General features: G+C 69.8%; 465 protein-coding genes, 9 tRNA genes, 1 other RNA gene, 1 pseudogene and 1 riboswitch (2 of these 477 only partly in view). Of the genes and pseudogenes, 285 read left to right on the top strand and 191 right to left on the bottom strand.

Annotation, left to right across the window (positions count from 1 at the left end):
- Positions 1–57, bottom strand: partial view of an aldo/keto reductase gene (locus JKG67_RS06420; RefSeq protein ID WP_203336430.1) — the 5' end (the start) only. It extends 789 nt beyond the left edge of the window; only the first 57 of its 846 coding nucleotides appear in the window; its start codon is at positions 55–57; its stop codon lies off the left edge, out of view.
- 1 nt (position 58) lies between these two features.
- Positions 59–1621, bottom strand: coding sequence for an MFS transporter (locus tag JKG67_RS06415; RefSeq protein WP_307816456.1), 1563 nt, complete (start codon positions 1619–1621; stop codon positions 59–61).
- 106 nt (positions 1622–1727) lie between these two features.
- On the opposite strand from JKG67_RS06415, the gene JKG67_RS06410 reads away from it, so the two are divergent.
- The 7 genes from JKG67_RS06410 (at position 1728) to JKG67_RS06380 (ending at position 7685) form a co-directional block, all read left to right on the top strand.
- Positions 1728–2279 (top strand): TetR/AcrR family transcriptional regulator, encoded by a 552-nt coding sequence (locus tag JKG67_RS06410; RefSeq protein ID WP_203336429.1) that lies wholly within the window; start codon positions 1728–1730, stop codon positions 2277–2279.
- Positions 2280–2449: 170 nt separating this feature from the next.
- A complete protein-coding gene (gene dnaK, locus JKG67_RS06405) occupies positions 2450–4300 on the top strand; it encodes a molecular chaperone DnaK (protein ID WP_203336428.1) in 1851 nt (616 codons plus the stop codon).
- The gene (gene grpE / locus JKG67_RS06400) at positions 4297–4896 is read left to right on the top strand and encodes a nucleotide exchange factor GrpE (protein ID WP_307816455.1); all 600 of its coding nucleotides are present in this window, start codon (positions 4297–4299) and stop codon (positions 4894–4896) included. Before dnaK ends, grpE begins: the two co-directional genes overlap by 4 nt.
- Positions 4897–4918: 22 nt before the next feature.
- Entirely contained in the window at positions 4919–6040 is a 1122-nt protein-coding gene (gene dnaJ / locus JKG67_RS06395) for a molecular chaperone DnaJ (protein ID WP_203336427.1), read from the top strand.
- Positions 6040–6459, top strand: a complete 420-nt coding sequence (locus JKG67_RS06390; RefSeq protein WP_203336426.1) for a heat shock protein transcriptional repressor HspR — start codon at positions 6040–6042, stop codon at positions 6457–6459. Before dnaJ ends, JKG67_RS06390 begins: the two co-directional genes overlap by 1 nt.
- The gene (locus tag JKG67_RS06385; protein WP_203336425.1) at positions 6449–7051 is read left to right on the top strand and encodes a TetR/AcrR family transcriptional regulator; all 603 of its coding nucleotides are present in this window, start codon (positions 6449–6451) and stop codon (positions 7049–7051) included. Before JKG67_RS06390 ends, JKG67_RS06385 begins: the two co-directional genes overlap by 11 nt.
- 25 nt (positions 7052–7076) lie before the next feature.
- Positions 7077–7685: a hypothetical protein gene (locus JKG67_RS06380; RefSeq protein WP_203336424.1), complete on the top strand. Its 609-nt coding sequence runs from the start codon at positions 7077–7079 to the stop codon at positions 7683–7685.
- A gap of 115 nt (positions 7686–7800) precedes the next feature.
- Here the strand turns inward: JKG67_RS06380 and lepB are convergent, their stop codons facing one another.
- Positions 7801–8433 (bottom strand): signal peptidase I, encoded by a 633-nt coding sequence (gene lepB / locus JKG67_RS06375; protein WP_203336423.1) that lies wholly within the window; start codon positions 8431–8433, stop codon positions 7801–7803.
- Between the two features lie 206 nt (positions 8434–8639).
- Between lepB and JKG67_RS06370 the strand changes: the two genes are divergently transcribed.
- The 13 genes from JKG67_RS06370 (at position 8640) to JKG67_RS06310 (ending at position 20709) form a co-directional block, all read left to right on the top strand.
- Positions 8640–9257 (top strand): DUF6230 family protein, encoded by a 618-nt coding sequence (locus JKG67_RS06370; RefSeq protein ID WP_203336422.1) that lies wholly within the window; start codon positions 8640–8642, stop codon positions 9255–9257.
- 64 nt (positions 9258–9321) lie between these two features.
- Positions 9322–9801, top strand: coding sequence for a DUF6114 domain-containing protein (locus JKG67_RS06365; RefSeq protein WP_203336421.1), 480 nt, complete (start codon positions 9322–9324; stop codon positions 9799–9801).
- A complete protein-coding gene (locus JKG67_RS06360) occupies positions 9798–10544 on the top strand; it encodes a DUF6230 family protein (RefSeq protein ID WP_203336420.1) in 747 nt (248 codons plus the stop codon). Before JKG67_RS06365 ends, JKG67_RS06360 begins: the two co-directional genes overlap by 4 nt.
- A complete protein-coding gene (locus JKG67_RS06355; RefSeq protein ID WP_238998104.1) occupies positions 10544–10999 on the top strand; it encodes a DUF6114 domain-containing protein in 456 nt (151 codons plus the stop codon). Before JKG67_RS06360 ends, JKG67_RS06355 begins: the two co-directional genes overlap by 1 nt.
- On the top strand, positions 10996–11379 hold the full coding sequence (locus tag JKG67_RS06350; RefSeq protein ID WP_203336418.1) for a DUF6114 domain-containing protein: 384 nt from the start codon (positions 10996–10998) through the stop codon (positions 11377–11379). Before JKG67_RS06355 ends, JKG67_RS06350 begins: the two co-directional genes overlap by 4 nt.
- Positions 11372–12040, top strand: a complete 669-nt coding sequence (locus JKG67_RS06345) for a hypothetical protein (RefSeq protein WP_203336417.1) — start codon at positions 11372–11374, stop codon at positions 12038–12040. The genes JKG67_RS06350 and JKG67_RS06345 overlap by 8 nt, the downstream gene beginning before the upstream one ends.
- On the top strand, positions 12037–13155 hold the full coding sequence (locus JKG67_RS06340) for a DUF6230 family protein (RefSeq protein ID WP_203336416.1): 1119 nt from the start codon (positions 12037–12039) through the stop codon (positions 13153–13155). Before JKG67_RS06345 ends, JKG67_RS06340 begins: the two co-directional genes overlap by 4 nt.
- A complete protein-coding gene (locus tag JKG67_RS06335) occupies positions 13152–13745 on the top strand; it encodes a hypothetical protein (RefSeq protein ID WP_203336415.1) in 594 nt (197 codons plus the stop codon). The genes JKG67_RS06340 and JKG67_RS06335 overlap by 4 nt, the downstream gene beginning before the upstream one ends.
- 103 nt (positions 13746–13848) lie before the next feature.
- A complete protein-coding gene (locus tag JKG67_RS06330; protein ID WP_307816454.1) occupies positions 13849–15171 on the top strand; it encodes a DUF445 domain-containing protein in 1323 nt (440 codons plus the stop codon).
- Positions 15168–16088 carry an Abi-alpha family protein gene (locus JKG67_RS06325; RefSeq protein ID WP_203336414.1) on the top strand — a complete coding sequence of 307 codons (921 nt, stop codon included), beginning with the start codon at positions 15168–15170 and terminating at the stop codon, positions 16086–16088. The genes JKG67_RS06330 and JKG67_RS06325 overlap by 4 nt, the downstream gene beginning before the upstream one ends.
- Before the next feature lie 107 nt (positions 16089–16195).
- Complete coding sequence (gene clpB, locus JKG67_RS06320; protein WP_203336413.1) at positions 16196–18790, top strand: ATP-dependent chaperone ClpB; 2595 nt, start codon at positions 16196–16198, stop codon at positions 18788–18790.
- Positions 18791–18833: 43 nt separating this feature from the next.
- Positions 18834–19997, top strand: coding sequence for a hypothetical protein (locus tag JKG67_RS06315; protein WP_203336412.1), 1164 nt, complete (start codon positions 18834–18836; stop codon positions 19995–19997).
- Positions 19998–20034: 37 nt separating this feature from the next.
- Positions 20035–20709: a hypothetical protein gene (locus JKG67_RS06310; RefSeq protein WP_203336411.1), complete on the top strand. Its 675-nt coding sequence runs from the start codon at positions 20035–20037 to the stop codon at positions 20707–20709.
- 1 nt (position 20710) lies between these two features.
- Here JKG67_RS06310 and JKG67_RS06305 read toward each other — a convergent pair whose 3' ends face one another.
- Positions 20711–21895 (bottom strand): pyridoxal phosphate-dependent aminotransferase, encoded by a 1185-nt coding sequence (locus JKG67_RS06305; RefSeq protein WP_203336410.1) that lies wholly within the window; start codon positions 21893–21895, stop codon positions 20711–20713.
- A gap of 59 nt (positions 21896–21954) precedes the next feature.
- On the opposite strand from JKG67_RS06305, the gene JKG67_RS06300 reads away from it, so the two are divergent.
- Both JKG67_RS06300 and JKG67_RS06295 read left to right on the top strand, forming a co-directional pair.
- Positions 21955–22629, top strand: coding sequence for a class E sortase (locus JKG67_RS06300; RefSeq protein ID WP_203336409.1), 675 nt, complete (start codon positions 21955–21957; stop codon positions 22627–22629).
- Positions 22629–23600 carry a DUF368 domain-containing protein gene (locus JKG67_RS06295; RefSeq protein WP_203336408.1) on the top strand — a complete coding sequence of 324 codons (972 nt, stop codon included), beginning with the start codon at positions 22629–22631 and terminating at the stop codon, positions 23598–23600. Before JKG67_RS06300 ends, JKG67_RS06295 begins: the two co-directional genes overlap by 1 nt.
- Before the next feature lie 108 nt (positions 23601–23708).
- Here the strand turns inward: JKG67_RS06295 and JKG67_RS06290 are convergent, their stop codons facing one another.
- On the bottom strand, positions 23709–24383 hold the full coding sequence (locus JKG67_RS06290; protein WP_307816453.1) for a DedA family protein: 675 nt from the start codon (positions 24381–24383) through the stop codon (positions 23709–23711).
- A gap of 106 nt (positions 24384–24489) precedes the next feature.
- Here JKG67_RS06290 and JKG67_RS06285 point away from each other — a divergent pair, with 106 nt between their 5' ends.
- The 7 genes from JKG67_RS06285 (at position 24490) to purD (ending at position 32887) form a co-directional block, all read left to right on the top strand.
- Positions 24490–25137, top strand: a complete 648-nt coding sequence (locus tag JKG67_RS06285) for a TrmH family RNA methyltransferase (protein ID WP_203336615.1) — start codon at positions 24490–24492, stop codon at positions 25135–25137.
- Between the two features lie 106 nt (positions 25138–25243).
- A complete protein-coding gene (gene fbaA / locus JKG67_RS06280) occupies positions 25244–26266 on the top strand; it encodes a class II fructose-bisphosphate aldolase (protein WP_203336407.1) in 1023 nt (340 codons plus the stop codon).
- Positions 26267–26366: 100 nt separating this feature from the next.
- A complete protein-coding gene (locus JKG67_RS06275; RefSeq protein ID WP_203336406.1) occupies positions 26367–28010 on the top strand; it encodes a cation:proton antiporter in 1644 nt (547 codons plus the stop codon).
- 36 nt (positions 28011–28046) lie between these two features.
- On the top strand, positions 28047–28460 hold the full coding sequence (locus JKG67_RS06270; protein WP_203336405.1) for a DUF3151 domain-containing protein: 414 nt from the start codon (positions 28047–28049) through the stop codon (positions 28458–28460).
- Between the two features lie 169 nt (positions 28461–28629).
- A complete protein-coding gene (gene lysS / locus JKG67_RS06265; protein ID WP_238998099.1) occupies positions 28630–30054 on the top strand; it encodes a lysine--tRNA ligase in 1425 nt (474 codons plus the stop codon).
- Positions 30055–30093: 39 nt separating this feature from the next.
- Positions 30094–31377, top strand: coding sequence for an adenylosuccinate synthase (locus JKG67_RS06260; RefSeq protein WP_203336403.1), 1284 nt, complete (start codon positions 30094–30096; stop codon positions 31375–31377).
- Positions 31378–31612: 235 nt separating this feature from the next.
- Positions 31613–32887, top strand: coding sequence for a phosphoribosylamine--glycine ligase (gene purD / locus JKG67_RS06255; RefSeq protein WP_203336402.1), 1275 nt, complete (start codon positions 31613–31615; stop codon positions 32885–32887).
- A 1-nt stretch (position 32888) separates the two neighbouring features.
- Here purD and JKG67_RS06250 read toward each other — a convergent pair whose 3' ends face one another.
- A complete protein-coding gene (locus JKG67_RS06250) occupies positions 32889–33443 on the bottom strand; it encodes a hypothetical protein (RefSeq protein WP_203336401.1) in 555 nt (184 codons plus the stop codon).
- Between the two features lie 108 nt (positions 33444–33551).
- Between JKG67_RS06250 and purB the strand changes: the two genes are divergently transcribed.
- Positions 33552–34970 (top strand): adenylosuccinate lyase, encoded by a 1419-nt coding sequence (gene purB / locus JKG67_RS06245; protein ID WP_372442041.1) that lies wholly within the window; start codon positions 33552–33554, stop codon positions 34968–34970.
- A gap of 27 nt (positions 34971–34997) precedes the next feature.
- Here purB and JKG67_RS06240 read toward each other — a convergent pair whose 3' ends face one another.
- The 3 genes from JKG67_RS06240 to JKG67_RS06230 are packed head-to-tail and all read right to left on the bottom strand — an operon-like array spanning position 34998 to position 36891.
- On the bottom strand, positions 34998–35453 hold the full coding sequence (locus JKG67_RS06240; protein ID WP_203336399.1) for a hypothetical protein: 456 nt from the start codon (positions 35451–35453) through the stop codon (positions 34998–35000).
- Positions 35450–36586: an acyltransferase family protein gene (locus tag JKG67_RS06235; RefSeq protein ID WP_203336398.1), complete on the bottom strand. Its 1137-nt coding sequence runs from the start codon at positions 36584–36586 to the stop codon at positions 35450–35452. Before JKG67_RS06235 ends, JKG67_RS06240 begins: the two co-directional genes overlap by 4 nt.
- Positions 36583–36891 (bottom strand): antibiotic biosynthesis monooxygenase family protein, encoded by a 309-nt coding sequence (locus tag JKG67_RS06230; RefSeq protein ID WP_203336397.1) that lies wholly within the window; start codon positions 36889–36891, stop codon positions 36583–36585. The genes JKG67_RS06235 and JKG67_RS06230 overlap by 4 nt, the downstream gene beginning before the upstream one ends.
- Positions 36892–36954: 63 nt before the next feature.
- On the opposite strand from JKG67_RS06230, the gene JKG67_RS06225 reads away from it, so the two are divergent.
- The 6 genes from JKG67_RS06225 to JKG67_RS06200 all read left to right on the top strand — a co-directional run bounded on the left by JKG67_RS06225 (position 36955) and on the right by JKG67_RS06200 (position 41167).
- Complete coding sequence (locus JKG67_RS06225) at positions 36955–37842, top strand: phosphoribosylaminoimidazolesuccinocarboxamide synthase (protein ID WP_203336396.1); 888 nt, start codon at positions 36955–36957, stop codon at positions 37840–37842.
- Positions 37843–37964: 122 nt separating this feature from the next.
- Entirely contained in the window at positions 37965–39527 is a 1563-nt protein-coding gene (locus JKG67_RS06220) for a long-chain-fatty-acid--CoA ligase (RefSeq protein WP_203336395.1), read from the top strand.
- Entirely contained in the window at positions 39524–39715 is a 192-nt protein-coding gene (locus tag JKG67_RS06215; RefSeq protein WP_203336394.1) for a hypothetical protein, read from the top strand. The genes JKG67_RS06220 and JKG67_RS06215 overlap by 4 nt, the downstream gene beginning before the upstream one ends.
- 95 nt (positions 39716–39810) lie before the next feature.
- Entirely contained in the window at positions 39811–40062 is a 252-nt protein-coding gene (gene purS / locus JKG67_RS06210) for a phosphoribosylformylglycinamidine synthase subunit PurS (protein WP_203336393.1), read from the top strand.
- The gene (gene purQ, locus JKG67_RS06205) at positions 40059–40724 is read left to right on the top strand and encodes a phosphoribosylformylglycinamidine synthase subunit PurQ (RefSeq protein ID WP_203336392.1); all 666 of its coding nucleotides are present in this window, start codon (positions 40059–40061) and stop codon (positions 40722–40724) included. The genes purS and purQ overlap by 4 nt, the downstream gene beginning before the upstream one ends.
- Positions 40721–41167: a DUF3817 domain-containing protein gene (locus JKG67_RS06200; RefSeq protein ID WP_203336391.1), complete on the top strand. Its 447-nt coding sequence runs from the start codon at positions 40721–40723 to the stop codon at positions 41165–41167. The genes purQ and JKG67_RS06200 overlap by 4 nt, the downstream gene beginning before the upstream one ends.
- Positions 41168–41201: 34 nt before the next feature.
- On the opposite strand, the gene JKG67_RS06195 is transcribed toward JKG67_RS06200, so the two are convergent.
- Entirely contained in the window at positions 41202–42518 is a 1317-nt protein-coding gene (locus JKG67_RS06195; protein WP_203336390.1) for a glycoside hydrolase domain-containing protein, read from the bottom strand.
- 178 nt (positions 42519–42696) lie between these two features.
- Here JKG67_RS06195 and purL point away from each other — a divergent pair, with 178 nt between their 5' ends.
- Positions 42697–44979: a phosphoribosylformylglycinamidine synthase subunit PurL gene (gene purL / locus JKG67_RS06190; RefSeq protein ID WP_307816452.1), complete on the top strand. Its 2283-nt coding sequence runs from the start codon at positions 42697–42699 to the stop codon at positions 44977–44979.
- Between the two features lie 120 nt (positions 44980–45099).
- Here the strand turns inward: purL and JKG67_RS06185 are convergent, their stop codons facing one another.
- Entirely contained in the window at positions 45100–45591 is a 492-nt protein-coding gene (locus tag JKG67_RS06185; RefSeq protein ID WP_203336389.1) for a helix-turn-helix domain-containing protein, read from the bottom strand.
- An 82-nt stretch (positions 45592–45673) separates the two neighbouring features.
- On the opposite strand from JKG67_RS06185, the gene JKG67_RS06180 reads away from it, so the two are divergent.
- Both JKG67_RS06180 and JKG67_RS06175 read left to right on the top strand, forming a co-directional pair.
- A complete protein-coding gene (locus tag JKG67_RS06180; protein ID WP_203336388.1) occupies positions 45674–46936 on the top strand; it encodes an MFS transporter in 1263 nt (420 codons plus the stop codon).
- Positions 46937–46940: 4 nt separating this feature from the next.
- A complete protein-coding gene (locus JKG67_RS06175; protein WP_307816451.1) occupies positions 46941–47300 on the top strand; it encodes a sterol carrier family protein in 360 nt (119 codons plus the stop codon).
- Between the two features lie 5 nt (positions 47301–47305).
- On the opposite strand, the gene JKG67_RS06170 is transcribed toward JKG67_RS06175, so the two are convergent.
- A complete protein-coding gene (locus JKG67_RS06170) occupies positions 47306–47731 on the bottom strand; it encodes a DUF402 domain-containing protein (protein ID WP_203336386.1) in 426 nt (141 codons plus the stop codon).
- A 147-nt stretch (positions 47732–47878) separates the two neighbouring features.
- Here JKG67_RS06170 and JKG67_RS06165 point away from each other — a divergent pair, with 147 nt between their 5' ends.
- The 4 genes from JKG67_RS06165 (at position 47879) to JKG67_RS06150 (ending at position 52441) form a co-directional block, all read left to right on the top strand.
- Entirely contained in the window at positions 47879–49342 is a 1464-nt protein-coding gene (locus JKG67_RS06165; protein ID WP_203336385.1) for a dipeptidase, read from the top strand.
- Between the two features lie 84 nt (positions 49343–49426).
- Positions 49427–50986 (top strand): amidophosphoribosyltransferase, encoded by a 1560-nt coding sequence (gene purF / locus JKG67_RS06160; protein ID WP_203336384.1) that lies wholly within the window; start codon positions 49427–49429, stop codon positions 50984–50986.
- 39 nt (positions 50987–51025) lie between these two features.
- The gene (gene purM / locus JKG67_RS06155) at positions 51026–52105 is read left to right on the top strand and encodes a phosphoribosylformylglycinamidine cyclo-ligase (RefSeq protein ID WP_203336383.1); all 1080 of its coding nucleotides are present in this window, start codon (positions 51026–51028) and stop codon (positions 52103–52105) included.
- A 156-nt stretch (positions 52106–52261) separates the two neighbouring features.
- A complete protein-coding gene (locus JKG67_RS06150; protein WP_203336382.1) occupies positions 52262–52441 on the top strand; it encodes a DUF3073 domain-containing protein in 180 nt (59 codons plus the stop codon).
- A gap of 80 nt (positions 52442–52521) precedes the next feature.
- Here JKG67_RS06150 and JKG67_RS06145 read toward each other — a convergent pair whose 3' ends face one another.
- The 3 genes from JKG67_RS06145 to JKG67_RS06135 form a co-directional block, all read right to left on the bottom strand.
- A complete protein-coding gene (locus tag JKG67_RS06145; RefSeq protein WP_203336381.1) occupies positions 52522–53592 on the bottom strand; it encodes a Leu/Phe/Val dehydrogenase in 1071 nt (356 codons plus the stop codon).
- Positions 53593–53688: 96 nt separating this feature from the next.
- Positions 53689–55059, bottom strand: a complete 1371-nt coding sequence (locus JKG67_RS06140; protein ID WP_203336380.1) for a hypothetical protein — start codon at positions 55057–55059, stop codon at positions 53689–53691.
- A 25-nt stretch (positions 55060–55084) separates the two neighbouring features.
- Complete coding sequence (locus JKG67_RS06135) at positions 55085–58078, bottom strand: SCO7613 C-terminal domain-containing membrane protein (protein WP_203336379.1); 2994 nt, start codon at positions 58076–58078, stop codon at positions 55085–55087.
- Positions 58079–58526: 448 nt separating this feature from the next.
- Here JKG67_RS06135 and JKG67_RS06130 point away from each other — a divergent pair, with 448 nt between their 5' ends.
- The 4 genes from JKG67_RS06130 to JKG67_RS06115 all read left to right on the top strand — a co-directional run bounded on the left by JKG67_RS06130 (position 58527) and on the right by JKG67_RS06115 (position 62330).
- Positions 58527–58901, top strand: a complete 375-nt coding sequence (locus JKG67_RS06130; protein ID WP_203336378.1) for a nuclear transport factor 2 family protein — start codon at positions 58527–58529, stop codon at positions 58899–58901.
- Between the two features lie 39 nt (positions 58902–58940).
- Positions 58941–59357: a VOC family protein gene (locus JKG67_RS06125; RefSeq protein ID WP_203336377.1), complete on the top strand. Its 417-nt coding sequence runs from the start codon at positions 58941–58943 to the stop codon at positions 59355–59357.
- 109 nt (positions 59358–59466) lie between these two features.
- Positions 59467–60567 carry a flavin-containing monooxygenase gene (locus tag JKG67_RS06120; protein WP_203336376.1) on the top strand — a complete coding sequence of 367 codons (1101 nt, stop codon included), beginning with the start codon at positions 59467–59469 and terminating at the stop codon, positions 60565–60567.
- Between the two features lie 134 nt (positions 60568–60701).
- Positions 60702–62330 (top strand): helix-turn-helix transcriptional regulator, encoded by a 1629-nt coding sequence (locus JKG67_RS06115; protein ID WP_203336375.1) that lies wholly within the window; start codon positions 60702–60704, stop codon positions 62328–62330.
- A 15-nt stretch (positions 62331–62345) separates the two neighbouring features.
- Here JKG67_RS06115 and JKG67_RS06110 read toward each other — a convergent pair whose 3' ends face one another.
- The 5 genes from JKG67_RS06110 to JKG67_RS06090 all read right to left on the bottom strand — a co-directional run bounded on the left by JKG67_RS06110 (position 62346) and on the right by JKG67_RS06090 (position 65854).
- Complete coding sequence (locus tag JKG67_RS06110) at positions 62346–62924, bottom strand: maltokinase N-terminal cap-like domain-containing protein (protein ID WP_203336374.1); 579 nt, start codon at positions 62922–62924, stop codon at positions 62346–62348.
- A gap of 51 nt (positions 62925–62975) precedes the next feature.
- Positions 62976–63932 (bottom strand): carbohydrate kinase family protein, encoded by a 957-nt coding sequence (locus tag JKG67_RS06105; RefSeq protein ID WP_203336373.1) that lies wholly within the window; start codon positions 63930–63932, stop codon positions 62976–62978.
- Positions 63933–63978: 46 nt separating this feature from the next.
- Entirely contained in the window at positions 63979–65196 is a 1218-nt protein-coding gene (locus JKG67_RS06100) for an SGNH/GDSL hydrolase family protein (protein ID WP_203336372.1), read from the bottom strand.
- 66 nt (positions 65197–65262) lie between these two features.
- Complete coding sequence (locus JKG67_RS06095) at positions 65263–65655, bottom strand: PaaI family thioesterase (protein WP_203336371.1); 393 nt, start codon at positions 65653–65655, stop codon at positions 65263–65265.
- Positions 65656–65777: 122 nt separating this feature from the next.
- A tRNA-Phe gene (locus tag JKG67_RS06090) sits at positions 65778–65854 on the bottom strand.
- 129 nt (positions 65855–65983) lie between these two features.
- On the opposite strand from JKG67_RS06090, the gene JKG67_RS06085 reads away from it, so the two are divergent.
- The 3 genes from JKG67_RS06085 (at position 65984) to JKG67_RS06075 (ending at position 66689) form a co-directional block, all read left to right on the top strand.
- Positions 65984–66056, top strand: a tRNA-Glu gene (locus JKG67_RS06085).
- Positions 66057–66160: 104 nt separating this feature from the next.
- Positions 66161–66237, top strand: a tRNA-Asp gene (locus tag JKG67_RS06080).
- A gap of 101 nt (positions 66238–66338) precedes the next feature.
- On the top strand, positions 66339–66689 hold the full coding sequence (locus JKG67_RS06075; RefSeq protein WP_203336370.1) for a metallopeptidase family protein: 351 nt from the start codon (positions 66339–66341) through the stop codon (positions 66687–66689).
- A gap of 3 nt (positions 66690–66692) precedes the next feature.
- Here the strand turns inward: JKG67_RS06075 and JKG67_RS06070 are convergent, their stop codons facing one another.
- From JKG67_RS06070 to JKG67_RS06060, 3 genes are read right to left on the bottom strand one after another with little or no spacing between them, the layout of a single operon-like run.
- The gene (locus JKG67_RS06070; RefSeq protein ID WP_203336369.1) at positions 66693–67019 is read right to left on the bottom strand and encodes a fluoride efflux transporter FluC; all 327 of its coding nucleotides are present in this window, start codon (positions 67017–67019) and stop codon (positions 66693–66695) included.
- Positions 67016–67435, bottom strand: a complete 420-nt coding sequence (locus JKG67_RS06065; protein ID WP_203336368.1) for a fluoride efflux transporter FluC — start codon at positions 67433–67435, stop codon at positions 67016–67018. The genes JKG67_RS06070 and JKG67_RS06065 overlap by 4 nt, the downstream gene beginning before the upstream one ends.
- On the bottom strand, positions 67432–68355 hold the full coding sequence (locus JKG67_RS06060) for an ATP-binding protein (protein WP_203336367.1): 924 nt from the start codon (positions 68353–68355) through the stop codon (positions 67432–67434). Before JKG67_RS06060 ends, JKG67_RS06065 begins: the two co-directional genes overlap by 4 nt.
- Positions 68356–68503: 148 nt before the next feature.
- Here JKG67_RS06060 and JKG67_RS06055 point away from each other — a divergent pair, with 148 nt between their 5' ends.
- Positions 68504–69961, top strand: a complete 1458-nt coding sequence (locus JKG67_RS06055) for an NAD(P)/FAD-dependent oxidoreductase (protein WP_203336366.1) — start codon at positions 68504–68506, stop codon at positions 69959–69961.
- Positions 69962–69964: 3 nt separating this feature from the next.
- Here JKG67_RS06055 and JKG67_RS06050 read toward each other — a convergent pair whose 3' ends face one another.
- Positions 69965–70621 (bottom strand): PaaI family thioesterase, encoded by a 657-nt coding sequence (locus JKG67_RS06050; protein WP_203336365.1) that lies wholly within the window; start codon positions 70619–70621, stop codon positions 69965–69967.
- A gap of 91 nt (positions 70622–70712) precedes the next feature.
- Here JKG67_RS06050 and JKG67_RS06045 point away from each other — a divergent pair, with 91 nt between their 5' ends.
- Entirely contained in the window at positions 70713–71930 is a 1218-nt protein-coding gene (locus JKG67_RS06045; RefSeq protein ID WP_203336364.1) for a YibE/F family protein, read from the top strand.
- Here JKG67_RS06045 and JKG67_RS06040 read toward each other — a convergent pair.
- The 3 genes from JKG67_RS06040 to JKG67_RS06030 all read right to left on the bottom strand — a co-directional run bounded on the left by JKG67_RS06040 (position 71908) and on the right by JKG67_RS06030 (position 75144).
- On the bottom strand, positions 71908–74094 hold the full coding sequence (locus tag JKG67_RS06040; protein WP_203336363.1) for a hypothetical protein: 2187 nt from the start codon (positions 74092–74094) through the stop codon (positions 71908–71910). The two genes, JKG67_RS06045 and JKG67_RS06040, sit on opposite strands and share 23 nt — an antisense overlap.
- 284 nt (positions 74095–74378) lie before the next feature.
- Positions 74379–74451 (bottom strand) — tRNA-Lys (locus JKG67_RS06035).
- A gap of 117 nt (positions 74452–74568) precedes the next feature.
- Positions 74569–75144, bottom strand: coding sequence for a YceI family protein (locus tag JKG67_RS06030; RefSeq protein WP_203336362.1), 576 nt, complete (start codon positions 75142–75144; stop codon positions 74569–74571).
- A 398-nt stretch (positions 75145–75542) separates the two neighbouring features.
- On the opposite strand from JKG67_RS06030, the gene JKG67_RS06025 reads away from it, so the two are divergent.
- From JKG67_RS06025 to JKG67_RS06000, 6 genes are all read left to right on the top strand, one after another.
- Positions 75543–75746 carry a cold-shock protein gene (locus JKG67_RS06025; protein WP_203336361.1) on the top strand — a complete coding sequence of 68 codons (204 nt, stop codon included), beginning with the start codon at positions 75543–75545 and terminating at the stop codon, positions 75744–75746.
- Positions 75747–75882: 136 nt separating this feature from the next.
- On the top strand, positions 75883–76041 hold the full coding sequence (locus tag JKG67_RS06020; RefSeq protein WP_203336360.1) for a hypothetical protein: 159 nt from the start codon (positions 75883–75885) through the stop codon (positions 76039–76041).
- A gap of 20 nt (positions 76042–76061) precedes the next feature.
- On the top strand, positions 76062–76364 hold the full coding sequence (locus JKG67_RS06015) for a metal-sensitive transcriptional regulator (RefSeq protein ID WP_203336359.1): 303 nt from the start codon (positions 76062–76064) through the stop codon (positions 76362–76364).
- 46 nt (positions 76365–76410) lie between these two features.
- On the top strand, positions 76411–76620 hold the full coding sequence (locus tag JKG67_RS06010; RefSeq protein ID WP_203336358.1) for a heavy-metal-associated domain-containing protein: 210 nt from the start codon (positions 76411–76413) through the stop codon (positions 76618–76620).
- On the top strand, positions 76617–77513 hold the full coding sequence (locus JKG67_RS06005) for a DUF8832 domain-containing protein (protein ID WP_203336357.1): 897 nt from the start codon (positions 76617–76619) through the stop codon (positions 77511–77513). The genes JKG67_RS06010 and JKG67_RS06005 overlap by 4 nt, the downstream gene beginning before the upstream one ends.
- Positions 77503–79716, top strand: a complete 2214-nt coding sequence (locus JKG67_RS06000; protein WP_203336356.1) for a heavy metal translocating P-type ATPase — start codon at positions 77503–77505, stop codon at positions 79714–79716. The genes JKG67_RS06005 and JKG67_RS06000 overlap by 11 nt, the downstream gene beginning before the upstream one ends.
- Positions 79717–79883: 167 nt before the next feature.
- Here the strand turns inward: JKG67_RS06000 and JKG67_RS05995 are convergent, their stop codons facing one another.
- A complete protein-coding gene (locus tag JKG67_RS05995) occupies positions 79884–80906 on the bottom strand; it encodes a hypothetical protein (protein WP_203336355.1) in 1023 nt (340 codons plus the stop codon).
- 43 nt (positions 80907–80949) lie between these two features.
- Between JKG67_RS05995 and JKG67_RS05990 the strand changes: the two genes are divergently transcribed.
- The 7 genes from JKG67_RS05990 to JKG67_RS05960 all read left to right on the top strand — a co-directional run bounded on the left by JKG67_RS05990 (position 80950) and on the right by JKG67_RS05960 (position 86905).
- Positions 80950–81738: an NUDIX hydrolase gene (locus JKG67_RS05990; RefSeq protein ID WP_203336354.1), complete on the top strand. Its 789-nt coding sequence runs from the start codon at positions 80950–80952 to the stop codon at positions 81736–81738.
- A 169-nt stretch (positions 81739–81907) separates the two neighbouring features.
- Positions 81908–82873: a PstS family phosphate ABC transporter substrate-binding protein gene (locus JKG67_RS05985; protein WP_203336353.1), complete on the top strand. Its 966-nt coding sequence runs from the start codon at positions 81908–81910 to the stop codon at positions 82871–82873.
- 29 nt (positions 82874–82902) lie between these two features.
- A complete protein-coding gene (pstC, locus tag JKG67_RS05980) occupies positions 82903–83865 on the top strand; it encodes a phosphate ABC transporter permease subunit PstC (RefSeq protein ID WP_203336352.1) in 963 nt (320 codons plus the stop codon).
- Positions 83862–84797 (top strand): phosphate ABC transporter permease PstA, encoded by a 936-nt coding sequence (pstA, locus tag JKG67_RS05975; protein ID WP_203336351.1) that lies wholly within the window; start codon positions 83862–83864, stop codon positions 84795–84797. Before pstC ends, pstA begins: the two co-directional genes overlap by 4 nt.
- A gap of 46 nt (positions 84798–84843) precedes the next feature.
- Positions 84844–85692, top strand: coding sequence for a phosphate ABC transporter ATP-binding protein PstB (gene pstB, locus JKG67_RS05970; RefSeq protein WP_372442040.1), 849 nt, complete (start codon positions 84844–84846; stop codon positions 85690–85692).
- Positions 85693–85760: 68 nt separating this feature from the next.
- Entirely contained in the window at positions 85761–86513 is a 753-nt protein-coding gene (locus JKG67_RS05965; protein WP_203336349.1) for an aquaporin, read from the top strand.
- Complete coding sequence (locus JKG67_RS05960) at positions 86510–86905, top strand: arsenate reductase ArsC (protein WP_203336348.1); 396 nt, start codon at positions 86510–86512, stop codon at positions 86903–86905. The genes JKG67_RS05965 and JKG67_RS05960 overlap by 4 nt, the downstream gene beginning before the upstream one ends.
- Before the next feature lie 18 nt (positions 86906–86923).
- Here the strand turns inward: JKG67_RS05960 and JKG67_RS05955 are convergent, their stop codons facing one another.
- The 3 genes from JKG67_RS05955 to JKG67_RS05945 all read right to left on the bottom strand — a co-directional run bounded on the left by JKG67_RS05955 (position 86924) and on the right by JKG67_RS05945 (position 90847).
- Entirely contained in the window at positions 86924–87928 is a 1005-nt protein-coding gene (locus tag JKG67_RS05955; protein WP_203336347.1) for an inorganic phosphate transporter, read from the bottom strand.
- 4 nt (positions 87929–87932) lie between these two features.
- Positions 87933–88529, bottom strand: a complete 597-nt coding sequence (locus JKG67_RS05950; protein WP_307816450.1) for a DUF47 domain-containing protein — start codon at positions 88527–88529, stop codon at positions 87933–87935.
- 137 nt (positions 88530–88666) lie between these two features.
- Complete coding sequence (locus JKG67_RS05945; RefSeq protein ID WP_203336345.1) at positions 88667–90847, bottom strand: RNA degradosome polyphosphate kinase; 2181 nt, start codon at positions 90845–90847, stop codon at positions 88667–88669.
- A gap of 75 nt (positions 90848–90922) precedes the next feature.
- Between JKG67_RS05945 and JKG67_RS05940 the strand changes: the two genes are divergently transcribed.
- Positions 90923–91984: an alpha/beta hydrolase gene (locus JKG67_RS05940; protein WP_203336344.1), complete on the top strand. Its 1062-nt coding sequence runs from the start codon at positions 90923–90925 to the stop codon at positions 91982–91984.
- On the opposite strand, the gene mshD is transcribed toward JKG67_RS05940, so the two are convergent.
- Together mshD and JKG67_RS05930 are read right to left on the bottom strand one after the other, a co-directional pair.
- On the bottom strand, positions 91981–92799 hold the full coding sequence (gene mshD, locus JKG67_RS05935; RefSeq protein ID WP_307816449.1) for a mycothiol synthase: 819 nt from the start codon (positions 92797–92799) through the stop codon (positions 91981–91983). The two genes, JKG67_RS05940 and mshD, sit on opposite strands and share 4 nt — an antisense overlap.
- 11 nt (positions 92800–92810) lie before the next feature.
- On the bottom strand, positions 92811–93542 hold the full coding sequence (locus tag JKG67_RS05930) for a winged helix-turn-helix domain-containing protein (protein ID WP_203336343.1): 732 nt from the start codon (positions 93540–93542) through the stop codon (positions 92811–92813).
- 42 nt (positions 93543–93584) lie between these two features.
- On the opposite strand from JKG67_RS05930, the gene JKG67_RS05925 reads away from it, so the two are divergent.
- Positions 93585–93899: a MoaD/ThiS family protein gene (locus JKG67_RS05925; protein WP_203336342.1), complete on the top strand. Its 315-nt coding sequence runs from the start codon at positions 93585–93587 to the stop codon at positions 93897–93899.
- A gap of 36 nt (positions 93900–93935) precedes the next feature.
- Positions 93936–94382, top strand: coding sequence for a thioredoxin family protein (locus JKG67_RS05920; protein WP_203336341.1), 447 nt, complete (start codon positions 93936–93938; stop codon positions 94380–94382).
- Between the two features lie 12 nt (positions 94383–94394).
- On the opposite strand, the gene JKG67_RS05915 is transcribed toward JKG67_RS05920, so the two are convergent.
- Genes JKG67_RS05915 through JKG67_RS05900 form a run of 4 tightly spaced genes read right to left on the bottom strand, consistent with a single transcriptional unit; the run spans position 94395 to position 96698 of the window.
- Positions 94395–95153, bottom strand: coding sequence for an ABC transporter permease (locus JKG67_RS05915; protein ID WP_203336340.1), 759 nt, complete (start codon positions 95151–95153; stop codon positions 94395–94397).
- A gap of 18 nt (positions 95154–95171) precedes the next feature.
- Positions 95172–95981, bottom strand: a complete 810-nt coding sequence (locus tag JKG67_RS05910; RefSeq protein ID WP_203336339.1) for an ABC transporter ATP-binding protein — start codon at positions 95979–95981, stop codon at positions 95172–95174.
- A gap of 31 nt (positions 95982–96012) precedes the next feature.
- Positions 96013–96357 carry a DUF1048 domain-containing protein gene (locus JKG67_RS05905; protein WP_203336338.1) on the bottom strand — a complete coding sequence of 115 codons (345 nt, stop codon included), beginning with the start codon at positions 96355–96357 and terminating at the stop codon, positions 96013–96015.
- Entirely contained in the window at positions 96354–96698 is a 345-nt protein-coding gene (locus JKG67_RS05900; RefSeq protein ID WP_203336337.1) for a PadR family transcriptional regulator, read from the bottom strand. Before JKG67_RS05900 ends, JKG67_RS05905 begins: the two co-directional genes overlap by 4 nt.
- A 164-nt stretch (positions 96699–96862) precedes the next feature.
- On the opposite strand from JKG67_RS05900, the gene JKG67_RS18835 reads away from it, so the two are divergent.
- Both JKG67_RS18835 and JKG67_RS05890 read left to right on the top strand, forming a co-directional pair.
- Positions 96863–97426, top strand: a complete 564-nt coding sequence (locus JKG67_RS18835; RefSeq protein WP_203336336.1) for a serine O-acetyltransferase — start codon at positions 96863–96865, stop codon at positions 97424–97426.
- Entirely contained in the window at positions 97423–98529 is a 1107-nt protein-coding gene (locus tag JKG67_RS05890) for a glycosyltransferase family protein (protein ID WP_203336335.1), read from the top strand. The genes JKG67_RS18835 and JKG67_RS05890 overlap by 4 nt, the downstream gene beginning before the upstream one ends.
- A gap of 10 nt (positions 98530–98539) precedes the next feature.
- Here the strand turns inward: JKG67_RS05890 and JKG67_RS05885 are convergent, their stop codons facing one another.
- Positions 98540–99193, bottom strand: coding sequence for a class I SAM-dependent methyltransferase (locus JKG67_RS05885; protein WP_203336334.1), 654 nt, complete (start codon positions 99191–99193; stop codon positions 98540–98542).
- A 141-nt stretch (positions 99194–99334) separates the two neighbouring features.
- Between JKG67_RS05885 and JKG67_RS05880 the strand changes: the two genes are divergently transcribed.
- Genes JKG67_RS05880 through JKG67_RS05850 form a run of 7 tightly spaced genes read left to right on the top strand, consistent with a single transcriptional unit; the run spans position 99335 to position 104927 of the window.
- Positions 99335–100396, top strand: a complete 1062-nt coding sequence (locus tag JKG67_RS05880) for a glycosyltransferase family 4 protein (protein WP_203336333.1) — start codon at positions 99335–99337, stop codon at positions 100394–100396.
- On the top strand, positions 100396–101124 hold the full coding sequence (locus JKG67_RS05875; protein ID WP_203336332.1) for an FkbM family methyltransferase: 729 nt from the start codon (positions 100396–100398) through the stop codon (positions 101122–101124). The genes JKG67_RS05880 and JKG67_RS05875 overlap by 1 nt, the downstream gene beginning before the upstream one ends.
- Before the next feature lie 10 nt (positions 101125–101134).
- Positions 101135–101722 (top strand): serine O-acetyltransferase, encoded by a 588-nt coding sequence (locus JKG67_RS18830; RefSeq protein WP_275403277.1) that lies wholly within the window; start codon positions 101135–101137, stop codon positions 101720–101722.
- Entirely contained in the window at positions 101719–102555 is an 837-nt protein-coding gene (locus tag JKG67_RS05865; RefSeq protein WP_203336331.1) for a class I SAM-dependent methyltransferase, read from the top strand. The genes JKG67_RS18830 and JKG67_RS05865 overlap by 4 nt, the downstream gene beginning before the upstream one ends.
- 38 nt (positions 102556–102593) lie before the next feature.
- On the top strand, positions 102594–102836 hold the full coding sequence (locus JKG67_RS05860; RefSeq protein ID WP_203336330.1) for a hypothetical protein: 243 nt from the start codon (positions 102594–102596) through the stop codon (positions 102834–102836).
- Positions 102833–104185 (top strand): ANL family adenylate-forming protein, encoded by a 1353-nt coding sequence (locus JKG67_RS05855; protein ID WP_203336329.1) that lies wholly within the window; start codon positions 102833–102835, stop codon positions 104183–104185. Before JKG67_RS05860 ends, JKG67_RS05855 begins: the two co-directional genes overlap by 4 nt.
- Complete coding sequence (locus JKG67_RS05850) at positions 104178–104927, top strand: SDR family NAD(P)-dependent oxidoreductase (protein ID WP_203336328.1); 750 nt, start codon at positions 104178–104180, stop codon at positions 104925–104927. The genes JKG67_RS05855 and JKG67_RS05850 overlap by 8 nt, the downstream gene beginning before the upstream one ends.
- Here the strand turns inward: JKG67_RS05850 and JKG67_RS05845 are convergent.
- The gene (locus tag JKG67_RS05845) at positions 104891–106204 is read right to left on the bottom strand and encodes a lipopolysaccharide biosynthesis protein (RefSeq protein ID WP_203336327.1); all 1314 of its coding nucleotides are present in this window, start codon (positions 106202–106204) and stop codon (positions 104891–104893) included. The genes JKG67_RS05850 and JKG67_RS05845 overlap by 37 nt on opposite strands.
- 72 nt (positions 106205–106276) lie before the next feature.
- On the opposite strand from JKG67_RS05845, the gene JKG67_RS05840 reads away from it, so the two are divergent.
- Positions 106277–107122, top strand: coding sequence for an SGNH/GDSL hydrolase family protein (locus JKG67_RS05840; RefSeq protein ID WP_203336326.1), 846 nt, complete (start codon positions 106277–106279; stop codon positions 107120–107122).
- An 11-nt stretch (positions 107123–107133) separates the two neighbouring features.
- Positions 107134–108114: a class I SAM-dependent methyltransferase gene (locus JKG67_RS05835; protein WP_203336325.1), complete on the top strand. Its 981-nt coding sequence runs from the start codon at positions 107134–107136 to the stop codon at positions 108112–108114.
- 7 nt (positions 108115–108121) lie between these two features.
- Here the strand turns inward: JKG67_RS05835 and JKG67_RS05830 are convergent, their stop codons facing one another.
- Positions 108122–108862: an FkbM family methyltransferase gene (locus tag JKG67_RS05830; RefSeq protein WP_203336324.1), complete on the bottom strand. Its 741-nt coding sequence runs from the start codon at positions 108860–108862 to the stop codon at positions 108122–108124.
- A 129-nt stretch (positions 108863–108991) separates the two neighbouring features.
- On the opposite strand from JKG67_RS05830, the gene JKG67_RS05825 reads away from it, so the two are divergent.
- The 5 genes from JKG67_RS05825 (at position 108992) to JKG67_RS05805 (ending at position 113038) form a co-directional block, all read left to right on the top strand.
- Positions 108992–109972, top strand: a complete 981-nt coding sequence (locus tag JKG67_RS05825; RefSeq protein WP_307816448.1) for an NAD-dependent epimerase/dehydratase family protein — start codon at positions 108992–108994, stop codon at positions 109970–109972.
- Complete coding sequence (locus tag JKG67_RS05820; RefSeq protein WP_203336323.1) at positions 109973–111163, top strand: glycosyltransferase family 4 protein; 1191 nt, start codon at positions 109973–109975, stop codon at positions 111161–111163.
- Positions 111164–111412: 249 nt separating this feature from the next.
- Positions 111413–111877, top strand: coding sequence for a DUF4395 domain-containing protein (locus JKG67_RS05815; protein WP_203336322.1), 465 nt, complete (start codon positions 111413–111415; stop codon positions 111875–111877).
- A gap of 13 nt (positions 111878–111890) precedes the next feature.
- Positions 111891–112739 carry a sulfurtransferase gene (locus tag JKG67_RS05810; protein WP_203336321.1) on the top strand — a complete coding sequence of 283 codons (849 nt, stop codon included), beginning with the start codon at positions 111891–111893 and terminating at the stop codon, positions 112737–112739.
- A gap of 2 nt (positions 112740–112741) precedes the next feature.
- Positions 112742–113038, top strand: coding sequence for a DUF1416 domain-containing protein (locus JKG67_RS05805; RefSeq protein ID WP_203336320.1), 297 nt, complete (start codon positions 112742–112744; stop codon positions 113036–113038).
- Between the two features lie 128 nt (positions 113039–113166).
- Here the strand turns inward: JKG67_RS05805 and dtd are convergent, their stop codons facing one another.
- The 7 genes from dtd to JKG67_RS05770 form a co-directional block, all read right to left on the bottom strand.
- Entirely contained in the window at positions 113167–113607 is a 441-nt protein-coding gene (gene dtd / locus JKG67_RS05800; RefSeq protein WP_203336319.1) for a D-aminoacyl-tRNA deacylase, read from the bottom strand.
- A gap of 1 nt (position 113608) precedes the next feature.
- A complete protein-coding gene (locus tag JKG67_RS19040; RefSeq protein WP_203336318.1) occupies positions 113609–114826 on the bottom strand; it encodes a glycosyltransferase family 61 protein in 1218 nt (405 codons plus the stop codon).
- 4 nt (positions 114827–114830) lie between these two features.
- Positions 114831–115628, bottom strand: coding sequence for an FkbM family methyltransferase (locus JKG67_RS05790; protein WP_203336317.1), 798 nt, complete (start codon positions 115626–115628; stop codon positions 114831–114833).
- A gap of 10 nt (positions 115629–115638) precedes the next feature.
- Entirely contained in the window at positions 115639–116439 is an 801-nt protein-coding gene (locus JKG67_RS05785) for an FkbM family methyltransferase (protein ID WP_203336316.1), read from the bottom strand.
- The gene (locus JKG67_RS05780; protein ID WP_203336315.1) at positions 116436–117737 is read right to left on the bottom strand and encodes an O-antigen ligase family protein; all 1302 of its coding nucleotides are present in this window, start codon (positions 117735–117737) and stop codon (positions 116436–116438) included. The genes JKG67_RS05785 and JKG67_RS05780 overlap by 4 nt, the downstream gene beginning before the upstream one ends.
- 9 nt (positions 117738–117746) lie before the next feature.
- Positions 117747–119258: a tyrosine-protein kinase domain-containing protein gene (locus JKG67_RS19035; protein WP_203336314.1), complete on the bottom strand. Its 1512-nt coding sequence runs from the start codon at positions 119256–119258 to the stop codon at positions 117747–117749.
- A 79-nt stretch (positions 119259–119337) separates the two neighbouring features.
- Positions 119338–119697 (bottom strand): DsrE family protein, encoded by a 360-nt coding sequence (locus JKG67_RS05770; RefSeq protein WP_203336313.1) that lies wholly within the window; start codon positions 119695–119697, stop codon positions 119338–119340.
- Positions 119698–119846: 149 nt separating this feature from the next.
- On the opposite strand from JKG67_RS05770, the gene JKG67_RS05765 reads away from it, so the two are divergent.
- Genes JKG67_RS05765 through ygfZ form a run of 3 tightly spaced genes read left to right on the top strand, consistent with a single transcriptional unit; the run spans position 119847 to position 121737 of the window.
- Positions 119847–120341, top strand: coding sequence for a heme-binding beta-barrel domain-containing protein (locus tag JKG67_RS05765; protein WP_203336312.1), 495 nt, complete (start codon positions 119847–119849; stop codon positions 120339–120341).
- Positions 120338–120775, top strand: coding sequence for a Fur family transcriptional regulator (locus JKG67_RS05760; RefSeq protein WP_203336311.1), 438 nt, complete (start codon positions 120338–120340; stop codon positions 120773–120775). Before JKG67_RS05765 ends, JKG67_RS05760 begins: the two co-directional genes overlap by 4 nt.
- Entirely contained in the window at positions 120772–121737 is a 966-nt protein-coding gene (gene ygfZ, locus JKG67_RS05755) for a CAF17-like 4Fe-4S cluster assembly/insertion protein YgfZ (RefSeq protein ID WP_203336310.1), read from the top strand. Before JKG67_RS05760 ends, ygfZ begins: the two co-directional genes overlap by 4 nt.
- A gap of 7 nt (positions 121738–121744) precedes the next feature.
- On the opposite strand, the gene cysN is transcribed toward ygfZ, so the two are convergent.
- The 5 genes from cysN to cysC all read right to left on the bottom strand — a co-directional run bounded on the left by cysN (position 121745) and on the right by cysC (position 127091).
- Positions 121745–123007: a sulfate adenylyltransferase subunit CysN gene (gene cysN, locus JKG67_RS05750; protein WP_203336309.1), complete on the bottom strand. Its 1263-nt coding sequence runs from the start codon at positions 123005–123007 to the stop codon at positions 121745–121747.
- Positions 123007–123921: a sulfate adenylyltransferase subunit CysD gene (gene cysD / locus JKG67_RS05745; protein ID WP_203336308.1), complete on the bottom strand. Its 915-nt coding sequence runs from the start codon at positions 123919–123921 to the stop codon at positions 123007–123009. The genes cysN and cysD overlap by 1 nt, the downstream gene beginning before the upstream one ends.
- Positions 123922–124063: 142 nt before the next feature.
- Positions 124064–125230 (bottom strand): nucleotide sugar dehydrogenase, encoded by a 1167-nt coding sequence (locus JKG67_RS05740; protein WP_203336307.1) that lies wholly within the window; start codon positions 125228–125230, stop codon positions 124064–124066.
- Positions 125231–125322: 92 nt separating this feature from the next.
- On the bottom strand, positions 125323–125853 hold the full coding sequence (locus JKG67_RS18420) for an arsenate reductase/protein-tyrosine-phosphatase family protein (protein WP_307816447.1): 531 nt from the start codon (positions 125851–125853) through the stop codon (positions 125323–125325).
- Positions 125850–127091: an adenylyl-sulfate kinase gene (cysC, locus tag JKG67_RS18415; RefSeq protein WP_307816446.1), complete on the bottom strand. Its 1242-nt coding sequence runs from the start codon at positions 127089–127091 to the stop codon at positions 125850–125852. Before cysC ends, JKG67_RS18420 begins: the two co-directional genes overlap by 4 nt.
- Before the next feature lie 177 nt (positions 127092–127268).
- Here cysC and JKG67_RS05730 point away from each other — a divergent pair, with 177 nt between their 5' ends.
- Together JKG67_RS05730 and JKG67_RS05725 are read left to right on the top strand one after the other, a co-directional pair.
- Positions 127269–127652: a helix-turn-helix domain-containing protein gene (locus tag JKG67_RS05730; RefSeq protein WP_203336306.1), complete on the top strand. Its 384-nt coding sequence runs from the start codon at positions 127269–127271 to the stop codon at positions 127650–127652.
- 59 nt (positions 127653–127711) lie between these two features.
- Positions 127712–128347: a hypothetical protein gene (locus JKG67_RS05725; RefSeq protein WP_203336305.1), complete on the top strand. Its 636-nt coding sequence runs from the start codon at positions 127712–127714 to the stop codon at positions 128345–128347.
- A gap of 103 nt (positions 128348–128450) precedes the next feature.
- Here the strand turns inward: JKG67_RS05725 and JKG67_RS05720 are convergent, their stop codons facing one another.
- A complete protein-coding gene (locus JKG67_RS05720) occupies positions 128451–129980 on the bottom strand; it encodes a sugar transferase (protein WP_203336304.1) in 1530 nt (509 codons plus the stop codon).
- A 108-nt stretch (positions 129981–130088) separates the two neighbouring features.
- On the opposite strand from JKG67_RS05720, the gene JKG67_RS05715 reads away from it, so the two are divergent.
- Positions 130089–130388: a DUF2516 family protein gene (locus tag JKG67_RS05715; RefSeq protein ID WP_203336303.1), complete on the top strand. Its 300-nt coding sequence runs from the start codon at positions 130089–130091 to the stop codon at positions 130386–130388.
- Positions 130389–130477: 89 nt separating this feature from the next.
- Positions 130478–130846 carry a phosphomannose isomerase type II C-terminal cupin domain gene (locus JKG67_RS05710; RefSeq protein WP_238997975.1) on the top strand — a complete coding sequence of 123 codons (369 nt, stop codon included), beginning with the start codon at positions 130478–130480 and terminating at the stop codon, positions 130844–130846.
- On the opposite strand, the gene JKG67_RS05705 is transcribed toward JKG67_RS05710, so the two are convergent.
- From JKG67_RS05705 to JKG67_RS05680, 6 genes are all read right to left on the bottom strand, one after another.
- Complete coding sequence (locus JKG67_RS05705) at positions 130801–132093, bottom strand: hypothetical protein (protein ID WP_203336302.1); 1293 nt, start codon at positions 132091–132093, stop codon at positions 130801–130803. The genes JKG67_RS05710 and JKG67_RS05705 overlap by 46 nt on opposite strands.
- 94 nt (positions 132094–132187) lie before the next feature.
- Entirely contained in the window at positions 132188–133138 is a 951-nt protein-coding gene (locus JKG67_RS05700) for a GDP-mannose 4,6-dehydratase (protein WP_203336301.1), read from the bottom strand.
- Positions 133135–134121 (bottom strand): GDP-mannose 4,6-dehydratase, encoded by a 987-nt coding sequence (gene gmd, locus JKG67_RS05695; RefSeq protein ID WP_203336300.1) that lies wholly within the window; start codon positions 134119–134121, stop codon positions 133135–133137. Before gmd ends, JKG67_RS05700 begins: the two co-directional genes overlap by 4 nt.
- 66 nt (positions 134122–134187) lie before the next feature.
- On the bottom strand, positions 134188–135330 hold the full coding sequence (locus tag JKG67_RS19030) for a glycoside hydrolase family 16 protein (protein WP_203336299.1): 1143 nt from the start codon (positions 135328–135330) through the stop codon (positions 134188–134190).
- 148 nt (positions 135331–135478) lie between these two features.
- Positions 135479–137242, bottom strand: a complete 1764-nt coding sequence (locus JKG67_RS05685) for an SLC13 family permease (protein WP_203336298.1) — start codon at positions 137240–137242, stop codon at positions 135479–135481.
- A gap of 60 nt (positions 137243–137302) precedes the next feature.
- Positions 137303–138220, bottom strand: coding sequence for a glycoside hydrolase family 16 protein (locus tag JKG67_RS05680; RefSeq protein ID WP_203336297.1), 918 nt, complete (start codon positions 138218–138220; stop codon positions 137303–137305).
- Positions 138221–138399: 179 nt separating this feature from the next.
- Between JKG67_RS05680 and npdG the strand changes: the two genes are divergently transcribed.
- Entirely contained in the window at positions 138400–139071 is a 672-nt protein-coding gene (gene npdG, locus JKG67_RS05675) for an NADPH-dependent F420 reductase (RefSeq protein WP_307816445.1), read from the top strand.
- Here npdG and JKG67_RS05670 read toward each other — a convergent pair.
- The 4 genes from JKG67_RS05670 to JKG67_RS05655 are packed head-to-tail and all read right to left on the bottom strand — an operon-like array spanning position 139058 to position 141168.
- On the bottom strand, positions 139058–139378 hold the full coding sequence (locus JKG67_RS05670; RefSeq protein ID WP_203336296.1) for a DUF202 domain-containing protein: 321 nt from the start codon (positions 139376–139378) through the stop codon (positions 139058–139060). The genes npdG and JKG67_RS05670 overlap by 14 nt on opposite strands.
- Complete coding sequence (locus tag JKG67_RS05665) at positions 139378–139728, bottom strand: DUF202 domain-containing protein (protein ID WP_203336295.1); 351 nt, start codon at positions 139726–139728, stop codon at positions 139378–139380. The genes JKG67_RS05670 and JKG67_RS05665 overlap by 1 nt, the downstream gene beginning before the upstream one ends.
- Complete coding sequence (locus JKG67_RS05660; RefSeq protein WP_203336294.1) at positions 139725–140477, bottom strand: helical backbone metal receptor; 753 nt, start codon at positions 140475–140477, stop codon at positions 139725–139727. The genes JKG67_RS05665 and JKG67_RS05660 overlap by 4 nt, the downstream gene beginning before the upstream one ends.
- Before the next feature lie 10 nt (positions 140478–140487).
- On the bottom strand, positions 140488–141168 hold the full coding sequence (locus tag JKG67_RS05655) for a TetR family transcriptional regulator (RefSeq protein ID WP_203336293.1): 681 nt from the start codon (positions 141166–141168) through the stop codon (positions 140488–140490).
- A gap of 84 nt (positions 141169–141252) precedes the next feature.
- On the opposite strand from JKG67_RS05655, the gene JKG67_RS05650 reads away from it, so the two are divergent.
- Positions 141253–142095: a 3-hydroxybutyryl-CoA dehydrogenase gene (locus JKG67_RS05650; protein ID WP_238997974.1), complete on the top strand. Its 843-nt coding sequence runs from the start codon at positions 141253–141255 to the stop codon at positions 142093–142095.
- Between the two features lie 18 nt (positions 142096–142113).
- On the opposite strand, the gene icmF is transcribed toward JKG67_RS05650, so the two are convergent.
- A complete protein-coding gene (gene icmF / locus JKG67_RS05645) occupies positions 142114–145305 on the bottom strand; it encodes a fused isobutyryl-CoA mutase/GTPase IcmF (protein ID WP_203336291.1) in 3192 nt (1063 codons plus the stop codon).
- Positions 145306–145397: 92 nt separating this feature from the next.
- Between icmF and JKG67_RS05640 the strand changes: the two genes are divergently transcribed.
- Positions 145398–146003 carry a rhomboid family intramembrane serine protease gene (locus tag JKG67_RS05640; RefSeq protein WP_203336290.1) on the top strand — a complete coding sequence of 202 codons (606 nt, stop codon included), beginning with the start codon at positions 145398–145400 and terminating at the stop codon, positions 146001–146003.
- A gap of 85 nt (positions 146004–146088) precedes the next feature.
- Entirely contained in the window at positions 146089–146859 is a 771-nt protein-coding gene (locus tag JKG67_RS05635) for a hypothetical protein (RefSeq protein WP_203336289.1), read from the top strand.
- Positions 146860–146869: 10 nt separating this feature from the next.
- Here JKG67_RS05635 and JKG67_RS05630 read toward each other — a convergent pair whose 3' ends face one another.
- Positions 146870–147763: a dihydropteroate synthase gene (locus JKG67_RS05630; RefSeq protein ID WP_203336288.1), complete on the bottom strand. Its 894-nt coding sequence runs from the start codon at positions 147761–147763 to the stop codon at positions 146870–146872.
- 58 nt (positions 147764–147821) lie between these two features.
- Between JKG67_RS05630 and JKG67_RS05625 the strand changes: the two genes are divergently transcribed.
- On the top strand, positions 147822–148493 hold the full coding sequence (locus JKG67_RS05625) for a dihydrofolate reductase family protein (protein ID WP_203336287.1): 672 nt from the start codon (positions 147822–147824) through the stop codon (positions 148491–148493).
- A 10-nt stretch (positions 148494–148503) separates the two neighbouring features.
- On the opposite strand, the gene JKG67_RS05620 is transcribed toward JKG67_RS05625, so the two are convergent.
- A complete protein-coding gene (locus tag JKG67_RS05620; RefSeq protein ID WP_203336286.1) occupies positions 148504–149691 on the bottom strand; it encodes an acyl-CoA dehydrogenase family protein in 1188 nt (395 codons plus the stop codon).
- Between the two features lie 78 nt (positions 149692–149769).
- Between JKG67_RS05620 and JKG67_RS05615 the strand changes: the two genes are divergently transcribed.
- The 3 genes from JKG67_RS05615 to JKG67_RS05605 are packed head-to-tail and all read left to right on the top strand — an operon-like array spanning position 149770 to position 151716.
- Entirely contained in the window at positions 149770–150345 is a 576-nt protein-coding gene (locus JKG67_RS05615; protein WP_203336285.1) for a TetR/AcrR family transcriptional regulator, read from the top strand.
- A gap of 49 nt (positions 150346–150394) precedes the next feature.
- Complete coding sequence (locus JKG67_RS05610; protein WP_203336284.1) at positions 150395–151003, top strand: SatD family protein; 609 nt, start codon at positions 150395–150397, stop codon at positions 151001–151003.
- Positions 151003–151716: a hypothetical protein gene (locus tag JKG67_RS05605; protein WP_203336283.1), complete on the top strand. Its 714-nt coding sequence runs from the start codon at positions 151003–151005 to the stop codon at positions 151714–151716. The genes JKG67_RS05610 and JKG67_RS05605 overlap by 1 nt, the downstream gene beginning before the upstream one ends.
- A gap of 137 nt (positions 151717–151853) precedes the next feature.
- Here JKG67_RS05605 and JKG67_RS05600 read toward each other — a convergent pair whose 3' ends face one another.
- Complete coding sequence (locus tag JKG67_RS05600) at positions 151854–152852, bottom strand: TIGR03617 family F420-dependent LLM class oxidoreductase (protein ID WP_203336282.1); 999 nt, start codon at positions 152850–152852, stop codon at positions 151854–151856.
- Between the two features lie 37 nt (positions 152853–152889).
- On the opposite strand from JKG67_RS05600, the gene JKG67_RS05595 reads away from it, so the two are divergent.
- Entirely contained in the window at positions 152890–153552 is a 663-nt protein-coding gene (locus tag JKG67_RS05595) for a hypothetical protein (protein WP_203336281.1), read from the top strand.
- On the opposite strand, the gene JKG67_RS05590 is transcribed toward JKG67_RS05595, so the two are convergent.
- From JKG67_RS05590 to typA, 3 genes are all read right to left on the bottom strand, one after another.
- On the bottom strand, positions 153549–154910 hold the full coding sequence (locus JKG67_RS05590) for an MFS transporter (protein WP_203336280.1): 1362 nt from the start codon (positions 154908–154910) through the stop codon (positions 153549–153551). The genes JKG67_RS05595 and JKG67_RS05590 overlap by 4 nt on opposite strands.
- Positions 154911–155048: 138 nt before the next feature.
- Entirely contained in the window at positions 155049–156014 is a 966-nt protein-coding gene (locus tag JKG67_RS05585) for a hypothetical protein (protein ID WP_203336279.1), read from the bottom strand.
- A 119-nt stretch (positions 156015–156133) separates the two neighbouring features.
- A complete protein-coding gene (gene typA / locus JKG67_RS05580) occupies positions 156134–158005 on the bottom strand; it encodes a translational GTPase TypA (RefSeq protein ID WP_203336278.1) in 1872 nt (623 codons plus the stop codon).
- Between the two features lie 202 nt (positions 158006–158207).
- Between typA and JKG67_RS05575 the strand changes: the two genes are divergently transcribed.
- The 4 genes from JKG67_RS05575 to JKG67_RS05560 all read left to right on the top strand — a co-directional run bounded on the left by JKG67_RS05575 (position 158208) and on the right by JKG67_RS05560 (position 162509).
- A complete protein-coding gene (locus JKG67_RS05575; RefSeq protein WP_203336277.1) occupies positions 158208–159263 on the top strand; it encodes an extracellular solute-binding protein in 1056 nt (351 codons plus the stop codon).
- A gap of 229 nt (positions 159264–159492) precedes the next feature.
- Positions 159493–160659 carry a resuscitation-promoting factor gene (locus tag JKG67_RS18815; protein ID WP_203336276.1) on the top strand — a complete coding sequence of 389 codons (1167 nt, stop codon included), beginning with the start codon at positions 159493–159495 and terminating at the stop codon, positions 160657–160659.
- Between the two features lie 81 nt (positions 160660–160740).
- Entirely contained in the window at positions 160741–161601 is an 861-nt protein-coding gene (rsmA, locus tag JKG67_RS05565) for a 16S rRNA (adenine(1518)-N(6)/adenine(1519)-N(6))-dimethyltransferase RsmA (protein WP_203336275.1), read from the top strand.
- Complete coding sequence (locus tag JKG67_RS05560) at positions 161598–162509, top strand: 4-(cytidine 5'-diphospho)-2-C-methyl-D-erythritol kinase (protein ID WP_203336274.1); 912 nt, start codon at positions 161598–161600, stop codon at positions 162507–162509. The genes rsmA and JKG67_RS05560 overlap by 4 nt, the downstream gene beginning before the upstream one ends.
- A 2-nt stretch (positions 162510–162511) precedes the next feature.
- Here the strand turns inward: JKG67_RS05560 and JKG67_RS05555 are convergent, their stop codons facing one another.
- A complete protein-coding gene (locus tag JKG67_RS05555) occupies positions 162512–163324 on the bottom strand; it encodes an FUSC family protein (protein ID WP_203336273.1) in 813 nt (270 codons plus the stop codon).
- Between the two features lie 42 nt (positions 163325–163366).
- On the opposite strand from JKG67_RS05555, the gene cls reads away from it, so the two are divergent.
- On the top strand, positions 163367–164815 hold the full coding sequence (gene cls / locus JKG67_RS05550) for a cardiolipin synthase (RefSeq protein WP_203336272.1): 1449 nt from the start codon (positions 163367–163369) through the stop codon (positions 164813–164815).
- A gap of 362 nt (positions 164816–165177) precedes the next feature.
- Here cls and JKG67_RS05545 read toward each other — a convergent pair whose 3' ends face one another.
- The 11 genes from JKG67_RS05545 to JKG67_RS05495 form a co-directional block, all read right to left on the bottom strand.
- On the bottom strand, positions 165178–166974 hold the full coding sequence (locus tag JKG67_RS05545) for an ABC-F family ATP-binding cassette domain-containing protein (RefSeq protein ID WP_203336271.1): 1797 nt from the start codon (positions 166972–166974) through the stop codon (positions 165178–165180).
- An 83-nt stretch (positions 166975–167057) separates the two neighbouring features.
- Positions 167058–168203 (bottom strand): hypothetical protein, encoded by a 1146-nt coding sequence (locus tag JKG67_RS05540; RefSeq protein WP_203336270.1) that lies wholly within the window; start codon positions 168201–168203, stop codon positions 167058–167060.
- On the bottom strand, positions 168181–168768 hold the full coding sequence (locus JKG67_RS05535; protein ID WP_203336269.1) for an RNA polymerase sigma factor: 588 nt from the start codon (positions 168766–168768) through the stop codon (positions 168181–168183). Before JKG67_RS05535 ends, JKG67_RS05540 begins: the two co-directional genes overlap by 23 nt.
- Before the next feature lie 104 nt (positions 168769–168872).
- The gene (locus tag JKG67_RS19165) at positions 168873–169046 is read right to left on the bottom strand and encodes a peptidase inhibitor family I36 protein (RefSeq protein ID WP_372442048.1); all 174 of its coding nucleotides are present in this window, start codon (positions 169044–169046) and stop codon (positions 168873–168875) included.
- Between the two features lie 333 nt (positions 169047–169379).
- On the bottom strand, positions 169380–170447 hold the full coding sequence (locus JKG67_RS05525; RefSeq protein ID WP_203336267.1) for an FtsX-like permease family protein: 1068 nt from the start codon (positions 170445–170447) through the stop codon (positions 169380–169382).
- A gap of 70 nt (positions 170448–170517) precedes the next feature.
- Positions 170518–171228: an ABC transporter ATP-binding protein gene (locus tag JKG67_RS05520; RefSeq protein ID WP_203336266.1), complete on the bottom strand. Its 711-nt coding sequence runs from the start codon at positions 171226–171228 to the stop codon at positions 170518–170520.
- Entirely contained in the window at positions 171225–172211 is a 987-nt protein-coding gene (locus tag JKG67_RS05515) for a hypothetical protein (RefSeq protein WP_203336265.1), read from the bottom strand. Before JKG67_RS05515 ends, JKG67_RS05520 begins: the two co-directional genes overlap by 4 nt.
- Positions 172208–172762 carry a hypothetical protein gene (locus tag JKG67_RS05510; RefSeq protein WP_203336264.1) on the bottom strand — a complete coding sequence of 185 codons (555 nt, stop codon included), beginning with the start codon at positions 172760–172762 and terminating at the stop codon, positions 172208–172210. Before JKG67_RS05510 ends, JKG67_RS05515 begins: the two co-directional genes overlap by 4 nt.
- Positions 172759–172944 carry a hypothetical protein gene (locus JKG67_RS05505; RefSeq protein ID WP_203336263.1) on the bottom strand — a complete coding sequence of 62 codons (186 nt, stop codon included), beginning with the start codon at positions 172942–172944 and terminating at the stop codon, positions 172759–172761. Before JKG67_RS05505 ends, JKG67_RS05510 begins: the two co-directional genes overlap by 4 nt.
- Positions 172945–173113: 169 nt before the next feature.
- Complete coding sequence (locus JKG67_RS05500; RefSeq protein ID WP_203336262.1) at positions 173114–173611, bottom strand: MarR family winged helix-turn-helix transcriptional regulator; 498 nt, start codon at positions 173609–173611, stop codon at positions 173114–173116.
- A 79-nt stretch (positions 173612–173690) separates the two neighbouring features.
- Positions 173691–174293 carry a TetR/AcrR family transcriptional regulator gene (locus JKG67_RS05495; protein WP_203336261.1) on the bottom strand — a complete coding sequence of 201 codons (603 nt, stop codon included), beginning with the start codon at positions 174291–174293 and terminating at the stop codon, positions 173691–173693.
- 80 nt (positions 174294–174373) lie between these two features.
- Here JKG67_RS05495 and JKG67_RS05490 point away from each other — a divergent pair, with 80 nt between their 5' ends.
- Entirely contained in the window at positions 174374–174841 is a 468-nt protein-coding gene (locus tag JKG67_RS05490; protein WP_203336260.1) for a hotdog fold domain-containing protein, read from the top strand.
- Between the two features lie 162 nt (positions 174842–175003).
- The gene (locus JKG67_RS05485; protein WP_203336259.1) at positions 175004–175270 is read left to right on the top strand and encodes a hypothetical protein; all 267 of its coding nucleotides are present in this window, start codon (positions 175004–175006) and stop codon (positions 175268–175270) included.
- Between the two features lie 73 nt (positions 175271–175343).
- Here the strand turns inward: JKG67_RS05485 and JKG67_RS05480 are convergent, their stop codons facing one another.
- Both JKG67_RS05480 and JKG67_RS05475 read right to left on the bottom strand, forming a co-directional pair.
- Positions 175344–177641: a TRAP transporter permease gene (locus JKG67_RS05480; RefSeq protein WP_203336258.1), complete on the bottom strand. Its 2298-nt coding sequence runs from the start codon at positions 177639–177641 to the stop codon at positions 175344–175346.
- Positions 177642–177725: 84 nt separating this feature from the next.
- The gene (locus JKG67_RS05475) at positions 177726–178700 is read right to left on the bottom strand and encodes a TAXI family TRAP transporter solute-binding subunit (RefSeq protein WP_203336257.1); all 975 of its coding nucleotides are present in this window, start codon (positions 178698–178700) and stop codon (positions 177726–177728) included.
- A gap of 161 nt (positions 178701–178861) precedes the next feature.
- Between JKG67_RS05475 and JKG67_RS05470 the strand changes: the two genes are divergently transcribed.
- Positions 178862–179815 (top strand): bile acid:sodium symporter, encoded by a 954-nt coding sequence (locus JKG67_RS05470; protein ID WP_203336256.1) that lies wholly within the window; start codon positions 178862–178864, stop codon positions 179813–179815.
- A gap of 194 nt (positions 179816–180009) precedes the next feature.
- On the opposite strand, the gene JKG67_RS05465 is transcribed toward JKG67_RS05470, so the two are convergent.
- A complete protein-coding gene (locus JKG67_RS05465) occupies positions 180010–182553 on the bottom strand; it encodes an ABC transporter permease (protein ID WP_203336255.1) in 2544 nt (847 codons plus the stop codon).
- Positions 182550–183332, bottom strand: coding sequence for an ABC transporter ATP-binding protein (locus tag JKG67_RS05460; protein WP_372442039.1), 783 nt, complete (start codon positions 183330–183332; stop codon positions 182550–182552). Before JKG67_RS05460 ends, JKG67_RS05465 begins: the two co-directional genes overlap by 4 nt.
- 83 nt (positions 183333–183415) lie before the next feature.
- On the opposite strand from JKG67_RS05460, the gene miaB reads away from it, so the two are divergent.
- Together miaB and JKG67_RS05450 are read left to right on the top strand one after the other, a co-directional pair.
- Positions 183416–184912: a tRNA (N6-isopentenyl adenosine(37)-C2)-methylthiotransferase MiaB gene (miaB, locus tag JKG67_RS05455; RefSeq protein ID WP_203336254.1), complete on the top strand. Its 1497-nt coding sequence runs from the start codon at positions 183416–183418 to the stop codon at positions 184910–184912.
- A gap of 62 nt (positions 184913–184974) precedes the next feature.
- A complete protein-coding gene (locus tag JKG67_RS05450; RefSeq protein WP_203336253.1) occupies positions 184975–185937 on the top strand; it encodes a type IV toxin-antitoxin system AbiEi family antitoxin domain-containing protein in 963 nt (320 codons plus the stop codon).
- A 39-nt stretch (positions 185938–185976) separates the two neighbouring features.
- Here the strand turns inward: JKG67_RS05450 and orn (JKG67_RS05445) are convergent, their stop codons facing one another.
- From orn (JKG67_RS05445) to JKG67_RS05435, 3 genes are read right to left on the bottom strand one after another with little or no spacing between them, the layout of a single operon-like run.
- Entirely contained in the window at positions 185977–186504 is a 528-nt protein-coding gene (gene orn, locus JKG67_RS05445; protein WP_203336252.1) for an oligoribonuclease, read from the bottom strand.
- Between the two features lie 9 nt (positions 186505–186513).
- Positions 186514–187479 carry a DUF2332 domain-containing protein gene (locus JKG67_RS05440; protein ID WP_203336251.1) on the bottom strand — a complete coding sequence of 322 codons (966 nt, stop codon included), beginning with the start codon at positions 187477–187479 and terminating at the stop codon, positions 186514–186516.
- A gap of 4 nt (positions 187480–187483) precedes the next feature.
- Positions 187484–187954 (bottom strand): NUDIX domain-containing protein, encoded by a 471-nt coding sequence (locus tag JKG67_RS05435; protein WP_203336250.1) that lies wholly within the window; start codon positions 187952–187954, stop codon positions 187484–187486.
- A 51-nt stretch (positions 187955–188005) separates the two neighbouring features.
- On the opposite strand from JKG67_RS05435, the gene miaA reads away from it, so the two are divergent.
- The 10 genes from miaA to JKG67_RS05385 all read left to right on the top strand — a co-directional run bounded on the left by miaA (position 188006) and on the right by JKG67_RS05385 (position 200466).
- Entirely contained in the window at positions 188006–188947 is a 942-nt protein-coding gene (miaA, locus tag JKG67_RS05430) for a tRNA (adenosine(37)-N6)-dimethylallyltransferase MiaA (protein WP_372442047.1), read from the top strand.
- 152 nt (positions 188948–189099) lie between these two features.
- A complete protein-coding gene (locus JKG67_RS05425; protein ID WP_203336248.1) occupies positions 189100–189921 on the top strand; it encodes an SDR family NAD(P)-dependent oxidoreductase in 822 nt (273 codons plus the stop codon).
- Positions 189922–189937: 16 nt separating this feature from the next.
- Positions 189938–190765 carry a diaminopimelate epimerase gene (gene dapF, locus JKG67_RS05420; RefSeq protein WP_203336247.1) on the top strand — a complete coding sequence of 276 codons (828 nt, stop codon included), beginning with the start codon at positions 189938–189940 and terminating at the stop codon, positions 190763–190765.
- Positions 190766–190843: 78 nt separating this feature from the next.
- Positions 190844–191620: an SDR family NAD(P)-dependent oxidoreductase gene (locus tag JKG67_RS05415; protein WP_203336246.1), complete on the top strand. Its 777-nt coding sequence runs from the start codon at positions 190844–190846 to the stop codon at positions 191618–191620.
- Between the two features lie 157 nt (positions 191621–191777).
- Positions 191778–193286 (top strand): GTPase HflX, encoded by a 1509-nt coding sequence (hflX, locus tag JKG67_RS05410; protein WP_203336245.1) that lies wholly within the window; start codon positions 191778–191780, stop codon positions 193284–193286.
- Between the two features lie 111 nt (positions 193287–193397).
- Complete coding sequence (locus JKG67_RS05405; RefSeq protein ID WP_203336244.1) at positions 193398–193745, top strand: hypothetical protein; 348 nt, start codon at positions 193398–193400, stop codon at positions 193743–193745.
- A gap of 107 nt (positions 193746–193852) precedes the next feature.
- Positions 193853–196129: a protein translocase subunit SecD gene (secD, locus tag JKG67_RS05400; protein ID WP_203336243.1), complete on the top strand. Its 2277-nt coding sequence runs from the start codon at positions 193853–193855 to the stop codon at positions 196127–196129.
- Positions 196130–196265: 136 nt separating this feature from the next.
- A complete protein-coding gene (locus tag JKG67_RS05395) occupies positions 196266–198182 on the top strand; it encodes an ATP-dependent DNA helicase (RefSeq protein ID WP_203336607.1) in 1917 nt (638 codons plus the stop codon).
- 143 nt (positions 198183–198325) lie between these two features.
- Positions 198326–199243, top strand: a complete 918-nt coding sequence (locus JKG67_RS05390; protein WP_203336242.1) for an ABC transporter ATP-binding protein — start codon at positions 198326–198328, stop codon at positions 199241–199243.
- Complete coding sequence (locus JKG67_RS05385) at positions 199240–200466, top strand: ABC transporter permease (RefSeq protein WP_203336241.1); 1227 nt, start codon at positions 199240–199242, stop codon at positions 200464–200466. The genes JKG67_RS05390 and JKG67_RS05385 overlap by 4 nt, the downstream gene beginning before the upstream one ends.
- Position 200467: 1 nt before the next feature.
- Here JKG67_RS05385 and JKG67_RS05380 read toward each other — a convergent pair whose 3' ends face one another.
- Positions 200468–200614: a hypothetical protein gene (locus JKG67_RS05380; protein WP_203336240.1), complete on the bottom strand. Its 147-nt coding sequence runs from the start codon at positions 200612–200614 to the stop codon at positions 200468–200470.
- A 125-nt stretch (positions 200615–200739) separates the two neighbouring features.
- On the opposite strand from JKG67_RS05380, the gene JKG67_RS05375 reads away from it, so the two are divergent.
- Positions 200740–202602: a DUF2207 family protein gene (locus JKG67_RS05375; RefSeq protein ID WP_203336239.1), complete on the top strand. Its 1863-nt coding sequence runs from the start codon at positions 200740–200742 to the stop codon at positions 202600–202602.
- 2 nt (positions 202603–202604) lie between these two features.
- Here JKG67_RS05375 and JKG67_RS05370 read toward each other — a convergent pair whose 3' ends face one another.
- On the bottom strand, positions 202605–203000 hold the full coding sequence (locus JKG67_RS05370; protein WP_203336238.1) for a pyridoxamine 5'-phosphate oxidase family protein: 396 nt from the start codon (positions 202998–203000) through the stop codon (positions 202605–202607).
- Positions 203001–203156: 156 nt separating this feature from the next.
- Here JKG67_RS05370 and JKG67_RS05365 point away from each other — a divergent pair, with 156 nt between their 5' ends.
- The gene (locus JKG67_RS05365) at positions 203157–203723 is read left to right on the top strand and encodes a LemA family protein (protein ID WP_203336237.1); all 567 of its coding nucleotides are present in this window, start codon (positions 203157–203159) and stop codon (positions 203721–203723) included.
- A gap of 104 nt (positions 203724–203827) precedes the next feature.
- Positions 203828–204784 (top strand): hypothetical protein, encoded by a 957-nt coding sequence (locus tag JKG67_RS05360; protein ID WP_203336236.1) that lies wholly within the window; start codon positions 203828–203830, stop codon positions 204782–204784.
- 10 nt (positions 204785–204794) lie between these two features.
- On the opposite strand, the gene lexA is transcribed toward JKG67_RS05360, so the two are convergent.
- A complete protein-coding gene (lexA, locus tag JKG67_RS05355) occupies positions 204795–205508 on the bottom strand; it encodes a transcriptional repressor LexA (protein ID WP_203336235.1) in 714 nt (237 codons plus the stop codon).
- Positions 205509–205813: 305 nt separating this feature from the next.
- On the opposite strand from lexA, the gene JKG67_RS05350 reads away from it, so the two are divergent.
- Positions 205814–206296, top strand: a complete 483-nt coding sequence (locus tag JKG67_RS05350) for a LysM peptidoglycan-binding domain-containing protein (protein ID WP_203336234.1) — start codon at positions 205814–205816, stop codon at positions 206294–206296.
- Between the two features lie 168 nt (positions 206297–206464).
- On the opposite strand, the gene JKG67_RS05345 is transcribed toward JKG67_RS05350, so the two are convergent.
- From JKG67_RS05345 to JKG67_RS05335, 3 genes are all read right to left on the bottom strand, one after another.
- Positions 206465–207052: a DUF6318 family protein gene (locus tag JKG67_RS05345; protein ID WP_203336233.1), complete on the bottom strand. Its 588-nt coding sequence runs from the start codon at positions 207050–207052 to the stop codon at positions 206465–206467.
- Between the two features lie 82 nt (positions 207053–207134).
- Positions 207135–207470, bottom strand: a complete 336-nt coding sequence (locus tag JKG67_RS05340; RefSeq protein WP_203336232.1) for a hypothetical protein — start codon at positions 207468–207470, stop codon at positions 207135–207137.
- Between the two features lie 60 nt (positions 207471–207530).
- On the bottom strand, positions 207531–208073 hold the full coding sequence (locus JKG67_RS05335) for a hypothetical protein (RefSeq protein ID WP_203336231.1): 543 nt from the start codon (positions 208071–208073) through the stop codon (positions 207531–207533).
- 449 nt (positions 208074–208522) lie between these two features.
- Between JKG67_RS05335 and nrdR the strand changes: the two genes are divergently transcribed.
- Positions 208523–209005: a transcriptional regulator NrdR gene (gene nrdR / locus JKG67_RS05330; RefSeq protein ID WP_203336230.1), complete on the top strand. Its 483-nt coding sequence runs from the start codon at positions 208523–208525 to the stop codon at positions 209003–209005.
- A gap of 117 nt (positions 209006–209122) precedes the next feature.
- Positions 209123–211960 carry a vitamin B12-dependent ribonucleotide reductase gene (locus JKG67_RS05325; RefSeq protein WP_203336229.1) on the top strand — a complete coding sequence of 946 codons (2838 nt, stop codon included), beginning with the start codon at positions 209123–209125 and terminating at the stop codon, positions 211958–211960.
- 111 nt (positions 211961–212071) lie between these two features.
- Here the strand turns inward: JKG67_RS05325 and JKG67_RS05320 are convergent, their stop codons facing one another.
- From JKG67_RS05320 to JKG67_RS05265, 12 genes are all read right to left on the bottom strand, one after another.
- Entirely contained in the window at positions 212072–212575 is a 504-nt protein-coding gene (locus JKG67_RS05320; RefSeq protein ID WP_203336228.1) for a Na+/H+ antiporter subunit E, read from the bottom strand.
- On the bottom strand, positions 212572–214347 hold the full coding sequence (locus JKG67_RS05315) for a proton-conducting transporter transmembrane domain-containing protein (RefSeq protein WP_203336227.1): 1776 nt from the start codon (positions 214345–214347) through the stop codon (positions 212572–212574). The genes JKG67_RS05320 and JKG67_RS05315 overlap by 4 nt, the downstream gene beginning before the upstream one ends.
- The gene (locus JKG67_RS05310; RefSeq protein WP_203336226.1) at positions 214344–215873 is read right to left on the bottom strand and encodes a complex I subunit 5 family protein; all 1530 of its coding nucleotides are present in this window, start codon (positions 215871–215873) and stop codon (positions 214344–214346) included. Before JKG67_RS05310 ends, JKG67_RS05315 begins: the two co-directional genes overlap by 4 nt.
- Positions 215870–217357: a complex I subunit 5 family protein gene (locus JKG67_RS05305; RefSeq protein WP_203336225.1), complete on the bottom strand. Its 1488-nt coding sequence runs from the start codon at positions 217355–217357 to the stop codon at positions 215870–215872. Before JKG67_RS05305 ends, JKG67_RS05310 begins: the two co-directional genes overlap by 4 nt.
- Entirely contained in the window at positions 217354–217650 is a 297-nt protein-coding gene (locus JKG67_RS05300; protein ID WP_203336224.1) for an NADH-quinone oxidoreductase subunit K, read from the bottom strand. Before JKG67_RS05300 ends, JKG67_RS05305 begins: the two co-directional genes overlap by 4 nt.
- Positions 217647–218624: a hydrogenase subunit MbhD domain-containing protein gene (locus JKG67_RS05295; RefSeq protein ID WP_203336223.1), complete on the bottom strand. Its 978-nt coding sequence runs from the start codon at positions 218622–218624 to the stop codon at positions 217647–217649. The genes JKG67_RS05300 and JKG67_RS05295 overlap by 4 nt, the downstream gene beginning before the upstream one ends.
- Entirely contained in the window at positions 218621–218908 is a 288-nt protein-coding gene (locus JKG67_RS05290; RefSeq protein WP_203336222.1) for a cation:proton antiporter, read from the bottom strand. The genes JKG67_RS05295 and JKG67_RS05290 overlap by 4 nt, the downstream gene beginning before the upstream one ends.
- Complete coding sequence (locus JKG67_RS05285; RefSeq protein WP_203336221.1) at positions 218905–219174, bottom strand: hypothetical protein; 270 nt, start codon at positions 219172–219174, stop codon at positions 218905–218907. Before JKG67_RS05285 ends, JKG67_RS05290 begins: the two co-directional genes overlap by 4 nt.
- 86 nt (positions 219175–219260) lie before the next feature.
- The gene (locus JKG67_RS05280) at positions 219261–219425 is read right to left on the bottom strand and encodes a DUF8730 family Cys-rich protein (protein WP_203336220.1); all 165 of its coding nucleotides are present in this window, start codon (positions 219423–219425) and stop codon (positions 219261–219263) included.
- Between the two features lie 24 nt (positions 219426–219449).
- The gene (locus tag JKG67_RS05275; RefSeq protein ID WP_203336219.1) at positions 219450–220265 is read right to left on the bottom strand and encodes a sulfite exporter TauE/SafE family protein; all 816 of its coding nucleotides are present in this window, start codon (positions 220263–220265) and stop codon (positions 219450–219452) included.
- 1 nt (position 220266) lies between these two features.
- Positions 220267–221631: an MBL fold metallo-hydrolase gene (locus JKG67_RS05270; protein WP_203336218.1), complete on the bottom strand. Its 1365-nt coding sequence runs from the start codon at positions 221629–221631 to the stop codon at positions 220267–220269.
- Complete coding sequence (locus tag JKG67_RS05265; RefSeq protein WP_203336217.1) at positions 221628–221942, bottom strand: rhodanese-like domain-containing protein; 315 nt, start codon at positions 221940–221942, stop codon at positions 221628–221630. The genes JKG67_RS05270 and JKG67_RS05265 overlap by 4 nt, the downstream gene beginning before the upstream one ends.
- A gap of 243 nt (positions 221943–222185) precedes the next feature.
- On the opposite strand from JKG67_RS05265, the gene JKG67_RS05260 reads away from it, so the two are divergent.
- From JKG67_RS05260 to JKG67_RS05240, 5 genes are all read left to right on the top strand, one after another.
- Positions 222186–222770: a winged helix-turn-helix domain-containing protein gene (locus JKG67_RS05260; protein ID WP_203336216.1), complete on the top strand. Its 585-nt coding sequence runs from the start codon at positions 222186–222188 to the stop codon at positions 222768–222770.
- The gene (locus JKG67_RS05255) at positions 222767–224008 is read left to right on the top strand and encodes an MFS transporter (protein ID WP_203336215.1); all 1242 of its coding nucleotides are present in this window, start codon (positions 222767–222769) and stop codon (positions 224006–224008) included. Before JKG67_RS05260 ends, JKG67_RS05255 begins: the two co-directional genes overlap by 4 nt.
- Positions 224009–224310: 302 nt before the next feature.
- Positions 224311–224856: a hypothetical protein gene (locus JKG67_RS05250; RefSeq protein WP_203336214.1), complete on the top strand. Its 546-nt coding sequence runs from the start codon at positions 224311–224313 to the stop codon at positions 224854–224856.
- A 26-nt stretch (positions 224857–224882) separates the two neighbouring features.
- Positions 224883–225704 (top strand): hypothetical protein, encoded by an 822-nt coding sequence (locus JKG67_RS05245; RefSeq protein WP_203336213.1) that lies wholly within the window; start codon positions 224883–224885, stop codon positions 225702–225704.
- Positions 225705–225748: 44 nt separating this feature from the next.
- A complete protein-coding gene (locus tag JKG67_RS05240) occupies positions 225749–226513 on the top strand; it encodes a Pr6Pr family membrane protein (RefSeq protein WP_203336212.1) in 765 nt (254 codons plus the stop codon).
- Here JKG67_RS05240 and JKG67_RS05235 read toward each other — a convergent pair.
- Together JKG67_RS05235 and JKG67_RS05230 are read right to left on the bottom strand one after the other, a co-directional pair.
- Positions 226404–227027 carry a TetR/AcrR family transcriptional regulator gene (locus tag JKG67_RS05235; RefSeq protein WP_203336211.1) on the bottom strand — a complete coding sequence of 208 codons (624 nt, stop codon included), beginning with the start codon at positions 227025–227027 and terminating at the stop codon, positions 226404–226406. The two genes, JKG67_RS05240 and JKG67_RS05235, sit on opposite strands and share 110 nt — an antisense overlap.
- 79 nt (positions 227028–227106) lie before the next feature.
- Entirely contained in the window at positions 227107–227496 is a 390-nt protein-coding gene (locus JKG67_RS05230) for a DUF2237 family protein (protein ID WP_203336210.1), read from the bottom strand.
- A gap of 213 nt (positions 227497–227709) precedes the next feature.
- Here JKG67_RS05230 and JKG67_RS05225 point away from each other — a divergent pair, with 213 nt between their 5' ends.
- A complete protein-coding gene (locus JKG67_RS05225) occupies positions 227710–228324 on the top strand; it encodes a DUF6198 family protein (RefSeq protein ID WP_307816444.1) in 615 nt (204 codons plus the stop codon).
- Between the two features lie 13 nt (positions 228325–228337).
- Here JKG67_RS05225 and JKG67_RS05220 read toward each other — a convergent pair whose 3' ends face one another.
- Positions 228338–228742 carry a hypothetical protein gene (locus JKG67_RS05220; protein ID WP_203336209.1) on the bottom strand — a complete coding sequence of 135 codons (405 nt, stop codon included), beginning with the start codon at positions 228740–228742 and terminating at the stop codon, positions 228338–228340.
- Positions 228743–228847: 105 nt separating this feature from the next.
- On the opposite strand from JKG67_RS05220, the gene JKG67_RS05215 reads away from it, so the two are divergent.
- The gene (locus JKG67_RS05215; RefSeq protein WP_203336208.1) at positions 228848–229369 is read left to right on the top strand and encodes a hypothetical protein; all 522 of its coding nucleotides are present in this window, start codon (positions 228848–228850) and stop codon (positions 229367–229369) included.
- A 177-nt stretch (positions 229370–229546) separates the two neighbouring features.
- Complete coding sequence (locus JKG67_RS05210; RefSeq protein WP_203336207.1) at positions 229547–229723, top strand: DUF1918 domain-containing protein; 177 nt, start codon at positions 229547–229549, stop codon at positions 229721–229723.
- A gap of 15 nt (positions 229724–229738) precedes the next feature.
- Here JKG67_RS05210 and JKG67_RS05205 read toward each other — a convergent pair whose 3' ends face one another.
- Entirely contained in the window at positions 229739–230395 is a 657-nt protein-coding gene (locus JKG67_RS05205; RefSeq protein ID WP_203336206.1) for a CHAD domain-containing protein, read from the bottom strand.
- Between the two features lie 36 nt (positions 230396–230431).
- On the opposite strand from JKG67_RS05205, the gene JKG67_RS05200 reads away from it, so the two are divergent.
- Together JKG67_RS05200 and JKG67_RS19025 are read left to right on the top strand one after the other, a co-directional pair.
- Positions 230432–231274 (top strand): enoyl-CoA hydratase-related protein, encoded by an 843-nt coding sequence (locus JKG67_RS05200; RefSeq protein ID WP_307816443.1) that lies wholly within the window; start codon positions 230432–230434, stop codon positions 231272–231274.
- 39 nt (positions 231275–231313) lie between these two features.
- On the top strand, positions 231314–233119 hold the full coding sequence (locus JKG67_RS19025) for a DUF4012 domain-containing protein (protein ID WP_203336205.1): 1806 nt from the start codon (positions 231314–231316) through the stop codon (positions 233117–233119).
- A gap of 52 nt (positions 233120–233171) precedes the next feature.
- Here the strand turns inward: JKG67_RS19025 and JKG67_RS05190 are convergent, their stop codons facing one another.
- The gene (locus JKG67_RS05190; protein WP_203336204.1) at positions 233172–233747 is read right to left on the bottom strand and encodes an Ig-like domain repeat protein; all 576 of its coding nucleotides are present in this window, start codon (positions 233745–233747) and stop codon (positions 233172–233174) included.
- Between the two features lie 148 nt (positions 233748–233895).
- Positions 233896–234525 carry an Ig-like domain-containing protein gene (locus JKG67_RS05185; RefSeq protein WP_203336203.1) on the bottom strand — a complete coding sequence of 210 codons (630 nt, stop codon included), beginning with the start codon at positions 234523–234525 and terminating at the stop codon, positions 233896–233898.
- Positions 234526–234671: 146 nt separating this feature from the next.
- Between JKG67_RS05185 and JKG67_RS05180 the strand changes: the two genes are divergently transcribed.
- The 3 genes from JKG67_RS05180 to JKG67_RS05170 all read left to right on the top strand — a co-directional run bounded on the left by JKG67_RS05180 (position 234672) and on the right by JKG67_RS05170 (position 238237).
- A complete protein-coding gene (locus tag JKG67_RS05180) occupies positions 234672–235865 on the top strand; it encodes a site-specific DNA-methyltransferase (RefSeq protein ID WP_307816442.1) in 1194 nt (397 codons plus the stop codon).
- A 93-nt stretch (positions 235866–235958) separates the two neighbouring features.
- A complete protein-coding gene (locus JKG67_RS05175) occupies positions 235959–237098 on the top strand; it encodes a phosphotransferase family protein (protein WP_203336202.1) in 1140 nt (379 codons plus the stop codon).
- Positions 237098–238237, top strand: coding sequence for an Rv3169 family protein (locus JKG67_RS05170; RefSeq protein WP_203336201.1), 1140 nt, complete (start codon positions 237098–237100; stop codon positions 238235–238237). Before JKG67_RS05175 ends, JKG67_RS05170 begins: the two co-directional genes overlap by 1 nt.
- 75 nt (positions 238238–238312) lie before the next feature.
- Here the strand turns inward: JKG67_RS05170 and JKG67_RS05165 are convergent, their stop codons facing one another.
- Both JKG67_RS05165 and JKG67_RS05160 read right to left on the bottom strand, forming a co-directional pair.
- Positions 238313–239752 (bottom strand): WS/DGAT/MGAT family O-acyltransferase, encoded by a 1440-nt coding sequence (locus tag JKG67_RS05165; protein ID WP_238997973.1) that lies wholly within the window; start codon positions 239750–239752, stop codon positions 238313–238315.
- A 42-nt stretch (positions 239753–239794) separates the two neighbouring features.
- The gene (locus JKG67_RS05160; protein ID WP_238997972.1) at positions 239795–240940 is read right to left on the bottom strand and encodes a glutamate--cysteine ligase; all 1146 of its coding nucleotides are present in this window, start codon (positions 240938–240940) and stop codon (positions 239795–239797) included.
- A 17-nt stretch (positions 240941–240957) separates the two neighbouring features.
- Here JKG67_RS05160 and JKG67_RS05155 point away from each other — a divergent pair, with 17 nt between their 5' ends.
- Positions 240958–242310: a threonine/serine exporter family protein gene (locus tag JKG67_RS05155; RefSeq protein ID WP_203336200.1), complete on the top strand. Its 1353-nt coding sequence runs from the start codon at positions 240958–240960 to the stop codon at positions 242308–242310.
- On the opposite strand, the gene JKG67_RS05150 is transcribed toward JKG67_RS05155, so the two are convergent.
- The 3 genes from JKG67_RS05150 to JKG67_RS05140 are packed head-to-tail and all read right to left on the bottom strand — an operon-like array spanning position 242225 to position 245259.
- Positions 242225–242884, bottom strand: a complete 660-nt coding sequence (locus JKG67_RS05150; protein WP_203336199.1) for a ribonuclease FAU-1 family protein — start codon at positions 242882–242884, stop codon at positions 242225–242227. The genes JKG67_RS05155 and JKG67_RS05150 overlap by 86 nt on opposite strands.
- Positions 242885–242929: 45 nt before the next feature.
- Positions 242930–243772, bottom strand: a complete 843-nt coding sequence (locus tag JKG67_RS05145) for an SDR family NAD(P)-dependent oxidoreductase (protein ID WP_203336198.1) — start codon at positions 243770–243772, stop codon at positions 242930–242932.
- Positions 243769–245259: a flavin-containing monooxygenase gene (locus JKG67_RS05140; RefSeq protein ID WP_203336197.1), complete on the bottom strand. Its 1491-nt coding sequence runs from the start codon at positions 245257–245259 to the stop codon at positions 243769–243771. Before JKG67_RS05140 ends, JKG67_RS05145 begins: the two co-directional genes overlap by 4 nt.
- 72 nt (positions 245260–245331) lie before the next feature.
- Between JKG67_RS05140 and JKG67_RS05135 the strand changes: the two genes are divergently transcribed.
- The 4 genes and pseudogenes from JKG67_RS05135 (at position 245332) to JKG67_RS05120 (ending at position 252049) form a co-directional block, all read left to right on the top strand.
- Positions 245332–245928 (top strand): TetR/AcrR family transcriptional regulator, encoded by a 597-nt coding sequence (locus tag JKG67_RS05135; protein WP_203336196.1) that lies wholly within the window; start codon positions 245332–245334, stop codon positions 245926–245928.
- 27 nt (positions 245929–245955) lie between these two features.
- Positions 245956–249777 (top strand): annotated as a pseudogene (hrpA, locus tag JKG67_RS05130) (ATP-dependent RNA helicase HrpA); the annotation flags it as partial.
- 20 nt (positions 249778–249797) lie between these two features.
- Positions 249798–250382 (top strand): hypothetical protein, encoded by a 585-nt coding sequence (locus tag JKG67_RS05125; RefSeq protein WP_203336194.1) that lies wholly within the window; start codon positions 249798–249800, stop codon positions 250380–250382.
- A 281-nt stretch (positions 250383–250663) separates the two neighbouring features.
- Positions 250664–252049, top strand: coding sequence for an ABC transporter substrate-binding protein (locus tag JKG67_RS05120; protein ID WP_203336193.1), 1386 nt, complete (start codon positions 250664–250666; stop codon positions 252047–252049).
- A gap of 56 nt (positions 252050–252105) precedes the next feature.
- Here JKG67_RS05120 and JKG67_RS05115 read toward each other — a convergent pair whose 3' ends face one another.
- On the bottom strand, positions 252106–253347 hold the full coding sequence (locus JKG67_RS05115) for an HRDC domain-containing protein (protein ID WP_203336192.1): 1242 nt from the start codon (positions 253345–253347) through the stop codon (positions 252106–252108).
- Positions 253344–253961, bottom strand: coding sequence for a DUF3000 domain-containing protein (locus tag JKG67_RS05110; protein ID WP_203336191.1), 618 nt, complete (start codon positions 253959–253961; stop codon positions 253344–253346). The genes JKG67_RS05115 and JKG67_RS05110 overlap by 4 nt, the downstream gene beginning before the upstream one ends.
- A gap of 62 nt (positions 253962–254023) precedes the next feature.
- Here JKG67_RS05110 and hemE point away from each other — a divergent pair, with 62 nt between their 5' ends.
- The gene (gene hemE, locus JKG67_RS05105) at positions 254024–255073 is read left to right on the top strand and encodes a uroporphyrinogen decarboxylase (RefSeq protein WP_372442046.1); all 1050 of its coding nucleotides are present in this window, start codon (positions 254024–254026) and stop codon (positions 255071–255073) included.
- Here the strand turns inward: hemE and JKG67_RS05100 are convergent.
- Positions 255061–255945 carry a DUF4349 domain-containing protein gene (locus JKG67_RS05100; protein WP_203336190.1) on the bottom strand — a complete coding sequence of 295 codons (885 nt, stop codon included), beginning with the start codon at positions 255943–255945 and terminating at the stop codon, positions 255061–255063. The genes hemE and JKG67_RS05100 overlap by 13 nt on opposite strands.
- Positions 255946–256014: 69 nt before the next feature.
- Between JKG67_RS05100 and hemG the strand changes: the two genes are divergently transcribed.
- The 5 genes from hemG (at position 256015) to JKG67_RS05075 (ending at position 260730) form a co-directional block, all read left to right on the top strand.
- Complete coding sequence (hemG, locus tag JKG67_RS05095) at positions 256015–257379, top strand: protoporphyrinogen oxidase (RefSeq protein ID WP_203336189.1); 1365 nt, start codon at positions 256015–256017, stop codon at positions 257377–257379.
- Between the two features lie 144 nt (positions 257380–257523).
- Positions 257524–258222, top strand: a complete 699-nt coding sequence (gene hemQ, locus JKG67_RS05090; protein WP_203336188.1) for a hydrogen peroxide-dependent heme synthase — start codon at positions 257524–257526, stop codon at positions 258220–258222.
- On the top strand, positions 258219–258755 hold the full coding sequence (locus JKG67_RS05085) for a hypothetical protein (protein ID WP_203336187.1): 537 nt from the start codon (positions 258219–258221) through the stop codon (positions 258753–258755). Before hemQ ends, JKG67_RS05085 begins: the two co-directional genes overlap by 4 nt.
- A gap of 81 nt (positions 258756–258836) precedes the next feature.
- On the top strand, positions 258837–260267 hold the full coding sequence (locus JKG67_RS05080) for an NAD(P)/FAD-dependent oxidoreductase (protein WP_203336186.1): 1431 nt from the start codon (positions 258837–258839) through the stop codon (positions 260265–260267).
- A gap of 16 nt (positions 260268–260283) precedes the next feature.
- Positions 260284–260730: a CAP domain-containing protein gene (locus JKG67_RS05075; protein ID WP_203336185.1), complete on the top strand. Its 447-nt coding sequence runs from the start codon at positions 260284–260286 to the stop codon at positions 260728–260730.
- 22 nt (positions 260731–260752) lie between these two features.
- Here JKG67_RS05075 and msrB read toward each other — a convergent pair whose 3' ends face one another.
- On the bottom strand, positions 260753–261151 hold the full coding sequence (gene msrB, locus JKG67_RS05070; protein WP_203336184.1) for a peptide-methionine (R)-S-oxide reductase MsrB: 399 nt from the start codon (positions 261149–261151) through the stop codon (positions 260753–260755).
- A 72-nt stretch (positions 261152–261223) separates the two neighbouring features.
- Positions 261224–263683 carry a cadherin-like domain-containing protein gene (locus tag JKG67_RS05065; RefSeq protein ID WP_203336183.1) on the bottom strand — a complete coding sequence of 820 codons (2460 nt, stop codon included), beginning with the start codon at positions 263681–263683 and terminating at the stop codon, positions 261224–261226.
- 209 nt (positions 263684–263892) lie between these two features.
- Here JKG67_RS05065 and JKG67_RS05060 point away from each other — a divergent pair, with 209 nt between their 5' ends.
- Positions 263893–266469: a LuxR family transcriptional regulator gene (locus JKG67_RS05060; protein ID WP_203336182.1), complete on the top strand. Its 2577-nt coding sequence runs from the start codon at positions 263893–263895 to the stop codon at positions 266467–266469.
- Here the strand turns inward: JKG67_RS05060 and JKG67_RS05055 are convergent.
- The gene (locus tag JKG67_RS05055; protein ID WP_203336181.1) at positions 266438–266812 is read right to left on the bottom strand and encodes a group I truncated hemoglobin; all 375 of its coding nucleotides are present in this window, start codon (positions 266810–266812) and stop codon (positions 266438–266440) included. The genes JKG67_RS05060 and JKG67_RS05055 overlap by 32 nt on opposite strands.
- Positions 266813–266895: 83 nt before the next feature.
- Here JKG67_RS05055 and JKG67_RS05050 point away from each other — a divergent pair, with 83 nt between their 5' ends.
- Positions 266896–267972, top strand: coding sequence for a DNA polymerase domain-containing protein (locus JKG67_RS05050; RefSeq protein WP_203336180.1), 1077 nt, complete (start codon positions 266896–266898; stop codon positions 267970–267972).
- A gap of 2 nt (positions 267973–267974) precedes the next feature.
- On the opposite strand, the gene JKG67_RS05045 is transcribed toward JKG67_RS05050, so the two are convergent.
- Both JKG67_RS05045 and JKG67_RS05040 read right to left on the bottom strand, forming a co-directional pair.
- Positions 267975–268499, bottom strand: a complete 525-nt coding sequence (locus JKG67_RS05045) for a hypothetical protein (RefSeq protein ID WP_307816440.1) — start codon at positions 268497–268499, stop codon at positions 267975–267977.
- Positions 268500–268519: 20 nt separating this feature from the next.
- Entirely contained in the window at positions 268520–269608 is a 1089-nt protein-coding gene (locus JKG67_RS05040; RefSeq protein WP_203336178.1) for an ATP-dependent DNA ligase, read from the bottom strand.
- A 74-nt stretch (positions 269609–269682) separates the two neighbouring features.
- Between JKG67_RS05040 and JKG67_RS05035 the strand changes: the two genes are divergently transcribed.
- From JKG67_RS05035 to JKG67_RS19020, 10 genes are all read left to right on the top strand, one after another.
- Positions 269683–269764: transfer RNA gene (locus JKG67_RS05035), tRNA-Gln, on the top strand.
- A gap of 71 nt (positions 269765–269835) precedes the next feature.
- A complete protein-coding gene (gene glmU / locus JKG67_RS05030; protein ID WP_307816439.1) occupies positions 269836–271362 on the top strand; it encodes a bifunctional UDP-N-acetylglucosamine diphosphorylase/glucosamine-1-phosphate N-acetyltransferase GlmU in 1527 nt (508 codons plus the stop codon).
- 28 nt (positions 271363–271390) lie between these two features.
- Complete coding sequence (locus tag JKG67_RS05025) at positions 271391–272371, top strand: ribose-phosphate diphosphokinase (protein ID WP_203336176.1); 981 nt, start codon at positions 271391–271393, stop codon at positions 272369–272371.
- A gap of 178 nt (positions 272372–272549) precedes the next feature.
- Positions 272550–273185 carry a 50S ribosomal protein L25/general stress protein Ctc gene (locus tag JKG67_RS05020; protein WP_203336175.1) on the top strand — a complete coding sequence of 212 codons (636 nt, stop codon included), beginning with the start codon at positions 272550–272552 and terminating at the stop codon, positions 273183–273185.
- Positions 273182–273766, top strand: coding sequence for an aminoacyl-tRNA hydrolase (gene pth / locus JKG67_RS05015; protein WP_203336174.1), 585 nt, complete (start codon positions 273182–273184; stop codon positions 273764–273766). Before JKG67_RS05020 ends, pth begins: the two co-directional genes overlap by 4 nt.
- Before the next feature lie 60 nt (positions 273767–273826).
- Entirely contained in the window at positions 273827–274624 is a 798-nt protein-coding gene (locus JKG67_RS05010; RefSeq protein WP_307816438.1) for a 3'(2'),5'-bisphosphate nucleotidase CysQ, read from the top strand.
- A 77-nt stretch (positions 274625–274701) separates the two neighbouring features.
- Positions 274702–275139, top strand: a complete 438-nt coding sequence (locus tag JKG67_RS05005) for a Zn-ribbon domain-containing OB-fold protein (protein ID WP_203336173.1) — start codon at positions 274702–274704, stop codon at positions 275137–275139.
- Complete coding sequence (locus tag JKG67_RS05000; protein WP_203336172.1) at positions 275136–276323, top strand: lipid-transfer protein; 1188 nt, start codon at positions 275136–275138, stop codon at positions 276321–276323. Before JKG67_RS05005 ends, JKG67_RS05000 begins: the two co-directional genes overlap by 4 nt.
- 36 nt (positions 276324–276359) lie before the next feature.
- Complete coding sequence (locus tag JKG67_RS04995; RefSeq protein ID WP_203336171.1) at positions 276360–278132, top strand: CocE/NonD family hydrolase; 1773 nt, start codon at positions 276360–276362, stop codon at positions 278130–278132.
- 28 nt (positions 278133–278160) lie between these two features.
- A complete protein-coding gene (locus JKG67_RS19020) occupies positions 278161–279585 on the top strand; it encodes a glycoside hydrolase family 32 protein (RefSeq protein WP_203336170.1) in 1425 nt (474 codons plus the stop codon).
- A gap of 43 nt (positions 279586–279628) precedes the next feature.
- Here the strand turns inward: JKG67_RS19020 and JKG67_RS04985 are convergent, their stop codons facing one another.
- Positions 279629–280060 (bottom strand): PLDc N-terminal domain-containing protein, encoded by a 432-nt coding sequence (locus JKG67_RS04985; protein WP_203336169.1) that lies wholly within the window; start codon positions 280058–280060, stop codon positions 279629–279631.
- 37 nt (positions 280061–280097) lie between these two features.
- Positions 280098–280206, top strand: a riboswitch (TPP riboswitch).
- On the opposite strand from JKG67_RS04985, the gene JKG67_RS04980 reads away from it, so the two are divergent.
- From JKG67_RS04980 to thiC, 7 genes are all read left to right on the top strand, one after another.
- Complete coding sequence (locus JKG67_RS04980; protein WP_203336168.1) at positions 280199–280813, top strand: thiamine phosphate synthase; 615 nt, start codon at positions 280199–280201, stop codon at positions 280811–280813. (Overlaps the previous riboswitch by 8 nt.)
- A complete protein-coding gene (locus tag JKG67_RS04975; protein ID WP_203336167.1) occupies positions 280810–281826 on the top strand; it encodes an FAD-dependent oxidoreductase in 1017 nt (338 codons plus the stop codon). The genes JKG67_RS04980 and JKG67_RS04975 overlap by 4 nt, the downstream gene beginning before the upstream one ends.
- Positions 281823–282011, top strand: a complete 189-nt coding sequence (gene thiS, locus JKG67_RS04970) for a sulfur carrier protein ThiS (protein ID WP_203336166.1) — start codon at positions 281823–281825, stop codon at positions 282009–282011. The genes JKG67_RS04975 and thiS overlap by 4 nt, the downstream gene beginning before the upstream one ends.
- Positions 282008–282775 (top strand): thiazole synthase, encoded by a 768-nt coding sequence (locus tag JKG67_RS04965; RefSeq protein WP_203336165.1) that lies wholly within the window; start codon positions 282008–282010, stop codon positions 282773–282775. The genes thiS and JKG67_RS04965 overlap by 4 nt, the downstream gene beginning before the upstream one ends.
- Positions 282772–283344 carry a thiamine phosphate synthase gene (locus JKG67_RS04960; RefSeq protein WP_203336164.1) on the top strand — a complete coding sequence of 191 codons (573 nt, stop codon included), beginning with the start codon at positions 282772–282774 and terminating at the stop codon, positions 283342–283344. The genes JKG67_RS04965 and JKG67_RS04960 overlap by 4 nt, the downstream gene beginning before the upstream one ends.
- Positions 283341–284303 carry a bifunctional hydroxymethylpyrimidine kinase/phosphomethylpyrimidine kinase gene (gene thiD, locus JKG67_RS18390; protein ID WP_238997971.1) on the top strand — a complete coding sequence of 321 codons (963 nt, stop codon included), beginning with the start codon at positions 283341–283343 and terminating at the stop codon, positions 284301–284303. The genes JKG67_RS04960 and thiD overlap by 4 nt, the downstream gene beginning before the upstream one ends.
- Positions 284300–285994, top strand: coding sequence for a phosphomethylpyrimidine synthase ThiC (thiC, locus tag JKG67_RS04950; RefSeq protein WP_203336163.1), 1695 nt, complete (start codon positions 284300–284302; stop codon positions 285992–285994). The genes thiD and thiC overlap by 4 nt, the downstream gene beginning before the upstream one ends.
- A gap of 15 nt (positions 285995–286009) precedes the next feature.
- On the opposite strand, the gene JKG67_RS04945 is transcribed toward thiC, so the two are convergent.
- Together JKG67_RS04945 and JKG67_RS04940 are read right to left on the bottom strand one after the other, a co-directional pair.
- The gene (locus JKG67_RS04945; protein ID WP_203336598.1) at positions 286010–287686 is read right to left on the bottom strand and encodes a glycoside hydrolase family 13 protein; all 1677 of its coding nucleotides are present in this window, start codon (positions 287684–287686) and stop codon (positions 286010–286012) included.
- Positions 287687–287770: 84 nt separating this feature from the next.
- The gene (locus JKG67_RS04940) at positions 287771–288796 is read right to left on the bottom strand and encodes a LacI family DNA-binding transcriptional regulator (protein ID WP_203336162.1); all 1026 of its coding nucleotides are present in this window, start codon (positions 288794–288796) and stop codon (positions 287771–287773) included.
- A gap of 225 nt (positions 288797–289021) precedes the next feature.
- Between JKG67_RS04940 and JKG67_RS04935 the strand changes: the two genes are divergently transcribed.
- The 6 genes from JKG67_RS04935 (at position 289022) to JKG67_RS04910 (ending at position 296424) form a co-directional block, all read left to right on the top strand.
- Positions 289022–290296 (top strand): sugar ABC transporter substrate-binding protein, encoded by a 1275-nt coding sequence (locus JKG67_RS04935; protein ID WP_203336161.1) that lies wholly within the window; start codon positions 289022–289024, stop codon positions 290294–290296.
- A 62-nt stretch (positions 290297–290358) separates the two neighbouring features.
- Positions 290359–291951, top strand: coding sequence for an ABC transporter permease subunit (locus tag JKG67_RS04930; RefSeq protein ID WP_203336160.1), 1593 nt, complete (start codon positions 290359–290361; stop codon positions 291949–291951).
- 1 nt (position 291952) lies between these two features.
- Positions 291953–292870 (top strand): sugar ABC transporter permease, encoded by a 918-nt coding sequence (locus JKG67_RS04925; RefSeq protein WP_203336159.1) that lies wholly within the window; start codon positions 291953–291955, stop codon positions 292868–292870.
- Positions 292867–294765, top strand: a complete 1899-nt coding sequence (locus JKG67_RS04920; RefSeq protein ID WP_203336158.1) for a glycoside hydrolase family 13 protein — start codon at positions 292867–292869, stop codon at positions 294763–294765. Before JKG67_RS04925 ends, JKG67_RS04920 begins: the two co-directional genes overlap by 4 nt.
- A gap of 26 nt (positions 294766–294791) precedes the next feature.
- Positions 294792–295445 carry a DUF1707 SHOCT-like domain-containing protein gene (locus JKG67_RS04915; protein ID WP_203336157.1) on the top strand — a complete coding sequence of 218 codons (654 nt, stop codon included), beginning with the start codon at positions 294792–294794 and terminating at the stop codon, positions 295443–295445.
- A gap of 70 nt (positions 295446–295515) precedes the next feature.
- Positions 295516–296424, top strand: coding sequence for an alpha/beta hydrolase fold domain-containing protein (locus tag JKG67_RS04910; protein ID WP_203336156.1), 909 nt, complete (start codon positions 295516–295518; stop codon positions 296422–296424).
- A 6-nt stretch (positions 296425–296430) separates the two neighbouring features.
- Here the strand turns inward: JKG67_RS04910 and JKG67_RS04905 are convergent, their stop codons facing one another.
- The 5 genes from JKG67_RS04905 to xseA are packed head-to-tail and all read right to left on the bottom strand — an operon-like array spanning position 296431 to position 300423.
- On the bottom strand, positions 296431–297330 hold the full coding sequence (locus JKG67_RS04905) for an alpha/beta fold hydrolase (protein ID WP_203336155.1): 900 nt from the start codon (positions 297328–297330) through the stop codon (positions 296431–296433).
- A 2-nt stretch (positions 297331–297332) separates the two neighbouring features.
- Entirely contained in the window at positions 297333–298358 is a 1026-nt protein-coding gene (glpX, locus tag JKG67_RS04900; protein ID WP_203336154.1) for a class II fructose-bisphosphatase, read from the bottom strand.
- Positions 298359–298408: 50 nt separating this feature from the next.
- Positions 298409–298957, bottom strand: a complete 549-nt coding sequence (locus JKG67_RS04895; protein ID WP_203336153.1) for a DUF4245 family protein — start codon at positions 298955–298957, stop codon at positions 298409–298411.
- A 21-nt stretch (positions 298958–298978) separates the two neighbouring features.
- On the bottom strand, positions 298979–299185 hold the full coding sequence (locus JKG67_RS04890) for an exodeoxyribonuclease VII small subunit (protein WP_203336152.1): 207 nt from the start codon (positions 299183–299185) through the stop codon (positions 298979–298981).
- Positions 299185–300423: an exodeoxyribonuclease VII large subunit gene (gene xseA, locus JKG67_RS04885; RefSeq protein ID WP_203336151.1), complete on the bottom strand. Its 1239-nt coding sequence runs from the start codon at positions 300421–300423 to the stop codon at positions 299185–299187. Before xseA ends, JKG67_RS04890 begins: the two co-directional genes overlap by 1 nt.
- Positions 300424–300525: 102 nt before the next feature.
- On the opposite strand from xseA, the gene JKG67_RS04880 reads away from it, so the two are divergent.
- Together JKG67_RS04880 and JKG67_RS04875 are read left to right on the top strand one after the other, a co-directional pair.
- Positions 300526–302358 (top strand): coiled-coil domain-containing protein, encoded by a 1833-nt coding sequence (locus JKG67_RS04880; RefSeq protein WP_203336150.1) that lies wholly within the window; start codon positions 300526–300528, stop codon positions 302356–302358.
- An 11-nt stretch (positions 302359–302369) separates the two neighbouring features.
- Positions 302370–303371, top strand: coding sequence for a 4-hydroxy-3-methylbut-2-enyl diphosphate reductase (locus tag JKG67_RS04875; RefSeq protein WP_203336149.1), 1002 nt, complete (start codon positions 302370–302372; stop codon positions 303369–303371).
- A gap of 60 nt (positions 303372–303431) precedes the next feature.
- Here the strand turns inward: JKG67_RS04875 and JKG67_RS04870 are convergent, their stop codons facing one another.
- Positions 303432–303896: a hypothetical protein gene (locus tag JKG67_RS04870; RefSeq protein WP_203336148.1), complete on the bottom strand. Its 465-nt coding sequence runs from the start codon at positions 303894–303896 to the stop codon at positions 303432–303434.
- Between the two features lie 169 nt (positions 303897–304065).
- On the opposite strand from JKG67_RS04870, the gene JKG67_RS04865 reads away from it, so the two are divergent.
- Positions 304066–304689 (top strand): L-threonylcarbamoyladenylate synthase, encoded by a 624-nt coding sequence (locus tag JKG67_RS04865; protein ID WP_203336147.1) that lies wholly within the window; start codon positions 304066–304068, stop codon positions 304687–304689.
- On the opposite strand, the gene JKG67_RS04860 is transcribed toward JKG67_RS04865, so the two are convergent.
- The 3 genes from JKG67_RS04860 to JKG67_RS04850 are packed head-to-tail and all read right to left on the bottom strand — an operon-like array spanning position 304690 to position 308365.
- The gene (locus tag JKG67_RS04860) at positions 304690–305121 is read right to left on the bottom strand and encodes a DUF6542 domain-containing protein (protein WP_203336146.1); all 432 of its coding nucleotides are present in this window, start codon (positions 305119–305121) and stop codon (positions 304690–304692) included.
- Between the two features lie 21 nt (positions 305122–305142).
- Positions 305143–306228, bottom strand: coding sequence for a DNA recombination protein RmuC (locus JKG67_RS04855; RefSeq protein WP_203336145.1), 1086 nt, complete (start codon positions 306226–306228; stop codon positions 305143–305145).
- 49 nt (positions 306229–306277) lie between these two features.
- On the bottom strand, positions 306278–308365 hold the full coding sequence (locus JKG67_RS04850; protein ID WP_203336144.1) for an EAL domain-containing protein: 2088 nt from the start codon (positions 308363–308365) through the stop codon (positions 306278–306280).
- Between the two features lie 188 nt (positions 308366–308553).
- On the opposite strand from JKG67_RS04850, the gene JKG67_RS04845 reads away from it, so the two are divergent.
- Positions 308554–308838 carry a hypothetical protein gene (locus tag JKG67_RS04845; RefSeq protein ID WP_203336143.1) on the top strand — a complete coding sequence of 95 codons (285 nt, stop codon included), beginning with the start codon at positions 308554–308556 and terminating at the stop codon, positions 308836–308838.
- A 241-nt stretch (positions 308839–309079) separates the two neighbouring features.
- Here the strand turns inward: JKG67_RS04845 and JKG67_RS04840 are convergent, their stop codons facing one another.
- Genes JKG67_RS04840 through JKG67_RS04825 form a run of 4 tightly spaced genes read right to left on the bottom strand, consistent with a single transcriptional unit; the run spans position 309080 to position 312142 of the window.
- Entirely contained in the window at positions 309080–309298 is a 219-nt protein-coding gene (locus JKG67_RS04840; protein ID WP_203336142.1) for a hypothetical protein, read from the bottom strand.
- A 19-nt stretch (positions 309299–309317) separates the two neighbouring features.
- A complete protein-coding gene (locus tag JKG67_RS04835) occupies positions 309318–310097 on the bottom strand; it encodes an exodeoxyribonuclease III (RefSeq protein ID WP_203336141.1) in 780 nt (259 codons plus the stop codon).
- Positions 310098–310121: 24 nt separating this feature from the next.
- Positions 310122–311651, bottom strand: coding sequence for a PH domain-containing protein (locus JKG67_RS04830; RefSeq protein ID WP_203336140.1), 1530 nt, complete (start codon positions 311649–311651; stop codon positions 310122–310124).
- Positions 311648–312142: a PH domain-containing protein gene (locus JKG67_RS04825; protein WP_203336139.1), complete on the bottom strand. Its 495-nt coding sequence runs from the start codon at positions 312140–312142 to the stop codon at positions 311648–311650. Before JKG67_RS04825 ends, JKG67_RS04830 begins: the two co-directional genes overlap by 4 nt.
- A gap of 32 nt (positions 312143–312174) precedes the next feature.
- Here JKG67_RS04825 and JKG67_RS04820 point away from each other — a divergent pair, with 32 nt between their 5' ends.
- Positions 312175–312972 carry an oxygenase MpaB family protein gene (locus JKG67_RS04820; protein WP_203336138.1) on the top strand — a complete coding sequence of 266 codons (798 nt, stop codon included), beginning with the start codon at positions 312175–312177 and terminating at the stop codon, positions 312970–312972.
- Positions 312973–313005: 33 nt separating this feature from the next.
- Here the strand turns inward: JKG67_RS04820 and pruA (JKG67_RS04815) are convergent, their stop codons facing one another.
- Together pruA (JKG67_RS04815) and JKG67_RS04810 are read right to left on the bottom strand one after the other, a co-directional pair.
- Entirely contained in the window at positions 313006–314634 is a 1629-nt protein-coding gene (gene pruA / locus JKG67_RS04815) for an L-glutamate gamma-semialdehyde dehydrogenase (RefSeq protein WP_203336137.1), read from the bottom strand.
- 14 nt (positions 314635–314648) lie between these two features.
- Positions 314649–315575, bottom strand: a complete 927-nt coding sequence (locus tag JKG67_RS04810) for a proline dehydrogenase family protein (protein ID WP_203336136.1) — start codon at positions 315573–315575, stop codon at positions 314649–314651.
- Positions 315576–315699: 124 nt separating this feature from the next.
- Between JKG67_RS04810 and JKG67_RS04805 the strand changes: the two genes are divergently transcribed.
- The 11 genes from JKG67_RS04805 (at position 315700) to JKG67_RS04755 (ending at position 324704) form a co-directional block, all read left to right on the top strand.
- Positions 315700–316878, top strand: a complete 1179-nt coding sequence (locus JKG67_RS04805) for a PucR family transcriptional regulator (protein WP_203336135.1) — start codon at positions 315700–315702, stop codon at positions 316876–316878.
- Between the two features lie 84 nt (positions 316879–316962).
- On the top strand, positions 316963–318462 hold the full coding sequence (gene putP, locus JKG67_RS04800; RefSeq protein WP_203336134.1) for a sodium/proline symporter PutP: 1500 nt from the start codon (positions 316963–316965) through the stop codon (positions 318460–318462).
- Between the two features lie 73 nt (positions 318463–318535).
- Complete coding sequence (locus tag JKG67_RS04795; protein ID WP_203336133.1) at positions 318536–318832, top strand: glutaredoxin domain-containing protein; 297 nt, start codon at positions 318536–318538, stop codon at positions 318830–318832.
- 11 nt (positions 318833–318843) lie between these two features.
- Positions 318844–319920, top strand: a complete 1077-nt coding sequence (gene ychF / locus JKG67_RS04790; RefSeq protein WP_203336132.1) for a redox-regulated ATPase YchF — start codon at positions 318844–318846, stop codon at positions 319918–319920.
- Positions 319921–320173: 253 nt separating this feature from the next.
- A complete protein-coding gene (locus tag JKG67_RS04785; RefSeq protein ID WP_203336131.1) occupies positions 320174–320644 on the top strand; it encodes a helix-turn-helix domain-containing protein in 471 nt (156 codons plus the stop codon).
- 19 nt (positions 320645–320663) lie between these two features.
- Positions 320664–321359: a nucleotidyl transferase AbiEii/AbiGii toxin family protein gene (locus JKG67_RS04780; RefSeq protein ID WP_203336130.1), complete on the top strand. Its 696-nt coding sequence runs from the start codon at positions 320664–320666 to the stop codon at positions 321357–321359.
- Positions 321360–321668: 309 nt separating this feature from the next.
- Positions 321669–322403 carry a DinB family protein gene (locus tag JKG67_RS04775; protein WP_203336129.1) on the top strand — a complete coding sequence of 245 codons (735 nt, stop codon included), beginning with the start codon at positions 321669–321671 and terminating at the stop codon, positions 322401–322403.
- A gap of 6 nt (positions 322404–322409) precedes the next feature.
- On the top strand, positions 322410–322949 hold the full coding sequence (locus tag JKG67_RS04770) for a putative immunity protein (protein ID WP_203336128.1): 540 nt from the start codon (positions 322410–322412) through the stop codon (positions 322947–322949).
- A gap of 171 nt (positions 322950–323120) precedes the next feature.
- Positions 323121–323528, top strand: a complete 408-nt coding sequence (locus tag JKG67_RS04765) for a DUF1801 domain-containing protein (RefSeq protein ID WP_203336127.1) — start codon at positions 323121–323123, stop codon at positions 323526–323528.
- Between the two features lie 130 nt (positions 323529–323658).
- Complete coding sequence (locus JKG67_RS04760; RefSeq protein ID WP_203336126.1) at positions 323659–324513, top strand: alpha/beta fold hydrolase; 855 nt, start codon at positions 323659–323661, stop codon at positions 324511–324513.
- Complete coding sequence (locus tag JKG67_RS04755) at positions 324510–324704, top strand: GNAT family N-acetyltransferase (protein ID WP_203336125.1); 195 nt, start codon at positions 324510–324512, stop codon at positions 324702–324704. Before JKG67_RS04760 ends, JKG67_RS04755 begins: the two co-directional genes overlap by 4 nt.
- Positions 324705–324719: 15 nt before the next feature.
- Here the strand turns inward: JKG67_RS04755 and JKG67_RS04750 are convergent, their stop codons facing one another.
- Together JKG67_RS04750 and JKG67_RS04745 are read right to left on the bottom strand one after the other, a co-directional pair.
- Positions 324720–325145, bottom strand: a complete 426-nt coding sequence (locus tag JKG67_RS04750) for a winged helix-turn-helix transcriptional regulator (protein WP_307816436.1) — start codon at positions 325143–325145, stop codon at positions 324720–324722.
- A 9-nt stretch (positions 325146–325154) separates the two neighbouring features.
- Positions 325155–325916 carry an alpha/beta fold hydrolase gene (locus tag JKG67_RS04745; protein ID WP_203336123.1) on the bottom strand — a complete coding sequence of 254 codons (762 nt, stop codon included), beginning with the start codon at positions 325914–325916 and terminating at the stop codon, positions 325155–325157.
- A gap of 161 nt (positions 325917–326077) precedes the next feature.
- Between JKG67_RS04745 and JKG67_RS04740 the strand changes: the two genes are divergently transcribed.
- Together JKG67_RS04740 and JKG67_RS04735 are read left to right on the top strand one after the other, a co-directional pair.
- Complete coding sequence (locus tag JKG67_RS04740) at positions 326078–326443, top strand: MmcQ/YjbR family DNA-binding protein (protein ID WP_203336122.1); 366 nt, start codon at positions 326078–326080, stop codon at positions 326441–326443.
- A 57-nt stretch (positions 326444–326500) separates the two neighbouring features.
- Positions 326501–327565 carry a serine hydrolase domain-containing protein gene (locus tag JKG67_RS04735; protein ID WP_203336121.1) on the top strand — a complete coding sequence of 355 codons (1065 nt, stop codon included), beginning with the start codon at positions 326501–326503 and terminating at the stop codon, positions 327563–327565.
- Positions 327566–327568: 3 nt separating this feature from the next.
- On the opposite strand, the gene JKG67_RS04730 is transcribed toward JKG67_RS04735, so the two are convergent.
- Entirely contained in the window at positions 327569–329149 is a 1581-nt protein-coding gene (locus tag JKG67_RS04730) for a cation:proton antiporter domain-containing protein (protein WP_307816435.1), read from the bottom strand.
- Positions 329150–329176: 27 nt separating this feature from the next.
- Positions 329177–329767: a hypothetical protein gene (locus JKG67_RS04725; RefSeq protein ID WP_203336120.1), complete on the bottom strand. Its 591-nt coding sequence runs from the start codon at positions 329765–329767 to the stop codon at positions 329177–329179.
- Between the two features lie 137 nt (positions 329768–329904).
- Here JKG67_RS04725 and JKG67_RS04720 point away from each other — a divergent pair, with 137 nt between their 5' ends.
- A complete protein-coding gene (locus tag JKG67_RS04720) occupies positions 329905–332319 on the top strand; it encodes a penicillin acylase family protein (protein WP_203336119.1) in 2415 nt (804 codons plus the stop codon).
- Positions 332320–332331: 12 nt separating this feature from the next.
- On the opposite strand, the gene JKG67_RS04715 is transcribed toward JKG67_RS04720, so the two are convergent.
- Complete coding sequence (locus JKG67_RS04715; RefSeq protein ID WP_203336118.1) at positions 332332–332811, bottom strand: tetratricopeptide repeat protein; 480 nt, start codon at positions 332809–332811, stop codon at positions 332332–332334.
- A 58-nt stretch (positions 332812–332869) separates the two neighbouring features.
- Here JKG67_RS04715 and JKG67_RS04710 point away from each other — a divergent pair, with 58 nt between their 5' ends.
- The 6 genes from JKG67_RS04710 to JKG67_RS04685 are packed head-to-tail and all read left to right on the top strand — an operon-like array spanning position 332870 to position 337812.
- A complete protein-coding gene (locus JKG67_RS04710; protein ID WP_307816434.1) occupies positions 332870–333697 on the top strand; it encodes a thioesterase family protein in 828 nt (275 codons plus the stop codon).
- Positions 333694–334362 carry a (deoxy)nucleoside triphosphate pyrophosphohydrolase gene (locus JKG67_RS04705; RefSeq protein ID WP_307816433.1) on the top strand — a complete coding sequence of 223 codons (669 nt, stop codon included), beginning with the start codon at positions 333694–333696 and terminating at the stop codon, positions 334360–334362. The genes JKG67_RS04710 and JKG67_RS04705 overlap by 4 nt, the downstream gene beginning before the upstream one ends.
- Positions 334359–334742, top strand: a complete 384-nt coding sequence (locus JKG67_RS04700) for a DUF4345 family protein (RefSeq protein WP_203336116.1) — start codon at positions 334359–334361, stop codon at positions 334740–334742. The genes JKG67_RS04705 and JKG67_RS04700 overlap by 4 nt, the downstream gene beginning before the upstream one ends.
- A gap of 35 nt (positions 334743–334777) precedes the next feature.
- Complete coding sequence (mshB, locus tag JKG67_RS04695; protein WP_203336115.1) at positions 334778–335689, top strand: N-acetyl-1-D-myo-inositol-2-amino-2-deoxy-alpha-D-glucopyranoside deacetylase; 912 nt, start codon at positions 334778–334780, stop codon at positions 335687–335689.
- Between the two features lie 7 nt (positions 335690–335696).
- Complete coding sequence (locus tag JKG67_RS04690) at positions 335697–336041, top strand: hypothetical protein (RefSeq protein WP_203336114.1); 345 nt, start codon at positions 335697–335699, stop codon at positions 336039–336041.
- A gap of 10 nt (positions 336042–336051) precedes the next feature.
- Entirely contained in the window at positions 336052–337812 is a 1761-nt protein-coding gene (locus tag JKG67_RS04685; RefSeq protein WP_203336113.1) for a VanW family protein, read from the top strand.
- An 8-nt stretch (positions 337813–337820) separates the two neighbouring features.
- Here the strand turns inward: JKG67_RS04685 and JKG67_RS04680 are convergent, their stop codons facing one another.
- Positions 337821–338669, bottom strand: a complete 849-nt coding sequence (locus JKG67_RS04680; RefSeq protein WP_443678532.1) for a GNAT family N-acetyltransferase — start codon at positions 338667–338669, stop codon at positions 337821–337823.
- A 122-nt stretch (positions 338670–338791) separates the two neighbouring features.
- Here JKG67_RS04680 and fdxA point away from each other — a divergent pair, with 122 nt between their 5' ends.
- Positions 338792–339115 (top strand): ferredoxin, encoded by a 324-nt coding sequence (gene fdxA / locus JKG67_RS04675; RefSeq protein ID WP_203336111.1) that lies wholly within the window; start codon positions 338792–338794, stop codon positions 339113–339115.
- A gap of 26 nt (positions 339116–339141) precedes the next feature.
- Complete coding sequence (gene dapC, locus JKG67_RS04670; protein WP_203336595.1) at positions 339142–340239, top strand: succinyldiaminopimelate transaminase; 1098 nt, start codon at positions 339142–339144, stop codon at positions 340237–340239.
- 33 nt (positions 340240–340272) lie between these two features.
- Here the strand turns inward: dapC and JKG67_RS19015 are convergent, their stop codons facing one another.
- Both JKG67_RS19015 and dapD read right to left on the bottom strand, forming a co-directional pair.
- Entirely contained in the window at positions 340273–341235 is a 963-nt protein-coding gene (locus JKG67_RS19015; RefSeq protein ID WP_203336110.1) for a VldE C-terminal domain-containing protein, read from the bottom strand.
- 2 nt (positions 341236–341237) lie between these two features.
- Positions 341238–342179, bottom strand: coding sequence for a 2,3,4,5-tetrahydropyridine-2,6-dicarboxylate N-succinyltransferase (dapD, locus tag JKG67_RS04660; protein ID WP_203336594.1), 942 nt, complete (start codon positions 342177–342179; stop codon positions 341238–341240).
- 60 nt (positions 342180–342239) lie between these two features.
- Between dapD and JKG67_RS04655 the strand changes: the two genes are divergently transcribed.
- The 6 genes from JKG67_RS04655 to JKG67_RS04635 all read left to right on the top strand — a co-directional run bounded on the left by JKG67_RS04655 (position 342240) and on the right by JKG67_RS04635 (position 349493).
- Complete coding sequence (locus tag JKG67_RS04655) at positions 342240–343445, top strand: lipase family protein (protein WP_203336109.1); 1206 nt, start codon at positions 342240–342242, stop codon at positions 343443–343445.
- Positions 343446–343714: 269 nt separating this feature from the next.
- Positions 343715–347008, top strand: a complete 3294-nt coding sequence (gene ileS / locus JKG67_RS04650; protein WP_203336108.1) for an isoleucine--tRNA ligase — start codon at positions 343715–343717, stop codon at positions 347006–347008.
- Positions 347009–347113: 105 nt separating this feature from the next.
- Positions 347114–348184, top strand: a complete 1071-nt coding sequence (dapE, locus tag JKG67_RS04645; RefSeq protein ID WP_203336593.1) for a succinyl-diaminopimelate desuccinylase — start codon at positions 347114–347116, stop codon at positions 348182–348184.
- Positions 348181–348927, top strand: a complete 747-nt coding sequence (locus JKG67_RS04640) for an LOG family protein (protein ID WP_203336107.1) — start codon at positions 348181–348183, stop codon at positions 348925–348927. The genes dapE and JKG67_RS04640 overlap by 4 nt, the downstream gene beginning before the upstream one ends.
- Positions 348924–349058: a hypothetical protein gene (locus JKG67_RS18800; protein WP_275403274.1), complete on the top strand. Its 135-nt coding sequence runs from the start codon at positions 348924–348926 to the stop codon at positions 349056–349058. Before JKG67_RS04640 ends, JKG67_RS18800 begins: the two co-directional genes overlap by 4 nt.
- Positions 349059–349073: 15 nt before the next feature.
- Positions 349074–349493, top strand: coding sequence for a hypothetical protein (locus tag JKG67_RS04635; RefSeq protein WP_203336106.1), 420 nt, complete (start codon positions 349074–349076; stop codon positions 349491–349493).
- A gap of 50 nt (positions 349494–349543) precedes the next feature.
- On the opposite strand, the gene JKG67_RS04630 is transcribed toward JKG67_RS04635, so the two are convergent.
- Entirely contained in the window at positions 349544–350362 is an 819-nt protein-coding gene (locus JKG67_RS04630; protein WP_203336105.1) for an enoyl-CoA hydratase-related protein, read from the bottom strand.
- Between the two features lie 120 nt (positions 350363–350482).
- On the opposite strand from JKG67_RS04630, the gene JKG67_RS04625 reads away from it, so the two are divergent.
- From JKG67_RS04625 to JKG67_RS04615, 3 genes are all read left to right on the top strand, one after another.
- On the top strand, positions 350483–350650 hold the full coding sequence (locus tag JKG67_RS04625; protein WP_203336104.1) for a DUF3117 domain-containing protein: 168 nt from the start codon (positions 350483–350485) through the stop codon (positions 350648–350650).
- 104 nt (positions 350651–350754) lie between these two features.
- A complete protein-coding gene (locus tag JKG67_RS04620) occupies positions 350755–352164 on the top strand; it encodes a leucyl aminopeptidase family protein (RefSeq protein WP_307816432.1) in 1410 nt (469 codons plus the stop codon).
- 2 nt (positions 352165–352166) lie between these two features.
- The gene (locus tag JKG67_RS04615; protein WP_203336103.1) at positions 352167–352505 is read left to right on the top strand and encodes a hypothetical protein; all 339 of its coding nucleotides are present in this window, start codon (positions 352167–352169) and stop codon (positions 352503–352505) included.
- Between the two features lie 51 nt (positions 352506–352556).
- Here the strand turns inward: JKG67_RS04615 and JKG67_RS04610 are convergent, their stop codons facing one another.
- The gene (locus tag JKG67_RS04610; RefSeq protein WP_307816431.1) at positions 352557–353231 is read right to left on the bottom strand and encodes an O-methyltransferase; all 675 of its coding nucleotides are present in this window, start codon (positions 353229–353231) and stop codon (positions 352557–352559) included.
- A gap of 176 nt (positions 353232–353407) precedes the next feature.
- Here JKG67_RS04610 and sigE point away from each other — a divergent pair, with 176 nt between their 5' ends.
- Genes sigE through JKG67_RS04595 form a run of 3 tightly spaced genes read left to right on the top strand, consistent with a single transcriptional unit; the run spans position 353408 to position 355766 of the window.
- Positions 353408–353992 carry an RNA polymerase sigma factor SigE gene (gene sigE, locus JKG67_RS04605; protein WP_203336101.1) on the top strand — a complete coding sequence of 195 codons (585 nt, stop codon included), beginning with the start codon at positions 353408–353410 and terminating at the stop codon, positions 353990–353992.
- Positions 353989–354480, top strand: coding sequence for a zf-HC2 domain-containing protein (locus tag JKG67_RS04600; RefSeq protein ID WP_203336100.1), 492 nt, complete (start codon positions 353989–353991; stop codon positions 354478–354480). Before sigE ends, JKG67_RS04600 begins: the two co-directional genes overlap by 4 nt.
- Complete coding sequence (locus tag JKG67_RS04595) at positions 354477–355766, top strand: S1C family serine protease (RefSeq protein WP_203336099.1); 1290 nt, start codon at positions 354477–354479, stop codon at positions 355764–355766. Before JKG67_RS04600 ends, JKG67_RS04595 begins: the two co-directional genes overlap by 4 nt.
- Positions 355767–355776: 10 nt before the next feature.
- Here JKG67_RS04595 and JKG67_RS04590 read toward each other — a convergent pair whose 3' ends face one another.
- A complete protein-coding gene (locus tag JKG67_RS04590) occupies positions 355777–356007 on the bottom strand; it encodes a helix-turn-helix domain-containing protein (protein ID WP_203336098.1) in 231 nt (76 codons plus the stop codon).
- A gap of 90 nt (positions 356008–356097) precedes the next feature.
- Between JKG67_RS04590 and JKG67_RS04585 the strand changes: the two genes are divergently transcribed.
- Both JKG67_RS04585 and JKG67_RS04580 read left to right on the top strand, forming a co-directional pair.
- Positions 356098–356766, top strand: a complete 669-nt coding sequence (locus tag JKG67_RS04585; RefSeq protein ID WP_203336097.1) for a CpaB family protein — start codon at positions 356098–356100, stop codon at positions 356764–356766.
- Positions 356767–356769: 3 nt separating this feature from the next.
- On the top strand, positions 356770–358044 hold the full coding sequence (locus tag JKG67_RS04580) for a CpaE/TadZ family protein (RefSeq protein WP_203336096.1): 1275 nt from the start codon (positions 356770–356772) through the stop codon (positions 358042–358044).
- On the opposite strand, the gene JKG67_RS04575 is transcribed toward JKG67_RS04580, so the two are convergent.
- Together JKG67_RS04575 and JKG67_RS04570 are read right to left on the bottom strand one after the other, a co-directional pair.
- Entirely contained in the window at positions 358007–359323 is a 1317-nt protein-coding gene (locus tag JKG67_RS04575; protein WP_238997969.1) for a hypothetical protein, read from the bottom strand. The genes JKG67_RS04580 and JKG67_RS04575 overlap by 38 nt on opposite strands.
- 1 nt (position 359324) lies before the next feature.
- Positions 359325–359699: a YajG family lipoprotein gene (locus JKG67_RS04570; protein ID WP_203336095.1), complete on the bottom strand. Its 375-nt coding sequence runs from the start codon at positions 359697–359699 to the stop codon at positions 359325–359327.
- 113 nt (positions 359700–359812) lie between these two features.
- Between JKG67_RS04570 and JKG67_RS04565 the strand changes: the two genes are divergently transcribed.
- The 3 genes from JKG67_RS04565 (at position 359813) to pruA (JKG67_RS04555) (ending at position 363365) form a co-directional block, all read left to right on the top strand.
- Positions 359813–361261 carry a WS/DGAT/MGAT family O-acyltransferase gene (locus JKG67_RS04565; protein ID WP_203336094.1) on the top strand — a complete coding sequence of 483 codons (1449 nt, stop codon included), beginning with the start codon at positions 359813–359815 and terminating at the stop codon, positions 361259–361261.
- Positions 361258–361644, top strand: coding sequence for a DUF6912 family protein (locus JKG67_RS04560; RefSeq protein WP_203336093.1), 387 nt, complete (start codon positions 361258–361260; stop codon positions 361642–361644). The genes JKG67_RS04565 and JKG67_RS04560 overlap by 4 nt, the downstream gene beginning before the upstream one ends.
- Positions 361645–361727: 83 nt before the next feature.
- Positions 361728–363365, top strand: a complete 1638-nt coding sequence (gene pruA / locus JKG67_RS04555; protein ID WP_203336092.1) for an L-glutamate gamma-semialdehyde dehydrogenase — start codon at positions 361728–361730, stop codon at positions 363363–363365.
- Between the two features lie 140 nt (positions 363366–363505).
- Here pruA (JKG67_RS04555) and JKG67_RS04550 read toward each other — a convergent pair whose 3' ends face one another.
- The 3 genes from JKG67_RS04550 to JKG67_RS04540 are packed head-to-tail and all read right to left on the bottom strand — an operon-like array spanning position 363506 to position 364922.
- The gene (locus JKG67_RS04550) at positions 363506–363997 is read right to left on the bottom strand and encodes a DUF2505 domain-containing protein (RefSeq protein WP_203336091.1); all 492 of its coding nucleotides are present in this window, start codon (positions 363995–363997) and stop codon (positions 363506–363508) included.
- On the bottom strand, positions 363979–364452 hold the full coding sequence (locus tag JKG67_RS04545) for a DUF2505 domain-containing protein (protein WP_203336090.1): 474 nt from the start codon (positions 364450–364452) through the stop codon (positions 363979–363981). The genes JKG67_RS04550 and JKG67_RS04545 overlap by 19 nt, the downstream gene beginning before the upstream one ends.
- Positions 364452–364922, bottom strand: a complete 471-nt coding sequence (locus JKG67_RS04540; RefSeq protein WP_203336089.1) for a DUF2505 domain-containing protein — start codon at positions 364920–364922, stop codon at positions 364452–364454. Before JKG67_RS04540 ends, JKG67_RS04545 begins: the two co-directional genes overlap by 1 nt.
- A 73-nt stretch (positions 364923–364995) precedes the next feature.
- Between JKG67_RS04540 and JKG67_RS04535 the strand changes: the two genes are divergently transcribed.
- On the top strand, positions 364996–369789 hold the full coding sequence (locus JKG67_RS04535) for an NAD-glutamate dehydrogenase (RefSeq protein ID WP_307816430.1): 4794 nt from the start codon (positions 364996–364998) through the stop codon (positions 369787–369789).
- Positions 369786–370649 (top strand): SDR family NAD(P)-dependent oxidoreductase, encoded by an 864-nt coding sequence (locus tag JKG67_RS04530; protein WP_203336087.1) that lies wholly within the window; start codon positions 369786–369788, stop codon positions 370647–370649. The genes JKG67_RS04535 and JKG67_RS04530 overlap by 4 nt, the downstream gene beginning before the upstream one ends.
- 2 nt (positions 370650–370651) lie before the next feature.
- Here JKG67_RS04530 and ku read toward each other — a convergent pair whose 3' ends face one another.
- The gene (gene ku, locus JKG67_RS04525; RefSeq protein WP_203336086.1) at positions 370652–371434 is read right to left on the bottom strand and encodes a non-homologous end joining protein Ku; all 783 of its coding nucleotides are present in this window, start codon (positions 371432–371434) and stop codon (positions 370652–370654) included.
- Positions 371435–371464: 30 nt separating this feature from the next.
- Here ku and ligD (JKG67_RS04520) point away from each other — a divergent pair, with 30 nt between their 5' ends.
- Together ligD (JKG67_RS04520) and ligD (JKG67_RS04515) are read left to right on the top strand one after the other, a co-directional pair.
- Positions 371465–372379: a non-homologous end-joining DNA ligase gene (gene ligD, locus JKG67_RS04520; protein WP_238997968.1), complete on the top strand. Its 915-nt coding sequence runs from the start codon at positions 371465–371467 to the stop codon at positions 372377–372379.
- On the top strand, positions 372376–373299 hold the full coding sequence (gene ligD / locus JKG67_RS04515; RefSeq protein WP_203336084.1) for a non-homologous end-joining DNA ligase: 924 nt from the start codon (positions 372376–372378) through the stop codon (positions 373297–373299). Before ligD (JKG67_RS04520) ends, ligD (JKG67_RS04515) begins: the two co-directional genes overlap by 4 nt.
- Positions 373300–373317: 18 nt before the next feature.
- Here the strand turns inward: ligD (JKG67_RS04515) and JKG67_RS04510 are convergent, their stop codons facing one another.
- From JKG67_RS04510 to JKG67_RS04490, 5 genes are read right to left on the bottom strand one after another with little or no spacing between them, the layout of a single operon-like run.
- The gene (locus tag JKG67_RS04510) at positions 373318–373875 is read right to left on the bottom strand and encodes a DUF1707 SHOCT-like domain-containing protein (protein ID WP_307816429.1); all 558 of its coding nucleotides are present in this window, start codon (positions 373873–373875) and stop codon (positions 373318–373320) included.
- A gap of 24 nt (positions 373876–373899) precedes the next feature.
- Positions 373900–374022, bottom strand: coding sequence for a type B 50S ribosomal protein L36 (ykgO, locus tag JKG67_RS04505; protein ID WP_203336083.1), 123 nt, complete (start codon positions 374020–374022; stop codon positions 373900–373902).
- Complete coding sequence (gene rpmF, locus JKG67_RS04500; protein WP_203336082.1) at positions 374019–374213, bottom strand: 50S ribosomal protein L32; 195 nt, start codon at positions 374211–374213, stop codon at positions 374019–374021. Before rpmF ends, ykgO begins: the two co-directional genes overlap by 4 nt.
- A 13-nt stretch (positions 374214–374226) precedes the next feature.
- Positions 374227–375303, bottom strand: a complete 1077-nt coding sequence (locus tag JKG67_RS04495) for a CobW family GTP-binding protein (RefSeq protein ID WP_203336081.1) — start codon at positions 375301–375303, stop codon at positions 374227–374229.
- A complete protein-coding gene (locus JKG67_RS04490; protein ID WP_203336080.1) occupies positions 375300–375545 on the bottom strand; it encodes a type B 50S ribosomal protein L31 in 246 nt (81 codons plus the stop codon). Before JKG67_RS04490 ends, JKG67_RS04495 begins: the two co-directional genes overlap by 4 nt.
- A gap of 58 nt (positions 375546–375603) precedes the next feature.
- On the opposite strand from JKG67_RS04490, the gene rpmB reads away from it, so the two are divergent.
- The 3 genes from rpmB to rpsN are packed head-to-tail and all read left to right on the top strand — an operon-like array spanning position 375604 to position 376312.
- Positions 375604–375840, top strand: coding sequence for a 50S ribosomal protein L28 (gene rpmB, locus JKG67_RS04485; RefSeq protein WP_203336079.1), 237 nt, complete (start codon positions 375604–375606; stop codon positions 375838–375840).
- On the top strand, positions 375840–376007 hold the full coding sequence (gene rpmG, locus JKG67_RS04480) for a 50S ribosomal protein L33 (protein ID WP_238997967.1): 168 nt from the start codon (positions 375840–375842) through the stop codon (positions 376005–376007). Before rpmB ends, rpmG begins: the two co-directional genes overlap by 1 nt.
- Positions 376007–376312 carry a 30S ribosomal protein S14 gene (gene rpsN, locus JKG67_RS04475; RefSeq protein WP_203336078.1) on the top strand — a complete coding sequence of 102 codons (306 nt, stop codon included), beginning with the start codon at positions 376007–376009 and terminating at the stop codon, positions 376310–376312. The genes rpmG and rpsN overlap by 1 nt, the downstream gene beginning before the upstream one ends.
- 54 nt (positions 376313–376366) lie before the next feature.
- On the opposite strand, the gene JKG67_RS04470 is transcribed toward rpsN, so the two are convergent.
- The 4 genes from JKG67_RS04470 to JKG67_RS04455 all read right to left on the bottom strand — a co-directional run bounded on the left by JKG67_RS04470 (position 376367) and on the right by JKG67_RS04455 (position 380543).
- The gene (locus tag JKG67_RS04470) at positions 376367–377179 is read right to left on the bottom strand and encodes an ABC transporter permease subunit (RefSeq protein ID WP_203336077.1); all 813 of its coding nucleotides are present in this window, start codon (positions 377177–377179) and stop codon (positions 376367–376369) included.
- Complete coding sequence (locus tag JKG67_RS04465; RefSeq protein ID WP_203336076.1) at positions 377176–378093, bottom strand: ABC transporter ATP-binding protein; 918 nt, start codon at positions 378091–378093, stop codon at positions 377176–377178. The genes JKG67_RS04470 and JKG67_RS04465 overlap by 4 nt, the downstream gene beginning before the upstream one ends.
- A gap of 100 nt (positions 378094–378193) precedes the next feature.
- The gene (locus JKG67_RS04460; RefSeq protein ID WP_203336075.1) at positions 378194–379486 is read right to left on the bottom strand and encodes an HNH endonuclease signature motif containing protein; all 1293 of its coding nucleotides are present in this window, start codon (positions 379484–379486) and stop codon (positions 378194–378196) included.
- A 100-nt stretch (positions 379487–379586) separates the two neighbouring features.
- Positions 379587–380543 (bottom strand): prenyltransferase/squalene oxidase repeat-containing protein, encoded by a 957-nt coding sequence (locus tag JKG67_RS04455; RefSeq protein WP_203336074.1) that lies wholly within the window; start codon positions 380541–380543, stop codon positions 379587–379589.
- A 228-nt stretch (positions 380544–380771) separates the two neighbouring features.
- Here JKG67_RS04455 and JKG67_RS04450 point away from each other — a divergent pair, with 228 nt between their 5' ends.
- The 3 genes from JKG67_RS04450 to JKG67_RS19320 all read left to right on the top strand — a co-directional run bounded on the left by JKG67_RS04450 (position 380772) and on the right by JKG67_RS19320 (position 382901).
- Complete coding sequence (locus tag JKG67_RS04450; protein WP_203336073.1) at positions 380772–381872, top strand: ice-binding family protein; 1101 nt, start codon at positions 380772–380774, stop codon at positions 381870–381872.
- 190 nt (positions 381873–382062) lie between these two features.
- Complete coding sequence (locus JKG67_RS04445; protein ID WP_203336072.1) at positions 382063–382569, top strand: class F sortase; 507 nt, start codon at positions 382063–382065, stop codon at positions 382567–382569.
- Positions 382485–382901, top strand: a complete 417-nt coding sequence (locus tag JKG67_RS19320) for a DUF5956 family protein (RefSeq protein ID WP_504739126.1) — start codon at positions 382485–382487, stop codon at positions 382899–382901. The genes JKG67_RS04445 and JKG67_RS19320 overlap by 85 nt, the downstream gene beginning before the upstream one ends.
- An 81-nt stretch (positions 382902–382982) precedes the next feature.
- On the opposite strand, the gene JKG67_RS04440 is transcribed toward JKG67_RS19320, so the two are convergent.
- Positions 382983–383660, bottom strand: coding sequence for an Ltp family lipoprotein (locus JKG67_RS04440; RefSeq protein WP_203336071.1), 678 nt, complete (start codon positions 383658–383660; stop codon positions 382983–382985).
- Positions 383661–383809: 149 nt separating this feature from the next.
- On the opposite strand from JKG67_RS04440, the gene JKG67_RS04435 reads away from it, so the two are divergent.
- The 7 genes from JKG67_RS04435 to JKG67_RS04405 are packed head-to-tail and all read left to right on the top strand — an operon-like array spanning position 383810 to position 388308.
- Entirely contained in the window at positions 383810–385078 is a 1269-nt protein-coding gene (locus tag JKG67_RS04435; protein WP_203336070.1) for a TadA family conjugal transfer-associated ATPase, read from the top strand.
- The gene (locus JKG67_RS04430) at positions 385078–385932 is read left to right on the top strand and encodes a type II secretion system F family protein (RefSeq protein WP_203336069.1); all 855 of its coding nucleotides are present in this window, start codon (positions 385078–385080) and stop codon (positions 385930–385932) included. Before JKG67_RS04435 ends, JKG67_RS04430 begins: the two co-directional genes overlap by 1 nt.
- On the top strand, positions 385929–386867 hold the full coding sequence (locus tag JKG67_RS04425) for a type II secretion system F family protein (protein WP_238997965.1): 939 nt from the start codon (positions 385929–385931) through the stop codon (positions 386865–386867). The genes JKG67_RS04430 and JKG67_RS04425 overlap by 4 nt, the downstream gene beginning before the upstream one ends.
- A gap of 17 nt (positions 386868–386884) precedes the next feature.
- Positions 386885–387061, top strand: coding sequence for a hypothetical protein (locus JKG67_RS04420; protein WP_203336068.1), 177 nt, complete (start codon positions 386885–386887; stop codon positions 387059–387061).
- Position 387062: 1 nt separating this feature from the next.
- Complete coding sequence (locus tag JKG67_RS04415; RefSeq protein ID WP_203336067.1) at positions 387063–387449, top strand: TadE/TadG family type IV pilus assembly protein; 387 nt, start codon at positions 387063–387065, stop codon at positions 387447–387449.
- Positions 387446–387880, top strand: a complete 435-nt coding sequence (locus JKG67_RS04410; protein WP_203336066.1) for a hypothetical protein — start codon at positions 387446–387448, stop codon at positions 387878–387880. The genes JKG67_RS04415 and JKG67_RS04410 overlap by 4 nt, the downstream gene beginning before the upstream one ends.
- A complete protein-coding gene (locus JKG67_RS04405; protein WP_203336065.1) occupies positions 387877–388308 on the top strand; it encodes a pilus assembly protein TadG-related protein in 432 nt (143 codons plus the stop codon). The genes JKG67_RS04410 and JKG67_RS04405 overlap by 4 nt, the downstream gene beginning before the upstream one ends.
- Before the next feature lie 22 nt (positions 388309–388330).
- Here the strand turns inward: JKG67_RS04405 and JKG67_RS04400 are convergent, their stop codons facing one another.
- Complete coding sequence (locus JKG67_RS04400; RefSeq protein WP_203336064.1) at positions 388331–388705, bottom strand: hypothetical protein; 375 nt, start codon at positions 388703–388705, stop codon at positions 388331–388333.
- A 298-nt stretch (positions 388706–389003) separates the two neighbouring features.
- Here JKG67_RS04400 and JKG67_RS04395 point away from each other — a divergent pair, with 298 nt between their 5' ends.
- Together JKG67_RS04395 and JKG67_RS04390 are read left to right on the top strand one after the other, a co-directional pair.
- Positions 389004–389222, top strand: coding sequence for a hypothetical protein (locus tag JKG67_RS04395; RefSeq protein WP_203336063.1), 219 nt, complete (start codon positions 389004–389006; stop codon positions 389220–389222).
- Between the two features lie 110 nt (positions 389223–389332).
- Positions 389333–389500: a hypothetical protein gene (locus JKG67_RS04390; protein WP_203336062.1), complete on the top strand. Its 168-nt coding sequence runs from the start codon at positions 389333–389335 to the stop codon at positions 389498–389500.
- A 16-nt stretch (positions 389501–389516) separates the two neighbouring features.
- Here the strand turns inward: JKG67_RS04390 and JKG67_RS04385 are convergent, their stop codons facing one another.
- Positions 389517–390296 (bottom strand): mechanosensitive ion channel family protein, encoded by a 780-nt coding sequence (locus JKG67_RS04385; protein WP_203336061.1) that lies wholly within the window; start codon positions 390294–390296, stop codon positions 389517–389519.
- Between the two features lie 125 nt (positions 390297–390421).
- On the opposite strand from JKG67_RS04385, the gene prfB reads away from it, so the two are divergent.
- The 11 genes from prfB to JKG67_RS04330 all read left to right on the top strand — a co-directional run bounded on the left by prfB (position 390422) and on the right by JKG67_RS04330 (position 401668).
- Complete coding sequence (gene prfB, locus JKG67_RS04380; RefSeq protein WP_203336060.1) at positions 390422–391531, top strand: peptide chain release factor 2; 1110 nt, start codon at positions 390422–390424, stop codon at positions 391529–391531.
- 24 nt (positions 391532–391555) lie between these two features.
- Positions 391556–392248, top strand: coding sequence for a cell division ATP-binding protein FtsE (gene ftsE, locus JKG67_RS04375; RefSeq protein WP_203336059.1), 693 nt, complete (start codon positions 391556–391558; stop codon positions 392246–392248).
- Between the two features lie 8 nt (positions 392249–392256).
- Complete coding sequence (ftsX, locus tag JKG67_RS04370) at positions 392257–393168, top strand: permease-like cell division protein FtsX (RefSeq protein WP_203336058.1); 912 nt, start codon at positions 392257–392259, stop codon at positions 393166–393168.
- Positions 393169–393224: 56 nt separating this feature from the next.
- Complete coding sequence (locus JKG67_RS19010) at positions 393225–394517, top strand: peptidoglycan DD-metalloendopeptidase family protein (protein WP_203336057.1); 1293 nt, start codon at positions 393225–393227, stop codon at positions 394515–394517.
- A gap of 69 nt (positions 394518–394586) precedes the next feature.
- Entirely contained in the window at positions 394587–395063 is a 477-nt protein-coding gene (gene smpB, locus JKG67_RS04360) for an SsrA-binding protein SmpB (protein ID WP_203336056.1), read from the top strand.
- A 3-nt stretch (positions 395064–395066) separates the two neighbouring features.
- Positions 395067–395993 (top strand): amidohydrolase family protein, encoded by a 927-nt coding sequence (locus tag JKG67_RS04355; RefSeq protein WP_307816428.1) that lies wholly within the window; start codon positions 395067–395069, stop codon positions 395991–395993.
- Between the two features lie 22 nt (positions 395994–396015).
- Positions 396016–396388: a transfer-messenger RNA gene (gene ssrA / locus JKG67_RS04350) on the top strand.
- Positions 396389–396555: 167 nt separating this feature from the next.
- On the top strand, positions 396556–398070 hold the full coding sequence (locus JKG67_RS04345; RefSeq protein ID WP_203336055.1) for a serine/threonine-protein kinase: 1515 nt from the start codon (positions 396556–396558) through the stop codon (positions 398068–398070).
- Positions 398071–398116: 46 nt separating this feature from the next.
- The gene (locus tag JKG67_RS04340) at positions 398117–399640 is read left to right on the top strand and encodes an Ig-like domain-containing protein (protein ID WP_203336054.1); all 1524 of its coding nucleotides are present in this window, start codon (positions 398117–398119) and stop codon (positions 399638–399640) included.
- Between the two features lie 196 nt (positions 399641–399836).
- Positions 399837–400604, top strand: coding sequence for an SDR family NAD(P)-dependent oxidoreductase (locus JKG67_RS04335; protein WP_203336053.1), 768 nt, complete (start codon positions 399837–399839; stop codon positions 400602–400604).
- Positions 400605–400639: 35 nt separating this feature from the next.
- The gene (locus JKG67_RS04330; RefSeq protein WP_203336052.1) at positions 400640–401668 is read left to right on the top strand and encodes a DUF3048 domain-containing protein; all 1029 of its coding nucleotides are present in this window, start codon (positions 400640–400642) and stop codon (positions 401666–401668) included.
- Positions 401669–401672: 4 nt separating this feature from the next.
- On the opposite strand, the gene JKG67_RS04325 is transcribed toward JKG67_RS04330, so the two are convergent.
- The gene (locus JKG67_RS04325; protein WP_203336051.1) at positions 401673–402362 is read right to left on the bottom strand and encodes a TetR/AcrR family transcriptional regulator; all 690 of its coding nucleotides are present in this window, start codon (positions 402360–402362) and stop codon (positions 401673–401675) included.
- Positions 402363–402526: 164 nt separating this feature from the next.
- Here JKG67_RS04325 and JKG67_RS04320 point away from each other — a divergent pair, with 164 nt between their 5' ends.
- The 4 genes from JKG67_RS04320 (at position 402527) to JKG67_RS04305 (ending at position 405755) form a co-directional block, all read left to right on the top strand.
- Positions 402527–403057 (top strand): hypothetical protein, encoded by a 531-nt coding sequence (locus tag JKG67_RS04320; RefSeq protein WP_203336050.1) that lies wholly within the window; start codon positions 402527–402529, stop codon positions 403055–403057.
- Between the two features lie 118 nt (positions 403058–403175).
- Entirely contained in the window at positions 403176–403730 is a 555-nt protein-coding gene (locus JKG67_RS04315) for a YqgE/AlgH family protein (RefSeq protein WP_203336049.1), read from the top strand.
- Positions 403731–403740: 10 nt separating this feature from the next.
- Positions 403741–403998: a DUF3039 domain-containing protein gene (locus tag JKG67_RS04310; RefSeq protein WP_372442038.1), complete on the top strand. Its 258-nt coding sequence runs from the start codon at positions 403741–403743 to the stop codon at positions 403996–403998.
- Positions 403995–405755: a DEAD/DEAH box helicase gene (locus tag JKG67_RS04305; protein WP_203336047.1), complete on the top strand. Its 1761-nt coding sequence runs from the start codon at positions 403995–403997 to the stop codon at positions 405753–405755. The genes JKG67_RS04310 and JKG67_RS04305 overlap by 4 nt, the downstream gene beginning before the upstream one ends.
- 37 nt (positions 405756–405792) lie before the next feature.
- Here JKG67_RS04305 and JKG67_RS04300 read toward each other — a convergent pair whose 3' ends face one another.
- On the bottom strand, positions 405793–406287 hold the full coding sequence (locus JKG67_RS04300; protein ID WP_203336046.1) for a winged helix-turn-helix transcriptional regulator: 495 nt from the start codon (positions 406285–406287) through the stop codon (positions 405793–405795).
- 54 nt (positions 406288–406341) lie between these two features.
- On the opposite strand from JKG67_RS04300, the gene JKG67_RS04295 reads away from it, so the two are divergent.
- Positions 406342–406848 (top strand): PaaI family thioesterase, encoded by a 507-nt coding sequence (locus JKG67_RS04295; RefSeq protein WP_203336045.1) that lies wholly within the window; start codon positions 406342–406344, stop codon positions 406846–406848.
- 8 nt (positions 406849–406856) lie between these two features.
- Here the strand turns inward: JKG67_RS04295 and nemA are convergent, their stop codons facing one another.
- The 3 genes from nemA to JKG67_RS04280 all read right to left on the bottom strand — a co-directional run bounded on the left by nemA (position 406857) and on the right by JKG67_RS04280 (position 409887).
- Positions 406857–407948, bottom strand: coding sequence for an N-ethylmaleimide reductase (gene nemA / locus JKG67_RS04290; RefSeq protein WP_203336044.1), 1092 nt, complete (start codon positions 407946–407948; stop codon positions 406857–406859).
- Between the two features lie 63 nt (positions 407949–408011).
- Positions 408012–408587: a nicotinamidase gene (locus JKG67_RS04285; protein ID WP_203336043.1), complete on the bottom strand. Its 576-nt coding sequence runs from the start codon at positions 408585–408587 to the stop codon at positions 408012–408014.
- A 28-nt stretch (positions 408588–408615) separates the two neighbouring features.
- Positions 408616–409887: a nicotinate phosphoribosyltransferase gene (locus JKG67_RS04280; protein WP_275403280.1), complete on the bottom strand. Its 1272-nt coding sequence runs from the start codon at positions 409885–409887 to the stop codon at positions 408616–408618.
- 23 nt (positions 409888–409910) lie between these two features.
- On the opposite strand from JKG67_RS04280, the gene clpS reads away from it, so the two are divergent.
- From clpS to JKG67_RS04250, 6 genes are read left to right on the top strand one after another with little or no spacing between them, the layout of a single operon-like run.
- Positions 409911–410207, top strand: a complete 297-nt coding sequence (gene clpS / locus JKG67_RS04275) for an ATP-dependent Clp protease adapter ClpS (protein WP_203336041.1) — start codon at positions 409911–409913, stop codon at positions 410205–410207.
- Positions 410204–410785: a DUF2017 domain-containing protein gene (locus JKG67_RS04270; protein WP_203336040.1), complete on the top strand. Its 582-nt coding sequence runs from the start codon at positions 410204–410206 to the stop codon at positions 410783–410785. The genes clpS and JKG67_RS04270 overlap by 4 nt, the downstream gene beginning before the upstream one ends.
- Before the next feature lie 10 nt (positions 410786–410795).
- Positions 410796–411251: a M67 family metallopeptidase gene (locus JKG67_RS04265; protein WP_203336039.1), complete on the top strand. Its 456-nt coding sequence runs from the start codon at positions 410796–410798 to the stop codon at positions 411249–411251.
- A gap of 1 nt (position 411252) precedes the next feature.
- Complete coding sequence (locus JKG67_RS04260; RefSeq protein ID WP_203336038.1) at positions 411253–411552, top strand: MoaD/ThiS family protein; 300 nt, start codon at positions 411253–411255, stop codon at positions 411550–411552.
- Positions 411549–412508, top strand: a complete 960-nt coding sequence (locus tag JKG67_RS04255; RefSeq protein ID WP_203336037.1) for a PLP-dependent cysteine synthase family protein — start codon at positions 411549–411551, stop codon at positions 412506–412508. Before JKG67_RS04260 ends, JKG67_RS04255 begins: the two co-directional genes overlap by 4 nt.
- On the top strand, positions 412505–413419 hold the full coding sequence (locus JKG67_RS04250) for a DUF3152 domain-containing protein (protein WP_203336036.1): 915 nt from the start codon (positions 412505–412507) through the stop codon (positions 413417–413419). Before JKG67_RS04255 ends, JKG67_RS04250 begins: the two co-directional genes overlap by 4 nt.
- Before the next feature lie 166 nt (positions 413420–413585).
- Here JKG67_RS04250 and JKG67_RS04245 read toward each other — a convergent pair whose 3' ends face one another.
- Positions 413586–414629, bottom strand: a complete 1044-nt coding sequence (locus JKG67_RS04245; RefSeq protein ID WP_203336035.1) for an alkaline phosphatase family protein — start codon at positions 414627–414629, stop codon at positions 413586–413588.
- Positions 414630–414711: 82 nt separating this feature from the next.
- Between JKG67_RS04245 and murI the strand changes: the two genes are divergently transcribed.
- The 7 genes from murI to JKG67_RS04210 all read left to right on the top strand — a co-directional run bounded on the left by murI (position 414712) and on the right by JKG67_RS04210 (position 420340).
- A complete protein-coding gene (murI, locus tag JKG67_RS04240; protein WP_203336034.1) occupies positions 414712–415524 on the top strand; it encodes a glutamate racemase in 813 nt (270 codons plus the stop codon).
- Positions 415521–416285, top strand: coding sequence for an MBL fold metallo-hydrolase (locus JKG67_RS04235; protein WP_203336033.1), 765 nt, complete (start codon positions 415521–415523; stop codon positions 416283–416285). The genes murI and JKG67_RS04235 overlap by 4 nt, the downstream gene beginning before the upstream one ends.
- Before the next feature lie 84 nt (positions 416286–416369).
- Positions 416370–417278, top strand: a complete 909-nt coding sequence (locus JKG67_RS04230) for an ABC transporter ATP-binding protein (RefSeq protein ID WP_203336032.1) — start codon at positions 416370–416372, stop codon at positions 417276–417278.
- Positions 417275–418108: an ABC transporter permease gene (locus JKG67_RS04225; RefSeq protein WP_203336031.1), complete on the top strand. Its 834-nt coding sequence runs from the start codon at positions 417275–417277 to the stop codon at positions 418106–418108. The genes JKG67_RS04230 and JKG67_RS04225 overlap by 4 nt, the downstream gene beginning before the upstream one ends.
- A gap of 87 nt (positions 418109–418195) precedes the next feature.
- Positions 418196–418972: an SGNH/GDSL hydrolase family protein gene (locus tag JKG67_RS04220; RefSeq protein WP_203336030.1), complete on the top strand. Its 777-nt coding sequence runs from the start codon at positions 418196–418198 to the stop codon at positions 418970–418972.
- A gap of 28 nt (positions 418973–419000) precedes the next feature.
- On the top strand, positions 419001–419741 hold the full coding sequence (gene rph, locus JKG67_RS04215) for a ribonuclease PH (protein WP_203336029.1): 741 nt from the start codon (positions 419001–419003) through the stop codon (positions 419739–419741).
- A complete protein-coding gene (locus JKG67_RS04210; RefSeq protein WP_203336028.1) occupies positions 419738–420340 on the top strand; it encodes a non-canonical purine NTP pyrophosphatase in 603 nt (200 codons plus the stop codon). The genes rph and JKG67_RS04210 overlap by 4 nt, the downstream gene beginning before the upstream one ends.
- A gap of 117 nt (positions 420341–420457) precedes the next feature.
- Here JKG67_RS04210 and JKG67_RS04205 read toward each other — a convergent pair.
- A tRNA-Leu gene (locus JKG67_RS04205) sits at positions 420458–420534 on the bottom strand.
- A gap of 31 nt (positions 420535–420565) precedes the next feature.
- Positions 420566–421045: a thioredoxin-dependent thiol peroxidase gene (gene bcp, locus JKG67_RS04200; protein WP_203336027.1), complete on the bottom strand. Its 480-nt coding sequence runs from the start codon at positions 421043–421045 to the stop codon at positions 420566–420568.
- 88 nt (positions 421046–421133) lie between these two features.
- On the opposite strand from bcp, the gene JKG67_RS04195 reads away from it, so the two are divergent.
- The 6 genes from JKG67_RS04195 to JKG67_RS04170 are packed head-to-tail and all read left to right on the top strand — an operon-like array spanning position 421134 to position 424102.
- Positions 421134–421814 (top strand): energy-coupling factor ABC transporter permease, encoded by a 681-nt coding sequence (locus JKG67_RS04195; protein WP_203336026.1) that lies wholly within the window; start codon positions 421134–421136, stop codon positions 421812–421814.
- A complete protein-coding gene (locus tag JKG67_RS04190; protein ID WP_203336025.1) occupies positions 421811–422116 on the top strand; it encodes a PDGLE domain-containing protein in 306 nt (101 codons plus the stop codon). The genes JKG67_RS04195 and JKG67_RS04190 overlap by 4 nt, the downstream gene beginning before the upstream one ends.
- Position 422117: 1 nt before the next feature.
- On the top strand, positions 422118–422780 hold the full coding sequence (gene cbiQ / locus JKG67_RS04185; RefSeq protein ID WP_203336024.1) for a cobalt ECF transporter T component CbiQ: 663 nt from the start codon (positions 422118–422120) through the stop codon (positions 422778–422780).
- A complete protein-coding gene (locus JKG67_RS04180; RefSeq protein ID WP_203336023.1) occupies positions 422781–423524 on the top strand; it encodes an energy-coupling factor ABC transporter ATP-binding protein in 744 nt (247 codons plus the stop codon).
- 10 nt (positions 423525–423534) lie between these two features.
- Positions 423535–423786: a DUF3618 domain-containing protein gene (locus JKG67_RS04175; protein ID WP_307816427.1), complete on the top strand. Its 252-nt coding sequence runs from the start codon at positions 423535–423537 to the stop codon at positions 423784–423786.
- Between the two features lie 16 nt (positions 423787–423802).
- Entirely contained in the window at positions 423803–424102 is a 300-nt protein-coding gene (locus JKG67_RS04170; protein ID WP_203336585.1) for a GroES family chaperonin, read from the top strand.
- Positions 424103–424197: 95 nt separating this feature from the next.
- On the opposite strand, the gene JKG67_RS04165 is transcribed toward JKG67_RS04170, so the two are convergent.
- On the bottom strand, positions 424198–424476 hold the full coding sequence (locus JKG67_RS04165; protein WP_203336022.1) for an HU family DNA-binding protein: 279 nt from the start codon (positions 424474–424476) through the stop codon (positions 424198–424200).
- Positions 424477–424669: 193 nt separating this feature from the next.
- Here JKG67_RS04165 and mgtE point away from each other — a divergent pair, with 193 nt between their 5' ends.
- From mgtE to JKG67_RS04150, 3 genes are all read left to right on the top strand, one after another.
- Positions 424670–425995, top strand: a complete 1326-nt coding sequence (gene mgtE, locus JKG67_RS04160) for a magnesium transporter (RefSeq protein WP_203336021.1) — start codon at positions 424670–424672, stop codon at positions 425993–425995.
- An 88-nt stretch (positions 425996–426083) separates the two neighbouring features.
- Positions 426084–427628, top strand: coding sequence for a cellulase family glycosylhydrolase (locus JKG67_RS04155; RefSeq protein ID WP_203336020.1), 1545 nt, complete (start codon positions 426084–426086; stop codon positions 427626–427628).
- A 121-nt stretch (positions 427629–427749) separates the two neighbouring features.
- Complete coding sequence (locus JKG67_RS04150) at positions 427750–429669, top strand: PhoX family protein (protein ID WP_203336019.1); 1920 nt, start codon at positions 427750–427752, stop codon at positions 429667–429669.
- A 6-nt stretch (positions 429670–429675) separates the two neighbouring features.
- Here the strand turns inward: JKG67_RS04150 and JKG67_RS04145 are convergent, their stop codons facing one another.
- The 3 genes from JKG67_RS04145 to JKG67_RS04135 form a co-directional block, all read right to left on the bottom strand.
- Complete coding sequence (locus tag JKG67_RS04145) at positions 429676–430074, bottom strand: hypothetical protein (RefSeq protein WP_203336018.1); 399 nt, start codon at positions 430072–430074, stop codon at positions 429676–429678.
- Between the two features lie 71 nt (positions 430075–430145).
- Positions 430146–430218, bottom strand: a tRNA-Lys gene (locus tag JKG67_RS04140).
- 73 nt (positions 430219–430291) lie between these two features.
- A complete protein-coding gene (locus JKG67_RS04135; RefSeq protein ID WP_307816426.1) occupies positions 430292–431833 on the bottom strand; it encodes a phytoene desaturase family protein in 1542 nt (513 codons plus the stop codon).
- A gap of 100 nt (positions 431834–431933) precedes the next feature.
- On the opposite strand from JKG67_RS04135, the gene JKG67_RS04130 reads away from it, so the two are divergent.
- Positions 431934–432884, top strand: coding sequence for a pirin family protein (locus JKG67_RS04130; protein ID WP_203336017.1), 951 nt, complete (start codon positions 431934–431936; stop codon positions 432882–432884).
- 136 nt (positions 432885–433020) lie between these two features.
- Here JKG67_RS04130 and JKG67_RS04125 read toward each other — a convergent pair.
- Positions 433021–433093 (bottom strand) — tRNA-His (locus JKG67_RS04125).
- 78 nt (positions 433094–433171) lie between these two features.
- Positions 433172–433783 (bottom strand): oligoribonuclease, encoded by a 612-nt coding sequence (gene orn / locus JKG67_RS04120; protein ID WP_203336016.1) that lies wholly within the window; start codon positions 433781–433783, stop codon positions 433172–433174.
- A gap of 83 nt (positions 433784–433866) precedes the next feature.
- On the opposite strand from orn (JKG67_RS04120), the gene JKG67_RS04115 reads away from it, so the two are divergent.
- On the top strand, positions 433867–434430 hold the full coding sequence (locus tag JKG67_RS04115; protein ID WP_203336015.1) for a hypothetical protein: 564 nt from the start codon (positions 433867–433869) through the stop codon (positions 434428–434430).
- 9 nt (positions 434431–434439) lie between these two features.
- Here the strand turns inward: JKG67_RS04115 and JKG67_RS04110 are convergent, their stop codons facing one another.
- A complete protein-coding gene (locus JKG67_RS04110; protein ID WP_203336583.1) occupies positions 434440–435774 on the bottom strand; it encodes an NAD-dependent malic enzyme in 1335 nt (444 codons plus the stop codon).
- A gap of 133 nt (positions 435775–435907) precedes the next feature.
- On the opposite strand from JKG67_RS04110, the gene JKG67_RS04105 reads away from it, so the two are divergent.
- On the top strand, positions 435908–436171 hold the full coding sequence (locus tag JKG67_RS04105) for a hypothetical protein (protein WP_203336014.1): 264 nt from the start codon (positions 435908–435910) through the stop codon (positions 436169–436171).
- 27 nt (positions 436172–436198) lie between these two features.
- Here the strand turns inward: JKG67_RS04105 and JKG67_RS04100 are convergent.
- Positions 436199–436272: transfer RNA gene (locus JKG67_RS04100), tRNA-Arg, on the bottom strand.
- A 44-nt stretch (positions 436273–436316) separates the two neighbouring features.
- Between JKG67_RS04100 and JKG67_RS04095 the strand changes: the two genes are divergently transcribed.
- On the top strand, positions 436317–437195 hold the full coding sequence (locus tag JKG67_RS04095) for a hypothetical protein (RefSeq protein ID WP_203336013.1): 879 nt from the start codon (positions 436317–436319) through the stop codon (positions 437193–437195).
- Here JKG67_RS04095 and JKG67_RS04090 read toward each other — a convergent pair.
- Entirely contained in the window at positions 437162–438238 is a 1077-nt protein-coding gene (locus JKG67_RS04090) for a methyltransferase domain-containing protein (RefSeq protein ID WP_307816425.1), read from the bottom strand. The genes JKG67_RS04095 and JKG67_RS04090 overlap by 34 nt on opposite strands.
- Before the next feature lie 70 nt (positions 438239–438308).
- Entirely contained in the window at positions 438309–439742 is a 1434-nt protein-coding gene (locus JKG67_RS04085; protein ID WP_307816424.1) for an aminopeptidase P family protein, read from the bottom strand.
- A gap of 52 nt (positions 439743–439794) precedes the next feature.
- Between JKG67_RS04085 and JKG67_RS04080 the strand changes: the two genes are divergently transcribed.
- The 5 genes from JKG67_RS04080 to ettA all read left to right on the top strand — a co-directional run.
- On the top strand, positions 439795–440913 hold the full coding sequence (locus tag JKG67_RS04080) for a PrsW family intramembrane metalloprotease (protein WP_203336010.1): 1119 nt from the start codon (positions 439795–439797) through the stop codon (positions 440911–440913).
- Positions 440910–442640, top strand: coding sequence for a P-loop NTPase family protein (locus JKG67_RS04075; protein ID WP_238997964.1), 1731 nt, complete (start codon positions 440910–440912; stop codon positions 442638–442640). The genes JKG67_RS04080 and JKG67_RS04075 overlap by 4 nt, the downstream gene beginning before the upstream one ends.
- A gap of 46 nt (positions 442641–442686) precedes the next feature.
- Positions 442687–444342, top strand: coding sequence for a GTPase (locus JKG67_RS04070; RefSeq protein ID WP_203336009.1), 1656 nt, complete (start codon positions 442687–442689; stop codon positions 444340–444342).
- Positions 444343–444489: 147 nt separating this feature from the next.
- Positions 444490–444930, top strand: coding sequence for a single-stranded DNA-binding protein (locus JKG67_RS04065; RefSeq protein ID WP_203336008.1), 441 nt, complete (start codon positions 444490–444492; stop codon positions 444928–444930).
- Positions 444931–444991: 61 nt separating this feature from the next.
- Positions 444992–445879 carry the 5' portion of an energy-dependent translational throttle protein EttA gene (ettA, locus tag JKG67_RS04060; protein ID WP_203336007.1) on the top strand. The gene runs 795 nt beyond the window's last position, so the window shows 888 of its 1683 coding nt (coding positions 1–888); its start codon is at positions 444992–444994; its stop codon lies off the right edge, out of view.

Genomic DNA, 445879 nt, shown 5'->3' with positions numbered 1-445879 from the left:
GAAGCCGAGTTGTGGGATGGCTGTGTCGTCGTTCAGTGCGATGGTGGGAACGGTCATATCAGGTGCCAAGCCGATCCGCGGCGGCTTCATTCCCGCGCGGGTCGCGCAGGGTCGCCAGGGCCACCGCAGCGGCGGTCAGGGTCAGTACGACGCCGATGCCGGCGGTCATCCCCACCCCGCTGGTGAACGCCTGCTGGGCGGAGGCCAGCAGCGCCTCGGCCGTCCCGTCGGGCAGGCCGGCGGCCACCGTGCTGGCGCCGCCGAGCGTCTCCGCCGCGGTGTGCGCCTCGGACGGTGTCAGGCCCGCGGGAAGCTCCACGGAACGGCGGTAGGAGGCGCTGAGGATGCCGCCGAGCACGGCCGTGCCGAGCACCGCGCCGACCTCGTACGCCGTCTCCGAGATCGCCGAGGCCGCTCCGGCCCGGGAGGGGGGCGCGCTGGAGAGGATCAGATCGTTGCTGATCGTCTCGGCGGCGCCGATGCCGACCGTCAACAGCACGAACGCGGCCGCGATCACAGCCAGCGTCGCGGAGCCGCCCAGCAGTGAGATCAACAGGTAGCCGAGGGCGGAGATGGTCAGCCCGCCGGCGACCACCGGCCCCGGCGGCAGCACCCGGGCCACCCGCACCACCAGCAGGCCGGCCACCACCATCGCCACCGTTCCCGGCAGCAGGGTCAGGCCGGCCTGCAGGGGCGAGAGCCCGTGCACCAACTGCAGGTCCTGGGAGACGAAGAAGAGGAAGCCGACCAGGGAGAAGACCGACAACAGGTTCACCAGGACGCCGCCGGTGAAGGTCGACACCCGGAAGAGGCGTACGTCGAGCATCGGCACCGGGCGGCGCAGCTGCCGGCGGACGAAGACGGCTCCGGCCGCGAGGCCGACGCCGGCGAGCGTGATCGCGGTGACGGTCGGGCCGTGCTTGGTGGTCTCCTTGATCGCCCACACCAGTGGGGTCATCGTGCCCATCGCCAGCAGCACCGAGGTCACGTCGAGCGGACCGGGAGCCGGGTCGCGTGACTCGGGCAGGAAGGCGGGGGCGGCCAGCAGGAAGACCACCAGCACCGGCACTGCGAGCAGGAAGACCGAGCCCCACCAGAAGTGCTCCAGGAGCAGCCCACCCACGATCGGGCCCAGGGCGGCGCCGGCGGCGAAGCCGGCCGCCCAGATCGCGATCGCCAGTCGGCGTTCCTCGCGGTCGGTGAAGATGTTGCGCAGCAGCGACAGTGTCGATGGCATCAGCATCGCGCCGAAGAGGCCCAGGCCGGCGCGCGCGGCGATCAGCAGTGCCGCGGTCGGCGCGAAGGCTGCCAGTGCCGAGACGGCAGCGAAGCCGGTCGCACCGATCAGCAGCAGTCGACGTCGCCCGACCCGGTCGGCCAGTGACCCCATCGGCACCAGCAGGCCGGCCAGGACCAGTGGGTAGACGTCCACGATCCACAGCAACTGGGTTCCGGTCGGCTGCAGGGCCTCGGAGAGTTGGGGCAGGGCGAAGGCGAGCACGGTGTTGTCGACCGACACCAGCAGCACCGGCAGCATCAGTACGGCGAGCGCCACCCAGCGGCGCGCTGTGGATGAGCCCGCCCCTGGCTGACGATGCGTCGTCACCTCGAGGGTGGTCACGACTTGGTTCCTCTCGATACGGCGGACGGCCAGGGCGTGGTGTCACCACGGACTTCTATACCGTCCAGACGGTATAGTAACCTCGATCGACGTTAGGGTTCAACTCATGCCGCCACCCCCTGCCGCCCGCGCCAAGGTGCTGCGTGCGTTCGCCGAACTGCTGGTCGAGTCCGGAGAGCGGTCCGCGACCCTGGAGGCGGTCGCCCACCGGGCCGGGGTCTCCAAGGGCGGACTGCTCTACCACTTCGGCTCCAAGGACGCGCTGGTCGACGGGTTGTTGGAGTGGGGCGCCGAGCTGGCCGCCGCCGATGTCGCCGCGATGCGCGCGGCGCCCGAGGGTCCGGTCGCCTACCTGCTACGCACCTCGGTGGACTTCGACGGGGAACTCGAGCTGGTCTACCTGGCCATCACCGGGCTCGCCCAGGGGAGCCATCCCCGCGCCCGAGGCGCCCTGGATGCCACCCATGCCGGATGGATCGCCGCAGTGCAGGAGCAGGTGGGGGATCCGGTCGTCGCCGAGGCGGTGGTGCTGCTCAGTGACGGGCTGTACGCCCGCGCTTCGGTCGGGGCCGAGCGGCCCGACCTGGAGGCACTGCTGGCCTTGGTCGAGCGGCTCACCGCGGGCGCCGCAGCGGAGGGCTCACCCGCCGCGGGCTAGGGTCGCCCGGGAATAGGATCGCGCCGACCGTTGTCACAATAGTTGAGTTGATTCGACTCAACTATTTTGCAAGACTCGCCCCGGTGCCGGAGAGTGGTCCGACACCCCACAACGTGACACCGACAATCCCCCGGGGACGACACCGTCCCCACACTCAATGGAGGTAACCCATGGCACGCGCGGTCGGCATCGACCTCGGTACGACGAACTCCGTCGTCTCAATCCTCGAAGGTGGCGAGCCCACCGTCATCGCCAACGCCGAAGGTGCTCGCACCACCCCGTCGGTGGTGGCCTTCGCCAAGTCCGGTGAGGTCCTGGTGGGCGAGGTCGCCAAGCGGCAGGCCGTCACCAACGTCGACCGCACCATCCGTTCGGTCAAGCGGCACATGGGCACCGACTGGAAGACCCAGATCGACGACAAGTCGTTCACCCCGCAGCAGATCAGCGCCTTCGTGCTGCAGAAGCTCAAGCGCGACGCCGAGGCCTACCTGGGCGAGCCGGTCACCGACGCGGTGATCACGGTGCCGGCGTACTTCTCCGACTCCCAGCGCCAGGCCACCAAGGAGGCCGGTGAGATCGCCGGTCTGAACGTGCAGCGGATCGTGAACGAGCCCACCGCCGCGGCGCTCGCCTACGGTCTGGACAAGGGTGACGACCAGACCATCCTGGTCTTCGACCTCGGGGGCGGCACCTTCGACGTGTCGCTGCTGGAGATCGGCGAGGGTGTCGTCGAGGTGAAGGCCACCTCCGGTGACAACCACCTCGGTGGCGACGACTGGGACAACCGGGTCGTGGAGTGGATGGTGGACAAGTTCAAGGCCGCCAACAACGTCGACCTCGGCGCCGACAAGATCGCCAAGCAGCGTCTGCAGGAGGCCGCGGAGAAGGCGAAGATCGAGCTCTCCTCCTCCAGCGAGACCACGATCCACCTGCCCTACATCACCCACGGTGAGACCGGCCCGCTGCACTTCGAGGAGAAGCTGACCCGCGCCGAGTTCCAGAAGATCACCGCCGACCTGCTCGAGCGCACCAAGAAGCCCTTCCAGCAGGTGCTCAAGGATGGCGGCGTCGCGATCGCCAACATCGACCACGTGGTGCTGGTCGGCGGCTCCACCCGGATGCCCGCGGTCACCCAGGTCGTCACCGACCTGCTCGGCGGCAAGCAGCCCAACAAGGGCGTCAACCCCGACGAGGTCGTCGCGGTCGGCGCCGCGCTGCAGGCCGGCGTACTCAAGGGCGAGGTCAAGGACGTGCTGCTCCTCGACGTCACCCCGCTCAGCCTCGGCATCGAGACCAAGGGCGGCGTGATGACCACCCTGATCGAGCGCAACACCACCATCCCCACCAAGCGGTCGGAGATCTTCACCACCGCCGACGACAACCAGCCGTCGGTGGAGATCAAGGTCGCTCAGGGCGAGCGGCAGATGTGGGCCCAGAACCAGCCCCTCGGCAACTTCGAGCTGACCGGTCTGCCGCCGGCGCCGCGCGGTGTGCCCAAGATCGAGGTCACCTTCGACATCGACGCCAACGGCATCGTGCACGTGACCGCGAAGGACCAGGCCTCGGGCAAGGAGCAGTCGATGACCATCTCCGGCGGCTCGGCGCTGTCCAAGGACGAGATCGACCGGATGGTCAAGGAGGCCGAGCAGTACGCCGAGGAGGACGCCAACCGTCGCGCGGCCGTGGAGTCGCGCAACCAGGCCGACTCGCTGGTCTACACCACCGAGAAGTTCCTCGAGGAGAACGGCGACAAGGTCCCCGACGACGTCAAGTCCGAGGTCAACGCCGACGTGGAGGCGCTCAAGGCCACCCTGGCCAACGAGGAGGCCAGCGCCGACGAGCTCAACGCCGGTATCGCCAAGCTCGGTGAGTCCAGTCAGAAGATGGGCGCCGCGATGTACGCCGCGGCCGAGGCCGACACCGCGGCCGCCGGTGAGCAGGACTCCTCCACCGGCTCGGCCGACGACGACGTCGTGGACGCCGAGATCGTGGACGAGCCTGCCGAGGGTGACGACAAGTGACCGCTCACCCCGGTGACCGTGACGACCCCGAGGTGCAGGCTGCGGAACAGGAGATGGTCGAGGAGGGCGCCCCGCTGGCCGAGGGCGAGGACCTTCCCGGCGAGGATTCCGCGGCCGACGAGCTCGACCAACTCCGCGCGGAGTTGGTCGAGCGCACCTCGGACCTGCAGCGGCTCCAGGCCGAGTACCTCAACTACAAGCGCCGGGTCGACCGGGACCGGGAACTGATCCGGGAGAACGCCAGCTATCAGGCGTTGGCGCCGATCGTGGAGGTGCTGGACACCATCGACCGGGCCCGGGAGCACGGTGAGCTCGACGGCGGCTTCAAGGCCGTCGCCGAGCAGTTGGAGCGGGTGGTGAGCCAACTCGGGCTGACCCGCTTCGGCACCCCCGGTGACGCGTTCGACCCGCAACTGCACGAGGCCCTCTCCCACCTGGGGGAGGATCCCGAGGTCGCGGTCACCACCTGCAAGGTAGTGCCCAAGGCCGGCTACCGGATCGGTGATCGGGTGGTCCGCGCCGCGCAGGTGCTGGTGGTCGACCCGCCGGCGGAGACACCGCCGCAGCCGGACCCGGCCGACGACAATCTGGAGTGACTGACCGCAGAGGAGGTGCGAGATGAGCGACGCGGACTGGATCGGCAAGGACTTCTACAAGGTCCTCGGGGTGTCCAAGGATGCCACCGCGGACCAGATCAAGAAGGCCTACCGCAAGCTCGCCCGTGCCAACCACCCCGACTCCAATCCCGACGACAGTGCGAAGCACGAACGCTTCAAGGAGGTCGCCGCGGCCTACGACGTGGTCGGTGATGCGGAGAAGCGGAAGCGGTACGACGAGATCAGGTCGATGCCACACGGCTACGGCGCCGGTGGTGCCGGCTTCGATCTGTCGGACCTCTTCGGGCAGCGCAGTTCCGGCGGCCTCGGCGATGTCTTCGGTGACATCTTCCGGGGCGGTCGGCAGCAGCAGCGCAGTGTCCGGCCGCAGCGGGGGCAGGACGTCGAGACCACGGCCACCATCGGATTCGACGAGGCGCTGGACGGGGTCACCGTCTCGCTGGCGTTGAGCAGTGATGCCCCGTGCAGCACCTGCGCGGGCACCGGTGGGAAGCCGGGCACCAGGCCGAGGGTCTGTGCCGAGTGTGACGGTGCCGGCTTCGTGGTCGCCTCGATGGGCGGCGCGTTCAACCTGAACGAGACCTGCCCCTCCTGTGGCGGCCGTCAACTCGTCTACGACGAGCCGTGCCCCACCTGCTTGGGCAGCGGCCGGGGTCGTTCGGACCGCAAGGTCCAGGCCAGGATCCCGGCCGGTGTCAAGGACGGGCAGCGGATCCGGCTGCGCGGCAAGGGTGGCTCCGGCGAGCATGGAGGCCCTCCGGGGGATCTGTACGTGACCGTCAAGGTCGCTGCCCATCGTCTCTACGGCCGCTCCGGGGACAACCTCACCCTGCAGGTGCCGATCTCGTTCGACGAGGCGGTGCTCGGGGGTGAGGTGCGGATCCCTGTCCGGGGCGGTGCCGCGGTGACGTTGAAGATCCCGCCGGGGACACCGACCGGCCGCACCTTCCGGGTGCGCGGCAAGGGGGCGACCCGGCGTGACGGCAGCCGCGGCGACCTGCTGGTCACGGTCGAGGTGCACGTGCCGGCCACGGTCGACAAGGAGGCGCGGCAGGCGGTGGAGGCCTACCGGGCCGCCACCGTGGACGCGCCGCTGCGCAGCGCGATGTTCGAGGAGGCGTGATGAACGCCGTCCCGGGCGCCGACGCTGCTGTCTACGTGATCAGCGTCGCGGCCGAGCTCACCGGGCTGCATCCGCAGACACTGCGGTCGTACGAGCGGATGGGTCTGGTCGCCCCGGGTCGCACCGGGGGCGGTGGTCGGCGCTACTCGTTGCGTGACATCGAACGACTCCGCACCATCGCCGAGCTCACCGCCAGCGGTATCGGCCTGGAGGGGGTGCGCCGGATCCTCGACCTGGAGCGTGAGGTGGAGCGGCTCCGGGCCCAGAACTCGGCCCTGGCCGAGGAGGTGATGGCCACCCGCGAGGCGCTGCGGCAGAGCCTCGCCCGCAGACCGCCGGTCACCCAGCCCAGCAGACTCCCCGCGCTGCCGGGCGACGTGCCCGGCCAATCCCTGGTGGTGTGGCGCCGTGGCCGCTGAGCAGGGCTCCCGGTTCAGCGGACGGATGCAGGAGCTGCGCCGGGAGGCGATCCTGGACGCGGCCTGGCGGCGTGCCGCCGAGGTGGACTGGTCCGAGGTCCGGGTGGCCGACCTTGCCGAGGAGGTGGGGGTGGCCCGGCAGACGATCTACAACGAGTTCGGTGCCAAGCCCCAGTTGGCGGCGGCGTTGATGGCGCGGGAGATGCAGCATGTCAGTCGCGGCCTGGTCGCCTGCACCGCCGAGGCGGCGGACCTGCCCGGGGCGGTCCGGGACTCGCTGCGCTGGCTGCTCGAGCAGGCGCGCGCCAACCCGGTGGTGAGTCGCTCGCTCGCGGCCGCCAGGCGGGGCAGTGACGAGACGCTGCTGCCCCTGCTCACCGTGCACAGCACCGAGATCCTCGCTTCGGTACGCCGAGTCCTGGTCCAGGAGTACTTGAACCGGTGGCCCGAACTCGACCCGGCACGACTCGAGGCGGTCAGCGAGATCGTGATCCGGTGGACGTTGAGTCAACTGCTCTCGCCCAGTGACCTGGACGAGGATCCGCTGATCGATCAGGTGGCGGCCGGCGCCGTGTTGGTGGTTCAGGGCTGACGGGACGGCACGTAGGCTCCGCGGCATGCAACGCAGGTGGCAGGTGCCGGTGGCCTTCGTGGTCGGAGCTCTCGTCGGGATCGTGGGCACCATCGGGTTCGGCCAGCTGAGTGGTTCGCTGCGGGTCGTCGGCGACCCGCTGGACTATGTGACGGTGGTGGATCGCTCCCGACCGGTGACCGCGCGACCGGAGCGGATGATCGAGCGGCTGGAGACGGACAGCGGCGTGGACTGGTCGCTCCGGCTCTTCCAGGACCTGGACGCGTTCTATGGCGGCGAGTCGCTGCGCGAGCACCGGGAGGAGTTGTCGGCCCGGGCGGTGCTCGCCGACCCCGAGACCTGGCGGACCCTGGGGGTGCTCAGCAACGTGCTCGACCCTGAGGCCGCCGGCGAGCACGGCTCGCTGCACGTGATCTGGTTCAGCCTGGCCACCAGTGCCCGCACCTGGCTGGTCAACGACCCGGTCGTCTTCATCGATGCGACGGTGGAGGAGGGGCGGCGTACCTGGTGGACCGGCAGTTTCGTGGCCTACTACAGCCCCGGGGAGCAGGACCACACAGACGCCGTTGACGACTGGGTCCGCAAGGTCACCTACTGCGCCACCCATGCCGACCCCTGCGTCCTCCCCGACTGACGAAGTCTCACATCTGGCCGCGCGAAGTGTCACAAATGGTCGCTCCAGGTGTCACTTCTGGGCAGTCGAGAGTCCCGATCTGGGCAGTCGAAGGTCCCCGATCTCGTCGGTCGAATCAGCGCAGTGACACCGAGTTGTCGATCCGGCCGAAGCCGCTCCACGGGAGCAGTCGCACGTTCAGCGTCGCCGCGATCTCGGCCTCGGTGATGAATCCGTAGTCCCTGGAGTCGTCGGACCCACCCCAGTTGTCGCCCACCACCCAGTAGTGGCCGTCCGGGATCGTCACCCTCATCGGTTCGCCGCTGATCAGGCCGTCCGGGCCGCAGCAGGGACGAGGGTTGTCGCCGGGCTGGTCGGTCCACGCCGGGTTGTCCACCACCCTCGCCCGATCGGCGCCGGCCGGGGTGACCCGGACCACCGGAACGCCTGCATTGATGCGGACGATCACTGAGTCGCCGGGCATCCCGATGACCCGCTTGACCATCGATCGACCGTTGCCGAACTGCACGTGCACCAGGTCGAACCGCTGCACCCGGTCCCGGGCCAGCACGTTCATCAGCAACCGGTCATCGGGGGCCAGGGTCGGCGACATGCTGAGTCCGGTGACCCGCACCGAGAAGGTCAGCGCGGCCACTGGGATCAGGATCCCGATGAGGCAGGCGGCCACCAGGATCCACCCCAGCAGGCGCAGTCGGACACCCCCCGACTCGTTTGACACTTCGCTGACTATGTCCACGACTTTGACCATCTCCCAAGGGTGTCGACATTCCGATCATGCTCGGTTAGTGTGCCTCACGCCACATCCGCGGGGCCGGTTCTGGGAGGGGCCGCCCGCAGGGCAGGGAGCGCTCGAAGGGTGTGGCGCCTGCCTCGCATCGGGAGCCTTCGGGTGCCGTCTGCGGGAGTGGGGTCCGCGACCCCGCATCGTGTGGGGCGCAACCATTGGGAGGGAACATGAAGGAAAAGGGAATGGGCCGTACTCGGCTCGGACGGTTCGCGGCAGTGACCGTGCCCGCCACCGCCGCATCGCTGGGCCTCGGCCTGGCGATCGTGCAGGGGTCGGTCTCGGCATCGTTGTCGTCGGCCGAGCCGTTCCAGGTGGCCAGCCCGGCAGCAGCCGGAACTGGCCTGGAGTTGTCGATGCGGGCGGCCACTACGGCCACCAGCAACGCCGACGTCAGTCCGACCAGCAAGAAGTCGGCGATGGTGACCCTGAAGGGCGGCTCGCTCAACGGGCTCTGCCTGGCCGCCAACCAGGACACCATCATCGGCAACATCGGATTGACGATCGCCTCGCCGTCGAACGTGTCGGTGGGCGACCTGGACATCAGTGCCGATTCGGTCACCGCCGACACGGCCACGCTGCCCTACACCGAGATCGGCATCGCGGAGAACGAGCTCGATCACCAGAGCTCGACCTCGGCGAACCCCGGCGGTTTCGGTATGCAGTCCGACGGCGCAGTGTCGCTAGCTGGCCTTGAGGCCACCGCCTACGGCCTGACGCTCGCCAACGGTCTGACCCTTGCGGATCTGCAGATCGCACCGGTGCTCGGCACCGCGTCCTGCTCCTGATCCGTCCGGTGGGGGCGGGGCTGGTGCCCCGCTCCCACCGTCCGACATGTGAGGTGAAGAGACCATGATCGACGTTCCCGTCGCCACCAGGGCAGCGGCCGCTCCGGCCCGGACGCTGCTGTACCCGCTCTACCGGTTCTACCGGACCCGCCCCTTCTGGGGCTGCCTGCTGCTCGCCCTCGGCGGCTGGTTCGTGCTCAAACCGGTGCTGGGGGGCTCGTTCGAGTTCCTGGTGCATCTCGGCGCCCGCGGCGGCGCCGTCTACATCCTCGGCGGCGGCATGATCGTCGCCGCCTGTGTGGCACTCGTGATGCCGGCCCAGCGCCACTTCCCGGCCCTGATGGCCGCCGGATTCTCGGTGCTCTCACTGCCGATGGCCAACTTGGGCGGCTGGCTGATCGGGATGCTGCTGGGCATCATCGGCAGCGGGCTCATCTTCGCGTGGACGCCGTACACCGATGAACAACTGGCCGCCTTCGCCGAGCGCCGCCGGCTCCGCGCCGAGCGACGTGCCGAGCGGCGTACCGCGCGGAGGGCTCCATGACCGGGTCACGTCGGCGCTCCTGGACGGATCCAGCCGCCGGCTGGCGACGCCAGGTGGCCGAGCGCCTCGAATCGGTCACCGCGCGGAGCAGGGAATCCAGATACGGCACCCGGCGGCGCAGCTGGGGCATGGTCGGCGGCGGCTTCGTCGCCCTCGGCGCGATGTTCGGTCTGGTATCGGGCAACGTGATGGCCGTCGACTTCACCTCGGCGAACCAGTCCTACAAGATCTACACCGACCGTGTCGTCGGCGAGTACGCCGCGGGCTACCTGAGCGCGCAGAGCACCCAGGACGGCAGTCGTGCGATGGCTCAGGTCGGGTTCAAGACCGCCGATCTCTACGGCCTCTGCGCCATCGCGCACCAGGACCTCCCGGCCCCGCTGGGCACCGTGTCCCTGGTGATCACCGGTGGTGAGGTCGTGGACGGCAACCCGACCAGCGGTGCCGGCGAACTGATCAGTGCCAACGAGCTCTACATCGCCAGCGACTCTCTCGCCGGCCAGGGGCAGAACATCGCCCAGATGACGCTGGGACAGGACGCCGGCACCCTGACCATGGACGACATCGACACCCATCGGGGTACGCCGGGTGCGTTCGGCCTGCAGGCGCGGCTGATGGACATCGCCGACCTGGACGCCCAGTCCTACGGGATCGACCTGCGTGGCAGCATCAATCTGCCGGGGCTGCGGATCCGGGTTGTCAACGGGGCGGCGTCGAAGGCGGCCGGACACTGCGAGCCGTGATGTCGACAACCGTGCTGAGTCACAGTGACCGCTGCCGCGCCCGCCTCACGGCTGCGTGGCGGCTCTTCGCCGCGTTCCGTCGTACCCGACCGTTCTGGGGCGGGCTGTGGCTGATGCTCGCCGGATACGTGGTCATCCACTTCGCCGGCGCACCCCTGGCGACCGCTCTGGGCCTCGGCTGGGGCGGTACCTCCGGCTACATCCTCGGGGGCAGCATGCTGCTCTTCGGCCTGATGGCGTGGACCAGCCCGCACAACTCCACGATGCTCGGACTGCTGGGCGTGCTGGCCGCACTCGCGGCGTTCGTCGCCGCCAACCTCGGCGGGTTCCTGGTCGGCTCGGTGCTCGGTGTGCTGGGCGGCTCGATGGTGTGGGGCTGGGGCGAGAAGCGCGAGAAGCGCGAGAAGGGTGTGGCACGCGGCCGACGGGCCAAGGTCGGGGAGTCGATCCGATGACCGCTGTTCTCGCCCGGTCGCCGCGGGGGCTGTGGAGTTTCGCCCGCTGGCGTCAACGCCGACCGTTCTGGGGCGGAACGTGGCTGATCCTGGCCGGGGTCCTGGTGGCCAGGACGTCCGTGCTGCCGGTGGCGGTGGTGGTGACGGGGACCCCTGGGCGGAGCCTCGGAGTCGGCTTCGGCGGACTGCTGATCCTGCTGGGCCTGCTGGCCTGGGTGGTGCCCTACTACCGGCACGCGTGGGGAGGGCTCGGCATGTTCGTCGCGGTGTGTGCGCTGTTGGGCTCCAACCTGGGAGCACTCGGTCTGGGCACTGCCTTCGGCATCCTGGGCGGCGCGATGGTGCTGGCCTGGGCTCCGGCGGGGGTGGCCGATGACTGAGCCGTCCCGCCCGGGCGTCTGGGTCCGGTTGACCGTGGTGGCGGTGCTGGCTGCCGCCGTCACCGCGTTCCTGGTGGCACCGGGCGCCGAGCAGGGCCGCGCCGACGCCAATCCGCTCTGTGTCAAGGACACCACCAGCGGCAACAGTTCCCAGGGCCGGGCCCCGCTGAACGTGTGCGTCTCCCCGGCGCCGGTGACCATCCGGATCGAGCGCGGCTACTTCGACGGGCTGCGCTACGAGGGCACGGCCACGCTCACCGTCGCCGACGGCAGCACCCGCAACGTCGGCGTCTACACGTTCCGGGATCTCGGCATCCGCAGTCACGGCAGCTATCCGACCAACAACTTCCGGCTCTCCGACACCCACGCCAGCCGGGACTACCGGCTCACCATCACCTCGGGTGACCCGAACACGAAGGTGGGCTCGCAGGGCGTCTACTCGACGATGTACGGCAGCGTGGACCGGCTGCACCTCTTCTTCGGCTACTGCTCGCTGCTCAACTACTCGTTCGCCTCCACGTGGAACTGGGTCAGCGCGTCGGAGATCTGCAACACCACCATCACCGCGTACGTCGTGCACAGTTACCGCGCCGAGTCCACGTCGGGCAGCAACCGGGCGCCGGTGGACCTGCGCCAGATGCACATGTCGGTGACCCCGTGACAGCGGCGCCGATTCGTCGCGCGCGCACCCGGTGGCGGCGGGCGCTGCTGGTCAGCCTGCCGGCGGTGGTGGCGTCGCTGGCGCTCGGGCTGACCCTGGCGCACGGCAACTCGCTCACCCAACTGGTGGTGCAGGGCACGAAGGTCGACCTCGCCGTGGCCGGGTTGTTCGCCCGTGAGGCCGGCTTGGGCGTGGTCACCGTGCAGCGCAACGACTGCGACGTCGACGGGAACAACTGCACGCTCCGGTCGGAGAAGGTGTTCCGGCTGGGACTGGCCGACGGCAGGATCAATCAGCTCTGCCTGGCCGCGCCGCAGACGCTGCGGCTGGGTGGGGTGGCCCAGAGCTACACCGTGCTGCTCACCGCGGGGGATTCGGGCGCAGATCGCCTGGCCACCTGGGACATCACCGCGAAGAACATGGTGATCGACCTGACCCAGGCGCAGGTCGGCGGCTTCGAACTCGACGGCAACGTGCACATCAACACCACCGCTGAGGGGGTCACCACGATCGTGGACGAGCAGGGCAATCCGGTGGTGAACCCGCTCGCGGCCGACGCGGGGGCGCACCGGTTCGGCATCCAGGCGTCGTACGCGAAACTCAAGGACGTCCGCCAGGCGTCGGGCTACGTGATCGTCGTGGAGGACCTGCTCCGCCTCGACGACCTGCACATCGAGGTCCGTTCCGGGACCGTCTCCTGCCCGTCGCAGGGGACCGCCACCTCGTGGCCGTTGGCGCCGATCAAGGGAGCGGGTCGGTGTATGGACGTGTCCGGCGGCAACCTCGCCGACGGCACCGCCGTGGTCGTCTGGAACTGCAACAACCAGGTCAACCAGGACTTCTATGTCGAGACCAGCACCAAGCTCTCGATGCTGGGCACCAAGTGCCTCACCGCCGACGGCACCACCGCCGGGTCCCCGGTGCGCAGCCGCACCTGTGACTCCGGCCTGGATGCCCGGCAGAAGTGGACCTACGACGCCGACCTCACCCAGACCCAGATCCGCAACACCGCTTCAGGACTCTGCATCGAGGGGAGTACGACGAACGGGACCGGGTTGACGCTGCGAGCCTGCGATGCGGGCAAGACGGTGCAACGCTGGGACCTGCCTCGATGAGTCGCCGCCGAGGGATGGCGGTGCGACGCTTCGTGGTCTGGACCGGCAGTTGTCTGACCGGCTGCCTGGCGATGGCCGGGGCTGTGGTGCTCGGCCTCGTCCCGGTCTCGTTCGCCGCCGCCGAACCGTTCCCGGTCTCCAGTAGCGCCGCGGTCGCGGACCGGATCCAGGTCGCCTCCGGGAGCGCCGGCTCGGTGACCGGGCTGTCCCCGGCGGCCACCGAGGCGGTGGCGGCGATCCGGATGGAGCACGGCCGCCTCGATGACCTGTGTCTGACCCCGGGCCTGACAGTGCCCGGGTTGGGTCGGGCCGGGCTACGGATCCGCAGCGCGGCGCCGGTCCGGTTGGGCGTCGTCACCCTGGCTGCCGGAGCCACCGAGATCGACGAGGTGACGCTGGCCGGTGTGACCGTGGGCGCGTCGCTCTCGGATCCGAGCCCGGGCGCGATGGCGGTGCGTTCGGCGCCGGGACCGGCGTCGGTGCGGATCGCCGGCCTGGACGGTGCGGCCTACGGGTTGGTGCTCGACCAGGGTCTGCGACTGCGCCACCTGTCGCTGATGCCGACCCTCGACCGACGGCCATGTCGGTGAGCATCTCGTCTCGTGGGACGGTGTGCGTAAACGCGAGTTACAGGTACCCTCAGCGGGGGAGCGATGAGACAACCGTCACCTGCGACGGTGAGACGATGAGGCGGTGAGTCCAACGCTCGAATGGTTCGTCGAGTGGATGTCAGACGTGAACTGGCTCCACTTCGGGACGATTCCCATCTTCACGGGCGTCATCGGCTGGCTGATCAACTGGACCGGCCTGTGGATGCTCTTCTCGCCGATCAAGTTCTACGGTTTCAACGTCCCCGGTCTGCGCGAGGTCGCCTCCATCCTGCCCCGAAAACTGCAGGAGGTCCCCGGCTGGACCGAGGGTGGCCTCGGCTGGCAGGGCATCATCCCCGCCCGGGCCGCCAAGATGGGCTCGATCGCCGTCGACAAGGCGATCGCCAAGCTCGGTACGCCGGCTGAGTTCTACCAGCAGTTGGAGCCGGACAAGATCGCCGAGCACATCGTGGCCACCTTCCGGCCCGAGATCCCGAACCTCGTCGACGAGGTGATGCGGCGGGAGCACCCGCAGCTCTGGGCCGACCTGCCGCTGCCGGTGCGGGAGGCGATCATCGACCGGGTGCAGCGCCAGTTGCCCCGCCTGGTCGGCAAGGTGACCAAGGAGATCGGGATCCACATCGATCAACTCCTGGACCCCAAGATCATGGTCATCGACCACTTCCGGAAGAACCCGGAACTGGTGGTGCGGGTGTTCCGCGACGTCGGCCAGCGCGAACTGAACCTGATGGTCCTCTTCGGCTTCATCTTCGGATTCCTGCTGGGCGTCCCGGTGGCCTTCATCGACCACGCCTTCCACAGCCAGTGGTGGGTGCTGCCGACCTTCGGCATCGCCGTCGGCTGGATCACCAACCTGCTCGGCATGTGGCTGATCTTCGAGCCGGTGCAGCCACGCAAGATCGGCCCCTACACCCTGCAGGGCCTCTTCCTCAAGCGGCAGGAGCAGGCCGCCGACGTCTACGCCAGCATCATCGCCGACGACGTCATCACCCTGGAGCGGATCGGCGACTTCCTGCTGGACGGGCCTCGTGGCGACCGGACCCGCCGGATGCTCGCCGAGGCACTGAAGCCTGCGATCGAGGACGCCGCCGGCCCGGCCCGGACCGCAGTGCGGATCGCGGTGGGATCCCGGCGCTTCGACGGGATCCGGGACTCCTTCTCCGAGGCGGGTGTCGGTCTCACGCTCACGCCGTTCAAGGACGCCGAGTTCAGCCGGGCCCAGGGCGACAAGATCCGCACCCTGGTGGCCGCCCGCACCAAGGAACTCCCTCCCGAGGACTTCGTCGAGATGATGAGATCCGCCATCAAGGAGGATGAGTGGATGCTCTACGCTCACGGCGCGATCATGGGCGCCGCGGGAGGGTTCCTCCACTACGCCATCTTCATCCTGGGAGGTTTCGGATGACCGACGAGTCGAGCGACGGTGGCCTGGAGGTGCGCGGCTCCGGCCGGGTCGAGGACCTCCGCGAGAACCTTCCGGGCCTGGTCCGGATCGCTGCCGGCAGTTGGTTGCACACGGCCGAGTGGGGCCTGGTGTCGTCTCTCCGGCTGGGGCGGCGCGTGGTCGACGTGGCCACCCATCCGAGCAAGGCAGGAGATCTCGTCGGTGACGCCGCCAAGGCGGCAGGCGTGGTCGGTGAACTGGCCCGATCGGTGACCCGCGGAGTGCCGCTGCCCAAGGCGCTGATGGACACGGCGGTGTCGCTGGGCGCGGTCGTCGGCAACGGCACCGGTGACGCCAAGACCCCGCGCTACCAGCAGGTCGCTCCCACGGCGTCACTGAGGCAGCGCGGCGAGGACCTGCTCAACCGCTCCCGTGACGTGTGGAACACCGACGTCGCGCACCCGGCGTACGAACGGATCCTGGGGGAGTTGGCCCCGGACGAGGCGCGGATCCTGGTGCTGTTGATCCGCAGTGGCCCGCAACCCAGTGTCGACGTGCGCACCGGTGGCCCGGTCGGCATGGTCTCCTCCGAGTTGATCGCACCCGGACTGAACATGATCGGCCCGCGGGCCGGGGTGCGCTACCTGGACCGGGTGCCCGCCTACCTCAACAACCTGTTCCGGCTCGGCCTGATCTGGTTCTCCAGTGAGGCGCTGCGTGACGGGTTGGAGTACCAGGTCGTCGAGGCCCAGCCGGACGTGCTGGAGGCGATGCACTCGGTACGCTTCGCGCGGGTGGTGCGGCGCAGCATCCACCTCACCTCCTTCGGCGAGGACTTCTGCCGGATCTGCCTCATCGACGAGCAGACGGTCCCCGAGGCGCTGCCGGCCCACGCGCCACGTCCCGACAATGACGGGGACGAAGCTCCGACCCCGTGACTCAAAGTTGAGTGGAATGGACTCAACTTCTGGCGTGTTGTGTCAGTGCGGGCCACCATGGTGCCCCGGGATCTGATCAAGGCAAGTTCCGCCGGAGGAGGGCGACGTTGAGCACGTTCGGAGCAGAGAAGTTCACCACCCGGGCCCGTGAGGCCATCGAGACCGCACAGATCGCCGCCACCACCGGCGGCCACACCGCCACCGAGCCGGCACACCTGCTGGCCGCTCTGCTCCGCGACGCCGACGGGGTGGCCCGGACCCTGCTCACCCGTAGCGGCGCCGACGCGGACGCGATCGCCGCCCGCGCCCAGCAGGCTGTTGCTGCGCTGCCCAGCGCCACCGGCTCCACGGTCCAGCAGCCCGGCGCGTCCCCGGCCCTGACCCGGGTCCTCGCCGCGGCGCTGCAGTTGGCCGAATCGATGAAGGACGACTACGTCGCCAGCGAGCACCTGCTGGTCGCGATCGCCGGGGTGGAGAGCCCGGCCGCCAAGGCGCTCACCGACGCCGGTCTCACCGAGGCCGGGCTGCGCGAGTCGCTGAGCGCGGTCCGGGGCAACCGCAGGGTGACCAGCCAGGACGCGGAGTCGACGTACGAGTCGTTGGAGAAGTACTCGGTGGACCTGACCGGCCTCGCCGAAGAGGGCAGACTCGATCCGGTGATCGGCCGCGACTCCGAGATTCGGCGGGTGATCCAGGTGCTCTCGCGGCGCACCAAGAACAACCCGGTGCTCATCGGTGAGCCGGGCGTCGGCAAGACCGCCGTCGTCGAGGGGCTGGCCCAGCGGGTCGTGGCCGGAGACGTGCCCGACTCACTCAAGGGGCGGCGAGTACTCAGCCTCGACCTGGCCGCGATGGTCGCCGGGGCCAAGTACCGCGGCGAGTTCGAGGAGCGACTCAAGGCGGTGCTGGAGGAGATCAAGGATGCCGGCGGTCAGGTGATCACCTTCATCGACGAACTGCACACCGTGGTCGGCGCCGGGGCCGGCGGCGACTCCGCGATGGATGCCGGCAACATGCTCAAGCCGATGCTCGCCCGCGGGGAACTGCACATGATCGGCGCCACCACCCTGGACGAGTACCGGGAGCGGGTCGAGAAGGACCCCGCCCTGGAGCGCAGGTTCCAGCAGGTGTTCGTGGGGGAGCCCAGCGTCGAGGACACCGTGCAGATCCTGCGGGGCATCCAGGAGAAGTACGAGGCCCACCACGGGGTGCGGATCACCGACGCCGCCCTGGTGGCTGCAGCCACCCTCTCCGACCGTTACATCACCGGCCGGCAACTGCCGGACAAGGCGATCGACCTGATCGACGAGGCCGCCAGCCGGCTGCGGATGGAGATCGAGTCGTCGCCGGAGGAGATCGACCAGCTCCGTCGCGCAGTGGACCGGCTCAAGATGGAGCAGTTCGCGTTGGAGAAGGAGTCCGACGAGGCCTCCGCCGAGCGCCTGGACGCGCTGCTCGCCGACCTCGCCGACCGGGAGGAGGAGCTCCGGGCCCTGGAGGCTCGCTGGGAGGCGGAGAAGGAGTCCCTCGAAGGTGAGGGCGAACTCCGCCGACAGCTCGACCAACTGCGGATCGAGGCCGAGCGGCTCCTGCGCGAGGGCAATCTCGAGGCGGCCAGCAAGATCAACTACGAGTCCATCCCGACGCTGGAGCGCAAGATCAGCGCTGCCGTCGACGTCGAACGCTCCGAGACCGAGCCGCTGGTCGGCGAGGAGGTCGGGCCCGAGCAGATCGCCGACGTCGTCGAGGCCTGGACCGGCATCCCGACCGGGAAGCTGCTGCAGGGCGACACCGCGAAATTGCTCGAGATGGAGTCGGTGATCGGCGGCCGGCTGATCGGTCAGCGCGCCGCGGTGACCGCGGTGAGCGACGCCGTACGCCGCTCCCGTGCCGGTATCAGCGACCCGAACCGACCCACCGGCTCCTTCCTCTTCCTGGGCCCCACCGGCGTCGGCAAGACCGAGCTGGCCAAGGCGCTGGCCGACTTCCTCTTCGACGACGACCGGGCGATCATCCGGATCGACATGAGTGAGTACTCCGAGAAGCACTCGGTGGCCCGGCTGGTCGGTGCCCCTCCGGGCTATGTCGGTTACGACGAGGGCGGCCAACTCACCGAAGCGGTCCGCCGTCGCCCCTACTCGGTGGTGCTGCTGGACGAGGTGGAGAAGGCGCACCCCGAGGTCTTCGACATCCTGTTGCAGGTCCTCGACGACGGCCGTCTCACCGACGGCCAGGGCCGCACGGTGGACTTCCGGAACACGCTGCTCATCCTGACCAGCAACCTGGGCTCGCAGTTCCTCGTCGACCCGACCCTGGACCCGGAGGCGAAGCGCAGTTCGGTGATGAGCGTGGTGCGGACGTCGTTCAAGCCGGAGTTCCTCAACCGGCTCGACGAGATCGTGGTCTTCGACGCGCTGACCCGCGAGGAGCTCGCGCACATCGTCGGCCTGCAACTCGCGCTGCTGGAGAAGCGGCTGGCCGGCCGGCGGATCGACATCGACGTGACCGAGGCCGCGCGCACCTGGCTGGCCGAGAGTGGCTTCGACCCGGCCTACGGCGCGCGACCGCTGCGGCGGCTGATCCAGACCGCCATCGGTGACCCGCTGGCGCGGATGCTGATCGGCGCCGAGATCGCCGACGGGGACACCGTGCTGGTCGATCACGTCGACGGCTCCGGGGAACTGGTGCTGAGCACGCGCTGACCCGCGGCCCGGGGCCTCACCGGCTGCGTGATGGAATGGGCGGGTGACCCAGAAAGCGCCCGCCCGTCCACCGCAGGTGACCATGGTCGGCTGGCTGATCATGGTCGGCTCGGCGTTCGTGGTCCTGTCCGCCTTCGACGTGATCGGTGGCCTGCGAACCCTGGAGACCAGGGAGGCCGTGCAGACGTTCCTGGCCGAGCCGCCGGGCTCCGGGCTGGGTCTCACCGTGCCTCAGGCGCTGGAATGGCTGCGGATCTCGGCGATGGTGGCGGCCGCGTGTGCGACCGCCAGCGGGGTCCTGGGGTTCATGGTGCTGCGCGGCGACCGTGGCGCCCGGATCGGACTCAGCGTGCTCGCGACGCCGCTCTTCGTCAGCGGCCTGGCCACCGGGGGCTTCATGTCCTCGGTGGTGGCTGCAGCGGCGGTGCTGCTCTGGATCCAACCGGCACGGGCCTGGTTCAACGGTGAGCCGATCCCGCAGCGGAAGCGGCCCCGCGCCGCTGAGCCGGGTGACTCCGCCGAGCCGCCCCCCGGCTCTCACGCCGACCCGGAACTGCCCTCGGTCCGGCCGGGCACCCCGGAGACGGGCCGGCCGTGGCAAGGTTTCGGCGACAGTGGATCCCGGGCGACCGGCTCCACGGACGACCCGGCAGCTCCGGCAGCTCCGGAGACCGCGCCCGGCCTGCCGAACACCCCGCCGCCGTGGACGGACACCGCGTGGCCCCCCGGTGCTGTGGCCGCGCCGCCCGCCCCGACGGCCTCGGGTGTGCCCCGCCCCTCGGCCCGGCCCGGCCCAGTGCTGGCCGCCTGCCTGATCACCTGGATCACCTGCGGGATCGTCCTGATCGGCACCTTGATCAGCCTTGTCGGAGTGCTGGTCGCGGCCGATGAACTCCTCGAGGAGGCGCTGCGGCAGAACCCTCAGTTCGCCGACGTCGGGCTGGACGCGACGGCGTTGACCATCGGTGTCGTGGCGATGGTGATTATCGTCGGCTCCTGGTCTCTGGTGGCGGCACTGGCGGCGGTGGCGGCGTTCCGCCGGCTCCGGTGGGGTCAGATCCTGCTGATCGTCTCGGCCGTCTGTGCCGGGCTCCTCTCGCTGGTGCTGGTGGTCAGCAGCCCGGTGTCGCTGCTTCCCGCCCTGGCCTGCGTGGCCACGGTGGTGCTGCTGCTCCGCTCCGACGTGCGTGCCTGGTACGCCGGATGATCGTCCGCCCTGCCCGCGTCAGTGCTTCAATGGCGCCATGAGCGACCAGCAGCCGCCGCCGTACGGGGCATCCCCGCCGCCACCGCACCAGAGCGGCCAGCAGCCGCCGCCGTACGGCGCCTACCCTCCGCCGCCGCACCAGAGCGAACCCCTGCCGCCCACCGCGCCCTACGCAGTCGGGGGCCAGGTGCCCGCCGACCCCGACCGTCGCCCCGGCACGGTCACCGCGGCCGCCTGGGTCGCCATCGGCTCCTGCCTGATCTCGGTGGTCTTCTTCGTGGCCCTCGGATTGTTGGCGATGGCCACCGGCGGCCCGCTCTACGCCGAGATCGAGCGTGAGATCAGCACCGACCCCGACATGGCGCAGCTGATGCGGGAGATGCGCGAGGCGGGGATCGACCTGCGCGTCGATCAGGTGCTGGTGGTGATCGGGGTGGCCCTGCTCGGAGCCGCCGTGTGGTCGCTGATCGGTCTGGTCCTGGGAGTGCTGGTGCTGCGGCGCAGCAACATCGCCCGGATGCTCCTCGCGGTCTCGGCCGGTGTGGCGGCCGTGCTGTCGGGGATCGCCGGCCTCTTCGTCGTGGTCCCGTTCCTCTTCGCGGCATTGGCCGCGCTGGTGGTGGTGCTGCTCTTCGTGGGCGGTGCCGGGGACTGGTTCGCGCGGCGAACGCCGGCCGCAGCGACCGCGGCCTACCCCGGTCCGCCCCAGTAGGTCAGGCCGCGCCCGGGTGTCGCAGCTCGGCGGCCGCCAGCCGGGCGAGCCCCTCCTCGATCACCGCCGGCTCCTTGCAGAACGCCCACCGGACGAGGTGTCGGCCCCGGGCGGGGTCGGTGTAGAAGCCCTGCAACGGGATCGCCACCACCGAGGCCAACTCCGGCAGCGCGCGGCAGAAGGTGTCCCCGTCCGGCCAGCCCAGCCCGGCGATGTCGGTGACGGCGAAGTAGGTGCCCTCGGGACGGCGTACGCGCTCCGTCACTCCGGCCGCGACCAGCCCGTCGCAGAGCCGATCCCGGGCCGTCTGCAGGCCGGCGACCAGCCCCGCCGGCCAGGAGTCCTCGGCGTTGAGGGCATGGGCCACCGCTGACTGCAACGGCCCCGCAGAGGTGAACGACAACCACTGCTTGGCGGCCAACACCGCCGAGACCAGCGGTGCCGGGCCGGTCGCCCAGCCCACCTTCCAGCCGGTGAACGAGAAGGACTTGCCGACGCTGGAGAGCGTCAGGGTGCGCTGCCACATGCCGGGCAACGCCGCCAGCGGCAGATGTGTCCGTCCGTCGAAGGTGAGGTGCTCGTACACCTCGTCGGTGACCACCAGCAGGTCATGGTCACCGGCCACCGCCGCGATCGCCTCGCTCTCCTCGCGGCTGAGCACGGTGCCGGTCGGGTTGTGCGGGGTGTTGATCAGCAGCAGCTTGGTCCGGGGGGTGATCGCGGCCCGCAACTCGTCCGGATCGAGTCGGAAGTCCGGACCGCGCAACGTCACCGGCCGCACCAGGCCGCCGGCCATCGTGGTCATCGCCGCGTAGGAGTCATAGAACGGCTCCAACGCCACCACCTCGTCGCCCGGGTCGACGAGTCCGAGGATCGCCGCCGCGATGGCCTCGGTGCAGCCGGTGGTGACGCACACCTCGGTGTCGGGATCCACGACCAGGCCGTAGTGCCGGGACTGGTGGTCGGCGATCGCCCGGCGCAGTTCGGGGCGGCCGATGCCCGGGGCGTACTGGTTCTCGCCGCGGCGCAGCGCCGCCACCGCCTCCTCGATCACCGAGGTGGGGCCGTCGGCATCGGGGAACCCCTGGCCGAGGTTCACCGACCCGGTCCGCACGGCCAGGGCGGACATCTCGGTGAAGATGGTGGGCGGGATCCCGGCCAGTCTGCGGGCGAGGGGAGCAGGCATGGGGCCACGGTACGCAACTTCGCTACCGAGCCCGCGGCGATGATGCGACACTGGGGGGCATGTCCCAGACCATGCGGGTGACGCGCACCGAGTCGACGCGTCCCGCCCGGCCGTCGTTCCTGCGGCGGTGGACCCGTCGTCTGGGGTACGGACTGATCCTGACCGGTCTGGCGATCCTGGCGTGGATCGCCTGGCAGTTGTGGGGCACCAACTGGCAGTCCGAGCGGTTGCATCGCGAGATCGTCGCCCAGCTCGAGGAGGACTGGTCCGGTCCCGGGGTGGCGATCGTGCGGATCCCGAAGTTCGGTGAGGACTACGCCGTGCCGGTGCTCGAGGGCACCACCCCCGAGGTGCTGGCAGCCGGGTTCGGCCACTTCGAGGAGACTGCCGGGCCCGGCGAGGTCGGCAACTATGCGATCGCCGGTCACCGGATCACCCACGGTGAGCCGCTGCGACGGATGCCCGAGCTGGTCGCTGGCGACCACGTGATCATCGAGACCCGACATCAGATCCACACCTACGTGTTGGACACCGGCGGCGCCGACCTCCGGGTCGACTTCACCCAGGTGTGGGTGCTCGACGAGGTGCCCACCAACCCACGCGCCGGCGGCGTGCAACCGCCCTCACAGGAGCCCGGACAGCGGTTGATCACCCTCACCACCTGTGCGGAGCTGTTCCACACCAAGGACCGGCTGATCGCGTTCGGTCACCTCGTGGAGACCGTGGACAAGTAGTGAGTAGCCGACCCCTGCCCGCCCGGGCACTGCGCCGACCTGCCCGGTTGCTGCCGCTGGACCTGATCCGCGGGTTCCTGATCGGATGCGCGGAACTGGTGCCGGGCGTCTCCGGCGGCACCGTCGCGCTGGTGACCGGTGTCTACGAGCAGCTGATCGCCTCCGCCTCCCATCTGATCGATGCCGCCCGGCGGCTGCTGTTCGGCCACCCCGACGGGCGACTGCGGGGCGGGGTGGCCGAGTTGCGTCGTACCGACTGGATGCTGGTGCTGCCGGTGATGGCCGGGATGGGTACGGCGCTCCTGGTCGCTGCCGGTGTGGTCTCCGGATTCGTCACCGAGCACCCCGAGCACGCCCGCGGGCTCTTCCTCGGGCTGGTCGCGGCCAGCGTGCTGGTGCCGATCGGGATGCTGACCGGCCCCCGGGTGCGGGGATCCCGGCTCGTCGAGGTGCTGATCGTGATCGGTGCCGCGGCACTGGCCTGGACGCTGATCGGGATGGCTGGCGGCGGGGAGATCGAGGAGCCCTCCCGGGTGCTGCTGGTGGCCGCCGCCGCGGTGGCGATCTGTGCGCTGGTGATCCCCGGCGTCTCCGGCTCCTTCTTCCTGCTCGCGATCGGCCTGTACGCCCCGACCCTGACCGCGATCGCTGAGCGCGACCTCGGCTACCTGACCGTCTTCGCCGCCGGCGCCGCGCTGGGCCTGGTCTCGTTCGTCCAGGTGCTCCGGTGGCTGCTGGTGCGGCATCGCCGGGTCACCCTGGTGGTGATGACCGGGCTGATGATCGGGTCGTTGCGGGCCCTGTGGCCCTGGCAGCAGAGGATCGATCACGGCGCCGGCGCGCTGGTGGCGCCGTACTCGCCGGTGGCCGGACCGCTGCTTCTCGCCCTCCTCGGGGTGGCCTGCGTGCTCACCCTGATCGCTGTCGAGCGCGGCCTCCACCGTCGCCACCCCCAGCACCCTCACCCCTGACCCCCGAGTTGGGCCCCATCCGCATCGAGTTGGGCCCTATCCGCATCGAGTTGGGCCCTATCCGAATCGAGTTGGGCCCCATCCGCATCGAGTTGGGTCTGGGCCGGACTATCCCCGGGCCTTGGCGCGCCGGTGCCGGACGCCCTCCCAGACCAGCGGGATGGCGAAGAAGACCAGGATCGCCAGCATCGCCAACTCCAGGTTCTCACCCAGCGAGGGCACCGAGCGGCCGAGGAAGTAGCCCAGCGTCGTGATCGACACCACCCAGATCACGGCGCCGATGAAGCTGAACAGCCAGAACCTGCGGCGATCCATGTTGGTCGCGCCGGCCACGACGGTCACGAAGGTCCTGACGAACGCGAAGAAGCGTCCGATGATCAGCGCCGCGCTGCCGTGCCGTTCGAAGAAGAGGTGTGTGGAGTCGAAGTACTTCCGTTTCAGGATCCGCCCGTCGCGTTGATAGAGCGGCGGACCGACCTTGCTCCCGATCTCGTAGCCGACCACGTTGCCGGCGAACGCCGCTGCAGCCATCAGCACCAGCGCGATGGCCAGGTCGATGAGTGGACTGTCGGAGATGAGGTCGATCCGTCCGGTGGCGACGAAGAGGCCCACCGCGAAGAGCAGGGTGTCGCCGGGCAGGAACGGGAACAGCAGTCCGCACTCGATGAAGATGATCGCCAGGCAGACCCAGAAGAAGGCGGCCCCGAACTGATCCAGCAGCCAGGTGGGGTCCATCCAGTCCATGCCGAGGACCATCGGGATCAACTCGACGAACTCCGGCACCCGCCCACCCTAGCCGCCGACCCCAGGGCTCCGGGCGGAGAACGCTAATCTCACCCGCATGCCCGACACCGACGCCGAGCAGCCCGAGCGGGCGCCGTACGACCCGATGCCGCACGGCCCGGCCGAGGTTGGCGTCGGACCGTGGCCGGGCGGCCGGGCGGCCTGGCCATCCGGTGAGGAGTACGACGAGCAGTTGCTCGCCGAGGGCGACCGGCGCAACGTCGTGGACCGGTACCGGTACTGGACGATGGAGGCGATCGTCGCCGACCTGGACACCCGTCGGCACGACTTCCACGTCGCCATCGAGAACTGGCAGCACGACTTCAACATCGGCACCGTGGTGCGGAGCGCGAACGCGTTCCTGGCTGCCGAAGTGCACATCGTCGGCAACCGGCGGTGGAACCGGCGCGGCGCCATGGTCACCGACCGCTACCAGCACGTGCGGCATCATCCGACCCCCGCGGATCTGGCCGACTATCTCGGCGAGCGCGGGATACCGCTGCTGGGCATCGACAACCTGCCGGGTTCGGCGCACCTGGAGACGATGACGATTCCCCGCAAGGTCTGCTTCCTCTTCGGGCAGGAGGGGCCGGGGCTGTCGGAGGCAGCGCGATCAGCCTGCGACGGCACCTTCTCGATCGCCCAGTTCGGCTCCACCCGGTCGATCAACGCCTCGGCCGCCGCCGCGATCGCGATGCATGCGTGGATCGTGCAGCATGCCGATCTGTCCGCCGACCATGCATGGCGGGGCTGACCGGCCGCAGGATCCGCGGTTGTGCTTTCCGGCGGGGACACTAGGCTGACGGTCGACCCGTCCGTCCAGTCGACTCGTCGCACACCCTCGAGGAGCAGTACGCGCCATGCCGATCGCCACCCCTGAGAAGTACTCCGAGATGCTGGCCGCCGCGAAGGCCAACGCGTTCGCCTACCCGGCCATCAACGTCTCCTCGTCGCAGACGCTGCATGCGGCGTTGCAGGGGTTCGCCGAGGCTGGCTCGGACGGCATCATCCAGATCTCCACCGGGGGCGCCGAGTACCTCTCCGGCCCCACCGTCAAGCACATGGTCACCGGCTCGGTGGCGTTCGCGGCGTTCGCTGCCGAGGTCGCGAAGAACTACCCGGTCAACATTGCGCTGCACACCGACCACTGCCCCAAGGACAAGCTGGACGGGTTCGTGCGGCCCCTGCTCGAGATCTCCAAGGAGCGGGTCGCCCGCGGTGAGGCGCCGCTCTTCCAGTCGCACATGTGGGACGGCTCCGCGGTCCCGTTGGACGAGAACCTGCAGATCGCCCAGCAGTTGCTCGCTGACTGCGTCGCCGCCAAGATCATCCTCGAGATCGAGGTCGGTGTCGTCGGCGGCGAGGAGGACGGTGTCGAGAACGAGATCAACGAGAAGCTCTACACCACCCCCGAGGACGCCCTGGCCACCGTCGAGGCGCTCGGCTCCGGCGAGAACGGCCACTATCTGACCGCGCTGACCTTCGGCAACGTGCACGGCGTCTACAAGCCCGGCAACGTCAAGCTGCGCCCGGAGGTCCTCAAGGCCGCCCAGGAGGCGGTGGCGCACGCCACCGGCAAGGACCGTGCCTTCGACTTCGTCTTCCACGGGGGTTCCGGGTCACTGCCCGAGGAGATCGCCGCCGCCGTCGACTACGGCGTGGTGAAGATGAACGTCGACACCGACACCCAGTACGCCTTCACCCGTCCGGCCGCCGACTTCATGCTCAAGAACTACGACGGCGTGCTCAAGGTCGACGGGGAGGTCGGCAACAAGAAGGCGTACGACCCGCGCGCCTGGGGCAAGCTCGCCGAGGCCGGGATGGCTGCACGGGTGGTGACCGCGTGTGAGAACCTGCGGTCCGCGGGCACCACGATCGGCTGACCCGACGACGCCCACTGTCACGCACAGTGATGGCTCCTGAGGCCCTGGCTGGCCCGGATCTCAGCAGCACCGACGAGCACCCAGGCGGAAGGTGGGGGGCGTGAACGGATCCTCGTTCGAGGAGTTGACGATCCTGCTGCTGCTCGGGGCGGCCGTCGGGCTCGTCGGCCTGATGCTCAGGCAGCCGCTGATCGTCAGCTTCATCGCAGCCGGTCTGATCGCCGGACCGTCCGGGCTCGACCTGGTCGGCGACTCCGCGCAGATCCACGCGCTCGCCAAGCTCGGGATCGCCCTGCTGCTCTTCCTGGTCGGCCTGAACCTGGATCTCGGCCTGATCCGCCGGTTCGGTCGGGTGGCGGCGCTGACCGGGCTGGGTCAGGTGCTGTTCACCTCCGTGATCGGCTTCTCGATCTGCCTGGCCCTCGGGATGAGCGTGGTCACCAGCGCCTATGTCGCGGTGGCCCTGACCTTCTCCAGCACGATCATCATCGTCAAGCTGTTGTCGGACAAGCGTGAGCTCGACTCGCTGCACGGCCGGATCGCGCTGGGGTTCCTGATCGTCCAGGACCTGGTCGTGGTGGTGGCGATGGCGGTGCTGGCCACCGTCGGCGCCGCTGGTGGGAACGAGGGTGCCGAGGCGCTGATCCGGGTCGGGGCAGGCGCGGTCGCCCTGCTCGCGGTGGCGGCGCTGTTCATGCGCTACCTCGCCGAACCCATCCTGGCCAGGATCTCCCGCTCCCAGGAGCTGCTGGTGCTCTTCGCGCTGGCCTGGGCGGCGAGTTTCGCGATGGCCGCTGACTACCTCGGGCTGAGCATGGAACTGGGCGGCCTGGTCGCCGGAGTCTCGCTTGGCTCGACCAGCTTCCGGGACGCGATCGCCTCCCGGCTCTCCAGCCTGCGGGACTTCCTGCTGCTCTTCTTCTTCCTCGAACTGGGCTCGATGCTCGACCTGGGGCTGATCGGTGACCAGCTGCCGGCCGCGATCCTGCTGTCGCTGTTCGTGCTCGTCGGCAACCCCTTCATCGTGATGGTGATCATGGGGGTGATGGGCTACCGGCGGCGCACCGGCTTCCTCGCCGGGCTCACTGTCGCCCAGATCAGCGAGTTCTCGCTCGTCTTCGTGGCCATGGGGCTGACCCTGGGCCACATCGGCGTCGAAGCGGTCGGGTTGACCACGGTGGTGGGTCTGATCACGATCGGCACCTCCACCTACATGATCCTCTACTCCGCATCGCTGTACGCGCGCCTGGAGCGGTGGCTGGGGCCCTTCGAGCGGCGCAATCCGGTCCGTGAGGACCGGCACGAGGAGCCGGACGACCTGCCCGTGGTGGACACGGTGCTCTTCGGGCTCGGCAGGTACGGCACGGCGCTGGTCGAGGAACTGCACGCCCGTGGCCGGACGCTGCTCTGTGTCGACTTCGACCCGACCGCCGTCCGGCACGCGGCGGCAGCTGGCATCCCGGCCGTCTACGGAGACGTCACCGACCCGGACTTCCCGGCGTCGCTGCCACTGCACACGGCACGGTGGGTGGTCAGCACCATCGCCCATCCGCACGGCCCGCTGGCGGGACCCGATCCGCAGTCCGCGCTGGTGGAAGCGTTGCGCACGCACGGATTCTCCGGACGTATCGCGCTGACCGCCACCTCCCCGGCCCAGGCGCGGGTGCTCGGCGAGCTGCGGCCCGACGTGCTGCTCACCCCGTTCATCGACGGCGCGGCGACCGGCGCCGACAAGTTGGGCTGAGTCCGGCCCGCTTCGCCGGGGCGGCACAATGGCCCCATGAGCCCCCAGGACCTGATGGCCGGACCCCCGCCCACCCACCTCCCCGACGACCCGGCGCAGTCCTCGTTGTCGGCGGGCAGCGCGCCCCGCGACGTGGTGGCCGAGCACCCCGAATCCCCGGCCGCGTGGGCGGCGTTGGCCAGGCAGGCGCGGGAGGCCGCGGCGGACCCGGTGACCGTCTATGCGTACGCCCGAGTCGGCTACCACCGGTCGTTGGACACGCTGCGCCGCAACGGCTGGAAGGGCAACGGGCCGGTGCCCTGGGAGCACGCGCCCAACCGCGGCTTCTTGAAGGCACTCGCCGAACTGGCACTGGCTGCCAAGGCGATCGGTGAGGACGCCGAGTGGCAGCGGTGCGCGGACTTCCTGCGCGACTCCAGCCCCACGGCGTACGACGAACTGCTGGGCTGAGCAGCGCACGCCCCCTGCCCGCGGTTCGGGACGGCGTCGGCGCCGCCGGTACCCTTGCCCGGTGAGTGACACCCCAGCAACCGCCCCGGACGCCGTCCAGCAGGCCCTCGACGCCGCAGCCGCAGAGGCCGGCGAGCAGCGACAGGTCCGGCTCGGCAAGCGGGAGAAGATGCTGGCCGAGGGGCGGGCGCCGTACCCGGTCCGGGTGCCGCGCACGCACACGTTGGCGCAGGTCCGCGACGGGTGGGGGCATCTGGAGGCCGGTCAGGAGACCGACGACGTGGTCGGTGTCGCCGGCCGGGTGGTCTTCCTGCGCAACACCGGCAAGCTCTGTTTCGCCACCCTGCAGGAGGGCGTCGGCACCCGGCTTCAGGTGATGCTCAGCCTGGCCGAGGTCGGTGAGGAGGCGCTGGATGCGTTCAAGCACACCGTGGATCTGGGTGACCACCTCTTCGTCACCGGGCGAGTGATCGCCTCCCGGCGCGGCGAACTGTCGGTGATGGCGGCCGAATGGGCGATGGCGTCCAAGGCGTTGCGGCCGCTGCCGGTGCTGCACCACGACCTGTCCGAGGAGCACCGGGTCCGGCAACGCTACGCCGACCTGATCGTCCGCCAGGAGGCCCGGGACATGGTCCGCGCCCGGGCGGCGATCATGCGGGCGATCCGCGGCGTACTGGAGGACCAGGAGTACCTCGAGATCGAGACCCCGGTGCTGCAGTTGATCCACGGCGGCGCCAAGGCGCGCCCGTTCCGCACCCATATCAACGCCTTCGACCAGGAGATGACGCTCCGGATCGCGTTGGAGCTGAACCTGAAGAAGGCAGTCGTCGGTGGCATCGACCGGGTCTACGAGATCGGCCGGATCTTCCGCAACGAAGGCGTCGACTCCACGCACAGCCCCGAGTTCACGATGCTCGAGGCCTATCAGGCCTACGGCGACCAGCACACCATGGCGGCGCTGATGAAGGACCTCTTCCTGGCGGCCGCGGATGCGGTCGGCTCCCGGCAGATCGAGACCCCGGCCGGGGTGATCGACCTCGACACCGAGTGGCGCTGGCTGCCCGTCTACCAGGCCGTCTCCGAGGCGGTGGCGGACACGATCACCCCGGACACCGAGGTGGCCACTCTCCGCGCTCACCTGGACCGTCACGAGATCGAGTACGACGACAAGGCCGACGCCGCGTCGCTGGTGATGGAACTGCTCGGCGAGCTCGTCGAGCCCACCCTGGTGCAGCCGACGTTCCTGTGCGACTACCCGGCCTCGGCGCAGCCGCTGGCCCGGCAGCACCCCGACGACCCGCGACTGATCGAGGCGTGGGACCTGATCATCGGCGGCATCGAGCGGGGCACCGCGTTCAGTGAGTTGATCGACCCGGTCGTCCAGCGGGAGGTGCTGACCACGCAGTCGCTGCTGGCCGCCGCCGGTGATCCCGAAGCCATGCAGTTGGACGAGGACTTCCTGCGGGCGTTGGAGTACGGCGCCCCGCCGATGGGTGGACTGGGCCTGGGTGTCGACCGGCTGGTGATGCTCTTCACCGGAGCCGGGATCCGCGAGACGATCCTCTTCCCGCACCTCAAGCCCGAGCAGCACTGACTGAGCACCGACACCGAGCACACCGACAAGGAGCGCTAGATGCCTGCGATCGTGATCCTGGGCGCCCAATGGGGCGACGAGGGCAAGGGCAAGGCGACCGACCAGCTCGCCACCACCGACACCATCGACTACGTGGTGCGGACCTCCGGCGGTCACAACGCCGGCCACACCATCGTGGTCAACGGCGAGAAGTACGCCACCCACCTGCTGCCCAGCGGCATCCTCACCCCCGGCGCCACCAGCGTGATCGCCAACGGCGTGGTGGTCTCACCCGAGGCGCTCTTCCGGGAGCTCGACGGCCTGATCGAACGCGGCGTCGACGTCGCCGACCTGGTGGTCAGCGCGAACGCCCACGTGATCGCCTCCTACCACTCCACGATCGACAAGGTGTCGGAGCGGTTCCTCGGCAAGAACCAGATCGGCACCACCGGTCGCGGGATCGGCCCGGCGTACGCGGACAAGGTGAACCGGGTCGGGATCCGGGTGGCCGACCTCTTCGATGAGGGCATCCTGCGGCAGAAGGTCGAGGCGGCGCTGGACCTGCGCAACCACCTGCTGACCAAGGTCTACAACCGACGTGCGGTCGAGGTGGAGGCGATCGTCGCCGAGCTCACGTCGTACGCCGAGAGGTTGCGGCCGATGGTCGCGGACACCTCGCTGCTGCTCAACCAGGCGCTGGACCGGGGCGAGACGGTGCTCTTCGAGGGCGCCCAGGCGACGATGCTGGACGTGGATCACGGCACCTACCCGTTCGTCACCTCGTCCAACCCGGTCGCCGGCGGTGTCTGTGTCGGCGCCGGGGTGGGGCCGACCCGGATCGACCGGGTGATCGGCGTGATCAAGGCCTACACCACCCGGGTGGGGTCGGGTCCGTTCCCGACGGAGTTGTTCGACGCCGACGGTGAGGCGTTGCAGCGGATCGGCGGCGAGATCGGTGTCTCCACCGGCCGCACCCGCCGGTGTGGCTGGTACGACGCGGTGATCGCGCGCTACTCGGCGCGGGTGAACGGGCTGACCGAGTTCTTCCTCACCAAGTTGGATGTGCTCGACTCGTTCGAACGGATCCCGGTGTGTGTCGGCTACGAGGTGGACGGCCAGCGGGTCGATGAGATGCCGATGACGCAGACCGAGTTCCACCACGCCACGCCGGTGTATGAGTACTTCGACGGTTGGAAGAGCGACATCTCCGGCTGCCGCAGCTTCGGTGAGTTGCCGGCGAACGCGCAGACCTATGTGAAGGCGCTGGAGGAGATGTCGGGGGCGAAGTTCTGGGGCATCGGCGTCGGTCCGGGCCGCGAGCAGACCATCGTGGTGCACGGCTGATCGGTCGGTGTGCGGGCCGCTGGTGCGGCCCAAGTCCGGCCTTGGATGTGGGATTCCAGTCACTGGGTGACTGGAAAGCCACACCTAGTGGGAACCAGCCCGGCCAGGCGGGCCCTGATCAACGGCGGCACCTTGTGGACGCGCGACGTCACACACTTCCCGATGTTCGGCGACCTGCGTCCGCCCTAGTGAACCCGGACGGAGGCCGCAGGAAGGGCCCGTAGACTCACCGCCCGTGAAGACCCTCGTGATCGGCTCTGGTGGACGTGAGCACGCACTGGCCCTGGCCCTGTCCAGGGACCCGGGCGTGACCGAGGTGCACGCCGCCCCGGGCAACCCCGGCATCGGCCAGTTCGCCACCCTCCACGACGTGGACCCGATGAACGGTCCCGAGGTGGCGGCGCTGGCCCAGCGCATCGGCGCGGACCTGGTCGTGGTCGGCCCGGAGGCGCCGCTGGTCGCCGGAGTCGCCGACGCGTTGACTGCGGTCGGCGTGGCCTGCTTCGGCCCGTCGCAAGCTGCCGCGCAACTCGAGGGCTCCAAGGCATTCTCCAAGGAGGTGATGGCCGCCGCCGGCGTGCCCACCGCCCGCGCCCACACGTGCAGCAGCTCCGAGGAGGCCGCCGCGGCCCTGGATGAGTTCGGTGCGCCGTACGTGGTGAAGGACGACGCGTTGGCCGCCGGCAAGGGCGTGGTGGTCACCAACGACCGGGACGAGGCGCTCGCCCACGCGGCGGCCTGTGGCCGGGTGGTGATCGAGGAGTTCCTGGACGGCCCCGAGGTGTCGCTGTTCGCGGTCTGCGACGGCGAACGAGCCTATGCGCTTCAGCCGGCGCAGGACTTCAAGCGCATCTTCGACGGCGGCCGCGGCCCCAACACCGGCGGGATGGGCTCCTATACGCCGCTGCCATGGGCGCAGGACGACCTGGCCGAGCAGGTGCTGGCCGCGGTCGTGCAGCCGACGCTGGACGAGATGGCGCGTCGGGAGATGCCGTACGTCGGTTGCCTGTACGTCGGTCTGGCGCTCACCGAGGCCGGCCCGCGGGTGATCGAGTTCAACGCGCGTTTCGGTGACCCCGACATCCAGCCGGTGCTGGCGATGCTGGAGTCGCCGCTGGGTGAGTTGCTGCTGGCAGCCGCCCAGGGACGGCTCGACGAGGTGGCTGCGCCGCGGTTCGCCCAGGGCGCTGCGGTGACCGTTGTGCTCGCCTCCGCTGGCTACCCCGAGTCATCCTCCAAGGGGGACGTGATCGTAGGGGTCCCGGATGCGGACCTGCTGCCGGGCATCGACGTGATCCACGCCGGCACCGCGGTCACCGACGCCGGTGACCTGGTGACTGCTGGCGGCCGGGTGCTGGCGGTCCGGGCGGTCGGCGCGGATGTTGTCGACGCCCGCGCCCAGGCGTACGCGGCGGCCGACCTGATCTCCTTCGACGGGATGCAGCTCCGCTCCGACATCGCCGCCGAACCCCTCGGGGTGATCGAGGGGGCGTCGGTCCTCGACGGCTGAGTCAGCCCGCGGCCGGCGAGGCAACGAGCCGGGAGGTGCTGAACAGCAGGACCACGAACCAGATCACCAACACGAAGCCCGCGATCGCTGCGGTGAGGACGATCGCGGTGAGCAACGGTGTCTCGGCGGGCTCGTAGCTGGTGACGGTCACGGCGGCCACGGTGATGACACCGGTCACCGCCAGATCGGCCCAGCGGATGACGTTGGCGGTGGCCCGCTTCTGGGGCGCGAGCGCCATGATCGCCGTGCATACCGCGAAGGTGAAGACCACCATCAGCACCGGCTCGATGATCTCGATCGGGGGGTAGCTGTGGCCGAGCCAGTCCGGCAAGGCCACCACCGCGGCCACGCCCGCGACCAGCGCCGCGAGGCGAAGTGCTCCGGACCGGTGACTGACCTTCCCGGCGAGTGAGGTGCACGCCAGGGACGCCATCAGCCAGCCCACCGGGTCCGGGATCAGGTCGATGCCGGGGTTGCCGAACCGGAGATCGGCGATCACCAGGATCAGGCCCCAGGCCACCACCGCGAAAGGCCGCAACGTTGCGTGCTCGTCCATCCCGTTCCCCGTCGTCGAACTGCCGAGTACAGTCGCTCGGCCCGATGCTAGCCGTAGCACGCGAACGCTGGTGCAGCTCGCGTCGATCCGCGTGGGAGAATGCGGGCCGTGACAGTCCCCAACGTTCTCGCCACCCGCTACGCCGCCGCCGACCTCGCCCAGATCTGGTCGCCCGAGCACAAGATCGTCCTCGAGCGACAGTTGTGGATCGCGGTGATGAAGGCCCAGAAGGACCTCGGCATCGAGATCCCCGACGGCGTCATCGAGGCCTACGAGAAGGTCGCCGAGGTGGTTGACCTGTCCTCCATCGCGGACCGGGAGCGGGTCACCCGCCACGACGTGAAGGCGCGGATCGAGGAGTTCTGTGCGCTGGCCGGCCACGAGCACATCCACAAGGGGATGACCAGCCGCGACCTCACCGAGAACGTCGAGCAGCTGCAGGTCCGCCAATCCCTCGAGCTGATGCGCAACCGCGGTGTCGCCACCGCAGCCCGGCTGGCCCGGCTGGCCGCCGAGCACGAGTCGACGGTGATGGCCGGGCGCTCCCACAACGTCGCCGCCCAGGCCACCACGCTGGGCAAGCGGTTCGCCTCCATCGCCGACGAGATGCTGGTCGCGCTCACCCGGATCGAGGAGATCCTGGCCCGCTACCCGCTGCGCGGCATCAAGGGCCCGATGGGCACCGCCCAGGACATGCTCGACCTGCTCGGCGGCGACGGCTCCAAGCTCGCCGCCCTGGAGTCACGCGTCGCCGCCCACCTCGGCTTCGACGAGGTGCTCACCTCGGTCGGCCAGGTCTACCCCCGCTCGCTGGACTTCGAGGTCGTCTCCGCGCTGGTGCAGCTGATCGCCGGCCCCTCCAACCTGGCCACCACGATCCGGCTGATGGCCGGCAACGAACTGGTCACCGAGGGCTTCAAGGAGGGCCAGGTCGGCTCCTCGGCGATGCCGCACAAGATGAACACCCGCTCCGCGGAGCGCGTCAACGGCCTCGCGGTGATCGTCCGCGGCCACTTGTCCATGGTGGGTGAGTTGGCGGGCGACCAGTGGAACGAGGGCGACGTCTCCTGCTCGGTGGTACGCCGGGTCGCACTGCCCGACGCCTTCTTCGCCACCGACGGGCTCTTCCAGACCTTCCTCACCGTTCTCGACGAGTTCGGTGCCTTCCCGGCGGTGATCCAGCGCGAGCTCGACCGTTACCTGCCGTTCCTGGCCACCACCAAGGTGCTGATGAGTGCGGTCAAGGCCGGTGTCGGCCGGGAGGCCGCCCACGAGGCGATCAAGGAGAACGCGGTCGCTGTCGCGCTGGGGATGCGTCAGGGCCAGGCCGAGAACGACCTGGTCGCCCGGCTCGCCGCCGACGAGCGCCTCGGCCTGGATGCGGCCGAACTGGAGGCGCTGCTGGCCAACCCCATCGAGTTCACCGGCGCCGCCGTCGACCAGACCCGCGCGGTGGTGGCCCGGGTGCAGCAGTGGGTGGACCGGCATCCCCAGGCTGCGGCGTACACACCGGGCGCGATCCTCTGACAGGTCGCGTGATGCGCACTGGCGGCCTCAGCGTTTGAGCGGCCAACCCCGCGCGGCGAGCGCCCGCGACACGACCTCGACGTCGAACTCCACGGGCGTGGACAGCAGGATCTCCCCATCCGGGGCGACGAAGGTCAGGTGCAGCGGCTCGAAGAGCTGCGGGTCGCCGTCCCAGCGCACCTCGGCCACCTCGCTGCGGATGATCCGCCAGCCGGTACGGCGCCACCCGGACTCGTCGCGCACCTCGTCGGTGTCCACCACCAGCGACTCCGGGGAGAGGAAGTAGGCCAGCAGCGCCACGGCCGCGACCACCCCGATCACCAGGGTGATCTCGGGGTTGGTCCATCGGCGCAGCAGGAACAGCGCCACCACCCCCGCGCCGACGGCGATGAAGAATGCGGTCACCGACAATCGGACGAAGACCGAGTCCTCGAACCGGATGGGTCCATCCGCATCGAAGCTGCGACGCTTGAAGAGCCTCATACGATCCGTCCGATCCTTGTCCGGGTCACCAGCAGCCAACCTAGCCAGAAGCAGCCGGCCAAGCCGGCCACCATCACCAATGGTGCCTTGATTTCGGCGGGAAGGGGCAGTGGTCTGATCGCCACCGCGATCAGGATCAGCACCGGCCCCTGCAGGATGAAGGCTGCGAACGAACTGCGCGACATGTGCGCCCAGAAGGGGCTGGACCAGCCCAACTTGAGTTGGGCGAACCGCAGCAGCCAGCAGGATCCGAAGACCACCAGGATCGCCTCGTAGGTGGCCAACACTGCCGACTCGACCCGCCACCCGGACAGGAACGGGGTCAGGTCCCCGCTGGTGTCGTCGATCCCGAAGATCACCGCCACCAGCGGCACCGTCAGCACCGTGCCCAGCGCGATGAAGCCACACTGTCGCCCGATCGGCTCCTTGACCCGCTCCAGCAACCCGCGGCGGGCGCCGATGATGCCCAGGATGAACAGGGAAAGCAGTTGCGGCCACTGCCACACGTGCAGGTCGAAGTACTCCGGTGCCCGGGCGTGGAACCAGCGCCGGATGAAGAAGGTGACCGCGAAGACGATGATCGCCAACAGGATCAGGTGCCTCATCGTGATCGGCCCGGGGTCGGGGCGTGCGGCCGGGCCGAGCCACCGCCAGACGGCGTAGAACAGGGAGAAGATCAGCAGCACCTCGGCGAACCAGAGTCCACCGGAGTCGATCAACCGGTCCCGACCGGTGAGCAGGAAGCCGTAGCTGACCGACCGGCCACTGGACCGATACGCCACCCACATCGTCATCGGCCAGATCACGAACGCCGAGGCGACGAACGGCAGTCCGAGTCGCAGGGCCCGCTCCCGACAGAACGCGAGGACACCCTTGCGGTTCACCGACGCCGGCGTGAACAGCCCGGCGACCAGGAAGAAGGTGCCCATCAAGAAGATCGCGCTGGGCCCCAGCACCGCGGCGAGCACGAACTCCACCTTCGGCAGGAAGGTGACCTCCTGGACCTCGTCGTACCCCCAACCACCGATGGCTGAGTAGCCGAGCAGGGCGTGACCGCCGATGATCCAGGCGATGAGCAGGGTGCGCAGCGTGTCCAGGGAGGGGTCCCGGCGCGCGCCGGTCGTCTCGGTCATGCTTCGGGGGAGACGTCCAGCACCACGTCGAACTCGAGCAGCTGGGCGCCGGAGGCGACCGGCTTGGCGTGCTGACCGGCGTGCGCAGCCCGGGCGTCCCCGTCCCGCCAAGCGGCGAACGACTCTTCATCGACCCACTGGGTGACCACGAAGTAGCGGTCCTCCCCGGCGGTGGGGCGCAACAGTTGGAAGCCGAGGAACCCGGGGGCGTTCTCCACGGCTCCGGCGCGCGCGGCGAACCGGCGCTCCAACTCCTCCCCGGCCCCCGCAGGCACGGAGATGGCATTGATCTTCACGACTGGCATGAGTCCACCCTAAGCCGTTCCTCCGGTGCGGCCCCGCGGCCCGCCCCCGCTAGGCTGCCGCCCATGCTGAACCTGCCGCCCGCCCCGGCCATCGACGGCACCACCCACCTGCACTCGGGGAAGGTGCGCGACCTCTACCGCATCGATGCCGGAGAGCACGCCGGGCGGCTGCTGATGGTCGCCAGCGACCGGATCTCCGCCTACGACCACGTGCTGAGTACGACGATCCCGGACAAGGGCGAGATCCTCACCCGGATGTCGCTGTGGTGGTTCGAGCAACTGGCCGACATCGTGCCGAACCACGTCGTCTCCACCGACGTGCCCGCCCAGGTGGCCGGTCGGGCGGTGATCTGCGAGCAGTTGGAGATGTTCCCGGTCGAGTGCGTGGCCCGCGGCTACCTGACCGGCTCCGGCCTGCTGGACTATCAGGCCACCGGCGAGGTCTGCGGGATCGCGCTGCCGCCCGGGCTGGTGGACGCCTCCCGGCTCCCCGAGCCGATCTTCACCCCCGCCACCAAGGCCGACCTCGGCGATCACGACGAGAACGTCTCCTTCGACGCGGTGGTCGCCACCATCGGCGAGGCCGAGGCCGAGGTGCTCCGCGAACTCACGCTGGCCGTCTATGTGCGTGCCGAGGAGTTGTCCCGCGAGCGCGGCATCATCCTGGCCGACACGAAGTTCGAGTTCGGGGTCCGCGACGACGTGGTGGTGCTCGCCGACGAGGTGCTGACTCCCGACTCGTCGCGCTTCTGGCCGGCCGACGAGTGGCAGCCCGGCCGCACCCAGCCGTCGTACGACAAGCAGATCGTGCGCAACTGGCTCACCTCGCCCGAGTCGGGCTGGGACCGGAGCGGCGACGCCCCACCGCCGCCGCTGCCCGAGGGCGTGGTCGCGCACACCCGGGCTCGCTACATCGAGGCCTACGAACGCCTCTCCGGCCTCCGCTTCTGACGGGAGCGCTCCGGATTGTCGTCGACGACAACCGGACCCGGGCGCGTTGTGCGTTCAGAACTGGACGCACCGCGCAGTCGCGGCGGTAGGTTGGTGAGCGCCGCCACAGAAGAGGGAGAACCATGGCCACCTACAACCTTGCCTCGCTGCTCGAGGACTCTGCCGCCACCTACCCCGACCGCACCGCGCTGGTGATCGGAGACCTGCGGCTCAGCTACGCCCAGGTCAACGGTGCGGCCAACCAGGTCGCCCACGCGCTGGTGGCCCGCGGCATCGAGCCCGGTGACAAGGTGGCGCTCAGTTGCGCGAACCTGCCGCACTTCACCATCGCCTACTACGGGATCCTCAAGGCCGGCGCCGTGGTGGTGCCGCTGAACGTGCTCCTCAAGGGCCGTGAGGTCGCCTACCACCTGGCCGACTCCTCGGCCAAGGCCTACCTCTGCTTCGAGGGCACCGCCGAGCTGCCGATCGGCGCCGAGGGGTACGCCGGGTTCTCCGACACCCCGGGCTGCGAGACGTTCCTGATGATCACCGTCGACCCGGCCGCTGCCTCGCCCATCGACGGCACCGAGACGCTCGGTCAGGCGATGGCCGGGCAGCCGCCGACCTTCGACACCGTGGTCCGCGACGAGGACGACACCGCGGTGATCCTCTACACCTCCGGCACCACCGGCCAGCCCAAGGGCGCGGAGTTGATGCACCGCAACATGCGCGACAACGCCCTCTCCGGCGCCGCCCTCTTCAGGGCCGACGCCGACCGGCCCGACACCTACCTGTGCGTGCTGCCGCTCTTCCACTCCTTCGGCCAGACGGTCATCCAGAACGGTGGCCTCGCCTACGGCGGCACCATCGTGATGCTGCCCCGCTTCGAAGCCGCTGCGGCGCTGGCCACGATGGCCAAGGAGCAGGTGACCTTCTTCGCCGGCGTACCCACCATGTACTGGGGCCTGCTCGGTGCCCTGGACGACTCCGTCGACGTGGCCGCGCTGGCTCGCCACCTGCGCGTCGCTGTGGCCGGTGGCGCGGCGCTGCCGGTCGAGGTGCACAAGGAGTTCGAGAGCCGCTTCGGGGTCACCATCCTGGAGGGCTACGGACTGTCCGAGACCTCGCCGGTGGCCAGCTTCTCCCGGCTCGGTGAGCCGGTCAGGGTCGGCTCGATCGGCACCCCGATCCCCGGGGTGGAGATGAAGCTGCTCGTCCCCGAGACCTGGGACGAGGTGCCCGAGGACCCCGACGCGGTCGGTGAGATCGCGATCAAGGGCCACAACATCATGAAGGGCTACCACGATCGGCCGGAAGCCACCGCGGAGGCGATCCAGGACGGCTGGTTCCGCTCCGGCGATCTGGGCCGGCGTGACGCCGACGGTTGGTACTACATCGTGGACCGCTCCAAGGACATGATCATCCGGGGCGGTTTCAACGTCTACCCGCGCGAGATCGAGGAGGTGCTGATGACCCATCCGGCCGTTTCGCTGGCCGCGGTGATCGGCGTACCCCACGACAGTCACGGCGAGGAGATCAAGGCGGTGGTGATCCGCAACGCCGACGTCGAGATCACCGAGGACGAGTTGGTGGCCTGGGCCAAGGACCAGATGGCGGCCTACAAGTACCCCCGGATCGTCGAGTTCGTCGACGCCATGCCGATGACCGCCACCGGCAAGATCTTGAAGCGGGAGCTGTCATGACCCGCGGCCAGACCATCGGCGTGGTGGCCGGGGTGCTGATGCTGCTGCTCGGTGGCCTGTGGACGCTGCAGGGGCTGGGCTATGTCGAGGGCAGCCCGATGACCGGCGAGCAGACCTGGGCGATCATCGGACCGATCGTGGCCGGCGTCGGAGTCGCCGCGATCATCGTGGCCCTGCAGCGGCGCTGACACCGGTCGCGCCTGCCGAGACCCCTGACCCGGGGGCCGTTCCGGGCGACTAGACTGCCCTCGCAGCATTCGCGCCAGTTATCAGGAGTCGCCCCGTGGCCCGTGTCGTGGTTGATGTCATGCCCAAGCCCGAGATCCTCGACCCGCAGGGCAAGGCCGTCCTCGGCGCGCTGCCGCGGCTTGGCTTCTCCGGGGTCGCCGACGTTCGGCAGGGCAAGCGGTTCGAGTTGACCGTCGACGGCGAGATCACCGACGAGGTGCTCGCCGAGGTCGACAAGATGGCCGAGACGCTGCTCTCCAACCCGGTGATCGAGGACTATTCGGTGCGCGTCGAGGTTGACGCATGAGGGTCGGGGTCGTCACCTTCCCTGGTTCCCTCGATGACGTTGACGCCGTCCGCGCGGTTCGCCTCGCCGGCCATGAGGCGCAGCCGCTGTGGCACGGGGATGCGGACCTGCGCGGTGTCGACGCCGTGGTGCTGCCCGGCGGCTTCTCGTACGGCGACTACCTGCGCGCCGGCGCCATCTCCCGGTTCGCGCCGGTGATGACCGAGGTCGTCGCGGCCGCCGGCCGGGGGATGCCGGTGCTCGGTATCTGCAACGGCTTCCAGATCCTCACCGAGTCCCACCTGCTGCCCGGTGCGCTGATCCGCAACCACCACCGGAAGTTCATCTGCCGCGACCAGGCCCTGGTGATCGAGAACACCGCGACCGCGTGGACCAGCGGCTACCGGACCGGCGAAGAGGTCACCGTGGTGCTCAAGAACGGCGAAGGTGCCTTCGCTGCCGACGAGCAGACCTTGGACCGACTCGAAGGCGAGGGCCGAGTGGTGGCCCGGTACGTCGGCAACCCGAACGGCTCGATGCGCGACATCGCCGGTGTCACCAACGAACGCGGCAACGTGGTCGGGCTGATGCCGCACCCCGAGCACGCGGTGGAGGAGGGCTACGGCCCCGGGGTTGCCGGCCTCGGCTTCTTCACCAGCCTGCTGGAGACCGTCGCCTCGTGACCCCGGCGCGGGTGTTCCGCACCGTCGCCATCGCCGAGGCGATCACCTGGGCGCTGCTGCTGGTGGGGATGTTCCTCAAGTACGTCACCGGCACCACCGAGCTCGGCGTCACCGTCTTCGGGATGCTGCACGGGGTGGTCTTCATCGGCTACTGCCTGGTGACGGTGCTGGTCTGGGTGGACCAACGGTGGCCGTTCCGGGTCGGCGTACTCGGCCTGGTGGCAGCGGTGCCACCGCTGGCGACGGTCCCCTTCGACTTGTGGGTGGAGCGTCGTGGCCTGACCCGCGACCACTGGCTCACCCACCCCGACACCAACCGCAACGCGGCCGAGCGGGTGGTCTGCTGGCTCTTGCGGCACCACCGCCTCGGGATCGCCGCATTCGTGGTGCTGGTGGCGGCGATGACCGCGGCGGCGTTGGCGGTCGGACCCCCTGTCGGCTGAGCCGGCCCGCCTCGCCTGAAACACCTCGGCCGAGTCAGCGCCGTCCCTCGGTCAGCACCTGCCACCGGTCCAGGGAGATGACCCCACTGGCGGTCACGCCGACCTTGCGTTGGTACTCCTTCACGGCGGTCTCGGTGGCCCGGTCGAAGGCGCCGGTGATCGCCAGCTTCGGTCCGCCGGCGGCGTTCATCGCGCGCTGCACACGTCGTACAGCAGGGCCGGTGGAGCCGACCTTGAGTACCGGCTGGCCGCCGCGGGCGTGGAGTTGCACCCAGTTGCGCCGGTTGAAGGTGGCGGCGACCTTGCCCGGGTGCGCGGCCCGGAACGCGCGGATCGCCCGGCGCAGATTGTCGGTGTAGCGGTCGTTGACCTTGCCCTGGTAGAAGCCCTGCCGCTTCAGCAGGCACTTCAAGGCCTTCGTCTGGGCGGGGCGGGCGTTCGCGGGGCCGACCTTGCGATAGACCGCGAAGTCGACCTTGGTGCCGCACAGCCGTGACTTGGGGCGCGGACTGGAGCCGCGGCCGAGGTCGAGCCAGTTGGAGTCGATGTTGATCGTCACCCCGCCCCAGGTCTCCAGGTGTCCGCCCAGGTACTGCTTGACCCGGCCGCCGGGGCGCCAACCGTCCTCGCGGATGAAGCTGCTGGAGGTGTTGGCGATCCCGTCCCAGCGGGCCAGCCAGATCCGGTCGGGCAGCGTGAAGGTGCCGGGGCGGTTCACCCGGGCGTCATCGAGTGCCTTGATCCCGGAGCCGGCGCTGGAGTAGACGCCGGAGACGTAGCCCCTCTGGTGCAGCCGCTCGGTCCAGGCGGACAGGAACCACAGCACCGACTCGCGGCAGCGGACCTTGGTGATGTCGAAGGCCTCGATGTCGTACCAGAGGGTGCTGCCCGCGACGATGCCGAGCCGGAGAGCCTCGGTCACCGCCTTGTCGGCCTCGGCGACGGCCTGGGCGCGTGCCCTCGGGTAGGTGCCGTCACCGACCCTGCGGCTGATCACCGGGTCGTTGCCGTACCTGGGGAAGTGCGGGCTGCAGCCGGCCTGGGGGCCCAACGTGATCGGCAGCAACCGCCAGCCGTTGGCCAGTTGGGTGCTGATCCAGGTGGGGGTGAGGTTCGGCTGGTTGCGGCAGCCGCGCGAGTCTCCGGTGATGTAGATGCCGACCGCCCAGAAGGGGGAGTGGTGCAGCCAGGTGTCCATCGCCTTCTGGGTGGGCGCCAGGCACTGGTCGAAGCCGTAGCCGGTGAAGTCGCCGGGGGTGGCGCGGTTGCTGGCCTGCGCTGGCGCGGCGATGGTCAGGGCCGCCAGGAGGGCGGCGGCGGCCGCGGTCGCGACGGTACGACGGATGCTCATGGGGGCTCTCAGCGCGCAGGTTGCCGGTCGGGGGATGGTGCACTTTAGTCCCATTGGCCTCAGAAGCAACAGAGTCCTTCGGCCTGATCCGGGCTGCGTCGCCCGGCAGGCCGGGCCAGCGTCCCACCCCCTCGCCCTGCGCTCCGGCGTACCGCCCGGGGCCGGTAGATTGCCCCCTGTGACAAGCGCCCTGGACACCGTCGCCGTTGCTGCCTCCGACCCCGACCGCACCCAGCCGTGGGCCGAGCTCGGACTCAAGGAGGACGAGTACGCCCGGATCCGCGAGATCCTCGGCCGCCGGCCGACCAGCAGCGAGTTGGCCATGTACTCGGTGATGTGGAGCGAGCACTGCTCCTACAAGTCCTCCAAGGTGCACCTCAAGCAGTTCGGCGAGCTGAGCCAGGAGACCCCGGTCGGCAAGATGCTCGCCGGCATCGGCGAGAACGCCGGCGTGATCGACATCGGCCACGGGTACGCCGTCACCTTCAAGGTCGAGTCCCACAACCACCCCTCCTACGTGGAGCCCTATCAGGGCGCGGCCACCGGGATCGGCGGCATCGTCCGCGACATCCTGGCGATGGGCGCACGCCCGGTCGCGGTGATGGACCCGCTGCGGTTCGGCCCGCTCGACGCCCCCGACACGCACCGGGTGCTCCCCGGCATCGTGGCCGGGGTCGGCGGCTACGGCAACTGCCTCGGCCTGCCCAACATCGGCGGCGAGGCGGTCTTCGACGCCAGCTACGCCGGCAATCCGCTGGTCAACGCGCTCTGCGTGGGTGTGCTCAGGCACGAGGACCTGCATCTGGCCAAGGCGTCCGGTGTCGGCAACCAGGTGATCCTGTACGGCGCCCGCACCGGCGGCGACGGCATCGGCGGGGTCTCGGTGCTCGCCTCCGAGACGTTCAGCGAGGACGGCCCCGCCAAGCGGCCCAGCGTGCAGGTCGGTGACCCGTTCATGGAGAAGCTCCTGATCGAGTGCACCCTCGAACTCTTCGCGGCCGGCGTGGTGGCCGGCATCCAGGACCTCGGCGGCGCCGGACTCTCCTGCGCCACCTCCGAGCTCGCCTCCGCGGGCGAGGGCGGCATGCACGTGGAGTTGGAGCGGGTGCCGTTGCGCGACTCGACGCTGTCACCCGAAGAGATCCTGATGAGCGAGTCCCAGGAGCGGATGATGGCGGTCGTCGAGCCCGCCGACGTGGACAAGTTCCTGGCCATCTGCGCCAAGTGGGATGTCGAGGCCACGGTGGTCGGTGAGGTGACCGACAGCGGCCGGCTGCATGTGGACTGGCACGGCGAACGCGTCGTCGACGTCCCGCCGCGGACCGTGGCGCACGAGGGTCCGACGTACCAGCGCCCGTTCGCGCGGCCGGACTCCCAGGACGCGCTGCAGGCGGACCGGGCCGAGGCGTTGCCCCGGCCGGCGACCGGCGACGAGCTGCGGGCCACCCTGCTGCAGTTGCTCGGCTCGCCGAACCTGTGCGACAAGTCCTGGATCACCGACCAGTACGACCGCTACGTGCGCGGCAACACCGCGCTCGCCCAGCCCGAGGACGCCGGGATGATCCGGGTCGATGAGGAGACCGGGCTCGGGGTCGCCGTCTCCACCGACTGCAACGGGCGCTTCGCGCTGCTCGACCCGTACGCCGGCGCGCAGCTGGCGCTGGCGGAGTCCTACCGCAACGTCTCGGTCGCCGGTGCCACCCCGCTGGCGATCTCGGACTGCCTCAACTTCGGCTCCCCCGAGGAGCCGGGGGTGATGTGGCAGTTCGCGGAGGCCTGTCGGGGCCTCAAGGACGCCTGCGCCGAGCTGGGCATCCCGGTCACCGGCGGCAACGTCAGCCTGTACAACTCCACCGGCGACACTGCGATCCTGCCCACCCCGGTGGTGGCGGTGCTCGGGGTCATCGACGACGTCGAGAGTCGGACGCGCGCCGGCTTCGCGGCCGCCGACGAGGTGGTGGTGCTGCTCGGCGAGACCCGCGAGGAGCTCTCCGGTGGTGAATGGGCGCACGTGGCGCATGGGCACGTCGGCGGTCTGCCCCCGCGGGTCGACCTGGCGGCGGAACGGTCGCTGGGCGAGCTGCTGGCTCAGGCGCGCGGCGTGGTCACCTCTGCCCACGACCTCTCCGATGGCGGCCTCGCGCAGGCGCTGGCGGAGTCGGTGCTGCGCCATGGCGTCGGCGCCACGGTGGCGGTGCCGGGTGATGCGTTCGTGTCGCTCTTCTCCGAGTCGGTGGCACGCGCGCTGGTCACGGTCACCGTCGATGATCTGCCCCGCCTGCAGGAGCTCGCGGAGCGTCACGGCGTACCGCTCACCCAGCTCGGTGCCACCGGCGGCGACTCCCTCGTCATTGCGGGCCTCTCCCAGACCGCAGCCCCGGAATCGGTGACCTTCTCGATTCCAGTCAGTGAACTCCGCGAGACCTGGACCTCTACTCTCCCCGCGATCCTCGACGCCTGACCAAGTACGACGCCCAGCCGCGCGAGGTGGGGTTTGTGGCCGCGCGAGGTGGGCGTTGTGGCCGCGCCATGGGCCACAAACCCCACTTCGGCGGGCCACAAACCCCACCTCGGCGGTCGGTCAGTCGGCTTGCGGGTCGGGGTGCACGGCGATGAAGAGTGAGATCGCCTTCCCGGCCGGGTCGGGGGGCAGGTCCTTGAACTCGTTCAGCAGCGCCCGCAACCGGTCGTTGAATTCGTCGAGGCGGGGCTGATCGAGCTTCAGGCCGAGCCTGATCGTGTCGAGTTCGGTGGGGGCGATCTCGGCGACCTCGGCCAGGAACGTGTCCAGGAGCAGATGGTGCTGTCCGTCGGCCAGCGGCGTGTCCCAGGAGGCCCCGGTCGCGGAGTAGGGGATCTCCTTGGCGCCGCGGTTGCCACGGCGCGACTCCTGGGCTTCGAGGAACCCAGCCCTGGTCAGGGTGCGCACATGGTGCAGGGCTGCGGCCGGCGTGATGCCGAGTACGTCGGCGATCTCCTTGTTGGTCCGCGGCTCGTGCAGGCAGATCCGCAGGATGCGGAGCCGCAGCGGGGAACTGAGAGCCCGCCCGCGAGCCAGCGCATCGTCAGTCACCTGTTCATCGTAGTCCCATAAGTGATTGGCAATGCCTAATCACTGTGGCATGATGCGAGGCATGGCGACGGCAGACGAACGCATGACCCCACCTTCACTGAGCCGCGACCGCAACTTCCGGCACCTGTGGGCCGGCGAAACCATCGCCCAGTTCGGGGTGCAGATCGGCCAGATCGCCATCCCGGTGATCGCGGTACACCTGCTGATGGCGAGCGAGTTCCAGATCGGCCTGCTCAACACCTTCGCCACCGCCGCCTTCCTGCTCATCGGCCTCCCTGCGGGCGCTTGGGTCGACCGCTGGCTCAAGCGCCGGGTGATGATCGCCGCCGACCTGGTCCGCGCCGGAGCGCTCACCGCGATCCCGTTGCTCTGGTACACCGATGCCTTGCAGATCTGGCACCTGTACGCCGTCGCCGCCGTGCTGGGTGTGGCCACCACCTTCTTCGACGTCTCCTACCAGTCCTATGTGCCGATCCTGGTCCGACCCGACCAGATCTCCTCGGCCAACTCCCGACTGGAGGCGAGCTTCCAGGTCGCCCGGATCGCCGGCCCGGGCGTGGGCGGGCTGGCCCTCAAGGTGATCAGCGCCCCCCTGCTGGTGATCGCCGACGCGGTCGGCTACCTCGTCTCGGCGCTCTTCCTGGCCCGGATCCGGGACACCGAGGTACGCCGTACCCCTGCCGAGCGAGACTCGCTGCTGCGCGAGATCGGTGAGGGGCTCGGTTTCGTCTGGCGTCACGACCTGATCCGCCGGATCACCCTGTGCACGGCGATCGGGAACTTCGGCATGACGATGGTCTTCACCCTTGCTCCGCTGTTGATCCTCCGAACGCTCGGCTTCGAGCCGTGGATGATGGGGCTGGCCATCAGCGTCGGTGCCGTCGGCGGCATCGTCGGCGCGGCTCTCACCCCGGCACTGAGCCGCCGGATCGGTGAGGGCACGGTCATCCCGGTGGCTGCCGTCGGGATGGGGGTGGCCGGCTTCCTGCTGCCGCTGACTGTGCTGGCGCCGACGCAGCCGGCCAGGTTCGCGATGCTGGTGGTGGCCGAGTTCGCCATCAGTTTCGGCGTCCTTGCCTACAACGTCACCCAGGTCAGCATGCGCCAGCGGGTCTGCCCCCGGGCACTGCTGGGCAGGATGAACGCGTCGATCCGATGCCTGGTCTGGGGAGTGATGCCGATCAGCGCGTTCGTTGCCGGAGTGGTCGCCTCCCAGGTCGGCGTGGTGCCCACTGTGTGGCTCGGCTGTGGCATCTCCTTCGTGGCCGCAGCCCCGGTGCTGTTCTCGCCGCTGCGTGGAATGCGCAGCCTCCCCGATGCTGAGACCGCCCAGCAACTACGCTGACTCGGTGCCGCCACGCCTCCGTCCAGCCGACCCGTTCGAGGTGAACGACGCGCTGGCCAGGTTCGGCGGCGACGAGGCGACCTCGGCTGACCTGAGGCTTCTCTGCAAGCACTACCTGGCGCTACTCAGCGTGATCGCTCCCGGTCGGTCGGTCGAGGTGCGGATACCTCCGTACGCCGCCGCGCAGGTCGTCGCCGGCGTACGGCACACCCGTGGCACGCCGCCCGCGGTCGTGGAGATGACGCCGACGCTGTGGATCCGGCTCGCCATCGGCCAGATCACCTGGGCTCAAGCCACTCAGTCGCCGGAGTTCACCGCGAGCGGGGAGCGAGCCGACCTGTCGGCGTACCTGCCGATCCGCTGATCGAACTACCCCCGGGCGAGCCACCGGTGCGCGGCGCGGTCGAATGGCTCCCGCCGCTCGGTCAGGGCCTCGCCGACCTCGCGCCAGGCCTCGAGGGCGAGTTCGACCCATGCCCGCGGATAGGTGGGGGAGCGGAGTTCGAAGTCGTCACGGTCCAGCATGGACACCGACCCGTCGGCGGCGCGCTCACAATCCAGGTCCAGGTCGATGAACCAGCGCAGCCCGGGTTCGGTGGTGAGGTCGGTCGCCACGTCCACGCGCACGCTTCCGTCGGGCTGGAACCATGCCACCCAGGATTGCGTGGACGGGAACAGCAGTGCGCCTGCCTCAGATGGGACCCACAGCCACTCACCCCAGGTGTCGACGCCCAGCGATCGCGCGGTCCAGGTCGCGCGGACGACGCCGCCGACCTTGCGTTTCTGCACCCGCATCGGTGTGGCCTCCGGTCCGATGAGTGGGGGACCCTGCCACGGTACCGAGAGTCTGTACAGCGTCGATATGTGACACCTCGGCCGCCGAGATGGGCTACTTCGGCCGCCGAGGTGGGCTACTTCGGCGGGGGGCTAGGGTCGGGAGCCATGGACGTCACCAGCCCCCACGACTCCGGCCACGATTCCGGCCACGATTCCGGCCACGATTCCGGCCACGATTCCGGCCACGACTCCGGCCACGACTCCGGCCGCGACGATGCCGGCACCCTCAGTGTCGCTGAGGTTCGGAGCCGCCTGGCCGCCGAGATGCCACGGCTTCGCGCCGACCTGGAGGCGCTGGTCGCCATCGAGTCGGTGAGCGCGGACCCGGCCCGGGCCGGCGAGGTGGAGCGCAGTGCCGAGGCGACCGCCGCGCTGTTGGCCGCGGAAGGGGTCCGGACCGAGATCGTCCGGGCCCACGAGGGCGCACCGCCGGCCGTCCTCGGTCTCAAGCAGGGGCCGGTCGGGGCGCCGACCGTGCTGCTCTACGCCCACCACGACGTGCAGCCGGAGAACGACCACGCCGAGTGGGACTCGCCGCCGTACGTCGCCACCGAGCGCGGGGAGCGGCTCTACGGCCGAGGGGCCGCCGACGACAAGGCCGGCATCATCGCTCACCTGGCCGCGCTGCGGATCTGGGGCGACGACCTGCCGGTCACCGTCAAGTTCTTCATCGAGGGTGAGGAGGAGGTCGGCTCGCACACACTCCCGGCGCTGCTCGCCGCCCATCAGGACCGGCTCGCCGCCGACGTCATCGTGATCGCCGACTCGGCCAACTTCGACGTCGGGGTGCCCGCGCTGACCACCAGCCTGCGCGGCATGGTGCGCGCCGACGTCGAGGTGCGCACCCTCACCCACGCCGTGCACTCGGGGATGTGGGGAGGCCTCGTCCCCGATGCGCTGATGACGCTGAGCCGCCTGATCGCCACCCTCCACGATGACGCCGGCAACCTCGCCATCGCCGGCCTGTACGCCGGTCCGGCCGCCGACGTCGACTACCCCGAGGCCCGACTGCGGGCCGAGTCCGGCGCGGTCGAGGGACTGCAGCTGATCGGTGACGGCACCGCCGTCGAGCGGCTGTGGACCCGGCCCGCACTGAGCATCACCGGACTCGACGCCCCCCAGGTCGAGGGCGCCTCCAACACCCTGGTGCCCGCCGCCCGGGCCCGACTCTCGTTGCGGATCGCGCCCGGCGACACCACCGACAACGCCGCCGACGCCTTGCGCCGGCACGTCGAGTCGCACACGCCCTGGGGTGCGAGCGTCACGTTCACCCTCGTCGACACCGGCGAAGCCACCCGGATCGACGCCCAGGGTCCGGCGTACGACGCGGCCCGGGCCGCCTTCACCGCCGCCTGGGACGGCACCGCGCCGATCGACATGGGGGTGGGCGGATCGATCCCGTTCATCGCCGAGTTCCTCGACGCCTTCCCGTCCGCCGCGGTGCTGGTCACCGGCGTGGAGGACCCCGACACCCGGGCCCACGGAGCCAACGAGGGGCTGCACCTGGCTGAGTTCGAGCGGGTCTGCGTGGCCGAGGCGCTGCTGCTCGGGAACCTGGCCGCCGAGTGACCTCGGGCACACTCCAGCCCGGATGCGCGTCCGGCCCCCGTCGCCGACTCGGACCAGCCACCCGACTCGCCTAGACTGACCGACGTGCGCCCAAGCAAAGGTGGCGACGGCCGCCTCACCGCAGCACTGGACCCCCAGGACCAAGGACCGCAGGACGCCTGCGGAGTCTTCGGTGTCTGGGCGCCCGGTGAAGACGTCGCCAAACTCACCTACTACGGCATCTACGCGCTGCAGCACCGCGGCCAGGAGTCGGCCGGGATAGCGGTCAGCAACGGGAGACAGATCCTCGTCTACAAGGACATGGGGCTGGTCTCGCAGGTCTTCGACGAGTCCACGCTCGAGTCGCTGCGCGGACACGTGGCGATCGGCCACTGCCGCTACTCCACCACCGGGGCGCCGACCTGGCACAACGCCCAGCCGACGTTCCACCCCACCGCCGAGGGCTCGATCGCACTGGCCCACAACGGCAACCTGATCAACACCGCCGAGCTCGCCGACATCCTCGCCGCCAGGAACCTGGACGCCGAGCTCGATCTGCACCTGCGGATGCCCGGTGAGACCACCAACGACACCGCGATCGTCACCCAACTGCTCGCCGACCATCCGGGCAGCACCGTCGAGGAGCGCGCCGTCGAACTGCTGCCCCAGGTGCGGGGTGCGTTCAGCTTCGTCTGGATGACCGAGCAGACCCTGTACGCCGCCCGGGACCCGCAGGGGATCCGGCCGCTGGTGCTGGGCCGCCTGGAACGCGGCTGGGTGGTCGCCTCCGAGACCGCCGCACTGGACATCGTCGGCGCCTCCTACATCCGTGAGATCGAGCCGGGCGAGATGGTGATGGTGGACGAGGCCGGGCTGCGGTCCCGGCGGTTCGCCGACGCCGCCCCGAAGCACTGCCTGTTCGAGTTCGTCTACCTGGCCCGGCCGGACACGCTGATGAACGACCAGCGGATGCACAGCGTCCGGGTCGAGATCGGCCGCAAGCTGGCCAAGACCTACCCGGTGGAGGCGGACCTGGTGATCCCGGTCCCCGAATCGGGCGTCCCGTCGGCGATCGGCTTCGCCGAGGCCTCCGGCATCCCTTACGGCACCGGGCTGGTCAAGAACTCCTACGTCGGCCGCACCTTCATCCAGCCCAGCCAGACGATCCGGCAACTCGGCATCCGGCTGAAGCTGAACCCCTTGCGTGACGTCATCGAGGGCAAACGACTCGTCGTCGTCGACGACTCCATCGTCCGCGGCAACACCCAGCGCGCCCTGATCAGGATGCTCCGGGAGGCCGGCGCCAAGGAGATCCACGTCCGGATCGCCTCCCCGCCGGTGAAGTGGCCGTGCTTCTACGGCATCGACTTCGCCACCCGGGCCGAACTGGTCGCCAACGGGCTCAGCCCCGAGGAGATCGGCCGCTCCATCGACGCCGACAGTTTGGGCTACATCTCCCTCGAGGACCTGGTCGAGGCCACCAACGTGCCGATGGACAACCTGTGTCGGGCCTGCTTCGACGGGGAGTACCCGATCCCGCTGCCCGACACCGAGAAGCTCGGCAAGGACCTGCTCGAGCAGCGCGCCTCCCTGCGCACCGACGCCGATGGCCTGGCCGTCTCGACGACCGGCGGCGGGGCCGTGGACGCCCTGAGTCGTCCCTGACGCCGAGCCGACCGTGACCACCCACCTGACAGGAGCCAGATGAGCGAGAACGCCTACGCCGCCGCCGGAGTCTCGATCGAGGCCGGTGACCGGGCCGTGGAGCTGATGAAGACCTGGGTGGAGAAGGCGCGCCGCCCGGAGATGCTCGGCGGCATCGGAGGCTTCGCCGGACTGTTCGACGCGTCCGCGCTGAAGTCCTACGACCGCCCGCTGCTGGCCAGCTCGGCCGACGGCGTGGGCACCAAGGTGGCCATCGCGCAGGCGATGGACAAGCACGACACGATCGGCTTCGACCTGGTCGGGATGCTCGTCGACGACCTGGTGGTCTGTGGCGCCGAGCCGCTCTTCCTCACCGACTACATCGCCTGCGGCAAGGTGGTCCCGGAGCGGATCGCCTCGATCGTCCGCGGCATCGCCGAGGCCTGCGTGGAGGCCGGCTGTGCGCTGATCGGTGGCGAGACCGCCGAGCACCCGGGGCTGCTGGAGCCGGACGAGTACGACGTGGCCGGCTCCACCACCGGCGTGGTCGAGGCCGCCGACCTGCTCGGCGCCGAGCGGGTCCGTGCGGGTGACCTGGTGATCGCGATGGAGGCCTCCGGCCTGCACTCGAACGGCTACTCGTTGGTGCGGCACGTGCTCCTCGGTGACCCCGCCCACGGCGGCGCGGGCTGGTCGCTGGACGCGCACATCGACGACTTCGGCCGCACCCTGGGTGAGGAGTTGCTGGAGCCGACCCGGATCTATGCCAAGGCCTGCCTGGCGCTGGCCCGCCGTACTCAGACGCACGCGATGTCGCACATCACCGGTGGTGGCCTGGCCGCCAACCTGGAGCGGGTGCTGCCGGAGTCGGTGACCGCCACGGTGGACCGCACCACGTGGACCCCGCAGCCTGTCTTCGACGTGGTCCGTCGCGTCGGCAAGGTGGACCAGCCGGACCTGGAGATGACCCTGAACTGCGGCGTCGGGATGGTCGCCATGGTCGACCGGCAGGACGCCGATGCGGCGGTTGAGGTGCTGGCCGAGTTCGGCATCCGTGGCTGGGTGGCCGGGGTCGTCGGCGACGCGACCGGATCCGACGGCGGCTCGGTCCGGATGGTCGGGCAGCACCCCGGCTGGTGACACGTGCCACACCAGAGGCATTTTCGCTGACGGCGTAGTCCAAATCCGCCGCCCTGGTGTGCAGGAATGACCGTGGAGCAGGTAGCGTTGGCTCTACGAGACAGACTGAGATCCCGGGCACAGCCCCGGCCGATGCGTGCGAGGGGGTCGGACCCTATGGGGCGCGGCCGAGCGAAGGCCAAGCAGACCAAGGTTGCCCGCGAGTTGAAGTACCGCACTCATGAGACGGACTTCGGCGCGCTGGCACGAGAGTTGCATGGCGATGACAAGAACGAGACCGACACGTCGGAGGACCTTGACTGGCCCGACAAACCCGACATCTCGCGCGATGACTGATCACTCCTCGCCCGAGGCCTGCGCCTCCTGAACTGGACGGAGCCCGGGCCCCTCGGTCGAGGAGGCCCGAGTTCACGCGATCAGGCTGCCTCTCGGCGGCCGGCGCGCAACCGTTCCTCGGCCAGTCGGTCCGCTGCGACCGCGGCCGGGACGTGGGTGCGTCGGGCGAGCTCGAAGACGGCCGTGGTGGTGTCGAAGATCCGTTCGGCGCGGTTCCGGGCCTCGGTGGCCGAGTAGCCGTACACCTCCGAGGCGACCTGGATCAGTCCGCCGGCGTTCACGCAGTAGTCGGGCGCGTAGAGGATCCCCGCTGCCGCCAGGGCCTGCTCGATGCCGGGGTGGGCCAACTGGTTGTTGGCGGCACCGCAGACGACCGCCGCCTGCAGGGCGTCGACCACGTCGTCGTCCAGGGCGCCACCCAGCGCGCATGGTGCGTAGACGTCGAGGGTGCCGGTGACGAGGTCGCGGGTGTCAGCCACGACGCGGACCTCGGGATGGTCGGCGACGAGCTGGTCCACCGCCGGCTGGTACACGTCGGTGACCACGACCTCGGCGCCGTCGGTGAGCAGGTGCTCGACCAGGTGTCGGCCCACCTTGCCGACACCGGCCACGCCCACCCGGCGTCCGGCCAGGGTCGGCTCCCCCCAGACCTGCGCGGCCGCGGCCTGCATCCCCCGGAAGACGCCGAAGGCGGTCAACACCGAGGAGTCTCCGGAGCCACCGGCGGCGCTGCTGCGGCCGGTCACGTGCTGACACTGGCGTGCCACCACATCCATGTCGGCCGGGTAGGTGCCCACGTCGCAGGCGGTGATGTAGCGGCCATCGAGCGACTCGACGAGCCGCCCGTACGCCTCGAGCAGGGCGTCGGTCTTGGCGGCCGCAGGATCACCGAGGATGACCGCCTTGCCGCCGCCGAGCGCCAGCCCGGCCAGGGCGGCCTTGTAGGTCATCCCCCTGGACAGGTTCAGTACGTCGGCCAGCGCGGCCTCGGTGCTGGGATAGGGGTGGAAGCGGGTGCCGCCGAGGGCGGGTCCCAGAGTGGTGGAGTGGATCGCGACGATGGCCTTGAGGCCGGTCTCGGGGTCGTGACGGAAGACGACTTCCTCGTGATCGTCGGCGAAGACGTCGTACGCGCCGGATTCAGCGGACATGCAATCTCCTCGGTCGGGTGCCACGCGGGTGGGTGGCACTCTTGATCCCGGCCACGGAGGTGGTGTGACCGGTAACACAATCCTAGACCCTGCGGCTCATTCCGATGACCCGAGCAACAGGTCGCCGTGGCTGCCGTAGCCCAACAGCGCGCCACCGTGCTCGGTGCCGTCGAAGGTCACCCAGCACCACCCATCGCGGTGACGGGCGAGGGTGGGCCAGGGGATGTTGCTCGGGTACGGCGCGGTCAGGGTGCCGACCTCGGTCAGGGTCAGGTCGAAGACGGGGTACCGGCCGCCGGTGCCGCGTGGGCTCCGTGGCCCGTCGCTGGCGACCAGCCGCCAGCTGCCGTCGACCTGGAGCAGGGTGACGCCCTCGGTGGCGGTCCGGGACTCGTCGGCGGCCAGCAGCTCCAGCGCATCCAGGGTGGGGCCGGCGGCCAGTGCGGGGTGGAAGGAGAAGAACCGGGTGGCGGAGACGAACGCCACCAGCCAACCAGCATCGGTGCGGACCAGGTGCGGATCCCACACGCCCACCGACCGGGCCAGTGCCTCGGTGGGCAGTCGCAGCGGTACGCCGTCGAGCAGGTGGGTGCCGGTGAGCAGGTCGGCGTCAGTGCGGGAGAGGGTCACCTCGACCCGAGCGCCCGGTCGGTCGGGGTCGAAGTCGCCCCAGGTGCTGGCCGCGACCAGCCACTGGTCGTCGTCCCTGACCAGGTGGGTGGCGTGGTCGCCGAAGATGCCGCCGTCGCGGCGGAAGAACAGATCCGCCCGGTGCTGGAGCCGCCCGGTGTCGGGGTCGAGCGACCAGACGCCGGTGTGCGCGGTCGGGAAGAACCCCGGTCCGGCGTGGGTCAGGGTCAGCCAGAGTCCGTCGTCGGTGCGGTACGGCGTCCCGTCGGCGTGGCTGACGAAGCGAGGGTCCCGGAACCCGAGCTGGCCGAACGGGCCGCACTCCAATCCCGTCACCGGGGGCGGGCCAGCGCCGCGCCAGTGATGCCAGGGGGTGAGGTCGGCGAGCAGCCGCGGGTCGTGGCAGTCGATCAGGCCGGTCAGGTCGGCGCGCGCCCGGGCGGTCCAGGCGCCGTCGGGTGCCTGGGTGAAGAGGGTGAGCTGGGGTCCGGTGAGCGTGAGCGCCAGGGCCGTCGCCGGTGCGGACACGGTGCCGTGGCGGCGGCTGCGGTGACTGGTGGCGCCGGTGCCGGCATCGACGGTGAGCCTGGTGCGGCCGGTGGTCGCGTCGTACCAGCCGGCGAGTGAGATCCGGTCGGTGCGCCAGCCGATCCCGAGCTGGCCGGGGGCAGGATCCCCGGACAGGTGAGCGAGCACCGTCGTGCTGGGAGCCACCGGCCGGGAGGGGTAGGTCTCCTCGACCGGGGCGGTGCCGGCGGCCCACCGACGCACGTGTGCGGGGGTGGAGATCAGCGCGACCGGGCGGACCCGGCGGTCGAGCTGGAGAGGCGGCAGCACGTCAGCCAGTCTGTCAGCCGGTGTGTCAGCGGAGCCGGGCCAGGTAGGCACCCGCGCGCCGGACCTCGGCCAGCCGAGCCTCCCAGGTGGCTCCGACGGTGACGAGCAGCGTGCCGGCCAGGCCGATCAGGATCCACGGATGGATCGCGCCCAGCCAGGGGGAGGCCTCGCTGAGGACCAGGGCGATGCCGACCAGGCCGCCGACGGTGATCGGTGCGCTCCACCGGAGCCTGACCCCGACCAGGATCACGACCAGCGCGGCCAGTCCGACCGCAGCTGCCCGCGGCGAGATCGGGTCGACCACGGCCCAGAGCAGGCTGGGCACCAGAGCCAGCGCCAGTCCTGGGGTGAGCGCCACTCGGGTGGAGGCGTCGGGGTTGCGGTACAGGTGCAGGACTCCGACGATGAGCAGGACGATGGCTGCAGGCAGCGTGTACGGCTCTGGCTCGCTGACCCCGATCTCGTGCAGCCGAACCCAGGTGGCCAGCACCAGCAGCGCGCCACCGACCCACCCGAACTGACGGCGTTCCACGTTGACCAGGGCGGTGGTGCAGATGATCGAGCCGAGCACCGTCAGGTGGATCGCAGCCCACGTCTGGCTGGCGACCGCTGCCTCGGTGGCGGCCACCGCAGCCACCGTGCCCGCGAACAACGCGGACACGTCCCCCGCCGGCCGCGGCCGGGCCACCACGATGGACCCCATCAGCAGCAGCGCCGGCACCGCGCGCCAGTGTGGATCGACCTCGGTCAGCTCACCGATGGCCCAGAAGAACCCGGCCAGCGCGGGGAAGAGCGCCAACTCCCCGCCGATCCGGCCAGCCTGGTCGCTACGGGTGAGCATCAGCGCCACCGAGACCAGCGCGATCAGTGCCAGCACCACGGCGGCCGTCCAGGCCGTGCCGATGGCAGGGACCAGGGCGGCGAGCAGCAGGGCGGCACCGGCCACCAGTCGGGGGTCTCGCGTGGAGGCCCAGCCGAGACTGCGACCGGGCACGTCGATGAGGCTGCTGCCCAGCGCCACCAGTGCGGCGACGGCCAGGTGCACGGTGACCCAGTTGTCGGCGGTCAGGTCGTGGGCCGGCTGCGCGTGGCTCAGGGCCGTGGCCAGGGCGACCAGTCCGGTGACGCCGGCCGTGGCGTCGGCGAGTGGTCGCGGCGCCAGGGTCACCGCCAGGCCGAGCGCCAGTACGACGGGCATCGCCCGGTGCTGGTCGGGAAGCGCGGCCAGTTCGGCCAACGCCCACAGCATTACGGCGATGGCGGGGTAGCCGACGAGCTGACCGAGCTGGGCCACCCGGTCGGAGCCACGCCACCGGCAGGCGACGGCGTACCCGGCCAGGGCGAGCATCACTGCGGCGGTGGTCTCGGCCGTTGCCAGGGCGGGGAGCGCGGCCAGGCCGAAGAGACCGAAGGTGACCGCCAGCCACCGGGAACGGTCCGGCCACGCCCACAGCAGCAGTACGACGATCACGGCGGCGAAGGCGGCCAGGACGGCGAGCAGTGGGGCGTCGTACAGCAGGAGTGAGGCGACCGCGACCCCGCCGACGATCAGCGCCGCCATCCCGGGCAGCCCGGTGCGGTCTCGCAGCGCCTCGCGGCCGGGCCTCAGCGCGGCGAGTCCGGCGACGAGGAGTCCGGCGACCAGCGGAGCCAGCAGCCACGGCGGGGTGAGTGGGACCAGATCGGTGCCGGTGGTCTGGGTGACCGGGCCCTGCCAGAGGGTGTCGGGCAACAAGGCGACGGCGCTGGTGATGGCCAGCTCGGCCAACGCGAGGCCCGGCACCACGGCTGCGAGCAGCATCGGCGGCAGCGCCGCCCTGGCCCACGGCAGTGGGGCAGCCCAGGAGACGACCGCCACCGCGACGAGCAGTGCGAGCCAGGTGGAGACGTGCACCGCGGCAGCCTCGTCGAGGGAGGGCAGTGCGATGATCCCGACGCTGAGTGTGCCGGCGACCGCCGCGGCAGTGAGTCGGAGGCCCCGGGGGAGTGCCACCAGCAGCGCCCCGGCCAGTGCGATGCCGGCCGCGACCAGGAGGGGCCAGACCTCGAAGTCGACCCACAGATAGTCGTGGGACAGCGCCCAGTCGGGGTCGTAGGAGCCGACACGGAAGATGCGTCCGAGCCCGTTGATCAGCAGCACCAGCCACCACACGAGTCCCGCGCCGGCCAGCATCGCTGCCGCCCAGCGCCGCTCGAGCCGCCAGGCGAGCCCGGCCACCAGCAGTGTGGCCGGGGCGCCCACGGCGGTGACTGCCGCGACGGACCAGTTCCCGGTGGCCAGGGCGCCGAGCACCACCAGCCACCCTCCGATGGCCGCGATCACCTCTCCGGCCAGGATCCGAGGCAGCCGGGTCGGGACCGCGGTGCTCGCGGCCCCGGCCAGGAGCAGGGCGAGGCCGGTCACCGACGTCGCCTCGGCTGCGGTGAGGTCTCCCAGCCATCCCGCGTGCCAGGCACCGACCACGTCGAAGGCCAGGAATCCCAGCGCCACGGTCAGCAGCGACTCCGCCCCCGCTCGCAGGCCACGCCTGGCCATCAGCAGGCTGCTGATGGCAGCGACCCCGGTGAACCCGATGAGGACGCCGGTGCGGCCGCCCACGCCGAGCAGTTGCCAGGTGACTGCCAGGAAGACCAGTGCTGCGACCAGCAGGCACAGGGCGCCGAGCCCGAGCAGGATCTTCGGGACCGACGCCGCGGCGAGCCCGGTGCGGCGCGCCGCCGCGGGGACGGGCGGCGCGGGTGCTGCGGGTGCGGGTGCCGCTGGTGCGGGCGCCGCGGGGAGAGGTGGTGCGGGGAGAGGCGGCGCGGTGGCCGGCGTACTCGGGGATGGCGAGGGCTGCCGCGGGACGGCCTCGGTGCGGAGCCTGCCCAGGAGTCGATCGGCATGGGTCAGGGTGGTGAAGAGCTCCTGGGCGGTGGTGCCGCGCAGGGGGAGGGAGCAGGCCGGGCAGGACTCGTCTGCTGGCGTGATCGGGCCATCGCAGTCGGGGCACCGAGACGGGTCGGCGTAGGTACGCATGGGCCCATTCACCCATGGATCGCCGACTCCTCGCAGCAGGCGCGACACCCACCCGGGCTGGGTACCCGTACTCAACCCGACTCTGGCCCGCCTCCGCGGTTCGGTGGTGGCCTCGATACGTCGGCTCGTTCCTCGCCGACACTCGACCACCGGAGCCCGCCCCTCCTCGCCGACACTCGACCACCGGAGCCCGCCTCTCCTCGCCGACACTCGACCACCGGAGCCCGCCTCTCCTCGCCGACACTCGACCACCGGAGCCCGCCCCTCCTCGCCGACACTCGACCACCGGGGCCGGTCGTTCCTCGCCGACACTCGACCACCGGGGCCTGTCCTTCGGTGGTCGAGTGCCGCCGAGCTTGCGAGGCGGTGTATCGAGGCCACCATCAGCGCGTCAAACGGGGTAGATTGCACCCACCAAACAAGAACCTGTTTCAGAAATGGAGACGAGATGGCCGCCAGCAGGGAGCAGATCCTGGAAGTGATCGAGCGCTACATCGATCGCGTCGCCCACGGGACCGCCGACGAGATCGTCGCGCTGTACGCCGAGGGCGCCACGGTCGAGGACCCGGTCGGCACGGAGCCGCTGACCACCCGGGCGCAGATCACCACCTTCTACAGCCAGTTGGACGGCCTCGAACAGGAGGGGCGGCTGCTCACGGCCAAGATCGCCGGATCCGAGGCGGCCTTCAGCTTCGAGCTCGTCACGATCGCCGGTGACCAGAAGTACACGCTGGCACCCATCGACGTGATGACCTTCGACGACGAGGCCAGGATCACCAGCATGCGTGCCTTCTGGGCCGGTGAGGACATGCAGGTCAGTTGAGGTTGACCGGCACCCGCCCCATCTGGGCATGATGGGGGCATGAGCAGCCAGGAGCCGACGGCCGTGTGGCCGTGCCTCAGCTATCGGGACGCGCCTGCCGCGATCGACTTCCTGACGGACGCTTTCGGCTTCGTCGCGACCACGGTCCTGACCCACGACGACGACCCGAGCGTGATCCTGCACGCGGAACTTCGGTGGCCGCCCGGCGGAGGGATCATGCTGGGCAGCACCGGCAAGGACGACTCGCCGTTCGGGCAACGCACCCCCGGCCACGAGCTCGTCTACCTCGTCTGCACCGATCCGGACGGCCTGCACGCGCGGGCGATCGGCGCGGGCGCCGACCTGGTCCGCGGTCTGGCCGACGAGGAGTACGGCTCGCGGGGTTTCACGGTGCGCGACCCCGAGGGCAACATGTGGAGCTTCGGGACCTACGCCGGCGAGCCGCTCGGCAGCTGAGCCGGCGCCGCCAGTTCAGTCGATGGGCCAATGCACCCATCGACGCCGATGAGCAGTTGGGTGTTCTGCCCGATGTGGGGCGCGGTACGCCGTACCTAGCGTCGGCGGCATGACCACACAACACATCGAAACCCTGATCATCGGCGCCGGCCAGGCCGGCCTGGCGACCGGCTACCAACTCAAGCAGCTCGGCCGTGAGTTCGTGATCGTCGACGGGATGGCCCGCATCGGCGACAACTGGCGGTGCCACTACGACAGCTTGACGCTGTTCACCCCCGCCAGGGCCAACGGCCTGGACGGCCTGCCGTTCCCGGGCGATCCCTGGCACTTCCCGACCAAGGATGAGTTCGCGGAGTACCTCGAGCTCTACGCCGTCAGCAACGACCTGCCGGTGCGCATGCAGACCCGCGTGGAGCGGCTCTCCCGCAGCAGCGACGGCCGGTTCACCGCCAACCTCGGCTCCGACGAGATCACCTGTGACAACGTCGTGGTGGCCACCGGCACCTTCGGGCGTACGGCGAAGGTCCCGGAGCTCGCGAGCACGATCGACCCCGGCATCCGACAACTGCACTCGAGCGAGTACCAGCGCCCCGACGACCTTCCCGACGGGCCGGTGCTGGTCGTTGGGGCGTCGCACAGTGGCTTGGACATCGCCTACGACGTGGCGGCGAAGCACCCCACCACGCTGATCGGGCCGGAGCGAGGCAACGTCCCCCTCGAGTGGGGCTCCGGGCGGTTCCGGCGGGCCTTCCCGGTCATCGAGTTCATGTTCAACCACGTTCTCACCCGGCGGACCCCGATGGGCCGCAAGGTGATGGCGAAGATCCGGCATCACGGGGCTCCGCAATTGCGCGTCAAGCGCCAACACCTCGGTGAGCGAGGCGTCGAGTGGATCGCCGATCACGTGACCGGCGTGGTGGACGGGCGGCCCTGCCTCGACGACGGCCGAAGCTTCGACGTGGCGAGCATCATCTGGGCCACCGGCTTCCGGCAGACCTATGACTGGATCGACCTGCCGGTGCAGGTCGAGGACGGCTGGCCCGTGGAGTACCGCGGCGTCGTCGAATCGATTCCCGGCTTCTACTTCTGCGGCCTGGCGTTCCAGTACTGCTTCGCCTCAGGCGAGGTCAACGGCGTCAGCCGCGACGCGGAGTACCTCGCGCGCCGCATCGCCGACCGCACTCCCGCCGCAGCGCCAGCGGTGGCATGACATCGACGGACGAAGCAGGAAGTCATGGAGCTCTCCGCCCGGGTGAGCCGACGCACGAGCGCCGCCTGAGCTGTGAAGGGTGGCCGCCCGCTCGCTCGGGCGGTTACGCTCGTGACGCGAAGGGATGATGCGCCATGAGCGTGCTCGACGACTTGCGTGAGGCCCGCGAGGCCTACGAACGTCGCGAATGGGTCGCGGCGTACGACGCACTCTCCGGGCTCGAAGCCGTGGACCTGACCCCCGACGACTTCGTCGCGTTGGCGAACGCGGCGTACCTGCTGGGTCGGCGCAACGACGTCATCCAGTCCCTGCAGCGCGCCTATCAGGAGTACCTCGACCGCGACGACGTGCCCGGCGCCGCGCGGGCCGCCTACTGGCTGGTCGCGACGCTCTGGGGCGGTGGTGAGGTCGCGGTCGGCAACGGCTGGCTCGCCCGCGCCCAGCGGCTGCTCGACGAGTACGACGGGGACATCGTGGAGCGCGGCTACCTGCAGGAACGGGTCACCTTCGGCCACGTCATGAAGGGAGAGTTCGGTGACGCGGTTGCCGCTGCCCCCCTGGTCACCGAGTACGGCCGCCGCTTCGGCGATCCTGATCTGCTGGCCATGGGGCTGCATGTCGAGGGGCGGATGACCATCTTCAGCGGCCGCGTCTCCGAGGGCCTGCGACTGTTGGACGAGGCCATGATCTCGGTGATCGCCGGCGAGGTCTCGCCGATCTACTCGGGAGTCATCTACTGCTCGGCGATCGAGGCCGTCCAGCAGATCTCCGATCTCGATCGCGCCGGACAGTGGACCCACGCCCTCACCGCCTGGTGCGACGGGCAACCGGGCCTGGTCGCCTACACGGGGCAATGCGCCGTGCATCGGGGGCAGCTGATGCGGCTGCACGGTGCGTTCGATGACGCGTTGCAGGAGTTGCAGCGAGCGATACGGCGCTACGCCGACGCGGGCGGCAGTGCCGCGGTCGGTGAGGCGTACTACGAGCAGGGCGAGGTGCTCCGCCTGCGCGGTTCGCACGACGACGCCGAGGCCGCGTACGACCGGGCGGCCGAGCATGGCCATGCCACGCAGCCCGGGCGCGCGCTGCTGTGGCTTGCGCGAGGTCGTCGCGATGCTGCCCTGTCCGCCGTCGAGCGGTTGCTGGCGGAGCGGCAGGACCCCGTGCATCGGTCGCAGGTGCTTGCCGCGGCGGTCGAGGTGATGGTCGACGCCGGCAGGGCAGAGGACGCCGCGCCGCTCGCTGCGCAGCTCAGCGAGCTCGGCACGGAGTTCGACTGTACGGCGCTGCAGGCGGCCGGAGCCCACGCGATGGCGCTGGTGGCGCTGGCTCGCGCGGAACCCGAAGCGGCCCTTCTCGCGGGACGACGGTGCACCGACGCCTGGAGCAGCCTGGATGCACCGTACGAGGTCGCCCGAGGGCGGGTGCTGATCGGCAGGGCGCTGCGACTGCTCGGTGATGAGCGGAGTGCGGTGGCGGAGCTGTGCGCCGCGCGGGACGGGTTCGCAGCGCTCGGGGCTTCGCCCGCGGCGCGTGCTGCCGATGACCTGGTGGGCGACACTGCGGTGCCCGCAGGGCTGAGCCCCCGCGAGGTGGAGGTGCTGCGCCTCGTCGCCGCGGGCCGGAGCAATCCGCAGATCGCGGTCGAGCTGGTGCTCTCCGAGAAGACGGTGGCCCGCCACCTGTCCAACATCTTCGCGAAGCTCGACGTGGGCTCGCGCACCGCGGCCGCTGCCTTCGCCTACGAGCACGACCTCGCCTGAGCCGGCACCGGCAGCTCAGTCGACGTCGGGGTCCGTGCTCAGATAGGCCAGCAGCACGGGCTCGTCCTGGCCCTCCCAGGTGCCGGTCAGCCTCGGGCACGATTCGTCGGGCTCCGGATGGTGGTCCAGCCTGCGCACCAGAACCGGGAGGACGCCCGCTGTGCCGCCACTGCCACGCACGTGTGCCGTCGTGGGACGGGGCTCGAGACCGCCGGGGGTGGCCACGAACTGCTCGGCTTGGGTCCCTCCGGTGCGGATCACCCGGGTGAGTTCGGCGGTGAAGACCGGGTCGCCTGCGGCGTCGTAGACCCAGCGGGTGCCCAGTACGGAGTGCTCGGTGGTGCCGACCAGGAAGTCCTCGGCCTGAGCCAACGGGGCGCCTCGGTAGGTGAAGGCGCCGTGGATCCGCTCGCCGGCCACGTCGAGGATCATCCCCTCCATCCCGACCTCGCCGGCGGGATCATCGAAGCGGTACGACGCCACCAGTCGTGGCTCGCCGACGACGTCGGCCGAGAGCCAGGGTTGGTCGGGCAGCCAGTCGGCGAGCAGAGCCAATTTGGGGGGCTTCATCGTCGCCCGGTGCAGGATCGCCATGGCGGCACCCTACTCACCCCGCGTTGCTCACCCCGGACTCGTCGAGGAAGGCTACGAAGCCTGGTCGACCTCGCGGTGCGTGGGCGGGTCGGCCCCCTGTCGGCCGCAGGTGATGGCGGCGATCCGGGCAGCGCGTTCGAGCACCGTGGTGAGCACGTCGTCGCTCGCTGCGGCCAGGTGAGCGGTTCGGTCGCCGCCCAGCAGATCGTGTCGCCGCAGGGAGTCGACCAGTCCGGCGGTGAATGAGTCCCCGGCGCCCACGGTGTCCACCACCGTGGTCGGGACCGCCGGGACGCTGATCCTGGCACCGGCGGCGGTGATCGCGACGGCGCCGGCCCCGCCCCGGGTCACCACCGCGACCGCTGGCCCGGCCGAGACCCAGTCGGCCAGTACATCCTCGGGATCCGCGCCCGGGTGCAGCCAGGCGATGTCCTCGTCGCTGGCCTTCACCACGTCGGCCAGTGCGATCAGTTCCCGCCACCGGGCTGCCACCGTCTGCTGCTCGCCGATCAGACTGGCCCGGATGTTCGGGTCCATGACGATGGTGCTGCGGCCGGTCTCCCGTTCTCTCACCAACAACCGGTGCAGCGCCGCGGCGCCGGGCTCACGGAAGACCGCGATCGAGCCGGTGCACAGCGCCTGTACGCCGTCCGGGAGGCGTGCGGGCAGGTCGGCGTCGGTCCAGCCGAAGTCGGCGGTCCCGGTGGCATAGAAGTCGTACGACGCGGCGCCGGCCGCGTCGAGGGACACCACCGCCAGGGTTGCCGGGTCGGAGGTGGACACGGCCAGATCGAGCCCCACCCCGTTGCCCGCCACATGCTCGCGGATCTGAGGGCCGAACCCGGACGCCGCGATCCGGCCCAGCAACTGGGTCCGGCAGCCGAGTCGAGCCAGGCCGACGGCCACGTTCGCGGGGGATCCGCCGGGCACCGCCCGGAAACTGCCGGTCGTCGTGTCCGGCACGAGATCGATCAGGGCCTCGCCGGCCACGGCCACATAGGACTCCATCGCCCACTTCTACCACTTGCCCGGTCACGCCTGGGCCGGTGACCGGTCAGTGGTGCCGGATGTGCTCCAGGACGATGTCGGCCTGCGCGCGGGCGCCGGCCGAGTTGGGGTGCGCCGGCACCGCGACCGCGACGTCGTTGAGGGAGACGATGCCCAGCCCCTCGACGTACCTGACGTGCGGCATCTGGCAGATGTCGTGGCCGACGGTCGGCGTGTAGGTGTCCACGAACTCGGCCCCGCCCTCCTGGGCTGCTGCCTTGACCATCGCGTTGAGCTTGCCGAAGCTCTCGTACAGGTAGCGCAGGTCCTCCTCGCTCACCGGGGCGAAGAGCGGGCACCAGCCCTGCTCCGGAATCGCGGCGATGTAATCGAGGACGAGGATCCGGGCGTTCGGCGCCAGGGCCCGGGTCCGGGTGATGGCGGCGACCACCTTGGGCTTGGCTGCCGCGATCTGCTCCGCGAGGAGGTCTCGGCCGCCGGCGGTGAAGTGGTCCTTGCAGCCGCCGACTGGGAGGTCGGAGCCGAGCATCGGGATGCTGAACGGCAGCGGCGGGAGCGGCAGCACGTCGGCGGGGTAGACGCCGAGCGTGGCGTCGATGCACTTCATCGCGCCGGAGGCGATGCCGGCGTCGTTGCCTCCGATACCGATGGTGACCAGGTCGGTGGTCGGGCTCAGCCGGTCGAACTGGGGGGCATTGGTGCCGCCGAGCGGCAGTGCCTGGGGGCCGGTGAAGTCGTCGGTGGTCGCGCTCCCGCAGGTGGCGTCCCGGTGCACCGGAATGCCCAGCTCGGCGGCGACCAGCTTCGGGTAGTTCACGTGGGACTGGGCGCAGTCGATGGGGGCGTGCTCGGTGGCCGGCGGTCCGTTCAGGTCGAAGAGGACCACGTCGGCCGACCACGAGTCGCCCAGGGAGACGTACTCGAGGAACCCATCACGCTGCACCGGAGCCGCTGCCTTCTTCGCGGCCGCCAGCCGCTCCTTCACGCGTGCGCACCGGCGGGCCGCCGTGCGGGCGCGTTGCCGTTGCTGACGGGTGACGGTGCGGCCCCGGTCGAGGCGCCGCTCGATGGTGCGGGCGCGCTTCCGGGCGGTGCCACAGACCCGCTTGCGGCGCTCGCGCAACTCGTCGATGTCGGCGCCGGATCGGGACGCGATGCTGGGCGACTCCGTCGCCACCCCGGATGCGGACAGTGGGGTGGTGGAGCCGATCAGCAGCGCGAGGACGCTGCCGAGCAGTGCGGTGAGGAGCAGTCGAGTACGCAACGGGGGCCGCCTTCCGGTTCTCCGGTCCCCTTGGTCAACGCCACAGGGCGGTCGGCGTTACTCGGGTCAGTCGACGCGGGGAGCGCGCAGCCGCCGGTTCGCGCGGCCACTGGCCCGGGCGACCAACTCATCGCCGTGGGTGACCCGCACCTCGAAGAGGTCCTCCTTGGGCAGCCGCTCGGCGACCCGCGCGGTGGCCACCAACGTGTCCCCGGGCCGGGCAGGCCGGACGTAGTCGATGTGCACGGCGCTGACCACCCCGGAGTGCTCGGCGTCGTTCGCGGCCGCGGCGAGCGCGATCCCGGCCAGCGAGAAGAGGAAGGAGCCGTGCGCGGTGCCGTGCGGATTCAGGTGGTGCTCGGCGACGGTGACGCTGGCTTCGGCGTGGCCGCCGCCATGTCCTCGTACGTCGATCTGGAGCAGGGCGGCGTAGGCGTCGGGGGCTGGTGTGGTGCTCATCGACGCGGATTCTGCCCCATCGGTGCGGCCGCGGGGTGTCCCGCTCACCTTGTGGCACACGCGAACGCCCCCGCCGGTGACCCGGCGGGGGCGTTGTCCGAAGTTCTTCCGAACCGCGGCGCTGGTGGGCAGGGGCGGGGTCGAACCGCCGACCTTCCACTTTTCAGGCGGACGCTCGTACCAACTGAGCTACCTGCCCCAGCGGAGAGAACCTTACCGCAGCCGTCGACGCATCCAGAATTCGGCCCCGGCCGCGTCGGTGGGGGCTGAATTGGTGACCCCGTGCCGGGGGACCTATGCTTGGCGGACGCGTCGCGCAGCGGCGCAGGCCCCCATCGTCTAGTGGCCTAGGACGTCGCCCTTTCACGGCGGTAGCACGGGTTCGAATCCCGTTGGGGGTGCGGCACCAGTGGTCCGGTTCGGGCGGCTGGCCCCGATTGGGAATCCCTCCCGGTTGTGGGCTAGGCTTCGCACGGTTCCGCCGGTGCACACCGGTGAAACACCTGGCCCCGTAGCGCAGTTGGTTAGCGCGCCGCCCTGTCACGGCGGAGGCCGCGGGTTCGAGTCCCGTCGGGGTCGCCATCCGGGCGCCACGCACTACGCGTGGCGCCCGCAGTCATTTCCCCGCGGTCATCCCCCGCAGTCACCACCGGGGCCGTGCGGTCGTTTGCAAGGATGGCGACATGCCCGTGCAGATGGACCGCCCCGAGTTCGAGGCTCTCGTCGAACGGGCACTCGACGAGATCCCCGACGAACTCGCTGCCCTGGTCAGCAACGTGGTGGTGCTGGTCGAGGACGAACCGCCCGAGGAGGACCCGGACCTGCTCGGGCTCTACGTCGGGATCTCGCTCACCGAGCGATCCGCCAACCACACCGGCCTGCCCGACCAGGTCTTCGTCTTCCGCAACCCGCTGCTCGAGATGTGCGAAGACGTCGACCAGTTGGTCGAGGAGGTGCGGATCACGGTCGTCCACGAGATCGCGCACCACTTCGGCATCGACGACGCACGGCTGCACCGACTCGGGTACGCCTGACGCTCAGGTCACCAGCGCGAACCCGGCGAAACAGCCCAGCAGGGCCCCTCCGAGCGTCGCCACGACGTACACCGTCCCGCGGCCGCGGCCGAGCGCATGCGCCTTCACCGCGAACGAGGAGTACGTCGTCAACGCGCCACAGAAGCCGGTGCCCAGCAACGCGGCCGCGTTCCCCTCCAACGCCAGCCCGGAGAAGACGCCGAGCAGGGTGGCCCCCACGACGTTGACCAGCAGCGTGCCGCGTGGGAAGTCGCCGTCCCAGAAGTGGCCGGTCAGGTAGCGCATCACCGAACCCGCGGCGCCGCCCAGCGCCACCAGGAGGAGGATCATTCGTTGCCCTCCTCGGCGTCGAAGACCGCCCGCTCGCTCCGGGTGGACCAATGGTCGGCCACCATCACCGCCGCCAGGCAGGCGCCCAGGGTGAGGGCCAGGTAGCCGGCTGCCACCGCAGCCTGCCCGCTGGCCACCAGCGCCCGGGCCTCATCGGTATGGATCGACAGGGTGGTGAACCCGCCCAGCAGACCGGGGCCGAGCCCCTGCGCCAACCAGGGGGTACGCCGCACCACGGCCACCGCTGGCAGCAGCGCCAACGCGAAGCAGCCCACCACGTTCACCGTCAACGTCGTCCACGGGAACGACGGCCCGGCGTCGCCGAGGCCGCCGGCCAGCCAGCGCAGCAGCGCCCCCACCGCACCGCCGACGGCCACCGCCGCCACCCCGAGGCGGGTCAGGGGTGGGCGCGTCACGGGACCTCCTGCTCGTCCTGATGGTCCTGCCACGGCCGCGGCTCGTGGCCGTGGCACTGTCGGGTGATCTCCCCGAAGTACCAGTCACGCAGTCGGGCCTGGGTGGGGTCGAGCGCCACGGCCAGCAGCCGCTCGGCCTTGCTGAAGTCATCGGCCAGCTCCAACAGCCCCCGCATCGTGGCCGCGGTGGTGGCGGCGTCCGGCGACACCCGCAGAGTCAGATCGACCGTCGGTTCACCGGCGGCGAGGGCGGCCCGGAGCCCGGCCGATGCCATCGGCGAGGGCACCTGGGTCTCGAACCGGCTGAACAGCGAGGAGAGTCGTCCGGCCAGCGGATACTCGGACCCCTGGGCGAGGGAGAGCAGTCGCAGTTCCCGCACCAGTTCGCGGTACTGCCGGGCGCTGGACACGAACAGGGCGACAGGCAGGCCGAGCAACTCGACCTCGATCGCCTCGGCATCGTCGGGCTCAGTCGCTTCGACAGGCTCGGCTTCGCTGAACACGGCACCGGTCGGCGGCGGCCCGGGATGCTCGCCGGCGGCGGGGACGAACCAGACGGACTTGCCTCCCGGCTTCGTCGTCGCCCCCCACGCGACCGACGTCATCGCCACCATCTGCAGGCCGCGGCCGAAGGTCGACAACTCATCGGCGTCGTGCAGCGGCGGCGGCAGTTGCGGCGGTCGCGGGGAGCCGTCGTGCACCTCGAAGCGAGGCAGTTGCGGGGTGCCGCCGACCTCCAGCACGATCGGAGGCTCGCCATGCAGCAAGGCGTTGGTGACCAGTTCGGTGATCGCGATCCGGGTGGAGTCGACCAACTCCGGCCGGCCGAGTCGTTCGCACACCTGAGCCGCCCACTGTCGGGCGACCGCCGCGCTCTGGGGGTCGTCATCGAGGGTCAGCGACATCTCGGACTCGGGCACGATGCCACTTTGCCCCCTCGCCGCCTGCACCTGTCCACTTCCTCACGTCGACCCCGATGTGCCTATGACCCCGGTCACTGCCCACAATAGGAGGCCTGGAGGCGCTGGTGGTGGAACCGGGCGCCCGGATCGTGTGGAAGGCAAGTGGATGACAGCCACGAACGACCGGCACAAGGTGGTCGTGATCGGGTCGGGTTTCGGTGGACTCTTCGGCACCAAGGCCCTGCGCCGCGCCGACGTGGACGTGACGATGGTGGCCAGAACCACCCACCATCTCTTCCAGCCGCTCCTCTACCAGGTGGCGACCGGCATCCTCTCCGCCGGCGACATCGCGCCGCCCACCCGCGAGGTGCTGGCCTCGCAGAAGAACGCCCGGGTGCTGCTCGGCGAGGTGACCCGGATCGATCTGGCCAACCGTACGGTCGTCTCGGAGATGCTGGGCCGGGAGACCGAGCTCGCCTACGACTCGCTGATCGTCGCCGCCGGGGCCGGCCAGTCCTACTTCGGCAACGACCACTTCTCCGAGTTCGCGCCGGGCATGAAGAGCATCGATGACGCGCTCGAACTGCGCGGCCGGATCTTCGGCGCCTTCGAGCTGGCCGAGATCGGCGCCACCCGCGGCGACAACGTCGACCACCTGCTCACCTTCGTGGTGGTCGGGGCCGGCCCCACCGGGGTGGAGATGGCCGGTCAGATCGCCGAGCTCGCACACCGCACGTTGAAGAAGGACTTCCGCGCCATCAACACGCGCACCGCGCGGGTGATCCTGCTCGACGCCGCCCCCCAGGTGCTGCCCCCGTTCGGCGCCAAGCTCGGCGAACGGACCAAACGCGAGCTCGAGAAGATCGGCGTCGAGGTGCGACTCGGGGCGATGGTGACCGACCTCGATGAGCGTGGCCTGGAGGTCCGCCACAAGGACGGCCGCACCGAACGCATCGAGGCGCTCACCAAGATCTGGGCCGCCGGTGTGCAGGCGAATCCGCTGACCCGCACCCTGTCGGAACAGACCGGCGCCCCGCTGGACCGGGCCGGGCGGATCGCGGTCAACCCCGACCTGACGCTCCCCGGCCACCCCGAGGTCTTCGTCGTCGGCGACATGATCAGCCTCGACAACCTTCCCGGTGTCGCCCAGGTCGCCATCCAGGGCGCCAAGCACGCCGCCAAGGAGATTCAACGCCGCCTCGACGGCAAGCCCGGACAGGGCCCCTTCCACTACTTCGACAAAGGGTCGATGGCGATCATCAGTCGCTTCCGGGCGGTCGCGATGGTCGGCAGGCTGCGGCTCACCGGTGTGGTCGCCTGGCTGATGTGGCTGGGCGTCCATCTCGTGTACATCACCGGCTTCAAGAACCGGGTCTCGGCACTGCTGAAGTGGGCGATCTCCTTCTTCGGGCGCGGCCGGTCGGCGCGCACGATGACGCTGCAGCAGATCTTCGCCCGGAACGCTCTGGCCCGCCTCGAACGCGGCGCCACCGACCTGGTCAGCAGGCCGGGGGAGTACGACGAGGCGCGCCGAGCCGAGCTCGAGGCGCAGGCGGCCGAGGAGGCCCGGCTCACCGATCAGGGTGCCCGCGGAGTGCCCGTGGAGCAGCGCTCGGCCGGCTGAGTCTCACTCGAAGGCCGTCGGCTTGGCGGCCGCCATCTGCTCCCGCGCCCAGCGCGGGAGCACGAACAGTCCCTCTGCTTCGACGGTGACGCCGTCCGCGTCACTCAACTGGCCGGCCACCTTGGTCTTGACGCCGTCACTGGAGACGACCCGTGCCTCGGCATGCAGCGCACCCAACGGCGTACCCCGGCGGTAGCGCAGCGTCAGGGTGGCGGTCATCCCCGGTGTCCCGCCGTCGGCGGCCGCCTCGCCGAGCACCTGGTCCAGCAGCAGGGCGCTGACCCCGCCGTGCACCAGGCCGGGCGGCCCCTCGTACGCGGCCCCCAGGTGGAAGTCGGCGTACACCCGGCCCTCCCCGGTCTGGTGGATCTCCAGCGGGGGTGCCACGGCGTTGCGGAGCCCGACCACCGCGTTGCCGCTGGCCCGGACGCTGCCGCGGCCGGTGGTGCGCACCCCGAACGACCCGGGGCTCTGTCGAGTGCGCAGCCGGGCGGTGATCGCCTCGATCTCCGCGGTCGCCCGCCGGATCTCCTCCGCGTCCACCTCGGTGCGGATGGTCGCGTCGACGAGCCCGCGCACCGCATCGGCGAACGGGCGGTGCAGAGCCTTCTCGGCGGCGATCTCGTCGTCGGTGAGCTCTTCGAGGGTGTAGTTCAGCATGCCGCCAGCCTACGACAGGTTGCAGAGCCCAACTGAACAGTCGGCCGGCCGGTCGCCGCGTTCACCGGCGGTCGGCTAGGTTCTGCTACCCATGGGGCACTCACACGTCCAACACGGACCCGATCCCGAGGTCGGCCAGCTGGCGCGGACGCTGCTGATCGGTGGTCTGCTGCTGGCCGGCGTCGCCACGGTGATCTCGGTCTGGATGCTGTGGCCGGCCGCGGAGGATCGTGTGGACACGGTGCCGTACGCCGTCGAGGGATCCCACACGCTCTCCGCCGAGGTGCTCACGGTGGGGTCGGTGTGTCCGGTGATCGTGGTCGATCCGGCAGTTCCGGGTGGATCGTTCGACTTCCCCGACGGCTGCAACGAGGTGACCTTCTCGGTGCCCGAGGAGGCGGCCCCGGTCACCTTGCAGGTGCCGCCGTACCTGGCCAGGGCCGGACTGCGTGCCGGGGACAAGGTGCAACTCTTCGTCATCCCCGATGCCACCCCCGAAGGTGCCCTGTACGGCGTGGTGGGGATCGAGCGCAGCACCCCGATCGCGCTGCTGGCGGTCATCTTCGTGATCGTCACCGGGCTGGTTGCCCGACTGCGCGGCCTGCTCGCGCTGGTCGGACTGGTCTTCGCCGGGTTCGTCCTGGCCGAGTTCATGCTGCCGGCATTGCTCGCCGGTCAGACCGGCTTCGGGGTGGCGCTGGCCGGCTCGAGCCTGATCATGATCGTGGTGCTCTATCTCGCCCACGGCGTCTCGATCCGCACCAGCGCCGCGCTGGCCGGCACCCTCATCTCGGTGTTGATCACGGCGATGATCGGGTTGTGGGGGATCAGGTCGGCGCGCCTCTCCGGGATCAGCGACGACACCGGCGAACTGCTGATGCTGCACGCCAGCGACATCTCCTACTCCGGCCTGCTCGCCTCGGCGGTGATCATCGCCGGCCTCGGGGTGCTCAACGACGTCACCATCACCCAGACCTCGGCGGTGTGGGAGTTGCGCGCCGCGGCTCCGCAGATGAGTCGGGCGCGACTCTTCTCCAGCGGGATGCGGATCGGGCGCGACCACATCGCCTCGTCGATCTACACGATCGTCTTCGCCTACGCCGGAACGGCCCTGGCCCTGCTGATGCTGATCTCGATCTATGACCGGCCCCTGCTCGGGCTCTTCGTCGATGAGCCGATCGGTGAGGAAGTGGTCCGCACCCTGGCCTCTGCGATCGGGCTGGTGCTCGCGGTGCCGGTCACCACCGCGATCGCCGCGCTGACGGTGGCCGGGCCGCGAGCCGTGATCAGTCCAGCTCTGGACGGATGATCCGGACCACCTTCATGAAAGCGACCGGGTCGACCATGGCCGGCGTGATGACGTAGGGCGACATGTTCCGACGGTTGATCAGCAGCCGCCAGCCACGCTTGCCCGGCGTGCCACGCTCGGTCAACTCCACGTGCGGGTTGCTGAGGTCGAACCGGTGGTGGGAGTTGTTCGCCAGCACGTCCAGGGTGCCGTTCTCCAACCTGACCTGGGCCGGCACGGTGGTGGACCTGACGCCGTGCACGACCAGGAGCAGCGCACCCAGGACCGCCGCGATCGCGATGGTGGTCGGCGACTGGTCCTGATAGGCGGCGTACCCAGCGACGGCGGTGCCGCCGAGGGCGACCAACTCCAGGATCCCGGTGATCCGGCGGGCGTTGGTGCGGGGCTTGAACTTGACCACGCTCGGGATCGCCATCGGCGCGTCCACGCGGCTGCTCACCTGCGGGTGCCCGCGGCGTCGGGGCGTCTCGACCGGCTCCTCGGCAGGGGTCGCCGGGGTGGTCGCCTTGGCGGTGGCGGACTGGGCGGCCTTCGGTCCCTTGGCGGGAGTGGGCGACTTGCGGGCGACGGTACGGCGCTGCAGTGCCTCGGTCTCGTGGCGGGCGCGCTCGTCGGCTGCCAGGCGGGTGGCTTCCAGCACCAGCCGCTCCGCCTCGGCGCGGGCCGCCTCCTCCTGACGGATCCGCCCTTCGGCGGCGGCGGCGGCGCGCTCGGCCTCTTCGCGGGCGATCCGCTCCATCTCGGCTTGCTCCCGAGCCAGTCGGGCGGCCTCCAGGGCGGCCTCGAGTTCGGCGTCCCGGACCCGGGTGTCGGGGCGGGTCTCGACCGGGGTCGGGGTGAGTGCTGCTGCTTCCGCGTCGGCTGTGGCCTCGGCCTGCGCTGCGGCTTCGGCCTCGCGCTCGGCTTCGATCACGGCGGCGGCCGATGCCTCGGCGGCGCGGCGGGCCGCTTCTGCCTCGGCGGCGATCCGGAGGGCCTCGGCTCGCGCGGCTTCGGCCTGTGCTGCCTCGACTCGTGCGGCTTCGGCCTGGGCCGCTTCCTCAGCCCGGACGGCTTCGGCCTGTGCGGCGAGGCGCTCTGCCTCCTCGGCGTTGGCCGTCGCGGCCGCGCGCTCGGCGGCCAGCTTCTCGGCCTCGGCGCGAGCCTCGGCCGCGACGCGCTCGGCCTCGAGACGAGCGGCCTCCTCCTGGCGGATGCGTTCGGTGGCCTCGGCGGCGGCGCGCTCGGCAGCCTCGCGTGCCTGCTGCTCGATCAGGATCTGTTCGCTGGCCTGGCGAGCCGCGGCGCGCGCCGCTTCAAGCTCTGCCTCCATCTGGGCGCGGCGGTCGTCCACCTCGGTGACGGCGGCGGCTGCCTCCCGCTCGGCGACGGCACTGGCCATCTCGGCGGCGGCTTCACGCTCGGCGGCCTCGTGCGCCTCCCGAAGTTCGGCTTCCCAGGTGTCGTCGGCCAGTGCCGCCAAGCGCGCGGCGGCCTCGGAGATGGCCAGGTCGTGTGCTTCGTCGGGGTCGCTGATGCGGTCACCGTCCGGCGACGACGGTGTCGTGTCCGTGACGTCCTCGACCGGCGTGTCGTCTCCCCAGATCCTGCGGAGACGCTCCAGGGGGTCGCTGTCGGGCATCGGCGGCGCCGGCGCGGTCCACGAACGCAGGTTGTCGGAGTAGCTGGACCGTGAGTCGGCGTCCTCGACCGCGCGCAGGGTCGGGGAGCCCTCGGTGGCCCGGTCGACGGTGGCCGTGTCGGCGCTGCTAGCCACCGGGGTGGCGGTGAGGGGGGTGTCGGTGCCGCGGGTGTCGGGGACGCGGGGGTGGCCGTTCGCGGTGCCGAGTTTGGCGCTCTCAGGTGTCACCTGGAGCAACAGGTCGCTCATCATGGCCTGGGCATCGAGGCCCATGGTGGGACGCCCCAGCGGGGGTGGCGCCACGCGGCGTGGAGGCAGCAGGCCTTCCTGCTCGGCGACTGCTCGGCGGGCGGCCTGGGCCTCAGCCTCCTCCTGCTCCGCGCGAGCGCGGGCAGCCCGGAGGCGGTCACCCATCGACCCGCCCCGGCCAGCCTGTTCACCGTCGGACTCCTGGTCCGGCTTGTCGTCGTTGGCCCCCAGGTGCGTGAACCACTGCCCGAGGAGGTCTGCCTCACCCGGTTGCGGATTGCTGTGTGTCGTCATGTGATCACGTGCCATGTGTGCCGGGCCGCCGGATCATCACCAGGGGGGTGCTGATCGTTCTGCGGCGAGTGCGGTCAGGGTATCGCCGTGCCTGTCATGTCGGCGGCGATTGTCCGTAAACCTTGATCAAGGTGAGATCGCTGGTCCGGGGCCAATGCCGTCATAGCAGGGACGGATGGCCCGGGTGTCCATGACGTGGATCACGTCGACCTTCGGGCGCGAGGTCCTGACGCCTGTGCGCGCCCGGGCGGGGGTGAACCCGTCCGCTCGCCACATCTTCCACGTAGGCCCCGTGGGACTCGAACCCACAACCCGCGGATTAAAAGTCCGCTGCTCTGCCAATTGAGCTAGAGGCCCGCACTCCCGAGCGGGACGACCCAGTATCCCGCATCGCTGGTCGGTGGCCGACCTCGGTGTCCGGCGTACACAGCAGTGGCGCCGAGCCCAGGGGGACTCGGCGCCACTGCAGGGAGGTCAGGCGTTGCGGATCGCGGAGATGTCGAAGTCGAGCTTGATCTTGTCGCTGACCAGGACGCCGCCGGTCTCGAGGGCGGCGTTCCAGGTGAGGCCCCACTCCTTGCGGCTGAGGGCGGTCGAGCCCTCGAAGCCGACCCGGGTGTTGCCGAACGGGTCCTTGGCCGAGCCGGTCTGCTCGAACTCGATGGTGACCGGCTTGCTGACGCCCTTGATGGTCAGGTCGCCGGTGATCTGCCAGGTCACGTCGTCGCTGCGCTCCACGCGCGTGGAGGTGAAGGTCATCACCGGGTGGGTCTCGACGTCGAAGAAGTCGGCGGAGGTGAGGTGGCCATCGCGGTCGGCGACGCCGGTGTCGACGCTGCTCATCTGGATGGTCAGGTCGACCTTGGAGGCGGCCGGGTTCTCGGTGTCGATGGTGGCGGTGCCGTCGAACTCCTTGAAGGCGCCGCGGACGGTGGTGACCATCGCGTGGCGGGCCGAGAAGCCGAGGCGGCTGTGGCTGGCGTCGAGGGTGTAGTCGCCGGCGATGTCGGTGACGGCGGTGGTGGCGGCGTCGAAGTCGGTGGTGGTCATGGTGGCCTCCAGGCAATGAAGTAGTTGAACGTTTAATCAGTACCTTACGACGAAGTGGTTGAGATGTCAACAGTGCGGGGATTGGAGGGGGCCTGTGGGCCGTGGGGGAGCTCGCGGGTGTGACGGGCGACATGACTCGCCGTCACCGCGTCGTTGCGAACCCTTCATGTCGTTGTCACGCAAATGAGGGTCCCAAAGCTCGCAAAGTGGGGTTTCGTTGGTAAGGTCGTTCCCGCACCTGGTGCATAGTTTCCAGCAAGGCTGACGCCCGCGGAGTCTGTGATCCAACGGCGTTTCTTCTCGCGTGGGGGACCACGCAAGTCGGAGCGACGTGTCACCGCAGCAGGTGTGGGTCGACGAAGTGTCGGCTCTCGCCCCGACTAAGGAGTAGATGAGCAATGGCTCAGGGCACCGTGAAGTGGTTCAACGCCGAGAAGGGTTTCGGTTTCATCGCACAGGATGGTGGCGGCGACGACGTCTTCGTCCACTACTCGGCCATTCAGACCCAGGGCTACAAGTCCCTGGACGAGAACCAGAAGGTCGAGTTCGACGTCACCCAGGGCCCCAAGGGCCCGCAGGCGGAGAACGTCCGCGCGGTCTGACGAACTGACCGAGCCGGCTCAGCCGGCTCACTCGGTCGGACGAGGCTCCACCCCCCGGGGTGGGGCCTCGTCCCATTTGTCTGTCCGGGCGAGGTCTGTGGGGCTACGCTCGGATCATCAGTGGAGGAGGTGTGCGGTGACCGACCCACTCGACGTGACGCTTGAGGATGCCGACCTCCTCGACGAGGTCGAACTGACCGCCACCTTGATGGTCGCGGCCAGCGAGTCCCCGGGGCGCCTCAGTGTCGAGGAGATCGACCAGCTCCTCGGTGTGGTCAGGACCACGGACGCTTGATCGCTATACCCCTAGGGGGTATGCTTCCCGGTATGGCCCACCAGCACGGCTATGCCGACCACAAGCAGGACGTCCTCAAGCGCCTCCGGCGCATCGAGGGTCAGGCTCGCGGGTTGCAGCGGATGGTCGACGAGGACTCCTACTGCATCGACATCCTCACCCAGGTCTCCGCGATGACCCGGGCACTGCAGTCGGTCTCGCTGACGCTGCTGGAGGAGCACATGAACCACTGCGTCGTCGACGCAGCCCGGGCCGGCGACGAGCAGGCGGAGCAGAAGATCGCCGAGGCCGTCGCCGCCATCACCAGGCTCGTCAAGTCCTGACCCGACACGACCCGCCCCAGACTCAATCGATCGAGAGAGAGACGACATGAGCACCACCAGCACCTGGACCGTCACCGGCATGACCTGCGGGCACTGCGCCGCGTCGGTGAAAGAGGAGATCTCCGAGATCCCCGGCGTCGAGAGTGTCGACGTGGTCGTGGAGACCGGGCAGGTCACCGTGGCCAGCGCCGCCGAGCTCGACGCGTCGGCAGTCCGGGCGGCCGTCGAAGAGGCCGGCTACGTCCTCGTCCGATGACCAACTCCCTGACCCGAGTCCTGCTCATCGTCGTGGCCGCCCTGGTCGTCTTCTGGGGCGCCTACGCGCTGGGCCAGACCGTCGCCGGCGACTCGGAGGCACCCGACGCGTCGGCGTCGCCGAGCCCCGAGCACGGCGTCCACGAGGACGACCCGCACGCCCCCGAGTCGGCCGACGTCGCCGGGCTGAACGCCAGCGACGGTGGCTACACGATGGCGTTGCTGGAGGAGGACCACCCGGCCGGCCAGGAGGTGTCGGTCGCGTTCCGCATCGTCGGCCCGGACGGCTCGCCGGTGACCGAGTACGACGTGGTCCACGAGCGGCCGCTGCACCTGATCGTCGTACGCCGTGACCTGACCGGCTTCCAGCACGTGCACCCGACCCTGGTCGATGACACCTGGACCACCGAACTCGACCTGACCCCCGGCGCCTGGCGGGTCTTCGCCGACTTCCGGCCCTCCGGTGATCAGCCGAGGGTGCTCGGCGTGGACCTGACGGTCCCCGGGTCCGCCGATGACCCCGCGACCCCGGCCGACGCGTCCGTCGCCGAGGTGGACGGCTACACCGTCGCGCTCGCCGGCGACCTGGCCGCCGGCGCCGATGCCGAACTGACCGTGACGGTCACCCGTGACGATGCGCCGGTGGCGCTGCAGCCCTACCTGGGCGCCCACGGGCATCTGGTGGTGCTGCGTGCCGAGGACCTCGGCTACCTGCACGTGCACGCCGACGATGCGGCCGCGGACCGGGGCGAGTTGACCTTCCACGTCGGGGTGCCCAGCACCGGCGACTACCAGTTGTTCCTCGACTTCCAGGTCGACGGCCGGGTGCACACCGCGGCGATGGCGGTGGGCGTCACCGAGGTGGCGGACGAGGAGGACGACCATGGCCACTGACGTCGAGTTGGCGATCACCGGGATGACCTGCGCCTCCTGCGCGAACCGCATCGAGCGCAAGCTCAACAAGCTGGACGGAGTCACCGCCTCGGTCAACTACGCCACCGAGAAGGCACGGGTGACGTTCCCGGACGAGCTCGGCACCGAGCGCCTGCTGGAGACCGTCGCCCAGGCCGGGTACGCCGCCTCGCTGCCCGCAGCGCCGGTGGCTGGTGAGGATGACGCTGCCCACGACCCCGAGGTCGATGCGCTCCGGCAGCGGTTCGTGGTCTCGGCCCTGCTCGCCGTACCGGTGATCGCGATGTCGATGGTGCCGGCGCTGCAGTTCACCTACTGGCAGTGGGCCTCGCTCGCGTTGGCGGCCCCCGTGGTGGTCTGGGGGGCGCTGCCGTTCCACCGCGCCGCCTGGATCAACCTGCGCCATGGTGCCGCCACCATGGACACCCTGGTCTCGATGGGCGTCTCCGCGGCCTTCGCCTGGTCGCTCTACGCCCTCTTCCTCGGACACGCCGGCGAACCGGGGATGACGCATGCGTTCAGCCTCACCGTCTCCCGCAGCGACGGGGCGGGCAACATCTACCTCGAGGTGGCCGCCGGGGTCACCGCGTTCATCCTGGCGGGCCGATGGTTCGAGACCCGCTCCAAGCGTCAGGCCGGGGCAGCACTGCGCGCCCTGATGGACCTTGGCGCCAAGACGGTCACGCTGCTCCGCGACGGCCACGAGGTGCAGGTCCCGGCCGACGAACTCGGTGTCGACGACCTCTTCGTGGTTCGCCCCGGCGAGAAGATCGCCACCGACGGTGTTGTCGAGGCCGGCACCTCGGCCGTCGACACCTCCCTGGTCACCGGCGAGTCGGTGCCGGTCGAGGTCAGCCCCGGCGACGCCGTGGTCGGCGCCTGCGTGAACGCGGGCGGACGACTCGTCGTGCGCGCCACCCGCGTCGGCTCGGACACCCAACTGGCCCAGATGGCCAGACTCGTGGAGGAGGCTCAGTCCGGCAAGGCGGCGGTGCAGCGCCTCGCGGACCGGATCTCCGGGGTCTTCGTGCCCCTGGTCCTGTTGCTGGCAGCGAGCACGCTCGGCTACTGGCTGGGGTCCGGCAGCGGAGCCGGGATGGCCTTCACCGCGGCCGTGGCGGTGCTGATCATCGCCTGTCCCTGCGCCCTCGGCCTGGCCACTCCGCTGGCGCTGATGGTCGGCACCGGCCGGGGTGCCCAACTCGGAATCCTGATCAAGGGGCCCGAGGTGCTGGAGTCGACGCGTCTGGTCGACACCGTCGTGCTGGACAAGACCGGCACCGTCACCACCGGACGGATGGAGTTCATCGGCCTCCTGGCCGCCGATGGCGAGCGTGACGACGACGTGCTGGCTGTGGCCGGCGCGGTCGAGAGTGCCTCCGAACACCCGATCGCTCGGGCCATCACCGAGGCCGCTCGGGCGCGCGGGACCGCCCTCGAAGCCGTGCTGGACTTCGCCAACCAGCCCGGCATGGGAGTGCAGGGCCAGGTAGGTGGACGCGCCGTGGTCGCCGGCCGACCGTCACTCCTGGCCGACTGGGCCCAACCACTGCCGCCGGGCCTGGCCGAGTTCGCCGCCGCCGCGGAGGCCCAGGGACAGACCGCGATCGCAGTCGGCTGGGACGGCGCCGCGCGCGGCGTGCTGGTGGTCGCAGACACGGTCAAGGACTCCTCGGCCGAGGCGGTACGCCGACTCCGTGGGCTGGGGCTGCACCCGGTGCTGCTCACCGGCGACAACCAACGGGCAGCCGAGGCGGTGGCCGCCGAGGTCGGCATCGAGGAAGTCATCGCCGAGGTGCTGCCCGCCGACAAGGTGGCGCAGGTGCGGCGACTCCAGGACGCCGGGCGCGTGGTCGCCATGGTGGGCGACGGTGTGAACGATGCCGCCGCTCTCGCCCAGGCCGATCTGGGACTGGCCATGGGCACCGGCACCGACGTGGCCATCGAAGCCTCCGACCTCACCCTGGTCCGGGGAGACCTGACCGTGGCTGCCGATGCGATCCGGTTGTCACGTCGTACGCTCCGGACGATCAAGGGCAACCTGTTCTGGGCATTTGCCTACAACGTCTCTGCGCTGCCACTGGCCGCTGCCGGACTCCTCGACCCGATGATCGCCGGTGCGGCCATGGCGTTCTCATCGGTCTTCGTGGTCACCAACTCGCTTCGTCTGCGTTCCTTCTCCTAACCGCCGAGTTGGGCCTTATCCGCATCGAGTTGGGCCCCGTACGCATCGAGTTGGGTCCTTCTCGCGGATAAGGCCCAAGTCGGCGCGGATAAGGCCCAAGTCGGCGCGGATAAGGCCCAAGTCGGCGCGGATAAGGCCCAAGTCGGCGCGGATAAGGCCCAAGTCGGTCAGCAGGTGGCGAAGAGGACGGGGCCGTTGCTGATCGCCGAGAAGGCGTACCGCTCGGTCGGCGTCAGGTCGAGGCGTGCGGTGACCCCCGACGAGCTGGCCCCCTCGACGGTGAACGGCCAAGCGCCGCCCTTGCCCGGGGCAGGCCCCTGTGCCAATCGGGACCGGGAGTCGGCGTTGGCGCGCGCCTGTTCGGCACTCTCGAACTCGAACGCGACCCGGAGACCCCCGCCCGGCTGCGCCGCCACCACCAGCCCCTGGAGCGGGTTGACCCGACCGGCCTCGGCGATCAGGGAGCGGGCCGCCTCCTGGTCATCCGCGCTCGCATGATGCATGGAAAGGCTCGTGCAGGCCAGGTCGCCGACCAGGTGCACCGCCGCCACCGGGTCGCCCGCCGCGGCCAGTGACTCGCCGACGGTCATCGTGTGACCGTCGAGGAACTTCGTACGCATCTCCTCCACGTACTGCGCGCGGTCGCCGAACATCACCAGCCGCCGATCGCGGAACAGTACGGCGTACTGCAACATCGGGCTCAGTCCGGCGTCGAGTTGGGCGATCACGGTCGGCCCACCCCGCCAGAGACCCACGGCATCGGCCGGGCGGGTGAAGCCGATCTCGGAGAGTGCAGTCCCGACCCGATCCACGGCGTCGGGGTCGTCCAGGCCCAACAACAGGACAGCGCCGTGGGTGGACTGGGCCATCAACTCCCAATCCAGCGTCCGGGGGGAGAAGCCGAACTCCGCGTCGATCACCTCGGCGCGACCGGTCAGTACCGACGGGGATGAGAGGTCCGCCTCGAACGCGGCCCGGACCAGTGACGTCACGGGCTGGTCCGCGGCATCGAGTTCGTGGCGGACGGCCGCCCAGTCGACCCAGGTGATCCGGGCGGTCTCCTCGGGCGCCAGCGACGCCGCCGCAGTGAATCGGGAGTCGTCGTCGCGCAGCAGCCACACCCCGACGACCGCCACCCCGAGGACCAGCACCAGGGCCAGCGATGCGAACAGGGCGCGACGTGATCCCACGGGTCTCTCCTCAACTGGGGGCAGGTGGTGTGACACTAGCGCCATGGGTGACATCGAGGCCGCCGGTGCCGTGGTGCTGGGACCGTCGAAGCAGGTGCTGGTGGTGCACCGCCCCAAGTACGACGACTGGTCGTTCCCCAAGGGCAAGATCGACAAGGGCGAGCACCGGTTGACGGCCGCCGTTCGGGAGGTGGCCGAGGAGACCGGCCTCCAGGTCCGCCTCGGCCCGCCGCTGTCCACACAGCACTACTCGGTCGGTGGCCGCGGCAAGAACGTGCACTACTGGACCGCCCGGGTGGTCGGCGACGACGACGTGAGCCGCTACCGCCCCAACCTCGAGATCGACAAGGTGCGCTGGGTGCACCAGGAGCAGGCGTTGGGCATGCTCAGCTACGACCACGACCGGGCCACCCTCAAGGAGGCGATGGCTCGCCGGGCGCGCACCCAGGCGCTGGTGGTGCTCCGACACGGACGGACCCGAGCCCTTGCCCTGGTGCCGCTGCTGGCGGCGTACGACGTGGCCGTGGTGGCCAGCTCGCCGGCGGTCCGCTGCACCGGAACCGTGCGTCCGTACGCGGAGGCTGCGGGCTGGCCGATCGCGATGTACGACGGGTTGAGTGAGCAGTTGGCCTCCCCGGGTTCGGTGGCCAGCGTGCTCGACGACCTGATCGCTCGGGGTGATGGCGCGGTGCTGTGCACCCACCGTCCGGTGCTGCCTCAGGTGTTCGCGGCGTTGGGGATCCCGCCGACGCACTTGGAGCCGGGCGGATTCGCGGTCGTGCACCTGCGTGGCGGCCGGGTGGCCGCGGTGGAGGTCCACGCCGCCTCCTGAGCGGCGCCGGTGTGCCAGCGCGGTTCAGGTGATGTACGTCTCACCCTCGCCTGTAGGTGACCGAATGGGCGGGCAGCGTTCACGCGTCGTTCACTGAGTGCCGTCGAACCGGTCACTTCGGCTCCCTAACTTCGGCCCGTCAGTACCTCCACCCAATCAGGAGACCGAAGTGAACCGCACTGCATTCCGCCGGGCCGCTGTTCCCGGCATCGCCGCCCTGGCCCTCGCCCTCACTGCGTGTGGCGGCAGCGGCGGAACCGACGCCGACGTTCCCGAGGGACTCTCCGGCGAGATCAAGATCGACGGCTCGTCGACGGTCACCCCGCACACCATCCCCGCCGCTGAGCTCTTCTTCGAGGCCACCGGCGGCAGCGTGAAGGTTCCGGTGGCCACCTCCGGCACCGGCGGTGGCTTCGCCAAGTTCTGCGCCGGCGAGACCGACATCTCGATGGCCTCGCGTCCGATCAAGCAGGACGAGGCCGACATCTGCGCAGCCAACGGCATCGAGTACGTCCAGTTGGGCATCTCCAACGACGGCCTCGCGGTGGCGATCAACAACGACAACGACTGGGCCACCTGCTTCACCGTCGATGAACTCAACGCGTTCTGGGCCGACGGCAGCACCGTGAGCACCTGGCAGGACGTGAACCCGGAATGGCCGGCCGAGGAGGTTCGGCTGTTCGGTCCCGGCCACGATTCCGGCACCTTCGACTTCTTCACCGAGGTCGTGAACGGCGAGTCCGGCAACATCAACACCGGCTACACCGACATCGGTGAGGACGACAACGCCGCGATCGAGGGCGTGGCCGGCTCGGTCGGCGCGATGTCCTTCGTGCCGCTCTCCTACGTGCTCGAGTCCGGCGGCAAGGTCCAGGCCGCGGCGATCGAGAACAGCAGCGGCGAGTGCGTCGAGCCGAGCCTGGAGACCGTCCGCGACGGCTCCTACGAGCCGCTGGGTCGGCAGTTGTTCATCTACCCGTCCGGCTCTGCTCTGGAGCGTGACGAGGTCAAGGCGTTCATCGAGTTCTACGTCGCGAACCAGGAGGAGATCGCTCTGGAGGCCAAGCTCATCCCGCTGACCGACGAGCAGGTAGCCGAGGTCGAGTCGCGGGTCGCCGAGCTGACCGCTTCCTGATCGATCGCTCCACCACCGAGAGGGCGCGCATGAGCACCACCTTGTCCGATGTCCAGGACGGAGAGACTCCACCGATCAACCTGGGTCCGAGCAGTTCCCGCTTGGGCGAGAAGGCGATCGTGGGCTGGCTGCTCCTCTGCGCGTCCCTCTCGGTGCTGATCACTGTCGGGATCGTGGCTGCCCTGCTGGGCGACACGATCCGCTTCTTCCAGCGGGTGCCGCTGAGCGAGTTCTTCCGGGTCGGCCAGTGGGCGCCCTGGCAGGGCGACTTCCCCGTCTTCAACCTGGTGATGGGGACGCTGAACATCACGATGTATGCGCTGATCATCGCGATCCCCGGCGGGCTCGGGGCGGCGATCTGGCTCAGCGAGTACGCCAGCAACCGGACCCGGAAGATCGTCAAGCCGGTGATCGAGGTGCTCGAGGGTGTCCCGACGGTCGCCTACGGCCTCTTCGCCCTGCTCTTCATCGCACCGATGCTCAAATCGGTCTGGCCGACCTGGCTCCCGGGCAAGCTCGGCCAGGAGCCGGAACTCCAGTTCGCCGGCGCTGCCGCTCTGGTGATGGGGGTGATGCTGATCCCGACGATCGCCTCCATCTCCGAGGACGCGATGCGAGCGGTGCCCTCGGGCCTGCGCCAAGCGGCGTACGGTCTGGGAAGCACCAAGATGCAGGTGGCGCTCAAGGTGGTGGTGCCGGCCGCGCTGTCGGGCATCGTGGCCGCCTTCGTGCTCGGCATCTCGCGCGGGATCGGCGAGACGATGCTGGTGCTGATGGCCGCCGGAGCGACACCGAACGCGTCGCTGTGGCCCAACGATTCGGTGCTCACCATGACGGCCTTCATCGCCAGGACGGCCGGCGGCGACATCAGCCATGGGTCGACCGAGTACTACACGATCTTCGCCGTCGGTTCGGTGCTCTTCGTGATGACCCTGGGCATGAACATGATCGCCGACTTCTTCGTCCGCCGCTTCCGGGAGACCTACGAATGAGGACCGCTGCGCACAACCGGAACGCGGTCAACGCGGCCCGGGAGATCACCTTGGCCCAACTGGACGGCAGCCAACGTCAGGGGCGGTGGAAGGGGCCTGCCTTCGAAGCGGTCCTGCTCACCGCCATCTTCGTGGCGATCCTGACGCTGCTCGCGGTCATCCTGTGGGCGTTGACTGCGGGCTGGGAGAGGCTCGACCTCAACCTGCTCCGGAACATGCCGTCCGGGATGGCCAGTCGGCTCGGTGAGTCCGGGATGCAGTCCGCGATCATCGGCACCTTCTACGTGATGGTCGGCCTGATCGTCACCGTGGTGCCGCTGGGGGTGAGTGCCGCGATCTATCTGGAGGAGTTCGCCGACCACGACACGTGGTACGTGCGGATCATCGAGATCAACCTGCGCAACCTGGCTGCGGTGCCGTCCATCGTCTTCGGCATCCTCGGTCTGGCGTTCTTCTACCGCGGCGGCCTGAGTCTGGGCTCGGTCGTCTACACGGGCTCGCTGACGCTGACCATGCTGGTCCTGCCGACGGTGATCGTCACCGCCCGTGAGGCGATCCGGGCGGTACCTCCGTCGATCCGCCATGCGTCGATGGGGATGGGAGCCACCAAGTGGCGCACCATCTGGCATCAGGTGCTGCCCTCATCGATCCCGGGGATCGTCACCGGCACCATCCTGGCGCTGTCGCGAGCCATCGGTGAAGCTGCGCCGCTGATCATGATCGGCGCGGCCACCTTCGTCGGCTGGAATCCGGACGGGCCCTTCGAGGGCTCCTTCACGGTGCTGCCGGTGCAGATCTTCTTCTGGTCAGCGCAGGCCAACACGGACTTCCACATCCTCGCCGCCGCGGGAGTGATCGTGCTGCTGGGCATGCTGCTGATGATGAACTCGTTCGCGATCTGGCTGCGCAACCGATTCACCCGAGAGTGGTGACCCCGACTCCATGACGATGACCACAGCACAGACCCCAGGAGACACCGTGTCAGACGCCCACGCCCCGCTCGTCGAGGCCTCCGCCACCCGCACCGTGCCGGACGCGCCGCTGAACCCGGTGATCGAGGCGGTCGATCTGAACATCTACTACGGCTCCTTCCATGCCGTGTACGACGTGAACCTCGCCTATGGCAAGAACGAGATCACCGCGATGATCGGCCCCTCCGGCTGCGGCAAGTCGACGGTGCTCCGCTGCCTCAACCGGATGAACGATCTGGTCGCCTCGGCCCGGGTCGAGGGCACGGTGACCTACCACGGCATCAACATCTACGACCCCAAGGTCGACCCCATCGAGGTGCGTCGACACATCGGGATGGTCTTCCAGAAGCCGAACCCCTTCCCCAAGTCGATCTACGACAACGTCGCCTACGGCCCCAAGGTCACCGGCATGAAGCTGGAGTCATCCCTCGATGAGCACGTCGAGTGGTGCCTGCGCAAGGCGGCGCTGTGGGACGAGGTCAAGGACAAGCTCAAGGAGTCTGCCTTCAGTCTGTCCGGCGGCCAGCAGCAGCGGCTCTGCATTGCCCGGGCGATCGCGACCAAACCCGACGTGATCCTGATGGACGAGCCCTGCTCGGCACTGGACCCGATCGCCACCGCTGCGGTGGAGGACCTGATGGTGGAGTTGCGCAACGACTACACGATCATCATCGTCACCCACAACATGCAGCAGGCGGCTCGCGTCTCCGACCGGACCGCGTTCTTCACTGCGCGTCCGGACGAGACCACCGGCAACCGGACCGGTCTGCTGGTGGAGTTCGACAAGACCACGACGATCTTCTCGAACCCCTCCGACCAGCGCACCGAGGACTACATCTCCGGCCGCTTCGGGTGAGGTGTGCCATGACGGGAGAGCAGGCTCGGCTGTCCCCGGGCGCATCGGCGCATGACAGCATGTGCGCCATGTCCAGGCCCGTACCCCCACTCAGTCGGAGACTCGTAGCCGAGTTCGTCGGCACTGCCTTCTTGCTGATGGCGGTGCTCGGCTCAGGGATCATGGCGGCCGCTCTCTCGCCCGACGACGTCGGGTTGCAGTTGCTCCAGAACACGATCGCGACCGGCGCGATGCTGACGGTGCTGATCCTGATGCTGCAGCGAATCTCGGCGAGCTTCAATCCCGTGGTCACCCTGGCTGATGCGGCACTCGGCAACGTGCCGTGGCGGGAGGTGCCGGTGCTGATCGCGACTCAGGTGGCGGGCGGCATCGGTGGCGCGATCTTGGCCAACCTGATGTTCGATCTGCCCGCGGTGCACTGGTCAGCCAAGGATCGCAGCGCCGGCCACCTGTGGCTGGCTGAGGTCGTGGCCACCGTCGGCCTGCTGCTGGCCATCTTCGTCACCGCCAGGGTCGGCCGCGCTGACCGGGTCGCCTTCACTGTGGGTGGCTTCATCACCGCCGCCTACTGGTTCACCTCCTCCACCAGCTTCGCCAACCCGGCGGTCACCATCTCGAGGATGTTCTCCGACACCTTCGCCGGGATCGCGCCGGCCAGCGCTCCGATGTTCGTGCTCATGCAAGGGGTGGGTCTGCTGGTGGCGCTGGCCCTGATCCGGGTGCTGGTTCCGGTCGCGGCACCCGTGCCTGAGGGGGGAGTGCTGACTACTACCGCGAGTCAGCTCCCGGGCACCCCGACCGCCGAGAAGGAGCCCCGATGACCAAGCCGTCCGTCCTGTTCGTCTGCGTGCACAACGCCGGCCGTTCCCAGATGGCTGCGGCGTACCTCACCGCACTCGCCGGCGACGCCGTCGAGGTCCGGTCCGCCGGTTCGGCACCCGGCGACCGGGTGAACCCGATGGCGGTCGCGGCGATGGCCGAAGAGGGTATCGACATCGCCGCCGAGGCACCCAAGGTGCTGACTGCCGAGGCGGTGCAGGCCTCCGATGTGGTGATCACCATGGGCTGTGGCGACGAGTGCCCGTTCTTCCCTGGCAAGCGCTACGAGGACTGGGTGCTGGACGACCCGGCCGGGCAGGACCTGGAGTCGGTGCGGCCGATCCGCGACGAGATCAAGCGCCGGGTCCTCGACCTGATCGACTCCCTGGGGTGAATCCCGCCCCCGCGTGGATCAGAGGAGTACCTCGAGGACCAGGTGGCACACCCAGTAGCTGACGGCGGCCACCAGCCCCGCCATCGGGAACGTCAGCACCCAGGCCGTGACGATCGAGCGGGCTACGCCCCATCGGACCGCCGAGAACCGCTTGGTGGCGCCGACGCCCATCACCGCCGAGGTGATGGTGTGGGTGGTGGAGATCGGGGCGCTGAAGGCGAACGCGGTGGTGTACAGCACGCCGGCTGCCACCGACTCGGCGGCGAACCCGCGGGGCGGATCCAGGTGGATGATCCGCCGGCCCAGGGTCCGCATGATCCGCCAGCCGCCGGCGTAGGTGCCCAGCGAGATCGCCGCCGCGGCGGAGAAGATCACCCAGAACGGCAGAGAGTCACCCTGCTGGGCGTAGCCGCCGGCCAACAGCGCCAGGAAGATGACCCCCATGGTCTTCTGGGCGTCCTGCAGGCCGTGCCCGAGCGCCATCGCAGCCGCCGAGACCGTCTGGGCGATCCGGAAACCCTTGTTGGTCGGGGCGGGCAGGGAGTCCTTGAACGCCCACATGATCACGACCATGACGCAGAACGCGGCAGCGAACCCGAACAGCGGTGAGGCGATCATCGGGATGACCACCTTGTTCACGATCACGTCCCATTTCACGCTCACCCCGGCTGCCATCGCGGCGCCGACCAGCCCGCCGATGAGGGCATGGGAGGACGACGAGGGGAGGCCGTAGTACCAGGTGATCAGATTCCAGATGATCGCGCCGAGCAGTCCGCCCATCACGATCACCAGCGCATGGGACCCTTCGCCGGGGTCGATCACGGAGCCGACGGTGTTGGCGACCTCCTGCCCGAGGAAGGCGCCGATGAAGTTCATCACCGCAGCCATGGCCAGCGCCACCCGTGGCGTCAGTGCCCGGGTGGACACCGAGGTGGCGATGGCGTTGGCGGCGTCGTGGAAACCGTTGGTGTAGTCGAACACCAAGGCGACGACGACCACGGTGATGACGATCGCGAGCTCCACGGGCTCAGGACTCCTTGACTGCGATCTGCTCCACGATGTTCGCCACCGCTTCGAAGGCGTCGATCGCGTCCTCGAGTGCCTCCACGATGTCCTTCAGCTTGATCACCGTGAGCGTCTCGAACTCGCCGCTGAACAGGTTCGCCAAGGTACGCCGGTACGCCTTGTCGCCGATGTTCTCCAGCCGGTTCACCTCGATCCAGAACTCCTCGAGGTCGCGCATCGCAGCCAGCTTCGGCATCGCCTCGGCGGTCAGGTCGGCGCAGCGCTGGATCACCTCGATCAGCGGTGAGAGCGTCTCGGGGAGTTCGTGCACCTCGTAGAGGAGGACCAGGTCGACCGCGTGGTCCATCTCGTCCATGATGTCGTCCAGACCGGACGCCAGCGCGTAGATGTCCTCGCGGTCGAACGGGGTGACGAATGTCTGGTTGACCCGGCGGATGATCGCGTGGGTGGTCTCGTCGGCGGCGTGCTCGGCGTCGCGCATCCGGGCGGCGATGGCTTCCCGGTCGCCGCCGTTGGCGAGCATCTCGGTCAGCAGTGAGGCCCCGGTGACCAGGTGGTTGGCAGACTCGGTGAACAGGTCGTAGAAGGACCCTTCCACCGGGCGAAAGCGAAAGCGCAAGGTGAACTCCAGACCATCGGCGCGGAAACTGAGGCAATGCTAGGGGCAACCGCCCCGATCGCGTAGCCCCAGGTGCTGAACCCCCGTCCGCGCGACGACGCGGACGGTGCTGCCGGTCAGCGGCGCCGGTTGCGTTGGTCGATCAGGATCTGCTGCAGGTGGGTGCTGCCTACGTGCCGACTCCAGTCGCCGTCCGGAGCCAGATGCCAGGCATCGGTGTCCTCGGCGAAGGCGAGGTCGAGCAGGTCGGCGATCTCGAGCGGCAGGTCGCCGGGCAACCGCACCAGCGCCTCGACGCGGCGGTCCAGGTTCCGGTGCATGAGGTCGGCCGAGCCGATCCAGGCCTGCGGTTCGCCGCCTCCTTCGAACCAGAAGATCCGGCTGTGCTCCAGGAACCGACCGAGCACCGAGTGCACCCGGATGGTCTCCGACAGCCCCGGTACGCCGGGTCGTAGGGCGCAGATGCCGCGCACCCACAGGTCCACCGGGACCCCCGCCTGCGAGGCGAGGTACAGGGTGTCGATGAGCGCCTCGTCGACGATCGAGTTCACCTTGATCCGGATCCGGGCAGGCCGCCCGGCGAGGTGGTGGGCGATCTCGCCGTGGATCGCGGTCACCAGCCCGTCGCGGACCGAGTCCGGGGCGACCAGCAGTTCGTCGTAGGTGGCCTTCCGGCTGAAGCCGGAGAGGTTGTTGAAGAGGTGCGCCACGTCCAGGCCGATGGCCTCGTCGGCGGTCAGCAGCCCCAGGTCCTCGTACAAGCGGGCGGTCTTGGGGTTGTAGTTCCCGGTGCCGATGTGGGTATAGCGGCGGATGCCCTCCGGCTCGTCGCGGACCACCATCGACAGCTTGCAGTGCGTCTTCAGGCCCAACAGTCCGTAGACCACGTGGCAGCCGGCATGTTCGAGTTTGCGGGCCCAACGGATGTTGTTGGACTCGTCGAACCTGGCCTTGATCTCCACGATCACCAGCACCTGTTTGCCGGACTGGGCGGCGTCGACGAGGGCGTCGATGATCGGTGAGTCGCCCGAGGTCCGGTAGAGCGTCTGCTTGATGGCCAGGACGTGGGGGTCTGCGGCCGCCTGCTCGAGGAAGCGCTGCACCGAGGTCGCGAACGAGTCGTAGGGGTGGTGCAGCAGCACGTCCTGGCGTCGTACGGCCTTGAACACGTCGACCGGGGAGGCGGACTCCACCGGAGCCAGCAGGTGGTGCGTCTTCGGGACGAACGTGGGGTACTTGAGGTCGCCTCGGTCGAGGTCGGCGATGTCGTTCAGCCCGGTGAGGTCCAGCGGACCCTGCAGCCGGAACACCTCGTCGGCGTCCACCTCCAGCTCCGAGATCAACAGCTTCAACACTCGTGGATCGATCGACTCCTCGACCTCCAGCCGGACCGGCGGGCCGAAGCGGCGCCGGAGCAGTTCCTTCTCCAGGGCGGCGAGCAGGTTCTCAGCATCGTCCTCCTCGACCTCGAGGTCCTCGTTGCGGGTGACCCGGAACGTGTGCACCTGGAGGACCTCCATGCCGGGGAACAACCGGTGCAGGTGCACCCCGATCACGTCCTCCAGGGGCACGAACCGCTGGTTGCCGACGGAGACGAACCGTTCGAAGATCGGCGGAACCTTGACCCGGGCGAAGTGCTCCTTGCCCGACTGGGGGTTCCGGACCAGCACGGCCAGGTTCAGGGACAGGCCGGAGATGTAAGGGAACGGGTGCGCCGGGTCGACCGCCAACGGGGTGAGCACCGGGAACACCCGGTCCTTGAAGAGCCGTTTGCAGTGCTTCTGCTCCTCCCGGGCGAGGTCGTCCCAGCGGACCAGTTCGATCTCCTCGGCCCGCAACGCGGGGACGATCTCCTCCCGGAAGACGCGCGCGTGCCGTTCCATCAACTCCTTGGTGCGGGTGAGGATCGCGGCGAGCACCTCCCGGGGAAGGTGACCGGAGGCTGCCCGGACCGCCACGCCGGCGGCGATCCTCCGGCGCAGGCCGGCCACCCGGACCATGAAGAACTCGTCGAGGTTGCTGGCGAAGATGGCTAGGAAGCGGACACGCTCCAGCAACGGGAGGTCGGGATCCTCGGCCAGGATGAGCACCCGCTCGTTGAACTTCAACCAGGAGATCTCCCGATCCGCGAAGCGGTCCTCGAACGCTTGGACGGCGGCGAGTTCGTCGGCGTCGGGGACGTACGGCGGGTCCACATCGAAGGTGTCGCCGCCGATGGCGGTCAGCCCGGTGTCCAGCGGGCCGTCGTCCAGGGTCCGGGACGTGCCGGTGGACGCGGTGGCGGGCTCGCTGGTCATGGATCCGATCATGGCAGGTTCGGGTGAACGGCAGGTGAAGTCAGCCCGAGTGGGATGGACTCGTAGGATTCGCGCATGCTCCCGGCCCCGCTGCTGAACCTGGTCGATCGTGCTCAGGGCCCCCTGTTGCGCACGGCACTGGCCCTACCGCCTGCGCTGCTGCGCCGAGCCGCAGGTCGGCCGGTGGTGATCGACGGCCAGACCCTCGACCCCGAGCAGCAGTTGGCGTTGCGGATGATGCGGCTCTCCGGGCTGCCGGGAGCAGAGACGGTGCCGATCCCTCAGGGACGGGCGATTCTTCGGGAACAGTCCATGATCGTCGGCAGCGGGCAGCCGATCGGTTCGGTCCGGGACCTGCGCGTCGACGGGGCGGACGGTGAACTGCCGGCGCGGCTCTACGTCCCCCGGTCGCTGGTGACCGGCGCCGGCCCCGACCCCCTGCTGGTCTTCTTCCATGGCGGTGGCTGGGTCTTCGGTGACCTCGACAGCCACGATGCCCTGTGTCGAGTGCTGGCCGAGCAGGCCGGAGTGCGCGTGCTCTCGGTCGCGTATCGCCTGGCGCCGGAGGCGGCCTTCCCTGCTGCTCACGACGACTGCATCGCGGCGTACCGGTGGGTGCTGGACAACCTGGACCGGCTCGACGCCGACCCCGACCGGCTGGCCGTCGGGGGAGACTCTGCCGGCGGTTGCCTGGCGGCCACCACCGCAATCGCCGCCGCCGAGCAGGGCTGGCCGCTGGCCTTCCAGTTGCTCATCTATCCGGGCACGGACATGACCGGCGGGTCGGCCAGTCGTGCTCTCTTCGGTGAGGGGTTCTACCTCACCCAGCAGTTCATGGACCTGCCCCGAGCGTTGTACGTGGCCGATGCCGACGAGACCGACCCGCGGGTATCCCCCTTGCACGCCGACCTGCCCCCGGGCCTGGCGCCGGCGTACCTGTGCACCGCCGGCTTCGACCCGCTCCGCGACGAGGGTGAGGCGTACGCCGCGAAGTTGACCGACGCCGGTGTGCAGGTGGAGGTCCAGCGCTTCGAGGGGCTGATCCACGGGTTCGCGAACTGGGTGTCGGTGGGGCGCAGCTGTCCTGCAGCCGTCGCGGTGCTCGCCGACCGGCTCCGCGCCGGGCTGTCGGGCTAGCGCCGGTACTGCACGTGGGTGCGCACGGGGGTGAAGCCGAGCCGCTGATACAGGGCCAGGGCCGCGGTGTTGTCCCCTTCGACGTAGAGGTGCACGCGCTCCACCCCTGACGCGGCCAGATGGTCCAGCCCGGCCTCGAGCAGCACCCGCCCGAGCCCGGACCCCTGAGCAGTCGGGTCGACTCCGATCACGTACACCTCGCCGGCTCCGGAGGCGTGCCGTTTGGTCCAGTGGAAGCCGACCAGACCGCTCGGACCGACCGCGACCAGGAGGTCCGCCGGATCGAACCAGGGCTCAGCCATCCGTCGGGCCAGGTCGGTGGCGTCCATGCCACCCTGCTCGGGGTGGTCGGCGAACGCCGCCGCATTGACCCGCAGGAGTTCGTCGGCGTCCTGCGGTTGCCAGTTGCGGATCCGCACTCCCGGCGGTGGTGTCGGGGCTCCCCGGCGGGGCTCGGTGGCCAGCACCAGGAGTTCCCGGGCCCGACGCATCCCGGCCCGCGGCGCCAGCACGGCCGCCGCCGGATGATCGCTGTGGGACCAGGCCCGCAGCGGCGACTCCGGGGCCACCACGGCGAGCGCCTGCTGCATCAGCGCACCCCCGGCGCCCCGACCCCGATGCGCGGGGGAGACCACCAGAGTCAACTCGTCGTCGATGAGCAACGCGAACCCCGCCTCGCTTGTCCAGAGGTGGAGACTGTCGGGGTCCTGGTGCCGCAGCGCCAGCCGGGTGGCCTCGTCGACGGGGTCGACCTGGTCGAGGCTCTCCGCGTCGGCGGCGACCGCCTCGACATGCCTCAGCAGCGCCGGGTCCACGCCTGCGGCGGTCAGGAGACCGAATCCTCGGTCTCGACCGCCTGCTCCTTGGGGGTCTGCTCCTTGGCCGGGAGGACGAACCGGTACCCGACGTTGCGCACGGTGCCGATCAGGGTCTCGTGCTCGGGCCCCAACTTGGCCCGCAGCCGGCGGACGTGTACGTCCACGGTCCGGGTGCCGCCGAAGTAGTCGTAGCCCCACACCTCCTGCAGCAGCTGCTGCCGGGAGAAGACCCGGCCCGGGTGTTGGGCCAGGAACTTGAGGAGCTCGAACTCCTTGAAGGTCAGGTCGAGCGGGCGGCCACCGAGCTTCGCCGTGTACGTCGCGTCGTCGACGACCACTTCGCCGGAGCGGATCACGTGCGACTCGGGGTCGTCGGCCTCGCGTTGAGCGGCGAGTCGTCCGATCGCCAGCTTGATGCGGGCGTCCAGTTCGGCCGGACCGCAGGTGTGCAGCACCACGTCGTCCATGCCCCAGTCGGCCTGCACCACGGCCAGGCCGCCCTCGGTGGCCACCAGGATCACCGGCACGTCCGAGCCGGTGGCCCGGATCAGCCGGCACAGGTCGCGGGCGTGGGCCAACTCGGTGCGGCCGTCGACCAGCAGCAGGTCGGCGTCGGGCGCCTCCAGCAGGGCGCTGCCCTCGGCCGGCAGGATCTTGACGTGGTGTGCCAGCAGCGAGAGGCCGGGCAGTACGTCGGCCGACGGCTGGAGTGCGCTGGTCAGTAGCAGCACGGTACTCACGTGGTGCCACCTCCAATCAGCCGATGAGGCAGGATACTTGACATGACCGATGACGAGCACGTGTCCCCGCCGGCGCGGGACGCGGGCGAGGCTCCGACTGCGTCGGTGACGGTGCACTACTGGGCGGCTGCCCGCGCCGCCACGGGCATCGCCGAGGAGCAGTTCCGGGTCGCCGATCCGGTGACGCTGGCCGACCTGCGCGGGCTGGCTGCAGACCGCCACCCCGACGCCACGGCGGTGCTGAGGGTCTGCTCCGTGCTGATCGGTGACCGCCCGGTCTCCTCCGAGGATCCGGACCTGGTGCAGGTGCGCCCGGGCGACACCGTCGAGTTCCTGCCGCCCTTCGCCGGTGGCTGAAGGAATGTCCCGGGTCATCGCGGAGTTCGGATGTCCATGACCACCGAGACCATCGTGCTGATCGGCGCAGTCGCCGGCGCGCTCGCGTTCGGGGGCTACCGCGCCTTCACCGACGGTCGGTTCACCGGCACCCACCGGGTCCGCGGCGGAGCCGAGGAACCCGAGCAGCACGAGGGCGAGCGGGTGCTGGCCGGCACCGAGTGGGCCGACCAACTCGGCGAGCGCGCCACCCTGCTCCAGTTCTCATCGGCGTTCTGCGCGCCGTGCCGCGCCACCCGCCGGATCCTCACCGAGATCACCGAGGTCGTCCCCGGTGTGCGTCATCTCGAGATCGATGCCGAGCATCATCTCGAACTGGTCCGGGAGTTGGGCATCATGCGCACCCCGACCACGCTGGTCCTCGATCGATTCGGTCGCGAGGTACGCCGGGCCCAGGGGGCGCCGGCCAAGCAACAGGTGCTGGCGGCACTCGCCGAGGTCTGAGTTCGGACCTGCTCAGCGGAAGCGGCGACGGTAGGTGGCTCCAGCGGCGAGGACGGCGAGGGCGAGGACGCCCACGCACCAAGCCAGGGCAACCACGAGACCGGAGCCGACCGGTTCTGCGTTGAGCAGGTCCCGGATGGTGTTGACGATCGAGGTGACGGGCTGGTGCTCGGCGAAGGCCCGGACCGGCCCGGGCATGGTCTCGGTGGGCACGAAGGCCGAGCTGACGAAGGGCAGCAGGATCAGCGGGTACGAGAACGCGCTGGCGCCCTCCACCGAGGTAGCGGTGAGTCCGGGGATCACGGCGATCCAGGTCAGCGCCAAGGTGAACAGGATCAGGATCGCGCCGACCATCAGCCAGGCCAACGGCCCGGCGGGGGAGCGGAAGCCCATCGTCACGGCGACGAGCAGCACCACTGCGACCGCGACCAGGTTCGCCACCAGGGAGGTCAACACGTGTGCCCACAGCACGGACGAGCGGGCTATCGGCATCGACTGGAACCGTTCGAAGATGCCGCTCTTGACGTCATTGAACAGCCGGAACGCGGTGTAGGAGACCCCGGAGGCGATGGTGATGATGAGAATTCCGGGCAGCAGGTAGGCGACGTAGGAGTCGGTGCCGGAATCGATCGCTCCGCCGAAGACGTAGACGAACAGCAGCATGAACGCGATCGGCATCACGGCGGTGGTGATGATCGTGTCCGGGCTGCGAGCGACGTGTCGCAGTGATCTCCCGAGGAGGGCAGCCGAGTCGGCGAGGTAGGTGGACATGAGGGTGCTCCGTATCGGTCAGTCGGCGCCGGTGCTGTCGGCGCCACGGGGGTCGTGGGTGGGGTGGGCATCGCCGACGAGCGCCAGGAAGATCTCCTCGAGCGTCGGCCGCTTCTCGACGTACTCGATCCTCGTGGGCGGCATCAGTCGGGTGAGTTCGGCCAGAGTCCCGGTCACGATGATGCGACCCTGATGCAGGATTGCGATCCGGTCCGCGAGCTGCTCGGCCTCGTCGAGGTACTGGGTGGTCAGCAGGACCGTGGTGCCGGCGCCGGCCAGCTCCCTGATGCAGTCCCACACCTCGGTGCGGGACTGGGGATCCAGTCCGGTGGTGGGCTCGTCGAGGAAGGCCACGGGGGGATTCCCGATCATGCTCATCGCGATGTCGAGCCGGCGCCGCATGCCTCCGGAGTACGTCGCGACTCGGCGGCCGGCTGCCTCGAGGAGCGAGAATCGCGTCAGGAGTTCGTCGGCGACCCCGGCCGGGTCGGCGACATGTCGCAGCCTGGCCACCAGCGTCAGATTCTCTCGGCCGGTGAGGATCTCGTCGACCGCAGCGAACTGTCCGGTGAGGCTGATCGACGCCCGCACCTGGGCGGACTCGGAGGCGGTGTTGAATCCGTTCACCTCTGCGACCCCGGAGTCGGCAACCAGCAGCGTGGCCAGGATCTTCACCAGCGTCGTCTTGCCGGCTCCGTTCGACCCCAGCAGGGCGACGATGCTTCCTGGAACCACGTCAAGGTCGATACCGCGCAGGACCTCGAGATCCCGGTAGGACTTGGTCAGTCCCCGCACCCGGATTCCCGACTGTTGTGTGGCGAGTGTCATCGGTCTTGTCTCCTGCTCCTGGTCACGGTGGTCACGACTCCTGGGCAGCGAGAAGATCGATGGCCTTGGTGAGACGCGTCCGCTCCTTGCTGATCCATTGCGCCTCGGAGTAGTTCTGGACGAACTCCTCGGCGAACTCCACGGGGTCGGGGCCTACGAGTGCGCGGATCGAGGTGCCGTCCGCCGCACCCTGCTCGAAGAGGTCCGCGAGGTCTTCGAGCATCGACATCAGCACGTCCCCCTTCGTGATGGCCGCGTAGTACATCAGATACCTCTCCAGCGCCTCGACCGCCGGTCCGTAGGGGGCGGCAAGGCGCGCGGTGCGTGCCTTGTACCGCTTCCAGCGGCGCTTCTCGCCGACAAATTTCCTGATCATCGGTGTTCTCCTCTTTCGCTTCTATCGTTGAGTTGCTCGATGCGTTCCACGAGGAAGTTCCAGGTGCTCCAGAACTCGTCGAGCTGGTCGTGTCCGGCGTCGGTCAGTGAATAGACCTTGCGGGGTGGGCCCTTCTCCGAAGGCACCTTCTCCGCAGCCACGGAGCCGCGCTTCTCGAGCCTGACCAGGAGCGCGTAGATCGTTCCCTCGGCGATGTCGCTGAGGCCGCGCTCACGCAGTTGTGCGGTGATCTCGTATCCGTACGCCGGCCGGATGGCCAGGATCGCGAGGACGATGCCCTCAAGGGTGCCCTTGAGCATCTCGGTGATCTGCTTGCCCATTCGACCCTCCGCAGTATCTAGTGTTACTGAGTACTGGTAGATAGTAGCACTGAATACCGGGTTGGCAAGTCGCTCCGGACCTCCCCCGCCCCACTCCCCCGATGGGCCACCGCGTCTCCCTGCGCGAAGGTCTAGAGTGACCCTCGACCCGAGGAGGACGACACGTGTGGCGCACGGTTTCGGCTGACATTCAGGCCAACGTCTACCGGCCGCCCAGCGACGGCCCGGTGCGGTGGCAGGTCGGCTACTGGGTGAAGGTGGCAGGCAAGTTGCTGATCACCCCAGCCGTCCAGGTGGTGGTGCTGCACCGCGTCGCCGCTGCTCTGGCCCGCACCCCGCTGCGTCCGCTGGCCTTCGTGCTGCGCTCACTGTCGGTGACCCTCGGCGGCGCCGAGATCCACCCCGACGCCCGGCTCGGTCCCGGGTTCGCCCTGGTGCACTCCACCGGCGTGGTGATCGGCGGTGGCGTGCTCGCCGGGCGTCGCTGCCGGCTCAGCCAGGGGGTCACCCTCGGCGAGAAGGGCCGAGCCACCCCCCACGCCCGCAACGGCTCACCGACGCTCGGCGACGAGGTCGAGATCGGTGCCGGGGCGGTGATCCTCGGGCCGGTGCGGATCGGCGACCGGGCCATCGTGGGGGCCAACGCCGTGGTCACCGCGGACGTGCCGGCAGACACCATCGTCGGCGGCAACCCCGCCAAAGTGTTGAGGAGCAGAGACACCGCATGACCAACGACGTCACCGTCATCGTTGAGCCCGACCCGGGCGGGCACCGTTTCCAGGCCGTCGCCAACGTCGCCCGGGTCGCGGCCCGCACCGACGACGTACTGCTGCTCACCTCACAGGTCGGCCGCTCCGACAACGCCTACCAGGTGCTGCTCGAGGGCGCCGGACTCGAGCTCGACGTCGAGGTGCCCTTCGCCGAGATCTACCCGCCGACCGCGCAGATCGCGGCCGCGATCGCCGAGGTGTGTCGGCGCCGCCCCGTCGCCCGAGTGGTGGTGATGGACGCCGACCAGTCACTGAAGCGGTGGTGGTGGGTGGCCCGGCGTGAACTCCGGCGGCTGCCGCGCCGGCCGAAGGTGATCTTCATGCTGACCCGCTACCCGGCCCGCCTGCAGCCGTGGGACACCTTCGGCTGGAAGCTCCGCGTGGCCAAGGCATCGCTGGCGTTACTGGCGATGATCACCGGCACCCTGCACCGTGTCGCAGGATTCGCCGGCCGCGAGGACATGGCCGCCGGGTGGCTGGTCAAGCGCGTGCGTGACCCTGCCGTGTGTGAGGCTCACTCCCGGGACCGGGCCAGGCTGCGGGCCGAGCATGGACTGCCGCCGGACCGCAGACTGGCCGGCATCTTCGGCGCGGTCACCGAGCGCAAGAACGCGCCGCTGGTGCTGGCGGCGCTGGATGCGGCCGGTGGAGAGATCGACCTGCTGCTCGCCGGAGGGCTCAGCGACGAGGTCGCGGCATGGCTCGACGGTCTACCGGCCGAGCGACGTGACCGGGTGCTCACCCGGGACGGGTTCCTGCCCGACAAGGTCCTCGACGAGCTGGTGGCCTGCGTCGACGTGGTGCCGATAGCGCTGACCAACAATGGCCCCAGCGGCATCATGGGCAAGGCGCTGGCTGCCGGGGTGCCGGTGGTGACAGCCGGATCCCAGGTGCGCGCCCGTGAGGTGCGGGCCACCGGAGGCGGTGTTGCCGCCGAGGTTGACGCTGACTCGATGGGCGCCGCAGTGCTTCGAGTACTGGACCCCGCCTGGAGCCCTCAAGGACGTGTCTCGCTACCTACAGCGGACGAGTTCGCAGAAGTGCTGCTCGGGGTCCGCTGAACCGATCGGGTCAGCGGACCGCTTCGACCGCGATCTGGGCGCCACCCTCGCGGGTGGAGTTGTCGAGCCCGTGCAAGGCCGGATGGGGGCTCTCGCCCAACTCACAGCGCACCACGTTGGAGAACCCGGCCCTGGTCAACTCCGCGGCCAAGGTCTCGTAGTCGTAGACATAGCCGACATGGTGGCCGAAGGAGCCGATCGGGATGCGGACGAGGTCGATCGGATGCTCCACGGTGAGGCCGATACTGCGGTAGTGCCTGCCCGCCGCACTGTTTGCCGGGTCGTCGCCGTTGAGGTACATGTCGACATGAGCCCGGATGTCGGGCGTGACCAGTCGAATCACCCCGCCGGGCTGGAGGCACCGGGCGGCCTCGGCCAACAGCGCCCGCCCGGCCTCGAGATCGATGTGCTCGATGACGTTGTCGGCGTACACGACCTCGACCGAATCGTCATCGAGCGGCCACCGGCGCGTCGCATCCAGGTAGTTGCGTGCGACGGCATTGACGTTGGTCACCACCCAGCCTTCCCGGGCGACCAGTCCTCCGATCTCGAGTCGAAGCGGGCGAGGGGCTTGTGCCAGTGCTCGACCGAGCCGGAGCTTGGCGACGGGGGTGTTCACGGTGCGGACGCTCGCTCGGGCCACTGCTCGAAGTCGGGGATTCACGAGCGGAAGGCTACCGCGCGGGCTTCCGCGTCGGCCAGTCGTGTGCGAATGATCCTGAGAACGCGCAAGGGCACTCTCGTGAGGCGATAGGGTCGCGGGGTCCGCCAGAGTCTGGCGTCGCTGACGAGGAGGAGTGCGACGGTGAGAATCGCAGTGCTGATGACCGGCCTGACGGCGTACCAGGATCGGTGCTTCCAAGCGCTGAGCGATCGGGGCGATGAGTTGTTGCTCGTGCATCCGGACTCCATGGCGTACGCCCCCTTCGACAAGGATCGGTTCAGTGCCAGCGTGATCCGACACGTGTGGTCGGAGATGCCTGGCCCGGACGTGATGGTCCCGCTGGTCGAGGAGTTCGCGCCGGACGTGGTGATCATGTGGTCCTGGGACGGCAAGGGCTATCGCGCGGTGATGAAGAGGATGAAGGGTCGCGCGCTCCGAGTGGTCTTCACCAGCAACTTCTGGCATGGGTCGGTGAAGCAGTGGGCGGGGCTGCTGGCACATCGCTTCTATGTCGACCCGCTGTTCGACTGCGCCTGGGTGCCGGGAGAGAGGTCCGAACTGTTCGCGCGCCGGATCGGCTTCACCGACTTCATCCGGGGTGCCAACTCGGCGGACACGGAGCTCTTCGACCGAGGCGCACGGGAGGCCGGCGAGCTCGCGAGTCGTCGGCGGTTCCTGTTCGCCGGCAGACTCATCTGGCACAAGGCTCCGGCGGAACTCGCCGCGGCCTATCGCAGCTACCGCACGAGAGTGTCCGACCCGTGGGAACTGCACATCGCAGGCGACGGGCCGCTGAGGACCGAGTTCGAGGGGATCGACGGTGTCGTGCTGCATGGATTCACCCAGCCGGAAGGCCTGGCTGACCTCATGCACACCAGTTCGGCGCTGCTGCACCCGGCGCATATCGAGTGGTACGGGGTCGTCCTGCACGAGGCAGCGGTGGCGGGCCTGCCGATCATTGCCTCTGATGGGGTCGGTGCGGTACCCCATCTGCTCCAGGACGGCTTCAACGGCTGGACCGTCCCGGCCGGTGACGTGGACGTGCTCGTGGACGTGATGGAGAGGATGACCCGGACGGATGACGCGCGTCTCGCTGCCATGTCCGAGGGCAGCCGGGCGCTCGGATCCAGGCTGACTCCAGAGATCTGGGCTCAGAACCTTCACGAACAACTCGCCTATCGCGTCGATCGGAGCCATGACTGATGGGCGGCGGAGTTCGTCATCGGACGGCGCGGTTGCTGGCTGCCCGGCTGGCCCGCGGCGGCTTCGAGGTGCGTCGACATCCGGCCAGTCGCCGCCAGAAGCTTCTGCAGGCGCGCGGCGTGGACGTCGTCCTCGACGTCGGCGCCGCCACCGGAGCGTACGCCGGGGAGTTGCGCGAGTTCGGCTACCGCGGCCGGATCGTCTCCTTCGAGCCGATGAGCGCTCCGTTCGCCGAGCTCGTGGCCCGTGCGGCTGTTGACGAGAGTTGGGATGCCCGGCAGATCGGACTCGGGGACACCGCCGGTGAGGCCACCATCAACATCGCCTCCAACAGCACCAGCAGCTCGCTGCTGCCGATGCTCGACGCGCATCGGGAGGCCGCGCCCTGGGTGGACTACGTCGGCACCGAGACCATCACCGTCGCCCGGCTCGACGACGTCATCGACCAGGTGGCGCCGGGGGCGGAGCGGCCGTTCCTCAAGATCGACACCCAGGGGTTCGAGCGGGCGGTCCTGTCCGGTGCGCCGGAGACGGTGGCTCGATGCGTCGGTCTGCAGCTGGAACTCTCCTTCGTGCCCCTCTACGAGGGCGGGCCACTGGTCGACGAGATGATCTCCTGGGCCTACCAGTCGGGATTCACCCTGGCCGTGGTCGAGCAGGGCTATGCCGCCCCCACCGGGGAGATTCTGCAGATGGACGGCATCTTCCTGCGGCCCGAGACCCACTAGGCTGCGACCCATGTCCGAGCCCTCCCTCGACGTCGCGACCGGATCGTCTGCCGACACCATGAGCTTCTCCGAGCTGGTCTTCTCCGACTACGCCCGGTACCGGCCCGACCGGGCCAGCTGGCTGAAGGTGCTCCTTCGGCTGCCGACCCTGCCCGGTCTGCTCGCCTCGATCATCCTGCGCGCCCAGCAGTGTCTCTACCGCTCCGGGCACGAACGCCTCGCCCACATGCTGCGCACCCCGGGCAACACTCTGGTAGGTGCCGACTTCGGGGCCGGGATGCGGATCGGGAAGGGCTTCATGCTCGCCCACCCGGTCGGGGTGACCATCGGTTTCGGACTGACGATCGGCGACGACGTGAGCTTCGCCGGCGGGGTGACCTGTGCCGCGCGCTACTACGAGGAGGGCAAGGAGCAGGAGTTCGCCGTCATCGGCGACGGTGCCGCAATCGGTGCCAACGCCGTGCTCGTCGGTGGGGTCACCATCGGCCGCAACGCGATGGTGGGCGCCAACTCCGTGGTCCTGAAGGACGTCCCCGACAACGCAGTGGTGATGGGCTCGCCGGCCCGCCAGGTAGGGACCAGGGAGGCGGCACAGTGACCGACGTCGGCTACGACCCTGCCGAGCACTACGACCATGTCACCAGGGCATGGCACCTGCTGCTCGGCGACGAACTCCACTACGGGGTCTTCGCCACCGGCGCCGAGCCCCTCGACGTCGCCACCGGTGCGCTCACCCGACGGATGATCGAGGCGGCACAACTCGCGCCCGGCCTGCGGGTCCTCGACGTCGGTTGCGGGTCCGGTGCTCCCGCCTGCGACCTGGCCGAGGAGTTCGCGGTCGAGATCCTCGGGATCACCACCAGCGAGGTCGGCATCGCCGAGGCCACCGCCCGGGCCGCAGCGCGCGGCCTGTCCGGGGTCGACTTCGAGCTTCGGGACGGCACCGCCAATGGCCTTCCCGACGCCAGCTTCGACCGGGTCTGGGTGCTGGAGTCCTCGCACCTGATGCGCGACCGGGCCGCACTGATGAACGAGTGCGCCCGGGTGCTCCGTCCCGGCGGCCGGGTGGTGCTGTGCGACCTGATCGCGCACCGGACCATCCCGTTCCTCGAGGTCCGGGAGCGCCGAGCGGAGTTCGCGGTGCTCCGAGCCGCCTTCGGCGAGGCACACCTCGCGTCGCTGTCGACCTACGCCGACGGGTTCAGCGCCGCCGGCCTCGACGTGGACGTCGTCGATGACCTCACCCAGGCGACGCTGCCCACCTTCGACCGTTGGCGGGCCAACGCCGAGGCACACGCCGTCGCGGTCACTGAGATGATCGGTGGCCAGGGTCTGGCCGACTTCGTGTCCTCGTGCGACATCCTCGAGGGATTGTGGCGCGACGGCACCTTCGGCTACGGACTCATCGCCGCCACCAAGCCCACCGCCTGACCTGCACCTGCACCACCGACTCCGAAGGAGAGCCCCGCATGACTGCTGCGGCCATCGAGAAGACCGTCGTGGACTTCCTCACTCGCACCAAGAAGCTGCCCACCGACTTCCACGTCGAGATGAACCTCTACGCCGACGGCGTCGGCCTCGACTCCCTGGAGACCGCGGAACTGTCGGCGCTGCTCGAGGACGAGCACGGCGAGGACCCCTACAGCAGCGGCACGATGCCCCAGACCCTGGCCGAGATCCTCGCGTTCTACGCGGCCGGGGCGCAGGCTTGATCGAGCTCATCCGCCGGGTCGCCGAGAGTGCCGGCGACCGGGAGGCGATCGTCACCGGTCAGGTGACGACGTACGCCGCCCTGCTGGCCCGCTCCGAGGCGGCTGCCGCCGCGTTGGCCGGGCGTGGGGTGACCCGGTTCGCCATCGCCGACCACGAGGCCGAGGTGGTGCTGCCCCTGCTGGCCGCTGCCTCGGCGATCGGCGCGGAGGCGTGCGTGCTGCCGCCCGACCCACCCGCGGTGCTGGCCGAACTGCTGGGTCGCTTCGAGCAGCCGGTGCTGGTCACCGACCGTGCCGACCTGGCGGACCTCGAGGTGACGGCGTACTCCTCGACCGAGCTCTTCGGGGCCCCGGCCGCCATCGGCACCGAAACGGCACCCGCCCGCCCGCATCTGGTGCTCACCACCGGCACCACCGGGGCACCTCGCGGCGTCCGGCACGACTGGGCGAGGCTGCTGCGCGGCGTGCGCCGGGTCCAGCCCGCTCCCGACGAGCGTTGGCTGCTCGCCTACGGCCTGCACCAGTTCGCCGGCCTGCAGATCCTGCTGCACGTGCTCGCCGCCGGCGCCACGCTGGTCGCTCCCGCGCCGCGACGCCCACGCGAAGGCCTGGCCGCGATGCGCGAGCACCATGTCAGCCACGCCAGCGCCACGCCGACCTACTGGCGATTCCTGCTGGCCGAACTGACCTCGGACGGGGGGGCCGTGCCCCAGTTGCAGCAGATCACGCTCGGCGGCGAAGCCATCCCCGGGCCGCTGCTGGCCCAGTTGCGCGGCACCTTCACCCAGGCCCGCGTCTCCCAGGTCTACGCCGGCAGTGAGTTCGGTTCCACCGGCTCCACCCGGGATGGTCGCGCCGGCCTACCGGCGTCGGTGCTGAACCGTCCCGAGGACGCGGACGTGGCCTTCCGGATCGATGACGGGGAGCTGTGGATCCGGTCCCGCACCGGCATGCTCGGCTACTACGGGGAGCCACCGGTCGACCCGGACGGCTGGCGCGCCACCGGTGACCTGGTCGACCTGGACGGCGATCGGATCGTCTTTCGAGGCCGGGCCAGCGACATCATCAATGTCGGCGGCGTGAAGGTGCATCCGCTCCCCATCGAGGAGCGCGTCGCCGCCGTGTCCGGGGTGGCCCTGGCTCGGGTCTACGGCCGTCCCAACGCCATGACCGGCACCATCGTGGCAGTCGAGGCGGTGGCCACTCCGGGGGCCGACCCCGACCTGGTGAAGAACGCCATCCGCGACGCCTGTGCCGACCTGCCTGACGCTGCCCGACCCCGCAGCGTCAGGATCGTCGACGAGATCACCACCGCCGGGGGCAAGATCGTGAGGAGAACCGATGTCTGAGCAGCACACCGAGACCGGACCGCGGGTGGTCATCGTCACCGGCGGCAGCCGCGGCCTGGGAGCCGGGATCGTCCGGTCCTACCTGGACTCGGGGGACCTGGTCGCCACCTGCGCGCGCAGTCGCACCGCCGAGGTCGACGGCTGGGAGTCCGAGGCGCCGGACCGGTTCCTGTTCGTCCCGGCCGACCTGTCCAAGGTCGAGGACTGCGAGGTCTTCGTCAAGGCAGTGGTGGAGCGTTGGGGTCGCGTCGACGTGCTGATCAACAATGCCGGCGTTGCCCGGGACGGGATCCTGGGCCTCTTCAGCGACGAGGACATCGATACCGTCGTCGACCTCAACCTCAAGGGCACCATCTACATGACCCGTCTCGTCGGCCGACGTATGCTCGCCCGGCGATCGGGCAGCATCGTGAACATCTCCTCGATCGTCGGCCGCTCCGGCTACCGCGGCCTCGCGGTCTACAGCGCCACCAAGGCGGCGATGGACGGGATGACCCGCGCGATGGCCAGGGAGCTGGGCACCCGCGGGATCACCGTGAACGCGATCGCGCCCGGCTACCTGCGCACCGAGATGAGCCACGGGCTGGACGAGGACCAGTTGCAGCAGATCGTCCGGCGCACACCGGCCGGTCGTCTCGGCGAGCCCGACGACATCGCCCGGGTCTGCCAGTTCCTCACCGACCCGGCGGGCAGCTACCTGACCGGTCAGGTGCTGGTGGTCGACGGCGGCCTGACCGGCTGACGGCGCGCGACCACCGCGCCCAGCGCGATGCAGGCGATCACCCCGACGACCAGCATCGCGACCCCGACACCCTCCAGGCTCTCGTAGTGGGCCGAGATGAGCACGCCGACCACGAGTACCGGGGTCAGCGCGAGTTCGATCCACGAGGCGGTGCCGCCGCGGCCCTGTCCCTGAAGGACGCTGATCAGCACGGTCCGGAACCCCAGGAAGCCGACCGCCAGCACCAGCCATCGGGCCACCGTGATGGCGCCGGTGAACTCCTCACCGAAGGCGATCCTGATGGCCGGCGCCACGATCGCCTGCACCGCCAGCACGATGACCACGATCAGGGCTGCCGAGAGCAGCAGCCAGCGACGGATCACCGCCCGTTGGGCCTCCGGGTCGTCGTGGTACATCGCCACCCGCGGCAGGGTGATCACCGAGACCGCCTGGCCGACGATGCTGCACAGGAACGCCACCGCCACCGCTGCGGCGTACAGACCCAGCGCGAAGGTGCCGAGCAGAGCGCCGACCAGGATCCGGTCCAGGCCGATCCCGTCGATCGGCCTGACCGAGCTGACGTAGGCGTGCCGGGCGTCCGCGAAGAGCCGACCCTGGTCGAGCTCGTCCTCGACCCGCCGGGTCGGTCGGGCCAGCGCCCTCCAGCCCAGCAGGACACCGATGAGCGAGGCCACGAAGAACGACGCGAGCACGTCCAGGGCGCTCCACTGCCAGCCGGCCAGCCAGGCCGTGGTCAGCGCGATCGTGAACAGTGCCTGCGGGGTCATCGCGACCAGGGCCATCCGGCCCAGATGGCCGATCTCGCCCTGAAGCGAGCCGACCAGCATCCGGAAGACCAGTGTCTGCAGCGTCATCACCGCCACCGCCACCGCCAGCCCGTAGCGTTCGCCGCCGCTGGCATCCCGCTCCAGCAGCAGCAGCATCACCGCGGCCAGCACACACGGCAGCAGCAGCATCCAGCCGCGCCGCCGGGCCAGACGCCGCAATCCATCGCGGGCGGCCAGTCGGCGTTCGGCCAGGTTCTTCGCGATCGCGACCGGCAGGCTGCCGCCGAAGGTCACCTGCGACAGCATCAGGCCGAGTGCGAAGACCAGCGCTACCTGTCCGCGGCCTTCGACGCCCAGCAGACGGGCGCTGATGATCCCGGTGACCAGGGTGAGGCCCTGCAGTCCGAAGGTGCCCATGACGACGACCAGGAAGGTGAAGCGGTCTCGCATGTGGCCGACAACCGGAGCATCCGGGGCGCTCTCTTCGGACTTCTCCGGCGGTGTGGTCACGCGTGGCAGCATACTGTCGGCTAGCCTGCGCCCGAGTATGGCCAACCCCGTCGTCGAGTCCCGGAGACGCTGATGTCAGAGCCCCTTCCCGTGGGTGCCGTCCAGATGCCGTTGCGCATCGTGGTCAAAGGCCCCAGCACAGTGAACTGGACGTCGTGGATGGGAGGGCCACGCACCGACTTCCCGTTCCCCAGGGCGATGGAGGAGTACTTCCTCGCCCAGGGTCGCCCGGCCGAGCTCCGGGTCTTCACCCAGCCCGGCGAGAAGGCGGTCACCAACCTGAGCACCTGGCAGGAAGAACTGCTGGGCTTCTCGCCCGACGTGGTGGTGCTGCTGAGCGGCCAGTACGAGGCGTTGCACCTGTTCCTGCCGAAGTGGCTGGAGCGGCATGCCAACAGCCTCAGAGGACGGCCGCGCCGGTACGTCGACTTCTACCGGCAGCACCTGCTGCGCCCGGTGTGGCGGGTGTTGAGCAAGATCCAGGCCCGGGTGGACCGGATCGTGAACCCGAACATCCGGCGTCGCCGGCCACACCGAGTGGTGGCCGACCTGGAGCGCTACGTGACGCACGTGCAGAAGCTGGGCAGCCCGATGATGGTGTTCTTCGAGTTCCTCGGTCCCAGCGCGCGGAACAAGGACTGGTATCCGGGCTACGCAGCTCGCCTCGAGGTGATGAACGACGCGATCCGGCAGATGGTGGAGCGGTTGGACCAGCCGCACATCATCTGGTTCCCGGTGGCCGAGATCGTCGAGGAGATGTACGGCGGCGACCTGGACCTGGCGCTCCCCGACGGCTTCCACTACACCCCTGAACTACACCGCGAGATCGGACATCGGTTGGGGGCCGTGGTGGCCGAATGGGCCGACACCCAACCCCACCTGATGGTCCGCGACCGCGACCAGCGTCCACTGGCGTAGGGTCAGCGCTCATGGCCAGCCTTCGCCACCGCGTCGCCGCGTTCCTGCCCGCATTCCTGGTGCACTTCGGTGACCGGCTCGTTTTCCGCCTCCGCAAAGGATGGATCCGCTCCGTGCACCGCTTCTTCGCGGTGCTCGGGCTCAACGTGGTCAAGCGGGCGGACTACTACTCGACACTGCCGGTGCTCACCGAACTCGAGAAGAGCCGGGCCCGCTGGGACCGGCCCAGTGACCTGCCCGGCGTGGACATCGACGTCCCCACCCTGCAGAAGCGACTCGAGGCACTGGGTGACGCCTGGCAGGCCGAGTACGACGAGGTCGCCGGCGACCACGTCGCCAACACCCAGCGGGGATTCGGCCCCGGCTACCCGGAGTTCGACGCCCGGACCCTGTACTTCATGCTCCGCGAGCACAAACCGCGCCGCTACCTCGAGGTCGGCTCCGGCCTGTCCACGTTCTACGCGTCGTTGGCCGCGGCCCGCAACGCCGCGGACGGGTCACCGCTGAGTCTGACCTGCGTCGAGCCGTACCCCTTCGACGCGCTCAAGTCGTTGGACGCGGACTTCACCCTGGTCGAGAGCATCGTCCAGGATGTCGACCTGGAGGTGTTCGCCGAGTTGGAGGCCGGCGATGTTCTGTTCATCGACTCCTCGCACGCGTTCAAGATCGACAGTGACGTGGCATATTTGTTCACCGAGGTGTTGCCGCGGGTCAAGCCCGGGGTCTACGTGCACATCCACGACGTGCACTTCCCCTTCAACGGCCCGTATCCGGCCGATTTCTGGCTGTTCGGTGAGCGGTGGCCGGTCTACTGGAACGAGGCGATGCTGGTGCAGGTCTTCCTGGCCCACAACTCCGCCTACCGGGTGCTGCTGTCGACGCCGATGCTGAGGCATGCCGACGAGCAGTTCCTGATCGACCGCTTCCCCGGGTACACGCCCCTGGCGAAGGACTCGAACCCGCCCTCATCGCTGTGGTTGCAGCGGGTCTGATCCCGAGTCAGCGGGTGCGGAGGAAGACTCCGTCGACCTGCAGCAGCCGCCCGTCAGGGCCGGAGATGCCGGTCTCGAGCTGCCAGAGCTCAAGCCCTGCCTTGCGCATCCGGTCCACCAGCTCGTCGAAGAGCGGTTGGCCGGCGTACAGCTCGACGAACGAGAGCTCCAGTTGGACGCCGGCGAACCGGTCCAGCAGGTCGCCGGCGCTGTCCAGGACCTCGCCTTCGAAGCCTTGGGTGTCCACCTTCAGCAGCGTCGTCTCCGGGGACAGCCCGTACTGATCCATCAGCTCGATCACGGAGACCAGCGGCACCTCTTCGGTGGCGATGACCTCGGAGCCGGGCGCGGCCCTCAGGTGGGCGTCGGTGAGTGGCAGGATCGACGAGGAGAACGAGTTCGCGGAGACGTTGATCGTGGCCGTCCCACCGCCGCTGCCGATGGCGGAGTTCAGGCAGGTCCAGCGGGAGTCCTTGGCGGCGCGGGTGTGCAACTGCGCATAGGCGCCCGACAGCGGCTCCACCGAGACGATGTCTCCGGAGAAGCCCGCCCGGCGCAGCATGGTCGCGTACTGGCCGACATTGGCGCCGACGTCGAGCACCGCGGTGATGTCGGCGTGGACGAGGCTGCGGGCGAGTCGTTTGGTGAACGGGTCCTTGCCCAGGTCGAGGTCCATCCGGTGCAGGACTCGACGGATGGCCAGCTTGCCGCGTTCTCTGGTGCGATTTGTCCACGTCTGGTCAGTCACGGGAGCAGACTACGCGGCTTCGCGGTAGCGTGATCCGCACGTCCGCAGCGGTGCCGCAGTGACCGAGGGCCGCTGCTCTCGTTGACCAAGCAAACGTCGTTGTCGAATCCAAGTAGGAAGGCTCGAACCGTGTCCAAGAGTGTGGATGCACTGGTCGCAGGGGGCGGGGGTTTCATCGGGGGCCACCTCGTCGCAGACCTGCTCCGTCAGGGTCTGACCGTCCGGTCGGTGGACGTCAAGCCGACCGAGGAGTGGTACCAGGTCCATCCGGATGCGGAGAACTCCGTCGCTGACCTGTCGTTGCTGGAGAACGCGATGAGCGCCACCGACGGAGCGGCCCAGGTCTTCATGCTGGCCGCCGACATGGGTGGCATGGGCTTCATCGAGAACAACAAGGCCGCCTGCATGCTCTCGGTGCTGACCAGCACGCACATGCTGCAGGCCGCCAAGGAGGCTGAGGTGGAGCGGTACTTCTACTCCTCATCCGCCTGTGTGTACGCCGCCGACAAGCAGACCGACACTGCAGTGACGGCGCTGAAGGAGGCCGACGCCTACCCGGCGATGCCCGAGGACGGCTACGGCTGGGAGAAGCTCTTCACCGAGCGGATGTGCCGGCATTTCGCCGAGGACTACGGGATGGTCACCCGGATCGCCCGCTACCACAACGTCTATGGCCCGCACGGCACCTGGACCGGCGGCCGGGAGAAGGCGCCCGCGGCCGTCTGCCGCAAGGTGGCCACCGCGGCGATCACCGGCAACAAGGAGATCGAGATCTGGGGCGACGGTCACCAGACCCGCAGCTTCATGTACATCGACGACTGCGTGCACGGAAGCAAGATGATCCTCGCCGGTGACTCCGGCGAGCCGGTGAACCTCGGCTCGTCCGAGTTGGTCTCGATCAACCAGTTGGTCGACATCGTCGAAGGCATCGCCGGCGTGACCTGCGAGCGCCAGTACAAGCTCGACGCACCGCAGGGTGTCCGGGGCCGCAACTCCGACAACACCCAGATCATGGCCACCTACGGCTGGGAGCCGTCCATCTCGCTGCTCGATGGCCTCACCCAGACCTACGCGTGGGTGTACGACCAGGTCAAGGCCGAACTCGCCTAGATGCGGATCCTGGTCCACGACTACAGCGGGCACCCGTTCCAGGCCGAGCTCAGCCGGGAGTTGAGCGGTCGTGGCCACGAGGTCACCCACTCGTGGTGTGCCGCCCACGTCTCCGGACGTGGGCGGCTCGCCGCGGAACCGGGGGAGTCGATCCGGTTCGACCCGATCGGGGTCGGCGAGAAGATCGACAAGCTCTCCTTCGGACGCCGACTGGTCCAGGAACTGCGCTTCGGTGGGCAGCTCATCCGGCAGGTGCGGCGGCTGCGGCCCGACGTCGTACTCGCCGGCAACGTGCCGATCCCGATGCTGGTGGTGGTGACCGCCTGGCTGTGGGTCACCCGGGTGCGCTGGGTGCTCTGGCACCAGGACGTGCAGGGCATCGCGGTGCGGTCCTTCGCCGGAGAGAAGTTGCACCCGGTCTTCCGGCTGGTGGCGGTCCTCATCGCGGCCGGAGAGCGGTGGGCCTGCCGCCGAGCCGCGGGCATCGTGGTGATCTCGGACGCCTTCCTCGACGTGCATCGAGGGTGGGGGACTGCGGACAAGACCGTGGTGATCCCGAACTGGGCGCCCATCGACGAGATCGTGCCCACCGAACGGCTGAACCCGTTCTCCCGCGAGCACGGGCTCGACTCGGTGAAGACGCTGGTCTACTCCGGCACCCTCGGACTCAAGCACAACCCGGAACTCCTCGTCGGCCTGGCCCGCGAGGTGCTGGACGCCGGCATTGACCTGCACCTGTGTGTGGTCAGTGAGGGCCCGGCCATGGACGTGATCGCCCAGGAGGCGGCCCGGTTGGCGGTGCCGGTGACGTTGTTGCCGTTCCAGCCGTATGAGCGACTGCCGGAAGTGCTCGGCTCCGGAGACGTGCTGGTGGTGTTGCTGGAGAAGTCCGCCGGCGCCTTCTCGGTGCCCTCCAAGACCCTCTCCTACCTGTGCGCGGGCCGACCGGTGCTCGGCCTGATGCCGGCGGAGAACCTGGCCGCGACGCTCATCGATTCGGTCGGCGGCTGCGTGCTGCCCCCGGAGGAATCCTCGCTGGCCAAGGCCGGCGACTGGGTACGCCGGGTCCTGGAGGATCGCGAGCTCGCCGACCGGGTCGGCGCTGCGTCCCGGGAGTTGGCCGAGCGCGAGTTCGCGCTGGCCGGATGCGCCGATCGCTTCGAGGCTCTGCTGGCCACCGCCAGCTCCTGATCTCAGAATATGGATGAGCGGTCCATTATTCGAGACGCCTCTTTGGCGATGTTCGCGCCCCCGGCCTAGAGTGCTCCCCATGTTCTCGACCATGCTGACCAAGCGCCGCGCAGTGGATCACTGCCGCGTGCGCTCGGCGCTGTGTCGAATGTCCTGACCGGACACCCCTCTCCGCTGACGCCGTCGTTGCGTCCTGCCTGCAGGTGTCCGAGCACACGTCCACTCTGACCTCAGGACCTCAGGAGAACCATGTCCACCACCGGGATCGACCCGCGCGGGCCCCGCTTCTCGGCCGCCGTCACCGTCGTACTGCTTGCTGCAGTGCTGCTGCTGGCGCCGCACCGGGCTGCCGTGGCCCTGCTCGCCCTGCAGGCGCTCTTCTTCGCACACGCAGCCCTGCTGGGTGTGCAGCGGACGCCGCACGCCTGGATATTCCGTCGACTGATCCGACCGCGTCTCAGTGCGCCGACCGAGCTCGAGGACCCGGCCCCGCCGCAGTTCGCGCAAGCGGTCGGCCTCGTCTTCGCGGTCGTCGGCCTGATCGGGTACCTCGTCGGCGCGCCCCTGCTCGGCGCCATCGCAGTGGGAGCGGCCCTGGCCGCCGCACTCCTCAACGCAGCCTTCGGCTTCTGCCTCGGTTGCGAGATCTACCTGTTGTTCAAGCGCAGCACTGCACCCCTCACCGTCAGCACACCCACCACCACAACCAAGTAGGAGCATCACACTTATGAGTCGCGAGAACTCACTCGTCTCCGCCGCCTGGGTCGAGGCCAACCTCGACACCCCCGGCATCGTCCTGATCGAGGTCGACGAGGACACCACGTCGTACGACAAGGGCCACATTCGTGGTGCCATCAAGCTGGACTGGAGCACCGACCTGCAGGATCAGGTGCGTCGTGACTTCGTGAGCCGGGAGCAGTTCTCTGCGCTCCTCTCCGAGCGCGGCGTGAGCAACGACGACACCGTCGTGCTCTATGGCGGCAACAACAACTGGTTCGCCGCCTACGCCTACTGGTACTTCAAGCTCTACGGGCACGGGGACGTCAAGCTCCTCGACGGTGGCCGCAAGAAGTGGGAGCTGGACTCCCGCGAGCTCGTCAACGAGGTGCCCAGCCGCCCCGCCACCGAGTACGTCGCCAAGGACCAGGACCTGTCCATCCGAGCGTTCCGCGACGAGGTCGTGGCCGCGATCGGCACCCAGAACCTGGTCGACGTGCGCAGCCCCGACGAGTTCGCCGGTCGGCTCCTGGCTCCCGCCCACCTGCCGCAGGAGCAGGCGCAGCGCGCCGGGCACATCACCACTGCGGTCAGCGTCCCGTGGAGCAAGGCAGCCAACGACGACGGCACCTTCCGGTCCGACGACGAGTTGCGCGAGATCTACACCGAGGCCGGCGTCGACTGGAACAAGGACACCATCGCCTACTGCCGGATCGGTGAGCGCTCCTCGCACACCTGGTTCGTGCTGCAGGAGATCCTCGGTGAGGAGAACGTGAAGAACTACGACGGTTCCTGGACCGAGTACGGCTCCCTCGTCGGTGTGCCGATCACCCTCGGCGACGAGCCCGGGGAGGCCTGAGCATGTGCGGAGCCACTGAGGGTGGGCTGTCCCTGGACGGCGTCAACACCAAGATCGAGGCCATCATCCAGGGCCAGGTGCTGCGTGGCGGCGAGCCGGTGAGCACCGGCTACGTGCGGCTCCTGGACCGCACCGGCGAGTTCACCGCCGAGGTGCCGTTGTCGGCGTCGGGTCACTTCCGGTTCTTCGCCGGCGACGGCGACTGGACGCTGCGCACCCTGGTGCCGCAGGCGGACCCGGTCGACCGTGCCGTGGTCGCGAAGACCGGTGTGGTGGCCGAAGTCGCCATCGACGTCTGACGCCACGACGGGCCCCGACCGCTTCGGCGGTCGGGGCCCGTTCTGCATGCTGCGGCCCAAGTCGATGCGGATGGGGCCCAAGTCGATGCGGATGGGGCCCAACTCGGCGCGGATGGGGCCCAACTCGGTCAGGGGGAGTCGAGAATCAGGGTCACCGGGCCGTCGTTGACCGAGGCGACCGCCATGTCGGCGCCGAAGACGCCGCGGGCCACCCGCACACCCAGACCGGCGAGGTCATCACAGACCGCGTCGTAGAGGGGTTCGCTGACCGGTCCCGGGGCGGCGGCCTGCCAGGTCGGCCGGCGACCCTTGCGGGCATCGCCGTACAGCGTGAACTGGCTGACCACCAGGGCCTCGGAGGGCTCGCTGGCGGCCACCAGGTCAGACAGCGAGCGTTCCTCACGCAGCAACCGGAGGCCGGCCAGCTTGCGGGCCATCCAGGCCACCTGCTCCGGACCGTCAGCGTGGCTGACACCCAGGTAGACCAGCAACCCCGGTCCGATCTCGCCGACCAGCACACCCTCCACCTCGACGGAGGCGGCGGTGACGCGTTGGATCACCGCACGCACGTCAGCCGGCCAGCAACTCGGTGACCATGTCTGCGAAGACGTCGGGGTCCACGGTGATGTCGTCGTACACGTTCTGCATCGGCGCGCCCGGCGGCCTCGGGTCATCGGGCAACCCCACCAGGTAGCGGTACTTCGACTCAGCGATGTTGGCGGTGATCGTCCAGTAGCCCGGGTTCAGATAGCGTGGCGCGAAGAGTTCCAGCACCCGCACACCGACCGGAGCGAAGACCAGATTGGTCAGACCGGCTCCGTGCGGTCCGACCACCACCTCGGCTGCGGCGAACTGGTCGATCTGATCGGCGACCGAGTGCTGGCCAGGGTCGAAGACCTCGAACCCCAGCGGGGTCAACAGGCGCAACAGGGCCTGCTCGTTGACCACCCGGCGACTGTTGCGTCGGTCGCCACGGGTCACGTAGATCCGTTTCGGAAGCCCTTGGGTACGCCGGGGCCTGAGGTTCTCCCGGATCCACGCGGTGGTCTGCGGGGGAGCGAGGTTCTCCGCGTTCGGCAGGCTCGGCGCCCAGAGTCGATCCGCCTGCAAGGCGACGTGCTTGGTGGCCTCGATGCACGGCACCTCGTCAAGCCCCAGCAGTGTCAGGTACTCCCGTGCGAACCGGGTGTTGCGGTTCACCAGCACCGCATCCGGGTGTGCCCCGGGCATCGACTCGGTGAAGATCGCGTACCTCTCCACCAGGTCCATCAGCACGTGGTAGTAGTTCACGCCGGTGCCTCGGGTCGCCAACGACAGCAGGTCCCCGGAGACGTGCTCCATCCGGGGCAGTCGCGGCCGCAGGTACAGCGGATGCTCGTGCCAACCGTGCACCCCGAAGTAGTGGCTGGTCTCGAAGTCGAGGAGTCCGCCCGGTGTCAGGTGCGCGGCGTAGTTGCCGACGACCCGCCCGTGGTCGATCTCCAGGGTGAACCGAGCCCCCAGGTCGACGTCACGCAGCGACTCGAAGTACCAGTGCCCCGGCGGGGTGCCGATCGGTGCCGGCCGGCTCAGTGAGGTGGCCGGGCCACTGGTATGGATCCGGACCGCGTCCGGTTCGGCCGCGACCGTGTCCACCGACCGGGAGGTGCCCCGGACCGGCAGCGCGCGTGGGCCGGAGTAGCGGTGCGCGAGCCGCCGGGTGAGCGCCCCGGTCCGTCGGGTGGCCATCCGGTGAGCCCGTTTGACCAGCGGGAACGCCGGTTCCAGTGCTGCAGGGAGCCGTGGCACCTGGTCAGGCTCCTCGGGAGAACCAGGCCAGCCCGAGCCCCGGGCGACCTTCGGGCCGGTGCTGGACCAGATCGAGGCCGACCCGGGCGAAGAAGTCGACCAGCTCCTCGACGCTGTGCCCGGGGACCGGGTGGTATTCCATCACCACCCGCTGCACCGGAGCCCAGATCGCCTCCGGTGAGCTCAGCACGGCGTCGTACTCGGCCCCCTCGGCATCCATCTTGACCACCTCGACCCGGCCGCCGGCCAGTGCGACCGCCGTCGCCATCGTCGCGCAGGGGACGGTGACCATGGTCGCCGTGTCGCCGGGGGCGGTGATGCCGTTGTGGACGCTCGCAGCGCCGAGGTCGGCGAACTCGAGCGTCCCGTCATGGTCGGAGATGGCCACCGCGTGCGGATGGATCCGATCCCCGAGGTCATTGCCGGCGACGTTGCGCTGCAGCCACTCAGCTGTCTCCGGGGACGCCTCGTAGGCATGCACGTGCGCCTGGGGGGAGTGCCGGGCGATGGCCACCGCGAAGGCACCGACCTGACTGCCGACGTCGAGGACGTGGAAGTCCGGCCGCAGGCCGGCGGTCAGGTCCCCGAGCCGGTAGGTGTCCTCGACGAAGTGCTCGTAGACGGCCAGTCGCGCGCCCGCGACGTTGGGGGTGGCGACCGCCGCTCCGCTGCGGGTGCGGAAGGTGAGTTCCGCACGTGGCCAGGGGGAGCGGGACGAGGCCATCGCAAGCAGCACGGACGGACCATTGGCGAAGCGCAGGGTCTGACGGACCCGGCGCAGGGCGTACGACGGTGGGCGCATGGCGGTCAGGCTATCGCCGGTCGAGCCAGAGGATGCCCGCGGTGCCGCCGCTCTCCCGGCGTGTCACCTCGAAGCCGGCGCCGACCAGGAACCTCTCCAGCTCCGCAGCGTCCTGGCCAGGGACGGCGTGGTGCTCCAGGACGATCCTGGAGACGGTCTCCCAGTCCTCGGCGGAGCTGTTGAGGACGATGTCGTACTCGGCACCCTCGGTGTCCATCTTGACCAGGTCCACGGTGCCGCCCGCGGCCCGCACGGCATCGCCGAAGGTGACTGCCGGGACGGTCGCTATCGCGGTCGGGTGCCCGCTTCGCTGGGCGGCGGTCACGCCGTTGAGTCCGCTGCCTCGGCCGTTGTCGGCGAACTCGAGAGTGCCGGTGACTCCAGCCACAGCGCTGTGGTGCGGGTGCACGCGGTCGCTCAACTCGTTCTGCTCGACGTTGCGGAACAACCACTGGGCAGTGACCGGTGATGCCTCGTAGGTGTGCACGCGGGCTTCCCGGCTGTGCTTGGCCAGGGCGACCGAGAAGCAGCCGACGTGGCCACCGATGTCCAAGGCCACCAGGTCCGGGCGTAGGCCTTCGGTCAACGCGTCGTAGTCGTAGGCGTCCTCGACGAACACCTCGTAGATGGGCACCCGGGCGCCCGGCTGGTTGGGCGTGTCGATCACCGTGCCGTCCTTCATCACGAAGCGCAGCGCGTCACGACGCAGGGGGGTGCGGCTGGTGGCGATGGACCACAGCACCTGGGGCGCGTTGCGGAAGCGCCCGGTCTGGCGCAGTCGGTGCATCGCGAAGCTGGGGTTGCGAATCACGTGGTCTCCTTGGCGGGACTGAACTCGGTCCGATCATGGTCGCTTTGCTGTGGATCGGTGTCGGGCACCGAGGCAAGGATGCCCAATGCCAGACCGACCCAGACAATCCGGTCCCAGACGCTGGGCGTCACCGGCGCCACCACGGCGTACGAGACCGCCACGTAGCAGAGCGCTCGACGGTCGCCGCGGGCGAAGAGTGGCCGCATCAGCGACCAGCCGATCATCAGGAAGCCAGCGAGGCCGACGACGCCCAGTGCCACTGCGATCTGCAGGTAGGCGTTGTGTGCCTCGAACTGTTCGTTGGTGAACCCGTTGCCGAGCAGCGGACTGGCCAAGAACTGGTCCCAGTAGATCTCCAGGGTTATGTTGCGGTGTTGGTCGGACAGGCTCGCCCCGTAGTCGCCGGGCAGGATCCGGGCCACGGCCGAGCCAGGCCCCAGATAGTCGACCAGCCACTGCAGGGTCAGCGCCAACGTCAGCCCTCCGGAGAGGACCCACCAGGCCGACAGCACCGAGCGCTCGATCATCACCACCATCAGCACCAGGGCGATCAGCCCGAGTGTCGAGGCGCGGCTACCGCTGACAAGGCCGCCGTAGAGGCAGATGCCGCCGGCGACCCAGACCACCCACCGGTACTCCCGGGGCGTGCGGTGGTGCAGGTAGATGCACAGGGCTACGGCGACCATCGCGGCCAGGCCGTAGTAGTTGGGGTGCCGGGTCAGCCCGACATGGCGACCGTGCACGGTGCCACCGAGGGTGAGGCCGTAGACGGTGCTGACCACCTGGCCGCCGACGTACCCCCAGCAGAGCGCGTTGACCCACCGCGTCGGCGGTGACCACCAGGCGAACGCCAAGGGGAGCATGACCGCGGCAATGAGCAGTCGGATCGCCAGCATGAAACTCTCGGTGGGGTTGCTGGCCATGGCCGAGGAGAGCAGCACCGCGGTGAGCAGCACGGCCACCCCGAGCAGGTAGAGACCGGGCACATGGGCCCGCCGCCGCATCATGGTGGGCACCAGCAGGGCGAAGCCCACCGCCACCGCCATGTCGGAGGCGTTGAGCAGCGACGTCTCGCCGGGCCGGATGTCGTCGAGCGGCGCCAGTGCCATCGCGGCGATCAGGCAGAGGGCTCCGGTCAAGCGGGGCCCGAGCACGCAGACGACGGTGAGTCCCAGCGCAGCCCCGACGGCCAGGATGGCGAAGATGGTGCCGCGGGTGGCCAGCCCGGCCAGGGCGACCACGAGCAGGCCGAAGGTTGCCACCAGGGCGACCCGGCCAGTGACACCGTCACCGGTCACGTCAGGGGCTCACTTGCTCACGTCGGCGCCGTCATCGGCTCGTTTGCGGGCACTGCGAGAGGACTTGGCTCTGTCGCCGGCACGGCTCTTGTCGCTGCGCTTGGCCTTGGCCCGGTCCCCCTTGCGCCCGAACCTTCCGGGCGTCTTGCGGCTGGTGTCGGCACCAGGGCGGGTGGCCTCGTAGTAGTAGTAGTAATAGTGGTAGCCCTCGGCGGCGCGCTTGGGCACCATGTTCACCACCACGCCGTGCAGTCGGCCGCCGACGCCGCGGACCCGGGCCGAGGCGACCTCCAACTGCTCCCGCTTGGTCTTCCCATAGCGGGTCACCATCAGCACGCCGTCGGTGATGGTGCCCAGGATCGAGGCGTCGGAGACGGGCAGCAGCGGCGGCGCGTCGATGACCACGGTGTCGTAGGAGTCGCGTAGCGCGTGCAGCAGGTCCCGGGCCGCGTGCGTCTGCAGGATCTCGGTCGGGTTCGGGGGTGTCGGGCCACTGGCCAGCACGTGTACGCCGGACTCCTGGTGCACCTGGATGGCCTCGGCCGGGGTGTTCCGGCCGACCAGCACGGTGGTGAAACCGATCGAGCGGTCCAGGCCCAGCAGTTGGGCGACCCGGGGCCGACGGAGGTCGGCGTCCACGATCAGGACCCGTTGACCGGCCTGGGCCAAGGTGATGGCCAGGTTCACGGCGGTGTGGGTCTTGCCCTCGCCGGCGACGGCGCTGGTGATCACCAGCGACCGCAGGTCGTGGTCGATGTCGAGGTACTGCAGGTTGGTGCGCAGCAGCCGGAACGCCTCGCCGCGGGGCGAGAAGCCGCTCACGTCGGTGAGCAGCGGCTCCTTGGGGATCCGCCGTTCGGTGCCCACGCTGGCCATCACCGGCGCCGCCGCGAGCTCCTTGATGTCGTCGGCGAGCTTGACGGTGTTGTCGAGCAGCTCCCGGACGGTGGCCAGGCCCACGCCGAGCAGCAGGCCGATCAGCGCCGCGACCGAGAGGTTGAGGGCGATCTGTGGTGAGACCGGGTTGGGTTGGAAGTCCGCGGCGTCGGTGATGTGCGCGTTCACCTGGGGCTGCAACTGGCCGGGCGGGGTCTCCAGTTCCTCGACATAGGTGACGAGCAGTTGTGAGCCGGTGCGGGCGATCACTTGCGCCCGGGCAGGGTCACGGTCGGTCACGGTGAAGGTGAGGATGACCGTGTCGACCGCGGACTCCGCGCGGATCTTGCGACCCAGTTGGGTGGTGGACTCGGGCAGCGACAGTTCGGAGATCATCCGGCTGGCCAACTCGGCGTGGCTGGCCAGTTCGGCGTACGACTTCATCCGGGAGGCCACATAGGCGGCGCCGGTGTAGAGCTCGGAGACGATCTGGGCGTCGACGGAGACGTAGATTCTGGCGGTCGACTCGTACTGCTTGGGCATCACGTACGAGATGGCGCCGCTGACCACGAGTCCCAGGAGCAGCATCGAAGTGATCGAACGCCAACGTCGTCGGGCGATCTTCAGCAGGTTTTTGAGTTCCACTCCGTGCCTTCACCGATCAGGGAAACGGTCCGAGCCGTCAGGACCTCCGCAGTCTAGCGGCGTGGCCGAGCCTTCGTGGTCAATAGACCAGCGCTTGGGTGCCTTCGGTGAGGATCTCCTCCACGAAGCCCGCCGCCCCGGCGATCCGGACGCCGTCGAGGACGTCCTCGGCGCCGATGCCACGCCGGTCCGCGCACTGGGTGCACAGGGTGACCTGGCCGCCGGCGAGGACCGCCGCGAGCAGGTCGGCCAGCGGGGCGGCGAGTGGGAGGGCGAACTCCTCGGCCCGTCCGGGCACGGCGAACCAGGCCGCCTCGCCGGTGAGCCAGAGCCCGACATCGGCGCCGGACGCGACCGCGGCGGCGGCCACCGTGAAGGCCTGGTTGCACCGTTCGGGGTCCTCGCCGCCGCAGGTCACCTTGATTCGTAGCCGTGTCATACCCCGACCTTAGCCACTGCGTAGACTCACTGCTGTGGACGCCGTCTTCATCGCTGCAATCATCGGATGCGTTCTCGTGGGCGCCGGTGTCCTGGTGGTCACCGCGGCCCAACTGGCCCGCGGCCGTCGGGTGAAGGGTGAGTGACGCGATGCCGTTCGAGCTTCCGGAGAATCTGCACCCGGACTGCGCACCGATCGCCTGGCTGCTCGGCACCTGGCAGGGCAACGGGCACGGCGACTACCCGAGCATCGATCCGTTCTCGTTCGGCCAGGAGATCATCTTCACCCACGACGGTCGGCCGTTCTTCCACTACCTGGCCCGCTCCTGGATCGTTGACGAGGACGGCAACAAGGTGCGCGACGCCGCCATCGAGACCGGCTTCTGGCGCGCGCGTCCGGGCGGGAAGGTCGAGGTGCTGCTCGTGCATCCGACCGGCATCAGTGAGGTCTGGTACGGCGCGGCGGCGGACGGGCGGGTGGAACTGCACACCGCCGGAGTCTCCTTCACCGAGTCGGCCAAGGAGGTCGCCGGTGGCAAGCGGATGTACGGCAACGTGGACGGGGACCTCCTCTACGCCTACGACATGGCCGCGACCGGACACGAACTGCAGCCGCACCTGTGGGCCAAGCTGACGAGGCGATGAACTCGGACTGGCGGGCGCGGCTGCGGGAGCGGGGCTACCGGCTCACCCCGCAACGCGAACTGGTGCTCGGTGCCGTCGAGGAGTTGGGCCACGCCACCCCCGACCAGGTGCACGCTGAGATACGCCGGCACTCGGCCGCAGTGAATCTCTCCACGGTCTACCGGACCCTGGAGGTGCTCGAGGAGATCGGGCTGATCCGACACACGCATCTCTCCGATCGGGCGCCGACCTATCACTCGATCGGGGGCCGGGAACACTTCCACCTCGTCTGCCGGAATTGTTCGACCGTGACCTCGGTTGACTCAGGTGAGGTGGCCGACCTGACCGGACTGCTGGGGGAGCGCTACGGCTTCACCCCCGACATCGGTCACCTGACCATCTTCGGGACCTGTCACCACTGTGACGGTGCCACCTCTGAGGGGAGCGTTGAGTGACCAGCCCACTGGTGGATCTGCCGGGCGCGGTGACCGCCGCGGGTGTCGACGCCCCGGTCGCCGCGCACTACGGCTCGTTCAACACCGAGCAGCGCACGCTCGCTCGAGGCGAGGGTTTCGTGGACCTCAGTCACCGTGAGGTGATCCGGATCGCCGGCCCGGACCGACTGCGGTGGTTGCACGACCTGACCACGCAGCACCTGCTGGAGCTGCCCCCGGGCGAGTGGACGACGACGCTGATCCTGAGCCCACAGGGCCATGTCGAGCATGCTTTCACCGGCGTGGATGATGGCGAGGTGTTCCTGGCTCACACCGAGCCCGGTCGCGTCGGCCCCTTGATCGAGTTCCTGGACCGGATGCGGTTCCTCAACCAGGTCGAGGTCACCGACGCGAGCGCCGACTGGGCGGTGACCTGGCGGCCCGATTCTTCCGGAGCGGAAGCGGCGCCGGGTCGGTTCGACCTGGTCCCGCGGGACCGACTGGTCGAGTACGCCGGAGCGCTCGGCCCCGCGTGTGGCCTGTGGGCGTTCGAGGCGTTGCGGATCGCCCGGGGCGAGCCGCGGCTGGGGATCGACACCGACCACCGGACCATCCCCAACGAGGTCGGCTGGATCGGCTCGGCCGTGCACCTGGACAAGGGTTGTTATCGCGGTCAGGAGACGGTCGCCCGGGTGCACACGCTGGGACGGCCGCCGCGGCGGCTGGTGCTGTTGCACCTGGACGGTTCGGAGAACCGGCTGCCGACCCCGGGCGCCGAGGTGCGCACGGACGGCGAGGGCTCTCGTGCGGTCGGGTTCGTGGGCAGTGCGGCCCGGCACCACGAGTGGGGCCCGATCGCGCTGGCGCTGATCAAGCGGAACGTACCCGTCGACGAGCAGTTGCTCGCCGACGGGCTCCCCGCAGCTCAGCAGGTCATCGTCGATCCCGAGGTCGGGATGCACGTGCGACCGAAGCTGCGCTGAGTTCGAGTCAGCCGTTGATCATCCCGGCACCGACGGTGATCCCGGTGGCCTCGTCGATCAGGATGAACGAGCCGGTGGTGCGGTTCTTGGAGTAGGGGTCGCACAGCAGTGGCACGGTGGTCCGCAACTGCACCCGGCCGATCTCGTTCAGGTTGAGTTCCTGGCTCTCCTGATCGCGGTGCAGCGTGTTCACGTCCAGCCGGTACTGGATGTCCTTGACCAGGGCTCGGCCGGTGCGGGTGGTGTGCTTGATGGCCAGTTTCTGCCGGGGGCGCAGCGGCTGGTTGGTCATCCAGCAGACCATCGCGTCGATGTCCTGGCTGGGGGTGGGCGCGTTCTTCACCCGGGCGATCATGTCGCCTCGGGAGACGTCCACGTCGTCCTCCAGGTGCACAGTCACCGACATCGGCGGGAACGCTTCGGGGATCTCGCGGTCGAACAGATCGATGCCGGAGATCCTGGTGGTCATCCCCGAGGGGAGGACCACGACCTCGTCGCCGGGCTTGAGGATCCCGCCGGCCACCTGGCCGCCGTACCCGCGGTAGTCGTGGAAGTCGTCCGACTTGGGCCGGATCACGTACTGCACCGGGAAGCGGACATCGACCATGTCCCGGTCCGAGGCCACGTGCACGTGCTCGAGGTGGTACATGAGTGTCGGCCCGGAGTACCAGGGCATCTTCTCCGAGCGGTTCACCACGTTGTCGCCCTGCAGGGCGGAGATCGGGATCACCTGGAGGTCGGGCACGTTCAACTTGGTGGCGAACTGGGTGAACTCGGCGTAGATCCGCTCGAAGACCTCCTCGCTGAAGTCGACGAGGTCCATCTTGTTCACCGCCAGCACCAGGTGCGGCACCCGCAGCAGCGACAGGATCACCGCATGCCGGCGGGACTGCTCGGTCAGGCCCTGACGGGCGTCGACGAGCACCAGGCCGAGGTCGGCGGTGGAGGCGCCGGTGACCATGTTCCGGGTGTACTGCACGTGCCCGGGGGTGTCGGCGATGATGAACTTGCGGTTCGGGGTGGCGAAGTAGCGGTAGGCGACATCGATGGTGATGCCCTGCTCCCGCTCGGACCGCAGTCCGTCGGTGAGCAGCGCCAGGTCGGTGTAGTCGTACCCCTTGGACTGCGAGGTCGCCTCGACCGCCTCGAGCTGGTCCTCGAAGATGGACTTGGAGTCCATCAGGAGTCGACCGATCAGCGTCGACTTGCCGTCGTCGACCGATCCTGCGGTGGCGAAGCGGAGCAGGTCCATCCCGGTCTGGGTGGTCATCAGAAGTAGCCTTCCTTCTTCCGGTCCTCCATCGCGGCCTCGGAGAACCGGTCGTCCCCGCGGGTGGCGCCACGCTCGGTGACCCGGGCGACGGCGACCTCCTCGATGATCTCGTCGATGGTGCTGGCGGTGCTCTCGACGCAACCGGTCAGGGTCAGGTCGCCGACGGTGCGGAAGCGGACGGTCCGTTCGGCGGCCGTCTCGCCCTCACGGAGCGGGTTGTACTCGCTCTGGCTGAGCAGCATCCCGTCGCGCTCGAACACGCTGCGCTGGTGGCTGAAGTAGATCGACGGGATCTCGATGCCCTCGCGGCCGATGTAGTCCCAGATGTCCAGTTCGGTCCAGTTGGAGATCGGGAAGATGCGCATGTGCTCGCCCTCATGCAGCCGCCCGTTGTAGAGGCTCCACAGCTCGGGGCGTTGCATCTTCGGGTCCCACTGACCGAACTCGTCGCGGTGGGAGTAGACCCGCTCCTTGGCGCGCGCCTTCTCCTCGTCGCGGCGACCGCCACCGAAGGCGGCGGTGAAGCCGTTCTCCTCGATCGCGTGCAGCAGGGTGCCGATCTGGAGCCGGTTGCGGCTGGTCTTCCCGTCGTCGACGACGATGCCGTCCGCGATCGCCTGCTCGACACTGGCGACGATCAGGCGTACGCCGAGGCGGTCCACCCAGGAGTCGCGGCAGGAGAGCACCTCGGGGAAGTCGTAGCCGGTGTCCACCTGGAGGACCGGGAACGGGATCTTCGCCGGGTAGAACGCCTTCTCGGCGAGTCGGAGCATCACGATCGAGTCCTTGCCGCCGGAGAACATCAGCACCGGCTTCTCGAACTCGGACGCCACTTCACGGAAGATGTGGATCGACTCCGCTTCCAGCTGGTCCAGCTGGCTCAAACGGTAGTCAGCATACGTCTGCGACATGGATGCGTTGGCCTCTTCTCATTGCGACGAGCGGCCCTCATGGTATCGGCAGGAGGAGTACGCGGCGAACCGGTGCCCGCAGGGTGGCTGTCACGGCGCCCGCACCTTCGGCGCGGGTCGGCCGAACGCGGGGCCGGGCCGGTCAGTCGCGACCGTAGATGTCGCGGGTGTAGACCTTGTCGGCTACATCCTCGAGCAGGGCGGTGCGCCGGTTGGCGATGATCACGTCGGCAGCCTTCTTGAACTCGTCGAGGTCGCGGATCACCTCGGAGTTGAAGAACAGGTCGTCCTCGAGCTCCGGTTCGTAGATGACCACCGGGATCCCCTTCGCCTTGATCCGCTTCATCACTCCCTGGATCGAGGACATCCGGAAGTTGTCCGAGTCCGACTTCATGATCAGCCGGTAGATGCCCACTACCCGCGGGTTGCGCCGCAGCACGTCGGTGGCGATGAAGTCCTTGCGAGTGGTGTTGGCATCCACGATCGCACTGATCAGATTCTGTGGGACATCGCGGTAGTTCGCCTGCAACTGCTTGGTGTCCTTGGGCAGGCAGTAGCCGCCGTACCCGAAGCTGGGGTTGTTGTAGTGCGATCCGATCCTCGGGTCCAGTCCGACGCCTTCGATGATCTGTGCGGTGTCCAGCCCATGGGTCACGGCGTAGGTGTCGAGCTCGTTGAAGTAGGCGACCCGCAGTGCGAGGTAGGTGTTGGCGAAGAGCTTGATCGCCTCGGCCTCGGAGGATCCGGTGACCACGACCGGCACGTCGGCGGTGATCGCCCCCTCGACGAGCAGTTCGGCGAAGCGGCGGGCCGGCTCGGTCTCGCTGCCGACCACGATCCGCGACGGGTGCAGGTTGTCGTGGAGGGCGCGCCCCTCGCGGAGGAACTCGGGGGAGAAGAAGATCGTCGCACCCGGGTACTCCTCACGGACCGCGGCCGTGAACCCGACCGGCACCGTGGACTTGATCACGATCGCCGCGTCGGGTCGAGCCGTTAAGGCGTCCTTGATCACGGCCTCCACCGAGCCGGTGTCGAAGTAGTTCGTCTGCGGGTCGTAGTCCGTTGGGGTCGCGATCAGTACGTACGCCGTGTCCGCGTACGCCTCGTCCTTGTCGGTGGTTGCGGTCAGGTTCAGTGGCCGGGTGGCCAGATACTCCTCGAGTTCGCGGTCAACGATCGGGGACTCCCGTCGGTTGATCCGGGCCACTCTGTCCGCGTCCACGTCCAACGCGACCACTTCGTGGTGTTGGGCGAGGACGACCGCGTTCGACAGGCCGACGTAACCAGTGCCGACGATGGTGATCTTCATGCAGGACAAGGTACGCCGCGAGCGGGCAGTCGGGTCGGGACTCCCACGATGTTCACCTGTGTGACGTCGGATCGTTGTCTTCGCTCAGGGGATCAGGAGTGGTGGGGTGGGATCAGCCGGGGCAGGATCTGGTCGATGCGTGCGGTCATCAGGGCAGCGGCCTCCTGAGCTGCGGCGCGCCCGCGGCGGTAGGGGTCGGGGATGTCGTCGGCCGGGTCCGCGTGGCCGCGCCGGTCACCGAGGTGCTCGATGAGAGCGTGACCGGTCAGGTCGGCGTCGGTCCTGCCGACCTGAGTCGCGAACTGACCGAGGGTGAACACCTTGCGAAACTCCGCGGGATGCTCATCGAGAATGAACGTCCGGTGGCCCGTAGTCGCTGTCAGTACGACGTCGGCCCGGGCGACTATCTCGGCGGTGAGTCGCCGGCTTCGGAAGCCTGAGGCGTCGATGTCGAGGTCGGCCAGAGTGTCGACCACGGTGCGGTACACCGGCTGATCATGGAATCCGTGGGTGCCGGCGCTGGCCACCTCGAGTCCGGCCTGCGCTGAGCAGTACAACTCCATGAACGGCGATCGGCAGATGTTGGCGGTGCAGACGAACAGCACTCGGACCGGTGGGCTCACGTGACCTCGTCCTCGAGGTTGGTGGTGAGGTCCAGGTGCCCGGTGGCGCGCAACGCGGTGAGCACCTCCGACAACGCCTCCTCGATGCTGCGCCCGGTGGTGTCGACGCGTACCGCGGCATCGGTGGGCTCCTCGTACGGCGAGGAGATACCGGTGAAGTCGGGGATCTCGCCTCGGCGGGCCTTGGCGTAGAGGCCCTTGCGGTCGCGGCGTTCGCACTCGGCCAGGGGCGTGGCCACGTGCACCAGGAAGAAGGAGCCGCCGGCTTCCTCCACCATCGTGCGCACCCGCTCGCGGGTGGCTGAGAAGGGGGCGATCGGGGAGCAGACGGCCACCCCGCCGTGGCGGGAGATCTCGGCTGCGACCCAGCCGATCCGGGCGATGTTGGTCTCTCTGTCCTCGCGGGAGAAAGACAATCCGGCGGAGAGGTGGCGTCGCACCACATCGCCGTCGAGGGTGGTCACGGTGCGTTCACCCTGCTCCAGGAGGCGGTCGACGAGTGCCCTGGCCAGGGTGGACTTGCCGCTGCCGGACAGGCCGGTGAAGAAGACGACCAGCCCCTGATCGGCCGGTTCCGGCCGCTCCGCATCCAGGATCCGCAGCACGTCCGGAGGGAAGGTGGCGTCCGGACCAGGGTCGGCGAGGCCGAGCACCACGTCGTCCTGGGCATAGTTGGCGGTGACCCTGGTGCCGAGTTCGTGGTCGACCTCGGCATCGCCGTGGCTGGCCAGCGGGACGGCCACCACCTGGGAGTCATCGACGTACTCCGCCGCGGTGAGGGTGGCCCGGATCAGGCCCACCGGGCTGAGTCCCTCCGGGGTGCCGGTGCCGGCGAACGTCAGCAGCACCACCGGGCCGCCGAGGGCCGCCAACTGGTCCAACTGGGCAAGGCACAGCGGACCGGTGACCGGGACGAAGGTGGCACCGGCGTGGCTGGAGCGGACCTGGGCCGGGGTCAGGTACAGGTGGCGGAACGGACCGAACTGGGCATGGGTCAACGGCTGCACGGTCCCGTCGGCAGCGAGGGTGGCCAGTGGGAGGCCCTCGGGGTCGATCAACTCCACGGGACGGCCGACCAGTTCGTCGGGGAGAGTCAGGGTCACCGGGGATCCCGGCTCATTGAAACGCGCGAGCGGCGCCAACGCCCCGGAGAGTAGCAACTCAAGGTCGTCCAACTCGCTGGGGGTGGGGCAGTGCTGGGGCAGCGGCTCGAGGCTTCCCGGGGTTGTCGTGGACACCCCGCCATCTTGCCAGCCGTACGGCGAGAGCGGATGCACCGGAGCCCTCCAGCCCCGGTGCTAACTCTGGCTAGCGCCGTCTCCTGCAGAGATTCACCGCAAGAAATAATGGTTATGTGAGCAGCCTCACGAGCCATGGATTTGCACTCTGCTTGCAATAGTTAGCACTATGGGGGCATGGCACGAGGAATGGTCTCCAAGACAGTCGAGTCCCTCGGCGACTACCTCAGGGAGCAGCGGACCGAATCCAAGCTCTCTCTGCGGCAGCTCGCGGAGCAGACCGGCGTCTCCAACCCCTACCTCAGCCAGATCGAACGCGGCCTGCGCAAGCCTTCGGCAGAGGTGCTCCAGCAGATCGCGAAGGCTCTGCGGATCTCGGCGGACCAGCTCTATGTCCGCGCCGGCATCCTCAGCGCCGAGGACGTCACCTCCGACTCGGTCGAACGGGCTGTGCTGGCCGACCCAGCACTCACCGAACGACAGAAGCAGTCGTTGCTGGACGTCTACTCGTCGTTCCTCGCCCTGAACGAGGCAAGGCACGCCGGGACCGACTCCGCATGACCGACGGCCCCGGACCCGGGGCGTCGCACCAGAAGATGAACAGATCGAGGAGAATACCGATGGCCAAGTTCGACATCCTGTCCGAGGCGACCAAGGGCCTCTACGCCGGCGCCGGCGTGGCCGAGATCGCCGTGGAGAACGTCCGCGAGACCGTCGCCGACGTGCAGTCCCGCTTGCTCGCTGCCCAGAAGGACGCCAAGGCTCGCGTCGAGGACGTCAGCAAGCAGTTCGCCGACTTCGACTTCGCCCCCAAGACGCTGAGCAGCCAGGCTGGCGCGCTGGTGACGGCTCGCATCGAGGCGCTGAGCAGCACCGCGCAGACACGTCGTACCGAGATCGAGGCACGGGTTGCCGAGTTGCGCGGCCAGGCCAAGGACCTTCCGGCCAAGGTGCAGACCCTGGTCGACGAGAAGGTGACCTCCTTCGGTGGCACCTACGCCGAGCTCGCCAAGCGTGGCGAGGGCTTCGTCGCCAAGCTGCGCAGCAGCGAGGAGTCCGCCAAGAAGGCCGCCGCCACCGCGACCGAGACGGCCAAGAAGACCACCGAGGCCGCGAAGAAGACCGCCACCAAGTCGGCCGCGACCGCCAAGAAGACGGCCAAGAAGACCGCTACCTCCGCGAAGAAGACGGCCAGCAAGACCGCCGCCACCGCGAAGAAGGCCACCGCGAAGAAGGCCACCGCGAAGAAGGCCTGACCTTCTCGCTCGTCGGAACAGCCTGATGTCAGGTGGTTCTGACTGTTGTCAGGGGTTGCAACCCCTGACAACAGTCAGCAACCCCTGACATCAGGCTGTTCTGTCAGTAGGCGCCGCGGGCGCTGAGCACCGCGCGCAGGGTGCGGAACAGGATCGACAGATCCTGCAGCATCGACCAGTTGTCGACGTAGTAGAGGTCTAGTCGGACCGACTCGTCGAAGGTCAGGTCGGACCGGCCGGAGACCTGCCAGAGGCCGGTCATCCCCGGACGAACCCGGAGCCGGTGCCGCATCTGGGGCGGGTACTGGGCCACCTCGGTCGGCAAAGGCGGGCGCGGGCCGACCAGGCTCATCTCGCCGCGCAGCACGTTGAAGAGTTGGGGCAACTCATCGAAGGAGTACCGGCGCAGCCAACGCCCCGGCACCGTGATCCGCGGGTCTTCCTTCAACTTGAAGAGCCCGACGTGACCGTCCACCTTCAGTTCGGAGAGTCTGAGCTCCGCGTCCGGGACCATGGTGCGGAACTTCAAGCACGGGAACGCCTCCTCGTCCTTGCCGATCCTGGTCTGCCGGAAGAAGATCGGCCCCCCGTCGTGGGCCTTGATCCGCAGCGCGATCAGGAGCAGCAGGGGCGAGAAGGCGGTCAACAGTGCCAGCGATCCGACGATGTCGAACAGGCGCTTGGCGCCCCGGGTGGCGGCCCGCCACCGAGGCGCCTCCAGGTGCATCAGCGGCAGCCCCGCCATCGGGCGCACCGTGATCCGACCGGCGGCGATGTCGGTGACGCCGGGCGCCACCACCACCTGTACGCCGTGGGGTTCCAGATCCCAGACCACCTGGCGGGTCGCTTCGGCACTGGCATAGGCGCCGGCGGTGATGAAGACGACGTCGGCATCGTGCTCGGCGGTCACGGCGGCCACGTCGAGGGGATCGCCGAGCACTGGCCAACCGGCGAAGGTGGACTCGGGCCCTCCTCCCGGCGTGAGCGTGCCGACCACTCGGTAGCCCATCCACCGCTCGCGCCCGAGCACGGCAGCGAGCTCGTCGACGTGTGAGGGGCTGCCGACGATCACGGCCTTCAGGCCGACACTGCCACGCTGCCGGGCCGTGTGCAGCGCTGCGCGCAGCGTGAACCGGCCCAGCAACAGCAACGGGACACCGACCAGCACGGCGGTCAGGAAGAAGCCGCGGGAGAGCGGGTAACGGGTCAGGTAGCAGAGGGTTCCGATCAGCCCGGCCGCCAACAGCGAGGCCTGGGCGACCCGACGATACTCATCAGCGCCGGCACCGAAGATCCGGCGCGAGTACCCCCCGATGAGACCGATCGCCAGCAGCCAGCCGACGAGGATCACGGGCAGAGCGACGACGGCGGCATCCTGGGCATCGATCGACGCGGGGGTGGCGAGCAGACCCAGCTGACGCAGCACCAGGGCTACTCCGCAGGCGAGCAGCAACACCAACGCATCGGCGAGCAGCGCGGTGGCCGGGAGCAGGGTCAGAGCCCTGAGGCTGGCACGCGAAGAGAGCGATTCGGTGTCGTGAGTGACCGAGCTGCTCGGCGCTTGGGCGATCGTCGGCGGCACGGGTCGAGGTGCCGGTACGGCGGGCTCAAGCGAGGAGATGGTCTGACTCACGGATCGACCTCCCTTGTCTGGGGGACTTGGTGTCCGACGAAACGCTCTCGGGAGGGTCAACGCGTGACCCGAGCAGAAGTTAGGTGCCGACTCCGCTAAAGTTGAAAAGTGACCGACGCACTCAGCATCCAGGGCTACCTGAGCCTGGCGATCGTGCTTGCCGTCCTGCTGGTCAAGTTGTTCGCGTTCGTCAACGCGGTGATGTACCCCTCGGCCGCCTACGTCGCTGCGGGCAAGCTCACCAAGCCGGCCTGGGCCACCATCTTGGGCCTGGGTCTGGCCGCCCAGGTGCTCTTCCTCGGTCGGGGGCCGCTCGGACTGCTCAACATCGTCTTCACGATTGCGGCGATCGTCTACATCGTCGACGTGCGGCCGGCGCTGGCCTCGGTGACCCGTCCGCGCCGCTGAGAACGATTTTCGTCACCTAGGGGTGCCGGGCTCGTTGCACCGGTACTGTCTGCCGTGTGTTGTCCAAGGAAGAGGAGATCATGTCGCCCATGTCGGAGTCTCGACCCTGGGGGTCGTGGCATGTCATCGACGTCGGTCAGGGCTACAAGGTCAAGAGGATCCACGTGCATCCGGGCCAGCGCCTGTCGTACCAGACCCACGCGCACCGTTCCGAGCACTGGGTGGTGATCTACGGGATGGCCACCTGTGTGGTGGATGGGGTCACCATCGTGGCTGGTCCGGGTGAGTCGATCGATGTCGGTCAGGGTGCGGCCCACCGGATCACCAACCAGCACGCCGAGGAACTGGTGATCATCGAGGTGCAGCGCGGCGCCTACACGGGTGAGGACGACATCTGCCGCCTCGAGGACGACTACGGTCGGGTGGACGAGGTTCGCAGCGAGCCCACCAGCATGTAGGCGAGGACCGCGACGCCGGTGAGCAGACCGGCGCCGGAGGAGTCGAACATCCACGCCACGGCGAAGCCCAGCCCTGTCGAGAGTGCCGCCACCAGCAGGATCATGAACACCAGCGACGCCGGACGAGGCTTGTTCCGGCGATCGACACCGGACGAGGTGGTGACGCGCTGCGCAGGCGGCCTCGGGGCCACGCGGGCGGCCGCAGGTTTGCTGACCGGAGTTGCCCTGGGCCTGGGAGAGGCGCCGGACGAGGACGTGCTCGCACGCCGGCGACCCGCTTCCTCTGCGCGCTTCAGTACGGCCTCGTCGCTGGCCTGACCCGGTGCACGAGGGGCGCCGGGGACGGCGTGGGACGCTGCTGAGGGGGTGCCCTCCGGCGCCCGAGCCGCATGGCGTGGCCCGGCCGCTCCGCCTCCCAGCTGGTCGGCGGCAGCCTGCTCGGCGGCCACCCTCCGGCGTACCGCTTCCTCAGCGAGCGCGATCTGCTGGGCGGCGCGTTCTTCGGCCTCCGCGCGGAGGCGAGCCGCTTCCGCGGCGCGGGCGATCTGCTCGGCAGCCTCTCGCTCCGCCTCGCGACGGGCCTGGACCAGACCCTCCTCGGTGGCCTTGGCGCGGGCTCTGGCAGCGCTGTCCTCCAGCGCCGACACGCGCGCTTCAGCGGCCCTCTCCAACTCCTCGGCACGGCGTCGAGCCTCGGCCTCCAGGGCAGCGGCACGCGCGGTGGCATCGGCTTCGATCTGGGCGGCCCTTTGGGCGGCTGCCTCCTCGGCCGCTGCACGCTGCTCGGCCGCGACCCGTGCCCGCTCCGCGGACTCGGCGGCTTCACGTTCGGCCTGCAGACGTCGGGCGGACGCCTCCTCGGCCTCACGGGCCCGTTCGGTCGCCGCCTGCTCGGCGCGGGTGCGCTCGGCGGCAGCCTCGGCGGCCGCGGCCTGCTCGGCCCTGGCCAGCTCCGCGGCCTCGGCGAGTTCGGCGGCGGCCCGCTCCGCAGCGCGCTGGGTGGCGTCGTCGCGCACCGGATGCCTGGGCGCGGGGACCCGGTCGGCGGAGCCTCGGTCACGCGAGGTGGGGGCCTCCTGCTCGGCCTGAGTCGTCTCGGGGGAGTCGAGGGATTCGTCCTCCGTGGCGCGGCGGCGCCACCAGCGCCGGCCGCCTTCGTCGAAGTCCTCGGGCGCGTCGTCGAGCCCCTCGGTGGCGATCCTGATGACCAGGTCGTCCGAGGGGAATGGTGGCTTCTGCTCGCTCATGGCGTGGGTCTCCAGTGTTCGTGCTCAGTGGTACAACGCAGCACGCGGGGCAAGGTTAGGCGTCACGCTCCCGGAGGCGAGGATACGCAGGTTCTCAGCGCTGCAACTCGGCTTCCATCATTCTGGTCACCAGGGTCTCGAAGTCGACGGTGGGGCGCCACCCCAGCAGTTCTCGTGCCCGGGTGGCGTCACCCGCCATCACCCGGGTCTCCGGGGGGCGGGTCAGTGTGGGGTCGGAGGCGACCAGCGGCTCCCACTCGGTGATCCCGGCGCAGGCGAAGGCCGTGGCCACGAACTCACGGACCGGGCGACTCGTCCCGGAGGCCAGCACGTAGTCGGTGGCGTGTGGAGCCCGTGCCGCCAGGACCATCGCCTGCACGTAGTCGGCGGCCCATCCCCAGTCCCGCCGGGCGCTCAGGTCGCCGAGCAGCAGCCGGTCGGCGCGGCCGTGGGCGATGTCGCTGACTCCAGCGGTGATCCGGCGGGTGACGAAGTCGCGTGGCCGCCGGGGGGATTCGTGGTTGTACAGGATCGCCGCACAGGCATGCAGTCCCCGGCGCCGGTACACGTCAACCATCAGGTGTGCGTACGCCTTGGCTGCGCCGTAGGGGTTGGTGGGCCGGATCGGGGTGGATTCGGTCTGCGGAGCGCTCGGTGGCTCGCCGAAGATCTCCGCACTCGAAGCCTGGACGAAGCGGACCCGATGTCCCCGCGCCTCCTGCACCTGCCAGGCGCTCTCCATCAACGAGACGGCCGCGGCGCCGTTGACCTGGGCGACCAGGTCGGGCTGCTCCCAGGAGCGGGCCACCGAACTCACCGCGGCCAGGTTGTACACCTCATCGGGCTGTACGTCGTGCAGCAGCGCGCGGACCGTCGCGACGTCGCTGAGGTCGTGCTGGTGCAGCACCACCGAGGCGGGCAGGGTGGTCGTGGAACGGGTCCCCGGTTGTGCCAGGCCGTGCACCTCGGCGCCTTCGGCGGCCAGTTGCTCGGCCAGCAGGCTGCCGTCCTGGCCGTGGACCCCGGTGATGAACGCCGTCGTCATGACCTGGCGATGCGGGACTGTTCCGCGAGGTCGTGCTCGACCATCGACTCGATGAGTTCGTGGAAGCCGACCCTCGGCTTCCAGCCGAGAACCTCGCGGGCCTTGGTCGCGTCACCGACCAGCTGATCGACCTCGGCGGGGCGCAGGTAGGCCTCGTGGCTGCGCACAAACGGTGCCCAGTCGTCGATGCCGACCGCGGCGAACGCGATGTCGAGGAGGTCCCGGACCGAGTGCATCTCGCCGGTAGCCACCACGTAGTCGTCGGCGACGGGTTGTTGGAGCATCAGCCACATCGCCTCGACGTAGTCGCCCGCGAACCCCCAGTCCCGCTGGGCGTCCAGGTTGCCCATCACGAGTTCGTCAGCGAGGCCGAGCTTGATCCTGGCCACGCCTCGGCTCACCTTGCGGGTGACGAACTCGGGGCCTCGGCGAGGGGATTCGTGGTTGAACAGGATGCCCGAGGAGGCGTGCATGCCGTAGGACTCGCGGTAGTTGATGGTGAGGTAGTGGCCGTACACCTTGGCCACCGCGTAGGGGGAGCGTGGCCACAGCAGGGTCTTCTCGCGCTGGGGGACCTCCTGCACCTTCCCGAACATCTCCGAACTGGATGCCTGGTAGAAGCGGATGCTGCCGGGGTCCTCGCCGGCCTGGAGGCGGACCGCCTCGAGCATGTTGAGCACCCCCTTGCCGGTGACATCGGAGGTGACGTGCGCGTTCTCCCACGAGTACGCCACGAAGGAGACCGCGCCGAGGTTGTACACCTCGTCCGGCTCGGAGTCGCGCATCGCCCGCATCAGGCTGGACAGATCGGTGAGGTCGCCGTTGTGCAGCACCACGTCCGGCACGGTACGACGTACCAGTTCCCGCTTCGGGTTGTTCTGGCCACGGATCACGCCGTGGACGTCGTACCCCTTCTCGAGGAGCAGCTCGGCCAGGTACAGGCCGTCCTGTCCGGTGATTCCGGTGATCAGCGCGGTAGGCATGCCGCGGCCCTGGTGACAGTCATGGGGAGGAGGCTGCCACATTCGCCCCTGGCCGGGCACAGAAGGTCAGTTCCACACCCGCATGTAGTCCACGCTCATCGTTGCCGGCAGCTGGGTGCCGATCAGCAGGTTCTCGTTGCCGTAGGTGCCCAGGGCCTGGGTGAAGGCCAGGATGTAGGGCTTGCGGAAGGCCTTGTCGCCCGAGGTGTTGACCAGGCAGCTGCGCCCGTTGATCAGGATCTCCATCCGGGTGGCACTCCACACCAGCGTGTAGGTGTTGTACACGCCCCTCTTGGCGGCGCAGTCCCAGGCGGTGTTCAGCCCGGGGATCGGGCCGCCGTTGTCGTTCTTGGTGTAGTGCAGGAAGGGGATAGCAATGTCGGGATAGCGCGAGTAGTTCTCGCCGATGTCGATCTCGCCCGCCTCCGGCCACACGGTCCCATCGGAGTAGCGATCGTCCGGCCACAGCCAGAACGCCTCCTGCAGACCCCGCTGGCGGAAGTCCTTCACCTTGTAGCGAGCCTCGAACTTCCCGTACTGCTGACTGAAGCGCCGGTACGTCGACACCATGCCGCTGCTGAAGAGGGCGGTGAGCCGCTTCTTGTGGTCGCAGGGCTTCGGCAGCAGTTCGCTGCGCAGCGTCAGGTGCAGGTTGCCGTTGGAGACCGAGATATTGCGAGGGCTGTCGTAGTAGCAGGCGTACAGCAGGTCCGTGCCGGTGGAGAAGTGCGTCTGTGGCATCCACTTGGTGCGGTCGAGTTCGGTGCCGTTGAAGTCATCGACGAAGGTGCACCGCCAGTAGGTGCGCTTGAAGTAGCCGCCGCCCTTGCTCTGCCGTGGGCCGCAGCCGTCGCGCCGGGACAGCACCCGGACCGACTTGGTCACCGAGGTGCCGCGGGCGGAGACGGTGCGGAAGGTGCGCACCCGTGGTCGCCCGGTCTTCTTCCACCGGGCCCGGTACTGGCCCTTGTTGTTGACCCGGGGCCGTCGGACGGTGACCCAGCTTCCCTGGCGCCGCTCCTGGACGCGGACCCGTTTGACTCCCCGGGCCTTGCCGCGGACCACCAGGCGGGTGCCGCGGACCACTTCCTTGGGGACCCGGATGGTCACCGGCCGGGTCGCGGCGCGCTGGGCCACATCCGACTGGGCCACGGCGGTCTCGCGGACCTCGGTGCCGGCGGCGACGGAGGTGACACTTCCGGCAGCCACCAGCAGTGAGCCGAGAAGGGCGAGACAAAGGAATACGGTCAGACGGGGATGCATGCGGCTACGTGATCTCCACTCTCCCCGTGGTGATGTGCCTTCTTTTACTTAACGGAGAAAGGCGGACATCATGACGCGGGGAGTCGGTGAAGGCTCACCACAGCATCGGGACCAGGGCCACGGTGATCACCACCACCATCAGCGAGAACGACCAGCCGAGGCGGGCGTAGTCGGTGAAGCGGTAGCCGCCGGGGCCGTAGACCATCATGTTGGTCTGATAGCCGATCGGGCTCAGGAACGACGCGGAGGCAGCGACCGCGACCGCGATCGCCGCGCCCCGGGGATCCAGACCGGTGGCGGCGGCTGCAGTGACCGCGATCGGCAGCATCAGCAGTGCGGCAGCGTTGTTGGTGACCAGTTCGGTCAACACGATGGTGGCCAGGACCAGGCCGAGCAGCACGCCGCGGTCGCCGAATCCGCCCAGGGCGCCGACCAGGCCGTCGGCGATGGTGCTGGCCAGCCCGGAGCTCTGCATCGCAGCGGCCAGTCCGAAGGCCGAGGCGATCACCACGATCACCTCGATGTCGATGGCTCGCCGTGCCTCCAGGGGGCTGAGCACCTTGGAGGCCACCAGCAGGATGGCTGCGATCAGGGACCCTTGCAGGATCGGGAACAGGCCGGTGGCGGCCAGCACGACGACGGCCAGCAGCAGGGTGACCGGGATCCAGGCACGGGAGGTGGCCACTGGCGGCGTCCCGTCGAGGTCGGCCACCAGCAGGAAGTCGGCACGGTCGCGCCACCGGTCGCGGAAGTCGGGGTCGCTGACCAGGATGAGCGTGTCACCCAGCCGGATCCGTTCGGTGCCCAGCCGGTTGCCGACCAGATGTCCGGACCGGTGGATGCCGAGGACGGCGGCCTGGTAGGTGGAGCGGAAGCCGACATCCTTGAGGGTCTTGCCGACCAGCGGGGATCGGGAGCCGACCACTGCCTCGAAGTAGCGCACCGACGGTTCGTCGAGGTCGATCACATGCTCCAACTCGGCCGACCGCAGGCCGCGCATGTCCTGGAGGTCGACGACCCGGGTGATCGGACCGACGAAGTGCAGCCGGTTGCCTCCGCGCAGCACCGTGCCGGGTCGGACCGGTGCGATCACCGTGTCACCGCGGTCGACCGAGGCCAGGAAGAGGCCGGACAGGTTCCGGAGTTGGGCCTGCTCGACGGTCTTGCCGTCGATCGGACCGCCCGGCTCGACGATCATCTCGAACGAGAAGTGCCGGCCGGCGTCCTCCATCTCGGCGCGGGCCGAACGTCGGTCCGGCAACAGCACGGGGGCGAGCACCAGCAGCATCACCAGGCCGAGGAGGGCGATCGGCAGGCCGACCTTGCCGATCTCGAAGAAGCCCATCTCGGACAGTCCCAGCGTGGACATCTGCCCGGAGACCACGAGGTTGGTGGAGGTGCCGATCATGGTCAGCAGACCGCCCATCACGGCAGCGAAGGAGACCGGCATCAGCAGCTTCGAGACGCTGACCCCGCGGCGGGCCGCCCAGGACGTCACCTGGGGGATGAGCATCGCCACGATGGGGGTGTTGTTCAGGAAGGCCGAGGCGCCCATCGTCGGGGTCAGCGTGCGCAGCAGCGGCCGGCGATAGGAGCCACGATTGCCCAGCGTCGACTGCATCAGCGGGGTGAGGGCACCGGTCTTCTCGATGCCTGCCGCCAGCACGTACAACGCGGCCACGGTGATCGGCGCGGGGTTGGAGAAGCCCGAGAATGCCTGCTCAGGGGTGATCACTCCGAGCACCAGCACACCGACGGCTCCGCCGAAGACGACCACCGAGGGCGAGACCCGGCCGCGTACCAGGGTCGCCAGGACGACCACCACCACGGCCAGGGTGAGCCATGCGTCGATACTCATCGTTTCCTCCTCGTCGGCCGCCGGTGCGGCCGACGAGGAGAAACGTTAGTGGGTGTGCGGTCAGTTCCAGACCTTGATGTAGTCGATGCTCATCGTGGCCGGAAGTGTTGCCCGCCCGTCGTAGCCGTTGAACGACGTCCCCAGGGCCTGGGTGAAGGCCACGATGTAGGGCGTGTTGAACGCCTTGTCGCCGGAGGTGTTGAGCAGGCAGCTCGTGCCGTTGACGAAGACCTCCAGGTGCTCGGCGCTCCACTCCAGAGCGTAGGTGTTCGGGACGCCGCGGTGTGCGACACAGTCCCAAGCGGTGTTCAGTCCGGGGATCGGGCCGCCGTTGTCGTTGGCGGTGTAGTGCAGGAACGGGATGGCCAGGTGGGGGTAGAGCGAGTACGTCTCGGCGATGTCGATCTCGCCTGCCTCAGGCCAGTGGGTGCCATCGGAGTAGCGGTCGTCGGGCCACAGCCAGAAGGCCTCCTGGAGGCCGGGCTGGGTTTCGGCCTGCACGGTCATCCGCGCCTCGAAGCGACCGTACTGCTGGCTGAACTTCCGCCAGGTCGAGACCATGCCGCTGGTGTAGATCGACTCCTTGTAGCTGGGGTGCGCGCACGGTTGGGCCTTGTTCTCCTTGCGCACTGTCAGGTGCAGGCTGCCGCCGGAGACGGAGATGTTGTCCGGGTGGTCGCGGTAGCAGGCGTACGCGGTCTCGGTCCCGGTGACGAAGCTCGTCTGCGGCACCCAGAGATCGCGGTCCAGCGCGGTGCCCTCGAACTCGTCGACCAGAGTGCAGGACCACAGGGACCCGTCGGCCTTCATCGGGCGAACGCCGCAGGCATCCGTCAGGGGCTCGGGCTCCTGGCTGTCCTTCGGCTTGCCGCCCTTGCCGTGGCCGTTGCCGTTCGACGCTTCGGCGACGTCCACGTTGACCGCCAACACATGTCCCAGCACAGCCACGCTGAACAGAATGACCAGAAGACGCTTCATGCTCCCACTCCCTCAGGTTGATCCCCCGGTGATTCGGTTGGACTGCCCACCCGTGAAAGCAAAGACGAACGTAAAGTAAAGAACGGGTCGGTGTCCACCGTGGAGACGGGCGGCGGATCGTCCTGTGACGCAGGTCGCTACGGTTGCCATCCCCAGACACTCGCCCCTGAGGAGAACCCGTGGCCGAATCACCGCTGTCCCAGATGACCATCGCCGTGCTGGGTGGCACCGGTCCACAGGGCCGGGGACTGGCGCGCCGCTTCGCCGCCGCCGGGCTGAATGTCGTGCTCGGCAGTCGCAGTGCGGAACGCGCCGAGGCTGCCGCTGCCGACCTGGCCGAAGCCACCGGCGGGACCGTCACCGGCGCCGACAACGCCGGAGCGGCCGCCCGCGGGGACCTGGTGCTGCTGGTGGTCCCCTTCGACGGGCACGCTGAGCTCGTCGCCGAGTTGGCGCCGGTGCTGACCGACAAGATCGTGGTGGATTGTGTGAACCCGCTCGGCTTCGACAAGCAGGGCCCCTTCGTTCTCGACGTGCCCGAGGGGTCGGCGGCCCAACAGGCCGCAGCGCTGCTGCCCGCCTCCCGGGTGGTGGGTGCGTTCCACAACGTCAGCGCCGTGCTGTTGGAGGACCCGGCGGTCGCCTCGATCGACACCGACGTGCTGGTGGTGGGAGAGGACCGCGAGGCCTGCGACCTGGTCTGCGACCTGGCCTCGGCCATCCCCGGCGTCCGTGGTGTCTTCGGTGGCCGACTGCGCAACGCCGGTCAGGTGGAGGCGCTCACCGCGAACCTGATCGCCATCAACCGGCGCCACAAGATCCACGCCGGGATCAGGATCACCGACCTGTAGCGCCGAGCGCGATTGCGGTCAGTTCGGTGGCGCCGATCATCACCGTGGCCAGGGCCAGCACAGCGGGCGCCCGACCCCCACGGCGGGCCGGCCGCTGCCTCGTGCCTGCCTGGTCTGCGTAGCGGAGCCAGGACTCGGTGAAGATCCAGAGTCCCAGCACCAGCGCGACTGCCAGGGCGACCAGCGCCCAGGTGCCCAGCCTGTCGACGGTGAGCCGGGCAACGATGGCCGCACCCGCGGTGACAGCCAGTGCGGTGCGCTGCCAGGAGAGGGCGGTGCGTTCGTTGGCCAGGCCCACGTCGCTCATCAGGCGACCATCAGCACGATCACCCCGGCCAGCACCAGGCAGAGGGTGAGGACGCCGGCGAAGCCGAAGGAAGGCAGTGGCTGGCGGCGACGCATCGCTCGCTCCGCAGCGGCCCAGCGCAGCCAGGCGGCCACCGCAGCCAGCAGGCCCAGACCGACCAGCAGCGCGGCCAGCCCCCGACGTACCGGCTCGTCCAGATCCAGGGGTACGACGTCCACGGCGACCCCGGCCGCCAACAGGGCCAGCGCGGTGCGCAGCCAGGCGAGGAACGTGCGCTCGTTGGCGAAACTGAACCGGTAGTCCGGTTCGGTGCCCTCGGCATAGACCCATCCCGGCCAACGCTTGCTCACTCGCTGCTCCTCCCGATCCGCCCGAGCACGTCAGCCGCCTCGACCAGCGACGGTCCGTACCAGGTCACCAGTCTGCCGGAGACCAGCTGTGTGGGGGTGTGGGTGAACTCGGCGGCATCGTCGGGGCCGAACCGATAGGGCTCGTCGGGGAGGAGTACGAGATCCGCCCCGCTGGCCTGCACCTCCTCGATCCCGGTGAGCGTGGGGTAGCGGTCGGCGGCGTCGGCAAGGACGTTCGGCAGCCCTGCCCGGGCGAGCAGGTCGGAGGCGAAGGTGTCCCGTCCCACGACCATCCACGGGTCCCGCCAGATCGGCACCACCGTGGTGGCGCGGGCGGGAGGTGGCGTCCCGCACCAGAGGCGCTCCGCCTCGCCGAGCCACTGCGGTTCGGCCCGGTCCAGAGCGGTGAGCAGTCGGCGGATGCTGGCCACGGCCTGGGGCACCGACTCGATCACCGTGACCCAGACCGGGACGCCGGCGGCGCGGAGCCGGCGGACATCCAACTCCCGGTTCTCCTCCCGGTTCGCCACCACCAGATCCGGCTGCAGCGCCCTGATCACGGCCAGGTCGGGGTTCTTGGTGCCGCGCACCCGGGTCACGGGCTCGGCGAGATCGGGGCACCAGTCGGTGACCCCGACCAACGCGCCGGGGTCGACGCTGGCCAACGCCTCGGTCAGGGAGGGGACCAGCGAGACCACGCGGCGTACCGGCTCGACGAGGTCGATCGCGTCACCGAGGTCGTCCCGCACGCAGGGCACGCTACTCCTCCGGTGGGCCGAGGTCGTGCAGGGCGGGCAACAGCGCCTCCAGGTCGGCGGCGACTCGGCGGGCGCGATCGGCCAGGGTGGGCGAGGGCGCGATCGCTCGCCCGAAGGGGGCCGGCATCACCGTGCGAACCATCGCCATCGCGGCGTCGAAGTCCTCCGTGGGAGTGTCGGTGAGGCCGCGCAGCCAGCGTCGGAGGACGAAGTTGTGGCCGGTGACGATCGCGTTGGCCACCAGCTCGGCACGCAACTCGTTCTCCGCGTCTGGACCCAACCAGGTGCCGAGGAAGGTGCGGAACACGCGCTGGAAGGCGATCTGTCCGGCCACTTCGCGGGTCCGCAGCGAGGGGACACTGGAGACCAGGTGGTAGCGGGTCCGGGCGCGTTCGCCCTCGTCGAGATAGTGCTGGAGCACCAGCCGGGCGGCCTCGGTCACCGCCAGCACGGCCGCGTTCGGATCACTCTCGGGGCGGGCCGCGGCCAGTCGGGCCTCGACGGCGCCCAGCAGGGCGTCCAGCTCGGGAAGGATCACCTCCTCCTTGGACGCGAAACTGCGGAAGAACGTGGAACGCCCGACCCCGGCGCGGCGGGCGACGTCATCGACGGTGGTGGCGTCGAAACCCCGTTCGGCGCAGAGGGCGAAGGCAGCCTCCACGATCCGTTCGCGCGTGGACATGGTGCTCCTCGAGTTCTGGTTACTCGACGGTACTGAGTACCGTGAATCTGGAATCGAATCCCAACGGAAGTGAGCGTAGCGCCCATGCAGAAGATCGGTGTCGTCGGCTGTGGACTGATGGGTGCGGGAATCGCCGAAGTCTGTGCTCGCGCCGGCCTGGACGTGGTCGTGGTGGAGTCGAGTGAGGGGGCGGCCAAGGCGGGCCTGGCGCGACTGGAGAAGTCGCTGGCCCGGGCTGCGGCGAAGGGTCGGATCGCCTCGGCCGACGAGGTGCTCGCCCGCCTCACCGTGGTCACCGACCTCGAGGCGCTGGCTGATCGGCAGCTGGTCATCGAGGCGATCATCGAGGAGGAGTCGGCCAAGATCGACCTCTTCAAGCAGCTCGACGAGATCGTCGTCGACCCGGACGCCATCCTGGCCTCCAACACCTCGTCCATCCCGATCATGAAACTCGGCGTGGTCACCTCCCGGCCCCATCACGTGCTGGGCATCCACTTCTTCAACCCGGTGCCGGTGCTGGCCCTGGTCGAACTGGTGCCCTCGTTGCTCACCGCGCCCGAGGTCACCGAGCGGGCCCGCGACTTCGTCGAGGCCGTGCTGGGCAAGTCCGCGATCGAGGCCGGTGACCGGGCCGGCTTCATCGTCAACGCGCTGCTCATCCCGTTCGTGCTCTCCGCGATCCGGATGCTGGAGTCCGGCTTCGCCACCGCCGAGGACATCGACCGTGGCCTGGTCCTCGGAGCCGCCCACCCGCAGGGGCCGCTGGCGCTGGCGGACCTGATCGGCCTGGACACCACCAAGGCGGTGGCCGAGTCGCTGTACGAGGAGTTCAAGGAGCCGTTGTACGCCGCGCCGCCGCTGCTGGCCCGGATGGTCGATGCCGGGCTCCTCGGCCGCAAGACCGGCCGGGGTTTCTACACGTACTAGCCTGATGGCGCGAGGGCCTCAGACGTTGCGGCGGTACTGACCGCCGACCTCGAAGAACGCCTCGGTGATCTGACCGAGTGAGCAGACCCGCGCGGCATCCATCAGGGCCGCGAAGATGTTCTCCCCGCCGGTGGCAGCCTCCTTGAGTCGCGCCAGCGCCTGCTCGGAGTCGGTGGCGTGTGCGGTGTGGAACGCGCGCAGCCGCCGCAGTTGGGACTGCTTCTCGTCCTCGGTGGCACGCGCCAACTCGACGTGCTGCGGGGTGCCGTCGTCGCCGGGGCGGCGGAAGGTGTTGACACCGATGATCGGCAGCGACCCGTCGTGCTTGCGTTGCTCGTAGGTCATCGACTCGTCCTGGATCCGGCCCCGCTGATAGCCGGTCTCCATCGCGCCGAGCACGCCGCCGCGCTCGGAGATCCGGTCGAACTCGGTCAGCACCGCAGCCTCGACCAGGTCGGTCAACTGGTCGATGATGAACGATCCTTGCAGCGGGTTCTCGTTCATCGCCAGCCCCCACTCGCGGTTGATGATGAGCTGGATCGCCATCGCCCGGCGGACCGACTCCTGGCTGGGCGTGGTGACCGCCTCGTCGTAGGCGTTGGTGTGCAGCGAGTTGGCGTTGTCGTAGATGGCGATCAGTGCCTGCAGGGTGGTGCGGATGTCGTTGAAGTCCATCTCCTGGGCGTGCAGGGAACGACCTGAGGTCTGCACGTGGTACTTCAGCTTCTGCGAGCGTTCGCTGGCGCCGTACCGCTCCTTCATCGCCACCGCCCAGATCCGCCTGGCGACCCGGCCGATCACCGAGTACTCCGGGTCCATGCCGTTGGAGAAGAAGAACGACAGGTTCGGGGCGAAGTCGTCGATGTCCATGCCGCGGGCCAGGTAGGACTCCACGTAGGTGAATCCGTTGGCCAGGGTGAAGGCGAGCTGACTGATCGGGTTCGCCCCGGCCTCGGCGATGTGATAACCGGAGATCGACACCGAGTAGAAGTTCCGCACCCGATGCTCGATGAACCACTCGGCGATGTCGGCCATGCACCGCAGCGAGAACTCGGTGGAGAACAGGCAGGTGTTCTGCCCCTGGTCCTCCTTGAGGATGTCGGCCTGCACGGTGCCTCGCACAGTCTGCAGTGCGGTCGCCGCGTCGATGCCCCGCTCGGCCGCCTGATCCAGCACCGTGTTGAGGAAGAAGGCCAGCACGGTGGGTGCCGGTCCGTTGATCGTCATCGACACGCTCGTGGTCGGGTCGAGCAGGTCGAAGCCGTCGTAGAGCACCTTCATGTCGTCCAGGGTGGCCACGCTGACGCCCGAGGTGCCCACCTTGCCGTAGATGTCGGGGCGCTCGTCCGGGTCGCGTCCGTACAGCGTCACCGAGTCGAACGCGGTCGAGAGACGGGTCGCCGGCGTGTCCTCCGAGAGCAGCTTGAACCGCCGGTTGGTGCGGAACGGGTCCCCCTCGCCGGCGAACATCCGGGCCGGGTCCTCGGCATCGCGTTTGAACTCGAACACCCCGGCGGTGAACGGGAACCGGCCGGGCAGGTTCTCCCGACGCCAGAAGCGCACCAGTTCGCCATGGTCGGTGTACGCCGGCAGGGCGACGCGGGGGATCGGCGTACCGCTGAGCGACTCTCGGGTGAGGCGGGTGCGCAGTTCGGTGTCGCGGACCTTCACCACCCGCTCGTCGCCGCGGAAGGACTCGACCACGGTCGGCCATGCGGCGAGTTCGTCGGCGACCTCGTCCGGCAGCCCCCGGCGGGCCTGGCTCCAGAGCTCCTCCACCTCGTCGACCTCGACCCCGAGAGCGGCCCGGACGGCCTCGATCGACTGCACTCGTCGGGCGGCGGCAGCCAGTTCGTCGGTGGTCGCGTGGTAGTCGCGCACCGTCTGCGCGATCTCGGCCAGGTAGCGGGTGCGCTCCGGGGGCAGCACCTGCTGGATCCGGGTGGACTGCTTCCCGGTGACCGCCGGGAGGGTGCCTTCGTCCAGGGCCAGACCGCGCTCGCTGAGCAGTCCGCGCAGGTGTTGGTAGAGGGCGGTCACCCCGTCGTCGTCGAAGGTAGCCGCCGAGGTGCCGAAGACCGGCATGTCCTCCCAGGACTGTCCGAAGGCCTCCTGGTTGCGGACCAGTTGGCGGCCGACGTCTCGCAGCGCGTCCGCCGCGCCGCGGCGCTCGAACTTGTTGATCGCCACCACGTCGGCGAAGTCCAGCATGTCGATCTTCTCCAGCTGTGACGCGGCGCCGAACTCCGGCGTCATCACGTACAGGCTGGTGTCGACGAACGGCACGATCGCCGCGTCTCCCTGGCCGATGCCCGGGGTCTCCACGATCACCAGGTCGAAGCCGGCCGACTTGACCACGGTGAGGACGTCGTCGAGATGGGCGGGGAGTTCGTGGGCGCCGCGGGTGGCCAGGCTTCGGAAGAAGACCCGATCCCGGTCGAGCCCCTCCAGGTCGAGGCTGTTCATCCTGATCCGATCGCCGAGCAGCGCGCCGCCCCCGCGTCGTCGGGTCGGGTCGACCGCGATCACGGCGACCCGGAGCTTGTCCTGCTGATCGACGCGGAGTCGGCGTACCAGTTCGTCGGTGAGGCTGGACTTGCCGGAGCCGCCGGTGCCGGTGATGCCGAGGACGGGCACCTGGTGGCTGACCGAGGCCGCCCGCAGCCGCTCCACGAGGTCGGTGCTCAGTTCCCCTGTCTCGGCCCCGGTGATCGCCCTGGCCACGGCGGCACGGTCGCCGCTGAGCACCTGCTCGGCGGTGACCGCCCCGGCCTGCCACAGGTCCACGTCGCAGTCGGCGACGACCGAGTTGACCATCGCGGCCAGCCCCATCCGCTGGCCGTCCTCGGGGGAGAAGATGGTCACCCCGCAGTCGCGCAGCCGGGCGATCTCGTCGTGCACGATGACCCCGCCGCCACCCCCGACCACCTGGATGTGCCCGGCGCCGCGTTGCCGCAGCAGTTCCACGAGGTACTCGAAGTACTCCACGTGGCCGCCCTGGTAGGAGGAGACGGCGATGCCGTGCACGTCCTCCTCGATCGCGGTCTCGACGATCTCGGCGACCGACCGGTTGTGGCCGAGGTGGATCACTTCACAACCCTGGGACTGGAAGATTCGCCGCATGATGTTGATCGAGGCGTCGTGGCCGTCGAAGAGGCTGGAGGCGGTGACCAGACGCACCTGGTGAGCGGGGGTGTGCAGCGTGGACACGGGATCCTCCGGGAAAGATAGTAGGTGACCCTAGTAATTAGTAGGATATCCTACTAATTCACCGCCACCAACCCCTGTCTACGGTGGGGTGCATGACCTACGGGTACGACGATCCGGTCCGGCGACCGACGCCCGCGTGGCAGCGGGCGTTGGTGTGGATCGTCGGGTTCGTGGCGCTGCTCTGGCTGGTCGAGGCGGCCGACGTGGTGATCTTCGGCAACGCCCTGGATGCCCAGGGCGTTCGACCGCGCTCCCAGGACGGGTTGGTCGGTGTGCTCTTCGCGCCGTTGCTGCACTTCGGGTGGGGCCACCTGATCGCCAACACCGGCCCGCTGCTGGTGCTCGGCTTCCTGATCCTGCTCTCGGGTGTGGGCCGCTGGCTGATGGTCACCCTGGTGGTCTGGGTGGTCGGCGGTGTCGGCATCTGGGTGGTCGGGGCACCCCAGTCCATCCATGCCGGGGCCTCGATCCTGGTCTTCGGCTGGCTGATCTACCTGATGCTCTACGGACTCTTCAGTCGCCGACTCGGTCATCTGGCGATCGGAGTCGCGGTGATCATCTACTACGGCGGCGCTCTCTGGGGAGTGCTCCCCGGTCAGTCCGGGGTGAGCTGGGAGGGTCACCTCTTCGGAGCCGTCGGTGGCGGGCTGGCCGCGTGGTGGCTGGCCCCCGAACCGCGCCGTCGCGAACTCCGCTGACTGCCGCCACGGAGAACGCTGTTCCCCGGGGCGCCGGGCGGGCAGAGGTCCCCGCACGCGTCGATTCGGGCTACAGTCTCGCCTCGTGACCACCGAGCCGAGCCCGGACGGGCAGATGGGCGTGACCGAGGCCGACGTGCCCGCCGCACTGCTGGAGGGGTTGGAGGAACTGGTCGGGGCCGACCAGGTTCCGGGCCTCGACGAGCCGCCCGCAGCCGGTGACGAGGTGGCGGCGGAGTCCACCACGGAGCCCGGGGCGGAGCCGATGACCTACGGGGAGTTCGGGGAGAGCTTCATCCGTCAGATCCTGCACACCGATCGGGTGATGAAGTCGATCGACCGGGTGCTCGGCGACAGCCTGAGCCTGGGCCCGATCAAGGCAGGCCCGGGGCGGCGCTTCGCCACCATCAACGCGTTGGCCCAGTTCCGACCGACGTACGGGCACGAGATCCCCGGCGAGCGGCTCAGCTATCAGGTGTACCTGCCGCTCACCGCGGACTTCGAGGTCGACATCAACGTGGACCTGCATCGGTTCCGGGCCGAGGTGCTGGTGCCGCTGATCCTGACCGTGCGGGTCGAGCCGCCGTTGATGATCGTCTGGGAGATCACCCCGCCGGTCGAGCAGCACGTCAAGCTCGACATGGTCACCGACAAGCGCCGCAGCGCCTGGCTGCAGAAGGTGGCCGGGCTGGACGCCGAACTGCGCCGGTTCCTGGTCAAGGTGGTCACCAAGGAGCTGAACAAGCCCCACGTGGACAAGGCCACACACATCGACATGTTCGCCGTCATCGATGGCGCCTGGCCGCAGATCGCCGACCAGTTCCTGCCGACCGACGAGGCCGACCGGCTCGGGTGAGGCGCGCCGGCTAACGCTGGTTGAGCACGGCGAGGGCGTGCAGCACGGCCCGGATGTGGGCGACCTCGTGCACCCGCAGCAACTGCACGCCAGCCAAGGAGGCGAGCACCGCGAAGAAGCCCTCCGCCTTGCGGAACTCGGCCTCGAAGACGTCCAGGGAGTGCGGCAGCACGGTGCACACCGGCACTGCTAGGGGACGCAGCCGGAACGAGTTCAGCAGCACGTTGGCCTGATGGCGGACCCGGACGTGGGGGTCGGTCAGGTTGCGGTACTGGAACCCCATCCCGGGGTCGATCACCACCCGCTCGACGCCGAGCTCGCGGGCGCGCTCGAGCCGCGGTCCGAAATGCTCCAGCAGCGCCTGCACCGGGTCGTCGGTGAGCGGGATCTCCGAGGTCTCCCGGACGTTGGCGGCCTCGCCGTAGCAGAGCACCACGGCCGCGTCGTACTCGGCGGCCAGGGTGAGCATCTCCTCCTCGTGGTCGCGGCCGGTCATGTTGAGCACCCTGGCGCCGGCCGCCAGGCAGGCCTCGACCACGGACGGGTGGTAGGTCTCCACGGAGACCACTGCCTCGGCTGCCAGCGCCTCCACCACCGGGATCAGGGCGTCCTGCTGGGCCTGGGGGGAGACCCGTGCGGCGTGGGTGGCCGAGGACTCCGCGCCGAGGTCGACGATCGCAGCACCCTGGGCGATCTGGACCCGACCGAGTCGGATCGCCGACGCGGTGGTCGGAGCGATGCTCTCCCGATAGGTGGAGTCCTTCGACAGGTTCACGGTGCCCATCACCGTCACCTGCTCGTCCCCGATGCGTACGCCGTGGGGCAGGTCGACCGTGGCCACCGGGTGGGTCAGCTCCGAGCGATGCTCGTCGTGCAGGCGGGCCAATTCGCTCAGGCTGATCATCGGGTCAGTCTGGCACCCGACAGATGCCGAGGAACCGGCTCCCCGGCATGATGGACCGATGACCGTGCTGCGTCAGTGGGCCGATCTCGGCGAGGAGGAGCTGGCGGACGCCTACGCCCCCGGCGGTGACCCGTGGCTGCGGCTGAACTTCGTGGCCACCGTGGACGGTGCGGTGCAGGGACCGGACGGGCTCAGCCGGAGCATCAACAACGAGGTCGATCATCGGGTCTTCGGGCTGCTCCGGGAGCTCGCCGACGTGGTGGTCGTCGGTGCCGGCACCATCCGCGACGAGGAGTACCGCCCGAATCCGAAGCCTTTGGTGGTGGTCTCCCGCTCCGGCCGGGTGCCGGATTCGCTACGCGCCGGCGACCTCGGCCAGGTGGTGGTGGCGACCGGTGCCGACGCGCCGTTCCTGGCCGAGACGAGGGAGTTGTTGGGTGCCGATCGGACCTGGCTGCTCGGTGACGCCGCGCCGGATCTGACGGCGCTGCGCCGCGCGTTGGTCGATCGGGGGCTCACCCAGATCCTCTGCGAGGGCGGGCCCAGTCTGGCCCGCGACCTGCTCGCCGCCGGTCTGGTCGATGAGTTGTGCCTGACCACCGTCGCGCGGTTGCTGGCCGGGGACCATCTGCGCCTGGCGGACGGGGCGCCGGTGGACGTGCCGCTCACCCTGCGTCAGCTCGTGGTCGCCGACGACGGCACCCTGCTGGCCCGCTGGTTCACGCGCTGAGGACGCCGGGTCACCGGTCGGCGACGTGCAGCGGGCCCGGGGACCCGGCGGCCAGCGACCGGCCGATCACCATCCGCTGGATCTGGTTGGTGCCCTCGAAGATCTGCATCACCTTGGCCTCACGCATGTACCGCTCCACCGGGAAGTCGCGGGTGTAGCCGTAGCCACCGAAGACCTGCACCGCGTCCGTGGTCACCTTCATCGCGTTGTCGGTGGCGACGAGCTTGGCGATCGACGCCTCCCGCCCGTAGCGCAGTCCCCGGTCCTTGAGCCGGGCGGCATGCAGCGTCATCGCTCGCGCGGACTGGACGGCGGCCTCCATATCGGCCAGCAGGAAGGCCAGCCCCTGGTGGTCGATGATCGCCCGTCCGAACGTCTCCCGCTCCTTCGCGTAGGCGACGGCCTGGTCGAGGGCTCCCTGGGCCAGTCCGGTGGCCACCGCCGCGATGCCCAGCCGGCCGGCGTCCAGGCCGGCCAGCGCGATCCGCAGCCCCTCGCCCTCCTCGCCGAGTCGGCGGTCGGCGCTGACGCGCACCTGGTCGAAGAGCATGGTCGCGGTGGTGGACCCGGTCAGCCCCATCTTCTTCTCCGGCACGTCCGCTGTCAGGCCCGGTGTGTCCGCGGGGACCAGGAAGCAGGAGATGCCGCCGCCTCGGGACGTGTCGGTGTCATCGCTGGTGCGGGCCATCACCTTGTAGAAGTCGGCCTCGCCACCATGCGTGGTCCACGCCTTCACGCCGTTGATCACATAGTCGTCGCCGTCGCGACGAGCGGTGGTGCGCATCGCAGCGGGGTCCGAGCCCGCGTGCGGTTCGGAGAGGCAGTAGGCGCCCAGCAGGTCGCCGCCGAGCATCTGGGGAAGCCAACGCTGTCGCTGCTCGGGCGTGCCCTGGGTGGCCAGGCCGAAGCAGCTCAGCGCGTGCACGCTCACCCCCACGCCGACGCTGGACCAGACGGCCCCGATCTCTTCGAGCACCTGGAGGTAGAGCTCGTACGGCGCCCCGCCGCCGCCGTACTCCTCGGGGTAGGGCAGTCCGAGGACGCCGGCCTGGCCGAGGGTCCGGAAGACGTCGCGCGGGAACGCCTCGGTCGCCTCGGCCGACGCGGCCCGGGGGAGCAGTTCCCTGGTGGCGATCTCGCGGACCAGGTGGATCAGGTCGGCGGCCTCCTGGGTGGGCAGGACACGGCTGGCGGGCACAGGGACTCCTCAAGAATGATACGAAAGATCGTGCTAGCGTACGCCTCAACGTACTGTCCGTCCACTCGGGAGCGCCGCATGACCCAGCGACTCACGCGACGTCAGGTCGACCTGCTGGAGCGGCTCGTCGCATTGCTGGCCGCGGAGGGCTTCGCCGACTTCACGGTCGACGACCTCGCAGCTCGGCTGCGTTGCTCCAAGACCACCCTCTATGCGCTGGCGCCGACCAAACAGGAACTCGTCGTCGAGGTCGTCAAGCAGTACTTCCGGGCTGCAGTGCCGGTGGTCGAGGCGCGCGTGCAGGAGGCGGACGATGCCACCGGGCGAGTGCAGGGCTACCTGGCCGGGGTCGCCGACTACCTGACCCCGCTGTCGCGCCGCTTCATGGAGGATCTGTCCGCATTCGGGCCCGCGGCCGAGGTCTATCGGCAGCACACGGTCGCGGCGGCCACCCGGATCCGCGAGCTCATCGAGGCGGGGGTCGAGGGCGGGGAGTTCCGCACGGTGAACGCGTCCTTCGTCGGGGAGATGGTGGCGGTGACGATGTTCGAGATCCAGCGGGGCGAGGCCTTCTCCCGCTTGGACATGTCCGATGCGGACGCCTACGCGGAGCTGGCGTCGCTGATGACCCACATGCTGACCCGAAGCCGCTGACTCAAGGAATAGACTTAACTTCACGGAAGTGAAGCGATACTCTGGAGTCATGTACACGCTGATCGGCGATCTCGTCGGCAGTCGGCGCCTGGCCGACCGGCCCGGAGTTCAGCGACGGCTCAGCAGTGTGCTCGACGAGGTCAACGCGGTGGTCCCGGCCGTGCAGTCGCTGGAGCCCACGGTCGGGGACGAGTACCAGGGCGGCTTCGACTCCCTCGCGAAGGCCTGCCTGGCCGGGCTTCTGGTGAGGCTGGCGATGATCGAGCACGTGGACGTCCGCTGTGGGCTGGGTGTGGGTGAGGTGACCGTGCACGACCCGAGCCGACGGCCGTTGCTCCAGGACGGGCCGGGGTGGTGGGCGGCCCGCGAGGCGCTGGAGAAGTTGGCGACGCCGGCCCGCTCCGGCGCGCGCACCTGGTACGTCGGACCCGACGCGTGGGTGCAGCCGTTCCTACTCACCCGGGACGCGCTGGTGGACCGGTTCAGCGACCGTGGCCGACGGATGCTGAGGCTCGCGCTGCTTGGCCAGACCCAGCAGCAGATCGCGGCGCTCGAGGGGATCTCGGCCTCGGCGGTCTCCCAGCAGTTCGCGCGCGGCATCGCCGCCGTCCGGGACGCGCATGCGATGCTCGCCGAGAACGACCCTGAGGAGACCTGATGCTTGCCGTGGCCGCCTTCGTGCTGGTCGTCGCCGGGTGCGACCTGATGCGGGCCGGGAGTGACCACACCACCGGATCGCGGCGACTCGCCATCGACCTGCTCGGCGTGCTCGGCTTCGCCTTCCTCGCCCTCCTCCTCGACCTGCGTGGTGCCGCGCTGCTGGGGCTGGTGCTGGTGTGGGTGGTGGCCTTCGGGATCTGGGTGCACGCCTCGGCGGCGGCGCTGACCCGATCGAGCGCCGTGGCCCGGGCCCTCGCCTTCGTGGCGCTCGGTACCGGCATCGCCCTCAGTGTGGTGTGTGACTCGCTGCGCGGCGATGACATGGCCGCGACGGCGGCGCAGACCGAGGGGTTGGCGACCGGCCTGGTCCTCGCGGCAGCGGTGCTGCTGCAACTGTCGACCGCCAACATCGTGGTCAGGCTGATCCTCGACGCCGTCGGCGTGCCGGCCACCACGGGCGAGAAACAACTCAAGGGTGGGCGGGTGCTCGGCCCGATGGAACGGCTCTTCCTGGTCACCCTCGGTGGCCTGGGGCACCTCACCGCGGCGGTCGTGGTGGTGGCGGCCAAGGGGTTGCTCCGATTCCCCGAACTCCAGCGTGGAGCCGCCGAACCGGGACCGTCCGATGTCACCGAGTACTTTCTGATCGGCAGCTTCGCCTCCTGGCTCGTCGGCCTGGCCGGCGTGGTGATGATCGCCTTCGGCGCCTGACCCACTCCCGGTGATCGAGTGCCGCCGAGGAACGAGGCGGTGTATCGAGATCCCGCCTCCCGGTGATCGAGTGCCGCCGAGGAACGAGGCGGTGTATCGAGATCCCAGACACAGTCCTCGCCCTGGAGCCCCGGAACTCAGGCCAGCGCGGCGGCGAGGTCGCCGATCTGGTCCAGCGGCGCGTCGTACCCGGGGAAGTAGCAGCAGACCCGCTCGGCGACATCGCCGAACCGACGACGGATCTCGGCGGCGCACTCCTCAGGAGTGCCACGGACCGCGATGGTGTCCACCATCTCGTCCGACACCAGGTCGAACATGCTCATGATGTCGCCGGTCTTCGAGGCGGCGTTGAGAGCTGGCTGCAGATCCCCCCACCCCTCCACCTCCAGGACGGAGCGGTACGCCGGCGTCGATCCGTAGAAGGCGAGCAGCCCACGGACTCCGATCGAGGCGGCCCGCAACTCCTCGTCGCTGCGTCCCATCGCCACGATCGCCTGTGGGTACAGGGCGAACTCATCCCGGCCAGCTCGTTCCATGCCCTCGCGCACCGCCGGCATGGTCCGCTCGCGGAAGTGTCGGTGGGAGTGGAACGGCATCACCAGCAGCCCGTCGGCCACCTCGGCCGCGGTCCGGGTCATCAGCGGCCCCAGCGCGCCGAGCAGCACCGCGGGTGGTCCGTACGGGTTGGGGCCGGGCACGAAGGTCGGGGGCATCAGGGTGTGCCGGGTGTGTTCGCCGATGAAGTCGAGCGTTGTGCCGTCCTGCCAGGCGGTCAGGATCGCCTTGACGGCGAGCACGATCTCCCGCATCCGAGCCGCCGGCGGTGACCAGGTGGCGCCGTACCGCTTCTCGATATGCGGCCGGATCTGTGAGCCGAGGCCCAGCCGGAACCGGCCGCCCGACATCAACTGCAGGTCCCAGGCGGCGTGGGCCAGGTGCATGGGGCTGCGCGGCATCGCGATCGCGACGTTGGTCATCAGGTCCACCGGCACCCGGCCGGCGACGGCCGCGAGTGGCAGGAACACGTCGTGCGGCCCCTCGAAGGTGAACAGGCCGGCGGCACCGGTATCGGCCAACGCCCTGGCCCGGTCGGGGCACTGGTCGGGTCGGGCGTCGAGTTGCAGATCGAGCAGCATGCCCCCATCCAAGCGGATCCCGGCCTATCTTTGCAGTATGAAACTGATCTTCGCGCTGCATGTCGCCGAGCTCGATCTCCTTCAGCCGGACTTCCATCGCCGGTTGGCCGAGGCCGGGGTGACCCGGCTGCAGGTCAACCTCGACGACGAGCCGGTGGCCGACGCGATGCGCTTCGGGCCCGGCCGGCCCATCACCGCGGTGATCTCGGCCTGGACCGGGTCAGCCCCCGATGACGTGGCGGAGGCGATCCGCGCCGTCGACGGGACCGCTGACGGCTGGGTGGTGGCCGAGCGGATCCCCTTGCCCCCGCCATCGGTCCCCGACGGTGTCCGGGCGCCGGCACTGGCCAACTGGGCCTTCCTGCGACGACCGGCCTCGATGACGGCCGCCGAGTGGACTGCGGACTGGCTGGACCGGCACACCCAGATCGCGATCGACACCCAGGGCACCTTCGGCTACCTGCAGCACCCGGTCCTCGCACCGGTGACACCCGGGGCGCCCGACGTCGCCGGGATCGTGGAGGAGCTGTTCCCGATGGCCGCGATCAGCGACCACCACGCCTTCTATGGCAGCGGCGGTGACGAGGAGGAGTTCCAGCGCCGGTTCGCCGTGCTGATGGCCAGTTGCGCCCGGTTCGGCGCAGATCAGGGACTCGACCTGGTGCCGACGAGTCGGTACTGCTTCTCCTCGCTCGGCTAACCGACACGGCTGCCGCGCACGGTCACGGCGAGGGTCGCCGAGACCACGCAGACGGCGGCGAGGGTGAGCGCCGCGGCGGCGAAGGCTCCGGCGCCGCCACCGAAGAGCGAGATGAGCGCCACGCTCACCGCCGAGCCGGCCGAGAAGCCCAGGTAGCGCAGCAACTGGTTGAAGGCCATCGCGCTGCCGGTCTCGGCGGCCGGCACGTGCGGGACGATCAGGGTGGCCATCGACGAGAACGTGAAGCCGCTGCCCAGGCCACCGATCGCCATCGCGGTCAGCACCTGCCACAGGTGGTCGTGGACCAGCGCCATCATCACCAGCGATGACCCGAACACGAGTGCCCCGGTGGGCAGCAGCACTTTGGGGCCGACCGCCCTGGAGACCGCCAACGCGACCCGGCTGCCGGCCACGCTCAACACGGCGTACGGCACCAGCACCAGGCCGGCGGCGGCCACCGACAGGCCGAGGCCGAAGCCGGCGCTGCCGTCGGCGCGGACCACGATCACGGCGAAGGTGAGCAGCGCGTACATGCCCATCCCGACGCCGAAGGCGACCAGGTTCGGCCCCACCACGCCACGGCGTCCCGCCAGCGACAGGTCCACCAGCCGGGTGGTCCGCGGTGTCGGGTGCCGGCTCCAGATCACCCAGGTGGCGCTGGCTACGAATCCCGCGACCGCCAGCGCCAGGATCGGAGTCGAGCTCCAGCCCCACTTCTCGCCCTGGCTGACCGCCAGCAGGAACGACACCGAGCCGACTGAGAGGAGTGCGAAGCCGATCAGGTCCACCCGCGGCGCGGGGCCGTCGCCGACCTGCGGCAGGTACCGCCAGGCCAGCAGCAGGGTCGCCAGCATCAGTCCGGCCCCGAACCAGTAGGCGCCGGTCAGCCCCAGCCACTGGGCCAGGCCCGCGGTGAGCGGATAGCCGAGACCGGCGCCGGCGACCGTGGTCACCGACAGGTAGGAGAGCCGCGACGCCAACACCGAGCCGGTCCACAGGTCGCGGGCCACCGCGAGCACCAGCGGGATCAGGGCGAGGCCGATGCCCTGCAACGCCCGGCCGGCGATCAGCGCTCCCAGCCCCAGTGGCAGGGCGGTGAGCAGGGAGCCGAGCAGCACCGCCCCCAGCGCCGCCAGGATCACCGGCCGGCGCATCCGGCCGCTGCCGCACCTGCCGAGGACCGGAGTCATCACCGCGCCGGCAATCAGCGTCGAGGTCAGCACCCACTGCGCCGTCGTCAGGGGTACGTCGTACTCGGCTGCGATGCTGGGCACCAGCGGCGCGCCGAGGCTGCTGACCACGGCGGCCACGGTGCCGATGGTGGCCAGCGTGGTGAACTGCCACCGGTCCTGACTCATCGTCTGGTGGCCGTGATCGCGTGGTGCACGGTTGCATTGTGCACGTGGGAGCGGTCAAGGATGCGCCCAGGTCGCACCAGGTGCGAGCCCAGCACATCTCAAGCGCACTCAGCGCCCGTCACGCACACTCGGCACACGTCACGCACACTCGGCACAGGGTGACACTCGGCCCGTCCAGCCGCGCCGCCCGAGCAGTGAACCGATCCAGGTGGCCGTCCGGCACTGCTCGGCGAAGACCAGCCCGTAGGTGATCCGGGCGGTGAGCGCGCCGTCGACCGCGAGCTCGGCCAGGTCACGCAGCGCGTCGCGGTCCCGTGCCCGGGCTGAGTCGTGGTGGGCGCGCCCGTCGAGTTCCACGATCACGCCGTACCGCTCGTAGCGCACATCCTGCACAGTACGACGCCCAGTGGCTGTGCGACGCCCAGTGGCTGTGCTCGCGCGCTGTCTCACGCCGCGGGGGAGGGCGTGGGCGCGCTCGACGCGGTGGAGATACCCCCGCTCCAGGACCGAGCAGACGCCCTCCTCGAGATCTGCGAGCATCTCCTCCAGCACGGATCGCCCTGGTATCCGTCGCCTGATGGCCAGCGCGTCACGCACGTGAGCCGTGCTGGTCTGCCGCGAGTGCATGATCTCGGTGAGCCGGGCGTAGGCGTCGGCGACCCGGTCCCGCGCGATGAGTTCGCTGACCACGTCGACGGTCGCGTGCTCGAGGTGCACCCGTGGTGGGGAGCGGCGCCAGTCGACCCGTTCGTCGAGCCGCGCCATCCGTCGTACCACTGATCTCTCGGGCATCTGCAGTCGGCGGCCCGATGCGACCGCTACCTGGATGACGGGTGATGACGGTGCGGGCAGGGCGGAGTCGAAGGCGAGTGCTGCGGGCCAGGCTGACTGGACCGCGATCCACTCACGTTGTGCGCGCGACGGAACACCGGTGTGGTTGAGGTAGACGCCAGGATGGGCGACCACCAACTCTCGCCGGCGCAGCAGTCGCTCGATGTCACTGGCGGTGGCGCCCAGATCAAGCAACTGCCGGCGCGCGACGACACCGTCCTGCACCCACCGGAGCAGGTGTGCGACATCGGGATGCCCGAGCTCGAAGCGCATGGGCGTGACCGTGCCACGATTGGCCGGCCGCTACCAGCCCTGCCGAGGTGAGCTGTGGATAACGCTTAACGATGTGCTGAGGTCGCACCAGGTGCGACCTCAGCACACGTCAAGCCATCTCAGCGGTTCTCGCGGCGGGCGCGGGCGGAGATCTTGGCGCGCTCGTTGCTGTCCAGGATCAGCTTGCGGATCCGCACGGACTCCGGAGTGACCTCGACGCACTCGTCGCCGCGGCAGAACTCCAGGCACTGCTCCAGCGACAGCTTGCGCGGCGGGATCAGCTTCTCGAAGTTGTCGGAGGTGGCCGACCGGATGTTGGTCTGCTGCTTCTCCTTGGTGATGTTCACGTCCATGTCCTCGGCGCGGGAGTTCTCGCCGACGATCATGCCCTCGTACACCTCGGTGCCGGGCTCGAGGAACATCACGCCGCGCTCCTGCAGCGAGGTCATCGCGTACGCCGTGGCGGCGCCGGCGCGGTCGGCCACCAGCGAGCCGGAGTTGCGGGCCCGGATCTCGCCGGCCCACGGCTCGTAGGCCTCGAAGATGTGGTGGGCGATGCCGGTGCCCCGGGTCTCGGTGAGGAACTGCGTACGGAAGCCGATCAGGCCACGAGCCGGGACGACGAACTCCATCCGCACCCAACCGGTGCCGTGGTTGGTCATCTGCTCCATCCGGCCGCGGCGGTGTGCCAGCAGTTCGGTGATGGTGCCGAGGTACTCCTCGGGGGCGTCGATGGTGAGCCGCTCCATCGGTTCGTGCAGCTTGCCGTCGACCTCCTTGGTGACCACCTGCGGCTTGCCGACGGTGAGCTCGAAGCCCTCCCGGCGCATCTGCTCCACCAGGATCGCCAGCGCCAGCTCGCCGCGGCCCTGCACCTCCCACGCGTCCGGCCGGTCGGTGGGCAGCACTCGCAGCGACACATTGCCGACCAGTTCGGAGTCCAGCCGGTCCTTGACCAGTCGGGCGGTGACCTTGGCGCCCTTGACCCGACCCACCAGCGGGGAGGTATTGGTGCCGATCGTCATCGAGATCGCCGGCTCGTCGACATGGATCAGTGGCAGCGCCTTGGGGTTCTCCGGGTCGGCGAGCGTCTCGCCGATCATGATGTCCTCGATGCCGGCCACCGCGACGATGTCACCGGGCCCGGCGAGCTCGCCGGGCTTGCGCTCCAGGCCCTCGGTGATCAGTAGTTCGGTGATCTTGACGTTCTTGATATCGCCGTCGCGACGCATCCAGGCGACCGTCTGGCCCTTGCGCAGGGTGCCCTGGTGGATCCGCAGCAGCGCCAGTCGACCCAGGAAGGGGGATGCGTCGAGGTTGGTCACGTGGGCCTGCAGCGGGGCGCCCTCGACGTACTGGGGCGCCGGGACGGTCTCCAGGATGGTCCGGAACAGCGGCTCCAGGTCCTCGGCGTCGGGCAGCCCGCCGTTGTCGGGGACGTTGGTGGAGGCCCGGCCGGCCTTGGCGGAGGCGTAGACGATCGGGAAGTCCAGCGCCGCGTCGCTGTGGTGCTCGTCGAGCAGGTCCATGAAGAGCTCGTAGGTCTCGTCCACCACTTCGGCGATCCGGGCGTCGGGGCGGTCGACCTTGTTGACCACCAGCACCACGGGCAGGTCGGCGTTGAGTGCCTTGCGGAGCACGAACCGGGTCTGGGGGAGCGGACCCTCGGAGGCGTCGACGAGCAGCACGATGCCGTCCACCATCGACAGGCCTCGCTCGACCTCGCCGCCGAAGTCGGCGTGGCCGGGGGTGTCGATGATGTTGATGGTGAGGTCGCGGTACCGGATCGCGGTGTTCTTGGCGAGGATGGTGATGCCCTTCTCCCGCTCCAGGTCACCAGAGTCCATCACCCGGTCTGCGACACCCTCGGCCTCGTGGGCGGTGAACGCGCCGGCCTGGTGCAGCATCGCGTCGACGAGGGTGGTCTTGCCGTGGTCGACGTGAGCGACGATCGCGACATTGCGCAGGTTCGCGCTCTTGGTGGTGGTCATGGTGCTGCGCCGGCCTTCCGGTCGAAAAGAGTGGGGAGGCCCGACGGGCCCGGGCAAGCCTACCTGCCGGCAGTGCCTGCACGCACAGTCGCGGCGTCGCGCACCGCGGCCTCGGTGACCCAGATCACGGGGCCGGATAAGGACAGCCTTACCTGATCAATGTAAGGTGAGCCTCACCTCAATCCACCTTAGGAGCTACACCATGCGCACTCGTCGCATCCTGGGCGTCGCCGCGGCGGCGGCCCTGATCGCCGGTCTGGCCGCCTGCGGCACCGACGCGGAGTCGGAGGCCAACGGCACCGGGACCCCGACCACCTCCGAGGAGCAGCAGCCGCTGGTCATCTACTCGGGCCGCAACGAGAGCCTCGTCGGCCCGCTGCTGGAGGACCTGGAGGCCGCCGTCGGCGTGCCCGTCGAGATCCGGTACGCCGACACCGCCGAGCTGGCCGCCCAACTGCTCGAGGAGGGCGACCGCACCCCTGCCGACCTGTTCTTCAGCCAGGACGCGGGAGCGCTGGGCGCGCTCGCCAAGGCCGGGCTGCTGACCGAACTGCCCCAGGACGTGCTCGAACTGACCGGCAAGGAGTTCCGTGACGCCGGCGGTCGCTGGGTCTCCACCTCGGCGCGTGCCCGGGTGCTCGTGTACAACGACGACGCCCCCGAGGTCGCCGGCGTCGACTCGATCGACGACCTGCTCGACGAGCGGTACCGCGGCCGGATCGGCTACGCGCCGACCAACGCCAGTTGGATGTCCTTCGTCACCGCCCTGCGGGTGATGCGCGGTGAGGACGGCGCCGAGCAGTGGCTCACCGAGTTCGCCGACCTCGACCCGGTCGGTTACGAGAAGAACGGGGTAGTGCTCGAAGCCGTCAACAACGGTGAGGTGGCCGTCGGTCTGATCAACCACTACTACTGGTTCCCGATGGCTGCCGAGCTGGGCGCCGAGAACATGAACGCCAAGGTGCACTACCTCAACTCCGACGACCCCGGCGCGCTGATCAACATCGCCGGCGCCGGCGTGCTCGCTGCCAGCGACAACGTCGAGTTGGCCAACAAGGCGGTCGCGTTCCTGCTGTCCGAGCAGGCGCAGCAGTACTTCGTCGACTCCACCGCCGAGTTCCCGGTGATCGACGGGGTCTCCAGCACCGTCCACGACACCGGCTCCCTGGCCGACATCGCCGGGGCCCGCCTGGACCTCAACGACCTCGACACCCTCGAGGAGACCCAGGCGCTGCTGGAGAAGGTCGGTCTGCTGTAACCACGGCAACCACGGGCGCGAACTGCGGTAGGACGCCCCGTCCCGGCGACCCCGGGGCGGGGCGTTCCGCGTCTCTGAGGGCGGCCCAGAACCACCCCGAGAGCCCGCGGTTCCGGCTGCGACCCGGCTCACACCGGGTGTGACATGGGCCAACTTCAGTTTCGCATCACGGGAGGAAGTCCGTATCGTCTTGTGACTGTTGGCCGGGAATGGCAGAGTCTCGGAAGACTTGAACCCTCTCCCATGGCCCGGGGAGTACGACGAACGGAAATGTGTGCGCACCGATATCGCACGAGTCATCAGCAGCAAGCGGGCGCTGGGCGCCGTCATCACCGCAGTGACCCTGGCAGTGGTCGGCACCACCCTCGGCTACTCGATGTTGGGCACCAAGGTGACCCTGAACGTCGACGGCGAGGCCCGTACGGTCACCACCTTCGGCACCACCGTCGGTGACCTGCTGCAGTCCCAGGGCCTCGAGCTCACCGCCCGCGACGTCGTCGCCCCCGGCCTCGACGAGGCCATCGAGCCAGGATCCCGAGTCACTGTCCGGTTCGCCCGCGAACTTGAACTGGTCGTCGACGGGGAGGCGCAGACCCACTGGGTGACCGCGCTGGACGTCGACACCGCCCTGAACGAGATCGGCCGCCGCTACGGTCGCGCCGCCCTGTCGGCGAGCCGGAGTGCCGCGATCGGCCGGGATGGTCTCTCCCTCGAGGTCAAGACCCCCAAGACGTTCGTCGTCACCGTCGGCGCCGGCGAGGCCGAGGAGCACGTCCTCCCGGCACTCACCGTGGCCGATGTCCTCGACGAGCTCGACATCGAGCTGGGCAGGCGCGACGAGGTCGTGCCGGCTCTGGACGAGGCACTGCCCGAGGGCGGCGAGGTCGCCGTCAACCGGATCCGCGTCGTCACCCGGGACATCAGCGACGAGGTCGTGAAGTTCGGCACCGTGACCGAGCGTGACGACTCCCGCTTCACCGACGAGAAGACCGTGCTGAAGTCCGGCGAGACCGGCCTGCGCAACGTCACCTACCGGCTCCGGATCGTGAACGGCGAGATCGTCCGTCGCGTCGAGCTGGCCTCCGAGATCACCAAGGAGGCCGTCGACCAGGTGGTCAGCGTCGGCACCAAGTCGCGCCCCGCCCCGTCGTACTCGGGCAACACCGTGTGGGACCGCCTCGCCCAGTGTGAGTCCGGTGGCCGCTGGAACATCAACACCGGCAACGGCTACTACGGTGGCCTGCAGTTCAGCCTCTCCACCTGGCGTGCGGTGGGTGGCACCGGCTACCCGCACCAGCACAGCCGCGCGGAGCAGATCAAGCGTGGCCAGATCCTGCAGGCCCGGGCCGGCTGGGGCCAGTGGCCCGCCTGCTCGCGCAAGCTGGGCCTGCGCTGACGCGTTCACGTCCGACCGGCCGACACCTGCGGGTGTCGGCCGGTCGCATTTCTGCGGTCGGTCTTGCATAGGGTGACCCGCATGTCCCTGGTCCGCCTGCTCGGTCCCGCCGAGGTCCGTGCGCTGGCAGCCGAGCTCGAGCTGCGCCCCACCAAACAGCGGGGGCAGAACTTCGTGATCGATGCCAACACCGTGCGGCGGATCGTCCGAGACTCCGCCGTCACCGCCGACGATGTGGTGCTGGAGGTCGGTCCCGGCCTCGGCTCGCTCACCCTCGCCCTGCTCGAGGTCACGCCGCGGGTGACGGCGATCGAGTTGGACGGACTCCTTGCGGACCGGTTGCCGGCCACCGTCGCCGAGTACGCCGGCGATCGCGCGGCCGGGTTCCGGGTCGTCCACGCCGACGCCCTCAGGGTGACCGAGATCCCCGGGCCGCCGCCGACCGCGCTGGTCGCCAACCTGCCCTACAACGTCTCGGTGCCGGTGCTGCTGCACCTGATGGGACTGCTGCCGTCACTGCGGCACGGTCTGGTGATGGTGCAGGCCGAGGTGGCCGACCGGCTCGCCGCCGCGCCCGGTTCACGCACCTACGGCATCCCGTCGGTCAAGGCCGCCTGGTACGCGGAGGTCCGCAGGGCCGGGGCCATCGGCCGCAACGTCTTCTGGCCGGCCCCCAACGTCGACTCGGGCCTGGTCGCCTGGACGCACCGGCCGCCGCCGGACACCACTGCCACCAAGGAGCAGGTGTTCGCCGTCGTCGACGCCGCCTTCGCGCACCGCCGCAAGGCGCTCAGGGGTGCGCTCAGGGATCTCTTCGGCTCCGCGGAGGCCACGGCTGCCGCCCTGACCGCGGCCGGCGTCGACCCGCTGACCCGCGGTGAGCAGCTGACGATCACCGACTTCGCCAGGATCGCCGAGGGACTCCCCGGAGGGCAGCGATGACAAGCATCACCGTGCGCGCCGCCGCGAAGGTGAACCTGCACCTGGGGGTCGGGGCCCCGCGGCCGGATGGGTATCACCCCCTGCACACCGTCTACACCACCATCGGCCTGCACGACGACGTGACCGCCACCGCGGCCGCCGAGCTCGGCGTCACCCTCACCGGGCTGGGCGGGGTCGACGTCTCCGACGTCCCGGTCGCCCCTGGCAGCAACCTCGTGCACGCGGCCGCGGCTGCGCTGGCGGACCTGCACGGGGTCGCGGTGACGGGGGCGTTGCACATCGCCAAGTCGATCCCGGTAGCCGGAGGCCTTGCGGGCGGCTCGGCTGATGCCGCCGCGGCCCTGGTCGCCCTGGACCGCCTGCTCGACCTGCAGACCAGCGACGACGACCTACTGCGGTTGGCCGCCGCGCTGGGCAGTGATGTCCCGTTCGCGCTGCTCGGAGGCATCGCCGTCGGCACCGGCCGCGGCGAGATCGTGCAACCGGTCCCGACCGACGTTCACCTCGCCTGGGTGGTCTGCACCGACCCGCAGGGTCTGTCCACTCCCGAGGTGTACCGGCACTTCGACCGGCTCTTCCCCGACGCCGACCCGACACCCCCCGCCCCCGACGCGCTGCTCGCGGCGTTGGCCGCCGCAGACGTGACCGGGATCGCGGAGGCCCTGCACAACGACCTGCAGGACGCCGCCGTCGACCTGCGCCCCGAGTTGGGTGCCAGGGTCGACCACGGGGTTGCCGCCGGCGCACTGGCCGGCCTGGTCAGCGGCTCCGGTCCGACCGTGGTGCTGCTGTGCGCCGACCCCGAGGCTGCCCGGGCGGTGGCCGCCGAGATGGCCGGCCGCAGCCCCGGCGTCCAGGTCGCGCACGGACCGGTGGCCGGCGCGCACGTGGTCGAGTACGCCGACTGACCTCACTGGTCGACGGTGGTGGTCCGCGCCTCCGAGCGGGCCAGGAGCACGGCCAGCGCGGACGCGAGCAGTACGCCGATCCCGGTGAGCAGCAGCCGTTCGACCGCCAGCTCCACGGCCACGCCGCTGACTCCTGAGGACCCGACGAGGATCACTGTCGGGGTCAGCAGGGCCACCATCCGCATCGTGTCTCCGGCCAGCGCCCACGCCACCGTGCCGAGCAGGCCGGCGATCGCTGCCACCAGCACCAGGGGGGCCGGAGCCAGCAGCACCACCGCGATGGCGATGCCGACCCGCACCACCGTCCCGACCGCCCGGTCCCGGGCGTTGCGGGTGGTCTCGGCCCGGGCCGGCCGGAGCACCGCCAGGATGGCGATGGTCATCCAGTAGCCGTGCGGGATGTCCCGCGCGGTCACCAGCCAGGTCGCGGCACCGGCCGCGGTGGCAGCCACCGCGGCGTGTCGCCACGCCCGGGCTGCCGGGATCGGCTCGGCCGGCGCGGACACCCGCAGGAGTTGCGCGACGGCGAAGACCAGTCCGCCGCCGACCAGGGTGGCCGCGGCCAGCAGTGCAGGTGCCTCGGTGAAGCCCACGGAGGCTGCCACCGCGGGCGCGGCCGGCAGCATCGCCGCGATGCCGACCGATCGCCGATGCAATGGACCCTGGCTCAGGGCGATGGTCGCCACGCCGACCATGGCGGCCGCGGCGGCAGCCCGACCGCCCACCAGTCCGACGGCCCCGATCCCCGCCAGCAGCGGGGTCACCACCAGCACGCTGCGCTGCAGCATCGCGCCCGGCGGGACCAGCCACGTCATGGCGCACCATGCTAGAGCCGCATGACTGGCTAGGGTGCGGCCATGTCGGATCCGTCCTGGCCGGTGCTGCTCGGCGCCGCGATCGTGTTCGCCGAGATCAGTCTGCGCCTGATCGCCCTGGGGGTGATCCCGGGGAACCGGAAGCCCTCGACGGGGATGGCCTGGCTGCTGCTCATCCTCGTGCAGCCGATCCTCGGCTTCCTCTTCTTCAGCATGTTCGGTCGCACCGCGCTCGGCCGCCGTCGCCACGAAAGGCAACGCCGCGCCCATCGGGCGATCGCGGAGGCTCGCGCCGAGCACAGCGGCGTACTGCCCGCGATCCCGGACCAGGTGGCCACGGTCATCCACCTCAACCGCACCCTTGGCGCGATGCCCGCGGTGGCCGGCAACACCGTCGACCTGCTCGCCGACTACCGGCAGACCCTGGCCGCGATGACCCGGGCGGTCGAGGCCGCCGAACGCTACGTGCACGTGGAGTTCTACATCGCCGCCTGGGATGAGGAGACCGATCCCTTCTTCCGCGCCCTGGTCGCTGCCACCGAGCGGGGGGTCACCGTCCGGTTGCTCTTCGACCACCTCGGCTCACGTCGGCTGGGTGGCTATCGTCAGATGCTGCGGAGGTTGCGAGGTACCGAGATCCAGTGGCGCCGGATGCTGCCCATCCAGCCCCTGCGAGGCCGCTGGCGCCGCCCCGACCTGCGCAACCACCGCAAGCTCGTGGTTGTGGACGGGGCGGTCGGCTTCACCGGCTCCCTCAACCTGACCGAGCCGGGCTACCACAACCCCAGGAACCATCGCCTCGGCCGGGAGTGGGTGGAGTTGATGGTGCGGCTCCAGGGCCCGCTTGTGGCCGACCTGGACGCGGTCTTCGCGGCCGACTGGTACACCGAGACCGCCCAGGTCACCGAGCTCACCGAGCCGCCACCCGCGACCACTGCCGGGACCGTCGGTCAGATCGTCCCCAGCGGCCCGGGCTTCGCCAGTGAGAACAACCTGCGGATGTTCACCTCGCTGATCTACTCCGCCACCCGGCGGGTGTCACTGACCAGCCCCTATTTCGTCCCCGACGAGTCGCTCCTGTACGCCGTCACCACGGCCGCTCAGCGCGGGGTTGACGTGGAGCTCTTCGTCAGCGAGGTGTCCGACCAGTTCATGGTCGGCCATGCCCAGGCGTCGTACTACCAGGCGCTGCTGGAGGCCGGGGTGCGGATCCACCGCTACCCGGCGCCGTACATCCTGCACTCCAAGCACTTCACCATCGATGACGACGTCGCCGTGGTGGGCACCAGCAACATGGACCTGCGCTCGTTCGCGCTCAACTACGAGATCTCGGTGATGCTGCTCGGTGTCGACGTGGTGGCCCGGATGCGGGAGGTCGAGGATCGCTACCGCGAGCTCAGCACCGAGCTGTTCCTCCCGGACTGGCGCCGTCGGCCCGCGCGCACCAAGTACGTCGACAACGTGATGCGGCTGACCGCAGCACTGCAATGAGCCGGTCGCTCCCGCCTGGGTTGGGTCCTTCGGCCCTAGGGCGGCGACGCTCGGCCGGGCTACCGTCCCGAGAGTGGATCGGGGGCCGGGTCCACGTCATCAGGGGTCAAGGGACCGGGAGCAGAAGCATGGAGCAGCGGAGTGGGCAGAGCGGGATCATCGAGGCGGCGCCTGTGTGGAGGTTTGCCAGCGCGATCGAGGCAGCACGGATGGTGAGTGTGCCCGGGCAGGATCAACGGCCAGGGAGCAGCAGAGTGGTCGAGCGGCGCCGAGTCGAGGAGCGCGACCGGGCCGAGGACTGAGCTGCCCGTCCGGATCCACCCCAGTCGCCGGACGAGGAAGCGCAACTGCCCTGCAGTGAGTCAGCTGTCCTGGTCGGACGCTTCGAGCCACTGGTCCTCGGCTGCCGCCAGCTGAGCCTGCAGGCTGCCGAGCTCGTCGACGAGCGGCCCCAGGCCGGCGTAGTCGTCGGTGTCGTGGGCCGCGATCCGCTCCACCTGGGTGCTGACCTGGCGGGTGAGTCGGTCGATGGTCCGCTCCAGCGAGGCCAGCTTCTTCCGGGCGGCGTGCCGGGCCGCCCCGGAGAGCTCGCTGCGCTCGGCAGGGACCGTCGGCGGGGGACTGGACGCCCCGGTGGCAGGGCGTGCGCTGGCCGGTGCCTGCCGGCGCAGTCGCAGGTACTCGTCCACCCCGCCGGGCACGTGACGTAGCGAGCCGTCCAGGACGGCGTACTGCTGATCGGTGACCCGCTCCAGCAGGTACCGGTCGTGGGAGACCACCACCAAAGTGCCTGGCCAGGAGTCGAGCAGGTCCTCGATCGCGGCCAGCATGTCGGTGTCCACGTCGTTGGTCGGTTCGTCCAGCACCAGCACATTGGGCTCGCTCAGCAGCACCAGCAGCAGTTGCAGGCGGCGCAGTTGGCCGCCGGAGAGGTCCCGCACCGGTGTCGACAGGTGTTCGCTGCGGAACCCGAGGCGCTCCAACAGTTGCGAGGGGCTCAGCTCCCGGCCCTCCACGGCGACGCTGGTCTTCTCCCGGGCCAACACCTCACGGACCCGGTCGTTGGCGATCTTGTCCAGGCCGGCGAACTGCTGGTCCAGGGTGGCCAGCCGCACCGTCTTGCCCCGTTTGACCCGGCCCGCGGTCGGTGTCACGGTGCCGGCGATCAGTCCAAGCAGCGTCGACTTGCCGGCTCCGTTGGCGCCCAGGATGCCGGTGCGCTCGCCGGGGCCGATCCGCCAGGTGACCTCACGCAGCACCTCCAGGTCGCCGTAGCTGACCGAGACGTCGAGCAGGTCCACCACGTCCTTGCCCAGACGGGCGGTGGCCAGTCGCTTGAGCTCGACGGTGTCCCGGGGCGGCGGCACGTCCGCGATCAGCTGGTTGGCGGCCTCGATCCGGAACTTGGGTTTGGAGGTGCGGGCCGGGGCTCCCCGGCGTAGCCAGGCCAACTCCTTGCGCATCAGGTTCTGCCGTCGTGCCTCGGATGAGGCTGCCTGCCGGTCCCGTTCGACGCGCTGCAGCACGTAGGCGGCGTACCCGCCCTCGAAGGGGTCGACGATGCCGTCGTGCACCTCCCAGGTGGCGGTGCAGATCTCGTCGAGGAACCAGCGGTCGTGGGTGACCACCAGCAGCCCGCCGGCGTTGCGCGGCCACCGGGCCTTCAGGTGCGCCGCGAGCCAGGTGATGCCCTCCACGTCGAGGTGGTTGGTCGGTTCGTCGAGGGCGATCACGTCCCAGTCCTCGACCAGCAGCGTGGCCAGCGCGACCCGGCGCCGCTGACCGCCGCTGAGGGTGCTGATCGGTGCCTGCCAGGGCACGTCGGCGACCAGGCCGGCCAGTACGTCGCGGACCCGCGCGTCACCGGCCCACTCGTGCTCGGGGCGGTCCCCGACGATGGCGTGTGCGACAGTCTGCGAACCGTCCAGGTCGTCGCTCTGGCTCAGCACCCCGAAGCGCACGCCGCTGCGTCGGGTGACCCGGCCGGCGTGGGGTTCGACGAGCCCTGACAGCATCCCCAGCAGGCTCGACTTGCCGTCGCCGTTGCGGCCGACGATGCCGATCCGGTCGCCCTCGTCCACGCCGACGGTCAGGGAATCGAAGACCACGCGGTGGGGGTACTCCAGGTGGAGACCCTCGGCTCCCAACAGATGTGCCACCGCGCAAGCCTAGTGAGCGTCCCGGCGACCGTTGCGGCGGCCTCTGCCGGGCTGCTGGAAGAACGCGGCCTGACCGTCGGTAGTCACCGGGTAGCCGACTCCCGGCGGGGAAGCTCCTTGGTTGAGATCCACTCCCGCGTCAGGACAGTGTTGAACTCGATCACTGCGGGGGCGTTGACGTCGAGTGCGGTGCTGTCCTGAATCAGCACGGTTTCGTCGCCGGAGTACTTGCCCGTTCGGGTATCGAACAAGAAGAACCGTTGCTGGAAGCCATCGGGATCGGTGATTGCGAAGACCTCACTGGTCTGGTCACGGCGGTCCTGTGCGGTTCCGACGTAGACCATGTCGTTGGCGCCGATGAGGGCACGCAGGAGGGCTGCCCTCAAGTCAGCAGACGGCACCGAGTTGAGACCGAATGTTTGGATCGCATTGACGATGCACGTGCCCTCGATGCCCGCGCACTCGCCCGTGGTTCCGAGGATCAATGCGCGAAGCTCTGCAGGGTTGCGTGGCAGCAGGTCGGGGCTCGCGAGTGCATCGTCAGGTCCTGGCGGGAAGGTCTCGTCGGTGCGGACACCGCTATCGGGCTCCTGCGCCGAGGCCACGGCTCCGTCAGGATCGAGAGGGGTGCCCTTGGCGGTGACGATCCGGGTGCCGCCCCCCGGCAGCCTGTAGGTGTCCATGATGACGGGAGTCACGCGGCTCTTCGGGGTGCCGGACTCGTTGTCCGTGTCGAGCCACCAGCCTGCTGCCCTGATCCACTGGACCTCGCCCGAGCCGGATGCTTCGGGATGGGCCCCGGCACGTTCAGCGAGCTGTTCCAGGTGTGCGTCGGCGGGCACCCCTGCCAACGGGAAGTCGGCATCGTCGATGGACGAGATGCGCAGGAGCGGAGGCGTGGCGGCGTAGACGGCCTTGTCGCCGCCCAGCGGCCAGATCGCTAGTCCTATTCCGATGAGGAGGACGACTGCGGCGGCCGAGGCAAGTGCCGCGAAGGAGCGGCGCCAGGTGACGACCGGTAGGTGGGTCGCGCCGTGCACGGCAGGTTCGGTCGGTGAGCCGAGGATGGATGCGAGCGTCTCGGCAGCTCGACCGTCCACACCTGCTTGCTCACCGGGCGGAAGGTCGAGGACTCTCGGCTCGATCCCGTACCCGACCCTGAGTACATCGATGAGCTGTTGCTCGGTCTCGGCGAAGTCCTCGTGCTCACCGTCGTGCTGTGATGTCATCCTCAACCTCCTCTCCGAGACTGAGTCGCCCGTTGAGGCGTTCGCGTGCTCGTGCCAGACGCATGGAGGCAGCTTTGGGGGTGATTCCGAGTATCTCGGCAATCTCGCGTGTCCGGAACCCTCCGATCACGAGGTTCACGACCTGCCTGTCGTTGAACTCCAACTGAGCAAGGGCGTCGACGACGACACTCGGCACGACCGCTTCAAAGGTGGGATCGTCACCGGGGATCATCCTCAGCATGCCCTGCTGGTTTGCGGCGCCTTCCCTGCTGAACTTCTTCTCGGCGTTGGACACATGGCCAGTGGCGATCTTGTAGGTGAGCTTCCGCAACTGTCGCAGTTCAACGTCATTCTTCGGGGCAGGGATGTTCTTCCGCCACAGGGTCAGCATCGTCTCGCTGGCCAAGTCCTCGGCCAGCGATGAGGAGAATCGCGCCCGGATGAACTTGTGCACCTTGGGCAACATGTCGGCGAAGTAGTCGGCGTAGAACGTCCCCCCCCACCCAACAACTCCTTCACATCGCGACCTTCCCGACGCGATGAAGGAGTCTGCGAGGGTCAGCATCCCCCCGATGCAAGGTACACCTTCGATGCCGTCTGATAGGCCGAGCTCAATGACCCGTTCTGTCCTCCGGCAGCGTAGCAAGTGGAGGATGCGCCTGTGTTCGTTTAGAGGCGAGCCGATGCTGAACGGTTGTTCCAGATCGATCTGATCGTGTCGGTCAGGCGGTGTGTCACGGCTGATCCAGACTTGTAGCGGAACGACCCCTGAAAGTTGATGAGCGACCACAGGCAGAAGCGGCCAGCCGAACACCGGCTCAGTGAGGAGATCCCTGCGTCCACGGCGACGAAGACTGTTCCGTCGGGGCGGAAGACCCTGTTGCCGATCACTGTGCCAACCAGATCGCGATCCAACTCCGACGCGAGGGCCTGGGCAGCCGTTTGCTCTCGGGAGTCGCGAGTTTCCGTCGCAAGGGCCGGCGAAGTGGTGAGCCATACCAGGCGCCGACGAGTGCGGCGACAGTCACGGAGGACTGCAGTGTTAGGGATCTCATACAGGGTGCTGTCGGCTCAACGCCGATAGCCGCAGCGAGGACGGGCCGAGCTGCGATCCCGAGGGGAGGTGCCGCGCGCGCCGTTCGTCACTGGCCACATGCGAGATTGACGCGCCGAAGGTTAGCCAACCTTGGGTTCAAGTACGTCCAACGGGTCCTGTGAGCTGGCGCGATAGGCAGGCCATGCGGACGCGATCATCAAGGTGGCCATGCATCCGAGGCCAAGCCCGGGCAGTGCACCGGTGCTGAGAAGGCCCGCGTTCGTGCCAAAGGCTGATTGCGCGATGGCGTTGGCTAGTGGCTGAGTCAGGTAAGCGATGCCGACTGCTCCCAGCAGTCCTAGGGCGACCGTCAGTGCCACTTCTGCCCATACGAGGAAGGCGATGTGCGTGCGCCTGGCGCCGAGCGCCATCGCAAGCCCGAACAGCCACATCCGATCGCGGACGACGATGAGTTGAGAGACCAGCAGACCCAGCGCCCCCAAACCGAGCACACCCCAACCGATTACGGCGAAGATGGTCTTGACGCCCTGGCTGGCGGCGCGGATCTGGTCACTCGTGTCGAGGCGGGTGATGAGGAAGTCGTTGGACACGTTCGGGGCACCGAACCGGACCCCATCCTCGGCGAACGCGGTACTCAGGGCTGTACGGAGCTCGGGAGTGCTGTTGCGCTCACCGGTGGTCACGATGAACCGATAGGTGCGAGGCTCTGCCGACATCAGCGCGGCGAGCGACTGATACTCCGGGGCGATCGCCAGTCCGTCGCCCCACCGGTTCCTCGCAGTTTCCCGAGGGCCGTAGACCGCTCGGCCGGGGACTGCCGAGCCAGCCAGGCACACCTTGGTCTTGACCGGCAGCGCCTCCCCGAAGGGCAGCGGATAAGCCGTGCCGTCCGAGTTGAAGACGAATCGCACCGTGGTAGTGCCGAGTTGGTCGTAGGGCGGGCATTCAGGGCGTATCCCTTCATACCCGATCACGTAGGGGATGGGCTTCTGACTGAGCCCTGACAGACTTGCCAACGCGCGCTGGAGGAAGACCTCCTGAGGCAGACCGAAGGTCGTCCTCGTGTCGATCGAGTAGCTCCCCATCACGCCGGAGTCCGCGTCGATTGCGTCATCCAAACCCGATGCGGCGATCCGAGACAGCTGGCTGACGACGAGGTACACCGTCAGTGCCAGGGCGACGAGCACCGTTGACAGGAAGACCCTGAGTCGGGCCGACCAAGCCAGCCGCATGCCCAGACTTCCAACCGCACCAAGGTCACTCCATCGCATGGTACGAACTGTCTCGGCGGGCGATCTGACCATGCGAGAGTTCCATGCGAGTCTGAGCGAGTCCGGCAATCGCTCGGTCGTGCGTGACGATGACCAGAGCAGTGCCAAGCTCGGCGGGCAGCGATAGCAGAAGCTCACCGACCGCCGAAGCGTTGCTCTCGTCGAGGTTGCCGGTCGGCTCGTCCGCGACCAGCAGCGAAGGCCGGGAGAACAAGGCTCTGGCGATGGCCACTCGTTGGCGCTGGCCGCCGGAGAGAGTGTGGGGACGCCGGCCAGCAAGGTCCGCGATGCCGACGCGCTCCAGGTCTCCGAGGACGCGCTCACGAGCGGCGCGCCGGCCCATCCCCGCCGGCCGGAAGTGCCAGGCCAGGAGGACGTTCTCGGTCACCGTCAGCCCGGGCTCGAGATGAAACGCCTGAAAGACGATCCCGATCTGGCTGGCCCGTAGGTCCGCGATCTTCTTGGCCGGGAGCAGCGAGACGTCGTGGCCGTCGATGAAGACGGTTCCGGTCGTCGGCCTACGCAATAGGGAGAGGACAGACACGAGCGTCGACTTTCCGCTGCCAGAGCGTCCCATGAACGAAGTGCTGCTCCCAGGGGAGAGTCTTAGATCGACGTCCCGGAGAGCATGGATGGCCGCGCCGGCCGACTGATAGGTCACTGTGACGCCCATGAGCCGGGCCACCTCGTTGGTCATTCCCCTGGATCATCCTCGTCGGTCTCGGAACCGGCCAGGGACGCCGTGTCGGCATCGGGGAGTGCCAACCGATCGTCTGCTGCAACGTCGCCCGAGATGACTCGGACCACGCCATCGGTTGGGCCGACGCCCACGGGCACCGACACGAACTCACCCGCCCGCTCGACTCTCAAGAAGTAGTGATCGGCCTCAGAGTCGTACCCGATGAACATGTTCGGGGCGAGCAGCACGTCCGTGACCGCTTCGGCAGCGACGGTGAGGGTCGACCGCAGTCCGGGCGCAGTCTCCACATGGCTGGGAAGGCGGCAACGGAGCGTGGACGCCGACTCGGACATGTCACCGGTGGATGGGCTGATCCACAGGGCATCGCATCGAACGCGGCGCGGGCCCAGCACCGTCTCCACCTGGGCTTGACCCTCGAACTCCATCGAGAGGAACCGCAAGTATTGGATAGGCGACAATTCGGCCACCACGTCAATCCCTGATGACTCAATCACGGCTGTTGACCCAACCGCCCGGAGGATCCCGGAGGCGGGTGCCGTGACCGGCCCCTCGCGGGCCGCCAGGTTGGCGAGGGTGGTGGCATTGATCTGGCCTGGGTCGTCGCCGGAGCGCAACGCGCGCGCGACATCGTCTCGGACTGTGGCGGTGCCGATTCGTTGGCCCGCCGCCACGGCGCCTCCGAGCAGCGAGTTGTCGGCGCGGAGCACGAACTTGTCACTGGGCGTGACGACGATCTCGGTGCTGCCGACCGTGACTGCGTCCAGCGTGTAGCGCAGGGTCAAGTCGCCGCGACGGACTGAGGATTGTTCGTGCCCCGGAGTGCTCGGCGAAGGGCCCCCTTCGCGTTCCCCTGCAGCGGGCTGAGTCTGGCGAGGTGAGTCTTGCTGAGGACCTCCTTGCGGCTCAGTGCACCCAACCAAGAGGGGCAGGGTCAGGAGCGCCACGATTGCTGGCCGAAGCAGAGAGCGAGTGCTGATCACCCAAAGTCCTCGATCTCGTCCTCAATGGTGGGACCGGATACGTCGCCCGGTACTGCCGGAATCCACTCACCGCAGGAGCCTGCGCCGGTCAGGAACCTGTCGCGGACCTGCGCCGGGTCGCCAGACATGAACAGACCATCGAGTCTGTCCTGCAGGTCAAGCCAGTCTGAGTACGACGGTTCCTGCGGCTCCGCCACGGTCGGGACTCGTGGCGTGGCGGGGCGGACTCCGCTGCTCAACCACGACTTGTACGCCTCGGCCGTTGCGCGGCACATCACGAAATTGATCGCGATACCCTGCGCGAGACTGTCGCGGCGCTCCTCTCCGCTGCTTCCGCTGTCATCGTCGGCTGTGCCTTCCTCATCCAGCATGGCCTGGGCCTGCGGGTGGGCAAGCACTTCTGTGACGATGGAGGGTTCGACGCCCACGAAGATGGCGGAGTCCTCGTCCAAGGTGGGCAACGCCGTCGCTTGCGTGCCGCACCCGGCGGCAGCGATCAAGGCCAGTAGCCCCAGCACCGCAAGCGGGCGAGCCGTGGCCGCAATCCTCATCCTCGGAAGGTGACCGTGTAGTTCACGTCGTAGTTGCCGACACTGAACGGATTCAGCGGAGCGCAGTCAGTTGCCGCGTAGGCTCTCGCCCGGATCGTGTAGGTACTGGGCAGCACATTGCTCCAACTGACCTCGCCGCCGACGCTGGTGTGCTTCCAGCCGGGGCGGTACTTGATGGTCATGATGTTCCCCTCGTTGAGTTGAGACCTCGTCCGGAGTGGCAGTGTCTGGTGGTACTGCCCTCGCTACTGTCACGAAGCGGCAGGAACCCACAGCCCGAGAGGAATTGTCTGAGGAGGAGTTCTCCGGGAAGGCCCACCCAGGGGCCCGATCAGGACCGCTGCGGCGGCCTCAGCCCCGGTTGGTGGGCAGGCTCCCCATCAGCGACCGCAGCAGGGTGGCGAGCCGGGCGCGGTCCCGCTCGTCGAGCACGGTGAGCAGGGCCCGCTCCGAGGCGAGCAGAGCCTCGAAGGCGCTGTCCACCGCCTCCTTGCCGGCCGGGGTCAGCCGGACCAGAACGCCGCGCCGGTCGTGCGGGTCGGGAAGGCGCTCCACGAGTCCCCGGTCCGTCAGCCGGTCGACCCGGTTGGTCATCGTGCCGCTGGTGACCAGGGTCTCCCGGATGAGTCGGCCGGGGGAGAGTTGATAGGGGTCGCCTGCCCGTCGCAGGGCGGCGAGTACGTCGAACTCCCAGGATTCGATCCGGTGCTCGGTGAAGGCCTCGCGGCGGACCCGGTCGAGCTGGCGCGCCAGCCGGCCGATCCGGCTGAACACCTCGACCGGCGCCAGGTCGAGGTCGGCCCGCTCCCTGGCCCACGCCTCGACGAGTTCGTCCACCTCGTCCCTCATGCACCCATTGAACCAGAGTGGTCGAGATTCTTGACCACGAGAGTCTTGGTCGCCGACAGGTGTGGCGACGGACCGGCGGTCAGTGGCCGGTGTGCAGGGTGGGTGAGGCGTGCAGTCCGCTCAGGCCGTACCAGGCCAGGTTGACCAGGTGGGCGGCCACCTCCTCGCGTCCCGGCTGCTGACTCTCCAGCCACCACTGGCCCGCGGATGAGACCATCCCGACCAGCATCTGGGCGTACAGCGGCGCCGTGTCTGGCTCCAGTCCACGTCGCTCGAACTGATCCACCAGGATCCCCTCGACCCGGGAGGCGACGTCGCCGAGGATCGACAGGTAGGACCCCTCGCCGCCGGGGCTGCGGTCGCGGACCAGGATCCGGAACCCGTCCGGAGAGCTCTCGATGTAGCCCAACAGTGCGACCGCGGCCTGCTCCAGCAAGGTTCGTGAACTGCCGCCGACCAGAGCGATGCGGACGGCGGCCAGCAGTTCGTTGACCTCCCGGTCCACGACGACCGCGTAGAGCCCCTCCTTCCCGCCGAAGTGTTCGTAGACGACCGGCTTGGAGACGTCGGCGACGGCAGCGATCTCCTCCACCGACGTGCCGTCGTAGCCGAGTTCGGCGAAGCGGCCGCGGGCCACCCCGATCAACTGTTCGCGTCGCTCGGCGGCGGTCATCCTGGCCATGGAGTCATCCTCACACCTGTGGCCCAGACCACAGTCCGGCACCCCTTCCGCGAAAAGTTACCGCAGAGTAATGTGAGGCCATGAGCCAAGTCCTCTCCATGTGGCAGAAGTTGACCAGTGTCCCGATGGGCAACAAGGTCTTCTCGGCCGCCTTCGCCCAGAAGGCGCCCTACTTCGCCACCATCCGCCCCACCTTCCTCGAGATCCGGCCCAACTACGCCTCGCTGCGGATCCCCAAGCGCCGGGCGGTGCACAACCACATCGGCACCGTGCACGCGATCGCCCTGTGCAACGGCCTGGAGGCGGCGATGGGCGCGCTGGCCGAGGCCAGCATCCCCGCCGACAAGCGCTGGATCCCCAAGGGGATGGAGGTCACCTACACCGCCAAGGCGGACACCTCGATCACCTGCGTGGCCGAGACCGACCCTGAGCAGTGGACCGGCGACGACCCCGACGTCGGCGTCCGCGTCCACGGAGTGCGCGACGACGGCACCGTGGTGATCGAGGGCGTGATCCGGCTCTGGGTCACCCCCAAGCCGGCACGCTGACACGTCCTGCTGCGCCGAATCTGGCCTGAATACAGGGGAAACGCCGCGACCCGGCCGAATGTGCGGGCGGCCACAGTTGCGGTCCAGGTGTTCCCAATCGGCGGACAAGAGTGTGAGAATCAGCCCGTCACTCCGGTTATTGACCAAGGCAGAAGGAGCACCATGACTGAAGAGAAGAAGAGCCCGCTGGACCAGGTGAAGGCCAAGGCCGACGAGGTCAAGGGCATCGCCGAGGCAGTGGCCGGGGACGTCAAGTCCAAGGCCGCCGCCGCCGCTGGCGAGGTCAAGGCCAAGGCGAGCGCTGCTGCTGCCGACCCGGTCGCTGCCGCGAAGAAGGCCGCCGAGCAGGCCAAGGCCACCGCCGAGGGTGCCGCAGGCAAGGCCACCGAGGCGGCCACCGACCTGCTGGGCAAGGTCAAGAAGAAGTGACCTCAGGCACACACGCCTGAACACGACGCCGGGGCGCGGTCCACATGGACCGCGCCCCGGTGCCTTTGCTCCCTCAGGCGGTCGCAGCCGCCGGCGTGGCCGGCGTACCGCGACGGAAGAACTGCAACCCCAGGATCACGCCGCCCACCGCGAGCCCGATCAGATCGCTGGCCAGGGTGCCGTGCAACATCATCAGTGCGGCCAGGGTCAGGCCCAGCCGCTCGAGCCAACCCAACTTCACAGTGGCGAACCCGGCCACGGCGATGCCGAGCATGATGATCCCGGCCAGCGCGGTCAGGATCACCGGCACGATCTTGGTGGGTTGGTTGCCGAGCAGCAGCAGCCCCGGGCTGACCACGAAGGCATACGGCACGATGAAGCCGGAGATGGCGATCCGGATCGACTGCACGCCGGTCTTCAGCGGATTGCCGCCGGAGATGCCCGCGGCCGCGAATGAGGCGAGACAGACCGGGGGCGTGATGTCGGCCAGCACGCCGAAGTAGAAGACGAACATGTGCGCGATCAGCACGTACTCCCACGCCGCGCCGGTGCCGGCGACCTTCTCGGGCAGTCCGAGGTCGGTGTAGGTGCCGTTGATGATCCCGACGATGGCCGGGGCCGCCACCACCGCCATCACCACGTAGTTGGCCGTGGTCGGCAGGCCCATCCCCAGGATCAGGCACGCCAGCATGGTGAAGAACATGACGAAGTAGAGCTGGGTGTCCGCGAACGGGATCAGGTTCGACAGGGTGCCGCCGAGGCGGATCAGCCCGTCGCCGACCTTCAGGCCCAGGCCGGTGTTGTTGATGGTGCCGGAGATCATCCCGGCCGCCGCAGTGGCCGCGACGATCGGCAGCGACATCCGGGCCGCTTCGACCAGCGCATCGGCCAACACCTTGGGGGTCAGCTTGTCGGGCATCCGCCGCCAGCCCTCGACGCCCCAGAGCAGCAGGTAGACGATCTGGACCACGATGTTGAGCAGCACCGTGGTGATCACAGCCCACATCGCGGCCCGCATCGGCGTCATCCCGATGGACAGGATCACGAAGATCAGGATCAGCGGCAGCACCAGGTAGCCCCGGTTGACCAGCAACGGCAGCACCTTGGGCAGGTGCTCCTTCGGCAGGCCGGTGATCCCCTCCCGCTTCGAGACGTAGTGGACGATGATGAACTGCGCGGTGAAGAAGAGCAGTGCCGGGATCAACGCCGCCCGGATGATGTCGGCGAAGACCATCTCCCCGCCGATCGTCTGCAACATGATGAAGGCCGCGGCACCCATCACCGGCGGACAGATCTGGCCACCCGTGGACGAGGCAGCCTCGACTGCCCCGGCGAACTCCTTCTTGTAGCCCGACCTCTTCATCATCGGGATGGTGAAGGCGCCGTTGGAGACGGTGTTGGCCACCGAGGAGCCGGTGATCGTTCCGGAGAAGACCGAGGTGATCACGCCGACCTTGGCGGTGCCGCCGATCCGGCCGCCGGCGATGCCCAACGCCAGGTTGGTGAGGAACCGCTCCATCCCGGTGCGCTGCAGCAGGGCGGCGAAGATCATGAACACGAAGATGAAGGTCGCCGAGACCGAGATCGGGATGCCGAAGATGCCGGTGGTGCCCAGGAACGCGTCCTGGACCACCCGGTTGGGGTTCATTCCGCCGTGGAAGAGGAAGCCGGGCATGTCCCGGCCGAAGAGTGCGTAGGCGATCATCGCGGCACAGACGACGGTCAACGCCAACCCGACCGCGCGGGTCGCGGCAGCCAGCACCAGCAGGGTGCCCGTGGTGGCCACCGCCAACGCGGTCGGAGTGAAACCGCGGATCAGCATGTCGTTGAACTCCGAGGCGTTGCTGGCAACCCACCAGCAGGAGAAGACGCCCAGGACGGCCAGGACCAGGTCCGGCAGCGGCAGGCCGCCCACCTCGAAGCGGACGTAGCGGGTCATCTGCAGCAGCACCAGGATGCCCATCGCGGGCGCGACCATCTCCAGCCCCATGTTGGTGCTGCTCCACAGGTAGAGGAGCACCACCAGGCCGCCTGCGGTCCAGTAGAGGCCTCGGACCTTCTCCTTCTCCTCGTTGCGTTTGGAGTTGTAGATCAAGAAGATCATCGCCAGCCCGAAGGCCAGGTGGGTGCCTCGTTGTTCGATGCTCGGCAGCGTCCCGAACCAGGCCGTGTACAGGTGGAAGAGGCTCATCGACAGGCCGAGAACCCACACCACCACCCGCCAGAAGACGTGCAGTTCGGTGCGGACCGGACCGACGACCGCCGTGATCGGGTCGGCCTCGGTCATGTTCCTGATGTCGCGGGCCGCCTGATCCGGGTCGTACGCCGGGTGGTCAGGGTGGTCCGCTGGGTCCTGCCGAGTCTCGCTCATCCGTGCTTCCCCTCGTGATGGATGCCTGGGACGTCGACCGTCCCGGCGGCGGGCCTCAGCCCGACCGCCGGGACGATCAACGGCTTACTCCAGGGCGCCGACCTCGCGGTAGTACCGCTCGGCACCGGGGTGGATGTCGATGTCGAAGAGCCCGTCGAGCGCGGTCTCGATGCGGATCGACGCCGCCACCGCGTGGTTGACCTCGTCGGCCTGCTCGTACATCGACTTGACCAGGTCGTAGACCTGGTCCTCATCGAGGTTGCGCGGACCGTAGAGGGTGGCCCAGTTGGTCACCGTCACCGCGTCACCGGCAACCCCGGGGTAGGTGCCGCCCGGGATGTCCAAGGTGGACAGGGTCGGGTCGTTCTCCTCCAACGCTGCGCGGATGTCGTCGGGGATGGTCACCATCACCACGTTGACGCTCTGCGCCACCTCGGTCAGGGTGCCGTCCGGCAGTGCCAGGATGCCGAACGCGGCGTCGATCTGGCCGTCCCGCAACTTGGCGCCGGCATCACCGAAACCGTCGGCGAAGGTGGAGGCGGGCTCGGCTCCGGCGGCTTCGAGGATGGCGAGTGCCAGCCCCTGGGTGCCGGATCCGTCCGGTCCGATGGCCACTCGCTTGCCGGCCAGGTCGGAGACGGTCTCGATGCCCGAGTCAGCGCGGGCGACGATCTGCATCACCTCCGGGTAGATGTTGCCCAGGAACGTGAAGTCCATGTCCTGGCCCTCGAAGGCACCCTGGCTGTTGATGGCCTGGGTGGCGGTGCCGTTGACGGCCATCCCCAACTGGATGTCGCCGTTGTTGACGTTCACCAGGTTCTCCACCGAGGCGCCACTGGCGACGGTGGAGACGGTGAGTCCGTCGATGCTGCCGTTCCACATCTGGGCGATCGCGCCGCCGAGCGGGTAGTAGGTGCCGCCGACGGAGCCGGTGCCCAGCACCATCACGCTGAGTGGCCCCCCGTCGCCCTCGGCATCGTCGGTGCCTGCCGAACAGGCTGCCGTGGTCGCCAGCAATCCGGCGGCCACCGCGGCTGCGAGCCGTGTGAGCTTCCTCATCCTTTACTCCTTCGGTCATGGATCGTCGTTTCACTCTGGTTCACCGAGGGGGTGATCTGCATCACCCGGCGCGACAAAGTGTCCGAACCGTTACCTGCCCGGTCCCGGCCGGGCTCCGGTGGTCGATGATGGGACCTCGCGTGGGGAGTGGGAGGTGGACGATGGCACCGCTGACGCTGGAGCGGCAGCAGGTCTGGCTCTACCTGGTGGCCCTCGGTGCGGGCCTGCTGGTCTGCACCGTCGCCCCCGTCGTCGGTCCGGTCGCCGAGACGCTGGTCTGGCCGGTGTTGGGGCTGCTGCTCTTCACCACCTTCGTCCAGGTGCCGCTGCTGCACCTGCGCGAGGCGGTGACCGACACGCGGTTCACCGGCGTGGCCCTGGTCGGCAACTTCGTGCTGGTGCCGCTGCTGGTCTGGGGGCTGGTCCAGTTCCTCCCCGACGACCCGGCGATCCGGCTCGGGGTGCTGCTGGTGCTGCTGGTCCCCTGCACGGACTGGTTCATCACCTTCACCCACCTGGCCGGCGGTGACTCGGCCCGGGCGGTCACGTTGACCCCGGTGAACCTGGTGCTGCAACTGCTGCTGCTGCCCGGCTACCTGTGGCTGATCGCGCGCTCGGACGTGGCCGGCGTACTCACCCCGGCACAGGTGGCGCCGGCAGTGCTGGTCGTGGCGGTGCCGTTGCTGGTGGCGGTGGCCACCGAGTGGGGGATCGACAGGGGACCGGTCCCCGCCTCGGCGCGCGACCGGCTCCGCTGGGGCCCGGTGCCACTCCTGGCGCTGGTGATCTTCCTGATCGCAGCCGCCCAGGTGGACGCCGTGGTCGACGCGATCGAGGTGCTGCCGTCGATCGTGCCGGTCTTCGTGGCCTTCCTGGTGGCGGTGGCCGCCCTCGCCTCGGTGCTGGCCCGGGCGGTCTCACTGCCACCTGCCCAAGGCCGGACCCTCGCCTTCACCCTGGCCACCCGCAACTCGTTCGTGGTGCTGCCGCTGGCACTGGCCCTGCCGGCCGGCTTCGAGGTGGCCGTGGTGGCCATCGTCGTCCAGTCGCTCGTCGAGTTGTGGGGGATGATCGCCTACCTGTGGTGGGTGCCTCGTGCGTTCCCCACTCGATGATCGAGTGCCGCCGTTCGGTGGTCGAGTGCCGCGGTTCGGTGGTCGAGTGCCGCGGTTCGGTGGTCGAGTGCCGCGGTTCGGTGGTCGAGTGCCGCCGAGGAACGAGGCGGTGTATCGAGGCCACCAGGGCTCGGTGTATCGAGGCCTGGGTCGGTGATCGAGTGCCGCCGAGGAACGAGGCGGTGTATCGAGATTCACTCGGTGGCGATCGCCTCCAGCACATCCAGCCGCGCCGCCCGTGCGGCCGGCAACGCGGCCGCCAGCACGCCGACCACCACGGCCACGGCCAGGAACAGCGCCAACTGTCCGACCGGCACCCCGAGGCTGGTCAGGTCATCTGACAGCGCCTGCTGAAGCAGGGTGCCGGAGAGCACCCCCAGTCCCAGTCCGAGCACGGCCCCGAGCACCGCCACCGCCACCGACTCACCGGTGATCATCCGGCGCAGTTGTGACCGCGTCATCCCGATCGCCCGAAGCAACCCGATCTCCCGGGTCCGCTCGATGACGCTGAGCCCCAGCGTGTTCACGATCCCGATCACCGCGATCACGATCGCCAGCGCCAGCAGTCCGTAGATCAGGAACAGCAACTGGTTGACCTGTCCCCGGATCTGCTCGCCGAGGTCACCCATGTCGAAGACACCGATCATCGGCCACCCCAGCGCCGCCTCCTTGAGCGCGTCGTACACCGCCTCAGGGTCGGCGCCGTCGGCGAGCAGGATGCTGACCGCGTTGTCCTGCCGCGCGAGGCCGGCCTCGGCGAACAGGTCGAGGGGGACCGCGACGTCGGCCAGAGTGTTGTTGGCCTCCATCACGCCGGCGACCGTGACGTCGATCTGCGTCCCGCCCGGGAAGGTGAGCGCGACCTGGTCGCCGAGCTGGAAGTCGCGGTCCTCGGCGGTCTTGTCCGAGATCAGCGCCTGATGGCCGGAGATCGCCGGCTCACCAGAGACCATCTCCACCCGGTAGATCTCGGTGAACAGCGCGTCGTAGCCGGCGATGAACGTCGACTCCCCGTCCACCGACGCCTGCACCCACTGCTCCCGGCTGACCGGGCCGACGCCGTCGACCTCCTCCAGGCGGTCCCCGATGGCGGCCGGGAAGGGCATGTACGTCGCGCTCTGCACGATGAAGTCGCTGGTCACGTCGGCGTCGATCAGGTCGTCGATCGACCGGTTCAATGACGAGGCGAGCACGCCGATCAACGAGACCAGGGTCAGGCCGATCATCAGCGCCGACGCGGTCGCGCCGGTGCGGCGCGGGTCGCGCATCGCGTTCTCACCGGCGAGGCGGCCGGGGGCGCCGAAGGTCCGGCTGAACAGCGCCCGGCAGGCGGCGAGCACCGGCCGACCCAGCACTGAACTGATCACCGCCACCGTCAGCAGCCACAGCAACGCGGCCGCACCGACCCACAGGGCGCTCGGGCCCGGCGCGCCGAGCAGACCGGCCGCGGCCAAGCCGGCGCCGATCAGGAGCACTCCGGCTCCGATCCAGGCGCGGCGGCGCAGGCTGCCCGGGGCCGCCACCGAGTCGGCCCGCATCGCCGCGACCGGAGCGACTCGGCCGGCCCGGCGAGCCGGGATCCAGGCCGCCAGCACAGTCACGCCGACGCCGACGGCGTAGCTGACGGCCACCACGCCGGCGTCGAGGGTGAGCCGACTGCCGGCCACCTCCAAGCCGAATGCGCCGAGCAGCGCGGCCAGACCACGCGCCAACGCCCAGCCAGCGAGGATGCCGACGCTGGAGGCGACCACGCCCATCACCAGCGCCTCGAACAGCACCGACCGGGACACCTGGCGACGTGAGGCCCCCAGGGCCCGCAGCAGTGCCAGCTCCCGGGAGCGTTGGGCGACCAGGATCGCGAAGGTGTTGACGATGATGAAGCCGCCGACCACGACCGCGATCACCGCGAAGACCAGCAGGAACGTGGAGATCACGCCCAGGAAGGCGCCGATGGCGTCCTCGGACTCCTCGATCACCACGTCGGCGGTGACCGCCTCGAACCCGTCCGGCAGCACCGCTGCGGCGGCCTCGGCCAACTCGGTCTGGCTGACGCCGTCCGCGCCGGTGAGGCTGATGCTGGTGTAGGCGTCGGCGCCATCGAGGAAGATCTCCTGCGCGCCGGCGGTGTCGAACATGATCAGCACCGCACCGGCCATCCCGCCGGCCGCGAAGTCCGCGGTGCCGACCAGGGTGACGTCGCGCTCCAACTCCCCGTAGGGAGCGATCAGCCGGACCTGGTCGCCGACCTGATAGTCGCCGTTGTCCGCGGCCCGGCCGTCCAGGGCGATCTCGCCGGGCTCGGTCGGCCAACGGCCCTCGCTGAGCTCGAGGATCTGCTCCCCGGCCAGGTTGGGGGTGTCGACGTAGTTGAACGCCAGCGTCGGGGGACCGCCGCCGCCCACCAGCGAGCCGTCCTTGGCGAGCAGGTGCATCCCGAAGCCGTCCACGTTCCCGTCGGCGCGGGCCACCTCGGGCAGCGCCTCGAGATCGGCGGCCACCTGAGGCGACAAGGTGGCGGTGCTGACCCCGCCCTCACCGGCACTGAACGACGCGCTGCCCTCGGCGCGGACCAGCCCGCTGGGGGTGGTGCCCTTGATGATCTGGTCGAACGTGGCCTGCAGCCCGTTGCTGAAGACCAGCACCCCGGAGAGGAACGCCACCCCCAGCACCACGGCCAGCGCGCTCATCAGCAACCGGACCTTGCGGGCCACCAGGTTGCGCAGCGTCAGCCGGATCATGACAGCGCTCCGGCCTGACCGGCGCGCCGCAGCGCCGCCTCCTGCAGGTCGGTCATGTGCGCCAGGATCTGGTCGCGGTCGGGGCTGTCGAGCTCGTCGACCACCCGACCGTCGGCGAGGAAGATCACCCGGTCGCAGTACGACGCCGCATGCGCGTCGTGGGTCACCATCACGATGGTCTGGTCGAACTCGTCGACGCTGCGCCGCAGGAACCCCAGCACCTCGCCACCGGAGATGGTGTCCAGGTTGCCGGTGGGCTCGTCGGCGAAGACGATTGTCGGCTTGCTGATCAGCGCCCGGGCACACGCCACCCGCTGCTGCTGCCCACCGGACATCTCACTGGGCCGGTGACCGAGCCGGTCGCCGAGCCCGACCGTGGTCACCACCAACTCGAACCAGTCCGGGTCCGGTTTGCGGCCGGCCAGGGTGAGCGGCAGCAGGATGTTCTCCTCCGCGGTCAGGGTGGGCACCAGGTTGAACGCCTGGAAGACGAAGCCGATCCGCTCCCGTCGCAGCTTCGTGAGCGCCTTGTCCTTGAGGGTGGCCAGCGCCACCCCGTCGACCACCACCTCACCGGCCGTCGGAGTGTCCAGGGCGGCCAGGCAGTGCATCAGCGTCGACTTGCCGGAGCCCGACGGCCCCATGATCGCGGTGAACTGCCCGGCGTACAGGTCAAGACTGACGCCGTCGAGGGCCTTCACCTGAGCGGCACCCGAGCCGTAGGTCTTGCGCAGGTCGGTGGTGTGCGCGGCCGATGCCGCCATGGTCTGCGTGGTCATGGCCCATAGCCTGCCGTGCCTGGGCGCATCAGTCATCCGGAATGTCCCTGAGCGACCCCCGGCGTCGTACCCTAGGGGTCATCATGACCACCCCCCGCACCTATCAGGTCCGCACCTACGGGTGCCAGATGAACGTCCACGACTCCGAGCGCCTCTCCGGGCTGCTCGAGGATGCCGGCTACGTCGCCGCCGACGACGGCGAGACCGCCGACGTCGTGGTGTTCAACACCTGCGCGGTGCGGGAGAACGCGGACAACAAGCTCTACGGCAACCTGGGTCACCTGGCGCCGGTGAAGGCGAAGCGTCCCGGCATGCAGATCGCCGTCGGTGGCTGCCTGGCGCAGAAGGACCGATCCACGATCACCGCGAAGGCCCCCTGGGTGGACGTGGTCTTCGGCACCCACAACATCGGGTCGCTGCCGGTGCTGCTGGAGCGTGCCCGGGTCGCCGAGGAGGCCCAGGTCGAGATCCTGGAGTCGCTGGAGACCTTCCCCTCCACGCTGCCGACCAAACGGGACTCCGCCTACGCGGCCTGGGTGTCGGTCTCGGTGGGCTGCAACAACACCTGCACCTTCTGCATCGTTCCGGCGTTGCGCGGCAAGGAGAAGGACCGACGCCCCGGCGAGATCCTCGCCGAGATCGAGGCGCTGGTCGCCGACGGCGTCTCCGAGATCACGCTGCTGGGCCAGAACGTCAACGCCTACGGGGTGGAGTTCGGGGACCGGCAGGCGTTCTCCAAACTGCTGCGTGCCTGCGGCGAGGTCGACGGCCTGGAGCGGGTCCGGTTCACCTCCCCGCACCCGGCCGAGTTCACCGACGACGTGATCGAGGCGATGGCCGAGACCCCGAACGTGATGCCCAGCCTGCACATGCCCTTGCAGTCCGGGTCGGATGCGGTGCTGAAGGCGATGCGTCGCTCGTACCGGCAGTCGAAGTACCTCGGCATCATCGAGCGGGTCCGGGCAGCGATCCCCGACGCCGCGATCACCACCGACATCATCGTCGGCTTCCCCGGTGAGACCGAGGAGGACTTCGCGCAGACCCTGCACGTGGTCCGCGAGGCCCGGTTCTCCTCGGCGTTCACCTTCCAGTACTCCAAGCGGCCCGGCACCCCGGCCGCGACGATGGCCGACCAGATCGACCCGGCGGTGGTCAAGGACCGGTACGGCCGGCTGACCGACCTGGTCACCGAGGTCGCCTGGGACGAGAACAAGCGACTCGTCGGCCGGACGGTGGAACTGTTGGTCTCCGCCGGCGAGGGGCGCAAGGACGATGCGTCGGGGCGGATGACGGGCCGAGCGCCCGACAACCGGCTGGTGCACTTCGCGCCTGGCTCCTCGGTGGGCGGCCCCGGCTCCTCGGCGGGCGAGAGTCCACGTCCGGGCGACATGGTCACCGTCGAGATCACCCGCGCCGCCCCGCACTACCTGGAGGCAGACGGTGCGGTGCTGTCGGTGCGGCGTACTCGCTCCGGCGACGCCTGGGAAGGTCGGGCCACCGGCAGCTCCGGCCAGGTCGGGCTCGGCATCCCCAGCGTCGGCGTGCCCGCTCCGCTGCCACCGGCGCCCGCCTGCGGCTGAGTTCTCCACAGGCCGGGTCGCTTCGCGCTGCACGCACGCGCGGAGTCGGTCAGGATGGACCGATGACTCGGGACATCTCGGAACTGTTGGTCGACCAGTCGGGTGTGGTCAGTCGGCGGCAGGCACAGGCCGTCGGCCTTGCGGATCACGAGATCCGGCGGCTGGTCCGCAGGCACGCCTGGACGCCCGTGCACCCGGGGGTGTACGCCGACCACACCGGCCCGCTGACCTGGGTGCAGCGCGCCTGGGCTGCGGTGCTGGTGGCCGGACCCGGTGCCGCACTGGCCGGCCGGAGCGCGCTGCGTGCGATCGAGGGGCCGGGCAGTGCGCTCGCCAGACGTGACCCCGATCCGATCGTGGTGGCGGTCCCGTCCGCCCGGACGCCGGTGGCCCCGGCCGGGGTCGAGCTGCGCCGGGTGACCAAGCTCGGCGCGCAGGTGCAGTGGCACCGAGCCCCACCACGGCAGCGACTCGAGCACGCGGCCATCTGGGTGGCGGCGGAGGCGGCCACCGACCTGGAGGCGCTCGCGGTGATCGCTGGCCTGGTGCAGACCCGGCGTACCACCGCACAGCGCCTGCACGCCTGTCTGGGTGAACGGCAACGGACGCGGCGCGGAGTCTGGCTCGCCGCGGTGCTCGACGACATCGCCGAGGGTGCCTGCTCGATGCTCGAGCACGGCTATCTGACCCGGGTCGAGCGGGCCCACGGGCTGCCGTCGGCGGTGCGTCAGGTCCGGGCCCAGGCCACGTTGGGGATGACGTATCGGGACGCGAGCTATGGGGATCTGGTGGTGGAACTGGACGGTCGGCTCTTCCATGACACCGCCCGGCAGCGGGACCGGGACCTGGACCGGGACCTGGACGCGGCCGTCGAGGGCCTGCGCACGGTGCGGATCGGCTACGGACAGGTCTTCGACCGGGCCTGTGTCACCGCCGCCCGGATCGCGGTGCTGCTGCACCGGCGTGGCTGGGCCGGGCGGCCGACTCCGTGTGGGCCGACCTGCGCGGTCTCCCTCGCGGCTTAACTGTGGGATCCCAGTCAGCATGTGGCTGGGATCCCACAGTTAAGCCAGTTTGGAGAGGTAGAACCGCAGTTCGGCGATCGACTCCTCGATGTCGGACAGCGCCCGATGAGCCTCGGTCTTGGTGAACTTCTCCCCGAAGCGGCCCTCGAAGACCACCTTCCAGGCCGACACGTCCAGCATCCGGTAGTGCAACCGGGCGTCCAGTCGGGGCCACTCGTGCGCGATGAAGCGGCGGTCGGTGTGGATCGAGTTGCCGGCCAGCAGCACCGGAGTGTCGGCGTCGAAGTGGGCCTCGACGAAGTCCAGCAACTCGTTCTCCACGGTGCGGCCGTTCTGGCCGTCGAGGTTGGCGGCCTGGAGCGCATCGCGGACCTGGGGGTGAGCGTCCCAGAAGTCACCCACCATCCGACGCTTCATCAGCGCCGGGCCCACCTTCTTGGTGGCCTGATAGCGGCCGACCTCGGTGAACTCCCAGTCGGTGGCGATCGCGGCCACCTCGCAGATCCGGTCCTCGACCGGGTCCAGGCCGGTCATCTCCAGGTCCAGCCAGAGCAGCGTCGCGGTCATGGCGCGAGGCTAGCCGAGCCAGTCCAAGGTGCGCCCGTGTGCATGTGCCCAGGCGACCTGCCGGCCGTCGAGCGCGAGCGCGAAGTGGTGCGGGTGTGGCGGGGTGGCGTCCAGGCCGCTGATCACGCCGCTTCCCTCGTAGCTGATCCACCGGCAACGACCCGACTGCACCCGGGCGCGCATCGCCGCGGAGAACTCCGCCCGCTCCTCGGGCGTGCAGTAGACCACCACCGCGCAGTGGTAGACCACTACCGGCCCGTGTGCGGCGGCCTCGTCGATCGCCGCGTCCAGGTCGGTGAGCAGGTTGCCGGTGCGCAGTCGCGGCGGGTCGGCTCGGGCGATCTCGATCGCGGCCCGCAGCCGGAGGCGTCGGTGCTCCTGCTCGGGCCAGACCAGGTTCTCCAGCCAGGCCATCGCGTCGGCGTCGGTCACGTCGAGCGGGTTCAGGTCCAGACCGCCTCGCCAGGCGAGCCGCGGCAGGTGGGCCGGTCGCGGTGTGGGACCACTCGTCGTACATCGCAGCGTGGGTGCACCCGGGGGAGCCGCCAGTCGATGCCCGCCCCAGTCGTAGCCGTACCGGTCCGGGTAGAGACACAACCCGGCGCTGGCGCCGACCTCCAGCAGCGCCGCCGGTTCCGCACCCAACTGGGCGAGCGCGGGGGTCAGCACGGCCAGCCGGCCGACCTCGTTGGTCTGGGTCGACCGGGACTCGATCGTGGCGCGGATCGGGCCGGAGTCCTCGAGCAGGGCGGTGCGCAGGGCGTCGTACGGCCCGGGTGCGGGGACGCCGTGCCAGCGGGCGGCGGCGAAGACCAGGTTGGGCTGCTGCTTGATCGCCGGCAGGGTGGCGATCCACGCGCAGAGCTCCGGATCGGCGGCGACCTGATCGGCCCAGGAGGAGAAGCAGGCGGAGTCGTGCCGCGCCTGGCGCGCGAACGCCGCGTACTGGTCGGCCACCGGGGTGAACAGATCCATCGCGTCACATCCCGAAGGTCAGGTAGCGGTCCTCGCCACCGAGGTGCTTGATCGCATGCGCTTCATGCGGGACGAGCGGGGTGGGCAGCGCGTCGAGCGGCCACCAGCGCAGGTCGGCGCACTTGGCCGGCTCCACGATCTGCGGCTCCCCGGACCAGACCCGGGCGGTGAAGAAGAAGTCGATCCGCTCCTCGACCGGATCCCGGGCGTGGGCGGGGGTGCCGGGTGCGTTGCCGGAGCGCTGCATGCAGAACTCGAAGACCGGCTCCGCCTCGATCGCGAGCTCCTCCCGGGCCTCGCGGCGGGCCGCGTCGTACGCCGTCTCGCCGGCCTCCACGTGGCCGGCCGCGCCGGCCGCCCAGTGGCCGTCCATGTAGCCGGTGTGCTGCCGAAGCTGCAGCAACACCTCAGGCCCGTCCGCGCCGTCGCGCAGGCAGTAGACGTAGGAGGCGGGCACCACCTGGAATCGCGTCACGGCAGCCAGCCTAGGGACTCACCCCAGCCCGGGGCGCGCGGGTTTGCCAGACTGGGCGGCGTGCAGGAGCCCTGGGTGCCGGTCGTCGCTGTCGTCGGGCCGACGGCCGCAGGCAAGACCGACCTGTCCCTGGACCTCGCCGAGGCGCTCGGGGGTGAGGTCGTCAACACCGACGCGATGCAGGTCTACCGCGGCATGGACATCGGCACCGCGAAACTCCCGGTCGCCGAACGGCGCGGGATCGCCCACCACCTGCTGGACCTGATGGAGGTCACCGAGCCGGCCTCGGTGGCGGAGTTCCAGCAGTTGGCCCGGACGGTCATCGGCGATCTGCGTGGCCGGGCGGTGGCCCCGGTGCTGGTCGGCGGGTCGGCGCTCTACACCCGGGCGGTGCTGGACCGGTTCGAGTTCCCGGGCACCTCGGCGACACTGCGGGCGCGACTGGAGGGCGAGCTGGCCGAGGCGGGGGTGGCGGCGATGTACGCCCGACTGGCCGAGTCCGACCCGGTAGCGGCCGCCTCGATCGAGCCGGGCAACGGCCGGAGGATCGTCCGGGCGCTGGAGGTCATCGAGCTGACCGGGCGCCCGTTCTCGGCGACCCTGCCCCAGCTGGAGTACGCCGTGCCCGGGGCGGTGCAGATCGGGGTGCGGATCGACCGGGCCCGGCTGGATGAGCGGATCGAACTGCGGGTCCAGCGGATGTTCGACGCCGGGTTCGTCGCCGAGGTGGAGGGGCTGCTGGCTCGCGGGTTGGCCGAGTCCCGGACCGCCTCCCGGGCGATCGGCTACCCGGAGGTGATGGCGCACCTGGCCGGTGACACCACCCTGGCCGAGGCCATCGAACGCACCGTGATCGCCACCCGACGGTTCGCCCGCCGGCAGGAGGCCTGGTTCAAGCGCGACCCCCGGATCCACTGGGTGGAGTACGACGACCCGGCCCGCCTCGAGCACGCCCTCGCCCAGGTGCGGGCGGCCGTTGACGGAACACCCTGATGTCAGGGACTCCGGAACGTTGTCAGGTGTTGCAACCCCTGACAACGTTCAGCAACCCCTGACATCAGGGTGTTCCGGCCGGGGAGTCGCAGTGCGGGCGGCCAGCAGTCGAGGAGGTACGCCGGGGCGCGCGACGCCGTAGGGTGGCCGGCATGAGCCTGCCCGCACCCGGCCCCGATCGGGCCGCCCTGGTCACCGGCGCCTCCTCGGGGATCGGCGCCGAGATCGCCCGAGAGTTGGCCCGGCGCGGCCACCAACTGATCCTGGTCGCCCGCAGCGAGGACAAACTGCAGGCCCTCGCCGAGGAACTGCGCGGCACCGGCGCCGTGGCTCACGTGCTTCCGGCCGACCTCAGCGATGCCACCGCCCGGGCCGCACTGCCGGAGCGGGTCGGGTCGCTCGGGGTCGGCGTCGAGGTGCTGGTCAACAACGCCGGCCTCTCCACCGTCGGGCCCGTCGCCTCGGCGGATCCGGCCGCGGAGCTCGGCATGGTCGAGGTGGATGTGGCCAGTGTGGTCGACCTGACCACCCGGTTCCTGCCCGGGATGGTCGATCGTGGTCGCGGCGCCCTGCTCAACGTCGCCTCGACCGCGGCGTTCCAGCCGCTGCCCGGCCAGGCGGCGTACGCCGCCTCCAAGGCGTTCGTGCTCTCCTACACCCAGGCGGTGGCCGCGGAGGTGGCCGGCTCGGGCGTCACGGTGACCGCGCTGTGCCCGGGGCCGGTGGCCACCGACTTCGTCGCCACCGCCGGCTTCACCGACGAGGAGGCGCACCAGGCCATGCCGAAGGTGATGTGGCTGCCGGTCGAGGAGGTTGCCAAGGCGGCCGTGGCCGGGATGGCCAAGGGCCGCAAGGTGGTGATCCCCGGTGCCGCCAACCGGGTCAGCGCGATGGCTGCCCAGGTGACGCCACGCAGCCTCCTGTTGCCGGTGCTGGCCAAGGGGCACCCGGGATTGAAGCGCGACCGAGGCTGACGCCTAGGCTTGACCCATGACCGAGTGGACCTTCTCCAAGGGGCACGGCACCGAGAACGACTTCGTGCTGCTGCCCGACCCGATGGGCGATCTGGAGTTGTCGCCCGAGCAGGTTGCGGCGTTGTGCCACCGACGCACCGGGATCGGTGCCGACGGGGTGATCCGGGTGGTGCGCACCGACGCCAGTGACGATCCGGCCGCGGTCGCCGCCCGGGGCGAGGCTCGCTGGTTCATGGACTACCGCAACGCCGACGGGTCCTTGTCGGAGATGTGCGGCAATGGGATCCGGGTGCTCGGCCTGTATCTGGCCACGCACGCGGACGTGGACGCCCGGAATCCGTTGCGGATCGCCACCCGGGATGGGATCAAGACGCTGACCTTCGCCGCCGACGGCATCACCGTCGACATGGGTACGCCGAAGCTGCTCGGTGAGACCAAGGTGACCGTCCCCGGCCACACCTGGCCGGCGGTGCACGTGGACATGGGCAACCCGCACGCTGTCGCCTTCGTGGACGACCTGGCCGACGCGGGGGCGTTGACCGAGGCCCCGACCTACGACCAGTCGGTCTACCCCGAGGGCGTCAACGTCGAGTTCGTGGTCCGCCGCGGTGAGCACCACGTGGCGATGAGGGTGCACGAGCGCGGCTCCGGGGAGACCCGGTCGTGCGGCACTGGCGCGTGTGCGGTGATGGTCGCGGCCGCTGCCGCCGACGAGGCGCCGCGGGGTACGTCGTACACGGTGGACGTGCCGGGCGGCACGCTGCGCATCGAGTGGACCGAGGATGACCGGGTGCTGATGACCGGCCCCGCCGTCCTGGTCGCCGAGGGCGTCGTCGAGCTCTGAGCAGCACCCCACAGGGGGCGGCCCGAGTGCCGGTCCCCGGTCCGACGGGTGGAACCAGTTCCTCTAGGCTCCGCTGTCATGGACATCACAGGTAGCAGTGCCATCGTCACCGGCGGAGCTTCGGGTATCGGAGCCGCCGTCGTCCGTCAGCTCGCCGCCAAGGGCGCCAAGGTCATCGTCGCCGACCTCCAGGAGGACAAGGGGGCCGCGCTGGCCGCCGAGGTGGGCGGGGAGTTCGCCCGTGTCGACGTGACCGACACCGCCCAGATCCAGGCCGCCGTCGAGCGGGCCGTCGCCCTCGCCCCGCTCAAGGTGCTCGTGAACTCGGCCGGGATCGGCTGGGCGCAGCGCACCATCGGCCGCGACGGCGACTTCGACTCCGCCCACGACCTCGGCGCCTTCAGCAAGGTGATCGCGATCAACCTGATCGGCACCTTCGACGCCCTCCGGTTGGCCGCGACCGCGATGTCGCGCAATGAACCCGACGCCGACGGCCAGCGCGGTGTGGTGGTCAACATGGCCTCGGTGGCGGCCTTCGACGGCCAGATCGGCCAAGCGTCGTACTCGGCTTCCAAGGGCGGCGTGGTCGGCATGACGCTGCCGGTGGCCCGCGACCTGTCCGCGGCCGGCATCCGGGTGAACACCATCGCACCCGGCCTGATCGACACTCCGATCTACGGCGAGGGTGAGGCCTCCGAGGCGTTCAAGGCCAAGCTCGGCGAGTCGGTGCTCTTCCCCAAGCGTCTCGGTCGCTCCGAGGAACTCGCCTCGATGGTCGTCGAGGTGGCCACCAACTCCTACATGAACGGCGAGGTCATCCGCGTCGACGGTGGCATCCGGATGCCTCCGAAGTAGCAGGAGGTGGGTCTGGTGGCCGCGCGAGGTGTGACGCGCGGCCACAAACCCCATCTCGGAGGGCCACAAACCCCACCTCGAGGGGGCCACAAACCCCACTTCGCGGGGCCAAAAGGATTCGCGGCATGGGGGGCAGCGCCGTACTCTGGAATTACCTATGACACACGCATCTGATTTCTCCCTCTCCGCCGAACTCGAGGCGACCCGCGACTGGGACGACGACCAGGACGCCACCGCCGGGCGCGACGACGACCTGGCCGACGCTGGATCGAGCCGGTACGACGACGCCGACCCCGAGGAGCTGACCGTCGGCGCCCAGGACCTCGCCGAGCGCCATGCGCTGCGCCGGGTGGTCGGCCTGTCCACCGAGCTCACCGACATCACCGAGGTCGAGTACCGCAAGCTCCTCCTCGAACGGGTCGTGTTGGTCGGTGTCTGGACCGAGGGCACCGTCACCGACGCCGAGAACTCCATGGCCGAGCTGGCCCTGCTCGCCGAGACCGCCGGCTCCCAGGTCCTCGAGGCGATCTACCAGCGCCGCCAGAAGCCCGACCCGGCCACCTACATCGGCCGCGGCAAGGTCGATGCGGTCAAGGAGATCGTCCAGGCCACCGGCGCCGACACGGTGATCTGCGACGGCGAACTCGCGCCCAGCCAACTGCGCAACCTCGAGGACCGGATCGGCGTCAAGGTCGTCGACAGGACCGCGCTGATCCTCGACATCTTCGCCCAGCATGCGAAGTCCCGGGAGGGCCAGGCACAGGTCGAACTGGCGCAGCTGACCTACATGAAGCAGCGGCTGCGCGGCTGGGGTGGCAACCTCTCCCGGCAGGCCGGTGGCCGGGTCGCCGCCGGCGCCGGCATCGGCGGCCGTGGCCCCGGTGAGACCAAGATCGAGACCGACCGGCGCCGGATCAACACCAAGATCGCCAAGCTCCGCCGCGACTTGGAGGCGATGAAGGGCACCCGGGACACCAAGCGTGCCGAGCGTCGCCGCAACGCCATCCCCAGCGTCGCGATTGCCGGCTACACCAACGCCGGCAAGTCCAGCCTGCTCAACCGGCTCACCAAGGCGGGCGTGCTGGTCGAGGACTCCCTCTTCGCCACCCTGGACCCGACCACTCGTCGTACCACCAGCGCCGACGGTCGCGTCTACACGATGAGCGACACGGTCGGGTTCGTCAGGCACCTGCCGCACCAGCTCGTCGAGGCGTTCCGATCCACCCTGGAGGAGGTCGCCGACGCCGACCTGATCCTGCACGTGGTCGACGGCTCACATGCCGACCCGGAGGGGCAGATCGCCGCGGTCCGCGAGGTCTTCGCCGAGATCGGCGCCGACCGGGTGCCGGAGCTGATCGTGATCAACAAGGCCGACATCGCCGACCCGATGGTGCTGGCCCGGCTGCAGCAACGCGAACCGCACTCGGTGGTCGTCAGCGCACACACCGGCGAGGGCATCGAGGCCGCGTTGGCCGCGGTCGAGGCGGAGCTGCCCCGTCCCGAGGTCACCTTCACCGCGCTGCTGCCCTACGGGCGCGGCGACCTGATCAACCGGTTGCATCAGCACGGCGAGATCACCAGCACCGAGCACACCGCCGAGGGCACCCTGGTCACCGGCAGGGCGCACCCGGACCTGGCCGGCGAGTTGGCGGCGTACGCCGTCTGAACCGCTCTCGGGTCACAACGTCGGCTTGGGTCTGCGATCGTCAGCAGCCGGAGCCGGGGATAGATTCGTGGGGTTCTGTGTCCCACACGGGGGGCCAGGGAGTTGAGCACCATGCGGAAGATCGCAGTTCTGGTGGGGACCGGCGTCGTAGCGTTCGCGATGACGATCGCACCGGCGTCAGCCCACTTCTGTTTCGTCAAGAACATGAACGAAGCCGCCGTCCAGGGCATGGGCGGATCGAACGGTTTCATTCCCTTCCATGACCTCGCCCGGCAGATCACCGGCCTGTGCGATGACGGGATCATGATCCTCGCGGACGCCGGAGGCGTCGGCTGGAGCACCCCCATCCACGCGCGGACGGTGATGGCTGGTGGCTCCGGGTCCAACCGCGGTATCGGTCATCTCGACTTCGCCGGGATCGATGCGGCCTTCCCGGCCGCTGAGGCCGCCTGCCAGTGATCCACGACCGAGGCAGGTGGAGGCTGCCTCTGGGGTGAACTCTCCGACACACCGGGGAGTTCACCCCATGTGCGGCTGAGTTGGCACAGTGGGGGAGACTGTCGCTCATGTCACGAGGTGTCGTCACACGACTGCTGCTGGTCATCGCGCTGCTGGCCGGCTGTGCCGCCATCGCCATGAACGTCTCACCCCGGCTCGGGCTGGACCTCAGGGGAGGCACCCAGATCGTTCTGGAGACCTCGGACAGCGATGTGGCCGAGGCCAACGCGGAGAACACCGACAAGGCCGTCGAGGTGCTCCGCGGCCGGGTCGACTCCCTCGGTGTCGCCGAGCCCACCCTGGTCCGCCAAGGGGAGAACCGGATCCTCGTAGAGTTGCCGGATCTTCAAGATCCCGAGGAGGCCATCGAGGTACTCGGCCGCACCGCCCAGCTGACCGGCCACCGGGTGTTGGCCAGTGTGGCGCCCGAGGCGCTGCCGAGCGCGGAGGGCAACCTGATCCTGCGCTCGGACCAGGGCGACTGGATCGAAGTAGCACCGACGTTCCTGCGCGGTGACGACATCACCGGCGCTCGTGCCCAGCAGCCGGAGACCTCCACCGCCTGGGTGGTGGCCATCGACTTCACCGCCAACGGCGGCCGGCTCTGGCAGCAGGAGACCGCCGACGCGGCCTGTGTCCCGCAGGGTGACCCGAACCGGCGGATCGCCTTCGTGCTCGACGACGACGTAGTCTCCTCGCCCGCACCGGAGTCGTCGGTGGGCTGTGGTGTCGGCATCGGGGGCCGCAGCACCCAGATCACTGGCAACTTCACCTTCGAGGAGGCCGAGCACCTCGCCGTCCTCATCGAAGGAGGTGCGCTGCCCCTCCCGGTCGAGGTGATCCAGGTCAGCACGGTGGGCCCGACCCTCGGCGAGCGGGCCATCAAGGCCTCGGTCGAGGCCGCCATCATCGGTCTGATCCTCACCGGCCTCTTCATCATCATGGTCTACCGACTGGTGGGCTTCCTGGCCACGCTGGCCCTGTGCACCTACGCCCTGATCGCGTACGCCGTCCTGCTGGCGATGGGCGCCACCCTCACCCTGCCCGGCCTGGCCGGCTTCGTGCTCGCCATCGGCATGGCCATCGACGCCAATGTGCTGATCTTCGAGAGAGCCAGGGAGGAGTACGACGCGTACCCCTCCGGCGGCCTCAAGCGGTCGCTGAGCGTCGGCTTCAACAAGGCGTTCAGCGCGATCATCGACTCCAACATCACCACCCTGCTGGCCGCCGGGCTGCTGTTCCTGCTCGCTGCCGGCCCGGTCAAGGGCTTCGGTGTCACCCTCTCCATCGGTGTCATCGCCTCGATGATCTCCGCCCTGGTGGTCTCCCGGGTGCTCACCGAGGTCGCGATGAGCAGCAAGACCATCACCCGCCGCCCGGCGATCACCGGCCTCGGCTCGATCGGCCCGGTGCGCTCCTGGCTGAACCGCAAGAGCCCCGACCTGATGCGGCACAGCAAGAAGTTCCTGGCCGCCTCCGCGGTGATGGTGATCCTGGCGCTGGCCGGCATCGGGATCAAGGGCTTGAACCTGGGCGTGGAGTTCACCGGCGGCCGGGTGATGGAGTACCAGCCCGCCGTCGCGATGGACGTCGACGACGCCCGCGAGGCCGTGGCGGCCGCCGGCTTCCCCGACGCGGTGGTGCAGACCGCCTCCGACGACAAGATCGCCGTACGCACCTCCCGGATCAGCGCGGAGGAGGAGCGTCGCATCCACGACGCCCTGATCGAGGTCTCCGGGGTCGACGTGATCAAGGAGGTCGACGAGCAACTCAGCGCCTCACTCGGCACCGAACTGCGCAACAAGGCCCTGCTCGCGTTCATCATCGCGCTGCTCGCGCAGATGCTCTACATGGCGATCCGATTCATCTGGACCTTCGGTCTCTCCGCGATGCTGGCGATGTTCCACGACGTGATCATCGTCGTCGGCATTTTCGCGTGGCTGGGCAAACCGATCGACGGCGTCTTCCTGGCCGCTGCGTTGACCATCATCGGTCTGTCGGTCAACGACTCGGTGGTGGTCTTCGACCGGATCCGGGAGAAGTGGCGTGGCACCACCACCGAACACTTCCCCGACATCACCAACAAGGCGATCGTGGACACGCTGCCCCGAACCATCAACACCGGTATGGGCGCCATGTTCATCCTGGCTGCGCTGGCGATCCTCGGTGGCGACTCGCTGCAGGACTTCGCGATCGCCCTGCTGCTCGGCCTGACCTTCGGTTCCTACTCGTCGCTGTTCACCGCCGCACCCCTGGCGATCCTGCTGCAGCGGCGTTGGCCGCTGTCGCGGGAGGAGAAGGTCAAGAAGGTCCGTGACCCCCAGGACTCCGGCGCCGTCGTCTGACGCGGCCTGCGCGCGGCGCGTCGCCGCCATGGCCTAGGGTGCTCGGGTGCCTGATCCTGACCCGAGTCGTCTGCATGAGGTGCTCGCCACCGCGGTGGAGGCACTGGGCGGCCAGGAGCGGGCCGGCCAGGTGCGGATGGCCGAGGCGGTCGGCGACGCCTTCGCCCGCCGCGAGCACCTGCTCGTCCAGGCCGGCACCGGCACCGGCAAGTCACTCGCCTATCTGGTGCCCGCCCTGTTGCACCCGGACCGGGTCGTGGTCGCCACCGCCACCCTCGCCCTGCAGCACCAGTTGGTGGAGCGCGACCTGCCCCGGCTGATGGACGCCGTCGACGGCCACGTCGAGGAGACGTCGTACGCGGTGCTCAAGGGGCGCTCCAACTACGCCTGCCTGCACCGGATCCGCGACGGCGTCCCCGACGAGCAGGGCACCCTGGTCGATGTGCCTCTCGGCAACACCGGTGCCGAGGTGCTGAAGCTGCGCGAATGGGCCGAGAACGAGACCGTCGAGGGTGGCAGCGGCGAGCGTGACAACGCACCGCGGCACACCGATCGGGGCTGGCGGCAGGTGTCGGTGAGTGCCCGGGAGTGCCTCGGCGCCTCGCGGTGCGCCTACGGGGTGGAGTGCTTCGCCGAACGAGCCAAGGAGCGGGCCGCGAAGTCGCACCTGGTGATCACCAACCACTCGCTGCTGGCCATCGACGCCATCGAAGGGATCCCGATGATCCCCGACTACGACGTGGTGATCGTCGACGAGGCGCACGAGCTCAGCCAGCGGGTCACCCAGGCCGCCACCGACGAGCTCACCGTGGTGGCCGTGGAACGGGCCGCCAAACGGGCCCAACGCCACGTCGACGGTTCGGAGGCCGACGAGCTGGCCGATGCCGCCGACGCGTTGCGGGACGCCGTCGCCGGGACCATCCCGGGGCGGATCGACACGGTGTCCGACGAGCTGGCCGACGCCTTGGTGCTGGTCCGGGATGCCGCCCGCGGGTGTGTGTCCGCACTGCCGAAGGATCCCGGGGAGGACGCCGGGCTGGCCACCGCCAAGGCCGCCCTGAGCGACATCTTCGACGTGTGTGCGCGGATGACCGCCGGCTCCCAGGCCGACGTGCTGTGGCTCGCCGAGGGCGGCGACCGGATGCCCGACCGGCTCTGTGTGGCCCCGCTCGCGGTCTGGGCGCAACTGCGGGACCGGCTGCTGCCCCGGGCCACGGTCGTGATGACCAGCGCCACGTTGATGCTGGGCGGAGACTTCAACTCGGTGGCGACCTCGGTCGGGCTGAAGCCGAGCGAGCGAGTGGTCGAACCGGCAGCCCTCGAGCCGGCAGCGGTCGAGCGTGGCGAGCCCCGCGCCACCCCGGTGGGCGAGCCCGGCGAGACCCACCCCTGGCGCGGTATCGACGTCGGGTCGCCGTTCGACTACACCAAGCAGGGCATCCTGTACGTCGCCGGGCATCTGCCGCCGCCGGGGCGTGACGGGCTCGGTGCCGCGCAACTGGATGAGATCGAGGCGCTGGTGGACGCCGCCGGTGGCCGTACCCTCGGGTTGTTCTCGTCCCGGCGCGCCGCCGAGGCCGCGGCGGAGGCGATGCGGGCGCGGCTGCCGCACCTGACGGTGCTGGCGCAGGGCGAGGCGCAGTTGCCCGAGTTGGCCGCCCAGTTCGTCGGCGACCCGCACACCTGCCTCTTCGGCACCTTGAGCCTGTGGCAGGGCCTGGACGTGCCGGGGGACACCTGCCAGTTGGTGATCATCGACCGGATCCCATTCCCCCGCCCCGACGACCCGCTGATGTCGGCGCGGGCCCGGGCGGCCGACAAGGCGGGCGCCAACGGGTTCATGTCGGTCTCAGCGACGCACGCGGCGCTGTTGCTGGCCCAGGGGGCGGGCCGGCTGATCCGAACCACCGAGGACCGCGGCGTGGTCGCGGTCCTCGACCCGCGGCTGGCCACCGCGCGCTACGGCAGCTTCCTGCGCGCCAGCCTGCCGCCGATGTGGCCCACCAGCGACCCTGCGGTGGTCCGGGCTGCGCTGGCCAGACTCACCGGCTGACCCCCCCCGAGTTGGGCCCTATCCGCGTCGAGTTGGGCCCTATCCGCGTCGAGTTGGGCCCTATCCGCGTCGAGTTGGGCCTCGGGGTCGGTTCAGGGGAAAACCGGATGAGCCCGTTCCCACCTACCTGCTTGTATAGGCGCATGAATCAGGAGCGAACTCTCGGGGTCTCCGGGCTCACCAAGTCGTACGCCGGCAAGCCGGCCCTGCTGGACACCTCCTTCGAGGTGGCTGCCGGGGAGATCTTCGGTTTCGTGGGCGCCAACGGGGCCGGCAAGACCACCACGATGCGGATCATCCTCGGCGTGCTCACTGCCGATGCGGGCGACGTCACCCTCGGCGGGAGACCCATCGACCACGAGGCACGACGTCGGATCGGCTACATGCCCGAGGAACGAGGCCTCTATCCGAAGATGCGGGTGGGCGACCAGTTGGTGCACCTGGCCCGCCTGTACGGGATGGGCCGGTCGCGGGCGGTGGCAGCGATGGAGCGGTGGACGGAGCGTCTCGGGGTGGCTGATCGCCGCGCCGACGAGGTGCAGAAGTTGTCTCTGGGCAACCAGCAGCGGGTGCAGTTGGCCGCCGCGCTCACCCACGACCCGGAGGTGCTGGTCCTCGATGAACCGTTCTCCGGGCTCGACCCGGTTGCGGTCGACGTGATGAGTGCGGTGTTGCGGGAGCAAGCTGCTGCGGGTGCGCCGGTGATCTTCTCCTCGCATCAGCTCGACCTCGTCGAGCGACTCTGTGACCGGGTCGGGATCATCAAGGAAGGGCGGATGGTCGCGGTCGGCGCGACCGAGGAGTTGCGCCGCTACCCCCATCCCCGCTGGGTGATCGACGGCCCCGGAGCTGACTGGGCGGCGGAACTGGACGGCGTACGCGTGGTCTCGGCGAACGGGTCCCGCACGGTCGTCGACGTGCCCGATGCCGGCCCCGATGCCGGCCAGCGACTGTTGGCCGCGGCCAGCGCCGCCGGGACCGTGCGGGAGTTCGCGCCGTTGCGCCCGTCGCTGACCGAGCTCTACCGCGATGTGGTCGCCGACGACGAGGAGGCGGCATGAGCGCGAACTCGGGGAGCGGGCGTTCGGCGCGCGGGGCTGGCGTGAGCGGCTCCGGGGCGGTCGCCCTGGTGGCCTCGCGAGAGATCCGCACCCGCATCACCAGCAAGACCTACCTGCTGAGCCTGGCCGCCGTCGTGGTGGCGATCGTTGCCGGAGGCGTGCTGATGCGCGTCCTCGGCGACGACGACCCCACCCGGATCGGCTTCCACTCACCCGTGTCGGGGCTGGCGGGCGAGGTGGCGCTGCTGGCTGAGGCCACCGAGGTGGCCGTGGAGACCACGACCTGGGACGACCTCGACCGGGCCGAGCAGATGCTGTCGGACGGCGAGATCGACGTGCTGGTCGCCCTCACCGACGGTGGCTGGGAGTTGGTGGTGGAGCGCACCCTGCCGCCGGAGGTGGAGTGGATGTTCTTCACCCTCTCCCAGCAGCACGCGTTGGCCGACGAACTCCTCGACGTCGGAGTTGACGCTCAGCAACTGCTGGCGGTGATGGCCCAGGCACAGCCAGAGGTCCGCACCCTGGATGCGGACGCTGAGGTGGACGGCGGCCGGATGATCGCTGGATACCTGGTCGGGATCCTGATCTTCATCGCCCTGATGACCACGGGCCAGATGGTCGCTGTCGGGGTGGTCGAGGAGAAGACGAGTCGCGTGGTGGAACTGCTGCTCGCCACGGTCCGGCCATGGCAACTGCTCGCCGGCAAGGTGATCGGCATCGGTGTGATCGGGCTGGTCCAGGTGGTCGCGATCATCGGAGCGGGGGTGGCCACGGCGCTTGCCCTGGGATTGCTCGGCGACACCTCGATGCGTCTCGGCTCGGTGGCGCTGTGGTCGCTGGGCTGGTTCCTGATCGGCTACGTGAGCTACGCGGTGGTGTTGGCCGGGTTGGGCGCCCTGGTGTCGCGGCAGGAGGAGGTCAGCGGGGTCATCGGCCCGGTGACGATGCTGATGGTGCTGCCCTACATGGCAGGCATCATGGTGGCGCCTTGGGAGCCAGGGAGCTCGTTGGTGGTGGCGCTGTCGTGGATCCCGCTGTGTGCCCCGTTCGTGATGCCGATGCGGATGGCGTTCGGCTCTCCCGAGATGTGGGAGGTCTGGGGCGCTGCCGGTGTCAGCCTGGCGCTGTTGCCGGTGCTGATCTGGCTCGCTGCGCGGATGTACTCCGGTGCCGTGCTGAGCACCGGCGCCCGGGTGGGGATCCTGCAGTCCCTGCGCCGCTGAGTCAGGCGAAGTAGGAGATCACGAAGAAGCCGAGCAGCGAGACGATCAGCACCAGGGCGGTCAGCTGGGTCCACAACGGCGCGCCGGTACGTCGTGTGGTCTCGGTCGGGGTGCCGCGCAGTTCCGGGGGCAGTTCGTCGTGCCTCATGACACGCAACCTACACGGCGGCCAGGTCGCCCGGGGGATCACTGGTGGGATCACCGGTGGGATCGCCGGGCACCGGATCGGGGTTTGCGTGACGTCCGGTGGACCGGGTCAGTAGTGTCTGGCCCATGCACGGGTCGAGGAACTCGCACGGGCGGGTCGCACTGGGGATGTTGGTCGGCTATGCGGTGACGTTGACCGTGCTCGGGGTGCTCCTGCTCGCCATCCCGCTGGGCATCGCGCTGGTGCCGTCCGACGACACGCCGCGTCACGACCCGGCCCAGATCCGCTCCCTGTCGGCCCAGTTCCACCTGAGCGACACCGGCGAACTCCGCGCCCACGAGACGCTGGCGGTGGACCTGCCCGGGGGGCGACGGGGCATCTTCTGGTGGTGGGACGTCACCGACACCACCGACCCCCAGGTGCGACACCGGCCGAAGCTGGACTCGGTCCGCCGCAACGGCAACAAGGAGCAGGTCAAGCTCTCCTGGGAGAAGGGGAGGCAGTTCAGGGTGGCCCGGATCGGTGACCCCGAGCGGACCCTGCCCAGCGGCGTACACACCTACACCGTCCAATGGCACACCGAGGGCGTGATCGGGCCCGCGGACCGGGGGGACCTGAGATTCGCCACCGAGGTGCCGGGCACCGACGACCCGGTCCGTAGTTCCTTCTACTGGCAGGTGGTGCCCGGCGGCGATGACATGGCCACCGACGCGACCGCGGTGACGCTCCATCTCCCGGCCGCCTCGGGGACGGTCCGCTGCTCGGTCGGGTTCGGCGAAGGTACGCCGTGCCAGGTCACCGGGGCGGGCACCGACCGGGTCGAGATCAGCACCGGCCCCCGGCCGCCACGCACCCCGGTCACGGTGATGATCGACCTGCCCATCGAGCAGCCGTCCCGCACCACGGTCGCCTGGCCGGTGACCTGGGACGGGGTGCTGGGGGCCGATCAGCAGGTGGCCAGCGTGCTGGTGGGGCTGGGCCTGCTCGGGTTGCTGGTCGGGGTGTCGTTCACGATGTTCTCGCGGGAGTCGTCGCCGGGTGCTCCGATCAGCTATGCGCCACCGCAGGGGCTGGGCCCGGTGCAGACCTACTACGTGATGCATGAGCGGATGCCGGCCAACGCGGTGCTGGCCTCGCTGATGCACCTGGCCGAGCTGGGGTATGTGAACCTCCGACTCAATCCCGACGACACCTGGACGGTGACCCGGCTGCCCGAGGCAGAACGCACCGGGAAGGCGGACCCGATCTCGCTGGAGGTCTTCGAGTCGCTGCTCAAGAGTGGCCAGAGCTTCAGCGTCCGTGGCGTCAAGAGCGGTGAGCGGCTGCAGAAGCTGGACACCGGGCTGCCCATCGACGTACGCCGTTGGGGGAGTTCCTCCGGCCTGGTGGTCGGGCATGGCGGCGAGCAGACCTGGCGGATGCTGTGGGTACTGGCGCTGGTCGGCGCCGTGGTCGCCGGCATCGTCGGCCTGATCGTGGAGTCGACGGTGTGGGCGGTCCCGTTCGTCGGCTTCGTGCTCGGCGGGTTGCCGCTGCTGCGCCCCGGTGTGGGCACCCGGCGTTCGGAGGAGGGTCGTCGGGTCTGGGCCGAAGCGGCCGGGTTCCGTCGGCTGCTGACCACGCAGTCGGCCGAGGACCGGTTCGACTTCGCGGCCCGCGAGGAGACCTACCTGGCCTACCTGCCCTACGCGGTCGCGTTCGGCGCCGCCGCGGCGTGGGCGCGCAAGTACAAGCAGCTGACCGGGCAGGACCCGCCCTCCCCGGCGTACCTGATCGACCAGCGCCCCGCCAGTCGGCGGGGGCGGACCGTCGGCCTGCCGATCGACACCGTGGTGGCGTCGTTCCGTTCCTCGGTGCGCTCCTCCATCGGCGCCTACTCGGCGGCCCAGGCCGCGGCCCGGGCAGCCTCCAGCGGCAGCAGCAGCGGGGGTGGCTTCTCCGGCGGTGGCGGTGGTGGCGGCGGAGGCGGTGGCCGCGGCTCCTGGTGAGCTCAGCCGGCGGGGCGACAGTCGTCACCGCAGCCGGACGGCTCGGCCGAGGCGCCGCTCGGTGCCGGCGGGCCGTCCGCGTGGCTGGCGGGTCGGTGCAGCACCGCACTGTCCGGGTGCACCCGGACGTCGTCGCCGATCACGACACCGGTGCCGTCGATGAGCAGGGTGTAGCCGCGAGGCTGCCCGGGCGGGAAGACGAGGGTGACCCGGGGGTTGCCGGCCAGGTTGGCGACGGTGCCGCGCCCAGCGGCGGGGATCAGGAGCTCGCCGGCGTCCACCACCGGCTCCACCGTGACGGCCTTGACCGCGCCCTCGGGTGAGACGGTGAGCAGGTAGCCGGCTCCGAAGTCGGCCAGTGTCCGGGCCAGTTCGGCGACGTCGACGGGGATGCTCATGGGCCCGAGCCTACGACGCGTGCGTGGCGCGGTGCCCCACGCGACGTCGGTGACCGGGGGAACCCGCGGGTGCGCTGCGTGAATGGTCGGTAGGTTGGGGGGCGGGTCACACCGGGGGCCCGCCGGCGTACCGCCGGGTGAGGAAGGAGTGGTCGGATGCTGCTGGGGACTGTCCTGGTCGTGCTGGTTCTGGTGGTGCTCTTCGCACTGCTGATGGTGGTGGGCTTCAACAAGCTGCGGGTGGCCGATATCGGCTGTGAGGAGGCGCTCGGTGGGATCGACGTGCAACTGACCCGTCGGGCCGATCTGATCCCGAACCTGGTCAACACGGTCAAGGGCTACGCCGCCCACGAGTCGGCGACCTTTGAAGCGGTGACCCAGGCGCGCGCCCAGGTGGCCAAGGCCGCCGACGGGCACGACGTCGCTGCCAAGGCGGCCGCCGAAGCGGCGCTCGGTCAGGCGCTGGTCAAGGTGATGGCGGTGGCGGAGGCCTACCCCGAACTGAAGGCGTCGGCGAACTTCGCCGACCTGCAGGCGCAACTGGCCGGCACCGAGGACCAGTTGGCCTTCGCCCGCCGCTACTACAACGACAAGGTGGCCTCGTTGAACACCAGCGTCTCCACCATCCCGTGGATGCTCTTCGCCGGGATGGCAGGGGTGCGCCGGCGCGACTTCTACGAGGCGCCGGCCGCCAGAACGGCGCCCCCGACCGTCGAGTTCTGAGCCTTGTCGCCCGGCCTCCGGCTGGGCATACTGGGCGGTCCCGTCGCCACTCGGAAGGCTGGCGGGGCCGCTGCGGCGGCTGACGTGATCTCGGGTGATGAGCAATGCGACGGAACGAACGAGCCGATGACGGGGTGCCCGCGCACCCGGTGGTCTCGGTGCAGGTGGATGCCGCTGGCGTGATCAGCAACGGCCTGGGAGTCACGCTGGGGGTGGCCGGGCCGGACGAGGAGATCCCCGAGGCGGCGGTGGCCGAGGCTCGACGGGTGGCCGTCGACCTGGACCGCCCGGCGATCCGCGCGGTGCTGTTGACGCCGGAGCGTCGGATCCCGCTGGTGGTCACCGGGGACGGCCAGGTGCGCCGTCTCGACGCCGTCTCCGAGGTGGGTACGACGTCGCTGCGGCGATCCCGTTGGCTGGCGGCGGGGTCCGGGGTGGCGGCAGGGGTGATCGCGGCGGCCGCGGTGGCGTTGGTGCTGGGAGGGCCGGGACCGGTGGCGGCCCAACCGGGCGCCATGGAGCCGGGTGAGGCGCCACAGACGGCACGTCCCGCCCCGAACCCGTTGGCCCCGAACGAACGGGCCCCGAACCCGCTGGCCCAGCCGGAACTCCGGCCGGGCACCGTGCTGACTCCCGCTCCGCGGCACCTGAGCGTCACGGCCACCTCGGCAGCGCCGCACACGGTCACCGTCACGATTGTCGGCAGCCACCCGGGCGCCCGGGTGCGGCTGCGACTCCACCATCAAGGCCGGGTGGTGGCCACTCGCTGGCGTCGCGTCGACCGCGAGGCCATGGTGACGGTGGCCGGCGTACCCGAGGGCGTGCTGCGCTGGCGGGTCACCGCTGCCGACCTGGCCGAGCCGGTGGCGGGTCGGGTCCGGGTGCTGCCGACGCCGCTGCCGGCACCCGCCGCCGAGCCACACCGAGGCACCACGAACGCCGGGACGCTACCGACCCCGGCTCTCCAGAAGCCCGCCGCGCCCCAACCGGCCGCTCCGACCTCGCCGGGCTCCGGGCCGCTGCCCACCCGCGACCCGCTCGGCCCCGGGCCGCAACCCTGACCAGCGCAGCTCAGAGTCGGCGCAGCACAGCCGTGACCTTGCCCAGGATGGTCGCGTGGGTGCCGTCGATCGGCTCGAAGCTGTCGTTGTGGGGGAGCAGCCACACCTGACCGTCCCGGCGCTGGAACGTCTTCACGGTCGCCTCACCGTCGATCATCGCGGCGACGATCTCACCGTTGTCCGCGGTGGGCTGCTGGCGGACCACGACGTAGTCGCCGTGACAGATCGCCGCGTCGATCATCGACTCGCCCGAGACCTCGAGCAGGAACAGGGTGCCGTCACCGACGAGGGACTTGGGCAGTGGGAAGACATCCTCGACACGCTCCTCGGCCAGGATCGGCCCACCGGCCGCGATCCGACCGACCAGCGGGATCAGCGTGGCCTGGGGCGCCGCGTCGCCCAACCCGGTGACGTCGAAGCCGTTGTCGTCGCCCGAGGAGATCGAGCGACGGGCCGCCATCACCTCGGGCAGGAACACCTCGATCGCGCGCGGACGGTTCGGGTCGCGGCGCAGGAATCCCTTCTCCTCGAGCTGACGAAGCTGGTGGGAGACGCTGGAGGAGGAGGTCAAGCCGACCTTCTCGCCGATCTCGCGCATGCTCGGCGGGAAGCCGCGCTCCTCCAAGGAGTCGCGGATCACGTTGAGGACGCGCTGCTGCCGCGGGGTCAGGCCGGTCGCGTCCGGTGGCCCGTCCGGGAGCTCGGTGACATTGTCCTTGGCCATCTTGCGCCTCCTGGGGTGTGGTTCAGGCCACCGTAGCCAAAGAAGGGCCTCTGGTTCAAACACGTGTTCGAAGCGGCGTGTCGGACCTGGTCGCGACACGCCGGTCGAACACCTGTTCGCCAAGGTGCTTGATTCGTTCGAACAGGTGATCTAACCTCGTACATGTGTTCGATCGAACCTGTGATCGACTGAGGTGCAGGGCCAGGGCGGTCGCCCCGTTGCGCGGGGATCGCCGGGAAATGTCGGAGCCCCTCGGTAGACATCGGTGGCACGGACACGAGCGATCCACTTCCCCGGAGGTCACCATGAGCACAGCCACCCTGATCCGCCCCACCGCCCCCTATGCGGGCCGGTACGTCGACGCAGACGTGACCGGGCTGCGGCTCGCGGTGGAGTCGGCGTACGACGACCACTACGTGGCCATCCGCAGGGAGCGGGCAGCGGCGGTCCGGTCGATCGCCCCGGCCGACGGTCGTGCCGGCGGGCTGGTGCGCGGCGAGCTGCGACTGACCCGGCGAGGCCGACTGGTGGTCTTCCTGGCAGCGCTCGGGTTGGTGCTGGCCGCCGTCTTCTTCGCCGCCTCCTCGGTGGCCACCGGCGACACCGGAGAGGTGGCCCCGACCGAGACCGTGCGGGTGCTGCCCGGCGACACGCTCTGGGTCATCGCGAAGCAGATCACCCCGGCCGGCGAGGACGTGCGGGTCACCGTGGAGCGGCTGATGCGGCTCAACGAACTCGACTCGGCCTCGCTCCAGGTGGGGCAGCGCCTGCTCGTCCCGGTCGAGTGAGACTTCCGCCGGCCGACCTCGACCCCCGGCCGGCGGAACCCTCCGATCCGACAGCGGGGCCAGGCGGTGCTTGGGGAAGACCCGCCGCCCCGCTGTCGGTCGGAGCAACGGTGGCTGCGCCGACGTCGGTCGGCCCTGGCGGCTCGTCGACGTCGCAGGCGGCCCGGCTCAGTCGCCGGCCAGTGACCAGTCGGCGATGGCCCAACCACGCGAGGTCCGGACCAGGATGTGGTCGACGCGGTGCTCGGAAGCCTCGAAGATCCGCGGCGTGTCCCGCTGCGGCACCAGTCGCATCTCGCCGGTGCGGACGGTGGCCCGCATCCGGTACTCGCCGGCACGCTCGGTGTCGTTGAGCGGGCCGAAGTCGGAGACCGTGAACTCCTTGATCTTCAGTTCGGCACGGGTGGCGTAGGTCAGCCCGATCCACTCCATGCTGACTTTGCAGGTGTGGCAGGTGTTCTGGGTGACCGCCCGCAACGGCGCCAGTTCGCCGGTGGTCATCGCATGATGACCGGCCGTGCCCCAGTAGTAGGTCAGGAACGCGCGGGCACCAGCGGCGGTCTCCGGGATCGCCTCGGCCGGGACCGCGAGGTGCTCCGGCACCCCGCGAGGGGCGTTGATCCGGGGGGACGCCTCGGAGGTCGAGTTGGGTGTGGGCACCGGCGGATCCCAGTCGGTCGGTCCCTGACCGCAGGCGGACAGGCCGAGCACGGCCAGGACCGTGAGCAGGCTCAGGCGCAACTTCAACGAGGACACGCCCCCCATTCTCACCCATCGGCGAAGAGTCGTGGCGGCTGCCTCACTGGGCGACATCCCGTGTGCGACATCCCGGCGACCGTCAGCGGGCGGCCCGCTTGCCTCCGCTGGGTCTGGGCGCGGCCGGGTCGCGGGGCGGGCGTGCGATCCCGAGGTGCCTCAGCACCCGGGTCAACAGCATCAGCGCCGCGAAGAGGCAGGCGATCGCACCGAACCCGGCGACCGCCAGGAAGAGCCAGGCCGCGGTACGCCCGTCCCGGGCAGCGGTGCCGAAGTCGATGGCCGCCAGCACCAGATAGCCCCAGGCGACCAGGGTGCCGGTCACGGCAGCGGCGTACCCCAGCACGGCGATCCGGGAACTGGTGGCCGCGGGGGCGGCGTGTCGCGCGGCGCGCTTGCCCGTCTGCCCCGTGGTCATCGGCCCATTCTTGCCCATGGAGTGGTCAGCACCCCCGCACGCTCGCAGGCGTGCCGGGAATCACTTGATCGTGATCACGTAGCTGACGGTCGCAGTGTCCGGGCCCTTGATGGCGGTGTAGGTGACCAGCCACGGGGTGAGTCGGTACTCCCGGGTGTCGAAGATCGTGCCGTCACCGGTGATCTTGCCCTCGCGGCCCTCGGTGGTGAAGCCGGCCTCGAGGAGTCGCGCGCGGGCCTGCTTGGCGGCCTCGGCGGTGCTCAGGTCGGTGGTGAGCATCACCCGCCACTCGGTGCCGCTGGGTGTGTTGGACTGGGTGGCGGTGATGACGTCGCCCTCGACGTAGGGGATCTGCGACGGGAAGTCGCTGGGCAGCGCCAGCGCTGTCGGCTCGTCGCCGGCAGCCAGCGGCTCGGCCTGGTCGGCGGCCAGGTCCTCGGGGGCGCTGGTCAACGAATGTTCGGCGGCCGACTGCACCCGGGAGGGCAGCGAGTACGGCGACTCCGCGTCGGCGTCACCGCCCGCATTGCAGCCGGTCGCCGTCAGTGTCAGGACGAGCGCGCCGACGGCGGCGGCGAGACGGGGTGCTCGGCAGCGGGACACAGTGGACCTTCCTGGACGGTGATCCTAGGGGAGGTGTGGACGCGCCGAGCCGGTCCGACCTCTATCAGGGGGCAGCACATTTAAACCTCAACGGTCCACGGTTGTCATCCCGGGGTCCCCCCTCGCCCGCCTGAGCGGTGCCGACACGCCGGGCGGCGAGTCCGCTTCCGGACCGGTGCACCGGCTCTGACCTGCACGTTCGCCCGGTGGAGGGGGTGGTGGGGGCGTCCGCGAAAAATTACCTTCCGGGGCGGCTGGACACCACTGGTGTTCCCGACCTAGTGTTACCACTACATCTAGTAGTTACACCGATGTAGTTATCCACATCTAGTCCACAGGTGACGGGTAGATACCCACACGAAACGACTGGTTGTCCACAGTTTCACCCACAGCAGCGAGGCGGCCACCGGCCGCACCGGACTCGTCAGGCCACGCGAAGGAGGCGAAGGATGCACTGCCCGTTCTGTCGGCACACCGACACCCGCGTCCTCGACTCGCGGGTCGCCGAGGACGGCTCCGCGATCCGGCGCCGGCGGCACTGCCCGGCCGACTCCGGCGGGTGCGGCAAGCGGTTCTCCACGGTCGAGCAGATGCAGGTGACCGTGGTGAAGCGCTCCGGGGCGACCGAGCCGTTCGTGCGCGAGAAGGCGATCAGTGGCGTGCGGAAGGCCTGCAAGGGCCGCCCGGTCACCGAGGACCAGCTCGCCTGCCTCGGCCAGGAGGTCGAGGACACGCTGCGCTGCAACGCCAAGGCCGAGGTGCCCGCCCATGAGATCGGGCTGGCCATCCTGGGTCCGCTCCGACAGCTCGACGAGGTCGCCTACCTGCGCTTCGCCAGCGTCTATCGCCAGTTCAGTTCCGCCGAGGACTTCGAGGCCGAGATCGGTTTGCTGCGCGCCGAGCGCCAGCTCGTCTCGGCCCCCAGCGGCTGACCACAGACCGCCCGGCACGTAGTGGGGAAGCTGCGTGCCGGGCACCACTCTTCGAGCAGATCGCACCAATCCACCACACCAGCACCAGTGCCCCGGGGACGGGGAGACGGAGGAACAATGACCGAGACGGTGAGCGGGTCCGCGGCAGCGACCGGGACCGGCGTACGGATCGAGCGGGTCTTCAGCACCGAGGGCGTGCACCCGTACGACGAGATCACCTGGGAGCGCCGCGACGTCGTCCAGACCAACTGGAAGACCGGCGAGACCGTCTTCGAGCAGAAGGGCGTGGAGTTCCCGGACTTCTGGTCCGTCAACGCCTCCACCATCGTCACCACCAAGTACTTCCGTGGCGCGGTCGGCACCGAGGTCCGCGAGTGGAGCCTTCGGCAGCTGATCGACCGGGTGGTGCACACCTACACCGCAGCCGGTCTGGAGCACGGCTACTTCAGCTCCGAGGCCGACGCGGAGCTCTTCGAGCACGAACTGACCTGGTTGCTGGTGCACCAGTACTTCTCGTTCAACTCCCCGGTGTGGTTCAACGTGGGCACCCAGAGCCCGCAGCAGGTCTCCGCCTGCTTCATCCTCTCGGTCGATGACTCGATGGACTCGATCCTCAACTGGTACAAGGAAGAGGGCTTCATCTTCAAGGGCGGGTCGGGTGCTGGCCTGAACCTTTCCCGGATCCGGTCGTCGAAGGAGCTGCTCTCCTCCGGCGGCACCGCCTCCGGCCCGGTCTCCTTCATGCGCGGTGCGGACGCCTCGGCCGGCACCATCAAGTCCGGCGGCGCCACCCGACGGGCCGCCAAGATGGTGGTGCTCGACGTCGACCACCCCGACATCGAAGAGTTCGTCGAGACCAAGGCGCGCGAGGAGGACAAGATCCGCGCGCTGCGTGACGCCGGCTTCGACATGGACCTGGGCGGCACCGACATCACCTCGGTGCAGTACCAGAACGCCAACAACTCGGTCCGGGTCTCCGACGAGTTCATGCGCGCGGTCGAGGAGGGCACCGAGTTCGGCTTGCGGGCCCGCAAGACCGGCGAGGTCATCGAGACCGTCGACGCCCGCACGCTCTTCACGAAGATCTCGCAGGCCGCGTGGGCGTGCGCGGACCCGGGTCTGCAGTACGACGACACCATCAACGACTGGCACACCAACCCCGAGACCGGCCGGATCACCGCATCCAACCCGTGCTCGGAGTACATGTCGCTCGACAACTCCTCGTGCAACCTGGCCAGCCTCAACCTGCTCAAGTTCCTCCGCGACGACGACACCTTCGACGGTGAGACCTTTGCCAAGGCCGTCGAGCTGATCATCACCGCGATGGACATCTCGATCTGCTTCGCCGACTTCCCGACCGAGCCGATCGGTGAGACCACCCGCGACTACCGCCAGCTCGGTATCGGCTACGCCAACCTCGGCGCGCTGCTGATGGCGATGGGCCTGGGCTACGACTCCGACGGTGGCCGGGCGATGGCCGGAGCGATCACCTCGCTGATGACCGGTACGTCGTACAAGCGGTCCGCCGAGATCGCGGCCGTGGTCGGCCCGTACGCCGGCTACGCCCGCAACGCCGAGGCGCACAACCGGGTGATGCGCAAGCACCAGGCCGCCAACGACGCGGTCCGGGCGACCCACCCCGAGGACGCCAGCGTGCACAAGCTGGCCACCGCCGCCTGGGCCGACGTGCTCCGGCTGGGGGACGAGCACGGCTTCCGCAACGCGCAGGCCTCGGTGCTCGCACCGACCGGCACCATCGGTTTCATGATGGACTGCGACACCACCGGCATCGAGCCGGACTTCTCGCTGGTGAAGTTCAAGAAGCTCGTCGGCGGCGGTTCGATGCAGATCGTCAACCAGACCATCCCGCGGGCGCTGAAGAAGCTCGGCTACCAGCCCGAGCAGATCGAGGCGATCGTCGACTACATCGCTGAGCACGGCCATGTGGTGGACGCGCCCGGTCTGAAGCTCGAGCACTATGAGGTCTTCGACACCGCGATGGGCGAGCGGGCGCTGAAGCCGATGGGCCACGTGCGGATGATGGCGGCGGCGCAGCCGTTCCTCTCCGGTGCGATCTCCAAGACGGTGAACCTGCCCGAGTCGGCGACGGTCGAGGAGATCGAGGACATCTACCTGCAGTCGTGGAAGCTGGGCCTCAAGGCCACCGCGATCTACCGCGACAACTGCAAGGTGGGGCAGCCGCTGTCGGACGCGAAGGCGAAGAAGGCCGACGCTTCGGCGGACGACAGTGCCGAGAACACCCAGGTCATCGAGAAGGTCGTCTACGCACCGACCCGCAAGCGGTTGCCGAAGTCGCGGTCCTCGCGGACCACGTCGTTCACCGTCGGTGGCGCCGAGGGCTACATGATCTCCGGCGCCCACGACGACGGCGAGCTGGGCGAGATCTTCCTCAAGCTCGGCAAGCAGGGGTCGACCCTGGCTGGCGTGATGGACGCGTTCTCGATCGCGGTCAGCATCGGCCTGCAGTACGGCGTGCCGCTGGAGACCTACGTCTCGAAGTTCACCAACCTGCGGTTCGAGCCGGCCGGCATGACCGATGACCCGGACGTGCGGATGAGCCAGTCGATCATGGACTACGTGTTCCGCCGGTTGGCCCTGGACTACCTGCCGTTCGAGGCGCGGTCGGCGCTCGGCATCTACTCCGCCGAGGAGCGTCAGCGCCAGCTGGAGACCGGGTCGTATGAGCCGGTCGAGGAGACCGGGTCGGCAGCCGAGTTGGTCGAGACCCCGGTGGAGGTCGTCGAATCCCGCGCCGAACTGCCGGTCGTCGAGGTGGCGGCGCCCGCCGAGGTGCACACCTCGGCCGAACTGCTGGAGTCCATCACCGGCACGGCCGTGGACAGCCCGCTGTGCTTCACCTGCGGCACCAAGATGCGCCCCGCCGGTTCCTGCCACGTGTGCGAGGGATGCGGCAGCACCAGCGGCTGCAGCTGAGCCGGTTCGGCCTCGACATTCGCTGGTCGAGTGTCGTGCCAGTTCGGTGGTCGAGTGTCGTGCCTGTTCCTCGCCGACACTCGACCACCGAACCACCCTGCATCCCAGCTATCAGCCGCGCGCCCATCCACTGACCCGACCCACGCGGTCCTCGAGCTCGGCGACCTGGCTGCGGACGTCGGCGCTCACGTCGAGGGCGTGCACCTGCAGAACGTCGCCGTCGAGTTCGGCGGACAGGGTGCCGGGCATCAGGCTGATCATCCCCACCACCACACTGCGCGCGGTTCCCGGTGGGATCGCCAGCTGGTGACGGACCAGACCGGGATCGAGCGGCAGCCGGGGAGACAGCGCCTGACCGGCGACCACGACACCACCTGCGAAGGACCGGGCCAGGAACCAGCCGATCAGGCCCAGCAGCGCGCCGGTGCGAGCAGCCAGCCGCCGCGGCCGGACCCCACCGGAGCTCGGCGGGCTCAGCCGCAGGCTCAACGCCGTGGCCAGCACGACCACCACCACGCCGTAGGGCCAGCCGTACGTCTCCCCCTCGCTCACCGCCCACCAACACACGCCCAGCGCGAGGGCCCGGCACAGGCCGGCGCTCAGGTACGCCGTCATCGGACCACCCCCGCCCCGAGCAGCACCAGCAGCAGGCCGAGAGTGACCACCCCGGAGACCTCCCAGACCCGGAGCTGCTGCTCGGCACCCCTGAGCACCGATCCCGTCGCGCCGAGTCGTCGTACGCCCGCAGCGAGGATGTCGATCAGAGCAGACCGCACAGCGAAGCCACGAGCGGCGCCTCGTTCAAGCGCCCACCGGACCCGGAGGATGAGCGCCTCCTCGGGGACCACGAGGTCTCCAGGAGGCAGGAACCGTCCATCCGGGTGTGCGGCCCACCCCGGCAGCCTTTCGTGGTGGGAGAGCCACCAGGCGACGGCCGAGATCGCGACCCCGAGCAGGATCGGCCAACTCGCATCCCACAGTGTCACCGGCTCCAGATCGGGGACCGTGGTGACCGGGAACCATTCGCCCGCGAGGATCCAGGTGAGGCTGATGCCGGCCACCACGAGCACCGACCAGGAGACCAGCGGGGCGTCCACGCGGTGCGGCTGTTGCCGTGGCCCGCTCAGCAGCAGGAAGGCGAACCGGGCCAGCAGGATGGTCGAGCCGGTGGCCACCAGCGGCAGCAGGCTCACCAGGTCGACACCCAGCAGGCTCGCCTCCCCGACCGCCCCCTTGGCGGCGTACTTCGCCACCGAGCCGCTGCTGAACGGTGCACCGGCCACGGCCAGGGCGGCGCCGAGCAGGGCTCCGACGATCCACCAGCGGATCACCCCGGAGCCGTAGCGCCGCCACAGCGGGATGCCGAGGAAGAGCGCCCCCTTGGCCAGGCCATGGTGGGCCGCATAGAGGACAGCGGCCACGATCGCGGCGTCGGCCAGTTCGGGGGCCGCGAGCGCTACCCCCACCAGGGCGGCCAAGAAGCCCATCTGGCTGATGCTGCTGTAGGCGAGCGCCACCTTCGCGTCGCCCTGGAGGACACCGGCCGGCACCGCGAGGAAGGCGCCGAGCAGGGCGAGCACGACCAGGAGCAACCCCCACCCGGGCTGGGCCTCCTCGCCGAGGGGGAGGAACCGGATCCAGCCGACGATCCCGGCCTTGATCATGCAGCCGGAGAGCACCGCGCTGGCAGCCGGTGGCGCGGCCGGATGCGCCAGCGGCAGCCACACGTGCAACGGCACCGTGCCGGCCTTCACCCCGAACCCGACCAGCAGTACGGCGACGATCAACCCGGTCGACTCCGACGCGGCGACCGCAGCCGGGGCGTCGGCCAGCACCCGGCCACCCGCGGCCGCGACCAGGATCAGGCCGCCGAGGATGAACGTCTCGCTGATCACGGCGAGCACGAGGTAGATCCGGCCTGCCCGGCGCGCGAAGTCGGTCCGCTCGTGGACCACCAGCCCGAAGCCGGCGAAGCTCATCACCGCGAACGCCAGATAGAAGGTCACCGCGTCGGCGGCCACCAACAGGCCGATGTTGCCCACGAAGGAGACCAGCAGGAACGACATCAACGCAGGGGCACGCGCGGTGCCGACGGTCGCGACCGCCACCGCCGCGACGCCGTACAGGATCGCGGCGACCAGCAGCAGCGGTCGGCCGACGGGGTCGACCTCGAGCATCGTGCCGAGCAGCAGCCACGGGATCTGGACGGCCCCCGCGGCAGGTCCGGCGAAGGCCAGCGCGAGGGCGGGGAGGACCGTCGCCGGGGCGAGCAGGACCAGCCGACGTCGCCACCGCTCCGTCGCCGGGTCAGGGGCGAGGCCGACCAGCCCCAGTGCGAACACGGTCGCGACGGGGGTGAGGAAGGAGACGGCCCACAGCGTGCTCACAGTCCCAGATAGCTCCTCTCCGCGATCTTCCTGGCGACCTCCAGGGGTGAGTAGGGCATCTCCGCGAGCAGCCCGGCGAGGAGGGCGAACAGTGCGGCGGCCACGGCCGGGAGCAGCAGCGACGGCGGAGCCTCCAGACGACGTGCGGTGGTTCGGACGCCTTCCCACGGCGGAGACTCGCCCGGGTCCAGGAACCAGAGCCGGTAGACGATCGGCAGGAAGTACGCCGCGTTGAGGAGGCTGCTGGTCAGCAGGACCGCGACGATCCAGGGGTGACCTGCCTCGATCCCGCCGAGGCCGAGCTGCCACTTGGAGACGAATCCAGCCACCGGTGGCAGCCCGATCATGCCCAGCGCGCCGACGGTGAAGGCGGCGGCGGTGACGGGCATCCGCCGGCCCACGCCGCGCAGTTCGCTGACCTTGTGCAGCCCGAGAGTCTCGGCGAAGAGTCCGGCACAGAAGAAGAGGGTGATCTTCATGAGGCCCTGGTGGACGAGGTGGACGATGCCGCCGGTGGTCGACACCACGCCGACCACCGCGATACCAAGCGTCACGTAGGAGACCTGACTGACGGTGGAGTAGGCGAGCCGCCGCTTGAGGTCGTCCTGGAAGAGAGCGAGCGTGGACCCGAAGATGATGGTGGCGGCCGCCAGTACCGCGAGCGGCAGCAGCACCCCGAGAGTGTCGGCCACCTCCACGCCGTAGGTGTGGTGGACGACCCGGACGATGCCGAACACCCCGGCCTTGACCACGGCCACCGCGTGCAGCAGCGCACTGACCGGAGCCGGCGCGACCATGGCGCGCGGCAGCCACCCGTGGACCGGGATCAGCGCGGCCTTCACGGCCAGGCCCGCGATGAGGAGCACGAAGACCGCCTGGGCCAGCCGTGGCTCGGTGGTCGCGAGGTGTGCCAGTTGCTGGGCGCCGCCGGCGGTGAACTCGACGGGTCCGACCAGGTGAGTGAGCCAGGCGACCCCGGCCAGCAGCACGATGCCCCCGCTGAGGGTGTAGACGAGGTAGGTGCGGGCCCCGGCAATGGCCTGGGGAGTGCCGCGGTGGGCGACCAACGGGAACGTCGCGAGGGTGAGGAACTCGTAGAAGATCACGAAGGTGACCAGGTTGCCGGCGAGTGCGATGCCGACCGTGGCGGTGACGCACAGGCTGAAGAAGCCGAAGAAGCGGCTGCGGCCGGGCGAGCCCTCCAGGTAGCCGATCGCATAGACGGTGGTGGCCAGCCACAGCAGCGCGGACAGTCCGAGGAACAGCAGCGAGAGCTGTTCGACGCGCAGCACCAGGTCGATCCCGGGCAGGAACGGGGAGCGCCACTCCAGGCTCCGTCCGGCCACGATGGGCGGCACCAGGACGACGACCAGGCCGACCTTGGCCACGGCTCCGCTCACGTTGAGCACCGTCCGGAGGCGGACCTGCTCGTCGCGTAGGAAGAAGATCAGCACGCCGGGGACCAGGGAGGTCATCAGCAGCAGCACGGGCACGTAGTTCAGGCCGGGCAGGTCGGTGAGGTTCATGGCCCACCCCCGACCGGCGCACCGACCCCGAGGAGCCCCAGCAACCCGGACGAGGAGACCCCGAGCATCACCGCGAGGGCGGCCATCGACAGGGCGGCCCACTCCATCCGGCGGGGCACCGGCGCCAGCGGCGCCAGCTCCGCGTCCGGTGGGTTCACGGTCGCGCCCAGCACCCGGACCGTGTACGCCGCGGTGAGCAGGCCGCCGACGAGCAGCACCGGCAGCCACCACCACTGCCCGCTGATCAGGCTGGCTTGGAGCAGTTGCCACTTGCCGACGAACCCGAACGTCGGCGGGAGGCCGGCAAGGCTCGCCCCGGCCAGTCCGAACGTCAGGGTGCTCATCGGCATCCGGGTCGCCGCGCCGCGGAGGTCGGTCAACCGGTCGCTGCCGTGAGCCAGCGCCAACGTCCCGGCAGCCATGAACATCGCCGCCTTGGCCAGCCCATGCGCCAGGGCGAGACCGAGCGCCCCGGTCCAGCCGGCGTAGGCCGCCTGCGCCGCGGTGGTGCCGGCGGCCTCACCGAGACCGGGGGTGGCCAGCGGGAACAGCAGGAACAGGTAGCCGACCTGGGCGACCGTCGAGTAGGCCACGATCGGTTTGAGTCGCGGCTGGCGCAGCGCAAGCACGGCTCCCCAGACCACGGCCACGGTGCCGAGGATGCCCAGCAGTTGCGCGGCGCCAGGAGTGGCGGCCCCACCGAACACCACGAACCAGACGCGGACCAGAACGAAGAGGGACGCCTTCACCACCAGCGCGGACAGGATGGCGCTCACCGCCGACGGGGCCGCGGCGTGCGCCTGGGGCAACCACGCGTGCAGGGGGAACAGAGCCGTCTTCAGCGCCAGGCCCAGGGCCATCACGGCCAGGGCCGTCGCCGTCAGTGCTGTCACGGCGGTCGTCGCGCCGTCGAGCCGCTCGCCCGCCTCGACGATGTCGAGGGTCCCCGCCTCGGCGTACACGAGGGCGACCCCCAGCAGGTAGGCCAGCGAGCCCAGCACGGCGACGAACAGGTAGCGCAGCGCCGGTGGGTAGGCGTCACGGCCGCCGAGCGCCACCAGCGCCACCGCGCTGAGGCCGACCAGTTCCAATGCGACATAGGTGTTGAACAGGTCTCCGGAGACGTAGACCGCGTTGAGGCCGGACCACAGGGCGAGCCACAACGGCCAGAAGAGCGGCCGCCCGGATGCGGCGTCGGAGCCCGTGGCGTACACGGTGGTCGCGACCCCGACGACCGCGGTCAGGGCCAGCATCGCCGCGCTCAGACCGTCGGCACGCAGGTCGATACCGAGGGGCGCGCCCCACCCGGCGAGCTCCAGATGACGAGGACCGGATCGGTACACCGCGGCCGCGGTGGTGAGCGCGAGTGCCAGCGTTGCCGCAGCCGTGACGATCCCGACCCACGGGCCATGACGGGGAAGTAGGGCTGCGAGAACGGCCCCGCCGAGAGGCAGGAGCACCAGGGCGCCGAGGGTGTCGTTCACCGGCGACCCCCCTCCGTCAGGTCGCCCTCGATGCGCCGGACCAGGCCGATCGCGAAGCCGGTGACACTGACGGTGATCACGATGCCGGTCAGCACCAGCGCGTGCAGCACCGGGTCGGGACCATCGGGTCCACCGCCGCGCAGCGCCAGCGCGACGAGGATCATCAGCACCCCGCCACTGGCCACGTTCAGAGCCAGCACCCGGGTCAGCAGGTCGCGGGTGAGCAGCAGCCGGGCCGCGCCGAGCACGGCCAGTCCGGCGCCGACGGCCAGGAACAGCTCCTCGCGGGTCATCGGGTCCGCTCCGGGCTCGAGACGCCCACCGGTGGCGTCGGCGGGTCCTGATTGGCGACGAACAGCGCCGCCAGAGTCATGGCGATGCTGACGGTCAGCAGCGCCTCGAGTGCGAGGATCGCCTCGCCCGCCCAGGCCGCCCCGAGGTCGAGCCAGCCGGCGCCCAGGGCAGCGGTCAGATAGGCCAGGGTCAGGAAGCCGGTGAGCCCGACGGCGAGCGTGGGACGCAGCAAGTCCGAGGCCGGCACGGCGCCCGGCCAACCCCCGAGGCGCATCAGGAGCAGTCCGCCGGCGAGCACGGCCCCGGCCTGGAAGGCGCCGCCCGGGGCGACCGAGCCGGCCACCAGCAGCCATCCGGCGACCACGACCAGCACCGGGGCGAGCACCCGCACCAGCAGACCGAGCAGGTCCGGCGTCCTGGTCGGCGCGGGCACCCCACGCAGGGTCGCGTCGGGTTGCAGGGCGAGGGCGGCCAGGACGGCCACCAGCAGGACCGCGATCTCCAGCAGAGTGTCGTAGCTGCGGAAGTTCAGCAGGACGGCGGTGACCGGATGACTCACTCCGGACTCATCGAGGCGGTCAGCCACCAGGTCGGCCGCACCCGGACCCGGGGACGTGAAGGGCCCGATGTCGACCAGCACCAGGGCCAGCCCGACCGCCAGCACCGCAGCCAGGACAGCACCGACGACGGCCAGCACCTGACGGTGGTGACCGGTGGCGCGCTCGGGGCGGCGGGACCGTTCGTAGACGGCGTCGATCAGTAGCGCCGAGGTCACACCGGCACCGATCGCAGCCTCGGCCAGCGCGACGTCCGGCGCACCGAGGCGGGTCCATGCGATGGCGAGCAGCACGCCGAACACCAGGAACATCACCACCGCGGTGCTCCTGCGTGGCACGAAGAGCGTCAGGCCGGCGGCGGCGAGCAGGCCGCCGACGAGGAGCGCGTCGAGTATGGTCACCGGCGCCGCGCTCATCGCCCTCCTCCCTGGTCGCCCGCCCCGGAGGCCAACAGGTGGCTGCTGGTCGCGGAGGCGAGCAGGGCCAGCGCCCAGATCAGGCCGAGCTTGAGGGCCGTGGCAGGTGAGTCGGCCTGGAGCGCCAACGCGGCCAGCACCAGACCCAGTCCCAGGTTGTCGGCCTTGGTCACCGCGTGCAGTCGGCTGTGCAGGTCGGGGAACCGGAGCAGTCCGACGGTGCCGGCGGCGAAGAAGAAGCAGCCGGCCACCGCGAGGATGACGGTGACGACGGTAAGGATCACTGGCCCCGCTCCTCGGCCCGCACCCGGACGACCACCACCAGTGCCGCCAGCGCCACCAGAGCCAGAGCCGTGTCCCGCAACGCGGCGACATCGGTCGCTTCAGCGAGGACCGCGAGCAGGGCCGTGCCGGTGGTGCCGAGCAGGATCACGCCGAGCAGGCGATGCCGGGTCGAGGGGCCGGCGAGCACCCGTGCCAGCCCGACGAGCACGTTGAGCAGCAGGAACGTCGCCACGGCGAGGAGCACACCGTCCGGCACGGGGACCACCCCTCAGCATCCGTTGGCAACGCGTCACCGGCCACCCTAGAGCGTGCCGACCACTCCCGTGGCGGGGTGGGGCCCTGCCCCTGGCGTCAGCGACCCAACAGTCGCGCCAGGAACCCGGGGCCACTCGGCTCGTTCGGGTGCCCGGGGCACCACTGGCCGGCGGGGACTCGCGCCTTGACCTGGGCGACGTGCTGGCCGCAGCCGGCCCAGGTGGTCTTGCCGCAGTTGCGGCAGCGGGTGGGTCGACACATGGTGGTGGTCCTTTCGTTGGGGTGTCAGATCAGTTCGGGGAAGGCTTGGACAGCGGTGAAGACCGCGACGGCAAGCACCATCACCGTGAAGGTGGCGGCGACCAGGTGCGCGTCGAGACGCCGGACCAGGCGGGCGCCGACCAGGGCGGCCACCGCGGCAGCCGCGGCCAGCACCAGCACCGGACCCCAGTCGGGGGCCACGCCCACGCCGGTGCGCACGGCGAGGGCCGACGTACTGGTGATGGCGATGACCACCAGCGCGGTGCCTGCGGCGTACCGCATCGGCAATGCCAGCGCCATCAGCAGTGCGGGGACGACAAGGAAGCCGCCGCCCACCCCGAGGAAGCCGGTGAGCAGCCCGACCGCGGTCGCTGCCACCAGCACCTTCAGCGCCCGTGGACACTGGCAGGCGAAGGTGGGCCGGAAGCTGATGATCGGCTCCTCCAGAGCGGCCGGGTAGGACGTGGCGCTGCGGCCGTGTCGCCATACCCGCCACGCCATCAGCGTGCCGACCAGAAGCATCAGCGCCGCGAACGAGGCCATCAGCACCTCGCCGCTGACCAGTGCCGAGGCCTTGGCGCCGACGACCGCGCCGCCGACAGCCACCAGGCCGAAGGCGACGCCGCGGCCGAGCTTCACATGTCCGACCCGGTGCGCGGCCACCGCGCCGATCAGTGCGGCAGTGCCGACGACCACCAGGGCGCCGGTGGTGGCCTGGGCGGGGGACTGGTCCAGCAGATAGACCAGCACCGGCACGGCCAGGATCGATCCGCCGCCGCCGAGCACGCCCAGGGACAGGCCGATCAGCAGCCCGGCGGCCGCAGCGATGGCGAACTCCACCTCACACCTGGACCAGTGCCAGGCCGACCTTCGCGGCGTTGTCGAAGGAGTCGTCGACGGCGACCAGGTCACGGCCGCGGGCGCTCAGCATCGACGCCGCCACCGCCGCCCGGTAGCCGCCCGCGCAGTGCACCCACACCTCGCCGGTCGGCACCTCGTCGAGGCGAGGCAGGAGTTCGTGCAGGGGGATGTTCACCGCGCCGTCGATCGCCGCAGCCTGGTGCTCGTCGCCGCGACGGACGTCGAGGATCACCACGTCGCGGTGGTGGCGCACCTGGGCCAGGTCGGCGAACGTGGCCGTGGGGAACGAGGCCACCGGACCGGTCGTCCAGTCCTCCGGCTTGCCGGTGGCCTGCGCTGCGGGCCGGTCGATACCGATCCGGACCAGTTCTCGCTGCGCTTCGGCCACGTCCTCGGCGGTCTCGCCGAGCAGTGTCAGCGGTGTCCCCCACGGGATCAGCCAGCCGAGGTAGGTCGCGAAGCTGCCGTCCAGGCCGAAGTTCAAGGTGCCTGGCGCGTGTCCGGCCGCGAACGCGGTCCGGCTGCGCAGGTCGACCACCCATTCACCGGTGTCGATCCTCCGGCGCAGCTCTGCCGGGTCGGCTTCGGCTGGGGGAGTGAGGTCGGGTGCTTCGGGTCCGCGCGCGTTCGCCGGAGCCATGTGTACGTAGTAGGCGGGCCAGTTGCTCAATCCGGCGAGCAGCTCCCGCACGTAGGTCTCCTCGTCCTGGGTCAGCACCGGGTTGTGCTTGCGCTCGTCACCGATCGTCGACTCGCTGGCCTCGGACTGGGTGGCGGAGCAGAACGAACCGAAACCGTGGGTGGGGAAGACCTCGGCGTGGTCGGGGAGCAGGTCGGCCAGACGGTGCGCCGACGCGTGCTGGTGCCGGACCAGGTCGTGGGTGTGGTCAGGCCCGAGTAGGTCGGGGCGGCCGGTCGCGCCGTACAGCAGCGATCCGCCGGTGAAGACGCCGACCTGGTCGCCGGAGCCGTCGGTGAGCGCGTAGGACAGGTGCGTGAACGTGTGCCCGGGGGTGGCCAGCGCGGTCACCGTCATCGAGTCACTCACCCTGATCACGGTGCCGTCGCCGATCGGGGTGCGCTCGAAGGTGACCTCGTCCGCGGCGTTGATCAGGTACGCCGCCCCAGTGGCCCGGGCGAGCGCGAAGCCACCGGTCACGTAGTCGTTGTGGATGTGGGTCTCGAAGACGTGGGTGAGGCGGACTCCGTGCGTGTCGAGCAGGTCCAGGACCCGGTCGATGTCGCGCTGCGGGTCGACGACGAAGGCGACCTCGCCGTCGTGGACCAGGTAGCTGCGGTCGCCCAGGGTGGGGGTGTCGATCGCCAGGATCGTCAGGCCGGTCATCGGGTCACGCCCGTCCGGACCGGGTGGCCGGCGCGCAGCCAGGCCGCGGTGCCTCCGGCGACGTTGATCGCGTCGAAGCCGCGCCCGCGCAGGAGGTCGGTCATCGCGGCACTGCGGTTGCCGGATGCGCAGATCACGTAGACGGGGCGGCTCATGTCGAGCTCGCCGGTCCGGGCGGCCAGTTGGCCCATCGGGATGTTGACGGCGCCGGCGGCGTGCACCTGGGCGAACTCGGATGGTTCGCGGACGTCGATGACGGCTGCTCCGCGGGCCACGGCGGTGGCCACCTGGTCGATCTGCTCTTCAGGCATCCTACGACTCCCTTCGTATCCCCCCAGGGGGTTAGTGGTATGAACCCTAGCATATCCCCCCGGGGGGTTATTCCACGTTCGCCCTTCCCGTGCATTGGGCACCCTGAAACTGGCCTCGCGCATGCGGAACGCACGGGAATGGCGAACATGGGGGCTGGTCTGACCTGACCTCGGGGCCCTGGTGTGCGATCAATGCTAAAGAGATCTTGCGCAAGGAACCTTTAGCAAGTTAGAGTCGTCCTCATGGCAACTCCCGACGATGTCTCGCAGGCCTCTCCCACCGCCTCCACTCCGGAGCAGATGCGTGCCCTCACGCACCCGCTGCGACTGCAGATCCTGGAACTGATGGGCGATGAGGGGGACCTGACCGCCACCCGCTGCGCCGAGCTGACCGGGGAGTCGGTGGCGAGTTGCTCCTATCACCTGCGCCAGTTGGCGAAGTACGGCTTCGTGGAGCGTGTGGACACCGCGAGCGGCAAGGAGCGCCCCTGGCGCGCCGTACGCCACTTCTCGGTGCGTCCCGACCTGGAGGTGCCCGGGGCGCTGCCTGCCGCACAGGCCTTCGGGGACCTGTGGGTGACGCGGGTCTTCGACCGGATCCGCGACTGGATGGCTCACGTCGACGGCGACGACCCCGAGTGGCTGCTGGCCTCCACTCAGACCAGCTCCCGGGTCTGGGCCACCAGGGAGGAGCTCGATGAGCTCTCCCGTGGTCTCGAGAAGCTCACCGAGCACCTTCAGGGGCGGTGGGAGGATCCCGCCAAGCGACCTCCCGGGTCGCGGCCGGTCAACCTGTTCGCCAGCGCGTGGGCGGACATCGAGTCATGAGCAAGCCTGCCGAGCTCCGCACCCCCGCCTTCCGCCTGCTGCTGGCCTCCTGGTGGGCGACCAATATCGCCGACTCGCTGTTGATGCTACTGCTGGCGGTCTGGGTCACCGATCTGACCGGTTCGGCCACCGCCGGGGGCATCACCTTCGCCGCGCTCGGCCTTCCGGCCTTGGCTTCGCCGGTCCTGGGCCGGGTTGCCGACCGGGTCTCCCGGCGCCGGATGCTGGTCACGACGTACGCCGTGGGAGCGCTGGCACTCACGCCGCTGCTGGTGGTGACCGACGCTGCCCAGGTCTGGGTCGTCTACGTGGTCACGGTCGCCTACTCGGCCATCAACTACGCCACCGGTGCCGCCCAGTCGGGACTGCTGCGCGACCTGCTGCCCGACTCCGCGCTGGGGCATGCCAATGCGCGTCTGTCGATGATCGACCAGGTGTGTCGGATCGTTCTCCCGATCGTGGGGGCGGCTGCCTACGTCGTGGTCGGCATCGTGCCGGTCGTGCTGGTGGCCATGCTCGGCTTCGCGGTCGCTGCACTGTTGCTGTCGAGGGTCAGACTGACCGAGTCCCGTCGGGTCGATGACGGGGAGCCGCTGGTGCGGCAGTTGACGGCCGGGTTCCGGCACCTGTTGACCACGCAGCCGCTCGCTGGGCTGACTCGTGCGGTGGTGATCGCGATGGCCATCACCGGACTGCTCAATGGGATCGTCTTCGCCGTCCTGGATGCGCACGGGGTCCCCACTGCCTTCCTCGGCCCGCTGATCGTGCTGCAGGGCATCTTTGGCCTTGCCGCCGGTGCGACCGCCCCCCGGTTGATGAACAGGTTCGGGCGGGTCCGGACCACGGCCTTCGGCCTGGGCCTGTTGACGCTGGGCCTGGTGCCGCTGCTGCTGCCGTGGCTACCGCTGATCGTGGCCGGCATGGCGCTGGTTGGCTACGGCGTGGTCAGTGCGGTGGTGGCTTGGGCGACCGAGCGACAGATCGCCACTCCGGCCGGACTGCAGGGGCGTACGGCCGCGGCCGGCCAACTGATGATGAACCTTCCGCAATCCCTGCTCACCCTGGCCGGAGCCACCGTGATCGTCGTCGTCGACTTCCGGTGGGTGGTAGCGGTGACCATCCTGGGCTGCCTGGTCGCGGCCGTGATGGCCATCCGACTCCGTGACCGCGCGACCACCCCCACCCACACAACCCCCACCCCCGAGTCCACCCCCACCGATCTCCTCCCCACCCCCTGACCCACCCCCGACGAAGTGGGGTTTGTGGCCGCGCGAGGTGGGGGTTGTGGCCGCCCGAGAGGGGGGTTGTGGCCACCCGGGAGGGGGGTTGTGGCCGGTCGGGGGTGTGGGCTTCGGGGTCCGGCTACGACCACACCCTGCTCTCCGAAGGGAGCGTCAGGTACCACCGCCGCACCTGAACCAGCGGGCGGGCTCAGCGGGTGGCCCTTTGTCCACAGGGAGAACCACAAGGGCTTCCCCCTGTCCGGGGTGGCTGGGTAGCCTGCCTCCTGATCTGGTTGCCTTGCTCGGGAGGTCCCCTCGTGATTCTTCGACGTCGCACCGCTGTCGTCGCTGCCGTTGTTGTGGCGATGGCCGGTGCCCTGTCCGCGTGTACCGGCGACGACCCGGGTCCTGCTCCGGAGCCGACCGTCGCGCCGACCCCTGCTCCGGACCCGGAGCCCGAGCCGACTGCGGAGCCGGTGGAGCGGGAAGACCCCGAGGACTTCATCCGCCGATGGCGTGAAGTCTCCACGGAGATGCAGAACACCGGGATCACGACCTCCTTCCGCTTGCTATGGGACGACTGTGATTCGTGCGAGGGTTTGGCTAGTTCCGTGGAGGAGTTCTACGAGCAGGGTGGCTACATCAAGACCGACGGGGTCAGCCTGAGCGACTTTGAGTATGTCGGTCGCGTGGGGCGTGTTCGGGAGTACCGATACCTCGTCGAAGCGACGCCGACTGAGTACAAGAAGTCTCGCGATGCCGAGATTGAGCACCTGGAGGGCGGCCAGTTCACTGGGTTCGTACGGATCAGGCCGGCAAACGACACATGGAAGATTCTTGACTACGGGACATACGTGCCGTGAGGCTCGCTGGCGTATTGGGATGCGGCGTGGCCCTTTCGATGGCCTTGTCTGTGCCCTCTGGACACGCGGCCGAGTCCGGTGCTGGGGCGACCCTGGACGAGGCCCACGCACAGGTAGTGACGTCGGCCGATGCCGCCAACGCGACGATTGCGCAGACGACCGCAGAGCGGGATTGGACGTGGACTCCGAGCTGCGCTCATGAGCCCTCCACCTCGTGGCAGGAGGCGTGCACGAGGCTTCGACGGTGTTCGGGGGCCAGGGAGGGTCATCTCTTTAACCTCTGGTGGAGGCCCAAGGATGCAGGTGACGCGATCCCCTGGACGTGGCACAGCCAGGCGTGTCTGGGCGAGACGGATCTTGCTGAGATTGGGACGGTGACGCCGGGGGTGGTGCAGCGGGCGTTTGAGCGGTTGGAGTGGCCGGCGGCGGAGCTGTTTGTGGAGCCGGATCGTGGGTGGACGTTGGTGCAGTTGGAGACGAACTTCTATACGACGAATACGGAGCCGAGTCGTCAGGTGGTGGTGTTGTTCGGGGTGGAGGTGGAGGTGGAGGCGTCGCCGGTGTCGTGGACGTGGCGGTTCACGGAGGGGAAGTCGGTGTGGGAGGAGCGGCATCGGGTGGTGACGACGTCGTCGCCGGGTGCTCCGTTGCCGGTGGGGTCGGTGAGTCATGTGTATCGGTGGGCGGGGCAGGTGTTTCGGCCGCGGGTGGATACGACGTATGTGGGGCGGTTCCGGGTTGATGGTGGTGGGTGGCAGGAGATTCCGGAGTCGTTGACGGTGCCGGGGGTGCCGATCGAGTTGGCGACTCGGGAGGCTGCCGCGGTGCTGGTCGACCCACACGGCTGACGAAAGGCTCGACGGCCGCACCTCGATCTGTCAGGCTGCCGAGCGTGACCACACTGTCTCGGCTCTGGCATGCCGTCATCGCGCTGATCGTCCTCGGCTCGCTGGTGATCCAGATCATCATCGCCGTCGAGGCGCCCAGTCAGCCGCCGGGACACGAGGTGGGTCTGCTCGCCGGAGCCCCGCTCGCCGAGCGCATCGTCCGGGTGTTCAGCTTCTTCACCATCCAGAGCAACATCCTCTGTGGGATCGTCGCAGCAACCCTAGTGGTCAACCCGGATCGCGACGGACCCTTGTGGCGCCCGGTGCGCGTGGCCGCGGTCTTCGGGATCACCGTGACCGGCATCGTCTACGCGACGATCCTGGCCGCCATCCACACCCCCGTCGGCTGGATGCAGGTGTGGAGCAACGCTGGCTTCCACTATGTCGTGCCGGTGATGACCCTGGTCGGGTGGCTCATCTTCGGGCCACGACCCCGCGTCGACCGGCGCACGATCGCGCTGGCCATGCTCTGGCCGATCATCTGGACGGGCTACACCCTGCTCCGCGGCGCGGCGACCCAGTGGTACCCCTACCCATTCATCGACGTGGCCGCCCACGGCTACTCGGGCGTCGCCATCAACATCGTCGCGATCCTGCTCGGTGGGCTGGTGCTGATCGGCATCATGGCTGCCCTGGACAGGGCGTTGCCCGCCACCGGCGTCAGATCTGCTGCAACATCCTCGGCAGCACCTGGGACAACACCATCCGCGCATCGGCGATCAACTCGTCACGAGCAGGACGATCCGGATCAGCCAGCCACAGCCCGCTGAGCTTCAAGCCACCGCCCACCAAGAAGGCGCCCAGGAAGGTGCGCTGCCCTGGGGTCAGTGCCCCGGCTTCGAGTTCGAACAGGTCGGCAGCATCGGAGATGAACTGCCGGTTCCACTTCCGGGTGATCTGATCCACGCGGGGGCTGACCCCGCGGATCTCCACCAACTGGATCCGCGCTCGTTCCGGGTACTTCTCGGACCACGCGAGATAGGCGTCGAGTTGGACGAGCAGCTTGTCCACGGCGTTCGATTGGGTGGTCACCGCGTCGGACAGGTGAGAGCGCAGGTCCTCGACCACCGTCGTATAGACCTCGGCCAGCAGATCCTCGAGCGTCTCGAAGGACTCATAGAAGTAGCGTTTGGTCAGCCCCGCCTCGGTGGCCACCGCGCCGATCGTGGCACCCCGAAAGCCTCGCGAGCCGAGCACCGTGATCCCGGCATCGATCAGCCGCGACCGGCGCGCCGCAACCCGCTGGTCCTGTCCGACCCCGCGATAAGTGCGACTGGTGTTCACTTCGAGAGTGTGACAGGGTGACACAACCCCGCGTCCTTAAGGTTCTACCTTCATTCCAGTCACATTCAAGTGCTTGGCTTCATACCAGGGTGCCGGGGTCATCCGGCACATCCACCGCATGCTCACGCAGCGCTTCGACCGGGATCACCTCAAGAGCTCTGACGTTGGTGCTCGCCAGCACCACCGGTGCCGCCGCGCCGTCCTGATAGGCCTGCAGCCATCGCGCCGCCACCACGCACCAGCGATCGCCTGGCGTCAGGCCGGGGAACTGCCACTCCGGTCGCGGCGTCGACAGGTCGTTGCCGACGGCGATCTGGTGTGCCAGGAACTCCTCGGTCATCACCACACACACCGCATGTACGCCGACGTCGTCAGGCCCGCACGTGCACACGCCGGTGCGGTAGAAGCCGGTCATCGGGTCGGTGCCGCACGGTTCCAAACTGCCGCCGAGGACGTTGAGTTCGGTCATACCTCCAGCCTGCCACGGCTACGACGACGGACCGCCGCCCGGACCCACTGAAATTTCTGCCATTCATCAGGTTTCAACTCACCAGGGCTGGGTAGAACTCACGATGGCGGCGCCAAGTCTGCCGGTCGTTCATCTCGGGTACGACCGGCAGGCACCCCGTCAATCGAGTCGGCGATCCTCCGAACCGGTGAGAAGTGCGCGACACTGACCACCGTGAATGACGTCCTGCAGGCCTCGCCGCCGCACTCCTGGGTCGATGACCTCTTCGCCATGGCCAGTGGCACCGTGGTGGTCTCCTTCGGGGTGCACCTGCTCAGCTCCGTGGAGGCCGTCACCGGGGGCACGGCGGGACTCGCCCTGTTGATCTCCTACTGGACCGGGCTCGCGTTCGGTTTAGCCTTCGTGGCCATCAACCTGCCCTTCTTCGCCCTCGCCCTGGCGCGCAAGGGCTGGCGTTTCACCGCCCAGAGCCTGATCGCAGTGCTGCTCGTCGGGGCCCTGTCGGCGGTGCACCCGCGACTTCTCGACGCGTCGGGGATTCAGCCGACATACGCGATCCTGCTGGGCAACCTGTTGATCGGCATCGGCCTGCTGATCCTCTTCCGGCACGGCTCCAGCGTCGGTGGCTTCAACATCATCGCGTTGCTCGCCCAGGAACGCCTCGGCTGGCGGGCCGGCTACGTGCAGATGTCCCTCGACGTGGCCGTGGTGCTCGCTGCCTTCGCGGTCGTCACCCCGTCAATGGTGCTGCTCTCCGCGCTCGGCGCGGCACTGTTGAACCTGGTGCTCGCACTCAACCACCGCCCCGGCCGCTACTTCGGGATCTGATCTCGGACCACGCTCAAGCCGCCTCGTCCATCGGCACCGGCGCGATATCGGTGTCGTTCGCCAGGTGGATCACCTCCAGGCTGACTCCCTGCCGCTGCGCCGCGGCGTACACGGCGGCGGCCGTCTCCCGGTCCCGAGGAGCGGGCGGCCCGGCACCTGGCCGGGTCAACAACAGCGCCACGCTCCCGCCGGGGAAGAACTCGCGCAGCACGTGCTCGAGGAAGTCGATGAGTTGGTCGGCGTCGGCGTCGGTGAAGACCGGTGGCAGGTCGTCGACCTCCAACAGGTGCGGCACCGCGTGACCGTCGGCCTCCACCATGCAGGCCCACAGGGCGTGTTGCGCGAACCCGAGTGGCTGCATCAGCGTCCGCCACAACTGCTCGACATCGGACTGGGTGTGAATGAGTGGTGTCTCCATGCCACCAGCCTTGCGGCAGTCACCTCCACCCAACCGAGTTCATCCACAGCAGGGCGCCGGCGTCGAGGCTGTGGAACACAACTGGTCGTGTGCTTTGCTGGTGGCATGACTCAGGCGTTTCGAACCCTGCAGGTGATCGTCAGTGCGGTGATGGGCACCGTCGTCGTCCTCGGAGCCGTCGTCTACGTCGCGCTCGGCTCGGTCGACCCGTGGGCGATGCCCCCGGTGTGGGTGCTGCCCGTCGTGGTGGTGATGGGTGTCAGCGCCGCCCTCATCACCTACGCGATGAACACCCAACTGCCCCGGCTCGACCCGACCGCCCCCCGATCCCAGACCAACGCCTTCGGCCCCTTCCAGGCCAACACCATCCTCAAGATGGCGACCGCCGAGATGGTCGCTCTGGTCGCCCTGGTGCTGGCGTTCCTGGTCGATGAAGGGTCGCTGCTCACCTACGTCGTCGGCGCGGCCATCTCGCTGGTCATCCTGGCCACCCTGGTGCTGCCCACCCGCTCGGTGATCGCTCGCGCCGAGCAACAGATGGACTCGGCCGGTGGGCGTTCCCACCTGCTGGAGTTGAGTGGCCTGGAACCATGGTCCGGAGACCACTCCGACAATCCCAACCACTGATCGGAGCCCCCATGTCCACCTCACTCCTGGTCGCCGCAGTCGTGGTGGTCGGATTCGTGATCCTGCTCGGCCTGTTGCTGGGGATCATCGCGCTCGCCCGCCGTCAGTGATCCAGCCCCTTCCACCCCCTCGACAACGGGGCGTCGGCACGGTACACAGGAGGTGGAGGTGGTCGAGATGCGCGCGAACGTCGGAGACCGCGTCGTGACCGAGGGCAAGCACGTCGGTGACGCACGCCGCGAAGGGGAAGTGATCGAGGTCCGTGGTGAGAACGGAGGGCCGCCCTTCGTGGTCCGCTGGGACGACGGCCATGAGGGCCTCACCTGGCCCGGACCGGACACTCACGTGGTCTGACGGCGCATCGGCGCCTCAGCCCTTGTCCGCCAGCCACGCCTCCAGCATCCGCGCATCCAGCCTGGCGCCGACCCGCGCCTGGATCCGCTGCGCCGAGGCGGCGAGTGCGGCTGCCGGCTCGTAGATGTCGGCCACCACCTCGGCGGCGTACCGGGCCCGCTTGGCGGCCTTGCGCAGGTCATGAGGGTCCGAGTCGGCTCGCTTCGCCAGCCGGGCCCGCTCCCGGGCGGTCACCTTCTCGGCCGCCTCGACGGCCCAGCCGCCAGCAGGCCAGTCAGGACCGGTGACCGCTGCGTCCCAGGCGTCCAGCAACCGCCGGGTACGACGGTGCGTCACCGCGCCGCGTGCCTCGGCCAGCCTGCGCTCACGCTCGCGGTGCAGGTGGTCGGCGTACTCGTCGATCCCACGCTGTCGGAGCAACTCGGCGATCACGTCGACATCGCGCAACGGCGACAGGCCACGGGCCAGCCGCTGCCACCCCGGGCCCAGGTCGACGACCTCGTCGGGCAGATAGACCCGGTACGCCGAGACCACGCTGCGCAGCCGTCGGATCCGGACCCGTGCGACGTGGACCTGCCGAGGCACCGCCACCTGGGGGAGTGCCTCGCCGAGTTCCCGACGCTGCTGCTCCAGCCAAGGACGCAGCAGACCGGTCGTGGTCAGAGGTCGCACCCATCCATCCTTGCACCCGGGCTAGCATCAGCGATCGTGTCCGATCAGAGCGAGCAGTCCAGCCCAGCCAACGCCACTCCAGCCACCATCAGCATGGCCGACGGGCAACTGCTGTTGACCCGCACCCCCGGCGTGCTCACGGTAACCCTCAATCGCCCCGAGCGGATGAACGCGATGACGTCGGGGATCTACGCCGCGCTGGCCGAGGTCGCCGCCTCGCTCACCGGAGACCGCGACACCCGCGCGGTGGTGATCACCGGTGCCGGCGGGAAGGCGTTCTCCGCCGGCAACGAGATCTCCGCGTTCACGCAGATGTCGACGGGGGAGGAAGGCGTCGGCTACGAAGCCGGCATCCGGGAGGTGATGCGTGGTCTGGCCGAGCTCGACCAGGTCACCATCGCCGCCATCGACGGTGCCTGCGTGGGCGGCGGACTCGCGGTGGCCACCTACTGCGACATCCGAGTGGCCACCACCGGTTCGCGCTTCGGGTATCCGATCGCCCGCACCCTCGGCAACGCGCTGGCGGCGCCGGTGCTGCACCGATGCGTGGAGACCTTCGGGGAGTCGCTCACCAAGGAGATGCTGCTCGCCTCCCGGCTCGTCGACGCGGACCGAGCGTACGCCGTCGGCGCGCTCGCCGAAGTGGTCGCGGACCGAGCGGGGCTGGAGGCCGCTGTCGAGCGGATCACGACGGGGATCCGACGGGCCGCCCCGCTCACCCTGGCCACCACCAAGGCACAGCTGCGTCGCCGCGCCACGATCCTCGACGCCGTCAGCGGTGACGAGGAGCTGCTGATCGCTGCCTACGGCAGCGCTGACTTCGCTGAAGGAGTGCGTGCGTTCGTGGCCGGGGAGAAGCCCACGTTCACAGGCCGGTGAACGGCCTCGGTGGGACCTTCGGCCCGCTACCCTGAGCGGGTGCCGGACGAAGAGATCGAGTTCCGACGGGTCCGCCGTCGCAGCAAGCGGTGGCGTCGGCGGCAGACCGAACGCCGCCTGAAGATCGCCGGGGGCATCGCCCTCGGCGTGATCGCGCTGGGGGCGCTACAGATCGGGCTGGCCTCCTGGCAACTTCAGGTGGCGGCCTGGCGGGTCACTGACGCCCAGACGCACCTCAGCCACGGGGATGTCACCGGAGCTCGCGAGGCGACCTCGCTGGCCCGGCGCGCTGCCACCCGATCACGCTGGATCGCCGAGGGTCCGCACCTGTGGGTGGCCGGGCGATTGCCACTGGTCGGCAGTGACGTACAGGCGGTCCGCACCGTCGCCAAGGCCACCCGGGAGTTGACCGGGCCAGTGGCCGACGAACTCTTCGAACTACGGGTGATCCTGGACCCCGAACGCATCCGGCCGGTCGACGGCCGCGTCGACCTGGCCCCGTTCCATCAGGCAGCGCCGCACATGCGCTCGGTCGCGGATCGGGTCAGTGAGGTGCACGCCGACCTGGCCGCCAAGGTCAACGCTCGACGGGTGATGCCGCTGCTGCGTCCCGGTGTGTTGGAGGCGTCCACCCAGGTGGCCCGGTTGCAGCACGAGACCGACTTCGCTGCCGGGGTCCTCGAGATCACGCCGGCGATGCTGGGCGCCGAGGGCCGGCGCACCTATCTGGTGGCCTTCCAGAACAACGCCGAGTTCCGCAGCACCGGAGGCATCCCCGGTGCGTTCGCGGTGATCGACATCAACAAGGGCGCCTTCAAGATGCGCGAGCAGGGGGCCGGCCAGCACTTCGGCGGCGGCCTCGACGAACCCGTGCTACCGCAGACCGAGGAGGAGGACGCGCTCTTCGGTGACAAGCTCGGCCGGTTCGTGCAGAACGTGAATCTGACCCCCGACTGGTCACGCAGTGCGGAGCTCCTCGCCGCGATGTGGGACCGCAGCGCCGGGCGACCGGTGGACGGCATCTTCTCGGTGGACCCGGTGGCGCTCGCCCACGTGCTGCGTGGCACCGGCGCGGTGGCGCTTCCCGACGGCAAGGTGGCGACCGCGGAGACCGCGGTTCCCGTGCTGCTCAACGAGACGTACCTGGACTACAACACCCAGTTGGAGCAGGACCTGTTCTTCGAGGAGTCGGCCCGGCGGATCTTCGAGGACCTGACCCAGGGTGTCGGTGACGCCGGCGAGGCGCTGCGCGGCCTCTACCAAGGAGCCCGGGAGGGCCGCGGCTACGTGTGGCTGGCCGATGCGGACGAGCAGGCGAGGATCCTGCCCAACATGGTGGCTGGCTCGTTCGCGTCCGGAGATCCGAACCGTCCCGAGGTGGGCGTCTACCTCATCGACAACACCGGGACCAAGCTCGACTACTACCTGACCTCGCGCACCGACGTCACCCGGATCTCCTGCCGCGGCGGCGGCCAGCAGTTGCAGGTGCAGACCCACATCTCCTCGGCGGTCCCCGCTGATCAGGTGCACCTGTTCCCGGCGCTCCTGCTGGGAGCTCCGGTGCCGAATGCCCCCGAGGGCAGCGTGCTGCTGTCGATCAACGCCTACGGGCCTCCCGGGTCCACGATCTCCGACCCGCTACTGGACGGCGATCGTGGCGCCCCCGCAGAACTCGAGCACGAGGGTCGACCCGTGGTGGCTCGCACGCTGATCGTGGAGCCGGGCCAACAGGTCACCCTCGGCTGGACGATGGACGTCCCGCAGACCGGGGCGCCGAGGCTGCGGACCACGCCCGGAGCCTGGTCATCCGGCGTCGGGCATGTGGAGCGGCACGGCTGCGAGTGAACGCACGGCTGCGCGTGGCCAGCACCGGCCCGTCGAGGCGTGCCGCTGGGGCTCAGACGTGCTCGACCTCGCGGTCCCGCGCCTTGCGGACCAGGTAGTAGCCGACGCCCAGAGCGATCGCCGCGAGCAGCAGCAGCCACCACCAGAAGCCGCCGGTGTTCGGGAGCAGGCCGCCGATCGGCGAGGTGCCGCCCTTGGTCTCATCGGTCTTGGGGCCACCGACGTCGGCGCAGTTGGGCGCGTCCTTGGTGAACGACGACCGGGCGCTCGAGGAGGTGAAGTTGGAGCCCGCGGCCGGCTCGAAGACGGCTTCGACCTGGTTGTCGCCACGCGGGATGTCGCGGTTGGGTACGGCGAGCCGGGCGACGCCGTTCGCGTTCACCGACGAACTGGCGAGCACCTGACCGTTGAGGGAGAAGGTGACCCGACCCTCGGGTGACTGGGTGGCGGCGTCGCTGTTGACGGTGGCCCGGAACGTCGCTTCGCTGACGAAGCAGAGGTCGCCCGCCTGCAACTGCAGGCTGGTGCGTGCTGACGGCTGGTAGCTGCTGGCCGCGGCTGGGACGGCGATGAGCGCCGCGAGGGCGATCGCCAGCATCGCTGCGAGGCGTATGGAACCAGTGCGCATCTTCAAAACCCCTGTCTAGGCCCGGATCTGCGGCCGATACTACGCCCAACGAGCGCTGACCGGACAGGTCACGGGGGGAAACACGCCGATCTCGGTGGGACAAAAGTCCCCCGAGTTCAGGTGGCAGGTGGCGTGCGGGGCGGCCCGATCAGGCTGGTTCGGCCTCCCGAGCGCGTCGTACCAGGTAGTAACCGGTGCCGAGGGCGACCGCTGCGGCGAGCAGCAGCCACCACCAGAAGCCGCCGGTGTTCGGGAGCAGACCGCCGCTGGGGGTCTGTCCGGCCTTCGGGCCATCCTCGGTGCCGGGTCCGACCGCGGAGTCACGGACCTCGATCTGGGTGCGGGCGGTGGCGGTGAGATAGCCGGAGCCGGCGTCGGGCACGTAGGTCGCCTTGAGGGTGTGCGTGCCCTTGGGCAGCACCCGCGCCGGCACGGTGGTTCTGGCTACCCCGTTGCGATTGGTGCGCACCGAGTCGATGACCTCGCCCGCGATCTCGAAGTGGATGACGCCCTGCGGCGCGGTGCCGCTGCTGGCCAGAGCGAACTGGAGTTGGCCGTCCCGGGTGTCGCCGTCGAGGGCCTGGGTGTCGCTGGAGACTCGGGCGACGGCGGGGGAGGAGGAGCCGACCCGGATCGGGGAGCGTGCCTCGACGGTCAGCGAGGCGCGTACGCCGGGCTGGTAGCTGTCGCTGGCCTGGGTGGCGGGGACCATGAAGGCCAGCACGCTCCCCAGCATCACCATGAGGGCAAGTTGGGACGTGCGTCGGGCAACGCGCATGGGAACTCCTGAACCCCTGGGGACTACGGTCTGAGTGGGACCTAGGTCCCGCCGCGCTCACCCTAGCGAACGCTGATCTCGTGTGTGTCACCGTGTCTCACATTTCATCGAGCGTCAGCCTCGCCCGGTCGGATAGGTTTCCCGACGTGGCTGAGCGACTGCGCGAGGACGACCGTTCCTCGATCGACGCTGACCGGGCCACCCTGCACCTGATCGACGGGGACAATCTGGCCGCGATGCGGTTGCTGGAGTCGGCGTCGGTGGACCTGATCTATATCGACCCGCCGTACAACACGGGCAACAAGTTCGCCTACGCCGACCGGCTCGGCCACCAGGCCTGGCTGGCGATGATGCGACCGCGACTGGTCGAGGCGCGGCGACTGCTCAAGCCCACCGGCGCGATCTTCTGCTCGATCGACGACAACGAGGTGGCCAGGCTGCGCCTGCTGCTGGACAAGGTGTTCGGCGAGCAGAACTTCATCGGGTCGATCGCGGTCAACCTGAACCCCAAGGGGCGGCAGTTGGGGCCGTGGTTCGCGACCAGTCACGAGCACCTGCTGGTGCATGCCCGCGAGATCGGCCGGTGTGCCCTCGACCCGACCACCACCGAGTCGGTGGACCCGGCCGACTTCCCGTTGTACGACGAGGCGAGTGGCCGGCGGTACCGGCACCTGCCGCTGCGCAACACGAACAAGAAGTTCAACCCCGACACGGTGCCGACCCTGCACTATCCACTCCATGGCGACCCGGTCACCGGACGGGTGGCGGTGAACGAGTTCGCCGGCGCGGTGCCGGTGTGGCCGGTGTTCGGCGACGGCACTCCGGCCGTGTGGCGATGGTCGCGCCCGTTGGTGGAGAGCCGTGGCGAGGACCTGGTCTGCCGCCGGGTCAACGGCCGACTCGGTGAGCGGGTCGACATCGCGCAGCGGGACTGGCTGCACGAGGGGCGTCGCAAGAAGTTGCCGACGATCTGGACGGCCGCCGAGGTGGGGTCCACCGATGTGGGTGTCGCCGAGGTCCGGTCGCTGATCGGGAAGGTCTTCGAGTCACCGAAGCCGACCGGACTGCTCCGTCGGATCGTGGCCACCTACCCCGCCGACGCGACGGTGCTGGACTTCTTCGCCGGTTCTGGCAGCACCGGTCATGCGGTGGCGCAACTGAATGCGGCCGACGGTGGGGGACGACACTGCGTGTGCATCAACTCCCCGGAGCCGACCAGGGAGGGTTCGCCGGCCCGGCTGGCGGGGTTCGAGACGGTCTCGGCGATCACCGAGGCACGGCTGCGGGCGGTGGCCGCGGATCTCGGGTGCGGGTTGCGGGTGTCCCGTCTCGCCGAATAAAGTTGGTATTGACAAATAGAACACGTTCCACCACAGTGGATGTGCTGTGATTCGAGTCACATGCGTCGCGGCATCGACCCCAGGAGGAACGACGTGAACCAGGCACCCCCGCCGGCTGACATGACCCTGCAACGCTCCAGTCGGGACGCGGACGCCGTCCGCTCCCGCCTCACCTCCTGGCTGGAAGGCGTGCTGCCGGCCGGCCAGGACCCGGAGGTCACCCTGCACGCGGGCGTCGACAGCAACGGCATGTCCAGCGAGACGGTCCTGCTCGCGGTCACCCGCACCGTCGACGGGGCCAGGGTCAGCGAGGAGTACGTCGCCCGGGTCGCCCCGGCCGCCGACGACCTGCCCGTCTTCCCGTCGTACCGCCTCGGCGACCAGTACCGGGTGATGCAGTTGGCCGCGGAGCACAGCGGCGTGCCGGTGCCCGCGGTGCGCTGGCTGGAGGAGACCGGCGACGTGCTCGGCACCCCGTTCTTTCTGATGGACCGGGTCGACGGGGAGGTTCCCCCCGATGTGCTGCCCTACACCTTCGGCGACAACTGGCTCTTCGACGCGTCCGCCGAGGACCGGGCGGCCTTGCAGCGGCGCAGCGTCGGGGTGATCGGCGACCTGCACGCCATCCCCGATGCTGCACGCCTCTTCGACTTCCTCGACCCCGCCGTCGCGGGACATCAGGGCGACACGCTGCTGGCCAGGAATCTGGCCAAGACCCGGGACTGGTACGAGTACGGCGCCCGCGGCTTGGCGCCCTCCCCACTGGTGGAGCGCGGCCTGACCTGGCTGGAGGAGCACCTGCCCGCCGCCACCGGCGACCCGGTGCTCTGCTGGGGTGACGCGCGGATCGGCAACGCCATCTATCGCGACTTCACCCCGGTCGCGGTCCTCGACTGGGAGATGGCCACCCTGGGCCCCCGCGAGATGGACCTGGGGTGGATGGTCTTCGCGCACCGGGTCTTCCAAGGCATCGCCGAGATGATGGGGCTGCCCGGGATGCCCGACTTCCTGCGCGCCGAGGACGTCGCCGGCAGTTACACCGAGCTCACCGGGACCCCGGTCGGGGACCTGACCTGGCACCAACTGCACTCGGCGGTGCAGTGGGGCTGTGTCTTCCTGCGCACCAGCGCTCGACAGATCCACTTCGGCGAGATGGAGCGCCCCGACGATGTGGAGCAGGTCTTCCACCACCGAGCGCTGCTCGAGGAGCTGCTCGCCGAGGTGGGCGCCTGATGCGCGAGTACGCCGGCATCGGCCCGCTCGACGAGTACCCCATCCACCAGTCGCCTCGACCGGTGGCCTGGCCGGAGTCGAGCGACCGGAACTTCTACGACCGCTGCTACCTCAACGCCCACGACCGCACCGGCGACCTCTTCCTGATCACCGGGTACGGCGTCTACCCCAACCTCGGCACCAAGGACGCCTACCTGCTGGTGCGCCGCGGCGATGTCCAGACGGCGTTGCACTTCGGCGACGCCCTGGACCCACGCGGAGCGGACCGGATGGAGCAGCAGGTCGGGAACTACTCGATCGAGGTGCTGGAGCCGCTGCGGCGGCTCAGGCTGGTGGTGGAGGAGACCGAGGGGATCGCCGTCGACCTGACCTGGGAGGGCTCGTTCCCGCCGGTCCAGGAGCAGCGGCACGTGATGCGGCAGGGTTCCGGCACCACCTTGGACGCCCAGCGGTTCGCCCAGGTGGGCACGTGGGCGGGAACGGTGTTGATCGACGGTGAGGAGTTGGAGGTCACTCCGGACGTCTGGGTCGGCACCCGGGACCGCTCCTGGGGGATCCGGCCGGTCGGTGAGGCGGTGCCCGCGGGCAAGCCCCACGACCCGCCCTTCGACGGGATGTGGTGGCTCTACCTGCCGCTGCGCTTCGACGACTTCGCGGTGGTGATCATCATCCAGGAGACCCCGGAGGGGTACCGCACCCTCAACGACTGCACCCGGGTCTGGCCCGACGGTCGCGTCGAGCAGTTGGGCTGGCCCCGGGTCCAGATCACCTATGCCCCCGGCACGCGTGAACCCACCGGGGCCACCGTCACCTGCAGCACCCCCGCGGGGGAGACGCTGGTGATCGAGGTGACCTCGGAGCTGGGGGTGGCCCTGCACATCGGCGGCGGCTACGGCGGCGACCCGGACTGGAACCACGGCGTGTGGCGCGGTGCCGGCTTCACCGAACGCGTCGACTACGACCTCAGCGACCCGGCGGTCAACGGACGGACCATGTTCGGCGTGATCGATCACGTCGGCCGGGCGGTCCTGCACGGTGCGGGTGCGGACGGGATGCAGGGGTGGGGCCTGTTCGAGCATGCGGCGCTGGGGCGCCACGACCCGACCGGCTTCACCGACTGGTTCGACCTGGCGCCCTGACCGGCAGGGCCTCCCGCCCCGCAGGTCCGCCCCACCCCGCAGGTCCGCCCCACCCCGCAGGTCCGCCAGGCGGCCTCAGGCGACCCCGCTGGCCTGCTCCAGGGCGGCCAGTTCGTCGTCGAGGTGGGTGAGCAGCCGCTGCAGCGACGGCAGGGTGCGCCGGCATCCGGTCAGGCCGAACCCCATCTGCCCGTCATAGCTGGTGCAGGTGATGTTCAGCGCCATCCCGTGGATCGGGATCGACAACGGATACATGCCGACCAGTCGGGAGCCGTTGAAGTAGTGCGGCGTCTGCGGGCCGGGGACGTTGGAGATGATCACGTTGAAGGGAGGCCGGATCAGCCCGTTCATCCGCAGTGCCGGCCAGACCAGGGCGGGCGCCATGCCCAGCGCACTCATCGCCAGGATCTGGGTCTGCGTCATCGACGAGAGTGCATCCTTGCCGTCCAGCATCGACTTGTGCACGGTCATCAGTCGGCGGGCCGGGTCCTGCTCGTCGGTGCCTAGTTTGACCATCACCGCGCCGACTGCGTTGCCACCGTCGGAGGACGCGACGCCGGCGTGCTTGGCGTTCAACCCGACCGGCACCATCGACACCAGGGAGGTCGTCGGCAGCGCGTCGCGCTCCAGCAGGTAGCGGCGCAGCGCTCCCGAGCACATCGCCAGCACCACATCGTTGAGGGTGGTGCCGGTGGCCTGTCCGATCCCCTTGATCCGCTCGATCGGCCAGTCCTGGGCGGCGAACCGCCGGGCGCCGGTGATCCGCTGGTTGATGATCGTCTGCGGGGCGTAGAGCGACAGTGCCGAGGTCTCGTTGCGGATCCCCTTGTTCAACGTGCTGACCAGGGCACCGGGCAGTCCGGCCGCCTCGGCGAGCACGCCCATCCCGGTGCGCAGCGCGCTGGCCGGCACCCGTTCCACCCGCTCCAGGGCGGTGGCGGTCGACTGCGGCCTGGGCTTGCGCGGCCGGGCGGCGAACGGTGCCGGCATGTCCAGATCGTCGGGATCGGTGGAGAGCACGTTCTGCAGCAGTCGCATCGCCGAGACCCCGTCGACCAGGGCGTGGTGCATCTTCGTGTACAACGCGACCCGGCCGTCGCGGAGACCCTCGATCACGTGCATCTCCCACAGCGGCCGCTCGTGCGCGAGCCGGGTGCCGTGCAGTCGGGAGCACAGGTCGAGCAGCTCCCGGACCCGGCCGGGCTTCGGCAGTGCGCTGTGGCGCACGTGGTGGTCGATGTCGAAGAGGGCGTCGTTGCGCCAGGTCCACTGGCCGGCCGTCGCCAGCGAGCGGTAGGGGCGCTTGAGGAAGATCGGCGCCACCGTCTGTTCGGCGCGCATCTGCTCGTACATGTCGCGCACGTAGTTGCGGCCGGCCCCCTCGGGCTTGCGGAAAAGCTGCAATCCGCCCACGTGCATGGGCATGCTGCGACTCTCCGCGATCAGGAACGCTGCGGATGCCGGGTCGATCGGGGTGACCACGTCAGGTGCCTCCTTGGATGCTGCCTTCGTCAACGAGCCAGATCGTCAACTGACACGGCACGCTAGCGTGTCCGCTCAGAAGTCCGCACGCAGTTCCGCCACCACCGAGTCGACCACGGCCCGCAGGTCGCCATCGTGGTCGTCGGCGACCCGCCGCTGGCGCTGGTACGACGCACCCCGGCGCGGGATCTCGGCCACCGCCGCGAGCTCGTCGGCGCAGCCCAACCGGGCCGCGGTCGGTGTCAGCCGCTCCAACAGGTCGTCAAGGTCATCGGTGACCAGTCGCTCCGACGACGCGGCATCGAGGATGATCTCGGCATCCAGGCCGTAGCGGGCCGCCCGCCACTTGTTCTCCTGCACGTGCCAGGGCGGCAACATCTCCACCGGGTCCCCGGCGGCGATGCGGGCGTCCAGATCCACCACCAGACAGTGCATCAGTGCGGTGAGGGCGGCGAGCTCGCCGAGGTTGGAGACCCCGTCGCAGACCCGGTTCTCCAGGGTGCCGTGCTTGGGGGCGGGGCGCACGTCCCACCGGATCTCGTCGATCTCGTCCACCACCCCGGTGACCACCTGGTCATGCACGAACGACTCGAACTCGGTCCAGGTGGTGAACTGGAAGGGCAGCCCGGCGGTCGGCAGCTGCTGGAACATCAGCGCCCGGTTCGAGGCGTAGCCGGTGTCCAGGCCCGCCCACACCGGTGAGGACGCCGACAGTGCCTGCAGGTGCGGGTAGGAGGTCAGCAGCCCCGAGAGCACCGGCATCACCCGTGCGGTCGACGGCATCCCGACGTGCACGTGCACGCCCCAGATCAGCATCTGCCGCCCCCACCACTGGGTGCGGTTGATCAGTTCGGCGTACCGGTGCCCTTCGGTGAGCTGCTGCGCGGACCACTGGGCGAACGGGTGTGTGCCGGCGGCGAAGAGGTCGACGCCCATCCGGTCGGCCTCCGGCAGGATCACCTCCAGGGTGCTGCGCAGGTCGGCCATCGCCTCCGGCACCGAGTCGCAGACGCCGGTGACCACCTCGACGGTGTTCCGGAGCAGCTCCTTGTGCAGTTTGCTCGGATCGGGGAGCCGGTCCTGCGCGGCGGTGAAGAGTTCCGAGGCGCGGTTGGCCAGGTCGCGGGTCTCCTGGTCGACCAGCGCGAACTCCCATTCCACGCCCAGGGAGGGGCGCGCCGACTCGTGGAAGACGATCTGCACCCGACCAGAGTTCCACATCAGGTCCGTCTGCGACCATGAACGACGTGGCTGATCTGACCGATTCCGAACGGCAACTCGTCCTGGACCTGTGTCTGCGCGTCGGCGAGGTGTTGCTCGCCTCCGGTGCCGGGGCCGCCGACGTGACCGTGACCATGGACTCGGTCGCCCGCCACCTCGGTCTGCGTCAGCACGAAACGGACGTCACCTTCACGTCGCTGACGATGAGCCACCAGGTCCCGCAGACCGACGAGGACCAGCCGGCGCACCCGCCGATGGTGATGATCCGGCGGGTCAAGCACCGCGACATCGACTACGCGACGCTGACCGAGGTGGACCACCTGGTGGGCGACATCCTCCGGGACCGCGCCGACGTCTACCTGGCCCGGAGCCGGATGGCCACCATCGTCACCCGGGCCGGCGGCACCCGCCGCTGGCTGATCACGCTGGGCTGGGGAGTGATGTGCTCCGGGGTCGCGGTGATGCTCGGTGGCGACTGGCTGGTGACCCTGATCGCCTTCCTGGCCGCGGGCAGCATCGACCGGCTCAAACTGCTGATGGCCAAGCGTCGGCTGCCGGGGTTCTATCAACAGGTGGCCGGGGGCGGCGTCGCGACCCTGTTGGCCGTGGCCGCCGCGGCCAGTGGGCTGGAGGTGGACTCCTCACTGGTGGTGACCGCCAACATCATCATGCTGCTGGCCGGGGTCGGGTTCATGGGTGCACTCCAGGACGCACTGTCCGGCTTCTACGTGACCGCCGGAGCGCGGATGATCGAGGCGCTGCTGGCCACCGCCGGGATCATCGGCGGGGTCAGTGGCGGCCTGGCGGTCGGCCAGATGGTGGGGGTGAACCTGGGTCGCCTCGATCCGGGAGCGGCGATCACCTGGAACTCGGCCGCCCCGGTGATCGTCGGCGCTGCCGTGGCCGCCGCCGGGTTCGCCTTCGCCAGCCAGGCGCCACCGCGCTCCTGGCTGCCGGTGGCGCTGGTCGGCGGGGCCGCGATCTCGGTGTTCAGCGGCGTGGACGCGGCCGGCTTCGGGCGGCCCTGGGCCGCCGGCACCGCCGCCTTCATGGTCGGCCTCGTCGGCTACTCGGTGGCCGGCCGGGTGCGGGTGCCGCCGCTGGTGGTCGTGGTCTCCGCGGTGGTGCCGATGCTCCCCGGCCTGTCCATCTACCGAGGCCTGTCGCTGCTGGCCGACGGACCGGGCTCGAGCAGCGCCGGGCTGCTGGCGATGGTCACCGCAGCCTCGGTGGCGATCGCCCTGGCCTCGGGGGTGATCCTGGGCGAGTACGTCGCCCAGCCACTCAAGCGGGAGGCGGCGAAACTGGAGAAGCGACTGGCCGGTCCGCGGTTGGTCGGCCCGTTCCGGGCGCGACGTCCGCGGGGCTGAGCAGGTCGGCGAGTACGTCGAACCACGGCGCCGCCGTGTCGTCGTACGGGGCGACGCGTTCGCGCAGCGCCGACTGCACGAACTCGCAGCTGACGGCGGCATGCGAGACCAGGTCGGCCGGGTAGTCCCAACGCACCCGGTGGTCGGCGAACTCGTCCTCGTCGTCCACCCAGACCCGCCCGCCGGGGCTGCGCACCACGTCCAGGTCCAGGTCCACCGCACGCAGCACGGTGCCGTCCCAGACCGGTGGCGTGACGATGTCGACGTAGACGCTCAGCGGGGCGCCGGCGGGGTGGAAGGTGGCGATCCAGCCGACCTCGGGGTCCAGGCCGGCGAGCAGCGCGGCCCGGGACCCGATCCCGCCGCTGCCGGGTCCTCCCGGGGTCGGGGGCACCAACACCACCTGGGGGAGGGCGGCATGGGTCTCCACGCCGGGGCGGGCCAGCGGGGTGCCGGCCGGAAGGCCCAGCCAGCGGCCGTGCTCGTCGCTGCCCAGGTGCACCGCGTCGAAGCACCAGTGAGGTCGGTCGACCCACTTGGTCATCTCGACGCGGACCCGGTGCCCTGGCTGCATGGGGTCAGTTCTACCCCAGCGGTCCACCCCGGCCCCGGAGGCGGGTCAGTCGATCGGCTTGGGCAGGAGCCGTGACGAGATGGCGGCGACGACGTCCTGGTAGCGGGCGCCGGCCAGTTTGGCGCCTTGGTGCACCGCATGCGCGTCCAGGCCGATCAGCAGCCGGGGCTTGCCGGCCAACGCGGCCTTGAGGATCTGGGCGGCCGCCGACTCGGCCGAGGTGCGGGCCAGTCGCTTCTCGAAGAGGTCGTCGATCGCACTCGCGTTGGTGTGCGCCGTCTTGCGGCCGTTGCGGGCGATGCCGGTCTTGATCCCGCCGGGGTGCACGCAGGTCACCGAGACCGGGTGCCCGTCGATGAGCATCTCCTCGCGGAGCGCCTCGGTGAAGCCGCGGACGGCGTACTTGGTGGCGTTGTAGGCGGTCTGACCGGGCATCGACACGAGTCCGAACAGGCTGGAGATGTTGACCAGGACGCCGTCGCCGGAGGCGATCAGGTGCGGCAGGAACTCCTTGGTGCCGTTCACGACACCGCTGAGGTTCACGCCGACGATCCAGTCGAACTCCTCGTACGTCATGTCCTCGAAGTGGCCGGTCATGGTGACGCCGGCGTTGTTGACCAGCATCCCCACCTCGCCGAACGTCTCCACCACCTGCGCCGCCCAGGCAGCCATCGCGTCGCGGTCGGCGACGTCGACCGTGGCGCTGTGCACCTTGGCGCCGGGAGCGCTCGCCTCGATCAACCGGACGGTCTCGGCGAGCCCGTCCGCGTTCCAGTCCGAGATGGCCAGCGAGGCGCCCTGGTGGGCGGCCTGCAGGGCCAATGCCCGACCGATGCCTGATCCGGCTCCGGTGATCGCGACCACGCGGCCCTCATTCGTGCGCTTCATCGGGCAGTCCTCTCGGTGATGACGTACTTGTCGGAGTCGAAGTTGGCCAGCAGTCGACGCAGGCTGATCGTGGTCCGTGGCCACAGGGTGGTGTTGCGTCCATGATCGTCGAGATACCACGACGCGCACCCACCGGCGCTCCACACCGTCGACTGCATCCGTCGCTGCAGGTCGGCGTTCCACGCGTCCTGCACCTCCGGGCGCGGCTCCACCGCCGGCCAGCCGGCCTGGCGCTGGGTGCGCACCGCGTCGATGATGTAGGCCAACTGGGACTCGATCACGAAGACCATCGACGAGTGCCCCAGGCCGGTGTTCGGCCCGACGAGCTGGAACAGGTTCGGGAAGCCGGCGATGCAGGTGCCCTTGTAGGAGGCCATCCCGGTCTCGCTCCAGTGCTCGGCCAGGGAGCGGCCGTCGCGACCTCGGATGTGGTGGGCGATCGGCTGGTCGGTGGTGTGGAAGCCGGTGGCCACGATCAGGACGTCGATCTCCCGCTCGGTGCCGTCCTCGGTGACCACGGCACCGGGAGTGATCTTGGTGATCCGGTCGGTGACCAGATCGGTGTTGTCGGCGTCCAGGGCCGGGTAGTACTCGTTGGAGATCAGGATCCGCTTGCAGCCGATCTGGAAGTCCGGGGTCACCTGCGCCCGGAGTTCGGGGTCGGTGATGCCGCGCCGGATGTTGGACTCAGCCAGCCGCTTGGCCGGCGCGGTGAGCTGGGGGAACCTGGTGAAGCCGGGGACGTAGGTCTCCCGGCCGAAGTAGATGGCGGAGCGGTAGGCCCGCTGCAGGCCGGGCACGTGTTTGAGTGCCAGCCGCTCGATCGTGGAGTAGGTGCGGTCATGGCGAGGCAGGATCCACGGGGCGGTGCGCTGGTAGACGTCCAGGTGGGCGGCCACCTTCTGCACCTGCGGCACGATCTGGATCGCACTGGCGCCGGTCCCGATCACCGCCACTCGCTTCCCGGTCAGGTCGATGTCGTGGTTCCAGCGTGCGGAGTGGAAGATCTCGCCGTCGAAGCCATCGATGCCGTCGATGTCGGGGAGCTTGGGCTCGGACAGTCCGCCGCTGCCGGTGATCAGGTTGGTCGCCCGGACCTGGCCGGCGGTGGTGTCCACCACCCACTCTCCGGCAGTGTCGTCCCAGGCGGCTTCGGTGACCGCGGTGTCGAAGACGAAGCGGTCCAGGGTGCCCGACTCAGCGGCGACCCGCTGCAGGTAGGCGAAGATCTCCGGCTGCGCCGAGAACGACCGGGACCAGTCGTTGCGTGCGAACGAGAACGAGTAGAGCTGGCTCGGCACGTCGCAGGCGGCGCCTGGGTAGGTGTTGTCGCGCCAGGTGCCGCCGACGTCGTTGCCCTTCTCGACCACGAGGAAGTCGTCCTCACCGATCTCGGCCAGCTTGATGGCGGCGCCGACACCGGCGAAGCCGGCGCCGACGATCAGGTGACGGACCCGGGTGGGAAGTGCGGGAGTGGTTGCGCTCATGGTTCCACGGTACGGGGGCTATTGAACGACCGTCAATAGCCTTGTTGAACATAATTCAGTAAGATGAGCCACATGAGCACCCGAGTCCGGCTGAGCGCGGACAATCGCCGCGAGCAGTTGCTGGAGCTCGGAGTGCGCCTGCTCGGCACCCGATCGCTCGAAGAGTTCTCCATCGACCTGCTCGCCGAGGAGGCCGGGATCTCGCGAGGGCTGCTCTATCACTACTTCGGCAACAAGCGGGAGTTCCACACCGCCGTGGTCCAGCGGGCCGTCGAGGAGCTGGTCGAGCTCACCGGTCCCACCGGCGAGGGGGACGCGGTCGAACAGCTCAACCACTCGATCGACCAGTACCTGTCCTGGGTCGAGGGCAACCACGCGGCGTACATCTCCATCGTCCGGGCCTCCGCCGCCGACCCGCAGATGCGCGCCATCCGCGAGGACGCCCGCAACCAGCTCACGGACCGGATCTTCGCCAGTGCCGCCGCCGAGGAGCTGGCCGAGTTCGGGATCGTGGACACCCCCGCCGTGCGGATGCTGGCCCGCGGCTGGGCAGCGCTGGTGGAGCAGGTGGTGCTCGAGTGGATCGAGGACCCACGGGACCTCGAACGAGGCGCGCTGCTCACCTCGCTGACCACCAGCCTGGGCCTCATCCTCGCCACCGCCCCCTGAGCCGGGTCCGGCTCGTTTCGGGCCACCAGCGAGAATGCAACCGTTGTGCACATCCACTATCCCCCCGAGCTCCCGGTCAGTGACCGTCGTGAGGACATCGCTGCGGCCATCCGCGACCATCAGGTCGTGATCGTCGCCGGCGAGACCGGCTCGGGCAAGACCACCCAGCTGCCCAAGATCTGCCTGGAGCTGGGGCGCGGCGTCGACGGCAAACGGATCGGGCACACCCAACCCAGGCGGATCGCGGCCAGGTCGGTGGCCGAGCGGATCGCCGACGAGCTCGGCACCGAACTCGGAGACCTGGTCGGCTACCAGGTCCGGTTCGCCGACCGGACCTCGCAGGCGAGCCGGGTGAAGCTGATGACCGACGGCATCCTGCTCGCCGAACTCCAGCACGACCGGCAGTTGCGCCGCTACGACACGATCATCGTCGACGAGGCGCACGAGCGGAGCCTCAACGTCGACTTCATCCTCGGCTACCTCAGACAGCTGCTGCCCAGGCGCCCCGACCTGAAGCTGATCATCACCTCCGCGACCATCGACCCGGAGCGGTTCGCGACCCACTTCGCCCAACCCGACGGGACACCGGCGCCGATCATCGAGGTGTCCGGACGCACCTACCCGGTCGAGGTCCGCTACCGACCGCTGCGCAGCGAGGTCGACGACGTCGACTCCGACGGTGAGCCGGTGCTCCGGGACCGCACCGACGCCATCGTGGATGCGGTCAAGGAACTCTCCGCCGAGGGTCCCGGCGACATCCTGGTCTTCCTGCCGGGGGAGCGCGAGATCCGCGACGCCGCCGAAGCCATCACGGGGGCCCTCGGCCTGGACCGTGCGGACCCCCGCCGGCCGCACCATGTCGAGGTGCTGCCGTTGTACTCGCGGCTGTCGGCGAGCGAACAACACCGCGTCTTCGCGCCCCACGCCGGCCGCCGGGTGGTGCTCGCCACCAACGTCGCCGAGACCTCCCTCACCGTCCCCGGCATCCGGTACGTCGTCGACACCGGCCTGGCCCGGATCTCCCGCTGGTCGGCACGGACCAAGGTGCAGCGGCTGCCGATCGAGGCGATCAGTCAGGCCTCGGCCAACCAGCGCTCCGGTCGCTGCGGCCGGGTCGCCGCCGGCGTCGCGATCCGGCTCTACGACGAGGAGGACTTCCTCGCCCGCCCGGAGTTCACCGACCCCGAGATCCTGCGCACCAACCTGGCGTCGGTGATCCTGCAGATGGCCTCCCTGGGCCTCGGTGACATCGCCCGATTCCCGTTCGTGGAGCCCCCGGACCGGCGACAGGTGACCGCCGGCCTGCAGTTGCTGGAGGAGCTCGGCGCGCTGGTGCCGGCCGGTTCCGGCCGCGACAGCGGGCGCCCGAAGCTGACGAAACTGGGCCGACGTCTGGCCCGACTGCCGATCGACCCACGGCTGGGCCGGATGATCCTGGAGGCCGAGCAACTCGACTGCCTCCGCGAGGTGCTGGTCATCGCGGCCGCGCTGAGCAGCCAGGACCCCCGCGAACGTCCCGCCGACGCCCAGGCGCAGGCCGACCAGTTGCATGCGCGGTTCACCGACCCCACCTCGGACTTCATGGCCTGGCTGAACCTGTGGCGGCACCTGCGCGGGCAACAGCGCGAGTTGTCCTCCTCGGCGTTCCGGCGGCTCTGCAAGCGGGAGTACCTCAACCATCTCCGGGTCCGGGAGTGGCAGGAGTTGGAGTCCCAGCTGCGTCGGGTCTGCAAGGAGATGGGCCTCCGGCTCGGACCCCAGTCCGACGGTGTCGATGCGGATGCGGTGCACCAGGCGCTGCTGTCCGGGCTGCTCTCCCATATCGGGATGCTCGAGGAGCGTCAGCCCGGCGGCCCCGGCAGGGACCGCCGCCCCGGTCCCCGCGAGTACGCCGGCGCTCGCGGCACCAGGTTCGCGATCTTCCCCGGCAGCGGGCTGAAGAAGAAGCATCCGGCGTACGTGATGAGCGCCGAGCTCGTCGAGACCACCCGGCTGTGGGGGCGACAGAACGCCGCCATCGACCCCGAATGGGCAGAACGGCTCGGTGCCCACCTGGTCAAGAGGAGCTGGTCCGAGCCGCACTGGTCGACCAAGCGGGCCGCAGTGCTGGCGCACGAGAAGGTCACCCTCTTCGGGGTCACCCTGGTGGCCGACCGACTGGTCAACTACGCCCGGCACGACGCGGCCGTGGCCCGGGAGATGTTCATCCGGCACGCCCTGGTCCAGGGGGAGTGGCAGGGACTGGAGCGCCATCAGTTCGCCCGCACCAACCGCCGGCTGCTCGCCGAGGCCGAGGAGCTCGAGCATCGGGCTCGACGCCGCGGCATTGTCGTCGACGAGCACAGCCTCTTCGACTTCTACGACGCCCGGGTCGGTGCGGACGTGGTTTCGGGGGCGCACTTCGACGGCTGGTGGAAGCAGGCCCGCCGGGACCGCCCCGACCTGCTCACCTTCGACCTGGAGATGCTCACCCGGGACGCCGCCGACGACGTCGACGCGCAGGAGTACCCCGAGGTGTGGACGTCCGGCCCCGGGCTGGAGCTGTCCCTCAACTACCACTTCGAACCGGGCGCAGCCGACGACGGCGTCACCGTCGACATCCCGCTGTCCTCACTGAACAGGCTCAGTGACGACGACTTCTCCTGGCACGTGCCCGGGTTGCGCGAGGAGTTGGTGACCGCCCTGATCCGGAACCTGCCCAAGCCGTTGCGGGTCAACTTCGTGCCCGCCCCGGACCGGGCCCGGGAGTTCCTCGCCTCGGTGCCGCCCGGCTCCGAGCCGCTGCTCGATGCCCTGGAGCGCTGGTGTCGGGCCACGGCCGGGGTCGTGGTGCCCCGTGAGGCGTGGCGGGTCGACGACCTCCCGGGTCACCTGCGACCCACCTACCGGATCCTCGACGAGGACGGTCGGGAACGTGCCCGCGGCAAGGACCTGGCCACCCTCGCCGCTCCGTTGGCCCCGGCGGTGGCCCGCGCCCTGGCCGACGTCGCCCACGAGTCCGGGCTCAATGCCACCGGGGCGACCGCCTGGACCTTCGGGGAGATCCCGGTCTCCTTCACCGAGCACCGGGCCGGCCACGAGGTCCTCGCCCACCCGGCCCTGGTCGATGAGGGGACGACGGTGGGTCTGCAGGTCTTCGGGTCGGCCGACGAGGCGACCGCCCGGCACCGGCTCGGGGTACGCCGGCTGCTCCAGCTCAACGTGCCCGTCCCACGTCTCCTCGACGCGTTGTCGACCACGGACAAGCTGGCGCTCGCCGCCACCCCCTACGCCACGTCGGCCGACCTGGTGGCCGACTGTGCCGTTGCCGTGCTCGGTGCGCACGTCGACGACGCCGACGAGGTCCGTGACCCAGCGACGTTCGCCGCCCTGCTGGCCGCTGCCAGAAGGGACCACGAAGCGGAGGTCCGGGCGCTGCTGAGCGACGTGCTCCGGGTGCTGGCCGCTTGGCGCACGGTCGACAAGGCGCTGTCCGGGCGGGCGGACCTGCACACCCTGCCGGCGCGCAACGACATGGCCGCCCAACTCGGGCGGCTGCTCGCGCCGGGCTTCATCGCCGACGCCGGGCCGGTGCAGCTGCGCCGCTACCCGGCGTACCTGAAAGCGCTGCTGCACCGCCGTGAGCGTCTCGACGAGCAGGTGGCCAAGGACCGTGAGCTGATGAGTCGGGTGACACCGCTGCAGGAGGCGTGGCAGCACCGGATCGACGCACTGGCGCCGGGCTGCCCGCCCGGAGCGGACCTGCGTGCGGTGCGGTGGATGCTGGAGGAGTACCGGATCTCCCTGTGGGCCCAGCACATCGGCACGGCGGGGCCGGTCAGTGACGCACGGATCCGCAAACTCCTCTGACCAGCACCTACGCTGGGGAGGTGACCAGGGAACACCACCGCCCGATCCGCGCCGAGAGCGAGTTCTTCGAGGGCCTCGAGGGCGGTCACGACCCGGCCCAGGCCCGCGCCGCCGCGGACCTGGCGGCCACCGTGCTGGTCCGCGGTGCCAGGGCCACCGCCGATCCGGGCGTCGCCGAGCGGTTGCAGAGGCTGGCCGAGACCGAGGGTTTGGAGACGCTCGCCGAACTCTGGTCCGGTGCCCCGGCCGAGTCGCTGGCCGGGTGCCTGTGGCGGCTCTACGTGCTCCGCTCGTGGGTGTACGGCGCCCCGGATCTGGCTGCCGAGGAGTTCAGCGCCGGCCGACACCGCTCCGACGTGGCCCGGGTGGTTGCCGGAGTGCCCGACCCGCCGCATCCGGACGAGGTCCGGACGATGATCGACGAAGTGCTCCGCGGCATCGCCGAGCGGGAGTTCGCCGATGTGCTGTTCCGGGCTGCGGCCTTCGCGCACGTGGTCGCGGTCGGCAGAGCAAGGACCGGACACGACGGCGCGGAGCGCCTGCTGACGGTCGCCGAGCAGCTCGAGGCCGCTGGCCACCTGGAACTGGCCGGGTCACTCTCCTGAACCTTCGCCGTTGGCGGGGTACACTCAACCCGGTGCGCCGGACCGCGGCAGCCCCGGGTCCCAACTTGAGCCGCTACGAGCGGCGACGCGCCGTGAGGCGCTCCCGGTCCGGCGCCCCAACCTCTCCCAGCCCAACCTCGCGCCGCCTGTGACCCTCGCCACGTGGCCACCGCCAGCTCGGCTGTTGGTACCCATACCGCCGGTAGACTCCCCTGCGCAGGCCGGGCCACTGACACCCGGACGAGTGCAGGAGAGGAGCCCGGGTGTTGTTCGGAGAACGCATGCGCACCGCCACCGTCTCGGTGACCACGGGGTTGGTGCTGTTGCTGGTCGGCTGCACCGGGGACCCAGCGCCCGAGCCCACCGTCGAGCCGACACCCGAACCCACCGTGGAGCCGGTCGAGCCGACCACGCTGACCGTCTCCCTCTTCGGGCCCGAGGAGATGCTCGCGGCCTGGCGGGACGTGCTCGGCGAGTACGACGAAGCCACCGAGACCGTCCAGGTCGAGTTCATCGCGCACCCGGACCGGGAGTCCGCGATGGCCTTCCTGGACAGCGGCGAGCAGCCCGATCTCTTCCTGGTCGACCGACTGGACCTGGGCGCGGTGATCGAGGCCGACCTCAACCAGCGGGTCGACGGACTCCTCGCCGACCGGAACGTCGAGTTCGGCGACGGCTACCACCGTGCCGGGCTGCAGGGATTCAGTAGCGCTGGCGCGCTGCAGTGCATGCCCTATGCGCACTCGCCGCTGGTGATGTACTACAACACCAATCTCATCGACTTCGACCGGATGCGGGCGCGGGGGCTGTACGCGGCCCGCCCCGGCGGCCGCTGGAACTTCGCCCAGTTCGAGGCAGCTGCCGAGTTCGCCACCCGTCCCCGACGCAACACCCGGGGCTTCGCGGTCTCCCCGGACCTCTTCTCGTTGACCCCTTTCCTGATCGCCGGTGGCGGACGACTCTTCGACGACGCGCTCACTCACCTCGCGTTCACCGAGCCGTCCAGCCAGGCGGCCTTGGAGGCCTCGCTGGAACTGCTGCGGAGTCCGCACCTCACCCCGACCGAGAAGCAGCTCCTGCGCCGCGACCCCGTCGAGCTGTTCGAGGCGGGCCGGATCGCGATGGTGCCCGGCTACCGCGACCTGGTGCCCCGGCTGCGTCAGGTCGAGGGCCTCGAGTTCGACATCATGCCGATGCCGAGCATCGAACGCCGGGCCACCGTCGGCAAGCTCACCGGACTCTGCCTGGGCAGTCAGACCGAGGACCCGGAGCTGGCGGCTGACCTGCTGGCCCACCTGATCAGTGACGAGGCGGTCACCCCGGTCAGCGAGACCGGCTACATCCTCCCGTCCAACCTGGCCGTCTCCGGCTCAGACGCCTTCCGGCAGCCGGGGGAGTTCCCGACCCACCCGGAGGGCTTCATCCGGGATATGCGGGACGTGGTGCACCCGCCGCTGATCACCGTATGGGACGAACTGACCACTGCCGTCGCGGACCTGATGGTGGAGTTGCTGCTGACGCCACTGCTGGATCTTGAGGACGTCGCGCTCCGCATCCAGGAGGCGTCGATGCAGATCCTCGCCCCCCACCTGCTCCTCGACGAGGAGGAGTCAGCCGACGAGGAGTCGGCCGACGAAGGCGCCGGGGACGAAGACTCCGGGGACTGACCAGCACTCAGTCATCCGGGCTTCGGCCGTGGTGAGGGCCCGGCCCGCAGGTGGGCTCAGTCGTCCTCGGCGATCAGCACCGCCGTGGTGAGCAGCGGCGCCATCAGTTCGATCTGCCACTCGCGGGCGCGGTGCTCCCGGAGTTGGTCGGCAATGGCGCCCGCCAACGTGGACTCGTCGCGCGGGACAGGCGGGCGCCACAGCACCCGCCGCAGTGTGTCCGGGGTCAACAGGTTCTCCGCCGGCGTGTTCACCTCGTCGCTGAGTGCGGTCACCGACTCCTTCGCGTGGGCCAGTCGGCGTGCGGCCACCGGGTCCTTGTCCGCCCATGCCCGCGGCGGCGGGGGGCCGTTCCCGGCACCGGACCTGGAGGGCAGTTCCTCCTCGGGCAGCGTCCGGGCGATCTCGATCGCCTCCAGCCAGTCGGCGGCGTGCCGGGCGGCGCCGCGACCGACGAAGCCCTGGACGCCGAGCAGGGCCCGACGACTCGTCGGCATCGCCGACGCTGCTGCGATGATCGCCGAGTCCGGGATCACCTTGCTCGGGGTGATGTCACGCTCGGCCGCGATCCGGTCGCGGGCCTCCCACAGTGTCCGCACCGCGGCCAGCATCCGGCGACCACGCACCTTGTGGGTCCCCGAGGTGCGCCGCCACGGTTCAACGCGAACGGTCGGCTCGAAGCTGAGCAGATGCTCGAACTCCTGCCGCGCCCACTCGGACTTCCCGGTCTCCTCGAGCTCCTCGACCAGCAGCGCCCGCAACTCGACCAGCACCTCGACGTCGAGCGCGGCGTACTGCAGCCACGATTCGGGCAGCGGCCGGGTGGACCAGTCCGCCGCGGAGTGCTCCTTGCGCAGCCGCTTCCCCAGCAGGGCCTCCACCTCGGCGGCGAGACCGACCCGGGGATAGCCGAGCAGCCGGCCCGCCAGTTCGGTGTCGAAGAGGGATGCCGGACGCAGCCCCACCTCGGCCAGGCAGGGCAGGTCCTGGGTGGCCGCGTGCAGGATCCACTCGGTGTCCCCGATCGCCTCGGCCAGCGGCGCGAGGGTGTCCACGGCGATCGGGTCGACCAGGGCGGTGCCGGCGCCCTCGCGGCGCAGTTGCACCAGATAGGCGCGTCCGGAGTAGCGGTAGCCCGAAGCCCGCTCGGCGTCGATGGCGACCGGCCCGGAGGCAGCCGCCAGGCGTTCGCTGACCCGGGCCAACGCGTCAGCCGAGTCGGTGACCTCCGGGAGCGGATCCCGCAGCTCCAGCAACGGCACCTCCGGCGGAGGTGGTGCCGACTCGGCTTCGGTCATCCCCGCTGGCCTCGGCGGCTAGGTATCGCGGTGACCCCTTCGGGCACCGGCGGCAGACCGACCGTCGTACAGAGCAGTTCACCCCAGGCCTCGGTGTGCGGGGCCATGTCGACCACGCCGTCCTCATCCGGCAGCGGCGACCAGGATGCCCGGATCTCGACCTGGGCGGTGCCTTCGTCCTCGGCCATCTGGCCGAACCCCTTGGTGGTCACGCTGGTGACGGTGCCCGCCTCGCAGTCGTACGCCGCACCGTGCGCGGCGAGCGCCTCGGTGAGCCAGCTCCAGCCCACGTCGGCCAGCATCGGGTCGTTGATCAGCTCCGGATCCACCTCGGCGCGGACGTAGCATACGCAACGGAAGGTGCCCTGCCACGCCTCGTTGCCGGCCGGGTCGTGCATCAGGATCAGTCGCCCGGTGCCCAGGTCCTCCTCGTCCACGGTGACGTCGGCGGAGAGAGCGGCCGCGAACGGGGCGATCCGTTGCGGTGCCGGCATGTCCTCGCAGTGCACCTCTGGGCGCAGCGATGCCGCCCGCATACTGCGCACCGCATCCTCGTACACCCGCGGAGGCGAGCCAGCACGGGACCCCGGGTGCGTCTCCTGGGGAGCCACCATGCCTCCACAGTAGGCCTGACCCTGCCTCCCCGACTCGCCGCCACGCCGCCTGACCTGCGAGGATTCGGGCTGTGACGCCCCCCATCCCCGCTCCGGAACTGGCCGAGTCGACCTTCTTGCGCGCGCTGCGTGGAGAGCCCGTCGACCACACTCCTGTGTGGTTCATGCGTCAGGCGGGCAGGTCGCTTCCGGAGTATCTGGCGGTCCGTGAAGGGATCGGGATGCTGGAGTCCTGCATGGACCCGGCACTGGTCACCGAGATCACCCTGCAGCCGGTGCGCCGGTACGGCGTGGACGCGGCGATCTTCTTCTCCGACATCGTGCTGCCGCTCAAGGCGGTCGGCGTCGACCTCGACATCGTCGCCGGAGTCGGGCCGGTGGTGGCCAACCCGGTGCGCACGCTGGCCGACGTCGAGGCCATCGACGACCTCACCCCCGAGCACGTCGGGTACATCACCGAGGCGGTGCGGGCGCTGGTGAGCGAGCTGGGCGGCACCCCGTTGATCGGCTTCGCCGGCGCCCCGTTCACGGTCGCCTCCTATCTGGTGGAGGGCGGTCCGTCCAAGGAGCACGCGAAGACCAAGGCCCTGATGTTCTCCGCGCCCGAGGTCTGGGATGCGCTGATGCGCAAGATCGCCGGCATCGCCTCGGCGTACCTGAAGGTGCAGGTCGACGCGGGCGCCTCGGCGATCCAGCTCTTCGACTCCTGGGCCGGCGCGCTCACCCCCGAGGACTACCGCCGGCACGTGATGCCGCACTCAGCTCGGGTGCTCGACTCTGACCTGGGCGTGCCCCGGATCCACTTCGGCGTCGGCACCTCCAATCTGCTGACGCTGATGGCCGATGCCGGCGCGGATGTGGTCGGGGTGGACTGGCGCACCCCGCTGTCCTCGGCGATCGCCCAGGTCGGCGACCGGGGGGTGCAGGGGAACCTGGACCCGACCCTGGTCTTCGCGCCCACCGAGGTGATGCTGGAGCGTGCCGCGGAGGTGATCGAGGCGGGTCGGGCCGCGAAGGGTCACGTCTTCAACCTGGGCCACGGCGTGATCCCCAGCACCGACCCGGACCAGTTGGCCCGGCTCACCGAGTTCGTGCAGTCCTACCCCTTGTGACGGCGACGCCACCACAGCACCAGCGGGAGGACCAGCACCAACGCGACCGCCACGAACGGCGTGACCACACCGAGCACCGTCAGTAGCCCGGTGGTGAAGGCCACCAGCGCGTGCCAGCCGGTGACCAGACCGTGCCAGAAGCCGGCTCCGTCGTCGCTGCCCGCCTCGCTGCTGCGTTGGAGGTGGACGGTGATCGTGGACAGCGTCGTCTGGTCGGCCAGCCAGGCCTGCTGGGCGAGCAGGGAGTCCAGGGTCGCCTGGCGGCGCGTCAACTGAGCCTCGATCGCGACCAGGTCGCCCAGGTCCCGCGCCTCGGCCAGCAGCGCCTCGATCCGCTCCAGGCTGGCGCGCTGGGCGCGAACCCGGGCCTCGGTGTCCAGCACCTGGGTGGTCACGTCCTCGCTGCTGCGGGTGCTGCGGACCAGTTCGGCAGTCTGGGCCAGCTGGGTCATCGCGGTGGAGAAGCTGTCGCTGGGCACCCGGACCACGAGTCGGGACCGTCGTACCTCGCCCTCGTTGTCCGTCTCGGTGTCCTCGTCGGTGATGGTGCCGCCGAGCTCGTCGAGGACCTTCTGGACCTCGAACCGGGCCTCGCCGACATCGTCGGCACGGAGGCTGACGGTGCCGGTGGAGATCACCGCCGGCGTCATCGTCGCCCGATCCGCCCCGGCTTCTCCGCTCCCGTCGTCAGCGCTGGGCTGTTCGACACCGGGAGCCTCGGCAGGATCGTCCATGTCGAATCCGGGCATCTCCCGGCCACCATCACCGGCGACCCCGTTGGGCGCGCTCGGGGCCACGTCGGCGCTGTCCCCGGCGCGGCCGAAGCCACAGCCGGTCAGCACTACGGCGATCAGGATGCCGATGGCAATCATCCGAAGTCTCATGTGGGTGGGACGCGGGGTGCGGGTCCGCGGTTCCCGAACCCGTGCCACGCTGTCACCATGAAGGTGATCGTGGTCGGTGGTGGCGTCGCCGGATTGACCGCTGCCCACGACCTCGGTCTGGCCGGGCACCGGGTCGAGGTGCTCGAGAGCACCGATCGGGTCGGTGGCAAACTCCGGCGAGCCGAGGTGGCCGGGGTCGGTGTGGATGTCGGCGCGGAGGCGATGCTGGCCCGGCGCCCCGAAGGCCTCGCGCTCTGTGCCGAGTTGGGCCTGGAGGTCGCCCACCCCACGGCGGCGTCCCCCCGGTTGTGGATCGACGGCGCGCTGCGGCCGCTGCCGTCGTCGGTGATGGGGGTGCCGTTGGATGTCGACGAGGTGGCCGCAGCCGGCGTGCTGTCGGCGGCGGGGTTGGCCAGGCTGCGTGCCGAGCCGACGACCCGGATGGAGATCGCCGAGGATGTCTCGGTGGGGGACCTGGTCGACCATCGGCTGGGGCCCGAGGTCACCGACCGGTTGGTGGAACCGCTGCTGGGCGGGGTGTACGCCGGCCAGGCCCGGCAGATCTCGCTGCGTGCCGCGGTGCCGGTGCTGGAACTGATGCTGCGGTCGGGGTCGTTGCTGGCCGGAGCCGCCGCGGCGCGCCCCGACCCGGGTGCCCCCCGGCAGCCGGTGTTCGCGGCGCTGCCGGGTGGGATGGCGCGGCTGCCCGAGGCGCTGGTGGCCGCAGGCCACTTCACGGTGGCCACCGAAACCACCGTCACCGAGATCAGCGGCGGCCCGCACGGGTTCCGGGTGCGCACCGAGGACGGTGCGGTGCGTGCGGCCGACCGACTGGTGCTGGCCACCCCGCCGGCGCCGACCGCCCGACTGTTGCGCGATCTCGCGCCGGCCGCCGCCACTGACCTGTCCCGGATCGAGACCGCCTCGGTCGTGGTGGTCACCTTCGCCTTCCGTGCCGAGGACGTGCCCGACGCCGGCGCCTCGGGCTTCCTGGTGCCGCCGGACCAGGGCCGCCGGATCAAGGCGTCGACGTTCTCGTTCGCCAAGTGGGACTGGGTGCGTGAGGCCGGGCGTGGTGCCGGGCCGGCGGATGAGGACCTGCTCTTCCTGCGCACCTCCCTGGGACGCCACGGAGAGAGTCGGGCGCTGGCGGTCGAGGACTCCGCACTGGTGGCCGCCTCACTCGCCGACCTGGCCGACGCTGCAGGGATCACCGCCGACCCGGTCGACGTCCACGTGCAGCGTTGGGGTGGTGGCCTGCCTCAGTACGCGGTCGGTCACCAGGAGCGCGTGCAGCGGATCCGGGACGCGGTCGGCGCCGTCCCCGGGCTCGCCGTCTGCGGTGCGGCGTACGACGGAGTGGGTATCCCCGCCGTCATCGCCTCGGCGCGGCGCGCCGCGTCGGATGTGCTGGCTGACTGAGGTCAGGCGCCTCGGTCGAGGCACCTCGGATGGGATGTCTGTCCACCCCGGTTCGAGCGCGAACTCGTGGAGGCCGGTCACTGACCGGCGGACCCGACCTGAGCCGCTGAGCCGGCCGCTTCGGTGGGCAGGCAGAATGGCGCCATGGCATCACAGGCTGCGCGGGCGCGGGAACTCAACGACACGATCCGGTACACGATGTGGTCGGTCTTCCGGCTCGACGACGTGCTCGGGGACGCCGACCGCAAGGCCGAGGCGGTCGAGGTCGAGGAACTCATCGACGCGCTCGCCACTGAGGACATCGTGGTCCGCGGGGTGTACGACGTCTCCGGGCTGCGCGCCGACGCCGACCTGATGGTCTGGTGGCACGCCGCCGACAGCGAGCAACTGCAGTCCGCCTACCACCGGCTCCGCCGGACCGCCTTCGGTCGCCGGCTGGCGCCGGTGTGGAGCCAGATGGCACTGCACCGGCCCGCCGAGTTCAACAAGTCCCACATCCCGGCGTTCCTGGCCGACGAGGAGCCGCGCCGGCACATCTGCGTCTACCCGTTCGTGCGCTCGTACGAGTGGTACCTGCTCGAGGACTCCGAGCGGCGCCGGATGCTCGCCGAGCACGGCAAGATGGCCCGCGACTACGGCGACGTGCGCGCCAACACCGTCGCCAGCTTCGCGCTCGGTGACTACGAGTGGATGCTCGCCTTCGAGGCCGACGAACTGCACCGGATCGTCGACCTGATGCGGCACCTGCGCGCCTCCGATGCCCGTCGGCACGTCCGCGAGGAGGTGCCCTTCTACACCGGCGCCCGGGTCAGTGTCGCCGACCTGCTGGACCGGCTCCCGTGAGGCGGGCGGCACTCGCCGCTTCGGCGCTGCTGCTGGCGGCAGCCGGCTGTGGTGGCGTCGACGAGGCCGAGCAGAAGGTCATCGACGGGTTCGTCGAGATGCTCGCCGACGGCGACGCCCCTGAGAGCCAGCGCTTCGCCGAATGCGCGGCCACGGCGCTCGTCGAGGAGGTGGGCATCGAGCAGTTGAAGGACGACGGGCTCGTCGACGACGCACTCACGGTGTCCAGGCCGGCCGGCGACCTCTCCGCGGAGACCGCCACCGGGCTGGCCGAGGCGGTGGTCTCCTGCAACGACTGGGACGACCAGGCCGCGATGCTCAAGGCCAACGAAGCCCTCGCCGCCGAGGACAGCCTCGTGGACGACTACGTGTCCTGCATGAAGTCGGTCGACCAGGGCGACCATGTCGCCATGCTCACCGGCGAGTTCAGCGGTGGCCAGCATGGCGACGAGGAGGCGGGTGAACGGGCTCGCACCGTGATCCAGGACTGCCAGGCCGACCTGCTGGCCTCCTCCGGCATCGGCACCGACTGACCCAGCGAACGCCACGCCCGAACGCGCCGTTTTTGGTCAGGTCAGGACCATGGGCCCGGTTCTGGGTCAGAATCGGGCACCATGGACTCCAAGCGGCACCACGTGGTGGTCATCGGCTCCGGCTTCGGTGGCTTGTTCGGCACCAAGGCGCTGAAGGGGTCTGACGTCGACGTCACCCTGGTCGCCAAGACCACCCACCACCTCTTCCAGCCGCTGCTCTACCAGGTGGCGACCGGGATCCTCTCCCAGGGCGAGATCGCTCCGCCGACCCGCGAGGTGCTGGCGAAGCAGCGGAACGCCCGGGTGATCCTCGGCGAGGTCACCGAGATCGACCTGGCCGCCAAGACGGTGGTCTCCAACATCCAGGGCCGCCAGTCGGTGACGTCGTACGACTCGCTGATCGTGGCCGCCGGTGCCGGCCAGTCCTACTTCGGCAACGACCACTTCTCCGAGTTCGCGCCCGGCATGAAGAGCATCGACGACGCGCTCGAGCTGCGCGGCCGCATCTTCGGTGCCTTCGAGCTCGCCGAACTGGCCCAGACCGAGGCCGAGATCGAGCGCTACCTCACCTTCGTCGTGGTCGGCGCCGGTCCCACCGGTGTGGAGATGGCCGGCCAGATCGCCGAGCTCGCCCACAAGACGCTGCGCCGCGACTTCCGGCGGATCAACACCCGCGACGCCCGGGTGATCATGCTCGACGCCGCACCCCAGGTGCTGCCACCGTTCGGGGCCAAGCTCGGAGCGGTGGCCCAGAAGTCGCTGGAGAAGCGCGGCGTCGAGGTGATCCTCGGCGGGATGGTGACCGACCTGGACGAGCGCGGCCTGACCGTGCAGTTCAAGGACGGCAGTGACCGCCGGATCGAGGCAGCCACCAAGGTGTGGGCCGCCGGAGTGCAGGCCAACGCGCTGACCCAGACCCTCGCCGACCAGACCGGTGCCGGCCTGGACCGGGCCGGACGGATCTCGGTCAACCCCGACCTGACGCTGCCGGGCCACCCCGAGGTCTTCGTGGTCGGCGACATGATGGCGTTGGACAACCTGCCCGGCGTCGCTCAGGTGGCGATCCAGGGCGGCAAGTACGCCGCCAAGGAGATCACCCGCCGGGTCGAGGAGAAGCCCTCCCAGGGGCCGTTCAAGTACTTCGACAAGGGGTCCATGGCGACCATCTCCCGGTTCAGCGCCGTCGCCCTCGTCGGCAAGGTGCACCTGTCCGGGTTCCTCGCCTGGCTGATGTGGTTGGCCGTGCACCTGCTCTACCTGACCGGCTTCAAGAACCGGTTCACCGCGCTGATGCACTGGATGGTCACCTTCGTCAGCAACGACCGTCAGGAGCGGACCGCGACCGTGCAGCAGATCTACGCGCGCCGAGCCATCAAGAAGCTCAAGGGCGGCACAGCGTCGGTGGCCTCCTCGCCGGTGGAGTGGAACTCGGTGCGGACCAGACTGGAGGCCCAGGCCCTGGAGGAGGCCAGACTCACCGACGCCGGCGAGCGCGGCGTCCACACCGGCTGAGCGGGCGAGTCAACAGATGAAGCGACTCCTCGTCGCGGTCCTGTCCGCGGCACTGCTCGGGCTGGTCACCGTGCCGGCACACACCGCGATGACGGTTCCGGAGCAGCGCGTGGTCGAGCTGACCAACAAGTTCCGGGAGAACAATCAACTCCGCACCTTGGGCCGCAAGGGCTGCCTGCGCCGGGCGGCGCAACGCCATGCCAGGCGGATGGCCGAGCAGCAGCGGTTGTTCCACCAGTCACCCGCCAGACTCCGACGGGTGATGCGGCGGTGTGGGATGAGCCGCATCGCGGAGAACGTCGCCACCGGCTTCTCCACACCGCGCCGGGTGGTCCGGGCGTGGAAGCGCTCGCCCGCGCACCGGGCGCACATGCTCGATCCGGGTTGGCAGGTGATGGTGGCCGGGATGGCGTCCGACTCGGGCGGGCGCCGGTACTGGGTGCAGATGTTCGCCGGCTACTGACGATGCCTTCATGCGGGCGGCCTCAGTCGTCGCGGGGCTCCAACGTCAGCGCGATCGAGTTGATGCAGTAGCGGTCCCCGGTCGGAGTGCCGTAGCCGTCGGGAAACACATGCCCCAGATGCGAGCCGCAGGTCGCACAGCGCACCTCGGTGCGACGCATCCCGTGCGAGGTGTCCTCGATGTACTCGACGGTGTCGCTGAGCGGCTGGTAGAAACTCGGCCAGCCGCACCCTGAGTGGAACTTGGTGTCGCTGCGGAACAGTTCGCTGCCACAGCCCTTGCAGGAGTAGACGCCGACGGTCTCGGTGTCGGTGTACTCGCCGGTGAACGCCGGCTCGGTGCCGGCCTTGCGGAGCACGGCGTACTCCTGGGGGGTCAGTTCGGCCCGCCACTGCTCATCGCTCTTCGCCCGCGGTTCCATGTGTTTCAGGGTACTGGGCGCCAGAGCACGCAGCGGTGCGGCGGCGGCGGCCCCGCCCCCCAGCGGCGCCCGTCAGCCCACCCCCGGGGGGGGGGGGGTCCGGCTCAGCGTCGTGTACCCGGTCTTGCGGCCGGTCACCCGCACGGTGATCCGGCGGCCCTTGTCCTTCTGGGTCAGTCGGTACCGCTGCTTCGTGGCGCCCTTGATCCGCTTGCCGTTGCGCAGCCACTGGTAGCGCAGTGTCACCTCGCCGGGTCCCCAGGTGCCGGCCGCGGCGCGCAGGCTCCGGCCGGGCCGGGCGGTCCCGCGGATCTTCGGGCGTGCGCCCTGCAACGTTCCGGGTTGAACCGTCTTCGCCGTACTGGTGCTGTGCGCGCTGGCGAAGCCCTGTCGCTCGCCGGTCACCCGGACGCTCACCGTCGTGTTCAGGTCCGCGGCGGCTAGGCGGTACGACGGGCCGGTAGCCGCCGGGATCGGCTTGCCGTTGCGCAGCCACTGGTAGCTCAACGTGACTCCTTCGGGGCTCCATGTGCCAGGTGAGGCAGTGAGCCTTTCGCCGACCTTGAAGGTGCCACCGATCGTCGGCGTGGCGGTGGTGACCTTGCCGGGAGCGACCGTGATCGTCACGGTCGCCGGACCGGACTCTTGGAGAGCCTCGTCCCGGATCCTGTAGGTGAACGTGTCGACTCCCGTGAAGCCCGGCTTCGGGGTGTAGGTGAACGCCCCGGTGTGCTGGTCATAGTCGACGGCGCCGTGCTGGGGCAGTGTGATGCTGATGATGCGCAGCTTCTCGCCCTCCAGGTCGACGTCGTTGGCCAGCAACCCACTGCTCGCAGGAACCACCAGCGGGACGTCAACAACGGTCTCGTAGTGGTCGTCGTGGGCGACGGGCGGGTCGTTGAAGACGGTGATCGTGATCGTGGCGGTACCGCTCATGTTGCCTTCGCTGTCGATCGCCCGGTAGCCGACGGTGACCACACCCTGCCAGTTCGGCGCGGGGACGTAGGTGAAGGCTCCGGTCTTCTTGTCGAAGGCGGTGAAACTTCCATGGGCGGGCGGGTCGACACTGTCGATCTCGATCGTGTCGCCGTCGGCATCGGTGTCGTTGGCCAACGGCCCGAGGTGAGCCGGCACCACCAACACGCCGCCGCGGCGTACCTGGTAGCTGTCGTTGTGAGCCACCGGAGGGTGGTTCTGGCCCGCGGCCACCACCGTGATCGACACGGTGGCCCAGTTGCTGTAGTTGCCGTCGGGGTCGTTCAGCCGGTAGGCGAACTCGTCGCCGCCGCTGTAGCCGGGGTTGGGCGTGTACGTGATGGTGCCCGCCGCCTGGTCCCAGGCCACGGTCCCGAACGTCGCCGGGAAGAAGCCGGCGATGCTGAACTCGGAGTCGGGGTCGTGGTCGTTGGCGGTCAGCGAGGAGACCGGGATCACCAGGGGAGTGTCCTGGGAGACCTGGAAGTGGTCATCGACCGCCACCGGTGACATCGTCTTGACTTCGAACGTCACCGTGGCCAGGTCGCTGATGTTGTCCTCCCCGTCGACCAGGTAGTACTTCATGGAGTCGATCCCGGTGAATCCAGGGTCCGGGGTGTAGGTGAAGGTGCCGGTGTAGGAGTTGTAGTCGCTGATGGTGCCGTGCTTGGGGTCGGTGTAGCCAGCGACCCGGAAGAGGGTGGAGTCTGGATCGTGGTCGTTGACCAGGAGTCCGTTGGCCTCGGTCACAGTGATCTTCTGGTTCCTGGGGACCTCGTAGTGGTCGTCCTTGGCGACGGGATTCTGGAACGGCCCGGGATCGGTGACCACGATCGTGAACACTTGCTCGGTGCGGTTCACCCCGTCGGTCACGCTGTAGACCAGTCGCCGCTCACCCACGAAGCCGGTGGGTGGCCGGTATCTCATCGCCCGGTCGCCCAGCGCCGGGACGCCGAGCATCTCCTCGCCGGGCAGGAAGGACTGAGATATCAACGAAGCGGCGGGTTGAGAGACCAGGTGCTCGAGATTCGTCATGTTGTAGACGCTCACCGGCGCGCCCTCGGGGTCCACGTCGCCGGCAGTCAGTTCGGCGTCTTTGTCGCGGAAGAGCAACCAGCGGTCCTTGCCGATGGTGAATGTCTTGGGCTGGGCGATGACCGGGGCATTGCCGGGACGTCCCACGGTGATGTGGTGGGCCTGCCACGGGCTGACGTTGGTGCCGTCGGTCAGCTTGAAGAAGATCGTCTGCACTTGGTGTGCGTCCGGGCTGAGGGCCCCTGGGGTGAAGGTGTAGTTGCAGGTGGCCGTGTCGTAGGTCAATTGGTGGCTGCTGGACACCGTGGCCTCGGCAACCGAGATCGGGTCACCTTGCGGGTCGGTGGCCCCGGCACAGAAGTTGCCGTGTAGTGGTACGCCGGCCGGCGTGCTCAGGTAGAGACGTTGGCCGGTCGGGGCGTCATCCGGGTTGTTGGCGTGGCTCGCCGGTGCGGACGCGAGCACCACGACGGAGGTCGCCAAGGCAGTGATCGCTGCGACGGCGCGGGTGGAGAGGGACATGGGTCATCCTTCGTTGTCTACAACTGGTGCTCCCACCCTGGCGGGCGAGCCCCTCGATCCGGATGGGCAACGGCTGCTCATCGGGCTGCTCAAGTGCGGGGAAGGATTGCTCACCCCGGTTGCCCCGATTACTCACCCGCACGGACTCTCGCGCCCCTAGAATCGGCCGCGGAGGGAGGAAGGAGGTGGGTCCGTTGGGGGATCGGCCGATGAACCAGGGGATCTCGAGCCGGTGGCCGCTGGTCGGGCGTGAGGACGAGATGGCTACGGTGCTGCGGGCCCTCGGTGGTCCGGCGTGGATCGTCACCGTGCACGGGGAGGCGGGCGTAGGTCGGTCGCGACTGCTGGCCGAACTGGCGCACCGTCTCGGTCCGGACGTGGGCCATGTCGTGCACGTGACGGGCAGTCAGATCCTGGCCACGGTGCCGCTGGGGGCGTTGTCCGCGCACCTTCCCGCCCACGCCCTCCATGACGATCGGTTGGCCGATCCGGGACAGTTGTTCGCCTTTGCCGGGGCAGCGCTGGGCGGGGAGGCGAAGGGTCGCCCCACGGTCGTCATCGCCGACGACGTGACGTTGCTCGATCCGACGTCCCAGCTCCTCATCGCCCAACTCGCGGCGGCGCGCCGGATCAAGGTTCTGGCCGCGGTCCGCGCCGGTGAACCGGTCCCGGATGCGTTCGTTGCCGCTTGGAACACTGCCTGCGACGTCCGGGTGGATCTGGGCCCCTTCACAGCAACGATGGCTCAGCGGCTCCTGGAAACCGTGCTCGGCGGCCGTGTGGCCCGGCGAGCGGTGACAACGCTCCACGACGCCAGCGGGGGAAGCCCCCTGTACCTTCGCGAACTGACCAGCGCTGCTCTGGCCGAAGGAACGCTGGCCGAGAGGTCCGGGATCTGGCAGCTCATCGGGGATCCTGGGACGACGCCTACGCTGCGGGACCTCGTCCTGGCCAGGATCGATCACCTCGATCCGGACGGTCGCGAGATCGTGGAGCGGCTCGCGGTCTGCGGTCCACTGCGGCCGATGCACCTGCCTGGGACCGAGGTGCGGCGTCACCTGAGGGTTCTTGAGGACGAGGGCCTGATCAGCGTCAGCGACGACCGGGTGACACTGGCCGACCCAGTCGTGACCTCGGTGGTTGCCGACACGATGGCTCGGCTGCGCCGAGAGGACATCCTCACCGAGCAGGCGGCTCTGCTGGCCGGTGAGTCAGGGGGCGAACCCGACCTGCTCCAGGTGACCACCTGGCAACTCGAGGCTGGCGTCACACCGAACCTCGATGCCCTCCGGTCGGCTGCCCGGATCGCCGCCGCGGCCCGGGACCACCTCAGCGTGCTCAGGTTCACCGCCGCCGGGCTCTCGGGCGTGCCGGAGGATCCGGAACTGTTGCTGCTGCGGGGCGCCGCGCTGCTGCGCACCGGGCGGACCGAGGAAGCGATGCTGGTCCTGGGTCGTCATCCGCATGGGCTCGAGGTGACGCTGCCGATAGCCATGGTGGCGGTGTTGACCGGCAGGGGACCACACGCCGCGCTCGAACTGCTGGAGGGAGTCGCTGCCACCGGTCCGCTGGCCCAGGCGGGTGTCAGTCTGGCCAGGGCGATGGCCTTGTTGCCAGCAGGCCAGGCCGCTGCTGCCGAAGGCGCCGTCGCGGCGGCAGCGGAACTCTTGGGCGACTCGGAGCCGGAACAGGCCGTCCTGGCTCACGCCTGGGCGCTCCCGCTCGCCTGCCGTGGACAGCAGTCCGCGGCCGTGGCGGCTGCCGAGCAGGCGATGGACTTCGCCCGGGATTCAACTTTGCAGGTGCCTGGTCTCACGGTCGGCGAGACCGCGTTGACGCTGGCCACCGTGCAGCACCTGTGCGCAGACCATGCGCGTGCGCGTGCCACGGCTGTCCGAGCACTCGAAGAGGGGTTCACCTCGCGCGACGAGATCGTCGTGCGCTGCGCGGAGTACCTGCTGGGCCGGATCGCGCTGGAGGCCGGGCAACTCGATGCGGCGCAACGTTGGCTGGATGAGACGGTCAGCAGCGCGACGGCCGTCGGGCCGCCTGGCCTGGCGTCGCTGGCCCGCCTCAGCCTGGCCGCCGCGCACAGTCTGGCCGGTCAGGTGGAGCAGGCCAGCGCAGTGCTGGAGGCGGTGGCTCCGGGTGAGGTGGCCGGGCCGCTGCGGGAGATCTCCCAGGCCTGGCTCGCGGTGGCCTCGGACGACATCGAGTCCGCGGTGGCAGCAGTCAGGTCAGCTGCCAAGGAGGCTCACGCCGCGGGGCACCTGCAACTGGCCGCGCATGCTTGGCAGTTGGCGGTCGAGGCGGACCGGGCGGCTGAGGCGGTCACACCACTGCGAGAGATCGCCGAGGAGGCCGGCAGCCCCTACCTCGACCGACTCGCCAGGCACGCCGAGGCGAGTGCGGCCGGCGACCACGAGGCACTGATCGCGGTCGCCGGCGAATGGGAGGAGGCGGGGGCTTTCCGGCTGGCCGCAGCAGCCGCTGCGACGGCGACCCGTTCGTTGCCGCGGGGTCGGGACATGGGACCGACACGGGCGCGGGCCGAGGAGCTGGCGCGCCGTTGCCCCGAGGTCCAGGTCCCGGCCCTCCGTGTGGTCGACTCCGCGGACCCGCTGACACCCAGAGAGCGCGAGATCGCGCGGATGGCGGCCGCTGGTGCCACCAGCAAGGAGATCGCCGGACACCTCTTCCTCTCCTCGCGGACGGTCGACAATCACCTGCAGTCGGTCTACGCCAAGCTGGGCATCAGCAGTCGGCGGGAGCTTGCTCAGATGTGACGATCTGCTCCCGAAGTCCGTCCATCCGGGTGCGCACCTCGGTGAGGATCTCCTCGTCAGCGCCCAGGTCCCGCAACGCCAGCACCGCATGCTCCACGGTCCGGTCGAAGGCGTCCCCGCTGATCGCCAGCCGGGCGTGAGCCGCAGCGACACTGCGACCGGTGAAGTGATCGGGTCCGCCGAGGATATGGGTCAGGAAGGCCTGCTGGTGGGCGCGTAGCCGTTCCATGTCGACGCCGGCGAAGTACCCGGCCAGGGCGGGGTCGTGAAGCACGCGCTGATAGAAGACGCTGACAGCTGTCATCACCGCTGACGCACCGCCGAGCCGTTGATAGTTGTCCATCGGGCCTCCTCGCTACCAGCGCAGAGCCTAGGCGGCCGCGAAGCCGTGCGCCTGAGTAGCGGCTACTCATCTAGGTTGGGGCCATGGCGAAGAGTGAACAGGCTTTCGTGTCGGTGGGGGAGCGCGAGGTGCGTGTCTCCAGCCCGGACCGGGTGATCTACCCCGCCACCGACCACACACCCGAGGTCACCAAGGTGATGGTCGCGCAGTACTACGCCGATGTCGCCGATGGACTGATGCCGGCGCTGCGGGACCGGCCCACCGCCCTGGAACGTTGGCCCCGAGGAGTGCTGCCGGGCATCCGGCTGGCCACCGGCCCTGGTGACAAGGCCGACGCGTTCTATCAGAAGCGGGTCCCCAAGGGGGCTCCCGACTACGTCGAGACCGCCCGGATCACCTTCCCCTCCGGACGCACCGCCGAGGAGATCTGTCCGACCGAACCGGCGGTGATGGTCTGGGCCGCGCACATGGGCACCGTCACCTTCCACCCCTGGCCGGTGCGGCGCGCCGACGTGGACCGACCCGACGAACTGCGCCTCGACCTGGACCCCCAACCCGGCACCACGTTCGCGGACACGGTGCGCGTCGCCGGCGCGGCCCGCGAACTGCTCGAGGAGTTCGGCCTGACCGGCTTCTGCAAGACCTCCGGCAACCGCGGGGTGCATATCTACGTGCGGATCCGGCCGGACTGGGAGTTCGGGGACGTCCGGCACGCGGCGATCGGGTTCGGTCGGGAGCTGGAGCGCCGCGACGACCAGGTCACCACCGCCTGGTGGAAGGAGGAGCGCGGCGAGCGGATCTTCGTGGACTACAACCAGAACTGCCGCGACCGCACCATCGCCTCCGCGTACTCATTGCGACCGGTGCCGGGAGCGGCGGTGTCGACCCCCCTGACCTGGACCGAGCTCGCGGACCTCGACGACCCGGGCGCACTGAATCTCTTCACCGTTCCCGAACGGCTCGCCGAGCACGACCCGTGGGCCGATCTCGACGAGTCGGCGCACGACATCACGCCCCTGCTGGCGCTGTATGAGGAGTCAGGGCTGGGGGAGATGCCGTTCCCGCCCGACCACCCGAAGATGCCCGGCGAGCCGCCCCGGGTGCAGCCGAGCAAGAAGGTCGCCGAGCACTGGGACGACGACGGGAACAGGGTGGAGTGATCTCAGTCCGACTCGTCGTGCTCCAGCAGGTGCAGCACCGGGACGCCGAGTTTGCGGCGAGCCTGCGAGGTCCAGTCCACGTGGAAGAACTCCGCGACCACGTGCGGTCGGGTCAAGATGATCGCCTCCTGACCGTCGATCGTGCTCAGCGTCTCGGCGAGCGCGTCGACCGGATGCCCGGTGATCAACTGTCCCTCGACGTCCGCGCCGACGTCCCGCAGCCGCTGCAGCGTCTGGTCGAGGGCGGACTGGGAGCGGTCGTGGCAGTCCCGGCGGACCGCCTCGATCTCGGCCTGGTCGATGACCATCGCCGGTGAGGCGAGCGCCTCACCGCCGGCGAGCGAGCCCATCGCCGCTTCGATCCGGCCGGCGGCATCCTCCATGGGCAGCAGTACGTGGTAGTGGACGTCGTCCAAGGCCTCGTGCAGCGACTGCACCTGCGCTGCGTCCGCGGGTGTCAGCGCCTGCTCCACGAGCAGTACGACGTTGTAGGGCCCCTCCAGGGCGGGGTCTGCTTCAGCGGTCACTGCCATCGCCTCCCGATGAGTCAGGATGTACCCAGAATACGCGCGAGATCGTAAGTCTGCGGCTCCTCGAGCTGGTCGTAGCCACAACTGGCCGGCTCGCGATCCGGCCGCCATCGCTTGAACTGTGCGGTGTGCCGGAACCGCCGACCTTCCATGTGGTCGTACTTGACCTCCAGCACGCGCTCGGGCCGCAACGGGGTGAAGCTGAGGTCCTTGCCCTGGCTCCACCGGCTCTGGGTGCCGGGCACCCGGTCGGGGTTCGCGACCGCCCAGTCACTCCAGGCGCCCCACGGGTGGTCGGCCAGGTCGCACACCAGGGGCTGGAGTTCGTCGATCAGTTCGGCGCGGCGGGCGGCGGTGAAACTGGCCGAGACGCCGACGTGCTGCAGCGTGTCGCCGTCGTACAGGCCGAGCAGCAGGCTGCCCAGCAGCGGCCGCTGCTCGGTGCTGGTCTTGTGTTCGCGGTATCCGGCGACCACCACGTCCGCGGTGCGCTCGTGCTTGAGCTTGCCCATCACCCGGGCGTTCTCGGTGTACGGCGCCTCCAGCGGTTTAGCGATGACACCGTCCAGGCCGGCACCCTCGAAAGTGGTGAACCACTCGGCGGCCACCTCCGGGTCGGTGGTGATCCGGGTCAGGTGGCACGGCCCGGCCAGCCCGGTCAGCGCAGCCTCGGCGGCGGCCCTGCGCTGCCCGAACGGACGGTCGACGTACGACGTGTCGCCGAGGGCCAGCAGGTCGAAGGCCACGTAGGAGGCCGGAGTCTGCTCGGCGAGCAGGGCGATCCGGGAGGCGGCCGGATGGATCCGCTCCTGCAACACCTCGAACTGGAGCCGGCCCTGACCGTCCGCGCTGGTCCGGGCGACGAAGAGCTCCCCGTCGAGCACGCAGCGCGCGGGCAGTTGTTCGCGGGCCGCGGCGACCACCTCGGGGAAGTAGCGGGTCAGCGGTTTGGTGTTGCGGGAGGTCAACTCCACCTCGTCGCCGTCCTTGAAGAGCAGACAGCGGAAGCCGTCCCACTTCGGCTCGAACGCGTAGTCGCCGACCGGCATCCTGGACATCGACTTGGCCAGCATCGGCCGGATGGGCGGCATCACAGGGAGGTCCACGCACCTCAATCTAGCCGCGCGACCGTGCCGGTTCGTGGAACCGGCGCGCGCTTCATTAGGGTGGTGGGGATCAATCCCCGGTTGGTCTGCCGGCAGGGCCCGCCTGACTTTGAATCAGGATTAGCGACGTAGGTTCGACTCCTACCCGGGGAGCCAGTTGTCCCCCTTCGATGCGTCCCCCCACCGGGCTTGGCGCATCTCGGTGGCTGGTCGCCTACAGTGACCGAGTGCCGAAGAACCTCACCGTGATCGTGCTCGCCGCCGGCGGCGGCACGCGCATGAAGTCCAAGACCATGAAGGTGCTGCACCCGATCGGGGGCAGGTCGATGATCGGCCACGTGCTCACCGCGGTCGCCGCCTGTGAGCCGGAGCGGATCGTGGCCGTGGTCGGCCACCAGCGTGAGCAGGTCGGCCAGCACATCCAGGAGTGCGCCCCCGGTGCCGTGCTCGCCGTCCAGGAGCAGCAGTTGGGCACCGGACACGCGGTCAAGGTGGCCATGGAGGCCTGCGACTGCCGCACCGGGACGGTGCTGGTCGCCGCCGGCGACACACCCCTGCTGCAGGGAGACGCGCTACGCCGGTTCGCCGAGGAGCACGAGGCCGCCGAGCGCGCGGTCAGCATCCTCTCCGGCGTGGTGGCGAACCCGTTCGGCTACGGCCGGGTGGTGCGCGGTCCCGAAGGCGACGTCGAGGGCATCGTCGAGGAGAAGGACGCCACCCCCGGGCAGCGGGAGATCCGGGAGATCAACTCCGGGATCCTCGCCTTCGATGCGGCCTTCCTCCGCGAGGCCCTGGACCGGATCGGCAACGACAACGCGAACGGGGAGTTCTACCTCACCGACGTGGTCGGTATCGCCCGTGCCGACGGCCTCACCGTCGGCGCGCACACGGTCGAGGACGTGCGACAGACCGAGGGCGCCAACGACCGGGCGCAACTGGCGGCGCTCGGTGCGGAGCTGAACCGTCGGATCGTCACCCGGTGGATGAAGGACGGGGTGAGCGTCATGGATCCGACCACCACCTGGATCGATGCCGACGTGGTCCTCGCCGCCGACGTCACCATCCTGCCCAACACCCAGTTGCTCGGTGCCACCGTCGTCGACGAGGACGCGGTGATCGGACCCGACACCACCCTCAAGGACTGCGAGGTGGGTCGGGCGGCCCGGGTGGTCCGCACCCACGGCGAGCTCGCGGTGATCGGGGCCGAGGCCACCGTCGGCCCCTTCGCGCACCTGCGCCCCGGCACCACCCTGGGCGAGGCCGGCAAGATCGGTGGCTTCGTGGAGACCAAGAACGCCGACATCGGTCCGGGGGCCAAGGTGCCGCACCTGACCTACGTCGGCGACGCCGAGATCGGTGAGGGGGCCAACATCGGCGCCGGCACGGTCTTCGCCAACTACGACGGCGTCGCCAAGCACCGCACCGTCGTCGGCCGGCACGCCCGCACGGCCTCCAACAGCACCTTCGTCGCCCCCGTGGTCATCGGTGACGGGGCCGGGACCGGCGCCGGGACGGTGGTACGCCGTGATGTGCCGCCGGGTGCGCTGGCCGTCTCCGCTGGTCCCCAGCGCAACCTCGAGGGGTGGGCGCTGCAGCGTCGACCGGGCACCGACCAGGCGGCGGCCGCGGCGGCTGCCGGGGCCGAGGTACCCGAATCGGAAACCTCCGGTGAACGCGACGTGTCTCACGACACTGCGTCCCGAGTTGGGGAAGCTGGCGGGGGTGGGTCAGAATCACCACGTACCCCCTCGTGAACCGCACCGCGTGAGAAGGGCAGCCAGCGTGAGCGGATTGAAGCGCACCACCGAGAAGAACCTGATGATCTTCAGCGGCCGGGCGCACCCCGCGCTCGCCGAAGCAGTCGCCGACGAGATGGGCGTCAAGCTGGTCGGCACTTCGGCGTACGAGTTCGCCAACTCCGAGATCTATGTGCGCTACGAGGAGTCGGTGCGCGGCTGCGACGCGTTCGTCATCCAGAGCCACACCGCTCCGATCAACGAGTGGATCATGGAGCACCTGATCATGGTCGACGCGCTCAAGCGTGCCTCGGCCAAGCGAATCACCGTGGTGATGCCGTTCTGGGGGTACTCGCGCCAGGACAAGAAGCACCGAGGTCGCGAGCCGATCTCCGGCCGCCTGGTCGCGGACCTGTTCAAGACCGCGGGCGCGGACCGGATCATCTCCGTCGACCTGCACGCTGATCAGTTGCAGGGCTACTTCGACGGCCCAGTCGACCACCTGATGGCGCTGCCGCTGCTCACCGACCACATCAAGGCCAAGTACGGCGACCAGCCGCTGGCCGTGGTCTCGCCCGACGCCGGCCGGATCAAGGTGGCCGAGCGCTGGTCGGCACGGCTCGGGGGAGCGCCGCTGGCGTTCATCCACAAGACTCGTCGCACCGACCGCCCCAACGAGACCGTGGCGAACCGTGTGGTCGGCGAGGTCGAGGGCCGGATGTGCGTGCTCACCGACGACATGATCGACACCGGCGGCACCATCGTGAAGGCGGCCGAAGCGATCATGGCCGAGGGAGCAGCGGGCGTGATCATCGCCGCCACCCACGCGATCCTCTCCGACCCGGCCGTGGACCGGCTCAAGAACTGCCCGGCCGTCGAGGTCGTGGTCACCGACACGTTGCCGATCGACGAGGCGCGCCACTTCGACAAGTTGACGGTGCTCTCGATCGCCCCGCTGCTCGCCCGGGCGATCCGCGAGGTCTTCGAGGATGGCTCGGTGACCTCGATGTTCGACGGTCAGGCGTAGCGGACCGATTCGGCGTCAGGGCCCGCCACCCGATAGCATTGCCAGGTTGCCTCGGCGAGGGAGTTCGACTCCGTGATCGACAGGGCCGGCGAGATTCGTGCCGTGCTGTCGTGCGCGGCCCCTCCGCTCGACGGGGACACACCCCAGACTTCGTCGTAGTCCAGAGCAGGAGACCAGCATGTCCGAGTCCAAGATCGTCGCCGAGACCCGCACCGAGTTCGGCAAGGGCGCAGCCCGTCGGATCCGTCGCGCCGACAAGATCCCCGCCGTCATCTACGGCCACGGGAACGACCCGATCCACGTCACCCTGCCCGGCCACGACACCTGGCTGGCCCTCAAGCACGGCGGTGCGAACGCCCTGCTCGAGCTGAGCATCGACGGCAGCACCCAGCTCGCGCTGACCAAGCAGGTCCAGGTCGACCCGATCCGTCGCGCCATCGAGCACATCGACTTCGTCGCGGTCCGCAAGGGCGAGAAGGTCACCGTGGACGTCCCGATCCACCTGGTCGGCGAGGCCGTGCGGCTCAGCCTGGTGGTCACCGAGAACACCACCATCCAGATCGAGGCCGAGGCCACCCACATCCCCGAGTTCATCGAGGTCAGCATCGAGGGCGCCGAGGTCGGCACCCAGGTGTTCGCCAGCGGCGTGATCCTGCCCAAGGGTTCGACGCTGCTCACCGACCCGGAGACGCTGATCGTCAACGTGACCAACGCGCCCACCGAGGAGCCGGAGCCGGTCGTCGAGGGCGAGGCGACCGAGGCCGAGGCCGAGGCTGCCGCCGGCGACGACGACGCCGCCGCCACCGAGGAGTGACGATCTGGCTGGTGGTGGGGCTGGGCAATCCCGGCTCCACCTACGCCGGCCATCGGCACAACGTCGGCCAGATGGTGGTCGACGAGCTGGCCCGCAGGGTCGGCTCGTCGTTCAGGGCCGACAAGTCCGGACGTGCGGTCGTGGCCGAGGGGCGCCTGGGCGCCCCCGGCCCCGACGCGCCCCGGGTGGTGTTGGCCAAGTCCCGGGGCTACATGAACACCTCCGGCGGGCCGGTCGCCACGCTGGCCAGGTTCTACAAGGTGGAGCCCGACCACCTCATCGTCATCCACGATGAGCTCGACATCGACTTCGGCGCCATCCGGGTCAAGCTCGGCGGCGGCGACAACGGCCATAACGGCCTCAAGTCGATCCGGGCCTCGCTGGGCACCGGTGACTTCTTCCGGGTCCGCGCCGGCATCGGTCGGCCCCCCGGCAGGCAGTCGGTGCACGACTACGTCCTCTCGGACTACTCGACCACGCAGCGCAAGGAAGTGCCGCTGCACATCGTCGAGCTCGCCGACGCCGTCGAGTCGCTCGCCCGGGACGGGCTGGAGCTGACCCAGCAGCGATTCAACCGCTGATGTGACGGCTCGCACACTGAGACCGTCACCGTGAGTGTCACAGCGGGTTATGGTGCCGTGGTGATCGACGCACTCCTGGCCAAGCACCCCCTTCCTGAGGCAGCCGCCACCGACGACCATGTGTTCGCCACCTGGGCGGCGACGGTGGCCGGCGAGCGACTCCTCCAGGTCCGCGCCGAGGGCCTCGAGGGCAAGGCCCTCAAGGATGCGGGGGATGCCGCAGCGCACGACCTGCTGATGGAGCTGGTGGCTCGCTACCGTCCCGAGGACGACGTACTCAGCGAGGAGGGCAAGGACAACCCGAACCGGTTGCTCGCCGACCGGGTCTGGATCATCGACCCGCTGGACGGGACGCGGGAGTTCTCCGAGCCGCCGCGCGACGACTGGGCGGTGCACGTCGCCCTGTGGTCCTCGGCGGACAACGGCACCCTGGTGGCCGGCGCGGTCGCCCAGCCGGTGCTGGGAGAGACCTTCAACACCGGCGCGGCGCCCGTGGTCCCTCCGCGCTCCGCGCCGAAGGTCCGGATCGCGGTGTCCCGCAGTCGCCCGCCCGCTTTCGTCGAGGCGCTCGCCGCGGCGCTTGACGCCGAACTGGTGCCGATGGGCTCGGCCGGGGTGAAGATGATGTCGGTGGTGCGCGATGTCGCGGATGCCTACGTGCATGCCGGGGGTCAGTACGAGTGGGACTCCGCCGCCCCGGTGGCGGTGGCGCGGGCGGCCGGACTGTTCACCTCACGGGTGGACGGCTCCGAACTGCGCTACAACCAGGCCGATGTCTACCTGCCGGACCTGATCGTCTGTCGTCCCGAACTCGCCGAGGACATCCTCGCCTTCATCGCCGAGCACGGCACCGACTGAAGGATCCGCCCGGCACGATCCCGGTCAGTGGCCTATACTGGAACCTGTTCTAGTTTTCGACGACACAGGACGGTCCCATGGCCACCCCCGCGATCGACGGCTGGTTCACCACCGGTGAGCAGCCCAGCCTGCTCGGCACCCGGTGCGTGACCTGCGGTTGCGTCTACTTCCCCAAGCAGGACGACTACTGCCGCAACCCGGGCTGTGACGGGTCCGAGTTCGTCGAGCATGCGCTCTCCCGGACCGGCACCGTCTGGTCCTACACCGACGCCCAGTACCAGCCGCCGCCGCCCTATCAGCCGCCCCCGGGTGACTACCGCTCCTTCGGACTCGCGGCGGTGGAGCTCCCCGAGGGGATCACCGTCCTCGGTCAGCTCGCCGACGGTTACGGCGTCGACGACGTCCACGTCGGCTCCCCGGTCGAGCTCGTCGTCGAGACGCTCTACGTCGACGACGAGGGACCCCGGACGATCTGGCGCTGGAAGCCCACCGATCTCGATGGAGGTACCCGATGAGCGACGTGGCAGTGCTCGGCGTGGGCATGCACCCGTGGGGCAAGTGGGGTGACAGCTTCGTCAAGTACGGCGTGGCCGCGGCCCGCGCCGCCCTTGCCGACGCCGATGTCCCGTGGACCGACGTCGACCTGGTCGTGGGCGGTGAGACCGTCCGCAACGGGTACGGCGGCTACGTCGCCGGGTCCACCTTCGCCTCGGCGCTGGGCTGGAACGGCGCCCGGATCGCCACCTCCTACGCCGCCTGCGCCACCGGCGCCCAGGCCCTCGACGTGGCCCGAGCCAAGATCCTGGCCGGCCAGTCCGAGGTGGCACTGGTCGTCGGCGCCGACACCACCCCCAAGGGCTTCCTCGCCCCCAACGCGGGCGAGCGCTGGGACGACCCCGACTGGTTGCGGTTCCGGCTGCTCGGGATGACCAACCCGGCGTACTTCGCCCTCTATGCCCGCCGCCGGATCGACCTCTACGGCGCCACGCCTGAGGACTTCGCCCGGGTCAAGGTCAAGAACGCCCGCCACGGTCTGAGCAATCCGAACGCGCGCTACCGCAAGGAGGTCGCCGTCGCCGACGTGCTCGGCTCACCGGTGGTGGCCGACCCGCTGCACCTGCTCGACATCTGCGCCACCTCCGACGGCGGCGCCGCGGTGCTGCTCACCTCGGTGGACTACGCCCGCCGGCGCGGCCTCACCGACCCGGTGCGGGTGCGGGCGATCTCGACGGTCACCCCCACCTTCCCGCAGACCGTCATCGACATGCCGCTGTTCTCCACCGACCATGCTGGGGTGGTGCCGGCAGGGGAGCGGACCTTCAAGGAGTCGCTCGCGCACGCGGCGTACGAGGAGGCCGGGCTGGCGCCCGAGGACGTCGACGTGGCCGAGGTCTATGACCTGTCCACGGCGCTGGAGCTCGACTGGATGGAGGATCTCGGACTCTGCGACCGGGGGACGGCCGAGGAGTTGCTGCGCGCCGGTGAGACCACTATCGGCGGTCGGATCCCGGTCAACCCGTCCGGGGGGCTGGCCTGCTTCGGCGAGGCGGTCCCCGCGCAGGCGCTGGCCCAGGTCTGTGAGCTCACCTGGCAGCTGCGTGGCCAGGCCACCGGCCGCCAGGTCGAAGGAGCCCGGGTCGGTATCACCGCCAACCAGGGGCTCTTCGGCCATGGCTCCTCGGTGATCCTCTCCCGTTGACGTAACGCAGATCACCTCCAGATCGTTGTAGGGGCCATGCGACGTCTGGCCCTGCCTGCTGCCCTGCTCCTCGCCGCCTCCGCGGCGGCCGGTGTCAGCACCGCCGCGGCCGAGGCGCCGTACACGGTGCAGACCTTGCACTTCGGGGTCACCGTCGGTCCCGACGACGCGACCGAGTGCCGGATCATCGGCGACCTCTACCTGCCTGCCGACGCCACGCCGAACGCCCCGGTCCCGGCGATCCTGACCACCAACGGATTCGGCGGCTCCAAGGAGAGTCAGGCGCCGATCGGTCACTCGTTCGCCCAACGGGGGTACGCCGTGCTGGCGTACTCGGGGCTCGGCTTCGGTGGCTCCACCTGCAAGATCACCCTCGACCACCCCGACTTCGACGGCAAGGCGGCCAGCCAACTCGTCGACTACCTGGCCGGGGACGACGGCATCGCGCACCTCGACGCCGGGCTCACCGAGCCGGCGCCCACGCTCGACGTGATCGCCCTGGACGGTCCCGGCGACCCGCGGGTCGGCACCCTCGGTGGCTCCTACGGCGGCGGATTCCAGTTCGCCGTCGCCTCGATCGACCCACGGATCGATGCGCTCGCCCCGTTGATCACCTGGAACGACCTGAGCTACAGCCTGGGCCCGAACGGCACCGACGCGAGCACCGGCGTCAGCTCCGTCGCCCCGGGAGCGGTGAAGCTGATCTGGGGCCTGGCCTTCTCCGGCCTCGGGATGGCCTCCGACCTGATCAACCAGCAGATCCCCCCGGACCTGCTGCCGTGCCCGAACTTCGCGGACTTCGTCTGCCCGGCACTGGTCACTGCGGGCGCCACCGGCTATCTGCAGCCCGAACACGTCGCCGAACTCCGGGCCGCCTCGGTCTCCTCCTACCTCGACCGGATCAACGCACCGGTGCTGCTGATCCAGGGGCAGCACGACACCCTGTTCAACCTCAACGAGTCGGTCGCCACCTATGAGGCTCTCCGGGCTCGCGGCGTGGAGACCAAGCTGATCTGGCAGTCCACCGGTCACTCCGGCGGCGCTGTCCCCGGCGAGCTCGACTTCGCGAACCCCGAGGCCGGCTACGTGAGCGGACGGATCCTGGCGTGGTTCGAGCACCACCTCAAGGGTCGGGCGGTGGACACGGGCCCGCCGTTCAGCTTCTTCCGGGACTGGGTCGACTATGACGGCAATGCCCGCCCGGCGTACGGGATCTCCGGGAAGTACCCGGCCGGCAGCGAGCGCGTCTGGCGCCTCTCCGGCGACGGCCGCCTGGTCACCGGCTCGGCGCCCACGCTGTGGGGAACCCAGAGCCTGCTCACCCCGGCCGCCGGGCTGCCCACCAGCATCGACGAGGCGGACGTGCTCGGCAGCTACACCGGGGCGCCCACGCTCACGCTCGGGGACCTGCCCGGCACGTTCGCGCAGTGGACCTCGGCGGCCCTGACCGCCCCCATCGACGTGGTGGGCATCCCGACCGCCCGGCTGCGGGTGATCGCTCCCGGCGCCGCACTCACCCAGGGGCTCGGCCCGAGCGGCCAACTCGTCCTCTTCGTGAAGCTCGTCGACGTCGCCCCGGACGGATCCGCCCGGCTGATCAAGGGCCTGGAGGCGCCGGTCCGGATCCCCGACGTGACCAAGCCCTTCGACGTCGCGCTGCCGGGGATCGTGCACCGCTTCGACGCCGGCCATCGGCTGCGGCTGGTGGTCGCCGGTGGATCGCTGAACTACCGGGGCGGACTGACTCCGGTCGCGGTCACCATCGCCGGCGGCGACGGGCAGCAGTTGACGCTGCCGGTGGTCCGCTGACACCGTTGCCACGGACAGGAGGTCTGCAGTGGCAGCCGAACCGTTCCGTCCGACGTACCACTTCACTCCCCAGCGGAACTGGATGAACGACCCCAATGGACTCGTCCACTACGAGGGCGAGTACCACCTCTTCTTCCAGTACAACCCGCACGGCACCGACTGGGGGAACATGTCCTGGGGACACGCCGTCAGCCCGGACCTGGTGCACTGGCAGGAGCTCCCGGTCGCGCTCGCAGCCACCGAGGCTGAGGAGATCTTCTCCGGCAGCGTGGTCGTCGACCACGACAACACCTCGGGCCTCGCCGGCTCCAGCGGCCAGGTGCCGCTGGTGGCGATCTACACCAGCGTCGACACCGGCACCGGGATCCAGGCGCAGTCGATCGCCTTCAGCCTGGACCGGGGGCGGAGCTGGCAGCGGTACGCCGACAACCCGGTGCTGGATCTGGGGTCGACCGAGTTCCGCGACCCCAAGGTGTTTCGACACCACGACCACTGGGTGATGGTCGTCGTGCTCGCCGACGACCGGGTGATCCAGTTCTATCGCTCCGACGACCTGCTCTCCTGGACGCACCTGAGCGACTTCGGTCCCGCTGGGGCCTTGGACGGGGTCTGGGAGTGCCCGGATCTTGTTTGGCTGCCGGAGCCGGAGACAGCCGGCGGGGGACGGTGGGTGCTCGTGGTGAGCGTCCAGGACGGTGCGCCCGCAGGCGGTTCGGGAATGCAGTACTTCCTCGGTGACTTCGACGGTGTCGCCTTCACAGCGGACGGGGCCGCCCGATGGTTCGACCACGGCGCCGACTGCTATGCCGCGGTCTCCTTCGACAACGCCCCCGCCGGGCTGATGATCGGGTGGCTGGGCAACTGGGCCTACCAGAAGTCGGTGCCCACCGAGAGCTTCCGGGGCGCGATGACCCTGCCTCGGCGGTGCGCGTTGCGCCGGTCCGGCGCGGACCTCCGCCTGGCCCAGGAGCCGGTGCTGCCGCAGCTGGGGCCGCCGACGTTGGAACTGGGCAGCACCGACGTGGAGAGCGGCGAGCGGCCGCTCCCGGTGACCGGCTCCGCGCTGCTGGTGGAGCTCACCCTGGTGGCAGGGTCAACGGGATTCGCCGGGATCGCGGTCCGGGTCGGCGGAGCCGAGCGGACGCTGATCGGGTACGACGCCGATGCCGGTGAACTGGTCCTGGACCGGACCCGATCCGGGGCTGTCGACGTCGGCGACGGCTTCGCGGCTCGGCACCGGGCGGCGTACCGGCCGGTGGACGGGTCGATCCGCGTGCGGATCCTGATCGACACCTGCTCGGTCGAGGTCTTCGCTGGAGACGGGGAGATCGTCCTCACCGACCAGGTGTTCCCGTCCCCGACCAGCACCGGCCTCGCGTTGGTCGCCGAGGGGGTCGGCATGGAGGTGACCACTCTGGTGGTGCGCCCCGTGCTCGCGGTCGACCCCCGCTGAGGTCAGGGCCGGATGTCTCACCGACCCTGACGCGGCGGTGTGCTCACGTCGGGGAGGCGTCCTCGTCGGGCTGCTCGACCGACGGCTCCTCCGGCACCGCCGGGTCGGCGCTCGCCTCGGCGGCGGCCCGCTCCGCCTGCTGCTCGCGGTATCGCCGCCGCTGCTCCTCGGCGCGCTCACGCACCTGGCGCAGGAACTCGGCATCCGCGTTCGGGTCGACCGCGGCAGCGCGGCCCGGACGGTCGTACTCGGGGAACGCCGTGGCCGGCCCGTACGGCGACTGCTTCGGCTTGCGCGGTCGGCCCACCACCAGCCAGGCGATCGACCCCACCAACGGGAAGAACAGCACCAGCAGCAGCCACCCCACCTTGGGCAGATGTCGAGGCTCGTCGTCGCGGGTCAGGATCACGTCGATCACACAGAACAGCCACAGCGCCAACAGCAGTGGGCTGGCCAACAGTCCAAGACGCATCATGCTCGTTCCCCTCTTCGCCGCGTCCGCTATCGTGACGAGTATCCACCACGGGTGCCCCGGCAGGGGCTGAGATGGGGCTGATGCCGCCCTGACCGTCGAACCTGCTCCGGGTAATGCCGGCGAAGGAAGTGAGGGGCGATGTCTACGCCACGCATTCCGCGGCTCTTCTGTCTGGTCGACCAAGGGCACCTCGAACGGCCCGGCCTGCTGCCACGACTGGCCGAGGTCGGGGTCGGCGGATTCCAGGTCAGGGCCAAGGGGCTCGACGACTCCACCCTGCTCACCCTCGCCGGCGCCGTCATCGACGCGGTCCGCAGCCACGGCGCGATGGTGATCGTCAACGACCGCGTCGACATCGCCCTGGCCGCAGGCGCCGACGGTGTCCATCTCGGTCGCGACGACCTGCCCGTGCCACACGCCCGCCGGATCGCCCCCGACCTGATCATCGGCGCCACCTGCCGCTCCCGGCAGCACGCGGTCCAGGCGGCCGCGGACGGCGCCGACTACGCCGGCTTCGGGCCGATCCGGACCAGCACCTCCAAGGTCGGGCTCCCCGCACCACTGGGCTTCGAGGCGCTCCGTGCCGCCGCCGGCCCGCTGCCACTGGTCGGCATCGGTGGCCTGGGCGTCGACGATGCCGCCCGGGTCCGCGCCGCCGGCGGTCACGGAATGGCCACCATCGCCGCCATCTGGGAGGACGCCGACCCGGTGGCGGCGGCCGGCCGGTTGGTCAACGCGCTGGCTGTGGCATGACCCGGATCCGCGTGCTCGGCGCCGGCATCATCGGTCTCAGCGTCGCCGACGAACTGGCCCGCCGGGGCCACCGGGTCCAGATCGTCGACCCGGCGCCCGGCAGCGGTGCGTCGTACGCCGCCGCCGGGATGCTCAGCCCCGGCGGCGAGTTCTGGCACGGCGAGGAGGAACTGACCCGGCTGGGTCGGGAGTCGCTGGCGCTCTGGCCGGAGTACGCCGCCCGGCTGGGCGTGCCCTTGCACACCGGCGGCACGGTGCTGGCCGGGGTGGATGCCGCCGACGCCCAACAGGTCGACCGCCACCTCGCAGCCCTGACGGACGCCGGTGTGCCGGCGACGCCGCTCAGCCGCGCCGACCTGCGCGACCGTGAACCCTGCCTGGGGAGGGTGACCCGGGGCGCCTGGCTGCCCGACGAGCGCAGCGTCGACCCCCGGCAGGTGCTGGCGGCACTGCTGTCGCGCCACCAGGTGCAACCGAGCGCAGCCGGCGAGGTCGACACCACCGTGGTCGCCACCGGTGCCACGCTGCCGGCACCCTTCCCGCACCTGGTGCGCGGCGTCCGCGGCGAGATCATCCGGGTGCGCAGCGACGATCCGCCCCGCGGCACGGTGCGCGGCTGGGTCCGCGGCCAGCCGGTGTACCTGGTGCCGCGGCGCCCCCGGGACGGAACCGCAGAAGTCGTCATCGGCGCCACCTCGGAGGAGCACGACGCGGCCGCCGAGGTGACCGTGGAAGGGGTGCGCCGGCTGCTCGAGGCCGCTGGCGAGCTCGCACCGGGCCTGGACCGAGCCACCTTCGTGGAGGCGATCGCCCGGGACCGGCCGGGCACCCCGGACAACCTGCCGCTGATCGGACCGTCCGGCCGGCCGGACGTCCTGCTGGCCGCCGGTCACTACCGACACGGCGTCCTGCTGGCGCCGCTCACCGCCAGGCTGATCGCCGACCACGTGGACCGGGGCGTCCTCGAGCCCGCCGTCGACCCACAACGCTTCGAGACACCAGGAGCAGCATGAGGATCACCGTCAACGGAGAATCCCGCCAGGTAGCGGACGGCGCCACCGTCGCGACGCTGCTCCCGGCCGACGCCGCCGGCGTCGCCGTGGCCGTCAACGGCGCCGTGGTGCCGCGCTCCCGGCACCAGCAGGAGTTGCGCGAGGGCGATGACGTCGAGGTCGTGACGGCGGTGCAGGGCGGATGAACGCAGATCTGGTGATCGCCGGGCAGAAGCTCGGGTCCCGGCTCTTCCTGGGCACCGGTGGGCTGCCGCGCACCGCACTGTTGGCGCCGGTGCTCGACGCTGCCCGGCCGGGCCTGGTGACGGTGTCGATCCGGCGTACCTCAGGGACGGGCGGTGGCGGCGTGCTGGCGATCCTGCGGGACGCCGGCGTACCGATCCTGCCCAACACGGCGGGCTGCCGGACCGCCCGGGAAGCCGTGCTGACCGCCCAGTTGGCTCGTGAGGCGCTGGAGACCGACTGGGTCAAACTCGAGGTGATCGGTGACGAGACCACCCTGATGCCGGACCCCGTGGAGTTGCTCGAGGCCGCCGAGCAGTTGGTCGCCGACGGGTTCACGGTGCTGCCCTACAGCACCGACGACGCAGTGCTGGCGCGACGGCTGGTCGACGCGGGGTGTGCGGCGGTGATGCCGCTCGGCTCGCCGATCGGCACCGGGCTCGGCGTCCTCAACCCCTATGCGATCGAGTCGGTGGTGGCCGCCGTCGACGTCCCGGTCGTCCTCGACGCGGGGGTCGGCACCGCCAGCGACGCGGCCCTGGCGATGGAGCTCGGCTGCGCCGCGGTGCTGACCGCGACCGCGATCACCCGGGCCGACGACCCGGTGTTAATGGCCCGCGCGCTGCGCCTCGGAGTCGAGGGTGGGTACGCCGCCCGGTTGGCGGGCAGGATCCCGCGCCTGGCGACCGCCCGGGCCTCCAGCCCGATGGCCGGGAGGATCGGATGACGTTGCCGCCGGTGGTGCTGCTCACCGACCGGTCCCAGTTGCGGCTGGGCCGCGGCCTGCTGCGCACCGTCACCGAGTGTGCCGAGGCCGGACTGCGCGCGGTGATCGTGCGCGAGCACGATCTGCCGGCCGAGGCCCGGCACGCGCTGATCGAACAGTTGGCCTCCGTCGACGGCCTGACCGTGATCTCCTCGCGGATCCCCGACCCGGCCGCCACCGGGGTGCACCTGGCCGCCGACGGAGCAGCCGCGGGCGGCTGGTGGGGGAGGTCCTGCCACGACTCGGCCGCGGTGCATCGGGCGGCCGCCGAGGGTGCCGCCTGGGTGACGCTGTCGCCGTACGCCGCCTCGGCGAGCAAGCCCGGCTACGGGCCGCCGCTGCGGGCCGGTGACTATGCCAGCGCTGCCGGGGCCGGCATCGACGTACTCGCCCTGGGCGGCATCGCCGTCGGCAACGCCGCCCAGGCGTGCGCGGCCGGTGCCACCGGCGTTGCGGTGATGGGCTCGGTGATGCGGGCGGCCGATCCTGCCGCCGAGGTGGCCGCCCTGCTCCGGGTGGTGTCGGGATGACGCCGCCGGTGGTGCTCACGATCGCCGGTTCCGACTCCGGTGGGGCGGCCGGGATCGCGGCCGACCTGACCACCATCGCGGCCCTGGGAGGACACGGTGCCTGTGTGGTGACCGCGGTGACCGCCCAGGACACCCTCGGGGTGCACGGCATCCACCCGGTCCCGTGGGAGATGGTGGCCGCCCAACTCGACGCGGTGCTGGACGACCTGCCCGTGGCCGTGGTCAAGACCGGGATGCTCGGCTCGGCCGAGGTGGTGGCGCTGCTCGCGGACCGGTTGAGCGGACTTCCGCTGGTCGTGGACCCGGTGCTGGTCGCCACCAGTGGCGCCGTACTCGGAGACGAGGCGGTCCGGGTCGCCTACCGGGAGCTCCTGCTGCCGGTGGCCACCGTGGTCACCCCCAATCTGGACGAGGCGCGGGCCCTGGCTCAGGGCGACGGCACGGCCCAGGAGCTCGCCACCCAGCTGGCCGCACTCGGCCCCGCGGTCGTCGTCACCGGCGGACCCGAGTGGACCTCCACCGACTCCGACCCCGACCGCGAATCCGACCGCGAATCCGCGCCCGAATCCGCGCAGTGCACCGACTGGCTCGCGCTCCCACCCCCCTCCGCCGCCCCCCAGTCGGAACAGCCTGATATCAGGGGTTCCCGACTGTTGTCAGGGGTTGCAACCCCTGACAACAGTCAGCAGTCCCTGACATCAGGGAGTTCCGCGGGGCGGCCGGTGCCGGTGCGGCATCCGGCGGTGCCGACCCGCAACGACCACGGCAGCGGCTGCACGTTCAGCGCGGCCCTGGCCACCCGCCTCGCCCACGGTGACGACCTCACCGCAGCGGTACGCCGGGCCGGTGCGTACACCACCAGCCAGCTGCGCCTGTCGGCGTCCTGGCAGCTCGGCCGCGGCCGAGGTCCGATCGCCCATGTCTCGACCCGTCCCCCCATCGAAGGAGATCCCGCATGACCGTCCACGAGTCACACACCCGCATCCACCACACCGGCAGCCGCCCCGACATCCAGGTGCCGTTCACCCGGGTGGCGCTGACCAACGGCGAGTCCTTCGACCGCTACGCCACCGAGGGCCCCGGCTCCGACCCCGAGGTCGGCCTGCCGCGGTTGCGGCAGGAGTGGGTCGCCGAGCGTGCCGACACCGAGGAGTACGACGGTCGGGAGACGCAACTGCTCGACAACGGTCGCGCGGCGCTGCGTCGCGGCGCTGCCCGGGACGAGTGGCGGGGCGAGCGGCTGCGACCCCGGCGGGCGATGCCCGGGCGCAACGTCACCCAGATGCGGTACGCCAAGCAGGGCGAGATCACCCCGGAGATGGAGTTCGTCGCCCTTCGTGAGGGTTGCGACCCCGAGCTCGTCCGCAGCGAGGTGGCGGCCGGGCGGGCGATCATCCCCAACAACGTCAACCACCCCGAGTCCGAGCCGATGATCATCGGGCGACGGTTCCTGGTGAAGGTCAACGCCAACATCGGCAACAGTGCGGTCACCTCGAGCATCGCCGAGGAGGTCGACAAGCTGACCTGGGCGGTGACCTGGGGTGCGGACACGGTGATGGACCTGTCCACCGGTGACGACATCCACACCACCCGTGAATGGATCATCCGCAACTCTCCGGTGCCGATCGGCACCGTGCCGATCTATCAGGCGCTGGAGAAGGTGGACGGCGAGGCCGACAAGCTCACCTGGGAGGTGTTCCGGGACACCGTGATCGAGCAGTGTGAGCAGGGCGTCGACTACATGACCATCCATGCCGGGGTGCTGTTGCGGTACGTGCCGATGACCGCCCACCGGGTCACCGGCATCGTCTCCCGCGGCGGTTCGATCATGGCCGGCTGGTGCCTGGCGCACCACCAGGAGAACTTCCTCTACACCCACTTCGACGAGCTCTGCGAGATCTTCGCCGCCTACGACGTGGCGTTCAGTCTCGGCGATGGGCTGCGTCCCGGCTCCACGGCCGATGCCAACGACGAGGCGCAGTTGTCGGAGCTGCGCACCTTGGCCGAGTTGACCCAGCGCGCCTGGGCCCACGACGTCCAGGTGATGGTGGAGGGGCCGGGGCACGTGCCGCTCAACCTGGTCGAGGAGAACGTCGTACTCCAGCAGGACTGGTGCCACGGCGCGCCCTTCTACACCTTGGGCCCGTTGGTCACCGACATCGCGCCCGGCTACGACCACATCACCTCGGCGATCGGGGCGGCCACCATCGCCATGCACGGCACCGCGATGCTCTGCTACGTCACTCCCAAGGAGCACCTGGGGCTCCCGAACCGCGACGACGTGAAGACCGGGGTGATCACCTACAAGCTCTCCGCGCACGCCGCCGATGTCGCGAAGGGGCATCCGCACGCCCGGGACTGGGACGATGCGCTCAGCAAGGCGCGCTTCGAGTTCCGGTGGCGGGACCAGTTCGCGCTCTCCCTGGACCCGCACACGGCGGAGGCCTTCCACGACGAGACGCTGCCGGCCGAGAACGCCAAGACCGCCCACTTCTGCTCGATGTGCGGCCCGAAGTTCTGCTCGATGCGGATCAGTCAGGACGTGCGGGCGCGCTTCGGCAGCGACCTTGATCCCGAGGTGGGCATGAAGGAGAAGTCGGCCGAGTTCCTCGAGATGGGTGCCAGCGTGTACGTCGAGCCCCAGCGCTGATGATCCGCGGTGCGGTCAGTTCGCCCCCGAGATGGTGCACCAGACGGTGACGTCGGCCGGCACTCGGCCTTGGGGGTCGAGCTGCTCGCTGCTCAGCAGGACCTGGACGCCGTGGGGGAGGGTCACCGGGTCGGCGCCGAGGTTGGCGACGAGCAGGAGGCCCGCCTCCGCGAGCGTGAAGGCGACCACGGTGTCGTCGAAGCCTTCGGTCCAGGCGAGGGTGCTGGTGGCGGTACGCCGGGCGCGGCGGATGCGGATGGCCTCGCGGTAGAGCTCCAGGGTTGATCCATGGACGCCGACCTGGCGGTCCGCGGCGTACCGCCCGTAGGACTCCGGCAGCGGCAGCCAGGAGCGGCCCGTGCTGCTGAAGCCGTAGGCGGGCGCCTCCGAGTGCCAGGGAATCGGGACGCGGCACCCGTCCCGGCCGGCCACCTGGCCGTTGTGTCGGAACCAGGACGGGTCCTGACGCACCTCGTCCGGCAGGGTGGTGTGCTCGGGCAGGCCGAGTTCCTCGCCCTGGTAGAGGTAGGCCGACCCGGGGAGAGCCAGCATCAGCAGGCTGGCGGCGCGGCCGCGGCGCAGGCCGACCTCCTCGTCCGGTTGTGGGTCGTTGGGTCCGATGCCGTTCACCAGCCCGCCGTCGGGGGCGATGCTGAGCCGGGTCGGGTGCCGGATCACGTCGTGATTGCTGAGCACCCACGTCGACGAGGCGCCGACGGCCGCGTTGGCGGACAGGGACTCGGTGATCGCTTCGCGCAGCGGCCTCGCACGCCAGCCGGAGCACAGGAAGCCGAAGTTGAAGGCCTGGTGCATCTCGTCGGGGCGGACGTACTGGGCCAGTCGCTCCGCGGGTGAGACCCACGCCTCGGCCACCAGGATCCGGTCGCCGTAGGTGTCCAGGATCCGGCGCCAGCCTCGGTAGATCTCGTGGACGCCGTCCTGGTCCCACATCGGCGGACGGAGGCCGTCGGCGGTGGCGCCCTCCAGCAACTCCTGTCCGTGGTCCCACTCGGGCAGACCCTCCGCTTTCACCAGGCCGTGGGCCACGTCGACGCGGAAGCCGTCGACGCCTCGGTCCAGCCAGAAGCGGAGGATGTCGTGGAACTCCTCGACCACCTCGGGGTTGGACCAGTCCAGGTCGGGCTGGCGCGAGTCGAACAGGTGCAGGTACCACTGCCCGGGGGTGCCGTCAGGGTCCTGGGTCCGGGTCCAGGCGCTGCCGCCGAAGACGCTCTGCCAGGAGTTCGGCGGCTGGTCTCCGGAGGGGCCCCGGCCATCACGGAAGTGGTAGCGGGCCCGCGCGGCGGAGCCCGGCGCCGACGCCAGCGCCTCGCGGAACCACACGTGGTCGTCCGAGGTGTGGTTCGGCACCAGGTCGACGATCACCCGGATCCGACGCTGATGGGCCGCGGCGATCAGGTCGTCCGCGTCGGCCAGGCTGCCGAACTGCGGGTCCACGCTGCGATAGTCGGCGACGTCGTAGCCGGCGTCGGCCATCGGGGAGGTGTAGAACGGCGACAGCCAGAGGGCGTCGATGCCGAGCCGCTGCAGGTGATCGAGCCTGGAGATGACACCGCGAAGGTCGCCGGTGCCGTCCCCGTTCGCGTCGGCGAACGAGCGCGGATAGATCTGGTAGATCACCGCGGTTCGCCACCACTCGCTGGCGGGCGTGGAGTCGGAGGGTGCGGTCATAACGGCGCTGGACTTGGTCACCGGACCATGGTGAGGCATGACACACGGTTTCAGCAAGTGCAATATCTTGCTGAACGAGAACTTTCAGTCGATGGGCGCTCGTGCCGAGGATCCACGGACCACGAGCTCGGGCCTGAACAGCAGCTCCGACGTGGCGGGTGGCTCCCCCGCGATCTGGTCCAGCAAGGCCTGCGCTGCGGCATTCGCGACCGGGGTCACCGGCTGCCTCACGGTGGTGAGGGACGGGTCGGTGAACTCGACCAACAGGCTGTCGTCGCTGCCGATCACCGAGAGCTGCTCCGGCACCAGCAGGCCTCGCTGTCGTGCGGCGCGGATCGCACCGAGAGCCATCAGGTCGGAGCCACACACGATTCCGGTGACACCCTGGTCGAGGAGGGTGTGGGCGGCCGTCGATCCGCCCTCGACGGTGTAGACCGTGAAGGCCTGGAGGTCGGCGAGCGCCTCGTCGGTCAAGGACGCGTCGACGTGCCGGCGCATCGCGTCCCCGAAGGCGTCGCGCTTGCGGATGGTGGGTGTGAAGCGCTCCTGGCCGAGAGCGAGACCGATCCTGGTGTGCCCCATCTGAGCCAGGTGTCCGACGGCGAGATCGACCGAGGTGGCGTCCTCGTAGGCGATGAAGGTGGCCTTGAGATCGTCCAGGTAGCCGTTCACCAGGACCAGGGGGAGACCGGCCTCGCAGAGCTCCTGGTAGCGCGTCGGGTCGGTGTCCGCGATCGCGTGGATCCCGGAGACGAAGATGATCCCGGCGACGCCGTGGTTGCGAAGGGTGCGTACGTAGGCGTCCTCGTGGATCCCGCCGGCGCGCTGCGAGCACAACACCGGGGTGTAGCCGTGCTGGGCCAGGGTGACGGAGACGGCCTCGGCGAACCGCGGGAAGATCGGGTTCTCCAGTTCGGGCACGATCAGGCCCACGAGACCGGCACCTTTGGCGCGAAGCCGACTGGGACGCTCGTAGCCGAGGACGTCGACCGCGCCGAGTACGGCGCGCCGGGTGGCCTCGTTGACGCCGGGCTTGTCGTTGAGCACGCGGCTGACGGTGGCAACGCTCACCCCGGCGCGTTCAGCGATCTGGGACAGACGGACCTGCATGGGGCGAGAGTAGTGGCTCTGCGGCACGAATGCGGCCAATGGGCTCGAAATTGTTTGCAGAGGTCACAGAATCTTCCTGCTGCGTAGGCGACAATCCGCCCTGCCTGCGGGAACAGTTTGCTGCAAGGTCTTTCCAAGCCCTGCAAACTCTTGCTACGGTGTGCGGCACGTCACACTGGCAGACGCCGACCTTCCCCGGCCGCCGTCGACCCACCGAGGAGAACCATGCGAAAGAGTTCCAGGACCAGCATCCCTGTTGTGGTGGCCGCCTTCCTGTTGGCCGCCTGCGGTGGCGGCGGCACCGACCCCGTCAGCGAGGTCGCACCCGAGGAGGAGTCGGTCGAGGCGCCCACCCGTGGCGACGCCGACCTGGTCATCTGGACCGACGCCCTCAAGGAGGCTGCGGTCACGAGTGTGGCCGAGCCGTTCGGAGAGAGGAACGGGATCTCGGTGGCGGTGCAGGTCGTCTCCTCGGACCTGCAGGCCAACTTCGTGACCGCGAACGCAGCCGGCAACGGCCCCGACGTCGTGGTCGGCGCCCACGACTGGATCGGGAACCTGGTGCAGAACGGCGCGATCGAACCGCTCCAGCTCACCCCGGACCAGCTCGCCGGCTACTCCGACGTCGCAGTCCAGGCGACGACGTACAACGGGCGCCTCTACGGCGTGCCCTACGGAGTGGAGACCCTGGGCCTGTACCGGAACACCGACCTGGCTCCCGAAGCGCCGACGACCCTCGACGACGCGATCGAGGCGGGTCAGGCTGCGGTGCGTGCCCACGCCGAGGTTGACTCGGCGCTCAACGTGCCGGTCGGCGACCTCGGCGATGCCTATCACATGCAGCCGCTCTTCACCTCGCTCGGCGGCTACCTGTTCGGCACCGACGCCGACGGCGGCTTCGACCCGCAGGACCTGGGTGTGGGCGGGCCCGGCTCGATCGCCGCCGCCGAGCGCATCCACCGACTCGGCGAGCAGGGCGACCGGGTGCTGCGCCGCTCGATCAGCAGCGACAACTCCATCGCCCTGTTCACCGAGGGCAAGGCCGCCTTCCTGATCTCCGGCCCGTGGGCCCTCGGTGACATCCGCAACAGCGGCATCGCGTACGACGTGCAGCCGGTGCCCGCGTTCGCCGGTGCCGAGGACGCCAAGCCGTTCATGGGTGCACAGGCCTTCATGGTGGCTGCCGCCGGCAAGAACAAGGCCTTCGCCCAGGAGTTCGTCACCCGCGCTGTCAACACCGAGGAGGCGATGATCACGATGTTCGAAGGCGCCAAGCTGCCGCCGAGCATGACCGCGGTCGCCGAGTCGATCGCCCAGTCCGACGCGGACATCGCCACCTTCGCTGCCGCTGCCGCCGTGGCCGCGCCGATGCCGGCGATCCCGGAGATGTCGGCGGTGTGGGAACCGCTCGGCAAGGCGTATGCCGCCATCGTCGGTGGCGCCGACCCGGAGAAGACGATCCGTGACGCCGGCGCGACCATCCAACGCAACATCGGCTGACCTTCCCCAGAGGCGGGGTCGACCGCTCGTCGGCCCCGCCGCCCGTCCCGGAGGACCGGATGATGAACGCTGACATCTCTGCCGCCGCCCGCTCCCGACGGGCCGACCGGCGACGGGCGGTGGTGGGTCCGCTGCTGCTCAAGGTGCTCGCACTCGGCACCGTGGTCGGGACGGCCTTCGCCCTCACCCCGTCCCTGGTCGGGCAGGAGCGGTGGCTGTTCCTGGCCGCGATCTGGGTCATCGCGGGAGTGCTGGTCGCCACCTACGCGACCGGCCGCGGGCTGCCGGCGAAGTACCTGGTGCCCGGCGGGCTGCTGCTCACCCTGTTCGTCGTCTACCCGATCGTGATGACCGGCCAACTCTCCGCCACCAACTTCGGTGACGGCACCCGCACCAGCAAGGACGAGACGGTCGCTCGGATCATCGCCTCGTCCGTGCAACAGACCCCTGACGCGCCCCGCTACAACCTCGCCATCGCCACCAGCGGCACACCGCAGAACGGGCCCTACGCCTTCTTCCTGGTCGACCCCGGCTCGGGATCGGTCTTCCTCGGCACCCCCGAGGGGCTCGAGCAGCTCGACCCGGGCGACGTCACCATCGTCGACGACTTCGTGACCGAGCCACCCACCGGCTTCACGCTCCTGACCCCCAGCGAGGTCAACGCGGCCGGCCCCGAGCTGGCCGAGTTCGCGGTGCCCACCGACCGGGGAGCGATCCGCCAGCTCGGGATCAGCCAGGCGTTCGAGGGCCGCACCACCCTGGAGTACGACGAGGCGCGCGACACCATCATCGACACCGAGACCGGCACCGAGTTCACCCCTCAGCAGGTGGGCGACCGCGAGTACTACCAGTCGGAGAGCGGACAGCGCATCTCCGACCAGTCCTGGCTCGCCTACGTCGGGTTCGACAACTACCTCCGGGTCTTCGGCGACGACAGGATCAGGAACGACTTCCTCCGGATCTTCGTCTGGACGGTGCTCTTCGCGACCCTCTCGGTCGGCTCCACGTTCCTGCTCGGCTTCGCGCTCGCGGTGGCGCTGAACGACCGCCGGCTGCGTGGCCAGAAGATCTACCGCGCGATCCTGGTGCTGCCCTATGCGATCCCCGGCTTCATCTCACTCCTGATCTGGGCGAGCTTCTTCAACCGGGACTTCGGGCTGATCAACCAAGTGACCGGGCTGGACGTGAACTGGTTCGGTGACCCGACCCTGGCCAAGGGGGCCGTGCTGCTGGTCAACCTGTGGATGGGCTTCCCGTACATGTTCCTGGTGTGCACCGGCGCCCTGCAGGCGATTCCGGAAGAGCTCAAGGAGGCCGCGGAGCTCGACGGCGCCGGCGGCTTCACCCGCCTGCGACTGATCACGTTGCCGTTGCTGCTGGTCGGGGTCGCGCCGCTGCTGGTGGCGTCCTTCGCCTTCAACTTCAACAACTTCAACGCGATCGCACTGCTCACCCAGGGTGGCCCGTTCTCGCCGGACAATCCGACCGCCGGCGGCACCGACATTCTGATCAGCTACACGATCCGGCTCGCCTTCGGGGCTGGCGGCGCGCAGATCGGCTTCGCCTCGGCGATCTCGGTGCTCCTGTTCATCCTCACCGGAGTGATCGCCGCCCTGCAGTTCCGCGCGACCAAGAGCCTCGAGGAGGTGCACTGAAATGACCCAGGATCTGGCTCCTTCGATCGTTCCGGACGCACGACGGACCCGCCGGAGGGCTCGTTCGTCGCGCAGCCGCTGGTGGCGGGAGGTCGGCTGGCGTCACGCGGTCGGACTCATCGCGGTCATCTGGGCGCTCTTCCCGATCAGCTACATCGTGTCGGCCGCCTTCAACCCCTTGGGCAACGTCGTCTCCACGGGCGTGATCCCGCGCGACTTCAGTCTGGTGCACTTCGAGACACTGCTGAACTCGCCGTCGATCCCCTTCGGGCGCTGGGCCATGAACACCCTCTTCGTCTGCGCCACCGTCACCGTGACCCAACTGCTGTGCAGCGGGCTGGCGGCGTACGCGTTCTCGCGCTTCCGGTTCCGGGGCCGCCGCGGCGGGCTGCTGACCCTGCTGCTGATCCAGATGTTCCCGCAGTTCCTGGCGGCGGTCGCGCTGTACACGCTCTTCACCGAGATCGGTCACACGATTCCGATGCTCGGACTGAACACCGTGTTCGGCTACACCCTGGTGCTGCTCGGTGGCGCCCTCGGCCAGGTGTGGCTGATCAAGGGCTTCTTCGACACGGTGCCGCGGTCGCTGGACGAGGCGGCACGCATCGACGGAGCCAGCCATGCTCAGACGTTCTTCCTGATCATCCTGCCGCTGGCCAAGCCGATCTTCGCAGTCTCCGGCCTGCTCGTCTTCGTGGGTGTGGTCGCGGAGTTCCTGCTGGCATCGATCTTCCTGACCGACCCTCGGGTCAAGACGCTGTCGGTGGGCCTCTTCGGTCTCATCGACAGCGACCGGTCGAACAACCTCGGCGTCTTCGCTGCCGGTGCCCTGTTGACCGCTCTGCCGGTGGTCCTGGTCTTCCTGTACCTGCAGCGGTTCATCGTCGGCGGGCTCACCTCCGGTGGAGTCAAGGGGTGACCCGCCCGGGCCTCGCGGACCCGCACCACGACGGGTCGCCGCTCTACGTCGACACGCAGACCCCCGACCTCGGTGACCGGATCGGCCTCCGGGTGTGGGTCCCGCACCGCGCCGACGGGTCCCCGGCAGCCACCACGGTGGTGCTTCGGTCGGTGCGGGACGGAGAGCCGTGCGTCACTGCGGCGGTGTGTGCCACGACGGAGGCCGCCGGCGCCTGGTGGAGCGCCGAGTTGGAGTTGCACAACCCGGTCACCTCCTACCGCTTCCTCCTCGTCGACGCCGAGGGAGGATTCCGCTGGCTCAACGGCAGCGGAGTGCACCGGCGTGACGTCACCGATGCCGCCGACTTCCGCATCAACACCACGCACCGCCTTCCTGACTGGGTCCTGGATCAGGTCGGCTACCAGATCTTCCCGGACCGGTTCGCCCGAGGAGGCGCCGCCCCGCCGGCCCCGGACTGGGCCCACGTCGCCGGATGGGACGACCCGGTCGTCCACCAGGGCCCCGACGTGCCCTTCCAGTGGTACGGCGGCACGCTTGCGGGCATCCGCGACCACCTCGACCATCCAGCCGGGCTGGGTGCGACGCTGCTCTATCTGACCCCGGTGTTCGAGGCGCGCTCGAACCACCGCTACGACGCCGTCTCCTTCGACCGGGTGGACCCCGTGCTGGGTGGCGACGAGGCACTGGAGGCGCTGGTGGCCAGCGCCCACGACCGCGGGCTCCGGGTCGTCGGAGACCTCACCACCAACCACACCGGCGACGGTCACGACTGGTTCCTGCGGGCTCGCCAGGACCCGGACTCGGTGGAGGCGTCGTTCTACTACCTCCGTGAGGACGGCGAGGGGTACGAATCCTGGCTGGACATCCCGAGCCTGCCGAAGCTCAACCACGCCAGCCCGGAACTGCGGGCACGGCTCTATGACGGTGACCGGTCGGTGGTGGCCCGCTGGCTGGAGCGGGGACTGGACGGCTGGCGGATCGACGTCGCCAACATGACCGGACGGTTCCGGGACGACGACTTCGCCCATGACGTGGCCCGGACCCTGCGCGCCACGGCGACTGCGACGCGCCCCGACGCCTGGGTGCTCGCCGAGCACGGTCACGACGCGACGCTCGACCTCCACGGTGCCGGCTGGCACGGCACCATGGACTACGCCGGCTTCACCCGGCCGCTGTGGTGTTGGCTCAACGGCGGCGCCCCGCACGGGCCGGGGCATCCCCACGGCCTCAACTACCTGGGTCTCCCGGTCGACATCCCGGTGCTCGACGGAGACGCGGCCGTGCAGACGATGCGCGAGGTGCACGGCGCCATGTCCTGGCAGGCCTGGACCTCGTCGACCTCGCACCTGGACTCCCACGACACGCCTCGGTTCCGCACCGTGACCGGCGGTGGCACCGATGGCTGGATCGATCGCGACGGCGTGGGCCGGGATCGGCATCTGCTCGGGCTGGCACTGCAGATGACGATGCCCGGTGTGCCGGTCGTCTTCATGGGCGACGAACTCGGACTGACCGGCCTCGACGGCGAACACGCACGGACGCCGTTCCCCTGGGAGCGTGCTGCCGAATGGGACCACGCGACCCTGACGGCGTACCGGACCTGGGTGGCGCTGCGCCGTGACAACGTCGCGCTGCGCCGGGGCGGGATGCGCTGGGTGGACGTGCAGGCCGACTCGATGACCTTCCTGCGCGAGCACCCCGCACAGCGCCTTCTCGTCCACGTGGCCCGGGCCCCGCACGACCCGGTCAGGCTCCCGGCCTGGCGTCTCGGGGTCGACTCCGCACGCCAGGTGACGCCGCTGTCGCCCGAGAGCAGCCGGCCGCAGGACGAGCCCGGCGAGCTGGTCCTGCCGGGTGGAGGGCCCGCGGCCCACGTATACGCGATCGGCTGACCGGCCCACTCGCTAGGCTGGCGGGCATGAATGACCCACTGCAACTGCGCATCTCGGACGAGGATCGACACACGGTGTCCGAGGTGCTGCGCGAGGCCGCCGGGGAAGGCCGACTGGAGGTCAACGAACTCCACGAGCGGTTGGAGTCGGCGTACGCGGCGAAGGTGTACGCCGACCTGGTGCCGCTGCTCGCCGACCTGCCCGGTGCCGGCCCACGACTGCCGGCCGTGGCGGCCGGTGGCGTGCCGGTGCCGGTGACCGCTGCCGGCCTCACCGACATCCCGCGCCACGACAAGTCGTTCGCCCTGATGGGAGCCCAGGATCGCAAGGGTGTCTGGACCATCGGTGCCGAGCATGCGGCCTTCACGCTGATGGGCGGCATCACCTTGGACCTGCGGGAGGCGCACTTCGCCTCGCGTGAGGTGGTGATCAACGCCAACGCGATCATGGGCGGCATCGACGTGATCTGCAACCAGTGGACGCAGATCTCGGTGGAGGGCGTCGGCATCATGGGCGACTTCAGCCAGGGCCGCGACAAGGTGCAGCTCGAGGTGCATCCGGGCTCGCCGATGGTTCGGGTCAAAGGGGTCGCGCTGATGGGCGGGGTCTCGGTGGTCCGCAAGCCGATGCCGGGGGAGGGTGCCGCCGCCAAGTGGCTCAAGCGGCTGGGTCTTCAGTGACCCGAACCGGACAAGGCCCAAGTCGGCGCGGACAAGGCCCAAGTCGGTGGGGGGTGTGGGGGTGAGGGGGATGCCGCTGCTGCCGCTGCTGCCGGGGCCGAGCCTGCGGCACCGGATCGTGGCCGCCGCCATCCCGCGGCTGATGCCGCGCAGCGAGATCCGGGACATCGAGAAGTTCCGTACCGCCCTGATCCGCCGGAACGAGGGACGGGCCACGGTGCCCCCGGCCGCGATCCGGCGCCGCTGGCGGGTCACCTCCCGGGACATCGGCTTCCCGGCCTGGGAGTTGGCCCCGCGCAGCGGCAGCCACCGTCGCACCGTCGTCCACCTGCACGGTGGCTCGTTCACCTCTCCGGCAGTGCCGCAACAGTGGCGGTGGGCTGCCCGGTTCGCCGACCACCTCGACGCCCGGCTGGTCTTCCCGGCGTACCCGTTGGCACCGCAACACTCCTGGCGCGACTCACACGAGCCGTTGGTCGAGCTGATCACGGAGCTGTTGGCCGAGGGGCCGGTCCTGCTCTCGGGCGACTCCGCCGGGGGTGGGCTGGCGCTGGCGCTCGCCCAATCGCTGCGGGACCGCGGTGGGCCGCAGCCGGAGAAACTGGTGCTGCTGGCGCCCTGGGTGGACCTGACCGGTTCCGCCCCCGGCTTCGCCGAGGCCGCGGCCCGGGACCCGTGGCTCTCCTACGACAACCACGACGCCTACGCGATGTTCTGGGCCGGTGATCCCGACGACCTGGCTCGGCCCGAGGTGTCACCGGGGCTGGGTGATCTGACGGGGCTGCCGCCCGCGCTGGTCTTCTGCGGCACTCACGACATGCTGTACGCGGGCTGTGTCGAACTGGTTCGTCGGGCCGGGGAAGCGGGGTGGCCGGTGCAGTTGGAGGTCGGCGAGGGGCTGCTGCACGTCTACCCGATCCTGCCGATCGGCGAGGCTCGTCCGGCGATGCGGCGAGCGGTGCGTTTCGTCACCGGGTGAGCGGGCTCAGGCTCGGTCGGCGTTGTTGCGGATGATGTCGGAGAACACGCCGAAGAGGGCCGGCGGCAGGTCGTGGCCCATCCCCTTCATCTCCACCAGTTCGGCCCCGGGCACCGCCCGCGCGGTGGCCCGCCCCCCGGAGATGTGCACCAGTTTGTCGGCCGTGCCGTGCAGCACGGTGACCGGGCAGGTGACGTCGGCCAGGGCGGCGGTGCGGTCCTCCTGGCTGACCACGGCCACCATGTGCCGGACCACCCCGCTGAAGCTGATGCCCCGGTCCCAGGTGTCCGCGGCACGCTGCCGCCGCCGCTCCGGGGTGGACGGGTACGCCGGCGAGCCGATCATCGCCCAGTAGTCCGCCGCGGAGGCGACGTACAACTCCCTGTCCCCGCTGCGACGGGCGAGCAGCCCAGGCAGCAGGCTGGGGTGCTGCCAGCCGACGGTCCGCCGGCCGGTGGTGGACATGATCGAGGTCAGGGTGCGGACCCGATCCGGATGCTCGATGGTGAGCGCCTGCGAGATCATGCCCCCCATCGACACCCCGGCCACGTGGGCCGAATCGATGGACAGGTGGTTGAGCAGGCCGACCGCGTCCCGGGCCAGGTCGCCGATCCCGTAGGGCGCCTGGATGGGCAGTCCGAGGAACGCCTTGACCAGGGTGGCCCGGTCCACGCGGTGCTCGATCCGGGTGGACCGGCCGGTGTCCCGGTTGTCGTAGCGGATCACGTGGAAGCCACGACGGGCCAACTCCACGCAGAGGGCGTCGTCCCACCAGATCATCGGGCCGCCCAGCCCCATCACCAGCAGCAGCGGCTCGTCGGTGGGGTCGCCGAATGTCTGGTAGCACAGCGACACCTCACCGAGGTCCGCGAAGGCCTCGTCGGAGGTGAGGATGTCGCCGGCCATGGCTATTTCTCGAAGTCGATGGCCGAGTAGGAACGGAGCTTGGACAGCCGGTGCTCGCTGGTGATCCGCCGGATGGTGCCCGAGCGTGACCGCATCACCAGCGAGTCGGTGGTGGCGCCACCGGCGCGGTAGCGCACGCCCTTCATGAGTTCCCCGTCGGTGATGCCGGTGGCGACGAAGAAGCAGTCGTCGCCGGTGACCAGGTCGTCGGTGGAGAGCACGTGGTCGGGGTCGAGGTTGTGTCCGGCGTCGATGGCGCGCTGCCGCTCGTCGTCGTCGACGGGCCACAGGCGGCCCTGGATGACGCCGCCGGTGCACTTCATGGCGCAGGCGGCGATGATCCCCTCCGGGGTGCCGCCGATCCCCAACAGCAGGTCGATGCCGGTGTCGGGCCGGGCGGCCATGATCGCGCCGGCCACGTCCCCGTCGACGATGAACTTGATCCGGGCTCCGGTGGCCCGGATCTCCTCGGCCATCTGCTCGTGCCGTGGCCGGTCCAGCAGTACGACGGTCACGTCGGCGGGCGAGGAGCCTTTGGCCTTGGCGATCCGGTGGATGTTCTCAGCCACCGGGTAGCGGAGGTCGACCACATCGGCCGCTTCGGGGCCGGTGACCAGCTTCTCCATGTAGAAGACCGCCGACGGGTCGTACATCGAGCCCCGTGGGCTGACCGCGAGCACGGCGATGGCGTTGCTCATCCCCTTGGCGGTCAGCGTGGTGCCGTCGATCGGGTCGACGGCCACGTCGCATTCGGGGCCGGTGCCGTCGCCGACCCGTTCGCCGTTGAAGAGCATCGGGGCGTCGTCCTTCTCGCCCTCGCCGATCACCACGGTGCCGTTCATGCCGATGCTGGAGATCATCACCCGCATCGCTTCGACGGCGACTCCGTCGGCGCCGAGCTTGTCGCCGCGGCCGACCCAGCGGCCCGCAGCCATGGCCGCCGCCTCGGTGACGCGCACCAACTCCAGGGCCAGGTTGCGGTCGGGCAAGGACGGACGGGGGGCGCTGGGGGAGTGGGCCTCTGCCATGCCTCGGATGTTATCTGTTCGACCGGGACGGTGGCCGCGGTGACCGCCCCTCAGCCGCTCCTGGGGGCGAAGGTGAGCCGGGTGGCCAGCTCCTGGATCGCTGCTGGGCCGGCGGTGCCGTAGACGAGCAGCACCTCGTCGTCGGACAGTTCGGCGACCAGCACATGGTCCTGATCGGTGGTCCACACCGTCCAGTCCGTCACCTCGGCGCTCGGCAGGCGCAGGCTCTCGCCCTCCTCCGCGTCCTCACCGACGACCGCCAGCAACGCGTCCTCGACGCTGGTGACCTCCTGTCGGACGCCGACGAACCTGCGGTCGTCGGTCACCATCAGCAGCGACCACAGGGTGCGCGGCGCGAGCCGGTAGTCGAGCGGCTCGCGCACGTGCCAGCCCTCGGGCAGCGGGTCGGGCCAGGCCACCTGTGTGTCCTGCTCCTGGAGGTAGCGGACCGCGGAGTGCCACTCCACCGGGCGCGGCTCCACGGCGACGTTGTCGCGCAGGACGCCGCGGAATGCGACGAAGCCGATCACGGCCACCAGCGTGACCACCAGTGCGCCGATCAGGCCGGCGAAGGAACGGGTGTGTCGGGATTGGCTCACCGGGCCATTGTCCGGCACCGCCTACTCGTCGGGTTGCGCGGCCTCCAGCTTGCGGCGGGCGCCGTCCAGCCACTCCTGACAGCGGGCGGCCAGCGCCTCGCCGCGCTCCCACAGGGTGAGTGACTCCTCCAGGGTGGTGCCCCCGGTCTCCAACCGGGTCACGATCTGCACCAACTCGTCCCGGGCTGCCTCGTAGGAGAGGGTGGCAGGGTCGACGGTCTCGGACATCAGGACTCCTCCGGCAGGGCAAGGGGTTCGGCGTGGGTGGTGGTGGCGTGCAGGCGTCCGTCGGCGACCCGGACCAGGATCTCGGCTCCTACCCCGACGTCGGCCACGGACGAGACCAGGCGCCCGGCCGGGTCGGTGAGGACCGCGTAGCCCCGTCGTAGCGTGGCCAGCGGCGACAGGGCCCTGGCTCTGGCCAGCTGGTGTCCGATCTCGTCGGTGGCTCGGTCGAGTCGGTGACCGACGGTACGACGTCCACGGTCGGCGAGTTGATCGATCTCCTCGGCGTGCCGGTCCAGCAGGGTGCGAGGGTCGGCCATCGCCGGCCGGGAGCGCAGCGCATCCAGCAGCGCCTGCTCCCGGTCGGTGCGGTGCCGGATCGAGGCCCTGAGCCGGTCGACGGCGACGGTGAGCCGGTGGGACTCCTCGGCCATGTCGGGCACCACCAGCTTCGCCGCATCGGTCGGGGTGGCGGCCCTCAGGTCGGCGACCAGGTCCAGCAGGGGGGTGTCCTGATCGTGGCCGATCGCCGAGACCACGGGTGTGGTGACGGCGAAGACGACGCGGATCAGACCGGCGTTGCTGAACGGCATCAGATCCTCGACCGAGCCGCCGCCGCGGGCCACGATGATCACATCGACCTCGGGGTCGGCGTCCAGGCTCCGGATCGCGGCGATGTTCTCCTCCGCCGCCCTGGTGCCCTGCATGGTGGCCGCGGCCACCCGGAACCGGACCTGTGGCCATCGCCGTCGGGCGACCTCGAGCACGTCCTGCTCGGCCGCCGAGCCCGGGGAGGTGACCAGCCCGATGCACCGGGGCAGGAACGGCAGGCGCCGTTTGCGTTCGGGCGCGAAGAGCCCCTCCGCGGCGAGCAGGCGCTTCTCCCGCTCCATCCGGGCGAGCAGTTCGCCGAGCCCGACCATCCGGAACTGGCGCGCCTCCAGCGACACGGTGCCCTTCGGCACGTAGTACTGCGGCTTGGCGTGGACGACCACCGAGGCCCCCTCCACCAGCGGCGGATCGAGGGAGTCCAGCACGTCGCGGCGCGCGGTCACCGTCATCGATACGTCGGCCAACGGATCCCGCAGCACCAGGAAGGCGGTGGCGCTGCCCTGGCGACGACTGATCTGGGTCACCTGGCCCTCCACCCACAGCGGGGTGAGGTCATCGATCCGGTGGGCGATCCCGGTGGCCACCGCGCGCACCGGGACCGGCGACTCGGGACTCGTCTGCAGGGCCACCCGGCCAACCCTAGGCGAGGAGTCCGACATCGCTGTGCGATTGGACACGCGCTCGTCTCAGAAGACCACCTTCGGGGGAGGAGAGGCATATCCTTCGAGGCGATGACTGACTTCAGCGAGGCACCGGGCGACGCCGACGAGAGTTCCCCACGGCGGTGGCGCCGCCGTGGCCCCTCCCCGGTGCCGTTGGGCGAGCCACCGACCCCGGCCACCGTCACGTTGCAGCAGGCCGAGGAGATGGTCGCCGCGGCCACCGCCGCCGCGGCGCGGGCGGAGCAGTTGCGCGAGTCCGCGGAACGGGCCGCCGCCGAGCATGCGGCTGAGCGGATGGTCGCCGACGAGGCAGCCACCCGGGCGGCCGAGGCGCTGGTGGCTGCGCAGACGGATGCCGAGCAGGCCAGCGCCGCCGCCGCGCAGGCGCATGCGGCTCGGGCCGCGGCCGAGCAGGCCGTCGAGGCCCTGGCCGTCGAGCAGGCAACCCGCCAGACCGACCTGACGGCCCGGCTCGACGCGCTGGAGGAGCGGGTCGCCAGCAGCGTCGCCGAACGCGAGTCGGCGCTCGCCGAGGTGGCTGCCGCGACTGAGGCCCGCCGGGTCGCCGAGGAGGCCGTCGAAGCGGCAGCCCGGGCCCGCGAGGACGCCGAGCGGCGTGCCGACGAGGCCGCCGAACGAGCCGCGGCGGCCGAGGCCGCCCGCGCCGATGCCGCCGACCGGGCCACCGACCAGGCTCGGTTGGCCGAGCAGGCGCAGGAACTACGTCTGGAGGCCGAGCAGGCCGCCACTCAGCAGTCGGCGATGGCGGCCGAGGCCAACGTCGCCCTGGTCGATCTGGAGTCCCGCACCGCCGCGCTGGCCGAGATCGTGGCCGGCGTCCAGGCGACCATCGGTGAGGCGGAGGCTGCCGTCGCGCGTCAGGCCGAGTTGGCTCAGGCGGCCCAGGAGGCCCGGGAAGCTGCCGAGGACGGGGCCAGGGCTGCCGCCGACGTCGCCGCTGCGGCACAGCGCGCCGCGGCTGACGCACAGCGCTCCCGGGAGGGCGCCGAGCGGGTCGCCCAGGATGAGGCGGCTCGGGCTGCGGAAGCACTGGCGGCGCGTACGGCGGCCGAGCAGGGCGCGGCCGAGCAGGCCCAGTCGGCGGCCGAGGCCGAGCGGGATCGTGCGGCAGCCGAGGAGCAGACCCGGACTCTGGCCATCCGGCTGGCCGAGACCATCGAGGCCCGGGAGGTCGCCGAGGCGGCCGCCGCCGACCAGGCCCAGGCCCGTGCCGCTGCCGAGCTGGCCGCCACCGAAGCGGCGACGCTGCGGCAGCAGGCCGAGGAGCGCGCGTTGGCCGAGGCCGAACGCGCCGAGCAGGCATTGCGCCAGCGTCGCGAGGCCGAGCAGGCGCTGGCCGAGGCGGCCGAGGACGCCCGGCAGCAGTTGGCCGATCAGACGGCGCTGCTGGACGCGGCGTACGCCGCCCGCACGGACGCCGAGCAGGCGGCTGCCGAGGCGATCGCGGCGCGCGCCGCTGCCGAGGCGGTCGCCGCCGAGCGGGAGACGGACCGGGCCGCGGCGGAGGCGGCGGTGCTGCGCAGCACCGAGATCGCCCAGGCGGCGGTGGTCGACGGGCACGCCAGCGAGGAGCGGGCGGGCCGGATGGCCGTGGAGCTCGCCGACGTCCGTGAGGCGTTCGCCGTGCATGTCGAGCGCAACGCCCGTTGGTGGGGCCTGCGGCTGCGGGCGCTGACCGCGATGCTGGTGATCCTGGCGGTCACCGCTGGCGGTGCCTTGGGCTGGCTGGTGGCCGAGGAGCGGTGGCGCACCCCCGAGGCCGCCGGGGTGGCTGCGGTCGGGCTGCTGCTGCTGGTGGCCACCTGGCTGGTGCGCTCGGGTCCGCCGAGGGTGAAGCGCGGCGTCGGCGCCGGGGCATCCGACGTCACCGGCCCCGCGTAGACTCACCCACCATGAGCATCGACCTCGGCACGCCCTCCGTCCTGACCCCCGAGGAGGCGGAGCGGAGCGTCCAACTGGCCGCTCCCCGCGGCTACTGTGCCGGCGTCGATCGTGCGGTGATCACCGTGGAGAAGGCCCTCGACCTGTACGGCGCTCCGGTGTACGTCCGCAAGCAGATCGTGCACAACAAGCACGTCGTCTCCACGCTCGAGGACCGCGGTGCCATCTTCGTGGAGGAGCTCGACGAGGTCCCCGAGGGGGCCACGGTGGTCTTCTCGGCGCACGGGGTGTCGCCCCAGGTGCATGCGGACGCGGCGGAGCGGTCACTGAAGACGATCGATGCGACCTGCCCGCTGGTCACCAAGGTGCACCACGAGGCCCGCCGGTTCGCCGCGGACGACTACGACATCCTGTTGATCGGCCACGAGGGCCACGAGGAGGTCGAGGGCACCGCCGGTGAGGCGCCCGAGCACATCCAGTTGGTGCAGAGTCCTGACGACGTGGCCGGCATCGTGGTCCGCGATCCCGCCAAGGTCGCCTGGCTGTCTCAGACCACCCTGTCGGTCGACGAGACGATGGAGACCGTGGCCGCGATCCGGGAGCGGTTCCCGCTGCTGATCGACCCGCCGAGCGACGACATCTGCTACGCCACCCAGAACCGTCAGTTGGCGGTCAAGGAGATCGGTCACGACGCGGACCTGGTGATCGTGGTCGGGTCGGGCAACTCCTCCAACTCGGTGCGGCTGGTCGAGGTGGCCCTGGAGGCGGGCGCGAAGGCGTCCTACCGGGTCGACGACGCCTCCGAGATCGAGGAGGCCTGGCTGGAGGGCGTCACCAAGGTGAGCGTCACCTCGGGTGCCTCGGTGCCCGACGACCTGGTGCAGGGCGTGCTCGGTTTCCTCGCCGCGCGGGGCTACCCCGACGCCGAGGTGGTGCACAGCGCGGAGGAGTCGCTGATCTTCGCGCTGCCGCCGGAGCTGCGCCGCGACATCCGCGCCGCCGGACGCGGCTGACCCCGGAGCCACGCCGGTCGGCGCAGCCCCGGGGACCGGGGGATCAGCGGAAGTCCCGGCTCAGCAGCGCACGTTCGGGTTCTGCGCTGCGAACACGCCATTCGGGTTGGCCTGCCACACCCACGCGTGCAGGGTGTGGAACGGCGGTCCGCCGTGGGGCGGGTCGAACTGCACGCCGAAGAGGCTGGCCGGCGCCCAGGAGGCGTACTCGACCGCGACCAGTCGCAGCTTCCCGTTCGGCAGCGGAGCGTAGACCAGGATCTCCGGGTCGGTGGCCACCAGTTCGCTCTGGTCGGCTGCCACGCCCCGCACGTAGTGGTAGCCCATGTTCGGGACACAGGGGCTGCCCAACTCGTAGCCGGCCGCGATCGCACGGTTCACGTCGTGGTACTTGGCGGTGGCGGCCCGCACCTGGGCCAGTTCCTGGTTCACCGAGGACGCGGCGAATGACGGCGTCAGCGCCGCCATCACTGCGAGGCAGAGAGTCGCTGCGGTGACCGCAGCGGCAGTTCTGATCCGCTTCATGTGTGAGTACTCCTCCACCCCCGTGTCGGCTGAGCCCCGGTCCCGTGGCCCAGTGGAAGGCCCTGCCGGGCCCAGGACCACGCTAGGGAGCCGAGGAGTCCGGTGACCATCCCCTGATTGGGGGGATCGGTGGGCTTGTCCGGCTGCTCGGCTCCCGTAGATTGGCGACATGGCTCGCTACCTCGACGTTCATCCGGAGAACCCCCAGCCCCGACTGATCAGCCAGGTGGTGGAGGCACTGCGTGACGACGCGTTGATCGCCTATCCGACCGACTCCGGCTATGCGCTCGGCTGTCAGCTCGGCAACCGGGACGGCCGGGACCGGATCCTGCGGATCCGGGACCTCGACGACAAGCACCACTTCACCCTGGTCTGCAAGGACTTCGCACAGTTGGGGCAGTTCGTGCATGTCGACAACGCCGCCTTCCGGGCCGTCAAGGCGGCCACTCCCGGGCCGTACACGTTCATCCTGCCGGCGACCCGGGAGGTGCCGAAGCGGCTGTTGCACCCCAAGAAGCGCACCGTGGGCGTCCGGATCCCCGACCATGCGCTGGTCGCCGCACTGCTCGACGAGCTCGGTGAGCCGCTCCTGACCAGCACCCTGATCCTCCCCGGGGAGACCGAGCCCCGGACGATGGGCTGGGAGATCAAGGAGGAGCTCGACATGGCCGTCGACCTGGTGATCGAGGCCGGCGAGGTGCTGCCGCAGCCGACCACCGTCATCGACTGGTCGGACTCGGCTCCGGAGGTGCTCCGGGTCGGCGCCGGTGACCCGTCCCGGTTCGAGGCGTGATCAGGCGAACTGCCTGCTGAGCACCCGGTGCCGGATGGCCAGCAGCAGCAGGCACAGGGCGTAGCCGGAGACCAGCGTGGCGCTGTGGGTGGCAAGCCCGGAGAAGACTGCCTGGATCACGCGGTCATCGGCGGCTCCGACGGTGCCCGGGCGGAGCACGCCGAGCAGCACGAACACCGCCACCAGCAGCAGCGGCGGGAGCACGCCGACGGTGAAGAAGTCCTCCGGACGCACCACCAGCGCCAGCACTCCACAACTGGCGATGAACGCCAGCCCGAAGAACATCGTCAGCTCACCGGACAGGACGAGGTCCAGACTCACCGCGGAGAGGGCGAGGGCCAGCCCGAGCACGACCACGTTGCGGCCGCGCTCCTGGCCCTCCTCCCAGAGGGTGCGGGGACGGGTCGTCGCCCCGGTCCGAGCCACGCTCACCCGTTCACGGTACGGCGCCGCTCAGGCGCCCTGGGCGCGGCGCGCCGCAGGCGGCTCCGGCAACTCCACCAGCGTGGGCGAGCGCGGTGCCGCGTCGACCAGCCTCGGACTGGGCAGCGGCTGCTCGGTGACGCCCATCTCGGCGAACCGGCGCGCGGTCACCAGCACCCGCGACTCCAGTGACCCGACGGCGGAGTTGTAGTTGCCCACCGCCTGGTTCAGGGAACGGCCCAGCCCGTCCAGGTGGCCGGCCATCACGCCGAGCCGGTCGTGCATCTCCACGCCCAGTGCCCGGACCCGTTCGGCCTCCTCGGTGAAGGCGTGCTGCCGCCAGCCGTGCGCCACGGTCCGCAGCAGGGCGATCAGGGTGGACGGGGTGGCCAGCACCACCTGCCGGTCGGCGGCGTACTCGATCAGCGAACCGTCGCGCTCCAGCGCGCCGCTGAGGAACGCCTCGGCGGGCAGGAACAGCACCACGAACTCGGGGGCGTCCAACTCGCGCCAGTAGGCCTTGCTGCCCAGTTGGTCGATGTGGGTGCGCAGGTGTCGCACGTGCCGGGCCAGATGGGCGGCCCGCTCGTCGGCATCGTCACTCTCGAGCGCGTCCAGGTAGCCGGTCAACGGCACCTTGGCATCCACCGGCAACTGCCGGCCGCCGGCCAGGTGCACCACCAGGTCCGGTCGCAGACCGCGGCTGTCGGTCTGCTGCTCGCGGAAGTCGCAGTGGTCCACCAGTCCGGCCACCTCCACGGTCCGCCGCAGGTGCATCTCGCCCCAACGCCCCCGCACCTCGGGGCGTCGCAGTGCGCCGGCCAGCGACTGCGTCTCGACCCGAAGCGACTCGTTGGCCTGCACCATCTGTCGCACCTGGGTGACGAACTGACCTTGCCAATCCGCCTGGTCGCGCTGCAGGTGACGCAACTGCGAGTCCAGTCGGTCGATGCCGTCGCGGAGCAGCGCGTCCTCGGCGGCCCGACGTTCCAACTCGGCCTCCCGGCCGGCCGGCGCCGGGCTGGGCCGACGGGCTCCAGCGGTGTAGCCGACCAGCAGCCCCAGCCCGACCAGCAGCAGGGCGACCAGCAGTGTCAGCAGCGTGGTGGTGTCCATACGACCAGCATGGCCGAAGCCACCGACAGAACCGGTGAACCGCGAGCGCTCAGGCCCGCCAGCGTGGCCGTCGTACGCCGTGATGGGCAAGGTCGGCGAGCAGGTCCTGGGCCGACATGGGTTCGCCCAGGTGTGGGCCGAGGGCCTGACCGATGCCCAACCCGTGCACGTGCTCGAGTTGCTCGCGGGTCTCCACGCCCTGGGCCAGTCCGGGGATCCGCAGGTCGCTCAGCATCTGGGCGACGTGGCGCAGCATCAGGCGTCCCTGCGGATCGTCGCGGCCGGAGACCAACGAGGCATCGATCTTGACCTGGTCCCAGTCCCAACTGTTCAGCAACGAGAACGTCGAGTGGCCGGCACCGAAGTCGTCGACGGCCAGCCGGATGCCCTGCTCGCGCAGCCAGTGTGCGATCCGGTCCTGGCTGGGGCCCCAACGCCCGAAGTGGCGCTCGGAGACGTCCAGCATCAACGTGACGCCGGAGTCGGTGAGCCGTCCCGGCAGTGAGGCCAGGAACTCGTTGCCCGGGTCGAGTTGGGCGAACTCGACATCGAGAGCGAGCGTGATCGGCAGCGTGGTCTCCTCGGCGACCTTCGTCATCGTCGGGATGGCCTGGGTGGCCATGGCGTCGGCGAGATCATCGAGCAGACTCAACCGCTCGGCGGCGCCGACCAGCATCATCTGCGGCAGTGTCCCGAAGTCCTCGTCGGCGGTGTGCAGGAGTGCCTGGTAGCCCACCAGGCGCCCTCGCGGCAGGTCGATGATCGGCTGGTAGGCCACCTCGATCCGGTGACGGCCCAACAGGCCCTGCACGAAGGCTCGCTCGTTGACCCAGCGAGGGCTCGCCCGGTGGTTGCCCGCCCGCGACTGCTTGGCGGCCAGCACCTCGTCGCGGGCCTCGTCGAGCAACGCGTTGAGGTCGTCGTCGGGGTCGGCGGACAGCGCGGCTCCGATGGTGACGTCCATCTGCAGCAGTTGCGATCCCACGGTCAGTGGTTCCCCGACGAGCTCTGTGAGTCGCTCCCGGGCCGTCGCCACCTGGGCGGCGTCGGCGTGCCGGACCAGGATCGCGAACTCGTCGTCGACGACGCGGGCCGCGGCGGCACCGGCGGGCAGCTCGCAGTGGAGTCGGCTGCCCATCACGCGCAGCACCTCATCGCCGTCCAGGTGGCCAAGTTGGCTGTTGACCTCGCCCAGTCCGTTGAGGTCGAGGTAGAGCAACGCCACCTGCTCGGCGGGGCGGCGTTGCCGGGCGGTCTCCTCCAGCAGGTCGTCGAAGCCGACCTTGTTGGGCAGGCCGGTGAGCGGGTCCACGGAGAGGTGGGACTCCGACCGGACCCGCCGCCGGGCAGTGGTCCGTGAGGAGTCCGCCATCACCACCAGCGCGGCTGTCGCCGCCACGTCGCGGCGGGTGAAGGGCCGATTCCAGCGGGCGCGGTCGAGGACCAGGTAGCGGCCGTCGGCCAGTTGGGCGCTCAGCCGGGCGCCGGTCCCGGGCTCGGCGCTGATCCGGGCGCCGGCGTTCGGCAGGGCGCGCGCGGCGGCCTCCTGGAGTTGGGTGTCCACGTCGGGCCAGGGCTGCTCGGAGGCGGCCTGGGACAGCACCTCCAGGGTCCGGCCGCGCTCACTGGCTGCTCCGGCGCGTTGCGCGGCGACCGCCAGCAGGACCAGCAGCACCGCGGGCAGCACATGGTCGGCGCCCAACGACGCCCCGACCTGGTTCCGATAGCTGAGTTCCACAGCAGCACCGAGCCCGGTGTACGACGCCGCCAGCGCGACGAGCGCGCCGTACCCGACGCTCAGTCCGGCCCGGGGGAAGGCGTCCCGGCCGGGGCTCCAGACCAGGTGGCTGGCGAGCACCACCAAGGCCCACGCGGCCAGCATCGGCGTCGGGTCGGGAAGGGCGACCAGCAGCGCCGTCGGCGCCAACACCGGCAACCACCAGGGGGCGCTGCGCGCGTCGAACGAGACCAGGGCCGGCGTCACCGCCAACGCCAACGCCACCAGCGGGGTGAGCGGGAACGGCTGCTGGGTCCAGGTCGAGGCTCCGAGCAGCACCACGAGGCCGCTGACGATCGTCAGCAGCCAACTCACGGTTGCTGGTGGCGCTCCCATGCCACGTCCGCTCACCGCAGTCATGCCTCCCTCCCCAGGTGACAGCGCTGCCCTCCCATGCGGGTGGACCGCAGCAGCGCATCACTAGTGAAACAGATCATCGGCCTTCCCGCCCAACCTTCGGCCCGTTCGGGAGGACCAAGGACCTTGTGGGTGGGGTGAGGTGATCTCGATACACCGCCTCGTTCCTCGGCGGCACTCGATCACCGGAGGTGCGGTACACCGCCTCGTTCCTCGGCGGCACTCGATCACCGGAGGTGCGGTACACCGCCTCGTTCCTCGGCGGCACTCGATCACCGGAGGTGCGGTACACCGCCTCGTTCCTCGGCGGCACTCGATCACCGGAGGTGCGGTACACCGCCTCGTTCCTCGGCGGCACTCGATCACCGGAGGTGCGGTACACCGCCTCGTTCCTCGGCGGCACTCGATCACCGGAGACGTCTCAGTCGGCGAAGTCGATCTTGAGGCCGCGGTTGCGCTGGAAGCGGTTCCGGTAGTAGTCCCAACTCGCGCAAGATGTCGGAGCCCGGAGACCGAACTTTGGAAACTGGGTAGCGGAGACACGCCATGTTGGTGCCGTGGATCCACGTCAGCGGAGCGCGGATCGTCGCCGCTTTCAGAAGATTGGTCTCGCTATCGGGGTCGGGCTGGCAACAGTGCTTCTCGGTGCCGCCGCGATGGTCTGGCTGGAGGGCGACGAGCAGTACATCGGCTCGATGCGTGGGGGAGGCCCGTTCGCTACTGACGCCGGGTACGTCGTGCGCGGATTGCTCGCACGACGTACGTCGTTCGCCATCCGGCCATGGCGAACATCAAGCAAGCCAGGATGATCCCAAGGATCGAGTTGCCCTGAACCGACTCGTCGTTGAGCAGGGACATGAAGAACGCACCCAGCACGATGAAGACGGCTGCACTGAATAGTGCTTGGCCGAGTGTTGGCGGGGCCGCTGAGTTCATGCCGGTCATTGTGGCGCGCTCAGTCGGTGAGGTCGATGATGACGGGGGCGTGGTCCGAGGGGCTGGTGGGTTGGCCGGTGTCGGGGTCGCGCTCCTCGAGGTCGATGAAGGCGTGGGTGACTCGCTCGGCGAGGCTGGGGGAGCACAGCGCGAAGTCGATCTTGAGGCCGCGGTTGCGCTGGAAGCGGTTCCGGTAGTAGTCCCAGTACGTGTAGCCGGGCGCGTACTTGCGGGTCACCTCGGCCCAGCCGTCGGTGAGGAACGCGGCGAACGCTTCCCGCTCGGCAGGCGTGACGTGGGTGGAGTTGCGGAACTGGGCGACGTCGAAGACGTCCTCGTCGGTGGGGCAGATGTTCCAGTCACCGACCAGCGCGGTCGCCTCGTCGAGCCACTCCGTGGCGGTCTCGCGGAGCCGGGCCAGCCAGTCCAGTTTATAGGTGTAGTGCGGGTCGTCCGGCTTGCGGCCGTTGGGCACATAGAGGCTCCAGATCCGCACCCCGCCGCAGCGCGCACCGATCGCTCGGGCCTCGACGATCTCTTTGAACGGCGGCGCGCCGACGAACGCCTGCTGCACGTCGTCGAGGCCGACCCGACTGATCAGCGCCACCCCGTTCCACTGGTCGAGCCCGGCCGAGGCCACCTCGTAGCCCATCGACTCCAGCCCCATCAGCGGCAACTGGTCGGGACGGGCCTTGGTCTCCTGCAGGGCCAGTACGTCGATCTCGTGACGGGCCAGCAGCGCCTCGACCCGGTCGATCCGGGTCCGCAGCGAGTTCACGTTCCAGGTAGCGATGCGCACCCGGCGAGCATAGGGAGGCGTGGCTCAAACCCGGAACTCGGCGATCAGGTCGGGGGTGGCTGCCGCTGCCAACGTCACCGCCACGCCCCGGTCGACGTCGCGGACCAGCACCCGCTCCGACCCGGCTGCGGTGGTGGCGATCAGGCTGGCCAGACCGAGGCGGCGCTGGAAGATGTTCTGGGTGATCACCCAGCCGATGATCCCGTCGGTCTGCAGCGCGACCCGGTGCCGGGAGAGCGCACCCCACCCGGAGACCAGGTGGCCGTTGACCAGGGCGTGCCCCAGATGGCGGTACTCGGCCTCACCGAGGACGGCGCCCCAGGTGCCGACCAGGAGCGCGGTCGCCCCGATCATCCAGGCCTCCGCCTCCCACCACTGCCAGGCGGCGACGACGCCGAGGGTGATGAACACGGTCGACCACTGGTTGCGGATGTGGCAACGTCGCCGGGCTCTCGGGCCGTGTCGGGTCAGCCGCACCGTCATCGGCTCCGGGGCCTCGATCAAGGTGGCGGCGACGCGCCGGTTCACCCCGACCGGCGACGGCGGCAACACCGACGTGGTGCCCGACTCCAGTCCGGTGGTGAGGGTGCTGAGCTGGGCGCCGCCCACCAGCCGCAGCAGCGCCCACTCGCTCATCTGTACGCCGCGGATCCGGGCCTCTTCGATGCTGGTCGAGCGGGTGGTGATCAGTCCGGCGGTCAGCCGCAGGTTGCCGTCGTCACGGAACAACCGGAAGCGCCACCACTGGGTGACGTAGCCGCCGATCGAGATCAGCAGCCACAGCGCCAGCGACCCGAAGAACGCGGTGACGAGCACCAGCGGCAACGCCTGCTCGAGCAGCCATCCCCAGCCGCGGCGGATGTTGTCGGCGTCCAGGAACGGCAGGTCGTCGGCGAACTGGCTGAGCAGGCCGAAGATGCCGGCGACGATCACCAGCCGGGTCAGGCTGAAGGGCGCGAACCGCAGCCAGGACCAGTCGATGCTGGCGACCTCCACGTGCGCCGGCGTCGCGGCGGCGATCGAGGTCTCGGGGGCACCGTCGCCCAGGTCACCCGCCCCGCCTTCGCTCGTCGCCGGGTCGACCGGCTCGGCGACGGGGCTCTCGCCCCGGGCCACCGCCCGCCGCGCCAGCAGCACCCGACGCAACTCGGCGGCTTCGTCGACCCCCAGCGGGTCCAGCTCGATCCGGGTGTCGTCGACACCGGTGCCGATCTCCACCTTGGTCAGGCCGAGGATCCGGTGCAGCAGCGGCGAGGAGAGATCGACCGTCCGGATCCGGTCCAGTGGAGCCGTCACCACCTTGCGGGACAGCAGGCCCTGCCGACGCTGCAGGTTGGACTCGGTGATCCGATAGCGGGTGGTGAACCAGGGCATCGCCCCGAGCAGGAACATCATCGTCACCACCACCGGCAGCGCGAACAGCATCCAGGCCGCGTTCTGCAGGCCCGAGGCGATCAGCGCGATCACCGCGGGGACGGCGAGCTGCTTGAGGGCGGCGATCGGACCGAGGATCAGCATCCGTGGGTCGAGCTGCCGCCAGTCGGGTTCGTTCACGTGGCGTCCCCGTCGGTGCGCGCCGTGATCTCGGTCAGCCAGGCCACCACCTGGCGGGCCACCGTCGCGTCCAGGCAACTGATCACGATCGGTCCGGCAGCCGAGGCGGTGGTCACGGTGACCGTGGCCAGCCCGAAGAGCCGCATCAGCGCGGTCTGATGGGAGTCCACGGTCTGCACCCGCGAGATCGGAGCCACCCGTTCGTCGGTGCTCAACCAGCCGACGCGGGTGTGTACGGCGGTCTCGGTGACCTCCCACCGGTGCACCCGGAACCGGATCGGCGGCATCGCCACGACGTGCACGGTGAGGACGAGGACGAGGATCAGCAGCAGCGTCCCGGCCCACCACGGCGGCTGCGGCCAGACGACGTACCCGACCGTGAGCAGGGAGAGCAGCACCAGATCGCTGATGAACGCCGACAGCAGCCAGTAGGGCCGGGCGGCGGGCGACACCTGATGGGCGGGGACGCGCAGGCCCGTCGGAGTGCTCATGACAGGAGCCTTGCACAGGTAGGTTCGAGGGCGTGAGGGGTGATGACGGATCGCTGACGATCCGCGACATCGTCGCCGAGTCCGGGCTGATGCTGGGTGCCGGGTCGGCGGTGCTGCTCCAGCTCGCCCGACGCGAGGTGGGCCTCGGGGTCGCCGAACACAGCACCACCTTGGACCGGCCGCTGGACCGGCTGCGGACCACCGTCACCTACGTCTACGTGATGGCGCTGGGCACGCCCGCCGAGCAGGCCGCGGTAGCGGCGATGGTGGATCGCAGTCACCGCGGCGTCAGGTCACCGGGCCGCTACTCGGCGTACGACCCGAAGCTGCAGCTGTGGGTCGCCGCCACCTTGACCCGGTCGGGCCGGGAGATCTACGAGCGGCTTCTCGGCCCGCTGCACCCGACCTCGGCGCAACGACTCCACGAGGAGAGCGCCGTCTACGGCACCGCGTTGCAGATGCCCGCCGAGGTGTGGCCGGTCAACGTCGAGGAGTTCGACCGCTGGTGGGAGGAGCAGCTCGATTCCTTCGAGCCCGACCCGGTGGTGCAGGCCTATGTGGCCCGGCTGATGGCGCCCTCGGCGATCCCCTGGCCGCTGCGCTGGCTGGCGCCGCTGCAGAGCCTGGTCACCCGCGGCAACCTCGACCCGCGGGTACGCCGGGTGCTCGGGCTGGCCTGGACAGCCCGCGACCAGCGCCGCTACGACCTGTTCTGGCGGATCGCGGCGCCGGTCTACCGAGCCGTGCCGCGCCCGCTGCGGCAGCTGTCACCGAAGGTGACACTGGCCGGGATGCGGTTGCGGATGCGGTTCGGGCTGCGGGTGATCTGAGCAGCTGCTCGGAGCAGCTCAGTCCATGTGAGCTCAGTCCATGTGCGGGTAGCGGTGCTCGGTGGGGGCCACGAAGGTCTCCTTGATCACCCGCGGCGAGGTCCACCGGAGCAGGTTCAGCGGCGACCCGGCCTTGTCGTTGGTGCCCGAGGCACGGCCGCCACCGAACGGCTGCTGGCCGACCACGGCGCCGGTGGGTTTGTCGTTGACGTAGAAGTTGCCGGCGGCGAACCGCAACTTCTCCGACAGCGCCGCGACGGCGTCACGGTCGCGGGCGATCACCGCACCGGTGAGGGCGTACGCCGAGACCGACTCGAGCTGGTCGACCACGGCGTCGAGGTCGGCGTCGTCGTAGACGTGCACGGCCAGGAGCGGCCCGAAGTACTCGCGGGTGAACACCTCGTCGGTCGGGTCGTCGCAGACCAGCAGGGTGGGGCGGACGAACCAGCCGACCGAGTCGTCGTAGCTGCCGCCGGCGACCACGTCGATGCCGTCGGTGGCGTGGGCGCGGTCGATCGCGCCCTTGAGCCGGGTGAAGGCGCGCTCATCGATGACCGCGCCGAGGAAGTTGGTGAAGTCGGTGACGTCGCCCTGGGGGAGTGCGTCGATCTGGGCGGCCAGGTCGTCCTTGATGGTCTCCCACACCGAGCGGGGCACGTAGGCACGGGACGCGGCCGAGCACTTCTGGCCACCGAACTCGTACGCCCCGCGGATCATCGCCACCCGGAGCACGTCGGGGTCGGCCGAGGGATGGGCGAGGATGAAGTCCTTGCCGCCGGTCTCGCCCACCAGTCGCGGGTAGGACCGGTAGCCGGTGAGGTTCTCCCCGACGGTGCGCCACAGGTGCTGGAAGGTGGGCGTGGAGCCGGTGAAGTGGATGCCGGCCAGGTCCGGGTGTCGCAGCGCGACCTCGGAGACCTCCAGGCCGTCGCCGGGCAGCAGGTTGATGACGCCCGGCGGGAGTCCGGCCTCTTCGAGCAGTCGCATCGTGAAGTGCGCGGCGAACTGCTGAGTGGGCGAGGGCTTCCACAGCACCACGTTGCCCATCAGCGCCGGCGCCGTGGGCAGGTTGCCGGCGATCGCGGTGAAGTTGAACGGGGTGATCGCGTAGACGAACCCCTCCAGCGGTCGGTGGTCGAGCCGGTTCCACGTGCCCGGCGCGTTGGCGCTCGGCTGCTGCGCCAGGATCTCGCGGGCGTAGGCGACGTTGAAGCGCCAGAAGTCGATCAGCTCGCAGGCGCTGTCGATCTCGGCCTGGAAGGCGGTCTTGGACTGGCCCAGCATGGTGGCGGCGTTGAGGGTGTCGCGCCACGGACCGGCGAGCAGGTCGGCGGCCTTGAGGAAGACGGCCGCCCGGTCGTCGAAGCTGAGCGCCCGCCATGCCGGGGCGGCGGCGGCTGCGGCCGCGATGGCGTCCTCGGCGTCGGCGCGGGTGGCACCGTGCAGTACGCCGAGCACGTGCTGGTGGTTGTGCGGCTGGACGACGTCGATGGCCGGCCCGGAGCAGACCCGTTGTTCGCCGCCGATGGTGGCGGTGAGGGTGACCTGGGTGGCGGCCAGTCGCTTGAGTTCGACCTCGAGGCCGGCGCGCTCGGGGCTGCCGGGTGCGTAGTCGCGGATCGTCTCGTTCACCGGGGCGGGGACGTGCGTGACGGCGTCCATGGGGGTCCTTTCGATCAGCGGCTGAAGAGGGAGCGGAGGAAGAAGGTGAGGTTGGCGGGGCGTTCGGCGAGGCGCCTCATGAAGTAGCCGTACCAGTCGCTGCCGTAGGGCAGATAGACGCGGACCTGGGCGCCGGCGTCACGGAGTCGGTGTTGCTCGGTGACCCGGATCCCGTGCAGCATCTGGAACTCGTACGACGTGGCCGCTCGGCCGGTGGCCGCCACCAGGTGCTCGGTGATGGCGATCATCCGGGGGTCGTGGGTGGCGACCATCGGATAGCCGCCACCGGCCATCAGCGTCTTCAGGCAGCGCACGTAGGCGAGGTCCACGTCGGCCTTGCGCTGGTGGGCGACGGTGGCGGGCTCGGCGTAGGCGCCCTTGACCAACCGGACCCGGGAGCCGGTGTGGGCCAGCGCGGCGCAGTCGGCCTCGGTGCGGTGCAGGGCGCTCTGCAGGGCCACGCCGACCCAGGGGTGGTCGTGGCGGAGTTCGCGCAGGATCGCCAGCGTGGAGTCGACGGTGGTGTGGTCCTCCATGTCCAGGGTCACCGTGCTGCCGGCCCGTTCGGCCGCCAGACAGATCGCCCGCGCGTTGTCGAGGGCCACCCGGTGCCCGTCCTCGGGCAGCGCCTGGCCGATCGCGGAGAGCTTCAGCGAGACCTCGGCCCCGGGGGTCAACGCGAAGCCGCCGAGCACGTCGAGGAGCGCGATGTAGGCGTCCCGGGTGTCGGTGGCCTGGCTGAGGGTGTGGGTGTCCTCACCGAGGTGGTCGATGGTCACGCTCAGGCCGTCGGCGAGCAGGTTGCGGGCGGTGTCGACGGCGTCGTCGAGGCCGTCGCCGGCCACGAATCGGTCCACCAGCCGACGGGAGACGCCCGCGCTGGTGACCAGCCGGCGTACCGGTGGCTTGCGTGAGGCGGCGAGGAGGGTGTGGCCGAGCATGCGGACCTCCGATGGGTGTGGTCTGGGTCTCATCGACGGTAGGGGGTGAGGGTCGGTTCCGCACTGGACAGATGAAAGAGAACCTGCTGTAGTCGTCTTACATTTGCTCAAGCCGAGGAGTCGGATGCGACCCGAACTGCAGGACATCGTCGATGACGTGTCCCGGCTGCTGGCCCAGCCGGTGACCCTGGAGGACCGCAACTTCCACCTGATCGCCTTCCATGCCCACGGCGCTCCGGTCGACGAGGTCCGCCAGCAGTCGATCCTGAGTCGCCGGTCCTCGACCCAGGTCCGCGACTGGTTCGAGTCCTTCGGCATCGCCACCGCGACCGGGCCGGTGCGCATCCCGGCCGACCCGGAGCACCGGGTGCTGGCCCGGCTCTGCCTGCCGGCTCGGTGGCGGGAGGTGACCTACGGCTATCTGTGGGTGGTGGACGAGGAGGCCGGCATCGATGAGGCGGTGATCCCGGCCGCGATGGCGATGGCCGAGCGGGCCGGCGCGCTGATGGCTCAGCAGGCGCGGGCGCGTGAGGATCTCGGCTTCCGGCTGCAGGACCTGCTGTCGGCCGACCGGGACACCGTCGAGGCCGCTGCGGACGAGATCGACGCCCGGGATCTGGTCCGCCGGGGCACCCCGGTGGCCGCCGTCGAGCTGCGGATGCTCCGCCGCCCGGCGTCCGGGCCGGTGCCGATGAACCTGTGGACGTTGCCGCGCTCGGTGCTGGCGTGGGTGGGCGAGGATCACACCACCTTGATGGTGCCGCTCGAGCACGGCGACCTGGCGGCGGCCCGTGAACTGGCGCACCGGGCCCGTGATCTCTACCTGGAGCGGTTGGGGTCGGCCGCGGGTCAGGACCTGGTCGCCGGCATCGGCGCCGTCTGCACCGACCCGGCACAACTGCGCTCGAGTTGGCAGCAGGCGCGGTTGGCCGCCCGGGTGCTGGAGTCGGTGCCCAGGTTGCGCCCGGTCGCGGCCTGGCCGGATCTGGGCGTGTACCGACTGCTCGCCTGTGGCCCCGAGAGCGCCCTGGCCGGCGCCGTACTGGACGAGTCGGTACGCCGGCTCCTGGCGCACCCGGATCCGGATCTGCGGGAGTCGGTGCTCACCTATCTGAACCACGGTGGCAGCGTTCAGGAGACCGCGGCGGCGCTGAACGTGCATCGACAGACCGTCTACCACCGGTTGCACCGGGTGCAGAAGGTGACCGGGCTGGACCTGGATCGGGGTGAGCATCGGCTGATGCTGCATCTGGGCCTCACACTGGCTCCGCTGCTGAGCGGCGTTGTCCAAACGTCTGATTAGTTCAGCGGCATTGTGTCCATCTGTCACTCGTCGGTGACGTGGATCACGGCCTAGCGTCGCAACTCCCCCATCCGAGGAGTTCCAATGTCCGATCAGTTCTACGAGGTGCTGGCGCTGCTCGCCTACCTGGCCGCGATGATAGTCATCGGGCTGTGGGCGTTCCGGCGGACCAACAACCTCGGTGACTACATGCTCGCCGGGCGGCGCCTCAGCCCCGGCGTCACCGCGCTGAGTGCGGGAGCCTCCGACATGTCCGGCTGGCTGTTGCTGGGACTGCCCGGAGCGATCTACGTCTCCGGCCTGATCGAGGGCTGGATCGCCGTCGGTCTGACCATCGGTGCCTGGCTGAACTGGAAGTTCGTCGCCCCCCGCCTGCGCACCTACACCCAGGTGTCGTCCGAGTCGATCACCCTGCCGAGCTTCCTGGAGAGCCGCCTCAAGGACCGGTCCCGGTTGCTGCGGGTCGCCTCTGGCCTGATCATCCTGCTCTTCTTCACCTTCTACGTCTCCTCCGGCATGGTCGCCGGCGGCGTCTTCTTCGAGAGCTCGTTCGGTGCCGGCTACCACACCGGGATGATCGTGGTCACCGGCGTCGTGGTCGCCTACACGCTCTTCGGCGGCTTCCTGGCCGTCTGCTACACCGACGCGGTGCAGGGCACCATCATGCTGCTGGCCCTGGTGCTGGTCCCGGTGGTCGGCCTGTTCACCGTCGGCGGCTTCGGACCTGCGGTCGACAGCGTCCGCGAGGTCGACCCGACCATGTTCAGCATGGTCTCCGGCGCCACCGTGCTGGGCGTCCTCTCGGCGATGGCCTGGGGGCTCGGCTACTTCGGCCAGCCGCACATCATCGTTCGGTTCATGGCGCTGCGCAGCCCCGCGCAGGCCAGGGAGGCCCGCCGGATCGGCATCGGCTGGATGCTGATCAGCCTGCTGGGGGCGGTCGCCACCGCGCTGGTCGGGATCGCCTACTTCCAGCAGAACCCCGACGTCACCCTCACCGACCCCGAGGCCGTCTTCATCGCACTCGGCCAGATCGTCTTCCACCCACTGATCGCCGGCGTCATCCTGGCCGCGGTGCTGGCCGCGATCATGAGCACCATCTCCTCGCAGTTGCTGGTCACCTCTTCCGCGCTGGTGGAGGACCTGTGGAAGGTGGTCTTCCGCGGCGAGATCTCCGAGAAGCGGCTGGTCGCCCTGGGCCGGGTCGCCGTGCTCGTCGTCTCGTTGCTGGCTGCGTCGATGGCATGGGGCCGCAGCGGCACCGTGCTGGACCTGGTCGCCTACGCCTGGGCGGGTTTCGGGGCCTCCTTCGGACCGGTCATCCTGCTGTCGCTGTACTGGCGCCGGCTCACCGCCACCGGTGCGCTGGCCGGGATGCTCACCGGCGCCGCGACCGTGGTGATCTGGGGCAACGTGGACGCCCTGGGTTCGTTGATGTACGAGATCGTGCCGGGCTTCCTGCTCAGCCTGGTGGTCACCGTGGCGGTCAGCACCTTCACCTACCGACCGGACCCGGAGATCGAGGCGGAGTTCGACGAGGCGATCCGCCTCCTCGACGGCCACGCGCACGTCACCACCCGGTAGGGGTGTGGTGCGTCCGGCTCTCGACGCCGGACGCACCACGGCCGCCGGATCGGCTCCGCGGGATACTGGTCGGATGATCGGTCCCTCCCCGCAGTCGGTCTCGGCGGCCGTCGGCGCGCAGGCAGCCGCCGAAGGTCGGGTGGTCGTCTACTTCCGCCGGATGTGTCTGTTCTGCGAGCGGCTCCGGCTCAGTCTCGGTGCCCGGCGCTCCGAGGTGGTGTGGGTGGACATCTGGGCAGATCCGGAGGCTGCGGCGTACGTGCGCAGCGTCAACGGTGGGGACGAGACCGTCCCCACGGTGGTGATCGGCGGACAGCCGCACACCAATCCGTCGCCAGCCGTGGTCAAGCGGGCCCTCGCGACGCCGTAGACTCGCCCCCCGTGGCTCTCACCATCGGCATCGTCGGACTCCCCAACGCGGGCAAGTCGACGCTCTTCAACGCCCTGACCAAGAACGACGTACTGGCGGCGAACTACCCGTTCGCCACGATCGAACCGAACGTCGGGGTGGTCGGTGTCCCCGACGACCGGCTGCCGAAGCTGGCCGGGATCTTCGGCTCGGAGCGGATCCTGCCGGCGACGGTGGAGTTCGTCGACATCGCCGGCATCGTGGCCGGCGCCTCGCAGGGGGAGGGACTGGGCAACAAGTTCCTGGCCCACATCCGCGAGTCCGCAGCGATCTGTCAGGTGACCCGGGTCTTCCGCGACGAGGACGTCACCCACGTCGACGGGAAGGTCGACCCCGCCTCGGACATCTCGACGATCTCCACCGAGCTGATCCTCGCGGACCTGCAGACGGTGGAGAAGGCGATCCCGCGGCTGGAGAAGGAGGCGCGTGGCCGCAAGGAGGTGGCCGCCCAGGTCGAGGCCGCCAAGCAGGCCATGGAGGCCCTCGAGGCCGGTACGCCGATCATCGCCACCGACATTGACCGCGACCTGATCCGCGAGCTGTCGTTGCTGACGGCCAAGCCCTTCATCTTCGTCTTCAACTGCGACGCCGACGAGCTCGCCGACGAGGCGCTCAAGGACCGGATGCGCGAGATCGTCGCGCCGGCCGAGGCGATCTTCCTGGACGCCAAGTTCGAGTCCGACCTGGTCGAGCTCGGCGACGACGACGAGGCCCGGGAGATGCTGGCCGAGATGGGCGTGGATGAGCCGGGCCTGGACGTGCTCGCCCGGGTCGGCTTCGACACCCTCGGCCTCCAGACCTACCTCACCGCCGGCCCCAAGGAGTCCCGCGCCTGGACGATCCGCAAGGGCGCCACCGCCCCCGAGGCCGCCGGCGTGATCCACACCGACTTCCAGAAGGGCTTCATCAAGGCCGAGGTCGTCTCCTTCGACGACCTGATCGAGGCCGGCTCGATGCTCAAGGCCAAGGAGTCCGGCAAGGTCCGGATGGAGGGCAAGGACTACGTGATGGCCGACGGCGACGTGGTGGAGTTCCGCTTCAACGTGTGAACCGACGTAAAACCGCAGGTCAGAGGGGGTGTGACCCCTCCCAGTCCGCACAGAGCCCGCGAGAAGTTGAGTTCGATGCCGATCGAGCTCGTTGCCCAGAACTTCACGCTCCTAGTTTGTCGGTCTGAATGTCGTGGGGATACGAGCTGCTCTCGTCTGACTCTCCCTTCTCAACGACGGGCGCAAGCCAAGGCACGCCAGGACGCCCACTTAAGTGTTTCTCATTATTGACTTACGGGATTGAATGACTAAAATGAGATACATGCCAGCCCCTAGCCCGTACACGAGCCCCGAGCAACAGGCGGACCTCGAACGTCTAGGCGCCCGGCTGCGCGAACGCCGAAAGGCCCTCGGTGTCACGGTAGTCGCCTGTGCCGAAGCTGCTGGCGTTTCGCGTGTCACCATGCACAGGATCGAGGCAGGCAACCCCTCGGTCACGATCGGCGCCTACATCAACGTTGCAGCCGCACTCGGACTTCACCTCGTCGTCCCGATCCTCGACGCTCCAGGAGCAGAGCCGGCGACGGTCACGGTCGGCGACTTCCCCGGCCTCCGCACGCTGGCATGGCAGACCGACGCCGGCACCACCATCACCGAGACAGAGGCACTCAACCTCTACGAACGCGGTTGGCGACACCTCAACCAGGAAGCCCTCACCGATCACGAGAAGGCGTTCATCCAGCACCTCGCGGACACCTACAGCAACGGGAGGCTCCTTGTTTAGGCGGCTACACCACCAACGGGTGGCCGAGGTGCTGTCGATGCTCGACGCGCCGCTCCTGGCCGAGCACAACTGCTGGTTCGGAGGCGGGACCGCGATCGTCCTTGCCAACGGTGAGTTCCGCGAATCGGTCGACATCGACTTCCTGGTCTCCGACCAGCAGTCGTACCGACAGCTGCGCCAGATCGTCAAGGAGCATGGGCTCGACGCTCTGGCTACACGCGAACTGGAGTTGGGTCGAACACCTTCTATCGACGGCTACGGGATCCGGGCGTCGGTGCTCGTAGCAGGGGTTGCCATCAAGCTCGAGATCACCCACGAAGGACGGCTCGACCTCGACACTCCCTCGCCAGAGAATGAAATCTGCGGCGTACGGATCCTGACGCGAACCGACCAGGTCGCAACCAAGCTGCTTGCCAACGACGACCGCTGGGCAGACACGTCGACGTTCAGCCGCGACCTCATCGACCTCGCCATGATGAAACCCGACACGGTCGCCATGAAGGCCGGCGCGCGCAAGGCAGTCGATGCTTACGGCAAGACGGTTGGCGAGAGCCTCAACAAGGCAGTCACCTACCTCCGAGATCGCCCGCAACGTCTCGACGAGTACATCCGAGCACTCAAGATCGACGCGCCCCGAGCAGCTGTCTGGCAGAGCATCCGCGACTTGTCCGCAAGATCCGCGAAGATCGAAGGTCTAGGTCGGGGCTCGGACTAGCCTGACGTCATGTCGGTGAGTCCGCGACGAATGACCTCAGGGTCACCGACGGTCCAGCGGTCCGCAAACAGTCCGCAAGAAGTCACGCGGAGCCCGATTCTGACCAGCGCCGGCCGACGACCTGCCATCGGCCACGATCGTCCCAGCGAGATGGGCCGCAGTCATGATCTGGAGCACCGTCTACCCGGGCTTGCAAGCTGCCGCCGACGGACTCGTGTCTAGGCACGGTGTGGACGCACTGGTACGCCGCACCCTCTCCCGAGCGATCAGCGAAGGGTCTGCGTAGCGGAGGAGAGGCATGATGGGGCGATGGCGACCTATTCCGGGACCAAGGAGTTCGAAGGTGCGACCTTCGTCAGGACGAGCTTCAAAGGTGCCACGGTGCGCCACTCCGATCTCAGTGGCGTGACGATGCGCAGCGTCGATGTCGACGGGCTCGACATCGACAGCCACGACCTCTTCTTCGGCACTCTCGTCGTCAACGGGGTCGATGTGGTCCCGCTGGTGGACGCCGAACTCAATCGGATGTTCCCGGGTCGCGAACTGCAGAAGGCGCAGACTCCCGAGGGTCTCCGGGAGGGGTGGGTGGCAGTACAGGCCGCGTGGCAGACCACGGTGGCCGAAACGCCGCCCGAGCTCGTGGATGCCCATGTCGACGACGAGTGGTCGCTCGCCCAGACGTTGCGCCACCTGATTCTGGCCACCGATGCCTGGCTCCGTGGCGGGATCTTGGGGGTCGAGCAACCGTTCCATGAGATCGGCCAGATCTTCACCGGTGCCGCCGAGATGGGCTTCGACATGTCGATCTTCCGCGCGGATCCGCCGACGTACGAGGAGATCCTCGCGGTGCGGGCCCAGCGACAGCAGATGGTCACCGACTTCCTCGCCACGGTCACCCCGGAGCTGCTCGCCGAGGAGCGCGCCAACCCGTGGGGAGGCGACGACTGGCACCCCACCGTCGGTGACTGCGTTCGGGTGATCCTCGAGGAGGAGTGGGCGCACCTGCGCTACATCCGCCGGGATCTCGCGCTACTGCAAGGCTGATCGGAGATGGCATCGATCCAGACCCTCACCGACGAGGACCGGCGTACCCTCGCCCGCTGGGCGCTGGCCTGCGCCGAGCGGGTGCTGGGACAGTTCGCGGCCGATGAGGCGTCGACGGCGGCGGTCCAGGACGCGGTCACCCGCACACGCGCCTACAGCGAGGGGGACAGCAGCGCCGCCGCGGAGATCCGCAAGCGACTCGAGGTGGTGAAGGTCGCCCACGCTGCGACGACGCCGGCCGGGGCAGCGGCCGCCCGGTCGCTCGCCCAGGCCGCTGCCGTCGCGCACATGGGCGCCCACGCGCTCGGAGCGGCGGGGTACGCCGGGAAGGCTGTGTCGCTGGCGACCCCGGAGCAACCCGAGGTCGTCCACGAGGAGATCCGCTGGCAACTGGCCCAGTTGACCGAGCGTGAACGAGCGGCGCTGAAACGGCTGCCACCCCTGGGCGCCGACTCCTCCGGCCCGTTGGGCCCCGGACTCCTATCGCGCGGCATCGTGGGTTCGGTGATCCGGGACATCCAGAGTCGCCTCGGTGAGGAGCCCTGAGGCGGCGACCAGGGGCGCCGGAGCAGAGCCACTTCTGCTGATCGGCGGGTGTTAGCATCACGATGTGGCGCTCGTGAGCGCCGCGATCGCGCTTCCAGACCAACGAGGTCTGAATCATCGCGGAGGGGCCCGAATCTCTCGGGGCATGTCCGGATGGGGTGCTGCGCATTCATGCGCACCGACCCATGCGCCGGCTTCGAGCCGGTGGACGAAAGGACGAACATGGCCACCAAGGACGAGAAGAACCTGCAGCAGGTCCTCGACAAGATCGCGAAGACCGACGAGCCCGCCGGCAGCGTGATGCGGCGGATGCACGACGTGATCGTGGCGGCAGCGCCGGACCTCAAGCCTCGCATCTGGTACGGCATGCCCGGCTACGCCAAGTCGGCCAGCAGTCCGATCCTCGTCTTCTTCCGCAATGACGAACTCATGTCGCTGGGTGTGAGCGAGAAGGCTGCGCCCGTGCCAGCAGGAGAGCGGGACGGGCTGTTGCGGCCGTCGGCCTGGTACTTCGACGACCTCGATGAGGCCACCGAACAACGGGTGGCCGAGATCGTCCGAGCTGCCGTCGCTGGCTGAAGCGCCGCCCAACGGTGGCTGACGCCACGCGCTGACCCGCAAACGGTGCGCATGTGCAGTTCGCGGGGCGCTCCAGCGCGATTCGCCCACGTGAGCGGTGCACGTGTGCAGTTTGTGGGAGGTTGGGGAGATGCGGATTCTCGACCTCGACCTCGATCACGTCTCGTTGGCCGTCGACGAGTTCGGCGACCGAGGCGCTCCGCCGGTGCTGCTCATCGCCGGGGCCACGCAGTCGATGGACTGGTGGACCCCGGACTTCTGCGAACTCCTCGCCGCAGAGGGGCTGTACGTCGTCAGGTACGACCAACGGGACACCGGCCGGTCGACGACCAGCCCGCCCGGCCGACCGGACTACACGGGCATCGACCTGGCGACGGACCCGCTGCGGATCCTCGACGCACTCGCGGTCGAGGCGGCGCACCTGGTGGGATTGTCGATGGGTGGCGGGATCGCGCAGTACCTCGCTGTCCACACGCCGCACCGAGTGCGGACACTCACCCTCATCGAGTCCTCACCAGCCGGGGGAGACACCGGCGAACTGCCGCCACCGGATGCGGCCCTCGACCAGAGCGAGGGCGCACTCCCGGTGGTGACCGACTGGACCGATGCCTCCGCCGTCATCGACTACCGGGTCGAGGCCGAACGCCCCTATGCGGGCTCGCTCGGCTTCGACGAGGCACGTGTCCGGGAGATCGCCACCGTGGAGGTTCGCCGCAGCCGCACCACGGAGTCGTCATGGACGAACCACTTCCTGGTGGCAGAAGGCGCCGAAGCCGATCCGTCCTCGATCACGGCACCGACCCTCATCCTGCACAGTGACACGGATCCGCTGTTCCCACTGCCTCATGGTGAGGCGTTGGCTCGGATGATCCCGCACGCCAGCCTGCTGCGGGTCGACGGCATGGGCCACGAGGCGCCACCGCCTCCGGTGTGGGACACCGTGGTGCCGGCACTCGTCGCTCACCTACGACAAGGACCGTCATGACCCTGCCGACCCCGACGTTGGAGACCGAGCGCCTGCGGCTGCGCCCGTTCGTCGACACCGATGCCGATGCTCTGTTCGAGTTGCAGAGCGACGCCCACGTGCTGCTCCACTGGGCCTACGACACGCTCGACCTCAACCGGGTTCGGACGGAGAACCGGTGCCCGCAACCTGGCCTCGGCCCGGGTGGCTGAACTCCGCGCCGACGCTCACCGTGACGGGAGAACTCCGTGGCTGTCTCGCAGTGACTCCATCAAGCGCGACCAGCTCTCAGGCAACCGGTAGGCGAGCTCACGGGTGGGGGCCGCCTTCGCAGGGTCGGCCGCGCAGTGAGTCGCGCCCCAAGTCCCGATCGTCGCGAGCACCGGCACCAGGTCGACGCCCTTGTCGGTGAGCGTGTAGACCGCCTTCTGCAGGTGCGTCGGATCGTCCTCCCGGGTGAGGATGCCGGCGGCGACCAGCCGGTCGAGTCTGTCAGCGAGGATGCTGCTGGTGATCCGCTCGTCGGACTCACGGAGCAACTCCCGGAAGTGGCGGCGATCCGCGAAGATCAGGTCGCGCAGGATCAGCAGCGTCCAGCGGTCCCCGAACAGTTCGACGGCGAGGTTGATCGGGCAGTCCGAACGGTCGTTCACGGCCATGACCTAGCTCCGCTGCGAGTCGTAGTGGTGGATCTCCGCGGCGAGCAGATCGGCGGTCGCCTCGGGGGTGGAGAGCATCGGCCAATGGCCGCTGACCAGATGCCTTCGTCGCCACCGGGACGCCAGAGTGGCGACGGTGGGCGCGTCTCGCCAAGCCCTGTCGATGTCGTCGTACGGCGAGAGCGCGACGTAGGTCGACGGCTGGGCGCCGACGGGTGAGGACAGGCGCGCTGGTTCGGTGACGGTATGGCCGGGATGGGGCGTGAGTCTGGCCGCCAGGTAGTCCCGGTCGGCGGGCGTGAGATCGGATTCGTGGTCGAGCAGTCCGCGCGGGGGAGGAGCCCAGAGGTGCCCGGCCGCCTCGATGTCGGCACGCTCCTGCTCCCGGCCGGCGTCGCTGTCGCTCCAATCGTCGAGCAGGGCCCGCCCGTCCACGGGGAGGAACCCGCCGAGATGGATCAGGCCGCGAACTTGATCGCCGACTCGATCTGCGGCGCACGCCGTCACCATCGCCGAGTACGAGTGTGAGATGAGTACGACGGGGCTCGGGCCCATCCGCTCGACGTGCTGCACGAGCTGCTGGATGTGGTCTTCCAGATGCACTGCCGCGACCGTCGCCTCCGGCTCCGTGCCCTCCAGGCCTCGGAGCGTGATTGCCTCCGCGTCGATGCCCCGCTCGGCCAGATGCCGGACGGTCGGCTCCCAGATCCAGTTGCCCATCCACGCTCCAGGCACCAACACGGCCCGCACGCTCACGTCGGTCATGACTCTCCCCCTACTGGTTGTGTTTCGCGATCAGTTATGACGCTAGCAAGACTGCTCGTGAAATACAACCGGATTTGGCTGGCACGACGCCAGCGGGTCCACACCAGCAGCCCTGACCCAGCCACGTCACGACCGGCAGGCACCCATGGCAGGCTTTGCCCATGTCCCAGCGCCCCGACGTCCCGGCCGCGATGGTGGAGCGGGTCGGGCGCGTCCTCGACCCGTTACCCGAGTGCCTGCGGGAGCCGGCCTGGGTCGGAGTCAGGTGGCGGGTCGGGCAGGCGACGGTCGCGCACCTCTTCGGCGGCGAGGACCAGTTGTTTCGGCTGATCTTCCGCGGTGAGCCCGACGAGGTGATGGCCTTCCGCCATCTGGGGCATCCCTACTTCAAGACCGAGTGGGGCAGCAACGTGATCGGTCTGGTGATCGACGACGACACCGACTGGGCCGAGGTCGCCGAGTTGCTCACCGACTCCTACTGCGTGCAGGCCCCGGTCTCGCTGGCCGCACAGGTGCAGCGCCCCTGAGCCGAGTGCTGCAAAAGGCGCTCGACGCGCGCAGGCATTGCGTGGTGCCATTGAACGATGAGCACCATGCAGGAGACTCTCGCGCCGCTGGCCGAGTTCATCGATGACCGTGCTGCCCGGGATCTGTTCAGCGGCGTGGCCCTGGTCGGCCACGACGGCGAGACCGTCTTCGAGCACGCCGCGGGGATGGCGCATCGCGGCCACCGGGTCCCGGTGACCCTGGACACCCGCTTCCAGGTGGCCTCGGTCGGCAAGATGATCACCGCTACTGCCGCGCTCTCCCTCGTCGAGGACGGCACCCTGGAGCTCCACCGACCGTTGCGCTCGCTGCTGCCCGAGGGCCTGCTGCCCGCCGGCGTGGAGGAACGACACACGCTGCATCACCTCCTCTCCCACACCTCCGGTCTGCAGAACTACTACGACGATGATGATGACGACGGGGACGCGTTCATGGCCGCCCTCGAGCGCATCCCGGCGTCCCGTGCCCGGCGACCCCACGACCTGCTTCCGCTGATCGCCGACCTGCCGGTGACCTCGGAGGTGGGGGAGTACCTCTACAGCGACACCAACTTCGTCATCGTCGGTCTCCTCATCGAAGAGCTCACCGGCCGCTCCTTCGCCGACGTCTGCGTCGAGAGGGTGCTGGAGCCGGCCGGGATGACCTCCTCCGGCTTCTTCGACGTGGACCTCGAACCGCCTGGGTTCGGCACCGGCTACCTCGTGACCGACTCCCCGGCCGACCAGTGGCGGTCCAACGTCTACGGACTCACCGCCAGCGCGATGCCCGACGGCGGGTTGACCAGCACCGCCGCCGACCTCGCCCGGTTCGTGCACGCCCTCCGTGGCGGCAGGCTGGTGCCGGCGGCGACGGTGACCGACATGCTGACGCCGTACGCCGTCGACGGTGCCGAAGGCTACGGCTACGGCACCGAGATCGCTCTGGATCAGGGCACGACAGTGCACTGGGGCCACACCGGCAACGATCCCGGAGTGACCGCCTACCTGGCTCACTTCGTGCCGCAGGACACCACGGTGATCGTGGTCAGCAACCAGGACCGCGGCTCCTGGGCGGTGATCCAGGAACTGCTCGGGGCGCTCGACCTGCGCGAACCACGCTGGTGACGCTCACGGGTCCAGGCGCTCGGACCGGTCCTGGGCGGCGGCGTCGGCCACCGCGGTCCCCGCACTCATCGAGAGGCGGAACGCCACATCGACCTCGCGCCGTTCCAACTCCTCCAGCTCGTCGTCATACCGAGCGATGCAGGCGACGGTGCCGCTGAAACCCTGGGACCTCAGCACGTCCAGTGCGGCCACGTTCGCGCCGTGGCGAGGCATCGCCAGGAGCACGATGTCGACCTCGCAGCCAGCCAGCATCCGCTGCCAGAACTCGGCGTCGGTGGCGTCCGCGGTGATCACGTTCAGGCCCTCGTCGCGCAACTGGGTGGCGCGTTGAGGATCGTGTTCGACACCGACCGCCTCCCACTCCCAGTGGTCACGGAACCGCTGCAGTGCCCCGACGCCGATCTGCCCCATCCCGATCACCAGCACGTTGGCATCGTCGATCTCCTGGTCGGCGTCCTCCGCCGTGCCCGCATCCTCAGGCATCCGGGCAGTGGCCGCGTCCGCGATCCGCCTCGCCTGCCCGTTCAGCGCCCCGGCCACCGTGAAGCTCAGCGCCACCGCCACGGCGATCACCACCACCCACTCCTCGTCGATCCAGCCTGCGGAGTGCCCCACCGCGGCGACGATCAGCCCGAACTCGGAGAACTGGGCCAGCACCACCCCCGAGAGCACCGCGGTCCGGTTGCGCAACCGCAGCAGCCGCAGCAGTACGACGTACCCCACCGACTTGACCGGGATCAGGGCCAACACCAGCACCGCCAGCAACGCCTGCTCCAGGCTCGGGACGCCGTGGTAGCCGATGGACACGAAGAAGCCGACGAGCAGCAACTCCCGGACCGAGAACAGCAACTCCCGCAGTTCGTCGGCGGCCGGATGGGACGCCAGCAGCACGCCCATCACCAACGCGCCCAGGTCTCCCTTGATGCCAGCCAGCTCGAAGAGCGCCCAGCCGGGACCGAGCGCCATCAGCACCCCGAACACCACCTGGAGCTCCCCGTGGCCCACGCGGCTCCACAGCCATCGGAACACCCGGGAGGCGGGCAGCAGCAGCACCAGGGCCAGTGCCCAGGGGCTCGGCCAGTCGCCCTTGGATGCGGTGATGTACGCGACCGCCGCGACGTCCTGAAGGATCAGGATCCCGATGGCCACCCGCCCGTACCTGGCCTCTTCGTCGCCACGATCGTCGAGGGTCTTGACCACGAACACGGTCGAGGAGAAGGACAGCGCGAACGCCACCAGCGCCAGCACGCCGAATCCGGCACCCTCGAGCTCTGAGAAGCCGACCACTCCGAGCAGCGCCAGGAAGCCGATGCCGACGGCCACACTGGCGCTCATGTGGGTGGCCATCGTCAGCCACACCTCGCGTCTGAGCAGGGACCGCACGTCCAACTTGAGACCGATGCCGAAGAGCAGCAGCACCACACCGATGTCGGCAAGGGTCTGCAGCGCCGGCAGTTCGTCGACACCGATGCCGTGGAGCACGAACCCGGCGGCGAGGAACCCGACCATCGGTGGCAGCCGCAGCATCCCGGCGCCGAGGCCCCCGAGGAAGGCCGCGGCCAGGAACGCCACCGCGGTCAACACGGTCCCGCAGCCTCCACCATCAGTCGGTCAGTCATGACCGACCACCGAGCTGAGCTCGAGCAGTTCCGCGATGTGCGGGCGCGCTTCGGCCTCCTGATCGGCGGCGCAGGAGACGTTGATCATCAGTTCGACGTCGTCGAACCACTGCGCCGCCACGTCGGTGCTGTACGCCGTCCCGTCCTCGGCGCGATAGCGGAAGACGCGCCGCACGAACTCGGCCGGCTCGTCGCCGACAGTGACCGGGATCAGCAGCGGGGGCACGTCGCCGAGGATCTCCTGCACCGGCACCCGCTGGGCCAACTGATCCCCGAACACGTCCAGGGTGGCGGTCGGGTCGAAGCCCTGGGCGGCGGCCGCGGCGGCGCCCAGGTTCTGGTGGTAGGTGACCTGGCAGCCGAGGTCGGTGTGCCGCAACTGATGGATGCCGTCGGAGTCGAAGGTGGTGAGCTCCCACCCCTCGATGCCGGCCGGCACGCCCCAGGTGGTCGACGTGCCCGGCGGTGCGGCCTCGTCGATCGGCGGTGGCGTGGCCGCCGAGGGCGGCTCGACGTCGGGACCCGCGCACGCCACCAGGATCAGCGCCGCCGCAACGACGGCGGCAAGGCGTGGACCTCGCATGCACACTCCCCGGACTCGGTGCTGCCCAGCCAACCCGATGGCCATGCCTGCGTCAAAACCTGGCGTAACGCCACCACCGGATCTGCGTTGTAGTGCACAACCACTTTGTGTGGGGTTCCTCACACCCGGGAGTTCTCGTGCTGCATCGCCTGCTGGTGGCCACCGCCGCCTGTCCGCTGGTCATCGGGCTGCTCGCCGCCCCTGGAGTCGGCTCGTCCCCGGAGCCATCCTCGGCGTTGAGCGCCCCCAGTGTCGTCGCCGAACGGGCCTCCGCGGCCCGCAAGTCCTACCGCGCCACCATCCGGCGCACCAAGCACGGGATCCCGCACATCACCGCCAAGAACTACGGTTCGCTCGGCTTCGGCAGCGGCTACGCCACCGCGGAGACGTCGCTGTGCACCTTGATGGACACCGTCATCACCGCCCGCGGGCAGCGCTCCCGGTGGTTCGGCCCCGACGGGCTCTACTCCGACGAGGTATCGATGCGGGCCACCAACCTCGAGGTCGACGTCCTGGTCACCGACATGCGCAACCGCAGGGCCGTCCAGAAACTGCTCGCCGACCCGGTGGCCGGACCGAGCAAGCAGGTGCGCAAGATCGTGGCCGGCTACACCGCGGGGGTGAACGAGTACCTCCGCCGGCATCGCACGAAGGTCACCGACCCTGAGTGCAAGGGCGCCCGCTACCTCGCCACCCGGGTCACCCGCCTGGATCTCTGGTACGGCATCCACCTTGCCAACGTGCTCGCCTCGACCGGGGTCTTCGTCCCGGAGATCGTCGGCGCCTCACCGCCCTCACTCACCGACCCCGGGCTTCCGGAACTGCCGCTGATCGCCGACATCGACGTCGACGGACTGCTGTCGGGCCTGGGTCGCGACCCGGACTCCGGATTCGGCTCCAACGCCACCGCCGTGGGCAGCCGCCACTCGGCGACCGGCCAGGGGATGATCCTGGGCAACCCGCACTTCCCGTGGCGGGGGCGCTACCGGTTCACCCAGCAGCACCTGACGATCCCGGGCAAGTACGACGTCGCCGGGGCCAGCCTGATCGGCTCGCCGGTGGTCAACATCGGCTGGAACTCCGACGTCGCCTGGAGCCACACCGTCTCCACCGCCTACCGGTTCACCCCCTACGAGTACGTCGCCGTCGGGGGCACGTCGTACCTGACCACCGAGGGACTGAAGCCGATCCAGCGGCGTGAGGTCGAGGTCACCGTGCTGCGCAACGGCAAGCTGGTGAAGGTCGTCAAGTCGGTGCACCGAACCGAGGAGGGCTACGTCATCGACGCACCCGCCCTGTTCATGCCCTGGGGCCTGGCCACCGTGTGGGCGATCCGGGACGCCAACGCCGAACACCTGCGCACCCTCGACTCCTTCCACGCGATGGGGAAGGCGACCAGTGCCCGCGACCTGCTGCGCAGGCAGGACGCCACCGCCGGCATCCCCTGGGTCAACACCATCGCGGCCGACCGGCACGGCACCGTGCTGTACGCCGATCACTCGGTGGTGCCGAACGTGCCCGACGAGATGGCGGCCAGCTGCATGACCGTGGTCGGCCGGCTGCTCTACCAGCTCGCCGGACTCCCGGGTCTGGACGGCTCCCGGGCAGGCTCGAGCTGTGCCTGGCGCACCGACGCCGACGCGGCACGCCCGGGCATCTTCGGGCCACGCAACCTGCCCGAGTTGGTGACCACGTCCTGGGTCGCCAACGCCAACGACTCGTACTGGACGCCGAGCACCGCCGAACGACTCGAGGGCTACGCCCGGATCATCGGGTGTGAGCAGTGCGAGCGGACCTTCCGCACCCAGATGGTGCACCGCTACGTGACGGACAGGCTCGCCCGAGGCCAGAAGGTCACCCCGGCCGCGCTGCGTCGGTTCCAGCACGCCAACCGGCAACGACTGGCGGAGCTGGCCCGTGCCCAGGGCGCGCTGGACCAGGTGTGTCGGGCGGCCGACGGCGGCCACGCCTGTGCTGTGCTCCGGGACTGGGACGGTCGATCGAACACCAGCAGTCGCGGCACCCACATCTTCGCCGAGTTCGCCGACCGGCTGCCCGATGACGCCTGGAAGGTCGCCTTCGATGCCAGCGATCCGTTCAACACCCCACGCGGCCTCAAGACCGACCAGCCCACGGTGCAGGCGATGCGCGACGCCCTCGCCTCACTCCGGGGCCGGGGGATCCCGATGAACGCCGCCTGGGGCACCCTTCAGGTCGCCGGCGATCGGGGCGCGCCGCCTATCGGGGTCGGCGGCGGCAAGCATGCCTGGGGCAACGCCAACGCCATCGAGTCCCGCGAACCGCGCCGGAACAGCTCCTACTACCGGCCGATCACCTACGGTTCCTCCCACATCCAGGCGGTCGCCTTCCGGGGCTCGCGGGTGGTGCCGCGCACGATCCTCACCTATGGGCAGTCCGAGGACCCGACGTCGCCCTGGTCGGCCGACCAGACCCGGCTGTTCGGCAACGCCAAGTGGGTGCGCTTCCCCTTCACGGGGAGGCAGATCCGCCGGGCCCAGGTGTCGGTGACCAGGGTGACCGCGCCGCGGTAGCAGCGCAGCGACTCAGACGTCGCGCTGGGCCCGGGCCAGGGCCCGCCGCGACGACTCGATGAGCGCCGGGTCCGCCCCCGAGTCGATCCGCAGCGCGAGTGCGGCCTCGAACTCCGTGGCCGCCTCGGCCATCCGGCCGGCGGTGAAGAGGGCCTTGCCGAGGTGCTGACGCATCACCGCCTCGCGGGGACCGCCGCGGCACTCCTCGACCAGGTCGACGTACGCCGTGATCGCCTCCTCGTGCCGGCCGAGGTCGCGCAGTGTGTCCCCGAGCAGCGCTCGCAGGCGGACGCCGCCGTCGGACTGGAGCTTCGTGGTGATCAGTTCGTGGGCCGCGGCGGGGTCCCCGGTGTGCAAGGCGATCAGGATGTCGCGGTGCGGGTCGTCGGCGAACGCGTGCGCGAACGCGTCGAGGTCGAGGATCCGCGGGCGCAGCGTCTCCGGGTCGATCTCCCACCCTGGCCCCGCATCGATGGGCTGCTCGCTGCTCACGCCTGCCGAGCCTACTGGGCGGTGCGGTGATCGGAGGCGTGGCAGTACCGTGGTCGCCGTGCATGAACTCGATCGTCACCTCGCCCTCAGCCCCACCGGCGCGGGGCGACATCGACTCGAACTCACCCGTGACTGGTGGGTCGGGGGAGGTGTCAACGGCGGCTTCCTGATGGCCGCGATGGGCCGGGCTCTGGGGCTCGAGCTCCCCAAGCATCCGCATCCGCTGGCGTTCAGCGCCCACTTCGTCAGTGCGGCCACCGAGGGCGACGCCACCCTCACGGTGACGCCGGCCAGGGTGGGTGGCAGCACCGCCGCCGCTGCCGTGACGCTGAGCCAGGGCGACGAGACGCGGGTCGTCGGGGTGGCCACCTGCGGTGACTTGGCGCGCCTGCCCGAGGACGTGCGCACCACGGCCGTGCCGCCGGTGCTGCCGCCACCCGAGGAGTGCATCCCCACCTCGTCGTCGCCGGCCGAGGTGAGGCGTCTCGCCCCGCTCATCGACCGGTACGACCTGCGGATGGCCCCCGAGTCGGCCGGCTGGGCCGTGGGCGCCCCGTCCGGGAGGGGTGAACTGCAGGCCTGGGTGCGGATGGCCGATGACCGGCCCCCGGACGCCCTGTCCCTGCTCGCCATCGCCGACGTGCTGCCGCCGGTGAGCTACGACCTCGGCGAACCCGGTTGGGCGCCGACGATGCAACTCGCCGCGCACCTGCGGGCGTTGCCTGCGCCGGGATGGCTGCAGGTCACCCAGAGCACCCGCAATGTGGCCGGCGGCATGTTCGAGCAGGACTGCGAGGTCTGGGACAGCGCCGGTCGGCTGGTGGTCCAGGCCAGGCAGCTCGCCCGGATGCCGCGACCGGCGGTCCCGTCGGGGGAGTCGCGGTGAGTGACGTGGTCGGAGCCGCGATCGTGCGCGCCGGACGGGTGTTGGCCGCGCGGCGTACCTCCCCGCCAGCGGCAGCTGGCCGGTGGGAGTTCCCCGGCGGCAAGGTCGAGCCGGGCGAGTCGCCGGAGGCGGCGCTGATCCGCGAGATCCGCGAAGAGCTCGGCATCGAGATCGAGGTGCGGCGGTGGCTTGCCGGGCGCGTCACCATCGACGACCGGCACGAGCTCACGGTGGCTCTGGCCCAATCGGGCGAGGGTGACCCGCAACCCCACGAACACGACCAGGTGCGCTGGGTGGCCGCCGCCGAGCTCGACGACCTCGACTGGCTGGACGCCGACCGGCCGTTCCTCGCCGAGCTCCGCGCCCACCTCGAACTCCCCGACCACCGGGCGGTGTTCTTCGAGGCCGAGCACGCCGAGGTGGTGGCGGCGACGCTGCGGTCGGAGGGGTACGTCGTACTCGTGGAGCGGGAGCGATTGGCCGGGGAGGATGACGACGAGGACCATCCCTGGTCGCTGCGCAGCGATGCTCCACTGATCCGGCTCGAGCTGCTCATCGATGCCCATGACGGCTGGCTCGACCAGCCTGAGGCACCCAGACCGGTGCCGCCCCCGTTGGACCTCCCCGCGGCGCCGCGGCGGCTGAAGTCGGAGACGCCCCGATGACGCTGCTCGCGCTCCTCCTGGTCGGTTGGCCGGCCATCTTCTTCCTCGGCATGGGGATCGTCGGACTGCTCCGTCCCGACCGGGTGGTGGATCGGTTCGGGACAGTCGTGAACACCGTGGACGGACGCAACGAGATCCGCTCGGTGTACGGCGGCTTCGGGATCGCGGTCGCCTTGCTGCTCGGCTGGTCGCTGGTCACGGACGGCCCGGGCCAGCGGTGGATCCCGATCGCCATCGCGGTGGCCATCGGCGGCATGGCGCTCGGCCGGGGCGTGTCGATGCTCCTCGACCGAAGCCGGGGCTCGGCCGTGGTGTGGCGCTACGTGCTGCTGGAGGCGGCGATCGTCGTCTCGTTGTTGGCCGCCGTCTGCGTGAGGTGACCGGTGGTCAGCCGTCCCTGACCTAGAGTGGCTTCGTGCTAGCCAAGACCGACCACCGCCTGCTGCTGGTCCACGCGCATCCCGACGACGAGACCATCAACCAGGGCGCCACGATGGCCCGGTACGCCGCGGAGGGACGCAGCGTCACCCTGGTGACCTGCACCGCCGGTGAGATGGGCGAGATCCTGGTCCCGGAGCTGTCCCACCTGGCCGCGGACCAGCAGGACGGGCTGGGTGAACATCGGCGCGGCGAGTTGGCTGCGGCGATGGCGGCCCTCGGGGTCAGCGACCACCGCTTCCTGGGCGGCTTCGGGAGATACCGGGACTCGGGGATGCAGTGGCACGCGGACGGGCATGCGATCCCCGCCGACACCACCCACGCCAACGCCTTCTGGCACGCCGACCTCACCGAAGCGGCCGACCTGCTCGTGGAGGTGATCCGCGAGGTGCGTCCCCAGGTGCTGGTCACCTACGACCCGTTCGGCGGCTACGGCCACCCGGACCACATCCAGGCGCACCGGGTCGCGATGTACGCCGCGCAACTCGCCGCGGTGCCGACGCACCGCCTCGACCTGGGTGAGCCCTGGGAGATCGCCAAGATCTACTGGGGGACGATGGCGGCGTCGGCGATGCGGCAGGGGCTGCGCGAGCTGCGCGCAGCCGGGGACACCGAGACCTTCGCTGGCATGGAGCCCGATGGGGAACTGTGGTCGATCTTCAGCCCTGACGAGCACATCTCCACCATGGTCGACGGCGACGCCTACCTGGACGCGAAGATGAAGGCGCTGGCCGCCCACGCGACCCAGATCTCGTTGGACGGACCGCTCTTCGCGCTCGGTGACCGCGGCAGCCAGAGCATCTGGGGGGTGGAGGCCTTCCGGGTCGCGAAGGGCACCCCCGCCCCCGACGAGTCCGGGGTCGAGACCGACCTCTTCGCCGGGCTGTGACCCGGCGTTGGCGCTCAAGCTGCTGGTGTTCCTCACCTATCCCGCCGGTGTCTTCACCGGACTCTCGATGGTGCTGTGGCACAGCCGCTGGTGGGGGCTGACCCTGGCGGTCGCCGCGATCACGTGCACGGTGGTGGCGCTGCCGCGGCAGTGGTGGGGGCGGCTCGCCTTCGTGGCGGGCGTCGCCACCACCGTCGGTCTGGCATTCGGGCGTCGCCCCGAAGGGGACTGGGCGGTCGGCGAGGGGGTGCACGGCTGGGTGATGCTCGGCGCCGTGATGGTGGCCACTGCGTTCGCTGTGGCGACACTGCCGGTGCGTGGGACTTCTTCGGATCACCGTCTCCATGCCTAGGATGCGGGACGTGAGCACGGACGCAGGCACCGCGACGACGACCGAGACCCCCCAGGACCGGGGTGGCCGGGTCGTCCTCTGGCTGCTGCTCGCACTGGGGCTCCTGCTCGGTGGCGGCTACGCCGCAGCTTGGTGGGTGGCCGGCGAGAACGTGCCACGCGGGATGACGGTGGCTGGCGTCGACATCGGCGGCCACACCCCCGAACGTGCTGCGGAGGTGCTGAAGGCTGGGCTGGCCGATCGTGAGCTGGCCACCATGACCGTCTCGGTCGACGAGGTGACCCGGGAGATCCCGGCCCGCCGACTCGGCCTCTCGGTGGACCACGAGGCCTCCGTAGCCGCTGCCGGAGCCGGCGCCAGTTGGCACCCGGTCCGGCTCTGGGACTACTTCACTGGAGGCCGTAACCTCGACCCGGTGATCGTCATCGACCACAGCCGCCTCGACGAGCAGCTCGACGGCTTCGATGAGCAGGTCTCGGTCGAGCCGGTGGACGCCGCTGTCACGTTCCGGGCCGGACGTTTCGAGACCACCGATCCGGCCCCCGGCCGGGCTCTGGACCGTGCCGGGGCCCGTGCCGCTATCGAGGCGGCGTACCTCGGCGACGACCCGGTGGCCCGCCTGCCGTTCACCCCGTTGGCCCCCGAGGTCGGCGAGGAAGCGCTCACCGCCGCGGTGGACGGGTTCGCCAACCCAGCGGTCTCCGGGCCGGTCCGACTGATGTTCGGCAACTCCCCGGTGCGGCTCAACCCCCGCGACTTCACCGCCGCACTGCGGATGGTCCCCGAGGAGGGAGCACTCTCCCCGCGGGTGCGCAAGCGCGTCTTCGCGAACCTGCTCGACACCCACCTGTCCGAGGACGACAAGCCGGTCGACGCGACGGTGCGGATCGTCAACAGCAAGCCCGAGGTGATCCCGGCCAAGCCCGGCGTCTCCTACGACGTCGACGAGGTCGCCAGCGTGTTCCTGGAGGTCCTCACCGCCAGCGGCGACGATCGGCGGGCCGAGGTGCCGGCCACGGTGGCGGAGCCCGAGTTCAGCACCGCCGACGCCGAAGCGCTGGGCATCGTCGAGCAGGTGTCGACCTTCACCACCTACTACCCGCACTCGACGTACCGCAACGTCAACATCGGCCGCGCCGCCGAGCTGATCGACGGAACCCTGCTCAAGCCGGGTGAGACGTTCTCGATGAACGACACGGTGGGGGAGCGCACCCGCGCCAACGGGTTCACCGAGGGCTACATCATCCGCAACGGGGTGCTCGTCCAGGACCTCGGTGGTGGTGTGTCGCAGATGGCGACCACGCTGTTCAACGCGATGTTCTTCGCCGGCCTCAAGGACGTCGAGCACCGCCCGCACTCGTTCTACATCGACCGGTATCCCGAAGGCCGTGAGGCCACCGTCGCCTGGGGCATCCTGGACCTGAAGTTCGCCAACGACACCGAGCACGGTGTCCTGATCCAGTCGCGGATCGTGCCCAGCACGCCGTCTCGGCGCGGCGAGGTCACCGTGACGATGTGGTCGACCAAGACCTGGGACATCACCGCGGTGAAGTCCGGACGGTCCCGGGTCACCCAGCCGACCACCCGCTACATCCAGGAGCCCGGCTGTGAGCCGCACCGCGGCTGGTCCGGATTCGACGTGACGGTGACTCGTCACTTCCACCGACCGGGGAACAGCGCGATCGTGCGCAGCGAACCGTTCTTCACCCGCTACAACCCGTCGGACTCGGTGGTCTGCGGTCCGCCGCCCTCGCAGGGCAACGACGACTGAGCGCAGCCTCAGCCGGGGGTCAGGTAGCGGTAGGCGTGGTGGGTGCTGAACCCGAGCCGCTCGTAGAGTTCCAGCGCGCTCTCGTTGTCGGCCAGCACCTGCAGGTACGCCGTCGTGGCGCCCCGCTCGGCGCCCCAGTCGAGCATTGCCGAGAGCAGGTTCAGCGCCAGCCCCTGGCGACGCCGTGACGGCTCCACGTTGAGGGCGTGCAGGCCCAGCCAGTCTCGGTCGTAGGCGGCCCGGATCAGCGCCTCGTCGCCGACCCTGGCCTCGAGGCGGTGGTCGTCGGCGACCATCTCCACCTCGATGGTGCGGATGCCGGAGACGGCCCGCCGGGCCCTCGAGATCGAGGCCACCTGGAACCAGGTGTCCGGCTCATGCGGCCGGTCGAGCTCCCAGCCGGCGTCGGTGAACCTCTTGCAGACCTCGGAGTCGGCCTCCACCATCACCAGGGGGCGCTTGTCCCGGTCGCGGTAGTAGTCCAGCACCCGCTGGACGGCGCGGGTGAACGAGATGCCGGGATCGCCCATCGCCAGCGCGGAGTTCGCACGGCGCACCGGATCGGACTCCGACGAGCGGAGCACCCAGTCGCCGAGTTGTTCGGTGTCCACGTGCGGCCACATCACCAGGCTGCGCTGTTGGGCCTCCAACGGCGACATGCGCAGCCGCACGCTCGGCCGTGGCGGCACCGGCTTCCCGGAGACGATGTCGGCGATCGGCACGGTGACCGTCGAGCCTCCCTCACGCGCGATCACCGCCGCTTCGGGGCCCCAGGCCTGACAGACTCCCAGGACGTCGTTCATGGCTGGTCCGCCCGTGGGTCCGTACTCGCCGGGGACGACGTGTCGGATCACCACACGCTCGCCCACCACATGGGGACCAAGCAAATGCTTGGGCCGGGGTTCCTCACCACTTCGCACATGTGGATACTAGGCTGAGCAGCGAGTGCCCGCTCGCCCGAGTCTTGTAGGAGGAACTGGTGACCTACGTCATCGCCCAGCCGTGTGTCGACCTGAAGGACCGCGCGTGCGTCGACGAGTGCCCCGTCGATTGCATCTATGAAGGCAAGCGGATGCTTTACATCCACCCCGACGAGTGCGTCGACTGCGGTGCCTGTGAGCCGGTCTGCCCGGTCGAGGCCATCTTCTACGAGGACGACACCCCGGAGGAGTGGAAGGACTACTACGACGCCAACGTCAAGTTCTTCGACGACCTGGGTTCGCCCGGTGGTGCCGCCAAGATGGGTGAGATCGACAAGGACCACCCCTTCGTCGCAGCGCTGCCGCCCCAGAACCAGGGGTGAGCGCAGCACCGCAGCCGTCGGGTCGGGTGTCGTCGAGGCTGCCTGACTTTCCCTGGGACCAGTTGACCGGTTCCAAGGAGCGGGCCGGCCGACACGCTGGCGGCCTGGTGGACCTGTCCATCGGTACGCCGGTCGACCCGACCCCGATGGTGGTCCGGGAGGCGCTGGCCGCCGCTGCGGACTGGCCGGGCTACCCGACCACGATCGGCACGGTGGAGACCCGTCAGGCCTGCGTCGACTGGCTCGCCGGGCACGGCACCATCGGGCTGGGGCTCGACCAGGTGCTGCCGCTGATCGGCTCCAAGGAGTTGGTCGCCTCGCTGGCGCTGCACCTGGGTCTCGGCCCGGGTGACCTGGTGGTCCTGCCCGAGTTGGCCTACCCGACGTACGAGGTCGGTGCAGCGTTGGCCGGTGCCCGCACCCTGGCCACCGACTCGCTGACCGCGATCGGGCCGGAGACGCCGCGGCTGCTGTGGCTCAACAGCCCGTCCAACCCCACCGGGCGGGTGCTGCCTGTCGAGCACCTCCGCAAGGTCGTCGACTGGTGTCGGGAGCGCGGCACCATCCTGGTCTCCGACGAGTGCTATCTGGAGTGCGCGTGGGACGCGGCGCCGGTGTCGGTGCTGGACCCGGAGGTCTGCGGCGGCTCCGCGGACGGCATCCTGGTGGTGCACTCGCTGTCGAAGCGCTCGAACCTGGCCGGCTACCGCTGTGGCTTCGTGGCCGGAGACACGGCATTGATCGGTGAGCTGCTCGCGGTCCGCAAGAACCTCGGCCTCATCGTTCCCGGCCCGCAGCAGGCGGCGATGGCCGCGGCGCTGCGGGACACCGAGCACGCCCGCGCCCAGCACGCGGTCTACGCGGCTCGTCGTGCGGTCCTCAAGGAGGCGCTGCAGGGCGCCGGCTACACGGTGGAGCACTCCGAGGCCTCGCTCTACCTGTGGACCACCAAGGGTCCTGACGGGCCGGACTGCTGGGGGCTGGTCGCCGAGTTCGCCGAGCTCGGGATCCTGGTCGCCCCCGGCGACTTCTACGGCGCGGCCGGCCGTCGGCACGTGCGGGTGGCGTTCACCGCCACCGACGAGCGGATCGCCGCGGCAGCGCGGCGGTTGGCGACCGTCTGACCTGTCCGCAAGGTCGGCTCAGAGCACGTCGAGTCAGGGCACGTCGACGTGCACGTGGTCGCGGTGCTCGAGGATCTCCACCACGCCCTCGGGGCGCCCGTTGGTGTCGGGGGTGTAGTCCCGCCAGCCCTCGTCGGAGCGGCGGACGTTCCAGATCTTGCCGTCGAAGATGACGTGCTCGATCTCGAGCAGGTCCGCGCGAGCCACCAGATAGTGGGCGATCACCCAGCCGCGGCGCAGGTTCTGCTCGTTGACCGGGCGCACGAAGACATCGACCGCTCGACCCTCGTAGTGGGCTGATCCGGGCATGTGGCCGCTGCTCACCCCGCCGGGCTGGAAGCCGCCCAGCGACAACGGCCCGAACGCCGTCGTCAGGTCGTCGCGCACCGCCGCCGCCCTGGAGGTGAGTCCCTCGGGCCCGAGCTCGGTGTCGGCGGAGGCTCGCCCCCGGACCGTGCAGGTGAACGATGCCGGCGACCAGCCGGTCAGTGCCGAGGCGAGCGCGCGGGCGTTCTCCTCGTGGCGCCGGTACCCCTGCGGGTGCCCGGAGCGCTGCACCGCCTGCGCGGCGTCGTTGATGTCCATCTCCCGGTAGTTGGGGAGTCGCTCCAGCGCGTCATAGAACGCATTGGCGGCATAGACCGGGTCCTGCACCTGCTCCGGCGTACCCCACCCCTGGGACGGGCGCTGCTGGAACAACCCCAGTGAGTCCCGGTCCCCGTAGTCGAGGTTGAGGATCTTCGACTCCTGGTACGCCGTGGCCAACGCGATCGTCACCGCACGCGCCGGGAGACCTCGCCGCACCCCGATGGCGGCGATGATGGCTGCGTTCTCGGCCTGCTCCAGGGTGAGGGTGACCGTGTGCTCGCCCACCACCGCCTGGCACGCCTGCCGCTGGAAGGCCGGACCCAGACCGGTCCGCATCAGGACCCCCACCGCACCCACCACGACGGCGAGGATGAGCGCCACCAGGACGAGGTTGACCAGCCTCCGCATCGTCAGTCGTTGGCGTGCAGGATCGAGTTGAGGGTGATGCCCTCGCCCTGCCTCGGCACGCACTCGACGGCGCCGGTGACCGAGTTGCGGCGGAAGAGCAGGTTGTTCTTGCCGGTCAGGTCACGGGCCTTGACCACCTCGGAGGCGCCGTCGGCGCCGACGACGGTGACCTTGGTGCCAGCGGTGACGTAGCAGCCTGCCTCCACGACACAGTCGTCACCCAGCGAGATGCCGATGCCGGCGTTGGCGCCCAACAGGCAGCGCTTGCCGATCGCGATGACCTCCTGGCCGCCGCCGGAGAGCGTGCCCATGATCGAGGCGCCGCCGCCGATGTCGGAGCCGTCGTCGACCACCACGCCGGCCGAGATCCGGCCCTCGACCATCGACGAGCCGAGGGTGCCCGCGTTGAAGTTGACGAAGCCCTCGTGCATCACCGTGGTGCCCTCGGCCAGGTGCGCTCCCAGCCGGACCCGGTCCGCGTCCGCGATCCGGACCCCGGACGGGACCACGTAGTCGACCATCCGCGGGAACTTGTCGATGCCGTGCACGGTGACGTGCATCCCGGCGGCCCGCAGGTGCATCCGGGTGGTCTCGAACCCCTCGACCGCGCACGGGCCGGCCGAGGTCCACACCACGTTCGTCAGCAGCCCGAAGACGCCGTCGAGGTTGATCGACTGCGGCGTCACCAGCCGAGCCGACAGCAGGTGCAACCGCAGCCAGGCGTCCTCGGTGCTGCGGGGTGCGGCAGCAAGGTCGTCGATGGCGACCAGGCGGACCTCGCGGCGGACCCGGCGGATCGGGTCGACGCCGCTCAACGCGTTCAGGTCGGCCGGTGGTCCGGCCGGCTTGGCGGCCCCCAGCGCAGGGGAGGGGAACCACACGTCGAGAACGGTGTCGTCAGGGGTCACGGTGGTCAGGCCCCAGCCGTGGGCCGGGCCGGTCATCTCAGTCACGAGAGCGGAGTCTACGCAGGGGCAGGTGAGCCGGTTGGGCATGATGGGGTTGTGACGACGACGCCCGCAGCCCCGCCCCGTGGTCGCTGGATCCTGCTCGCCGCACTCGTCGCGGTGCTGCTGCTGGTCCTGACCACCGTCATCGTCGTCCTCGTCGGCCGGGACAAGGAGCCGCCGCTGCCCCCGTTGCCGCTCGACGCCGAGCCGGGCGAGTTGATCGCCACCCGGGACTGGGCAGGGGTCACCGACGACTTCGATGCGTGGCAGCTGGCCTACGCCACCGCTGACGTCGACGGGGAGGTGCGTGAGGCCACCGGTCTGGTGGTGGCCGCCAAGGGGTGGTCGTTGGGCCCCCGGCCGGTGCTGGTGTGGGCGCACGGGACCACCGGAGTCGCCGAGGACTGCGCGCCCTCGGCCAGGATCGACGCCTTCGGTGTGTACGCCGGGCTGCTCGCGCAGATGGTGCTGCAGGGATGGGTGGTCGTCGCCCCCGACTTCGCCGGGCTGGGCTCGGAGGGGCCCCACGAGTACCTCGGCGGCCTGGCCGCCGGCCGGGACCTGGTCCACGCCGTCACCGCGTCGCAGTCGATCGACGGGCTCGCGCTGATGCCGCACACGGTGATCTGGGGCGGCTCCCAGGGCGCTCACGCCGCGCTCTGGGCGGGGGTGGTCGCCGACGAGGCACCGTCGATGGACCTGCGCGGGATCGCCGCGATGGCGCCGCCCACCGAGGTGGACACGGTGATGGCATCGATCGACGTCGACCCTGACGAGTCTCCGTTCGGGCGGATGCTGATCTCCTTCCTGCTGCAGAGTTGGCACGACGTACACCCCGAGGCGGGGCTCCTGGACCACTTGCCGGAGTCCGACCGCGACCTGGTGGGCCGGGTGGCTGCCCAGTGTCAGGGCCCGGAGAGCAACGCGCCGTCGTTGATCCGGCAGTTCAGCGGCCCGCTGTTGCCCGAGGACTCGACGGCCGGTCGGTGGGGTGAGCTGATGCGCGCCAACTCGCCCAACGAGGTCGTCGAGGCCCCGATCCTGCTCGCTCAGGGGGACGCCGACGACGTGGTGCCGGTGGAGATCCAGCGACGCTGGGCGGAGCGGATGTGCGCCGAGGGTCAGGTGCTGGAGTACCGCGAGTACGAGGGGCTCAACCACCTCAGCCTGTTGACCGACACCTCGCCGCTGTTGGCCGATCTGCTGATCTGGACCGCGGCGCGCTTCGAGGGTGACGAGCCGGTCTCCACGTGCGAGTGAGGAAACCGGTTTCCGCCGCGGCCGGGGCACGCCGTACCCTGTGACCCATAGGCGTTCGAGCCGTCATCAGCGGCGAGCTTTCGGAAGAACAGCGTTCGGCGGGCCCCGGCTCACCTGCGCCCAGTAGAACCGAACGGGTGGGCCCGTCACAGCCTGCAATGAGCGGGTGCCGTGTCACGGCACCAAGCGAGGTGGTACCGCGGCAGCAATGTCGTCCTCGTGGTCCGACACATTCGACCACCGGTCGACCGCACGAGGAGCCGCAGCCGATGACCTATCCGAAGGTCAGCACCGATCCCACGAACGCCGTTCCGTCGACCCCGCGGTTCCCCGCGATCGAGGAGCGGATCCTCGGCTACTGGGAGTCCGACGGCACCTTCGCGGCCTCCCTGGAACAGCGGGACCCCGCCGACGGCGAGTTCGTCTTCTACGACGGTCCGCCGTTCGCGAACGGGCTGCCGCACTACGGGCACCTGCTCACCGGCTACGTCAAGGACATCGTGCCCCGCTACCAGACGATGCGCGGCAAGCGGGTGGAGCGACGCTTCGGCTGGGACACGCACGGCCTGCCCGCCGAGCTCGAGGCGATGCGCATCCACGGCATCAAGACCACCGACGAGATCGCCGAGATGGGGATCGAGGCCTTCAACGAGGCCTGTCGGGACTCGGTGATGAAGTACGCCGACCAGTGGCGTGCCTACGTGACCCGGCAGGCCCGCTGGGTGGACTTCGACAACGACTACAAGACCCTCAACCCCGACTACATGGAGAGCGTCATCTGGGCGTTCAAGAGCCTGCATGACCAGGGCCTGGTCTATGAGGACTTCCGGGTGCTGCCGTACTGCTGGAACGACGAGACGCCGCTGTCGAACCACGAACTGCGGATGGACGACGACGTCTACCAGTCCCGGCAGGACCCGTCGGTGACGGTGGGGCTGCGGCTCGCGGACACCGGCGAGGGTGGGGTCCTGGACGGTGCCCTGGCACTGGTCTGGACCACCACGCCCTGGACGCTGCCCTCGAACCTGGCCGTGATGGTGGGCGAGGAGATCGACTACGTCGTGGTGCGTTCGTCCTACACCGGCGTCGAGGAGCGGTACCTGCTGGCCGCGGAGCGGCTCGACGCCTACGCGCGCGAACTCAAGGACGAGGACTCCGAGTCGGTGCACCACCAGGTTGTCGCCCGGGTCAAGGGCGCCGACCTCGTCGGTCGGCACTACACGCCGCCGTTCAGCTACTACCTGGGCCACCCGCGGGCCTTCCGGCTGGTCGCCGCCGAGTTCGTCACCACCACCGACGGATCCGGGATGGTGCACACCGCCGGGGCCTTCGGTGAGGACGACAAGGTGATCACCGACCGGGAGGGCATCGAGGCGGTGATGCCGGTCGGCAAGGACGGCCGATTCACGGCGCCGGTCGCCGAGTACGCCGGGATGCTGGTCTTCGACGCGAATCTGCCGATCATCGACCACCTCAAGGCGGCGACTCGCCTGGCTGGTCTCGATACACCCGGCTCGTCCCTCGCCGGGCACTCGACCGCCGACGACCACGGCGCAGTCACTCCCGGCACGGTGCTGCTTCGCCGGGAGACCTACGAGCACTCGTACCCGCACTGCTGGCGCTGCCGGCAGCCGCTGATCTACAAGGGCGTGGAGTCCTGGTTCGTCCAGGTCACCCGGATCAAGGAGAGGATGCTCGAGCTCAACGAAGAGATCCGCTGGGTGCCCGAGCACATCAAGCACGGCCAGTTCGGCAGGTGGCTCGAGAACGCCCGCGACTGGTCGATCACCCGGAACAGGTTCTGGGGTTCGCCGGTGCCGGTCTGGAAGAGCGACGACCCGGCGTACCCGCGCCTCGACGTCTACGGCTCCTTCGAGGAGCTGGAGCGCGACTTCGGCCGGCTGCCCCGCAACGCCGCCGGCGAGCCGGACCTGCACCGGCCCTACATCGACGACCTGACCAGGCCCAACCCCGACGACCCCACCGGAGCGTCGACGATGCGGCGCGTCACCGACGTGCTCGACGTCTGGTTCGACTCCGGGTCGATGTCGTTCGCGCAGAACCACGTGCCGTTCGAGAATGCGGACTGGTTCGCCAAGAACTTCCCGGCCGACTTCATCGTCGAGTACATCGGCCAGACCCGCGGCTGGTTCTACACGCTGCACATCCTGGCGACCGCGCTCTTCGACAAGCCGGCGTTCTCGTCGTGCATCAGCCACGGCATCGTGCTGGGCTCGGACGGCAACAAGATGTCCAAGTCGCTGCGCAACTACCCCGACGTCTCCGAGGTGTTCGACCGCGACGGCGCGGACGCGATGCGCTGGTTCCTGATGGCGTCCCCGATCCTGCGCGGCGGCAACCTGGTGGTCACCGAACAAGGCATCCGGGACTCGGTGCGTCAGGTGATGATCCCGTTGTGGAACAGCTGGTACTTCTTCCAGCTCTACGCCAACCTCGCCCGGCCGGGCGGGTACGACGCGCAATGGTCGACGGCGTCCACCGACCGGCTCGACCGCTACCTGCTGGCCAAGACCCGGGATTACGTCGAGACGATGACCGTCCAGATGGACGACTACGCGATCGCGGACGCCTGCGAGACCACCCGCGGGTTCATCGACGTACTCACCAACTGGTACATCCGCCGCTCCCGGGACCGGTTCTGGGAAGGTGACACGGCTGCCCTGGACACCTTGTACACGGTGCTCGACGTGGCCTGTCGGGTGGCGGCCCCGCTGCTGCCGTTGACCACTGAGGAGATCTGGCGCGGCCTGACGGGGGGCAGGTCGGTGCACCTGACCGACTGGCCGGACGCGGCCACCCTGCCCGACGACGAGGGCTTGGTGGCGGCGATGGATCAGGTGCGCGACGTCTGCTCGGCCACCTCGGCACTGCGCAAGGCGGCTGGGCTGCGCAACCGGCTGCCGCTCGCGTCGCTGACCGTGGTCGGGCCGCAGATCGCCGGCTTCGAGTCGATCGTCGCCGACGAACTCAACGTCAAGACCGTCCGCCTCCTCGACGCGGACGCCCCGGAGGCGGGTGCCTTCGGGGTGGAGCAGAGGCTCACCGTCAACGCGCGGGCGGCCGGGCCTCGTCTCGGCAAGGACGTCCAGGTCGCGATCAAGGGCTCCAAGACCGGCGACTGGTCGGTCGCTGCGGACGGTACGGTCACGGCCGGTGGCATCGCCCTGGTCGAAGGGGAGTACTCCCTGGAGACGGTGGCCGGGGCGGCCGACGAGTCCAGTGCGGTCGGGATGCTGCGCGACGGCTTCGTGGTCCTGGACACCGACGTCACTCCCGCACTCGCCGCCGAGGGGCTGGCGCGGGACCTGGTCCGTGCCGTCCAGCAGGCCCGACGTGACGGCGGGCTCGACGTGTCCGACCGGATCGCCCTGGTGATCGCGGGGGCTCCGGCGGTCCTCGAGGCCGCCTCCGCCCACCGGGACCTGATCTCCTCCGAGACCCTCGCCACCTCCTGCGACGTGACCGCTGCGGGTGTCGACGGCGGTATCGAGGTGACTGTGGGTGAGGGCGAGAAGGCCATCGTTCGGGTGAGCAAGGCCTGACCCGGGCGGGGTCTCGATACACCGCCTCGCAGGCTCGGCGGCACTCGACCGCCGAGCGGAGTCACCAGGCCGTCCACTGGACGGGGATGGTTGACTGGCTCCGTGATTCCCACACTCGATCTCGCGGGCGATGTCGTCGAGCTCACTCAGGCCCTGGTCGACATCGAGTCGGTGAGCCACCATGAAGCCGTCATCGCCGATGCCGTGGAGACGGCGCTGCGCGACTGCGCCCACCTCCAGGTGACCCGACACGGGCACACGATCGTGGCGCGCACCGACCGCGGACACCCGGACCGGGTGGTGATCGCGGGGCACCTGGACACCGTGCCGGTGAACGGGAACCTGCCGTCCCGCCTCGAGGCGGGCGTCCTGCACGGACTCGGCAGTGTGGACATGAAGGGCGGCGTCGCGGTCATCCTCAACCTCGCCGCGACGGTGGCCGACCCCGATCGCGACGTCACCTACCTGCTGTACGACGCCGAAGAGGTCGCCGCCGAACACAACGGGCTGCGCAAGCTCGCCGAGACCGATCCGGCCGCGATGCAGGCAGATTTCGCGATCCTGATGGAGCCTTCCAACGCCGGCATCGAAGCCGGCTGTCAGGGCACCCTGCGGGTCGACGTACGCACGCGTGGCGAGCGGGCACATTCGGCGCGTGCCTGGATGGGTGTCAACGCGATCCATGCTGCCGGCGGACTGCTGGCCAGGCTCGCGGAGTACGAACCACGCCGGCCGGTGATCGACGGACTCACCTACCACGAGGGCCTCAACGCCGTGTTCATCACCGGCGGCGTCGCCGGCAACGTGGTGCCCGATGAGTGCGTGATCAGCGTCAACTACCGATTCGCCCCCGACCGCAGTGTGGCCGAGGCGGAGGCCCACGTCCGTGACTTCTTCGCCGGCTACGAGGTGACCGTCACCGACTCCGCTCCCGGGGCGCTGCCGGGGTTGTCGGTCCCCGCCGCCGCCGAGTTCGTCGCCGAGGTCGGCGGGGCGGTGAACCCCAAGTTCGGCTGGACCGATGTGTCGCGCTTCTCCGCGCTGGGGGTTCCCGCCGTCAACTACGGCCCCGGTGACCCACTGTTGGCCCACAAGGCCGACGAGCGCGTGCACGTCGAGGAGATCGTCCGTTGCCGCGACACGCTGCGGCGTTGGCTGGGAGGAGAGGCGCGATGAGTCAGGGTCCCGAGAAGCAGCGCGGTCCGGAGAGGCTGCGACGCAGCCAGGTCGACGGCACCACCATGGACCAGCGACTGCTGGACTCCCGCGGCGCCAGCGAATGGGTGCACACCGACCCGTGGCGGGTGATGCGGATCCAGGCCGAGTTCGTCGAAGGCTTCGGGGGACTGGCCGAGGTCGGGCCGGCCATCGCCGTCTTCGGATCAGCGCGCACCGCCGCCGGTCACGGCGAGTACCAGATGGCTGAGGGGCTGGGACGGTCGCTGGTCGAGGCAGGCTTCGCCGTCATCACCGGCGGTGGCCCCGGCGCGATGGAGGCGGCGAACAAGGGCGCCTCCGAGGCGGGTGGTGTGAGTATCGGGCTCGGCATCGAACTGCCCTTCGAGGACGCCCTCAACCCCTGGGTCGACAAGGGCATCAACTTCCGCTACTTCTTCGTCCGCAAGACGATGTTCGTCAAGTACTCCCAGGGGTTCATCGTCCTGCCGGGGGGACTGGGCACCCTGGACGAGCTCTTCGAGGCGATGACCCTGGCCCAGACCGGCAAGGTCACGAGGTTCCCGATCGTGCTGATGGGCGTGGACTATTGGCAGGGCCTGATCGACTGGATGCGCGGCACCCTGCAGGCGGAGGGCAAGATCAGCGCCCACGACGTCGATTCGCTGATCGTCACCGACGATCCCGACGAGGCGGTGCAGCTGATGGTGGAGTCCCGGGCCACCAGGGCCAGCGGCCGATGATGTGGTTCTGTGCCGCCGTGGTGGCCGCGATCCTGGCCGCCGCCGTCTTCGCGTCCGGAAGGGGCGCACCGATGACCGGCCCCGACGACGCGCTGACAGACGCCACTAGTGGTGTCCAGACCCCTGACTGAGGCAGACTTCCCATAATGTCCATCGAGATCGTCTATGTGCTGACCGCGCTGGCCGCGTTGGTCGTGGTGCTGACCCGGGTCCGCCTCTCCGGCGGTCAGGGTGCCGGGCACCATCGGGTGGGCAGTCTCCTCCCCGGCGTCCACACGGTCTTCGGGGTCATCGCGCTGGCGACGTGGGTGAGCTACCTCGTCGCGCCGGATGACTCCGTGTTCGCCGACCCCATCGTCGGGGTGGTGGCCATCGGGGCCTGGTGGGTGGTCACTCTCGCCGGGCTGCTGATCCTGCTGCGCTGGCTGCCGAGCCGCGGCCGGCACGCGTCCGAGTCGGTGTCGGACAGTTGGAGCGACGGCCCCGGGCTCTCCCTGCTCGCCCACCTGGGCATGCTGGTCGGCGTCGGCGTCTTCACCTGGGCCTACCTGACCGCACTGGTCTGAACCCGCAGTGGCCTGAATCCGAGGAGCCGCTACCGGCGGTCCGAGCTGCCCTAGCGGCCGCGGAACTCCGGCTTCTCCTTGGCCAGGAACGCGTCCACGGCCCGACGGTGGTCGTCGCTGGCCCCGGTGAGCCGCATCATCTCGGCCTCGAAACCCAACGCCTCGGCGAAGCTGGTCGACGCCGAGTGTTCCACCGAGCGGCGGATCCCGGCGTACGCCATCGTCGGTCCGGCCGCCAACCGGACGGCCAACTCGCGCACCGTCCCAGCGAGTTCGGCCGCGGGCACCACCCGAGTGGCCAGCCCCAGGTCGGCGGCAGCGGTCGCGCCGATCGTCTCCGGCAGCAGCAACAGCTCCATGGCCTTGGCCCGCCCCACCAGACGCGGCAGGGTCCACGAGGCGCCCGTGTCGCAGGACAGGGCCACACCCGCGAACGCCAGGTTGAAGCCGGCCGTGTCCGCGACGATCCTGAGGTCGCAGGCGAAGGCGAGACTCGCTCCGGCCCCAGCCGCGACCCCGTTCACCGCAGCGATCACCGGCTTCGGCATGGTCAGCAACGTGTGCACGATCGGGTTGTAGTGCCGTTCCACGGTCGTGAAGAGCTCCTCGGAGCTGCCCGACTCCAGCAACTGCACGTGTTCCTTGAGGTCCTGGCCGACGCAGAAGGCACGCCCGGAGCCGGTCAGCACCACGCAGCGCACCTCGTCGTCGGCGGCGACCCGGGCGGTGGCGGCGACGAGCGCGTCCTTGGTGGCGATGTCGAGGCCGTTCATGGCGTCCGCGCGGTTCAGGGTGAGCGTCGCGACACCGTCGGAGATGTCCACGAGCAGTGGCGCGGATGTGTTGCTGGAGGTGGGGGAGTCGTTCATGGGAGACGAGTCTGACAGGGGTCCGTGTGGGCGACGTCACGAGGCATGGGGGATAATGGTGAGCGTCGCGGCCGTCACGGCCGCTTGGCATCAGCCACGACAAAGGGAAGAGGTACGCGGATGGCGGCGATGAAGCCGCGGACGGGCGACGGTCCGCTGGAGGTCACCAAGGAAGGACGCGGCATCGTGATGCGCGTCCCGCTCGAGGGCGGCGGCCGCCTCGTGGTCGAGCTCAACGCCGAGGAAGCCGGCGCACTGGGCGACGCCCTCAAGGGCGTCGTCGGCTGATTGTGCTCGGATCCGACCTGCTGCCAGCCCAACCCCCGCCACCTCAGTTCCACGCTGCTGACGGTCCACTCACCTCGACTGACGTCGACGTGTGGGCGATCGGTGTGCGTCCTGGCGCCGACGGCCCCGTCGTCGACCCGGCCGGAGACGTCGACGCCGCAGCCCTGGCTGCCCTGTACGGCGCGACCGGCAAGGTCGGTGAGGCGTTCGCCCATCCACTCCCCGAGGGCCCGGTCCGCTGGCTGGTGCTGGTCGGCCTGGGCGATGGGTCCGCGCACTCGCTGCGCCGAGCCGGCGCCGCGCTCGCTCGCGCCGTCGTCGACCGACACCCGCAGCGACGCGCCTCGGTGGCCACCACCGTCGTCGACGGACCCGAGCAGGTGCGGGCCTTCGTGGCCGGCGCGATGCTCGCTGCCTTCTCCTTCGACTGGCGCAGCACGAACGACGGCCCCCGCCGGCTCGGCGAGGTGCGCCTGATCGGTCTCTCCGACCAGGCTGCGGCCGAGCTGCCGACCGCGGTGGCCATCGGCCACGCGAGCTGGCGCGCCCGACTGTTGGCGACGGTCCCCTCGCAGGTGAAGAACCCGGGCTGGCTCGCGGAGCAGGCCGCGGTGATCGCAGCCGACGCCGGACTGGAGTTCCGCGTCTGGGACGAGCAGGCACTGACCGAGGAGGGGTTCGGTGGCATCGCTGCCGTCGGCCGCGCCTCGGCGACGCCGCCACGGCTGATCCGACTCGACTACACACCGGTCGGCGCGACCCGGCGTACGCCGCATCTGGTGCTCGTCGGCAAGGGCATCACCTTCGACACCGGCGGCCTCTCCATCAAGCCTGCCGAGGCGATGGCCACCATGAAGCGGGACATGACCGGTGGCGGCATCGTGCTGGCGGTGCTGGCCGCGCTCGCCGAGGTCGGTTGCCCGGTCAAGGTCACCGGCCTGGTCGCCGCCGCCGAGAACGCCATCAGCGGCGACGCGATGCGGCCCGGCGACGTGATCCGACACTACGGCGGCCGCACCAGCGAGGTGACCAACACCGACGCCGAGGGCCGCCTGGTGATGGCCGATGCGTTGGCCTATGCCGCCGCCGAGATCAAGCCCGACCTGATGGTGGACGTGGCCACCCTGACCGGCGCCATGAAGGTGGCGCTGGGTCAACGGACGGGCGGCTTCTTCGCCACCGATGACGGGGTCGCCGACCTGATCTCCGCGGCTGGCACCGCCGCCGGCGAGCCGGTGTGGCGGATGCCGTTGGCCTCGGTGTACGCGGATCGGATCGCCAGCAAGATCGCCGACGCCGACAACGCCGGCGGCGGGCCCGGCGCGATCACCGCCGCGCTCTTCCTGCAGCCCTTCACCGACGGCGTACCGTGGGTGCATCTGGACGTGGCGTCCGCGGGCGACTCGCCCAGTGAGTGGCACGAGTGGACCACCGGGCCGACCGGCTTCGGGGCACGCCTGCTGCTGGAGTGGTTGGGGCAGGACGCCCCACTCGACGTCGTGACAGGAGGCTGACCATGCAGGGTCTGACCGTGCGCTGGTCGCTCGCCGACGCCCCGGAGGGTGTCGAGGAGCAACTGGCTGCCTACGTGGAGTCGCAGTCGCACGCCAAGTTCACCGGGATGACCGGGCTCCGGTTCAAGACCTGGCGGATGCGGCCGGGCGAGTGGTTCGAGGGCTGCTACGTCTTCGCCACCGAGGAGGCCCGGATGGACTTCCAGAACGCGTTCGCCGCCACCGCCGCCGAGTCGCCGGGGTCGGTCCTCATCGGCTCGTCCCCGATCCTGATCGAGCCCTGCACCGTGGTGGCCGTGGCGGAGGGCTGGGAGGGCTTCACAGCCACTCCGCACGCCTGAGCGCTCGCGCGGTAGCGTGGCGCCGCAGGCGACCCGCTCGCGCCATCAGATCTAGTCTTCGGGCACCCAGAGCTTCTTGGCGACCAGCAGTCCGTCACCCACCGGCAACAGCGCCGGCACCAGGGCCTCGCTCTCGGCGATGCGCTTGCCGAGGTCGCGGATGGCGACGGTCTCGGCGTCCCGCTGCGCGGGGTCGGCCACCCGGTCGTGCCACAACGCGTTGTCGAAGGCCACCACGCCGCCGGGCCGGAGGAGCCGGAGGGCAGCGTCCAGGTAGGCGCCGTACTCGTGCTTGTCACCGTCGCAGAAGACCAGGTCGTAGTGACCGTCGGTGAGCCGGGGCATCACCTCCAGCGCGGAGCCCGGAATGGTGCGGGCGCGCTGGGTGGGGATGCCGGCGTCGTTGAACGTCTGTCGTGCCAGTCGCTGGTGCTCGGCCTCGATGTCGATCGTGGTGAGTACGCCGTCGGGCCGCATGCCGCGCAGCAACCACAACCCGGACACGCCGGTCCCGGTGCCCACCTCGACGACGGCCCGAGCGTCGAGCACCGACGCGAGGAAGCGCAGGGCAGCACCGACGCCGGTCTTCACCGGGACGACTCCGACCTCCTCGGCGCTGGCCCGAGCGGCAGCGAGGACGTCGTCCTCGGCGATGAACTCCTCGGCGTACGTCCAACTGGTGGCTGCGATGGGAATGACGCCCTCCCAGGCTCCGTGGTGTCCCACCGGTGGGACACGTCTTGCCGCGACCATACCGGACCCGACGGGCGAACCGGCCGGAACAATGCGGGTGCGGCGATCGTTGAACATCAGAGGTTCAGTGAACCCCCGGCGGTCTCACAGGGTCTTCTCAGATCAGTCTCCTAGAGTGGAGGACGGCAATCGGATCACCAGGAGGAGAGATGGCCAGCACCCCACCAGCCCAGCCCAGCTGGGACGAGCTGGTCAGCGCCCACTCCGAGCGTGTCTATCGGCTGGCCTGGCGGCTGACCGGTGACCGGCACGACGCCGAGGACCTGACCCAGGAGGTCTTCGTCCGGGCCTTCCGGTCGCTGGACTCCTACACGCCCGGCACTCTCGAGGGGTGGTTGCACCGGATCACCACCAACCTCTTCCTGGACCAGGCCCGGCGCCGCCAGCGGATCCGCTTCTCCGCGCTGACCGATGAGCGTGAGGAGCGGCTGCTCTCCGTGCAGCCGGAGCCGGCGGAGTCCTACGCGATGCGTACCTTCGACGACGACATCGAGCGCGCACTCGCCACCCTGCCCCCCGAGGCACGGGCCGCGGTCGTTCTCTGTGACGTCGAAGGACTCACCTACGAGGAGATCGCCGCGATCATGGGCACCAAACTGGGCACCGTCCGATCCCGGATCCACCGCGGGCGCGCGATGCTGCGCCAGCACCTGGCGCACCGCGCCCCCACGGACGGGCGCCTCCGGTACGCCGGACCCGTCGATGTCGTCAGCGGCCAGGGAGGTGACCGGTGACGCCCCCGATCAGCGTCGGTCACCTCGGCAGCCGGGTGAGCGCACTCCTGGACGGCCAACTGCCGCCCGCCGAGGAGGAGCGGGCCTGGGCGCACGTCCAGGGTTGCCGCACCTGCTGGTCCGAGGTGGAGCGTGAGGGATGGGTGAAGACCCAGCTCGTCGGCTTCGGACTGGGTGCCCCGGCACCACCGCCGCCGACCCTGATGAGCACCCTCAGCGCCTCCGGGCCGAGCTCCGCAGAGGTGCGGCTGATGCCCGGCCTCCCGGAGCGTCGGCCGCGCCGGCACGCCGCCATGGTGGCGGCCGGTGGCAGCGCGATGAGCGCCGCGGCCGTCGTCGGATTCCTCGCCCTGGCCGGACCCGCTGAGGCGCCGGTGACGGATCGCCGGATGCCCGCCACCACCATCGTCCGATTCGCTGAGCCGCTGCTGCCGGTGGCCCCGGCGCAGACGTCGGTGACCCAGTCAGGAGTGACGTCAGACCAGTGAACGAGCAGCGTCCAGACCAGCCGCCGGCACCGGAGCCGTACTCCTCGCCGTACCTGCCGCAGCGCCCGCCGTCGGCCCAGCCCGAGCCGCCGGGCGCGCCCGAGCCGCCGCGTGCGCCCGAGCAACCTCCCGCGCCCGAGCCGACCTGGCAACTGCCGCCACTGTTCGAGAGCGAACCCCCGCCGCCCGCACGGGCCAAGGTCGGTGGCTGGGTGTGGCCGGTGGTGGCCGTGCTGGCCCTGATCTTCGGCCTGATCGGTGGCGCTGCCGGGGGAGCGGCCTGGCAGCAGTGGCAGGGAGACACCTCGTCGCCGACGCGCTCCCCGGCGCTGGTCGAATCGGCCGTCGCTGCGCCGTTGCCTCCGGAGAACGGCTCCGTGGCTGCCGTGGCGCAGGCGCTGCTGCCCAGCACCGTCCAGGTGCTCGCTCGGCAGGGGGAGCAGGGTGACGGAGCCACCGGCTCCGGCTTCGTGCTGGACGCCGAGGGCCACATCGTCACCAACAGCCACGTGGTGGCCGGATCGGCGAACGGCGGCGGCATCGTCGTCATCGACCACGCCGGCAACCGGCACGACGCCGAGATCGTGGGTCGCAGCCCGGTCTACGACCTGGCGGTCCTCAAGGTGGAACCGTCCGACAGCCTGGTGCCTGCCGCCCTGGGCAGCTCCCGATCGCTGCTGGTCGGCGAGACGGTGGTCGCGCTCGGGTCGCCGCTCGGCCTCAGCTCCACCGTCACCGCGGGGATCGTCAGTGCCCTGAACCGGCCGGTGACCACCGGCGACTCGGAGAACGACACGTCGTTCATCAACGCCGTCCAGACCGATGCGGCCATCAACCCCGGCAACTCCGGTGGCCCACTGGTGAACCTGGCCGGCGAGGTCGTCGGCGTGAACTCGGCGATCGCGACCACCGGTGCGGGCTTCGGTGATGCCGGCAACATCGGCGTCGGCTTCGCGATCCCGGTGGAGCAGGTCCGGATCACCGCAGCGCAGATCCTGGACCAGGGCGAGGCCTACTACCCGGTGATCGGCGCCCAGGTGCGCACCGGGGAGCGGAACGTCGGCGGAGCCACCATCATGGAGGTGAACGCCGGGTCGCCGGCCGCGGACGCAGGCCTGCAGGCCGAGGACGTGATCACCAAGGTCGCGGACCATCGGATCACCGACGGGATCAGCCTGATCGTGGCCATCCGGGTCTATCAGCCGGGCGAGACCGTCGAGTTCACCGTGGAGCGCGGCGGCGAGGAGCGCGTCATCGAGATCACGCTGGGCTCCGAGGTCGGCTGAGCGAGCGTCGTCAGCCCTCGGTCTCCACGAACGGGTGTGAGTCCACGAAACGCTTGGTGTCGGCGTACAGCTGCGTGATGTAGTCCTCGAGCACGGCCGCCTCGACCCGCCACTGGCCGCGGCCGCCCAACTTGATCGCCGGGAGTTCGCCGCGGCGTACCAGGGCATAGACCTGGGCGCTGGAGGTGTTCAACACCTCGGCCACATCGGTCAGGGTGAGGAATCGTGGGCCCGAACTCATGGCACCACTGTGCCAAACATCGCCCGACCCGGCACACCGGCCTGTGGACGACGGCTGGGCGTCGCCCGCTTCGGGAGGCACAATGTCGGGGTGACCGCACTTCTCGGGAAGCAGGACACGTCGTCGTCCGGTGTTGCTTCAGCTGCCCCTGCCCGCCGCGTCCAGCACCGATCCTGGCGTGATCCTCGACTGTGGGTGGGGGTGGTGCTGGTGCTGCTCTCGGTGGTGGTCGGCGCCAACCTGGCCAGCCGTGACGACTCCGTCGCGCTCTGGGTCGCCGACCGGGACATCGCTGCCGGTGACCGGATCACCGACGCCGACCTGAGGTCGGTGCGCGTGTCGCTGGCCGACGCCGAGATCGCGGCCGGCTACCTCCTGGTCGACGAGGCGCTGCCCGAGCACCGGCACGTGATCACGGACCTGGCGGCCGGACAGTTGGTGCCGCGCACCTCCCTCGCCAGTGCGGTGGAGACGGCGCTGTGGCAGGTGCCGATCTGGACCTCCGCCGACGCGGTGCCACCCCACGTCTCCGCCGGCTCAGTGGTCGACGTGTGGGTGGCCGGCACCGACGACGCCGACGCCCGGCTGCTGCTCTCCGGCGTCACCGTCATCTCGGCTCCCCGGGGCGCCGACGGATTCGCTGCCCCGTCGGGGGCGCGGCAGTTGGTGCTGGCCGTTCCGTATCGGGAGCAGGAGGCGGTGGCTGCCGTCATCGCCGCGGCCGTGCGCGGCGGCGTGGTCGTGGTCGGGAGGGAGTGAGCCGTGCCGGACCTGACCTGCGTCCTGGTGGTGGCCGCCGGTGCCCCCTGGGAGCCCCTCGCGCTGGACCACCTGTCCCGCTCACCGGATGTGGTCGTGCTGAAGCGATGCGTCGACGTCGACGATTTGCTCGCCACTGCCGCCGCGGGTCAGGCGCACGTGGCCCTGGTGGCACTGGAGGCGACCGGACTGGACCAGGACGCGGTCGGCCAGTTGCTGGGACACCGGGTCCGACCGGTCGCGATCACCGCGGCCACGGGCATGGAGGAGGCACGCGGCCGGGCCCGGCGGATCGGGGTGCGCACGCTGGTCGCCGACACCGACATCGCCGGACTCGCCGACGTGCTGACAGCCACCGAGCCGGATACCGTGCCGCGGCTGCACCGCGACCTGCCGGCAGGCGAGTTCCGGGTCACCCGTCCCGAGCCCCCCGACCCGGCAGCAGCAACGGGCCCCGGTCGGGTGATCGCCGTCTGGGGTCCGGCCGGTGCTCCCGGGCGATCCACGGTGGCCGCCGGGATCGCCGCCGAGCAGGCCAGCCGGGGGATCCGGACGGTGCTGGTGGACGCCGACCCGTACGGCGGTGCGCTCGCCCAGCAGCTCGGCGTACTCGACGAGGCGTCCGGGCTGCTCAGCGCTGTCCGCTACTGGACCAGCGGCGAGCTGCGAGACCGCTTTGCCCACGTGCAGCGCGGCCTCAACGAGCATCTGACCCTGGTCAGCGGCCTGCCCCGTGCCGATCGTTGGGCCGAGGTCAGACCCGGGCTGGTCACCGACCTGGTCGCCCGGGCCCGGGCCGAGGCGCATGTGGTCCTGGACACCGGCTTCAGCCTGGAGATCGATCCGTTGGACTCCGGGGGCAGGCCCGCCCGCAACACGATGACCCTGGATGCGCTGGCGGCCGCCGACGAGATCGTCGTGGTGGGCAGCTGCGAGCCTGTCGGGATGGCCAGGCTCGGCCGCGCCATGGTCGAGCTGCGCGCTCTGGAACTGCCCGGATCGGTGCGGGTGGTGATCAACCGGATGCGTCCGACGCTGGCCTGGGGGGCGCGGGAGATCGGCGACCTGGTCGGCGTCCCCGACGACCGACTGCACCTGCTGCCCGATGACCGGGCGGGCATCGACCGGGCGCTGGTGGCAGGGCGGACCCTGGTCGAGGCAGGCGACGGGACGCTTCGCCGAGCCCTGGCCGCCCTGGTCGAGCAGTGGCAGCTGACGCCGCAGCCCGGGCGGCGTCGACTCAGGACGAGAACAGCAGCAGCAGGCCGCCCGCGGTGAAGAAGACCATCACGAACAGCACCGAGAGTTGGCCGGTCAACTGGTGCCGGCTCGGCAGCAGCGAGATCGCCCGATCGTGGGCAGCGACCGCGCCGAGCACGTGGCCGATCACCACGGCGAGCACCTTGGTCACCGCCAGCCCGGTCGGATGCAGGCTCAACCAGTAGTTGACCGACCAGTCGCCGGTGCCGAGGATGTTGGCGCCGGTGCTGAACGGATCACTCATCTGGATCACCGTCCGCTGGCCGATCTCCACGAGCAACGTCAGGTAGTGCGCCACCATGTAGCCGACGATGATCGGGGCGATCGAGTGCGCGAACCTGTTCGGCAGCTCGACCCGACGCACCCCCGGACCGACGCCGGTGGCCATGCAGGCTCCGGCGAACAGCAGTCCCGCGAACACGCACAGGCCGATCAGGCCGACGTGTTCCCACACGGCCGGCGACACCGTGCTGGTCTGCATCCGCAACGCCCACCATCCAGACTCGTGCAGGGAGTCGTAGGCGGTGCTGCCGAGCAGCACCGCCACCACGGCGGTGAGGCCGGGGCGAGCCGGGGTGCTCGACACATTGGCCAGCGGTGAGCGGAGCATCAGCCGACCCTGGTGGCGACCCCACACCGACAGGCGTCCGATCAGGGTCGAGTAGACCTCGAACGGGTCGGCGCGCGAGTACCACTTGTCCCCGAAGAGCAGGCCGCCGATGACCATCGCGGCCAGATAGCCGGCGAACCAGAGCCGGACGGTGGGCACCGAGGTGCTGTCCGGATGCACCAACTCCAGCCACACGAAGGCGAGCAGGCCGAAGGCAGCCGGCCAGTAGCCCAACCGTTCGGGGTAGCTGAGGACCGCTCGTCCGCCGGCCAGCCGGAACAGCAGGCCGCCGATACTGCGGACCGGGCTGATCGCCCGGTAGAAGGGCCCGAGCAGCAGGGAGGCCGGGACGATGCCCACCCATAGCAGCACGTAGACGATCCCCAGGAACGGGTTGATCACCAGGTCGGCGCCGAACATGGCGGCGGCGGCCGTGTAGCCGAAGGCGATCAGGCCGACAGTGCGGGCGATCGCCAGGAACAGCGGTGAGGAGACGGTCGCGTCCAGCCACACCGGCGCCGGCCGCCCCGGCCGCTGGGCGCCGTAGCGAGGCGTACGCCACGCGACCGCGAGCACCGTGAACGAGATGGTGAGCGCCGCCACTGCGCCGGCGATCGCCAGCGACGCCGGGATCGGCAGGTCCGCAGCCCCGCCGACGCCGTGCGCGAGCAGTTGGTCGGTCGGCAACTCAGCGGGCCTCGACCTTGAACACCAGGAGCCGGTCGTTGTCGTGGGACTCCACCTCCACCACGCCCGGGACCTCGACGATGAACTCGAGCAGGGTGGTCCCCTCGTCGTAGGCGAGGTAGATGTCCTCGGGACGACTGTGCACGTGCAGTTCGCCGGCGTGGTCCGCGGTGAACTCGACCCGCACCGGCTCACCGACCCCGACGCGCAGTCGCAGGGCTGGTGGGTCGACGACGCCGTCGACGAGGCTGACCTGCGCCGGCTGGTCGTCGGGAGCAGGGGACGGGGTCGGCGTCGGGTCCTCGGACTGCCCCGAGGAGCACCCGGCGAGGCTCACCACCGCTGCCACGACCAGGCCCACCCACAGTTTCCTCACCACGAGTCCTCCTCCACATGTCGGGCGAGCCGCGCGCAGCGGCGGTCGCGTCTGACAGAATCGCATGCGCAGGCAAACCGACTGCATGGGGACCGTGTGTGGAAGGGGTGGCGATGCACAGACGACTACGCCCTCAGGACCTGTCCCTGCTCGCCCTGGAGTCGCCAGCGACTCCCCTGCACAACGTCACCGTCGAGATCCTCGATCCGGCCGACTCAGGGTTCGACCACGGCGCCCTGCTGCAGCTGATCGAGGACCGGATCGCGTTCGTGCCGAGATACCGGCAGCGACTGCACCGGATCCCCGGCGGTCTGGCCCCGCCGATCTGGCTCGACGACCCGGACTTCGATCTCGGCTACCACGTCCGTCGGTCAGCACTGCCGCGACCGGGCTCGGAGGAGCAGCTCCGCGAACTGGTGTCCAGGATCATGTCGCGTCCGTTGGACCTGCACCGACCCCTGTGGGAGGTGTACCTGGTCGAGGGCCTCGCCGACGGTCGGCTGGCATTGCTGTCCAAGTCACACCAGATCCTGGTCGACGGGGTCCAGACCGTGGACCTGGGTCAGGTGCTCCTGGACGTGGACCCCGAGCCTCGCACCCTCGAACGCGACGACTGGACGCCCGCCCGGGCGCTGGGCCCCGGCCGCCTGGTGGCCGACGCGGTCCGGGAGAACGTCGCCGACCCCGGAGTGCTGGCCGAGACGGTCGGCCGCGGCTTCGGGACGCTGGGGCGGGCCGCGAACCACGGGTTCCAGGCCGCCGGCGCGTTGGCCGGCGCGTTGGCCGGCCGACGTCCGACGCCGGAGTCTCCGTTGCACGCGGAGTTGTCCGAGCAGCGCCGCTTCGTGACCGTGCGCACCGACCTCGCGGACTACCGAAAGGTGCGCCGCGCCCACGGTGGCACCGTCAACGACGTCATCCTGGCGGCGCTGACCGGCGCCTTGCGGAACTGGTTGATGACCCGCACCGAGTCGATGGCCGGGATGCGGTCGGTGCGGGCGATGGTGCCGATGTCGGTCATCGACGACGAACTCGAGCCGACCTCGCTGGGCAGCCAGATCATGGGCCACCTGGTCACCCTCCCCATCGGCGAACCCAGCCCCGTGGTGCGACTGCACCAGGTCTCCTATGCGTTCAAGGCGCACAGCGAGACCGGCCGTGCGGTGGCCGCGAACCGGCTCGCAGGAGTGGCGGGCTTCGCCCCGACCACATTCCACGCGCTGGGCACCCGGGTCGCCCTCGACCATCGGCGGGCCGGGTTCCATGTGACCATCACCAACGTGCCGGGTCCACAGTTCCCGCTCTTCGCCGCCGGCGCGCGGATGGAGGAGACCTACCCGGCTCCGCCGTTGCTGCCCGGGCATGCGCTGGCGATCGGAGTGACGTCGTACGACGGGCAGGTGTTCTTCGGGTTCACTGCGGACCGTGACGCGCTGCCCGACGTGGAGATCCTGGCCCAGTGCCTGACCGAGTCGCTGGAGGAGCTCGTCGAGAGTGCCTCCGGGACCCGGGCGCGGGCCCCCAGGGGGCGTGGCTCCCGGAAACCGGGCGGTTCCCGTTGAGGGTCTACGTGCCGGTCACCTCGTCCGGGCTGGCCGAGGTGGCGGCTCGACGCGGGCTCACCGCACCACTGACCGCGCACGCAGTCACCGACGCGGTCCGGGAGGCGCTCGCCGACGGCGACGTCGACGACTGGGAGTACGCCGCGCTGACCGCTGCCGCCGACGCCTCGGACGCGCTCCGGGTGGCCGGGGACCGGCCGAGGCGATTCGTGCTCGCGGTGGACGCGGAGTCGGTGCAGCCGGGCGAGGGCAGTGAGGTGCGGGTGCTGTCCGATGTCGCATGGGCTGACATCGCCGCCGCCCACGCGGACACCGTCGATCACGCCGCTGACGACGACGAGTTGGCCTGGTTCGCCAGGCAGGAGATCCCCGACCTCCTCTGAGCGGCCCTGCGTTGAGCGGCGACGCTCCGAGGTCGCGCTCACCACACTTGGCCCGGCGTGCCCGGAGTGACACCATCGCAGACATGGACGCCCACACCCGGCCACCCGTCCCTGTCAACGAAACCGTCCTGGACTATGCGCCGGGCAGCCGCGAACGGTCGGAGCTGCTCGCCGAGCTGGATCGGCAGCAGCGCCGGGCACGGACCCTGCGCGCCCACATCGGTGGCCAACGAAGGGTCGGTGGTGGTGCGGAGATCGAGGTGGTGCAGCCGCACCGCCACGCGCACGTGCTGGGGGTGTTGCGGAATGCGACGCACACGGACGCCGAGGATGCGATCGCGGCGGCTGCGGCGGCGGCACCGGCCTGGCGGGGGTTGGGTTTCGACGAGCGGGCGGCGGTGTTCCTCAAGGCCGCCGACCTGTTGGCGGGGCCGTGGCGGCAGCGATTGAACGCGGCCACGATGCTGGGTCAGTCCAAGACCGCGGTCCAGGCCGAGATCGACAGTGCCTGCGAGCTGATCGACTTCTGGCGGTTCAACGTCGGGTTCGCGGCGGAGATCCTCACCGCGCAACCGATGGCCAACGCGCGAGGGGTGTGGAACCGGCTCGATCATCGGCCGCTGGAGGGGTTCGTCTACGCGATCACGCCGTTCAACTTCACCGCGATCGCGGGGAACCTGCCCACCGCGCCGGCGTTGATGGGGAACACGGTGGTGTGGAAGCCGTCACCGACCCAGCAACTGGCGGCGAGTCTGACGATGGAGTTGCTGGAGGAGGCGGGGCTGCCGCCGGGGGTGATCAACATGCTGCCCGGGGACGGGTTGGCGGTCTCCGAGGTGGCGTTGACGCATCAGGATCTGGCCGGCATCCATTTCACCGGGTCCACCGCCACGTTCCAGCACCTGTGGCGGACGGTGGGTGAGAACCTCACGTCGTACAGGACGTATCCGCGGCTGGTGGGTGAGACCGGCGGCAAGGACTTCATCGTGGCGCACCCCTCAGCCGATCCGGACGTGTTGCGGGTGGCGATGATCCGGGGAGCGTTCGAGTACCAGGGTCAGAAGTGCTCGGCCGCGTCCCGTGCCTACGTCCCCCGGTCGGTGTGGATCCGGATGCGGGACCACCTCCTGGCCGACGTCGACGGGTTGTCGATGGGCGACGTCACCGATCTGTCCCACTTCATGGGTGCGGTGATCGACCGGCGCGCTTACGCCAAGCAGGTGGCGGCCATCGAGCGGGCCCGGGAGGTCGACGGCCTGAGCATCGTGGCCGGAGGACGCTACGACGACTCGGTGGGTTGGTTCGTCCGGCCCACGGTGATCGAGGCAGCGGATCCGACCGACGAGATGTTCCGCACCGAGTACTTCGGTCCGGTGCTGGCGGTCCACGTCTACGACGACGGCGACTACGACCGGGTCCTGGGCCAGTTGGAGGGGTTCGCCCCCTACGCGCTGACCGGGGCGGTGATCGCCCGGGACCGGGCGGCGATCGCGCAGGCGTCGGAGAAGCTCCGCTTCGCGGCCGGCAACTTCTATGTCAACGACAAACCCACCGGCGCCGTGGTCGGCCAGCAGCCGTTCGGTGGCGGCCGTGCCTCGGGCACCAACGACAAGGCCGGCTCGCCCCTGAACCTGCTCCGGTGGACCTCGCCCCGCTCCATCAAGGAGACTATGGTGCCGCCCGTCGGCCACACCTATCCGCACATGAACCAGGAGACGTGACTCGTTGATCCCCTTCCACCTGGGAGCGCTGCACCCGATCGAGCAGGCGCTCACCGTGGTGTTGGCCTTCGGGCCGTTCCTGGTGCTGGGGGCGGTGGTGTTCGCTCAGCGGCGGCGCGACCGAGCGGCGGAGGCCGAGGTCAGCGACTCAGCCACTGATTCCCCTCCCGAGCCTGGAGCTTGAGGATCCCGCCGAGCACCCGAGCGATCATCTGCTCCACCTTGCCGCCGACCAGCGGCATCTTCACGGTGATCTGCGCGTCCACGGTCTGCGTGGTGACGCCACCGGCCTCGGTGAGCCGCACCGTGCCCGTGATCGAGCCGGGCTTGCCGGGGATGGACACCTCCAGGGTGCCGGAGTCCCGGCTCGTCCAGCGCTCCACCTGACTGATCTCGAACTCGTCGCCGATCACCTTGCGGACCACGGCGGGCATCCCGGTGGAGGGCTGCTTGGTGTCGACGGTGGCGACGGTCTGGCCGCCCTCGTCGACGACGCTGATCTCCCAGGTGGAGGCGCCGGCCGCCTGGGCGACCTGCTCGCGGAAGTCCCGGTTCGCCAGCATGTCGGCGACGGTCTCCAGGTCGCCGTTGAACTCGATCTGCTTGTGGAACTTCACGGGCGTGCCAACCATTCCTGACCGACCTCGTGCTCCCGGGCATAAGCCTTCTCCAGGAGCTTCGCGATCAGTCCCTCGATCTTCGATCCGACAAGCGGGATCCTCGCAGAGATGTCCAGGTGCACCGACTGGGTGGTCGCCCCCGCCGACTCCAGCAGACTGAGGCGGCCGCTGATGTTGCCCGGTTTGTCGGGGATCTCGACGCGCACCTCGGCCTCGGTCGCGGAGACCCACGTCTCGGTGTGGATGATGGTGATCTCGGATCCGACGAGCTTCTTCGCGAACGACGGCACTCCGTCAGCGGCCTGCACCTGCTCGACCCGCACCCGGTCGCCGTCCACGGCGACGTCGTGGCGCAACGCATGCTGGCGGTCGCAGACCTCCGCGCGGAAGGCGGCCGTGGTGAGCATCTCCCGCACCCGGGCTGTCGGTGCGTCGTAGCGCACCTCGACGGTGAAACGTGTCGCCATCAGCGCTCACCCGCCAGCCAGGCGGCGCCGACGACCGCCTCGGTGTTCCAGCCATCCACCAGTTGGTCGCGCATCACTGCCTCGATCTTCCCGCCGATCACCGGGATCTTGGCCTTGGCCTCGCCCTCGAAGGTGTCCCAGGTGCCGGAGCCGTCGGAGACGAGCCGTCGTACGCCGTTGATGGCGCCCGGCTTGCCCGGGGCGCTCACTGCGAAGGTGGCCGAATGGTCCTCTCCCCAGTGCTCCTCCTGCACCGCCTTGATCTCGTCGCCGGTGATCTTGCGGGCGACCGCCGGGATGCCGACCGCGGGCTTGGTCATCTCGATCAGCACATGGCCGTCGGTGACGGAGACGTCGAGCGCGGTCACCTGCTGGGCCCGGGACGCCTTCTCCCGGAACGCCGGATCGGTGAGCATCGCCTGCACCTGCTCGATGTCGGCGCTGTAGTGGACTCGATGGGTGAACTTCATGGGCGTCATTGTGCCTCGTGCCGCCGCCGTGGGTGATTGTGTCGGACGTCACACTGGCTCTAGGGTCGCAAGGGTGCACTCGCCTCTGGACGCCACCAAGTCAGAACTGATCGCACGGGCCGCCGAGCTGGCCCGGCAACGCCATGGGTCCGGTGGCCCCGATCTGGACAGCGTCGACGATCTGATGGTCGCCTACTACCGGCACGTGTCCCCCGACGACATGGTCGAGCGCTCCGAGGCCGACGTCTACGGCGCCCTGGTTTCCCACTACCGACTCGCCGGCAGCCGCCCGGCCGGCACCGCCTGCGTCCGGGTGTTCACGCCGAGCGTGCCCACCGACGGCTGGTCGGCGGGCGGTCACTCGGTGGTCGAGGTGGTCACCGACGACATGCCGTTCCTCGTCGACTCGGTCAGCGTGCTCCTCACCCAGCAGCAGCGGGACATCTACGCGGTGATCCACCCCCAGTTCGACGTGCTCCGTGACGAGTCGGGCGAGCTGTTGTCGATGGCGCCGGCCGGCGAGTCGGTCGGGGCGCTGCGAGAGTCGTGGATGCACCTGGAGATCGACCGGATCGGGGAGGACGAGGACGTCCACGCGCTCGAGCGCGAACTGCTGAAGGTGCTCGGGGATGTCCGGGCGGCGGTGGAGGACTGGCCGGCGATGACCGATCGGGCCGCCGAGATCGTGGCCGAGCTCCGGTTCGCGCCGCCGCCGGTGCCGACCGAGGAGGTCGAGCAGGCCGCCGCACTGTTGGAGTGGCTGGCTGATGACCACTTCACCTTCCTCGGCTATCGCGAGTACCGGTTGGAGGGCGAGGGCGACGACCTGCTGCTGCGCACCGTGGCCGGCAGCGGGCTGGGGATCCTGCGCGCGGAGACCGACGAGTCCATCTCGTTCTCGTCGCTGCCCGCCCCGGTCCGTGAGCGCGCCCGGGAGTCGAAGGTGCTGGTGCTGGCCAAGGCCAACTCCAAGGCGACCGTGCACCGTCCCGTGTATCTGGACTACCTGGGGGTGAAGGTCTTCGACGACGCCGGCGAGGTCGTCGGCGAACGGCGCTTCCTGGGGTTGTTCTCCAGCGCCGCCTACACCGAGTCGCTGAGCCGGATCCCGTTGCTGCGGGAGAAGGCCGAGGCGGTGATGCAGGCCGCCGGCTTCACCGCGGGGAGCCACGCCGGCAAGGCGTTGATGAACACGCTGGAGAACTACCCCCGCGACGAGCTCTTCCAGGCCCCCATCGAGGAGTTGGCGCCGATCGCCCAGGCGGTCACCTACACCCGGGAGCGCCGGGCGTTGCGGCTCTTCGTGCGCCGCGACATCTACGGCCGCTATCTCTCCTGCCTGATCTACCTGCCGCTGGAGCGCTACAACACGACCGTCCGGAAGAAGTTCGCCGAACTGCTCAAGCAGCACCTGGGCGGGGAGACCGTCGAGTTCACCGCCCGGGTCAACGAGGAGCTGACCGCCCGGGTGCACTTCGTGGTGCGGCCGCCGAAGGGGCAGCTCATCGGCGAGGTGGACACCGACGACCTGGAGCGCCGGTTGATCGAGGCGGCCCGCTCCTGGCGCGACGATTTCCTGACCGCGGTCATCGGCGAGTACGGCGAGACCGACGGGGCCCGGTTGGGTCGGGCGTACGCCGACTCCTTCCCGGAGGCCTACAAGGAGGACTTCGGCGCCCGGGCGGCGGCGGTGGACCTGGGCCGACTGGAGGCGATCGAGCTGGGCCCGGACGGGACCGGGATGGACCTGCTGCTCTATCAGCCCGTCGACGCCGGCCGGGACGAGGCGCGGTTGAAGGTGTTCCGCGTCGGCGGGCCGCTGTCGCTGTCGGAGATCCTGCCGATGCTGTCGTCGATGGGCGTGGAGGTCGTCGACGAGCGGCCCTACGAGTTGGTGGGGCTGCCCCGGACGTCGTACATCTACGACTTCGGGCTGCGCCACCCCACCGCGCGTCCGGCAGCGTCCCGGGGCCTGTTCACCGATGCGCTGCAGGCGATCTGGCAGGGGCGCAACGAGACGGACGGGTTCAACGCCCTGGTGCTGGCCACCGGGTTGACGTGGCGGCAGGCGACCCTGCTGCGCGCCTACGCCAAGTACATGCGCCAAGGCGGCACCCCGTTCGCCCAGGACTACATCGAGGACGCGCTGCGCAGCAACGCCGACCTGACACGGCTGCTGGTGCAGCTCTTCGAGGCCCGGTTCGACCCGACCGCCGGCGGCGATCGCGCCCAATTGACCGAGACTCTGACCGGCCACATCGGCACCGCCCTCGACGACGTGGTCAGCCTGGATCACGACCGGATCCTGCGGTCCTACCTCGGCATCATCACCGCCACCCTGCGCACCAACTACTTCCAGCGCGACGGCGCGGAGGTGAAGTCGTACATCTCGTTCAAACTGGATCCCTCCTCGATCGCGGATCTGCCCGAGCCGCGACCCAAGTTCGAGATCTTCGTCTACAGCCCTCGGGTCGAGGGCGTGCACCTGCGGTTCGGTTCGGTGGCCCGCGGTGGCTTGCGCTGGTCGGACCGACGCGACGACTTCCGGACCGAGATCCTCGGCCTCGTCAAGGCCCAGATGGTGAAGAACACGGTGATCGTCCCGGTGGGCGCCAAGGGCGGCTTCTTCGCCAAGAACCTGCCCGACTCGAGCGACCGTGACGCCTGGCTGGCCGAGGGAGTGGCCTGCTACCGGACCTTCATCTCCGGGCTGCTCGACGTCACCGACAACCTCGTCGACAACCAGGTGGTGCCGCCGCTGGACGTGGTCCGCCACGACGACGACGACAGCTACCTGGTGGTCGCCGCCGACAAGGGCACCGCGACCTTCTCCGACATCGCCAACTCGGTCGCGGCCGACTACGGCTTCTGGCTCGGTGACGCGTTCGCCTCCGGCGGGTCGGTGGGCTATGACCACAAGGCGATGGGGATCACCGCACGCGGCGCCTGGGTGTCGGTACGACGTCACTTCCGGGAGATGGGCACCGACTGTCAGCGTGAGGACATCACCGTCGTCGGCATCGGCGACATGTCCGGTGACGTGTTCGGCAACGGGATGCTCTGCTCCGAGCACATCCGGCTGGTGGCCGCCTTCGACCACCGCGACATCTTCCTCGACCCGGAGCCGGACGCGGCGACGTCGTACGCCGAACGGAAGCGGCTCTTCGAGCTGCCGCGGTCGAGTTGGCAGGACTATGACACCGCGCTGATCTCCGAGGGCGGTGGCATCTACAGCCGGGCCGCCAAGTCGATCCCGATCTCGGCGCAGGTCCGGGACGCGCTCGGGTTGGCGGACGACGTGGTGCGGATGACGCCCGCCGAGTTGATGAAGGCGATCCTGATGGCGCCGGTGGACCTGCTCTGGAACGGTGGCATCGGCACCTACGTGAAGGCGTCCACCGAGAGCCACGCCGACGCCGGCGACAAGGCCAACGACGCCATCCGGGTGGACGGGCAGGACCTGCGGGTGCGCTGTGTCGGCGAGGGCGGCAACCTGGGGCTGACCCAACTCGGCCGGATCGAGGCGGCTCGTGCCGGCTGTCGGCTCAACACCGACTTCATCGACAACTCCGCCGGTGTGGACACCTCCGACCGGGAGGTGAACATCAAGATCCTGTTGGACCGGCTGGTCGCCGACGGGGACCTGACCGGCAAGCAGCGCAACGAGCTGCTGGCGTCGATGACCGACGAGGTCGGCGACCTGGTGCTGCGGGACAACTACGAGCAGAACCTGGCGCTGGCCAACGCGGACGCGAACTCGGCGCCGCTGCTGCACGTGCACGAGGACTGGATCCGGAAGCTGGTCTCCAAGGGGGTCATCAACCGCGAACTGGAGGGCCTGCCCGACGCCAAGGAGGTGCGCCGGCGACTGGACGCCAAGGAGGGGTTGAGCCTGCCGGAGCTGTCGGTGCTGATGAGCTGGACCAAGATCGTGCTGGCCGAGGACCTGCTGGCCTCCGACCTGCCCGACGACCCGTTCTGGCGCAGCTATCTCTACTCCTACTTCCCCTCCCAGATGCGGCACCAGCACCGGGCCCGGATGGATGCGCACCCGCTGCGTCGGGAGATCGTGGTCACCCAGGTCGTCAACGAGCTCGTCAACTGCGCCGGGATCACGTTCTGGCCGCGGTTGTCGGGGGAGACCGGCCTCAGTGCCGCCGACCTGACCACGGCCAGCTTCGTGTCCCGCGAGATCTTCGGCTCCGACGAGCTGCGCACCGAGATCGCGGCCTGGGACAACCGCCTCGACGCGGCCGTGCAGACCCGGATGCGGATGGAGATGCGCACCCTGGTCGAGCGGGCCTCCCGCTGGCTGGTCAACAACCGCAAGCAGCCGCTGGACGCGGAGGCGTGTGTGGACTTCTTCGGTGAGCGGGTGCGCCAGGTGATGGCCCAGCTCCCGGAGGTGATGACCGGGCGGGAGTTGCAGTCCTTCATCAAGCGGCACACCCGGCTGGTCGCTGCCGGGGTGCCCGAGGAGCTGGCCGGGCAGGTGGCGGTGCTGCCGCCGGCGTACATGCTGCTCGGCGTGGTCGACAACGCGTCCACGCTGGAACTGGACCCGGTCGAGGTGGCCCGCACCCACTTCGCGATCGCCGAGCGGTTGGGGCTGTCGCTGTTGCTGGGCCGGATCCTGGAACTGCCGCGTGACGACCGGTGGCAGACGATGGCGCGGGCCACGCTGCGCGACGACCTGCACCACGTGCACGCCCAGCTCACCGCCCAGGCCCTCACCCGCACCGACGAGGAGGACGGAGCTCAGGTGACCAAGGCGGTCGACACGCTGCACGAGATCTGCAGCGAGGAGCAGGTCGACCTCGCCCGGATGTCGGTCGGCCTGCGCGTGGTGCGTAGCCTTCTGGTGTGAGAACGCTGCTGCAGACCCCGCTCGCCCGGGTCACCGGAGTCGTCCGGCGCGTCACCGGTGCACCCAGCCCGCTGCAGGGTCGGACCGTGCTGATCACCGGCGCGTCGTCGGGGATCGGGGAGGCGACCGCGTACGCGGTGGCCGAGCGTGGGGCGCACGTGCTGCTGGTGGCCCGACGGCCCGAGGAGCTGGCGCGGGTCGCCGCGACCATCACCGAGGCAGGCGGCAAGGTGTCGACGTACCCGTGCGACCTCACCGACCTCGACGCCATCGACGACCTGGTGGCCGAGGTGCTGGCCGCGCATGGTGCCGTGGATCACCTGGTCAACAATGCCGGCAGGTCGATCCGTCGATCGCTGCGGCTCTCCTATGACCGCTTCCACGACTTCGAGCGGACGATGGCGATCAACTACTTCGGTCCGGTGCGGCTCACGATGGGGCTGCTGCCGACGATGCGTGAGCGCGGCTTCGGGCACGTGGTCAACATCGTCACCTGGGGCAACCAGATCAAGGCCCCCAAGTTCGCGGCCTACATCGCCTCCAAGCAGGCCCTGGACACCTTCGCCCGGATCGCGGGCCGGGAGACCTACGGCGACAACGTGCTGTTCACCAACATCCGGGTCTCGCTGGTGCAGACGCCGATGGTGGCCCCCACCGAGGCGTACGCCGGCCGGGGACACACGCCGGCGCGCGCCGCCGAGACGATCGTGAAGGCGCTGGAGGAGCGGCCGATCACCGTGAACACGCTGGCCGGGTCCGCCGCCGAGGTGCTGAACCTGGTGGCACCGCGCTTGAGCGACCTGCTCTTCCACCTGGCCGACAGGTCGCTGCCCGACTCCTCCGCCGCGAAGCGCGGCTGACCTCAGCCCGCCTCGCGGGCCTTCTTGGCCTCGGCGACCGAGCGTTGCAGGGCGGCGAGCAGGTCGACGACCTCACCCGATCCGGTGCTGGTCGCTTCGGGGCGGGTGATCTCCCCGCCGGAGATCTTGGCCTCCACCAGAGACTGGACCGCCTCGGCGTAGTCGTCGGTGAGTTCGTCGGGGTCGAAGTCGCCGGAGAGGGTCTGCACCAGCATCCGGGCCATCTCCACCTCGGCGTCCTTGACCTCGTCCACGTCGACGCCGAAGTCGGGGGAGCGGATCTCGTCGGGCCACATCAGGGTCTGCATCACGATCACGTCGTCGCGGACCCGCAACACCGCCGGGGTGGTGCGTTGCCGCAACGCCACGGTGACCACGGCGACCCGGTCGGACTCCTCCAGGGCCTGTCGCAGCAGGGCGTACGGCTTGGCGCCGGTGCCCTCGGGCTGGAGGTAGTAGGACTTCTCGAACAGCAGCGGATCGATCTGCTCCGCGGGCACGAAGCGCTCCACCGCGATCTCCCGACTGGAGGTGGCCGGCAGGCCGGCCATGTCCTCGTCGGTGAGCACCACCATCTCGCCGTCCTCGGTCTCGTATCCCTTGGCGATGTCGGAGTAGGGCACCTCCTCGCCGTCCAGCGAGCAGATCCGCTGGTACCGGATCCGGCCACCGTCGGTGACGTGCACCTGACGGAAGGAGACGTCGTGGCTCTCCGTCGCCGAGTAGAGCTTCACCGGCACGTTGACCAGCCCGAACGACACTGCACCCTTCCAGATGGCCCGCATGTGACCACGGTATCCGAGAGGATGGGTCCCATGCTCCGACCGATGCTCGCCACTCCGGGTGACCGGGTGCCCGTCGGCGACCAGTGGCGGCACGAGGTGAAGTGGGACGGCGTGCGGCTGCTGGCTGACGTCACCGCTGCTCGGCTGCGGTTGAGCACCCGCAACGGCAACGACGCCACGGCTGGCTACCCCGAGTTGGCCGGATTGGTCGGACGGGACCTGCTGCTGGACGGCGAACTGGTGGTGCTGATCGACGGTCGCCCGTCGTTCGCTGCGCTGCAGCACCGGATGCATGCCCGGGACCCGCGGCGAGTGGCTGTCCTCGCGCGGCGGCATCCGGCGCACTTCCTCGTCTTCGACCTGCTCCGGCTGGACGGCCGGGAGCTCGTCGACGAGCCGTGGCATCGTCGGCGCGCCCTGCTCGAGGAGTTGGACCTGGCCGGCGTGCACGTGCCCGACGTCTACGAGGATGGTGCGACGCTGCTGGCCGCCACCGCCGAGCAGGGACTGGAGGGGGTGGTCAGCAAGCGGGTGGAGGCCCGCTACCAGTCGGGCGTCCGGAGCCGGGACTGGCTGAAGTTCGCGCATCGTCGACGGGAGACGTTCGTGGTCGGCGGGTGGCGCCCCGAGGTGGGCAGCGCCGACCGGCTGGGCGCCTTGCTGGTGGGCGAACCGACCCCCGACGGCCTCCGCTACCGGGGCCGGGTGGGCAGCGGCCTCAGTGGCCGGGCGGCGCGACAGTTGCGGGAGCTGATGCTGCCCGGGCCGGCGTCGCCGTTCGCCGACGAGGTGCCGACCGCGGACGCGTCGGGCGCGCGGTGGGTGCAGCCGTTGCTGTACGTCGACGTCGAGGCGCTCGGCAGGTCGGCCAACGGACGACTGCGCCAGCCGTCGTACGTCGGGTTGCGCAGCGACCTGCCGGACCGGGGGAGGGGGAGCGAGTGAGCGAGGTCTTCGTCGACGTCGAGGGGCGGACGCTGAAACTGACCAACCTGGACAAGGTCCTCTATCCGGTCACCGGGACCACCAAGGCCGAGGTGCTGCACTACTACGCCCAGGTGGCGCCGGTGCTGCTGCCGCACCTGGCCGGCCGCCCGGTGACCCGGATCCGGTGGCCGCACGGAGTGGCGGAGCCGAGCTTCTTCGAGAAGAACGCCCCGGCGGGGACGCCGAGTTGGGTGCGCACGGTCACCGTGCCCACCACCGGGTCACGGTCCGGGTCGGGGCCCGGGGACCTGGTGTTCCCGATCGTGGACGACCTGGCCACGTTGACCTGGCTGGCCAACCTGGCCGCGCTGGAGTTGCACGTGCACCAGTGGCAGGCGGACACCGACGGCACGCCGCGGTCGCCCGACCGGCTGGTGATCGACCTCGACCCTGGTGAGCCTGCCGGGTTGCCGGAGTGCTGCGAGGTCGCGCTGCTGGTCCGTGACCGGCTCGCCCAGCACGGGCTGGCGGCGCTCCCGGTGACCAGTGGCAGCAAGGGCCTGCACGTGTACGCCGCGCTCCCCGGCGGCGCCAGCACCGAAGCAGCCAGCGCCGAAGCAGCCAGCGCCGAAGCCGCCAGCGCCCTCGCCCGGCAGATAGCCGAGGAACTGCAGCGGGAGCGGGGTGACCTGGTCACCGCGACGATGACCAGGGCGAGGCGGCGCGGCAAGGTCTTCTTGGACTGGTCGCAGAACGCAGCCTCCAAGACGACTGTGTCGCCGTACTCGCTGCGCGGCACCGACCGACCCCAGGTGGCTGCCCCGATCACCTGGGACGAGGTGGCGGCCGGGGCGGAGGATCCGCTGGCGCTGGAGCAGTTCGGCCCGGACGCGGTGCTGGCCAGGGTCGCCGACCACGGCGACCTGTTCCGACTCTGACCCGACAGCCGGACCCGGTCAGCTCTGGCTGTCGTCCTCGGGGTCCTCGCTGGCCGCCCGACCGAGTTCCTTGGCCTGCTTGCGCTCGAGTTTGGCGCGATGCTTGGCGATGATGTCCTCGCGACGCACCAGGGTCTGCACGAGGTTCACGCCGGTGGCCAGCATCACGAAGGCCGGCCAGAAGAAGCCGCCGGGCATCACCACCGCCCAGATCACCAGGCAGACCATGCTCGGGATCAGGAAGCTGGACACCGCTTCGCGCCGGCCCCGCTGGAAGGCGGCGACGGCGCGCAACTCCAGATCGGTCGGGGTAGCCGCGATCAGGCCGGGTGTGCCGGGCCGACGCGGGGGCAGCAGGTCCGCCACGAGTCCCGGCAGTTCACCCAGGGTGCGCGCTCCCAGCGCGCTGGTGCTGCGCTCGTCGTACTCGCCCAGGGTGAGCCTGCCGTCGCTGAGGGCCTCCCGGAGCAGGTCGTTGACCCGGTCCCGGTCAGCGTCGGAGGCGAGCAGGGAGCCGCCGTCGGAGTCGCGGGGGTCGGTGGCGAACCCGCTCCAGAAGTCGTCGGCCGTCTGCACGGCACCGAGTCTAGGGGGCCCCGTTCAGCCTTGGCGGCCCTTCATCCGCGGGTTCTGCTTGTTGAGCACGTAGATCCGTCCGCGGCGGCGGACCACCTGGGCGCCGGGCTGGTTCTTCAACGAGCGGATCGAGTTGCGGACCTTCATCGGATCTCCTTGAGTCGTTGGCCGGTGGTCGGGTCGATCAGGCCACGCTGGACGGCGTTGATCAGCCGGCGGGGCACGCGGTGCTCCACGCCGTTGACCGTCACCGGGACCAGGTCGGGCGCGGAGGCCTTCCACTGGGACCGGCGGTGGCGGGTGTTGCTGCGCGACATGCGTCGCTTCGGGACTGCCATGGGGTTCCTTCTCTCAGGCGATATCGCGGATCGGGCCGAGCCACGGCTCGAAGCCGTCGTCGTAGACGCCGGTCCAGCGGGGCAGGTCGGCCAGTTCGGTGGGCTGCAGCAGCAGGCCCTCGAAGACCTCGGTCAGGTGGGCGGGGGCGGTGCCGACGCCGGTGAGCACCAGTCGGGTGCGAGCCGGGCGGCGTCCCCACGGCTCGCCGGTGCCGATGCTGAGTTGGCCGCCGGAGCCTTCCCAGACGCAGGCCACCTCGGGGCGGGTGGGCAGCCAGAAGCAGCCACGGGACCGGTGCCGACCGGCGCCCAGCCGCTCCAGGTCCTCCAGCAGTCGGTCCGGGTGGAAGGCGCGGTGCGAGGTGAGTTCGAGTTGCCAGACCGCGTCCGAGGCGGGTGCCGGCAGGTCCATCACTCGGGTGGGGGAGGTCCAGGCGTGGCTGCGGGTGTGGCTGTGCCGGTGGTCGGCCGCCATCACGCCGGTGAGCTGCTCGGTGCCGACGATCACCTCGGCGTCGGGGCGGGCCAGGGTGCGGACCAGGGCATGGGCGCTGTCGTTGGGGGTGCCGGCGAGCACCACCAGATCGGCGTACTCGACCTGGGCGGTGGCCACCTCACCGACGCCGCGGCGATCGTCCTCGGAGCTGTGCCATCCGCGCTCGGACAGCAGGTCGTCCCCGAGCAGGTCCTCGACGAGGGTGTCCGCGTCCAGGGCTGCGACGATGCTGGTCACCTTGAGGCGACGGGAGAGGCGGGCGTCGAGGGCGAGGACGTGGCCGACGTGGAAGGCCTCGCAGCCGATCGGCAGGTGCGCGATGATCGAATCCCAGCGCCCGTCCGCGGCCAGTCGTTCCAGGGTGGGCACGATGTCCTCACGCAGCGCGCAGGTGACGCAGGCGTGCTCCAGCAGCATCTCCTCGTGCTCGATGACTCCGGAGGCGTCGCTGACCACTCGCTCCAGGACGCTGCGGTCCGGGTCGATGTGGTGGCGCACCGCGACCGCGCGGGCCAGGTCCCACTGCAGGGAGACCAGGGCGCTGGCCATCGGTGCCGGGTCGACCCCGCTGACCAGGACGACACCGGTTCTCATCCCTTCCTCCCGTAGCGACGCTCGAATGCCTCCACACGTCCCTCGGAGTCGATCAGCTTCGCCTTGCCGGTCCAGAAGGGGTGGCTGTCGCTGCTGACGTCCACGTCGACGACGGGGTAGGTCTGGCCGTCGATCTCGACGGTGTGGTCGCTGGTCCTGGTCGACTTGGTGAGGAACAGCTTGCCCGTGGACCGGTCCCGGAACACCAGCGGTCGGTACTCCGGGTGGATGCCCTGCTTCATGCGCTCTCCTGATGCTAGAATGAGAATCATTACCAATCATGCCAGACGGGAGAACGTCATGTCACGTCACTGCCAGGTGACCGGCGCCACGCCGGGCTTCGGCCACCACGTGTCGCACAGTCATCGCCGCACCAAGCGGCGCTTCGACGTCAACGTGCAACGCAAGCGCTACTGGGTGCCGAGCCTGGGTCGCCAAGTCACGCTGCGGGTCAGCGCCAAGGGGATCGGCATCATCGACCGGCGCGGCATCGACGCCGTGATCGCCGACCTGAGCGTGCGAGGAGAGAAGTTCTGATGGCCAAGAACAGCGACATCCGCCCGATCATCAAGCTCCGGTCGACGGCCGGGACGGGCTACACCTATGTCACCAAGAAGAACCGCCGCAACGACCCCGACCGGATGGAGCTGCGCAAGTTCGACCCGGTGATCCGACAGCACGTGATGTTCAAGGAGGAGCGCTGATGGCCAAGCAGTCGAAGATCGCCGCCCAGAAGCGTCGGGAGGCCGTGGTCGCCAAGTACGCCGAGCGGCGCGCCGAGCTCAAGGAGCAGGTCCGCCGCGCCGAGCCGGGTTCGGCCGAGCTGGCCGAGGCGGTCGCGCAGTTGTCGAAGCTGCCGCGGGACTCCTCGCCGACGCGGCTGCGCAACCGGGATCAGGTCGACGGCCGGCCGCGCGGCTTCCTGCGCAAGACCGGCACCTCGCGGATCCGGTTCCGGACGATGGCCCACGACGGCGAACTGCCCGGCATCACCAAGTCGAGCTGGTGACGCGCACAGGTGCGGCGCCCGGGACATCCGGGTGCCGCACCTGACTCATGTGCCCTACTTGACCTCGCTACGTCGCACCAGCCAAAGCCCGAGCGCCAGCGGGATGACCAGCCAGATCAGTCCGGAGACACCCAGCTGGGCCCACTGCTCGCCGGTGGGGTGCTCGTCGTAGAGGACGGTGCTGGCCATGTTGAAGTCCACCCACAGGTGGATGTCGCGGAACCACTCCTGGAACGCGGCCAGCGCGGCGAGCAGACCCGGCAGCACCAGGGAGTAGACGAAGTAGGCGACGATCGCGCCCGGTGAGTTGCGGATCAGCACGCCCAGCGTGAAGCCGATCAACATCACCAGCACGAACGCGGCGACGTTCTGCGCGAGGATCTGCGCCGAGGTGTCCCAGACCGGGTCGATGCCGTGGATGGCGGCGCCGAGCAGGTTGCCCAGTGACCCGATGGCCAGCATCACCGGGACCACCACCACGCCGACCAGGACGGTCGCGACGAGTTTGGCGCCGAGCACCCGGCCGCGGCGCGGCACCAGGGTGAACGAGGTGAGTCCGGTGCGTTGGCTCCACTCGCTGGTCACCGCGAGGATGGCGACGATCGGCAGCAGGCTGCCTGCCGGCACCCCGACCGCGGTGGCGAACGACTCGAAGGTGATGAACTCGGCCGGTGCGAACGCGATCACCGCGGCGGTGGCCACCAGGGCCAGCGCGGCGATGGTGATCAGCAGCCAGCGGCCACTGCGGGTGTCGAACATCTTGCGCAGTTCCACGCCCACCAGTCGGGTGAACGGGATCGGCGCCGGGGCGGTCCGCGGACGCGGAGCTGCGGGTGCCTCCGTGGGGGTCAGTAGTGCGGTGCTCATGCCGCTCCTTCCAGGTCCGTGAGTCGGCTCTCGCGCTGGGTGTCAGCGGTGAGCTCGAGGAACATCTCTTCCAGTCGGGCGCCGTCGCTGGCGCGTAGTTCGGTGAGGGCGATCCGGGCGGCGAGCGCCAGTTCGCCGACCGCGGCGGGGGTGGCATCGGTCTGCACGGCGCCATCGGGGGTGAGGGTCACCTCGTGCCCGGCCGCGGCGAGTGCGGTGGCCAGGGCGGTGACATCGGCCGCGCACACCCGGGTGCTGGCGCTGGCGAGCAGTTCGGCGATGGTGCCCTCGGCGACGATCCGGCCCTGGCCGATGACCACGATGTCGTCGGCGATCGCCTCGATCTCGTGCAGCAGGTGCGAGGAGAGCAGCACGGTGCCGCCGGCGTCGGCGAAGTCTCGGAGCAGGTCCCGCATCCAGCGGATGCCGGCCGGGTCGAGGCCGTTGGCCGGCTCGTCGAGGATCAGCACCTCCGGGTCGCCGAGAAGCGCGGTGGCGATGCCGAGGCGCTGCCGCATGCCCAGGGAGTAGTTGCGGACCCGCCGGGTCGCCTCGGTGTCGGTGAGGCTGACCCGGGCCAGCATCTCGTCCACCCGAGAGGTGGGCAGGCCCATCGTCTTGGCGGCGATGGTCAGGATCTCGCGGCCGGTGCGGCCGGCATGTTGGGCGGAGGCGTCCAGGAGTACGCCGACCTCGCGCCCGGGGTTGGGCAGGTCGGTGTAGCGGCGCCCCAGGATGGTGGCCTGACCGGCGGTGGCCTCGGTGAGGCCGACCATCACCCGCATTGCGGTGGACTTGCCGGCGCCGTTGGGGCCGAGGAAGCCGGTCACTCGGCCGGGCTGGGCGGTGAACGAGACGTGGTCGACGGCGGTGAGCCCGCCGTACCGCTTGGTCAGGGATTCGACTGTGATCATGACCGTCACGATGTCGCGGATGACCCGATGGGCGCTTCGGGTACCTCCCCGGGCCTGCCCCCGGGTCGCCCCTGAGGTCGGCTCAGGGTCGGCGGGTCCTTCAGGCAGCGGTCTGGTCGCGCGGGTCGGTCGCGATCGCTCGAGTGCCGGTGTGGTCCACGAGGTAGGTGTGGCCGTGTGGGTCCTGCCAGAGGTAGATGCCTGGGAAGGGCTGCTTGACCTGCCACCGGGTGAAGGTCTTGATCCGGTGGTGGTGGCTGGTCATAGGACCGTAGTTGCCGATGCCCGAGACACCGCCCGCCGCGTGGGGGACAGTGTGATCGATCTGCATCCCGCGGCTGACCGAGGATGCGTAGGGGAAGACATCGGCCGGCGTCATCAGGCGCACGGCCTGTCTATGTCGGTCGGGGATCTCCCAGGCATCGACGGGAGCCTGGTCGTGAGGGTGGAACACGGGCCGGATGGTGAATCTGGCGTAGCGGCCCAGGTGGTGTCGGACCCACTCCTCGGTGACGGGTTGATGGCCTTCGATCCGGGCGACCCCGGTGCCGTCGACGCCGCCGTACAGATGGACGAACAGTTGGACCCGCGGCATCAGGTCGGCCAGGTCGATGCCAGCCAGGTCGATGTCAGCCAGGTCGATGCCGGCCAGCACGGCCACCGCTCGGACGCGGAGCTCGTCGGGGCTGGGCCGCTCGTCGTCGGGGCCGCTGGCCTCGGGAAGGGTGGCGGCGAGTTTGCTGGCGATGGTGGTGACGGCGGCGTCGATGAGGTCGATGGTGGCGACATCGGCACGGATCAGGAACGAGGCCATCCCGGCGTTCTCGGTGCCCAGCTTCCTGGCAAAGGTTGCCTTCGCTGCCTTGGTCTCCCGCTCCCGAGCGGCGTCGAGGTCGGCGGCGTCGACGGCTGCGGTCACGAGGGTCTCGAACCGCGACCAGCTGACCCGGCCATCGGCGGACTCGACCACCCGGGCGTCGACGTACCCGGCCTGGGCCGCGGTCAGGTCCCGGGCTCGGGCGACCACGTGCCGGGCGTAGGAGACCTTCACCTCCAGGGCCTGCACTCGTGCCCACAGCAGCGGGAACCGGTGCTCGAGATCGAGGGCGTCGGCGATCAGCGCGCGGGCGGCGTACGGCGAGACGCCGAGCCGGGCGCCGAACTCGGCGGCGGCGAACTCGGCCACCTCGGGGGTGCCCTGGCCGCCCCAGCGACGGGCTCGCTCGCGGCCCGGGGCCGTGGTGGCGGGCAGGGTGTCGGGGTTGTTCAGCACCGCCCACTGGTAGCCAGCCCGCAGCAGCTGCACCTCGGCCACGCGCACCGACCGGGCCTGGGCACCGGCGAAGTCGAGCAGTGCCCCGCTCGTCAGCTCGGTCAGGTCCGTGGCCTCCATGAGAACCAGCCAACACCAGCCCTCCGACATTTTCGGTCGCCAGCGGAGTCGGCCAGTCGGCGGTCGAGTGCGAGCGCCAGCGAGCGTATTGAGACCCCGGTCATAGGACCGCCTCGTCCCACCAGCGCAGCACCCGGGTCGCGTGGAAGGTCACCCACTTCGAGGGTTCGCCGCCGGCCACATCGACCTCGAACCAGACCTGGCCCGGATGCCGTCGTGCCTGCAGCCAGGTGCCGTCACTCTGGCGGGCAGCGCGGATCATCTCGATCGCCTCGGCCATCCTGGGGTCCGGGGCGGTGCCGTCGAGCAGGGCCGCGGCCCTGAAGTGGTCGGCGGCGTTCAGCACGTTGTAGTACCAGCGGAACGGGTAGGCGAAGCGACGCACCCAGTCGGCGACGGGTTCGCCGGTGCTGAGGCGCCGGTAGAGGTGCCGCTCCAAGAGGTACTCCTCGCCGCCGCGGCGGGCGTCTCGGGTCGCGGTGGTGCCACCGGTGGCCGCCTGGTGGGCGAGCATGCCCTTGAGTGAGTTGAGCGTGGAGTGGTACGACGAGCGGGTCGACCCTTCCACCCAGTCGCAGTTCCAGCCGCCGTCGGCGAGGCGGTGCTCGACGAACCAGTCCGCCAGCGGCTCGACATCCGCGCCCAGCCACAGCCCGTTCATCAACGTCCAGGCGTTGATGCAGCAGTCAACCTCGCCGCCCCAGTACGGCAGATCGTCGTACTCCCAGCGGCTGTTCTCGGCCAGCAGATCGGCGGTGCCGGCCAGGCGCTCCGCGTCCACCCCCCACTCGCGCAGCGCGGAGAGCGCCCAGGTGGTTGCCGTCCACGGCTGCCCCTCGGTCTCGACGCGGTCGAAGTCGAAGCCGGCCGGGAAGAAGGCCCCGCCGTCCCACTGCCCGTCGGCATCCTGCAGCGCGAGCAGTCGGGCCCCGAATCCCTCGGTGGCGACCCGGGCCCGTGTCGCCTGCCACACCTCGGGCGGCTCGTCGGCCAGGTCGCGTTGCACCTGCCAGCGCAGCGCGGGGTCGGAGTCCAGCAGCCAGGTGAGCACCTCCATAGCGGCACGGTACCGCCGCTATTGACATAACTCAGGTTGAGGACGATGCTCAGAGGAACCTTAGTTGGTTCTTCTTTCGCTGGGAGGCGACGGTCGAGGTTGTCACCGACCCTGTTGGCGCCGTCGATCAGGGTTCGTGCGGACCGCCCCCGAACCCCACCCGACTCGGGACGTGTTCGGCTAGCCTCCGGGAGGTACTTGATGCATGGCTCGATTCATCGTCCGAAGGTGACTCCTCGGCGATTCCACAACGCACGTGACTCAATCCTGATCGGCTTCTGTGCGGCCGCCCTACTCTTGGTCCCGGCGAACAGCGCCCACGCCCAAGCGACCGTCGTGCCGCTCGGCACTGCTGAGAGTTTCGCCATCCTCGCGGGCTCGACCATCACCAACACCGGCTCGAGCACGGTCACCGGGGACATCGGGCTCGCCCCCGGCACGTCGTTCGCCGGACAAGCGGGGGTGACCCAGCTCGACGGAGTCACCAACATCGACGATGGTCGGGCAGCGATCGCGAAGGAAGACCTGGTCAACGCGTACAACAACGCCGCTGGTCAGACACCTCCGGAAGCGGAATCGCCTGCCGTCCTCACCGAGGGCCAAACGTTGACTCCTGGCATCTACAACTCCGCGTCCTCGATCTCCCTCACAGGCGGGATCACACTGGACGGCGGCGGCGACCCGGATGCGGTCTTCGTCTTCCAGGCTGGATCCACCCTCATCACGGCGTCCAACAGCAGCGTCACTCTGATCAACGGCGCAGACGCGTGCAACGTCTTCTGGCAGGTCGGCACTTCAGCCACCCTCGGCACCACGACCAGCTTTCAGGGGACCATCCTCGCCTTGCAGAGCATCACCTTGAACACCAACGCCACGGTCGAGGGCCGAGTGCTCGCCCGCAATGGCGCTGTCACGATGGACAGCAACACCATCACTCGGCCCGAGTGTGACGGCAGGAACGGCAACGGCAACGGCAACGGCAACGGCAACGGCAACGGCAACGGCAACGGCAACGGCAACGGCAACGGCAACGGCAACGGCAACGGCAACGGCAACGGCAACGGCAACGGCGGAAACGGCAACGGCGACGGCGGCAATGGCGGCGGCAACGGAAACGGCGGTGGCGGTGGCGGCGGTGGCGGTGGCGGTGGCGGCGGTGGCGGTGGCGGCGGCGACGGTCAGGTCCCGAACGTGCCGGACGGGCCGGTGGACACTGGTGACGCCGGTGCGCAATCGGCTGCCATCAACTCATATCTACTGCCCGGTGTCCTGCTGGCCGGCGCGGCTGGCGTGGCGTTGCTCCTGACACGGCGTCGCTGGTGCTCCTGAGGGCACTCCGGTGCAGCACGAACACCCAACAGGGTCCGGGCGCGGCTGTCGCCGGACCCTGCTCGGTGCCCTCGCGGCCGTGGTGACGCTCGCTCTGGCGACCGCCGGCTGTTCGGATGGATCGGATGCCCAACCGTTGCGCGCGACCGCGCAGAGCACGGCACCGCCTGTCGCCGAGGCCACACCTTCCGTGACGCCCACGCGTGCCGCGGAGCCCGAGAGGTCCGTGGTGCCGGGACCCATGGCGGCGTCGACACCGGTCCGGGTGCAGATCCCAGCGATCGACGTGGACTCTGAACTGATGGGTCTGGGGCTGCAGGAGGACGGGACGATGGAGGTGCCGCCGGCTGGCTTTCCCGCTGGCTGGTACGTCGGAGCGCCCACGCCGGGTGAGCTCGGGCCAGCGATCATCGCGGGCCATGTGCGCTGGCGGGGGCCGGGTGTCTTCCGCGATCTGGAGAAGCTCCGCCCCGGCGACGAGGTGATCGTCACCCGAGAGGATGGGAGCGTCGCAACCTTCCGTGCCACGCGGGTAGAGAATCATCTCAAGAGTGAGTTCCCTACCCAGGAGGTGTACGGGGACATCGACCACGTGGGACTGCGACTGATCACGTGCGGTGGGCTGGACCCCGCAACTCGTACCTTCAACGACAACGTCATCGTCTTCGCCGAACTGGTGGGCTCCCACTCACCCTAGGTGTCACTGCGGGACCTTCGGGCTCCACGTCGCCGACCCTGGGACTGTCGGATGAGGGCGTCCTCGAGCGGGACTGGTCTGAGAACCTGGTTGCGGAGCAGCGGGCTGAGATCGATGGCGAACTCGTCGCCGTCGGGTTTCCGCCAGCCCCGCATGAGCGTCTGTGGTTCCTAGGTTTGCCTGGGGGATGGGCCGATCTCTCCGCCTACTTGGCGGACTTGGATGACCGCGCCGAGGCACAGGGCCTCGGCGGCGGTACGCAGAATCCGGAGTGGGTCGACTTCGTCTGGGTCGAGATTCGGCGCGACTTTGCCCGCCTCGGGCCAGGCTAGCTCGGGCTAGAGACACCCAGCTGAGGCGGTGCGTGCCCACCCGGCGCTAAGTCACCACCCGTCGGGACGGTCCGCGTCAGCTCAGAGGCCGACCGCGTCCGCGCCGTGCTCGGCCTGCTTGCGGGTGAAGCCCTCGAACACCAACTGGTCGATGAGACCGGAGCGGGAGAACGCGGTATAGGAAAGGTACTGCTCGGCCGACTTGGCCGCCTGCTCCATCCAGTCCACCTCGATGGCGTCCACACCGTAGGCGGCGTCGTCCTGGGAGTACCCCTCGAACTTCAGCTGGTCGATGAGGCCCGTCCGCGAGAACGCGGTGTAGGAGATGTACTGCTCGGCGGAACGGCGCGCGTTCGCCTGCGCGGGAGTCTCGGCCGGTTCAGCGGCCTCCTGCTCCACGGGCTCCGGCTCCGGCTCCGGTTCGGGCTCGGGCTCCGGTTCGGGCTCCGGTTCGGGCTCGGGCTCCGGTTCGGGCTCGTCCACCGTCGTGGTCGAGCCGGCGTCGTCCACCTGGGCGGAGTCGGCCTGGCCGACGGTGTCCGGCGTCTCGTCCGCAGCCGCCCCGCTGAGTACGGCCAGCACGACGACGAGGCCGACGGCGCCGGTCACGATGCCCTTCACCTTGGTCGACAGTCGGGGATGCAGCCACAGGAAGATCAGGCCGGCGGGGAAACAGAAGAGCAGGGCAACGACGATCACCCAGGTCCTATGGATGAATGAGGTGGCGGGCGCCACGGGCGGTGCGGTGGATTCGTTCATGCCGGTGAACCTAGGGAGACCCCCCGACTCATCGTCGATGGTCGACCAGCGGGCGTCATCCACAGGATGAACAGTCGTGCTGTCGCCATCCGGTGTCGAACGCTTAGAGTGTCCGCGACGATCAACTTCCATCTCGGGACGGGGCTCGCATGATCTCGGCTACGGCGTACAGCCATCCGTACAGTCCGGCGCACGCCGAACTGCTCGACCACTTCGACGCGGACGTCCGTGACCGGGTGCGGAGGCAGGGCGTCGATCCGCAGCGGGACACTGCCGTGGTACGTCGGATCGTCGAGGAGATCGTCGCCGAGCACGAGGACCGCAGCCTCTCGGGGGCGGTCACGCCGCTGGTCGATCCGTCGGCGGTGGTGGGGGAGTTGCTCGCGCGGATCTCCGGCTTCGGCCCGTTGCAGCCGTTCCTGGACGACCCGGAGATCGAGGAGATCTGGATCAACGACCCCAGCCGGGTCTTCGTGGCCAGGCACGGGCGCCACGAGTTGACCAACCTGGTGCTCACCGCCGCCCAGGTCAATGAGCTGGTGGAGCGGATGCTCAAGGCCAGTGGTCGGCGGATCGACATCAGCCAGCCCTTCGTGGACGCGATGCTGCCCGACGGGCATCGGCTGCATGTGGTCCTGGAAGGGATCGCTCGGGAGTTCACCGCGGTCAACATCCGCAAGTTCACGCTGCGCGCGACCGGGCTGAACGACCTGGTCGAGCTCGGCTCACTCAGCGCACGGGCGGCCACCTTCCTCGAAGCGAGTGTCCGAGCCGGGCTCAACATCCTGGTCGCCGGTGGCACCCAGGCCGGGAAGACCACCCTGCTGAACTGCCTGGCCAGCGCCATCCCCGGCGGACAGCGCGTGATCTCCGCCGAGGAGGTCTACGAGCTCCGCTTCAACCACCCCGACTGGGTGCAGTTGCAGACCCGCCAGGTCGGCCTCGAGGGCACCGGCGAGGTGCGGCTGCGGGACCTGGTCAAGGAGAGCCTGCGGATGCGGCCCAGCCGGATCATCGTCGGCGAGGTCCGCGCCGAGGAGTGCCTGGACCTCCTCCTCGCGCTCAACTCGGGCCTGCCGGGGATGTGCACACTGCACGCCAACAGCGCCCGCGAGGCCCTCGTGAAGATGTGCACGCTGCCGTTGCTGGCCGGCGAGAACATCTCGGCCCGCTTCGTGGTCCCCACGGTGGCCAGCTCGGTGGATCTGGTCGTGCACCTGGGCATCGACAACGACGGGGTACGCCGGGTCAACGAGATCGTCGCCGTCACCGGGCGGGTGGAGAACGACATCATCGAGACCGAGCCGGTCTTCGTGCGGCCGGCGGGTGAGCTGGTCCGCGGCCAGGGCATGCCGATCCGTCCGGAGCGGTACGCGCGGGTCGGGGTCGACGTGCACCAACTGCTGGGACCGGCCTGATGGGGGTCGTCCTTGGGCTCAGCACCGGACTCGGCCTGGCGTTGATCTGGGCCGCAGTGGCGATGCCGCCCCGGGCAGCGAGGACCGCCACCCGGACTGGTCGGCTCCGGGCGCTGTTGGTCCGGGCCGGACTGGGGCAGGTCGCACCGTCCGGCTTCGTGACCCTGTGCGTGGTGTCGGCCCTGGCCGTCGGGCTCCTCATCCAGGTGCTGTCGCGGACCTTGCCGGTCGCGATCGTCTTCGCCACCATGGCCGGCTGGCTGCCTGTGATCCTGGTCAGCAGCCGCGCCCGGAACCGGCAACGCGAGTTCGCCCAGGTATGGCCCGAGGCCGTCGACAACCTCGCCTCCGCCGTCCGGGCGGGGCTCTCGCTGCCAGAGGCGGTCGCCGCATTGGGGCAACGCGGCCCCGAGCCGTTGCGGCCGGCGTTCACCCAGTTCGCCCTGGACTACCAGCTCACCGGCCGCTTCAGTGAGTCTCTGGACCGGCTCAAGGAGCGGCTCGCCGACCCGGTCGGCGACCGGGTCATCGAAGGCCTCCGGGTCGCCCGCGAGGTCGGCGGCGGCGAACTCGGCCGCCTGCTGCGCAACCTCTCCGGCTACCTGCGCGACGAGGCCCACACCCGCAGCGAGATGGAGTCCCGGCAGACCTGGACCGTCGCCGGAGCACGGATGGCCGTCGCAGCCCCCTGGCTGGTGCTGTTCCTGCTCTGCTTCCAGCCCGAGGTGATCGGCCGCTACAACTCGGCCGGAGGCGTGCTGGTGCTGGCCGGCGGTGCCGGCTGCTGTGTGGTCGCCTACCGGCTGATGATGCGGATCGGCCGTCTCCCCACCGAACAGCGGATCCTCACATGATGGTCTGGGGAGCGCTGCTCGGTGGCATGCTCGGCTTCGGGGTCTGGCTCACCGGTGACCGGCTCTGGGCCAGACGACGCCCTTCGTTGGCGGTCCGGGTCCTCCCGCACCTGGCCGACCTGCCGCGACCCGCCGGCGTACCCAGAGCGCAGCCGCCGACCCAGACCGGACCGTGGGCCGCCGCGGCAGGTGTCTTCGGCCCAGCGCTCAGCTCCACCGCCGACGCCGTGGGCCGGATCCTCGGCGGCGCCACCGCGGTCCGGCAGCGGTTGCGGCGGGCCGGTCTCGAGACCGACGTGGCCGCCTTCCGGGTGGAGCAGGTCCTCTGGGGCTTCGCCGGGCTCGCGGTGGTCGCACTGCCGTTGGGCATCGGCGCCTTCCGGGAGCCTTCCCGGATCCCGACACTGCTGATCCTGGGTGCGGTCGCGTTCGTGGTCGGCGTGCTTGCCCGGGACACCTGGCTGACCTCGCAGGCCAAGTCACGCGAGCGGCAGATCCTCACCGAGTTCCCCACCATCGCCGAACTGCTCGCCCTGGCGGTCGCCGCCGGCGAGAGCCCGGTCAGCGCACTGGACCGAGTGGTACGCCGCAGCGGAGGCGCGATGTCGCAGGAGCTCGCCCGGGTGCTGGCCGAGGTACGCACCGGGATGCCGGTGGCGATCGCCTTCGACCGGATGGCCTCGTCCACCGGACTGCCTCTGGTGGCCCGGTTCGCCCAAGGTGTGGCGGTCGCTGTCGAACGCGGCACCCCGCTCGCCGACGTGCTGCATGCCCAAGCCGCCGACGTACGCGAAGCCGGCCGACGACAACTGATCGAGACCGCTGCCCGCAAGGAGGTGCTGATGATGGTCCCGGTGGTCTTCCTGGTGCTTCCGGTCACCATCGTCTTCGCCTTCTACCCGGGCCTGATCGGCCTGAACCTGACCACGCCCTAGAGGAGAGGAACACCCCCATGCACCATCTGCCCGCCCGCCTGCACGCCAGGATCCTTGGCCGCGACGAACGCGGCGACGTCCCCGGCTGGGTGCTGATCACCATCATGACCGTCGCCCTGGTGGTGGCGATCTGGGCCGTGGCCGAGACCGAGCTGCGTCGGATGCTCAGCGACGCCCTCAACAGCGTCCGCTGAGATGCGCCGGGGTCGGAGCCAGCGGGGGTCGGCGGTCGTCGACTTCGTTCTGCTCGCCATGATCCTGGTGCCGTTGCTGCTCGGCCTGATCCACCTCGGCCTGGTACTGCACGTGCGGAACACGCTCAACGCTGCTGCCTCCGACGCGGCCCGGCACGGCGCCCGTCTCGACCGTGGCCCCGACGAGGCCAGGGCCCGGGCCCGTCAGGTCGTCTCCCGAGTGCTGGCCGCCCGCTTCGCCGACGACATCGCCGCGGGCTACGCCGAGGTGGAGGGCGCCGCGGTGCTGGAGGTCCGGATACGGGCGACCGTGCCGCCGCTGGGTCTGTGGGGGCCGGCCACCGAGGTCTCCGCGGTCGGACGCTCGGTGCGCGAGCGGGTGCCATGAGGCGGCGTCGCGACGAGGCCGGGACGATGCTGGTGGAGTTCACCTGGCTGGGACTGCTGCTCCTGGTGCCGCTGATCTACCTGATGGTGACCGTGTTCGAAGTGCAACGTGAGGCCTATGCCGCCACCGCCGCAGCCAGCGCAGCGGGTCGGGCGATCTCGGTCGCCGGTAGTGACGAGGAGGCTCACCGCCAGGCCCGCGCCGCGGTGACGCTGGCCTACGCCGATCAGGGGATCGACGACCCGCGGTGGGCACTGGAGGTGGATTGCTCGCCCTCCTCCTGTCTGGCGCCGGGCGCGGTGATCGAGGTGCGGGTCTCCTCACGGATCGATCTGCCGTTGCTGCCCAGGGTCTTCGGCTCCGCCCAGCCGAGCATCCCGGTGAGTGCCAGTCACACCGTGCCCCGGGGCCGCTTCCGGAGCGGCGGATGAGTCGCGGCGAGCAGGGACAGACCACGCTGTTCATCGTCGGGGTGGCCGTGATGGTGATGATGGTGGCAGCGGTGGTCGTGAACGCCTCCGCGGCGTACCTGCAGCGCGCCGGGCTGGACAACCTGGCCGACGGGGCCGCTCTGTTCGCGGCCGAGTCCTCCTCCGGGACCACCGGCGGGGTCCTCCCCGGCGGAGACGAGTACCTGGTCATCGAGGCCGCCGCCGCCCGGGCCGCGGTGGCGGCCTATCTGACCGACACCGGGGCCGGGCAGCAGTACGACGACCTCCAGATGACCGTGCGGGTGGCCGGTGACCGGGTGCTGGTCCGGCTCAGTGCTCGCCTGGAGCTGCCGCTCGGGTTGCCGTTCGCCCCCGAGGCGCCACGGGTGGGGGCGGACGGGTCCGCCTCGTTGCGGCTGCGGCAGTGAGGCGTCGAGCAGAACTACCCAGTCACCTACGCGGAGTGAAGGACGTCGCGCAGGTGCGCGATCTGCCGTTCTTGGTGACAGTCACCGAGACCTTCACCCTGTAGCCGGGCGTGGCTCCCGAGATGTAGTACTTGAGGGTTGCCCTGCCGACGGAGTTCGCCTTCCCCCTCTTGATGGTCTTCGTCGTCTTGTAGTGCGCGACGGTTCGGACCGTGGCAGCAGGCGCCGTCTTCACTCGTACGTACACGTTGGAGTACCGCTTGGGATTCGAGTCGGACACGCTGGCCGTGCAGGAGAGGGCGGCAGCGTTCGCGGCGGTGGGGACGAGAAGCGGCGAGGCCACGAGCACCATGGCCGCCCCGAGCGAGGCGATACGGCGCAAGAGCAGCGAGGACATGGGGTCTCCAAGGGTCCAAAGAGGGGGGTGTCCCCTCATGGTCACATCGCGCCGAGGTCGGTGTCCCGGGATTGGGGGAATGGCAGGAACTTGGTTGCCGTGTTGCCGTGTTGCCGCCGCCCCGCTGCCCGTCGGCATCCTGCAGCGTGAGCAGTCGGGCCCTGAATCCCTCGGGCTGTGTTCGGGCGACACGGGCTCATCGCGGCGCGGCGCCTGGGGAGTACCATCCCTGTGCTCACCTGTTGTACGGGCACGATGCGGGAAGGGCTGATGCGGGGTGGCTGAGCAGGTCCCTGTCGTGGGCAACATCTTGACGCTCATCGAGCGCCGTGACTGGGCACGCCTGGAGCGTTTCCTGGCCCCCGATGTGCACTGGACGACCGGCATCGAGGAGCAGTTGCGCGGATCCACAGAAGTGATTGCCACCCTCCAGGACGACCCGGTGCCCGGCCCACCGGCGTTTCACGAAGTCGATGCCCAGGGACGGCTCACCCGATGGATCGACAAGGTGGGCTGAGGGGATGGGCCCAACAGCCTTCACGGCCTGGAGGGCAACGCGGTGCGGCGGACCTTGCCGCGACTACGGGGGCCTCGAGTAGGCTGCGAGCAGCTCGAAGGAGACTGCTGATGTGGAGGACGCCGGCTGCGGCCGCAGTGCGCATCGTCGCGTTCGTGGCCGTATCGGTCGCGACCTTTGAGTTCGCAATCCATCACAACCTCGAGGGACTTGTTACGGCGTACTTCTTCCTCCACTTCCCGGCGTGGGTGTTTCACCTTCCGTTGCCGCTCGGGTGACTCTCGACAGTCGTTGTCAGTACTGCGGGGGTTGCGGGCTCGGCGGGGCCTCCCCATACGGGGTCTGACCCATCGGGGCACCGCCCGCGGGGCTCTGCGGCGCCTGGGCCTTGGAGGCCTCGGAGCTGATCGTCTGCAGCCAGCCCTCCCAACGCGCCGTCATCGGCCGCACCAGGCCGCCGCCGACACCGACCACCAAGATGCCGCCGATGGTGGCCAGCACCGCGATCAGCACCGGCAGCGTCACCGTGGCGCCGACACCGATCTGGTTCAGGGCCGCGATCACACCGAGCGCCATGATGAAGACCGTGGTGATCCGGGTCAGCAACGCGCCGTACGACACGGCGGCGAGCGCCGCCCCCATCAGGTCGCGCACCGCGTTCGCGATCGCACCGACGACGACCAGGATGACTACCGCGACGAACAGGCTCGGCAACCAGGCGACGATGTCGTTGACGATCGCAGAGACCGGGTTGGTCGGCCCGAACGCACTCAGCGCCAACTGCAGGAAGATCAGCAGCAGGAAGTAGTAGACGAGCTTGGTGATCAGCCCGATCGGCTTGATCTGGGTGCCTTCGAGCATCCGATTGGCGCCGGACTTCTCCAGCACCGTGTTGAAGCCGAGTCTCTCCATCACCTTGCCCAACGCCCCGGAGACCGCCTTGGAGACGAGGATGCCGATGACCAGGACCACCAGGAAGATCGCGAGCTTCGGCACGAAGTTGGCGATCTGGGTCCAGGCGTTGGTGAAACCTGTCTGCCAGTCGATGAGGTTTGCTGCGATTTGTGCGGACATAACGTGACCTTCCGATCGAATTCGTCGGTTTCGATGTGTTTCCCCGCAGTCCTGCACTTCCATCCCTATCAACTCCAGCGCCCGGTGTCCACAGTTCTGCAGGGCGTGCCGTACCGTTGACTCTCGTGGCATCACCCGACCTCGACGCACGACTGAAGCAGCTCTCCGCAACGATGGCGACCATCGAGCAAGTGCTTGGCATCCCCGCCATGAACAGCGAGATCGCCGATCTGGAAGAGCAGGTGGCCGCCCCCGATCTGTGGGACGACCAGGCCAACGCCCAGCGGGTCACCGGCCGCCTCTCCGCCCTGCAGGGCGAGCTGGAGCGGTTCACCTCGCTGCACGATCGACTCGAGGACCTCGAGGTGCTCACCCAGCTCGCGGCCGAGGAGAGCGACGACGAGTCGATGGCCGAGGCCGAGGCCGAGTTCACCCGCGTCCAGAAGGCCGTCGAGGCGCTCGAGGTGCGCACCCTGCTCTCGGGTGAGTACGACGCCCGCGAGGCGCTGGTGATCATCCGTTCCGGCGCCGGTGGGGTGGACGCCGCCGACTTCGCCGAGATGCTGATGCGGATGTACACCCGCTGGGCCGAACAGCGGAAGTACCCCGTCGAGGTCTTCGACACCTCCTACGCCGAGGAGGCCGGCATCAAGTCGGCCACCTTCGCGATCCACGCGCCGTACGCCTACGGCACCCTCAGCGTCGAGGCCGGCACCCACCGACTGGTCCGGATCAGCCCCTTCGACAACCAGGGCCGCCGGCAGACCAGCTTCGCCGCGGTCGAAGTGGTGCCGGTGCTGGAGCAGACCGACGAGATCGACATCCCCGACGAGGAGATCCGGGTCGACGTCTACCGCTCGTCCGGCCCCGGCGGTCAGAGCGTGAACACCACCGACTCCGCGGTCCGGCTCACCCACCTGCCGACCGGCACCGTGGTCAGCTGCCAGAACGAGAAGAGCCAGCTGCAGAACCGCGCCAGTGCGATGGTGATCCTCAAGGCGAAACTCCTGGCGCTGAAGAAGGCCGAGGAAGAGGCGCACCTGAAGGAACTCAAGGGTGACGTGGCCGCCAGTTGGGGTGACCAGATGCGCAGCTACGTGCTGCACCCGTACCAGATGGTCAAGGACCTGCGCACCCTGCACGAGACCGGCCAGACCCAGGCAGTCTTCGACGGCGACATCGACGGCTTCCTCGAGGCCGGGATCCGTTGGCGGCGCGGCGCCACCGTCGACTAGGACCCGCTGAGTAGTCTCGGCCCAGTGATTCGCTTCGAGAAGGTCACCAAGACCTACCCCGGGCAGGGACATGCAGCCCTGCGTGACGTCTCCGTGGACGTCGAGAAGGGGGAGTTCATCTTCCTCGTCGGCTCCTCGGGGTCCGGCAAGTCCACGTTCCTGCGCCTGGTGCTCCGCGAGTACCGGCCCACCTCCGGCCGCGTCTACGTCGCCGGCAAGGAGATCAACCGGATGGCCGGCTGGAAGGTGCCCCGGCTACGTCGCCAGATCGGCACCGTCTTCCAGGACTTCCGGCTGCTGCCCAACAAGACGGTCACCGAGAACGTCGCCTTCGCCCTCCAGGTGATCGGCAAGTCCCGCGGCCACATCAACCGCGTGGTGCCGGAGACCCTGGAACTGGTCGGCCTGGACGGCAAGGGGCACCGGATGCCCGACGAACTCTCCGGCGGTGAACAGCAGCGGGTCGCCATCGCGCGCGCGTTCGTGAACCGGCCGATGATCCTGATCGCCGACGAGCCGACCGGCAACCTCGACCCCACCACCTCGGTCGGGATCATGAAGCTGCTGGACCGGATCAACCGCACCGGCACCACCGTGGTGATGGCCACCCACGACGCCGGCATCGTTGACCAGATGCGCAAACGCGTCATCGAACTCGACCATGGCACCGTCATCCGGGACGAGGCGCAAGGCGTCTACGGCCTGCCGAACCGCTAGGACCCCCCGTGCCTCTTCGCTATGTCTTCACCGAGCTCTTCCAGGGCCTTCGCCGCAACCTCTCGATGCACCTGGCCGTCGTACTCACCCTCTTCGTCTCTCTCACCCTGGTCGGCCTGGGGGTGCTGCTGAACCAGCAGGCTGCCAAAGCCGAGGCGTACTGGGGCAGCCAGTTGCAGATCACCGTCTTCCTCTGCCGTGACCGCGACGACAACCCCAGTTGCAACGGGGAGGTCACCGACGCGCAGAAGGAGGCGATCCTCGACGTCGTCGAGACCAACCCCGAGGTCGCCGGGCACTACCTGGAGTCCAAGGAGGAGGCCTTCGAGAAGGTCAAGGAGATCTTCGGCGAGGAGCCGTTCTCCGGCCCCAACCCTGCCGCCGACGTGGACTCGATGCCGGAGGCGATCTGGATCGAACTGGTCGACCCACGCGACTTCGAGGGCATCACCAGTGCCGTGATCGGTCTGGACGGCGTCTCCTCGATCCGGGACCTCAGACACGCGCTGGCGCCGATCTATGCCTCCATCAACGTGCTCAAGTGGGGGGCCCTGGGCATCGCCGGATTCCTGGTGCTGGCCGCGATCCTGCTGGTCGGCAACACCATCCGTCTCGCCGCGGTCGCGAGACGTCGGGAGATCGGCATCATGCGCCTGGTGGGTGCCTCCACCCTCTACATCGCGTTGCCGTTCCTGCTGGAGTCGCTGGTCTCGGCGATCATCGGCGTCGGGCTGGCTGCCGGGGCGCTGGGTGCGTTCATGTACTTCGGTGTCCACCAACGGATCTCGGTGTTCATCGACTTCCTGCCCTGGATCGGCGTGGACGAGTACCTCTTCGCCGTGGCCGGCATCGCCATCCTGGGGCCGATGCTGACGATGCTGCCGACACTCGCACTTATCCGCAAATACGTAAAAGTGTGATCAAGGTCGTCTAACGTCGAAGCGTTCTCTTCCCCGAACACTCGAAGGCAGACCAGGTGCGTTCCTTCCCCCGTGCCCTCCGCCACCGGGCGACTGCGACTCTCGCAGCGCTGGTGCTGGTGGCTGGCGTCCCCGCAGTCGTCGTGGGCACCAACGCCGCGGCCTCGGAGCTGGAGGACCTCAAGGAGCGCAAGGGGAAGGTCACCAACCAACTCGGCAACGCCCAGGACGACCTCCGCGAGTCGAGTCAGCGTCTACGCCGCACCAGTCGGCAACTGGAGCAGGCCGAGGCGCGGCTCTCCACAGCCCGCAGTCGGCTCTCCACGGCGCGAACCCGGCTGGCAGAGGCCCGGGCAGAGGACGCCCGGATGGCCGATCGGCTCGCTGCCGCCGAAGAGCGGCTGCGGGTAGCCCGCGAGGAACTGCGGCAGGGTCGCGCAGATGTCGAGGAACAGGCGGTGCACGTGGAGCACGTGATCACCTCGGCGTACAAGGACGGCGACCCGATGATGCAGGGCTTCGTCACCCTGCTCGAGGCGAAGGACCCCGCCGACCTGATCCGCGCCTCCGAGGCGATGCGGATCTTCGCCGGGCACGAGGCCCGGACCCTGGACAACCTGCGCCAGGCCGAGGTGAAACTCGCGGTGCAACACAACAAGGTCCGGGACACCCGCGCCCAGGTGAAGGAGCGGCGCCAGGCCGCCGCCGATCACCTGGCCACGATGCGTTCCCTGGAGCAGGAGGCCCAGGCGGCCACCTCGCGCGTGGCCGACCTGGTCTCCCGGCACAGCCGAGCCCGCCGCGCCGCCGACAAGGCGAGGAAGCGTGACCTGGCCGTCATCGCCCGTCTGAAGCAGCAGCAGCAGCGCCTCGAGGAGCGGATGCGCAAGCGCGCCGAGGAGCTCAAGAAACAGGCCGCCGCCAAGGGCAACCTGCAGACCGGCCCCACCGGTGGCTACCTGAACTGGCCGGTGAAGGGCTACGTCACCTCCTCCTTCGGCTGGCGCAACCATCCGATCTACGGCTACCGGTCGCTGCACGACGGCGTCGACTTCGGCACCGGCGGGTGCGGCGCCCCGCTGTACGCCTCCGCGAACGGCACCGTGATGTCGCGCTACTACCAGACGGCCTGGGGCAACCGGCTCGTGATCGACCACGGACTCGTCCGCGGCCACGGCCTGGCCACCATCTACAACCACGCCGCCCGCTACATCGTCTCGCCCGGCCAGCGGGTCAGCCGCGGACAGGTGATCGGGTACGTCGGCTCCACCGGCTGGTCCACCGGCTGTCACCTGCACTTCACCGTGCTCCAGAACGGTCGCCCGGTCGACCCGTTCAACTGGTTCTGACCCCGCCCGCGCCGGTCGGGGGGCCAATCCGTTCGCCCAGGCTGCCGCGTCGATGCGAGAATGCCCAGCATGGTCAGGGAGCAGGGGCAGAAGGCGGTCGCCCAGAACCGCAAGGCGCGGCACGACTATCACATCGAGGACACCTACGAGGCCGGCATCGTGCTGGTGGGGACCGAAGTGAAGTCGCTGCGCCAGGGGAGGGCCTCCCTCGTCGACGGCTTCGGGGAGGTGGACGGACACGAGGTGTGGCTGCACAACGTGCACATCCCCGAGTACAGCCAAGGCACCTGGACCAATCACGCTGCCCGACGCCGCCGCAAGCTGCTGCTGAACCGACACGAGATCGACAAGCTCGAACGCAAGATCTCGGAGAAGGGCTACACGCTCATCCCGCTGTCGCTCTACTTCAAGGACGGCCGAGCCAAGGTCGAGCTCGGACTCGCCAAGGGCAAGAAGCAGTACGACAAGCGTCACTCCATCGCGGCCCGGGAGGCCGACCGGGAGAAGCAGGTCGAGATCGGCCGCCGACTCAAGGGCATGCGCTGACCCGTGCCAGTTGACCCGTTCGTGCTGCCCGACGAGGTGGCCGCCCTGCCCGCACGCCTGGGGATCGAGGGCTTCTTCGACGTGCACACCCACTTCATGGCCCCGCCGGTGATGGCCAAGGTGCGCCAGTACTTCGACGACGCCGGGCCGCTGCTGGGCCGCCCCTGGCCGTTGACCTATCGCGGCGACGAGACCGAGCTGGTCAGCCAACTCGGTGCCCTCGGCGTACGCCGGTTCTCCGCGCTCAGCTACGCCCACAAGCCCGGGATGGCCGAGTTCCTCAACGACTGGGCCGACGCGTTCGCCGACCGGGTGCCCGCAGTGCTCCGGTGCGGCACCTTCTTCCCCGAGCCCGAAGCCACGGCGTACGTCGGGAAGCGACTGGCCGGCGGAGTCGAACTGTTCAAGGTGCACGTGCAGGTGGGTGCCTTCTGGGTCACCGACCCGCTGCTGGACGAGAGCTGGGGGCAGATCGCCGAGGCGGGGGTGCCGGTGGTGCTGCACGCCGGCTCCGGTCCGGTCCCCAACGAGTTCACCGGCCCGGCGCCGGTGGCCGAACTGCTCCGCCGGCATCCGGGCTTGCGGTTGCTGTTCGCACACGCCGGCGCCCCCGAGTACGAGGAGTTCCTGGGGCTGGCGGAGCGCTATCCGGGGGTCGGGCTGGACACCACGATGGTCTTCACGTCGTTCTTCGACGAGATGGATTCGCCCTTCCCGGACCGGCTGCTGGGGCGGCTGGCCGCCCTCGGAGACAAGGTGTTCCTCGGTTCGGACTTCCCCAACATCCCGTATCCGTGGTGGCACCAGGTCGAGGTGCTGGTCGCGCTGCGGGAGCGGGAGCCGCTCTTGGACGACGCCTGGCTGGCCGGCGTGCTCTGGCACAACGCCGAACGCCTATTCGAGTCGCGCTCGGCGGGGTCCGCCCCGTAGACTGGACAAGTACAACTCAAGAGGGGCTGATCGGTTTCGACTTGGGACGCTAGTTCCAGGGGAAGCGGGTCGAGGAGCCAGCGTCATCTCGTAAACGATCGCTGGAAACGAATAGTTGCCGACTCTAAGCGCAACGACTTCGCTCTCGCTGCCTGATTGCAGTGATCGAAGGGTCTGACCGGGCATCCGTCTCCGTCCCGGATCCAGGCCTCATCAAGGGGACTAGCTGAACGATTCTGAGTCACGCAGAACGTTCGGGACTTTTTCGTGACTGAGCCTGTCGGCGACGTGTCAGTGCGAGCGCCGGGGAAGAGACAACGACAGCACTGACTGCACCCGGAGAAGACCTGGTTCGGCGCTCGAGGACCGGGGTTCGATTCCCCGCAGCTCCACGACGAGATCCTCACAATCGGGGAAGAATGAGTCCACAAGGCGGACCCGTTCTTCCCCGATTGTGCTGCGCGTGCGGCCTCGGACCGTGATGGCGATTCGGTGCCGTGACCTCTTCTGGGAGATCATCGTTCAGTTTGGTGACGGCCCCCGCTCGGGAGGAGGTGATCGCGTGGACGCGCCACGTGTGGGCGAGAGCTTCGGCGCCTATCGGATCACCCGCCTGCTCGGCCGTGGTGGCATGGGCGTGGTCTACGCCGCAGTCCAGGAGACCCTGGGTCGTGAGGTCGCCCTCAAGCTGCTGAATCCGGGCATCGCGCATGACCAGGTCTTCGTCGACCGGTTCGCCCGGGAGGCTGCCGCTCTCGCGCGGTTGGACTCCACCCACGTCATCCACGTCTACGACCATGGCCAGGTCGATGGACAGTTCTTCATCGCCACCCAGCTCATCGACGGTGGTGACCTCGGGGCTGCGCTGCGCCAGTACGGGCCGATGCCGCCCACCTGGGCGCTGCAACTTGCCGCGCAACTGGCCGCCGGGCTGGCCGATGCGCACGAGGTCGGCCTGGTGCACCGAGACATCAAGCCCGCCAACGTGCTGCTGCGGATCCGGGGCGACGAGATCACCGGCTACCTCTCCGACTTCGGCATCGCCCGCTTCGGCGACGAGTACGTCACCATGACCGGCTCCACCCTGGGCACGCCCGCCTACATGGCCCCCGAGCTGCACGACGGCGCCGAGGCCACGCCGGCCAGCGACCTCTACTCATTGGGTTGCCTGCTCTGGGCGACGCTGACCGGGCGTCCCCCGTTCCAGGGCAGCAGCGAGTACAAGGTCGTCCATGCACACATGACCGAGCCGGTGCCGCCGTTCCCCGGCGACCCCGGGCTGGCTCAGCACCTGGACCCGCTCTTCGCCACCTTGCTGGCCAAGGACCCGACGCAGCGGCCGGGATCGGCGCGGGAGGTGCGCCGGCAACTGCTCGCTCTGCTGCCGCTGGCCGACGGAGTGGTCGCACCGGCGGCGCGGAAGCCCGCCGGGGTCCTGCCGCCGGACACCACCGGTCACCGCGCCAGGATCGCCGTGGTCGCGGCGTCGGTCGCCCTGGTGCTGGCGGTCACCGGCGTCGCGTCGGCGGCTCTGTGGCGGGGCCTGCCGGAACGCTCTCCCGACCCGGACACCTCAGCGTCGACGCCGATCGCACCCACCCCGACCCCCGCGCCCACCCCCGCGCAGTACCAGACCGTCCCGGGTGCCGTGGTGGTGCCGGAGCCGCGGGTGCGAGTCGCGTCATCGGAGCCGCACATCGTCGTCGTACGGGTGATGTACCTCTCGGATCTCCCTGCGGAAGCAGTGGTCACCCTCACCCCGGCGTCCGGGCCGCCGTCGACGCGCGCGCTGACCTTCAGCGAACCCTCCGGCCGGATCCGGTTGACCGACGTGCCGGGCGGGGTCGCCTCCTGGGAGGTCCGGATCGGCGGTCTTGAGCCGTTCGTGGGCACGGTGACGGTCCCGGCGGCCCCCACGGCACCGCCGGCCACACCGGGTACGACGAGCCCGTCGCCGAGCCCACCCAAGAGCCCAAGCCCGACCAAGGCCCCGACCCATAGCCCGCCCAAGAGTCCGCCCCCCTGCTGCAGTGGCGGTCCCGATGACGGCAGTGGACCGATCGGCCCCACGGGCTGACGAACAGAACTGGTACGAATCACTAACCCAACAGGGGGAAGAACAGATGAGGAAACACCTCGCCGCGCTGGTGGTGGCGCTGATGGTCACCGCCGGACTGAGCGTCATGACGAGCGCACCTGCGACCGCCAACACGCCCTACCGGGGTTTCGCGATCCCCGGCGACGGCTCGGCCGTCGGTGCCTGGATCGGGGCCCGCAGGATCGGCAAAGGCAAGGCCGTGTACCGGTACCAGGTGAAGAAGGCCAACGTCACCAGCAAGTACCGCAAGGCGCGGACCGTCACGCCCGCCAACCGGCGTCAGGAGCGGATCGCCTACATCGCCAGCCGCTGGGGCAATCACATCAAGGCGGACAACCTGGACTCGCGGGTCCAGGCCGCAGCGGTCGACGCGGCCATCCTTCACCTGCGGTACGGCAAGAAGTGGCGAATCACCAGGTCCAAGGGGGCGCGCCGCATCAACCGCACTCCGTACCCGAAGACCGTCCGCGACTGGGCCAAGCACATGCTGAACCAGTCCGCCAGGTACGCCGGCCCCTACGCGGCGACGCTCAGCAGTCCCCAGGTGACCCACGGGAACCAAGCAGTCGTCAGCTACACACTCAAGTCTCGGGTCACCGGAGAGCCCATCCCCGGTGTCACGGTGATCTTCAGTTACAACGGCTTGGTCAAGCGGGAGCGCACCAACAGCAACGGCATCGCTCGCGCGACCTTCGACGCCGCCCCGGGCGCGCACCCCGTCACTGCCAAGGCTCGAGCGCTTCCGAACTGGATGTTGCGGGTTCGCAAGGCGAAGGTGAAGCGTGCCTCCCATGTCTACGTCGCCGGGGTTCGGCGTACCCACACGGTCGCGGGGACCATCACGGGAGTAGGTGGACAGACGGTCCGGGTCACCAACTCGGCCTCGCTCCGGATGACCGGCCAGCAGCTGGGCGGGAGCTACGAGATCACCGGGGGCGAGGGCACCAGAGACGTGGAGCGTCGGCTGCGTGGCCCGTTCACGTCGTCTCCGTCCTGTGCCGCGACCAGCACCTATTGGGGTCCGTCGGTCACCTCCGCCACCGGGTCGCACGTGACCCACTCCCTGCCGAGTCACACGGCGCCGAATCGTTCCGGCTTCTACCAGTGGTACGTGCGTGCCGACGGCGGCACCGGCTTCGGCGCCCGTGCGGCGTGCGGCGGGCTGGTCCGGGTCCGCAAGCAGTCCGCGGTCGCCCAGGAGCGGACCACGAACGCGACGGTCGGTCTCGGGGAGGACATCAAGATCAAGGTCACCCTCAGCGGGTTCGACCGTTCGGAGCCCAGGGACGTCAGGCTCCGGATGTACGGCCCGTTCTCGAACAGAGACAACGTCAAGTGCACGGAGGACAAGCGGCTTCGCACCATCACGCTGACCTCGTTCTCCGGTCCCTCGAACGGGTCGGCCGGGTCTCGCACGGTCACCACGAGGATCAAGAGCGCGGCAAACACCGGCTACTACGTCTTCCAGACCACGAACCCGACCCTGTCCTCCGGCTTCATCCAGGGCGGCACGACCGGCTGCGGTCAGCGGGTCCGGGTCACGTCGTAGCCGCGCACCGACCGGCCGGGGCCCTGGGCGGCCAGGGTCCCGGCCGGTCCAACCTGCCGCGACCGATGCCGTGACCCGCTGAGGTCCCCCAGGGGTCTGGCGTACCCCGGTGAGTCCGGCGTACCCCGATGAGTAGAGTGACTGCGCCGGTGGGAGACCGGCCAGGTGAACTTCACGTAGCGAATGGGAGTCAGGCATGGGACGGTACGACGGACGCGTGGTGGCGGTCACCGGAGCGGCGCGAGGCATCGGTTTCGGGTGCGCCCAGCGGTTCGCCGCGGAGGGTGCCTCGGTGGCGATCCTCGACCTCGACGAGGCCGCTGCGGCTGAGGCCGCCGCCAAGATCGAGCTCGTGGACGGAGCCCAGGCGGTCGGCATCGGCTGCAACGTCGGGGTCGCCGACTCCGCCACCGCCGCCGTCGAGCGGGTGGTGGCCGAGCTCGGCGGGATCCATGTGCTGATGAACAACGCCGGCGTCACCCGCGACAACCTGCTCTTCAAGATGACCGAGGAGGACTGGGACCTGGTGATGGGTGTGCACCTCAAGGGTGCCTTCCTGATGACCAAGGCCGCTCAGGTCCACTTCGTCGCCCAGAAGTACGGCAAGGTCTGCAACGTCTCCTCGATCTCTGCGCTCGGCAACCGGGGGCAGGCGAACTACAGCGCCGCCAAGATGGGTATCCAGGGCTTCACCCGGACGCTGGGCATCGAGCTCGGCCCGTTCGGGATCAACGTCAACGCGATCGCGCCCGGCTTCATCGCCACCGAGATGACCGACGCCACCGCGCGACGGCTGGGTGTGGACGTCGACGAGTTCCGGAAGATGAACGCCGACGCCAACCCGGTCAAGCGCGTCGGCTTCCCCGAGGACATCGCCGCGGCCGCCGCCTTCCTGTGCAGCGACGAGGCCTCCTACATCACCGGCCAGACGCTGTACGTCGACGGCGGCATCACCCTCGGCTGACCGATCCACCCCTGACGCACCCTCGAGGAGCTCTCGTGCGCCGTACCCGTTCCGTCCGTCTGCTTGCCGTGCTGCTCACGGCCGGTCTGGTCCTCGCCGCCTGCTCCGGTGACGAGGAGCCGCAGGCCGAGCCGACCCCCACCGAAGAGGTGACCCCCGAGCCCGAGCCGGAGCCGGAGTTCTGGCCGCTCACCGGGCTGGAGGTCACCGACGGTGACCCGGCGGCTCACCCGCCGTTGATCGTCAAGATCGACAACACCGCGGCGGCGGCTCCGCAGGTCGGCCTCTCCGGGGCGGACATCGTGGTGGAGCAGATGGTCGAGGGCGGGCTCACCCGGCTCGCGGTGATGTTCCACAGTGAACTGCCGACCGAGGTCGGTCCGGTGCGGTCGCTGCGCGCCACCGACATCGGCATCGCCAAGCCCGTCGGTGGCATCCTGGTCGCCAGCGGTGGGGCGCACGAGACTCTGGACCGGCTGCGCCGGGCGCAGGTCCCGTTGATCGAGGAGGGGGCCAACGGCATCACCCGATCCTCGAGCCGACGGGCCACCTACAACGTGCTCGCGGATCTGGCCGTGATCGCCGACGACGTGGTGGCCGGCAGCGGCACCAGGTTGCCCTACGACGGCGGACGTCCCGACGACTACCTGCCCTGGGGTGAGGCGGCCGACCTGCCCGAGGGCGAGGTCGCCACGCAGCTGCAGGTGCGCTACCCGAGCCAGAACACCCGCTGGGAGTTCACCGACGACGGCTACGTGAACACCAACTCGCACGCCGCCGAGGGTGACCGGTTCGTCGCCGACACGGTGCTGGTGGTCCGGGTGGAGGTCATCGATGCTGGCTACACCGACGCCGCGGGCAACCGGGTGCCGGAGCTGCGTTTCGAGGGCACCGGCGAGGCCCAGCTCTTCCACGACGGTCAGATGGTGAAGGGGAGGTGGTCCAAGGAGACCGTCGCCTCTGCGCTGACGTTGAGGTCCGGTGGGGCCGACCTCGTGGTGCCGGCTGGTCGCACCTGGATCCACCTGCTGCCGGTCAACAACGCGAGCGTCCTACACGAGTAGTCGGTCAGTCCTCGGTCCGCGGGAGTCCGTCGAGCTCCACGCCAGCGTCCACCAGCGCCCGGAGGCCGGCCAGGATGAAGCCGATCGCTGTCTCCACCCGTGCCCCCGCGGCCACCGGGTCGGCGCTGGTGGCGACCGACTCGCCGGCTGCTCCCATCGCGCCGAAGAAGATCCGGGTGAAGGTCTCGGTCATCTCCTTGTCCAGCTCCCAGTGGCCAGCCTCGAGCACCGACTGGACGATGTCGAGGACGTTCGCGAAGGTGGACCGCTCCTCCTGCTCCCGATACCGCTCATAGCCCAGCACCGCGGGTCCGTCCTGGATGACCACCCGGCGGTACTCGGGCCGGCGCACGACCTCCATGAACGCACGCAGGCCCTGGATCGACTTCTGCCAGGGGTCCCGCTCGCCCCGGATGGCCTTGGTGATGTGTCGGGACGCGGCATCCTCGACCCGCTCGAAGACCGCCTCGAAGAGCGCCTGCTTGCCGGAGAAGTGGTGATAGAGGGCGCCCTTGGTGACGTCTGCCCCGGAGACGATCGCGTCCAAGGAGGTGCCCGAGTAGCCGTGCTCGGTGAAGAGCTGCTCCGCCACTTCGACGAGTGCCCGCTTGGTGGAGGCGGAGAACTGGGCTCGGCGGTTGGTGCCCGGGACCTGCGGAACCTTGGGCAGCAGCGACTTCGCGGACTTGGTCATGGCAGAGCAGTCTATGCATGCGTGACGGGCGTCACGTGGCCCGGATCACGCTCATCCGTCACGTGCTGATCATCACGCCCGCAGTTCCTTGGAGAGTCGCCGGTCTTCCCCATACCTTGAGTACGTACCGCCGGTATGGCGATACCTGATCAAAGGAGCGGACCATGACCTGGACGACCTTTCACCGTCGTGGAGATGTGCTTGATCGCGTGATCATCGCGGCCGACTCGCGTCTCGACGGCGTACTGCCGATGGACGTCGAGGGCGTTGCGGAGACCTTCCGTGGCGAGCTCGACCTGCTGGGCGCCCTCCAGTTGCGCCTCTACACCCGACTCTCCGGCCGGATCGAACGCGAGCTGGTGCTGCAGCCGATGGACCTCGAGGGTGCCGTCGTGCATGCCTGGAAGGAAGTCGCCAAGGAACTGCCCGGCATCCGGGCGATCCTCGACCACTACTGCTCGTTGAAGGGCGACCCGCTGGCCGAGGCGATGGCGACCGCCGTGGAGGCGGAGCACCACATGCTGGCCCTGACCGCCGGCCGGGTGAGCCGCACCGACGACCTCGCAGCCCGCATCGGTGCCCGGATCGCGGACCGGGCCCGCCAGGAGTTGGCCACCGAGCCTGCCGCCGCGCCGGTGGCCGAGGAGGACCACACGATCCTCGGCCGGCTCCGGAAGGTGCTGCACGCCGCCTGAGGCGGCCCACGACAGGACTGCCCCCGGGTGACACCTCACGGACCCTCCCATCCGTAGCCTCCCGGGTGTCACCTGGGGACAGTCCGCCCTCGACCACCGTTGCGGAACAATGGGCCACATGAGTGAGGTGCATGCCGGGATGCTTCTGGTCGCCGCCCCCGACCTGGGCGACCCGAACTTCGCGCGCACCGTCGTGCTGCTCCTCGACGTCAATGCCGAGGGTGCGCTGGGGGTGGTCCTCAATCGCCCGTCGGACACTCCGGTGGCCGCGGTCCTCAACGACTGGTCCCTGCTGGTCGATTCCCCGGCCGTGCTCTTCGTCGGCGGCCCCGTCGGCACGGACGGTGCGCTGGCGGTGGCGACCACCCGACCCGGTGTCGAGCCGGTCGGGTTCCGGCCGCTGGTGGACGGTGTCGGCAGCGTCGACCTGGACACGCCGGTCGAGCTCGTCGATGGCTCGCTGGCCTCGCTGCGGATCTTCGCCGGGTACGCCGGCTGGGGCGCCGGGCAGTTGCAGGACGAACTCGCTCGCGACGACTGGTACGTCGTACCCGCGCTGCCGGGGGATCTGACCCGAGCCGACACCGAGACCATGTGGAGCGACGTGCTGCGCCGCCAGCCCGGCGACCTGGCCTGGCACGCCACCCGACCGGCCGACCCGGAACTCAACTAGGATGGATGATGTGACCACCGGCTTCACGAACCTCGACGTGATCGAGGACAAGCGCACCGTCCCGACCGACTCCGGCGACCACGAGCGCTTCTCGCACTACGTCTCGAAGGACAAACTCACCGAGGCGATGGTGATGGGCACTCCGGTGGTGGCGCTCTGTGGGAAGGTCTGGGTGCCGAGCCGGGCGCCGGAGAAGTTCCCGGTCTGCCCCGAGTGCAAGGAGATCTGGGAGTCCCTGGGCGACAGCCCGGGTGAGGGAGACGAGTGACCCTTCCACCAGCGTGGCCCGACCGGGCCGCGTGGGGCACCGCGCCCTCGTTGCGGGCCTGGCAGGCCGAAGCGCTGCGCAGGTACCTGGACGAGTCCCCACGTGACTTCCTGACCGTCGCCACCCCCGGGGCCGGCAAGACCACGTTCGCGCTCCGGGTGGCCAGCGAACTGATGGACCGTCGGATCGTCGACCGGATCGTGATCGTGGCGCCGACCGACCACCTCAAGGTGCAGTGGGCCGAGGCCGCCTCCCGGGTGGGCATCGGCATCGATCCGACATTCGCCGTGGGGCAGGGCAAGACCTCGGCCGACTTCGTCGGAGTCGCGGTCACCTATGCCGGTGTCGCCGTCAATCCGCTGGCGATGCGGATCCGCACCGAACGGTTCCGGACCCTGGTGATCCTCGACGAGATCCACCACGCCGGTGACGCGATGAGCTGGGGCGAGGCGGTGCAGGAGGCATTCGGGCCGGCGGCGCGACGGTTGTCGCTCACCGGCACGCCGTTCCGCTCCGACGCTAACCCGATCCCCTTCGTGCGCTACGAACCCGACCCGCAGACGCCCGGGGTGCAGCGCTCGGCTGCCGACTATGTCTACGGCTACGCCGATGCGCTCGCCGACCAGGTGGTCCGGCCGGTGCTGTTCATGGCCTACTCCGGGGACCTGCAGTGGCGGACTCGGGCCGGGGACGAGATCAGCGCCCGGCTGGGTGAGCCGATGACCAAGGATCAGGTGGCGCACGCGCTGCGGACCGCCCTGGACCCGAAGGGCTCGTGGATGCCGGCGGTGCTCAGCGCCGCCGACAAGCGGCTCACCGAGGTGCGGCGGCATGTCCCCGACGCGGCCGGTCTGGTCATCGCCACCGATCAGGACTCGGCCCGGTCCTACGCCGGTCTGCTGAAGCAGATCACCGGCGAGTCGGCCACCATCGTCCTCTCCGACGAGAAGGCCGCCTCGAAGCGGATCGCCGACTTCACCGGCTCCGACAAGCGCTGGATGGTGGCGGTGCGGATGGTCTCCGAGGGCGTCGACGTGCCCCGGCTGGCGGTCGGCGTCTACGCCACCACCACCTCCACCCCGCTCTTCTTCGCCCAGGCCGTCGGTCGCTTCGTGCGAGCGCGCAAGCGCGGCGAGACGGCGTCGGTCTTCCTGCCGTCGGTGCCCGGGCTGCTCACCCACGCCGCCGAACTCGAGGCGCTGCGCGACCACGTGCTGGGTCGCCCGATCAACGACGAGGACGACCTGATGGCGGCCGAGGAGGAGCTGATCCGCCAGGCCAACCGGGAGGAGGGTGCCTCGGACACCCTCGACGGGGCCTTCGAGGCGCTGGACTCGACGGCACGCTTCGACCGGGTGCTCTACGACGGCGGCGAGTTCGGCCATGCCGGCGAGGTGCATGTCGGGTCGGAGGAGGAGATGGACTTCCTCGGGATCCCCGGCCTGCTCGAACCGGACCAGGTGCGCACCCTGCTGCGCAGTCGCCAGGACTCCCGGAAGGCGGTCCAGGAGGCCAGTCCGCGCCGGGAGCCGGACACCGTGGAGCAGGTCTCCACCCACGAGCAGTTGGCGATCCTGCGTCGCGAACTCAACGGACTGGTCGCGTCCTGGCACCATCGCACCGGGCAGGCGCACGGGGTGACGCACGCGGCGCTGCGCCGCGAATGTGGCGGACCGGCCGCGGCCGTGGCCACCGCCGAGGAGTTGAGGGAGCGGATCGACGCGATCCGGAACTGGTCGGCCCGCCGCTCGGGTTGACCAGTGCTCGGGTTGACCGGGCTCGGGTTGACGGGGCTCAGCCAGTGGCGGCGTCGAGGTTGCGGCGCGCGCCGGGGCCGGGGCGGGGGAGCACGTCTCGCGGGTCGTCGAGGGTGTGCCCGTGGTCGCACTCCATCCGGGCATGCACGACCGCGCCACAGTCGCGGTGACCGAACTCGATCGGCGGTCCCTCGGGGTCGGCCAGGTAGCGATTGCCCCAGTCGGCGATGGCGACCAGGACCGGGTAGAGGTCGAGCCCCTTGGCGGTCAGTCGGTACTCGAAGCGTTGCCGCTGGCCCGGCTCCTGGTAGGGGACCCGGCGCAGGATGTCGTGCTCGACCAGCAGTCGCAGCCGGTCGGTGAGCACCTGGCGCGGGATCGCGGTCCGCACCCGCATGTCGTCGAAGCGGCGTACGCCGTTGAAGACTTCGCGGGCGACCACCAGGGTCCACCGTTCGCCGAGGATGGCCATCGTCCGACCGATGGTGCAGTTGTCCACCCGATAGGCCAGTGCGGCGGGGGGTTGTGACATACCTCAAGGCTAGGACCAATTGACAGACTCAGCAAGGAGGCGCATCCTGAGTTCATGACCCAGACCCAGGATTTCCCGACCGCCTCCCGTACCCATTCGTGGACGCCGCCCGGAGCCGCGGACCTGACGCCGCTGGCCGGGCTCGACGGGCTGGGACAGTTGCAGGCGATGGTCAGCGGCGACTTCCCGCCGCCACCGGTCTTCACGCTGCTCGGGATGACCCGGCTCGACGTCGAGCGGGGGGCGGTGGCCGTGGAGATGCCCGCAGCCGAGTACCACTACAACCCCCTCGGCGGCGTCCACGGCGGCGTCATCTCGACCCTGCTCGACACCGCCGCCGGCTGCTCGGTGCACTCCACCCTGGCCGACGACGAGCTCTACACCTCACTGGACCTGACGGTGAAGTTCCTGCGGCCGGTCACGGTCGACTCCGGCATGCTGCGCTGCGAGGGACGGGTGATCCAGCGTGGCCGCCGCACCGCGTTGGCCGAAGCACAGCTCTTCGACGCCGACCGCCGACTGCTCGCACACGCCACCTCGAGCTGCCTGATCCTGCGCTGAGCTCTCGGTCAGCGGTACGCCGCGTAGTCGGTGTAGCCGCGCTCGTCGCCGCCGTAGAACGTGCTCGCGTCCGGGTCCGTCAGCGCGGCACCGGTCCGCAGCCGCTGAGCCAGATCCGGGTTGGCGATGTAGGCGCGGCCGAAGGCCGCGGCATCGATCAGTCCGGACTCGATCAGGGTCCGTGCCTTCTGTGCGTCGTAGTTGCCGGCGCCGACGATGATGCCGGGGAACGCGGCCCGGAGATGCTTGCGGTACTCCTCCTCCAGCGCCGGGCCGCCGGCCCAATCGGGCTCGGACAGATGCAGGAACGCGATGCCCCGCTCGGCGAAGGCCGCCGCCACGTGCAGTCCGGCCTGCACGCCCTCGGGGTCGTCGACGCCGTTGAAGCTCCCCACGGGCGAGATCCGGACACCCACATGGGCGGCATCCCATTCGTCGATCACCGCATCCAGGACCTCGAGCAGCAGCCGAGCCCGGTTGGCCAGCGGGCCGCCGTACTCGTCCTCGCGGTGGTTGCTGTCGGCGGCCAGGAACTGGTGCAACAGGTAGCCGTGCGCGGCATGGATCTCGACCAGATCGAAGCCCGCGTCCCGGGCGTGCCGGGTCGCCCGGCGGTAGTCCTCGACCACGGCGGCGATGCCGTCCGCGTCCAGGGCACGCGGGGTCGGGCAGTTGACGCGCACCGGCCGGCCCTCGGCGTCCTTGACGGTGGTCCGGCTCCGGAACGGCAGTGCCGAAGCCGACACCGGCGGTTCGCCGCCGTGGAACGACTCGTGCGACACCCGGCCCACGTGCCACAGCTGCGCGGCGATCAGCCCCCCGGCCTCGTGAACGGCGTCGGTGACCGTCCGCCAACCGGCCACCTGCTCGGCGGAGTGGATCCCCGGGGTGTCCATGTAGCCCTTGCCCTGCCTGGAGACCTGGGTGCCCTCGGAGACGATCAGGGCGGCGCCAGCGCGCTGCCGGTAGTAGTCGGCCATCATCGCGTTGGGCACATCGCCGGGGTCGTCGGCCCGCATCCGGGTCAGCGGCGCCATCAGCACCCGGTGCGGGAGCTGGGCCGCGCCGATGGTCAGCGGGCGGAACAGGGGATCGGACATGCGGGACTCCTCCGAGGTCGAACGACATCCGGTGAACCACACCCGGGCCGCTCGGATTCCCGCTCAGCCGATCAGCACCCCGGCCGCCCGCATCTCGGCCAGAGCCACCTCGGTGGTCTCCGGGGACACCCCGGCGCACAGGGGCAGCATCACGATGGTGGCGAACCCCTCCCGGGCGGCGTCGATCGCGGTGGCCCGGACGCAGTGGTCGGTGGCGATCCCGCACACCTCCACCTGAGTCACCCCACGGGAGCGCAGCCAGTCGGCCAGTGACGTGCCGTCGCTGCTCCGCCCCTCGAACCCGGAGTAGGCGGCCGCCCGCTCGCCCTTGCGGAAGATCGCCTCGAACGGTTGCGGATCCAGGTTCGGGTGGAACGCCGCGCCGTCGGTGCCGGCCCGACAGTGCACCGGCCACGAGTCCACGAAGTCGGGCTCCTCGGACCAGTGCTCGCCAGGGTCGACGTGGTGGTCCTGGGTGGCGACCACGTGATCCCAGTGGGGTGCGTCCCCGACCCCGGCCGCGCGGGCGCGCAACAACTCCGCGATGTCGTGGGCGACCCGGGCACCACCGGCGACTGGCAGTGATCCGCCCTCGCAGAAATCGTTCTGGACGTCGACGACGATCAGTGCGGTGGTCACTCTTGCGAGCGTAACGCGGGCCTGTTGCTCAGACCATGAGCGTGGGAATCGCCGGGTCGCCCGCCGCGATCAGTCGCCCTTCGGCAGGCAGTTCGGCGACCGCCGCCCGATGGCGCGCCCGTGCATCCACCAGCGCCTCGGTGCCCACCGGCTCCCCGTCGCGGACCAGGTCGACCAGCAGTGGCCGGCCCTCGCCCGGTGCCGGGCCAACGACCTCGGCCACCGCGACCCCGTCAGTGAGGCGACGGGTGGCCTCCTTGCGACCACCACGGGACTCCTTGCCGACACTGCGCTTGGCGACCGGAGCGAGGGTGCCGTGGGCGTCCTCGCGGGCGACCAGCTTGTAGACCAGCGCCGCGGTGGGGTGCCCGGAGCCGGTCACCAGGTGGGTGCCCACCCCGTAGGCGTCCAGGGGCGCCTCGGCAAGAGCCTCGATCCGGTGTTCGTCGAGGTCGCTGGTGGCCACGATCCGGGTGTGCGGGGCGCCCGCCTCGTCGAGTTGGTCGCGGACCCGGCGGGCGACCTCGGCCAGGTCGCCGGAGTCGATCCGCACCGCCCCGAGATCGGGGCCCGCCGCGGCCAGCGCGGCCCGGACACCCGCCTCCACCTCGTAGGTGTCGACCAGCAGGGTGGTGTCGACACCCAGCGCGGTGACCTGGGCCGCGAAAGCCTCCGCCTCGGTGTCGTGCAGCAGGGTGAACGCATGGGCGGCGGTGCCCGTCGTCGGGACGCCGTACCGGTGCCGGGCGGCGAGGTTCGAGGTGGCGGTGAAGCCGGCCAGGTAGGCGGCCCGGGCGGCTGCCACCGCGGCCTCCTCATGGGTACGCCGTGACCCCATCTCCACGCACGGCCGACTGCCCGCGGCGGTCACCATCCGCGAGGCTGCCGCGGCGACCGCACAGTCGTGGTTGTAGATCGACAGCAGCAGCGTCTCCAGAACCACGGCCTCGGCGAAACTGGCCTCGACCACCAGCAGCGGTGAGTGCGCGAACCACAGGTCCCCCTCGGCGTACCCACGGATCGAGCCGGTGAACCGGAAGTCGGCCAACCAGGCCAACGTGTCGTCGTCGACGACCGACCCCAGCGCCGCCAACTCGCTCTCGGAGAACCGGAACGCGGGCAGGGCCTCCAGCATCCGGCCGACCCCCGCGACCACGCCGTACCGACGCCCCGCCGGCAGCGACCTGCTGAACAGTTCGAAGACGCAGCGACGTCCCGCGGTCCCGGCTCGGCGGGCTGCGGCGACCATCGTGAGCTCATAGTGGTCAGTGAGCAGGGCGGTGCTGTGCACGCTATGCAGGGTAGAGGTTTTATCGTGGGGTCATGTCCGCGACTTCTCCGGCCGAGGTGGACCCGACTCTGGCCCCCGACGAGATCACCTTCCTCGCCAAACCCTGGGTGACGATCGTCTGGAACGACCCGGTGAACCTGATGTCGTACGTGACCTACGTGTTCCGCACGTACTTCGGGTACCCCAAGGAGAAGGCGGAGAAGCTGATGCTCGAAGTGCACGAGCAGGGCCGCTCGGTGGTCTCCACCGGCACCCGCGAGGACATGGAGCGCGACGTGCAGGCGATGCACGAGTACGGACTGTGGGCGACCATGGAGAAGGCCTCGTGAGCGGATTCGCCCGGCATCTGGCGTCAGGGGCGGTGATCGCACACTTCAACGGGCTCGAGGCGGACCTGCTGCGCTCACTGGCCAGCCAGCTGGTCGAGCTGCTGCACAACGAACAGGCCGTCGAGGACGTGTCCCCGGACCCGCTGCGGGCGATGCTCGACTTCACCGGCCCGGTCAGCGAACCCGACGACCCGGTGCTGGCCCGGCTGTTCCCGAACGCCTACCGGGACGACGAGGAGGCGGCCGCAGACTTCCGTCGCTACACCGAGGGCGGGCTCCGTGACGGCAAGGCCCGGGCCGCGAGCACGGTCATCGACTGCCTCGAAGAGGCGGGGCTGCCCGAGCAGCTGACCGAGGAGGGGCTGGTCATCGACGTCGAGCTCGACCCGGCCACGGCGGAGGTCTGGTTGCGCTCGTTCACCGACATCCGGCTCGCCCTGGCGGTGCGGCTGGGGGTGGAGGAGGACGACGAGGCGTACTGGCACTCGCTGCCCGACGACGATCCGCGCGTCCAGGCCCACGACATCTACGACTGGATGGGCTACCTGCAGGAAACCCTGGTGACAGCGCTCGCGTAGGCTTGCCCGCGTGCTGACCATCGACTCCGCGACCCGTGACGCGATCATCGCGCACGCCAAGCGGGACCACCCCAACGAGGCGTGCGGCATCGTCGCGGGCCCGGAGGGGAGCGACCGGCCCGAGCGGCTGGTCGAGATGCTCAACGCGGCGGGGTCGCCCACGTTCTACGAGTTCGACTCGGGCGAGTTGCTCACCCTCTACAAGGAGATGTGGGCCAAGGACGAGGAGCCGGTGGTGATCTACCACTCGCACACCGCCACCGAGGCCTACCCGAGCCGCACCGACATCGGCCTCGCTTCGGAGCCGGGAGCACACTACGTGTTGGTCAGCACCCGTGAGCACGGGAATAACGACGGGCCTGTGGAGTTCAGGTCTTATCGAATCGTCGACGGCGTGGTGACCGAGGAAGAGGTCCACGTCGTGCCCTCGCTCGACGATCCGAACAGTCCTGAGGAGGATGCCTGAGATGGCCATCGACGTCCGGATCCCCACGATCCTGCGCCCCTACACCGGAGGTGAGAAGGCGGTCGCCGGCGAGGGTTCCACCCTGGCCACGCTGATCGACGACCTCGAGGCGCGTCACCCCGGCATCCGGGAGCGACTGGTCGACGACGCCGACGGTGGGGCCGACCTACGCCGGTTCGTGAACATCTACGTCAACGACGAGGATGTGCGCTTCCTCGGTGGACTCGACGCCGAGCTCAGCGACGGTGACCAGATCGTGGTGCTGCCTGCGGTCGCCGGTGGGGGTCTCGACCACCAGTGAGGTACGACAACCTGCTCGCCTCTCTCGGCAACACCCCGCTGGTGGGGCTGCCGAGGCTCGCCGAGACGGTCGCCGCCGACGGGTCGGTGCGGATCTGGGCGAAGCTCGAGGACCGCAACCCGACCGGGTCGATCAAGGACCGGCCGGCACTGCGGATGATCGAGCAGGCCGAGGCCGACGGACTGTTGACCCCGGGATGCACGATCCTGGAGCCGACGTCGGGGAACACCGGCATCTCGCTGGCGATGGCCGCCAAGCTCAAGGGCTACCGGATCGTCTGCGTGATGCCCGAGAACACCTCGGAGGAGCGCCGGCAACTGCTGCGGATGTGGGGCGCCGAGATCGTCTCCTCGCCGGCCGCGGGCGGGTCGAACGAAGCGGTCAGGGTGGCCAAGAAGATCGCCGCGGAGCACCCGGACTGGGTGATGCTCTACCAGTACGGCAACCCGGCGAACGCGCTGGCGCACTACGAGGGCACCGGCCCGGAACTGCTCGCCGACCTGCCGGAGATCACCCACTTCGTGGCCGGCCTCGGCACCACCGGCACCCTGATGGGGGTCTCGAAGTACTTCCGCGAGCACAAGCCCGAGGTCCGCATCGTCGCCGCCGAGCCACGCTACGGCGAGCTCGTCTACGGGTTGCGCAACCTCGACGAGGGGTTCATCCCCGAGTTGTACGACGAGACGGCGATCGACTCGCGGTTCTCGGTCGGCCCCCGGGACGCGGTGCGCCGGGTCCGGGAACTGCTGGAACTCGAAGGGATCTTCGCCGGCATCTCCACCGGCGCGATCCTGCATGCCGCGCTCGGGCAGGCCGCCAAGGCCGCCCGCAAGGGTGAGACGGCCGACATCGCCTTCGTGGTCGCCGACGGCGGCTGGAAGTACCTCTCCACCGGTGCCTACGAGGGCACCCTGGATGAGGCAGAGGACCGACTGGACGGTCAGCTCTGGGCATGAATTTCGGGACTCGGCTCGTGACCGTCGTCGCCACCTTCGCGGTGGTGGCGGGGTTGAGCCAGCCTGTGGCAGCGGGGTCGCGGTACCTCGACGAACTGCCCGACCTGGACGGCGTGGCGGGCTCGGCCAGGACCGAGACCGAGGACCGGCCGGTGCTGGAGAACCGGGTCCTGCCCAGGGTCGAGGGGACCGTGCGGTTCCGGCACACGGTGCGCGCCTACCGTGGCCGCTGGGCGGGTGGCCGGGGAGCCAGCTACCGCTTCCAGTGGCTCCGTAACGGGCGCCCGATCCGTGGCGCCACCCAGAAGCGCTACACGATCTCGCACCTCGACGTCGGCCAGCGGATCCGGGTCCGGGTGACCGCCCGTCGTACCGGTTGGGTGAACAACCGGGCCTCCTCGAAGCCGCGCCGTGCCCTGCACCGGATCGGCGTCAACCGGGTGGTCCGCTACGAGGTCCGGACCAGGGGACACGTCACCGCCGACCTCGGGACGTTCCGCCGGCAGGCGCACCAGACGCTGCTGGATGCCCGGGGTTGGCGCAACGCGGGAGTGGAGTTCCGCCGGGTCGCGTCCGGTGGCCAGTTCACCCTGTGGCTGAGTCAGGCGTCGCAGGTGCCCACGTTCTCCTCGGCCTGCAGCAGCTATTACAGCTGCCGGGTCGGCCGGAACGTGATCATCAACGAGGACCGCTGGAAGTGGGCAACCCCGTCCTGGCGGTCAGCCGGGGGACAGATCCGCGGCTACCGGCACATGGTGGTCAACCACGAGGTCGGCCACTTCCTCGGACACGGTCACCGCGGCTGCCCGGGTGCCGGTCGGCTCGCTCCGGTGATGATGCAGCAGTCGAAGGCGCTCAACGGCTGCCGCCACAACCCGTGGCCCCTCCCCTCCGAGCTCTGGCACCGCTGAGCCTGTCTCGGTGGTCGAGTGCCGCCGAGCCGTCGTGGTCGAGTGCCGCCTCCCTTCGGTGGTCGAGTGCCGCCTCCCTTCGGTGGTCGGCCGTCTCCTTCGGTGGTCGAGTGCCGCCGAGCTTGCGAGGCGGTGTATCGAGGCCACCCTGCCGAGCGGTGCGACCTCAGCGGCGGGTGACGCGCAGGTCACGGCCCAGTTCGCTGCCGCTCACCGGGGCCAGCCCCAACAGGCTGGCCGCCACATTGGCGGCCGCGCCGTTGCGCACCGGTGCCGGCCTGGCGGCGTACGACGGACGGGTCCGGCCGGGGTTGGCGTAGCCCTGGTTCATCCGATAGAGGTTCCGTCCCGCCGGCACCTCCGGACCCCAGACCAGGAACGGGACCCGATAGTTGGCCACCTTGGTCGGGTCTCGGTGGCTCACCCCGACCGCGCCGTGGTCGGAGGTGACGATCAGCGCGGTGCGCCCGCCCAGCGACGAGTTCTCGACCCGGGCCAGCAGTCGGCCGAGGTGCCGATCGGTGAGCTCCACCGACCTCAGGTAGGAGCGGCTGCGGAAGCCGTCGCGGTGGCCGGTCACATCGGGCAACGCCAGATGGACCAGGCTCAGCGTGTGGGTGCGCCCCGCCGACACGTCCCGGGTGAACCGTCGGATCACCGCGCGCTGCCGCTCTCGTAGGACGTAGCGGTCCAGTTTGCTGCCGCCCGCCCCATGTCGGCGCCAGGTGCGCCGGAACAGGGCGAACTTGTCCTTGTTGGCGTAGACGGCCGTGGTGCCGCCGGCGTCGACGACCACGTCCAGGATGCTGGTCACGTAGCCGCCGGCCATCGCATGCACGGTTCGGCCATCGTCGTGGTTGATCCAGACGCCGTGCCCGCCGCCGCCCTCGGCCACCCGGCGACCGGTCAGCAGTGACGTGTGGTTGGGCATGGTCGAGGTCGACTCGACGGCAGTGCGCGCGTTCAACGTGGACGCGCCCTCATCGATCAGCCGGTGCAGCGTCGGGGCTCGTTCCGGCCCCAGCGCCCGGATCGCGGGGGAGCGGAGCCCGTCGATGGAGACGAGCACGACCTGCGTGGCGGGTCCCGGGGTCCGCGCCGACAGGAGTGGTTCGGGGGAGGGTTCCGCGGCGACCGTCAGCGAGGTCGCGGGCCAGACCAGGACGGCCGCGCCCACCGTGAATGTGGCCAGCCACCGACGGAGCTCCATGGACACCCAGCGTAGGACACGCCCGCGGGCGTGACCGTTGTCGCACCCCACGGGGGCGCCGCAACCCTTACGCTGGGTGGCCATGGTCCGTTCACAGGCCGATGCCCCCATCGGTATCTTCGACTCCGGCTTCGGTGGCCTCACCGTGGCCCGTTCGGTGATCGACCAACTCCCGCACGAGTCGATCGTCTACGTCGGCGACACCGCCCGTTCGCCGTACGGTCCCAAACCCATCGGCGAGGTCCGCGAGTACGCCCTCGAATGCCTGGACCATTTGGTCGAGCAGGGGGTCAAGGCGCTGGTGATCGCCTGCAACTCGGCGAGTGCGGCGATGCTGCGCGACGCCCGGGAGCGGTACGACGTACCCGTGATCGAGGTGATCCTGCCGGCCACCCGGCGGGCGGTCGCCTCCAGCAGGACCGGTCGCATCGGTGTGATCTGCACCCGGGCCACCGCCGAGTCGCTCGCCTACGACGACGCCTTCGCCGCCGCGCCGCACGTGGACCTGCACACCCAGGCCTGCCCCCGCTTCGTCGACTTCGTCGAGCAGGGGGTGACCGGTGGGGACCAGCTGATCAAGGTGGCTCACGAGTACCTCGACCCGCTCACCTCCGCTGGTGTCGACACGCTGATCCTCGGATGCACCCACTACCCGCTGCTCACCGGCGTCATCTCCTATGTGATGGGCGACCAGGTGACGCTGGTCAGTTCGGCCGAGGAGTGTGCCAAGGACGTCTACCGGATGCTCGCCGACGCCGACCTGATGCGTGACGGCGGCGTGCCGACGTACCGGTTCCTGACCACCGGCGCACCCGAGGAGTTCGAGGGCATCGGCCGGCGCTTCCTGGGCCCCGAGCTCGGCGACGCCCACCAGTTCGTCGGGGGGATGGCATGACGTTCCGGATGACGGTGATCGGCTGCTCGGGTTCCTACCCCGGCCCCGAGTCCCCGGCCAGCAGCTACCTCCTCGAGTGCGCCCATGAGGGTCGCACCTGGCGGATCCTGATGGACCTGGGCAGCGGTGCGCTCGGGGTGCTGCACCGGTACGCCGACCCCTTGCAGATCGACGCGGTCTTTCTCTCCCACCTGCATGCCGACCACTGTCTGGACCTGTGCGGCTACTACGTGCTCCGGCGCTACCACCCCACCGGTCACGCGGGCCGGATCCCGGTCTGGGGTCCGCACGGCACCGCCGACCGGATGGCCAGGGCCTACGACCTGCCGCTGGATCCGGGCATGCACGAGGAGTTCGACTTCCGGATCCACGACGGCCTCCCGGTCCAGGTCGGGCCGTTCAGCGTCGTCACCACGCCGGTCGTGCACCCGGTCGAGGCCTACGCACTGCGGGTGACCGCCGAGGGTCGCACGCTGACCTTCTCCGGTGACACCGGGCCGTGCCGTGGACTGGACGAGGCCGCCGCGGGGGCCGATCTGCTGCTCGCCGAGGCCGCCTTCATGGAGGGCAAGGACAACCCGCCCGACCTGCACCTGACCGGCCGCGAGGCCGGCGAGGCCGCCACCAAGGCCGGTGTGGGGCGACTGGTGCTCACCCACGTGCCCGCCTGGCACGACCCCAAGGTGGCTCTGGAGGAGGCCGCCGACGTGTACGACGGCCCGATCGACCTGGCCCACACCGGCGCCGTCTACAAGATCTGACGTCGATCACCGGTTCACCCGTAAGGTGGTCCGGGGCGCCACATCAGCGGGGGTGCTCACCGGTCGCCAAGGAGGAAACGACCCGTGATCGAAGTGAACAGTCTGACCAAGCGCTACGGTGCCTTCACCGCCGTCGACGACATCTCGTTCAGTTGTCAGCCCGGCCGGGTCACCGGCTTCCTGGGGCCGAACGGCGCCGGCAAGACCACCACCATGAAGGTGCTGGTGGGCCTGGCCCCAGCGACGAGCGGGGAGGCGTTGATCGGGGGACACCGGTACGCCGACATCCCCAACCCGGGCCGACACGTGGGGGTGCTTCTGGACGCCTCGGCGCAGCACGCCGGCCGCACCGGCCGCGAGGTGCTCACCCTGGCCGCGATGGAGATGGGCCTGCCGCGGACCCGGGTCGACGAGATGCTGGCCCTGGTCAGCCTCACCCCGGCCGAGGCCAAGCGTCGGATCCGCAACTACTCCCTCGGCATGCGGCAGCGACTCGGCATCGCGCACGCGCTGCTCGGTGATCCGTCCGTGCTGATCCTCGACGAGCCCGCCAACGGTCTCGACCCGGCCGGCATCCGATGGATGCGCTCGCTGCTCAAGGAGTACGCCGACCGCGGCGGCAGCGTGCTGCTGTCGAGCCACCTGCTCAACGAGGTCGAGTTGATCGCCGACGAACTGATCCTGATCGGCCACGGCCGGGTGGTCGCCCAAGGCGACAAGCAGACGCTGCTGGAGGGCACTCACCACGACGTGACCCTGGTGACGTCACTGGACAACACCGCCCTGGCGGCGGCGGCGGAGGAGCACGGCTTCTCCGTGGAGGCCGCCGGACAGGGGTTGCGGATCGGTGCGGCGACGGTCGAGGTCGGCAGGCTCGCCGCCGACAAGCAGATCGTGCTCACCGACCTGCGCTCCGGGGCCTCCGGGCTCGAGGACCTCTTCCTGGAGCTCACCTCCAGCACCCAACGCGACGACCTCGGAGGCGTGGCATGACCACCGAACAGATCGACCGTCCACTGACCCTGGACCTCAGCGGCACTCCGCGCACCCCGTTCCTGCGGCTGGTGCGGGTGGAGTGGCGCAAGATGCTGGACACCCGGGCCGGCTTCTGGTTGCTCGCCATCACCGGACTGATGCTGCTGCTCACCATCTCGTTGACCCTGCTGGTGGTCACCCTGACCGACAGCACGGTCACGGCGTCGGGGCTCTCGGAGATCCTGATGCTCCCGGTGTCGGTGCTGATCCCGGTCTTCGCGGTGCTCACCGTCACCAACGAGTGGGGGCAGCGGACCCACATGGTCACCTTCGCCCTGGAGCCGCGTCGACTCCGGGTGATCGCCGCCAAACTGAGCGCCGTCTCCGGGCTGGCGGTGCTGACCATCGTGGTCGCCATCGTGCTGGGCGCGCTCGGCAACCTGATGTACGGGGTGCTCACCGGCAACGAGGTGGTGTGGGACCTGGAGGCATCGACACTGGCCTGGGCCGTGACCGTGCAGATCCTGTTCTTCCTGATGGGCTTCGGCCTGGCGACGCTGCTGTTGAACACACCCGGAGCGATCGCGCTCTTCTATCTCTTCGGATTCATCCTGCCGTTCATGGTCTACGCCCCGCTGCTCGCCTTCTTCGACTGGGCCCGTGCCGTGTTGCCGTGGGTGGACATGAACCTGGCCGGCGCCCCGCTGATGGCCGGCGTTGACCTGACCGGCAGGATCGTGGAGGTCGGGCTGATCGACTACGCACGCTTCGGCTCGGCGGTGCTGATCTGGGTGGTGATCCCGGTGACGCTGGGCAGCCTCCGGGTGCTGCGCGCCGAACCGCGCTGAGTCACACCCGGAAGGCGTTCACCAGGAGTTGCCCGACCCGTCACCTCGACGGTGCGGGGGCGTACTCGGCCCGGTCACGCTGCTGCCATGTACCTGCGGTTCGCAGCCCTGGGAGACAGCACCACCTTCGGCATCGGTGACCCCCTCGGCGACGGGTGGCGGGGCTGGGCGCGGATCCTGGCCGCCGCGATGGGACGCGCACACGACGTGTCCTTCTGCAACGTCGCGGTCTCCGGGGCCACCGCGCGAGCAGTGCGCACCGACCAACTCCGGGTCGCGCTCGGCCATCAACCCACGCTGGCTTCGCTGATCGTCGGCGTCAACGACACGATGCGGTCCACCTGGGACCCGGTCGCGGTCCGCGACGACCTGATGAGCTGTGCCGAGGCGCTGCACGGGCACGGTGCGCTGTTGCTCACCGTGCGGTTCCACGACCACGGGGAGGTCTTCGGGTTGCCGGGATTCCTGCGGCGCCCGCTGATGGCCCGGATCGAGGCGGTGAACCGGGCCTACGACGAGGTGTACGCCCACTTCGGCGGGATCCGCGTCGACCTGGCCGACTGTCCCGAGGTCCGCGCCCGGGAGTTCTGGTCGGTGGACCGACTGCATCCCTCCGAACTGGGTCACCGGGCCCTGGCAGCGGCCTTCGCCGACCGGCTGGCGACCGAGGGGATCGCCTTCCCCCGGCCCTCCCAACTGCCGACCGGGCCACCGCCCACCTGGCGTTCCGACCTGTCCTGGATGGTCACCGAGGGGGTGCCGTGGTTCGGGCGGCGGGCCCGCGACCTGGGGCCATGGGCGGCTCGGCTGGCGGTGGCCAGGGCTCGGCGTACTCCGTCCGTGATGGAGCCGGCTGCCCGGTGAGCGCGGATTCTGGCTAGGGTCACACCTCATGACCTCACGAGCCGACGGCCGCGCCGACGACGAACTCCGCCCGATCAAGATCACCCGAGGCTGGCTCGACCATGCCGCGGGCTCCGTCCTCGTCGAGTTCGGCGGCACCCGGGTGCTCTGCGCCGCCTCGGCCACCGAGAGCGTGCCGCGCTGGCGCAAGGGCTCCGGGCTGGGCTGGGTGACGGCGGAGTACGCGATGCTGCCGGCCGCCACCAACACCCGATCGGACCGGGAGTCGGTCAAGGGCAGGATCGGTGGCCGGACCCACGAGATCTCGCGGCTGATCGGCCGGTCGCTGCGCGCGGTGGTGGACTACCGGGCTCTGGGTGAGAACACGATCGTCTTGGACTGTGACGTGCTGCAGGCCGACGGGGGCACCCGGACGGCGGCGATCACCGGGGCCTACGTGGCGCTCGCGGATGCCATCGCGCACCTGCAGGGCAAGGGTGCGCTGGCCGAGGGGGCGAGGCCGCTGAACGGCTCGGTGGCCGCGGTCAGTGTCGGCATCGTCGACGGCCTGCCCCGGCTGGATCTGCCCTACGTCGAGGACGTGCGCGCCGAGACCGACATGAACGTGGTGATGACCGGCGACGGCAAGTTCGTCGAGGTGCAGGGCACCGCCGAGGGCGTCGCCTTCGACCGGTCGGAGCTGGACGCGCTGCTGGCGCTGGCCGAGAAGGGCTGCGCCGACCTGACCAGGCTCCAGCACGAGGCGCTCGCCCAGGAGCTGCCTCGGTGACCCGGCTGCTGCTGGCCTCCGGCAACGCCAAGAAGCTCGGCGAGCTGCGCCGGATCCTCGCCGAGCAGCTGCCGGGCGTCGAGGTGGTCGGCCTGACGGACGTGCCGGCGTACGACGAACCGGTCGAGGACCAGCCGACCTTCGAGGGCAACGCCCTGCTCAAGGCTCGCGCCGGCTATGCCCGGACGGGGCTGCCGTGCGTCGCCGACGACTCCGGGCTCTGCGTCGAGGCGCTGAACCAGATGCCCGGGGTGCTCTCCGCGAGGTGGGCCGGCAAACCCCGTGACGACGACCGCAACAACCTGCTGCTCCTCGACCAGCTCAGCGATGTCCCCCACGAGCGCCGGGGCGCCCACTTCGCCTGCGCGTTGGCGTTCGTCCACGACGGCGGCGAGACGGTGGTGCTCGGCACCATGCCGGGCCGGATCATCCACGAGCAGCGCGGTGTCGGCGGCTTCGGCTACGACGTGGTCTTCGCCGCCGATGCCCACCCGGACGTCACCACCGCCGAGCTGACCAGCGACCAGAAGGACGCCATCTCCCATCGCGGTGCCGCGTTGCGGGAGCTGGTGCCGCACCTGGTCGCCACCCTCACCTAATTCCACCTCACCCCCCCCGCCGAGTTGGGCCCCATCCGCGCCGAGTTGGGCCCTATCCGCGTCGAGTTGGGCCCTATCCGCGTCGAGTTGGGCCTTGTCCGCGGGGTACGCCGGAAGTGGTGCGCCCGGTGAGAGTCGAACTCACACTGGCCAGGACCTAAACCTGGTGCCTCTGCCTGTTGGGCTACGGGCGCTCAGCGACCAACCTTAGGGCCGCTGACCCTCTCACGCGGCGTCGAGGCCCAGATCTCGGCGCAGCTTGGCCACGTGGCCGGTCGCCTTGACGTTGTACTGCGCCAGCTCCACGGTGCCGTCCTCACCGACCACGATCGTCGACCGGATCACTCCCTGGACGAGCTTGCCGTAGAGCTTCTTCTCGCCGAAGGCGCCCCAGGCCGTCATCACTTCCTTGTCAGGGTCGGAGAGCAGGGTGATGGTGAGTGCGTCGCGCTCGCGGAACTTGGCCAACTTGGTGGGCTTGTCCGGGGAGATCCCGAGCACCTCGAAGCCCTCGCCGCGAAGCCGGTCGATCGAATCGGTGAAGTCGCAGGCCTGCTTCGTGCAGCCCGGCGTCATCGCTGCCGGGTAGAAGTAGACGATCACCTTCGTGCCGCGCAGCGACGACAGAGTGACCTCCTCGCCGGTGTCACTGGTCAGGGTGAAGTCGGGTGCCTGGTCGCCGACGGCGAGACGGGAGGCGCTCACGTGCAGTCCTTTCGACGTGCGATTGCTGTTGCGAGTCGTTTGCAACTAGAGTGTCGCTGTTCGTGTCCTCAACCTACAAGGACCCCTCGTGCACGTCCCCGACGGATTCCTCGACCTGCCCACCTCGGCGGCCACCGGCGCCGTCGCCGTGGCCGGAGTTGCGCTGGCCCTGCGCGGCGCCCGCCGCGAGCTCGACGACCGCACTGCGCCGATGGCCGGGCTGGTGGCCACCTTCGTGTTCGCCGCCCAGATGATCACCTTCCCGGTCGGCGCCGGCACCAGCGGCCACCTGATGGGTGGTGCGCTGGCGGCGATCCTGGTCGGTCCTTGGACCGGTGTCCTGTGCGTCAGCGTCGTCCTCGGGGTCCAGGCACTGCTGATGGCCGACGGCGGGATCACTGCGCTGGGGACCAACATCACCCTGCTGGCGCTGGTCGGGGTGGTCGTCGGCTGGCTGGTCTTCCGTGCCCTGGTCCTGGTGTTGCCGAAGCGGGACGCCGTCATCCCACCGGTCGCCTTTGCCGCCGCCTTCGTCAGCGTGCCGGCCGCAGCTGCGGTCTTCACCGGCCTGTACGCCGTCGGCGGCACCGCGCCGGTCTCGATCGGAGCGGTGCTGACCGCGATGCTCGGCGTGCACGTGCTGATCGGGATCGGCGAAGGAGTGATCACCGCGCTGGTGGTCGCCTCGGTGCTCAAGGCTAGGCCCGATCTCGTCTACGGCGCCCGCCACCTCCGACCCGTCCCGACCGTCGAGGAGGTCTCCGCGTGAGCCGCCGTACCTTCACCGCACTCGCCCTGCTGGCCACCCTGCTGGTCGCCGGAGTGCTCAGTTTCTATGCCAGCGAGTCACCCGACGGGCTCGAGCATGTCGCCGAGACCACCGGGTTCGCCGCCGCCGAGACCGACCATGCCACCGAGGCCAGCCCGTTCGCCGACTATGGCTTCACGCTCGTGGACTCCGACCGACTCTCGGTGGCAGTGGCCGGGATCCTCGGATGCGCTGTGGTGCTGCTGCTGATGCTCGGGTTGGCGCGGCTGGTTCGTCGCCCCTCCGTCGACGCCGAGGCCTGAGATGGGTGCCGGTCACGGTCACCGGCTGCACTACCACGGCCACAGCGTCGTACACCGGGCCCAGGCGCACCACAAGGTGCTGGCCTTGCTCGGCTTCATGCTGGTAGTGGTGGCCACGCCGGTCACCTGGTACGCCGTGTTCGCGGCGTACGCCGTCATCCTGCTCGGGGTGGTCGCCGCCTCACGGGTCCCGTTCGGCTACCTGGCGAAGCGGATGCTGATCGAGGTGCCGTTCGTCGTGTTCGCGGTGCTGATGCCGTTCGTGGCCACCGGGCCACGGATCCAGGTCCTCGGCCTCAGCCTCTCCGAAGCCGGACTGATCGCCGCAGGCGGCTTCCTGATCAAGGCCAGCCTGGGGGTGCTCGGCGCGCTGACCCTGGCCGCCACCACCGAGGTGCCCGACCTGTTGGCCGGGCTGCAGCGGTTGCGGATCCCCGCCGAGATGGTGGCGATCGCCTCGTTCATGGTGCGCTACCTCGACGTGGTCACCGCCGAGATGTCCCGAATGTTCACCGCGATGCGTTCGCGCGGCTCCGACCCACGGTCGCCGCGACACTGGCCGGCGATGGCGCGTACTCTCGGAGCCCTCTTCATCCGTTCCTACGAACGCGGCGAGCGTGTGCACCTGGCCATGCTGTCCCGCGGCTACACCGGGAGGCTGTGAGTGGAGCCGGTGCTCGACGTCCGTGGCCTGACCCACGCCTACCCGGACGGCCATCGCGCGCTGCGCGGCGTGGACCTGCACGTGCACGCCGGGGAGCGGGTCGCGCTGCTGGGTCCCAACGGCGCCGGCAAGACCACGCTGGTGCTGCACCTCAACGGCATCCTCACGCCCACCTCCGGCAGCGTCGCGGTCAGTGGCCTCGGGGTGCAGAAGGGGAATCTGGCCGAGATCCGCCGTCGGGTCGGGGTGGTGTTCCAGGATCCCGACGACCAGCTCTTCATGGGCAGCGTCCGCGACGACGTCGCGTTCGGCCCCAAGAACCTCGGCCTGCGCGGTGCCGAGCTCGACGCCAGGGTGGCCGAGGCGCTGACCGCGGTCGGGATGAGCGAGTACGCCGATCGGCCGCCGCACCACCTCTCCTTCGGGCAGCGCCGTCGGGTCGCCGTGGCGACGGTGCTGGCGATGCACCCGGAGATCCTGGTGCTCGATGAGCCGTCCTCGAACCTCGACCCCGCCTCGCGCCGCGAACTCGCGGAGATCCTGCGCGGCCTGGACGTGACCGTGCTGATGGTCACCCACGACCTGCCGTATGCGCTGGAGTTGTGCGAACGGGCGGTGATCCTGCATGACGGCGTACTGGCCGCCGACGGTCACACCCGGGACCTGTTCTCCGACCCGGAGTTGATGGCGGCCCATCGGCTCGAGCTGCCGTTCGGGTTCGATCCGCGCAGTGTGGCGCGGTAGCCTTGCCGGCGTGACCTCCGAGCATGACGAACTCAAGCGCGACATGGCCGAGACGCGTGAGCGCCTCGCCGCCAACATCGACCAGCTGACGGTGCGGCTGAGCCCGAAGGAGATCGGTCGGCGCAACGTCGCCTCGGTCAAGGGCTACTTCGTGGAGCCGGTCACCGGCGCCCCGCGCACCGACAACATCCTCAAGGTGGCAGGCGGCGTGCTCGGGGTGGCTGCGGCCTTCCTGGTGATCCGCAAGGTTGTGCGTGGCTGACAAGACGCCGATCAGGATGCTCCACGACCGACTGCTGGTCGAGGTCGACCGGGAGTCGGGGGAGCGGAGGTCCTCGGGTGGCATCGTGATCCCGGCCACCGCGGCGATGGGTGGTCGCCGGTTGACCTGGTCGAAGGTGGTCGCTCGTGGTCCCCAGTCCCGCTCCATCGAGGTCGGTGACCGCGTCCTCTTCGACGCCGAGGACAAGGCCGAGGTCGAGGTGCATGGCGAGCTCTACATCGTGATGCGCGAGCGAGACGTGCATGCGGTGGCCAGCGACCGTCTCGGTGAGGACGCCACCGGCCTCTACCTGTGACGTGACTGACTCGTGAAGTGACTGACCTGTGAAATGACGTCAGCGGAAATGACGTCAGGGCCGCCCCCGAAGGGGCGGCCCTGACGTCTTTGGCGTTACTTGCCGGAGACCTGGGTCTTGAACGCGGCCGCGGCCTTGAAGCCGGGCACGGTGGTCGCGGCGATCTTGATCTCGGCGCCGGTCTGCGGGTTGCGGCCGGTGCGGGCGCTGCGCTCGCGGGGCTCGAAGGTCCCGAGACCCGGGATCTGCACCTTGTCCCCGCCGGCGACAGCAGCGCGGATGGTCTCGGTGAGAGCCTTGATGGCCTTGTCAGCGTCGGCCTGGGTCAGGCCGGCGCCGTTGGCGACGCCCTGGACGAGCTCGTCCTTGGTCATGCGTGATTCTCCTCAGCTGAGTGATCCGGTCAATGCCCGCGCGGACGGGGGCAGTGAGCCCACCCTACGCGGGTGGAACGCCGCGTTCACGCGGGCCCCGCCCGCGTGTCTCGGGTTCTGCGGTGCGGCGCTCGCAGGGGTCTTGTCGGGACGTGAAAGGGTGAGTGCGTCCAATCGCTCCAGGAGGTGGCCCATGACACGAGTCTCCGAGTTGATCGAGCGACGCCATCTGGGCGTCCTCGCCTCCTGGCTGAGTGAACACGCGCCCCACGAGATCGCCGACGAGTTGGCCCGTCTCGGTGCGGTGGACGCCGTGGTGGCCTTCCGGCTCCTCGGCAAGGACCGGGCGCTGGAGGTGTTCGAGGAGCTCGACCCGGTCGACCAGGGTGCGCTGCTCGAAGGGCTCCGGCAGGACGCCTTCCGGGAACTGGTCGAGGGGATGGACCCCGACGACCGGGCCCGGATGCTCGGCGAGGTGCCGGCCAAGGTCGCCAAGCGGGTGCTGGCAGGGCTGAGCCCCCACGAGCGGCGGATGACCGCCGCGCTGCTGGGCTACCCGGAGGATTCGGTCGGCCGGTTGATGTCTCCCGAGGTGGTCGCCTTGCGCGAGGGCCTGACAGTGGGCGATGCGCTGCGGATCGTCCGCGAGCGCGGCGAACATGCGGAGACGGTCTACACGCTGCCGGTGGTCGACCCGGGCCGGCGACTGCTCGGCGTCGTCGAGTTGCGTGACCTGGTGCTCGCCTCCCGGGGTGCCGAGGTCGGCGACCTGGTGGATCGGGACGTGCCGCGGGCGCATGCCACCGACGATGCCGAACGAGCCGCCCGGCTGATGCTCGAGACCAACGTGCTGAACCTGATGGTCGTCGACAGCGAGGACCGTCTGGTCGGCGTGTTCACCTCCGACGACGCTCTCGAGGTGATCGAGGCCGCCGACACCGAGGATGCCCAGATGCAGGCGGCGTCCACGCCGTGGCAGGGCCACTACATGTTCGTCAGCGTCTGGCGGATGGCTCGGTCGCGCGCGGTGTGGCTGCTCCTGCTGCTGGTCGCGGCGGTGCTCACCGTCAACGTGCTGCAGGCCTTCGAGGGCACCCTGGAGGAGGTCACCAAACTGGCGCTCTTCATCCCGCTGCTGGTCGGCACCGGTGGCAACGCCGGCGCCCAGGCCGCCTCCGCGGCGGTGCGCGCGCTCGCGGTCGGCGAGGTGCGCACCTCGGATCTGATCGCGGTGATCTGGCGTGAGTGCCGGGTGGGGCTGCTGCTCGGCTCGATCCTGGCCGCGGTCGGGATGGGGATCGCCGCACTGCTGGTCGGCCTCGACATCGCCATCGTGGTCGCGATCTCGTTGGTGGCGATCTGCAGCTGGGCGGCCACCGTCGGCGGCACCATGCCGTTGCTGGCCCGCAAGGTGGGCATCGACCCGGCGGTGATCTCGGCACCGATGGTGACCACCCTGGTGGACGCCACCGGTCTGCTCATCTATTTCCTGGTCGCGCACGCCGTGCTCGGGTTGTGAGCGTCTCACTCTGTGAGTGACCCAGTTCACAAAGGGGACCCCTGTCGGCGCATACTAGAACCTGTTCTCGTCATGGACAGGGGAAGAGATGCTGGTACGACGACTCACCGCGGCTGCACTCTCGGTGGTGCTCGGCGCTGGATTGCTCGGTGCCCCACTGATTGGTGCCCCACTGCTGGGCTTCGGGGCGGCGGCTGCCTCGGTCGAGGGATCGGTGGCCGCCCACAGCTCCGTGCTGTCCGCGGAGACGAAGCCACGACCGCGGCAGCAGTTGCGTCGTCAGGGCCGCTGGATGGTGGACCCGCAGGGCCGGGTGGTCCTGGTCCACGGCGTGAACCTGGTCTACAAGCACGCTCCCTACGTCCCCCCGGCCACCCGAGGCGGGTTCCTGGAACGAGACGCCCGGTGGCTGCGCCGACACGGCTTCAACGCCGCGCGCATCGGCACCCTGTGGGCCGGGCTGACCCCCGATGCCCCTGGAGTCGCCGACCACGGCTACATCGCTGCCTGGCAGCGGATCATCGATCTGCTGGCCGAGAACCGCATCTGGATGCAGTTCGACTTCCACCAGGACATGTGGCACGAGACCTACGGTGGCGAGGGCGCTCCGGACTGGGCGATGATCCGCCCCGCTCCCTACTCGCTGTTGCCGTACCTGCCGGTGCCGTTCCCGATGGGCTATTGGACGCCCGAGGTCTCCACCGTCTATGACGAGTTCTTCGCCAACAAGCACGGGCTGCTCGACGGCTGGGTGGCCGCGTGGGAGGTGGCGGCACGGACCTGGCGGAACCAGCCCTACTCGATGGGCTATGACCTGATCAACGAGCCGTGGGCGGGGATGGAGGGGATGACCTGCCTGGTCACCGGCTGCCCGGAGACCTACCGCAAGGAACTCCAGCCGGCGTACGAGAAGGCGCTGAAGGCGATCCGCGCCATCGACCCGGGGAACATCGTCTGGTGGGAGCCGCAGCAGTTCGCCGGGGCGACGCCGGTGGACACCTACTTCGAAGCGGTGGCGGGGGAGGAGAACCTCGGCTTCTCCTGGCACAGCTACTGCCCGCTGACCTTCGTGAACTCGATGCTGCTGCCGCTGATCGACACCAGCAACTGTGCCTCCTTCGCCGCTGGCCGCCAGGAGCACGCCCTGGACCAGGCCAGGCGGATGCGCGCGGTGCCGATGATGAGCGAGTGGGGCGCCACCGACGACGTGACCTCTTTGGCGGTGGACGCACGCGCCGCCGACGACCATCTGATGGGCTGGATGCACTGGGCCTACAAGCACTGGAACGACCCCACCACCGCCGACGCCGCGCAGGGGCTCTTCCACGACGACGCCAGCTTCGCGACCGTGAAGCAGGACAAGTTGCGGGTGCTGGTGCGCACCTACCCGCAGCGCACCGCCGGCATCCCGCTGTCGACGCGCTTCAACCCCGACAACGGCGACTTCCACTTCCGCTACCGGCCGAAGCGGTCGATCAAGGCACCCACGCAGATCTTCGTCAGTCCGTTGCACTACCCGAACGGGTGGCGGGCCCGGGTCGACAACGGTCGGATCGTCAAGCAGACCAAGCGGCGACTCGTGGTGCGTGCCACCGGCACCGACCCGGTCACGGTGCGCATCGTGCGCCGCTGAGCCCGTTCAACCAGGAGCCCCCGGCTGCTCCGCCGCCGTTCAACTGACGGCCACCGGTTCGCCCTGTGGCCTCCCTAGGTTCGGTCGTGTCCACCACGTCCAGACGTTCCGGGAGTCCCAGATGACCACCTACATCGACATCGACCCAGACGAGATCTCCGACAACCCGACCGAGGGCCCCGATTTCGCCGACGTCGCCGCCGCCCGGGCCAGCCGCCGCGGGCTGATCGGCGGCGGCATGGCGCTGGCGGCCGGCTTCCTCACCACTCCGCTGCTCGCGGGACCGGCCGCGGCCACGACGAACGCCCCGACAACTGCCGCGCTGCGGCGTCACCTCCTGGGCTTCGAGGCGATCGGCCCGGGCTACGGCAACGAGGTCGTCGTGCCGCCGGGCTATACCGCCCGCGCCTTCGTCCCGTGGGGGACGCCGATCAGCGGGAACTTCCCGGAGTTCCGGCCGGGTGAGAACAGCGCCGCCGATCAGGAGCACCAGGTCGGCATGCACCACGACGGCATGCACTACTTCCCGCTGCACAAGGGGCCGCGAGGCAACGAGCACGGCCTGCTGGTGATCAACCACGAGTACACCGCCGAGGACCTGCTGCACACAGGAGTCGCCGGCGTGCCGCCGGTCTCGGCGTGGACGGCGGAGATGGTGGCCAAGTCCCAGGCCGCGCACGGTGTCTCGGTGATCGAGGTACGGCGTACCGCCGGTGGTGAGTGGGTGGTGGTGCCGTCGCGATTCAACCGACGGGTGACCGCGAACACGCCGATGGCCGCCAGCGGTCCGGCAGCGGGACACCGCCTGCTGCGCACCGCCGCGGACCCGATCGGCCGCAGCCCCATCGGAACCGTCAACAACTGCTCGATGGGGCCGACCCCGTGGGGCACCTACCTGACCTGTGAGGAGAACTTCCAGGGCTACTTCGCCGTCGAATCCGGCGACTACCCCGCCGAGGTGCAGACGCTGATGAGTCGGTACGGCGTCGGCGGCGACCGGTTCCGCTGGGCCACCCACGACGACCGGTTCCGGGTCACCGCGGCCGACCCGAACGAGCCGCACCGGTTCGGCTGGATCGTCGAGATCGACCCGTTCGACCCGCACTCGCGGCCGATCAAGCGGACCGCGCTGGGCCGGTTCAAACACGAGAGCGCCTACGTGCACACCAGCCGCGGTGGTCGGGTGGTCGTCTACTCCGGCGACGACCAGGCCGGCGAGCATGTCTACAAGTTCGTCAGCAGCGACAACTGGCACGCCGCCCGGGCCCGAGGGCGCAGTCCCCTCGACGAGGGCACCTTGTACGTCGCCCGCTTCAACGAGGACGGCAGCGGTGACTGGCTGCCGCTGGTGCAGGGCCGACACGGGCTCGACGCGGGCGCCGGCTTCGCCGACCAGGGCGACGTGCTGGTGAAGACCCGGCTGGCCGCGAGTGTGGTCGGGGCCACCAGGATGGACCGCCCCGAGTGGGTGGCGATGGACACCAATACCGGACTGGTCTACCTGACGTTGACCAACAACACCAGCTCCAGCAAGCAGGAGAACGCCGCGAACCCGCGGGTGCCGAACCGGTGGGGCCACATCATCAGGTGGCGGGAGTCCGGCGACGACCACACCTCCACACGCTTCGAGTGGGACCTGTTCGTGCTGGCCGGCCAGGGGCGGGACTCCGGTGACGGGTCCACGGTCCCGGCCGAGGCCGCCTTCGGCTCGCCCGACGGGCTGTGGTGCGACGCCGACGGCCGGGTCTGGATCCAGACCGACGGCGCCCAGCCGGCCGGCGCCAACGATCAGATGCTGGCTGCGAACCCCTATCGCCGCGACGCCCACGGAGCGCCGGAGATCAAGCGGTTCCTCACCGGCGTGGCCGGCTGTGAGGTGACCGGGGTGATCACCACCCCGGATCAGCGGACCATGTTCGTGAACCTGCAGCATCCCGGTGAGGGAGTGCCGAGCACCTGGCCGCACCTGGACGGGATCACCACCCCGCGGTCGGCCACCGTGGTCATCACCAAGGACGACGGCGGCATCATCGGCAGTTGACCGCGCTCAGACCGGCGTGGAGGTGTCTGACACCTTCGCGCCGGCCTGACGCAGCCGTCGTACCTCCCGGAGGGTGAGGATCCACGTGAAGGTGGCGACGGCGCCGCTCATGGCCGAGGCAGCGGTCTGGTCCCCCACGAGGAGTGGCAGGGCGTACAACGTGGTCAGCGCGGCGATGGCGGCGAAGGAGATCGCCCGATCTCGGTGGGCCGAGGCGGGTGGTGCTCCCCAGATCCGCCAGCAGGTGAGCAACATCAGCGAGAGTGCCAGCACGCCCAAGACGACCGCCAGCAGCTGGGTCCGTGGCGTGTAGTGCTCGAACTCGGCACCCGGGACGGCGAACACGTGCAGCATGAACCAGCCGAAGAGCAGCCACAGCGGCGACATCGGGGGGCGGGCCGGCATGGCGGCAACGTAGCGCACCTCGGCTGACATGCAAACGGCTCCCTGGCCGGAAGGCCAGGGAGCCGAATCTGTACGCCATCAGGGACTCGAACCCCGAACCCGCTGATTAAGAGTCAGCTGCTCTGCCAATTGAGCTAATGGCGCATCGCTGCGAACAGCGAAGACAACTCTAACGCGCCGTGCGCGCGGGTGTGAAATCGAGACGGCGTGGGACTCCTCACTCGAGCAGTTCCAGGGCCGCGGCCGAGGCGTTGTGGCCGCCGAGCCCGGAGACCGCGCCGCCGCGACGGGCGCCGGAGCCGCACAGGAGTACGCCGGGCACCCGGCTCTCCACGCCCCACCGGCGCGCCGGGGTGTCCAGCGCCGCCTCGTCGGGTGCCCAGGGCCACTGGAGGTCGCCGTGGAAGATGTGCCCGCCTGGCATCGCCAGATCGGCTTCGACGTCCTGGGGGAGCTTCACCTCCACACACGGCCGCCCGTGCCCGTCACGGGCCAGGCAGTCCTCGATCGGCTCGGTCAGGTGTTCGTTGATCGAGGCCAGCACCCGAGCCAACACCTCGGCGCGGTGTGCCTCGGGCTCCGGCTCGAAGAGCGAGGCAGGAGCGTGCAGGCCGAAGTAGGTCAACGTGTGGCCCGCCCGGCCGCCCAGGATGGAGGGGTCGGTGAGCGTGTGGCAGTAGATCTCACCCGGCAGCTCCGTCGGCAACCGCCCTGCGGCCGCTTCGTCGTACGCGCGCTGGAGGGCCTGCCAGCCTTCGGCCAGGTGCAGGGTGCCGGCGAAGGCCACCTCGGGGTCGACGCCACTTCGCAGCGTCGGCAGCCGATCCAGCAGCAGGTTCACCTTCACCTGGCAGCCCTCGGGCTTGGGTCCCGGCTCCGCTCCGATCAGGCGGTCGAGCACCCACGGCGCCACCCCGGCCAGCACCAGGCGGCACTCGGCCCGCTGCGGCCCGGATTCGCCGCGCCACGTCACCTCGGATCCGGCTGCACCGCTCTCGATCCGCTCCACCTCGGCGCCGGTCAGGATCTGGGCGCCCGGGTTGCTGGCTGCGGCCAGCAGCGCGTCGGTGACCGCCCCCATGCCGCCGATCGGAACCCGCCACTCGCCGCCGACCAGGTGGTAGAGCAGGCATCGGTTCTGGATCAGCGAGGGGTCGGCCAGTGACGCGAAGGTGCCGATCAATGCATCGGTGGCCACCACGCCGCGGACCGTGTCGTCGTCGAAGGTGCGCTCGATGGCGTGCCCGATCGCAGTGGTGACGAAGTCGCGCCAGACCTGCGCGTCGACCTGTGCGCGCAGCACCTGCTCTCGGGGCAGTGGCTCCATCAGGGTCGGTGCGATCGCCCGGCACAGGGTGTCGGCGCGGCTGTAGAAGTCGCGCCAGGCGTCGTACTCGTCATCGCTGCCGGTCAACGTCCGGAAGGACGCCCGGGTGGCTTCGCCCTCGGCCCGCTCCACCAACAGTCCGGGGCCACCTGGGACCGGTGTGTACGACGCCACGGCGCGTGAGGCCAGCCGGATCGGCAGGTCCAACTCCTCGATGAGTGCCTGCGGCATCAGGCTGACCAGGTACGAGTACCTGGACAGTCGGGCGGGCACTCCCGCGAACGCCTGTGCCGAGACCGCGGCCCCGCCGACCTGGCCGGCCCGTTCCAGCACCAGCACCGACTGCCCGGCCCTGGCCAGTCGGGCGGCGGCGACCAGTCCGTTGTGGCCGGCGCCCACCACCACCACGTCGTACGTCGTGTGTGTCGTCACGCTGGAACCGTATCCGGTGAGGCGTGGGACAGGACGAAGGGAATAGTTTAAGATTCAATGAGTGTTGTGGTCAGTACATCCTGAGAGGAAGGTGGAGATCATGCCCGCCGTCACCGTTGACGACCTGACCGTGCTGACCCGACTGCCCGCGCCCGGACTGGGTGACCAGCCCCGCGGCGTGAAGCAGGTGACCACCGCGCCGTCGGGCTACGAAGGCGAGGGGTTCCCGGTCCGCCGGGCCTTCGCGGGAGTGGACCTGCGCGACCTCGACCCGTTCATCATGATGGACCAGATGGGTGAGGTCGAGTACGCACCGGGCGAGCCGAAGGGCACCCCGTGGCACCCGCACCGTGGCTTCGAGACCGTCACCTACATCATCGACGGGGTCTTCGACCACGCCGACAGCCACGGCGGCGGCGGCACCATCACCAACGGCGACACGCAGTGGATGACCGCCGGCAGTGGGCTGCTGCACATCGAGGCGCCGCCGGAGTGGATGGTCACCCAGGGTGGCCTCTTCCACGGCATCCAACTGTGGGTGAACCTGCCGAGGAGCGACAAGCTGACCCAGCCCCGCTACCAGGATCTGCGCTCGGGCGAGGTGGCGCTGGCCACCTCCGCGGACGCCGGTGCGCTGGTCCGGGTGATCGCCGGCGACGTCGCCGGGAACGCCGGCCCCGGCGCCACCCACACCCCGATGGCGATGGTGCACGCCACCATCGCTCCCGGGGCCAGGTTGGACCTGCCGTGGGCGCCGGACTTCAACGCGCTGGTCTACGTGCTGTCCGGCAACGGCACCGTCGGCATCGAGGGTCGCCCGATCAGGCCGGGTCAGACCGCGGTGACCGGCCCAGGCGACTACCTCACCCTGACCGCGGACCAGGCTCAGCAGAGCCGCACCCCGGCGCTGGACGTGATCGTGGTCGGTGGTCGCCCCATCCGGGAGCCGATCGCCTGGGCGGGCCCGTTCGTGATGAACTCCCGTGACGAGGTGCGGACCGCCTACGAGGACTTCCAGAAGGGACGCTTCGGACACATCCCGGCCGGCTGACTCCTCCGATTCCCGTGCGTTCGACACCAAGAATGGCCCGCGGAAGGTGCGCAGTGCACGGGAATGGGCGGGTAGGCGGAGCTGAGCCGGCAACGCAGAAGGTCCCCGGCGAGTCGCCGGGGACCTTCTGCTTCGGGGTGAGTAACGGGACTTGAACCCGCGACATCCGCGACCACAACGCGGCGCTCTACCAGCTGAGCTATACCCACCATGACCCGTCCGCAGGTGCGCCGACGAGCCGAGCATGAAGTGTAGTGGCCTCGGCCAGCATCAGCCGAATCGGGGTCTCAGCGTTCGCCGGTGAGCGAGCCGCCGTGCCGCTCGGCGATCAACCTGGCCGCGTCGGAGTCCGGACCGGGCGGGGGCACGAAGACCGCCTCCCGGTAGTAGCGCAACTCCTCGATGCTCTCCTGGATATCAGCCAGGGCACGGTGGTTGCCCACCTTCGGCGGGGACTGGTGGTACGCCTTCGGGTACCAGCGCCGCGACAACTCCTTGATCGAGGAGACATCGACGATCCGGTAGTGCAGGAAGGCGTCGATCTCGGGCATGTCCCGGGCCAGGAAGATCCGGTCGGTGGCGACCGTGTTGCCGGCCAGCGGTGGCCGGGCGTTCCGCGGGCACTGATCCTGCACGTACCGCATCACCTGCTCCTCGGCCTCGGCCAGGGAGACGCCGTACTCGAGTTCGAAGAGCAGGCCCGAGGCCTTGTGCATCTCGCGGACGTAGTCGCCCATCTGCTCCACCGCCTCGGCCGGCGGCTTGATCACCACGTCGACCCCGTCGCCGAGGACATTCAGGTCGAAGTCGGTGACCAGCGCCGCCACCTCGATCAACGCATCCTTCGTCGCGTCGAGGCCGGTCATCTCGCAGTCGATCCACACCAGTCGGTCGTTCACGGGGAGTCACACTACCCAGTCACCCTGTTAGCCTCGCCGACACGGCGGGGACCACCTCCGCGCCCGATCGACAAGGAGCAGCGATGCGGCACATCTGGTTCGTGGTTCTTCGCGGGTGCGCGGCCCTGCTCGGCCTCGGTCTGGTGCTGACGGCGTGCGGTTCGGGTACGACGCTCGAGTGGCAGCGGCAGGCGACACCGTCGGGCACGTTCTCGGTCGAGTTCCCCGGTGAGCCGGTGCCCAGCAGCGAGGAGATCCCGGGCACCGACCTGATCGCGCACCTGCTGATGGTCGAGATCGGCGAGGATGCCTACGGCATCGTCGAACTGGACCTGGACGAGGACACGGCGTTCGACCTCGACGGCGCCGTCGAGGGGGCCATCGCCTCAGCCGGCGACAGTCTGGCCGAGGAGGCAGGCGTCTCCTCGGACCAGGTCACCGCCACCGAGACCTCACGGGTCACCGAGGAGTTCGAGGGCTCCGAGACCCGCCGCTACTCGGCCGAGCTGCGCGCCGGTGACCGGGTCGCCGAACTGACCTCGATCGTCTTCGTCCGCGGCCGGACGGTGGTGCAGATCATGGCGATCGACACCGGCGACAACGCCGAGGTCGTGAAGCGCTTCCTGGACTCGCTGCAGCTGAACTGAGCCGGATCCTCAGCCGCGGATCGCCGACGCCACCGCTTCGGACACTCCGGGGTGGAACACCGACGGGATGATGAAGTTCGGATTGAGCTCCTCGTCGCGGACCACATGCGCGATCGCGTCGGCAGCCCGCAGCATCATCTCGGTGGTCACCTCGTGGGCGCGGGCGTCCAGCAGGCCGCGGAACACCCCCGGGAAGGCGAGCACGTTGTTGATCTGGTTGGGGTAGTCGGACCGTCCACTGGCCACCACCGCGGCGTACCGGTCCGCCGATGCCGGGTCGACCTCGGGGTCGGGGTTGGCCAGGGCGAAGACGACCGGCTCGGCCGCCATCTCGGCGATCCATTCGGGCTTCAGTACGCCGGGGCCGCTGACCCCGATGAAGACGTCGGCGCCGGCGAGTCCGGCCCGCAGGTCGCCGCGGACGTTGCGCGGGTTGGTGCGGCCGGCCAGCTCCGCCTTCGCCGGTGACAGGTCATCGCCCGCGGCCAGGCAGCCTTCCCGATCCCAGACCACGACGTCGGGGACCCCGGCGGCGAGCAGCAGTGACACGATCGCGCTGCCGGCAGCGCCCGCCCCGGCCACCACCACCCGGACCTGCTCGAGCTCCTTGCCGACCACCCTCAGGGCGTTGGTGAGCGCGGCCAGCACCACGATCGCCGTCCCGTGCTGGTCGTCGTGGAAGACCGGGATGTCGAGGGTCTCGCGCAGACGTCGCTCGATCTCGAAGCATCGCGGTGCCGCGATGTCCTCGAGGTTGATCCCGCCGAATCCGGGCGCGATCAACTGCACCGCCCGGACGATCTCGTCGGTGTCCTGACTGTCCAGGCAGATCGGCCACGCATCGATGTCGGCGAACCGCTTGAAGAGGGCGCACTTGCCCTCCATCACCGGCAGTGCCGCACCGGGGCCGATGTTGCCCAACCCCAGCACCGCGGACCCGTCGGTGACCACGGCCACGCTGTTGCCCTTGATGGTCAACCGACGCACGTCCTCGGGGTTCTCCGCCAGCGCCCGGCTGACTCGACCCACCCCAGGGGTGTAGGCCAGTGACAGGTCGTCGCGGGTCTTCAGCGGAACCTTCGAGGTGACCTCGATCTTGCCGCCCAGGTGCAGCAGGAAGGTCCGGTCGCTGACCTTGTGGATCTCCACCCCGTCGACGCCCCGGACGGAGTCCTGCAGTTCTACGGCATGGTCGGCATCGGCTGCCGAGCAACTCACGTCGACGACCAGACGCTCGTGGCTGGACTCGGCCACGTCGATGGCGGTGACGATGCCGCCGGCTGCCGAGATGGCGGTGGCCACATGCCCCACCACGCCGTGGTCGGGGGCGGTGTAGAGCCGCATGGTGATCGAGTAGGACGAGGTGGTGGCGGTTCGGGTCACCCCCACACCTTCGACCCGATCGAGGGTTACCGGCAAGTCCGTCCGGGCACGGGTCGGCGGGCGGAGCGCCGTCGACGACTCCTAGAGTGAGCCCATGAAGGTCGAACGGGTGCAGAAGTGGGTGATGTCGGCGCTGCTGCTGACCACGCTGTTGATCTTCGCCGGCGGCTTGGTGCTGCTCGCCGACAGCAGTGAGGTCGCCGGCGCCAAGCCGGGTCTGCTGGTGTTGGCCACGATCGTCGGGGTAGGCGCCGTGGTCGGCGTCCGGATCATCAACCAGCTCCGCATCCTGACCCCGTGGCTGCTACTGGGACTCCTGCCGGCCGCGGTCGGTGTCTGGCTGCACTACCTGGCCTGACGGGTGCGGCGATGGTCGGCGGTCGAGTGCCCCCGACAGGATTCGAACCTGTGACCCGCGGATTAGAAGGCCGCTGCTCTATCCAGCTGAGCTACGGAGGCAAGGCGCCCCCATTGTGACGTATGGCTGTGGTAGGCAGTGACGCATGGGTGACAACTCGACCCTCGACCGGCTCGAGCACGATCACGCCCTGGCCAGCTACCGCTACCTGAGGATCGGGATGGTGGTGTTGGTCCTGGCCCTGGCCACCTCGCTGGTGGTGGAGTGGCTGGGCACCGGCGCCAGCTGTCTGCAGCCGTCGATCAGCGCCTACTTCTACACCCCCGCCCAGGCGGTCCTCGTCGGATCACTGGTCGCCATCGGCGCCGGGCTGATCATCATCAAGGGCAACACCGACGCCGAGGACACCCTGTTGAACCTGGCCGGGATGCTGGCTCCGGTCGTCGCCTTCGTCCCGACGCCCTTCCGCGACCGGTGCTTCTCCGCCCCGGTGCACGCTGACAACCAGAGCGCGGCGGTGGCCAACAACGTCACCGTGCTGCTGGTCGTCGGTGCCCTCGGGCTGGTGGTGACCGGCTGGCTCGGGATGACCGGGCGGAGTCGCTGGGCCCCGGCCCAGCGGCGCGGCTGGCTGGTCGCCATCGGCGTGTACGCCGTCGCTGCCGCGGCGTGGTGCTGGCACCGCGACTGGTTCCTCGACGTGGCCCACTATGCGGCCGCGGTGGGCATGTTCGGCTGCATCGTCGCCGTGGTGTGGCTCAACGCGCTGGCCTATCGTCGGCGTACCCACTGCCGCCCGGCACGCAACCCGTACAGCCACGTCGCGGTGCTGATGCTGGTGCTGCCGGCGCTGATCGGGCTGGGGTGGTGGTTCACCCGGTCCGACCATGCGGTGCTCTGGGTCGAGGCGGCGCTGATCGCCCTGTTCGCGGCCTTCTGGGTGGTGCAGACCCGGGAGCTGTGGGGCGAGGTGGTCCGTGCCCCCGCGGGTCAGACGCGCGAAAGCAGCACCAGCACCTCGTAGTGCCGGGTCTGCGGGAACATGTCCATCAGCTGCGCCCGCATCGGCCGCAACGACGGCATCGAGGCCAGGTCGGCGGCCAGCGTCTCGGCGTGACAGCTGGAGTAGAGCACCCGAGGCACGCCGGAGGACTCCAGCCAGCCGGCCAGCTCCGGACCGATCCCGCGGCGCGGGGGATTGACGATCACCAGATCGGGGGCGGCCGTGCGGGCGCGGGCGAAGGCCACCGCGTCACCGGCCACGAACTCGCCACCCAAACCCGCCTGGTCACGGCTGGCCTCGGCGCTGCGGACCGCCTCCACGCTGGCCTCCACCCCGACCAGTCGACGGGTGCCGGACGCACAATGCAGCCCGAAACCACCGACGCCGCAGTAGAGGTCCCACAGCTCCGCCGGCCGCTCGCCCAGCTCCTCGTCGACCCAGTTCCGGGCCGTCGCATACAACCGGGCGGCCACCTCGGTGTTGGTCTGGAAGAAGCTCGCCGGCCGCAGCCACAGGGTCAGCTCATCGACCACGCCCAGGCGCATCGGCAACGCCTCCTGGTCGGTGAGCAGGATCTCCCGGGCGCCCTCCAGCACCGCCTTGTGCTCGGGCTGCACGTTCACCGACGCCACCCGCACCGGCAGCCGGGTCAGCAGCGAGGGCAGGTGCTTGCGGATCCGTGCCAACGCCTCGGTGGACCGCATCACGAACCGGACCATCAGTTCGGCGTCGGGAGACTCGGTGACGAGCAGGTGCTTGAGCTCGCCGCGGCGCGACGGCACGTCGTAGGGCACCAGCCCGGCCGTGCTGATGAACTCCGCCAGCGCCGGAAGGGCGGCCACCAGGCCGGGGGAGTGCAGCCCGCAGTCGCGCAGGTCGACCCCGCCCCCGGTGGGGTCGAGGATGCCCAGCGTCGGCTGCTCTGTGCTGCCGCCGACGACCATCTTCGCCTTGTTCCGGAAGCCTGACTCCGGGCCGGTCACCGGCGGCAGCCACACCGACTGGCTGCCGACCAGGGCCCGGCAGGCCTCGTCCTTGGCCAGCACCTGGTCGCGGTAGGGCACCGTCAGCAGCGTGCACGACCGGCAGCGGCCGGCCGCGTGGTGGGCACAGTCCACTAGGGGTTCCCAAGCACTAGGCGCGACCCTCGCGGTGCAGCGCCATCCACTCCTCCACGCCGTCGGAGGTCCGGGGCAACGCCACCGAGAGGTTCTCCGCCCCGTCGGCGGTGACCAGGATGTCGTCCTCGATCCTGATTCCGATGCCCCGCAGTTCCTCGGGCACCAGCAGGTCGTCAGCCTGGAAGTACAAGCCGGGCTCCACGGTCAACACCATGCCCTCGGCCAGGTCGCCCTTCGGGTACACCTCGGGCGCGGATCCGGCGCAGTCGTGCACATCCATGCCCAGCATGTGGCTGGTGCCGTGCAGCGTCCAGCGTGCGTAGGTCCGGTTGTCCGGATCCAACGCCTCCTCGGCGGAGACCGGCAGCAGACCCAGATCGTCCAGCGCATGCGCCAACACCGACATCGCCGCCTGGTGAGCGGCCAGGAACGGCGCTCCCGGCCGCACCGCGTCGATGCCCGCCTGCTGAGCGGCGTACACCACGTCGTACAGCTCCCGCTGCAATGGCGAGTAGCTGCCCGAGACGGGCAGCGTCCGGGTCACGTCGGCGGTGTAGAGGTTGTGTCCCTCCACCCCCATGTCGAGCAGGACCAACTCGCCGGGCACGATCGCGCCGGAGTTCTCGATCCAGTGCAGCGTGGTGGCGTGCGCACCGCCACCGACGATCGAGTCGTAGCCCAGATCGTTGCCCATCGCCCTGGCCCGGCGGAAGAAGGTGCCCTCGATCCAACGCTCGCCGTGCTCGAGCACCCGGTCCCACTCGGCCACCGAGTCGCAGAAGCCGAGCACCGTCGCGTCGCAGGCGGTCCGCAGCTCGCTGATCTCCCAGGCGTCCTTGACCAGCCGCAGCTCGCCGAGCACGCGGACCAGCTCCGCGTCCCGCTCCGCGTCGGGCTCGATCTCGGCGTCGACACGGGAGTCGACGCCGCGCAGCACCCGGGTCTTGGTGTCGCCGGAGAGCGCCTCCGGGAGGTCGGCCAGGTGTCGGACCGGCAGGCCCAGGGAGGAGGAGATCTCCCGCAGCGAGGGACGACGACCCACCCAGAGTTCGCCGTACTGCCGGTCCCGGAAGAACTCGTCGGTGTCGCGACCCGAGCTCGGTCGGGCGTAGAGCACCGCCTCCGCGGCACCGTCACTCCCGCTGGTGATCACCAGCACCGCGTCCGAGGTCTGGTTGCCGCACAGCCAGGTGTGCGCAGTCTCACAGCGGAACCGATAGTCGGTGTCGTTGGCGCGGACCTTGAACCTCCCCGCCGGCACCACCAGGCGCTCCCCGGGGAAGACCTGCGCCAGCCGGTCCCGACGCGCCGCCGCCCAGGCAGCGACCGGGTGTGGCGGCAACTCGAGGTCCCGACCTCCCCAACCCGTGCGCATGAACGCGGCGTACGCCTCCGGCACCGCCGGATCGTGGGACTCGGTGTGCAGCTCCAACTCCTTCTCGTTCACGCCCTTCACTGTACGCCGGAGGGCACCGCGGACTCGGTTAGGCTTTGCCACCATGCCCGTCACTCACCGCAACAGCGTTGCCTTCACCGTCATCGTTGCGGTGGCGGTGGTGCTGTGTTCGATCCCGCTGCTGCTGGTGATCCTGCTCTCGGGTGCGCCGACGACGATGGTGCTGGCGGTGATCCTGGCCGCATTGCCGGTCGGTCCGGTGCTGGCTGCTTTCATGTGGCTCGACCGCTACGAGCCCGAACCTCGGAGTCTGCTCGTCGCCGGCCTGCTGTGGGGGGCCCTGGTGGCCACCGGGGCAGCGCTGGTGATCAACGGCATCGGCGGCTTCTTCGTGGGGTTCGACAGCCCGATCACCGTTGCGGTGGTGGCCCCGTTCGCGGAGGAGGCCACCAAGGGCTTCTTCCTGCTGATGCTGTTGTGGTGGCGTCGCCACGAACTCGACGGCATCCTGGACGGCATCGTCTATGCGGGCATGGTGGGCATCGGGTTCGCCTTCACCGAGAACATCCTCTACCTCGCCGCGGCGTACGACGGCACCGACGGTCTCGGTCCGGGCGGGGTCGAGGGAGTCACCACGGTCTTCGTGATCCGCTGCCTGTTCAGCCCGTTCGCGCACCCCTTCTTCACCGCGGCCATCGGCATCGGCGTCGGATTGGCGGTCACCACCCGCTCGCCGCTGGTGCGGTGGACCGCGCCGGTGATCGGCTACTTCTTCGCCGTCCTCGGGCACGCCCTGTGGAACGGCTCCACCTTCGTGGCCGAGGGAGTCGGCTTCATCCTCACCTACTTCCTGGTGATGGTGCCCGGCTTCGTGGTCCTGACCGGCTTCGCGATCTGGCTGCGCAGCTCGGAGAAGCGACTGCTGCACGACTCCCTGCACGACGCCGCGGCCCGCGGGCTGCTGCCGGCCGAGGAGATCCCGCACCTGGTGGACCTCCGGCACCGCCGTGCCAGCCGGCGACACGCCAACCAGTACGGTGGAGCTGGCGCCCGGCAGGCGATGCAGGACTACCAACAGGCTGCGATCGAGCTCGGATTCCTGCACCATCGCTACTTGCGGGGGACGGCGCCACACGACTTCGCCTCCCGTGGGCGTGCGCACGTTGCTCAGATGCAGGCCGCCCGGCCTCACATCTCCTTCCCCTTCCAGGTGGTGCCATGAACGACTCCCCGATGCTGACCGCGCTGGTGATGCTGCACGGCGCGCTGCAGGAGGTCCGGCTGCCCCTGGAACTGCCCGAGACCCCCCAGCAGCGTGACCTGCTCGCCGAGCTGATCGACCAGTTGGAGGACTACGCGATCCCGCGCTCGATGAGCGTGGAGGCGCCGCTGCTGGCCGTGGTCGGCGGCTCCACCGGTGCCGGCAAGTCCACCTTGGTGAACTCGATCGTGGGCCGCAAGGTCACCGAGTCGGGCGTGCTGCGCCCGACCACCCGCTCCCCGGTGCTGGTGCACCACCCCGACGACGCGGCATGGTTCGGTCAGGACCGACTGCTGCCGGAACTGCAGCGCACCGATCGGCAGACGCATGACCCCAAGGCGCTGCAGCTGGTGGCGGTCGATTCGATCCCGCCCGGCCTGGCGATCCTCGACGCCCCCGACATCGACTCGGTCGAGGAGCAGAACCGCACCCTGGCCGCACAGCTGCTGGCCGCCGCCGACATGTGGCTCTTCGTCACGTCCGCGGCCCGCTACGCCGACCAGGTGCCGTGGGACTTCCTGAAGCAGGCGGCCGAACGGTCGACCGCCGTCGCGATCGTGCTGGACCGGACGCCCGACGACGCGGTCGACACAGTGGAGGCGCACCTGGCCAGGATGCTGGCCAGCCGTGGGCTCAAGGACTCACCGATGTTCACCGTCCGTGAGGGCGTGCCGGATGCGGACGGGGTGCTGCCGGCCACGCTGGTGTCGGAGGTGACGACCTGGCTGGCCAGCCTCGCCAAGGACGCCGACGCCCGCACCGTGGTGGTGCAACAGACCTTGGACGGTGCCGTGCGGAACCTGTCGCGGCGTTCGTTCGCGGTCTCCGAGGCAGTCGCCGCGCAGGTGGAGGCGGCCAGCGGACTCCGGGCGGACGTCGACCGGGCCTACGACGAAGCGCTGGCGGCCATCCACGAGGCCTCCGCGGACGGCACCCTGTTGCGCGGCGAAGTGCTGGCCCGCTGGCAGGAGTTCGTGGGCACCGGGGAGCTGCTCAAGTCCCTGGAGACCAAGGTCGGCGCGGTCCGCGACCGGCTGGTGAACGCCGTACGAGGCAAGCCCCAGCAGGCCGAGCGGGTGACTGCTGCGGTCGAGTCGGGGCTGGAGACGCTGCTGCTGGAGCACGCTGAAGGGGCCGCCGAACGCGCCGCCAAGGCGTGGCGCAGTCACGGGGCCGGCGCTGCGCTGCTGGCTGCTGGCGACGACGATGTCTCGCGGGCGTCCCGGGACTTCCGGCGGCGCGCGGAGCGGCTGGTCCGGGACTGGCAGCACGGGGTGCTCGACCTGGTCCGGACCGAAGGGGCTGACAAGCGCGGCACCGCCCGGTTCATGGCCTACGGCGTGAACGGGCTCGGCGTGTCCCTGATGGTGGTGGTGTTCGCCTCCACCGGCGGCCTCACCGGCGCCGAGGTCGGGATCGCGGGGGGCAGTGCGGTGCTGGGTCAGAAGCTGCTCGAGGCGGTCTTCGGGGATCAGGCGGTACGCCGTCTCATCGCCACCGCCCGCGACGACCTGGATCGACGGGTCGCGGAGCTGATGCAGGGCGAACGTGCCCGGTTCCACGCCCTGCTCGCAGCCGCCCCGACCGACACCACGGTGGTGGAGCGGCTCCGCGAGTGCGTCCGCAAGATCGACGACCTCAGGTACGCCGCTCAGCATCGGGTGGGGGAGCACGGCTCGTCCTTCTGACCGCCACTAGAGTTCTCATCCAGACCATCCGAACTTGAGGGAGCACATGACGTCCTTGCTGGAGGGTGCCAGGCGACTGGTGACCCGCGGTTCCGACCTCGGCGAGCGTGTCGCCGGACTGCAGACTGCGGTCGACGAGGCGCGTGGCCGGGTGGACGACACGGTCCTGGACAACGTCCAGGTGGTGCTCGACCGGGTCAGCAGCAGGCTCAAGCTCTCCGCGGAGCACACGGTGGTCGCGATCGCCGGCGCCACCGGGTCGGGCAAGTCGTCGACCTTCAACAACCTCACCGGCCTGGAACTCTCCGCGGTCGGGGTGCGGCGGCCCACCACCTCCTGGGCGACCGCCTGCGTGTGGGGGCGTGAGGGTGCCGAGGAGCTGCTGGAGTGGCTCGGGATCGCCCCCCGGCACCAGGTGACCCGGGACTCGATGCTCGACACCGCCCGCGAGGACAACGCGCTGCAGGGCGTGGTGCTGCTGGATCTGCCCGACCACGACTCCACCGAGGTCTCCCACCACCTCGAGGTGGACCGGCTGGTCACCCACGCCGACATGCTCATCTGGGTCCTGGACCCGCAGAAGTACGCCGACGCCGCGGTGCACGACCGGTACCTCAAGCCGATGGCCGGCCATGCCGACGTGACCCTGGTGGTCCTCAACCACATCGACAGCGTCCCCGAGGCACGACGGCAGGCGATGCTCGACGACGTACGCCGACTGCTCGACGCCGACGGCCTGGTCGACACGCCGGTGATCGGTGCCAGCGCCCGCCAGGGCTGGGGGATGGACGAGATCCGCGCCGAGATCGCCAAGCGGGTGGCCCGGAAGAAGGCCACCAAGACCAGGCTCTCGGCCGACGTTCTGCAGGCGGCCGAGGCGCTCTCCACGGTGTCGGGTTCGGCCCGGCCGACGTCCCTGTCCAGCGAGCGGGTCGAGGATCTCACCGAGGCGCTGGCCGAGGCTGCCGGCGTACCGACCGTGATCGAGGCGGTGCGCGCCTCCACCAGGGTGCGGGCGGGCCGGGCCACCGGGTGGCCGGGGATCGCCTGGGTCTCCCGGTTCAAGCCGGATCCGCTGAAGCGCCTGCATCTCGACCTCGGCGCTGCCGGCCGGGAGTTGACTGCGATGCCGCGGACATCGGTCCCCGAGCCGACGCCGGTGCAGCGTGCCCGGGTGGATGCCGCGGTCCGGGAGTTGGCCGACGCCGCCTCGGTGGGCCTGCGTCCGTCGTGGGCGACCGCGCTCCGCGAAGCGTCGCTGTCGCGCATCGACGATCTCACCGACGCGTTGGACACGGCGCTGGCCGGCACCGACCTGGGGGTTCGCCGGCTCCCGTGGTGGGCGTCGACGGTGCGGGTGGTGCAGTGGCTGCTGGTCCTCACTGCGGTGACCGGGGCCGGGTGGCTCGGTGCCACCGCTCTGTCGGGCTTCCTGCAGTTCACGATGCCTGCCGCCCCGCAGGTCTCGGGGGTGGCGGTGCCGACGTTGATGCTGCTCGGCGGTCTGGCGGCGGGGATCCTCTTGGCGGGGATCTGTCGCTTCCTGGTGTCGGCGACGGCGAGATCGCGGGCACGGACCGCCGAGCGTCGGCTGCATCACGCGGTGGCCGACGTCGCCAATGAGCTCGTGGTGGTGCCGATCAACGCGGAGCTGGCGGCGTACGGGCGGGTGCGCGCCGGCATTGAGCGGGCGACCTCCTGAGTCACGGGCCGGTTCGGCTGCACAGGGGCACGGCGACGGTGGGTTCTCCACAGGCCGTGAATCACCCCTGACCCAGCGCGCAGACTCTCGGCACCCTTGGGGACGAGGCGGCTCCACCGGGAGCGGCACCGAACCAGAGGACGACCGATGAACGAAGCGATGGTGACCCTGGCCGGCTGGCTGGGCAACGACGTGACCACCCGGCAGGCCGGGGACGCCCCGGTGGCGACCTTCCGACTCGCCTGCACGCCGCGGCGGTACAACCGCAAGGACGACCAGTGGGTCGACGCCGACACGCAGTGGTACACGGTGACCGCGTGGCGGGGCCTGGCCGAGAACTGCGCGGCCTCGCTGAGCAGTGGCGACCCGGTGGTCGTGGTCGGTCGCCTCAACGCCACCAAATGGACGAACACCTCGGGGATGGAGATCACCTCGTGGGAGGTGGAGGCGCTGGCGGTCGGGCACGACCTCTCCAAGGGGAGGTCGCAGTTCGTCCGCAACCCCCGCCCGGACGGCTCCCCGGCCGGCGTCACCGACTCCGCGGAGCCCGTCGACCCGGGGGAGCGGCAGCGGTCGGCGGCCGCCTGATCAGCGGGCAGGCCCTCCCGGTGGTGGGGTGCGGAGGGCCTGCTGGATAGGCTCTGATGTCATGGCCGAGTATGTCTTCACCCTGCGCAGTGTGCGCAAGGCCCACGGCGACAAGGTCGTCTTGGACAATGTGACCCTGTCCTTCCTGCACGGCGCCAAGATCGGCGTCGTCGGTCCCAACGGCACCGGCAAGTCGTCGCTGCTGCGGATCATGGCCGGTCTGGACCACGCCAACAACGGCGACGCGATCCTGGACCCCGGTGCCACCGTGGGGATGCTCCAGCAGGAGCCGCCGCTGACCGAGGGCAAGACCGTCCTGGAGAACGTCGAGGAGGCCGTTGCCGAGATCAAGGGCAAGCTCGATCGGTTCAACGAGATCTCTGACCTGATGGGTGAGCCGGACGCCGACTTCGACTCCCTGCTGGCGGAGATGGGCGACCTGCAGACCGACCTGGACCACGCGAGTGCCTGGGATCTGGAGTCCCGGCTGGAGCAGGCGATGGACGCACTCCGGTGCCCGCCGTCGGACGCTCTCGTGGACAAGCTGTCCGGGGGCGAGCGGCGCCGGGTGGCGCTGTGCAAGCTGCTGCTGCAGCAGCCCGACCTGCTGCTCCTCGACGAGCCCACCAACCACCTCGACGCCGAGTCGGTCCAGTGGCTGGAGGGTCACCTGGCCAGCTACCCCGGCGCCGTACTGGCGATCACCCACGACCGGTACTTCCTGGACAATGTGGCCAGCTGGATCCTTGAGTTGGACCGCGGCCGGGCCCACCCCTACGAGGGCAACTACTCCACCTACCTGGAGACCAAGAAGGACCGCCTCAAGATCGAGGGGCAGAAGGACGCCAAGCGGGCCAAGCTCCTCGAGCGGGAGCTCGAGTGGGTGCGCTCCAACCCCAAGGCTCGCCAGGCCAAGTCGAAGTCGCGTCTGTCCCGCTACGAGGAGATG

Source organism: Nocardioides limicola, assembly GCF_016827675.1.
GTDB classification, from domain to species: domain Bacteria; phylum Actinomycetota; class Actinomycetes; order Propionibacteriales; family Nocardioidaceae; genus Nocardioides; species Nocardioides limicola.
This window is presented reverse-complemented; position numbering and strand designations above follow the sequence as displayed.

Coding starts and splice junctions, on each gene's coding strand:
- JKG67_RS06410 (WP_203336429.1), top strand. CDS start 1,728: ATGCCGCCACCCCCTGCCGCCCGCGCCAAGGTGCTGCGTGCGTTCGCC.
- dnaK (WP_203336428.1), top strand. CDS start 2,450: ATGGCACGCGCGGTCGGCATCGACCTCGGTACGACGAACTCCGTCGTC.
- dnaJ (WP_203336427.1), top strand. CDS start 4,919: ATGAGCGACGCGGACTGGATCGGCAAGGACTTCTACAAGGTCCTCGGG.
- JKG67_RS06390 (WP_203336426.1), top strand. CDS start 6,040: ATGAACGCCGTCCCGGGCGCCGACGCTGCTGTCTACGTGATCAGCGTC.
- JKG67_RS06380 (WP_203336424.1), top strand. CDS start 7,077: ATGCAACGCAGGTGGCAGGTGCCGGTGGCCTTCGTGGTCGGAGCTCTC.
- lepB (WP_203336423.1), bottom strand. CDS start 8,433: ATGGTCAAAGTCGTGGACATAGTCAGCGAAGTGTCAAACGAGTCGGGG.
- JKG67_RS06370 (WP_203336422.1), top strand. CDS start 8,640: ATGAAGGAAAAGGGAATGGGCCGTACTCGGCTCGGACGGTTCGCGGCA.
- JKG67_RS06365 (WP_203336421.1), top strand. CDS start 9,322: ATGATCGACGTTCCCGTCGCCACCAGGGCAGCGGCCGCTCCGGCCCGG.
- JKG67_RS06360 (WP_203336420.1), top strand. CDS start 9,798: ATGACCGGGTCACGTCGGCGCTCCTGGACGGATCCAGCCGCCGGCTGG.
- JKG67_RS06355 (WP_238998104.1), top strand. CDS start 10,544: ATGTCGACAACCGTGCTGAGTCACAGTGACCGCTGCCGCGCCCGCCTC.
- JKG67_RS06350 (WP_203336418.1), top strand. CDS start 10,996: ATGACCGCTGTTCTCGCCCGGTCGCCGCGGGGGCTGTGGAGTTTCGCC.
- JKG67_RS06345 (WP_203336417.1), top strand. CDS start 11,372: ATGACTGAGCCGTCCCGCCCGGGCGTCTGGGTCCGGTTGACCGTGGTG.
- JKG67_RS06335 (WP_203336415.1), top strand. CDS start 13,152: ATGAGTCGCCGCCGAGGGATGGCGGTGCGACGCTTCGTGGTCTGGACC.
- JKG67_RS06325 (WP_203336414.1), top strand. CDS start 15,168: ATGACCGACGAGTCGAGCGACGGTGGCCTGGAGGTGCGCGGCTCCGGC.
- JKG67_RS06310 (WP_203336411.1), top strand. CDS start 20,035: ATGAGCGACCAGCAGCCGCCGCCGTACGGGGCATCCCCGCCGCCACCG.
- JKG67_RS06305 (WP_203336410.1), bottom strand. CDS start 21,895: ATGCCTGCTCCCCTCGCCCGCAGACTGGCCGGGATCCCGCCCACCATC.
- JKG67_RS06300 (WP_203336409.1), top strand. CDS start 21,955: ATGTCCCAGACCATGCGGGTGACGCGCACCGAGTCGACGCGTCCCGCC.
- JKG67_RS06285 (WP_203336615.1), top strand. CDS start 24,490: ATGCCGCACGGCCCGGCCGAGGTTGGCGTCGGACCGTGGCCGGGCGGC.
- fbaA (WP_203336407.1), top strand. CDS start 25,244: ATGCCGATCGCCACCCCTGAGAAGTACTCCGAGATGCTGGCCGCCGCG.
- JKG67_RS06270 (WP_203336405.1), top strand. CDS start 28,047: ATGAGCCCCCAGGACCTGATGGCCGGACCCCCGCCCACCCACCTCCCC.
- lysS (WP_238998099.1), top strand. CDS start 28,630: ATGCTGGCCGAGGGGCGGGCGCCGTACCCGGTCCGGGTGCCGCGCACG.
- JKG67_RS06260 (WP_203336403.1), top strand. CDS start 30,094: ATGCCTGCGATCGTGATCCTGGGCGCCCAATGGGGCGACGAGGGCAAG.
- JKG67_RS06250 (WP_203336401.1), bottom strand. CDS start 33,443: ATGGACGAGCACGCAACGTTGCGGCCTTTCGCGGTGGTGGCCTGGGGC.
- JKG67_RS06240 (WP_203336399.1), bottom strand. CDS start 35,453: ATGAGGCTCTTCAAGCGTCGCAGCTTCGATGCGGATGGACCCATCCGG.
- JKG67_RS06235 (WP_203336398.1), bottom strand. CDS start 36,586: ATGACCGAGACGACCGGCGCGCGCCGGGACCCCTCCCTGGACACGCTG.
- JKG67_RS06230 (WP_203336397.1), bottom strand. CDS start 36,891: ATGCCAGTCGTGAAGATCAATGCCATCTCCGTGCCTGCGGGGGCCGGG.
- JKG67_RS06225 (WP_203336396.1), top strand. CDS start 36,955: ATGCTGAACCTGCCGCCCGCCCCGGCCATCGACGGCACCACCCACCTG.
- JKG67_RS06220 (WP_203336395.1), top strand. CDS start 37,965: ATGGCCACCTACAACCTTGCCTCGCTGCTCGAGGACTCTGCCGCCACC.
- JKG67_RS06215 (WP_203336394.1), top strand. CDS start 39,524: ATGACCCGCGGCCAGACCATCGGCGTGGTGGCCGGGGTGCTGATGCTG.
- purQ (WP_203336392.1), top strand. CDS start 40,059: ATGAGGGTCGGGGTCGTCACCTTCCCTGGTTCCCTCGATGACGTTGAC.
- JKG67_RS06195 (WP_203336390.1), bottom strand. CDS start 42,518: ATGAGCATCCGTCGTACCGTCGCGACCGCGGCCGCCGCCGCCCTCCTG.
- JKG67_RS06180 (WP_203336388.1), top strand. CDS start 45,674: ATGACCCCACCTTCACTGAGCCGCGACCGCAACTTCCGGCACCTGTGG.
- JKG67_RS06170 (WP_203336386.1), bottom strand. CDS start 47,731: ATGCGGGTGCAGAAACGCAAGGTCGGCGGCGTCGTCCGCGCGACCTGG.
- JKG67_RS06165 (WP_203336385.1), top strand. CDS start 47,879: ATGGACGTCACCAGCCCCCACGACTCCGGCCACGATTCCGGCCACGAT.
- purM (WP_203336383.1), top strand. CDS start 51,026: ATGAGCGAGAACGCCTACGCCGCCGCCGGAGTCTCGATCGAGGCCGGT.
- JKG67_RS06150 (WP_203336382.1), top strand. CDS start 52,262: ATGGGGCGCGGCCGAGCGAAGGCCAAGCAGACCAAGGTTGCCCGCGAG.
- JKG67_RS06145 (WP_203336381.1), bottom strand. CDS start 53,592: ATGTCCGCTGAATCCGGCGCGTACGACGTCTTCGCCGACGATCACGAG.
- JKG67_RS06135 (WP_203336379.1), bottom strand. CDS start 58,078: ATGCGTACCTACGCCGACCCGTCTCGGTGCCCCGACTGCGATGGCCCG.
- JKG67_RS06130 (WP_203336378.1), top strand. CDS start 58,527: ATGGCCGCCAGCAGGGAGCAGATCCTGGAAGTGATCGAGCGCTACATC.
- JKG67_RS06125 (WP_203336377.1), top strand. CDS start 58,941: ATGAGCAGCCAGGAGCCGACGGCCGTGTGGCCGTGCCTCAGCTATCGG.
- JKG67_RS06120 (WP_203336376.1), top strand. CDS start 59,467: ATGACCACACAACACATCGAAACCCTGATCATCGGCGCCGGCCAGGCC.
- JKG67_RS06115 (WP_203336375.1), top strand. CDS start 60,702: ATGAGCGTGCTCGACGACTTGCGTGAGGCCCGCGAGGCCTACGAACGT.
- JKG67_RS06110 (WP_203336374.1), bottom strand. CDS start 62,924: ATGGCGATCCTGCACCGGGCGACGATGAAGCCCCCCAAATTGGCTCTG.
- JKG67_RS06105 (WP_203336373.1), bottom strand. CDS start 63,932: ATGGAGTCCTATGTGGCCGTGGCCGGCGAGGCCCTGATCGATCTCGTG.
- JKG67_RS06095 (WP_203336371.1), bottom strand. CDS start 65,655: ATGAGCACCACACCAGCCCCCGACGCCTACGCCGCCCTGCTCCAGATC.
- JKG67_RS06075 (WP_203336370.1), top strand. CDS start 66,339: ATGCCCGTGCAGATGGACCGCCCCGAGTTCGAGGCTCTCGTCGAACGG.
- JKG67_RS06070 (WP_203336369.1), bottom strand. CDS start 67,019: ATGATCCTCCTCCTGGTGGCGCTGGGCGGCGCCGCGGGTTCGGTGATG.
- JKG67_RS06055 (WP_203336366.1), top strand. CDS start 68,504: ATGACAGCCACGAACGACCGGCACAAGGTGGTCGTGATCGGGTCGGGT.
- JKG67_RS06050 (WP_203336365.1), bottom strand. CDS start 70,621: ATGCTGAACTACACCCTCGAAGAGCTCACCGACGACGAGATCGCCGCC.
- JKG67_RS06045 (WP_203336364.1), top strand. CDS start 70,713: ATGGGGCACTCACACGTCCAACACGGACCCGATCCCGAGGTCGGCCAG.
- JKG67_RS06040 (WP_203336363.1), bottom strand. CDS start 74,094: ATGACGACACACAGCAATCCGCAACCGGGTGAGGCAGACCTCCTCGGG.
- JKG67_RS06030 (WP_203336362.1), bottom strand. CDS start 75,144: ATGACCACCACCGACTTCGACGCCGCCACCACCGCCGTCACCGACATC.
- JKG67_RS06025 (WP_203336361.1), top strand. CDS start 75,543: ATGGCTCAGGGCACCGTGAAGTGGTTCAACGCCGAGAAGGGTTTCGGT.
- JKG67_RS06015 (WP_203336359.1), top strand. CDS start 76,062: ATGCTTCCCGGTATGGCCCACCAGCACGGCTATGCCGACCACAAGCAG.
- JKG67_RS06010 (WP_203336358.1), top strand. CDS start 76,411: ATGAGCACCACCAGCACCTGGACCGTCACCGGCATGACCTGCGGGCAC.
- JKG67_RS06005 (WP_203336357.1), top strand. CDS start 76,617: ATGACCAACTCCCTGACCCGAGTCCTGCTCATCGTCGTGGCCGCCCTG.
- JKG67_RS06000 (WP_203336356.1), top strand. CDS start 77,503: ATGGCCACTGACGTCGAGTTGGCGATCACCGGGATGACCTGCGCCTCC.
- JKG67_RS05990 (WP_203336354.1), top strand. CDS start 80,950: ATGGGTGACATCGAGGCCGCCGGTGCCGTGGTGCTGGGACCGTCGAAG.
- pstC (WP_203336352.1), top strand. CDS start 82,903: ATGAGCACCACCTTGTCCGATGTCCAGGACGGAGAGACTCCACCGATC.
- pstA (WP_203336351.1), top strand. CDS start 83,862: ATGAGGACCGCTGCGCACAACCGGAACGCGGTCAACGCGGCCCGGGAG.
- JKG67_RS05965 (WP_203336349.1), top strand. CDS start 85,761: ATGTCCAGGCCCGTACCCCCACTCAGTCGGAGACTCGTAGCCGAGTTC.
- JKG67_RS05960 (WP_203336348.1), top strand. CDS start 86,510: ATGACCAAGCCGTCCGTCCTGTTCGTCTGCGTGCACAACGCCGGCCGT.
- JKG67_RS05945 (WP_203336345.1), bottom strand. CDS start 90,847: ATGACCAGCGAGCCCGCCACCGCGTCCACCGGCACGTCCCGGACCCTG.
- JKG67_RS05940 (WP_203336344.1), top strand. CDS start 90,923: ATGCTCCCGGCCCCGCTGCTGAACCTGGTCGATCGTGCTCAGGGCCCC.
- JKG67_RS05925 (WP_203336342.1), top strand. CDS start 93,585: ATGACCGATGACGAGCACGTGTCCCCGCCGGCGCGGGACGCGGGCGAG.
- JKG67_RS05920 (WP_203336341.1), top strand. CDS start 93,936: ATGACCACCGAGACCATCGTGCTGATCGGCGCAGTCGCCGGCGCGCTC.
- JKG67_RS05915 (WP_203336340.1), bottom strand. CDS start 95,153: ATGTCCACCTACCTCGCCGACTCGGCTGCCCTCCTCGGGAGATCACTG.
- JKG67_RS05910 (WP_203336339.1), bottom strand. CDS start 95,981: ATGACACTCGCCACACAACAGTCGGGAATCCGGGTGCGGGGACTGACC.
- JKG67_RS05905 (WP_203336338.1), bottom strand. CDS start 96,357: ATGATCAGGAAATTTGTCGGCGAGAAGCGCCGCTGGAAGCGGTACAAG.
- JKG67_RS05900 (WP_203336337.1), bottom strand. CDS start 96,698: ATGGGCAAGCAGATCACCGAGATGCTCAAGGGCACCCTTGAGGGCATC.
- JKG67_RS05890 (WP_203336335.1), top strand. CDS start 97,423: ATGACCAACGACGTCACCGTCATCGTTGAGCCCGACCCGGGCGGGCAC.
- JKG67_RS05875 (WP_203336332.1), top strand. CDS start 100,396: ATGGGCGGCGGAGTTCGTCATCGGACGGCGCGGTTGCTGGCTGCCCGG.
- JKG67_RS18830 (WP_275403277.1), top strand. CDS start 101,135: ATGTCCGAGCCCTCCCTCGACGTCGCGACCGGATCGTCTGCCGACACC.
- JKG67_RS05860 (WP_203336330.1), top strand. CDS start 102,594: ATGACTGCTGCGGCCATCGAGAAGACCGTCGTGGACTTCCTCACTCGC.
- JKG67_RS05850 (WP_203336328.1), top strand. CDS start 104,178: ATGTCTGAGCAGCACACCGAGACCGGACCGCGGGTGGTCATCGTCACC.
- JKG67_RS05840 (WP_203336326.1), top strand. CDS start 106,277: ATGTCAGAGCCCCTTCCCGTGGGTGCCGTCCAGATGCCGTTGCGCATC.
- JKG67_RS05835 (WP_203336325.1), top strand. CDS start 107,134: ATGGCCAGCCTTCGCCACCGCGTCGCCGCGTTCCTGCCCGCATTCCTG.
- JKG67_RS05820 (WP_203336323.1), top strand. CDS start 109,973: ATGCGGATCCTGGTCCACGACTACAGCGGGCACCCGTTCCAGGCCGAG.
- JKG67_RS05815 (WP_203336322.1), top strand. CDS start 111,413: ATGTCCACCACCGGGATCGACCCGCGCGGGCCCCGCTTCTCGGCCGCC.
- JKG67_RS05810 (WP_203336321.1), top strand. CDS start 111,891: ATGAGTCGCGAGAACTCACTCGTCTCCGCCGCCTGGGTCGAGGCCAAC.
- JKG67_RS05805 (WP_203336320.1), top strand. CDS start 112,742: ATGTGCGGAGCCACTGAGGGTGGGCTGTCCCTGGACGGCGTCAACACC.
- JKG67_RS05790 (WP_203336317.1), bottom strand. CDS start 115,628: ATGCGCCCACCGTCGTACGCCCTGCGCCGGGTCCGTCAGACCCTGCGC.
- JKG67_RS05770 (WP_203336313.1), bottom strand. CDS start 119,697: ATGACACGGCTACGAATCAAGGTGACCTGCGGCGGCGAGGACCCCGAA.
- JKG67_RS05765 (WP_203336312.1), top strand. CDS start 119,847: ATGCCGTTCGAGCTTCCGGAGAATCTGCACCCGGACTGCGCACCGATC.
- JKG67_RS05760 (WP_203336311.1), top strand. CDS start 120,338: ATGAACTCGGACTGGCGGGCGCGGCTGCGGGAGCGGGGCTACCGGCTC.
- cysN (WP_203336309.1), bottom strand. CDS start 123,007: ATGACCACCCAGACCGGGATGGACCTGCTCCGCTTCGCCACCGCAGGA.
- cysD (WP_203336308.1), bottom strand. CDS start 123,921: ATGTCGCAGACGTATGCTGACTACCGTTTGAGCCAGCTGGACCAGCTG.
- JKG67_RS05740 (WP_203336307.1), bottom strand. CDS start 125,230: ATGAAGATCACCATCGTCGGCACTGGTTACGTCGGCCTGTCGAACGCG.
- JKG67_RS05730 (WP_203336306.1), top strand. CDS start 127,269: ATGGCACGAGGAATGGTCTCCAAGACAGTCGAGTCCCTCGGCGACTAC.
- JKG67_RS05725 (WP_203336305.1), top strand. CDS start 127,712: ATGGCCAAGTTCGACATCCTGTCCGAGGCGACCAAGGGCCTCTACGCC.
- JKG67_RS05710 (WP_238997975.1), top strand. CDS start 130,478: ATGTCGGAGTCTCGACCCTGGGGGTCGTGGCATGTCATCGACGTCGGT.
- JKG67_RS05705 (WP_203336302.1), bottom strand. CDS start 132,093: ATGAGCGAGCAGAAGCCACCATTCCCCTCGGACGACCTGGTCATCAGG.
- JKG67_RS05700 (WP_203336301.1), bottom strand. CDS start 133,138: ATGACGACGGCGTTCATCACCGGGGTCCACGGCCAGGACGGCAGCCTG.
- gmd (WP_203336300.1), bottom strand. CDS start 134,121: ATGCCTACCGCGCTGATCACCGGAATCACCGGACAGGACGGCCTGTAC.
- JKG67_RS05685 (WP_203336298.1), bottom strand. CDS start 137,242: ATGAGTATCGACGCATGGCTCACCCTGGCCGTGGTGGTGGTCGTCCTG.
- JKG67_RS05680 (WP_203336297.1), bottom strand. CDS start 138,220: ATGAAGCGTCTTCTGGTCATTCTGTTCAGCGTGGCTGTGCTGGGACAT.
- JKG67_RS05670 (WP_203336296.1), bottom strand. CDS start 139,378: ATGAGCGACGTGGGCCTGGCCAACGAACGCACCGCCCTCTCCTGGCAG.
- JKG67_RS05655 (WP_203336293.1), bottom strand. CDS start 141,168: ATGTCCACGCGCGAACGGATCGTGGAGGCTGCCTTCGCCCTCTGCGCC.
- JKG67_RS05650 (WP_238997974.1), top strand. CDS start 141,253: ATGCAGAAGATCGGTGTCGTCGGCTGTGGACTGATGGGTGCGGGAATC.
- JKG67_RS05640 (WP_203336290.1), top strand. CDS start 145,398: ATGACCTACGGGTACGACGATCCGGTCCGGCGACCGACGCCCGCGTGG.
- JKG67_RS05630 (WP_203336288.1), bottom strand. CDS start 147,763: ATGATCAGCCTGAGCGAATTGGCCCGCCTGCACGACGAGCATCGCTCG.
- JKG67_RS05625 (WP_203336287.1), top strand. CDS start 147,822: ATGACCGTGCTGCGTCAGTGGGCCGATCTCGGCGAGGAGGAGCTGGCG.
- JKG67_RS05615 (WP_203336285.1), top strand. CDS start 149,770: ATGACCCAGCGACTCACGCGACGTCAGGTCGACCTGCTGGAGCGGCTC.
- JKG67_RS05610 (WP_203336284.1), top strand. CDS start 150,395: ATGTACACGCTGATCGGCGATCTCGTCGGCAGTCGGCGCCTGGCCGAC.
- JKG67_RS05605 (WP_203336283.1), top strand. CDS start 151,003: ATGCTTGCCGTGGCCGCCTTCGTGCTGGTCGTCGCCGGGTGCGACCTG.
- JKG67_RS05600 (WP_203336282.1), bottom strand. CDS start 152,852: ATGCTGCTCGATCTGCAACTCGACGCCCGACCCGACCAGTGCCCCGAC.
- JKG67_RS05595 (WP_203336281.1), top strand. CDS start 152,890: ATGAAACTGATCTTCGCGCTGCATGTCGCCGAGCTCGATCTCCTTCAG.
- JKG67_RS05590 (WP_203336280.1), bottom strand. CDS start 154,910: ATGAGTCAGGACCGGTGGCAGTTCACCACGCTGGCCACCATCGGCACC.
- JKG67_RS05585 (WP_203336279.1), bottom strand. CDS start 156,014: ATGCGCTTCGAGCTCGGGCATCCCGATGTCGCACACCTGCTCCGGTGG.
- typA (WP_203336278.1), bottom strand. CDS start 158,005: ATGACCACCACCAAGAGCGCGAACCTGCGCAATGTCGCGATCGTCGCT.
- JKG67_RS05575 (WP_203336277.1), top strand. CDS start 158,208: ATGCGCACTCGTCGCATCCTGGGCGTCGCCGCGGCGGCGGCCCTGATC.
- rsmA (WP_203336275.1), top strand. CDS start 160,741: ATGTCCCTGGTCCGCCTGCTCGGTCCCGCCGAGGTCCGTGCGCTGGCA.
- JKG67_RS05560 (WP_203336274.1), top strand. CDS start 161,598: ATGACAAGCATCACCGTGCGCGCCGCCGCGAAGGTGAACCTGCACCTG.
- JKG67_RS05555 (WP_203336273.1), bottom strand. CDS start 163,324: ATGACGTGGCTGGTCCCGCCGGGCGCGATGCTGCAGCGCAGCGTGCTG.
- cls (WP_203336272.1), top strand. CDS start 163,367: ATGTCGGATCCGTCCTGGCCGGTGCTGCTCGGCGCCGCGATCGTGTTC.
- JKG67_RS05540 (WP_203336270.1), bottom strand. CDS start 168,203: ATGACATCACAGCACGACGGTGAGCACGAGGACTTCGCCGAGACCGAG.
- JKG67_RS05535 (WP_203336269.1), bottom strand. CDS start 168,768: ATGCTGACCCTCGCAGACTCCTTCATCGCGTCGGGAAGGTCGCGATGT.
- JKG67_RS05520 (WP_203336266.1), bottom strand. CDS start 171,228: ATGACCAACGAGGTGGCCCGGCTCATGGGCGTCACAGTGACCTATCAG.
- JKG67_RS05510 (WP_203336264.1), bottom strand. CDS start 172,762: ATGAGGATTGCGGCCACGGCTCGCCCGCTTGCGGTGCTGGGGCTACTG.
- JKG67_RS05505 (WP_203336263.1), bottom strand. CDS start 172,944: ATGACCATCAAGTACCGCCCCGGCTGGAAGCACACCAGCGTCGGCGGC.
- JKG67_RS05500 (WP_203336262.1), bottom strand. CDS start 173,611: ATGAGGGACGAGGTGGACGAACTCGTCGAGGCGTGGGCCAGGGAGCGG.
- JKG67_RS05495 (WP_203336261.1), bottom strand. CDS start 174,293: ATGGCCAGGATGACCGCCGCCGAGCGACGCGAACAGTTGATCGGGGTG.
- JKG67_RS05490 (WP_203336260.1), top strand. CDS start 174,374: ATGAGCCAAGTCCTCTCCATGTGGCAGAAGTTGACCAGTGTCCCGATG.
- JKG67_RS05485 (WP_203336259.1), top strand. CDS start 175,004: ATGACTGAAGAGAAGAAGAGCCCGCTGGACCAGGTGAAGGCCAAGGCC.
- JKG67_RS05480 (WP_203336258.1), bottom strand. CDS start 177,641: ATGAGCGAGACTCGGCAGGACCCAGCGGACCACCCTGACCACCCGGCG.
- JKG67_RS05475 (WP_203336257.1), bottom strand. CDS start 178,700: ATGAGGAAGCTCACACGGCTCGCAGCCGCGGTGGCCGCCGGATTGCTG.
- JKG67_RS05470 (WP_203336256.1), top strand. CDS start 178,862: ATGGCACCGCTGACGCTGGAGCGGCAGCAGGTCTGGCTCTACCTGGTG.
- JKG67_RS05465 (WP_203336255.1), bottom strand. CDS start 182,553: ATGATCCGGCTGACGCTGCGCAACCTGGTGGCCCGCAAGGTCCGGTTG.
- JKG67_RS05460 (WP_372442039.1), bottom strand. CDS start 183,332: ATGACCACGCAGACCATGGCGGCATCGGCCGCGCACACCACCGACCTG.
- miaB (WP_203336254.1), top strand. CDS start 183,416: ATGACCACCCCCCGCACCTATCAGGTCCGCACCTACGGGTGCCAGATG.
- JKG67_RS05450 (WP_203336253.1), top strand. CDS start 184,975: ATGACTCGGGACATCTCGGAACTGTTGGTCGACCAGTCGGGTGTGGTC.
- orn (WP_203336252.1), bottom strand. CDS start 186,504: ATGACCGCGACGCTGCTCTGGCTGGACCTGGAGATGACCGGCCTGGAC.
- JKG67_RS05440 (WP_203336251.1), bottom strand. CDS start 187,479: ATGGATCTGTTCACCCCGGTGGCCGACCAGTACGCGGCGTTCGCGCGC.
- JKG67_RS05425 (WP_203336248.1), top strand. CDS start 189,100: ATGAGCCTGCCCGCACCCGGCCCCGATCGGGCCGCCCTGGTCACCGGC.
- dapF (WP_203336247.1), top strand. CDS start 189,938: ATGACCGAGTGGACCTTCTCCAAGGGGCACGGCACCGAGAACGACTTC.
- JKG67_RS05415 (WP_203336246.1), top strand. CDS start 190,844: ATGGACATCACAGGTAGCAGTGCCATCGTCACCGGCGGAGCTTCGGGT.
- hflX (WP_203336245.1), top strand. CDS start 191,778: ATGACACACGCATCTGATTTCTCCCTCTCCGCCGAACTCGAGGCGACC.
- JKG67_RS05405 (WP_203336244.1), top strand. CDS start 193,398: ATGCGGAAGATCGCAGTTCTGGTGGGGACCGGCGTCGTAGCGTTCGCG.
- secD (WP_203336243.1), top strand. CDS start 193,853: ATGTCACGAGGTGTCGTCACACGACTGCTGCTGGTCATCGCGCTGCTG.
- JKG67_RS05395 (WP_203336607.1), top strand. CDS start 196,266: ATGGCCGAGGCGGTCGGCGACGCCTTCGCCCGCCGCGAGCACCTGCTC.
- JKG67_RS05390 (WP_203336242.1), top strand. CDS start 198,326: ATGAATCAGGAGCGAACTCTCGGGGTCTCCGGGCTCACCAAGTCGTAC.
- JKG67_RS05385 (WP_203336241.1), top strand. CDS start 199,240: ATGAGCGCGAACTCGGGGAGCGGGCGTTCGGCGCGCGGGGCTGGCGTG.
- JKG67_RS05380 (WP_203336240.1), bottom strand. CDS start 200,614: ATGAGGCACGACGAACTGCCCCCGGAACTGCGCGGCACCCCGACCGAG.
- JKG67_RS05375 (WP_203336239.1), top strand. CDS start 200,740: ATGCACGGGTCGAGGAACTCGCACGGGCGGGTCGCACTGGGGATGTTG.
- JKG67_RS05370 (WP_203336238.1), bottom strand. CDS start 203,000: ATGAGCATCCCCGTCGACGTCGCCGAACTGGCCCGGACACTGGCCGAC.
- JKG67_RS05365 (WP_203336237.1), top strand. CDS start 203,157: ATGCTGCTGGGGACTGTCCTGGTCGTGCTGGTTCTGGTGGTGCTCTTC.
- JKG67_RS05360 (WP_203336236.1), top strand. CDS start 203,828: ATGCGACGGAACGAACGAGCCGATGACGGGGTGCCCGCGCACCCGGTG.
- lexA (WP_203336235.1), bottom strand. CDS start 205,508: ATGGCCAAGGACAATGTCACCGAGCTCCCGGACGGGCCACCGGACGCG.
- JKG67_RS05350 (WP_203336234.1), top strand. CDS start 205,814: ATGAGCACAGCCACCCTGATCCGCCCCACCGCCCCCTATGCGGGCCGG.
- JKG67_RS05340 (WP_203336232.1), bottom strand. CDS start 207,470: ATGACCACGGGGCAGACGGGCAAGCGCGCCGCGCGACACGCCGCCCCC.
- nrdR (WP_203336230.1), top strand. CDS start 208,523: ATGCACTGCCCGTTCTGTCGGCACACCGACACCCGCGTCCTCGACTCG.
- JKG67_RS05325 (WP_203336229.1), top strand. CDS start 209,123: ATGACCGAGACGGTGAGCGGGTCCGCGGCAGCGACCGGGACCGGCGTA.
- JKG67_RS05320 (WP_203336228.1), bottom strand. CDS start 212,575: ATGACGGCGTACCTGAGCGCCGGCCTGTGCCGGGCCCTCGCGCTGGGC.
- JKG67_RS05310 (WP_203336226.1), bottom strand. CDS start 215,873: ATGAACCTCACCGACCTGCCCGGCCTGAACTACGTGCCCGTGCTGCTG.
- JKG67_RS05300 (WP_203336224.1), bottom strand. CDS start 217,650: ATGACCCGCGAGGAGCTGTTCCTGGCCGTCGGCGCCGGACTGGCCGTG.
- JKG67_RS05295 (WP_203336223.1), bottom strand. CDS start 218,624: ATGAGCGCGGCGCCGGTGACCATACTCGACGCGCTCCTCGTCGGCGGC.
- JKG67_RS05280 (WP_203336220.1), bottom strand. CDS start 219,425: ATGTGTCGACCCACCCGCTGCCGCAACTGCGGCAAGACCACCTGGGCC.
- JKG67_RS05270 (WP_203336218.1), bottom strand. CDS start 221,631: ATGACCGGCCTGACGATCCTGGCGATCGACACCCCCACCCTGGGCGAC.
- JKG67_RS05265 (WP_203336217.1), bottom strand. CDS start 221,942: ATGCCTGAAGAGCAGATCGACCAGGTGGCCACCGCCGTGGCCCGCGGA.
- JKG67_RS05260 (WP_203336216.1), top strand. CDS start 222,186: ATGGCAACTCCCGACGATGTCTCGCAGGCCTCTCCCACCGCCTCCACT.
- JKG67_RS05255 (WP_203336215.1), top strand. CDS start 222,767: ATGAGCAAGCCTGCCGAGCTCCGCACCCCCGCCTTCCGCCTGCTGCTG.
- JKG67_RS05230 (WP_203336210.1), bottom strand. CDS start 227,496: ATGACCGAACTCAACGTCCTCGGCGGCAGTTTGGAACCGTGCGGCACC.
- JKG67_RS05220 (WP_203336209.1), bottom strand. CDS start 228,742: ATGGAGACACCACTCATTCACACCCAGTCCGATGTCGAGCAGTTGTGG.
- JKG67_RS05215 (WP_203336208.1), top strand. CDS start 228,848: ATGACTCAGGCGTTTCGAACCCTGCAGGTGATCGTCAGTGCGGTGATG.
- JKG67_RS05210 (WP_203336207.1), top strand. CDS start 229,547: ATGCGCGCGAACGTCGGAGACCGCGTCGTGACCGAGGGCAAGCACGTC.
- JKG67_RS05190 (WP_203336204.1), bottom strand. CDS start 233,747: ATGCGCACTGGTTCCATACGCCTCGCAGCGATGCTGGCGATCGCCCTC.
- JKG67_RS05185 (WP_203336203.1), bottom strand. CDS start 234,525: ATGCGCGTTGCCCGACGCACGTCCCAACTTGCCCTCATGGTGATGCTG.
- JKG67_RS05170 (WP_203336201.1), top strand. CDS start 237,098: ATGCGCGAGTACGCCGGCATCGGCCCGCTCGACGAGTACCCCATCCAC.
- JKG67_RS05160 (WP_238997972.1), bottom strand. CDS start 240,940: ATGTGGAACTCTGGTCGGGTGCAGATCGTCTTCCACGAGTCGGCGCGC.
- JKG67_RS05155 (WP_203336200.1), top strand. CDS start 240,958: ATGAACGACGTGGCTGATCTGACCGATTCCGAACGGCAACTCGTCCTG.
- JKG67_RS05150 (WP_203336199.1), bottom strand. CDS start 242,884: ATGCAGCCAGGGCACCGGGTCCGCGTCGAGATGACCAAGTGGGTCGAC.
- JKG67_RS05145 (WP_203336198.1), bottom strand. CDS start 243,772: ATGAAGCGCACGAATGAGGGCCGCGTGGTCGCGATCACCGGAGCCGGA.
- JKG67_RS05140 (WP_203336197.1), bottom strand. CDS start 245,259: ATGAGCGCAACCACTCCCGCACTTCCCACCCGGGTCCGTCACCTGATC.
- JKG67_RS05135 (WP_203336196.1), top strand. CDS start 245,332: ATGAGCACCCGAGTCCGGCTGAGCGCGGACAATCGCCGCGAGCAGTTG.
- JKG67_RS05120 (WP_203336193.1), top strand. CDS start 250,664: ATGCGCACCGCCACCGTCTCGGTGACCACGGGGTTGGTGCTGTTGCTG.
- JKG67_RS05115 (WP_203336192.1), bottom strand. CDS start 253,347: ATGACCGAAGCCGAGTCGGCACCACCTCCGCCGGAGGTGCCGTTGCTG.
- JKG67_RS05110 (WP_203336191.1), bottom strand. CDS start 253,961: ATGGTGGCTCCCCAGGAGACGCACCCGGGGTCCCGTGCTGGCTCGCCT.
- JKG67_RS05100 (WP_203336190.1), bottom strand. CDS start 255,945: ATGATTGCCATCGGCATCCTGATCGCCGTAGTGCTGACCGGCTGTGGC.
- hemG (WP_203336189.1), top strand. CDS start 256,015: ATGAAGGTGATCGTGGTCGGTGGTGGCGTCGCCGGATTGACCGCTGCC.
- hemQ (WP_203336188.1), top strand. CDS start 257,524: ATGGCATCACAGGCTGCGCGGGCGCGGGAACTCAACGACACGATCCGG.
- JKG67_RS05080 (WP_203336186.1), top strand. CDS start 258,837: ATGGACTCCAAGCGGCACCACGTGGTGGTCATCGGCTCCGGCTTCGGT.
- JKG67_RS05075 (WP_203336185.1), top strand. CDS start 260,284: ATGAAGCGACTCCTCGTCGCGGTCCTGTCCGCGGCACTGCTCGGGCTG.
- msrB (WP_203336184.1), bottom strand. CDS start 261,151: ATGGAACCGCGGGCGAAGAGCGATGAGCAGTGGCGGGCCGAACTGACC.
- JKG67_RS05065 (WP_203336183.1), bottom strand. CDS start 263,683: ATGTCCCTCTCCACCCGCGCCGTCGCAGCGATCACTGCCTTGGCGACC.
- JKG67_RS05060 (WP_203336182.1), top strand. CDS start 263,893: ATGAACCAGGGGATCTCGAGCCGGTGGCCGCTGGTCGGGCGTGAGGAC.
- JKG67_RS05055 (WP_203336181.1), bottom strand. CDS start 266,812: ATGGACAACTATCAACGGCTCGGCGGTGCGTCAGCGGTGATGACAGCT.
- JKG67_RS05050 (WP_203336180.1), top strand. CDS start 266,896: ATGGCGAAGAGTGAACAGGCTTTCGTGTCGGTGGGGGAGCGCGAGGTG.
- JKG67_RS05020 (WP_203336175.1), top strand. CDS start 272,550: ATGTCCGAGTCCAAGATCGTCGCCGAGACCCGCACCGAGTTCGGCAAG.
- JKG67_RS05005 (WP_203336173.1), top strand. CDS start 274,702: ATGGCCACCCCCGCGATCGACGGCTGGTTCACCACCGGTGAGCAGCCC.
- JKG67_RS05000 (WP_203336172.1), top strand. CDS start 275,136: ATGAGCGACGTGGCAGTGCTCGGCGTGGGCATGCACCCGTGGGGCAAG.
- JKG67_RS04995 (WP_203336171.1), top strand. CDS start 276,360: ATGCGACGTCTGGCCCTGCCTGCTGCCCTGCTCCTCGCCGCCTCCGCG.
- JKG67_RS04985 (WP_203336169.1), bottom strand. CDS start 280,060: ATGATGCGTCTTGGACTGTTGGCCAGCCCACTGCTGTTGGCGCTGTGG.
- JKG67_RS04980 (WP_203336168.1), top strand. CDS start 280,199: ATGTCTACGCCACGCATTCCGCGGCTCTTCTGTCTGGTCGACCAAGGG.
- JKG67_RS04975 (WP_203336167.1), top strand. CDS start 280,810: ATGACCCGGATCCGCGTGCTCGGCGCCGGCATCATCGGTCTCAGCGTC.
- thiS (WP_203336166.1), top strand. CDS start 281,823: ATGAGGATCACCGTCAACGGAGAATCCCGCCAGGTAGCGGACGGCGCC.
- JKG67_RS04965 (WP_203336165.1), top strand. CDS start 282,008: ATGAACGCAGATCTGGTGATCGCCGGGCAGAAGCTCGGGTCCCGGCTC.
- JKG67_RS04960 (WP_203336164.1), top strand. CDS start 282,772: ATGACGTTGCCGCCGGTGGTGCTGCTCACCGACCGGTCCCAGTTGCGG.
- thiD (WP_238997971.1), top strand. CDS start 283,341: ATGACGCCGCCGGTGGTGCTCACGATCGCCGGTTCCGACTCCGGTGGG.
- thiC (WP_203336163.1), top strand. CDS start 284,300: ATGACCGTCCACGAGTCACACACCCGCATCCACCACACCGGCAGCCGC.
- JKG67_RS04945 (WP_203336598.1), bottom strand. CDS start 287,686: ATGACCGCACCCTCCGACTCCACGCCCGCCAGCGAGTGGTGGCGAACC.
- JKG67_RS04940 (WP_203336162.1), bottom strand. CDS start 288,796: ATGCAGGTCCGTCTGTCCCAGATCGCTGAACGCGCCGGGGTGAGCGTT.
- JKG67_RS04935 (WP_203336161.1), top strand. CDS start 289,022: ATGCGAAAGAGTTCCAGGACCAGCATCCCTGTTGTGGTGGCCGCCTTC.
- JKG67_RS04930 (WP_203336160.1), top strand. CDS start 290,359: ATGAACGCTGACATCTCTGCCGCCGCCCGCTCCCGACGGGCCGACCGG.
- JKG67_RS04925 (WP_203336159.1), top strand. CDS start 291,953: ATGACCCAGGATCTGGCTCCTTCGATCGTTCCGGACGCACGACGGACC.
- JKG67_RS04915 (WP_203336157.1), top strand. CDS start 294,792: ATGAATGACCCACTGCAACTGCGCATCTCGGACGAGGATCGACACACG.
- JKG67_RS04910 (WP_203336156.1), top strand. CDS start 295,516: ATGCCGCTGCTGCCGCTGCTGCCGGGGCCGAGCCTGCGGCACCGGATC.
- JKG67_RS04905 (WP_203336155.1), bottom strand. CDS start 297,330: ATGGCCGGCGACATCCTCACCTCCGACGAGGCCTTCGCGGACCTCGGT.
- glpX (WP_203336154.1), bottom strand. CDS start 298,358: ATGGCAGAGGCCCACTCCCCCAGCGCCCCCCGTCCGTCCTTGCCCGAC.
- JKG67_RS04890 (WP_203336152.1), bottom strand. CDS start 299,185: ATGTCCGAGACCGTCGACCCTGCCACCCTCTCCTACGAGGCAGCCCGG.
- JKG67_RS04880 (WP_203336150.1), top strand. CDS start 300,526: ATGACTGACTTCAGCGAGGCACCGGGCGACGCCGACGAGAGTTCCCCA.
- JKG67_RS04875 (WP_203336149.1), top strand. CDS start 302,370: ATGAGCATCGACCTCGGCACGCCCTCCGTCCTGACCCCCGAGGAGGCG.
- JKG67_RS04870 (WP_203336148.1), bottom strand. CDS start 303,896: ATGAAGCGGATCAGAACTGCCGCTGCGGTCACCGCAGCGACTCTCTGC.
- JKG67_RS04865 (WP_203336147.1), top strand. CDS start 304,066: ATGGCTCGCTACCTCGACGTTCATCCGGAGAACCCCCAGCCCCGACTG.
- JKG67_RS04855 (WP_203336145.1), bottom strand. CDS start 306,228: ATGGACACCACCACGCTGCTGACACTGCTGGTCGCCCTGCTGCTGGTC.
- JKG67_RS04850 (WP_203336144.1), bottom strand. CDS start 308,365: ATGACTGCGGTGAGCGGACGTGGCATGGGAGCGCCACCAGCAACCGTG.
- JKG67_RS04840 (WP_203336142.1), bottom strand. CDS start 309,298: ATGAACTCAGCGGCCCCGCCAACACTCGGCCAAGCACTATTCAGTGCA.
- JKG67_RS04825 (WP_203336139.1), bottom strand. CDS start 312,142: ATGAGCACTCCGACGGGCCTGCGCGTCCCCGCCCATCAGGTGTCGCCC.
- pruA (WP_203336137.1), bottom strand. CDS start 314,634: ATGGACGCCGTCACGCACGTCCCCGCCCCGGTGAACGAGACGATCCGC.
- JKG67_RS04810 (WP_203336136.1), bottom strand. CDS start 315,575: ATGCTCGGCCACACCCTCCTCGCCGCCTCACGCAAGCCACCGGTACGC.
- JKG67_RS04805 (WP_203336135.1), top strand. CDS start 315,700: ATGCGACCCGAACTGCAGGACATCGTCGATGACGTGTCCCGGCTGCTG.
- putP (WP_203336134.1), top strand. CDS start 316,963: ATGTCCGATCAGTTCTACGAGGTGCTGGCGCTGCTCGCCTACCTGGCC.
- JKG67_RS04795 (WP_203336133.1), top strand. CDS start 318,536: ATGATCGGTCCCTCCCCGCAGTCGGTCTCGGCGGCCGTCGGCGCGCAG.
- JKG67_RS04785 (WP_203336131.1), top strand. CDS start 320,174: ATGAGATACATGCCAGCCCCTAGCCCGTACACGAGCCCCGAGCAACAG.
- JKG67_RS04775 (WP_203336129.1), top strand. CDS start 321,669: ATGGCGACCTATTCCGGGACCAAGGAGTTCGAAGGTGCGACCTTCGTC.
- JKG67_RS04770 (WP_203336128.1), top strand. CDS start 322,410: ATGGCATCGATCCAGACCCTCACCGACGAGGACCGGCGTACCCTCGCC.
- JKG67_RS04765 (WP_203336127.1), top strand. CDS start 323,121: ATGCGCACCGACCCATGCGCCGGCTTCGAGCCGGTGGACGAAAGGACG.
- JKG67_RS04760 (WP_203336126.1), top strand. CDS start 323,659: ATGCGGATTCTCGACCTCGACCTCGATCACGTCTCGTTGGCCGTCGAC.
- JKG67_RS04755 (WP_203336125.1), top strand. CDS start 324,510: ATGACCCTGCCGACCCCGACGTTGGAGACCGAGCGCCTGCGGCTGCGC.
- JKG67_RS04745 (WP_203336123.1), bottom strand. CDS start 325,916: ATGACCGACGTGAGCGTGCGGGCCGTGTTGGTGCCTGGAGCGTGGATG.
- JKG67_RS04740 (WP_203336122.1), top strand. CDS start 326,078: ATGTCCCAGCGCCCCGACGTCCCGGCCGCGATGGTGGAGCGGGTCGGG.
- JKG67_RS04735 (WP_203336121.1), top strand. CDS start 326,501: ATGAGCACCATGCAGGAGACTCTCGCGCCGCTGGCCGAGTTCATCGAT.
- JKG67_RS04725 (WP_203336120.1), bottom strand. CDS start 329,767: ATGCGAGGTCCACGCCTTGCCGCCGTCGTTGCGGCGGCGCTGATCCTG.
- JKG67_RS04700 (WP_203336116.1), top strand. CDS start 334,359: ATGACGCTGCTCGCGCTCCTCCTGGTCGGTTGGCCGGCCATCTTCTTC.
- JKG67_RS19015 (WP_203336110.1), bottom strand. CDS start 341,235: ATGCGGAGGCTGGTCAACCTCGTCCTGGTGGCGCTCATCCTCGCCGTC.
- dapD (WP_203336594.1), bottom strand. CDS start 342,179: ATGACCGGCCCGGCCCACGGCTGGGGCCTGACCACCGTGACCCCTGAC.
- ileS (WP_203336108.1), top strand. CDS start 343,715: ATGACCTATCCGAAGGTCAGCACCGATCCCACGAACGCCGTTCCGTCG.
- JKG67_RS04640 (WP_203336107.1), top strand. CDS start 348,181: ATGAGTCAGGGTCCCGAGAAGCAGCGCGGTCCGGAGAGGCTGCGACGC.
- JKG67_RS18800 (WP_275403274.1), top strand. CDS start 348,924: ATGATGTGGTTCTGTGCCGCCGTGGTGGCCGCGATCCTGGCCGCCGCC.
- JKG67_RS04635 (WP_203336106.1), top strand. CDS start 349,074: ATGTCCATCGAGATCGTCTATGTGCTGACCGCGCTGGCCGCGTTGGTC.
- JKG67_RS04630 (WP_203336105.1), bottom strand. CDS start 350,362: ATGAACGACTCCCCCACCTCCAGCAACACATCCGCGCCACTGCTCGTG.
- JKG67_RS04625 (WP_203336104.1), top strand. CDS start 350,483: ATGGCGGCGATGAAGCCGCGGACGGGCGACGGTCCGCTGGAGGTCACC.
- JKG67_RS04615 (WP_203336103.1), top strand. CDS start 352,167: ATGCAGGGTCTGACCGTGCGCTGGTCGCTCGCCGACGCCCCGGAGGGT.
- sigE (WP_203336101.1), top strand. CDS start 353,408: ATGGCCAGCACCCCACCAGCCCAGCCCAGCTGGGACGAGCTGGTCAGC.
- JKG67_RS04590 (WP_203336098.1), bottom strand. CDS start 356,007: ATGAGTTCGGGCCCACGATTCCTCACCCTGACCGATGTGGCCGAGGTG.
- JKG67_RS04565 (WP_203336094.1), top strand. CDS start 359,813: ATGCACAGACGACTACGCCCTCAGGACCTGTCCCTGCTCGCCCTGGAG.
- pruA (WP_203336092.1), top strand. CDS start 361,728: ATGGACGCCCACACCCGGCCACCCGTCCCTGTCAACGAAACCGTCCTG.
- JKG67_RS04550 (WP_203336091.1), bottom strand. CDS start 363,997: ATGGTTGGCACGCCCGTGAAGTTCCACAAGCAGATCGAGTTCAACGGC.
- JKG67_RS04545 (WP_203336090.1), bottom strand. CDS start 364,452: ATGGCGACACGTTTCACCGTCGAGGTGCGCTACGACGCACCGACAGCC.
- JKG67_RS04540 (WP_203336089.1), bottom strand. CDS start 364,922: ATGAAGTTCACCCATCGAGTCCACTACAGCGCCGACATCGAGCAGGTG.
- ku (WP_203336086.1), bottom strand. CDS start 371,434: ATGCGGGCCATCTGGAAGGGTGCAGTGTCGTTCGGGCTGGTCAACGTG.
- ligD (WP_238997968.1), top strand. CDS start 371,465: ATGCTCCGACCGATGCTCGCCACTCCGGGTGACCGGGTGCCCGTCGGC.
- ykgO (WP_203336083.1), bottom strand. CDS start 374,022: ATGAAGGTCCGCAACTCGATCCGCTCGTTGAAGAACCAGCCCGGCGCC.
- rpmF (WP_203336082.1), bottom strand. CDS start 374,213: ATGGCAGTCCCGAAGCGACGCATGTCGCGCAGCAACACCCGCCACCGC.
- JKG67_RS04495 (WP_203336081.1), bottom strand. CDS start 375,303: ATGAGAACCGGTGTCGTCCTGGTCAGCGGGGTCGACCCGGCACCGATG.
- JKG67_RS04490 (WP_203336080.1), bottom strand. CDS start 375,545: ATGAAGCAGGGCATCCACCCGGAGTACCGACCGCTGGTGTTCCGGGAC.
- rpmB (WP_203336079.1), top strand. CDS start 375,604: ATGTCACGTCACTGCCAGGTGACCGGCGCCACGCCGGGCTTCGGCCAC.
- rpmG (WP_238997967.1), top strand. CDS start 375,840: ATGGCCAAGAACAGCGACATCCGCCCGATCATCAAGCTCCGGTCGACG.
- rpsN (WP_203336078.1), top strand. CDS start 376,007: ATGGCCAAGCAGTCGAAGATCGCCGCCCAGAAGCGTCGGGAGGCCGTG.
- JKG67_RS04470 (WP_203336077.1), bottom strand. CDS start 377,179: ATGAGCACCGCACTACTGACCCCCACGGAGGCACCCGCAGCTCCGCGT.
- JKG67_RS04465 (WP_203336076.1), bottom strand. CDS start 378,093: ATGATCACAGTCGAATCCCTGACCAAGCGGTACGGCGGGCTCACCGCC.
- JKG67_RS04460 (WP_203336075.1), bottom strand. CDS start 379,486: ATGGAGGCCACGGACCTGACCGAGCTGACGAGCGGGGCACTGCTCGAC.
- JKG67_RS04455 (WP_203336074.1), bottom strand. CDS start 380,543: ATGGAGGTGCTCACCTGGCTGCTGGACTCCGACCCCGCGCTGCGCTGG.
- JKG67_RS04440 (WP_203336071.1), bottom strand. CDS start 383,660: ATGAACGAATCCACCGCACCGCCCGTGGCGCCCGCCACCTCATTCATC.
- JKG67_RS04435 (WP_203336070.1), top strand. CDS start 383,810: ATGATCTCGGCTACGGCGTACAGCCATCCGTACAGTCCGGCGCACGCC.
- JKG67_RS04430 (WP_203336069.1), top strand. CDS start 385,078: ATGGGGGTCGTCCTTGGGCTCAGCACCGGACTCGGCCTGGCGTTGATC.
- JKG67_RS04425 (WP_238997965.1), top strand. CDS start 385,929: ATGATGGTCTGGGGAGCGCTGCTCGGTGGCATGCTCGGCTTCGGGGTC.
- JKG67_RS04420 (WP_203336068.1), top strand. CDS start 386,885: ATGCACCATCTGCCCGCCCGCCTGCACGCCAGGATCCTTGGCCGCGAC.
- JKG67_RS04415 (WP_203336067.1), top strand. CDS start 387,063: ATGCGCCGGGGTCGGAGCCAGCGGGGGTCGGCGGTCGTCGACTTCGTT.
- JKG67_RS04410 (WP_203336066.1), top strand. CDS start 387,446: ATGAGGCGGCGTCGCGACGAGGCCGGGACGATGCTGGTGGAGTTCACC.
- JKG67_RS04405 (WP_203336065.1), top strand. CDS start 387,877: ATGAGTCGCGGCGAGCAGGGACAGACCACGCTGTTCATCGTCGGGGTG.
- JKG67_RS04400 (WP_203336064.1), bottom strand. CDS start 388,705: ATGTCCTCGCTGCTCTTGCGCCGTATCGCCTCGCTCGGGGCGGCCATG.
- JKG67_RS04390 (WP_203336062.1), top strand. CDS start 389,333: ATGTGGAGGACGCCGGCTGCGGCCGCAGTGCGCATCGTCGCGTTCGTG.
- JKG67_RS04385 (WP_203336061.1), bottom strand. CDS start 390,296: ATGTCCGCACAAATCGCAGCAAACCTCATCGACTGGCAGACAGGTTTC.
- smpB (WP_203336056.1), top strand. CDS start 394,587: ATGGTCAGGGAGCAGGGGCAGAAGGCGGTCGCCCAGAACCGCAAGGCG.
- JKG67_RS04340 (WP_203336054.1), top strand. CDS start 398,117: ATGAGGAAACACCTCGCCGCGCTGGTGGTGGCGCTGATGGTCACCGCC.
- JKG67_RS04335 (WP_203336053.1), top strand. CDS start 399,837: ATGGGACGGTACGACGGACGCGTGGTGGCGGTCACCGGAGCGGCGCGA.
- JKG67_RS04325 (WP_203336051.1), bottom strand. CDS start 402,362: ATGACCAAGTCCGCGAAGTCGCTGCTGCCCAAGGTTCCGCAGGTCCCG.
- JKG67_RS04320 (WP_203336050.1), top strand. CDS start 402,527: ATGACCTGGACGACCTTTCACCGTCGTGGAGATGTGCTTGATCGCGTG.
- JKG67_RS04315 (WP_203336049.1), top strand. CDS start 403,176: ATGAGTGAGGTGCATGCCGGGATGCTTCTGGTCGCCGCCCCCGACCTG.
- JKG67_RS04300 (WP_203336046.1), bottom strand. CDS start 406,287: ATGTCACAACCCCCCGCCGCACTGGCCTATCGGGTGGACAACTGCACC.
- JKG67_RS04295 (WP_203336045.1), top strand. CDS start 406,342: ATGACCCAGACCCAGGATTTCCCGACCGCCTCCCGTACCCATTCGTGG.
- nemA (WP_203336044.1), bottom strand. CDS start 407,948: ATGTCCGATCCCCTGTTCCGCCCGCTGACCATCGGCGCGGCCCAGCTC.
- clpS (WP_203336041.1), top strand. CDS start 409,911: ATGTCCGCGACTTCTCCGGCCGAGGTGGACCCGACTCTGGCCCCCGAC.
- JKG67_RS04260 (WP_203336038.1), top strand. CDS start 411,253: ATGGCCATCGACGTCCGGATCCCCACGATCCTGCGCCCCTACACCGGA.
- JKG67_RS04250 (WP_203336036.1), top strand. CDS start 412,505: ATGAATTTCGGGACTCGGCTCGTGACCGTCGTCGCCACCTTCGCGGTG.
- JKG67_RS04245 (WP_203336035.1), bottom strand. CDS start 414,629: ATGGAGCTCCGTCGGTGGCTGGCCACATTCACGGTGGGCGCGGCCGTC.
- murI (WP_203336034.1), top strand. CDS start 414,712: ATGGTCCGTTCACAGGCCGATGCCCCCATCGGTATCTTCGACTCCGGC.
- JKG67_RS04235 (WP_203336033.1), top strand. CDS start 415,521: ATGACGTTCCGGATGACGGTGATCGGCTGCTCGGGTTCCTACCCCGGC.
- JKG67_RS04225 (WP_203336031.1), top strand. CDS start 417,275: ATGACCACCGAACAGATCGACCGTCCACTGACCCTGGACCTCAGCGGC.
- JKG67_RS04220 (WP_203336030.1), top strand. CDS start 418,196: ATGTACCTGCGGTTCGCAGCCCTGGGAGACAGCACCACCTTCGGCATC.
- rph (WP_203336029.1), top strand. CDS start 419,001: ATGACCTCACGAGCCGACGGCCGCGCCGACGACGAACTCCGCCCGATC.
- cbiQ (WP_203336024.1), top strand. CDS start 422,118: ATGGGTGCCGGTCACGGTCACCGGCTGCACTACCACGGCCACAGCGTC.
- JKG67_RS04170 (WP_203336585.1), top strand. CDS start 423,803: ATGCTCCACGACCGACTGCTGGTCGAGGTCGACCGGGAGTCGGGGGAG.
- JKG67_RS04165 (WP_203336022.1), bottom strand. CDS start 424,476: ATGACCAAGGACGAGCTCGTCCAGGGCGTCGCCAACGGCGCCGGCCTG.
- mgtE (WP_203336021.1), top strand. CDS start 424,670: ATGACACGAGTCTCCGAGTTGATCGAGCGACGCCATCTGGGCGTCCTC.
- JKG67_RS04155 (WP_203336020.1), top strand. CDS start 426,084: ATGCTGGTACGACGACTCACCGCGGCTGCACTCTCGGTGGTGCTCGGC.
- JKG67_RS04150 (WP_203336019.1), top strand. CDS start 427,750: ATGACCACCTACATCGACATCGACCCAGACGAGATCTCCGACAACCCG.
- JKG67_RS04145 (WP_203336018.1), bottom strand. CDS start 430,074: ATGCCGGCCCGCCCCCCGATGTCGCCGCTGTGGCTGCTCTTCGGCTGG.
- JKG67_RS04130 (WP_203336017.1), top strand. CDS start 431,934: ATGCCCGCCGTCACCGTTGACGACCTGACCGTGCTGACCCGACTGCCC.
- JKG67_RS04115 (WP_203336015.1), top strand. CDS start 433,867: ATGCGGCACATCTGGTTCGTGGTTCTTCGCGGGTGCGCGGCCCTGCTC.
- JKG67_RS04110 (WP_203336583.1), bottom strand. CDS start 435,774: ATGCGGCTCTACACCGCCCCCGACCACGGCGTGGTGGGGCATGTGGCC.
- JKG67_RS04105 (WP_203336014.1), top strand. CDS start 435,908: ATGAAGGTCGAACGGGTGCAGAAGTGGGTGATGTCGGCGCTGCTGCTG.
- JKG67_RS04095 (WP_203336013.1), top strand. CDS start 436,317: ATGGGTGACAACTCGACCCTCGACCGGCTCGAGCACGATCACGCCCTG.
- JKG67_RS04080 (WP_203336010.1), top strand. CDS start 439,795: ATGCCCGTCACTCACCGCAACAGCGTTGCCTTCACCGTCATCGTTGCG.
- JKG67_RS04075 (WP_238997964.1), top strand. CDS start 440,910: ATGAACGACTCCCCGATGCTGACCGCGCTGGTGATGCTGCACGGCGCG.
- JKG67_RS04070 (WP_203336009.1), top strand. CDS start 442,687: ATGACGTCCTTGCTGGAGGGTGCCAGGCGACTGGTGACCCGCGGTTCC.
- JKG67_RS04065 (WP_203336008.1), top strand. CDS start 444,490: ATGAACGAAGCGATGGTGACCCTGGCCGGCTGGCTGGGCAACGACGTG.